Raw genomic sequence first — 461,373 nt, 5'->3', positions numbered from 1 at the left:
AATGTGGAAGGAAAATCAAAAACTACTCGGGCAAAACTGCTTAGTAAAGGTTTTGATTTTGAATTTTTCACGAATATTTTACAAACTAAAACAGGAAATACCTACTATTTCTTATACGACCAAGGCTATATGCTTTTGGATACTGATTTTTACATGCTTGTCAAAAAAGATATTTAAATACCACAACCCCTATCTACTTACCTACCATGAAAAAAGATTATTCCTCTATTTTTGCCAGTTTATTTATCCTAGGAATTCTGGGATTGATTTACTTTACAATGATGCCACATTGGACTTCAGATGAAGCAGGTTCTCTTTCTGAATTTTCAACTAAAAGAGCTTTGTCGCAAGTGAAAGCCATTTCGAAACAACCGCATTATGTAGGTTCAAAAGAACACGCAGTGGTTGCTGATTATCTCGTAAAAGAGTTAAATAAATTAGGATTAGAAACATCTATTCAGGAGGGATACACCTTAAGTGATTGGGGAAATTTAGTACACTCAAAAAATATATTGGCTCGCATAAAAGGAACTTCTAGCGCTAAAGCTTTGTTGTTGCTTTCCCATTACGATAGCGCACCACATTCCTACTCTAAAGGGGCAAGCGATGCTGGTTCTGGTGTGGCTACGATCCTAGAGAGTGTCCGTGCTTTTATATACTCTAAAACCCCTCATAAAAATGACATTATCATTCTTTTTTCTGATGCGGAAGAATTAGGATTAAATGGTGCAGCATTATTTGTAACCAAACACCATTGGGCAAAAGAAATTGGTTTGGTGCTTAATTTTGAAGCCCGAGGTTCCTCAGGCCCAAGTTATATGTTAATGGAAACGAACACTGGAAATGCAGGATTGGTAAGAGAGTTTGCTGCCGCAAATGTGACTTTTCCAGTTTCAAATTCCTTGATGTACAGCATTTATAAAATGTTACCCAATGACACTGATTTAACTGTTTTCAGAGAACACGGCAATGTTCAGGGATATAATTTTGCTTTTATCGATGACCATTTTAATTATCACACGGCCCAAGATGATATTAATCATTTAAACAAAAATACCTTAGCACATCAAGGGACATACTTAATGCCATTATTGAAATATTTTTCGAATGCTGACTTGAAGATTACGCAAGCGAGCGAAGATTATGTCTATTTTACCATTCCGTATACTTTCATAAGCTATCCTTTTAGTTGGGTTTTGCCCATGGTAGTACTGGCATTAGGGTTGTTTATTGGGCTCATATTCTTGGGAAGAGCCAAGCGTATTTTATCATCCCGAGAAATAGGAAAAGGATTTATTCCGTTTTTAGGATCCTTTATCAGTACGGGATTAATTACTTTTTTTGGTTGGAAGCTTATGCTAATCATCTATCCTCAATACAATGATTTACTCAACGGATTTACGTACAATGGGCACGCGTATATAGCAGCATTTGTGCTACTGGCCTTGGCAATAACGCTAGGGTTTTACCACCGTTTTTCTGCTAGTAAGGTTACGATGAATCATTATGTAGCCCCACTATTTATTTGGATTGTGATAAATGGAGCACTTGCTTTTAGTTTGCCTGGAGCTGGATTCCTGATTATTCCAGTATATTTTGGACTATTTCTGTTTGCGGCATTTATCATAACTCAAAAATACCGCAAAATACTAAGTCTTGCTTTTAGTATTCCGGCTTTAATAATTATAGCGCCTTTCATTCAAATGTTTCCTGTAGGGTTAGGGTTAAAAGTATTGTTTGCAAGTGCAATGCTTACTGTTTTGACCTTTGGATTATTGTTGCCTGTTTTTGGAACTTTCGCCAAAAAAGGAATCTGGGCTGTAGTGTTTTTTGTGCTTGCCATTGGCTTTATTGCCAAAGCACATTCTGAATCGGGGTACGAATATGGTAAAGCTAAATCAAACAGCTTGCTCTACATCTACGATGCTGATACAAACCAAGCCCATTGGGTTACCTACGACACCAATCTTGATTCCTGGACCAAAGGCTATTTAGGTGAAAACCCTAAAGAAGCATTAGCGTTGAATGAAACCCCTTTGTTTAGCAAGTACAATTCAGGATTCAAGTATTTGGCTAAGGCTCCTAAAAAAGACATTATAAAACCTAATGTCGTATTTCTGGAAGACCGGGTGGTAGGAAATGAAAGGTATTTGAAAATAAGAATTTCTCCTAATCGAAACGTAAATCGGTATGATATCTTTGCCAATGAAAAAATGGCGATTCATAATTTCAAAGCAAATGGTGTGACCACATTAGGCCAGAAAAACTCATTATACCAACGAAAAGGAAAGAAAATATTGAGTTATTATGTAGTTGATAATGCACCTCTAGAAATGCAGTTTAGCGTAAATTCCTCAACAGTTTTAGATATGGAACTAATGGAAAGCTCTTTTGATTTAATGACGAATCCTTTATTTGAAATAACAAAAAGAGAAAACTGGATGATGCCAACGCCTTTTGTTTTGAATGATGCTGTGGTAATCAAGCAAAAAATAAAGCCAACTCAGGTAGAAATAGGGCCCTCAGATAGCAGTATGGAAAATCCCATTGTAAAAGATACTTTAACAATTACGAAGAACAGTTTGAAAGCAAAATAATTTAAAAATAATATGACAAAAATTAGTATTCTGGGTTGTGGTTGGTTGGGCTTGCCTTTGGCGAAAGCCTTATTAAAAAATGATTATTTAGTAAATGGGTCGACAACGTCAGAAGGTAAATTAGCGGTACTGGAAAATGCAGGAATTAAGCCTTTTTTAATTGTACTTTCAGAAAATAAAACTATTGGGGAATTAAGTGAATTGCTAAAAAACTCTGAAACTTTAATCATTGATGTTCCACCCAAACTTCGTGGTTCAGGGGCAGAGAATTTTGTTTCAAAAATTAGAAATATAATTCCGATTATAGAAAATTCGTCTGTAAAAAAAGTACTTTTCATCAGTTCATCTTCTGTTTATGGAGATACGGATACTCTTGTTTCCGAAGAAACACCTCCAAAACCGGATACGGAAAGCGGGAAACAACTACTAGAGACCGAGCAGCTTTTGCAAAGCGCTGTAAATTTCCAAACTACAATATTGCGTTTTGGGGGCTTAATTGGCGAAGACCGGCATCCGATACATTTTCTTGCGGGTCGTGAGAATTTAGATAATCCTGATGCACCCATAAATTTAATTCATCAGGAAGATTGTATAGGTATAATTTTAAAGATAATAGAATTGAATATTTGGAATGAAACTTTCAATGCGGTGACTCCCTGTTATCCTTCCCGAGAAATGTATTACACACAAAAGGCTGAAGATTTAAATTTAGCGTTACCAAAATTTACTCATGAAAATTCTTCTGTAGGAAAAACAATTTTAAGTACTAAAATAAAAACCGTTTTAAATTATACTTTTACCAAACCAAATTTATAACGTGAGAACTAAAATTAAGAATGCTGTTTCGTCTAAGATCAATGCCATCGGATTGCCTATTTTGGCCTTGTGCTGGGTCAGTTTTTTTTGGGGAACAACTTGGATCGCTTCAAAAGAAGGTGTAAAACACATGCCCGCATTACAGCTGGTTGCCATTAGACAATTTCTGGGAGGATTGCTGTATATTTCTTTTTTTCTATTTAAAAAAGCACCTTGGCCAAAAGGAAAACAATGGAAAACGATTGTTATTTTGAGTATTTTGAACTTTATGTTGAGCAATGCGTTAAGTACTTGGGGCGTTAAGTACATTAGCAGCGGACTAGGTGCTATAATTGGAGCAATTGTTCCTTTATGGATTGTTATTATTACTTTTTTTAGAGGAGAGCGTTTGTCCAGCATATCGGTTGTAGGCTTGATCGTAAGTTTTAGTGGAGTGTGTGTTATTTTTTACGACCACTTGAGTGATTTTTTAATCCCAAATTTTAGATTTGGAATCATAATTTCTATAGTTTCTACTTTAACATGGGCTTTTGGAACGTTGTATACTAAGAAAAAAGCAGCAACTTTTAATCCGTATTTTAGTTTAGGACTACAAATGTTTTTGTCCAGTATATTGCTTTTTGCCTATACAGGCGCAACTGGAACTTCTGTTAGTTTAAGTGCTATTCCCGCGATGTCGTGGTGGTCTATTGGTTATTTGGTTGTTTTTGGTTCGATTCTTACCTTCATTGCTTTTATTTATGCACTTCAAAATCTTCCAGCTGAAATTAGTAGTGTTTATTCTTATATCAATCCGATTGTTGCGGTACTACTGGGCGCCCTGATTTTTGGTGAACCGCTTAATGCTGCTATTGCAATAGGAGGTGGGGTTACTTTATTTGGCTTGTATATGGTCAATTATTCCCTGAGGCGAACGCGTAAAAACACTATAAAACAATAAATCCCATTCGATTTAACGAATGGGATCTATTTTAATTTTTAAACAACTGTTTACCAAATTCGAACTCTTTTTTCAGGGGTAATATACATTCCGTCATTTGCTTGAATATCGAAGGCTTTATAGAACGTATCAATATTTTGCAAAGGAACATACGCGCGGTACATACCTGGAGAATGTGGGTCTGTTTTTACTTGATTTTTCAAGGCTTCATCTCGCATTTTTGAACGCCAGATAGTTGACCAAGAAATAAAGAAACGTTGTTCCGGAGTGTATCCGTCAATCAATCCTGGGTTTCCGTTTTCTTTCAAGTACAATTGCAAACCATCATAAGCAGCATTTACGCCACCTAAATCTCCAATGTTTTCACCCAACGTGAATTTACCATCAACAAAAGTTCCTGGAATAGGTTGCAAAGCGCTGTATTGAGCGGCAAGCGCACCTGTTAAAGCAGAGAATTGTTTCAAATCTTCGGCTGTCCACCAGTCTACTAAGTTTCCATCAGCATTGTAACGGGAACCTGAATCATCAAAACCATGTGAAATTTCGTGACCAATAACGCCACCGATTCCACCATAATTTACTGCTTCGTCCGCTTGATAATTGTAGAACGGCGGTTGTAAAATTGCTGCTGGGAATACGATTTCATTATTAGATGGATTGTAATACGCATTTACCGTTTGTGGAGACATTCCCCATTTTTCTTTATCAACTGGTTTGTTTAATTCGGCTATATTTTCATTGAAACGCCATTGCGACATGCTTTTAGCGTTTTCAAAATAAGTTCCGCCTTCTTTTGGACTTTTAATCGTCAAGGCTGAATAATCTTTCCATTTATCCGGATACCCTATTTTAATTCTAGATTTATGCAATTTGGCAAGGGCACTCACCTTAGTTTCTGCCGACATCCATGATAAGTTATTGATTCTGTTTTCGAAAGCAATAAATATATTTTTGATCATTTTCTCTGCTTTAGCCTTGGCTTCAGCGGGAAATTTTTTCTCAACATATAATTTTCCTAATGCTTCTCCAACCGTTCCATTAATAGTTTGAAGTGCTCTTTCGTCACGAGGTCTTTGACTTACGGCACCCGTTAACGTTCTTCCGTAGAACTCCCAGTTTGCGTTTTCAATTTCTGTCGATAATTGGCTTGAAGCACTATTCAACAAACTCCAGCGCATGTAAGCTTTCCAATCTTCTACTTTGTTTTCTTTAAAAATAGTTTCTAGCGCCGTCATGTATTTTGGTTGTGATACGATTACGGTATCTACTTTAGCCAATCCAATTTTTGTAAAATAAGCATTCCAGTTAATTGAGGGAGTTAATTTGCTCAAATCAGCTAATGTCATTGGATTGTATGACTTACGACGGTCTCTGCGTTCTACTCGGTCTAATCTTGGTTTAGACATGGCAATTTCAAGAGCCAGAATTTTCTCGGCATTTATTTTAGCAATTGCGGGTTTATCCCCTAAGTATTGCAGCATTTTGGCCACGTGTAAAACATATTTAGCACGTTTTTCTTTTGAATCGGCATCCTCAGAAACATAATAATCTCTGTCTGGTAAACCAACGCCACCGGGACCTAAATTAATGACGTTCCTGCTGCTGTTCTTTGCATCAGTTCCTACACCAGCACCTATAAAACCAATGCCACCAACAGGTTCCATTTCGATTAATAATGCTTCTAAATCTTTGGTATTTTTAACCGCGTCTATTTTTTTTAAATACGGTTTCAAAGGGGCTATACCTAGCTTGTTTCTACCAACAGTATCAAGAATAGATTGGTATAAATTAATCGCTTTACCTTGATCAGTATTCGATTTGTAATTGGGATTTGTAGTCGCTTCTTTAAGAATGGCTAAAGCATCTGCATCTGTCTTTTGACGCAATTCATCAAAACTACCCCAACGGGTTCGATCACTTGGAATTTCTGTATTGTCCAACCAGGTTCCATTTACATAGCGAAAGAAATCATTACTTGGTTTAACGTCCTTATCCATGTAATTCACATTGATTCCCGGTTCTTTAGCTGCCGGAGCATTCTGAGCTTGACTCACCGCAAAACCCATAATTGCAGGAATCACAAAAAGCAATTGCTTATTGCAAGTTTTTTTCATTTTTTTTAGTTTTTTAGTTATGTTAACAAAGCTATTAATAAATAATTTGATTTTTAGTTAAAATCTATTAATTACCAATAGATTTTTATTAGACCACTAAATATTTAAAAGGTTTAATTACGGGAGGCATTAATTTGATCTCTTTTTTGAAGGAATACTTCTGAGATAAGATTGTGTTAATTTGAATTAAAAACAAATCCCGTTTCGTATTTTTGTATCAAAATAGCATCATGTTAGAGTTTTTCAAAAAATACCGACTCTTTTTAGGAGTTTTCATTGTACTTTCAGCAATTATATTATCCTTGTTTTATTCGGCTTTAAAGCCAAAAAAAACACTTCCCATTTACAATCCTGCAGATGTAAATCCGGAATTAGTAGACAGCACCATTCAATACAAAAGCAAGTACCACACAATAGCTGATTTTTCGTTTGTCAACCAAGACGGGAAAATTATCACGCAAAAAGACTATGAAGGAAAGATATATGTTGCTGATTTTTTCTTTACTACTTGCGGTTCCATTTGTCCAAAAATGACAACCAATTTATCGGGTATTCAAAAAGTCTTCATCAATAATCCTAAGGTAAAGTTATTATCCCATACTGTTTTTCCAGAAACCGACAGTGTTCCCGTATTGAAGGCTTATGCCAATAAACACCATGTTGATGCCAATAAGTGGAATTTAGTTACAGGAGATAAAAAAGAAATTTACGCAATGGCCAGGAAATCCTATTTGGCTGTCAAAATGGGGAAACCAAGCGAACTGTACGATATGGTGCACACCGAAAATTTTGTGTTGGTTGACACTAAAAAGAGAGTTCGTGGTTTTTATGATGGCACTAATAAAGAAGACATGAAACGATTAATAGACGATATTACTTTCCTGAGCAATGAATAAGTCGCTTTCAAAAGGACATTTTTTAGCTTTATATTCTGTTTAAACACAACTGCTTGTTTTAAGTAATAATAGTATAAATGTAATGGTTATGATTTTTGTTTGTTTTAAAATGTGTATTTTTGCAATCTTAATTCAATCTAAATAAGATTTGCAAACAACGATACATTCTCTAAAAAAAGGCGAAAAAGCGATCATAAAAGACTTTGACATCGATACGGTTCCCTTAAAATTATTGGAAATGGGTTGCTTGCCCGGTAACTTGGTAGAATTGCTTCAAGTAGCTCCATTTGGAGATCCTTTATATTTAAACATCAATGGTTCACATGTTGCAATTCGGGTGGAAACTGCAAAAGAAATTGAAGTCGACATCCTTAAAACCAACTTATGGTAAGCAAGCAAAACATAAATGTCGCTTTAATTGGGAATCCTAATACAGGAAAAACTTCTGTTTTTAACCAGTTGACAGGTTTGAATCAGCAAGTGGGAAATTACCCTGGAATTACAGTGGAGAAAAAGATAGGTTTTTGCAAATTACCGAATAATGTAAAAGCCAATATTCTGGATTTGCCAGGCACCTATAGCCTCAATGCAAGCTCTATTGATGAAAATGTAGTCATAGAATTGTTGCTCAATAAAAACGATAAATTGTATCCGGACGTAGCACTTGTTGTGACGGATGTTGAAAATCTAAAACGAAATTTACTTCTTTTTACTCAAATAAAAGATCTTGAAATCCCTACAATCCTTGTGATTAACATGGCGGATAGAATGAAATTTAAAGGGATTACGCTAGACATTCCCTATCTTGAAGAACATTTAAAAACCAAAATTGCGTTGATCAGCTCCAGAAAAGGATATGGAATTGATGAATTGAAAAAGTTAATTGTAAGGTATCGCACGATTTCAAGTGAACCCTGCTTGAATGCTTCGATAATTGATACCGACTATTTCAATAGTTTGCGTAAAGCATTTCCCAATCAATTGCTCTATAAATTATGGCTGGTAATCACACAAGATGTAAATTTCTTAAATTTAGATCGAAATGAAATCCGAAGTTCTTTTACTAAAACGCATTCGGATTTAAAGCGTTTGCAGCAAAAAGAAACAATAAAACGGTATCAATTCATTAATGATGTTTTGAAAATAGGATTGAAAGTAGACGAGACAGTCGCTAAAGATTTTCGCAGCAAACTGGATCGCGTACTCACCCATAAAATTCTGGGGTATGTTATTTTCTTTTTAATTTTATTTGTTATTTTCCAATCTATTTTTGAATGGTCTAAAATACCAATGGATTTTATTGACACTTCATTTGCAGCATTGAGTTCATTTGCAGCTGAACAATTACCTGCTGGAGTTTTGACTAATCTAATATCGCAAGGAATTATTCCGGGGATAGGAGGAATATTGATATTCATCCCACAAATTGCTTTTCTATTTATGTTTATTTCAATTCTGGAAGAAAGTGGCTATATGAGTCGGGTAGTCTTCTTAATGGATAAAATCATGCGAAAGTTTGGTTTGTCTGGTAAAAGCGTAGTTCCACTGATTTCAGGTACAGCCTGTGCCATTCCAGCAATTATGGCTACTCGAAATATCGAAAACTGGAAAGAACGATTGATCACTATTCTGGTAACTCCATTCACCACCTGCTCCGCACGACTTCCTGTTTATGCTATCATTATTGCATTGGTAATTCCGGATACTCGGGTTTTTGGATTTCTAAACATGCAAGGAATGACTTTGATGTTGTTGTATCTTCTGGGTTTCGGGATGGCTATATTTTCAGCCTATATTTTGAATAAAATCTTAAAAATAAAAGGGAAAACCTATTTTGTAGTAGAAATGCCCAATTATAAATTACCGCTTTTCAAGAACGTAGGTATCAATGTTATTGAGAAAACAAAAGCTTTTATTTTTGGTGCTGGAAAAATTATATTGGCAATATCTATTGTTTTATGGTTTTTGGCATCATACGGTCCTGGTGAAAAATTTAACAATGCCAAAACAATTGTTACTGAAAACACCAAGCAAAATCCGTTATCAAAAGTGGAATTTGAAAATGCAGTGGCTTCTCAAAAATTAGAAAATTCGTATATTGGTATTATGGGAAAAACCATAGAGCCAGCTATTTCTCCTTTGGGCTACGACTGGAAAATAGGAATAGCTATAATTAGTTCCTTTGCTGCAAGAGAGGTATTCGTAGGCACATTGGCCACGATTTATAGTGTTGGCGGTAGTGATAACGAAACTACAATCAAAAATAAAATGGCTGCTGAAATCAACCCAGTAACTGGAGAAAAAATATTTAATTTTGCCTCCGGAATATCGTTGCTTTTGTTTTATGCTTTTGCTATGCAGTGCGCCAGTACACTAGCAGTTACAAAAAAAGAAACCAATTCTTGGAAATGGCCAGCTGGACAACTGATATTTATGTCTGGATTTGCTTATGTAGTTGCTTTAATTACCTATCAAATTCTCAAATAATAGAGTTTTGATAATTTAAGGACTTATTTTGTTTGATTATAATGCAGGAAAACCTCAGTAAAGCGTTCAAAGCATAATCAACAAATGTTAAACTTTGAATTTATATTATTTTTAATTTGTCTAAATAAGATTTAGAATTTACATTTGCAATGTAGAATAAATCTAAATAAAAATGAGAAAGATTATAATTGTAACTTCACTATTTGTCACTTCACTAGGGTTTTCACAACAAAAGGAACTATCAAAAAATCAAAAAGACAGTATTGAAAGTTTGAAGGAAGTTATAATTACAACAGATGCAATTGTTGGAAGTAAATTTAAAGCCAAAAACAAAGCAGGAGCAACTTATTTTATATCTCCAAAAGAGCTAAAAACTTTCAATTACGATGATGTATCCAGAATATTAAGAACCGTTCCTGGACTTAATATTCAAGAAGAAGAAGGTTTTGGTCTTAGACCAAACATTGGAATGCGCGGTACCAGTCCGGATCGTAGTAGTAAAATTACGCTAATGGAAGATGGTGTTCTAATTGCTCCCGCTCCTTATGCAGCACCCGCAGCGTATTATTTCCCCACCGTAAATAGAATGCAGTCTTTTGAGATCCTAAAAGGAGGTAGCCAAATTCAATACGGACCTTACACAACCGGTGGTGCTATTAATATGGTTTCAACACAAATTCCCAATCGTTTCTCTGCTAGAGTTGTTGCGAGTATTGGTAGTTTCAATACTAAAAAAACGTATGTAAATATAGGTGATGAAAGGAAGAACTTCGGGTACGTTTTAGAATACAACAACCGAAATTCAGATGGATTTAAGAAAATCGACAATAGCACTAAAACTACTGGTTTTCAAGGAAATGATTATGTTGCAAAATTTAGAATTAATACGGATGCAGATGCTAAAATTTTTCAATCCCTGACTGCAAAAATCCAGTACAGCGAAGACTTGGCAAACGAAACCTACTTGGGTTTAACAGAAACGGATTATAATAATAATCCCTATAGAAGATATGTAGGGTCAAACGAAGATTATATTGATACGGAGCACAAGCAAATTATGTTCACTCATTACATAAAACCATCTCAGAAATTTAATATAACTACCAAAGCCTATAAAAATAATTTTGCTAGGAATTGGTATAAACTGGATGCCTTAAAACTAGGAACAACAAAAGTGGGAATCAATTCTATATTGATTGATCCAACCACTTACAATGCGGAATATTTAGCTTTAACCGGTGCAAGCAATACTATTGACAATGCTTTAATTGTAAAAGCTAACAATCGGGGCTATGAAGCAAAAGGAATCCAATCTGTTGCTAATTATGATTTTGGAACAGGGGTTCTGAAACATGATCTAGATTTTGGTTTTCGTTACCATGAGGATTATGAAGACCGTTTTCAATGGGTTGACGGATACGCTATTCAAAACGGAGTTATGAACAGAACTTCTAACGGAACTCCTGGTACAGATGCAAATAGAATTACAAAAGCCGAAGCAGTTGCTGCTCATATTCTTTACACGTTAACCTATGATAAATTTACTTTCTCACCAGGAATTAGATATGAAAATATCAATTTAGAATCTATTAATTATGGCAGTAACGATATAACAAGAGTAGGAACGAGCGTTGTAAAAGCGAACAACCGTTTGGATGTTTGGATTCCTGGAATGGGAATTCTATATAAAATCAATGCGGATTATAATGTGTTTACTAGTATACACAAAGGATTTTCTCCTCCGGGTGCTAAGGTTGGAGAAGATGCCGAGAATAGTATCAATTCTGAACTTGGATTTCGCTTTCGTAAAAATGCTTTCTACGGGGAATTAATTGGTTATTATAATGATTTCTCAAATTTGCAAGGTGCTGATAATATGTCAGGAGGAGGAACCGGAACGGGAGATCTATTTAATGCAGGTGCAGCGATAGTTAAAGGTGTTGAATTTTTAGCGACATATGAAGTACTTAATAATCAGGAAAAAGGATATAAACTTCCTATTAGTTTTTCCTATACTTTAACAGATACCAACTTAAAAAGTGATTTTAATAGTCCAATCTGGGGGGATGTAAAGAGTGGAGATGAGATTCCTTATATTGCCAAAAATCAATTTGCCTTAGTGGTAGCTTTCGAAACAGAAAAGTTTAACCTTGCAATCAGTGGGAAATATGTAGATGCCTTTAGAACATTGGCGGGAACAGGTGCTATTCCATCGCAAAATAAAGTAAACAGTAATTTTATTGTTGATTTATCAGCTAAATACCACTTGACTCAAAAAGTGAGTTTGATGTCTAATATTATTAATTTGCTGGACAAGGAATATGCGGTATCAAGAGTTCCTGCAGGATTAAGACCAGGAATGCCTTTTAGTATTAACTTTGGAATAATGGCACAGTTGTAAAAATATTTTGACATTAGTTTAACTCTTAAAAGCAATCTATTTTGATTGCTTTTTGTTATTTTTATACTATGGATATTCAAGAAATTATAGCGTTTGGGGCTCTAGGCATAGCATTGTTTTTTTTGATTAAAAAATTCTTCTTCAAAAAGAAAAGTTCAAATAAAAATTGTGGTAGTGGTGATGATTGTGGTTGTCATTAGGCTATTTATCAAACTTTACGATTGTAGATTCCTTTAGGATCCTTTTACACTATAATGCATTCTCATTAAAGTGTAATGCCTATCCTCCTTATTCAAAAAAACCAGCCTTTAAGTTAAATTAGTTACTTTTTTTAAGTAAATTTACATAGTATAAGAAACTAGTTTTAGACTTAAGTTAGGTCGTTTTCATTTTTATATTTAAAAGAATAAATTGCGATTTAACTTTAATCAAAGCTATCTTTTGAACCTAATTTCAGCTTCACCCTTGTTTAAGCAATTGAAATTATAGAACTAATATGAATTGATATTCCATAAGGAAGTAAATATTCATAGTTTTTAGAAAAATCTAACATGTAAGGCTTGTAATTTTAATCCCAAATAAAATTTTGCCTTTTATGATTGTTCCAATGATCTTTTTTATTGATGATTGTTTGATTGTAAAAAATTTAATGAAAACAAAAGTTAATATCTATCCGATATGAAAACAAGAACGCTGCGTTTTAATTTCATAAATATTATTTTTAGGAACTACTTTATCTCCAGTAAATAATGTAAAATAATTCCAGGAAAAGTTCTTACAATTAGTATGTTGCAATTGATTTCAAACCACAGATGAACCAATAACAACTAATCATGAAAAAGCTTGCCTCCATATTAGTACTCACTTTAAACATTACGTTTCTTTTTGCTCAGAAGGAAATTTCGGGTTTTGTGATAGACAATGCGGGCGTGGCTATTTCTGGGGTTAATATTACGGAAAAAGGAACAAATAACAGCGTATCTACGAATAGTATTGGAGCCTATACCATTAATGTAAAAGAAGGAGCCATTTTAATTTTTAGCTACTTCGGTTTTCCTAAGCAAGAGCATGACACCACGGATTCTATCCTAAATGTTGTTTTATCGGAAGGCATTGGACAAAATCTTACTGAAGTTATGGTTACTGGAACGCGCGCGATCCCTCGAAGCAATACTACAACAACGCTTCCCATGGATGTAGTATCAGCTGAGGAACTGATGTTTACTGGACAAGCCACTTTAGACAAAGCGTTACAATACAAAATCCCATCATTTAACACGGTTCAAACTCCTGTAAATGATGCGACTTCCTTGCTCGATCCTTACGAAATTAGAAACATGGGTCCCAGTAGAACCTTAATACTTATTAATGGAAAAAGGAAAAATGTAAGCGCTTTACTGTATGTTCAAACTTCTCCAGGACAAGGAGAAACGGGTGTTGATATTGCTGCAATACCAATGGATGCTATAGAAAGAGTAGAGATTCTTCGTGATGGCGCCTCTGCTCAATATGGCTCGGATGCAATTGCAGGAGTATTAAATATTATTTTAAAAAAGAAAACAAATCAGGGTTCCATTACAGGAAGAACTGGTATTACCGCTAAAGGCGATGGAGAAATGTTGGGTGTGAGTCTGAACAATGGATCTGCTGTAGGCGACAAAGGTTTTCTGAATTACACGTTAGATTTCTCAAAAGTTACGCTTTCCAATAGGCCAGGAAAAGTAGCTCCAGAGGGAGATTTCACTGATTTTGGGGGCACTATTTCAGGTATCAATACCTTACCAGATATTAAAGCTTTTCTAACCAAGTATCCAGATGCTCGAAATAGCAATGGATCTCCAGAAACCGCTGCTGCAAAATTTTTAGTGAATGGGGAATTTCATTTATCGGATGAAACACAACTGTATTATAATGCTGCTTATGTGTACAAGAAAGTGAATTCTTTTGCTAATTATCGGGCCCCATATTGGGGTTTTGGAGAAGGGATAACTTTAAACGATCTACCTTATTTATTAGACTTTTTTGCAGAAGGAACGATTACTTCATACAAAGGCTATATTCCCACATTTACGGGTAATTTAAACGATTACCATGCAACATTAGGTTATAAAGTAATAAAGAACGGATGGAATGTTGATGCTAGTATAACAGTTGGTGGCAACAAACAGGATTATGTTATAGAAAACTCACACAATAGGTCCGAAATTCAAGATGGAAATGGCACTAATTTATATCGTGAAAATAGTCCTATTTTTTTCAAACCGGGCGGAGCTTCATTTAATCATGTGGTAGGGAACTTAGACATTTCGAAGGTTCTGTCTGATAAAATCAGTATTGGTTTTGGCTCAGAAGTTAGGACTGAAACTTTTGTAATTTCTGAAGGTGATACCGCATCCTGGGATGGTTTCGGCGCAGACTCATTTTCTGGAAACAGGCCTGAAGATTCCGGAAAATGGAATCGTTATAATTTAGGAGGATACTTTGATATTGCCTATGACTTTTCTAAAGATTTCTTGATAAACGGTACGGTACGGTATGAAGATTATAGTGATTTTGGGGCAGCAACGGTATGGAAATTAAGTACCCGGTATAAATTTTCTAATGATAAAATTACTTTACGAGGCTCCGTCTCCTCTGGTTTTAGAGCACCTACATTGCACCAAATTTACACCCAAAAATCACAGTATTCCTTCGTAGCAGGCCAAGGAATACAAATAAATGGCTTAATTAATAACATTTCTGCACAAGCCCGTATTTTAGGCATTCCTAAATTAGATGCTGAAAAATCAACCAATGTAACTTTTGGATTGGGAGCCAATCCTTGGAAAAATTTAATTTTTACGATAGATTATTACACTATAAAAGTAGAGGACCGAATTATTTTGGGAGACAAAGTAAACACCCAATTTGGAAGTGTTGCTTGGTTTGAAAACTCATTCGACTCAAGAACTTCAGGGATAGATGTGGTTTTAAATTACAGCACTATTGCAGTAGGATATGGAGTCTTGGGATTTAATTTATCAGGAAACGTAACTTTGGAAAACAAAAGAATTTCTCCCGTTGCGAGTGCTAATTTTGGGCCAACACTGGAGGCTTTGATGTTTACTTCCAGACCCGAGACAAAATGGATTTTGGGAGCAGATTATAAAATTAAAAAATTTGATCTATCCCTCAATAACACGTATTTTGGCAAAACAACTTTCAAACAAGAGGGTTTAAATACAAACTTAAGAACAGAATTTACGCCAAAAATAGTCACTGATTTAGGAATTAATTACGCTGCAACGGATCAATTATCTGTTATGTTCAATGTGAATAATATATTAAATGTACTACCCCAATGGAAATTTAAATCCGAAAACGCAGCTGGACAAGCAATATTGAATGATCCAATTCAAGTTAAATCGCAATTCAACCTGATTACATTCAATGGGCGCTACTCACAAATGACTTATCAAGGATATCATTTTAGTCAATTAGGAACTTTATTCAGTTTGTCGCTCGCTTATAAATTTTAAAACACTTTTCTAATTAGGACAGAAATTCGTTAAAAACAGAAGGATGAAAACTAAAAATCACATACTTATTTTAGGCGTATTTTTCATGCTAATGGGGGGAAATACTATTTTGGCCCAAGAGAATACAGAAGGAAAGGAATACGCTTTGAAAGCTGATTTTCTATACCGCTTTATAGATTATGTTTATTGGAAAAATTATTCTAAAAAACAAACGTTCAAGATCGCTATTCTGGAAGAAAGCCCAATAACTTCTTCATTACTGATTCTTTCTAAAAATAAAAAAATTGAAGTAAAGGAATACAAAGAATTGAAAGAGTTAGGGTTTTGCAATATTTTATTTGTTCCCTATAACTGCACCATTCCTGTAGAAACGATCCTTTCTAAACTTTCCGGTAAACCAGTATTAATTGTGACGGAACAAAATGGGTATGGAAAAAAAGGCGCACACATGAATTTTATCATGGTTGAAAATAAATTAAAATTTGAAGTAAATCTAAAAGCAATTAATAAAGCGGGAATCGGAATCAGTTCATTTTTATTACAGCATGCAATTATTGTACAATAATAGGATCATATTAAACACCTCTATTTCTTTAATTTATTTTTGAATTGGAGATAAGAGAATTGAAAATTAGAAAACCACATAGTTTTAGTGTACCAAAGCCGTTTTTACATCAAAAAACAACACATACATGATGAATCTAAGGAACATATCAATTAAAAATAAGCTGGTACTCATGCAGGTTTTTACCTCTGCTTTTGTATTAGGACTTTGTATTGCTGCTTTTGTATTAATAGATATCAAAGGCTTCAAGGACAGAAAAGTAATAAGTTCAATAGCGATTGCAAAAGTTGTAGGGTTCAATACGGTATCGGCACTTGAGTTTTTGGATAATGCTGCCGCCAATAAAATTCTCTCGGAATTAAACGTACAGAATGATATTTTAAATGCAAGTATTCTGGACAAAAAAGGTACCGTGTTTGCTTCGTATGCAAAACCTGGCAGTGATGCAAATTATCGGTTTACAGTACCGGCAATGGACCAGAAAAACTTCCTGTTTACCAAAGAAAATCTGTTTGTTTATAGCCAAATCAAAAAGGACAATAAAACAGTAGGTTTGGTTTGTCTCCGATTTGAATTATCAGAGCTCAATAAAATAAAAATGGACGTTTTGCGTCTGGGAGTAGTCCTATTATTAGTGGGAATAGGATTGGCATACCTGATTGCAATGGTTATCAAGAAATACATTTCAAAACCATTACTCAATTTAGTAACAGGGATACAACAGATAAGAGATACGGGTGATTATAAAACGCGTATGGTTGTAGAAGGAAAGGATGAAATTAGTATTCTTTCCTTGGGCCTTAATAATATGTTGGACAATATTGAAAAAAGAGACAATGAAGTAGCACAATCTAAAGAGCAACTAAATAAGCAGAATACACTCCTGCAATCGGTTATTCAAAATATGGGCGATGGATTAATTGTTGCTGATGAGAACAGAAAATTTATCCTCTGGAATACTGCTAGCGAACGAATAATTGGAATTGGTCCTATGGATATTCCTATTGATCGATGGGCAAGTACCTATGGCTTCTTTTTACCGGATACAAAAACAATTTTTGATACAAATGACATTCCCTTAGTGAAAGCATTAAATGGAGAAGAAGTAGATAATGTGGAACTATTTATTCAGAATTATAAAAAACCAGAAGGTCTCTTTGTAATTGTTACAGCCCGCCCACTAAAGAACGCCCTTGGAGCAATTACGGGCGCAGTGCTAGTTATTCATGACATCACAGCATTGAAAAATTCAGAAAACGAGATAAAAAAACTCAATGAGGAGCTCGAACACAAAGTAACGGAACGTACAGCTCAATTGGCGGATGCTATAGAAACACTTCGTAAAAGCGAGGAAAAATATCGTGAAATTGTGGAGAACATAAGCGATGTAGTTCATACATCAGATTATAAGGGTTATTTTACTTATATCAATCCCGCATGTAAAAAACTTACGGGATATAGCCAAAATGAAATTATAGGAAAGCAATTTTCAGAAATTGTAGCTCCCGAATGGAGAGACCGTGTCGCAGAATTTTATTTGGATCAGTTCAAACATAAAATAGACGAAACATTATTTTCCTTTCCTATTATTACTAAAAACAGAGAACAAAAATGGGTAGAACAAACCGTAATGCAGTTAAGAGTTGGCAATAGAATAACCGGACATAAGGCGATTATGCGAGATATTACGGAACGGAAAGCAGCCGAACAAAAATTAAAAGAAAGTGAAGGGCAGTTGCAAACCATATTCAATGAAGCTCCGGATGCTTTGATTGTAATAAATGATGAGGGAAATATTATTCGATGGAACCCTCAAGCCGAAAAAGTGTTTGGATGGTCATTAGTTGAGGTGATGGGAAAACCAATGCACCACTTAATTATTCCGGAGCAACACAGAGAAAATCACATCAACGGATTTAAAAATTTCCTCATAAATGGGGAAGGTGCGTTTATAAATAAAACCATAGAAATTACAGCTCTTAATAAAAAGAACGAAGAATTTGATATTGAGTTAACCATATCTCCAGCAACCATTCTTGGTAAATATATTTTCATTGCTTTTATCAAAGACATCTCTCTCAGAAAAAAAATGGAAAATGAGAAAAGAGAGGCTGATAAATTAATGCATCTTAATGAACTTAAATTGAAATTAATTCTAGAAAACATTGGGGAGGGAATCATTGTAACAGACAACCAAAAAAGAATTGTTTTGTCCAATCACATGGCGGAAGAAATTATTGGAATAAAAGAAGATTCTTTAACGCCCACTACATTGGATTGGTCCACTAAATATGATTTGTATTATCCTGACGAACAAACTGTATTTCCTGCTCAGAACCTTCCATTGGAGAAAGCATTAAAAGGGGAATCAACGGATGATGTTGAGATCATAATTGAAAATTCAGAAACTAAAACAAAAAAACGTGTGGTCATTAGCGGCAGACCAATAATTGATGAAAATAACTATGTAATTGCTGCTGTTGCCAATATAAGAGACATTACCTCTTACAAAGAGCTGGAGGTTGCTTTAGAGGAAAGTGAACAGAAATACCGAAAATTAATTGGGTTCAAAAGTGATAAAAAATAACACGATACTAACCAATTAAACATTGAAATTATTTCAAGTATTTAATTTGTATGTGATAATCTTTCGGATCAATTTTGACTCCTTCTTTTGGATAAGGTAAAACACTAAAGTTCTTTATGTTTTTATGTTTTTCAGGTAAATATTTAGCAAACCACTGTTTGTTTGCATCAACGTTTTTCATTGAGAATACCATCGTGTGATCCTCAACTAATTTTGAATTTTTGTACACTGAAATAATAACGGATACTTCTCCGGCCCAGATGCAAGTCACGCCTTTGGGACATCTGGAGTCTGAAACAACTGCTGCCAAAACCAGATTAAATCCCTTTTTAGTAAGACACTTTTTCTGGGTTATGGTTGCGGTTTGAACCTTTTCTGTTTTCAGATTTTGTGCGAAAGTTATTGTACTAAGAATCAAAATAAACAATAATAAGGCATTTTTCATCTTCTTTTTTTTAAATAGTTTATCCAAAGATAGAACCAAAATCACTACATCACTTTTACAAATAGATTACTGGCAATTTTATTGGATATTGTTAAATCTTGGTGGTCTACTTTTATTTTTAATGACAAATCGAAACTTTCTCTTCCGATGATTTCAATTTTAGAACCCAATGCGATTCCTTGTTTATCCAAATATTTCAGAAACTCTGATGAGGTGTCTTTAACGCCAACACAAATCCCTGCTTGATTTTCCTGCAATTCTGAAAGCAATTGTTTTTCAATTTTAACGATTTGTCCATTGGCATCAGGAATAGGGTCACCGTGTGGATCTTCGGTGGGATTTCCTAGAAAATCATCCAGTTTATTAATGAGTTTTTCGGATTTAATATGCTCTAATTGTTCTGCAATATCATGCACCTCATCCCAAGAAAAATCGAGTTTGTCTACTAAAAAAACTTCCCAAAGCCGGTGTTTCCTTACAATCATTTTTGCTGCTATTTTCCCATGGTCTGTCAAAGAAACGCCTTGGTACTTTTTATAATTAACCAAATCTTTTTCGGCTAATTTTTTAAGCATATCCGTCACTGATGAAGCTTTGGTTTCCATTTTTTCCGCAATGGCATTCGTGCTTACTTCTGAATCTGAAATAATCGTTAAATGATAGATGGTTTTAAGATAGTTTTCTTCTGAAAAAGTCATTGAATTTTAGATTGGTGATTTGTTATTTTGATTCCAAATGCCCTAGCCCTGATTATTACAGTTATTTTATAATTTTATTCGAGTTCGGTGAACTGCGTTTGAAGCAGTACCCTTTTCCTGCTTTTTTAAATAACAAAAGATATAGCTAATAGCAGGACGCAGCTCCTAGTACTTTTAATTCTTTACAATGAGTAATGGAATAGCAATTTTGTGACGCAATTTGTCAACGGTAGTTCCAAAGACTAAATCCTTGAATCCTGTATGACCGTGGGTTCCCATTACTAAAATATCAAATTTTCCTTTATTGATGATTTCAGGAATTACTTTATTAGGTTTTCCAAATCCCAATTGCGTTGTTACTGTAAATCCTTTATCAGTAAGCATGACTTTGTATTGCTCTAGTAATTTTTCGTCAATTAAGGTTTCGTGATCATCTACGTTTTCGCCATAAAGCATCGCACCAACGGTTTCTACCACATGAATCAACGTATATTGTGCTTCTATTCCGCCTAATTCAAAAGCGTTATTAAGCGCTACTTCATCAGCGCTGGAAAAATCTACTGAAATGGCAATATTCTTTTTAGTATAAGTACCTGATTTTGAAAATCGCAATTTTAAACTATGTGGCGAATGATTTTGAATGTCTATTTTTGTCTTCCCGAAAAAGGGCTGAAATACAATATAAAGCAACAAGATCAAGAAACCAATGGCCAATGGAACCACTGTCAACCATAATAAAATGGGATTATTAGAAGTTTCAAGCCAGCCATTTATTTCGTCAAAAACCAATTTAGCGTTTAGGGAAACAATGATGGTCGCAATAAGCCAGGAAGCTATTTGAGTAATTTTCCCGATATGAAATCCTTTCATCTTTGATTTATCACTTACAAAATGAATTAGCGGAATAATGGCAAATCCCAATTGTAAACTTAGGATGACCTGGCTCAAAATCAGTAATTTACCGGTTACACTTTCTCCATAAATCGTAATTACAATAACAGCAGGGACAATGGCGACTAAGCGTGTGATTATTCTTCGAACCCAGGGCTGAATGCGTAAATTAAGATAGCCCTCCATTACAATTTGACCCGCTAGCGTTCCTGTAATTGTAGAACTTTGCCCAGCAGCAATCAAGGCTACTGCAAATAATATAGGTGCAAATTTACTTCCTAAAAGCGGTTCTAGAAATCGGTGGGCATCTTGAATTTCAGCCACCTCAAACATTCCATTTTTATAAAATGTAGCCGCAGCCAGTATCAAAATGGCGGCATTTACTAGAAAAGCAAGGTTTAATGCAATAGTAGAATCTATAAAATTGTATTTTAAAGCTTGCTTAATTCCCGCTTTACTTCGCTCGAAGTTTCTGGTTTGTACTAGCGAGGAATGCAAGTATAGGTTGTGTGGCATCACTGTGGCGCCAATAATCCCTATAGTGATATACAATGCGGCCTCATTAGGCATTGAAGGAATTAATCCAAAAAGCACTTTGTCGAGTTCTGGTTGAGCAAATATCATTTCGAAAATAAAGGAGAATCCAATGATGGCTACTAACACGATGATGAATGCTTCCATTTTTCGGATCCCTTTGTTTATTAAGAATAACAACAAAAAAGTATCCAAAACCGTAATTAATACCCCTTCGATTAACGGAATATCAAATAGTAAATTGATTCCTATGGCCATTCCCAAAACCTCGGCAAGATCACAAGCCGCAATAGCAATTTCGGCAAGGAAATACAATATATAATTGATAAATGGCGAATAAGTTTCCCGGGAGGCCTGCGCTAAATCACGTTGCGTAACAATACCCAATCGAGCACTTAAACTTTGCAACAACAACGCCATGATATTGCTCATTAATAAAACCCAAAGCAAGGCATACCCAAACTGGCTGCCACCTGCAATGTCCGTAGCCCAGTTTCCCGGGTCCATATAACCTACGCTAATTAAATATGCCGGTCCGAAAAAAGCCAGAATTTTTCTAAATACCGATTTCTTGTTTAGTGTTGAAACGGATTGGTTTACTTCTTCTAAAGATTTACTCATATCATTATGTTATTGACACAAATGTAATTAAAAAATTTGTTTTGCAAAATATAATTTTTAGCTTTGCCTAAATTTAATTTAAGTACTGTGAAAAAATTATACTCATTATTGGTTTTTCTGATGGTTCACTTTAGCTACGCTCAGGAAAAAACGAGTCTTTCGGGGTCCGTTTCATCAGAAAAAAAAGGAATTTCGGAGGCTCGTGTTTTTTTAATTGGAACAAAATACGCCACCCAAACGGATAGTTTAGGAAATTACAGCATAGCGAATATTGCTGAGGGAAATTATAGAATTCAGATTACGGCAAGCGGTTTTCAAACTTTAAAAAAGAATATAACGGTCAAAATTAATGAATATACTATTCTGGATTTTGAACTTTCAAATAATGAAAACCAACTTAACGAAGTCGTGGTTTCGGGAACTTTAAAACCCGTAAAAAGACTGGAAAGCCCCGTTCCGGTAGAAGTTTATTCTCCTGTATTTTTTAAGAAAAATCCAACGGCGAGTATTTATGAAGCCTTACAAAATGTAAATGGGGTGAGACCGCAGCTTAATTGCGGCGTTTGCAATACGGGTGACATCCATATCAACGGCCTCGAAGGTCCCTATACACTAGTTTTAATAGACGGAATGCCCATTGTGAGCAGTTTGTCTACGGTGTATGGATTATCCGGAATTCCAAATTCATTAGTGGAACGAATTGAAATTGTAAAAGGTCCTGCTTCCTCCTTATATGGCAGTGAAGCCGTGGGCGGTTTAATTAATATCATTACCAAAAATCCTACAAATGCACCTTTATTTTCTGCCGATGTGTTTTCTACTTCTTGGTTGGAAACTAATATTGATTTAGGCGTAAAACTCAATGTAGGCCAGAGAGCCACGGCACTTATAGGTTTGAATTATTTTAGCTACAATCAAAAAATAGACAACGATGGCGACAATTTTACCGATGTTACCCTTTCTGACCGAATTTCCCTTTTTCAAAAATGGACTTTTGACAGAAAAGAAAACCGATTGTTCACCATTGCGGCGCGCGGCGTTTATGAAGACCGTTTTGGTGGCGATGTGCGTTGGGAGAAAAAACACCGTGGTGGAGACGAGATCTATGGCGAAAGCATTTACACCAAACGAGCGGAATTAATAGGAAGTTATCAATTGCCTTTTTCTGAAAAACTGATGCTTTCTTTTTCTGGAAATGTGCATTATCAGGACAGTCGTTATGGTACAACCAGTTATATTGCCAATCAAAAAATTGGTTTTGTACAACTAACTTGGGATAAAAAAATAGGAAAAAATGATATGCTAGCAGGAATTGCCACGCGGTATAATTATTATGATGACAATACGCCAGCAACTTCAACACTCGGAAGTAACAACCCAGAAAAAACCTGGCTGCCTGGGATTTTTGTTCAGGACGAAATTACATTTACTGAAAAACACAAACTTTTATTAGGAATGCGGTACGATTACAATTCTTTTCATGGAAATATTATAACGCCAAGGCTAGCCTATAAATGGAAATTAAATGACAATAATATTATTCGGCTGAACACAGGAACAGGGTTTAGAGTCGTTAATTTATTTACCGAAGACCACGCCGCTTTAACTGGAGCGCGTGAAATTGTAATCGCAAATAATTTGAAGCCCGAGCAATCGATAAACGCCAATTTGAATTATATCAAAAAAATAAATTTTAATAACGGGACATTCATAGGAATTGAAACCTCACTATTTCATACCAGATTTAGTAATAAAATTGTATCGGACTACATTACAGATCCTAACAAAATCATCTATGACAATATCAATGGTTATGCAATAAGTCAAGGTCTTAGTATGAATATTGATTTCAATTTTCCGAATGGATTAAAAATCATAACAGGTGCTTCCCTGCTTAACAATAAAAACGTTCAAAATGGCCGAAAAGAAACACCTTTTTTGACCGAAAAATTTACTGCAACTTGGAGTGTTTCCTATAAATTTAGGGCTTTAGATTTGAATGTAGATTATACTGGAAATGTGTACAGCCCTATGCAATTGCCACTTTTGAGTACTCTAGATCCTCGTGCTCCAGAATCGCCATGGTACAGTTTACAAAACGTTCAATTCACGTATTCCGGTTTAAAAGATTTTGAATTCTATGCTGGGGTCAAAAACCTATTGAATTTTTTGCCGAAACAAAACAACCCGTTTCTGATTGCAAGAACCAATGATCCTTTTGATAAAAATGTAGTATATGACGGTAACGGACAAGTACAGGCAACACCTGAAAACCCGTATGGATTAACGTTTGATACAACGTATGTGTATGGACCGAATCAAGGAATCAGAAGTTTTTTCGGACTTCGCTATACGCTGCGATAATGATAAAAAAACAGGTCATACTATTACTTTTATGCTGTGTGATTCCGTCCGGATTTGCACAGTTGCATTCGGTTTCGTTCGAACAAATAGACAGTTTACAAGGTGTTGAAAAGCGAAAAACAATCGTTTTTATTCAAACCGACTGGTGTCAATTTTGCCATGCGATGAAAAACACGACCTTTAAAAACGGAGAAATAATTACCGAACTCAACAGTGCTTTTTATTTTGTTGACTTGAATGCCGAAGAAGAAAAAATAATTGTTTTTAATAAAACCACTTTTCAGTTCAAACCCACGGGAAATAGCTCCGGAACGCACGAACTGGCCATCGCATTAGGAACAATAAGCAAGCAATTGAACTTTCCTGTTTTGTGTGTTTTGAATAGTAAAAATGAGATTATTTTTCAACACAGCGGGTACTTAAAACCAAAAGAATTAAAGCTGATTTTAGCCAAACTAAAAGAATAAAATTGTCTATTTTTGGGGAAATGTCAAATTCCCAAATGAAACACTACGATTATATTTTTACTGGCGCAGGATTATCGGCTTTGATGACCGTCTATAAAATGGTGCAATCCGGAAAATTTAAGAATACAAGTATTTTATTATTGGATGAAAATGCCAAAAAAACCAACGACAGAACGTGGTGTTTTTGGAAAACCAATGATTCGGTTTGGGAACAATCCATTTCCAAAAAATGGAATTCGGCTTTGTTTGCCAATCAAGATTTTCGCAGGGATTTAGATTTGAAACCATACCACTACAATATGGTGAAAGGGTTGGATTTTTACACGCAAGTATTTGATTTGCTTTCGAAACAAGAAAACATCACATTTATCCATAAAAAAGTATTGGAAATCGAAGAATCGGGAACTATAATTCTGGTACAAACTGAAACTGAAAGTTTTTCCTGCTCGAAATTGTTTAACAGTATTTACAACAATCAAAAAGCAGAAAGTCAGACCAAATATCCTGTTTTACAGCAGCATTTTATTGGTTGGTGTATCAAAAGTGAACAAGCTATTTTCAATTCGGAGCAAGCTACTTTTATGGATTTTTCAGTGGAACAAAAAGGGAATACCCGATTTATGTACGTGTTGCCCACATCCAAAACCGAGGCTTTACTAGAATATACTTTGTTTTCCCACCAGCATTTAAAGACCGAAGAGTACGAAAACGAAATCAAGAAATACATTGAAAAGCTCGGCATTATAAATTATGAAATCGTCGATAAAGAGCAAGGCAGTATCCCTATGACCTGTTATCCTTTTTGGAAATCGAACACTAAAAATGTACTTAATATAGGAACTTCCGGCGGTTGGACGAAAGCCAGTACGGGCTATACTTTTAATAACTCTGATAAAAAATCAAGTGAATTGGTAGCCTTTCTGCAAAGGGAAACTGACTGCACAAAATTTTATAGGAGAACTAAATTCTGGTTTTACGATTTGCTTCTGTTAGACATTTTAGACCGAAAAAATGAATTGGGTTCTACTATCTTTTCTTCGATGTTCAAAAAAGGAAATCCAACTTTGATTTTTAAATTTCTAGACGAAGAGACGTCATTAAAACAGGATATTCAGGTTATCCTAAAATGTCCAAAAATGCTATTTATTAAAGCTATTTTTCATGTGGCTTCAAAAGCAATGAAACAACAATAAAACTATAACAAAACTTTATAATTCAACTCCTGTTCCTGAATGTAAACTTTGTAACTTTGCAACTTAGAATTAGTATTGATTTAAAACAAAAAAGATATGTATCCAGAAGAAATGGTAAAACCCATGCAAGCAGAACTAACTGCTGCAGGTTTTCAAGATTTACATAGTGCTGAAGCAGTAGAGAACGCAATGAAATTAGAAGGAACAACGCTTGTAGTTGTAAATTCGGTTTGTGGTTGTGCTGCTAGAAACGCACGTCCCGGAGCAAAAATGAGTTTAGATGGCGCTAAAAAACCAGACCATTTAATTACGGTTTTTGCAGGAGTTGACAAAGATGCAGTTGATGCTGCCAGACAACACATGTTCCCTTTCCCTCCATCATCACCAAGTATGGCTTTGTTCAAAAACGGAGAATTAGTACACATGCTAGAGCGTCACCACATTGAAGGTCGCCCAGCAGAACTAATTGCTGAAAACTTGAAAGATGCTTTCAACGAGTATTGCTAATTAGGAAAGTTTCAAAAGAAACAAAGGTGCTAAGGCATAAAGTTAACAAAAAGCACTATTAATTTAGTGCTTTTTTGTTTTCATTCCTTTCTCCTCTTCCCTTCTTAAACCTTTGCACCTTTGCCTCTTTCTCCCTATGCTTCTTTGAACCTTTGCTCCTCTGAACCTTTTTTCATACTTTTGCAAAAAATATATTTCTCAACTTAAAACTGTTTATAGCATGCAACTGTATAACACATTAAGCGCAGAGGAAAGAGCCATCATGATTGATGATGCCGGAAAACAACGTCTTACGCTGTCTTTCTATGCTTATGCGCAAATCTCAAATCCAACACAATTTCGTAACGAATTATTTCTGGCGTGGAACGCTCTTGAAGTTCTGGGTCGGATTTATGTCGCCAGTGAAGGAATCAACGCCCAGTTATCATTGCCCGCGGATCATTTCTATGCGTTCAAAGATGCTATCGAAGTCTATGATTTCATGAAAGGAATCCGATTGAATATTGCCGTAGAACAAGACGATCACTCGTTCTTGAAACTCACGGTAAAAGTGCGAGACAAAATTGTAGCGGATGGTTTGGTTGATGAAACTTTTGATGTGACCAATATTGGGATTCATCTAAAGGCCAAGGAATTCAATGAGCTTTTGGAAGATCCAAATACGATTGTAGTCGATATGCGCAATCATTACGAAAGTGAAATTGGACATTTTACCAAAGCGATCAAACCAGATGTGGATACTTTTCGGGAATCATTACCCATTATCGAAGAACAACTTGCGGAACACAAACAAGACAAAAAACTATTGATGTATTGCACCGGAGGAATCCGTTGCGAGAAAGCCAGCGCTTACTTCAAACACAAAGGTTTTGAAAACGTGTACCAACTGGAAGGTGGAATTATTGAATACACGCGTCAGGTAAAAGCCGAAGGTTTAGAAAGTAAATTCATCGGGAAGAACTTTGTATTTGACCACCGCTTGGGCGAAAGAATCACGGACGATATTGTTTCGCAATGCCATCAATGTGGCGCGCCTTGTGATGTGCATACGAATTGCGTGAATGAAGGCTGTCATTTACTTTTTATCCAATGTGATTCTTGCAAGGAAAAAATGGAAGGTTGTTGTTCTGCTGAATGTGTAAGTGTGATTCATTTGCCGGAAGAAGAGCAAAAAGCCATTCGCAAAGGAATTAAAAACGGAAATAAGATTTTCAAAAAAGGAAAATCAGACGTTCTAACTTTCAAAAATCAGGAAGAGACACACGGTGTTTTTGTTGCAGAAAAACCAGCCAAAAGCTTTGGGTCTGCAGCTAAAAAAGAACCAAAAATTAAGAAAATTTATATTGGAAAAGGAACCCATTTCTTTCCAAAAGCTAGTATTGGCCAATTTTTAATTGAAGAAAACGAAATCAAAATTGGCGATACGATTTTAATTAAGGGCGCTACAACAGGCGAGCAAAAACTGGTAATTGAAGAAATGTTGGTGAACGATTTAGCGCAAGAAAAAGCATTTCCTGGAGACACTTGTACTTTTAAATTGCCTTTTAGAATTCGATTATCTGATAAATTATATAAGATTCTAGATTAAATATTTAGGATAAAATCACACGAAATAAACCCATTACAAGCTCATTTGTAATGGGTTTATTTATTAGAAATTTATGAATTATTGACGCTTTTATGCGTTGTGCTGTAAAATTAAAAAATACTATCTTTACAAATTAAACGTTTTAAGAACTTAAGTTGTGCGAGTCGCAACACTACATATAAGATTATGGCATGTACAAGTTGTTCAACTTCGGATGGTGGCGCACCTAAGGGTTGTAAAAATAATGGGACTTGCGGCACCGATAGCTGCAATAAATTAACGGTTTTCGATTGGCTTTCTAATATGAGTTTGCCTAATGGCGACGCTCCTTTTGACTGTGTTGAGGTACGCTTCAAAAACGGCCGAAAAGAATTTTACCGAAACACTGAAAAATTAACGTTAAGCATTGGCGATATAGTGGCAACTGTTGCTTCTCCAGGACATGATATAGGGATTGTTACTTTGACCGGAGAATTGGTTAAAATCCAGATGAAGAAAAAAGGAGTCAATCACTTGAGTACTGATGTTCCTAAAATTTACAGAAAGGCATCTCAAAAAGATATTGATATTTGGTCAACGGCAAGGGACAAAGAAGAGCCTATGAAGGTTCGCGCCCGCGAATTAGCGATTGCTCAAAAACTGGAAATGAAAATTTCCGATATTGAATTTCAAGGAGATGGATCAAAAGCTACGTTTTATTACACCGCAAATGATCGTATTGACTTTCGTGCGTTAATTAAAGATTTCGCTAAAGAATTTAGTACTCGTATTGAGATGAAGCAGGTAGGTTTCCGTCAGGAAGCAGCCCGTTTAGGCGGAATAGGATCTTGCGGTAGAGAATTGTGTTGCTCAACTTGGTTAACAGATTTTAGAAGTGTAAATACTTCTGCAGCACGGTACCAACAGCTGTCTTTGAATCCACAAAAACTGGCAGGACAATGCGGAAAATTAAAATGTTGCTTGAATTATGAGTTGGATACGTACATGGATGCGTTGAAAGATTTTCCAGATTTCGAAACAAAATTGGTGACGGAAAAAGGAGATGCGATTTGCCAGAAACAAGATATTTTCAAGGGGTTAATGTGGTTTGCTTACACTAATAATTTTGCGAATTGGCATGTACTGAAAATTGATCAAGTCAAAGAAATTGTTGCTGAAAACAAACTAAAAAATAAAGTTTCTTCACTGGAAGATTTTGCAATAGAACTAATTGTTGAACCAGAGAAAAACTTCAATAATGCAATGGGACAAGAAAGCTTAACCCGTTTTGACCAACCCAAAGCAAAGAAAAAACCCAATAAAAAACGCAAACCGGCAGGAGAAAATGCAATTGTAGCCAACAACAACAAACCTGCAAACACTAACCGTCAGGCTTCCAATGATAAAAAGCCTACCGAACCAAGAAAACCAATAATTATTACTAAAAATGTGGATAAAAAATAGCACTTTACTTCTTTTAGTGGTAATCCTTTTTGCTTCATGTGATAAAAAAAGAGTTTTTGATGAGTATATATCTGTTGGAAGTGATTGGCACAAAGACAGTATTGTAACCTTCAATTTACCAGAATTGGACTCCACTAAGCGGTATGATTTATTTGTAAATTTGAGAGCCAATAACAAGTATCAATACAATAATCTGTTTTTAATAGTGGCATTAGAATTACCTAATGGTTTTACAAAAGTGGATACGCTCGAATACCAAATGGCAGATCCAGACGGAACATTATTAGGCGATGGTTTTTCGGATATAAAAGAGAGTAAACTCTTTTATAAGGAAAATGTGCGGTTTCGATCCAAATACAAAGTCTACATCAAACAGGCAGTTAGAGAAAATGGTAAAGTTCCGGGTGTAACAGCATTAGATGGAATTACGGAGGTAGGTTTTAGAATAGAAAAAAAAGAATAAAATAGTATTATGGCTATCAAAAAAAATAACAATTCAGCAGGAGGTAATGACAAAGACATTGCGCATTATCAAAAGAAATTTTGGAAAATATTCTTTATTGGCCTAGGCAGTGTAGGTTTATTTTTCTTATTTGCTTCCTGGGGAATTTTCGGTTCGATGCCTTCTTTTGAAGATTTAGAGAATCCGGATTCTAATTTAGCCACAGAAATTATATCTGCTGACGGAGTGGTTCTAGGGAAGTATTTTGAAAAAAATAGATCCCAGTTAAAATACTCCGATTTACCAAAAAATCTAGTTCAAGCGTTAATAGCGACTGAAGATTCTCGTTTTTATGAACATTCCGGCATCGACGGGAGAGGAACTTTAAGAGCCATTTCCAGTTTAGGAACCAGCGGTGGGGCCAGTACATTGACCCAACAATTAGCCAAACAACTATTTCACGGAGAAGGTTCCAAATTTTTACCTTTTAGAATTGTTCAAAAAATAAAAGAATGGATTATCGCTATTCGATTGGAAAGACAATACACTAAAAATGAAATCATTGCCATGTATTGTAATGTGTATGATTTTGGAAACAATTCTGTTGGAGTAAGTTCAGCAGCTAAAACGTATTTTTCTAAAGAACCTAAGGATCTAACAATCAGTGAGTCGGCAATATTAGTAGGAATGTTCAAAAATTCTGGTTTGTATAATCCGATAAGAAACCCGCAAGGAGTAAAAAACCGAAGAAATGTGGTGCTTTTGCAAATGGAAAAAGGAAAGATCATTTCAAATGAAGAGAAAGAAAGACTTCAAAGTTTACCAATCAAATTAAACTTCAAATTAGAAACACATAAAGACGGTACGGCTACCTATTTTAGAGAATATCTTCGCGATTACATGAAAAAATGGGCCGAAGAAAACAAAAAATCGGATGGTTCAGATTATGATATCTACAAAGACGGTTTAAAAATATATACTACCATAGATTCCAGAATGCAATTGCATGCAGAAGAAGCCGTAACGGCTCACATGGCAAACCTTCAAGAAGAGTTTTTTAGTCAATCTAAGGGTAATAAAAACGCTCCTTTTGTTAATATTTCTTCGGTAGAAACACAACGAATTCTGAATCAGGCCATGAAATCCTCTAACAGATGGGCCGTGATGAAATCACTCGATAAAAGCGATGAAGAAATTATAAAATCGTTCAGTGAAAAAACAGAAATGACCGTATTTTCCTGGAAAGGAGAAAAAGATACCATCATGACACCATTGGATTCCATTCGGTATTACAAACACTTTTTACAATCGGGATTGATGGCCATGGAACCGCAAACAGGTAATATAAAAGCTTGGGTAGGGGGTATCAATTACAAATATTTTCAATACGACCACGTAGGCCAAGGAGCCAGACAAGTAGGTTCGACCTTTAAACCCTTTGTTTATGCTACAGCTATCGAGCAATTGAATATGTCTCCGTGTGACTCCATTATTGATGGTCCATTTATAATTCGTAAAGGACGTCATAATGTTACCGAGGATTGGGAACCTAGAAATTCTGACAATACATACCGCGGAATGGTTACCTTAAAAAGAGGATTAGCCAATTCCATAAATACAGTATCTGCAAAATTGATTGACAAAGTGGGTCCACAAGCAGTAATCGATTTAACACATAAATTAGGTGTAAAATCTGAAATTGTAAACCAACCGTCTATTGCGTTAGGAGCAGTCGAAATAACAGTCGAAGATATGGTTGCTGCATACAGCACTTTTGCTAATCAAGGAGTTTACATGAAACCTCAATTTATATCCAAGATTGAAGACAAAAGTGGAGTTGTAATTTATGAGCCCATTCCAGAATCGCATGATGTTTTAAATAAAGACATCGCTTATGCTGTGATCAAATTATTGGAAGGGGTAACCGAAGGTGGTTCAGGAGATCGTTTGCGAACCACTGGTGGTGGTAACGGTGACAACCGTTGGACAGGCTATCCGTATTCATTCAGAAACCCTATTGCTGGAAAAACCGGTACCACACAAAACCAGTCTGATGGTTGGTTTATGGGAATGGTTCCTAATCTTGTAACAGGCGTTTGGGTAGGTTGCGAAGACCGTTCGGCACGTTTTAAAAGCATTACTTACGGACAAGGTGCTACGGCGGCACTTCCAGTTTGGGGATATTTCATGAAACTATGTTATGCTGATCCGGCACTCAAAGTCTCTAAAGAATCCTTTGATAGACCGGCTAATCTTTCTATAAAAGTAGACTGTTACGTTCCTAAAAAGGTAATAGACACCACTGCAGTTGAACAGGATACCGAAGAATTTGAATTGTAATTTAATGATTTATCGCTACTAAATTAGGAATTAGGAGCTATTTCCAGCTGTACACTCTATCTTTTTATCTTGTCTCGTTTTGAGAACGATACAAGATAAAAAGGATGCCGTTTCCATCTGGGCTAAAAAACAAAATATGATCAACAAAAAAGTAAATACCGTTCATGATGCCCTTCAGGGAATTGAAAACGGAATGACCATCATGCTTGGCGGTTTCGGATTGTGTGGTATTCCAGAAAATTCCATTGCTGAACTTGTAATTAAAGGAACTACTAATTTAACTTGTATTTCTAACAATGCCGGGGTCGATAACTTTGGACTTGGGTTGCTTTTACAAAAGCGTCAAATCAAAAAAATGATTTCTTCTTATGTAGGAGAAAATGCCGAATTTGAACGCCAAATGCTTTCTGGAGAACTTGATGTAGAATTGATTCCACAAGGAACTTTAGCAGAGCGTTGTCGTGCATCGCAAGCAGGAATTCCTGCCTTTTTCACGCCAGCCGGTTATGGAACAGAAGTAGCTGAAGGCAAAGAAACACGGGAATTCAACGGAAAAATGCACATTATGGAAGAGGCTTTCAACGCTGATTTTGCCATTGTAAAAGCTTGGAAAGGCGATACAGCAGGAAACTTAATTTTCAAAGGAACGGCCAGAAACTTTAACCCAAGTATGGCTGGAGCAGCAACAATTACCGTTGCCGAAGTAGAAGAATTAGTCGAAGCAGGCACTTTAGATCCAAATCAAATTCATATTCCAGGCATACTGGTCAATAGAATTTTTCAAGGTGATACGTATGAAAAAAGAATTGAACAAAGAACGATTCGTGCAAAAAATGAAACAGTTTAGCAATTTTTCAATATAACAATTAATAAAAAATGGATAAAGAGAATATCGTTGTCACTAAATCCATTGATTTTGCATTAGGCATTATAGCTTTTTGTGAAATATTAGAAAATAAACACAAATATATTGTTGCCAATCAATTATTAAATTCAGGAACAAGTATAGGCGCTAACATTCATGAAGCACAAAATGCAGAAAGCAGAGCGGATTTTATTCATAAAATTAAAATTGCTGCCAAAGAACTAGAGGAAACAAAATATTGGCTTTTGCTTTGTGAAAAAGCATCCTCATATCCTTTTAAGAAAGCCTAAAAATTCAAATTAATGAATTAGGATTGATAGTTTACAAAATCCTAACCACTAGTAAAAATAATAAGTAACAATTTTCAAAATTGATATATTGTTACATTTATAAATTCATACTTTAAGAAATGGCTTTAGATAAAAATCAAATTGCAAAACGCATTGCAAAAGAATTAAAACACAACTATTACGTCAATCTCGGAATCGGAATTCCAACACTTGTTGCTAATTATGTTCCAGAAGGAATAGATGTTGAATTTCAAAGTGAAAATGGTGTCTTGGGTATGGGTCCCTTCCCTTTTGAAGGTGAAGAAGATGCTGATATCATTAATGCCGGAAAACAAACGATAACCACCTTACCGGGCGCCTCTTTTTTCGATTCAGCTTTGAGTTTTGGAATGATACGCGGACAACACGTTGATTTGACAATTTTGGGAGCTATGGAAGTGGCCGAAAACGGAGATATCGCCAACTGGAAAATCCCTGGTAAAATGGTCAAAGGAATGGGTGGTGCAATGGATTTAGTGGCTTCTGCTGAGAATATTATTGTAGCCATGATGCATGTCAACAAAGCTGGTGAATCAAAAATACTTAAAAAATGTACGTTGCCATTAACTGGTGTAGGTTGCGTTAAAAAAGTAGTTACTGAATTAGCCGTTTTAGAAATTACTCCAAAAGGTTTCAAACTACTGGAACGTGCACCGGGTGTAACCGTAGAACATATCATCGCCTCTACTGAAGCGGATTTGATTATAGAAGGTGAAATTCCGGAAATGGTTATTGAGTAATCCGAGTCTTAAAATACAAAAAACCACAATCTCTAATACACTGAGATTGTGGTTTTTTTGTGTTTCCACCCAAAAATCAAATCACTTTAAAATTTTTATTTTTAGAAAAACCAAGTCGCCACAAAAATAGCCGTAATCACACAAATCAAATCGACTATAAGCATTGTTCCCAGGGCATAACGCGTGTTTTTAATATTTACGGAACCAAAATAAACGGCTATCACATAAAACGTACTTTCGGCACTACATTGAAAAATACTACTCAATCTTGCCGTTAAGGAATCAGCACCAAAAGTATTCATCGAGTCAATTAAAAATCCTCTTGATCCAGCAGAACTAAAGGGACGAAGCAACGCAACCGGTAAAGCATCTGTAATTTGCTTACTTACGCCCATATTAGAGAAAATAAAAGCGATCCAATTGCTAATAATTTCAAATAAACCACTGTTTCTAAATAACGAAATGGCTACAAGCATGCCCAATACATAAGGAAAAATAGTCACGCCAGTTTTTACACCGTTATTAGCACCTACTACAAAGGTCTCAAAAACGGTTGTGGATGCTTCTGTAAATTTCTTCTCATTAACAAAAGAAAAAATTAATGTAAAAGCAATAATTCCAATTAATATTAAAGCAGAAAGATTAGACGTAAAATAATTTTTCCCAATTAAGTCTAAATGATTTACATACATCAACAAACCAATAATTCCGGCTATTAATGTTATCAACACGATAACTAAAGAAGCACTTTTGAAATTAATTTTCTGTTTAATTCCAACAATTAAAAAGGCTGCAATCGTACCGATAAAAGAAGTAATGATACAAGGCAACATCACATCTGCAGGATTACTGGCATTAGCCGCAGCACGATATCCTATAATAGATGTAGCGATCAAAGTAAGACCTGAAGCGTGCAAACACATAAACATAATCTGTGCATCGCTGGCCTTGTCTTTATCTGGATTTATTTCTTGTAAACTTTCCATCGCTTTTAGACCAAAAGGAGTTGCAGCAGAATCTAATCCTAAGAAATTAGCAGCAAAATTTAAAGTCATATAAGAAATGGAAGGATGGTTTTTAGGAATACTCGGAAACACTTTTACAAAAACAGGACTCAATGCTTTAGCCAACTTTCCAGAGGCTCCGGAAATGATTAAAAGTTCCATCAATCCACAGAAAAAAGCCAAATAAGCCATCAGCGGAAGGACTAAATCTAGCAAAGTACTTTTGCACGTTGGCAGTAAACCATCTGATTTTTGAACACCACTATATATTTTTACGGTTTTGTTTTTATAAACATAAGTCGTATCCGCATTTAGCGTATCCCGATTGATAATCATGGTTTGTTCGGGTGCTTTTTTGATACTGTCTTTAATAAAAGCAGGAAGTTCTTCGGCAAATTTCTCCGAAATCAGAATTGGATCATCTTTCTTTCCATTTAAAACGTGGTCAATAGTATAACTGTCTCCCGAAAACAAACTAAACACTACAAATACAATTGCTGATATAAAAATGACCAACCAAAATCTACTCAATACCATAATCTATAATTTTTGTAAATGTAAAAATTTAAAAAGTTTAACCGCAAATTCGCTAATAAAAATAAACCAGGAATAAACCAGGAATAAACATTTCGATTCGCAAAATATCCAATTTGCGAATTGGCGGTAAATTATCACACATGAATTATTTCATCCTCAATCAACAATTCTTCTCTGCGCAATCTAAGGAAAATCTGTGCTACGGCAATGGTGTCTTTTTCACAATAAGTAACAATGCGGTCAATGTCCTTGTCTACATAAAACACATGTCCTACTTGACTGCCGTCGATATCGCCTTTTGGCGAAGGAATTCCAAGGACTTTACACATCAATTTTAAAGACGTATAGTGTTTATAATCGCCAAATTTCCATAACTCTAAGGTATCTAAATGTGGGATTTCCCATGGTTTTTTTCCAAATAAATTCAGTTTGTTCGGAATAATAATTTGGTTGATTATCATGCGTCTGGCAAGGAAAGGAATGTCAAATTCCTTGGCATTGTGCCCACACAAAACATGTTGTGGCTGATTGAAATGAGTATTCAGCAAATTATTAAAATCCAACAATATTTTCTTTTCTTCTCCAATGAAAGAAGTCACCCGAAAATTCCGAATATCGCCTTTGACGGTAAAATAACCCACCGAAATACAAATGATTTTCCCAAACTCAGCCCAAATTCCAGCACGGTCGTAAAAATCCTCGGGTGTGTATTCGTCTTTGCGCTGGTATTGCGTCTTGTGTTCCCAAAGGTCTTTCATTTCCGCATCCAGAGCATTGAAATCTTCAGCTTCTGGAACAGTTTCTATGTCCAGAAACAGTATGTTATTGAGGTTTATTTTTTCTATCATATTTATGGCACGTTGATGACGCTAATTTTAGGTATTTTCTTAAACGAATATAAGGAATTTATTGAGAGACAACTAAAACAAACTTTGCTGTGTCGTTGGATTCTCGTGTTCTAACAACCATTTTTTTCGCCACAAACCGCCTGCATATCCTGTAAGTGATCCGTCTGTTCCAATAACTCTATGACAAGGAACAACAATCCAAAGCGGATTTTTCCCGTTGGCAGAAGCTACGGCTCTAATGGCTTTTACATCACCCAAAATTTTGGATTGTTCGAGATAGGTTCTGGTTTTCCCATAAGGAATGTCCAATAAAGATTTCCAGACTTTTTGTTGGAAAACAGTTCCTTTTGGATTGAGCGTAAAGTCAAAATCGGTTCTCTTTCCCTCAAAATACGCATTGATTTGGGCAACTGCATCCTGTAAATTTGTTGGAATTGTACTTGAAATTTTTCCTTCATCAGCAACTGAAATTACAGATATTCCATTTTCATCGCCTGTTATTGAAGCGATTCCCAGAGGTGTTTTGATGTATGCTGTTTCCATATTTTAAAGATAAAAAAATTACCCACATTGTTCCTAAAGAAGTAACAAAGTTCATGAATAAATACGCTCAAGACATTTTAACATAAAAAAACCACTCGCAGAGACGAATGGTTCTTGTATGTTAGCCCCTAGTAGCGGCATCTCCCGATTTAGAAAAAGAGGGCTTTTAGCCGTAGTTTTTATTTAGCGGGAATACAGCGGATGACGGGATTAGCTCCAGATACTGATACAAGTTCAGTATAAATTATTTCAAATTTGAATATACGTAAGCTTCTAAGGCTTTCAATTCGTCATCAGACATGGCTTTGGTAACAACGAAGTTTGTTTTCATTACTTCATATTGGCTTGGGTCAACAATAGGCTCGCCTTCGCCTTTTAAAAACGTTACGATACTTGCGTTTTTATCTTTATAAATCTTAGCGATATCCTGCAGACTTGGCCCTATCACTTTCTTGTCTACTTGATGACAGGCCACACAATTTCCTTTTCCTTTGAAAATTTCCTCTCCTACTTCCTCTGGAGTTTGCGCAACTTCTTCAGTAGTAGTTGGGTATAAAGGTTCTTTTTTGACTTCTTCTTTTTTACAAGAAGCTAAGGCTAAAACGGCAAATAAAAACAACGTCTTTCTCATGTTAATTTCTTTAATTGTAGGTGTCTGAATGGCTAGAATTACCATCCAATATAGTTGGGTGGCTGAATTTGATTCAGATTCAAATATACTAAAATTTGTGCTCTGTGATGGGTAACATGGTCTTGCATCAAATTAAGAATTTGTAATTTTGATTTAGAACCAGCAAAAAACTCCACTTTTTGAGATAATTCTTCATCATTGGTTTTTTGAATAACTCTTTTTGCTGTGTCAAAAGAGGTCTTTATTTCTTGGATTATTTGTGCTTTTGAAAGCCCTTTTACGGTCTCTTTTTTCACATATTTCTCGTCCGAAAAATAAGTAGTGTTCAACCAATTCATATTATCTTGTATGTGAAATAATTGTTCTTTAAAGGACATTTCACGGGTTGAAGGTTTATAATCATATTTATCTTCCGGCATGGCTTGTGCAACGGCTACTAAATAATCTTTGGAATTATCCCATTTCTCAATAAAAGTAGAAACTACTTCCGCTTGTGCAAAAATGCTATTGGAAAGCAATAAAACCGTTATTATAAAATATTTTTTCATGTTCTATTTGTTAAGAAGTATTGCAGCTTCTTTCGCAAAATAAGTCGAAATTAAACTGGCTCCAGCCCGTTTGATGCACATTAGTTGTTCCATCATAATTTTATCATGATCTAACCAACCTCTTTCGGCTGCGGCTTTGATCATCGCGTATTCCCCTGAAACATGATAAACGGTTACCGGAACATTCACCGCATTTTTCACTTCTCGAACGATGTCTAAATAGGCAATCCCTGGTTTTACCATGACCATATCGGCACCTTCTTCTACATCCCACAACGCCTCTTTGATGGCTTCAATGCGATTCGCATAATCCATTTGGTATGTTTTTTTATCTGTAGGAATATTTTCGCCGTCCACTGGTGCACTATCTAATGCATCACGGAACGGCCCATAAAAAGCAGATGCGTATTTTGCCGAATAACTCATAATGCCTACATTATGAAATCCGGCAGCATCAAGACCTTCTCGCAAACGCAGGACACGTCCATCCATCATATCCGATGGCGCTACAAAATCGGCTCCGGCTTGCGCATGAGAAACAGCCATTTTTACTAAGGCTGCGTTCGTTGCATCATTTGTTACATCTCCGTTTGCAATAATACCGTCATGGCCATAAATAGAATAGGGATCCAAAGCCACATCAGGCATTACAATCATTTCTGGACAAGCTGTTTTAATGGCACGAATGGCATTTTGCATTAATCCATCTTGATTCCAAGCTTCTTTTCCTGTATTGTCTTTTAAATTCTCACTTACTTTTACATAAATATTCACCGCACGAATGCCTAAATCGAATAATTCTTTGATTTCTTTTACGGTTAAATCGATAGAACGACGAAATATACCTGGCATGGAAGCAATTTCTACTTGTACATTTTCGCCTTCAGCGATAAACATAGGAAACATAAAATCCGCTGGACTTAAACTGGTTTCACGAACTAAACTTCTTATGGATTCATTCGTTCTTAATCTTCTGCCTCTGTGTAATGGGAACATATGATTTATGATTTTAGATTAGCGATTGCTGATTTATGATTTAAAACAAATTGGTGATGACAGAAAATCTGACCCAAGCGACAGCGAATTGGCCAAGCAAATCAAAAATCGTTAATCATCAATCTGCAATCCAATTTTTTGGTGATTCTAATACTTTCAATAATTTTTCTTCTTCGCTTCCCGCTTCCGGATGATGATCATACACCCACTGCACATGCGGTGGTAAACTCATTAGGATACTTTCGATTCTTCCGTTGGTTTTTAAACCAAATAAGGTGCCTTTATCGTGAACCAAATTAAACTCTACATAACGACCGCGACGGATTTCCTGCCACGTTCTTTGTTCTGGAGTATAAGGCAACTCTTTTCTTTTTTCTACAATTGGGACGTACGCTTCGAGGAAACTATTGCCCACTTCGGATACAAAATTAAACCAATTATTCATAGAAATGGTTTCCGTTGCTTTGCAATAATCGAAAAACAAGCCTCCAATTCCACGTGCTTCGAGACGATGCGCGTTCCAAAAGTAGGCATCACATTGTTTCTTGTATTTTGGATAAAACTCCGGATTGTGTTTATCGCAAGCCGTTTTACAGGTTTGATGAAAATGGATGGCATCTTCTTCAAACAGATAGTACGGTGTTAAATCCTGCCCGCCACCAAACCATTGCTGGATTACATTTCCGTTGTCATCGTACATTTCGAAATAGCGCCAATTGGCATGAACCGTAGGTACCATTGGGTTTTTTGGGTGCAAAACCAAACTCAGTCCGCAGGCAAAAAAATCGGCTTCACCCACATTGAACATTTTTTGCATGGCTTCCGGTAATTTCCCGTGAACGGCCGAAATATTAACCCCGCCTTTTTCGAAAACTTTGCCGTTCTCCATCACGCGTGTTCTTCCTCCTCCGCCTTCCGGTCGTTCCCAAAGGTCTTCGCGGAATTTGGCTTGGCCTTCAACTGCTTCCAATCCTTTACAGATTTGGTCTTGAAGGTTTTGTATGTAGGTGTAAAATTGTTCTTTCATTATAAATTAGTTTTCAACAGCAGTTTTTTAATTCCAATAATAGAAACTGAAAATTGTCACTGTGACTGACTACTGATTGTATTCTTTCACTGCGTCAATAAATGCCTTCGCGTGATCCACAGGAATATTTGGTAAAATTCCGTGGCCTAAATTCACGATGTATTTATCTTTTCCGAATTCGTCAATCATTTCATGTACCATTTTCTTAATCACCGGAATCGGTGACAACAATCTTGATGGATCAAAATTTCCTTGCAACGTAATGTTTCCACCTGACAAGTATCTGGCGTTTCTTGGTGAACACGTCCAGTCAACACCTAATGCAGAAGCTCTACTTTTCCCCATTTCATTTAATGCAAACCAACATCCTTTTCCGAAAACAATTACCGGAGCATCATCAGCCAATGCTTCAATGATTTGATTGATGTATTTCCAAGAGAATTCCTGATAATCAACTGGTGAAAGCATTCCGCCCCATGAGTCAAAAATTTGAACGGCGTTTACTCCCGCTTTTACTTTTTCTTTCAAGTACATGATAGTAGTGTCCGTAATTTTTTGCAATAAAACATGAGCAGCTTCTGGATGTTGGAAACAAAATCCTTTGGCCATATCAAAACTTTTAGAGCCTTTGCCTTCCACGGCGTAACACATAATTGTCCAAGGAGAACCAGCAAAACCGATTAATGGCACTTCATCATTAAGCATTTCTTTGGTCAATTTGATCGCGTCAAAAACGTACCCTAATGTTTCATGAACATCTGGAACGATAACTTTCTCCACATCCTGAATGGTACGAATTGGATTTGGTAAAAACGGACCAAAATTTTCTTTCATCAATACTTCAATTCCCATCGCTTGCGGAATTACTAAAATATCCGAGAATAAAATAGCCGCATCCGGAGCAATCCTGCGTATCGGTTGTACGGTAATTTCAGCAGCTAATTCCGGAGTTTGACAACGGGTAAAAAAATCATACTTGTCACGCAAAGCGATAAATTCCGGTAAATACCTTCCCGCTTGACGCATCATCCAAACTGGTGGGCGTTGTACTGTTTCTCCTTTTAGTGCTCTTAAAAATAGGTCGTTTTTGATCATGTATTTAAATTTTAGCAGATTGCTAGATGCTTTCCGGTGTATAATATTCAATAACTTCCAAAATCACCTCTTCGATAGTTGGTGTTTCGGCAATTACGATGTTTTTAATTTTCTTTGATTCTAATGCTGATGCTGTAGTGGTGCCTACGCAAAAACAAACTTCATTCTTGATTTTATTATTTGTCAAATAACTTTCAACGGCAGACGGGCTAAAAAACAGAATTCCGTCAAAATTTTCTTGGTCTGATATTTTAAAAGGCGCAAGTGTTGTTTGATAGACTTCGATTTCGTTAAAAGTTATTCCGGCACTTTTTAATGCTTCAGGCAAAGTTTCTTTTCGCAAATTTCCGCTCAAAAAAGTATAGCTTTCCTTATTGTAAATTAAAGTGATTATTTCGGCTAATTCAAATGCATAATCCAAGTAAACATCAACTGTAAAGCCATGCGATTCGAGTAATTCTTTGGTTTTAATCCCTACACAAAAAACAGGCTTCGTCTTTAAAACTTCCCAACCGTTTTGTTCGATCAAACTTAAAACAGCATTTTGGCTACTAAAAATCAAGTTGTTGTTGATGGTATTCAGTTCAAAAAGGTTGTTTTTTATTTCGATAAAATCTTGTTCTAAAAGATCAAAATTAGCATCAATAAATACTTGCCTTTGTTCTGCCGACAATGTTTTAGTGGATAAAATACTTGTTTGGCTCATTATTTCTTCAAATTATTTTTAATTTCTATCATCAATTCTACTCCGCCATTCTCTAAAATTTCTTGGGCTGATGCAAATCCTAATTTTTTCCATTCTTGTAAGGGAACCGTTTTTTCTATTTCGATTTTTTGCTTGCCATCAATAGAAAATAAAACGCCCTTAAACACTATTTCATCTTCTATAAATACTGCCAAAGCGCCAATTGGTGCCGTACAACCCCCTTCGAGCGTTTTTAGAAACTGTCTTTCGATATGAGTACATACTTCCGTTTCGATATCATTTAATTCTGAAACGGCTTCTCTGCAAAACTCATCATTGGCCATGGCTACAATCACCATAGCGCCTTGAGCCGGCGCCGGAATCATCCAGTCAAGATCGATATAATTGGAAGGTTTCAAGTTGATTCTTTCCAATCCTGCTGCTGCAAAAACAGCTCCATGCCAATCGCTGTCCTGCAATTTCTGCAATCGCGTATTGACGTTTCCACGCAAATCGACTACATGGTGATTGGGGTATTTATTAAGCCATTGTGCTTGACGACGCAAACTTCCTGTCGCAATTGTACCTTCTCCATTAAGAAAATCAAGGTTTCCTTTGTGTACTAAAATATCTAACGTATTCGCTCTTTCCAGAACAGCTGCTTGCACAATTCCTATTGGCAAAGCCGTAGGAACATCTTTCATGGAATGCACCGCAATATCAACCTGACCATTAATCATGGCGATATCCAGTGTTTTGGTAAAAATCCCTGTGATTCCTAATTCGTAAAGTGGTTTATCGAGAAGAAGATCTCCTTGTGATTTTACCGCTACAATTTCGGTTTTATAGCCTAAATCGTTTAATTTTTTTTCGACAGTATGGGCTTGCCAAAGCGCGAGTTCACTATCGCGCGTTCCTATGCGTATGGTTTTATTCATTATTTTGTAGTCACTCCAATTTTAAAAACTTTTTCAATCCATTCGATACTTTCATCCACCATAGTATCGTCATCTTTCAAATGGTTGGCAAAGTGTGTCGTTATTTTTTGGATAATTCTGTTACTGATAATCTCCGCTTGCTCTTCATTGAAATTTGAAATTTTCTTACTTTGAAAATCCAATTCAGATGTTTTTATCGCATTCAGCTTTGCTTTTAACGCATTGATTGTCGGTGCAAATTTTCTGCCTTTGGTCCACGTAGTAAATTCTTCTTTTATTTCTTCTATGATTGCTTCTGCTGCAGGAATGTGTTTTTTTCTGTTTTCTAAAGTTTCGTCTGTTAGTTGCGACAAATAATCCATGTGAATTAGTGTAACGCCTTCAATCTCTTCCACATCCTGATGTACATTTTTGGGAATGGATAAATCCAAAATTAAAAGCGGTTTCTTCAAGTTAAGAATGGCTTTATCAATCGTTGGATTTTGGGCCCCTGTTGCAACCACCACAACATCTGCATTTTGCAATTCGAGATGCAATTCCGAATAATCTTTTACAATTAAATTCAATTTACCGGCTAGCTTTTCAGCTTTGGATTTGGTTCTGTTAATTAAAGTAATATGTTCGTTTTTCGTATGCTTCACTAAGTTTTCACACGTATTACGGCCTATTTTGCCAGTACCAAACAAAAGAATATTTTTATTCCCGATGTCTTCTACATTCTTAAATATATATTGAACAGCGGCAAAAGAAACCGAAGTCGCTCCTGAACTAATCTCCGTATCGGTTTTTATTTTTTTACTAGCTTGTATAACGGCATTTACTAATCGTTCCATAAAAGCATTGGCTAAACCCAACGATTTTGATTGGGAAAATGAATTTCTTATTTGGGCAATAATTTCGAAATCACCTAATATTTGGCTATCTAAACCTGTTCCTACGCGAAATAAATGACTAATCGCCTCTTGGTTTTTATAAACAAAGCCTACTTTTTGAAATTCTTCAACAGAACCTTGACTATTCTCGCAAATTAATTTGATTAATTGGAACGGATGTTCCGCGTACCCATAAATTTCAGTACGGTTGCAGGTAGATGTGACTATTAAACTTTCTATTCCTTCATTCTTAGCTTGTTCCAGTAAACGCGTTTTTGCAGCAACGTCTAAACTAAATTTACCTCTAATCTCAGCATCCGCTTTTTTATAGCTCAATCCAACTGCGTAAAAATAGTGATGCTTTAATGTTTTATTGTTTTCCATATTTGCACTTTTCCAGAAAGTGGGACAAAATTATGACTATAGTACTTATAAAAGTAACGCTAGAAGTTCTTTTTATGTCGTTAAATGTTTTTTTAGTTCTAAATGCTTATTTAATAGTAAAAAAATCTATTTTTGTAGTGAAACCACGTTGTTTAAAGCGCTCTATTTAGAGTTGTTCTAAATAAAATGACTTGACAATTATCATTTTCATATCAAAAAAATATCGCTATGGGTTCTCAGGAAATTATAAAAATTGAGGATGATTTCACACTCATTCGCTTTCAGAACGACAGCATCGATTCCTTTAATGCGCAACGGGAAGTGGGCAGCGGTTTGATACAGTTTCACTTTGGATTAAAAGGGAGTGCCAAGTTCATCTTCAACCAAGGGAATTATGCTTTGGAATTAAAAGAAGAAAAATCATTGCTTTTATACAATCCTCAGAAAGAATTGCCTTTAAATCTGGAGTTAGCGCCAAATTCCTGGGTGATTTCTGTAATTATTTCGATTAAAAAATTCCATGCTTTGTTTTCGACAGAAGCAGATTACATCACATTTTTAAGTGCCGATAATAAGGACAAAAAATACTATAACGAAGGAAATATCAGTCCCTCGATGGCCATTGTTTTATCGCAATTGTTTCATTACAGTTTGCATCCGTCTATAAAAAACCTGTATTATAAAGGGAAAGGATATGAATTATTGAGTTTGTATTTCAATAGAACTGAAGATCCTAATGCAGAACAATGCCCGTTTTTAATAGATGAGGACAATGTCATGAAAATTAAAAAAGCCAAAGAAATTATAATTGCTAATATGGCAGAACCACCTGGATTGCAGGAACTAGCAGATGAAATAGGTTTGAATCTAAAGAAGCTAAAAATGGGTTTCAAACAAATCTATGGAGACACCGTTTATGGGTTTCTGTTTGACTACAAAATGGATTTTGCCCGAAAATTGCTCGACAGCGGTTCCTATAATGTAAATGAAGTGGGGTTGAAAATTGGCTACAGCACCGGAAGTCATTTCATAGCAGCATTTAAAAAGAAATTTGCTACCACGCCAAAGAAATACTTGATGTCGATAAATCCAAATATGCCATAAACAATTGATTTCTTATATTAAACAATAAATAAAAAATAGTTAATCGCAATTTATAAAAAAGTAAGTTTAATTACTTTTGTACCAACAAAAAAAGACAACATGAAAGGTGTATTATTAGTTAATTTAGGTTCTCCGGAAAGTCCAACTCCTAAGGATGTTAAACCGTATTTAGATGAATTTTTAATGGATAAATACGTTATTGACGTTCCATTTTTGTTGCGAGCATTATTAGTTCGGGGAATAATTTTACAAACAAGACCTAAAAAATCAGCCGCCGCTTACGCCAAAATATGGTGGGACGAAGGTTCTCCTCTTGTGGTGATTTCGAAAAGAATGCACGCCAAAGTAAAACAATTAGTTGACATTCCGGTTTCCTTAGCGATGCGTTATGGAAATCCATCTTTATTATCTGGTTTACAAGAATTGCATGATAAAGGCGTGAAAGAAGTATTGCTTTTTCCATTGTACCCTCAACACGCTATGGCGTCTACAACTACAATTTTAGAATTAGCAGAAGAACATCGTAAAAAATATTTCCCAGAAATGAAATTTACCATCGTTCCCGCATTTTATAACAAACCGGATTATTTAAAAAACCTTGCCGATTCTATCAAAGGTTATTTAGAAGGTTTTGATTACGATCATTTATTATTCTCCTACCACGGAATTCCGGAGCGTCACATTCGCAAGACGGACATTACCAAATCACATTGTAAAATTGACGGTTCTTGTTGCAGTACGCCATCGCCGGCACATGAGTTTTGTTACCGCCATCAATGTTATGAAACGACCAAACAAGTCGTAAAATTACTGGGGATTCCAGAAGGAAAATACAGCCAGACCTTTCAATCGCGCTTAGCGGGAGACAAATGGTTGACACCTTACACGGATGTAGAAGTAAACAAAATGCCAGAAAAAGGAATTAAGAAACTTGCTGTTGTGACACCTGCGTTCGTATCGGATTGCTTGGAGACTTTGGAAGAAATTGCCATGGAAGCCAATCATGAATTTAAAGTTCATGGAGGCGAAGAATTTTTAGCAGTACCCTGCTTAAATGACAGTGACGACTGGTGTAAAACCGTAAGCAATTGGATTTCAAACTGGTCCAATGCTTCATCTTCAGTTAAACTTGACTCCGAAAAAATAAACGCTTAAATGGCCGTTACCGCCGATGAGTTAGGAACTCAAGACATCAAAAAACTCTTGATAAAGCAAGCAGTTCCATCCTCTATTGGGATTTTATTCATGTCGGTTAATATTTTAATTGACACCATTTTTGTGGGACAATGGATTGGTTCTTTGGCCATTGCGGCGGTAACCGTAGTTTTGCCCATCACCTTTTTGATTTCCTCTTTGGGAATGGCAATTGGTGTGGGTGGAGGTTCTGTACTTTCCAGAGCTTTAGGTGCTAATAACAGGGAAAAAGCATTGCAAACTTTTGCCAATCAAATTATGATGACCTTTTTATTGGCATCTGTTTTTGTGCTACTTGGTCTTTTTTTCAGTGATGAAATGCTGATGCTTTTTGGTGCGAAAGGAGCTATAATGGAACCCGCAAAAGAATTCTTCTTTCCTATACTCATAAGCGTTCCCTTTCTGGCACTTTGCATGATGGGAAATAATGTTATTCGGGCCGAAGGCAAGGCTAAATTTGCCATGGTGGCCATGATTATTCCTGCTTTTATAAATATTATATTAGACATTATTTTTATAAAATACTTGGATTTAGGAATGTTTGGCGCTGCTTTGGCGACAGCCATATCCTATTGTACCTGTTTCTTATTTGTAGTTTGGTTTTTTTATTTTAAAAGCGAACTACAACTAAAAGCGAAACATTTTAAATTCAAAATGCCTATTGTAAAGGAAATAACCGAATTGAGTTTTGTGACGTTTTCCAGACAAGGAGTTGTGAGTATTTTAGCGATAATATTAAACCATACTTTGTACACTTATGGTGGCGAACATTCTGTTGCCATTTATGGAATTATTAGCCGAATGTTGATGTTTGCCTTGTTTCCAATTCTGGGAATTACGCAAGGATTTCTGCCAATTGCCGGTTTTAATTACGGTGCAGGAAATTATGAAAGAGTCAAAGAAAGTGTGTTGCTCTCCATAAAATACGCCGCGTTATTGGCCTCACTGATTTTTGTAGTGATACTTGTTTTTGCAAAACCAATAGTAGCCGTTTTTACGACAGATCCTATAGTGATTGCACAAACCCCAGAGGCGTTGCGTTGGGTTTTTGCGGCTTCGCCAATTATTGCTGTTCAACTCATTGGAGCGGCCTATTTTCAAGCGGCGGGAAAGGCAAAAAAAGCATTGCTTTTGACGTTAAGTAAACAAGGGTTTTTCTTAATTCCGTTAGTACTGATTCTACCAAATTTTTTAGGTATTTTTGGAGTGTGGATTGCATTCCCTATTGCGGATATCTTATCAACTGTACTGACTGGCTATTTTCTGAAAAAAGAAATGAATACAAAACTGATTCAAACTAACGATGGAATACTATAATTATCTTAAATCCTTACACCTCATCTTTGTAATTACATGGTTTGCAGGATTATTTTACATTGTGCGCTTGTTCGTTTACCAAATTGAAGCGGCACAAAAACCCACTCCAGAGAAAGAAATATTACAAAAACAATACAAAATAATGACCTATCGCTTGTGGTACATTATCTCTTGGCCATCAGCCGTTTTAGCCAGCATATTTGCTTTTTGGATGTTATTTTTTACTGATTTAGGACGTTCTTGGTTGCAAATGCCTTGGATGCACGTAAAACTTGGCTTTGTATTTGTGTTGTATTTATACCATGGAAAATGCCATCAAATATTCAAACAATTGCAAAATGACGAAGTAAAATATTCCACAAATTTCATGCGTTTATGGAATGAAGGCGCCACTATTATCCTTTTTGCAGTTGTTTTTTTAGTAGTTTTGAAAAATGCAGTCAATTGGATTTATGGCGTAATTGGGATCTTTCTTTTTTCCATTTTAATTATGCTTGGATTTAAATTTTATAAAAAAATTAGGGAAAGAAATCAATCTTAATATGTTCAAAAGCTTCAAAATAGCAATGCTTTCGTTACGAATCAGGATTTTCCTTTCGATGATTGTATTGATACTAATGGCATCTGTATTATTGGCTTCTATTTCTATATTTCAATTTAAAAATGAAGCGAAAGAGTACCATCAAGAGCGCTTGGAACGGAATGAAAATGCCGTAAAACAACATATTAATTTCGTGCTCTCTACGACCACTTATCCGATGACAGCGGGAAATTTAGACTTGATTTTTAAGGATAAAATTCACGAATTAGCCCACATTCATAATATAGAAATCAACATTTATAGCCTTGACGGTAAATTATTAAAATCATCCAAAGAATCATTTTCTGTTGATAAAGTGGCTCCACCCATTCCAAAATATATTTTAAAACTCGTTCGTTCTTCCATTGAAAAAAGATACGTAGACATTAAGACAATTGATGGTAAAAAAAATCGTTCGGCTTTCAGTCAAATCAAAGACGACAAATTTAAACCGTTGGGAATTTTAAACCTGCCTTACGTAGAAGACGACGGCTACTATGAGAATGAATTAAAAAGCTTTCTAATTCGCTTGGGACAAGTGTATTCCTTTATGCTTATCGTCGCGTTTGCATTGGCCTATTTCCTTTCATCGTACATCACTAAATCGTTGAAAACAATCTCAGATAAGTTAAGCGAAACGAGTTTGAACCAAAAAAATGAAAAAATTGTTCTAGAAGCCAACAGCAAAGAGATTAATCTTTTGATAAAAGCATACAACGCGATGGTGGATGAATTAGAAAAAAGTGCCATTAAACTAGCGCAAAGCGAACGAGAAGAAGCTTGGCGCGAAATGGCGAAACAGGTGGCGCATGAAATCAAGAATCCGCTTACGCCAATGCGACTAACGGTGCAGAGTTTTCAGCGAAAATTTGACCCAACTGATCCGAATGTAAGGCAGAAAATGAATGACTACTCCGAAACTTTAATTCAACAAATTGACACGATGAGTGCGGTTGCTTCGGCGTTTTCGAATTTTGCATCGATGCCGGCACAGCAAAACGAAACCTTGAATGTAGTGGAGGTAGTAGAACTTGCCATGGATATTTTTAACGAAGAATACATTGAATTCAAGAGTGATTCTCCCGAAATTATTTCGAAAATTGACCGAACACAACTCATTCGAATCATCACAAATTTAGCAAAGAACGCCATTCAGTCCATTCCGGATCAGCAAGAAAACAAGTCTATTATAGTAACGGTGAAAAAAGATGTAAACAACGTTTTAATAACCGTTGCCGATAACGGAATTGGGATTCAGCCCAAAGACATCGACCGCATATTTGAACCAAAATTCACCACTAAAAGCAGTGGAATGGGTCTTGGTCTTGGAATTATAAAAAACATTATCGAAAATTATAAAGGAACAATTACCTTTGAAACTGAATTTGGAAAAGGAACTACTTTTATTGTTTCGCTTCCCATAATTAACACTTAAAAATACAATTATGAATTACGAAAACATTTTAATTGCAACCGAAAACAACATCGCTACGATTACCATTAATCGTCCGACGAAACTAAATGCTTTGAATGTTGCTACCATTTCTGATTTGAACAAAGCGTTCAAAACATTAGGAAAGAATGACGAAATTCGGGTTATAATTCTAACTGGAAGTGGTGAAAAAGCATTTGTAGCCGGAGCTGATATTTCAGAATTTGCTCATTTTTCGATTGAAGAAGGAACACAATTGGCGGCAGAAGGACAAGAAAAATTATTTGATTTCATAGAAAATTTAAAAACGCCAGTAATTGCAGCCGTAAATGGTTTTGCATTGGGTGGGGGATTAGAATTAGCCATGGCGTGTCATTTCAGAGTCGCTTCAGAAAATGCAAAAATGGGATTGCCAGAAGTTTCACTGGGTGTAATTCCGGGTTATGGAGGAACACAACGTTTGCCACAATTGATAGGAAAAGGACGTGCGATGGAAATGATTATGACCGCAGGAATGGTAACGGCGCAGGACGCTTACAGAACTGGATTGGTAAATCACGTAGTCCCTGAAGCAGAACTTTTAGACTACTGTGTGAGTGTGGCCAATAAAATAATAAAGAATTCACCGTATGCTATTGGCAAAGCCATAAAAGCAGTCAATGCTAATTTCAAAGAAGGAAAAAACGGGTATGAAGCCGAAATAAAAGCTTTTGGAAAATGCTTTGGAACCTTAGATTTCAAAGAAGGAACAACGGCTTTCCTAGAGAAAAGAAAAGCAGTGTTTACAGGGAAATAAGAATAAAAGAGAGCCATGTTGGTTCTCTTTTTAGTTTACAAGTGATTCCTTTTTAAATAATCTTTCCTCAAAAACGGATTGTTTGCTTTACAACACTTAATTTTGCAGACCCGTTTGGGAATATAACACACCATCTAAAATTAAATTTATGTCCTTCCAACCTATATTTGAACTTTTCTGGGAAAAGGTAAAAGAAAGTATCGAAAACCATACCTACGCTAAACTTACACTTGCCAAAACCATTGGTGATACGGAACTGAAAAATATTTATGTGCGTCCTGTTTTACTGGAGAATGACGTATTTAGTCTTTCGGTTACGGCGCGATACAAAACCGAAGAAGTTGAAAGTTTCCATTCCCTTGACGAGGCTTTTATTGTATTGGCTCCGTATATGAACAACCCTTTTTTGACCGCTTTGTTGTTTACAACGGAAAATGACATCACCTTTAAACTTAATAAAAAAAGAGTGGGAAGCATTATTGAGCAAGCGCCAACTTTTAAAAACGCTTCGGATGTGATTCTGGAAATGAAAGCGAAAGGAATTTAAAAAACAATTTGCATTGTAGAGACGCACGGTATAGAGGCACTGCAGTGCCTCTATACAACACAAAACCTATTTCTCCCCTTCCCATTCCGCATAAAACTGCGCCAGAAATCCTTCCATGTAACGGTGTCGTTCTTGTGCAATTTGTTTTCCGGTCTCGGTATTCATCTTATCTTTCAAAAGCAATAACTTTTCGTAAAAATGATTGAGCGTAGGAGAATCGTTCTTCTTGTACTCCTCCTTGGTCATGCTGGAATTTGGAGCGATTTTAGGGTCGTAAAGCGTTCTGTTTTTAAATCCGCCATAGTTGAATGTCCTTGCAATTCCAATGGCGCCAATCGCGTCTAAACGATCTGCATCCTGAACCACATCCAATTCTATAGAGGAAAATTTCTTTTCGAAATTACCGCCTTTGTAGGAGATGTTTTCAATGATATTAATCACATGAGCGATAATTTCTTCGTCAACATTTTCTGATTCCAAAAATGCTCTGGCTATTCTTGGCCCAACGGTTTCGTCACCATCATGAAACTTACTGTCGGCAATATCATGAAGCAAAGCACCAAGTTTGACAACAGTGGCATCACAAACTTCATTTTTTGAAATCAGAACCGCATTTTTAAACACTCTTTCAATGTGAAACCAGTCGTGTCCGCCTTCGGCATTTTCTAGTTTTTCTTGTACAAAAAGAATCGTTTTGCTTATTAAATCAGGGTTTATCATTGTTTATATACTTTTAAAAAAAATGTTGAATTTCAAAGTTCTCCAACTTCAAAATTCAACATCTTCATTCTTTATTTAGAATTCAAAAAAATTATCTTATCAAAGCGGGCTCCACCCATTTGAAGATATGCGACTCTTGAGGGATTACCATTCTTTCTGAAATTTTAGCCATTCTTCCCGGTAATTTCATTAAGTAATCCCGGGCTTTTTCTGCTTCGTCTGTCAAACCGGAAATTTTGTCAATTTCCCATTTGTCAATTAATTTTTGCATAATATCTACATAATCCGCGGCAGTATATACCCCAATTCGTTGCGCTGAATCAGAAAACTGCTCGAAAGCAGTACTTATTTTTTCGCCAGATTCTCTTAAGAAATGTGCCGGCATAACGATTTTAGCTTTCATCATGTATTGAAACGCAAGCATCATTTCGCTAGGGTCTAATTGAAAAATACGGGTTACAAATTCGCTGTAAGCATGGTGATGACGCATTTCGTCTCCAGCAATCATTTTACACATTTTAGACAATTTGTTATCGCCATATTTCTTAGCCATTTGTGCCACTCTGTTGTGGGAAACATACGTTGCCAACTCTTGAAAACTAGTATACACAAAGTTTTTATAAGGGTCTCTTCCGGTTCCTATGTCAAAACCATCGTTGATTAGGTGTTGCGTGGTCATTTCTACCTCACGCATGTTTACGCGACCTGACAAATACAAATATTTGTTGAGCATGTCACCATGACGATTTTCCTCACCAGTCCATTGTCGGATCCATCTGGACCAACCGTTTCGCTCTACATTATCAATTCCCTCTACATCCATTAACCAGGATTCGTAAGTTGGTAAAGCTTCCTCAGTAATAGTATCACCTACTAAAGTTACCCAGAAATCGTATGGTAATTCTTTTGCAATTTCACGCAATTCTTTGACTTCGTCAAAAAAAGTATCGCTTTGAGAATTGGGCAAAAAATCCGTTGGCTGCCATATTTTTTCAACAGGAATTAGATACTGATCGACAAAGCTGTCTACGTTTTTTTCTAAAAACTGCATTACTTCTAATCGAATGTTTTTTATTGACATTATATATAAATTAAATTTTTATTCCTTGAACAACTGCTTTTTCTGTTATCTCTATCAAATCAGCAAAATCATACTCTTTAACCGCTAAGGGTTTATGTACTACAAAGGTAAGGCGATTTCCTAAACCTAAAGGGAAAAACCCGTATTTAACTATTTTCCAAGAATTGTTTATGCTTACTGGAACTATGTAGGCAGATGGCGCATATTTACATAAAATTTTCAACCCGCTTTGTGCAAACTCTTTTGGCGTGCCGGTCTTGCTACGTGTTCCTTCCGGAAAAATAACTGCGGAACGGTTGTTTTTTTCAATATATTCTGACAATCCTTTGATGGCCGGAATGGCTTGCTTAGGGTCTTTACGATCGATAAGAACAGAACCACCATGACGTAAATTAAAAGACACACTTGGTATGCCTTTTCCTAATTCTTTTTTACTGACAAATTTACAATGAAAACGGCGAAAAAACCAAATCATAGCAATAATATCGTACAGACTTTGATGATTGGACACAAAAATAAGAGGAACATTTTTTGGGATACTTTCTATATTTTCAAATTTGTAAGTTGTTCCCAATAAATGGGTGCATTTCAACAAGAAAAAATTCAAATAATCGACACTTTTTTTATGGGCTTGATAGCCAAAAACATGGAAGCAAACCCACTGTATTGGATGAAAAATAACCAATGTTAGACCGAAACATAAATAATAAATTACGGAAATGGGATACGAAATCAGTTTTTGCATGCTTTAAAATTTGGCACAAAAGTAAGAAATATATTTTTAGCCGTATTTAAATCCGAAACAATATACTGTGACAACGTTTAATCGTAACTTTGCCAATCAAAATCCACCTCTTTTTTCTATAAAATGAATTTCAAATACCCCAAAACCGAAAAGCTTAAAAGCAAAATAACCATTGGGTTGTTATTTACCGAAGGGAAATCAGTAGCTAAATATCCGTTGCGATTGGTATATAAATCAGGTTCTTTTGGCGAAAGCGAAAAAATTAAGATGGGCGTTTCTGTTTCCAAAAAGAATTTCAAGAAAGCTGTAGACCGCAATTATTTCAAACGGGTACTCCGCGAGACTTACCGTCTTAATAAACATCTTTTAATTGACAATCTGGACCAGCCGTATTCCTTTATGTTTTTTTACCAAACTAAAGACCGGCTGACCTATGCCGAAATTAATACTAAAACCATTCAATTGTTTGAGAAGTTTATTGCACAAAACCTCAGAAAACCAGTGTCAGAAAGCGATTCTATTTCTGAAATTTAAACATTTGACAGCTTCTAAAAAACAAAGTTCCGTAAAATTCTGAGCTGCATAATTATTTGGGGATTAATTGTTATTTTAGTACCCTCAAATTAAGTTAATTAAATTCATGAACGGTATCCAAAAAAAATTCATAGTTCCCGTTGTCGCTTCGGCATTTTTGTTTATTGGAACCAGCTTCAAAGACGATTTTTTTGAAATCGCAAAGCAAATTGAAATATTCACAACACTTTTCAAAGAACTGAATAGAAATTATGTCGATGAAACAAATCCGGGTGAGTTAATGGATAAGGCCATTAAGGGGATGCTGGCGAGCTTAGATCCGTATACCGTTTATTTTAACGAACAGGATGTGGTGCGGTTTAGGATAAACAATACTGGGGAATATACTGGAATTGGGGCCTTACTCACCAGGCAAGAAGATAAATTAATAGTTAAAGAAGCGTATAAAAATTTTCCTGCTGATAAAGCGGGTTTAAAGCCTGGGGATGAGATTATTCAGGTGGGGGATGTCATGTTATCTGATTTCAAGGATGAAGCTTCCCAACTCTTCAAAGGGGTAAAAAACACTAAAATCGCTATCAAGTACCTCCGGCAAGGAAAAGAAAACAATACTCAAATCATTCTAGATGAAGTAGAAATAAAATCAGTTCCTTTTTTTACGAAAATTGATGATAAAACCGGTTATATCGTTTTGTCTCATTTTAATAAAAAAGCCTCTTTGGAAACGAAAGAAGCTTTAGAACAACTTAAAAAAGATGGTGCAGAACGAATTATATTAGATTTAAGAGATAATCCGGGAGGTCTTTTGAATGAAGCGGTCAACATCTGCAATCTTTTTGTTCCTAAAAATGAGGTGATTGTGACTACAAAATCAAAAATAGAGAAACACAACAGTACTTATAAAACGAATAAAGATCCAATAGACACTCAAATTCCTTTGGTGATAATTGTTAACGATCGCAGTGCTTCAGCATCAGAAATTGTGGCCGGTGCCTTGCAGGATTTAGATCGAGCAGTAGTTTTGGGTAGTCGCAGTTTTGGAAAAGGTTTGGTACAAAGACCGGTCGATTTAACTTATGGGACGCAGTTAAAAGTTACAATATCCAGATATTATACGCCATCTGGGAGATGTATTCAAGCTTTGGATTATTCTCGGAAAGACAAAAATGGAATAGCGCTGAAAACAGCAGAAAAAAATTATAATAGTTTTAAAACTCGGAAGGGAAGAACGGTCTATGACGGCGGCGGAATTCAGCCTGATGTAGAACTTATGGAAACTAAATCAAGCCCAATAGCCAACGCTTTATTACGGAATGATGGAATTTTTAATTATGTTACAAGCTATTATTATAAAAACCCATCTCTAGGCAATCGCATTCCCACCATTTCAGATTCAGATTATTTGGATTTTAAGCAGTTTTTAAAAATGCAAAAATTTTCTTTTGATACCGAAACAGAATTGGCTTTGAAAAACACTTTGGCTGTAGCCAAAAAAGAAAAACTAGACGAATCTATTCTGGTAGAATATGAACAGTTACTCGTTGCGCTTCAAAAAAGTGAAAATGCATTATTGGATAAAAATCAAAAAGAAATCAAAAATCTGATGGTGGATGAAATCATTAAGCGATACCAATATCAAGAAGGGTTGTATGAGTATTACATCAAAAACAATGTAGAAATTAAGAGAGCTATAATCATTTTGAGCAATAGCTCAGAATATAAGACCATCTTGAAGATATAATGAAAAAATTAGTCCAGATACTACTGTTTCTTTTTTGGGCTTATTCATTTGCTCAGGGTAGGCCGGTGGAAACGGTTTTTTTTGAATTTGACAAGCATTCTCTTGATACGGATCAGATTCAAACCATTGTTAATTTCATAAAAAATACTGATTCTACCAAAGTGGAATCGATACAAATTTATGGCTACTGCGATGATAGAGGGGACAACGATTATAATTATGAATTATCAAAAAACAGGGTCATAACTGTTCAAAATATTCTTACTGCAAATGGTTTTAACAAAAATAAAATTGTTATTATCGAAGGGAAAGGCCGTGTAATTTTGAAAAAAGAGGTGCTAGAAAATATAGAAGAGTCCCGTTCTAAGAACAGACGAGTTGATTTATTTATTGTTAGGAAAAATAGTTTTGGCAATGGGATCTACAATTCATTCAAGGAAAATCATAAAGTAGGGGATCGCATCTATCTGGAAAATATTTTCTTTGCATTGGGGAGTAGTAAAATAACAGAACAGTCTAAAAAAGAGTTAGATAAAATCGTATTGCTTCTGCAAAAACAAAAGAAATTGGAATTTGAAATTAGAGGACATGTTTGCTGCACGCCTAGTGATTACCCTGACGCTATCGACAAGGATACTCGTGAGCGAAAACTTTCTGTGAATCGCGCTAAAAATGTTTACAAATATTTGATGAGTAATGGAATAAACAGTCTTCGAATGCATTATATGGGAAACGGAAATAAATTCCCTTTAGGGCAGGGAGATGCCCTAGATCGTAGGGTTGAATTTGTAATCTTAAAGATTTAGTTATTCTTTTTTCATTTCAATATGCGGAATATCATCTTCCAAATACATTTCACTGGTTTGTACAAATCCATGACTTTGGTAGAATTTTTTAAGGTATAACTGAGCTCCGATAGTAATTTTATTTTCACCAAAATGCAGTAAAACACCAGCAACAGCTTCTCGCATTAAATCATGTCCCCATTTTCTGTCACGGTAATGTGCAGCAACAGTAACTCTACCAATAGAAGCATTTTCAAAACTTATGCCAGGTTTGAAAAGTCTGGCATGCGCTACTATTTCACCTTCAAATTCACCAAAGAGATGCAGGGCTATTTTGTCTTTTCCATCTAGATCAAGATAAACACAGTTTTGTTCCACCACGAAAATTTCGCTTCTTAAACGGAGTAAATCGTAAAGTTCATGAACGGAGAGAGTATCAAACGATTTAATTTTCCAGTCTAATTTCATGTTGTGTGTCTTATATTTGTTATAGAATGCAAATAAAGCAAATAAAAGATTATCTTCTTAAAACAATCACTGATTTTATGATGGATTCTAATTCGTGCATTAAATCTCGTTTTTCTTTTGACGGTGCATAACAAAAACCCTCTAAGACTAAAATTCGGTTATACTCCGGATCAACAATGGCGTAATTGATAAAAGGTCCGGACATAAAATCATTGTTGAGTTCCCAGGTTCCTTTAGTTTCAAAGGTTTCTTTCCCATCCAGATTAATCTTAAAGAGATAGGGTGCATAGGCCTCTTCAGTAATCATATTGGTGTCAGGTTCTTTTCCGCTAATAAATAATTTTCCTATAGAATCCCGCATTTTAATAATACTAGTACTTAAATCGGCTTCTTTTTTGATTGTGTTTAATGGGACTTGATAAATTAAAAGACTAGTATTCCCACCAATGATTTCCTTTTTTAACCACAAAAAATTACTTTTTTGAAGGACATACGCATAACCGGAAGGTATTTGTAAAGTAACATGAAACTTATTGGCTATTATTTTAGGATCTATTAACGATTGAGTATTTATTCTTTGACTCTCGGCTATTTCAGTCTCTTTTATTAGCTGAATCATTTGCGCGGCATTTTTTTCAATACAGGCAATAATATCTGCTCCTGTTTTGCCAGAAATATGAAATACATTTTGAGGGGATGCGTATTGGTTTTTCCGGATTTCGAATTTGTTTTCTTCAGCTTTCTTCACCACAATTATGGCGCGGGTATCTGTCATAAAGCCTTCTAAAAGTTTGACTGGATATTGATTGATGTTGAATAAAGGTTCTTCTTGTGGCAAACCAATTACTGGCGAGGCAAACTTATTTCGAATGCTGTCTCCAATATCTCCATTCCATAACTGGTCATCAATAATAACCGAAATCGTATTGATTTTCCCCGTTGTTTTACGAGGCAGATGGTCATTTTCTTTTTTACAGGAAAACAACAGCAGAGAAATAAAAAGAAATAAAAAATGGGCTTTATTCATTGCGATTTTATTATAAAATAAAACCCAAATTTATAGAAGTTTATTCTATTATCCGTTTATTTTTAACTTCATTCCGGGTTTGATATCTTCACTGCGAATACCGTTCCATTTTTTTAAGTCAGAAATGGTTACTCCAGGATGTTTTTTGGCAATACTAAATAAAGAGTCTCCTTTTTTTACATAATATTGGACACTTATTTTTTTAGATGTAGATGTGCTATTTGATGTGCTCCTGAAGGAATTAGCCGTTGCTTTATCAGTGAGAATTGCAATTTCGTCTTTGGCAACGATTAGTGTTTTTCCAATTGTGATCGTGTTATTTGAAAAATTATTCCATTGTTTTAAATCAGCTTGTGAAGTGCCAAATTTACTGGCAATATTTCCTAGATTGTCTCCTTTCATGACTACATATTCAAGGTCTTTTCGTTCTGGATTTGACGTCCGTTCTCCTCTAGTATCCATCTCTTTTTTTGCAATTTGTAAAGAAGTTCCAAATTGAACAGTATCATTTGAAAGCCCATTCCATTCTTGAATTGCAGCAACTGTCACATTATATTTTTTCGCAATACTACTCAAATTATCTCCTTTTTGAACCTCATAAAGTATCGAAGTATTCGTTGATAATACCGTAGAATTATTATTTATTTTTTCTTCCATATTTACTTTAGTGTCCGAAGCAACTATGTTTTGACTTTTTGAGATACTCTGCGTAGCAACATAATCTGTTTCAGATTCTGTATCAGTAGATCTTACTCCTGTTTTGCCAGTAATAATTTTTAAGTTTTTGCCATACGTAAGAGTAGTACTCTTGAGAGCATTCCATTTTTTTATTTCCGAAATAGAAACATTATACTTATTAGCGACAGCGGTTAAATTATCTCCGTGTTTTACTTTGTAATAGGATGTTGTAGCACTTGTAACTCGATGGGAGCGGTCAGCAGCAGTGTCTTTTATTACTACCGCTTTGGCTACATGAAATGGTCTTTCGCGTTGGTCTGATTCCTGTTGGATATATGAATAAATTTGATCTTCATTAGAAGCGAAAATAGCAATTTTTTCTTGAGGTAATCTCAGATAATGATTTTCATCATGATAAAAAGGCACCATATTTAGCTTATAGGAAGGATTTAAAATTTGTAATTGGACTACGGGAACATCGAGCAAATCAGAAATTTGTTTGAATGACATTTGCTTCCTAATCAGTATGGTATCCGTGGCAAAGTGTTTGATCGTTGCCTTGTTAGGAACAATGCCGTGTTCTTTATGGTATTCATAAATATACATAGTCGCTAAGAACGCCGGAACATATCCTTGTGTTTCTTTAGGTAGATTTTTTCTAATGTTCCAATAATTTTGTTGCCCCCCAGAACGTCTGATAGCTTTGGAGACATTTCCAGGACCTGAGTTATAAGAAGCAAGAACCAAGTCCCAATCGCCAAATATTCGGTACATGTTTGTCATGTAATGGGCTGCGGCTTCACTTGCTTTTAAAGGATCGCTTCGTTCGTCAACATACGAATCAATTTTCAAGCCATATTGTTTTCCGGTTTGATACATAAACTGCCAAAGTCCGGTAGCACCCATTTTAGACACTGCCTTCGGGTTTAAAGCAGATTCCACTACGGCTAAATATTTTATTTCTAAGGGGACATTTTGTTTGGCCAAGGCTTCTTCAAATACGGGAAAATAATACTCTGAAACAGCCATCAATCGTTCAAAAGATTTTTTTCTGTTCTTCAAAAATGATTTAATAATGTTTTCTAGTCCTTGATTGTATTCGATATTGAAAGGAGATTTGGCATCCATAGCCGCCAATCTTTCTTTAAGAAGTTCAGTGGACAACTCGTACTCTATTTTTTCATCGATGTTGACATTCTGAATGTCTTCCGAGAGTGAATTGTATAATTCTAAATTCGTTAATTCCTTCATCCATAAACTATCCACACAAGACGCTAAATCGTCTTTTGTAAAAGTTTTCTTGATGGAATCTAAATAGGATAATTTTGTTTCTAATGATGTTATTTCCTTATTTTCAAAACCTTCCTGTGAAAATAATTGTAGGGATAACAATAAGATAAGCGAGAGTGTGGTATTTTTTATATTCATATTTTTACGATCAAAGACCTATATTTCAAATGATTACAAATTTTATTTTTACAAACATAATAGGTTAAAACTAAAAATTTCTTTAAATATTGTTAAAAATGTAATTTTGTATCATTTATATGCGATTTCCAACTGATTTTACAATGAAGCATTTTATAAAGAGAATTTTTTTAAACCAAAATACCTCAGCAATAAATAGTTTATCACTGAGGTATTGAAGTTTCATTCGATGTATGCTTGATTTGAATTTGAATTGTATTTCAAAAAGCATTTATTTTTAATGACACTATCTGTTTTAGTCTAAAATAGCTGCAATTCCAGGCAAAACCCTTCCTTCTAGCATTTCTAGCATTGCTCCACCACCGGTAGAAACATAACTCACTTTATCTTCGAGTCCAAATTGTTTTACCGCAGCTACTGAATCGCCTCCGCCCACAAGAGAGAATGCCCCTTTTGCAGTTGACTCAGCAATAAAGTTACCTAAAGCAATTGTACCGTTTGCAAAATTTTCCATTTCAAAAACACCCAATGGTCCGTTCCAAAGAATGGTTTTGGATTCCATGATTACTTTTTTGAAGTTTTCTAATGATTTTGGACCCGCATCCAAACCTTGCCATCCATCAGGAATTGCTTTCACATCAACAATTTGAGTTTCGGCATTATTGGAAAAAGCATTCGCGGCTATAACATCAACAGGGATGTGTATTTGAACTCCTTTTTCTTTTGCTAATCGCAATATTTCTAATGCCAATTCTTGTTTATCATCTTCACAAATAGAATCTCCAATTTTACCGCCTAATGCTTTTACAAAAGTAAATGTCATTCCGCCACCAATAATCATGTGGTCTACTTTATCCAGAATATTCTCGATAACGGTAATTTTAGAAGATACTTTAGATCCACCCAAAACTGCAGTTACCGGCTTTTCGCTGTTTTTCAATACCTTGTTTAAACTCTCAATTTCTTTAGCTAATAACAATCCGAAACATTTATCAGTCGGAAAAAATTGTGCAATAATTGTAGTCGATGCGTGTGCTCTGTGTGCCGTACCAAAAGCATCGTTTACATAAATATCGCCAAGAGACGCTAATTCTTTTGCGAAAGCAACATCACCCGCTTCTTCTTCGCTATGAAAACGTAAATTTTCCAACAATAAAACTTCACCAGCCTGTAATTTACCAGCAGCTTCTTTGGCTTCTGAACCAATGCAATTAGAAGCAAACAGAACCGGAACTCCTAGTACCTCTGAAGCTGTTTTCAAAATGTGTTTTAATGAATAGTTGCTTTCAATACCTTTTGGTCTGCCTAAATGTGACATCAGGATAACACTTCCGCCTTGAGCAAGAATGGCATCAATGGTAGGTTTTGCTGCCTCGATACGCGTGGCATCCGTTACATTGAAATTCTCGTCCAAAGGCACATTAAAATCAACCCGTATTATGGCTTTTTTTGCAGCAAAATTGAAATCATTTACCGTTTTCATCAGTATGTTTTTTAGTTTATTTTTCACGTAAGAGTAACAAATATAGAACTTTTAAATTATTAATAAATTAAGGAAATTCATATAAAATAAATTTTAAGTAACGAAATCGATGTAAACTAATAAATAATGTTACTTTTTAATACTTTATAACGCTTTATTTTAAAAATTGAGAATTTAAATTTTAAAAATACAGCCGGTATTTTCCTCTTTTTGAAAGGTACTTCTCCCGAAACTTTGCTCGCTAAAATTTTAGACTAGACCATTTTCTGCTATCTTTGCTTCATGCAATTTTCTAAAATTTTAGGACAAGAACACATTAAAAGTCATTTGACAAAAAGTGCTGATTTGGGCCGAATCCCACATGCGCAATTGTTTGTGGGTCCTGAAGGCAGTGGTACCTTGCCTATGGCAATTGCGTATGCACAATATATTATTTGTAGCAATCAAAAAGGGGAAAATACTGGATCAAACGACGCGTGTAACCTCAAATTTCATAAAACGTCGCATCCCGATTTACATTTTATTTATCCAACGGTCAGTACTGAAGACGTAAAATCTAAACCTAAGAGTATCGATTTTATCACGGAATGGCGTCAGTTTTTAGAGCAAAATCCGTACGGAAGTCTCTTTGACTGGTACCTGACGTTAGGTGTCAAAAATAAACAAGGGGAAATTAGGGTTGATGATGCGCAGGAAATATTGAAATCTCTGGCGTTGAAATCCTATGAAGGGGGCTACAAAGTAATGATTATTTGGATGGCCGATAAATTGAATATTGCTGCTTCGAATAAATTATTGAAACTACTGGAAGAACCTACAGACAGGACAGTTTTTATCTTGATTTCAGAAAATGAAGAAGACATAATTCAAACCATTCGTTCCCGTTGCCAAGTACTACATTTTAATGGGTTGAGTGAAACTGTTATTGCGGAGGCTTTAGTTTCTACTAAAAATACCGATTCCAAAACAGCTTTGCAAATAGCTCATCAGGCCCAAGGGAATTATAACAAAGCATTGCAGTTATTACAGCCCGAGAGCGAGTCTGTTTTTTTTGAAAAATGGTTTGTCGATTGGGTTCGTGCAGCTTTCAGAGCCAAAGGAAATGCGGCAGCCATTCAGGATTTGATCCTATGGAGCGAGCAAATTGCTGGTCTAGGAAGGGAAACCCAAAAGAAATTTTTACACTTTTGTATCGATATGTTCCGTCAGGCACTGTTGTTAAATTACCAAACGCCAAGTCTGGTTTACATGGAGCCGCAAGTGGAAAAATTCAAACTAGAGAATTTTGCCCCTTTTGTAAATGGCAACAATATAAATGATATTTTTAAAGAGCTTTCAGAGGCGATGTATCACATAGAGCGCAACGGAAATGCTAAAATTATTTTAACCGATTTATCAATAAAACTTACCCGTTTAATTCACAAAAAATAAAAAAATGAACAACATTACTTCTATTTTAATTTTAATTTTCTTGGCTATTACTTTCTTGCAATCCGGATATGACAAACTATTTTATTGGAAAGACAATGTAGATTGGTTAAAAGGTCATTTTTCGAAAACACCTTTAAAAAACAATGTCCCTTTGGCACTACTGAATATTTTAATTTTAGAATTAATTTCGGGTATTTTATGTGTAGTAGGTTGTGTCGAATTGTTTGTGAATAACGGCAGAATATTTGGTTTTTACGGAGCCGTTTTCTCTTGTGTGACTTTATTAATGTTGCTTTTCGGACAAAGAATGGCAAAGGATTATGACGGCGCCAGAACAATTGTCATCTATTTTATCCCAGCGATATTAGCCGTTTATTGGTTAAACTAAAAAACTATTAGTATACAAAACAACAATTCCATTTTATATAAAAACATGAATCCAAAACACCCTTCTGAATCCTTGACAATATTAACTGATTTGGTTTTGCCAAGTGAAACCAACCCTTTGAATAATCTTTTTGGGGGTGAATTATTAGCCCGTATGGATCGTGCCGCAAGTATTGCCGCAAGGAGACATTCCCGAAGAATTGTAGTTACTGCGTCCGTAAATCATGTCGCGTTCAATAGAGCCATCCCGTTGGGAAGCGTAGTGACTGTTGAAGCTAAAGTTTCCAGAGCTTTCAAGAGCTCCATGGAAATATACATTGACATCTGGGTGGAAGACCGTGAATCTGGTAACAAAACAAAAGCCAATGAAGCGATTTATACTTTTGTAGCTGTAGATGATACCGGAAGACCTGTTGAAGTGCCTCAAATTGTTCCAGAAACCGAACTGGAAAAACAACGTTTCGAAGCCGCTTTGCGACGCAAGCAACTGAGTTTAGTTTTAGCAGGAAAAATGAATCCGCATGATGCAACAGAATTAAAAGCGTTGTTTATTTAATAATCCGAATTCATTTAATTCTTAATAAAAAATAGATTTAAAATATTTTTGAAACAGAAAATTTTAATTAAAAAAAGCAGTATTTTTACAAAACAAATGTTCAGCATACAAAATAAATTTTTAGGGTAATTAGTCATCCTGTCAGTTTTTTAGCGTTATAAAATAATACAAATAGATGAAAGAAAAGGTAAAAGAGAAGATGAGTACAGAGAAAGAATCCAAACTAAAAGCGCTGCAACTTACGCTTGACAAACTGGACAAAACCTACGGAAAAGGAACGGTAATGAAAATGGGCGATAAAGCCATTGAGGAAGTTGAAACTATTTCTTCGGGGTCTTTAGGAATCGATTTGGCATTAGGAGTTGGTGGTTATCCAAGAGGAAGAATTATTGAAATATACGGTCCGGAATCATCTGGTAAAACAACCTTAACACTTCATGCGATTGCTGAGGCTCAAAAAGCGGGTGGAATTGCTGCTTTTATTGATGCAGAACACGCTTTCGACAGAAATTATGCAGAAAAATTAGGCGTAGATATTGAAAACCTAATCATATCCCAACCGGATAACGGCGAACAAGCTTTAGAAATCGCAGAAAACTTAATTCGTTCAGGGGCAATTGATATTGTTGTAATTGACTCCGTTGCCGCTTTAACACCAAAAAGTGAAATTGAAGGCGAAATGGGAGACTCAAAAATGGGACTTCATGCGCGTCTGATGTCTCAAGCATTGCGTAAATTGACAGGAACCATTAGTAAAACACATTGTACGGTTTTCTTTATTAATCAATTAAGAGAGAAAATTGGAGTGATGTTTGGAAATCCAGAGACTACTACTGGGGGAAATGCACTAAAATTTTACGCATCGGTTCGTCTAGATATCCGACGTTCTACACAAATTAAGGATGGTGATAATGTCCTTGGAAACAGAACGAAAGTAAAAGTGGTAAAAAATAAAGTGGCTCCACCTTTTAAAATTGCTGAATTTGACATCATGTATGGGGAAGGAATTTCAAAAACAGGAGAAATTCTAGATCTTGCTGTTGAATTCGAAATTATAAAAAAAGCAGGATCTTGGTTCAGTTATGGTGAAACTAAATTAGGACAAGGTCGTGATGCCGTTAAATCGTTAATCAAAGACAATCCAGAACTAGCGGATGAGCTTGAAGTGAAAATTAAAGCACACATAAAAGAGCTAGCAGCATTGTAATTTTTTTTAAATAAAAAAGAGGTTAGAATACTGTATTCTAACCTCTTTTTTATTTTAAAAAACAATCTACTTGAGTCAAATTCAAATAAAAGTAGTTGCAATAATAAAGTGCCATTTTATACTCTAAATTAAATCAGTCAAATAATAAATTTATTTTTTGCGTAAATCAAACATTGGGCAGTTTTTACAACGCTTTTGTTCTCCTTTTTTATATTTTTCACAGCACTCAGTCTTGAGGTTTTCTTTGCCAGATCCTTTTTTAAGGATTGTTTTTTTCTCCTTTTTACTATCCTTATTTTTCTTCTTTTTACTCAATATCTAAAGGATTAAAATCAAGGTATGGTTTAAATAATATCTGATTATTTGGCGATGTTGTTTGTTGTTAATTGTTGCATATCTCTGTCAAACAAATACAATCCACCTTTGTCATCTCCAATAAGGTTTATCTTGTCTAAAATAAGTTTAGCCTGAGCCTCTTCTTCGATTTGTTCCGCTACATACCACTGTAGAAAATTATGTGTGGCATAATCTTTTTCAGAAAAGGAAATATCAACTAGTACGTTAATTGATTCCGAAACAAATAGTTCGTGTTTGTAAAGCTCTTCAAACATTTCCTTAAATGTTTCGTAACTAATTTTTGGAGATTTTAATTCACTTACTATAGCATGTCCCCCTCTTTCATTAATGTATCTGACCAATTTAAGCATGTGTACTCTTTCTTCTTCAGATTGTGCATACATAAATTTTGAAATTCCCTCTAAACCATGTGTTTCTGACCAAGAAGCCATAGAAAGGTAGGTTTGGGATGACTCAGCTTCAATTCGAATCTGATTGTTGAGCGCTTGTTCAATATTTTTTGATAACATAGTATACTTTTTAAGTAAAGTTACAAAAAACTTAATCTATTGATTCATAATCTCTTGAAAATAATCTACAAATTGCCCTACATGTAAGCCGTCCATTAAACCATGATGCACATGAACAGACATTGGCATTGTTCTTCTTCCATTTGTGTCAATTTTCATTTTTCCAAAAGAGATTTTTGGAGAACTATCAGGGAACGTAAAACTTCGAGCATGGGATAAAGAAGTAAAATCCAGCCAAGGAATTGCTGAAAAGTGAATGACATTGTCCTCGTCGAATGTCCTAGTGAAAAGTCCTGGAGTATTTTGTACTCGTTCTACCTCACTAGAAGTATTTACAGCAAAAACAGTAAAATCTGGATTGTATGCTATCAAAGAAAAACCAAAGCTGCCATCTTCACGTCCAATGGTAGCTGAAGCATTAATTTGGTCACAAACATATATTGCATCTTCAAAGATTCGGTATCGAAAGGGTTCTATGGTATTTACCGCTACTAATGTTTTATACAAATAATAACTAAAAAAAGAGGAATTTAGTGCTTTTGCAGCTGCATAAGCTTTGGTACAATCTACTTCGACGGTAGCTCCAAAAAAGGGCTCTTCAAATTGTCTAAAAAAATGAAAATGTTCTTTTCTAGGCCAATTTTCTATATCTAAAAGCGTTTTCAAAATAAGGGAATTTTTATAGGTCAAAAGTACAGCTAATCTTGTAAATGTTAAATTTATCTTACGACATTTTCATTGCTGCATGCAAGACAATTAATTACAAATAAAGGTATTCTTTTAAAAAGTAGCCAAAAAAAAGCCCTAAAAGAAATTTCCTTTAGGGCTTTATAAGGGTAAAAAGAGTAGGTTTATTTTACTGTAAAAGTAACTCTTCTAACTAATTTTCTTGCAATTTCTGAATTTTTGTCAACTGAATTATCTTCACCAGCTCCAATTACATTTAATCTTGAAGCATCAATATTAGCTTTTACTAAAGTATTTTTTACATTAGCAGCTCTTGCGTTCGATAATTTGTCATTGTAAGCAGATCTTCCTAATTCGTCAGCGTGACCAGTAATGTCTACAGATGCAGAAGGATTGTTTCTTAAATAAGTTAAGATAAAATCGGTACCTTCAGTAGAAACATTCGTAGGTGTTGATTTATCAAAATCAAAATAAACCGCTACATAACCACCATTAATTAAACTTTTGATCAATTCATTATCGTAAACAACAGTACTGTCGCCAGTTTTGCTCGCATAATTTTTCATTATAAAAGCTTCTGTTTCATCAGGAACATTGTTGTTGTTTTTGTCAATTGATCTTCCTTTAGTATCCACCATTGCTCCTGCAGGAGTGTTAGCTTCTTCATCTAAATAATCTGCAACACCATCTTTATCAGTGTCAAGCATTTTATTTTCGATAGCCATGAATCTTGCATCAATTGCATTGAATCTTCCTTCGTTATCGATTACCCAGTCAGCATGTTTTTCGTTTTTACCTAAGTAAACCGTTAAACCTACTGTACCATTAAAAAGTACACCTCCGAAACCACGAGATCCTATTGTACTTGCACCATCAAAAGTACGGTTTTGTTTAGCATTAAGAATTGTTGTAAAATCTCCAGTCAATGCAATTCTATTAGATAATTTAATTTGACCAGTAACACCAGCAATAAAATTACCCATTCTGTCAGTCCCTGAAAAGTTATCAGATTCACCAAAACCTAATCCAAAACCAGCGTGACCTAATAAACCAAGAGTGTTTGTCCAAGTTTCAAAACTCATGATTCTTCCTAAGTTAGCAACTGCTTGTAAATCAGCTCTGTAGTATTGAGAATCAAATCCTATTGAATTTTCACCTTCTTTAAAACTGTTGTATCCAAAATCAGCTTTCAGACCAAATTTGTTATTGAACATGTAACGCACACCTAAATCAGCTACATAAGCACTAGTAACAGCCGTTCTATATCCAGCAGTCATAGGTCTCATCGGTTTGTTTAAACCACCTGCTAATTCAACAGACCATTTGTTAAAGTCATTTCCTGTACTTGCGCTTTCTACATTTTCCGTTTGAGCACTTAAAGTTGTCATAGCCGAAGCAAAAACCAATGTAAGTATGATTTTTTTCATGATTTTATTTTTTTAAATTTTGTGCTAATTTACAAAATATTGTTTGATAAGAAATCCTAAACAGTTAATTATGTAAGAATAAGTTTTAATTGTGTAAATTGGGAAATTAAACAAGTTAATTCTTGCGGTTTTATAAGATTTTTAATAAAATAAATATAATTTTTGTCTTTATTTTAGTCTTGAAAGGACTTTTTTGGAGAATAAACTATAAGATAAATAGGAATTAATACAGTATTTAAGTGCCTGTTCAACTGTTTTACTCCAATTGCTTTAAAACTTGAGTAATTTTTTCAAAAGCACTAAAATTTTCGTGTTCTACTTTATGGTCAATTTTTTCGTGTGCCCAAGTGGTGTGAAACGGAATGTGTACCGCGTGTCCTCCAACTGCTAAAACGGGTAAAACATCCGACTTTAAAGAATTACCAATCATGAAAAATTCCTCCGGTTGTATTTCTAATCGTTTGATCAGATCGGAATAATCTTTTTCCTGTTTGTCTGACATCACCTCTATGTGGTGAAAATAATGTCCCAAACCAGAATTGTGTAATTTTCGGCGTTGGTCTAATAAATCACCTTTAGTAGCTACAACCAATTTGTATTTTCCGTGTAATGTTTCTAAGGTCTCTTCCACACCATCCAATAAAACAATAGGTTTCTCCAGCAATTCTTTGCCGTACTGAATGATTTTTTCAATAATTTCAATAGGAATGGTATTATTCGAAATATTCATCGCTGCTTCAATCATCGAAAGTATATAACCTTTGATTCCATAACCGTATAATTTCAGATTATCGATTTCCACTTTGAAAAGTTCTTGTGAAATCCCCTGATGCGAAAGATAATCTTCCATCAAACCGCAGAATTTTTTCTCTGTTTCATCAAAATAGGTCTCGTTGATCCATAAGGTATCATCGGCATCGAACGCAATTACTTTTAGGCTCATAATGTAACATTGAACCCTTTCAATATTTAAATCTTTGAAAGGCTTGTGATTTATTTAATTTATAGTTTCTCCATTGGCAACACCATCAGCATCCGGATTTACAAAAACCAGTTTGCCTTCTGCATTTGTAGTCATCAAAATCATTCCCTGGCTTTCTACGCCACGAAGTTTTCTTGGAGCCAAATTCACTAGAACCGTTACTCTTTTTCCAACAATGTCTTCTGGTTTGAAACTCTCTGCAATACCTGAAACTATCGTACGAACATCAATTCCGGTATCTACCTTCAAAATCAAAAGTTTGTTCGCTTTTGGCATTTTCTCCGCTTCCAGAATCGTTCCAACACGAATGTCCATTTTGGCAAAATCTTCAAATTGAATCGCTTCTTTCTGTGGTTCGGCCACTTTGTTTTCGGCTTTGTTCGCTGTTTTAGTCGCTTCTAGTTTGTCAATTTGTTTTTGGATTTCCTCGTCTTCAATTTTGGCAAACAATAATTCTGCTTCTCCAATTTGGTGTCCTGCCGGAATCAAATCAGAATTTTGGGCAACAGTATCCCAGTTTAACGGACTTTCTATTTTTAGAATTCTTGATAATTTAGTAGCTGTAAATGGCAAGAACGGTTCGCAAAGTGAACTCAACGCAGCAGCAATTTGCAACGCCACATACATTTGTGTTTGCACACGCACTGGATTGTCTTTGATTACTTTCCAAGGCTCTTCATCGGCTAAATATTTATTTCCTAAACGAGCCACATTCATCAACTCGCTCAACGCTTCACGAAATCTGTAACGCTCCAGAGAACTTGAAATCACAGCAGGATACGCTTTCAATTCGGTTAAGGTAGCTTCGTCCACTTCCGAAAGTTCATTTGTCGTAGGAACAATTCCGTTGTAGTATTTATTGGTTAGCACCACCACACGATTAATGAAATTCCCGTAAATGGCCACCAATTCATTATTGTTTCTTGCCTGAAAATCTTTCCAGGTAAAATCATTATCTTTGGTTTCCGGTGCATTCGATGTCAAAGCATAACGCAAAACATCTTGCTGATTTGGGAATTCTTCCAAATATTCGTGCAACCAAACCGCCCAGTTTTTAGACGTAGATAGTTTATTTCCTTCCAAGTTCAAAAACTCATTGGCAGGCACATTGTCCGGCAAAATATAACTTCCTTCGGCTTTCAACATCGCAGGGAAAATGATGCAATGGAAAACAATATTGTCTTTCCCAATGAAGTGAACCAGTTTAGTGTCTTTATCTTTCCAGTAGGGTTCCCACTCTTTTCCTTCGCGCAACGCCCATTCTTTCGTGGATGAAATGTAGCCAATCGGCGCATCAAACCACACGTATAATTTTTTTCCTTCGGCACCTTCAACCGGAACATCAATTCCCCAGTCCAAGTCCCTAGTTACCGCACGAGGCTCTAATCCGCCATCAATCCATGATTTTACTTGCCCGTAAACATTCGGTTTCCAGTCATTTTTATGTCCTACGAGAATCCATTCTTTCAAGAAATCTTCATAACGGTCCAAAGGCAAAAACCAGTGTTTCGTTGCTTTCATAATCGGAGTTTCTCCTGTAATGGTCGATTTTGGATTAATCAAATCCGTTGCGTTTAATGTAGAGCCACATTTTTCGCATTGATCACCGTATGCTTCTTCGTTGCCACATTTTGGGCAAGTTCCCACCACAAAACGGTCAGCCAAGAATTGATCTGCTTTTGCATCATACAATTGCTCGGTCACTTCTTCGATAAAATCACCTTTATCATACAGTTTTTTAAAAAATTCCGAAGCCGTATCATGATGAATTTTAGCCGAAGTTCTGGAATAATTATCAAACGAAATTCCAAAATCAGAGAATGATTTACGGATTATTCCGTCATATTTGTCAATTACTTCCTGTGGCGTAATGCCTTCTTTTTTGGCTTTCATCGAAATCGCCACACCATGTTCATCACTTCCGCAAACAAACAAAACGTCTCTTCCCTGCAATCTTAAATATCTGGAATATATATCCGAAGGTACGTAAACACCCGCCAAATGGCCAATGTGAATCGGTCCGTTCGTATACGGCAATGCCGCTGTAATCGTATATCTTTTTGGATTCTGTATCATGATTCAATTTTATTGAGTGCAAAAATAAGCAATAGAATTTTTATTTGAAGCAATTTCCCGCTATCCGTTGCAATCTTTTACTTTTTAAAGAAAAAAGTAAAAGGATTTTCACTGCTATCAGGGCTAGGGCATTTCGGATTACCAGAAGTTTTGTATAAGTTTTTTGATTTGAGTTTTCCTGCAAGGTTTTTTTTGACCTTTTAGGTGTTTAAATTTAAAATCATATCCACCCTGATTAAATATGTATTATAGATTCACTCGCTTTTTTGGAATATAAATCACTTCAACTTTATTAACAATCCAATTATTTTATTTACATAAACCAAAATGTAGTACTAAATATAATAATTAATTAGGTGCTAATAATATTAAAACACACATAAACCACTATAAGTTTTAAAAATAAAGTATTGTTAATAAATTATATTATTCGTTGCAGTAATTGGGTTTATCTTTGTTTTATAGATTTACAAGAAAGTTAATGTTCTAAAAAATAAAATATTATTTAGAATCATTCTAAATAACTTAAAATAAATTTATATCTTTGAAAACTGATAAAAACAATTTTAAGTAAAATTTAATTTAGCTATAAAAGTATCGCTGACTAAATTTTAATTAGGGTTATGTTTGTTGAAAATTACAGGAAACTAGCTTTCTGTAAAATAAAAAAAACCAAAACGGGGGTTTTGGTTCTTGAGTGCTAGAGTGTTCATTTTATAAACCATCTAAATTTAAATACTATGGAGTACTTAGGTTTTATTTGTGTCGGAATAGGTTTGTACCTATCGAGTAACTTTGTGAAAGAGGTTAGAAAATTAATCTTTGAGATTAAACGCTAATCAAAATTTATTAATCCCACTTGAACTGTTTGCTGGTTCGGGTGGGTATCTATATCTTTATGCAAAAATAAAACAAATATATAACAAAGCATTATTTGTTTAATAAAATTATACAATTAGTTTATTAAAAGTATGTAGTTGTGCTCAAATCCTTATAAATAAAAAAGATTTGTAATTTATTTCGTCTTAATAAAAGCACTTTAAATTTCCTCAAAGTATATTCCCGCTGCGGATTTTTATTTATCTTTAAATTCCCTAGGCTTGGCAAGTAATATTGTTATAGATTTCAATCCGTCCTTACTATCCGTTTTTTTTATATTTGTAGATGTAATTAAATAAGATTCTAAATTATGGCAAAAGGACCGGAAAAAAATACCAAAAACAAGGCTTTGCATACTAAATTGCTAAATCGGAAAAAGACTAAACTTCAGGAGGAAAAAAAAGCACAAGCCTTGCGTTTGAAAGCTTTGGTTACCAAAATGAATCAGAAAAAGAGTAATGACGAATCTGATGTCATATAAATCGAATTGCATTTCTTTTCTGTAATAATTTACCCGAAATTTGCAGCATCAGTATTTAAATATAAAATCCTATGGAATTCGGTAGAATAATTATTTCAGAAACAGCAATGAACAGTGAAAATCTCCAAGATGTAATTCACTCTAATATTTCGGTAATCAACTTAATGCGTGAGGAAGGCGTGAACGATGATTTGATTCACGAAGATGCTATAATGAGTTATTATTTAGATTATTATACGTCGCAATATACCGAAGGAAATTTTGCGCAATTTGTATATAATTCGGGTTGGGATAAAGAACTAAACGAATTGATTGAAGAAGGTTTGGCATTGATTGGCGCTGAAAAGCATTTGGAATTGTTCCAACAGCAATCCAAAAAAGTAAAATTAATGAGCAGTGTTAAGCTGAATAAATTCCTAAAAGGAAAATTAGAAGGGGTAAATCCTATTCGAGATTTACTCAACAACGACGCTTTTTTCGAAATAGAAGAAAATCTGGTTACCTTGAATGCTGATTTTCTTAAAACACACCCAGATTTCGAAGTCCTTTCTGTAGATGACATGTTTGCCACTTTAGAAGAATTTGTAGGGCATGAGATTAAAAGAGACTAATCTAAAGTCAAAAGTCGCAAGTCTTAAAGTCTCATTCTTATTGCGTTTAGTTGGTTGCTGACTTTATTCGATTGATTGTAAATCACATGCAATACTAATCGGGTAATAATCGCTGCATTTGACTTTAAGGCATTAAGACTTGCGACTTTTGGACAAACTTTCCCTCATTTCTACCAAACATTTCCTTAAATTTGCTTTCATTATTATAAAAGTTAGCGTTAAAAAAATCAACTATGTTACAAATCGCATTTATTAGAGAGAATCAAGAAAAAGTAATCACCGCTTTGGCAAAGAGAAACATCGATGCTACGAGTGTTGTTGAAGAAGTGGTACAACTGGATGAAAAACGTCGCGCTACGCAAGTAGAGTTAGACGGAATTTTATCCGAATCTAATAAATTATCTAAAGATATTGGAGAATTGATGAAAAGCGGAGAGAAAGCTAAAGCAGCAATCTTAAAAGAAAAAACAGTTTTATTAAAAGAAAAAAGCAAGAAATTAGCCGAAACTGCTGATGTACTTGCCGCAACACTTTTAGAGAAATTATATACATTACCCAATCTTCCTGCTGATAGTGTTCCTGTTGGGAAAACACCGGAAGAAAACCTAAACGTTTTTGAAGAAGGGGAAATTCCAGTTTTGCACGAAGGCGCACAACCGCATTGGGAACTGGTAAAAAAATACGATATCATTGATTTTGAATTGGGAGTAAAAATAGCGGGAGCAGGATTTCCGGTGTATAAAGGAAAAGGAGCCAAGTTACAACGCGCTTTAATCAATTATTTCTTGGATAAAAATACCGCGGCCGGATATAACGAAGTTCAGGTTCCACATATGGTAAACGAAGCATCAGCTTATGGAACGGGACAATTGCCGGACAAAGAAGGGCAGATGTACCATGATAAAACAGATGATTTATACTTAATTCCAACGGCAGAGGTTCCGGTAACGAATTTGTTTCGTGATGTAATCCTTAACGAAAATGAATTGCCGGTTCTAACTACGGCTTACACACCATGTTTCCGTAGAGAAGCAGGTTCTTATGGCGCGCACGTAAGGGGATTGAACCGTTTGCATCAATTTGACAAGGTCGAGATTGTTCGTGTAGAACATCCGGATAAATCATACGAAGCTTTGGATGGAATGGTGGAACACGTTAAAAATATTCTTCGTGAATTAAAATTACCATATAGAATATTGCGTCTTTGTGGCGGTGATATGGGTTTCACAGCAGCTTTGACGTATGATTTCGAAGTGTTTTCTACCGCGCAAGACCGTTGGTTAGAAATCAGTTCGGTTTCTAATTTTGAGACTTTTCAAGCGAATCGTTTAAAATTGCGTTTCAAAGACAAAGACGGAAAAAATCAATTGGCACACACCTTAAACGGAAGTGCATTGGCTTTGCCAAGAGTTTTGGCTGGAATTTTGGAAAATTACCAAACACCGGAAGGCATTGTAATTCCTGAGGTTTTGCGTCCGTATTGTGGATTTGATAGTATCAATTAGTCAAAATACTACTGAAAAATATTTTGTTGATGAAAAGAATTACGGTGTTTTGTGGTTCCAGTTTTGGGAATGAAAAAAATCATGAGCTTCAAGCGATAGTACTGGGACAGACAATGGCTAAGAAACACATTGATTTGGTTTACGGTGGAGCAAAAGTTGGTTTAATGGGTGCGGTTGCTGACGGTGTTTTGAGTGAAAACGGAAACGTATTTGGTGTTTTACCTCGTTTTTTGATGTCTAAAGAGGTGGCTCACGATAATTTGACCGAATTAATTATTGTAGAAAGCATGCACGAAAGAAAAACCAAAATGAATGAATTAAGCGATGGCGTAATTGCATTGCCTGGTGGATTTGGAACTTTAGAGGAGTTTTTCGAAATGCTGACGTGGGGGCAACTCGGACTTCATAAAAAACCGATTGGGATTCTAAACGTTGATGGATTTTATGATTTATTATTGGAATTCATTCAAAAAATGGTCGATAACGGTTTTTTAAAAGAAATCAATCAAAAGATGATTTTAGTCAGTGATGATGCGGAAGAATTGCTGAACAAAATGGAAAATTACACGGCGCCGGAAGTTGGAAAATGGATTAAAAAGGGAAATGAGTAAAGACACGAATGTGTATTCTAAAACCCAAATCTGAATTAGAAAAACAGATAAAAATGAAAAAAATCGTTCTCTTAATACACCTGTTTTTATCGCTATTTGCGTTTGCTCAAAACGAACAATTGGCGCAGTATTATTATGATAAAGGCGATTTTGGAAAAGCAAAAATCAGTTACGAAGAGTTGCTCCAAGAGATTCCACAAAATTCACAGTATTTCCTAAGAACAATTGATTGTTACCAGCAATTACAACAGTTTGAGAGTGCTCAAAAAGCCATTCAAGAACGATTTGAGAAGTACAACCAAGGGAATCTTCTGGTAGAATTAGGATACAATTTTCAGTTGCAAAAAAATGACGTTAAAGCCAAAATTTACTACGAACAGGCGCTAGATCGTATCAAAAAAAATCCAAATGATGTGTACGGAATTTCAAACGCTTTTGAGAGAAAAGTGTTGCTCGAATATGCGTTGACATCCTATAAAACTGCTGTAGAAGTTGACCCTAATTTTAATTTTAATTATCAAATAGGATTGCTTTACGGTCAATTGTCCAATATAGAAATGATGATTTCTACGTTTCTGGATGAGGCGTATGCCAATCCTCAAAATTCCATTAGAATCCAAAATCAACTGGTTCGTTTTATGGTTGATGAAGGTGACGCTAACTTCAATGAAATATTACGAAAGGCGCTTATTGTAAGAACTCAGAGAAATCAAGATCTGTTTTGGAATCATTATTTAAGTTGGTTTTACGTACAACAGAAAGAATTTGAAAAAGCCTTTATTCAGGAAAAAGCCATTTACAAACGCAATCCTGAATCGCTTGCTATGATTGTAAATTTAGGACAATTGGCAATTGAAGAAGAGAATGAGGATGCAGCAAAGGAAATCTTAGGGTTTGTATTGCAAAACACACAAGATTTAGAACTGCTTATCCAAGCGAATTCCTATGTACTAACGATGAAAATTGAAAAAGCATCAGAAAAAGATTTTGCAGCCATCAGCAAGGCATTAGACGATTTGTTGAAACAATTCGGGATAAGTCCTTTTACCTTATCTTTGCAGCTGATTCAGGCACACTTCACGGCATTTAACTTAAAAAAACCAGAAGAAGGAAAGTTAATAGTCAAGAAAGCGCTGGAATTACAATTGAATGATTATGAAATGGCGAAGGCCAAAATGGAGTTGGCAGATATTTTACTGTATGAAGAAAAGTTCAACCAAGCTTTGCTCTATTATTCGCAAATTGAAATGGATTTAAAGAATGATGTAGTGGCGCATGAAGCCAGTTTGAAAGCGGCTAAAACGAGTTATTTCAAAACTGATTTTGCGTGGGCTTTGAAACAGTTTAAGGAATTGAAATCAGCGAATACACAGTTGATCGCTAATGATGCGTTGGAATATTTTCTTTTGATTAATGACAATACTGTTGCTGATACGTCGCAAACGGCTCTTAAACAATTTGCTAAAGGGGATTATTTGCGGTTTCAAAAGAGAAATCAGGAAGCTATAGCACAGTTTCAAAGCATTTTAAAGAACTACAAAGGGCAAGAAATTGAGGCTGTAACTTTGTTGCGATTAGGGAAAATATATGAAAAACAAGGTGATTTTGGTTTGGCTTTAGGCCAGTACCAAATAATTATAGACCAGCATGCTGACGGAATTTACGTAGACGAAGCATTGTATTTTTCGGCAGAAATTTATAACAAGCAATTGTTATCAGAGAAAGCGAAGCCATTATATGAAAAGGTATTGTTTCATCATCAGGACAGTATTTATTTTGTAGAAGCCAGAAAGAAATTCAGGCAATTACGAGGCGATACTAATTTATAAAAAAGGATAATCGGTTAATTGTCTCGTCGATTAATCCAATCAACAGTTAAAAATTACATAATGATACTATACAACGTTACTACAAACATACACGAAAGCGTGCACGACCAATGGATGATCTGGATGCAACACAAACACATTCCAGAAATTTTGGCTACTGGGAAATTCTCTTCGGCAAGAATGGTCCGCGTTTTAATTGAAGAGGAAATGGGCGGCGTAACGTATTCTGTTCAATATGCCACAGAGAGCAAAGAAACGTTGGAGAAATACTACCAAGAAGATGCACCGGCTTTTCGTGAAGAAGGATTGAAGTTATTTGGAGACAAAATGCTTGCTTTTAGAACAGAATTGGAATTGATAGCGGATTATTAAAAAAGTATTCAATATTCAGTTTGGGAATAATGAATCATGAAGTGGGAAATTGCGACTTCCAATTAAAAAAAACAAATAAAAACACTTTACGCCTTTGTGCCATCGTGGCAAAAAAAGAAACAAACATGGAAAAAGTAACAGCCAAAAAACACCTCGGACAACATTTCTTGAAAGACGAAAGCATTGCTAAAGACATTGCTGACACCTTGAACTTAGAAGGATATAATGATGTATTAGAGATAGGTCCTGGAATGGGTGTTTTAACAAAATATTTGTTAGACAAGCCAGTTAATACCTACGTTATTGAAATCGATACGGAATCAGTGACGTATTTGGATCAAAATTATCCGAAATTAAAAGACAGAATCATTTCTAAAGATTTCTTGAAATACAACATCAACGATATTTTCGAAGGGAAACAATTTGCAATAATTGGTAATTTTCCATATAATATTTCGACACAAATAGTATTTAGAGCCTTGGAATACCGAGATCAAATTCCAGAATTTGCAGGAATGTTCCAGAAAGAAGTAGCACAACGCATTTGTGAAAAAAAGGGAACAAAAGCCTATGGAATTCTATCGGTATTAGTTCAGGCTTTTTATGATGCAGAGTATTTATTTACAGTAGATGAAACGGTATTTATTCCGCCACCAAAAGTAAAATCAGGTGTTTTACGTTTGCGCAGAAAGAAGGATTACAGTTTGCCTTGCGGTGAAAAATTGTTTTTTACCGTAGTAAAAACAGCTTTTCAACAACGGCGCAAGACGTTACGCAACAGTTTAAAAACATTAAATTTATCGGATAGTTTGAGAGAAGATGAAATTTTCAACCTTCGACCAGAACAACTAAATGTGGAGCAATTTATAGCACTTACCCAAAAAATAGAAGCCGATGGAGTTTAAAATCAGCAAAGAATTAATTCAGGAATTAGAGCAACTCATTCAAAATAAAAACGACCAGCAACTGGAAGTGTTATTGAATGATATGCACCACGCTGATATTGCGGAAATTCTGGATGAGCTTGATTTTAATGAAGCGACTTATATTTTTAAAGTATTAGATAGTGAAAAAACCGCAGAAATTCTTCTGGAACTAGAAGATGATTTGCGAGAGAATATTTTAAGCAGGCTTTCGCCAAAAGAAATTGCGGAAGAGTTAGATGAGCTGGAAACCAATGATGCCGCTGATATTATTGCAGAGCTTTCACAAGATTTGAAAGCGGAAGTAATATCTGAACTTCTGGATGTGGAGCATGCAAAAGATATTGTGGACTTATTGCGTTATGACGAAGATACCGCTGGCGGAATCATGCACAAGGAATTGGTTAAGGTCAACGAAAATTGGAATGTGCTTACTTGTGTGAAAGAAATGCGCATTCAGGCCGAAAATATCTCCAGAGTCCACTCGATTTATGTGGTGGATGATGAAGACCGCTTGAAAGGGCGTTTGTCATTAAAGGATCTATTGACCACTTCTTCTAGAACTCCGGTAAGTGATGTTTACATTCGAAAATTAAATTCCGTAAAAGTAGATACTGAAGATGTTGAGGTGGCCCGAATCATGCAAAAATACGATTTAGAAGCCATCCCGGTAGTAGACGAATTAGGGCGATTAGTGGGCCGAATCACCATTGACGACATTGTAGACGTAATCAAGGACGAAGCCGATCAGGATTATCAATTAGCGGCGGGTATCTCTCAGGACGTTGAAGCAGATGACAGCATCTTTGAGCATACAAAAGCACGATTGCCTTGGTTGGTTTTGGCGCTTTTGGGGGGATTCATCACCGTAAGAGTGTTGGGGTTGTTTGAAGGAGCCATGCTTCAACACGGTAATTTATTCTTTTTTACACCACTTATAGCCGCAATGGCAGGAAATGTTGGGGTACAATCATCGGCAATTATTGTGCAAGGTTTGGCAAACAATACTTTGAGCGGATCTCTATTTAACAGATTGATAAAAGAAGTTTCGCTGAGTTTATTAAACGGAGTGATTCTGGCTACGATATTATTTTTAGGAAGTCATTTTCTGTTGAATGTCGAATTCATTATTGGGATTATTGTGACCATTGCATTGATGTCAGTAATCATTATTGCCTCGTTAATAGGGACTTTTATACCATTATTACTGGATAAATTTGGGATTGACCCCGCGCTGGCAACAGGGCCATTCATCACTACCAGTAATGATATTTGCGGAATTTTGATTTATTTTTCAATAGCAAAAATGATTTTAGGATTTTAAGAAAGGACTAAGAAGAAAACAAAGAGGAAAGAAATTGTAAGACAATTTGAAAACGTTATTTTAATTTTTTGTAAAGTAAAACGGAATAAAAAATAAGACAATAAAAAATAAATTAGATTCGAATTTATATAAAAGAATTTAAAAGATATAATAAAGACTAACACTTTCCCATATATTGGCTCCCTCTCCTTTGGAGAGGGTTGGGGAGAGGAAAACCACAACCAGCATGAAAGTACACATCATTGGCGGGGGAAACTTAGGGGTTTCTATCGCACTAGGACTCTTGAAATTTTCTCCAGAAAACCAAGTCGCAATTACCCGAAGAAACACATCCAGCATCCTATATCTTGAAAAATTAGGCGCTACGGTTTCTACGAATAATATCCACCAGATTCAGGAAGCCGATGTCATTATTTTGACCATAAAACCGTACCAAGTAGCTACCGTTTTAGCCGAAATCCTTCCGGTAGTTTCCAATAAAATTATTGCTTCGGCCGTAAGTGGCTTATCGATAGAAAATTTACAAAACAAAATAGGTACTGTTAATAGTGCCATCCGAATCATGCCCAATATTGCAGCGCAGTTTGGCGCATCGGCTACCTGTATTGCGTTTCACGAAAAAGATAAAGAGAAGGCTCAAGATGTAGTTTCCCTTTTTCAGAGTTTGGGAACCGCTCCTATAATTGACGAAAAATTAATGGATGCTGCAACGGTTCTTGCGGCAAGCGGAACTGCTTTTGCATTGCGATACATTCGTGCTTCGATGCAAGCCGGAATCGAAATAGGATTTGACTGGCAAACCGCATTAGCGATCTCGGCACAAACCGTAAAAGGCGCTGCCGAAATGCTGCTGGAAGAAAAAGTACACCCGGAACAATTAATTGACCGTGTCACCACTCCACAAGGCTGTACGATTGCCGGATTGAACGAAATGGAAATGCACGGATTTAGTTCGTCCTTAATACGAGGAATTAAAACGTCGTTGAAACAAATCAAGGGATAAGCTTATAATTTCATAAATTCTTCGTGATATAAATTGCGGAAACATCTCTAAATTACAGGATTTTTTTACTTACGCTTCGCAAATATTGATATTTCATATTTGTATATACACTCAAATAAATCTTATATTTGAAAAAAACTACTATGAAAAAACGACTGCTTTTAATACTTATTTTAATTTCAAGTTATACTATAAACGCTCAACAAAGCAAGCAGAAACAATTGCTTAAGCATGTCGTTATGTTTGGTTGGAAAGCCGGTACAGATGCTGCTGCAATTGATAAAGTAGTAACTGCTTTTGGAAATTTGGAACATAAAATCCCATTAATCAAAGCGTATGAATGGGGGATCAATAGCAGTCCTGAGAACTTGAATAACGGGTTGACCCATTGTTTTGTGTTGACTTTTAATAGTGAAGCCGATAGAGATGCATATTTGATTCATCCGGATCATAAAGCTTTTGTGTCTGTTTTGAATCCAGCTCCAGAGAAAGTGACGGTAGTTGATTATTGGACTAATAAGTAAACAGCAATCAAGTTAAAGAGTAAAAAATAAAAACAGACTACATGAAAAAAGTATTAGCTGTCCTGATTTTAGCATTCAATTTAAATGCAAACGCACAAGAAGTACCCGTTGAAAAAACAATTTTTGGAATACAAACCGGATTTGGAGTACATACCGGAATTTGGTTTAATAATGAAACCAAGTTGTCAAATAGCATCGTATTACGAAGTGAAATTGGTATTGAAAAGGATTTTACGGTTGGAGATCATTACGATGGCGCTGGTTTTATTTTACAACCGGTATTAACAATAGAACCAAGATATTACTACAATCTGGAAAAAAGGAATTCAAAAGGTAAAAAAATAGCTAATAATAGTGGCAATTATATTTCAATCAGGACTAGTTATCATCCAGACTGGTTTGTGATTAATTTGGCAGATAACGTAACCAAAACAGCTGATTTGGCTATTGTTCCGACTTGGGGTTTAAAACGATCCATAGGAAATCATTTTACCTACGAAACTGCGGTAGGATTTGGCTATCGCGTGGTGTATTTGAAAGAGAATTCAGTTAATGGTAATGTGCAGAATGTAGATGGTGCTTATAATAGAAATCAATACATTCCTTATTTGCATGTAGGAATAGGATATACTTTTTAGGAAATAACAATACAATCCATAAAGGCTGTTTTATAAATCCTTTATAAAATTGTATGTCTGTACGATTATGACTTTCTATCTAAGTATCTGCCATAAAATTGACTAAAAGTTAAAGCGTTAACTTTTTTTAAGGGTAAATTTCAACCATAAAAAACCAATGGTTCCAGCAATAAAGGAAGCAACCAAAATCGCAATTTTTGAAAAAGTTATGACTTCTTCACCATCGTTTTTAAAGGCAAGCAATGTTATGAAAATGGACATCGTAAAACCTATTCCGCCCAGCATTCCTGCACCTAGAATGCTGCTCCACTTTAGGTCTTTAGGCAAGCTACAAATTCCTAAACCAACAGCAAGGAATGAAAACAACCAGATTCCAAGTGGTTTTCCTACCACGAGACCCAGTATAATTCCAATGGTGTTGGAATGATTCAATCCTTCATGCCAATCTGAATTTATGGCGATGCAAGTATTCGCTATGGCAAACAAAGGAAGAATTAAAAACGCTACCGGTTTGTGTAAAAAATGCTGCAATCGATACGAAGAAGTTTTTTTACCTCCATCGCCAAACGGAATTACAAAGGCCAATAATACTCCCGTTATCGTTGCGTGCACACCTGAATTTAGCATAAAATACCACATCGCACCACCACCAATCAGATAAGGAATAAGGCTGTGTACTTTTCTTAGGTTCAGGATAAACAAGCCACCCATAATGACAAAAGCGATACCTAAATTTACATAAGCAATAGTGTCAGTGTAAAATACGGCAATTACCATAATAGCGCCTAAATCATCGATTACGGCAAGTGCTGTTAAGAATACTTTAAGCGATGTAGGGACACGATTTCCTAAAAGGGACAGGATGCCAATGGCAAAAGCAATATCAGTGGCCATAGGGATTCCAGCTCCATTTTGTGTAGTTGTTCCAAAATTCAATAGTAAAAAGATTCCGGCAGGCACAATCATTCCCCCCAAGGCTCCAAAAATAGGTAGAGCCGCGTTTTTAATACTGGATAATTCTCCTTGATATATCTCACGTTCTAACTCTAAACCAATTAAAAGGAAGAATATAGTCATTAATCCGTCATTGATCCAATGCGTTATGGAATGACTGCCAATATTGGTTTCCCATAAAGCTATATATTCAGTTTGAAAGGTTGAATTGGCGACTGTAAGAGAAAAAAGCGTTGCAAAAAGCAATAAGAGTCCCCCGGATTTTTCGCTCTCGAAAAAAGCGTTAAAAGTTTTGGTTAATTTCATTTTTGACTTTTCATTTATTACATTTATTCGCTTTGTAATAAAAAATTCAGGAAGCTAATTTACGATTTTATGTGCTAATTCCCTTTGATAAAATAATAAACCATAATTTTTTTGTTAATTTGAAGTATTAAAAAAAGCACATTTATGGACATCAAAATCCTTCATATCGATAGTAATCATTCCCTACTTTGGGATCAATTGCAATATTCCGGTTTTATAAATCAAAGTGATTTTACCTCCTCAAAAGAAGAAATTGAAACCAAAATCCACGAGTATCAAGGAATTGTAATTCGGAGTCGTTTTAAAATTGACAAAACATTTCTCGACAAAGCCACTAATCTACAATTTATTGCTAGAGTGGGTGCCGGATTAGAAAGTATTGACTGTGAGTACGCAACAGCTAAAAACATTACGCTTATCGCAGCTCCAGAAGGAAATCGAAACGCTGTGGCTGAACATACTTTAGGGATGATTTTATCTCTTTTTAATAAATTAAATCAGGCCGATAGCGAAATACGTTCCGGACATTGGAACCGTGAAAGCAACCGGGGTCATGAACTCGATGGAAAAACGGTGGGGATTATTGGCTACGGCAACATGGGAAAATCGTTTGCTAAAAAACTACGTGGTTTTGATGTGAAAGTAGTGTGTTATGACATTCAGGAACATGTAGGCGACGCTAATGCAAAGCAGGTTTCATTAGCGGAATTTCAGCAAGAAGCAGATGTAGTAAGTTTGCATATTCCATGGACTCCAGAAACCGATAAAATGGTTGATGCTGATTTTATTAATGGATTTTCAAAACCTTTTTGGATTGTCAATACCTCACGAGGAAAGAATATTGTCACTGCAGATTTAGTTGCTGCGATGCGATCCAATAAAATATTGGGAGCAGGTTTGGATGTTTTGGAATATGAAAAATTGTCGTTTGAAACATTGTTTCAGGATAAAAATACACCGGAAGCTTTTCAATATTTATTAGAAGCCAAGAATGTGATTTTGAGTCCGCATATTGCGGGTTGGACATTCGAGAGTCAGGAACGCTTGGCACAAGTGATTGTGGATAAAATTAAAGCAAAGTATTTTGGTCATGCCAAAGTTGTGGAGCAGGAGAAACGGGTTACAGGAATCGGCGGTTTTTTTTTTAAATCAAAAAATCCAAAAGAACTGGTCGCTTGGTATGAAAAATACTTGGGATTAAAAACGGATGAATACGGTTCCACTTTTTGGTGGAAAGACCGTGAAGGAAATGATTGTTCTACTCAATGGTCACCGTTTGCAACTGACACGACTTATTTTGCGCCAAGTGAAAAACAATTCATGCAAAATTTTAGAGTTTACGATTTAGAAAATTTATTGCAAAAATTAGCTGCAGAAGGTGTAACAATTATAGGGGATATGGAGTCTTATGAGTATGGTAAATTTGGTTGGATTCTGGATTTTGAAGGAAATAAAATCGAACTTTGGGAACCAATTGATGCCGCATTTCAATAATTTTTATATTTTTAACTACTGAAAATAACCTCGTAACAATTTATTTATGGAAAACCCGAAAATTGAAGAATGGAATACTCCGCGACCGGTTCAAAAAGATAATAAAAAACTAGCAGCAGGGCTACTTGCTATACTTTTAGGTCCTTTTGGGATACACAAATTTCTTTTAGGCTATACCACCGAAGGAATTATATGGTTGGTGATTAGTTTGTGTACCTGTGGAACAGTAACTGGTTTACTAGGAATAATTGAGGGGATACTATATTTAACAAAATCAGATGAAGAATTTTACCAGACGTATCAAGTAGGTAGAAAAGCTTGGTTTTAAAGCATAAAAAATCCCGACATGATCGGGATTTTACATAATTTGAAATCTGGAGATCAATCTTCTTTTTCACTCAGTTTACGTTCCAATTCTTTCTGAAATTCTTCCATAACCGGTTTCATTGTACTTTCCGGAATGTCTGCAATCCGGATGTACATCAATCCATCAACAGCATTGTTAAATAACGGATCGACATTAAAAGCAACCACTTTTGCATTTTGTTTGATGTATTTTTTTATCAAAACAGGCAAACGCAAACTTCCGGGTTCTAATTCATCAATAATCTTATCAAACTTATTCAAATCCGATTCGGTTTCATTAAAAATGAAATCTTTATCGGCGTCTTTTAGTTTTACTTTGTACGCTTTTTTGGGATGAATGTATTGTGCAATGTAGGGGTCATAATAATTTGATTTCATGAATTCAATCATCAGCGATTTTGAGAAATCAGAAAATTGATTGCTGATGCTCACGCCTCCTAATAAAAATTTATGCTCGGGATAACGCAATGTGGTGTGCATAATTCCTTTCCAAAGCAAGAATAGCGGCATGGGTTTTTGTTGGTATTCCTTAATAATGAAAGCGCGTCCCATTTCTATGGATTTGTGCATCATATCATGTAATTCTGGTTCAAAACGAAAAAGATCGTTGAGGTAAAAACCATTTATTCCATATTTTGGATAAATTTGAGAGCCTAGACCCATTCGGTAAGCCCCTGCAATTTTGTTGGCTTCATTATCCCATAAAAACAAGTGGTGGTAATATTGATCGTGCTTGTCTAAATCAATAGATTCGTTTGTTCCTTCGCCTACTTCCCGGAAAGTAATTTCTCTAAGTCGCCCAATTTCGTGAAGAATATTTGGAATTTTAGCTGCTTCAGTAAAGAACACCTCGTAATTTTTACTTTGTAAAAGTCGGCAATCGCTATGTCTTGCAGCGGCAACTTCTGCAATCATTTTCTCGCTATTGGCAGGAGTTACAATTTTCTTTGGACTTTTTGGAAGTTTTAAATTGGGAGTCGTTAGTAATTTACTTTCTTTTTCGAAAGGATTGGCCAGCATGTATGTTTTCTTTCTCAAGAATTCAGAATATTCCTCTAGGGATACGTGTTCGTTTTGTTCATTAACTGAAATAGCTTTGCCAATGCGTACTTTTATGACCCGGTGTTTCTGGCTAAATACTTCCGAAGGCAGCTTTGCCGTTCTAAACGTACCACTGATTTTAGAAAGTAAATAAAACAATCGGCTATTTTTAGCATGGAAATAAATGGGAACAACCGGTACTTGAGCTTTTCGAATTACTCTTATTGCGCCTTCTTCCCATGGTTTGTCCACCATTAGTTTACCGTCTTTATACGTTGAAACTTCTCCAGCAGGAAAAATACCCAATGGTTTCCCATCACTCAAATGGCGAAACGTTTCTTTTATTCCTACCACACTCGATTTAGAATCCTTATGATTTTCAAAAGGATTTACGGGCATGATGTATTTTTTTACAGGCCGGATTCGGTGTAAAAGGAAATTGGCAATAATTTTGAAATTAGGCTCTCTTTCGAGCATTAATTTCAATAGTAAAACTCCATCAATTCCTCCTAAAGGGTGGTTTGAAATTGTAATGTAAGCACCTTCTTTTGGTAAACGTTTTAAATCTTCTTCCGGAATTTCGAATTTTATTTGTAGATCATCTAATATTGCATTCAAAAAGGCAACATCTTTAAGATGTTTATTTCTATTGTATACTTTATTTAAGGTAGAAATTTTCAACACCTTCATCAGTACCCATCCGGAAAAAGTTCCAAGAGCTCCATACTTATCAACATTTATTGCTTTTGCAACTTCTTTGGCGGTTACTAAACCCATGAATTTTTTCTTTTTAGAGCAAGAAACAAAGATAGCAAAAAACTCCATTTTCTCTGTTTTTATGAATCAAACTTCTACTTTTTTATTACATTTGAAACCCACATACTAACACTATAAATTTTTTCCATAAAATAAAAAGTACGTTCCTGATACCCTTGAGCAAACAATCGTTTTTTGAAAAAAACACTAAAAAATATTTTAATGAGAATTATTTCATACAACGTCAACGGAATCAGAGCTGCTATTTCAAAAGGATTTATTGACTGGTTGCAACACGCCAATCCGGATATTATTTGTCTGCAGGAGATTAAAGCTACTGAAGACCAGATCCCAGTTGACGATATCACAAAGGCGGGTTACCCGTACCAATATTATTATTCAGCCACCAAAAAAGGATATAGTGGCGTGGCCATTTTGTCTAAAATCAAACCAAACAAGGTAGTTCATGGAACCGGAATTCAACACATGGATTTCGAAGGACGAACCCTTCGGGTGGATTTCGATGATTTCTCCGTTATGAGTTTGTATTTGCCGTCTGGAACTAATATCCAGCGATTGGATCATAAATTCATGTTCATGGATGATTTTCAGAATTACATCAATGAGTTAAAAAAAGAAATCCCAAACCTGATAATTTGTGGGGATTATAACATTTGCCACGAAGCAATTGACATTCACGATCCGGTACGAAACAAAACTGTTTCCGGATTTTTGCCACAGGAAAGATCATGGCTCGATGGCTTTATGAAATCCGGATTTGTAGATAGTTTCCGCCATTTCAACAGTGAACCACATCAGTATTCGTGGTGGAGTTACCGCGCTGGGGCCAGAGGGAACAATAAGGGCTGGCGTATCGATTATAATTTAGTCAGTGATTCGTTAAAACATAAACTTAAAAGAGCCGTTATTCTATCAGATGCCGTGCATTCAGATCATTGCCCTGTTTTGGTAGAAATAGAGTAATAATTCCAGGAGTTATTCACTTCGTTAGTTTGCTTCGCTCGGGTTGCGCTATTCATTACAAATGAAATTTACTGAGTACCAAGACAAAATATTGATTTGGTGAAGTAATTTTTTCTCTTGTTAAAAAACTAGAAAAAGGATTTTCACTATTATCGGGGCCAAGGCATTCAAGTATAATTTGAACTCTTGCTTTCCGAACAACAAAAGAAATAATATAAATAGACCCTAAACAATGATTAAAAATTTTTCCATCGCATTAATAGTATTGGCACTTTCAACTTCTTGTGTATCCAAGAAAATATACAATGATTTAGAAAGTAAGTTTGCCGATTTAAAAAAAGAAAACAGAAGCATGGCAGATGAAAACACGGATTTATTAAAAACCAAGAATCAATTGGAACTTGATCGAGATGGTTTGACATCAGATTTAAGCAAATCAAAATCCGAGCTGAATAAATTGAAAGCAGATTACACAGCGGCTCAAAATAAATTGAAAGTACTAGAAGATTCCTATGCTGCTTTAGAAAAAAATAGCGGAGATGCTTTGCAAAGCAACATGAAGAAAAACCGTGATTTGCTGGAACAATTAGACGAAAAAGGGAAAGCACTGGCGTTAGAACAAGAACGTTTGAGCAAAAGCGCACAGCGTTTACAAGAATTAGAAAATCTGATTGCAGCGAAAGAGGCCAGCATGAGAAAATTAAAAGAAACGCTGTCGAATGCTTTGAATAGTTTTGAAGGAAAAGGGTTGACAGTAGAACAAAAAAACGGGAAAGTATACGTTTCTATGGAGAATAAACTACTTTTCGATTCAGGAAGCTGGGCTGTAGGTTCAGAAGGAAAAAAAGCAGTTATTGAAGTAGGTAAAGTCTTGGGTGACAATCCGGAAATCTCAGTACTTATTGAAGGTCACACCGATGATGATGCTTTTTCGGCTTCTGGCCCAATTGCAGATAACTGGGATTTATCGACTAAAAGAGCTACGGCAATCGTAGCAATTTTAAGTGAAAACAAAAAAATCAATAAGCAAAGCCTTACCGCTGCCGGAAGAGGAGAATTCTCGCCATTGGGAAGTAATTCAACTGCAGAAGGAAAAGCAAAAAATCGTAGAATCGAAATTATTCTTACGCCTAGACTAGACGAAATTGCTGAAATGCTGAAAGACATAAATTAAGGATCCAAAATCCAACAGGTAAAAGGTTCAAAGGTATTTAACTTTTGAACCTTTTTCTTTTGGAGCATACCGTTGTACCTTTACCATTCTAAAACTTTGAACTTAAAAAATGAAATACACTACTTTACCTAATACGGATGTAAAAGTCAGCAAAATTTGCCTGGGAACTATGACTTTTGGGCAGCAAAATACGGAAACGGATGGTCATGCCCAAATGGATTATGCATTAGAAAACGGAGTCAATTTCTTTGATACCGCTGAGATGTATTCGGTTCCAGGTCGTCAGGAAACTTATGGGAGTACAGAGAAAATTCTAGGAAGCTGGTTTAAAAAAACGGGTAAAAGGGAAGAAATAGTTTTAGCATCTAAAATTGCAGGACCCAATCCTAGTTTTGAATACATGAGAGAAAAATTAGATTTCTCAGCAGCCAGTATCAAATTTGCATTGGATCAAAGCCTACTTCGCTTACAAACGGATTATATTGATGTGTACCAGTTGCATTGGCCGGAACGTAAAACTAATTATTTTGGACAACGTGGTTTCAAAGTGCAGGATGATGCTTGGGAAGATAACATTCACAACGTGTTAGAAACATTAGATGGTTTTGTCAAAGAAGGAAAAATAAAGCATATCGGACTCTCTAATGAAAATCCTTGGGGAATCATGCGTTTTCTGGAGGAAAGTAAATATAATAATCTTCCAAGAGTAAAAACGATTCAAAATCCATATTCGTTATTGAATAGACTTTTTGAAAATGGTTCCGCTGAAATTTGCCTGAGAGAAAATGTAGGTTTATTGGCATATTCTCCAATGGCTTTTGGAGTCTTGTCTGGTAAATTCCTTACTGGCGAAAATCATCCAAACGCTAGAATCAAGTTGTTTCCTCAGTATTCCAGATACAACAGCCCACAAAGTACTGAAGCAACCCGATTGTATCAGGAAATCGCCAAGAAAAACGGCTTGACTTTAACGGAGTTGTCTTTGGCCTTCATAGAACAACAATCGTTTGTAACCAGTACGATAATTGGTGCCACAACATTGGAACAATTAAAAGAAAATATTGATACGATTCAAGTATCCCTTTCGGATGAAATTCTTAGGGCAATTGATGAAGTGCAAGCTGTGATTCCTGATCCGGCTCCGTAAGTTAAGAAACCCTGTAAGAGTTCTAAACGCTAACAGGGTTATTTTTAATTAAAGATCAAATTCGGTATCAACGGCTATGGAATCTACCTTTATTTGTGTGGAATCTTGTGCTTTGAATTTGATAAAAGATTTTGCAGGTCCTGAAATCAGTATGGGTAAGGATTTGTAAATAGTGTCTTCTGGAGCCAAAAGTCCTCTTCGAAACATAATATTCGTTAAGAATGATTCTTGCTGTAGTGCAAAATCTTTTAGCATCCCTTGATCGTTGAACTGATACATGAATTTTTTTGGACTTGGAATAATTCTGGCGAGATACAAGCATTCATTCAGCGATAATTCAGAAGGTGTTTTTTGAAAATAAAACTGACTCGCTTCACCTATTCCATATACATTTGGACCCCATTCGATAATATTAAAATAGACTTCGAGCATGCGTTCTTTGCTCACAATCCTATTGTTTTCTAGAATATAAACCAGTAATATTTCTTCCAGTTTACGCGATACCGTTTTCTCTCGGCTCAGAAAAACATTTTTTACCAGTTGCATGCTGATGGTGCTGGCGCCACGAGAGAATTTTTTGGTTCGGATGTTTTTTACTATTGATTGCTTGAAAGCTTCATTTATAAAACCACGATGCGAAAAAAACGATGGGTCTTCAGTTGTTAAAACCGACTTTCTTAAATAGGGCGAAATTTGGTCGAGTGGCGAGTAATTTGGATTGACTGTGCCAACTAAAACCGGACGTTGTAACACATTTTTTATAAGTGCCCGATAGACAAATTCGCCATTAAGTTTGTTAAGATTGGCTTCCCCGTATTTTGTTATTTTTAGATTCTCTTTTTTTAATCTACTGTCAAAAACCAGCTGATTGGGCTTGTTTTGATTAAACGCAAAATCCAGTTTATAATCAAAAGTACCACTGGCTTCCATGCCTTGAAAATGAGTAAACAAACCCTCTGGCAGTGATGTGATGAAATCCTGCGCTTTCATTTTTGGGATGGTTACTTTGAGTTTGTAAATTGTGTCTTTTTTAGTTTCGTAAGCCAGATAGGGATGAAATTTTATTTTATTCAATTGAACCGTTGAGCTGCTGTCAATAGAAATAAAATCAGAGCCTAATAAGAATCGGTAATCAAATTTGGCGTTTTTAAGAAAAACATCTTTACTAGCAACTTTTGGATGGTTGATTTTTAAATTCGCAATGGCCATAAACCCATCAATATGCAATTCGTTACCATCTTTATCAATGTTTTGTATATTTAATCGGATAGAATCAAAGCTGGATTTCAAGTTAAAACGCTCGTCTAAATACGGCATTTTTATTGCGCCTGTATCCATGTTGACAAATCGGATGTCCGCTTTTTTATTTCTTGGATCGGCAAAGCCTTTAATTTTCCAGCGCTGTGAGATGGTGTTGGTTTGTACTTTTATTGAAGTTTCGAGTTGTTTGTTGACTAGTCGTAATTTTTGAAAATTAATTGTTGCTTTTTTTCCGTTATCATTTAATCGAAAAGACAGATTGTCAAGGATCATATCGGTTGGTACTAAATTTAGAACTTTAGATATAATTCTATAGGTAAACTGAGCGTAATCTCTTTTTTCGTCACGTACCTCTGTTTGATTTTCTTTTTTAAGGAAAGCATCGTAGTTTGCTGTTTTTCCTTTTTTTACCAGATGTACAAAGCCATTTTTTATTTCTAAAGTTCCTAACTGCAAATCACCCGTAATCAACCTCCACAAATTGATACTCGTTTTTAATTTTTGTATTTTAAAGATGGTATCGGCATTTTTTGGTACTACAATTATTTCGGTTAGATTCAGGCCCGACATGCCTTCAAAAGATGCTTTTTTTATTAAGAAAGTACTATTGTACTCAATTTTCATTTCATGGGAAACCTTAGCTATCGTTTGCTTTAAGACGGCGTCTCTAAATAGGTAAAAAGCACTTGCCAAGATGGCAAACAATACCAAGAGTATTTTTGCGGCAAGTGTTATTTTTTGTTTTCCGGTTCTCATAAACAGTTTTTCAGCTTGTTTCAATGGATTTGTATTCGTAAAGAAAAGCAAAAACTAAGGGGTATATCATTTTCTCAAATTATTTAGCTTTTTTTTGTGTTTTTCTATTTTTAAAAACAAAAAAACTACAACAGTTTTGTGGTTGTAGTTTTAGATTATTGTTAAAGTAGTTTGTGTATGCTGAAAGCACCGTGATGTAAGAGAATATTGGATTATGAAATATAGAATTTTTTAACTTTAGCTACAATCTCGTTTACCGTCATTTTATCTGCGGTTTCAACGGCTCTTAGTTTGTTAACAAATAATTTTTCATCCTGAATTTTTTGTTCCAGTCTTATCTTTGTTTCTGCAGGTCCAAACACAAATAGTTCATCAGCTCCTTTGACATAAGCGAGTACTTCTTTTATAAAAAAATCAAGTTGTTCTTTTTTTCGATTTTCAAATTTTGACTCACTGTTACCATGATGGCCTCCGGAAAAAGTTCCTTTGTTTCCTTCCTTATCGTGGTAAACACTGTTTTCAACATCAGAGTCTATTTCAGAAATTTTTTCATCTTTACCACCTTCAAGAGTAATAATAATTGCCTTTGAGGTGTCTATCCAAATGCCAGTTTGTCTTTTCATGTCTTTGTTTGTTAGGTTAAAGATATTTGTTTTTAAAAAAGTTTATTTCTGATTTAAGAATTGAATTTATGAGGGAGACTATTTGCTTTAAGCGCATAGTTTTATATTCAGGAATAATTGTATCTAAAGCATCCGTGTAGATTTTTTAGTACTTAGTTTAAAAAAGTGCTTTTGGATTTCTAAGTTTAATTAGAAATTCAATTATAAATTTACAAAATAATTAATTAGCACCTTCCTAAATTTAAGTTATAAGTTCTTTTTTGTGGTGTAATCAAAAGGTATACTACAAATAATTTTTGTAGTATATAAGAATAATTATGTTTTTAATAAGGATTTAAAAACGCAGTATTTTATTAATTTAAAAATAAATTTCACCCAAACAATTCACTCGCCACATCTTCAATTTTGGCTACCAATCGAATTTTGATTCCGGTATTTTTCAATGCGATTTTGTTGTATTTGGATACAAAAATGGTCGAAAAACCTAATTTTTCGGCCTCTTGGATGCGTTGATCGACCCGGTTTACCGGACGAATTTCGCCCGAAAGTCCCACTTCGCCAGCAAAACAGAAATCTTTATTCACAGCAATATCCTCATTTGATGATAAAATGGCAGCTACGACCGCTAAATCTATCGCAGGATCATCTACTGAAATTCCTCCTGTTATGTTAAGGAATACGTCTTTGGCTCCAAGCCTAAAACCGGCTCTTTTTTCTAATACAGCTAAAATCATATTGAGCCTTTTTGCATTGTAACCCGTGGTGCTGCGTTGTGGTGTGCCATAAACCGCAGTACTAACTAATGCCTGAATTTCAATCATTAATGGGCGCATGCCTTCTAGAGTGGAAGCAATTGCGGTTCCGGATAATTCCTCGTCCTTGTGCGAAATCAATATTTCTGAAGGATTAGAAACTTCCCGTAAACCATTGCCCAGCATTTCATAAATTCCTATTTCGGCAGTGGAGCCGAAACGATTTTTCAAAGACCTTAAAATTCGATAAACATGATTCCGGTCGCCTTCAAATTGCAAAACGGTATCAACCATGTGTTCCAGGATTTTTGGTCCGGCAATGTTTCCGTCTTTGGTAATATGTCCAATAAGAATCACTGGAATGTTGGTTTCTTTGGCAAATTTGATCAACTCTGCTGTTGTTTCACGGATTTGTGAAATACTTCCCGGAGTAGATTCTATATAATCGGTATGCAATGTTTGAATAGAATCGATAATTACGATTTCAGGTTGTATAGCTTCAATTTGCTTGAAGATATTTTGCGTCTTAGTTTCGGTAAGTATGTAACAATTGTCTCCGCTTGGGGTGATTCTTTCGGCACGCATTTTTATTTGCTTCTGACTTTCTTCGCCTGAAACGTACAGGGTCTTGTAAGGTAGTTTTAACGAAATTTGGAGCAAAAGAGTGCTTTTTCCGATGCCGGGTTCTCCGCCTAAAAGGATCAGCGAGCCGGGGACTATGCCTCCACCCAAAACACGATTTAGTTCTGCGTCAGTAGTGTCCATTCGGATTTCCTGCGCCGAATCTATTTCATCTATTCGCAAAGGTTTTGGTGCTTTACTACTTGCTGTAGTTTCACTTTTCCAGGCTATTTTTTCTTGTTTTTGAATGATTTCTTCCGCAATGGTATTCCATTCTTTACAAGAATTACACTGTCCTTGCCATTTAGCATATTGTGCACCACAGTTTTGACAAAAAAAAGTTGTTTTTACTTTTGACATTATTTTGTTGGTATTTTAACTTTCATGCTATCGTATTTGGACTCATTTTTTAATAAAAAAGTAGCGGTTTTAAAGACGTAAGTAATTTTGGACAACGCGCCGGTAAAGTACATTATTTACCTTTATTAAAAACAGAAACAGCAAAACCTACTACTGTCTAATTGAAGCTAAAAAAGCTTTTTTTGTAAAAAAAATCAACTTAGTTTTGTAAAATTTACGGTGTAAATCTCAATGCGGAGTTTTAATTCTAAAAATTTACGTTAGAGAATTATCATTTTCATTTGGGAAAATAACCCAAGGTTTAAAGATTTTAGCTTCTTCAAATTCCATAGTTGCGTATGAAATGATAATTATGATGTCGTCTCTTTGAACTTTTCTTGCGGCAGGTCCGTTGAGTGTTATTGTTCCTGAATTTCTTTCTCCTTTGATGGCGTAGGTTTCAAAACGTTCTCCATTATTAATATTTACAATGGAGACTTTTTCACCTTCTATAATATTAGAGGCGTCTAGTAATGATTCGTCAATAGTAATACTTCCGATATAATTTAAATCGGCGCCAGTTACTTTAACACGGTGAATTTTTGATTTTAATACTTGAATTTGCATGCTACAAAAGTAAATTAATTTAATGAAATGGTGTCAATCAAACGAATATTGTTGACCAATACAGCAATAAATGCGCGATATTTTTTATTTTTATTTTTTAGAATGTCTGTTAGAAGTGTTGCTTCATCAGCAATGGTGAAATATTCTAATGTAAAATGTGGATTATTTTCAAATGTTTTTTGAACCCATTCTGTAATTTCAGAGTTACTGTTTGTTGAGAATTTGTCTTGAACAGCAGTCAATACTTTGTAAATAATCCTTGCTTCTTCCCTTTCATGAACTGATAAGCGTTCATTTCTAGAACTCATAGCTAGACCATTAGATTCTCTATGAATAGGGCAACCAATTACAGTTACGTTCAGATTGCTTTTCTCTACCATTTTTTTTACAATTTGTAATTGTTGAAAATCTTTTTCACCAAAATAGGCATTGGTAGGTTCAATAATCTCAAAAAGACGTTTGACGATTGTACCGACTCCATTGAAGTGGCCAGGTCTGAATTTGCCTTCCATTTGATTTTCAAGACCATCAAAATCAAACGGTTCTGAAACAGGTTTTCCGTCATAAATGTCGTCAACCGTAGGTGCATATAAAATGATATTTGGATCTAAAGCGGTAAGTTTTTTTACATCTTCTTCCAATGTCCTAGGGTATTTTGCCAGATCTTCAGGATTATTGAATTGGGTGGGATTTACAAAAATACTTACAATTGTAATTTCGTTTTGCAATAAAGATTTTTGCATTAAAGCCAAATGTCCTTGATGCAAAGCGCCCATGGTGGGAACGAATCCCAAAGTAGAATGGATTGTTTTTATTGATTTCAAATAGTCTCCTAAAGATGCTTTTCCGTAGAAAATATGCATGACAGTATTATTAAAATTAATTGCAAACATAATATTTTAGTTAATAACTGCATAAATTTTTGTAATTTTGCATGGTTTTTATTGCCAATAAATTAAGTAAATTACAATATGAAAGATAAGAGGATATTATATGTGTCATCTGAAGTGGTGCCATATCTCGCTGAAAACGAGGTCTCTTTAATGTCTTATGACGTCCCAAAGATGATTAATGATCAAGGTGGACAGATCAGAATTTTTATGCCCAGATATGGAAATATTAACGAAAGAAGACATCAATTACACGAGGTAATCAGACTTTCGGGGATGAATTTGGTAGTGAATGATTTGGATATGCCATTAATTATAAAGGTGGCTTCTATTCCTAAAGAAAGAATACAAGTCTATTTTATTGATAATGATGAATACTTCAAACGTAAAGCTACTTTTGCTGATGAAGAAGGTGTGATGTATCCGGATAATGACGAACGTGCTATTTTCTTTGCAAAAGGAGTGGTTGAAACTGTAAAAAAACTCAATTGGGTTCCAGATATTATACACGTTCATGGATGGATGGCGGCCATGTTGCCAATTTACATGAAACATTTTTACAAAAATGAAGCATTATTCTCTGAAACCAAGATTGTTACTTCAGTCTACAGTCAGTCTTTTGAAGGTACTTTGAATGTTGAAATGATTAACAAAGTTAAATTTGACGGTGTTCCGGAAGATGCTATTGCTGATTTGGAAATGCCAGACTATGAAAATATCATCAAAGCTACTATTAAACATTCTGATGCTGTGATTATTGCATCAGAAAACCTCTCGCCAAGTTTAACAAAATTTATAGAATCTTCAGGAAAACCTTTTTTACCTTTCGCCCCGAAAGATGCATTCGCAGAAGCGTATACTAATTTCTACAGAAACGAGGTTCTTTAAATTAAACTTTTTTAATAAATATGTATAATAATTCTTTTTTTAAGAAAATACTGATAGTAGCTAGTGTGGTTTTTTTATATTCTTGTGATAAAGATTATAATGGAATTGGAGGAGATTTAATAGGAGATAACAACTTTGATCTTAACAAGGAAACCTACATTGTCTCGGGTTACAATCAAAAAACAGGGCCTATACAGTCAAATAATTTGGATATAAATCCATTAGGGATTTATGCTAATGCAAATTTTGGAGAAACAACGGCTAATTTTAGCACTCAGTTAACTTTATCAGAATTAAAAACGTCTATAGGTACAAATCCTTTTGTAGAGAGCGTGGTTTTGACAATCCCTTATTATACGGATGCTTCTCAAACAAAAACCAATGTGGATGGAAGTCATGTATACATATTAGATTCTATTTATGGTCCAGAAAAAGCTAAAATGCAATTGAGTGTTTATGAATCTGGTTATTTTATGAGGGATTCAGATCCTGCCGGCGGATTTCAACAACCGCAGAAATATTTTACCGATCAAAATACGGAATTCAATAGTTTAAAAGTGGGGAACCGATTAAATGACAATTCAAATACAGTTGAAAATAATCAGTTTTTCTTTGATTCAGCAGAACATGTTGTGGTTACTACGGATTCAATAACGAGTGTTAAATCAACAGTTTATACCCCACCGGGTATGAAGTTGAACTTAAACAAAGATTATTTTAAAACAAAGATTATCAATGGTGTTAATTCTGGTAAATTAGCCTCGAATGATGTTTTTAAAAATTACTTTAGGGGACTTTATTTTAAAATGGAAAAGTCGGGTAGTAGTGCTGGAAATTTAGCCATGTTGAATTTTAAAGCAGGAAAAATCACCATTACCTATAAAGAGGATTTAGCTTCGACGACGGGTGGTGCAACTACCAGAGTTAAAAAGACGATAGTGCTTAATATGACAGGTAATACAGTTAGTTTATTAAATACGGATTTTAGTACTAGTGGAATTGCTTACAATGCATTGCCAAATACAGGTAATACAACTGAGGGAGATGATAAATTATTTATAAAAGGAGGAGAAGGAACGGTATCTGTTTTAGAGCTTTTTGACAAAAAAGATGTAAAAGGATATGATGCTAATGGAGTCTTGACAGGTCCTAATGGTGTTTCAGATCAGTTGGATGATTTAAGAAACCCAGCGGATGGTAAGAAGTTATTAGTAAATGAAGCTAATCTGGTTTTTCACATTGATACCGATGCTATGTCTGGTAGCAATGAGCCACAACGAATTTACTTATATGACTATAGTAATAACCGACCACTTGTTGACTACTATTTGGATGTAACTTCAAATAATGCTGATCCAAAGAAATCGAAAGATATTTTTGGAGGTGTTATAAAAAAAGATGCAACCACAAAAAAGGGATCAACGTATAAAATCAGAATTACGAATCAGGTAAGAAATTTGATAAATAACAAAGATTCTATTAATGTTAAATTAGGTGTAGTAGTTACAGAAAACATTGCCGTAATTGCCTCTCATAAAGTCAGAACTCCAAATGCTTTTATATCACAAGCACCAAAAGCATCAGTTATGAATCCTTTGGGGACCATTTTGTACAGCGGGAAATCTACTGTTCCAGAAGGGAAAAGATTAAAACTTGAAATTTATTATACAAAACCTAATTAACTAAGACTATGTGTGGAATTGTTGGATATATTGGATATAGAGAAGCGTATCCTATTGTAATTAAAGGCTTGAAAAGGCTCGAATATAGAGGTTATGACAGTGCCGGAGTAATGTTATACGATGGTGAAAATCTGAAGCTATCTAAAACAAAAGGAAAAGTTTCAGATCTTGAGGAGAAAGCTTCAAAAGAGATTACGACTAATGGAAGCATAGGGATTGGTCATACACGTTGGGCAACTCACGGTGTTCCAAATGACGTAAACTCACATCCGCATATCTCGAACTCGGGGGACTTAGCGATTGTTCATAATGGAATCATTGAGAATTACGCACCCTTAAAAGCAGAGTTGATAAAAAGAGGGTATATTTTTCATTCAGATACGGATACCGAAGTATTGGTTAATCTTATCGAAGAAGTACAGAAAAAAGACAATTTAAAATTAGGAAAAGCTGTTCAGGTAGCTTTGAATCAAGTAGTAGGAGCGTATGCAATTGCTGTTTTTGATATAAAAACTCCTAATGAAATTGTGGCTGCCCGTTTAGGCAGTCCATTGGCAATAGGAGTAGGAGAAGGAGAGTTTTTTATTGCGTCAGATGCATCCCCTTTTATTGAATATACCTCTAACGCTATTTATCTGGAAGATGGTGAAATGGCGAATATTCGGTTGCATAAAGAAATGAAAGTTCGTAAAATTAAAGATGATTCTTTAGTTAATCCTACTATTCAAGAACTTCAAATGAATTTGGAGCAAATCGAAAAGGGTGGTTACGATCACTTTATGTTGAAAGAGATTTATGAGCAACCTAGTGTTATCAAAGATACGTATCGTGGAAGACTTCATGCTAATGAAGGTCTTATCCAAATGGCAGGTATTGAGGATAATTTAGAAAAATTTTTAAATGCCGAAAGAATTATAATTGTTGCGTGTGGAACTTCATGGCACGCGGGTTTAGTGGCAGAATATATTTTTGAAGAATTCGCTAGAATTCCTGTTGAAGTAGAATATGCATCTGAATTTAGATATAGAAATCCAATTATAAATGCCAAAGATATCGTTATTGCTATTTCTCAATCAGGAGAAACCGCAGATACTATGGCTGCTATTAAATTAGCTAAAGAAAGTGGCGCGTTTGTTTTTGGGGTATGTAATGTAGTGGGTTCTTCTATTTCCAGAGAAACTCATGCGGGTGCTTATACTCATGCAGGTCCAGAAATTGGTGTTGCTTCTACCAAAGCATTCACTACCCAAATTACTGTTTTGACCATGATTGCGCTCCGTTTGGCTAAAGCCAAAGGAACCTTATCAAATTCTGCTTTTCATGGTTATTTGCAAGAATTAGAAATTATTCCTGAAAAAGTTAAGGAGGCCCTAGAAACGAATGACAGAGCTAAAGAAATTGCTGCAATTTTTAAAGATGCCCCAAATTGTTTGTATTTAGGAAGAGGTTATAATTTTCCAGTGGCATTGGAAGGAGCTTTAAAATTAAAAGAGATCTCTTATATTCATGCCGAAGGCTATCCTGCAGCAGAAATGAAGCACGGACCAATCGCATTAATTGATGAACATATGCCTGTAGTCGTTATTGCGCCTAAACAAGGCCACTATGATAAAATTGTAAGTAACATTCAAGAAATTAAATCCAGAAGTGGAAAAATTATAGCTGTAGTCACTAAGGGAGATACACAAGTTCGCGAGTTAGCAGATTATGTTATTGAAATTCCAGAAACTTCTGATGCGCTTTCCCCATTGATTACTACCATTCCCTTGCAGCTTTTGTCCTATCATATTGCTGTAATGCGCGGGTGTAATGTGGATCAACCACGTAATTTAGCAAAATCAGTAACTGTAGAGTAAATTTGTTTTACTATTAAAATTGTAAGCCTCGAAAGTAATCTTTCGGGGTTTTTTTATGATCTATAATCTTTCTTGGAGAATCCGTAAAAAGTGAAAATAATGATAAATTTATGGATTATATTCACTTTTGTCAAATATCTAAAAATTAATAATTATTTTATGATAAATGTATTTATTGTATGCATGCATAGTGATATTCTATTGTTTTAGCACAATTTTTAACATTAAACAATAAAATATAAATGTAGAATAAGTGTAAATGGGGCAAAATAACTGATAAATATGAAATTTTTCAGGCGCTTTTTTATTAATATTAAAAATATTTGTACTTTGGCTTCATAAACCAACAAATTATAACCCAATGAGAGTGTATTTACTTTTTTTGTCATTGTTTTTTTGTAGCCTTACTTTTGCTCAAAACTCAATTTCAGGTATTGTTACAGATAGTAACAACCAACCGATTCCTGGAGCCAATATTAAAATTGTTGGAGATTCTTCTGGAACAATTACCGATCTGGATGGTTCTTTTACTTTACAGTCTTCAAAAACACCTCCTTTTATAATTGAGGTCACCAGCGTAGGGTATGTTTCCCAAAAAATTAATGTAGCGTCTAATAATCAAAAAATTACCGTTCAGCTTTTAGATGAAGAGAATAAACTAAATGAAATCGTGGTTTCTGCTTCAAGAACTCCAGAAAGAGTTATTGAATCTCCTGTGACTATTGAGAGAATGGGAATTCAGCAGATCAAAAGTACCACAGCGCCTACATTTTATGATGGTTTAGAAAATCTTAAAGAGGTGCATTTTAACACCAGTAGTATTTCCTTCAAATCGATTAATACAAGAGGGTTTTCTACTGTTGCAAATACTCGTTTTATGCAATTAGTGGATGGGATGGATAACTCATCTCCAGCCTTAAATTTTGTTTTAGGAAATTTAATTGGACTCTCTGATATTGATGTTGCTAATGTTGAGTTGCTACCTGGCGCTTCTTCAGCGCTTTATGGAGCAAATGCTTTCAATGGTATTTTATTTATGAATAGTAAAAATCCTTTTACAAACCAGGGCATCAGTACGTATGTGAAGTACGGGCAAACTAGTCAAAAGGCAGCTGGTACAAACGATTATTTTGATTTTGGATTAAGAGCTGCAACTGCTTTTAGTAAGCATTTTGCTGCTAAAGCAAATTTTAATTTTTTGAGAGCTACAGAATGGATTGCTGCTGATCAAAGAAGTGTAACAGGTGGTTCAGTTGGCCATGCTAACAATCAGAATTATGATGGCTTGAATTTATACGGAGATGAAGTTACAACTTTTATTACGAACGTGGGTCAAGTAAGTAGAACGGGGTATCGTGAACAAGACTTAAATGATAATAAAGTAAGAAGTGTAAAAGCAGATTTTTCTCTGCACTTTAAGCCATGGGAAGGTGAAACAGAAATTATTTTACAGCACAAATTAGGTTTAGGTAGTACTATTTATCAAGGGGCTAATAGATATGCATTAAATGATTTCTTCATGCAGCAGTCAAAGATAGAGGTCAAAGGGAAAAATTTCTTTGTAAGAGGATATATTACTGATGAAGATGCAGGTAATTCATATGATATGCGTTTTGCGGCTTGGAATGTTAATAGAGCGGCAAAATCAGATACAGAATGGTTTACAAACTACGCTACTGCATATCAGCTCTCAGGAGCTGTATTGGGTACTAATGCGCAACAATCTGCTACAAATGCTAGAAATTATGCAGATTATAATGTAAAACCAACAGGTTTGCCTTTTTTACCAACTCCAACAGGAAGCCCGCGATTTGAGCCAGGTTCTGCGCAATTTAAGAACGCTTTGGCTACTGCAATAGCAGAACCAGATTTAACAAAAGGGGCGAAATTTATTGATCAATCCAAAATTTATCATTCTGATGTGAATTATAACTTTAAAGAATTGATAAAATTTGCTGAGATTCAGTTAGGAGGTTCGTTCAGACAATATGAAATGAATTCACAAGGAACAATCTTTACTGATTTTGATGGTCCACTACGTTATAATGAATACGGTGCTTACACGCAGTTGACTAAAAAATTCATGGACGACCGATTGAAATTCACAGGGTCGGCACGGTATGATAAAAGTCAAAATTTCGACGGGAATATTTCTCCTCGTATCTCTTTGGTGTATTCAGCGGGTGCATCTAAAAGACATAACTTTAGGGCTTCCTATCAAACTGGCTTCAGAAATCCAACAACACAAGATCAATACATTGGTCTAGACTTGGGTCCGTTCGCTTTAATTGGTTCTGCTCCGGAGAATTTAGATCGTTTTACGGAAGTAAGAGGAGTTAGTGCTGCAGGACAAGCGTTAGGAGTTCCTGCAACGTTAACATTGACAGGTCAAAATGCCTATACTAATTCCTATACTTTGACTTCTGTTCAGGCGTTTAGTGCGGCCGTAGCCGCAAATCCAACGAATGTTCCCGCAGCCGCAGCTTTGTTGCAAGTTGCAAGAGTAGGGTTGGTAAAGCCAGAAGAGGTTAAAGCGATAGAATTGGGGTATCGTTCTGTTGTCAACAATGATTTGTCTATTGATGTCAATGGGTATTACAATATTTATAATAATTTCATGAATACTTCAAGAGTTATTAGTCCTTATTATGGAGATGTTGATACGGCTTTTGATTTTGGCAATCCAGCAACTTTAGGGACGCTTTCAGCGTTAAGCAATGGAGACAGAAGAGTGTATCAAGTATATACAAATACTACTGCTAAAATTACATCTTTAGGTTTTGGTGTAGGGTTATCTAAGAAAGTATATAAAGATTTTGAACTAGGTGTGAATTATAATTATGCTGAATTTAATTTTAATCAAGAAGAAGATCCTGGCTTTATTGCGGGTTTTAATACTCCAAAACATAGGGTGAAAGCGTCTATTGGAAATACTAAATTATTTGAAAATTTTGGTTTCAATATTAATGCGAGATACAATACGGAATATTTATGGCAGTCTTCTTTTGCTGATGGCATTGTTCCTGAAAACACTGTTTTAGACGCTCAAATCAATTATGGATTTCCTAAATTGAAATCAGTGCTTAAAGTTGGGGCTACTAACATAGGCGGAAAAGATTACATCCAAGTAATTGGAGCTGGTGCAATTGGACAACAATGGTTTGCTTCTTGGACAATCAATCCATAATTCAAAAGGGCAATAATTTTAAAAAATATATTATGATAAAAAATTTCAAATGGCTGTTATTGATTTCGCTAACCTTTGCAGCATGTAATAACGATGAAGAGGTAATTGTTGAAGAGCCATTAACAGCTGGTTCAGCAGATTTTTCTAAATATGTGGCTTTAGGGGATTCATTTGCTGCAGGGTTTAGTGATGGGGCTCTTTTTAAAGCCGGTCAAAAAAATTCATACCCAAATATTTTAGCTGAACAATTTGCTTTAGTTGGTGGTGGTGCCTTTACTACTCCATTTATGGCGGATGACAATAGAGGAGGTTTTTCAATTGGAGGAAATCAAATGGCACAATTTCCTACACGGTTGTATTTTAATGGTGCAGGACCTGTAAGCGTTTCTGGGGTTTCAGGAACAGCTGTAAACGCTAGCATTGCTGGAGCTTATAACAATATGGGTGTTCCAGGCGCAAAAGCGATACATTTAGGAGTTGCTGGTTACGGACAAGCTAATCCATATTTTGGGCGATTTGCAAAAACGGCAATGTCTAGTGTGATTAAAGATGCTACGGATCAAAATCCAACCTTTTTCTCTTTGTTTATTGGAGGAAATGATGTTTTAGGATATGCTACTAATGGCGGTGTGCCAACTTCACAGGATCCGGTTTTAGGAAATGATATTACTCCTGCGGGAACTTTTAATGCGGCTTATAATGCTTTGGCAACAGCAATGGCTGTTGGAGGAAGAAAAGGTGTAGTCGCAAATTTACCCTATATCAATAATCTTCCGTTTTTTACGACAGTTCCTTATAATCCGGTTCCTTTAGATGCAGCAACAGCAACGCAGTTAAACACACAGTTGTTGGGGCCTGTAAAACAGATTCTAACCGCTTTAGGAGCTGGAAGCAGAATCAAAACATTGTCCGCTTCTGCTACAAACCCTTTGCTGATAAGAGACGAAACATTGGTAAACTATAGTGCTCAAATTACTGGTGCATTAGTTGCGGCGGGTGTTCCAGCGGGTCAAGCAGGTTTAATGGGAAGTCTTTATGGGCAGGCAAGACATGCCAATGGAGGTGCAAATGTTGCTAATAAAGATTTTATATTACTTACGACGCGAACTGTAATTGGAACGGCACAAGCTGGAGTTCCGGCTCCTTTTAACACCGTTGGAGTTACGTATCCTTTACAGGATAATAGAGTGTTAACTGCTTCAGAGGTTTCGGAGATAAAACTAGCTACTGATGCCTATAACGTCACGATAAAAGGTGCTGCTGATTCTAATGGGTTGGCTTTTGTTGACGCCGCGTCAATTTTAAATCAGTTAAATAACGGAGGAATTCGTTTTGGTACTTTTCACATGACGGCTGCCTATGTGACTGGGGGAACTTTTTCTTTAGACGGAGTTCATCCAAGCCCTAGAGGCTATGCATTGATTGCTAATAAATTCATAGAGGCGATAAACGTTAAATATGGTTCTAACTTGAAAGGGGTTGATCTAGGGTTGTACGGAATTCAGTATCCAGCTGTTATTAAGTAATTATATCATATTTTTTTAATAAAATAACCATCCGTTTTGTGACGTGGTGGTTATTTGTTTTTAAGGATATTGCCATATTTTATCTGATTCGAAGCCTTTTCTCGATTATCTATTAAAAATATCCTTTTTTTATAAAAAAAATTATTGATTTTATATTTTAAAAAATTATCTTTGCGCACTGAAAAAAGCATTTAATCGATACGTATCGGTTGGGATTATTTCATAAACCTAAATAGCTATTTAATAAATACATAAGTAATGTCAAAAGTAATAGGAAAAGTTGCCCAGATCATTGGACCAGTAGTTGACGTAGTTTTCAACGGTAAGGATGTTGAACTTCCAAAAATTTATGATTCGTTAGAAATCACAAAAAAAGATGGTACTTTATTGGTACTTGAAGTACAATCTCACATTGGTGAAAATACCGTACGTACCATTTCGATGGACTCAACAGATGGTTTGAGTAGAGGTTATGAAGTAGTTGGAACAGGAAATCCTATCCAAATGCCAATTGGTGCTGATGTGTATGGCCGTTTATTCAACGTAATTGGAGATGCAATTGATGGTTTAGGAAACTTACCAAAAACAGGAGAAAACGGGATGTCTATTCACAGACAAGCACCTAAATTTGAAGATTTATCTACTTCTTCTGAAGTTTTATTCACAGGTATTAAAGTAATTGATTTAATTGAGCCTTACTCAAAAGGAGGGAAAATTGGATTGTTCGGTGGTGCTGGTGTTGGTAAAACAGTATTGATTCAGGAGTTGATTAACAATATTGCAAAAGGTCACGGTGGTCTTTCCGTATTCGCAGGAGTAGGAGAAAGAACACGTGAAGGGAATGACTTACTTCGTGAGATGTTAGAGTCAGGAATTATAAAATACGGGGACGAATTCATGCACTCTATGGAAAATGGAGGATGGGATTTATCTAAAGTGGATATGCCAGGAATGAGAGAGTCTAAAGCGACTTTCGTTTTCGGACAAATGAATGAGCCTCCAGGAGCTCGTGCTCGTGTGGCACTTTCTGGACTGTCTATTGCGGAATATTTCCGTGATGGAGCAGGAACTGATCAAGGAAAAGATGTATTGTTCTTCGTGGATAATATCTTCCGTTTTACACAAGCAGGTTCTGAGGTTTCGGCACTTTTAGGTCGTATGCCATCTGCGGTAGGCTATCAGCCGACTCTTGCTACTGAAATGGGTGCGATGCAAGAGCGTATTACATCAACAAACAAAGGTTCTATTACATCTGTACAAGCGGTTTACGTACCTGCGGATGATTTAACGGATCCAGCTCCGGCTACAACTTTTGCTCACTTAGATGCAACAACAGTATTATCTCGTAAAATTGCTGAGTTAGGTATTTATCCTGCAGTAGATCCATTGGATTCCACTTCAAGAATCCTTACTCCTCAAATTTTAGGTGATGAGCACTATGACTGTGCACAAAGAGTAAAAGAAATTTTACAAAAATACAAACAATTACAAGATATCATTGCGATCCTTGGTATGGAAGAATTATCAGAAGAAGATAAATTAGCTGTTTCAAGAGCACGTCGTGTACAACGTTTCTTATCTCAACCTTTCCACGTTGCTGAGCAATTTACAGGGTTAAAAGGAGTTTTAGTTGATATCAAAGATACTATCAAAGGATTTAATATGATTATTGACGGTGAATTAGATCACTTGCCTGAATCAGCTTTTAACCTTAAAGGTACTATTGAAGAAGCAATCGAAGCTGGAGAAAAAATGTTAGCGGAAGCTTAAAAATTATAAGTTATGAGTTATGAGTTGTTTCAAATTTTGAAAACTCATAACTCATAATTCAAAACTCATAATTATGTTATTAGAAATAGTATCACCAGAAGCAAAATTATTTTCAGCAGAAGTGACTTCGGTTACATTGCCAGGAGTCGATGGAAGCTTTCAAATTTTGAATAATCACGCACCCATCGTTTCTATTTTAGGAAAAGGTGTCGTGAAAATTACAGCTACTACTTTCGCTTTCGCAAAAGAAGTAGCAAGTAAATTCACGAAGCTAGATGATCAAAATTATGCGCTAGCAATCACTTCAGGAACAATTGAAATGAAAGACAATAAAGTTATTGTTTTAGTTGACTAAAGTAATTTAGATTATAAAAAAAAAGCCTAACAGAATTGTTAGGCTTTTTTTTGGTTTAAAAATTATTGCTCTTTCTTTCACTATGTTTCTTTTACATATTCAATAATATCTCCGGGTTGACATTCCAGAATTTCACAAATTAGCTCTAAAGTCGAAAACCGAATCGCCTTTGCTTTTCCGGTTTTTAAGATAGAAAGATTGGCGGTTGTAATTCCCATTCGATCCGCCAGTTCATTAGAACGCATCTTTCGTATAGCGAGCATTATGTCTAAGTTGATTATAATAGACATGGTTATATTGTTAGATTATTTTCCGTCTCGATGATATTTCCTTTTTTAATAACATCAGAAAAAGCTAATAGCCCAATGCCAATAGCAAGTAGTAATAAATACATGATAATATCAGATAGTATTTGGTCTTCTGGCGAATGATTCATATTCAATAGTCTAATTATGATTCCAAAAACGCTTATTAGCAACAAAAGATACCCACTTCTTTTAAATCTCTCTGAGCTTTTAAAATTAAAAAGCCCTTCTTTAATAAATGCTTGCAGTCCTTTTTGAATATTAAGTATCGCTAATATTAAGATCACTATTCGTAATAACATTATATAAGGACTAAAATTTCCGAAAATAGATTCCTTGTACATTAAAGTTATTTCTTCGCTAGTCATGTTATACCGTAAGCATTCGTCTATTGGGATAGCTAAGATTAATAATCCCATAAAGATTTTTAAAACCCAATTTAAAATAATAATTTTTCTCATATTTTTTTCTTGTAAATATATAAAATTATTGATAAACAATAATTAAATATTTAAAAACAATAATTAATTATCGAAATTAACAAAGATTAGTTAATGGGTTTGTTTGAAATTCATTTCTGTATAATATTTTTCATTGTATTTTCCTGCAACCACAAGGGCTCCAGAAATTAGAATAAGATTTTTGATTATGTATTGTCCAGCTAAAGTTGGGCAGTATGGAAAAGTATCAAAACAGATTGTTTTTAGAATAAAAACGGGAAAAAATGTAGCTGCCATGTGCATTAATAATAGCGGGATAGTATAAGGAATACAACGTTTTATAAGCAAGCCAAGACCTATAAGAACTTCGCAAACTCCAAGAATTGGAATGAATATTTCTGGTTTAAACCAATAAACGGTTTGTTCTACTAATTCGCCCGCCGGACTCCTACCGAAAATTTTCAAAGCACCAAACCAAACGTAAATTATTGCCAATGAAATCCGCATCATATTGACACTGTGTTTTTCCATTTTTTTACTAAATCTAAAATAAAAGAAGTTGAATGTACGCATCATGCTATGTATTCTTTTTAGTTTTGTTTAAATTTTTATGGAAACGGTGCCTGAAACTGTTCTTCCATCTGATGGCCAAATTCCTGGCCCTGGGTAGAATTGAGGCCGTTTTGTGAAATAATGATTATCTAGGATATTGTTAGCATTGATCTGAACTTTAATTTTATCGGTTAATTGTATTGCCAAATTTAAATCGAGTAATTGATAGGAAGGAACTATGCCACTGGCACCACTAATTGATGGTTTAACGGTATTTAATGCGTCAGCAAAACTATCAGAAGTGTAACTGTAAAGGGCTGAAAGACTAACGACAGCGTACGTAAGAGTAAATCCATTTCTACTAATCCAGTTTGGAACACTTTCTACTTTATTTCCACTAACATTAGTATTGGTAGTGCCGGACTTTATAATTGCATCCTGATATTTCGCATCCATATAAGAAGAGGAAGTAAAGATGGATAAACTTGCTTGGTTTCCTATATAGAAATCTTTTTGCAAAAATAATTCGACTCCTTTGGTTCTGGAATCTCCAATGTTAGTTTTAAAAATAATTAGATCGCCTTGTGAGTTGGTTTGTGCGATGCTTCCCAATCGATTATTGTACTGAAGGTAAAAAACGGTTGCATCCCATTTTAAGGACTTCCATTTGCCTCTAAAACCAGTTTCAGCATTATAACCGTAAGCATCTTTTAGATTTTTATTGGAGACTTCATAAATAGAAGTAGGAATAATATCTTTGAATATTACAGGCCGGTACGCTTGTGATGCACCGCCATAAAGATTTATATTTTCGGTTAGATCATATTGTGCACTTATACCAAATAAGGGAAAATTATGTTGAATGGAGTTTGGTAACTCGGCATCTGAGTAATATGTGGTAGTTCCTGTCAATTTGGTTTCGCCCTTTTCTATTCGTGCTCCTGTGTTAACGGAAAATCTATTCGAGAACAACCAGCGATTTTCAATAAATAGTGCAGTGTTATTCGTTTTAAAATGAAGGTCTCTTCCCCATCCCGGAGTGACTAACGATAAGTCAAAGTCAGTTCCAGTTGTTCCCTTGCCTTGCTGTTGGCGGTGCAAATCGTTATTCATGAACTGAATTCCTGTTGTAAACGTATTGGTGTATTTAAAAAATTTATAGGAATGGAGTACCCTAAGTTCTGTTGTGTAACTATTGAAGTGGTCAATGTCAACTTGGCGATTCGTGTATTGAAGTGTTGATGCTTGAACTGCATCATCAATAGTTGCTGGTTTGTCAAACAACACACTGTTTCTGGATCCGAGAACAGCTGATGATGTAAGCTGTAATTGTGTTTTTGGAGCAATTTTCCAATCTATTTTCATTGATGGTATATGAATATTAGGATTGTAATAATTTCTGGATCGAGTGGACATTTTCGGGTTACGGTTAAATAGTTCATCCGTTAGCGGACCAGCAAGATGAGTGACGTAATTGGAATGAATCCATTCTAACTTGAAATGTAGGTTCTTAGAAGGATCATAGAAAAAGGATATTGCTTCGGCATTATACTGCGAATCACTATTGTCTCTATAACCTGTAATCCATTTTTTGTTTATCCAAGTACTGTATCTGAATTTTCCAATTTTACCGGATGCTCCATTGTACGTACTAACCAGTCCATAAGAACCAATTGTATTAATAGTTTCAAAAATAAAGGCTTTGGTGGAGTCTGGTTGTTTACTAATGTAATTAAGCATACCGCCAAACTGGGCGCCGTATTGCAAAGACCCCGTTCCTCTTAGTAATTCAATGCGCTCCACGGCTTCCATGGGAATGTTGTAATGGCTTGCCGGATAGCCATACATATCAGAGTTGGTAATGATTCCATCTTTACGGATGTTAAATTCCCAGCCGCGGTGTGGATCAAGACCACGAACAGCAATGTTCATTTGATTGCCTGTGCCATCCATATCATATACAAAAACACCTGGAACTTTCGCGAAAATTTGCCGTCCATATTTTTCAGTCAGTGCACTATTTTTTTGTGTCATGTCAATGACTTCATTTTTCTTCCCAGAATAAATGTACGTTCCTTGTATTGGGGCAAGTCGAAGAATATCCTGTTTTATCCGAACTGTTTCAACCTTTACAGGGTTAAGATTGTTAATTTTTGTGGAATCTATTTGTGTTTGAGCCAGCATTGGGAGTGTAAAAAACAAGACTGTGAAAACAAATATCGAGGGTTTCATTTTATTATTTTTGAGGATGTTCAGGTTTGTCATTAAATAATTTAGTCTAGCTTTAAATTTTTCAGGATGATGATTAAACTCAGTTATTCATAAAAAAATATGTTTTAATTGTTGAAAAAAGCCCAACAGGTTTCCAACATCTGTTAGGCTGTAGCTGATAAAAGTATTTAAACAAACCATTTACAAATTATCAACTTATATTTTAATTATTCCGCTCCATCTATTGTGGCTCTTGCAACAGCATATCCACCTACTTTTTCACCTAATTCAAGTCCTTTTTCACAATCACTCCTGTAATGAATAGCGCCTAATAAGCGCGAATCAGAGGCCTGTTTAGCCATAGTTGAAAAGCTTTTCGCCTTTGCAGGAATAATATGCGATAAAACGGCACAAGCAGCACCACTAAAGGTAGAGTGACCTGATACATAAGCAGGAAAATTTGGAATCCCGGTTAATGTCTTTATAGATGGATCCATTTGACAAGGCCTTGGATTAAAATAAAAGTATTTTGCATCCCAGCAACTTATAGCCGCGTCCATCATGGCAATATTCAATAACGCCATATTTCTGGCCCATCGTACTTCACTATAATTTTGGGCTACAAATTCTTCAGCAGCAATAGCATTCCAGTGGCCTGGCGGTGTGTACGTACCTACGCCATCAGCCCAAAAGGTAACAATTTCCATGTTTTTTCTAGTAGCATTTTTACTGTTGGTTTTTACTTCAGCTAATTCTTTAGCAAATTGTTCTGATTTCGAGGGAGGTGGTGGGACCGGTCGGCTGGCGATAATCATTTCTGGAGTCATTAAAAATGATTTTACTTTACCAAACATTGGCAACATCGGTGGTCTAGCTGGAAAATCTAGAGATTTCCATGGTATTTCTCCAGTGGAAGCGGTTTGCGTCTCCAGTTGTGTCCAAAGAACCGGATTGCCAATAGCTGCACCAGCACCATCCGCAGCTGCTCTGGCAATAAACTTAGCGGCAATTTTTCTGCCTAAAATAATTCCAGCATCAACATCACTTCGAACATTGGCACCACTAATAATGCGATATATTTTTTGCTCTTCTGCTTTTTCTTGTATGTAAGCGATTTCTGTTGGGAATAATAATTTTAACAGTTCAACAGTTACTCCTGCTAAAACAGCATCTTCGGATGGATACGAAGGCAAGGTGCTTTTTGGGATTAAAACGGGTAACGTTGCATCAACTGTAAAAGGTGCCGCTCTGTTGTATAGTTTTTTATAGTGCCAAGTAGCAATCATCGCATCATATTGTGCGGCACTCACATACGCATACGCTCTGGCAGCGTAAGGAGGGTTTGAAAACGGAAACTGCGGATTCGAAAACGGATTTGCTCCGGAAGGTGCAGGATATGTTCCGTCTTGATTTTGATACGGAGGCCGATTGTGTCGGGACACTAATGTTCTCATGATTTCATTCCAGCGTAGTACCCCTCCGGCGCTCCAGTATTTGATTATTTTGTGTTGTTCCGGAGTTATGTTTTGTTGGTAACTTTTAATCTCGTTAATTTCTCTTGCAAATGCAGGGGTATTAGCTGCTACCGGTGCGTCAAGTGAGAACTCATCGGCTGAAGTCAATAAGAATGTTTTCCAAGTCCCTGCAAGCACATCAGAATTAGTCGGATTCAATTGAGGAAATTGCTCGTTGCGTTCTGTTAACTCATCACTACACGAGTAGAGTAACGCAAGTAATAAAACCAAAAGAGTATTTGAGGCTATTTTTTGTATTTTATTTTTCATCTTGTTGTGTTGTTTTTTTTAAATTAATAACATAAAATAAACCGCCATAAAAGGTATTGGATTGCCCTACATTTCTCCCTTCAGTGACAAAATTGCAGCCTCCTATAATAGATAATGCTGGTATTTTTTTGAGCGTATATTTAGTATTCAAGCCAATTTTTAACACATTCATAGTATTGCTAGGAAAAGGCATGTTGTTGGTAGTAATGTCAAATCCTCCAGATTGAGTAACCCAATTGTCTAGAATCACTTCCGTTATTAATCTGTTAGAGCGGTATCCAATCCTAAAGTTTACCGAAATTGCATCTGGCATATTAACTTCATTAGTGTAGTGCATTTCGGTAGTGTAATAGGCATTTCGGTCAATGGTAATATTAGCCCTTTTTACATAAGCGCCTGATATAGTTGTGAAAAAATTGCCTCTTTGGTAATCACCCATTAATCGCAAAGAAGCCGTCTTGCTCTGTAAACCCAAGCTTAATGGAAGATAATCAGCTGGGTAATTAGATACTGGAGCCGAAAGTCCTCCAAGCGCATATAAAGCATAAGTAGCGTTTCCAATTGTTTTTTCAAACGGCATATATTTTACCGTAAGCGATACATCCTGTAATCCTTTTTGACTTTCCATTGTTCCTGCAGAGGCAGTCGTTTCTATGTAAGGTAGGCTAAAAATAAGATTCAATTTATCAGAAACCCCATAATTGCCCATTAAAGCCACTGACGTTGTGGATACGGTGCCAAAATTGAGGTTTTCTCTTTTAAATGTTCCTTCCCAATACTTGTCCCAACTACTGTATTGGTATACTGTTCCAAAACAAAAATTGCCTTTACTCATCATGATTCCATCAATCTCTGTTTGAGCATTCATAAATAAAGGTGCCAACAGCAGGCAACTCAAGTAAAATTTTTTCATTAAAAAAATGGTTTCGGTTAATAGTTTTATACTTTAAAAGATCTTTTGGTATTCTCGTGGCACTGCCTATGAGGCAAACTGCTTGTTGAAATCGGGATGGTAATCCCACGGTAATCGAGTAACCTGCAAATGCCACATCTCCTTGAGCAGGAATACCTACTTTGGGTGCATTTTCTTTGTCGTTAACACTTTGTGTACGATTGAAAATTACGGCAAATGATATTGAAGCAAACAGAACGAATTTTTCACTCGGAGTTTACTAAGTTTTCAGGTTTTAAACCAAAGGAGATAGTCCTAATGGTTTAAAACAATTGGCAAAAAAATAAAATAATAATGTGAATTGGATTGGCGAATCAATGATTTTATTGAAGGAATAAGGTACTTCTCGCCGTAAATTTATACCAATGTAGCTAACACTAATCAATTTTAATATCAGAACCCAGAGGCGATATATTAATTTTAAAAAGTAATACTAAATACTATGGATTCAGTATTGTAATGTTTTTGGTATAAAATATAAATTAAACGAAATCCGGAGGTGTGTAGGGTAAAGTGAAATATCCAGAGCGCAAAGACTCTTTTGGATTTTTATTAAATGCAACAAGCTCAGTTTCTTTTTCGGTTAAAAAAGACATACAAATGGCTGTGTTGGCTACGTAATCTTTAAGGAAAGATTTTAGTAATTTTTTGACTGGAGACTCTTTTGATGAAGATCCGTTGAATAATTGATTGTCAACAATGTCTTTTAAATCCTGACTTATAGCATCTTGGTGAGAATTGCGCAAGTAGTACAAGCTTAAGATATTGTTTTGAATTCTTTTCTTGAAAATATGATAGCTTTTGTTGTTGATAATCACATCTTCATTTACGTATTTAAAATCAGTGTCTTCAATAAAAGAATATAAAGTTGCATTTAATTGGATTATTTGAAACTCAGGATCCTGTCTTTTTTCCATAGAAGATACCCATGCCTGCTCTTCTTGATAAGCAAACATCAGATAGTATCCCATCACGTTGTAAAACAACGTTACTAATAAGAAAAGTGATGCAATTCGTTTCATATTTGCCGAAAGTAGAAAACTATTTAATAAGTTAACATCTTCAATATTAATTTTAAGTTTTTTTTAACATAATTTTATGAATTTTATTAATCGAAACCGTTTTCGGAAAATTTTAGGACTATTTTTTTTAGTATTGTTTTTCAATTGTTAATTTTTAATCAATTTAACTTTAATCAATTTTAAAACGACATCTGAAATTAGAATTAATGTGCCAAAATTCATTTATTTAGACAAATTAGCAAACAAAATGGAAGCAAAATTCAGAAACCGAAAAAGATGCCTATTTTTGTCTACTATGAAACATTTCCCAAAAAATCTATCCGCTAAACTGGCATTTCGAAAGCAGAATAATGCGTTGCGACAATTGCCTTTGTCAAGTAAAGCGATTGATTTTTCATCTAATGATTACTTGGGTTTATCTCAGTCAGCAGCTATTTTTGATCAAACGCATCAGTATTTAATAAATACTAAAATCATTCAAAACGGAGCTACAGGTTCTCGATTATTGTCAGGTAATCATAAACTGTATCCAGAAACAGAAGATTTCATTGCTCAGTTTCATCAATCCGAAACCGCATTAATTTTTAATTCGGGCTATGATGCTAATATTGGTTTTTTTGGTGCAGTTCCCCAAAAAGGCGATTTAATTTTATACGATGAATTGTGTCATGCTTCTATACGAGACGGAATTCAATTGTCGAATGCCAAAGCCTATAAATTCAATCACAATGATTTTGAAGATTTAGAAAAGTTGATTGTACGGAATCCAGATACGGTTATTTATATCGTCACCGAATCTGTTTTTTCAATGGACGGAGATTGCCCTAATCTAGAACAGCTGACCCAATTGTCTACGAAACACGAGTGTTATTTAGTTATTGATGAAGCGCATGCTTTGGGCGTTTTTGGTTCAAAAGGGGAAGGATTTGTTCAAATGCTAGGCTTACAAGATCATGTTTTTGCCCGCATTATGACTTTTGGAAAAGGATTGGGATGCCACGGAGCCGCGATTTTGGGTTCGGTTGAATTGAGAAATTATTTAGTAAATTTCGCCAGAAGTTTTATGTATACCACAGGACTTTCACCACATGCTGTTGCGACAATTTTGATTGCGTACCAGCATTTAAAAAATGATTCGGCTCCAATTTTAAGACTAAGAGAAAATATTGTTTTTTTTAATCAGCAGAAAAATATGTTGAGTTTAAAACCGCTTTTTGTGCGAAGCAAATCGGCAATACAATCAGCGATTATTCCGGGAAACGAGAAAGTCAAAACCATTGCCAGTCAGTTACAGGAAAAAGGATTTGATGTAAAAGCCATACTTTCTCCAACCGTTCCTGAAGGGCAGGAACGCCTGCGTTTTTGTTTACACAGTTATAATTCAACTGAAGAAATCTCGGAAGTGTTAAGTTTGTTGAGTACTTTTGTTTTTACAGCGCAAGGATGATACGGATTAAGCAAATTATCGTTAATATTTAAATTTAAGAGGGCTGATTTATTGAAAGAAAATAAAGTGAAACTATTTTTAAGGGAGTGAATCTTTATGAAACAGAAAAATTTATGAAACTATTCATTACAGGAATTGGAACCGATGTAGGTAAAACGATAACCTCGGCCATTATAACGGAAGCTTTAGAAGCTGATTATTGGAAACCCATCCAAGCGGGTGATTTAGAAAATTCGGACAGCCATAAAATCAGATCTTTTTTGTCCAATAAAAAAACAGTGATCCACCCCAATAGTTATGCTTTAAAGACGCCAGCAAGTCCGCATCTCGCAGCAGAAATAGACCGAATTACCATTAATTTAAAAGAGATTATAGAGCCTAAAACGAACAATCACTTGGTGGTTGAAGGTGCAGGAGGTGTTTTTGTTCCGTTGAATTCAAATGACTGTGTTATTGATTTAATTCAACCCGATTATAAAGTGGTTGTGGTTTCCCGTCATTATTTGGGAAGTATCAATCATACGTTATTGACAATTGAAGGATTGCAAAACCGAAAAATTAAGGTAGCAGGAATTGTATTTTCTGGCGACGAAAATAAAGCGACCGAGGATATAATTTTAAATAAAACGGGCATAAAATGGATTGGGCGAATAGAGCAAGAGCCTTATTTTGACCAAAATGTAATAAAAGAATATGCTGAATTGTTCCGGGAAAAGCTATTGGAATTATAAATTAAGAAATAAGAAACAGGAAGTATGGATACGCTATTGTATGAATTCTTCTATCTTGTTTTTTACTTCTTTTATCTAAGATAAAATGAACTTAACAGAAAGAGATGGCCAATATCTTTGGCATCCGTATACCCAACACAAAACGGCAGCATTGCCTATTGCCATCAAAAAAGGAAAGGGCGCTTTGCTTTGGGACGAAAATGATAAAGAATACATTGATGCAATTGCGTCCTGGTGGGTGAATCCTTATGGACACTCGAATACCTTTATTGCTGATGCGATTTACAAACAGCTCACGACATTAGAACATGTGTTGTTTGGCGGATTTACACACGAACCCGCTATTTTGGTAGCGGAGAAATTGATGGAAATTTTACCGAAAAACCAACAAAAAATATTTTTTTCTGATAATGGCTCTACTGCAGTTGAGGTTGCAATTAAGGTAGCTTTGCAGTATTTTTATAATAAAGGAGAAAAGAGAACTACAATAATCGCTTTTGAAAATGCTTTTCATGGCGACACGTTTGCGGCTATGGCGGCAAGCGGAATTTCATTTTACACCCAAGCTTTTCAGGGAATGTTCATTGATGTGGTTCGGATTCCAGTTCCTGTAAAAGGACAAGAACAAGAAAGTTATGATGCGTTACAATTGGTTATAAAAAAGCACAGTTGCGCTGCTTTTATTTTTGAGCCATTGGTCCAGGGAGCCGCTGGAATGGTTATGTATGAGCCGGAGTCATTAGATCACTTGATGCGAATTTGTCAGGGAAATAAAGTGCTTACTATTGCTGATGAAGTTATGACGGGCTTTGGAAAAACAGGTAAAACTTTTGCAATGGATTATTTAGTAGAAAAACCGGATATGATGTGCTTGTCTAAAGCGTTGACCGGAGGGACTATTCCTATGGCAATTACTACTTTTACTCAGGATTTATTCGATGCTTTTTATGATGATGATATTAATAAAGCCTTGTTTCATGGGCACACTTTTACTGCAAATCCAACGGGTTGTGCGGCGGCTTTGGCAAGTTTTGACTTGTTGCAAACTACTGAAATGCAAGCTAATATTGTTCGGGTCAATCAACGCCATTTAGATTTTGAGCAACATATAAAAAACCATCCAAAAGTAACCACCACTCGTGTTTTAGGAGTCATTTTTGCTTTAGAAATAAAAACAGAAAGTGTCGCCAGCTATTACGGAAGCCTACGCAATACACTCTATAATTTTTTTATTGAAAACGGGGTTATTTTGCGACCAGTAGGGAATATTGTTTACATTTTGCCTCCCTACATTATAACGGATGCGCAATTGCAAAAAATATATCAAGTAGTTGAAAATGCATTAGATATTGTTTAGTTGCAGGTCGTATATTTTTCTAAGATATAAAATCGAAAAGAATTAAAAGACCTGTAGAATTAAGGTAAAGTAGTGTTGCCTGCAAGTAATTTTTGCTGCAAAGTTTAGAAAGATTGCAAACATCTCTGTCACTTTTGGAAAAACTTTGCGACCTTTGGGGTTAAATAACAGTAGTACTTTGTCTAAAAAAATTTCCATTACAGCCATAGCTTCCATCTCACCTTTAGGAAATACACCTGAAGCTATTTGGAAAAATTACCTCAATGATGAACATTGTTTTTCGGAATCAATTTTGGATCATAAAAAAACGTATGTTGCTAAATTGGATCCGGATTCAAAACAAAGTGTAGATGCTATAAGTGAGTCAGATCATAAATATAAATCGTTAGACAAATCAGTTTTGTACGCGATGGCGGCTTCGCGAATAGCAGTGGAAAAAGCGGGCTGGACTACAAAGGATATTTTTGGAATTAATATTGGTTCATCCAGAGGAGCAACAGATTTATTCGAAAAACACTATCAGGAGTATTTAGAAACTGGAAAAGCACAAACGTTGGCTTCTCCCACGACCACTTTGGGGAATATTTCTTCCTGGGTTGCGCATGATTTACAAAGTTCAGGTCCGGAAATTTCTCATTCTATTACGTGCTCTACAGCTTTGCATGCTGTATTGAACGGAGTGGCTTGGCTTAGAGCAGGAATGGCAGATAAATTTCTGGTTGGTGGTAGTGAAGCGCCATTGACTGATTTTACGATTGCTCAAATGCGCGCTTTAAAAATATATTCGAATAGTGCGGCAGCGTATCCAAATCGTGCGTTTGATTTAGAAAAAAAACAGAACACGATGATTCTTGGCGAAGGTGCCGGAGTTTGTTGTCTTGAAGTGGGTGAAACCGAAAATGCATTAGCATACATAGAAGGGATTGGGTACGCTACTGAAATTCTGGAACATAATATTTCTATTTCTACCGAAGCGATTTGTTTCCAGAAATCAATGAAAATGGCCTTACAAAACACTAATTTATCCGAAGTAGATGTTATTGTAATGCATGCTCCTGGAACTATAAAAGGGGATTTGACAGAGTATAAAGCAATTCAGAAAGTTTTTGGTATCTCACTTCCCTTGTTGACTACCAATAAATGGAAAATAGGACACACTTTTGGAGCTTCAGGAATATTAAGTATGGAATTAGCAATACTGATGATGCAGCACAACACGTTTATCGGAGTTCCTTTTGCGGAAGCACAAATACAAAAGAGACCCATCCGTAAAGTATTGATAAATGCAGTAGGTTTTGGCGGAAATGCAGTGAGTGTGCTTTTGAGTTTATGATTGGTAAAAAAGAGCGCATTTACATTAGGAAATGGTCTAGAAATCCATGTCGTTTGTGTTTAAATTCTCCAGCTCTTTTGCTTTCTCATACACCAAATTACTTTCAAATCCTTTGCGTAACAAATAATCACAGAATTTTTTTCTTTTTTTTAATAAATTGGGTTCTCGTATGAATTCCCAATGTCTCTCTGCTAGCGCATGAAAAGTTGATGCATACTCTTCCATGGTAATTTCTTTGAGTGCCAGGTTAATGTTGTATTGAGTGATCTTTCTAAATTTTAATTCATTGACGATTCTAATTTTACCCCAGAACTTAATACGGTGTTTCCCTCTGGCAAAACTACAAGCGAAGCGTTCTTCATTGAGAAATTTTTCGGAGATAAGATGCACTATGATCGTGTCGATTTCATCAGATTCCATTTTCATACTTCGCAATTTTTGAACCACTTCTTCGTGACAGCGTTCCTGATAGGCACAATAATGCTCTATTTTAGGTATGGCCACTTTTAGGGTATAAATCGGGTTCATTTTTTTGTTTTATAAGTGTTCAAGTGACTAAAATTTCTAAAAGTGTCAAAAATTCATATTCAAAAATAGCAATTTATATCTATACTGTCTTTGATTAGGAACTATTCTATTCTTAAAGTAAGTTAGACTATAATCAATAATATAATTCCCTCATGAAGTTTCAGCGTTTTAAATAAAGGGAATTAATAAAGATGGGGAATGTATAATTATTGATTTCGGTATTAAAAAAACGTGTTTAAACAGATTATTCTGTATTATATCGATAAAATTAAATTTTATTTATAAAACGTAGCGATATTACACCACTAATTTTTTTTAATTTCTTTGGTTAGAAAAGAAAATAAAAATTTGTTGAATTTAATCGTACGATTTATAAAATAATTTATAGCACATGAGTAAAAAATTACTTTTACTAATTCCGTTTTTTTTTAGTTTTATTTTGGGCTATGGTCAAGTAGCAAATTACTCTTTTTCACAAGCTAGTGGTACTTATGCAGCTCTAACGGGTGTGCCGAATGATTCTTGGAATGATTTTGTAACCGGGAATACTATCCCAATTGGATTCTCATTCAATTTTAATGGAATTAATTATACTACTTGTTCTGCTAATTCTAATGGATATATTACTTTTGGAACGACACTTTCTTCTGCTACAAGTTATACTCCTATTTCTTCAAATACTGGGTTTGAGGGTGCAATTAGTGCTTTGGGAATGGATTTAGTAGATAATAATTCAGCCATTGTTTATGGATTAATAGGTAGTGCACCCAATAGAGTTTTTGTAATGCAATGGACTAATGCCCGACGATTTGATAATGGAACAAGAAATGGGAATTTCGATTTTCAAATTAGATTGAATGAATCATCTAATGTGATTCAAGTAATTTATGGTGGTTGTGCTACTAATTATAATACTGATCTGACTGCTCAAGTTGGATTACGTGGGTTAAATAATACTGATTTTAATAACAGATTAGTGACTAATAACTGGCCAACATCTACTGCGGGTATTAATAATACCGCTAGTTGTAGAACAGGTAATGGTTCAGGGGAATTGCCGCTAAATGGCTTAACCTATACCTGGACACCCAAACCAGTTATTACTAGTTTTACACCAAATAATGCTTGCGCTGCACCTGGGATTTCGGTAGTTATTACTGGAAGAAATTTTACAGGAACAACGGCAGTAAATTTTAATGGGGTTCCAGCATCATTTACGGTAAATAGCAATACACAAATAACGGCTCAATTACCAGCTACAGCCACAACTGGATTTATAACTGTAACTACTTCTGGTGGGACGGGGACCAGTCTTAGTAGTTTTGTGGTAAATACACCTGTTGGAGACCAAATATCGTATGGTAATAATTCCTGGTTAGGTTATGTTTATGCTAGCACAAACGGAGGAAATCCTCCTAGTAATGCGTTTACAACGAATTATTCTGGTTATGTTTCTCAGGCAGAGATATTTGATCTGAATTTAGTTAATGGGTCATTGTCAGGCCCTAATTTGTGCAATACTTATGCTGATAATTTTGCTATTCGTTTTAAAATGAATAAAAATTTAGTTGCAGGATATTATACTTTTAATGTTGGCGGTGATGATGGATATCGGTTGAGTCTGGATGGGGGAGCAACATATGTTATTGACAATTGGGGTGCTCATTCATATCAATCTACAACTTTTACGGCTTTTCTTAACGGAAATACAAACTTTATTCTAGAATATTTTGAAAATTCAGGAGAATCAAGAGTCCAGTTTTCCTATACTTCTTGCACTACGATTTCAACTGCTCCTACAGCTATTGCCGGTCCAACGGCAATATGTAACGGAGATACAACTACCCTAACGGCTACTGGTGGAACTACAGCTACAAATTCTGTTTATCAATGGGGAACTGGTTCTACTATTGGAAACAATATAATAGCGGGCCAAACGGGTGTTTCCTTAATTGTAAATCCAGTTGCAACGACAGTATATTGGGTCAGAAGATTAGATTGTAACACCTACCCGACTGGTGGAGTAACAAAAACAATTACCGTGAATCCTCCAGTGACTATTAGTTTAGCTAAAACAGACGAGACTTGTTCAGTAAATAATGATGGTAAAATTAATGCTACTCTTTCTGGTGGACTTACTAATATACGTTACGTAAAACTAACACAAAAGTATGCTTCATGGCAACAAGTACAAGAGATTCAGGCATTTGAGATATTTACGGGTGTAAATGTTGCTTTGGCATCAAATGGTGCTTTAGGGATATCAACCTCAAATTATTTGAATGATGCTGTAAATTATGGACCTCAAAAGGCCATTGACGGTATTTCTACAGGTAATAATTTTTGGCATAGCAATTCAACTAATATTAATGAGTCGATAAATATTGATCTTCAATCAGGAAAAAATATCGATTATTTGAGAATATATAATCGCTCGGATTGTTGCCAGGATAGAGGCCAAAACATGTTGCTGGAACTTTTTGATGGATCTAATAAATTATTGTATTCAAAAACTGTAAATTTATGGGAAAATATTAATGGACCTCATTATGTCGATATTAATGTTTTAGATGTCAATTGGTCAGATGGTGGATCGGGATTAAATAGGGTAGGCCTTGATACGGGTAATTATATTTTTAATTATGCCGATGCGACCAGTTGTTCTAATAATACGTCAATAAATATTGGATCAATAAATACATCACCATCAGCGCCAGTTGCATCAGCCCTTATACATCCTAATTGTGCTATTGCTTCAGGAAGTGTAACTTTAAGTGGTTTGCCAGCAACGGGAACCTGGACTTTATATCAAAACGGAGTTTCAATAGGTATGGGTACTGGTGATATTAAGATTATTAGTGGTTTGGCTCCAGGAAACTATAATTTTACGGTTAGTAATGGTACTTGTATGTCTCCGTTGTCTTCAAACGTATTGATAAATCCATTGCCATTGGTCGCTACTTACAATGGAAGTTGGACAAATGGAATTCCAACGATTGATCAAAGTATTGTTTTTGCAAGTAGTTATTCTTCAATAGGAAATTTAGAAGGTTGTAATTGTACAGTTAATGCAGGTGTTAAGGTAGTTATAAAGAATTCACATACTTTAAAAATAGCAAACGAAGTAACAGTAAATACTGCAGCAGGTACCAGTTTAACTTTCGAAAACAATGCAAGCCTTATTCAAAACAATGATGCTGCTATAAATTTTGGGAACATAATATATGAACGTGAAACGGCTCCAATTAAAAAGTTTGATTATACGTATTGGTCATCACCTGTATTAAGTCAAAAATTAATTGATGTATCTCCGAATACGAATAATGATAAATTTTATTCTTATAATGCTTCAATTAATGATTGGAAAAAGGAAAATCCACAAGATTTGATGCAAATAGGGAAGGGTTATATTATTCGAGCACCTGAAAATATTGCAGTTCCACCCGCTCCAATGGGCTTGTATAAAGCTTCCTTTGTGGGTGTACCATTTAACGGGGCTCTCTCAATTCCTGGAATTATTGCGGACAGACCCTATCTTTTAGGAAATCCATACCCTTCTGGATTAGATGCGGATAAGTTTTTAATTGCTAATAGTTCAGTGTCTGATGGAACACTTTATTTCTGGACACACAATACTGCAATTGGAATTGGGGTTAGTAATCCTGGTACTGGAGATTATGCGTATTCATCAGATGACTATGCTACTTATAATCTTACTGGGGGAGTTGGGACTGGAAATTATATAGGTGGTGTTGAGCAAACAGGAAATAAACCAACAGGGAAAATTGCCTCTGGTCAAGCATTTTTTAGCAGTACTAAAAGCGCTCCAACAGGGAGTACTATTATTTTTAATAATAGTATGAGGGTAGATGTCGATGGTAAAATAATTGGGAACTCTGAGTTTTTCAAAATAAAGAACTTAGAGAAAAAGACAAATACAGTTGAAAAACATCGTATTTGGTTGAATATTACTAATGTGCGTGGTGCTTTTAAACAAATGTTAGTTGGGTATGTTACCGGTGCTACAAATGGAATTGACACTTCTTTTGACGGAAAAAGCTTTAATGGAAATGAGTTCCTAGATTTTTATAGTGTCATTGAAAACGAAATTTTAACGATACAAGGCAGAGCGTTGCCATTTAATGAAAATGATACGGTATTATTGGGTTATAGTTCTACAATGGGGGGGGATTTTTCTATTAGAATTGATCAGGTTGACGGACAATTAATCTCTCAAAATGTTTATATAGAAGATAAGACTGATAATTCTCTTCATGATCTAAAAAAAGCAGCCTATAATTTTAAAACCGAAAAAGGAGTTTTTAATGATCGTTTTGTACTGCGTTATACAAATAAAACATTAGGTCTTGGAGATTTTGATAAGATTGAACAAGCGGTTTCGGTATCAGTAAAAAATAAGCAAATTAAAATCAATTCGGCATTAGGAATAATTGATAAGGTTTTAATTTATGATTTACTGGGTAAGCAGATTTATAAAAAGACGAATGTTGAAAATAACGAATTTATGGTACGAGATCTAGGATCAAGTGAGCAAGCTTTAATAGTGAAAACGATTCTGCAAAATGGTCAAACGGTAACGAATAAAATTATACTTTAAAAAGAATCTAAAATAGATTTCAAAATCCCATTCTGTATATTCAGAATGGGATTTTTTTCATAAAAAACAGTTGCAATTCATATTAAGATATAAGTGTAAATATCACTAAATGTGGGTATTGTAATGAGAAAGGATTGTTTATATATTTATAAAAGTTATTTTTAAGATTTTCTTATTTTTAAATTTTAGTAAGAAATATAAACAATTTTAATCAGTTAATATGAAAAAAAATCACTTACTAAAATTATGAATTTTGGTGCAACTCAGACAAAAGCCACCAACCCTTTTCCAGTAATTAAATGGCAATATTTCACTTTCGTTTGTGTTTTCTTTTTAATCAATGTTGCTTTTTCGCAACAAGGAAAGACTGATGCAACATTCAATACTTATGATGACGGATTGCAAGGAGATGGTTTTGATGGGGCGGTGAGAACAGTTTCTCTACAAACTGATGGGAAACTGATTGTTGGCGGAGATTATTTAAATTTTAATGGTAGTTCAACATCCTATTTATGTCGATTATTATCAGACGGATCCAAAGACCCATCTTTCAATTTAGGCACAGGAATAAATGGGAAAGTATACTGTTCCCTTATACAGCCCGATGGAAAAATTATTTTGGGGGGATCATTTACCTTGTGTAATGGAAAATGGGCCAATCGCTTAATTCGGGTAAATAGTGATGGTTCTGTTGATACTACATTTGATACAACCATAGCGGCGAGTTCTGGAATAATATATGCCATGGCTTTACAATCGGACGGAAACATAATCATAGTAGGTAGTTTTACAAAATACAATGATGTGAGTAAAAATAGGGTAGTACGACTTTTGCCTAACGGAACTTTAGATTCGGGATTTGTAACTGGTATTGGCGCAAATGGATTGATCGAGGAAGTTCAAATTCAAGGCGATGGAAAAATAATTCTGGGCGGATCATTTATTTCTTTTAATTCAACAGCTTGTAGTAAAATAATTAGATTGAATGCAAACGGAGCTGTGGATACTACTTTTACACAAGGGACTGGTTTTAATAATGATATTTCAGCACTTGCCGTGCAACCCGATGGAAAGATAATAGTTGGTGGTAGCTTTGACACCTACAATGGTGTTACTGTTAATAGAATCATTAGGTTGAATTCCAATGGAACGATTGATACCTCTTTATTATCTGGATCTGGATTTGATGGCGGAGTGGTTGAAATTATAAACATAGCTTCGACAGGCGCTATTATGTTAGGCGGATCTTTTAGTGGGACATATAATGGAGCTAACGTCAATAAATTAGTTTTACTGGATTCTAAAGGTGTTATTAATCCTTCGTTTGATATAGGTTTGGGACCTCAGACGGGTACAGTAAATGCATTGGGAGATGAGTTAGGGAATTCTTGGTATATAGGCGGCTCGTTTTCTGTTTTTGATTCTCAAAATCAAGGGAGGCTTGCCAGAATTGACGCTGTGGGAGCCCTAGATATTGGGTATCTTACAGCTGGAGTTGGTTTTGACAATTCGGTTTATAAAGTTCTTTCCTTAGCCGATAATAAAACCATGGTTTTAGGGAATTTCACTAAATTTAATGGAACTATTTGCAGCAGAATAGCATGTTTATCTCCAGATGGAGGGTTTGATTTGTCTTTCAATGTTTCGGGTACAGGCGCAAATAATTCGATAAAAACGGCTCTTGTACAAGCAGATACTAAAATTGTTTTTGCAGGGGCTTTTACAAATTATAATGGAACGGTCCGAAACAGAATTGGGAGAATTTTGGCAGACGGGTCTATTGATGCTACTTTCATCACAGGAGTGGGTTTTAATAATCAAGTTTATGCTTTGGCTTTGCAACCTGACGGCAAAATAATTGTGAGTGGAAATTTTACAAATTATAACGGTAACCTTAGGAATAGGATTGTTCGTTTGCTTTCTGATGGGACATTAGATCCCAGTTTTAATATCGGTTCAGGAGCGGATGCTATAGTAGAAGCCATTTTGGTTCAACCGGATGGGAAAATAGTTTTAGGAGGCCAGTTTTCTATCTTTAATGGGTTTTCTTTTAATCGAATAGTTCGTTTGAATGCGGATGGAAGTATAGATACTGGGTTTTCTATAGGTAGTGGTTTTGATAAAAATATATATTCTGTAGCGCTACAATCTGATGATAAATTGATTGTTGGGGGGACATTTTTAAACTATAAAGGTGTTTCCGCAAAAAGAATTCTCCGATTGAATCGTGACGGGAGTTTGGATACTACTTTTGCAATGGGGGCTGGTTTCAGTAATGGAGAAATTAGAGCGATTTTGATTCAGCCTGATGATCGATTATTGATTGGAGGAACTTTTTCTGGAACGTACAATGGGACTGCTGTAAAACGCATGGTGCGATTGCTTGCAAACGGAATTTATGATACTACTTTTTCAGTGAATTTAAATAGTACACTGTATAGCATTTGTTTTACCCCAAATAATAAAGTCATGATTGGTGGAAATTTTAATTCTGTTTCCGGTATAACTAAACATAGAATAGCCCGAATTAAACTGTGTACAAATAGTTCAATTTGGAACGGTACTTCTTGGAGCAACGGGTTGCCTTCGTCTGAAAAAACACTAATTTTTAATGCCAGTTACAATCCAACTACTTCTCTTAATTCTTGCTCTTGTGCTATTAATTCAAATAATACAGTTCGTATTCCTGATGGACAAACGTTAAGTTTAATCTTTGATTACTCTGGTTCAGGAACATTAATTTTAGAAAATAATGCTGCGCTATATCAATCCGAAGATCAAGTTAGTAATTCTGGAATTATTCAACTAAAAAGAAAAACAACGCCGATTCTTTTAGCGGATTATACCTATTGGTCTTCCCCTGTTTCAAGTCATAGATTAATTGATGTTTCCCCGGACACACCTTCTGATAAATTTTATTCCTTTGACGCTTCCAAAAAATCATGGTTACCGGAGATTCCAACTAATGTTATGACTGTAGGTAAAGGATACATTATACGTGGTCCTGCAACTTTTTCGAAAACGGTTTCTGCTAATTATGAAGCTTTGTTTACAGGAATTCCAAACAACGGGCTGACATCAGTTCAAATTGCCACAACGCAAACCTCAAATCTGATAGGTAATCCTTATCCTTGTGCACTTGATGCAGATTTGTTCATAAATGCGAACAAAGGAATCCTGGACGGAACTATTTACCTCTGGACACACAATACGGCTATCAATAAAAACACATATACATCGGATGATTATGCAGTATATAACTTATTAGGTGGCGTTGGTACGAGTGCTGCGACAAATTCCGGAGTTAATAACAGCAAACCAGATGGCAAGATTGCATCTGGACAGGCTTTTTTTGTTACCAGTATCAATGGGGGAGGGATGGCTGTATTTAATAATAGTATGCGGTTAGTGGGACAAAATTTAAATTTTTTTAAATCGAATAATAGTAAAAAACTAGAATCAGATTTGGTGGAGAAACATCGCATCTGGTTGAATTTATACAACAATGAAGGCGCTTTTAAGCAAATTTTAATAGGATATGCAAGTGGAGCAACCAATGATTTTGACAGTTCTTTTGATGGAGAGAGTTTTAATGGAAATCAGTATCTAGACTTTTATACCATAAATCAAGATAAGAATTTAGTAATTCAAGGAAGAGCTTTGCCTTTTGAAGAAACAGATGAAATTAAATTAGGGTTTACCACTATGTTGGCAGGAACATTCATAATTAAAATGGACCAGATAGATGGACTATTTTTACATAAAAGTATTTTTATTGAGGATAAATTAAACAATAATATCGTAGACTTATCAAAAGGCAGTTATCTTTTTACCACAACAGTAGGGACATTTGAAAATCGTTTTAAATTGATTTATAGTGATAAAACATTGGCAGTAAATGAATTTATAAAAGAGGAAAACTCAATTTTTGTTTCGAGTGAAAACAAACAATTACAAATATATTCAACACAAGAGTTGATAGATGAGGTTTCGATATACTCCTTAGCGGGAAGAAGCATATATCAAAAGAACAAGATAAATGCAATGGATTTTTCTATATCTGGTTTAGGGACTAATCATCAAGTGATGCTAGCGAGGATAGTTTTGAAAAATGGCCATTCCATCGTCAAAAAAATAATTTATTAAAAAATAGGCATAAAAAAACCATCTTGTTTGGGCAAGATGGTTAGAATTTTTTTGTTTTTTATTTACCTGATGCTTCAAGATTTCTATCGATTGTATGTCCTGGTCTGGACCATTTTGGTTTTTCGCCTAATGGAGCAAATTGAGAATCAGAAGCCTCAACGGTTTGAGGTTGAGAAACTTTTGTAAAAGGTTTTTGTGGATTTAAACCTAACATTTCAAACATTTTCATGTCCTCATTTACATCAGGATTAGGGGTAGTCAGTAATTTATCTCCTGCAAAAATAGAATTGGCACCTGCAAAGAAACACATAGCCTGCCCTTCACGGCTCATATTCATTCTACCCGCTGATAAGCGTACTTGAGTTTCCGGCATGATGATTCTAGTAGTGGCTACCATACGTATCATTTCCCATATTTCAACAGGTTTTTCTTGCTCCATTGGAGTTCCCTCCACAGCAACCAATGCGTTTATTGGCACTGATTCCGGTTGTGGATTTAACGTAGAAAGTGCTACAAGCATTCCGGCTCTATCTTCGATACTTTCTCCCATTCCAATTATTCCGCCACTGCAAACGGTAACATTTGTTTTACGAACATTCTCAATGGTTTGCAAACGGTCTTCAAATCCGCGGGTTGAAATCACTTCTTTATAATATTCTTCAGAGGTATCTAAATTATGATTATAAGCATATAAACCGGCTTCGGCTAGCCGATGTGCTTGATTTTCAGTGATCATTCCAAGCGTACAGCACACTTCCATGTCTAGCTTGTTTATGGTACGAACCATTTCCAGAACTTGATCAAACTCGGGGCCGTCTTTTACGTTTCTCCATGCTGCTCCCATGCATACGCGAGAAGATCCACTCGATTTTGCGCGTAAAGCTTGCGCTTTTACTTGGCTAACGGACATTAAATCATTTCCTTCAATTTCAGTGTGATATCTTGCTGCTTGTGGACAATACCCACAATCCTCTGGGCAACCACCAGTTTTTATAGACAATAAAGTTGAAACCTGAACCACATTGGGATCATGATGCTCTCTATGAATTGAAGCTGCTTCATAAAGTAAATCCATCATCGGTTTGTTATATATTGCGATAATCTCGTCTTTCGTCCAGTCGTGTTTTGTGATGCTCATTGATGCGATTTTATGATGCATCAAAAGTAGTCAAATTGTTCTAAAGAACCAATGGAATAGTATTGAAAAGCCTGTTGCGAAGTTTTTATGACTAAATTGGTTTAGTTGTAAACTGACGTTTCTCTATTTTATGAGTTACTTAAGTACTACTCTATTCACTACTTTAATTTCTAATGAAAGTAAAGCAGATTTTAAAAAGATAGAAAATAATAAGGTCGCAAAGAACAAGTTAATAGTCTTTTGCGACCTTGAATAAATAAATTAAAGCTGAATCAGTAAGCTTAGCTATGATTCAGCGCCGTGTTTGTCTGAAGCATAACGGGTGTCCCAATACAGCATAAGGATAAATGTAACGATTACAGCGGATACGATTCCTTCAAATAGTAAAGAAATAGAATATGTCATTACAGATGGTTCACCTCCAAATAAGAACGTTTTTGATAATGACCCAACGTATGCGTCTCCACCTTTGGCATAGCTGTAAACAATTAAACCAATAATACTCAAGAAAATTCCTGTTAGGGCTGTTAATAGAGCAGAAACAGCATTAGAAACTAATACGACTTTCCCTTCAGCGAAATTAGATTTTATCGTTTTGTAAGTGCCATAGAATACAAACAGTACATTGAACAAACGTAATAAATAAATGTCCGCTAGACCCAAAAGCTCCATTAATAAGAAATATAGGCCAATTCCTATGAAAATTATAAGTCCGTTTACTAATTCTTTAGGTAGTTTCATACAGCTAGTTTTAAAATTTTAAAAAAGATACATTTGTTATAAACAGTATACTATCTTCAAATTTACAGAAAAAAAGGGAATTTTTATGAAAAAATCAAAAATTATTCAAGAAAGCAAGTGCTGTTTTCTTGTCTTTTTCAAGTTGTTCTTTTAGTAAATCAACCGATTTGAATTTTTGTTCTGAGCGAATTCTTTGTAGTATAGAGATGCTTATTTTGGTGTTGTATAAATCAGAATTAAAATCAAAATAATGAATTTCGATGGATTGTTTTTCGCCATCAACAGTGGGGTTAAACCCAATATTCATCATTCCAAAAACTGTTTTTTGATGTATTGTACTTTTTACAATATAAACCCCATTTTGAGGGATTAGTTTGTAACCTTCTTCAATTTTTAAGTTAGCCGTAGGGAAACCGATTGTCCTTCCTATTTGTTTTCCTTTAGCAACTATTCCAGTCAGAAGATAATCATATCCTAAATATTTGTTGGCCAATGATATGTCTCCTTCGCGTAATGCATGTCTGATTTTGGTAGAGCTTACCGATATCTCATTTATTTCTTGAGCCGATATTTGTTCGACATCAAAATCGTATTTTTTTCCAAAAGCGACAAGATCATCAATATTTGCGGTGCGATTTCTTCCAAATCGATGGTCGTAACCAATAATTATTTTTTGGATATGAAATCGATCTACGAGAATTGTACGAACAAATGCTTCGGCAGTCAATCTTGAAAATTTTTCGTCAAAGGGATGAATGATTAAATTTTGAACACCAATATTTTCCAATAAATCTATTTTTTCAGGTATGGTATTCAGTAATTTTATATCTGATTTTTCTTGTAAAACCATTCTGGGATGAGGAAAAAAAGTAAGCACTAAGCTTTCGTATTTGTCTTTTTCTGTCCCGAAACTCTGGGATTGAATAACTTTTTCCAGAATTTTTTTATGCCCAATATGAACTCCGTCAAAAGTACCTAAAGTTAGTATTGTTTTTTTAGCGGAAGTGAAATCGTCGATAGAATGAAAAATCTTCAAAGCATGTGTTTTATAATAGTGCGAATTTAAGATATCTATTTTAAAAGTAGCCGTATGAACAATTGATTTTCAAGAGAATTTCAAGAAAAAACAGGAAAAATGGATTTAAAAATTAAATATCATTGAATTTGCTTGTAATTGGTTTAAAATATCAATTAATTGAATCCTAGATTAACATAAATACTTTAATTTTGAGGTTTAAATATCATGAAATTATGAAAAGAATTATACTATTTTTTATAATTATTTTTTCCATTTCGGGAGTTCAGGCTCAAGATGGTTCTTTTTGGAAAAAAATTGCTCAAGATAAAGTTGCCGTTGCTGATAAAGTGACTGGTAAACCAAGTGTGGACGATCAGTTATTGTTCAATTTGAATGCAATTGCACTCCAAAATTCTTTAAAATCACTCCATAATAAAAAAGGAAAACAGAGTAGAATTGAAATTACTATCCCTAACAGGAAAGGAGATTTAGAAAAATTTTTGGTTTGGGAATCTTCAAATTTTGAACCCGAATTGCAAGCCCAACATCCTAATATAAGAGCCTATAATGGTATTGGAATAACAGATAGAAATGCCTCTCTTTATTTCAGTTTCTCTCCAAAAGGAATACAGACTATGGTTTTAAGAGGGGAAAGTGGCTCTGAATTTATTGAACCTTATACAAAAGATAATGCTATTTATGTGCTTTTTGACTCTAAAAGCAGAGCCCGAGGGAGTTTGCCTTTTGCTTGTAATACGGAAGATGTCGTTTTAAACAAGCAATTGTTAAACAAGACTAGTAAAGTTGTTGCTAGTAATAAAGTTTTTAAAACCTTAAGACTGGCTTTATCTTGTACGGGCGAGTACACTGCGTTCCATGGAGGGACTGTTGCAAATGCTTTGGCGGCTATGAATGCTACTATGACAAGAGTTAACGGGGTTTTTAATAAAGATTTAGCTGTAAAACTGAGTATTATTGCCAATAATAATCTCATAATCTACACAAATGCTGCTACTGATCCTTATTCGAATGCTACAGAAGGAGTAGCTGGAAAATGGAACCTAGAATTACAGGACAATTTAAACGCTACAATTACAAATTCCGGATACGATATTGGCCATTTATTTGGTGCGGATGGTGGTGGAGGAAACGCCGGTTGTATTGGCTGTGTGTGTGTAAATCCTACGGTGGATAACCCCACTGCAAAAGGAAGTGCTTTTACGTCACCCAGTAATGCAATTCCTCAGGGTGACACTTTTGATATTGATTTTGTAGCACATGAAATGGGACATCAATTAGGTGCAAATCACACGTTTTCTTTTGAAATTGAAGGTACAGGGGTTAATGTGGAGCCAGGCAGTGGTTCAACAATTATGGGATATGCAGGAATTACTGCGGGCTATAATGTTCAAAACAATTCAGATGATTATTTTGCTTATGCAAGCATTAAGCAAATACAAGAAAATCTTTTGTCTAAAACGTGTCCTACGAGTACTGTTATTAATAATGACCCACCAACAATTAGTGCGGGCCCAAATTATACCATTCCTAACGGTACTGCATTTATTTTGAAAGGTACTGGATCTGATGTAAATGGTGATGTGGTTACTTATTGTTGGGAACAAAATGATACAGCTGTCAATACTATAAATCCTTCAGTAAATGAAGACGGTGATTTTAGTTTTGCATCCCCTACAAAAATCAATGGACCTAATTTTAGATCTTTTTATCCCATTAGTTCACCGGTACGCTATATGCCTGCTTTTGTTTCGGTTTTGGCCAACAAACTTACAACGACCTGGGAGTCTGTCTCTACAATTGAAAGGACACTTACTTTTACACTAACGGGCAGGGATAATGCAGCTCTTGGGACAGCGCAAACTAATACGGATGAAATGGTGGTAAATGTTAGTGGGACAGTAGGCCCATTTGCAGTAACGTCACAAAACACCGAAAATTTAAGTTGGTTATCAGGAACGACCCAGACGGTGACTTGGAGTGTAAATAACTCCAGCACTTTAATTGGTTCAGCAAATGTGAATATAAAACTGTCAACTGACGGAGGATTAAATTTCACAACGGTGTTGGCTTCTAATACGCCCAACGATGGTTCGCAAATTATTACGGTTCCAAATGTAACGGCTAAAGATTGCAGGATTTTAATTGAGCCAACAGCAAATATTTATTATGCTTTAAATAGTAAATCTTTTGCAATTGGTTATTCTGTTGCTTCCTCTTGTAGTACGTATGCTTTTTCCACCCCATTTCCAATACCCGAATCTACTACGTATGCCACCCGAACAATTACCGTACCAGCTACATCTGATGTCATATCCGATGTAAATTTTTCGGTTGCTTTTACGCATACCTTTTTGTCAGATGTGCAAATAGAGGTTGTAAATCCACAAGGAACTGTCGTGAAGTTATTTGAGAGAAGTTGTGGTTCTTCAAGTCGCAGTTTAGTGCTGAATTATGATGATTTAGGAACTCCTCTTGATTGTGGAGTAGCTACGGTTCAGACCGTAGCGCCATTTGAATTGTTATCTGCATTTAATGGGATAAGTCCGCAAGGAAATTGGACTTTACGCGTTCGTGATTTAGATCAAAATGATGTTGGAACTATAGACTCAGCATCAATAACAATTTGTACCAAAACATATACTTTAGGAACACCAGACTTTGAAATCAATGATTTTGTGGTGTATCCAAATCCCAATAAAGGGAATTTTAATGTTCAATTTACCACTAAATCCTCTGCAGAAGTGAAGGTAATGGTCTATGATTTATTAGGAAGGAAGCTTTTTGAAAATGAATTTCAAAACAAGCCTAGTTTTAATGAAAACATACAATTAAAAAATGCTTCTCCAGGTCTTTATTTCCTGACGGTAATTGATGGGGACAGAAAAGAGGTTAGGAAAATAGTGATCAAATAGTGGAAAATAACGTTGAAAGAAGGAGTTGTTTTTCTTTCGTTATTTTCCGTTAAATGTGGTCATAGTGTTTTCTAATCCGGCTGTTCCAAAGGATTTTATAATTTCTGAAGCTAGTTCTAATCGCTCCGGGAGTGCTGCTTTTTCAGTATCGTCCCAGTCTCCCAAGACATAGTCAACTTGTTTTCCTTTTTTGAATTCATCGCTGATCCCAAAACGGAATCTCGTGTAGTTTTGTGTATTCAAGATCAGATTGATGTTCTTTAATCCGTTGTGTCCCCCGTCGCTTCCTTTTGGTTTGATGCGAATAGTTCCAAAAGACAGGTTCAAATCGTCTGTGATGACTAAAATGTTTTCCAAAGGAATATTTTCCTTGTCCATCCAGAATTGTACAGCTTTGCCGCTCAAATTCATGTAGGTATTGGGTTTCAAAAGAAAAAAAGTTCTTCCCTTAAATTTATATTCGGCTAGAGCACCCAGTTTTACAGTTTCGAAACTAATTCCTTCTTTTCTGGCCAGAAAATCGACAATTTTAAAACCGATGTTGTGTCTTGTGTTTACATATTCGGCGCCAATGTTGCCGAGTCCAACTATTAGAAATTTCTTACTCACGCTTTCTATATTGTTTTTTTGGTGTTCGTGAACCTCTGGTTTCATACAATGTGTAGTGTCGCCTGTTTTTGTTGATGAGAATAAATTTGAAATCCATTTTATCATGCTGCAAAAATAGACTTAATCTGTTAATTAAGTAAACTTGTGTTAGAAAATGTTTTGTTGGTAGCCGAAGTGGCCAATCTTTTGGAATACTCCCAAGAACAAAACCATAAAACCCAATTAGCCCCGATGGAAGGGAAAATCCTTTTTTTTGAGGCGATTTTTTTCAACTCAAAAAAGATTGGAATGACAGCGGGAAATCTATTTCCTAAAAAGCCTAATTTTTCGCTACTATTCAAAAAAAAAGCACCAGTTTTACAACTGATGCTTTTTTGAATGATTGAAAAAATATTATTTTTTCTTTCCTTTTACAGGAGCTTTCGCTGCTTTCGCTGCTTCTTGAGCTGCTTTCATAGCCGCACGAGAGATTCTTACTTGAGCAACAACAGTGTTGTCTGGGTGAATCAATTTGTAGTTGTCGTTCGCTAATTTAGTAACGTACAATTTGTTTCCCATTTCAAGTGGAGTAATGTCAGCTTCAATAAAATCAGGAAGATTTTTTGGTAAAGCTTTAACTTTAAGTTTACGAGTATTCAAACGTAAAACACCACCAGCAAGAACTCCTTTAGAAGTTCCAGTTACTTTTACAGGAACTTCCATAGTGATTTCTTTGTCATCAAATAATTGAAAGAAGTCAATATGTAAAATCTTGTCAGACACCGGGTGAACCTGAATGTCTTGTAAAATGGCATTGAATGATTTTCCTTCACCAAGATCGATCTCAACTGTGTGAGCGTTTGGAGTGTAAACCAAGTTTTTGAAAGCCATAACTTCTGCTGAGAAATGAACTGCCTGATTTCCTCCGTATAATACGCAAGGAACCAATCCAGCATTACGTAAGGCTTTAGTCGCAACTTTGCCCACGCTTTCTCTTTCTGATCCTTTAATTGTAATCGATTTCATTGTAAAAAAAATATAGTTATTAAATAATATTACTTGTTTGGCCTTTAGCTTTTGGCTATCAGCATGATTTATAAATTTAAGACATTTGACTTTACGGCTATGCCTTACATTATAAATTTTCCACTAATGGAATTGTTGTGATGCACCATGTGCATGACTTCAGCAAAAAGTGGTGCACAACTCAACACTCTTATTTTGTTAGACTCTTTTTTCAAAGGAATAGAATCGGTAACTATTAATTCGCTCAATTGTGAGTTTTCTATTTTTTCGTAAGCACCGCCGGATAAAATGGCGTGTGTGCAAATGGCCCTTACACTTAAGGCTCCTTTTTCGATCATTAAATCAGCTGCTTTCGCCAAAGTGCCTCCTGTATCAATCATGTCATCTACTAAGATTACATTTTTGCCTTTTACATCACCAATTAATTCCATGGTATCTATAACGTTTGCTTCTTTTCTTTGTTTGTAGCAAATAACCACATCTGAATTTAAAAATTTTGAATACGCATAGGCTCTTTTAGAACCTCCCATATCTGGTGAAGCAATCGTTAAATTGTCTAACCCTAAACTTTCTATATACGGTATGAAAATAGTCGATGCAAAAAGGTGATCTACTGGTTTTTCAAAAAAACCTTGAATTTGATCTGCATGCAAATCCATAGTCATTACTCGTGTAGCTCCAGCGCTTTCTAGTAATTTAGCCGTCAATTTAGCTCCTATCGGAACTCTCGGTTTGTCTTTTCTATCTTGTCTTGCCCACCCAAAGTAAGGAATTACTGCCGTTATGTGTCTGGCCGAAGCACGTTTTGCAGCGTCAATCATTAATAACAATTCCATTAAATTATCTGCATTTGGAAAAGTAGAACAGACAATAAAAACCCGTAATCCTCTGATAGACTCTTCGTAAGAAGGTTGAAATTCACCATCGCTGTATTTTGACATGGTGATTTTGCCTAACGGAATTCCGTATTTCTCAGCAATTTTTTCTGCAAGATAGACACTTTGTGAACACGCAAAAATTTTAGCTTCTGGTTCTAGGTGTGACATTAATTTGTTGTTTTGTAGTTAGTTAGTGTGTTTCGTTTTACCGAGGTGCAAATTTATAAAATTTATTCAACTCTGAAAGGAAAAAATTAAGTATTTTTAGTTGAACATTTAATATTATTTTTTACATTTGCACCGTGTTAAAGGAATTGATGGTTGATTTAAACACAATCACCTCTTTTATTGCGTTTGAAGTAACTGTCGTTATTTCATGTCTGCTAAGCCCGGATGGCGGAATTGGTAGACGCGCTGGTCTCAAACACCTGTGGGAAACCGTGCCGGTTCGACTCCGGCTCCGGGTACAAAAACCGCTTCGAAAGAAGCGGTTTTTTGATTTTATATTACAACGAATTCCTGATAATCAAAGCACTCTTATTCTCGATTTGTTCTTTTTTACCCTCTAAAATCATTTGAGCCAGAATTTTGCCCATCACCTCAAAATTAGTCGATATGGTAGTGATTCCATTCTCGACTACTTTTTTTAATGGGGTTTCATTATATGAAATAATACCGTAATCGCTGCCTAATAGTAGCTTCTGATGTTTAGATTTTTCAATTACACGCACTAAATCCCGATCGTTCGGAATAATATACACTTCCCCCTTTTTTATTTCCTTATTATTAAATTCCGTTATGATTTCATAATGGAAATCAAAGTCCTTGCAAAAATTCTCAAAACCAATTTTCATTCCCAACGGCTCTCGAAATCCAGGAAAAATCATAATTAATTTTTCGTACTTGTTAAGTTTAGATTTTCCTTTCAGTAAACCGTGATAGATGTCCTTAACAAAATTCTGGTACACTGCGGGAAAACATTTCAAATCTGGATTGGTTTGATCTAATATATAAACGTCATTAACTGGTAGGGTTTTTATGATTGTAGCGGCTTCTGATAAATTAGTAGGCATAATGATGTATTTAGTATAAATGCCGTTACTATCGTTTATCAATTTTCGAAAAACAGGAGTGTTAAAATGATGGAAGAAAATGTCTACCTGAACATTCTTTCCAATGTGTTCCAGAAACGAATTATAAATATCCTCCTTAAAGATATTCAATTCATCGAAAAGTAAAAATATTCGTTGTTTTATAGTGATTTCTATACTTTTTATATAATATCCTTTGCCAGGAATGGCATAAATAATGCCTCTTTTCTTCAATTCTTCATAGGCTTGTAAAACCGTATCGCGTGACAATGAGAATTCTAAACAAACTTTATTGACTGAGGGTAGTTTATCGCCTTTTAAGATTTGCCCTACTTCAATTGCCTTCTCGACTGAAATAATTATTTGGCGGTATTTAGGAACTCCAAGATTATTTTGAATTGAAATGATTTTCATAAAGAAATGATTTTTTATGCAAGATACAAAAACTGGTAGGTACTGGTATGTTATTGTTAACAATTATTTTACATTTGGAATTCATATTTCACAATCAAATTATGAAAATAAAACACATATCACATTTTAATGCTAATTCTATAGTAGAATTATTTGGTTTAATGCCAGATGGTGAAGCGGTGTCTCTTCATCAGTTAACCAATAAAAGTGGCATGCAATTGAAAGTGACTAATTATGGTGCAACCTTAACTGCATTAAAAATTCCTTTAAAAAGCGGTGAACTTGTAGATGTGGTTTTAGGGTTTGATACTTTGGAAGGCTACATAGAATCATTTGATTTGGAAAGTGCACCTTATTTTGGAGCAACTGTAGGAAGGTTCGCCGGGAGAATAAGCGAAGGTAAATTTCTATTAAATAAAGAAGCTTTTCAGTTGCATAAAAACAATAATGAGCATTCGCTACACGGTGGTAAGTCAGGGTTTAGCCAAAAAATTTGGAAAGTAAAAAATTTAAATACGGGTAAAAATCCATCAATTACATTGTCTTATCTCAGTCCTGATCAAGAAGAAAATTATCCAGGTGATTTAGCAGTAGAATTGACTTATACAATATCAGAAGAAAATGAATTGATTATAGAGTATACGGCGACCACCACGGAAGATACGATAGTAAATTTGACCCATCACAGTTATTTTAATCTGGATGGCCATCAATCAACAATTTTAGATCAAGAAGTAAGAGTTAATTCTCAAAGAATATTGGAAACCACAAGCGAGAACATTCCTACAGGAAGATTTTTGAACGTATCTAATTGTCCATTTGATTTTACTATCGCTAGAAAATGTCCTGGTAAAATTGATACTACATTTGTTTTAAATAAAGAAAAAGAATTTTCGGCATCACTTTTTAATAAAAGGAATAATCTGAAAATGTCAGTGTATACGAACCAGCCGGCCGTTCATATTTATGTTGGAGGGAATTGCTTCAATACTTTAAAAGGGAAAGAAAATACGGACTATCATACCGTGAGCGGAATTTGTTTTGAAACACAAAATTTTCCTGACGCTCCCAATCACGAGTATTTTCCAAGTTCAGTTTTGAGAAAAGGGGATCTATATCACCATAAAACGGTTTATAAATTCAAATCCATTTAATATGAAAAGACAGGTATCAATACTTGGTGGGTTACTATTGCTCGGAATTCTTTTTTCATGCTCAAGCAATGATTCAGAGGTTGTGGCTGTAACTACACCACCAGTTGTGGCAGATTTATTTATTAGAGCAGCAGATGTTTCATTTTTGACTGAAATTGAAAATTCGGGAGTTGTTTTATACAACAACCTGCAAGCTGAAAACATGATTACAACTTTAAAAAATGCAGGGTGTAATACCATCAGAATTAGGCTTTGGAAAAATCCTATAAATGTACATTCAGGCATGGCAGAAGTTAAAGTTTTAGCACAACGCGTGAGACAGGCGGGTATGAAAGTATGGCTGACTGTGCATTATTCTGATGTTTGGGCAGATCCAGGAAATCAAACGACTCCAGCAGAATGGAAAAATTTATCCTTTACGGATTTGAAAGCGGCTGTTGCCAATTATACATCGACAATCATTGCAGAAATTAATCCGGATTTTATTCAAATTGGAAACGAAATTAATACTGGACTGCTGTGGCCACAAGGACATTTAATTAATCAAGAAGCACAATGTCTGGCCTTATTAGCAACTGCAAGTGCTACAATTCGTGCTAAAGCACCAAATGCCAAAATTATCATTCATTATGGAGGTGTAAATTCAGGAGATACCAACTGGTTTTTCACCAAAATGAAAAGTATCGATTATGATTATATAGGGTTGTCCTATTATCCAGTGTGGCATGGAAAAGAGGTGGCTATGGTAAAAAATACGATTTATGCCCTGGGGAAAACATTCAATAAAAAAGTATTGATTGCTGAAACAGCTTATCCTTTTACATTAGGATATAATGACTGGACCAATAATATCGTTGGGTTAGATTCACAATTAGTTTCAGGATATCCTGCCACTCCCGAAGGACAAAAAAACTTTATGCTGGCTATAAAAAACAGTGTAAAAACTTCAGAATATGGTTTGGGGTTTGCTTATTGGGGCGGAGAATGGATTTCTTTCAAAGGGAATCAAGCTACAAATGGGTCGTCTTTTGAAAATCAGGCCCTCTATGATTTTGACAAAAAAGTGTTGCCTGTAATTCAAGTTTTTAATAATTAATATAATGAAAAACACAATAAAATTAGCCGGACTATTATTTGGATTTGCCTTATTATTTGGATCCTGTAATTCGAAAATGAATCCTGTAAACTCAAATTCAAAGTTAGTTGTTTTTGCAAAAGGGGCTGACGTGGGGTGGTTGTCACAAATGGAAGCCACTGGATACAGGTTCTACGATGTTGATGGCTCACAAAAAGATTGTTTGCAATTGTTGAAAGACAGAGGGATAAATACCATTCGTTTGCGTGTTTGGGTAAATCCAAATGATGATAAAGCCAGTGGGCACTGTAGTAAAGAGGAAACTGTTGTCGCGGCTTTACGAGCTCAACAAATGGGAATGCGCATCATGATTGATTTTCATTACAGCGATTCGTGGGCCGATCCTGGTAAACAATTTAAATCAAAAGCTTGGGAAAATCATACTTTTCCGGAGTTAATGGTGGATGTTTACAATCACACTTTTGACGTTTTGAGTGCATTGAAATCAGCTGGAGTTACTCCGGAATGGGTTCAAGTAGGGAATGAAATTCCTGATGGTATGATGTGGCCCGAAGGAAGTACTAAAAATTGGAATCAATTGGCACAATTACTTAACAAAGGCTATGAAGCTACAAAAGCGATTGATCCTAAAATTAAAGTAATCGTTCATCTTGACGAAGGAAATAATAATGAAAAATTTAGATTGTTTTTTGACAATGCCAAAGCAAATAATGTAAAGTATGATGTAATAGGGCTGTCGTACTACCCTTTTTGGATCAAGAAAGACTACGCGGAAACTATAGCGGATTTAGCCAATAATTTGAATGATATGGTGGCCAGATATGATAAAGAAGTGATGGTTGTAGAAGTTGGTGGCGAATATGACAAAGTGCAAAATACGTATGAAATGGTAGCAGCAACAATCAAAGTAGTCAAAGCGGTACCAAATAATAAAGGACTTGGCGTAATCTATTGGGAACCACAAGGAGAAAAAAGTTGGAGCGGTTATTCCCTGAGCGCTTGGCAGTCGGATGGAAAACCGTCAATAGCTTTGGATGCGTTTAAAGAATAGTTTTGATTCTGCCTTTTGCGGAAGCAGGAGAATAGAGAGGAACAAGTTTTAATTGCATAAATATTGAATAATTTATAGGTTTAAAAATGAAGAAATTAATACGTATTCTTGTTGTGTTTTTAGTATTTACACAAATGGTTTTGTCTCAAACACGAGCCGTTAAAGTGTTAGATGCGAATTGGAAATTTCAGAAAGGCGATTTTGAAGAGGCGCATACAGTAAAATTTAATGATTCCAAATGGGAATCCGTAACCGTTCCGCATGATTGGGCTATTTACGGGCCTTTTGATAAAAATGTAGACCTACAGAAAGTTGCGATTGTTCAAAACGGAGAAAATGTTGCTACCGAAAAAACGGGACGAACAGGGGCGTTGCCGCATATTGGAACAGCCTGGTACCGCAATACATTTACATTGCCTAAAGATTCAAAAGGGAAAAAAATAATTTTACTTTTTGAAGGTGCCATGAGCGAACCTCAAGTGTACTTAAACGGAAAAAAAGTAGGTGAATGGGCGTACGGCTATAGTTATTTTTATTTTGATGTTTCCCAATTTATACAAGAAGGAGCCAACACATTGTCCGTAAAACTAACCAATAAAGAATTTGCTTCCCGCTGGTATCCTGGTGCCGGTTTGTATCGAAATGTAAGCATTATTGTAAAAAATAACGAAAGCATTGACCAATGGGGACAGTTTGTAACGACACCTTTTATAAGTTCAACAGCAGCCAAAGTCAATATTAAGACTAAATTTTCTGGAGTGAACACTCGTTTAATCACTACTATTTTTGATGCCGAAGGAAATGAACTAAGTTCAGAGGAGTCGGCGATACCATTTGGAAAGGAGTTTGATCAAAACATAAAAGTAGAAAAACCAAAATTATGGAGTCCCGAAACCCCTTATTTGTATAAAGCGGTTTCCCAATTGTATGTTGGAAAAGAACTGAAAGATGAAATTTCAACCCGTTTTGGAATTCGAGAAATAAAATACGAGCCCAATAAAGGTTTTAGTCTGAATGGAAAAATAACCAAATTTAAAGGAGTTTGTTTGCATCACGATCTTGGTCCCCTCGGAGTTGCCGTAAATAAAGCTGCTTTGCGCAGGCAAATGAAGATTTTAAAGGAGATGGGTTGTAATGCGATTCGCAGTTCGCACAATATGCCTTCTTTCGAGCAATTGGAGTTGGCGGATGAAATGGGTTTTATGTTTCTAGCGGAGAGTTTTGATGAATGGGTATTGCCAAAAGTAGAAAATGGGTACCATCGTTTTTTTGAGGAGTATGCCGAAAAAGACATCGTGAATTTAGTGCAGGCAACAAGAAACCATCCTTCTATTGTGATGTGGAGTTCTGGAAATGAAGTGCCGGATCAATGGGGAGAAGCGGGTGTAAAACGCGCCAAATGGCTGCAAGAACTATTTCATAGAGAAGACCCAACACGTCCGGTAACGGTTGGTATGGATCAGGTAAAAGCGACTATGGAATCGGGTTTTGGAGCTTTGCTGGATGTTCCGGGATTGAATTATCGGGTGCATTTATATGATGAGGCCTTTGCAAAATTTCCGCAAGGGTTTATTTTAGGTTCAGAAACAGCGTCAACGGTTAGCTCCAGAGGGATTTATAAATTCCCTGTGGTTCAGGAAAAAATGAAACAATATCCTGACTTTCAGTCTTCCTCTTATGATTTAGAGGCCTGTAGCTGGTCTAATGTACCCGATGAAGATTTTGTACTTCAGGATGATAAACCTTGGGTGATTGGCGAGTTTGTTTGGACTGGGTTTGATTATTTAGGCGAACCTACTCCTTATGATGAAAGCTGGCCGTCTCGAAGTTCTTATTTTGGAATTAATGATTTAGCGGGTTTACCTAAGGACCGCTATTATTTATACCGCAGCCGTTGGAATACGAAGGAGTCAACCCTTCATATCTTGCCTCATTGGAACTGGGAGGGGCGTGAAGGAGAGATAACTCCTGTTTTTGTATACACCAGCTACAACAGTGCGGAACTTTTTATTAATGGCAAAAGTATGGGAGTGCAGAAAAAAAATAATAGTACTCCCCAGAATCGCTACCGCTTAATGTGGATGGATGTAAAATATGAACCAGGAACGGTAAAAGTGCTGGCTTTTGATGACAATGGAAAAGCCGTTGCTGAAGAAGAAGTGCATACCGCTGGCAAGCCTTATCAAATTGTTTTAGATGCTGACAGGAAAACTATCACTGCCAATGGCGAGGATATATCTTTCGTAACGGTATCCATAGTTGATAGAAAGGGAATCCTTTGTCCTACGGCGACTAATCAGTTAAGATTTAAGGTTTCAGGGGCGGGGACTTACCGAGCTGCCTGCAATGGTGATGCTACTTCACTCGAAATGTTTCATAAAGAAATCATGAAACTTTTTAGCGGAAAGCTTGTCGTGCTTGTAAAATCGACCACAACTGCTGGCGCTATAAAATTGGAAGTAAATGGTGCTGGGCTTAGGAGTGGTAAGTTATCCTTAGTATCTATTAAATAAATAAAATTGTACTCTAAATAGCAAGTAAGTTTTTAAAATTGAATACTTTAACAATTTCAAAATAACAGTAATTTAAGGAAAATGAATGATATTTTAATACATAAAACAACTGATTTTTTTCAACAAACTTTTGGTTCATCTCCGGGGAAAATAGTGCTTTCTCCTGGTCGAATTAATATTATAGGAGAACATATTGATTACAACGATGGCTTTGTTCTGCCCGCAGCGATTGATAAAATTATTTGTTTTGCTTTTAAAAAAAACAATTCGGGTAACGCTAAAATTGTTGCAATAGATTTGAATGACGAATTTGAGATTGATATTACTGAAGAACAGATACCTACAGAAAGTGTTTGGACTAATTATTTCCGTGGGGTTCTGAATCAATTGAAAATGAATGGTTTTAAATTGGAAGGCTTTGACTGCGTTTTTAGCAGTAATATTCCAGTTGGATCTGGTTTGTCTTCTTCGGCAGCTTTAGAATGTGGCTTTTTATTTGGTTTAAATGAACTATTTAATTTAAATATAAAACCCATTGATATTGCTTTAATGGGGCAAAAAGCGGAACATTGGGTGGGAATCAATTGTGGAATCATGGATCAGTTTTCAAGCGTAATGGGTCTGGAAAATAAGGTGATAAAGATTGATTGCAGAACCTTAGAATTTGAGTACCATGAAGCTAATTTTAGTGATTTTTCATTGGTTTTATTCGATAGCAATGTGAAACATTCTCTCTTCAGCTCTGCTTACAATACCCGACGGGAAGAATGTGAGGAAGGTCTTTCCATAATTAAGGATAATTTCCCGGAAATCAATAGTTTTAGAGAGTGTACTGAAGCGCAGGTTTTGAGTATAAAAAATAGAATGACCGAGAATGTATATAAAAGGAGTCATTTTGTTGTTAAAGAAATCAGTCGGGTGATACAAGCCTGTAAAGCTTTAGATAATGGCAATATTGAAGCTTTAGGGCAATTAATGTTTGAAACACACGAAGGCTTGTCTGCGGATTATGAAGTAAGCTGTGCTGAGTTGGATTTTTTGGTTAATACCTTGAAAAAAGAAACAGCAGTAGTAGGTTCGCGATTGATGGGTGGAGGTTTTGGTGGTTGCACGATAAATTTGATACGAAAAGGGGAAGAAGAGCTTATAAAAAATAAACTTTTTAATTTATATCAAGAGGCTTTTGGAATTGAATTAAAAATTTATGATGTCAAAATCGGAAACGGGACATCACTTTATACCATTAATTAGCATGAAAAATTTTGACATCAACGAGGATCCCCACAGACGCTATAATCCGTTAATAAATGAGTGGGTTTTAGTTTCTCCGCATCGAGCTAAGCGACCTTGGCAAGGACAAAATGAAACAGTAACTTCGGATGCATTGCCTGAGTATGACTCAACATGTTATTTGTGTCCGGGAAATGTTCGAGCGAATGGAATGGTCAATCCAGATTATGAAAGTTCTTTTGTTTTTGAAAATGATTTTGCCGCTTTAAAACAAGAAGAAATTATTTTTGAAGAAAATAAAAACGAGACTTTTTTTAAAGCGAAACCGGAAAGAGGAATTTCTCGAGTGGTTTGCTTTTCCCCAAAACACAATTTGACATTGCCTGAAATGCCAACAGAAGCAATTGAAAACATCATACAAACCTGGCAAAAGGAATACTTGGATTTAGGTAATCTGGACTATATTAATCATGTTCAGATTTTTGAAAACAAAGGAAGCGTAATGGGATGCAGCAATCCTCATCCGCACGGGCAAATCTGGGCACAATCCTCCCTGCCAACGGAAGTGGAGAAAACACAAAATAGTCTCAAAGGGTACTATGATGAACATCAAAGAACGCTTTTGCAGGACTATTTACAGGAAGAATTGAAGTTACAAGAACGCATTGTCATTGAAAACGATCATTTTGTGGCACTAGTACCTTTTTGGGCGATTTGGCCCTACGAAACAATGATTGTCAGTAAGCGTGACCTTGGAAAAATAACTGAATTTACTGAAGCAGAAGTAACTGATTTTGCTTTGACTTTAAAGCAATTGACGACCAAATACGACAACCTTTTTGAGACGTCGTTTCCTTATTCGTCTGGAATACATCAGGCGCCTACTGATGGGGAATTACATCCAGAATGGCATTTTCATATGCACTTTTATCCGCCATTATTGCGTTCTGCAACCGTAAAAAAATTTATGGTAGGCTACGAAATGATGGGTGAATCGCAAAGAGACATCACAGCAGAGAAAAGTGCTGCCGTTTTAAGAGAGCAATCGAATGTACATTATAAAAATAAATAACCAATAACTAAAAACAGTTAACCAATGCAAACTTTAGCAATCCAAGATTACATTGTCTTTTTCTTCTATTTCATCCTGATCGTCAGTTATGGAATATGGATTTACAGGAAGAAAAAGAAGGAAGAAACGAGCAGTAAAGATTATTTCTTAGCCGAAGGATCACTCACTTGGTGGGCCATTGGCGCATCATTAATTGCCAGTAATATTAGTGCCGAGCAGTTTATAGGAATGAGTGGAAGCGGTTTCAAAATGGGACTTGCAATTGCAACTTATGAATGGATGGCGGCTTTTACCTTGATTATTGTTGCCATTTTCTTTATTCCGGTGTATTTGAAAAACAAAATTTTCACCATGCCGCAATACCTGAATCAAAGGTATAACAGTAATGTTGCTATGATTATGGCGGTGTTTTGGTTGCTCTTATATGTTTTGGTAAACCTAACGTCTATATTGTATTTGGGAGCTTTGGCGATAAGCAGTATCTCCGGATTAGACATTACTTTATGTATGATTTTCTTGGCCTTTTTTGCAGTAATGATCACATTGGGCGGAATGAAAGTGATTGGATATACGGATGTGATTCAGGTTTTCTTTTTGATTCTGGGGGGATTAGTAACTACTTATTTAGCATTGAATCTAGTTGCCGAAGAATTTGGTTCTTCAGGAGTTATAAATGGTTTCAATTTGATGACTACGCATGCGAACGATCATTTTCATATGATTTTCGAAAAAACGAATCCTAATTATATGGATTTACCGGGATTGTCAGTTTTGATAGGAGGAATGTTAATCATCAATTTAAATTATTGGGGTTGCAATCAATACATTACACAACGTGCATTGGGTGCTGATTTAAAAACTGCCAGAAATGGAATTTTGTTCGCTGCTTTCTTAAAATTATTAATGCCTATAATTGTTGTTTTACCCGGAATAGCGGCTTTTGTATTGTATCAAAACGGACATTTTGGTACTGAAATGCTGCAAGATGGCACTGTAAATCCTGATCGTGCCTACCCAGTCTTGTTAAACTTACTTCCGGTAGGTTTAAAAGGACTTTCATTTGCTGCTTTGACTGCCGCTATTGTTGCTTCATTGGCTGGAAAAGCGAATAGTATCGCTACAATTTTCACTTTGGATATTTACAAAACCAAACTGAACATTGATGCCGATGAAAAAAAATTAGTAAATGTGGGTAAAAAAGCAATTGTTGTTGCGATGTTAATTGCAGTTATGGTGGCGCCTTTTTTAGGAATTGATAAAAAAGGAGGATTTCAGTACATTCAGGAATATACGGGATTTGTAAGTCCGGGAGTTTTTGCCATGTTTATTTTAGGATTCTTCTGGAAAAAAACAACTTCTAATGCGGCTTTGTTTGCTACAATTGGAGGGTTTATGTTTTCCATACTCTTTAAATTTATGCCGGCTTTTGTAGATTTATCGTTCCTTCATTCAACTGGTTTTTCAGTTCCAAATGCTGATGGTGTTTATGAGATTCCTTTTGTTGACCGAATGGGATTTGTATTCTTGATTTGCGTAATCGGAATGTTCAGTATTAGTATGTATGAAACAGCTAGAGGTGTTAAAACAAATGGATTGGAAATTGACCGTTCTATGTTTAAAATGTCACCGGGTTTTACTGTCGGGATGTTGATTGTACTTTCGATTATTGCTGCTTTCTATACTATCTTTTGGTAGTAAATAACTTGGATTCAAAAAAAGCGATGCGTTCAATTCCTATTGAATTCATCGCTTTTTATTTAATAGTAGCGTATAATGTGAATTGATACCAGTAATTTAGATTCGTGTAAAGTTTTTTTAATACCCGATTCATATTTTAAAGGAACGATCGATGTGTTTACAAGTTGTCTTTAACTTACATCCTTTTCTTTGGGAAAAAACTCTAAAGTGTAGTTTAACAATAAATCACAAAAAAAGCCTTCGACATACCGAAAGCTTTTTTTGTATTTTAATAAATGCTTTATTAGTCTCTGTTAACCAATGCATCTTGTTTCCATGTTTTTACTGAGGCAATTCTACTGTTAGAATAATCAACTTCGTTTAGGTTGTTTCCGTTCCAGAAAAACCATTTCCCAGTTTTTGTGCCATTTTGATAATTCCCTACAGATTTTTTGTTTCCATTTGTATCATAAGAAACCCATGTTCCTTCAAGTTTCCCGTTTTTAAAGAATCCTTCTTGTTGAATCTTTCCGTTTTCAAAAAAGTAGGTTGTTTTAACCATTTGTCCTACGATTTCTAATTTTGGATTGTTTTCTTGTGCGAATAGCACCCCTGAAAATAAAATGGCTGTTAAGATTATATATTTTTTCATGTTATTGGTTTTTTAAATTCATATTAGCTTAACAAATATATAAAGTATTTTACAATAAAAAAACTTTTAGTTAACAATTTAGTAACATTGAAATGAAATTTAACATTTGAATAAACTTTATATAAAAACGAATAACTAAAATTTGGTATTTCTCAATTCATTCTTCATAATTAGTTCTAAATTTGCAACCGTGCCTTTAGGGCGAAATAATCTAAAATTTGGATCATGTATAGAAGTCATAATTGTGGCGAGTTGAACGCTGCACACATTAATACAGAAGTTACACTAGCGGGATGGGTTCAGAAATCACGTGACAAGGGATTTATGAACTGGGTCGATTTACGCGATCGTTATGGAATTACACAATTGATTTTTGATGAAGGTCGTTCTGAAAAATCAGTTTTTGAACGGGCTAAAACACTTGGTCGTGAATTTGTAATTCAGGTGACTGGAACTGTTATTGAGCGTGAAGCCAAAAATAAAAATATAGCTACAGGTGAAATAGAAATTTTAGTAACAGAATTGAAAATTCTTAATGCTTCGCTTACTCCCCCTTTTACTATAGAGGATGAAACAGACGGCGGAGAAGACATCCGAATGAAATACCGTTACCTGGATATAAGAAGGAATCCGGTAAAAAACAGTTTGATGTTTCGTCATAAAGTTGCTATGGAAGTGCGTAAGTATCTTTCGGATTTGGATTTTTGCGAAGTAGAAACACCTTATTTGATCAAGTCTACTCCGGAAGGAGCTAGAGATTTTGTGGTGCCTTCTCGAATGAATGAAGGACAGTTTTATGCTTTGCCTCAATCGCCTCAAACTTTTAAACAGTTATTGATGGTGGGTGGAATGGATAAATATTTTCAAATTGTGAAATGTTTCCGTGATGAAGACCTGCGCGCGGATAGGCAGCCTGAATTTACGCAAATCGATTGTGAAATGGCTTTCGTGGAACAAGAAGATATTTTGAATGTTTTTGAAGGACTGACGAGACATTTATTAAAAGAGATAAAAGGTATCGAAGTAGATAAATTCCCAAGAATGACCTATGAACATGCCATGAAAACATACGGTAATGACAAACCAGATATTCGTTTTGGTATGGAGTTTGGGGAGCTAAACCAATTTGCACAGCATAAAGATTTTTCGGTTTTTAATACTGCCGAATTAGTGGTAGGAATAGCAGTACCAGGAGTTGGAAATTATACCCGTAAGGAAATTGATGGATTAATTGACTGGGTAAAACGTCCTCAAATAGGTGCATCTGGAATGGTGTATGTGAAATGCAACGAAGACGGTAGTTATAAATCATCAGTAGATAAATTTTACAATCAAGATGATTTAAGTAATTGGGCAAAAACTACAGGAGCTCAACCGGGCGACATGATTCTTGTACTTTCTGGTCCAGCGGTTAAAACACGTACACAGTTAAGTGCGTTGCGTATGGAAGTAGCGACACGATTAGGGTTGCGAAATCCGGCGGAATTTGCACCTCTTTGGGTAGTTGACTTTCCGTTATTAGAATTTGATGAGGAAAGTGGTCGTTACCATGCCATGCATCACCCCTTTACTTCTCCTAAGCCAGAAGACATGCATTTGTTAGAAACTAACCCGGGAGAAGTGCGTGCTAATGCGTATGATATGGTTTTGAATGGAAACGAAATTGGTGGTGGTTCGATACGCATACACGATAAAGCTACACAACAATTGATGTTCAAGTATTTAGGATTTACCGAAGAAGAAGCCAAGGCCCAGTTTGGGTTCTTGATGGATGCATTCCAGTTTGGCGCACCGCCCCACGGTGGTTTGGCTTTTGGATTGGATAGATTAGTTGCGATTTTAGGTGGTCAGGAAACCATACGGGACTTTATTGCTTTTCCAAAAAATAATTCAGGAAGAGATGTCATGATAGATGCCCCATCTGCAATTGATGATTTGCAGTTAAAAGAGCTTCATATAAGAGTAATGTAATTGCAGTTTGTCGATAAAATTTGTTAGAAAACGTTGAATATCAATATTTTTGCAAAATAAAAACACAAGATGGTATTTCGTATTATATTAAATATTACATTTGCCTCATTATAAATTATTATTACTATTACAATGCGTACAGGTACAGTTAAATTTTTCAATGAATCTAAAGGTTACGGATTCATTACAGACGAAGAAACAGGAAAAGACATTTTTGTTCATGCATCAGGAATCAACGCGGAAGAATTGCGCGAAGGTGACAGAGTTAGCTATGAAGAAGAAGAAGGAAGAAAAGGAAAAGTTGCTGCGAAAGTAGCAGTTATCTAAGCGTAAAAAAATTATTTTTTTTTGCCTACGAATGTTTAAAAGACGTTCCGATTTATATCGGGACGTTTTTTTTTATTCTAAATTTTTTATTTTCGAAATAAATTAGCCTTCCTTTTAAGATTGATGAATTTTTACAAACGTTAAACACATCTTAAGATAAAAATATCTCTTATTTATAATTAATAAAAATTGTAAATTTACAACGTTGTAGTTGCGATCTATTTTTAAGTTTTAATTGTTATTTAATAATTTGAAAGGTATCTTTGTGGCTTATTTTCATTCAAAAAACGCGTAATATGCAATCCGATCAATTAAATTATATTCCTATTTTAATGCAGTTTGTTTTAGCTGTAGGATTTGTAGTAGGAACGATATTAATTTCAGGTAAATTAGGGCCTAAACGTTCTTCTGAAATTAAAGATAAAAACTTCGAATGTGGTATCGAATCAGTAGGAAATGCTAGAATTCCTTTTTCGGTTAAATATTTTCTGGTTGCCATATTGTTTGTATTGTTTGATGTTGAGGTAATTTTTCTGTACCCGTGGGCAATCAATTTCAAAGAGTTAGGAATGGAAGGGATGGTTAAAATGGTGATTTTTATGTTATTACTTTTGGTAGGTTTTTTCTACATTATCAAAAAGAAAGCGTTAGAGTGGGAATAAAGATTTATTCTAAAAGCTGGGTTCTAAATTTAAAATGATGTTTTAGTAATTTATAATCCAAATTTTATAATTCAAAATAATAAAAAATGAGCGATTCTAAAATAAATATGGTTGCCCCACCTGAAGGTGTTGTTGGAGAAGGTTTTTTCGCTACAAAACTGAATGATGTTGTGGGAATGGCTCGTGCTAATTCATTATGGCCTTTGCCGTTTGCTACCTCTTGTTGCGGGATTGAATTTATGGCTACAATGGCGTCACATTACGATTTGGCACGTTTTGGCTCGGAGCGAGTGAGTTTTTCTCCTCGTCAAGCGGATATGCTTATGGTGATGGGGACAATTTCTAAAAAAATGGCGCCTATATTGCGTCAGGTATACGAGCAAATGTCAGAACCTCGTTGGGTAATCGCTGTAGGGGCTTGTGCTTGCTCCGGTGGAATTTTTGATACCTATTCGGTTTTGCAGGGAATTGATAAGGTAATTCCGGTAGATGTTTATGTTCCGGGTTGTCCTCCAAGACCAGAGCAAATTGTTGATGGTGTTATGAAATTACAGGAATTAGTGAGAAATGAATCTGTACGAAGAAGAAGTTCTCCAGAATACCAAGAATTATTGGCTTCTTATAATATCAAATAAATAATGGCGCTAGAAACAATACAAATCCAAGAAAAACTAGTTGAAACATTTGATTCAGCTGTTTTTGAATTCAAGCAGGAAAAAGATATATTTTCATTTGAAGTCGCTTCCGATAAAATTACGGCTGTGATTCTTTTTTTGAAAAATGACACAGCATTGCGTTTTCATTTTTTAACTGATTTGTGTGGGATTCACTATCCTGACAATGATGTTGAACATCAATTTGCGGTAGTGTATCATTTGCACAATTGGTACGAAAATAAAAGAATTAAAATTAAGGTATTTATTAACGGTGAAAACCCAGAAATAAAAACGATATCAAACATTTTCTTAAGTTCAAATTGGATGGAAAGAGAAACATTTGATTTTTATGGGATAAATTTTATTGGTCATCCACAATTGAAACGTATTTTGAATATGGATGAAATGATTTCTTTTCCAATGCGAAAAGAATTTCCAATGGAAGATAGCGGAAGAACGGATAAAGATGACCGTTTCTTTGGAAGAACAACCGACAATTATTAAAAATACTCACTATTATAATTTTTCACATTAACTAAATGTCAGAACTATTATTACCCCCAGAGCATCGCTATGCTAAAAGAATAAAGGAGCAACTAAACGAAGACGGAAGCGAGCTTTCTATACTGAATTTAGGACCTACGCACCCGGCTACACACGGTATTTTTCAAAATATCTTGTTGATGGATGGGGAACGAATTCTAGAGGCGGAACCAACTATTGGTTACATTCACAGAGCTTTCGAAAAAATTGCTGAAAACCGTCCTTTTTATCAAATCACGCCTCTTACTGATAGAATGAACTATTGTTCATCGCCTATAAACAATATGGGTTGGTGGATGACATTAGAGAAATTATTAGATATTGAAGTTCCTAAAAGAGCACAGTATTTAAGGGTTATTGTAATGGAATTGGCCAGAATAACAGATCATATCATTTGTAATTCAATCCTTGGTGTGGATACTGGAGCCTACACTGGATTTTTATATGTATTCCAATTTAGAGAAAAAGTGTATGAAATCTACGAAGAAATTTGTGGTGCTCGTTTGACTACTAATATGGGAAGAATTGGTGGTTTTGAAAGAGATTGGTCACCAGAAGCTTTTAGAAAATTAGATGTGTTTTTAGAAGAATTTCCAGCTGCTTGGAAAGAATTTGAAAACTTATTCGAAAGAAATAGAATTTTTATTGACAGAACGGTTAATGTTGGAGCTATAACAGCCGAACAAGCGATGGCGTATGGATTTACAGGTCCAAATTTACGTGCTGCGGGTGTTGATTATGATGTTCGCGTGGCACAACCGTATTCTTCTTATGAAGATTTTGATTTTATTATTCCTGTAGGAAAATCAGGTGATACGTATGATCGTTTCTGTGTTCGTAATGCAGAAGTTTGGGAAAGTTTGAGCATCATTCGTCAAGCATTAGCAAAAATGCCGGAAGGGAATGACTTTCATGCTGATGTTCCGGATTATTACCTTCCGCCAAAAGAGGATGTATACACCAGTATGGAATCATTAATTTATCACTTCAAAATTGTAATGGGAGAAATTCCTGTTCCTGTTGCCGAAATATACCATCCTGTTGAAGGCGGAAACGGTGAATTAGGTTTTTATTTAGTTACTGACGGAAGTAGAACGCCTTACAGGCTGCATTTTCGCAGGCCTTGTTTTATTTACTATCAAGCATATCCAGAAATGATTAAAGGAGCATTGCTATCGGACGCAATTGTTATTTTGTCAAGTTTAAATGTTATTGCTGGAGAATTAGACGCATAAAGATTTCAGATTATTGATTAACAATTTCAGATTTTAAAATAAAACTTTGTGACTTTGTGCCTTCGTGGCAAAAAAAATAAAAATGGAAAGAACGTATCACAAACAAGAAATAAATATGACCGAAACATTGATGACTCGCATCAATGAATTGATTAGTCATTATCCTGAAGACAAAAGAAAATCGGCATTATTGCCTGTTTTACATGAAGTTCAAGATGCTCACGAGAATTGGTTGAGTATTGAATTAATGAATAAAGTAGCCGAAATCCTTTTGATAAAACCAATTGAGGTTTACGAAGTGGTTTCGTTTTATACGATGTACAACCAAAGACCAGTTGGAAAATACATGTTCGAATTTTGTCAAACGTCTCCGTGTTGTTTGAATGGAGTCGAGGATTTAATGGATTACACCTGTGAAAAATTAGGCGTAAAAGTGGGTGAGCCCACTGCAGATGGTCTCTTCGAAGTTAGAGGCGTCGAGTGTTTAGGGGCTTGTGGATACGCACCAATGATGCAATTAGGTGATTTTTACAAAGAGCATTTGACGGCAGCAAAAATCGATCAATTAATTGCAGATTGCAAAAACGATACAATACTATTACACGATAAATAATATGTCACAAAAAATATTATTAGATAAAATAAATATTCCTGGAATTAAAACCTACGAAGTGTACCGTCAAAACGGAGGATATGCTTCAGTAGAAAAAGCCATAAAAACATTAACACCGGATGAAGTAGTTGAAGAGGTGAAAACTTCTGGGTTGCGTGGTCGTGGTGGAGCAGGATTCCCCGCAGGAATGAAATGGAGTTTTATTGATAAAAAATCAGGGAAACCAAGACATTTAGTTTGTAATGCAGATGAATCAGAACCGGGAACTTTTAAAGACCGTTATTTGATGGAATTTATTCCTCATTTATTGATTGAAGGAATGATTACATCGAGTTATGCTTTGGGAGCTAACCTCTCCTACATCTATATTCGTGGAGAATACATGTGGGTGTATAAAATATTAGAAAGAGCCATTAACGAAGCTAAAGCTGCTGGATTTCTGGGTAAAAATATATTAGGTTCAGGCTACGATTTAGAACTGTATGTTCATTGTGGTGCTGGAGCTTACATTTGTGGTGAGGAAACTGCGTTGATTGAATCGTTGGAAGGTAAAAGAGGAAATCCTCGTATCAAGCCACCCTTTCCTGCTATTTCAGGACTTTGGGCAAATCCAACGGTGGTTAATAACGTAGAGACGATCGCCGCAGTGCCTTGGATTGTTAATAATTCAGGCGCCGAATATGCCAAAATTGGTATTGGACGTTCTACAGGAACCAAATTAATTTCGGCTTCAGGGCATATCAAAAACCCGGGTGTTTACGAAATTGAAATGGGTTTGAGTGTTTACGAATTCATGAATTCGGATGAATATTTAGGCGGAATGAGTTCTGATAGACCTTTAAAAGCATTTGTACCGGGAGGAAGTTCTGTTCCCGTTTTACCTGCCCATTTAATTTACAAAACTGCCGCTGGCGAAGATCGTTTGATGTCCTACGAATCGTTAAGTGACGGAGGATTTGCAACGGGTTCTATGTTAGGATCAGGTGGCTTTATTGTTTATAATGATACTGCTTGTATTGTTCGTAATACTTGGAATTTCTCCCGTTTTTATCACCATGAAAGTTGTGGTCAATGTTCTCCTTGTCGTGAAGGAACAGGCTGGATGGAAAAAGTATTGCACCGAATAGAAAATGGTCACGGTCGTGAAGAAGATATCGATTTGCTGTTGAGCATTCAAAGTAAAATTGAAGGAAATACCATTTGTCCATTAGGTGATGCGGCAGCTTGGCCAGTGGCAGCGGCAATTCGTCACTTTAGAGAAGAATTTGAATACCACATTCGTTTCCCGGAAAAAATTAAAAATAGAGATCATTTTGTTGCTGAGCCTTTTGAAAAAGTAAAGCATTTAGTTTCTAAAGTAATCGTATAAAGTCAACAATTTCAGAAAATGAAAGTAACCATAGACGGTCAAAGCATAGAAGTAGAACCAGGAACAACAATCCTGCAGGCAGCACGAATGATAGGTGGAGAAGTAGTTCCGCCGGCAATGTGCTATTATTCTAAACTAAAAGGAAGCGGTGGAAAATGCCGTTGTTGTTTAGTGGAAGTTGCCAAAGGAAGTGAAGCTGATCCAAGACCAATGCCTAAATTAATGGCATCTTGTGTAACCGGCTGTATGGACGGAATGGAAGTGAACAGTAAATCTTCACCGAGAGTTCAAGAAGCAAGAAAATCAGTAACTGAGTTTTTATTGATAAATCACCCATTAGATTGTCCGGTTTGTGATCAAGCTGGCGAATGTGATTTGCAAAATTTAAGCTTTGAGCACGGGAAATCAGAAACTCGTTTTATTGAAGAAAAAAGAACTTTCGAGCCCGAAAATATAGGTCCAAATATTCAATTGCACATGAATCGTTGTATTCTTTGTTACCGTTGTGTAATGGTGGCGGATCAATTGACTGATGATCGTGTTCACGGGGTAATGGATAGAGGCGATCATTCGAATATATCAACTTGTATCTCAAAAGCGGTTGATAATGAATTTTCTGGAAATATGATTGACGTGTGTCCTGTAGGCGCTTTGACAGACAAAACGTTTCGATTTAAATCTAGAGTTTGGTTCAGTAAGCCTTATAATGCACACAGAGATTGCCCTACTTGTTCTGGAAAAACTACCGTTTGGATGTTTGGTGACGAAATTCAACGTGTTACCGGAAGAAAAGATGAGTACCATGAAGTAGATGAATTTATTTGTAACGGATGTCGTTTTGACCACAAAGAAATTGCAGATTGGACTATTGAAGGGCCAAGAGCATTCGAAAAAGATTCGGTGATCAACCAAAATAAATACAACAGAAAATTACAAAAAGTGGAAATCGCTACCGAAGATCATATCCTTCTAGGTAGAGAAGAAGACCGCAAGAAAATAAGCATGGCCGAAATTCCATTGACCGAAGAAGACATTATTAATCAAAAAAGCTTGGGTAATAATGGATAGTACTATTATCATAGAAAAAAGTGTCATCATTGTTGCAGTTTTTGCTTTGACAATGTTGATGGCAATGTATTCCACTTGGGCAGAACGAAAAGTGGCCGCTTGGCTTCAAGATCGTGTTGGACCAAACAGAGCGGGTCCTTTTGGATTGTTGCAACCACTTGCAGATGGTTTAAAATTATTTTCGAAAGAAGAATTTGAGCCAAACACTCCGAACCGATTTTTGTTTTTTGTAGGTCCGGCAATTGCTATGAGTACCGCTTTAATGACAAGTGCCGTAATTCCTTGGGGAGACAGACTGCATTTGTTTGGTAGAGATATTTTATTGCAGGCTACAGATTTAAATATTGGATTGTTATACTTTTTTGGCGTTGTTTCCGTGGGTGTTTATGGAATTATGATTGGGGGTTGGGCATCTAATAATAAGTTCTCTTTGATTGGTGCGGTCCGTGCTGCATCGCAAATGGTGTCTTATGAAGTTGCGATGGGATTATCCATAATTGCTTTATTGATGATGACTGGAACGTTGAGTTTACGAGAGATCTCTGAACAGCAAGCAGGAATGAATTGGAATGTGTTTTACCAACCGTTGTCTTTTATTATATTTTTAATTTGTGCTTTTGCCGAATCAAACAGAACTCCTTTTGACTTAGCGGAATGCGAAACGGAACTTATTGGAGGATATCACACCGAATATTCATCGATGAAAATGGGTTTTTATTTATTTGCTGAATATGCGAATATGTTTATTTCCTCTACAATTTTGGCGGTTTTATTCTTTGGAGGCTATAATTATCCTGGAATGAGTTGGGTTGTTGAAAATTGGGGAGTGAATATTGCCAATGTTATAGGATTTGGCGCTTTGTTTATCAAATTATGTGGATTTATCTTTTTCTATATGTGGGTTCGCTGGACTATTCCAAGATTCAGATACGATCAACTGATGCACTTGGGTTGGAGGATATTAATTCCATTGGCGATCATCAATATTATCATCACCGGAATTGTAATTTTGAGAGCAGAAATTGCTACTTATTTAGGATTTTAATTAGTATCGAAAAAGCCCTAGCCCTGATAGCAGTGGAAATCCTTTTATCCTGAAACAAGTTCAGGATAAAAGATTGAAACAAATAGCAGGATTAAGCTTCAAATAAAAATAAAAAATGTCAATAGAAAGTATATCCTTATCGGGAAGAAAAAAGCTAGTCTCTAACAAGGAGATGACTTTTTGGGAAAGAATGTATCTTATTGCGATTGTCAAAGGTTTGATAATTACGATTCAGCATTTGTTCACCAGAAAAGTAACGATTCAATACCCGGAGCAAGTACGTGAAATGAGTCCAGTGTATCGTGGTCAGCACATGTTGAAACGTGACGAGGAAGGTCGTGAGAATTGTACAGCTTGTGGTTTGTGTGCGCTGTCCTGTCCTGCCGAAGCCATTACGATGAAAGCAGAAGAGCGCAGAGCAGATGAAAAACATTTGTACAGAGAAGAAAAATATGCGTCGATATATGAAATTAATATGTTGCGTTGTATTTTTTGTGGGTTGTGTGAGGAGGCTTGTCCGAAAGACGCTATTTACCTGACGACTTCTAAAGTATTGGTTCCTTCCAGTTATGAAAGAGAAGATTTTATCTTTGGAAAAGACAAATTGGTCATGCCGTTGGAAATGGCAATGAAAAACGCTCAACTTAAAAACGCTAACTAATGTCTACGATACTTATTATTTTTTGTGTTTTATCAGCGATAACTTTGTCTACGGCATTTTTGACAATTTTTAGTAGAAATCCGATTCACAGTGCTATTTATTTGGTGATTTGTTTCTTTTCGATAGCTGGTCATTATCTATTATTGAATTCTCAATTTTTAGCGATAGTGCACATTATTGTGTATTCTGGAGCGATTATGATTTTGTTTTTATTCACCATCATGTTGATGAATTTAAATGAGGAAAAAGAAGTGCACCGACCTCGAATTACGCGTCTTGGTGCTATTGTTTCTTTTTGTTTGATTTGTTTGGTTTTGTTAGCCATTTTTATCAATTCAAAACCGATTGTTGGAGAATACGTAACTACTGGCGAAGATTATCAGTCTATAAAAGTATTGGGAAAAATACTATTGAATGAATATATGGTTCCGTTTGAATTTGCTTCTATATTGCTTTTGGTTGCTATGATTGGAACAGTGTTATTGTCTAAAAAAGAAAAATTGCAAAAATAAAATGAACAATATTTTAAACCACATTGGTATTGAAAATTATATATTCCTAAGCGTAATACTTTTTTGTATTGGTGTTTTCGGAGTGTTGTACAGACGAAATGCCATTATCGTATTTATGTCAATTGAAATTATGCTGAATGCAGTAAACTTATTGTTTGTAGCATTTTCAACCTATCATCAAGATGCGCAAGGACAAGTTTTTGTTTTCTTTTCGATGGCTGTTGCTGCGGCAGAAGTTGCGGTAGGATTGGCAATTCTAGTTTCTATCTTTAGAAATTTAGGTTCAATTACTATCGATAATTTAAAAAACCTAAAAGGATAAATGGAAATGAATACCAATATAGCTTTAGTTTTAGTTCTTGCTCCTTTTTTAGGATTTTTAATCAATGTTTTCTTTGGCAAAAGCCTTGGAAAATCACTGTCAGGAATAATTGGAACGCTTTCAGTAGTGGTTTCTTTTATTGCGACTGCTTATTTCTTCAGTGGAATTGCGGCCCAACCAGAAGGAATTCATATTGCTCTTTTTGACTGGATCCAAATCAGTACTTTCAAAGTTGATTTTGGATTTCAATTGGACCAATTGTCCATTTTGTGGTTGCTTTTCGTAACTGGAATTGGGTCTTTGATTCATTTGTATTCGATCAGTTACATGCACGATGATGAAAATATGCACAAGTTTTTCGCGTATTTGAATCTGTTTGTATTCTTTATGATCACATTGGTAATAGGAAGTAACTTATTAGTGATGTTCATCGGTTGGGAAGGCGTAGGTCTTTGTTCGTATTTGTTAATTGGATTTTGGCATAAAAACCAAGAATTTAATGATGCAGCCAAGAAAGCATTCATCATGAACCGTATTGGTGATTTAGGATTGCTAGTTGGAATTTTCATTCTTGGAAATTTATTCTCGACTTTAGATTACGCTACTTTAAAAACGGCTATCGCTGGTGCAACGGATCTTGATATGTATTGGCTTTCAGTTGCTGCTTTCGCTTTATTCATTGGAGCTTGTGGTAAATCGGCACAAATTCCATTGTATACATGGTTACCAGATGCGATGGCAGGTCCAACACCGGTTTCAGCATTGATTCACGCCGCTACGATGGTAACTGCAGGAATTTTTATGATTACCAGATTGAATTTCTTGTTTGATTTGACTCCGGATGTACAAACGATAATTGCAATTGTTGGAGCCGTTACTGCTTTAGTTGCTGCAACCATTGGATTGGTTCAAAATGATATCAAGAAAGTATTGGCTTACTCTACCGTTTCTCAATTAGGATTAATGTTCTTAGCTCTAGGTTTAGGTGCTTATGAAGTAGCCGTTTTTCATGTAATCACACACGCTTTCTTTAAAGCTTGTTTGTTCTTGGGTTCAGGTTCTGTAATTCATGCGTTGCACGGGGAACAAGACATGCGCAAGATGGGTGGGCTTAAAAAAGCAATGCCAATAACTTTTGCAACTATGCTTATTGCTTCTTTAGCGATTTCTGGAGTTCCATTGTTTTCCGGTTTTTTCTCAAAAGACGAAATTTTATTAGTGGCTTTTCATCATAACGTTCCGTTATGGATTGTGGCTTCGGTTGCTTCTATAATGACTGCTTTCTATATGTTTCGTTTGATGTTTTTAACGTTTTTCCAAGGATTTAGAGGAACAGCAGAACAAAAACATCATTTGCATGAAAGTCCTTCTTTAATTACTATTCCTTTGATCGTTTTAGCAATTTTGGCAACTATCGGTGGGTTAATCAGTTTGCCAGGAAACAGTTGGTTGAATAGCTATTTGACTCCTATTTTACCAAAATTAGCAACTGCAGAACACCATTTAGGCACTACTGAATATATCTTGATGGCCATTGCTGTTGTGGGTGGATTAGTAGGAATTGGTATGGCTTACGCCAAATACATCAAACAAAATACAGTTCCAACAGAAGATGCTGCCATTATAGGATTTTCTAAAGTGCTTTACAATAAATATTATGTTGACGAATTTTATGACGCTATTTTTGTTAAACCGATTAATTTCTTGTCTCGTTTTTTCAGAGACACTGTGGAAACTGGTTTGTCAGCTTTAGTTTTTGGATTCGGAAAAGTTACCAACGAAATAAGTTACCAAGGAAAGAAAATACAAAATGGAAGCATTGGTCTTTATCTTTTTGTTTTCGTATTAGGGCTTTGTGCCATTGTTTCTTATTTATTTTTAGCTCAATAATTTTTTACTATGAATGTATCTCTAATATTAATTATACTTTTGGTTGGTGTGTTTGCAACGTTTCTTGCAGGCGATAAACTGGCTTCAAAAGTGGCTTTGTTCTTTGGGTTAGCTGCTGCAGGCGCTTCTATTGTATTATTAAATCACTATAATTTAGGTGAAAATATCAGTTTCATTAACCAGTGGATCACGCAACCTAATATTTATTTTGCTTTAAAAGCGGACGGATTATCGATGGCGATGCTTTTGTTGACCACAGTTTTGACTCCAATAATTATTTTTTCCTCTTTTGGGAATGACTATAAAAATTCAAAATCATTTTATGCGTTAATTCTGTTTATGTCGTTTGCAATGGCAGGAACATTCTTAGCATCAGACGGTCTTTTGTATTACATTTTCTGGGAATTATCATTGATGCCAATTTACTTCATCGCATTAATATGGGGTAACGGAGACACAGAAGAACGCAAAAAAGCGGTAGTTAAATTCTTTATCTATACGCTTGCCGGTTCATTATTTATGCTGGTTGCGTTTGTTTACATGTACCAACAAGCGGGTAGTCTTTTATTGGAAGATTTATATAAATTAAATTTATCGGAAACCGAGCAACTGTGGATATTTCTGGCTTTCTTCTTGGCGTATGTCATTAAGATTCCATTGATTCCTTTCCACACTTGGCAGGCTAATGTATACCAAAAAGCTCCAACTGTAGGAACGATGCTTTTGTCTGGTATCATGCTGAAAATGGGATTGTACAGTGTTATCCGTTGGCAATTGCCATTAGCGCCATTGGCAGCCAAAGAATACATGTATATTTTCATCGGACTTGGAATTGCAGGTGTGATTTACGGATCTATCGTTGCATTGAAACAAAAAGATTTAAAAAAATTACTTGCGTATTCTTCTTTGGCTCACGTTGGTTTAATTGCAGCAGGAACATACACTCTGACATTAGACGGATTGCGAGGTGCAGTTTTACAAATGATTGCACACGGATTTGTAGTTGTGGGATTGTTTTATGCAGCTGAAATTATTTTTAGAAGATACGAAACTAGAACCATTGCTGAAATGGGCGGTATTCGTACGCAAGCACCAAAATTCACTTCGATGTTTTTAATTTTGGTATTAGCATCTGTTGCCTTGCCAACTACTTTTAACTTTATTGGAGAATTCACCGTTTTATACAGTCTTTCACAAATCAACATTTGGTTTGCCATTTTAGGAGGGACAACCATAATTTTAGGAGCATATTATATGTTGAAAATGTTTCAACATACTATGTTAGGTGAAACCAATTCTAATCCTTTTGCTGATGTAACAGTGAATGAAGGAATAACTTTGGTACTAATAATAGGTGTCTTATTCTTTTTTGGGATGTATCCAAAGCCAATTACCGATTTGATTACCCCAAGTCTGGAAGAAATTCTTAAAGTTATCAATAGAAATTAGGATTTTGATTTTAGAATGAAGATTTCAGATTTTTGATTTCAGATTTTTGTGAGATATTAAAAATCATTCTGTTCAAAGTAAAAAAATTAGTACAAAAAAATATATTATTAATACAAATAAATTAGGTTTCAGATATAAAGAATTAGTTGGTTTTTAAATCCTAATTCGTAAATCCCAAATCAAACAATCAAAAAATGAATACATTAATAGCTATAATAGGATTAGGTGTTTTATGCCTTTTATTTGAAATTTTTAATTTAAGAAAAGCCATTGTTCCAATAACAATCATTGGATTGTTGGGAGTGTTGGGTTTAACTATATCTGAATTTAATTCAACCGAAAGCTACTATAACAACATGATTGTTGTCAGTAAATTTTCAAGTACTTTTTCGTCTTTATTTATTGTACTTACTATTTTCTTGGTGGCTTTAGGGCATGTTTTTTATGAAAATCACCAATCTAAAATTTCTGATTTTATTGCTATAAAAATATTTTTATTAGCAGGAGCGGTAGCGATGGTTTCTTTTGGAAACTTAGCGATGTTCTTTTTAGGAATCGAAGTATTATCAATTGCGCTTTATATTCTTGCCGCAAGTGATCGTATGAATTTAAAAAGTAACGAAGCGGGAATGAAGTATTTCTTAATGGGATCTTTTGCTTCGGGAATCATTCTGTTTGGTATCTGTTTAATTTACGGAGCCATGGGAAGTTTTGATGTTACTGAAATCAGTGAATTATCACAATCAGCTGAATTGCCAATCTGGTTCCCAATCGGAATTGTATTGGTAACAATCGGAATGTTGTTTAAAGTGGCTGCAGTTCCATTTCATTTTTGGGCACCGGACGTTTACGAAGGTTCTCCGGCGTTGACAACGGCATTGATGAGTACTTTAGCGAAAGTAGTTGCTATGGCGACTTTGTACAAATTATTATCAGTAATGAATGCCGATATTTCTGAGTCATTCAAAACTATTGTGGTTGTGATTGCTATGGCTTCGATGACCGTTGGTAATATTATGGCTTTAAGACAAACGAATGTGAAACGTATGTTGGCTTTTTCAGGGGTTTCCCATGCGGGCTTCATGTTGATGACTTTATTGAGTCTGACTACATCAGCAGGTAGTTTGTTGTATTATGCCTCCGCGTATTCTTTGTCTGGAATCGCTGCTTTTAGTGTGATTTTATATGTTTGTAAAAATAGAGACAATGAAGATGTTGTAAATTTCCATGGTTTGGGAAAAACCAATCCATTGTTAGCAGCCATTCTTACGGCAGCGTTACTTTCTATGGCTGGGATTCCAATTTTTGCGGGATTCTTTGCTAAGTTGGTTTTGTTTAATCAAACGATTCAAGCGGGTTACTTGGCTTTAGTAATCGTAGCAGTGATAAACTCTATTATTAGTGTTGGGTATTACTTCAAATTAATTTTGGCGATGTACACCAAAGAACCAAATGAAGAACGAAAAGGAACTCCGGTTATTATTTATGCAGTTGCCGTTATAGCGATTGTATTGAATATCGCATTAGGGTTGTTCCCTTCATTTGTTTTGGATTTATTGGCATAAACCAAAGTTTTAAAATATACAGAAAACCATCAAGAGTAATTTTGATGGTTTTTTTGGTTTAAAAGTGCTTTCTTGATTCTAATAAATATTTACTATTCAAGTATCTATAATTAAATACTAAAACTCAAAAAGCTCCAAATTGAATTGATTATTTTTGTGTATAGTATAAATTTTAAATACAAGAAGATGGCAAATACATTAAAAATACAAATCTGGTCGGATATCATGTGTCCGTATTGTTATATAGGAAAAAGGAGAATAGAAGGCGCTTTGGAACTTTTTAACCATAAAGATGCCGTTGAAATTGAATGGAAAAGTTTTCAGCTAGACGCTGGTTTTATAGCGTCTCCGGAGGACAATATGGTAGAACATTTAGCAGAAAAATATAGAAAAGATACGGATTGGGCACAAAATATGCTAGATAGTATGACCGAAAATGCTAAAAATTCAGGATTGGATTTTCATTTTGAGAAATCTATTTTAGCCAATTCTTTGAATGCGCATCGATTGTTACATTTGGCTAAAAAACATAATCGGGCCAATGACTTAGAAGAATTATTGTTTAAAGCGTATTTAACCGATGGCAAGAACATTAATGATTTGAATACCTTAAAAGCTTTGGGTCAGGCAGTAGGACTAACAGATGAAGCTATTGATGCAGTATTGCAGTCTGATGCTTTTACAAAAGAAGTACAGCAGGACATTACAGATGCACAATCAATCGGTGTGCAAGGGGTTCCTTTTTTTGTTTTCGATAATAAATATGCAATTTCGGGAGCGCAACATGTTGAGACATTTGTGAAAACATTAGAGAAAGCATGGGAAGAAGGTAAGTTTGATTCAAAAGTAACGGTATTAAATGCTACCGATGGAGACAGCTGTGGTATTGATGGTTGTGATTAAAACGAAAATTACTTTATTTTTAATTAAAAAAAATGAAGTTAAAGCGATGTCTTTAGCAATAAACAGATAAATTTACTTCAAAATATTTATTCAAACCATTAAGAAATTAAGTTTCATGTAGCGTTAAATCTAAATGAAATTTAATTTCTCAATGGTTTAATTATAATGTGAAACATTTGCAGTAGTGCTTAATTGTTAGCAGCAATGAAAATCAGTAATTATGAGTGAACGTACAAAAGTAATTCGTTGGGGAATATTGGGATGTGGTGATGTTACAGAACTGAAAAGCGGTCCTGCCTACCAGAAAACAGCTGGCTTTGAAGTGGTAGCAGTGATGCGAAGAGATGCGGTTAAAGCCGCAAATTATGCTGAAAGACACGGAATAAGTACCTATTACACCAATGCGGATGATTTGATTAATGATCCTGATATTGATGCGATTTACATTGCCACGCCTCCAGATGTTCATAAATTTTATGGACTTCAGGTAGCCGAAGCTGGTAAAATTTGTTGTATCGAAAAGCCTTTGGCGCCAAATTACCAAGACAGTCTCGCCATTTATAATGCTTTTCAAGAAAAAAATATTCCTTTGTTTGTTGCCTATTACCGCCGTACATTACCTCGTTTTGAACAGATAAAAACGTGGCTTGATACCAATAGCATTGGTGAAATTAGGCACATAAGATGGCATTTGAGCAAACCGGCAAATGCTAAAGATATATCTAAAGACTACAATTGGCGGACTGATGCAGTTATTGCTACAGGCGGTTATTTTGATGATTTAGCGAGTCATGGATTGGATTTATTCATTCACCTTTTGGGAAATATAAAAGAAGTTTCCGGATTAAGTCTCAATCAACAGGGTTTGTATTCTGCTAAAGATGCTGCAACTGCTTGCTGGTTGCATGAATCTGGGATTACGGGTACTGGTAGTTGGAACTTTGGGTGCTATGATCGGGAAGATAAAGTAGAGATTTTCGGGAGCAAAGGAAAAATAACATTTTCCATATTTGAAAACGATCCTGTAGTGCTTTCTAACGAACAAGGGCAAACAGAGTTATTCATTAATCATCCTGAAAATATTCAGTTGTATCATGTTCAGCACATGCGAGAAGACCTTTTAGGGAATAGCAAACATCCTTCAACAGGTTTGACAGGAGCCCATACGAGTTGGGTTATGGACCAGATTATTGGAAATGTTTAGTGTTGTTCCGACTGCTTACAGCAAAAAAAAGAGGCTATCCGATAAAGACAGCCTCATAATTACTACAATTTATTTAATCACTATTTAGCAGCAACTGTTTCGCTAAATGTTTTACCATTATACGTTATTTCAAACGTATATTTACCGTTTTGAGCGCTACTCAAATCAAATGTTTTACCCACATAAAGATCAGCAGCCAAAGTTTCATTGTACACTTCGGTTTGATCGGAGTTGTAAATGGCAACAGTAACAGGTGCTTTTTCCAAGTTTAAAATATTCAGGGTAACAATTCCATTTTTGTTTACAAAAACGGGTTTGTATACTTCAGAAATAGCATCCGCTGATAATTTTGCTTTATTACCCACGACTTCAATTTTATACTTTGAAATTTTAAGATCGCTTTCTGCTTTCAAGAAGTAGATTCCGTCTGGCAAAGCAGTCAAATCGTATGTTCTGTTGATGTTATCTTCAGAAGTAACTTTTTCCTGATAGATTAAACTGTCATTGGTGTCATAAATAGACAAATCAATTTTCTTAATCTCTTTCAAACTAAAACGTACCGTTTTTCCTTCTTCTTTTATTAAATCCAGTGAAAAATCTGCGTTTACTGCATGTGCTTGTACGGCAGTCAATACTACTGCGGCTAACACTAAACTAAATTTTAAAATATTTTTCATACTTGTAATTTTTTAGATTTATAATGATACTTATCTGTGGCTAAATTAGTCTAAGCTATTCAGTATGAGTAGTACTAAATTTTCTAATTTGTGTGCTATTTTACCTTTTACGAAATCGATTAAGGTTAAAAAAGTTAATTGAGTATCTATTTTTCATAAATTTGTGGGAATTCTAAATACGGATCCGTATGAAAATTATACCTCCAGCTTTTGAAATTATTGCTCCATCCTTTGGGAGTTCTTTTTACTTTTCGAAGTATATCGAAAACGCTAAAAGCAAAGCGCACTTGTGGCATTATCATCCTGAAATTGAACTTGTTTTTGTTAATGGAGGTTCCGGAAAACGCCAGATTGGAAGTCACATTTCGTATTATACGGATGGTGATTTGATTTTGATAGGAAGTAACTTGCCGCATTGTGGGTTTACCAATGAAGAAACCGGAAACAAAAATGAAACGGTGATACAGATGAAACCGGATTTCTTAGGGAATGAATTTTTTGATATTTCCGAAATGATGAATATTCGGAATCTTTTTAGCCAAGCCAAAGCCGGAATTGCTTTTCACGGTGAAACCAAAAAAAATATCGGGAAGAAAATAGAGTCGATGGAACAACAGTCGCAGTTTGAACGATTGTTGACGATGTTGAGTATTTTGAATGAATTGGAATTATCCAAAGAAGCCACTGTTTTAAATGCCGATGGATTTTCGATGGAAATGCAAATGCAGGATAATGACCGCATCAATGCTGTTTTTAATTACGTAAAAGATAATTTCCAGGAGCATATTACGCTGGAAGAAGTATCGGAATTGGTAAGTATGACAGAACCTTCTTTTTGCAGGTATTTTAAAAAGATAACCAACAAAACTTTTACCAAATTTGTGAATGAGTATCGCTTGGTTCACGCCTCGAAACTGCTGGCTGAGAAACCCATCAGCATCACCGAGATTTGCTATGAAAGTGGTTTCAATAACTTCAGCTACTTCAATAAATCGTTCAAAGAATTCACGGGCAAAAGCGCTTCGCGATACCGCCAGGAACTGAAATCAGTGTTAAAATAAATGTTGTAAAAAAATTTTAGGTAGTACTTTCAAAAAAAATTCCCGCTGATACGACTACCAGCAGGAATTTTAAACAAACCTTTTATATAACTAACTAACTAACTATCTTCTGTCTATTCTGATGGCTACGTCTCCGGATACTCTAGTGTCCTCGATTTTAGTTTTCGTACCATTTGTTCTGTAATAGTAGGAATCATCATCATTCGAGTTTTGGTTGTTCCCATAATCGTTGTTCCAGTTGTTGTTTTGGCTGTATTCATAACCTCTTCCACCTTTTACGGATCCAACAACATCAACAATTTGACCACGACGGTTGTAGATAATTTCTAAACCACCCACTCGTTCCAAAGCATAACGGTTGTAGGTCATGTAAACGGAACCCACTCGTTTAACTCTATCATTTGAGTCATAGTTGATCATCACATTTCCAATACGTCTTATTCTGCCCATGTTGTCGTGTTCTACTTTTACACCATAATTTCCGTTTCGAACATTTGCTGGTGCACCATAGGTTTTATTCATGCCATTTTTTTTGCCTGTTTTATAATACATGCCGCCAGTTGAACCGGTTGAAGGGCGTGTATTAAAATCAAATTGTCCGTCTGGGAATATGAAGAACTCAATTCCTCTTTCTGTGAACACAATTGGGTCGGCGTCTCTAAAATCTACTGGAGATCTTCTTTCTACAGAAAAATCGATTTTCTCTGCTGCGTTTGCTACATTACCTCCAAAAACGAAGATACTAGCTACTAAAAAGGTAATTTTTTTCATGATACATCTATTTTGAATTTTGCCTACTCTTCAGCTTTTCGGCTTTCGCTTTTTTATGCTTATTTGATAAGATATATTCAAGTAGTATGCCAAAGTTTTGAATGATGGAGTTGTGATTGTAGAACAGGAATGGGTTTTAACAGCTTAATTTACTATTAATCAGTATTTTAATGATGCCTAAAATAAAAAATAATTTCATTAAAAAGCGAGAGTTATATTTTTTTTAATATACTTTTTTAGTTTGTTCAGTATTTTTCTTGGTGGTCTAGACGAAGAAATTATCACTGCAAAAGAGTAATTGTTTACTGTTTAAAAATATTTTTATGTAAAACTACTTATCAACAGTGCTTAAAATTAACTTTTGTTACGAACTCGTATCAATTGATATTGAGTAATTTTGTAACATGTATGCTTTAGTCGATTGTAACAATTTTTACGCTTCCTGCGAACGTGTTTTTCAACCGAAATTCAACGGGAAACCAGTTGCAATATTGTCAAATAACGACGGTTGTGTGATTTCCAGAAGCAATGAAGCTAAAGCCGCTGGGATTCCTATGGGTGCGCCAGCATTTAAGATTAAAGAATTGGTAAAAGAGAAAAAGGTACAATTATTTTCGTCCAATTATGCACTGTATGGTGATTTGAGCAATCGGGTGATGGCTATTTTAGGGCAGTTTACACCAAATCTAGAAATTTATAGCATCGACGAAGCCTTCCTAAATTTTGATGGTTTGACTGTTTCCGATTATCAGGATTATGGAATCCAGATGAAAACCCGTGTACAAAAATGGGTGGGTATTCCCGTTTGTATTGGTTTTGCACCAACGAAAGCATTATCAAAAGTAGCCAATAAAATTGCCAAAAAGTTTCAAGAAAGAACGCAAGGGGTGTATGTAATTGACAGTGATGAGAAACGCATCAAAGCCTTAAAATGGACCAAGATTGAAGACGTTTGGGGTATTGGTTATCGGATGAATAAAAAGATGAAGACCAGAAATATCACAACTGCTTTGGATTTTATTCAGCCACAGCATGAGGCTTGGATCAAAAAAGAAATGGGTGTGATAGGCATGCGTTTGAAATATGAACTGGAAGGAAAATCAGTTTTGGATTTAGATCCCATTGTGGATCAAAAGAAAAGTATCGCTACGACCCGAAGTTTCCCCAAACAAATTGCTGATTTTGATTTATTGCGCGAACGTGTGGCTACTTTTGCAGCGGTTTGCGCAGAGAAATTGCGAAAACAAAACTCCTGCTGTCATACTATTATTGTAATGTTAGTGGTGGATAAACATACGGTGCAAACTTCCAAATATTATTTTAACATGGCGATCACATTGCCATATGGGTCAAATTCTACGCTGACGATTTCGAATGCGGCTATTTCGATGCTGAAAAAACTGCACCAAGGAAATGAACATTTGAAATTCAAGAAAGCGGGTGTTATCGTAACCGAATTGATTGATCAGGACAAAAAACAGTTGCAGTTGTTTGACGAGGAAAACCCAAAACATTTGGTGCTGATGAAAGTAATGGATAGCCTCAATAACAAAATTGGAGATAAAAAAGTAAAGTTGGCTACCCAAAATTTAGGTTTGACATGGAATATGAATCAGAATCATTTATCACCAAAATACACCACTAATTTTAAAGATATTCTCGAAATAAAATGCCAATAAATAAAGATAAAGATCAAAAATTAACCTTCTTTCTGCCTGATTTTGAAAGTGAATTACGAATTCCTTTCATAAACGAAGGGGTTTCAGCTGGATTTCCATCGCCGGCAGCTGATTTTATGGAGACGAATATCGATTTGAACAAACAGCTGAGCGAAAACCCATTAGCTACTTTTTATATCAGGGTCAAAGGGAATTCTATGATTGATGCTGGAATCAATGATAAAGATGTTCTGGTTGTGGATCGAAGTTTGGAACCGCAGAACAATAAAATTGCGATTTGTTTTATCGATGGAGAGTTTACGGTGAAACGCATGCAACTGGAGAAAGACTGTTTGTATCTAATGCCAGAAAACCCCAATTATTCTCCGATAAAAGTCACCGAAGAAAATCAATTAATTATTTGGGGAATTGTGACCTATGTGATTAAAAAAGTATAAAAACCAGTTGTTGCCATTATTGAAATGGAATTCTTATTGAAATTTTTTATCATAAAAAAACCTGTTCAAATAAATGAACAGGTTTTCTGTTTAAAACAATTACGTTTTATACCGTATGTTTTGGATTAAATCCATCCTCGCTTAATTCGGTGTGTACGTAATCAGCGACCATTTCGGCTTCATAATCAACTTTTTCTCCTTTAGAAAGTCTGTTGATGGCTTTTTCCATAATTTGGTAAATTACCGGAACTACGACCAAAGTTAGGAATAATGAGGAAATTAATCCCCCAATAATTACCCAAGCCAAACCGTTTTTCCATTCGGCTCCAGCTCCAGAGGCTAGTGCAATAGGGAACATACCAAATACCATTGCGATAGTTGTCATCAAAATTGGACGAAGACGCGCATGATTCGCTTGAATTAATGCTGTTCTAACCGTTTCACCAGCTTTTCGTCTTTGATTGGTATAATCGACAAGCATAATCGCATTTTTACAAACTAGACCAATAAGCATGATGATACCTAAAATAGTAAAGATATTCAGTGTATTATTGGTTAAAGCCAAAGCTAACATTGCTCCAATAAATGAAAGCGGGATCGCAAACAATACCACAAATGGATGTGCAAAACTATCGTATAACGAGACCATTACTAGGTAAACCAAGATAATAGCAGCTAGTAACGCAATTCCTAATGTACCAAAACCTTCACTTTGATTCTCCTGATCACCACCCCAAATGTAATTGACACCTATTGGTTTTTTCAATTTTTCAATTTTTTCTTGCCATTGTGTTACAATTGTTCCAGAAGCTACACCCACATTCTGACCTTTTACAGTTACCGATGCCGATTTGTCTCTTCGTTCTAATTCACTTGGTCCAGAACCTTCGGTTACAGTTGCAAATTGATTCAGTTTTATTTGTTGTCCAGCATCATTTATAAAAATTAAATTATTTACATCAGCGATGCTTTTTCTGTCGAATGCATTGTATTTAATATTGATGTCGTATTCGTATTCACCAGCTCTAAATCTACCATCAGTATTTCCGCTAAAAGCAGTTTGCATGGTCATACCAATTGTTTGCAAACTCAATCCCAAAGCGGCCATTTTATCTCGGTCTACTTTTACGTTCACTTCTGGATTTCCATCTTCTACGGATAATTCGATTTCTGTTGCTCCTGGAATAGTACGTAATTCTTTTTCTGCTGCTTTTGCAAATTGCATAGCACTTTCTACATTTGGTCCAGTTACAATTAATCCTAAAGTGGCATCTTCTGCAGTTCCTAAAATACCAACCGGAACCGTTTTAACTTTTGCTCCAACTAATATTCTTTCTAATTTACGTTTTGTTTTTGCAGCATACACATTTGCCGGTTCATTCCGTTTGTCTAATCCAACCATTTTAACGTTTATCTCAGACTTGTAAGCAGTTGCTTGCGAAGCACCAAGGCCTTCACTGGTTTGACCAACCGTTGTAATTTGACTAAAAACGTATGCTTCTTTCTGCAAGAATGCTTCTGCTTTTTGCGTCATGAAATTGGTTTGCTCTAATGAAGCATCTTTTGGCATTTCTATTTGAACTAAAAACTCGCCACTATCAGACGCTGCGAAGAATTCTCCACCAATAAACCCACCACCAAATAAACTAATCATCGATCCAAAAAAGATGACTAAAACTATAGCTAGTGTTTTGAAATAATGATCCAAACACCATTCCAATAATCTTGAAACCCAATTTGTAAAGCGAGTTAAATAGCTTTCAAATCCAAGGATAATTTTTCCAAAAAGATTTTTTCCTTCAATGTGTTCTAATTTTCCATATCGGGAAGACAACCACGGAATGATTGTAAATGAAGCTACTAAAGACAACAAGGTTGAAATAATTACCGTTACACAGAATTGTGTAATAATATTAGAAACCAATCCGGTACTCATTGCAATTGGTAAAAACACCACCACAATTACTAAAGTAATTGACACTACAGTTCCACCAATTTCTGCAGTTCCATCATAGGCTGCACGAACTTTATTTTTACCCATTTCCATGTGCCTGTAAATATTCTCCAGAACCACAATGGCATCATCCACAAGAATACCTACAACAAGAGACAGGCCTAATAAACTCATCAAGTTTAAGGTGTATCCCATCAAATAAATTCCGATGAAAGTAGCAATTAATGAAGCAGGAATAGAAACCATTACAATCAACGAGTTTCTAATACTGTGCAAGAAAAACAACATCACTAGCGCAACTAAAAGTACTGCAATAAGTAAATCGTGCACAACAGCATCAGCAGCTTCGAGCGTAAAAATGGTACTGTCTTTAGCGATTTCTAATTTTAAACCATTCGCTTTATAATCGGTTTCCAGTTTAGCAATTGTTTTAACCAATTCTTCACTTACCGCAACCGCATTGGCATCCGATTGTTTAATAATTTGTAAAATAATAGCGCTTTTTTGATTGATACGCGCTACTTTTTCAGTGATTTTTTGAGTATCCTGAACATCAGCAATATCGCGTAAACGAACTTGAATTCCGTTTTTAGAGGATACCACCAAGTTTCTTAATTCGTCGACATTTTTATATTTTCCAGCCAAACGAATTAATATTTTTTGCTCCCGAGTTTGAATATTTCCTGTTGGAAAATCCAAATTAGAAGATAAAATATATTGTTGCACTTGCGGAACAGAAAGTCCGTAACCTTGCATTTTTACTGCATCAAGATTGACTTGAATTTCTCTTTCTTGTCCACCGATAATATTTACTTGCGCTACACCTTCTACACGAGAAATAACGGGTGCTAATTTTTTATCAATTAAATCGTAAAAAGCAACTTCATCCATTTTTCCGTTGGCACCAATAGTCATAATTGGTAAATCGCTTAAGGAAAATTTACTCAACGAAGGCGTTTCAACATCATCTGGTAAATCACTAAGAATAGCATTTATTTTACGTTGCGCATCGTTCATAGAGATATTAACATCAGCCGAAGAGGTCAATGTAATAGAAACAGTTGACAAACTTTCGTAAGACTTCGAGTCTATTTTTTTAATATTTTCTAAGGATGCGATTGCATCTTCAATTTTTTTAGTTACCGTGTTTTCTACCTCACTTGGAGACGCTCCAGGATAAATTGTAGCAACAGTAATTACATTGGTTTCAAATTTTGGAATCAATTCGTAGCCCAGTTGGCTGTAACTGAACAGTCCTCCTAATGTTAGAATCGTAAATAATACGATAACTAATGAGGGACGTTTTATGGATATTTCTGCTAATTTCATTTTTTTTCTTTGCTTTAGGCTTTAAGCTTTAGGCTTTAAGCGGTTTCTTTATGGCTTTAAGACTTTCGACTTTAAGACTTATTTTATAACGTCCACTTTAGATCCGTCTTGAAGGTTGATTTGACCTGTAACAATTACAGTCTCACCTTCAGAAAGTCCGTTTAAAATTTCTACTTTATCACCAAGAATTCTTCCTGCTGTAACCGTTTTCAGTTTAGCAGTTCCGTTTTCGATTACAAATATTTCGTTGCTGCTCACACTTCCTACAAAAGCATTTCTAGGAACAATCATCAAGGATTGTTTTTGCTGGTTTGAAGCAAATTCAGCAGTTCCGTACATTCCGGCTTTCAAATCATTTGAAGCATTATTAGCAATTTCTATTTCTACCGGAAAGTTTAAACTTGCATCTGCTTTTGGAGCGATGAAGGTAATTTTTCCTGAGAATGTAGCATCAGGATACACACTAGCTTTTACGGTAATTGTATTGCCTACTTTTAAACCTGCAACTTGATTTTCGTTAACATTTACTTTCAATTTCAATTTTGAAACATTTACAATGTCAAACATTTGTGTTGCAGCCCCAAGAACGGATCCTGGTTCAATGTATTTTTTGTTTACGACTCCGTTAATTGTCGCTTTGATATTGGTATCGCCAATATTAACTTTGGCTTGTTGTAATCGTGATTTTGAAGTTACCAAATTCAATTTGGATTGGTCTAATTGTTGTTTTGTCACACCACCAGTTTTAAACGCATTTTCAAAACGGCTGTAATCCGTTAATGCATTTTGATACGATGCTTGTGCAGTTTGCAAGTCAGCGGTAATTTGTTCGCTTCTTACAATTGCTAAAGTCTGACCAATTCGTACTCTGTCTCCTTCGTTAACTAAAACACGTACGACTCTTCCTGGTTTCTCGGCAGAAAAACTCAGTTCTTGAAGTGGTGCAAAATTACCATTAGCAGAAAAATCAAGAGAGATTTCCTCAGTTTTTACCGTTTCCACTTTAACTGATACGCTGGCATTTTTCTCAGCTACAATGGCTGTTTTTGCCTCGTTGTCTTTTTTGTTATTCATTAAAGTATATGCGATAACGCCTAAAGCTGCTACGATTGCTACTATGATTAGTATATTTTTTTTCATTTTTCTTAGTTATTTATAAGTGTTTTTAATTCGCCTTTTGATTTGATTAATTGTATTTCTGCTAATTTGTAATCTAATATTGCTGTGGTATAGTTGTTTTGTGCTTCTGTCAATGAATTTTCTGCATCCAGTAAATCAGTTAATGAGGCTAATCCTTGTACATAATTGTTTCTGGTGTTGTCTAAAACTTCTTTAGCTAATTGTGCATTTTCTCTTTGATTATTAATGATAGTTAAGCTATTGTCGATTTGCGTTTTTGCATTGGCGAATGCCAAGTCAAGGGATAATTTTGTATCGTTGATGTCTTCTTTTATGGATCGTAAATCGATATCAGCTTGTCTTACTTTGGCACGAGTACCAAATCCTGTAAAAATGGGCACTTTTAAATTCAAACCAATAGAAGAGAAATCTGACCAATATACGCCGTCAGATGGTTTTCCTCCAAGAGGCATTACGGGTCCCTGACCAATATAATTATATCCTGCGTTTAATGATAATGTTGGATAATAACCCGCTTCAACAGCTTTCTTCTGGTAACTTAGAAGTTGTTCTTGTTTTTTCAAAAGCAAATATTCCGTTCGGTTTGCCGTATTTGGAATTTCTGATACGGACTGTGGACTTACTTCAAATGCAGTTTGCGGAATCTCAATTTGCGTTTCTATGGGCATTCCCATATAAAATTTAAGTGCGTTTTCTTGAATTTGTACGGCATTCAAGACTTGTTGACGTTGTGTGGTGATGTTTGAAATTTTTACTAAAATTCGATCCAAATCTATTTTTTTGGCTAGACCATTATCAAATTGACCTTTAATAATGTTTTTTACTTTAGTGGTGTTTTTGTAGGTACTGTCAATAACGGTTAGTTTTTGTCTTTGAACATATACCTGATAATAATTATTGGCAACGCGCTCAATCACTTGTTCTTCGGTTAATTGTTCGTTAATTTGGTAAAATTCTCTAGTAGATTTTGCAGCTTTCAAACCTGTGAAAACCGTTTGGTCGAATATAGCTTGTGTCAAAGAAACACCAGCCGTAGAATTCCATGTTTGACCAAAAGCGGCTTGAATGGTTGTTCCGGGAGCACCAAATCCTGCTCCATCAATAACGGTTGTTTGGATTACAGGATTATAGGTCAAATTTCCATTTGCTGAAATTTGAGGCAACGCTCTAGAACGAATTTCCTGGATTTGGTATTCGCTGTTCTCTACTTTGAGTTTAGCTTTTTTTGCATCTGCTTTGTTTTCTAAAGCGTAATTGATAGCCTCTTTTAGTGTAATGGTTTTTATGGGGCGTGTCTCAATATTGCTGACGTTTTGTGATTGTACTGATAGCCCGATAACTAGTAGTGCTATTAAAATTGTATTCTTCATTATATAGTATAGTTTAGTAAGTTTTTTTCAAGTTCAATAATTCCTTCTGGTGTTGCCATGGCTCTTGTATGGTACTCTAAAATTTCAAGTTCTATTTTTTGACCTTCTTTTTCAGAAACCGTATTTCCTTTTATGGTGAAAATAAGATGGTAATAAAATTGTGTGTAGCTTTGAATATTGATAGAGGATCGGTACAAACCCTGTTGAATTCCTTTTTTAATATTTTGTTCAAAAGTAACATTGCATTCATTAATTTCTCGAGACATTACCTTTTCATATATTTCAGGATAATGTTTTTTTAATTGATAAATAGGAGAAGTGTCTGACGCTTTAAACATTTCTTTAAACATCTTTCGTATCTCAAAATTCTCTTCAATCGCATTGTAGTTTTTTGAAATAATACTGTCTATGATTTCATGAATTTCTTTGTGTATTGTAGTTGTGCTTTCTTCAATAAGTAACTCTTTATTACAAAAATATTTATAAATAGTTTTTTTAGAAATACACATTTCACCTGCAATATCATCCATAGTAATGCTTTTAAAACCTAGTTTTAAGAACATTTCGCTTGCTTTAGATATAATTTTCTCTTTCATTTTTTATGCTGAAACAATTTCAGTATGTTTTAATTAAAGGCCAATTCAATAAATTAATTTGGTAAACGAAGTGCAAATGTAAAGAGGAAACTTTTAACACTGAAATAGTTTCCAATAAATTTGTAATTATTTAACATTTACTTTAAACTGTGTTTTTTAAACTGTAAATTCTAGATTAGCAATCAGTTTAATATCTTGTCCCAATGCCAAACCATTGGTTTGATTGAAGGAATTAACAGTAAGGCCAAAATCTTTTCGATTGATTTTTCCTGTTATTTCAAAGGCAGCTTTTTGATTGCCATTGTAAGCGTTAATGCCAATTAATTCTGCATCGAGTTCCACTACTTTAGTAATATTTTTGATGGTTAAATTCCCTTTCAAAAAATTAATATTCTTGTTTACTTTTTCAAACGAGGTCGACTTGAAGCTAATGATAGGATATTGATGCACATCAAATAAATCGTTCATTTTTAAATGTGTGTCTATTTGCTCTAATTTTGTATCCTTATTGTTCACATCCAAAGAGAATTCAATCGATGCGTCTTCTATTTCGTTATTTTCAACTTCAATATGTCCTTTAAATTTATTGATGTTACCGGCTAAATAAGCTATTATTGAATGTCTCATTTTAATCAAAACATCCGATTGGCTCGAGTCAATTGTCCATTTAGTTTTCATATTTTTAGAAGTATTAAGAATTAATTCTATTTCCCAGTCACTGGAATAATTTTGTTTATTTCAGTAAAAAAAAATTCAGAGCGCAAATGTAAGGCGGAAACTTTGAATACCAAAATAGTTTCCCATGTATTTTTGATTTATTTAACATTTGATGGTAAAACGGAGTTTGTTATGCAAATTGAATACTGTAAATTAGCCAAAAAATTTATTTATGCATTCTATTTATCAATATCAAGAGTTTCTTTCAGATTATTTGCAATCACAATATGAGACCAAAGAACCTAGAAATTTATATGAACCCATTCATTACATTTTAGATCTTGGTGGCAAAAGAATGCGGCCGGTACTTACATTAATGAGTGCAGAGGTTTTTGATGCGGATTATAAAAAAGCACTGCCAGCAGCTTTGGCTGTCGAAGTTTTTCATAATTTTTCGTTGGTACACGATGATATTATGGATGATGCTCCTTTAAGAAGAGGGAAAGAAACGGTACATGAAAAGTGGAATTTAAATACTGGAATTTTATCAGGCGATGCGATGCTAATTTTAGCATACCAATATTTCGAACAGTACGAACCAATTATTTTTAAAGATTTAGCCAAACTCTTCAGCAAAACGGCACTCGAAGTTTGTGAAGGTCAACAATGGGATGTAGATTTTGAAGAGCGGAGTGATGTTACTATTTCAGAATACTTGAAAATGATTGAATATAAAACGGCTGTTTTAGTCGCTGCAGCTATGAAAATGGGAGCAATTATTGCGGAGACCTCTGAAGAAAATGCAAATTTGATTTATGATTTCGGACTCAATTTAGGATTAGCTTTTCAATTACAGGATGATTTCTTAGATGCTTTTGGGAATCCAGAAACCTTTGGAAAACAAGTAGGAGGCGATATTATCGAAAATAAAAAAACGTATTTATATCTTAAAGCAGTTGCCTTTTCAAATATTGAAGAAGCACAGGAATTGAGACGCTTGTTTTCAATTCAGCCAGAAGATAATACCAGTAAAATAGAGAGAGTGAAAGTTCTTTTTAATAGTTCTGGAGCATCAAAGGCAACTCAGGATGCGATTCAGGATTTTACTTTAAAGGCTTTCCATACTTTAGATAAAATGAATATTGGTGCCGATAAAAAAGAAATGCTGAAAGCTTTTGGTGAAAATTTAATGGGAAGAAAAGTTTAGATTTTTAATTCCAGAAGTTTACATCAGATAAAAATGGTTAATTTCAAAAATCGGTATAATTTAAAAAAATTAAACTTTTAAAGTAGTTTCTTAAAATCTAAATTCGTTAATCAACAATCTGAAATCAAATGTTTGTAGTTCCAAAGAATACTGATTTACTCCTCTCTGAAGCAGAGAACGAAAACTTATATTTAAAATTAATTGAACAGATAAACAAGGATTTCAATCTCGCTAACGAAGCAATTGATTGTTCTTTGAATAGCACCCCTGACGAGTTAAAGGCGCTGCTGCATGAAAAGATCTTTCGACTCATTCAATATAAATTTGCCGAATACCTCAATTTACTTTACATAATTGATGTTTCTGAAGAGGAAATAAAAAAGTTAGATGGATCTGATTTAGTACTTCTGGCAGAACAAGTTGCTTTTTTAATACTAAAAAGAGAATGGCAAAAAGTGTGGTTTAGGAACAAATATTAGTTATTGCAACTCTTTTTTTAAGATTGTTTTATTCCATAACGGAGTTCCTTTCGTATCATAAATAGTCAATTTCATCTGACGGTTTTCTTTTGAACCTAAAAAGGAAAGGGTTCCAAAATTATGCTGTGCAATCAAACTGCCTTTCGTTCTGTAAATGTTATTTTCCTGTAATATATTTTCAGATGCGACGCCAGAGGTTAAGGGAGAAACGGTCCAGTCGTACAGCGGATAGGTATTGTCTCGAGGAACCTCAGAGAATTCAGTGAAATGCCGGTCACCGCTTATAAACAAGACTCCCTTAATTTTATTATCAAGGATTTCTTTTAACAATCGTTCTTTCTCTTTAGGATAATTGCTATAGTTTTCTTTTTCTGCTACTGAATTTAATACTTGTCCGCCAATTACAATTATTTTAAAACTGGCTTTGGAAAAGCTTAAGGCATTAATCAACCATTCTAATTGTGTATTTCCTAAAACCGTTCTTTCGCCGGTAATTCTGTTGTTTGGAGTCTTGAAAAACCGGTCATCCAATAAAAAAAATTGAGCATCACCCCAGCTAAAGGTCGAATAAATCCCTTCGTTTTGTTCAGGATTCATACCGTAACTTTTATTTGCCCAGAAATCTTTAAATGCTTTTTGAGTTAAAAATTTATTGTAAAAACTGCCATCACTATCATCAGGACCAAAATCATGGTCATCCCAAATAGCAAAATTCTGTGTTTTTGCTAACAGGGGTTGTATTTCTTTTATTGATCTAGAATGAGTATAGCGATGATAAACACCAGTTTTACTATCCCAATCTGCTTCTCTTAAATAAATATTATCGCCACTCCAAATCATAATTTCCGGATTTTTTTTAGCAATACTTTCAAAAATCCCATACTCACTTCCATAGGCTTTTCCTGGTCTGTCTAACGGAGTTTCATTGAAATAGGAACAACTCCCAATGGCTACTGTAAAATCAGGTGCGTCTTCGCGCCATTCCCATAATTTTTTTGATGAAAAAGAAGTTTCGTAAGGCAAGATAATTTCCTTGTCATTTATAAAAACGGTATACTTATATTTTTCCCCGGGACTCAATTGATCCAAGATAATGTGATGTGTAAAGCCCGCTTCTTTTGAAGACGAATAGACATCAGAATAGAAAATTTTGCTAGGATTGTCAATGGTAAAATAAGCTATTTTTACCGAGGCCTTTTTATTAGTTTGTAGCCAAATCACTGCTTCGGTCATTTCGCAATACCCCACCATAGGTCCTGATTGTAAAATACCGTTTTGTGCAAAACTGTAGCTTATAAATAAAATACAGAATAATTGAAAAGTTTTTTTCATGGGATGTAATTAAAAATAAACTCTGATGAATGGCATAAAGGCACTGCCATAAATATTATTTTTATCAGTCAAAACATTGTAACGGGCACCAATTGTAGCATTCCCGGATCTGTATCCTGCGCCAAGAAACAATCCGGTGTTCCAGTAATCTTGTGAACTGCTATTGGATCCATCTAAATTGACATTTACCCTTAATTGTTCCAGTTCAGCTGAAAGTTGGATTTCAGGAATGGGATTAAATAATCCTATACCACTGCCGCCATACAGATGGGAAGCGTAAAAGTCTTTTTGCTTTAAATATTTATACTGTAACCCAATACCCAAAGCGACATATTCATTGAAATTGTAGATGGCGCTTGGTGCTAATGCAATATCCGTATAGCCAGAGCCAAAGCCTAAACCAATTCCGCCTCCAAATTGTACATTCCGCCAGAACTGATTTACCATTTTTGGCTGCATATCATTTTGTTGTGCAAAAAGACAACTTGAAAAAAACAATGTTAGTGTAGCTAAAAAGCTTTTGAAATTATTTAAAAAGCAATTCTTTGTCATAAGTTTTTCGTTTTTTAACAATATTCAATGTAAAAGTATCTTAAAATAAATTATAAATTTATTGTATTATCGTACTTTTGCCAAACTATTTTAACAAAAAAGGTATATTCACTAAATATTATGGATAGGTTTTCATTTTTAAACGCAGCACACACCGAATTTTTCGCACAATTATACGATCAATACTTAGAAAATCCAGACAGCGTGGAGCCAAGTTGGAGAAGTTTTTTTCAAGGTTTTGACTTTGGAATGAGTACTTACAATGCGGAAAACAATGTAGCGCAAATTGCAAATTTTGCTTCTAATAATACGGATGTAAGTTTGGTCTCTGATAAGCTTCAAAAGGAATTTAATGTATTAAAATTAATAGATGGGTATCGTTCTCGAGGGCATTTGTTTACCAAAACAAATCCCGTTAGAGAAAGACGTACCACATCACCCACATTAGAAATTACTAATTTCGGACTTTCTTCCGCGGATTTAAACACTGTTTTTGATGCCGCTAAGGTTATTAATATTCAGCCATGCACACTTCAGGAAATCATATCTCACCTGGATACAATATACTGTCAGCATATAGGTGTTGAGTATATGTATATTCGTAAGCCAGAAGTAGTAGAGTGGATCCAGAAAAAATTAGGGATTAATGATAATCAACCTAATTTTTCTCCTGACGAAAAAAAATCAATTCTTAATAAATTAAATCAAGCGGTTTCTTTTGAAAACTTTTTGCACACTAAATACGTGGGTCAGAAACGTTTTTCTCTTGAAGGTGGTGAATCAATTATTCCGGCCTTGGACGCTTTAATTGAAAAAGCTGCAGAAAAAGGAGTAGAGCAATTTGTAATGGGAATGGCACATCGTGGCCGTTTGAATGTTTTGGCAAATATTTTTGGCAAATCTACTCAAGACATTTTTGGAGAGTTTGATGGTAAAGATTATGATCAGGAATATTTTGATGGAGACGTAAAATACCATTTAGGCCTGACGGCTGATAAAGTAACGAGCACTGGAAAAAAAATCAATATCAATTTAGCTCCAAATCCTTCGCATCTTGAAACGGTAGGAGCGGTTATTGAAGGAATTACGAGAGCAAAACAAGATAAATATTTCCCTAACGATTTCTCTAAAGTATTGCCAATCGCCGTTCACGGTGATGCTGCTATTGCTGGACAGGGAATTTTGTATGAAATTGTACAAATGGCACAACTTGACGGGTATAAAACCGGAGGAACAATCCATATTGTAATCAATAATCAAGTTGGTTTCACCACAAACTACCTTGATGCAAGATCGTCAACATATTGTACGGATGTTGCCAAAGTAACACTTTCACCAGTTTTACACGTAAATGCAGATGATGCTGAAGCAGTAGTACACGCAATATCTTTTGCACTGGATTTCAGAATGGAATTTGGTCGGGATGTATTTATTGACCTGTTAGGATATAGAAAATACGGGCACAATGAAGGTGATGAACCTCGTTTTACCCAACCAGTATTGTATAAAATAATTGCAAAGCACAAAAATCCAAGAGATATTTACATGGAGAAGTTGCTTGCAGACGGAGTGATTGATACTACTTTTGTAAAAGGATTAGAGCAAGAATATAAATCTAATCTGGAGGTTAACTTAGAAGAATCCCGTAAAAAAGATTTAACTATCATTACTCCATTTATGAAAAATGAATGGAAAGGGTTTGAGCAAGTTTCAGATGTTGAAATGCTTAAAAAAGTAGACACTACTTTCCCTGCAGCAGGATTGACTGAGGTTGCAAATGTAATTTGTAATCTTCCGACAGATAAAAAGTTTATCAGCAAGATACAAAAACTGATCAACGACAGAAAAACAATGTTTTTCGAAACCAATAAGCTGGATTGGGCCATGGCTGAACATTTAGCGTATGGGTCACTTTTGAAAGAAGGATATGACGTTCGTATTTCCGGACAAGATGTTGAGCGAGGTACCTTCTCTCACCGTCATGCTGTTGTAAAAGTAGAAGATTCAGAAGAAGAAGTAACCTTATTGAGTACTTTGGAAGGAGCAACCGGGAAATTTAATATTTTCAATTCCCTTTTGTCAGAATACGGTGTGTTAGGTTTTGATTATGGATATGCTTTGACAAATCCAAACACATTAACCATCTGGGAAGCACAATTTGGAGATTTCAGTAATGGAGCCCAAATTATGATCGATCAATACATTTCTTGTGGTGAAGACAAATGGAACAACCAAAACGGAATTGTTCTTCTATTGCCTCACGGATACGAAGGGCAAGGAGCGGAACATTCTTCCGCTAGAATGGAGCGTTATTTACAACTTTGCGCTAGACATAACATGTATGTTGCCGATTGTACAACTCCAGCTAACTTTTTTCACTTGTTGAGAAGACAAATGAAAACAACATTCCGTAAACCACTTATTGTATTCACACCAAAGAGTTTATTGCGTGATCCAAGAGTAGTTTCTACAGTGGAAGAATTTGCAACAGGTAGTTTCCAGGAAACCTTTGATGATACAATAGTTAATAAAGCGGATGTAAAAACACTAGTTTTTTGCACCGGTAAATTCTATTATGACATTATTGCCGAAAGAGAAATTCTGACTAGAAATGATGTTGCTGTAGTTAGAATCGAACAATTGTTTCCATTACCAGTAGAACAATTAAAAGCAATTATAGCGACATATCCAAACGCTGATGATTTTGTTTGGGCGCAAGAAGAACCTAAGAATATGGGTGCTTACAGTTTTATGCTAATGAACTTCGATTTAGTGAAATGGAGATTGGCATCATTAAAAGCCTATGCAGCTCCAGCAGCAGGAAGTTATACACGAGCAAAACGCCGTCATGCCGATGCTTTACGAATGGTTTTTGATAAAAATTTATACAGATAAAAAAATAGTTTAAAGTTTAAGATTTAAGATTGCATTTGCAACACTTTAAATTTTAAACAATTCAAACCTTAAACAAAAAAAAGATGATTTTAGAAATGAAAGTCCCATCACCAGGGGAATCTATAAAGGAAGTTGAAATTGCAACTTGGTTAGTAAAAGACGGAGACTATGTAGAGAAAGACCAAGCGATTGCTGAGGTAGATTCTGATAAAGCCACATTAGAATTGCCTGCAGAAGCTAGTGGGATCATTACTTTAAAAGCAGAAGAAGGCGATGCAGTAGCAGTAGGAGCAGTAGTTTGTCATATTGATACCGATGGAGTAAAACCAACCGGGGATGCGCCAGTAGTTGAAACTTCAAAAACAGAGGAAGCTCCAAAAGTGGAAGTAAAAGCAGCAGTGCCAGTAGCTCCAGTAGCGACTACAACTTACGCTTCAGGAACACCTTCTCCAGCAGCAAGAAAAATATTAGATGAAAAAAATATAACGGCAGCTTCAGTAACCGGAACTGGAAAAGACGGAAGAATTACTAAAGATGATGCTGTTAATGCAGTACCTTCAATGGGGACTCCTACAGGTGGATCTCGTGGAACAGAGCGCACTAAGTTATCTATGTTGCGCAGAAAAGTAGCAGAAAGATTAGTGGCTGCTAAAAACGAAACGGCCATGTTAACAACTTTCAACGAAGTAAACATGACGCCAATCAACTTGATTCGGAATGAATACAAAGATGCGTTTAAGGCAAAGCATGGTGGAATTGGGTTAGGATATATGTCATTTTTTACTAAAGCAGTAACTAGAGCTTTAAAATTATTCCCGGATGTTAACTCAATGATGGATGGTGATCATAAGATTGCATTCGATTTTTGCGATATTTCTATTGCGGTTTCAGGACCAAAAGGATTGATGGTGCCTGTAGTTCGCAATGCTGAAAACTTGACGTTCCGTGGTGTAGAAGCGGATATTAAACGTTTGGCAATTAAAGCGCGTGATGGACAAATCACTGTTGATGATATGACAGGAGGAACTTTCACGATTACCAACGGTGGCGTTTTTGGAAGTATGTTGAGTACACCCATTATCAATCCACCACAATCAGGAATTCTTGGGATGCACAATATTATTGAGCGTCCGATTGCAGTAAATGGGAAAGTTGAAATTCACCCGATGATGTATGTGGCTTTATCCTATGATCACAGAATTATTGATGGTCGTGAATCAGTTGGGTTCTTAGTGGCTGTTAAAGAAGCTTTAGAAAACCCATTGGAATTATTGATGGAAAACAATCCTAAAAAAGCATTTGAATTGTAATACTAATATTCATCCTTTTGCTAAAGAAATAATTTGAATCCTGTCTTGTGTAAAAACGAGACAGGATTTTTAGTATAAAATAAATAAGATTATTTATAGCAGTAACAGTTGCTAAGCCTGTTTTTAAATTCAAAATTGTCGAACGGATACAACAACTAGTTTTTCATTGCTTTTTTTGATAATGGATTTAGCAGTAATCAGAATATTACTCCAGAGGCTGTAATTTTATTTGACATCTTCAGAAAAGAGTATCTCGGCTAAGCGTTCGTCTCTTAAATAAATATCATTAAAAAAATTAATTTCGCCAGAATCGTTGACCCAAGAGGTGAAATATCCAATATGAACTGGAATTTTCTTTTTTAGCACGTGAGTAGTTTCCTTGCCACTTTCCATCGCATTATTAATGCGTTCTACGGGCCAATCGGGATTGTTTTTTAAAATGAGGTGGGCTAATTCTCGGGCCTTATTGACGTTAATACATCCATGACTATAGGCTCTGTATTCCGATTCAAATAAACTTTTAGATGGAGAGTCGTGTAAGTAAATATCATTTGAATTTGGAAAAATAAATTTAACCTTACCCAAAGGGTTTTTTGGACCGGGTTTCTGTCTTACTCTACCGTTATTCCATTCCATATTATTAGAAACCAGATAGTTTTTGTCGCGAGCCATTGCCGTTTTTATCTCACTTTGAACAATGCTGGTTGGGATATTCCAGTATGGGCTGAATACGATATGGCTAATCTTACCACTAAAAATTACAGTTTCATTCATGGTTCCACCCACGAATACTTCAGACTCCAATTCGCTTTTTCCATTTCTTTTAAAAATTAGTTTGAAGGAAGGAATGTTAATAATAATGTACTGCTCAGCTTTGGTAAGCTCTGGAGCAATCCATCGGCATCGTTCCATGTTTAGCATAATGGTTTTGATGTAATTTTCAATAGGAATATTCATCCGCTGAATGTGACTGGATGTAATGTTATAGTCGGGTTTATACCCATTTCTTTTTTTGAAATTTTGTATTCCTGCCATTAGTTCCTCATCGTACGAACTGCTGTTGGAATCGTGTTTTAAATCTCCTATTACAGCAAGTCGTTGTCTGATTTGAGAGATGGTTTTGGAGTTGTCTCCAGGTTTGTATTGTCGGATTAAGGAATCAGTACCTATTAAATTCCATGTTCCGCTCTGTTCTATTTGCCGGTATTTTTTTAAAGCATCACGGAGTTTGTAATATTGTCCAAAGAATTGCTCCTCATTTTTATCTAACAATTGAGGATCCGCTAACAGAGTATTTAAAAGGCTGACATACGACAGGTTTTTGACAGGTAAAAACCAACCAATTTCTCTTATTTTTTCTACGTCAATACCTTGATATACTTTTTTTGCATAAAAAAGATACATGGCGGATAATAACAGTTCCGTTTCGGTTAAGGTTAGACTGTTGGCTAATTTGGGATTAAAGATAGCGTCAACTTTATCTTTATAGGCTAATCGGGATTTGACGCCTTCTTCCTCAAGTTGATTAACTTTAGAATATAATAAATTGGCAAATTCTATAACGCCTTTCCCATCAAACCAGATGGAATTATAATTTCTTTTTTTATACAAGGCATTAACATCTGATTTGTATTTTTTTAAATTGGGATATTTCTTAAAAAACCGATTAATAACTGTGCTGTCTATTATTACTGTCGATTTTTCTGAGTTTTTTAGTGAGGTAGTTTTTACAAAATAAGTTTTGTTACCACAGGAAATAATGGTGCTATTGGGATAAACTTTGGTTGTTGATAAGCCAATCAAGAAAAAGACAGCAAATAAAGTGAAGCTTCTCATGGCAACATGATTTGTATAAAGGTAGTAAAAAAGGGCTTTTATTTAGGATTATTATAAAATATTTTCGGTAAACTATTGGTAATTGGGGTTTTAAATAGTTTTTTTTGTTTGAAAGTAGTAGAGAAAAAGTTTCTTTTGAATGATTTTTTTCATTTTTTTACCTGTTACACATTCGGTCTTATATATTTCCTTAATTTTGCCGAAATATTTTGAAAAAGTGGGAAGCAAAAATAAATTAAAAAGATTCAAAGAAAACGAGACATTCAATAACGTTTTTCAACCAACTAGAGAAGATGTAGTAGGGGATTTATTTCCACTTAAAGGGAAATGGAATTCAGAATTCTTCAAAAATGAAAATCCTTTGATACTTGAATTAGGATGTGGAAAAGGGGAGTATTCTGTAGGTCTTGCTGAAAGATACCCCAACAGAAACTTTGTGGGTATTGATATAAAAGGCGCTCGTTTCTGGCGTGGTGCTAAAACTGCAGTAGAAACGGGATTGTATAATGTGGCTTTCATCAGAACCCAGATTGAATTAATCAATCATATTTTTGCTGAAAACGAGGTAGACGAAATCTGGATTACTTTCCCGGACCCGCAAATCAAATACAAACGAACCAAACACAGAATGACCAACTCAGAGTTTTTACAGTTGTATAAAAAAATTCTGAAAAAAGAGGGGATCGTAAATTTGAAAACAGACAGTGAGTTCATGCATGGATACACTTTAGGATTGTTGCATGGAGAAGGGCATGAAGTTTTGTACGCCAATCACAATGTTTATGTAAATGAAGGGAGTCCGGAAGAGGTAACTGCTTTTCAGACTTTTTATGAAAAACAATATTTGGAAATTAATAAAGCAATTACGTATATTCGATTTAAAATTAAAGAATAGTTTTCTATTTGAGATAGATTTCTTTTTTTGATACTTGTACTAAGTCTATGAATTTAATCATTTCCTTGTTTTTGGGTTTTATTACGGCTTTTGTAGGGATTACGCCTCCGGGATTAATTAATATGACAGCAGCTAAAGTTAATCTCAAGGAAGGAAAAAGAAGTGCTTATTGGTTTGTTCTAGGAGCCGTTTTTATAATTTTCTTTCAGGCTACGCTCGCCATCTTGTTTGCCCAATTCATAAAAGAGCATCCAGATGTTATTGTTTTACTTCGTGAAGTGGGTTTTGCTATTTTTTCCGCGCTTACCATCTATTTTTTGTTAATTGCTAAAACACCAAAAAAGAGAAAAGGTAAAATAAAAAAAAAGAGTACTTCCACCCGTTTTTTTCTTGGAATGTTGCTTTCTGCTCTTAATTTTTTTCCCATTCCGTATTATGTTTTTGTAAGTGTCACTTTAGCGTCATACAATCTGTTTTATTTTGATACAACTCATGTTTTTGTTTTTGTAACAGGAGTAGTACTGGGTTCTTTTTTGGTGTTTTATTGTTACATTACTTTCTTTCAAAAAATTCAAGATAAAACGGATTATTTCTTGCGCAATATGAACACTATTATTGGCAGCATAACGGGTTTTATATCATTAGTTTCTTTAATCAATATTATACGGTATTATCTGAGGTAGTTTTTCTGGAGGATATAATACTTATACACGCTTTTTATTACAGTCATAATTATGTCCAATGATAATTTTTTTGAACGGGTATACGCCGTTGTCCGACAAATACCTTATGGAAAAGTTACTTCGTATGGAGCTATAGCAAAGGCATTAGGTACAGCACGATCTGCCAGGATGGTGGGTTGGGCAATGAATGCCTCCCACAGTCTCGAGGATGTTCCAGCGCACCGTGTGGTAAATAGAAAAGGATTACTCACAGGTAAACTTCATTTTGATGGAACTAATCTCATGCAGCAATTACTAGAAAACGAGGGGTTAATTATTATTGATAATCAAATTATGGACTTTGAAAAACATTTTTGGCAACCGGAAGTTCGTTTAGAATAATAAGATGCCATTTTAGCCTTTGTACGAGTGTTTTAATACTATAAACATCCAGTTATCCTATAATCAGTATCAATTTTCGCATCAATAAATGCGATGCAAATCTTTTATAATAAGAACTTTTCATAGTATCTTTGTAATCTGAAATCAGTTTAAATAAAGATAATATTCGGGTATTAAAATGCCAATAGAAAACAGTAAACTAAAAATGAAATTAGACAGAAAAGATATTCTTAAAGCTTTAGAAACGATTACTATAGCTGGAGAAGGAAAAAATATGGTTGAAAGTGGTGCAATAGCAAACGTAATTACTTTTGGCGATGAGGTTGTTGTAGATTTAGTATTGCACACACCGGCGATGCACATTAAAAAACGTGCTGAAGACGATATCAAAAAAACAATTCTTGAATTAGTATCTCCGGATGCTAAAATCAAAATCAATAGTAAAGTTGAGGTTCCGGACAAACCAGAAATCAAAGGGAAATCAATACCAGGAATAAAAAATATCATAGGCGTTGCTTCTGGTAAAGGTGGAGTAGGGAAATCTACTGTAACTGCAAATCTGGCAGTAACACTAGCTAGAATGGGATTTTCAGTAGGAATACTGGATGCTGATATTTATGGGCCGTCTATGCCAATCATGTTTGATGTAGAAAATGAAAAACCTGTTTCTGTAACAGTTGATGGAAAATCAAAAATGAAACCCGTTGAGAGCTACGAAGTTAAAATTCTTTCGATTGGATTTTTCACGGCACCTAGTCAAGCGGTAATATGGAGAGGACCAATGGCTTCAAAAGCGTTAAACCAAATGATTTTTGATGCAGATTGGGGAGAATTGGATTTTATGTTAGTTGATTTGCCTCCAGGAACAGGAGATATTCACCTTTCTATTGTACAATCATTACCAATTACAGGTGTTGTCATTGTGAGTACTCCTCAAGCAGTCGCTTTGGCCGATGCTAAAAAAGGAGTTTCCATGTTCTTGTCAGAAGCTATTAATGTTCCTGTTTTAGGAATTATTGAGAACATGGCGTTCTTTACACCCGAAGAATTACCAGAAAATAAATATTACATCTTTGGAAAAGAAGGGGCTAAAAATCTTGCAGAAGATTTAGAAGTACCGTTCCTTGGTGAAGTACCAATCGTGCAATCTATTCGTGAAGCAGGAGATTACGGTCGTCCGGCAGCGATGCAAACAGGTTCCGTTATCGAAACTGTTTTCGAAGAAATTACCAGAAATGTAGTGCGGGAAGTAATTAGCAGAAACGAGAGTTTACCCGCAACTGAGGCTGTTAAAATAACAACCATGGCAGGTTGTTCAGCAGTAAAAAAATAAAAATTAGAAACTGAAAATGATTTTTAATCTTTCAATTTTCTAATTGTACAATCTTTAAATGAAGCAAATGACAACAGAAGAATTAACAATAGAAGTTCAAAAAGCACTTGAAGAAATCAGACCTTTTTTGAATTCTGACGGTGGTGACATCACATTGATTTCCATCGAGGACGATAAACACGTAAAAGTTCGTCTCGAAGGAGCATGTACTAGCTGCAGTGTAAACCAAATGACATTGAGAGCTGGCGTAGAAACCACCATCAAAAAGTTTGCTCCACAAATAGAAACTGTTGTGAATATTCTATAAATTTTTTGGGCGTGACGCTTTTAATAAAAAAAGCTGCTCGATATAATAGATGGTTGCGTTTTTTCTTAAAAGTATCGTTTTTTGAGAATTATGTGTAGGTGGTAATTTTTGTAATACAAAAAAATACCTGTCACCAGCTGTCCTCTTCTTAATCTCAAATCTCACGCACAAACAATACGCATTCCAAAAGTATACAATTGATTAACCAAGCAATTCCAAGTTTTAAAAAATGGATGTATTAATAAAGATTAAAGATCGTGAAGGAGTAGTACATGAATTACAAGCTCCTACAGATATGGCCATGAACATAATGGAATTGTGTAAAGCCTATGAACTTCCGGTAGAAGGCACCTGTGGCGGAATGGCCATGTGTGCTTCTTGTCAGTGTTATGTATTAAATAATGTTACATTACCAGAAATGGGAGAGGAGGAAGAAGCCATGCTTTCGGAAGCCTTTTATGTAAAATCAAACAGCCGTTTGGGTTGTCAAATCCCCATCACGGAAAGCTTAGAAGGACTAGAACTGGAGTTAGCTCCTGAAAATTAGATAATAAAAGTGAGTAGAAATTCTCATTTTTATTATTTATAATCCTTAAGGTTCGTCGGGCCTTCAAGTATTTCTTTAACAACTTGAAGAATACCATTTTCTTTTGTTTCTATTGACCATTTGATCAATGTGATCGTTCCATTTACAATCTCAATTCCGGTTATACTTCGGGGATGTACACAGCTACCGTCATTAAAATAGGGCGTTGATTTTTGATTTGGATATGAAAAACTAGGTCGGTGTGTATGACCCACTATGGTAATTTTGCGATTGTTGTTCTCAATCCATTTTTTGATGCGCAGCTCGATTTTTATACGTTCTATATAATTCTTAGCGGGACTTGTAGGGTCTGAAATTCCCCATATCTGTAAAGGTTTCCACAAGACACGCACCATAAATCGATTGATTTTCCATCCTATATAGTTCATGAAATCGGCTTGATGGCCATGAGTCAAAAACAGTTCTTGATGGGTTTCCTGATGAACTAAAACAAGGGCTTCGTGGCATTGTATGCCGGTAAACAAAGGTTCAATGGTGTCATTTTGTGTGTTTGTATAAGTGGTAAGCGTTTTCTCTACGTGGTCTTTATCTCGAAAAGTCATCTCATGATTGCCCCAAATTTTATGGTATCTTTTGGAGTCGTGGAATTTCTTTAGCAGAAGATACACGTTTTTGTGTGCTTCAAAAATGGTTTTAAAGAATATGTTTTCCCATAACTCATCACCGTCTCCCAGCTCACAATAGGCAAAACCATCGTTATAATATTGAGTCATTGCATGAAAATAGACATTACGATTGCTTGCAAAATCATCAGCAAAGCTGTTGTCACTTCTGTGGCAGTCGCTGAAAAGAATAAATTTTGATTGATCGTCAAAAGGTATTCTTTGGGCCTCTTTGTAAGCTCTTGTTAATCGTTCTTGGGAAGACATTTATTAATTTTAAAAAATAAAGATAAAAAAAATAGCGAAGTAAGTTCTTTTCTAAATTAAATACTTCCTTAAAAGAAGGTATTTTTAATTATTTAAAGCAGTTTCTGCTTTTTGTAAAATACGCTCTATAAATAAGGAATATGCTTCTTCAGAAGGATGTAATCCGTCTAGGGTTACAATGTTTATTGACTAAGCCTTGTCGGTTGATATCTGTTGTATTTATAAATACAACCATGTTGTCATGGCAATATTTTTGCAAAAGCATTATATGGATCAATTTCCGTAGAAATTTTCATTTGATTTACAGATCCTTGACCAAAAGGGATGTTGCCATAATCTGGAATAGAAACTACAATTACATTCGTTTTATCCCCTTTTGCAAGTGCAATAGCTTTATGGATTAATTCAGGAAATTCTTTTTCGAAGAATGAAAAAGGTTTGTTTTGGTACTGATTGTTTACACCAATTAGTATAAACAAGTCATAATTTGAAGAGCGGATCTGAGAGTTTATTGCTGCAAGTAGGTTTGTCGTAGTCCATCCTGTTTGCGCTGTGATTTTCAAAGAGTACGTATTTGTAGAATTGCTATTAGGTAGACTTTTCTTTAATAATTCAGGAAATCTACGTGTTTCATTAACAGACTATGTCTAATTGTGTAACTGTGGCCAAGTGTAAGGTAGTTTAAGATTGGTTTGTCCTTATGAGTAGAAAATTACGCTAGACCTGATCGCAGGAGCACTGATTGCTGGTTTTGGAGTTGTTCCTGTAACGGGATTGTCAGTACTGCAGCTCCAAGTAAAAAGTAGTAAAAAGAACGCAACTATTGGTTGGAATTGTTTTTCATTATTTTGAAATTAGATAGAAGTTCATTTCTAAATAATAGTTGCGTTTTTTTGGGTGAGTTCTATGCTAATTCTACTTTCATCATGATGGTTTCCTCGATGGCATCCCAAAGACCAATACGTTTTTCTAAAGCCAATTTCGAAATTTCCTCAACATCTGACCATTTTTGCGCATCTGTTCCACAAAGTTGTGTAATCATGTTCATTGCCATAGGACCGTGTTCATCAGCATCCAATTCGATGTGTCTTTCGAAATAATAAATAAGTTGTCTCAAATCCGTTTCAGGAAAATTTTCTTGAAAGTTTTTTAGGATTTCAGTGAACATGCTCGGAATCAAATCTTCTCTTCCAAAAGTAAAGGCAGCCGCAATTTCATGTGATTTTCCTTCTTCAATAACTCTAAAAGTGAAATCTAGAAAAGCTTTAATATTGGGGTGTAGATTACTTTTTTTAATAGCAACAAATATGTTTTTAAGTGAATCTACTTCTGACAGAAATTGTTTTATTCCTGCGGTATTTGCATTACAAGCTTCCATCGCTTCAATGTACATTTCGTAATGACTTGATCGTCGGCCGTCTAATGTCAAATCGGTCTCTTCAGCAAGTACAATTTCGTTAATCAGATATCTAGTTTCAGGGTTTTCTGTGGCAAACCAGGGTGTGGTTGTACAGGTTAACTTGGCCTGTAATGCCTTTAACAAGGACATGAAATCCCAAACGGCATAAATATGATTCTCCAAAAAACACTGTAAGTCTTCAACGGTTTTAACTTTTTTATATAAGGAATGTTGTAACAATAACTCTTTCTGAGGCTGAATGCTATTGTTGATTGTATCAATATTCATAGGTAATATTTTTATGTAAATATAAAAAAGCTTCCTGTTTCCAGGAAGCTTTTACTATCAATTTTACAAATACTTTAATAGTCGTTTAATTCTATTTGAAGGCTGCAATTCCAGTAATATCCATTCCTGTAATTAACAAGTGGATGTCGTGTGTCCCTTCATACGTAATTACAGATTCAAGATTCATCATGTGGCGCATAATTGAATATTCTCCTGTAATTCCCATTCCGCCTAACATTTGTCTGGCTTCCCGTGCAATATGTATTGCCATATCAACATTGTTTCTTTTGGCCATTGAAATCTGAGCTGTAGTTGCTTTTCCTTCATTTCTCAAAACGCCTAATCTCCATGTCAATAATTGGGCTTTTGTGATTTCAGTAATCATTTCGGCTAATTTTTTTTGTTGTAGCTGCGTTCCTGCGATTGGTTTGTCAAACTGAATCCTTTCTTTGGCGTATCGCAAAGCAGTATCGTAACAATCCATGGCAGCGCCAATAGCCCCCCAAGCTATACCATAACGTGCTGAATCAAGACAGCCAAGTGGTGCTCCTAATCCAGACTTATTAGGTAATAAGTTTTCCTTAGGAACTTTGACATTATCAAAAATTAGCTCTCCAGTAGAGGAGGCACGAAGTGACCATTTGTTATGTGTTTCCGGTGTAGAAAAACCTTCCATTCCGCGTTCTACGATTAAACCGTGAATTCTGCCTTCTTCATTTTTTGCCCAAACTATGGCAATATCAGCAAACGGTGCATTTGAAATCCACATTTTAGCACCATTCAGCAGATAATGGTCGCCCATATCTTTAAAGTTGGTAATCATACTTCCTGGATCTGAACCGTAATTAGGCTCTGTTAATCCAAAACAGCCCATGTATTCTCCCGTAGCTAACTTAGGTAAGTATTTTTTACGTTGTTCTTCATTTCCGTATTTCCAAATTGGATACATCACCAAAGAAGATTGTACGGATGAAGTGGAACGAACACCAGAATCACCGCGTTCTATTTCCTGCATGATTAAACCGTAGGATATCTGGTCTAAACCTGCACCACCATATTCTTCCGGAATATAAGGTCCAAAACCACCAATTTCACCCAAACCTTTAATAATTTGTTTTGGGAATTCTGCCTTTTGAGCATATTCTTCTATAATAGGAGATACTTCACGTTTTACCCATGCACGTGCAGATTCGCGCACTAGTTTGTGTTCTTCGGTTAGTAAATCGTCTAAGTTATAATAATCTGGAGCTTGAAATAAGTCTGGTCTCATGGTTAGGTGATTTTTATGTGATGCAAATTTACATAAAGAAATATAACAAAAGCATTAACAAATGTTATATTTTACAAATTCGATTCGTAATGAATTCGAGTCTCTAAAGTACGACTAAAGGTTCAATTAAATAGGAAACTATGAAATTTTGGGAATTGTGATAAAAACAAGTTTTTTACTTCTTGGAATAAAATTATTTGTTATTTAGATAATCATAAATTTGTAGGTTTGTATATTGGTAAAATTCTGTAATTTATACCTAATTTGCTAACGATTAGAATTAAATTATTGTATTTCATTAACTAAAAAGTTACCCTTAAACATGGATATGATCTTAAAGCGAATTACATTAATTCTATTTGGTTTGTTAGCACAAGTCTCAATTTCTCAAACAAAGCAAATAAAATTAAAGTTAACAAGTAATGCTAACACCTTTAACTTAAATCAGTATGAGTCGGATTTAAGACCTTTGTCCTATACTGATAATTTCATAGGGATCCCTCTGTTAGATTCCTTAAGGTTTCATTTCGTGGCAATTGATTATGTTCAAAATACTTTCGATCTGTTTAAAAATAATAAAATCGAAAAGAAAAGAGCGCTTGAATATTTTAGAAAATTAAAAATAGATACGCTAACCTTATCGCAAAAGAAAATTGATCAAGAACTAATTATACTAATAGGGTTTAAAAAGAATAAACAAATACTAATTGCAGATACCAATAAGAATAAGGATTTTAGAGATGAAATTAAATATGAATATGAAATAAATCAAAATGCTGACGAGGAGGAGGTTTTGGTGAATAGTTATTTACCTTCAGTTTATAAATTTGAGTATTTTGAAAATAATCAAATTAAAAATTTTGAAAGAAAGTTTATTTTATTACCTGATAGAGAGAATGCAATATCCCAAAAGATTAGTAAAGAAGATGTTTCTTATTTATCCTTTATTAAATTTGTAGATGCTTGGGTAGGTAAAGTAGATGGTTATGAATTTTATTTTTCTGATTTTCATGTTAAAAGTCAATTCTATGTTAAAGATAAAAACACTAATTTTTCTGCAGATTTTGTTTTTAATAATCAGTATAAATATTCCTTCAAAGATACAATTACTATTAATAATTCAAATTACACCATTAAAAGACAGTTAAAAATGGATTCTTTGTATCTAAATTCAATCAAAAAAGAGGCTGTGAAACGATTTGTAATTGGGAATAAAATACCATTACAGTATTCTTTTACAGGTTTAGATAACAATAATTTTATCCTTAAAGATGTTTTAAAAGATAAAGAATTTTTACTGTTAGAATTTTGGGGTACTTGGTGCGGACCTTGTGTAAAATTTAATCCACAAATTAAAGAATTTTATAATATAAACGAAAAAAAAATTAGTATTCTTGGCATTGCTGTTGATAAATCGAATGAAAAAGTATTAGAATATGTTATAAAAAATAATGTCAAATGGCAACAAGCTTTTATGAAATTAAACACTAGTAATAATTTTATAATGCAACTAAATATAAAGGCGTATCCAACAATCATTTTGCTAGATAAAAAAGGTGAAATTAAATTTGTTGGTGCTGGAGATAAGATTTCCTTAGAGTTGATTACTAAAATAATTGAGAAATAATTTGCGTTTTGGTGTTACATTTATTTAGAATCTTTCATTGTTCGCTTTTATGACACTTACATCTTTAAATAAAAATCCTTTGTCATTTCGATATATTCTGGGGTGTATTGGTGTCTTGAAGTTTCGATAATTAATTCATCAATTGTTATACTGGTATTTTCATTTCGACTAAAAGCCAATAAACTGCGCTTGATTTCGGTAGATGGAGTTCCTTTCACACGAGTGATTTTTAAAGGATATAATTCGAATGCTGCGGCTATAGCCAAGAAGTTTTCTTCTTCTTTAAAGGGAATTATGACAGAGAAAATACCGTTTTTAGAAAGTAGTAAAGCGGCCGCTTCGATTAAATCTTCAAAAGGCATTGCATCTGCAAAACGGGCTAAATCGCGTTGTTCGTTTTCAGATTTATAATCGTCAGTATAGAATGGAGGATTGGAAACAATTAAGTCGTATTCGTCTTCTGGCTCTTCTACAAACTCATCCAAACCGGCATGAAAACAAAATAATCGATCGCTCCATGGAGAGTTTTCAAAATTATCAACAGCTTGTTCGTAAGCTTGGTCGTCGATTTCTAAAGCGTCAATTTGTTCCGCGTTACTTCTTTGTGCAAGCATTAAAGCGATTACACCTGTTCCGGCTCCAATATCTAAAATGCTAAAGGGATCGTTTTTAATGGGTGTCCAGGCGCCAAGTAAAACACCGTCGGTTCCAATTTTCATGGCACAACGATCTTGTTGGATGGAGAATTGCTTGAATGAAAACATGAAGATTTAAGATTGTCTGTTAACGAGTATTGTTTTTAATCGCCTGTTCGCTAAAGTTCAGGTTAGATTTTGAGGAACGGAATACTAAAAAGGACTATGGTACACTAATTATAGGTACATTTCAATGAGTCCTTCGGGTAAATCCATGATGACTTTTTTGTTTTCTCTGTCAATTTTTATAAGAAAATGATCAATCATAGGGATAAGAATTTCTACATCGCCGTTAAGGACTTCAAATAAAGGTTGGGCAGTAGTGTCATTTATGGACTGGATTTTTCCAACAACACCTAGGCGTTTGTCTTCCACTTCAAAATCAATGACTTCGTGGAAGTAGAATTTGTTGCCAGTAAGTTTTGGCAACATATTTAAAGGAAGATAAATGGCGTTACCTATAATAGCATCGGCATCTTCTTCTGTATTCATATCTTCAAAACGAATTCTAAGAAAGTCGTTTTTGTGCAGGGAGCTGCTTTCAATAAAAAAAGGAACCAAGTGTTTGTTGCATTCAACAAACACTGATTCCAAGTTTTCGTATAACTCCGGTTCATCCGTGTCTAAATAGGCAAGAACTTCTCCTTTGAAACTAAATTTTTTAGCGATTTTACCTAAGTAGAAACAATCTTCTTTACGCATGTTCGCCTTCTAAAATTATGCTTCAGTTGTTTCGTTATTTTCTTCTGCAGCAGGAGCTTCTTCAGCTTCAACTTCAGCAACTTCTTCTTCAACAGCTGGAGTTGCAGCAGCAATAGCATCAGCTTCTGCTTGAGCAGCTGCAGCTAAACGTTTTGCATTGACATCTTGTTCTGCTTTGAAAGCTTTAGCTTTAACATCAGCTTGTGCTTTTGTTAAACCGTCTTTCTTAGCGTCAACTTTTCCAGATTTTGCATCTAACCAAGCATTTAATTTCACATCAGCTTGTTCTTGAGTTAAGGCACCCTTACGGATACCACCATCAAGGTGATGTTTCAATAAAGCACCTTTGTAAGAAAGAATTGCTTTAGCAGTATCTGTTGGTTGAGCACCATTGTGCAACCATTTTACTGCACTATCAAGGTTTAAGTCGATAGTTGCTGGGTTTGTATTTGGATTGTAAGTACCGATTTTTTCTAAGTATTTACCATCTCTTTTTGAGCGAGCATCAGCTGCTACAACCCAGTAAAAAGGTTTTCCTTTTTTACCGTGTCTTTGTAATCTAATTTTTACTGACATAATCTTGTGATTAAATTGTGAGGTACACGACCTCGATTAATTAAGGGTGCAAAGATACGTTTTTTATTGATTAATGCTAATTCGATAAATGTTTTAATCTTTACGAATGATTATAAGAACGATTTAGATGCGTTTTTTTTTTGAATAACTATTATTTTTGCGATAACAATTTTTTTGACAGCTCAAAAAGTGTTGTTTTGTGCAGTATTATTTGTAGCATAATGTGGCGTTTTTTCTGTAATTTATTATCAGAAAGGGATTGGTTTAATAGCACTTCTTTCAGGTCGTGAAAGGAAATGTTTTTTACGACCATAATCTTAACGCTAGCTTAATTTACAGATGGTTCATTACAAAAAGAATCATGAATTCCCAAGATTTAATTTTTAATACTACTTGTAAAATGTTTCAAAAGGAACTTGTAGGGATTGACTATTTAAAGACTTGTATAATTGTAGTAGAATTGGTATAGTAGCTGGGGCAATTAAACTGTACTTGCCAAGTATGAGATCTTAAAGTGCGTGATAGAGCGGGCTTTCGGATTTATTGTAAAAAAACAGAAACACAAATTCGTTTGACTACCTTGTTTTAATTTTCAACAAATTTTTTTTTCAAGCGATAAGCTTCGGGTACGTCCATCAGTTCCGAAAATCATAAGAATTGGGATTCTGAAAACACTTGATTTTGGTGATTTAAATGATTCGTTTTTTTGTTTCAAATTAAAATAAAATCATAAATAAGCTAACATATAGTAGATTAGAAAAAAAATACATTACATTTGTTGTATTATTTAAATAAGTACATATGAATATTTTTGTTGGAAGCCTTCCATTCAGTATTGAGGAAGCAGATTTAAGAGAGTCTTTCGAGGCTTACGGAGCAGTTGATTCAGTTAAAATTATTACTGATAAATTTACTGGAAGAAGTAAAGGTTTTGGTTTTGTTGAGATGCCAAATGATGACGAAGCTCAAAAAGCAATTGACGAATTGAACGGAGCTACTGTTCAAGGACGTGCAATCGTAGTAAACAAATCTGAGCCTAAACCAGAAGGTGAAAGAAGAAGTTTTAACAATAACAGTCGTGGTGGAGAATCACGCGGTGGTTATGGTGGTGGAAACAGCCGTGGTGGAGACAACCGTGGTGGTGGAAACAGAGGAGGATATTAATATTTTTTTCTAAAGTATAAAAAAAGGCGTCAATTTTTTGACGCCTTTTTTGTTGTTTATTATTTTGTTTAAAGCCGAGTAAAAGCTAAAAGGGAGTGTTGTTTTTCAGGTTGTAATCTTAGCTATTACTCAATTTTAAACAAAAAAACTTTGGAAATTTATAGATTAGCAACTAACCAGTCGCCTACTTCACTAGTTTTGTATGCTTTTGCATCTTTTCCAGCTAAATCCTCTGTTACAATTCCTTGTTCTAATGATTTGTTGACTACTACTCGTATGGCTGCTGCTTCTTCTTTTAATCCAAAAGCATCTTCAAACATCATGGCAGCAGATAATATAGTCGCTAGAGGATTGGCAATATTTAAGCCTGTTGCTTGAGGATACGATCCGTGAATAGGTTCGTACAATGAAGTGTGTTCTCCTACTGATGCAGATGGCATTAATCCCATGGAACCCGATATTACTGAAGCTTCATCTGTTAAAATATCACCAAATAAATTTTCTGTAATCAAGACATCATATGAATTTGGCCATTGCACCAACCGCATGGCAACCGCATCAACGAATTCATAACTCACCGTTACTTCAGGATACTCTTTTTCCATTGCTTGTACAGTTTCTCTCCACAAACGAGATGTCTCCATTACATTGGCCTTATCAACACAACATAATTTTTTAGTACGGGTCATTGCTAGTTCAAAACCTTTCTTAGCCAAACGTTTTACCTCAGATCTGGTATACGTACACGTATCAAAAGCGGTTTCACCATTATCTTTTCTTCCTTTTTCACCAAAATAAATTCCTCCAGTAAGTTCTCTCAAGAAGATTAAATCAGTTCCTTCAATGCGTTCTCTTTTTAAAGGAGAATTGTCAATCAAAGATGGAAATGTAAAGGTTGGGCGTACATTAGCAAACAATCCCAGTTTCTTACGCATCAACAATAAACCTTGTTCTGGACGAATTGGGGCACTTGGATCATTATCGTATTTTGGATGGCCAATGGCTCCAAACAAAACAGCATCCGCTTTCATGCAAATTTCATGGGTTTCGTCAGGATAAGGAACTCCAACAACGTCAATGGCACAAGCTCCCGTGAGCGCTGGCGTCCAAGTGATTTCATGTTTAAATTTTTGAGCAATCGCATCCGAAACTTTTACGGCTTCATTAATTACTTCGGGTCCAATTCCGTCTCCAGCTAAAAGGGCTATATTAAATTTCATATTGCTTAGATTTTTATTGTCGTTTCTGGCCCTCTCTAAACACAGGAGAACCCGGATACAATACAGTTGTGTTTGTTTTGATTTTAATTTTTAATTTCAATATTTCAACCCAGTCTTAATCGGGTCTATCTCTACTTCGAAGAAAGCTGGCGCGGGAATTACATTGAGCATTTTTTGGGTTGCTATGATTGCAGCAACTGTTTGGTCAGAGTCCAGTCCTCTAGTTTTAAATTCTTTGCCATTATTAATCCAAGTGATTATAGTTTCACACAAGGCGTCAGAGCTACTGCCTGGCGGGATTCGTACAGCGTAGTCAATTAATTTAGGCAATTCTAAATTTTTACTTTTATATATTTTTGCCAAGGCATTCATAAAGGCATCGAATTGCCCGTCTCCTTGGGCATGCTCTTCAATAATTTCTCCATCTATTTTTAAACACAAAGTGGTGGAGGGCCGCAAGCCTTTGGCGTGTGATAACACATAAGACTCCACAATAATTTTTTCTTGATAAGTCTGGCTGTCTAAAACATCAGAGATAATATAGGGTAAGTCTTCTTTTGTAACGGTTTCTTTTTTGTCTCCTAATTCGATAATTCTTTGCGTAACTAATTTTAAATCTTCGGGATTTAATTGCAAACCTAACTCTTGAAGGTTTTTTTCGATATTAGCTTTGCCAGAAGTTTTGCCTAAAGCATATTTTCGTTTTCTTCCAAAACGTTCCGGAAGTAAGTCGTTGAAATACAGATTGTTCTTGTTGTCGCCATCAGCATGAATACCGGCAGTTTGGGTGAATACATTGTCACCAACGATAGGCTTGTTTGCCGGAATTCTATACCCAGTAAAAGTTTCCACTAACTTGCTCACTGAATATAAAGAAGATTCTTTTACACTAATTTCTATTTCGGGCAAGAAGTCGTTGATTACTGCAACAGTACTTTCAAGCGGAGCATTTCCAGCCCGTTCTCCCATTCCGTTTACCGTGACGTGAAGTCCTTGAATTCCCGCTTTTACAGCTTCCATGACATTGGCGATACTTAAATCATAGTCGTTGTGCGCATGAAAATCAAAATGAATATTGGGGTATTTTTTAATTATTTTTGAAATAAATTCGAAAGTTTCTGCTGGAATCAGTACGCCTAATGTATCAGGTAATAATATTCTTTTGACAGGTTGCGTTACCAAAAAATCTAAAAACTGAAATACATATTCTGGAGAATTACGCATTCCGTTACTCCAGTCTTCTAAATAGACGTTGGTAGCAATATCATTTTTTTGAGCTAATGCTATTGTTTGAGCAATTTCAGAGAAATGTTGTTCGGGTGTTTTTTTTAATTGATGGGTTAAATGATTCAAAGAGCCTTTAGTCAATAAATTCTGCACCTTTGCACCAGTTTTTTTCATCCATTCTATAGAAAGGCCGCCGTCAACAAAAGTTAAAACTTCAATTCGGTTACTGTATCCTTTAGCTTTAGCCCATGTCATGATGCCTTTCACGCCTTGAAATTCTCCTTCGCTCACTCGTGCCGAAGCAATTTCGATTCTATCAATATTTAATTCTTCTAGCAACAATTGCGCAATGGTTAGTTTTTCTGCAGCAGAAAAGGATACTCCTGAGGTTTGTTCACCATCACGGAGCGTCGTGTCCATTATTTCAACTTTTCTTTTTTTCATTATAAATGGGATGCAATTTCGATTTCATAAATTTGAAATCGGGATGTGTTGTTTGGATAAAAAAACTAAAAGAATTACTCCTGGGGGAATCCCCAAAAAATCTTTAGTAACTGCATTTTAGGATTATTTTTTAATAAGGAAGTTGATTGGCAAATTCCACTACCTCTGATTTTATATTTTTTAAATAATCAATATCATCAAAACCATTAATCATATTGTCTTTTTTGTAACCAGAAATAGCAAAAGAATCTACCTCTCCGGTTGCTTTAATAGTTATGGTTTGTTTTGGAAGGTTTATTTCTATTTCTGATTTTGGATCTGCTTCAATCGCTTTGAATATTGTAGCTGCAAATTCAGCACTGACTTGAACAGGTAAAACGCCAACGTTTAAACAATTATTTCTAAAAATATCAGCAAAAAAACTAGAAACAACGGCTCTAAACCCATAATCATAAACCGCCCAAGCAGCATGTTCTCTTGAGGAACCTGAACCGAAGTTTCTGCCCCCAACAAGGATTTTTCCACTGTAGATTGGATTATTCAAAACGAAATCTTCTTTTGGGGTATTGTCTCCATTGTATCTCCAGTCCCGGAAGAGGTTGTCGCCAAAACCCACGCGTTCGGTTGCTTTTAGAAACCGAGCAGGAATGATTTGATCTGTATCTACATTTTCTATAGAAAGCGGTACTGCGCTACTTGTAAGTACATTGAATTTATCGTAAGCCATTTGATTTTTAATTGTTAATTAACGATTTCTGATTTTTAATTCCTGTTTTTGAAAATAAATCTTTAGTCGCTAACGGTTTAAATAGATGCTATAAAGTTTGGAAGCTAACTTAAATAGGACTCGAGCAAAACGAATAAACGAAGCGAATCAAATATAGACAGCTTAATGGATTTTTTTTAAATAAGTTCGCGGGGATCTGTCAAAACACCTGTCACCGCTGCAGCTGCAGCCATAAACGGACTAGCTAATAAGGTTCTTGATCCGGGGCCTTGACGTCCTTCAAAGTTTCTATTCGAAGTGCTGACGGCATATTTTCCGGCAGGAACTTTGTCGTCATTCATGGCCAAACAAGCAGAACAGCCAGGCTGACGCAATACAAAACCGGATTCTGTTAAAATAGCAAGAATTCCTTCTTCTTTAATTTGTGCTTCTACAACATGAGATCCCGGAACTAGCCAAGCGGTAACATTATCTGCTTTTTGCCGTCCTTTAACGATAGAAGCAAAAGCTCTAAAATCCTCAATACGACCATTTGTACAACTCCCTAAGAATACATAATCAATTTGTTTTCCTATCATGGCTTCCCCTTCTTGGAATCCCATATAGTCTAATGATTTTAGGTAGGTTTCGTCACCACCTTCTACGTCTTGTGTATTGGGGATGCTCTTAGAAATCCCTAATCCCATTCCGGGATTTGTTCCATACGTAATCATTGGTTCGATATCTAAGGCTGAAAAAGTAATTTCCTCGTCGAATTTTGCATCAGCATCTGTTTTTAATGTTTTCCAATAGGCAACTGCAGTGTCCCAATCAGTTCCTTTTGGAGCAAATAAACGGCCTTGTAAATAATCAAAAGTGGTTTGGTCCGGTGCTATCATTCCTCCGCGAGCTCCCATCTCGATGCTTAAATTACAAACGGTCATGCGTCCTTCCATCGTCATGTTTTCAAAAACTTCTCCTGCATATTCTACAAAATAGCCGGTGGCGCCCGAAGTGGATAATTTTGATATAATATAAAGTGCAACGTCTTTTGGAGTAACTCCAAATTGGAGTTCACCAGTTACGTTAATACGCATTTTTTTAGGTTTCGGTTGCATGATACATTGTGTAGAAAGAACCATCTCAACTTCAGAAGTTCCAATTCCAAAAGCAATAGCACCAAAAGCACCATGGGTAGAGGTATGTGAATCTCCACAAACAATCGTTGCTCCAGGTAAAGTGATTCCGTTTTCAGGGCCTACTACGTGAACAATCCCGTTTTTTATATTACCCAATCCCCAGTGGCTGATGCCATATTCTTTAGCGTTTTCTTCCAATGCTTTTAGCTGATTGGCAGATAATGCATCCTCAACCGGTAAGTGTTGGTTTATAGTGGGGGTATTGTGGTCGGCAGTGGCAAAAGTGCGCTCTGGATACAATACTGAGATTCCTCTTTCTTTTAAACCTAAAAAAGCTACAGGACTAGTAACTTCATGGATGAAATGACGGTCAATGAAGAATACGTCTGGTCCATCTTCAATTTTGCGGACCACGTGTGAATCCCATACTTTGTCAAATAATGTAGTACTCATTTTAAATATTTTTAAGTGTATTTCTTTTTTACAACCCAATTATTTGCATAAAGTTGTAACAATGGGAACAAATCTAAAAAAAGAAATAAGGCTGTAAATTTTAATATTTCATTATATACGATACCCAAAATCGTATTAAGGTATTTCTTGGATGGTTTTTATCTTTTAGGTTTCTTTTTTATTAGTACAGTTTATATTTAGATAAAATAAAATTTTAATTTATTGCCATTTTTGATATTTATCAAATAGTTAAAATAAGCTCCTAAAAACCTATTATATTTATGAATTTTTAATTTAATAGAGTTAAAATCGATTTTTTTTAATTGTATTTGGCTATTTGACTTTTGTTGAAGTTGTTTTTTGAGGCACTTCTATTAATAAATGGCATATTTTATAACTGTATTTCAGTATTTTTTTTTTGAAGAAATACTACGACATCCAAAAAATGTATTTTTTTGTTTTTTAGAATAGAATTAAATGAAATTAAAGGCATTCATTTTTTATAAATTGTTCATTTATGACAAGTACCTGACAATTATTTTAAATGAAGATCGCTAATTTTGAATAGTATAAAAAATTAAAAATAATATCATGCATTTAAATCAAATCGCATACAGACTTGGAGTTTTGGGAACAGTTATCATTTTAATTTGGGTGGGACTTTTTAAGTTTACTGCTGTCGAAGCGGAAGCCATAAAAGGTTTGGTCCAAAACCATTTTGCCATGGGTTGGATGTATAAACTAATGTCTGTACAAACAGTCTCTAATATAATTGGGATTTTTGAGGTTGTAACTGGAATTGGGTTAATACTTTCTTTTTTTAATAAAAAAATCGGAATGTTTGCTGGTCTGGCTTCGGCTATTATATTTGTTACCACTTTAAGTTTTTTGGCAACCACTCCGGGTGTTTTTAAAATCGTAGAAGGTTTTCCAGTAACTGATTTTTTTATCCTAAAAGATATTCCGTATTTGGCAATTTCTTTAATGGTTTGTGCAAAAAGTAAAGAATAAAAATTATTGATAGGTGTTTATAAAATCCTGCATTCTTTCTCCAAAAAAAGACTAAATTTGAAATTCATTTTTTGCATTTTTTACTAATTTTAAAGTGTTTAAAACCAGTTAAATACACGGTCTGAATCTATGGATTTAGGCACCCTTTCCTCCCGGAAGGGCTGGGGAGGGGATTATGTACTTAATATTCGATACCGAAACTACAGGATTACCTAGGCGTTGGGGCGCACCCATTTCAGATACGGATAACTGGCCCCGTTGTATTCAAATCGCTTGGCAGTTGCACGACGATATGGGAAAACTCATCGAGCACCAGGATTATTTGGTGAAGCCCGAAGGATTTAATATTCCGTATGATGCGGAACGAATTCACGGTATTTCTACGGAATTGGCGGAAGCCGACGGAATTTCGTTGTCAGAAGTTTTAGAAAAATTCAATATTGCATTAGGCAAAGCCAAATTTATTGTGGGTCAAAATTTAGGTTTTGACATCAATATTATGGGGTGTGAGTTTTATAGAATGGGAGTGGAAAGCCAAATGAGTTCGATGCCTATTTTGGATACGTGTACCGAAGTTACTGCTTCCTTATTGCGATTGCCAGGAGGTCGAGGCGGTAAATTTAAATTGCCGACCTTAACCGAATTGCACTCTTATCTTTTTAATAAACCCTTCGGTGAAGCGCACAACGCAACGGCCGATGTGGAAGCAACCACGCGTTGTTTCTTGGAGTTAATCCGTCGAGATATTTTCACTAAGGAAGAACTCGATGTTGAAATTGGTTATTTTAAAGATTTTCAAAATAAAAATCCAAGTGAGATTACACTCATTGGTTTAAAACATATTAATTTTAAGGAAGCGTCGGATAAAATTCGTCAGCAGTTTGGAGAAAAGCAAGCGCCTGCGGTTTCCAGAGCAGCGCTTTCTGAGAATAAAAAGGTACTTATTGATACGCCTTTTGTACACTTACACAACCATACGCAATTTTCGGTATTGCAATCGACCATTAGTATTGCGGCATTGGTAAAAGCGGCGGCGCAACAAAAAATGCCTGCGGTTGCCATGACGGATCATGCGAATTTGATGGGTGCTTTCCATTTTGTCCGTGATATTTTATATCATAATAAAGCGGTTGAAACCAAGAATAAAGCCGCTATCGCAAATGGTGAAGAACCTACCGAAGTTACGATGAAACCAATTGTAGGTTGCGAGTTCTTTGTTTGTGAAGACCATAAAAACAAGTCGGTTAAAGACAATGGGTACCAAATAGTACTTTTGGCGAAGACCAAAAAAGGCTATCATAATTTGGCTAAAATGTCTTCCATCGCTTATACCGAGGGGTTTTATTATGTGCCAAGAATCGACAGGAAAGTCATTCAGGAATTCAAAGAAGATATTATTGTTTTGTCTGGTAACTTGAATGGTGAAATCCCAAGTAAGATTTTGAACATTGGTGAAAACCAAGCCGAAGAGGCCTTGATTTGGTGGAAAAATGAATTTAAGGAAGATTTTTACATTGAGGTGATGCGTCACAATCAGGAAGATGAAAATCGGGTGAATGCGTCTTTAATTTCATTAGCAAGGAAGCATGATGTCAAGATTGTAGCGACAAACAATACCTTTTATATAGACAAAGAAAATTCAAATGCACATGATATTTTGCTTTGTGTGCGTGACGGTGAAAAGCAAACTACACCCATAGGTCGTGGTCGTGGGTATCGGTATGGATTGCCCAATCAGGAATATTATTTCAAGTCGGGAGACGAAATGAAACAACTCTTCAATAATCTGCCGGAAGCGATTTCGAATATTTCGGAGATTGTTGATAAAATTGAAATTTTCGATTTGGCACGGGAAGTTTTATTGCCAAAATTTGAAATCCCTATTGAATTTAATAATCCTGAAGACATATTAGACGGCGGAGTTAGAGGTGAAAATGCGTATTTGAGGCATTTGACTTTTGAAGGTGCCAATCGCAGGTATCCCGTAATTACTGAAGAAATTCAGGAACGACTGGATTTTGAATTATTGACGATATCCAATTCCGGGTATCCGGGATATTTCCTGATTGTACAGGATTTAATTGCCGAGGCAAGAAGTATGGGCGTTTCTGTGGGACCTGGTCGGGGATCCGCGGCGGGATCGGTGGTGGCGTATTGTTTAAAAATCACGAATATCGACCCGTTAATGTACAACCTGCTTTTTGAGCGTTTCCTGAATCCCGATCGTGTGTCACTTCCCGATATTGATATCGATTTTGATGATGAAGGACGCAGCAGCGTGATGGATTATGTGATCCGGAAATACGGCTCGAAACAAGTGGCGCAAATTATTACCTATGGTAAAATGGCAACAAAATCGGCGATTCGAGATACCGCTCGTGTTTTGGATTTACCTTTATTTGAAGCCGATAAAATAGCAAAATTGATTCCGGGGATGATGCCGTCCAAGTGGAATTTAGCGCGATTTTTGAATGAAAAAGAAGATGTTATTAAGAAGGCCGTTCGTCCGGAAGAATACGATAAAATAAAAGAATTAATAGGTCTTGCGAATGAAAGTGATTTGGGTGGAGAAACCATTCAGCAGGCCAAAGTTTTAGAAGGAAATCTAAGAAATACAGGTATTCACGCTTGTGGGGTGATTATTACGCCAAGCGATATTACGAATTTTGTTCCAGTGGCTACTGCCAAAGATTCCGATTTGTATGTGACGCAATTTGACAACTCGGTCGTGGAAAGTGCCGGTTTGTTGAAGATGGACTTCTTGGGTTTGAAAACCCTGACTTTGATAAAAGATACCGTCAAATTAGTAAAATATAGGAGTAACATTGACCTTAATCCAGATGAATTTCCTATTGATGATTTAAAGACGTACGAGCTTTTTCAACGGGGTGAAACAGTCGGAATTTTCCAGTATGAAAGTGCTGGAATGCAGAAATACATGAAGGAATTGAAACCTACGGTTTTTCCCGATTTGATTGCGATGAATGCATTGTATCGTCCGGGACCGATTGCTTATATTCCGAGTTTCGTCAAGCGAAAAAATGGTGAAGAGGAAATTATTTATGATCTTGATGCCTGTGAAGAATTGCTAAAAGATACGTACGGAATTACCGTTTACCAGGAACAGGTAATGCTTTTGTCCCAAAAACTGGCGGATTTCTCCAAAGGGGATGCCGACGTTTTGCGTAAAGCGATGGGTAAAAAGCAAAAAGATGTTTTGGATAAAATGAAACCTAAATTTATCAGTCAGGCTGCCGCCAAAGGGCATCCCGAAGATAAGCTGGAGAAAATTTGGAAAGACTGGGAAGCCTTTGCGGAATATGCTTTTAATAAATCGCACTCGACTTGTTATGCTTGGATTGCCTACCAAACGGCATTTTTGAAAGCGAATTATCCTGCCGAATATATGGCTGCGGTTTTATCTAATAATATGAGCGATATCAAGCAGGTTTCGTTTTTTATGGAAGAGTGCAAACGTATGGGACTGCAGGTTTTAGGGCCTGATGTGAATGAATCGTTTTATAAGTTTACCGTAAATGACGATTATGCGGTACGTTTTGGGATGGGAGCTGTAAAAGGAGTAGGTTCAGGAGCAGTGGCTACGATTGTGGAGAATAGAAAAGACGGACGATACAAATCGATTTTTGATTTGACCAAACGTATTGATTTGCGTGCAGCGAATAAAAAAGCGTTGGAGAATCTGGTTTTGGCTGGTGGTTTTGATTCGTTTTTAGGAACAACACGAGCGCAATATTTTCATGATGATGGCGATGGAATTACTTTTTATGAGAAAGCGATTCGGTATGGATCGAAGTATCAGGAAAATGAAAATTCATCGCAAGTAAGTTTGTTTGGTGATACTAGCGAAGTCCAAATCGAAGAGCCTGTTGTGCCACCGTGTGAGGATTGGAGCACGATGGAAAAACTCGCCAAAGAAAAAGAGGTTGTTGGGATTTATATTTCGGGACATCCGCTGGACGATTACAAATTTGAAATGAAATATTTTTGTAATGCCAAGCTAGAAGCATTGAAAAATATGGAGTTGCACGTCAATAAAAACCTTGCATTTGGGGGGATTATTAATAATGTGCAACATCGTGTGGCTAAAAACGGCAAAGGTTGGGGTATGTTTTCATTAGAAGGGTATGACGAAAGTTATGAATTCCGAATTTTTGGGGAGGAATATTTAAAGTTCCGTCATTTCTTTATTCAAAATAATTTCACCTTTATGAAAGTGATGGTTAAAGAGGGCTGGACAGACCGAGATACTGGCAAAAAAGGAGAGCCAAGATTACAATTTGTGGAAGTAAAGCAGTTGCAAGATGTGTTAGAGGCTTTTGCTAAAAAATTAATATTATTGTTAAATATTAAGGATTTAGAAAATGATTTTATTCATAAATTGAGCCACCTTTTTCAAGAGAATAAAGGAGATAATACGGTTTCATTTGAAATTATGGAACTGGAAAAAACAAAACGACTCGTTACTGTTGCTCCTGTTGAAATAGAAAACGAAGAGGTGGCTTTTGTTGACGAAAATGAAGATTCTGAAATGGAAGCGCTTCAACTTCCAGAGATAAATATTGAAGCAAAAGTGGAAGAAGTCGAAGAAATTAAAGTGGTAACCAAGTTAACGATGCCAAGCAGGAAATTGAAAATCAAGATCTCCAATGAATTGCTCGTAGAGCTAGAGAAAATGCAGATAAACTTTAAGTTAAATTAGAGTATAATGCCATAACTCTGATAGAAGTAGAAATCCTTTTGCAACCCGGTCTAGGTTTTGGACGCGATTAAGTTGTGAAAAATGAAACGAATACCAGTAAATAGCAGGAAATAGCTGGTAATTTATTATAAATAACAATTGACAATACACTTATAATCAAAACTAATTTGAGAATAGTGTTTGATTTGTTTTTAATGTATAAATTTGTAAGCTAGTTTGAAACTTTAAGATGTTCAACTAATAAACTTTAAATAAATAATTATGGCATTAGCAATAACAGATGCTACTTTTGAAGAAGTAGTTTTGAAATCAGATAAACCGGTAATGGTCGATTTTTGGGCAGCATGGTGTGGACCTTGTAGAATGGTTGGGCCAATCATTGATGAATTAAGTACTGAATACGAAGGGAAAGTTGTTGTTGGAAAAGTAGATGTAGATGCAAACCAAGAATTTGCAGCTAAATACGGAGTAAGAAACATTCCAACGGTATTGGTTTTTCATAACGGAGAAGTAGTAGGAAAGCAAGTAGGAGTTGCTCCAAAACAAACCTACGCGGATAGTTTAGACGCTTTGTTGTAATCGGTAGATTATGATTTATATAGAATCTGAAAGGATTCAAATAAAAGGTTTGGCGAAAGTCAGGCCTTTTTTTGTAGGATTTACAGCGTTTCAATCAGGCATATAAAAAAGCACTACAAATTCTCGAATTAAAACAACGATTTTAAAATCAGTGAATCAGATGTAGTTCTATATTCTTTTCAATTTTTAAATTTTTAAATCGTTCAATCTTTTAATATATTTGGAATATGAAGATTGAATCGCAAATAGAGAAAATTTCCAGTTTTCAGCATTTGGAGTTGCTGGCTCATCAGGTGGTGGAGGGTTTTATTTCAGGAATGCATAAAAGTCCGTTTCATGGGTTTTCGGCTGAATTTGCCGAGCACAAAGTGTATAATGTAGGCGAAAGTACAAAGCATATCGATTGGAAGTTGTTTGCCAGAACGGATCGTTTGTACGCAAAACGTTTTGAGGAAGAGACTAACTTACGGTGTCATATCATTATAGATAATTCTTCCTCGATGCATTATCCTAAACTGAAAGAGAGTCAGAATTTTTTTGAAAATAAGATTGGTTTTTCGGTTTTGGCTTCGGCGGTTTTAATGAACCTTTTAAAGAAGCAACGCGATGCTGTAGGGCTAAGTGTGTTCTCAGATACATACGAGTATTATGCGCCAGAGAAAGGAAGTGATCGCCACCATCGAATGATTTTGAATGCGCTTGAAGGGCTTTTACAGCAACCAAAAGTTCAAAAAAATACGGATACGATTACATTCTTACATCAAATAGCCGAAAATATCCACCGTCGTTCGATGATCATATTATTTACGGATATGTTTCAGTCCGGTAATGAGCAAGCGTTGTTTGATGCGTTGCAACATTTGAAACACAACAAGCATAAAGTGGTTTTGTTTCATGTTGTCGATAATAAAACAGAATTGAATTTCGACTTTGATAATGCTCCCAGAAAGTTTATTGATGTGGAAACAGGAGAAGAGGTAGCCGTTTTTGCCGATAATGTAAAAGAAGAATACGAAAAACAGGTAGAAAATTACTTCAGTAAGTTGGCTTTAACGTGTTCTCAAAACCGAATAAAGTACATTCCGGTGGGTGTAGCGGAAAATTTCGAAAAAATAGTGATGACATACTTGGTTGAAAAACAAAACTTTGGGTAGTAGGGCGAAATTTTATCAATTATTTTTTTATAAAACGCTTGCGTAAACGGAAATCTATTGTATCTTTGCCACCGCAATAACGCAGAGGTTTGGTAGTTCAGTTGGTTAGAATACATGCCTGTCACGCATGGGGTCGCGGGTTCGAGTCCCGTCCAGACCGCAATATTGGGGAAAGCCTTTCGTAACAGAAAGGCTTTTTTGCCCCATAAGGTTTTTAACGTTAGTTGTGTTGTTTGCTACGAATTTGTAACTCGTAGCGGGTTTAGTAGTTAGACCAATGAAAAGCTTTCCACTCTGGTGGATAGCTTTTTTGATTTAAAAATAAAGCAGGTTTGATAGTTCAGTTGGTTAGAATACATGCCAGTCATCTCGTTTTTTTAGGACGAGACGGGTTCGATTCAAGAAGCTGGATTAACGGCTTCAAATGTTATAGATTAAAATACTGGTTTGGTAGTTCAGTTGGTTAGAATACATGCCTGTCACGCATGGGGTCGCGGGTTCGAGTCCCGTCCAGACCGCCAGTAATAAGAAGCTTTTCGTAATAGAAAAGCTTTTTTTGTTAAATATAGTTCTAAAACTAAAGGTACATTAAAACAACTGAGATTTATAGTTCCATACAATCCACACAAACAATCCCAAATACATTACGCAAATCACAAATTTCATAAAACTGGAAGCTAGAAACCCCGCAAAGGAACCTGCGGCCGCTTTAAAAGCCCTGTTGTGGTCTTTAAAATCATAAATAAGCTCGCCTATCAACGCACCAACAAAAGGACCGATAATGAACCCAAAAGGTACTGGAGCAAGAATTCCAATAATCAGACCGATGTTTGTTCCCCAGATGCCATACGTGCTTCCGCCAAATTTTTTGGTTCCCTTTGCGGGAATCACATAATCTAAAACCGATATGATCACAGTGATTAAGAATGCAATGCCTAATATCCAATAATTTGCCGGAACAGCCTTCGTAAAATACAGTAATACCAGCCCAACCCAACTCACACTTGGCCCAGGCAAAATCGGTAAAAAACTGCCAAAAACCCCTAAAATCATACACATAAAACCAAGAACCAAAAGCAGTACATCCATAAATTTATTTTTACTAATTTTGAAAACAGAAAAGCAACACTTAGCAAGTTTATAAAAGGTATTAAATTAAGTTTTTTCTTTTCGATTATGTTCTTTTTCTTTTTTTCTTTTCGGACTGTAAATGACCAAGAAAAAATTGTAAATAGTAATCATGCGCTTTTAAAGGAAACTATTTACAACGAGAATTGAGTAAAAGTATAGGATTTTTCTAAGAGAGAGTTTGATAGATTTTTTTGATGAAAAATCAAATCCCAATGCAGTCTTGACCAAAGAGGAATTTTATAATTTGATGAGTTAGATTGCTGTTTTTTCAAATCAATTAGCGGCTCTGGATCCAGATCAAAAGGAAATTGCTGCCGAAAACAAAAAGGAATGGTTTGCTGAAAACTACGAAGATTATTTGCTTTCGAAAGCATCTCAAAAAAAAAATTGTATTTTTATAGAATATTAGTCCAATTCAAAAACAAAACCTTGAAGCAGCATTACCTCTTTTTAGTATTTATATTTTTTAATTCCTGTCAATACTTTGACAAGCAAATTCCATCGGAAAAAGAATTGTTGCAAAAGGAACTGAAATCCATCAATTGGAAAGAAGTCGATGAATATCCATCGGTTGTAGATTGTGAAAAAATAGATGATAAAAAACAACGCCAACACTGTTTTTTTGAGGTTTTAACGCAGCTGATTCAAGAGAAATTGAGCATTGACACCCTTTCTGTTCTCTATCCTGAACTGGATACGATTGAAGTGAAGGTTACTGTTTTTCCTAATGCAACCCTGCAATTTGAACCTCAATTCCCTAAAGATTCCGTAACCTACGACAGAATCAAGATTGACAGTATTCTGAAAGCCCGTTTGGTTGGTTTCCCAAAAATAAATCCAGCGATCAAGCGTGGTATTCCCGTAAAAACGCAATTTATTCTTCCGGTCATTCTAAAAGTGGAGTAGTTATTAAAAAGGATTTCCGAATGAAGATTAACGATTTTTGATTTCAGATTGCGTTATTAATTACTTTTTGGCTCGGATAAAGATTTTTGATTTCAGTAAGCCTTTAGATATCTCCAATAATTATAAGCTGAAAACGGACTGTTTTAGTTTTTTAACCATGCGTTAAATCAAAAATCTACAATCTAAAATCGTCTACCTTTCCATTCGTATTTTCCAAACAACGAATACAAAGCCACGCTCACACTAAAAAAAGGATAGAACAGACTGCTCAAAAATAAATGCTGTATTTGGGTTTTGGTTAGAAAACAATTGGTTTTGTATATCAAAATAGTATCGACTGAAAATTTTAAAGTAAATACTAAAAATACATTCTGAAAAGCAGTTAAATCGAAGAACCAAGACCCAAGAATAAATATCCAACTCAGATTTCCTGCAAAAACTAACAGACCCAGTCCTTTTCCAAAACTACTTTGATACGAGCTTGTTTTAGATGCCCATCGAACGCGTTGGTAAAATAATGATTTCCAATTGTCCAGTGGTTTTGTGAGGACAATATTGTTTTGAGATTTTAGATAATGTACTTTTTCAGGGGATTTCGCAATCGCTTTTTGCAACAGGAAAACATCATCTCCGCTTGCAATCCCATCATTTCCTTCGAAACCGTTCAGCTTTTTAAAAAACGATCTGGTATATGCAAAGTTGGCGCCATTACACATAAATCCTTTTTTAATTCCAAAACTTCCTATTGTTGCTCCTTGTAAACTAGCCAAATCCAATTGCTGGAAATGATGTAGAAATGAATTGCTACAATCATACGTTACTGCGCCCGCAATCATAGCAACATCATGAAGCTGAATATAATTATCCAATGCCAATAACCAGTTTTTATTGATCACACAATCCGCATCGGTGGTGATAATCCAGTCCGTATTGACGATTTGCATTGCTATTACAATGGCATCTTTCTTAGGCGAATTCGTAACCCTAATGTTCTTTATAATCGAAACTTTAAATTTTAAATATTTAGTTTTAAAGGCTTCCTCCGATTCATCATCGACCAAAATCACTTCAAACAATTCCATGGGATAATTCAATTTCGACAAACTGTCTAATAAAACAGGTAAATTTTCCGCTTCATTCCGGAAAGGAATGATAATCGAGAATTTTGTTTTTGGCGTTAAGCCAATATAATCAATAGCATTTACTTTGTTGAAACCATAAATCAAGAAGATAATTGCAACGCAATATAGGATTATAACGAAGCACAAAACAAAAATCATTTTGAATTTTTAGTTTTAAAATTCAAAACATAATAACTGCCAATTATTACAGGTAGAACTACATTCAGAAACCACATAAGTGTAGTTATAAAAATCACTATCCATTCGTTTACACCAAGAATCCCGAAGAAATATACAGCCACACTTCCTTTTACAGCAAAATCTAAAAATTGAAAAGTAGGCAAGGAAGACGCTAAAAAATAAACAGACGAAATGGTGGCAATTAAGGTGAAATAAGGCAAGTGAACATCAAAAGCCAGAAATAAAAAGTAGTATTGATGTGAGAAAACCAGATACCGGCAAATACCCAAAACGATATTTTTTTGATGAATTGATTTTGGGATTTCATTAATCTTATGAATTAGTTTTTCAATAGAGTACCCTTTGATAGTGATTTTTTTAACCGAAAATAAAACAATCATAATTAGTAGTAGGATCCCAAAAAGAATCGTAACGGTTTTTGTGGTAATTACGTGGTATTGCGCATTGAAATACAACAACCCGAAAATTCCAAAAATAACGGTCAATATCATTTGGATTCCGTTGCAAATCAGGTTCAAGAAAATCACTTTTTTAGTGTTTGATTTATCAAAAAACAAGGCTTTTCCGGCATATTCTCCAACTCCATTCGGTGTAAAAAGTCCTGCGGTTAATGCACCGAGAACTTGCTTGGTTGCTGCTCCCAAAGAGATTTTATGGATAAATGCGACTAAGTTTTGCCATTTCAAGATTTCAAAAAACCGATTCAAAACACTCAATAGCAAAATAAACGCAATTCCGCCAATGGACTGGTTTTTCTGGAATAAAACGATGAATTTTTGCCAATTCAGTTTGTCGTTATTGGCTAATTGATTGTAAATAAAATAAAACGCACCGCCCACAATCAAAAGTTTGATTAGAAGTACGAGGAATTGCTTAGTTTTGTGTGGAATTGTAATCATTACTGCAAAATAACAAATTAAAATTGGCAAACGAACGCATCATATTAGGAATTGACCCAGGAACAACGATTATGGGTTTTGGATTGATAAAAATTGTCAATAAAAAAATGGAGTTTTTGCAACTGAACGAATTGCAATTGTCCAAATACGATAATCACTATCAAAAATTGAAAATCATTTTTGAACGCACGATTGAGTTAATCGACACGCACAATCCTGATGAAATTGCAATTGAAGCGCCTTTCTTTGGTAAAAACGTGCAATCGATGCTGAAACTAGGAAGAGCACAAGGCGTAGCCATGGCAGCAGGACTTTCAAGAGATATCCCTATTACTGAATACGAACCTAAGAAGATAAAAATGGCGATTACTGGAAATGGAAACGCCAGCAAAGAGCAAGTTGCTAAAATGTTACAGCAACTTTTAGGATTAAAAGAATTACCCAAAAATCTGGATTCAACTGATGGATTGGCTGCTGCAGTTTGTCATTTTTTTAATTCAGGGAAAGTAGTTGGAGAGAAAAGCTATACTGGATGGGATGCTTTTGTTAAACAAAACGAAGAACGAGTTAAAAAGTAGTGATTAATATTCAGTACATATGTGATACTAAATAACTGCTAACTGAACACTTTCTCAAGACTTGATATTAAAAAAACGGACCACCGACCACTTTCTTAAAACTGAATACTAATAAATGAGCGGAATATACATCCATATCCCTTTTTGCAAGCAGGCGTGTCATTACTGCGACTTTCATTTTTCAACCTCTATGAAGAATAAAGAAGAAATGGTATTGGCAATTGGCAAAGAAATTCAAATGCGCAAAAGTGAGTTTGAGAATGAAGAAGTCGAAACCATTTATTTTGGCGGAGGAACACCTAGTGTTTTGACCTCAAAAGAAATTAATTTCCTGATAGCAGAAGTGTATAAAAATTATTCTGTTTCAGAAAACCCTGAAATTACACTGGAAGCCAATCCAGATGATTTGTCGAGTGAACGAATAATCGAATTGTCTAAAAGTAAAATTAACCGATTAAGCATTGGGATTCAGTCTTTTTTTGAAGAAGATTTACAACTGATGAACCGTGCTCATAATTCGGCGGAAGCCAAAAAATGTTTGGAAGAAGCCACCAAATATTTTGACAATATTTCCCTTGATTTGATTTATGGAATTCCGGGAATGAGTAATGAAAAATGGAAAGAAAATATAGAAATAGCTTTGAGTTTTGGGATTCCGCATATCTCAAGTTATGCCTTGACAGTGGAACCCAAAACCGCTTTGAACAAACTCATTCAAATCGGAAAAATTGCGGCTCCTAATGATGAAGCCACCCAAGAACATTTTGCTATTTTGGTAGAAACCCTTGAAGCCAATAATTTTATTCATTATGAATTATCTAATTTTGGAAAGGAAAAATATTTTTCCAAAAATAATTCGGCGTATTGGTTGGGGAAAAAATACCTTGGAATTGGTCCTTCGGCGCACAGTTATAATGGGATTTCCCGAAGTTGGAATGTTTCGAATAACTCTCTTTATTTGAAATCCATTCAAGAAAATAAAGTACCAAATGAAACAGAAATCCTTTCGACAGCTGATTGCTATAACGAATATGTTATGACAGGTTTGCGTACGATTTGGGGAGTTTCTTTGGATAGAATAAAAACGGAATTTGGGGATGAATATTTGAAATATCTGAACAAACAGGCACAGAAATTCCTTGATGATGATTTAGTTTTTATCGAAAACAATATCTTGAAACCTACGCCAAAAGGAAAGTTTTTGACAGATGGAATAGCAAGTGATTTGTTTTACTTAAATTTGGAAGAGTAACTTAACCGCAAAGGTCGTAAAGTTTTACGCAAAGTTTGATACTAATCTTTGTGCTTTAGCGTCTGAGTGGTGTAAAACATAATTTGTGTTAGCAACAATTCAACATAACAGTCACACCATTGAAGTCGATTTATCAAAACCCATTGATATTTCGATTCCGTTGACTAATACAGATGAAAATCCAATTGCATGGTATATTGATAAACCAGAAATTGAGCCCGTGGTTTTTGGGGATTGGATTGGAAGTGTGAAGCAAGGTGCCTCTACTAATTTCAATACTATTTTCTTCAATCCACACGGACACGGAACCCATACCGAATGTTTGGGGCATATTACACTCGAATTTTACAGTATTAATCAGTCGTTGAAACAGTTTTTCTTTTTGGCAGAATTGATTTCGGTTGTCCCAGAAATACAAGGAGAAGATTTGGTCATAACAAAAAGTCAGATTGAAAAAAGTTTGAGTGGGAAAACTCCTGAAGCTCTAATTATAAGAACACTTCCGAATTTTAAAATAAAAAAATCTTTAAAATATTCGAATACTAACCCGCCATTTCTGGAGGAAGATGCTGCGCGTTTCATTCGCGAAAGCGGAATTAAACATTTATTGATTGATTTGCCAAGTGTCGATAAAGAAAAAGATGATGGAAAATTACTGGCACACAAAGCCTTTTGGAATGTGACGAATGTCAATAAGCTGAATGCTGATGTGCGATTGGATTGTACGATTACCGAAATGATTTTTGTATCTGAAGCAGCCAAAGATGGCAGTTATTTACTGAATTTACAAATTGCATCTTTTGAGAATGATGCCAGTCCGAGTAAACCAGTTTTATATGCTATTTTAAATGATGATTTATAAATTTTAAATGAAAATAATTTCATAAATGAACTTAGAAACGTTTTACGAATATTGTCTTTCCAAAAAAGGAGTGACGGAGCATTTTCCTTTTGATGAAGATACACTAGTTTTTAAAGTGGGCGGAAAAATGTTTGTGTTGTCGTCTTTAAATCAGTGGGAAAAAGGGGAGCCATCCGTTAATTTAAAATGTGATCCGGAGTACGCGGAGGAATTGCGCGCTGAACACGATGCTATTCAACCGGGTTTTCACATGAGTAAAACCCATTGGAATACAATTTCAATAAATGCATCAGTTTCGGATGCGCTTGTCAAAGAATTGATTGATCATTCCTATGGTTTGGTTCTCAAAAGTTTAACAAAGAAATTGCAGAGTGAAATTCAAGAATTAGAAAATTAGGCATTACTTTTGCGAATAAATTCAGAATAAAAATTATAAATAGCTACTGAAATTAACTCAGCATATCACATGAAAGAACAATTTAAGAAATTTTTAAACGAAGAACAAGACCCAAAAGCTATTGAAAAAATCGCTTCTAAATTGAGTGATTTATTGATGAAGAATGAAGAAATAAGGTATATCGCTGTTCAAAAAAAACCAGCGATTACCGTTTTGCCGGATAGTATTGTGATGACGAATAAAAGAATTATTATATGTCAACCTAAAAACCTGGGACTTTCAATGAATTTCATTGATTACACTTGGGACGAGATTGAAGGCACTTTTGTTAAAGAAAATATTCTGGGTTCTGAATTTTCATTTACAACTAGAACCAATATGGAGGTTTCGATTGATTATATTCCTAAGATCCAAGCCCGAAAAATTTTCACCTACGCTAAAGAGCAATTGGATATCTTGAAAGTTGGGTCTGTATTAAACGCAACCCTTATTGATGAAGTTCCCTTGATACCGATTCAGGAAGAAATTGACGTTGTTGAAGAAATGGAAACGGAAGAAGTGACTAATTTTGCTGAAATAATGCCAGTTTCGCAACCCAATTTTACTGCTGAAAGTCAACCATTTGAAGAAATAGCCTTGCCTTTAAAAGATAGATCTTTAAGCGATTTGTCGCAAGATGAACTTTTTGAAAAACTACAGAATTATAAAAAATTGCTTGATAATGGATTAATTTTGCAGGGCGAATACGATGCGTTTAAAAGAGAGATTTTGAGTTTTATGTAATTAGTTTCAAAGCCGAAAATCATAAAGTAAAAAGATATTTCATTGCCTTTTTACTTTATGACTTTTGAATTTCTAATATTAAGACTAAAGAGTTCTTTTCTGTTTTTCAATAAAATTATTGGATTGTAATTCTAGTAATTCAGTAGCGTTTTTTCGCTGCAAATCATATAGTTTTTTATCATCAACGATGTCTCCGTATATTTTGTCGTGCATTGCTGCACTGGTTTTTACTAGCAAATTGCGTTGGTATTTGTCTTGTTCGATTGTGGCTTTTAATGCGGTTTCCAGATCTTCTAATTTATAATCGTATTCCCCTTTTGGCGAAAGCAATTTGGCAATGATAGGAGACGTTTCGATGGCTAGAAACAAGAGCATAATAAAAAAGGAAGGCAACCACGGTAATTTATCCAAAGCATTGATACGAGCCATTAAACCATCAAATCCATCTATAATAGGTTGGGTTTCGATAATCTTTTTATTTAAATCGGTTTGGAGGGTTTTGGTGTTTTTCTCCATTTCAGCAATTTTAGCCAAGTTTGTTTTTTGTAAGGTGTCTAGTTCTTTTTTAGCCAAATCATGTTTGGCGATTTTTTCTTTAAAAACGGGGCCTTTGCCTAATTTTTTGGTTCCTGCAGTTCCTTCGGCCTCTGTGATATAGGTTTCATATAGTCTATTGACTTCTTTTTCTTTCTTGGTAATTTCGGATTTTAAATTATCGCTTTCAATTTTGTTTTTATCCATATCTGATTTGAAATAATTGGCGACTTCTTTTTTGTTATTTAAAGCCATGGCATTTTTCTCTTTCAATAAAACGGTATTGATTTCTTTTTCGAAGATTTTAATTTCCAATGGTTTCGAAATCACTATCGCAATGATTATTGCTAAAATAATACGAGGAGTAGCTTGAAGAAATTCACTTCCAAATTGGTCTCTTTTTCGAATAGTGGAAACAATAAAGCGATCTAAATTAAAGATAAGCAAACTCCAAACAACGCCAAATGCGATTGCGGGATACATACTGTCAAAAACAGTAAACAGCGCATACGAGCTGGCAAGAAAAGCCATGACCGCAGTGAAGAATACGGTGGCGCCAATACCAACATACTTGGTTTGTTCGCCTTCGGAACAACCTTCAAGAAGGTCTTTGTCAGCTCCAGAACAGAGGATAAAAAATTGTTTTAACATGATTGATTTTTTTGATTGCTTCGCCAGTTTGCTATTCTAGCTCGGGTGATTGATGATAACAAATTTAACGCCAAAAAATGAATATTGGTATAAATACTTGATTTGATTTTAATTAGCTTTTTAGCTATAAAAACAGCGCCACTCGTAAAGAGTGGCGCTGTAGTTCTTGAATTAATAGTAACCTAGGCTAATGGTGCTCCTGCCATGATTTCGGCATTGGCAAATTCTTCAAATTTGGTAAAGTTTGCTTTGAATTTTTCAGCTAATTCTACTGCTTTGATGTCGTATAGTTCAGGGTCTTCCCATGTATTTCTAGGATTTAATATTTCGCTAGGTACATTTGGACACGTTTGTGGTTTTGCAATTCCAAATACTTGGTGGTTTTCGTAAGCTACATCGTCCAGTTCTCCGTTTAATGCAGCGGTAATCATAGCTCGTGTGTATTTTAATTTCATTCGGCTTCCTATTCCGTAAGGACCACCCGTCCAACCCGTATTGATTAACCAAACTTTTACATGGGCGTCTTTCATTTTTTTACTCAACATCTCAGCATATTTTGTTGGGTGTAATGGCATAAATGGTGCGCCAAAACAAGCCGAAAAATTAGGTTGCGGTTCTGTAATTCCAGCCTCAGTTCCAGCTACTTTTGCGGTGTATCCGGATATAAAATGATAGGCGGCTTGCCCCGGAGTTAGTTTAGATATTGGAGGTAATATTCCGAATGAATCTGCGGTTAAAAAAAATATGTTTTTTGGGTTTTCCCCAATTGAACCAGGCTGAATATTATCAATATGGTATATTGGATAACTTACACGAGTATTCTGAGTTATGGATACATCTTCAAAATCTACCTCAGTTGTTCCTTCTTTAAAAATCACATTTTCTAATATGGCACCTTTTTTAATGGCTCTAAAAATATCTGGTTCATTTTCTTCAGTAAGGTTTATGACTTTTGCATAGCATCCACCTTCAAAGTTAAAAACCGTGTTTTCGTTGGTCCAACCATGTTCGTCATCACCAATTAGCTTTCTGTTAGGATCGGCAGATAAAGTTGTTTTTCCAGTTCCTGATAATCCAAAGAAAATGGCAGTATCCGCGTTTTCTCCCACATTCGCACTACAATGCATGGGCAGCGTATTTTTGAAAACCGGTAAAATGAAATTCAAAGCAGAAAAAATTCCTTTTTTCATTTCTCCAGTATAGCCAGTACCTCCAATTAAAACTACCTTCCTTGTAAAGTCAAGAATAGCAAAATTACTTTGACGTGTTCCGTCTAAAGCTGGGTCCGCCATAAAGCTTGGTACACACAATAAAGTCCATTCTGGGCTGAAATTCGTTAATTCCTCCTGTTCGGGTCTTAAAAACATATTGTAACAAAATAAATTTGCCCAAGGAGTTTCTGTGATGACACGAACATTTAATCTATAATTTGGATCAGAGCATACATAAGAATCTCTCACGTAAATTTCTTTGTTGGATAAATACGCAGTGACTTTATTGTATAAAGATTCAAATGCAGCTGGTTCAAATGGGATATTTACTTTTCCCCACCATACATGATTCTCACTTATGCTATCTTTTACTATATATCGGTCTTGTGGCGAACGGCCAGTATACTCTCCTGTATTTACAGCTAATGCCCCGGTTGAGCTTTCTGTTCCTTGCCCTAATTTAATTGTTATGTCGTGTAATTCTTCAGGGGATAACTGGTAATGAATTTTTGCATTTTCAATTCCTAATTCTTTTAACGAAATCGATTGCGTGAAAAGTGTGTTATTGTCCATAAATTAATTGTTGTGTAGTTACTTTTTTTATAGAGTGCAAAAGTAGAAATTATATTTCAGTTAGCCTTTAATTCTTCTGATTTTGTGCTTTTTTTATTTAGTAATGTTATTAGTAAAACACCCCAAGCCAGTATTAATAGGAGACCACCAATGGGCGTTAGAAATCCAATTGCTTTAAAATCGAAAGTAGTAAGCTGATTTATTGCTAATAAATAAATAGACCCAGAGAATAGAATAACACCAAAAAGAACTAAAAAATAGATTGCTTTTTTGGTTTTTTCGGGTATGTCTTTCAGTAGTCCAATACACAATAAAAACAGCGCATGGTACATTTGGTAGCGCACTCCGGTTTCAAAAGTAGATAATTGTTCAATAGACAGTACTTTTTTTAGGGCATGCGCGCCAAAAGCACCAAGAATTATAGCAATCATTCCTATAATTGTTCCAGTTGAAAGAATCTTTTTGTCCATTTTTTTCTTGTAAAAGTATTTCATATTCTCTCGATTTAAAAGCGTTTTGAAAAATTACTTTCAGTTTAGTAGAGGGTTTTTTGGTAGAATTTTTGTTTCATCTTAAAATAAATCAAAACAGTTTGTTATGAATACAACAATTTCGTATGTTTGTGTTATAAATATGTAAAAATGAGAACAATTTTGATTATTGGAGCAGGAAGATCAGCTTCCTCTTTGATTCAATATCTTTTAGGCAAATCAGAAAAAGAGAATCTACATCTTGTTATTGGTGATTTGTCATTGGCTTTAGCACAAAAAAAAACAAATAATCATGTCAATGCAACAGCGATTGCTTTAGATATTATTGATAAAGACCAAAGAAGAAAAGCGATTCAAATTGCTGATATTGTCATCTCGATGTTGCCTGCTCATTTGCATATTGAAGTTGCTAAAGATTGTATTTTCTACAAAAAACACTTGGTTACCGCATCGTACGTGAGTGATGCCATGCAGGAATTAGATGCAGCTGCCAAAGAAAATAATCTTATTTTCATGAATGAAATTGGGCTTGATCCTGGGCTTGACCACATGAGTGCGATGAAAGTGATTGATGAGATTAAAGAAAAAGGAGGCGAGATGCTCTTGTTTGAATCTTTTTGTGGCGGACTTGTCGCTCCAGAATCGGATACGAATCTTTGGAATTATAAATTTACCTGGGCACCACGCAATGTAGTTCTCGCTGGACAGGGTGGCGCTGCCAAATTTATTCAAGAGGGAACTTATAAATACATACCGTACTGTAATTTATTCCGTAGAACTGAGTTTCTGGATGTAGAAGGTTATGGTCGATTTGAAGCGTATTCGAATCGGGATTCCTTGAAATATCGCAGTGTTTATGGTTTAGATAATGTGCTTACTTTATATAGAGGAACGATTCGCAGGGTTGGTTTCTCTAAAGCTTGGAATATGTTTGTCCAGTTAGGAATGACAGATGATAGTTATTTTATGGAAGATTCTGAGAATATGAGTTATCGAGAATTTGTGAATTCTTTCTTGCCGTATCATCCTACGGATTCTGTAGAAATTAAAACGCGTTTGATTCTCAAGATTGACCAAGATGATATCATGTGGGACAAATTGTTAGAATTAGATTTGTTCAATCGGGATAAAAAAGTAGGATTGAAGAATGCTACTCCGGCACAAATTTTAGAGAAAATACTCAGTGACAGTTGGACACTTCAACCTAAAGATAAAGATATGATTGTCATGTATCATAAATTTGGATACGAAATACATGGCAAAAAAGAACAAATAGATTCCAAAATGGTTTGTATTGGTGACGATCAAACGTATACGGCTATGGCAAAAACAGTGGGTTTACCCGTTGCCATGGCAACTTTATTAATATTGAATGGTAAAATTACAACGCCTGGAGTTCAACTGCCTATTCGTAAAGAAGTCTATGTGCCTATTTTGAAAGAATTAGAAGAATATGGTGTTGTTTTCAAAGAACAATCCATGTCGTATTTAGGATACAATCCGGATAAAGAGTTTAGTTAGTAGTTTTTTAGATTTTTAGTTTGATAAATCCGCTTCTTTTGAAGCGGATTTGTTTTTTAAAATTCTTTATTTATGCTGAGCGTAGCCGAAGTATGGGCGTGACCCTCAAATTGCTTCGTCGTTCCTCCTCGCAACTTCGGGTCGGGCTGTTCGCTACAATCTTTATGTTTTTAAAGAAAAAACATAAAGGATTTTCGCTGCCATCCCTCACGCAAAGCATTTCATTGAAGGGCTGTTTTTTTAATAAATTGTAAGAAAATTTGATTATATTTGGAAAACACAGAGCGAAACATATTTTCTCTAATCTACCCATGTGTGGGTGTGTATACGAAGGTTAGTTTCGCTTATATATAAGTTAGGGCTAATACTAGCAGAAGCTTGAAATAAATAATGAAAAATAATTTAACCAAAAACCAAACTAAAATAAAAAATGGAAATCATTACAAATAATTACGAATGGATATTTAGCGGAGTCGGAGTTTTAATAATTGGCTACATTATCACTTTTTTTTTACCAAATAAAAATCAGAAACAAGATATTCCAATAATCAATACGCCTAATTCAAACACAAATACTAATTCTTTTGTAGTTAATAATATTATGGGAAATACAAACCAAATTGACAAATCAAGTACCGAAAATACTGATGATAGATTAAAAGGGAAAACTAAAATTTTATTTATTGACGATAATCATACCGAATATAAAATGGTATCAATCCTAAAAAAATCCGGATGGATAAATACCAAATCTGTAAAAGATGTTATCGACCTTGATGATCCAAAAGTTAATGAAGCAGATATTATTTTTGTTGACATTAATGGAGTTGGAAATACTATGTTTCAAGATCAAGGGTTAGGGTTAGCATCAGCATTAAAAAAGAAATATGAGAGCAAAAAAATCATTCTGTATTCCGCAGAAATTACTGGAGATAGATTTCATAGAGCCTTAAGAGAAGTTGATGGATGCTTATCAAAAAATGCTGAGCCATATCAGTTTATTAATTTAATTGAGGAATTTGCTAAATAATCAAATATGAAACATTTTTCAATTATAGATTTTTCTGGGATTGTAATTTCTGATAATTTAGAAAAAGAATGCAAAGTCTGTTTTGAGAATAATAATACAGCTGGCAATTTAATTCCAAATTGTCCAAAATATAGCGGAGAAAGACGTCAAGGAAAAATTAGTAACAGTAAAGGCATTACATTTTTATGTTGTGACACAACTAAAACGACAAAACTATTTAAAAATAAATTAGAAGGACTGTCTTATGCTTACTACGACCTGATAATTCCGAAAAAGCAAATTGAGGATGATATAAAGAAATCCGAGCAGCAAAAAGTAAATCGCTTAGTACATAATTTAACTTCAATAAATGCACATAATATCCAGGAAATTTATGACTTGATCCCTCAAGAAGTACTTTCTTCTAATTGGCGTACACAAATTGAGTATATTGAAACTGAATTAAAGAGAAATTCCAAAAAAGCATCGATGATGTTTTTAAGAATTGCTAAACATAATATACACATGAAGTCAGAATTTTCAATTTATAGAAAACTTGATAGAACTGATGCAGTATCGCTTGAAATTAGAAGTTGGTCAGTTCGAAATGTTTTACTAAATGTTCTACATACTTTTTTTGCAGATTTCACAAAAAACAGAATTTATGTTCAAGTAAACGATTTTTTTGGCAAAGTAAAGTTCGATTATGAAACAATTCAGGTTGCTTTTTATCATTTAATCGAAAATGCGTCAAAATATGCTAAACCAAATTCTACAATAGATATTAATTTTATTGACAATCCCGATTCGGTTACTTTATCTATAGAAATGATAAGTTTATATATTAATCCATTAGAAAGAGAGAAAATATTTTTAGAAGGCATATCTGGCAGTTTGGCGAAATCAATTGGAAAAAGTGGTGATGGAATTGGAATGTGGAGAATAAAACAAATGATGGAATTAAATGAAGGTACATTTGAAATAGTTTGTGGAGATAATTCAGAAAAATTAAAAGGAATACAATTTAGCGAAAATCGATTTAACCTATCTTTCAAAAAGTACTAGTCCTAACAGCCATTTTGAGCTAGCTGGAATTTAGTGGAATTATCGTTTCGCATCAAGTTTTCGTTAAGCCGAAAACTGAAAGGTTACGAATTTTCCACCGTCTAAAATCCATAAAACATTAGTAAAAAAGAAATCTGCTTCTTTTGAAGCGGATTTCTTTTTTACAATTACACCTTTCCAGATTGAATAGTTATAGGTAAGCTATACATTACTCTCACAGGAACGCCGTTCATTTTTCCGGGAATCCATTTCGGGCATATTTTCAAAACACGGATGGCTTCTTCACCGGTTCCAAAACCAATATCTCGTATGTTTTTTATATCGCTTAAGCTGCCGTCTTTTTCTACTATAAAGGTGATGTATACTTTTCCTTTTAAGTTAGGTTGTTCTGGAGTTTTAAAATTATTGCCCACAAATTTGTAAAATTCCATAATTCCTCCCGGGAAATCTGGTTTTTCAGTTATTCCAGCAGTATTATAGACTTCATTTTCCCCTTTTTGGACAAACTGATTTTCAGAATCGTACGCATCAATTTCAATCACTTCAGGAGCTCCTTTACTTAAAATCCCCAGAAGTTCCTCGTTTGTAGGCAATTCTTTTTGCTTGGATAGGATGGAAGGTATTGCCCTCTTTTCTATAGGAGTTAGTTCATTGTATTTTTTTTCGCTGGCAATCTTTCCTTTTTCATCTTTGATTTTAAAAGTAGTTTTGTCGTAATACGTTTTAAATAAATTTTCGGATTTTTTAGGAGTAGTTTCTTTTTTTACATTGGTTTCTTGCGCAACGACTTTCGTACACAATAAAAACAATAAGGCAGTTACTAGAGGGATTAGCATTGCTTTTTTTAATAAAGCTTCTGTTTTTGATGTGGTTTTTGTCATCATGAGTAATCGTTTTTTAGTTATTAAATAATTCAAATTACTGGCCAAGTAAAAAGTTTGGTTCTCGTTCGCTTTCGATAGTAATAAAGATTGGTAGAACGGAACATTGTTATAGGAGGTCACTACTTTCTCGTCAGCAAGAAATTCGTGGTTGAGTTGTATTGCTTTTTTGTAAAAAATAAAAATAGGGTTGAACCAAAAAACAGTTTTCAATAGTTCGATGAATAAAATATCCAAAGTGTGTTTTTGGGTTACATGTGTGAGTTCGTGGGTGTACAATTCTGCTTCTATCTCACGGTTATTGTATTCCGTTTCGTTAATGAAAATCGTATTCAGGAAAGTATGTGGCAATGTTTTTTCGGGAACCAAAATCAATTTTGCATTCTTATAGGCAATTGGTGTATTCGACTTCATTTTAGAAGAAATTTTGATGATATTGCTGATAAAACGTATCGCCAAAATAACAGTTACTAAACCATACAAACTCCATAATCCTATTGCCAGATAGTTAGTTTCCTCCATGATTACTGCGTTTCCTTGCAGTAGTTGGATATTTCCCGGCTTGACTGTAGGTTGTGCTATTTCCTGAATCACTTCTATGGTTATAAAGGGAATCACCATCGAGAAAACAAGGCTGAACAATAAGTAAAACCTATTGAAAACATGTATTTTTTCTTTTTCCAAAAACAAATGATATACCGCCAGTAGCACGAATAAAGTAATTGTTGATTTAATTAGAAAGTCGCTCATTTTTTCTTTTTTTGAATTTCACTGTCTATTATTTTCTTAAGTTCTTCCAGCTCCGTTTGAGACAAATTCGTTTCGGTAGTAAAGAAAGAAGCAAATTGTGATGCCGAATTGTTGAAAAAATTACTAATCAATCCGTTGACGTGTTTCGAGAAATAATCGGTCTTTTTTACCAAAGGATAATATTCCCGGGAGTTCCCAAACTCCCTGTAGGCTACAAATTGCTTGTCGATCATTCTTTTCAATAAAGTAGCCACAGTTGTGGTAGCCGGTTTTGGTTTTGGATAAGCTTCGAGCAAGTCTTTCATGAAAGCTTTCTCGAGTTTCCAAAGGTGTTCCATTACTTGTTCTTCGGCGTTGGTGAGTTGTTGCATGTTTATTTTTTATTTAGTGTAAATTTCTTGAACAGGTATTCCTTTTTCATAGATTTTGGTTCCAAGTAAAATCCCTTCGGAGTCATAAAATTTCCATTCTCCTGTGGGTAGCCATTCTATTTTTGAATTTATTATGGCTTTATTTGAAACACCTATTTGTTGAATTTTTCCAGTATTATGATATTTGATAATATAGCAACTGTTTTTTTTATATTTTTCTTTAGAAGTTAATCTATCGCTGATGAACTGTTTCCAAGTTCCAATCTTATTTCCTTTTTTGTACTTTCCTGTTGCGCTGGATTCGATGTTCATGAATTCTTCCGTTTGAATCCATTTACCCGTTTTTAATCCGTTTTTGGTTTGATTAATTTTACAGCTAGTCAGGCTTAGAGCTATTAGGAGGATGACAATTTTATATTGATTTTGGACTTTCATATTCTACAGAATAAAACATTGCTCTACAAATGTAGAATATAAATTGAAATAAACAAATTTTAAATAAAATATTTTGGTAGTCAGCGGTTTGCGTTAAGGATGGGAGTGGAAATCCTTTTTATTTTTTAAACAAAAAAATAAAAAGATTGAGAACGGACAGCCTAACCCGCTATTTTCAGCGGGAAATGCCAAAAAAAAATCCGCTCATTGCTGAACGGATTTTATTCTGTATCGAAGAAATTTATTTAGATAACTCCACGAAATATTTGTAAAATAACGGAATGGTTTCAATTCCTTTCAGGTAATTAAAGATTCCGAAATGTTCGTTTGGCGAGTGAATCGCATCACTGTCCAGACCAAATCCCATTAGAATAGTCTTACTTTTCAGTTCTTTTTCGAATAGCGCGACGATAGGAATACTTCCTCCGGAACGCACTGGAATTGCGGGTACGCCAAAGGTTTCTGTATAGGCCATGTTTGCAGCTTTGTAGCCAATGCTGTCTGTGGGGGTTACATATCCTTGACCGCCATGATGCGGTTTAACTTTTACGGTAACGCCAGCAGGAGCAAGGCTTGTGAAGTGTTTCGTGAAAAGTTCGGTGATTTGCTCCCAGTCTTGATTTGGAACCAAACGCATCGAGATTTTAGCAAACGCTTTGCTGGCAATCACTGTTTTCGCACCTTCTCCGGTGTAACCACCCCAGATTCCGTTGACGTCCAGTGTAGGGCGAATGGAATTTCTTTCGTTTGTGGTGTAGCCGCTTTCACCATAAATGTCATTTAAGTCTAATGCTTTCTTGTAGTTTTCTAAATTGAAGGGTGCTTTAGCCATTTCAGCTCTTTCTTCCAGAGATAATTCTGCTACATGATCATAGAAACCGGGTATGGTAATGTGGTTGTTTTCATCATGAAGCGAAGCAATCATTTTAGCTAAAACATTGATTGGATTGGCGACAGCACCGCCATATAATCCAGAATGTAAATCACGGTTTGGTCCCGTAATTTCTACTTCTACATAGCTTAATCCACGTAATCCTGTTGTAATCGATGGTTGCTGATTAGAAATCATTCCGGTATCCGAAATTAAAATCACGTCATTTTTTAGTTTTTCCTGATTGCGTTCCACGAACCAACTCAAGCTTTTAGAGCCAATTTCTTCTTCGCCTTCAATCATGAATTTCACGTTACAAGGCAAAGTATTCGATTGAACCATGTATTCCAATGCTTTTACATGCATGTACATTTGGCCTTTGTCATCACAAGATCCACGGGCAAAAATAGCGCCTTCTGGATGAATTTCTGTTTTTTTGATTACCGGCTCAAAGGGAGGTGAAGTCCATAAATCTATTGGATCTGGGGGTTGAACATCATAATGTCCGTACACTAAAACCGTAGGCAATGAAGGGTCAATTATTTTTTCAGCATAGACAATTGGATATCCTGGAGTATCGCAGATTTCAACCAAATCACAACCGGCTTTTTCTAAACTAGCTTTAACGGCAGCTGCTGTTTCAAAAACATCATGTGAATACGCTGGATCAGCACTCACGGATGGAATTTTCAACAATTCGATTAACTCATTGACAAAGCGGTCTTTGTGTTCTTGAATGTATGTTTTAATATTTTCCATTATTTGAATTTAATTGTAATTTCAAAAGTACAAAAAAGAGTATGAATATTTTTGTCAAATTTACTTTGAAAATTGGAAGTTATGTTTATCTTTGCACCCACAATTGCGCGGATATGGTGAAATTGGTAGACATGCCAGACTTAGGATCTGGTGCCGCAAGGCGTGTAGGTTCGAGTCCTATTATCCGCACTTTAAGAATCCTTTAATCGTTTATTAACAACGTTTAAAGGATTTTTTATTTTATCCTTCCCCCGTATTTCCCCCGAACCATTTTATTTTTGACTGATTAAATTATGTAACTAGTTTTTCATTCCCATCATTTTTTTATTAATGCGAATGAAAATTAGATATAATAGGTGCAATTGTTTTTAAGCCGTTTAGATTATTAATTTGTGATTACCACTTTACACCGATTAATCTCCGTAATATTTTTTCGAGTCGATAATTCACCAATTTATTATTATCATATTTTATTTAATTATATCTAATCCTTAAAGACCTCAGCAATAATAAGGATTGTTAACTTTTGTTTATTCTGCTAACGATTATTTTTATGATTGCACTTGACTTATTTTTTATATGGAGTATAATTGAATATATAAAATAAATGAAAATAATTAGGTGTTTTCCAATTAAGTGCATATTTAATATAAAGGAGCAAATTGGTTATAACCTCTCTTGTCCTTACTATGTTAAACAACCAATAATATGAAAGAAGAATATAAAAAAATAATTAACGAAGTAAACGGAACTAGAGCTAAAATATACTATCAGCTTAACCAATTGGAACAAATGACAGGAATGTCACCAAGAGCGTTAAAATACAGAATGAAGGATGTAAAAGAAAAATACAGTGGTATGTCTAATTTGCTTTATCGTAATGGTAGGACGTGGCAAATCCATTATACTTTAATTAGTGAGTTCATGCCTAAGTATAAAAAGGCAGAAACGAATATAACCAACCATAAATGGGAAACGCTAATTACATGGAACATGAAAGATGATTATGATGTTAATTATCATATTCAGTTAATAAACGAAGTCAAAGAACAAATGCCATCTGTAAATATAGGTTACGTTGTTGAAATCGATGACCGTGGGGTAAACCACCTTCATGCCATTACCGATGGGTATAAAGATGATGTTGAAGTTGAGGTTACTGGGGTGCTGAATAAATATTTAGATTCTAAACTATACCGTCATCAGATTGAAAAAATAAATAATCGTGGTAGCATCACCCGTTACCTTAAAAAAAATGGTGGCATAACAATATTATAAAATAAAATTATGGAAGAAATAAATGACTTTCGGTACAATCCGATACTACGTGAAATGTTGGTGAATTATTGCCTAAGAATGTATGAAGGCGATGCGATTATAGATGATGAACATCTGATGATGGAGTATAGGCTTTTGATTAGCGACAATAATCTAAATGCACTGCATTATGAAGAATATTTGATTAACTCCCTTAATGATGACTTCAATAGAGGATAAAATAAGGGTAAAAAATATGCTAATATCGGGTGAAACGGACCCTATTCATAAACAAGAACTGCATAAGCAATTACTAAAATTGCAGTTGCAGAAAGAAATAGAACAAATTAGAAAACGAATTGAACAATTAGGGTGACCCCCGTCCGTACTGGTAAATATAAAATATTTGTAATTCTAGTTACCGATAACATATAGTTGGTTTTATGGTGATGATAATAAGGGTATGATGAGGTTCGAAAATTTTTTTTAAACAAAAAAATGGCTCCGTTTTGAACCAAGCCTAGCAACTTAGTGCTCATGAAGGGTTTTTTAAAAACAGTGTTTTTATTACTAGAATCGCCATAAGTTATGATGGTGTGTGAAGTGTTTCAAAAAAATTATGGTCGCAAATTTTGCGACCATTTTTTATTGTACCAGTTTTTTAATTTTTTGGACCGTTCCAGAAGATTTCCCCGTGAGTTTCATTATATTACGTATAGATTGCTCTTGTTTGATGAATTTTACGATGTCGGAATGTTCGGATAAAAGTTTCTTTTCGTCTTTCTCCGAGCCGATTTTACGCCCAAGTACCCCACCATCACGTATATATTTGTCACGCCCAGAATTTAAACGAATTTTCGTCTGAACCAATTCTGCTTGTGAAAATGAAGCTCCGATTGATAACATCATCTGAACCATAGTATTAATGGTTTTGTCATTGTTAAGGGTATGGAGGTTGTAATTTTCGATAACCACATTTATTTTTTCGTTGTTGCATTTTTCAATGAATTGCAAAACATTAACAACCTTTCGAGATATTCGGCTTATTTCGGAAACAATAATGTTTTGGATGCCGTTTGAAATTGCAAAAGCCAGCATTTCTGAATTATTGTCTTCATTTTTAGTTCCGCTTTGGTAATATGCAAACGTTTTGACAATTTTATACTGATTACCGAATTTCGCTTCCAGTTCTTGCGTTTGTCTGCTTACGTTTTGTCTTGTCTCGTTTGTTGAACATCTAGCGATGATTATTGCTGTTTCCATGGCTTAAAATATTATATATAGTTTTAATCTATTGATTAAGTAAATATAATAAATAAAAATTATGTATGCAAATAAGTCAAAGATTATTATCGATGCATTTAGCTGTGTCATTTTATGTAGCTAATAGGTATATATTGATACAGTTGAGGTTTTGATACGTTTGAAATGATAAGGTGGTTTAAACACACGGGTGTTATTGAAGCAATTATATCATCGTAATAGTTACTATTTTAAAGTAGGGTTTGTAGAAATGAATATAATTGTAAATATAATTTTAGGTTTATAATTTGAATGAATTTTATTTGTAATATTTTTATGAAAAAATATTACATTAGCTACGATTACTAACAATCATTTTTAATCTACAAAACTACCCAAATCTCGATGGATTCTAGTATTGGTGTATAGAAGTTAGCGAAATGATAAAACCTAAATTAAAAGAATATGTTTTTCAAAGAATTATTTAAAAAAGACGAATTATTTTTGAGAGCCGAAGTTAAAATATCTAATATTTCAACTTTTGATATTATAGAAATATCCCCTAAAATAAATGATAGGGTATATATTTTGTTTGGTTTGTTAATTTATGCAAGAATACTTCGTATTGAGCCTTTACAGATAGAAAAAGATTCGTTGGTATCATTATTTATCGAATTCGCTGATAACCATAAAACATCGATTAATAAAGAAGAATCTTTGAAAACTATTATGAGTTTTTTTGATTTAATTAAAGACGGGCATAGTTACGTTACAATTAAGGAGCTTAAAACTAAGGTAAAGCTTAAAAAAAATAATGAAGGGGAATTTTATTTACACATGGGAAATGTTCTTGTGGAACCAATGTCAAAAATAGTTTACACAACATTTCTATGTATTATGATGAAGGTCAAGAAAGAAAATCAAAGCCATTTATTAGAGGCTTTTGGTGTACTTAGCAAAATGTATCAAATAGAAAAATTTAGTAGTATTGATGCGGTTATCTTTCCTAATGTTATTGTAGATGAAATGACTAATTAGCATTTTAAAAACCATAATAAAACTGTGAAAAAAAAATAAATTTCATATTTAATTTTTTATTAATACCTATGAAAGTATAAAAAACAAACAATAGATAACATATAAAGAGATTATGAAAACAGTAAATAACCATAAAAAATAATATTGCTTATATCATTAATCACAAGGATAATCGTTTACAAAAAAAAGATAAAAACATTTCAAAATTATGAAGGAAGAACATGTCTATCAAAAACAACATATAGTTCCTCAAATTTATTTGAAACAATTCGGCTATAAAATTGAAGATGAATATTGGGTTTCAATATATAAGTTAGGGAATAAAATGACAGAGAATGTTAAGATAATTGAATTTACAACAGAAATTAATATTTTTGATTTACCAGTTGACGATTTCGAAATTAAAAGACATTTTGAAAATTTAAGTAGTCAAATTGAAAGTTTTTATCGAACTGTAATTTCAAATCTTCGTCACCAAAAAAGGTTGGCCCCTAAAGATAAAGATGTGTTAAATCATTTCGTTGCTAATTTATTATGCAGAACTAATCCATTTAGAAGCTATATAAATAATTTGCTTACTTGCGAAGAAACAAGAGATAAACTTATAAATGAAATTACCATATTTTCAAATGATGCTGAATCAAATAAATTCGTTTTGAATCATTTTGAACAAAACTTTCATTTAAATATGATTTTGGGAACACTAATGAATCATCTTGTAAATGTCTTTAGAAGCTTTAATAAAGTAATTATTAGAGATTGCGATAATAAGGGTTGGATTACGACTGATAGTCCAGTGCATTTAGATAAACAGGAAAACTTTAGTTGTGTTATTCCAATTGAGTCAGAAATTTACTTTCCATTATCAAAAGATTTTTGCTTATTTATGTATCATCCAAGTTCAGAAAAAAATAGCAATACATTGCGAAATCTTACAACAGACAAAATAAATGATATTTCATTTGAACAATTTGAGCAAGTCTCTTATAAAATAGGAAGAGATTACGACAAATATCTAATATTTTGTAATGAATATGAACCTATGGAAATGGGAATTAAATGATGCCTCTGTCAAACAATGGTTATTAGTTTTGTAAGTCACCACGATAGGAATGTTCTATGACGTTATCAGTAATGTGTAAAGTGTTTATTTTGGATAGATACTGTTGGATGGTCATTATTTTGGAGGTCAGATTTATTTTATTAATGTAGGATATTTTATTAATACTTAAGTACGGATGATTTTAGTTCTGTTAATTTATTTTTGAGATTAACTTGAAACTCAATTAGTAAAGAAGTATATTTGGATATATCAGTTAATGGTAAAATAATTCTCGCACCCTTAATAAAAACAGAGATTGGGAGCAAGGTTGAAATGTTAAATAATAATCTATTAAATTTTAATCAAATTGGATTTGATGAAATAATAAAAAAAGAAGTCGAGAGGCTAGTTAGGTTGCAAATGGATAATTTTGAAAAACAATTATCAGAAAACTATTTTTTGGATGATAAACTTTTATCAAGGAAGGCGACAGCCGAAAAACTTGATATTTCTCTAAGAACTTTAGATGATAGGGTTAGTAAAGGGAAAATAAAAAGTGTCAACTTAGGTAGAGGTGTTAAGTTCAGAAATTCAGATATTTTAGAATTTATAAAAAATTTAAAATAAACAATCCGACTCTAGTCGGATTGTTTGTTTTGGTACATTTCAGCCCAAAGTTTACTTAATTTTTCGGCATGGTGTTTAGGAGTAATTTTAATATAAGCGAGAAATTGTTTCTCTGTTTGGTGTCCTGTAATTTTCATGATGGTTAATGTATCTATTTTACCATAAAGATTAGTAGCAAAGGACCTTCTGCAAATATGTGAGGTTACTAGTTCATACTTTTTGTATTTGCCTTGTTTTTTTCGGTGAATTTTTTTTCCATTTTCATCCAGTATTGGTTTGCCATTTTCATCTTTTATTTCAATCATCTTTGAGCCATCAACCATTTCATTGAATCCAGTTTCTTCAGCTACTTTTTTTATATAATCGTTGAAATTTTGGTCACTAATATGTCGTGGGAATTCACCATTTCTTTTTTGAAGAATTTCTTGAACAGTAGGATGTATAGGTATAGTTACGGGAATATTAGTCTTAAAGTTGGTATTGTCTATGTATCCATTTTTAATGTCTCTTTTGGTTAATCCGAGAAGGTCTGAGACTCGAAGTCCTGTCCACAAACCAATGATTAACCAGTCCCGTGCGTTATCAAGGTAGCTGTCAAATTCAAATTGGTGATTATTTATTTCTAATATTTCATTTTCATCAAAATAAATATCTTTTGGTTTGGATGATGGTGAATAAAAATCTTTGCTTTTGTATTGGGGGTTGGTTTTAATTTTGCTCAACTCAGCATCACGAAGGAAAGCTTTAAGATTGTCTATTTTTGCTCCAATTGTATTTTCTCCTAGTTTTTGTTCGGTGCGAAGAAAGTCAATGAAATCTTTGTGAAATTTTAAGTCAACATCTAAAAATTTTATTTTTTTGCGAATAAATTTTTCGTAAGCCTTTAATTTGTTGCTTGTATCTTGAAAATCTTGGATTGTTCTAAGTTTTAATTTCTCTCCTGTTCTTTTGTTGGTCCTGTTCTTAGAATCTTCTGTAAACTTGTCTGAAAAGGCTGTTAAAAAAATTTTTATGTCTTTGTCAGAGTTTGTTGATTGGTTGTTATATGAATAAATTTGAACTTTTAGCCAATCTTTATCGATTGTCGTGCCTTCTTGATAGTCGGTATTAAATTCCTCAAAAATAAATTCTTCAAGATTTTTTAATGTTTTGTTTACCTTGTTTCTTGTATCATCTGAGTCGGCTGTAGTTTTTATTTTTTGCTTAGTTTTACTCCAATCTTTTTTATAGACTTCTATTTCAGTTGGTGCTTCGCAATCAAAATTCTTACCTCTAAACCTAATGTAAATTTTGGTTGGGTCATTAACTGCTTTTTCGTTAATTCGGTAGTTTATTGTAGCCATATTCAAAAATATAATATTTCCCCCGTATATCCCCCGAAATAGTTGCGTTTATTTGCACCTTGGTGCAAGTCAGAAAAAATAATATACTAAAAACCGAGTAAATAAAGGCTTTGAATGTAATTTGGATTGCAGTGAAATGCAGTGAAATACTAAGGCGTTGTTTCTATTATCCGCACAAAAAAAGCTTCTCAATTGAGAAGCTTTTTTTTTGACTACAAACTTGAAAGGAATTTTGCCATCTCAACAACACTCTTTTCATCTTTTATAGAAAAGTTATTGTTTTTAAGATAAGTTGAAATCTCTTCTTTTTTCATTGGAAAAAATTCTTGAAATTCTTTTTTATTTTTCGGTAAGGCTACAGCTGTTTCGTTTTTTAAGCTTAAATAATATTCTGAATTTGTTTTGACAAATTTTGCTGGTGTTGCTTGCTGATAAGTAGTTCTAGTTTCTACTGCTTTTTGTAGAATAATTTTATCCCTTCTGTACAACGTAACATTATCTTTGGAGTATAATTGCAGCAGGTACCCATAAATATTGTTTTCTTTATTTTTGTAATTTAAAAGTTTAAATTTATTTCCATTAGCAATTATGGTGATAGTATTGTAAGGGTTTTTTTTTGTAAGTGAAAAAAAATCTAAACCTGTACTTTGAATCTCTAAAGTGTCGGTAACAGCATTGTATCGCACCATTAATTTTTGTGGAACAGTAGAAACTTCAGCTAATTGAAAGTCTTCATTGAGATACTTTGAACCTTCTATTTTTGCTAGATCACGACTGTTCAAGAGGGCATTTCTATATAATACACCTGTAGAGTATGGGTCAATTTTATCAAGATGTCCTTGGGCATTACTGTTGAAAACAATAAAGAGCAGGAATAGGATGTTAAATGGTATTTTTTTCATTTTAGTTCGATTTAGTTATCCATTCATTAATTTTCTTTTCCAATAAAGCTAAAGGCATTACTCCGGATTCCAATACTTTTTCATGGAATTTTTTAATATCAAATTTGGAGCCCATTTTAGCTTCTGCTTTTTTACGAAGCTCTATAATTTTTAACTGACCAATTTTATAGGACAATGCTTGTCCCGGAATCGCCATATAGCGTTCGATTTCAGGAATAATACTCGCTTCACTTTCGGCTTCATTGGCTAACGAATATTTGATAGCTTGTTCTCTGGTCCATCCTTTGGAATGTAATCCAGTATCAACGACTAATCGAACCGCTCGGTGCATTTCATTACCTAGCATTCCAAAATATTGATACGGATCTTGATACAGTCCAAGCTCTTTACCCAAACTTTCAGTATATAAAGCCCAGCCTTCTCCATACGCACCAAACCAATTGAATTTTCTGAAATCAGGCAGACTCTCATTTTCTTGTTGTAAGGAAATTTGAAAGTGATGTCCAGGAATGGCTTCATGTAAAAATAGATCTTCATCTCCATACAGATTATAATTGGTCACATCTGGTATTGGAACATAAAAAATGCCGGGACGGGAACCATCAGCGGTACCTTGATTGTATTCAGCACTTGCTGTTTTTTCTCGAAAAGCTTCCGTTCGTCTAATTTCAAATTTTGTTTTGGGTTGCAGTGCAAATAATTTATCTACATTTGGCTTGATACGGGTATAAATGCTTTGGAAGTTTGCAATAACTTCTTCTGGCTTAGTGAAAGGTTTTAATTCCTTTTTATTTCTAACTTCTTCAAAGAATGCTAATAAAGTGCCTTTGAAGCCTACTTGAGTTTTAACTTTTTCCATTTCGGCATTCAATCGGGCTACTTCTTTTAATCCCAATTGATGAATTTCCTCTGGAGTCATCTCGGTGGTGGTCCATTGTTTTACATAAGTAGCATATAGTTCTTTCCCAAAAGGTAGACTTCCTATTCCGCTGGTGGTTCTGGAGGCAGGGAGGTATTCTGTGGTTAGAAACTCCGCCATCTTCTTGTATTGAGGGATCAACTTGGTGTTGATTGTCAAAGTGTATTGAGCGGTTAAGTCTTCTTTAACCCCTTCAGGAAATGAGGCAGGCATTAGTTTTATAGCTGAGTAGAATAAGTTATCTTCTATTTTTGGTGTAGCCATTTCTGCAAACTGCGGAATCAACTTTAGTGTTAACGCTTTTGGTAAAACAACACCTTGCTCCAAACCTTTTTTCATGTATACCATTGCCGAATCGATCCATACCGCGTATTTGTCCATTCTTTTTAGAAAATTGGTATAGTCCTTTTCCGTTTTAAAAGGCTGTGCGCTGGTTCCTCCGGCAAATTGTCCCATAGTCAAGTGCGTTCCCCAAAACTGATGAACTGGCAGAAGATTCGTGGGCTGTTTTAAGAGGTCTTTTCCAATTTCAACTTCCCATTTGATGATTTCATAGCTGTTTTTTTCTTCATCAGATAAGTCTTCTAAATCAACAGTTTTTAAAGCGGTTTGGTATTTGTTGAAAAACGATTCTTGTGATTTTCTAAAACTGTCCGTCATTTCAAATTGCAGCTGATCGTTGTATTCGTTTTGACCACTTTGAGTCGCATCCAAAGGGTTCATTGCATTTTTATTGTCAAAATAGTTTTTGGTCAAAGTTGAAAAATCGAGTGTATTTTCGTCTTTTTTACAGTTGATCAACAATAATGAAAACAGAAAAACAAATAATAAGGATAATGGTTTTTTCATAGTTTTTAAATTTATAACAGCTGTAAAGCTACTTTATTTTTTTGAAAGTAAACTCGTAAATTTATCCATGATAGACTCGAGAAGCAATTATTTTATTTTCTTTGATGTCTAATACTTCCGCAACAAGCAAATCCTCTTCGCCAGTAACCGTTCGAGTGTATTCCATGAAAACGCGGTCTCCATTTGCAGTAAGTGATTTAAGTCGATAATTCAAACTGGGTAAACGAGAAAAGGCATCTTGCCACCAGTGACGTAAAGCCTCTTTACCTATTACAAATCCGTTTGTGTCAGGTTTGTAAATTTTTAGTTTTGGACTAAAATGAACGGCATCTTCGTCATACAATGACAGTAGTTTTTCTAATTCTTTATTGTTGAAAGTTTCAACCCATTTGAAGGCAATAGACTGTAGTTTTTCTGGGGTCATATTAATTAGGATTTATTTTTAATTAAAAAATCCCTTTTGCTTTAAGCGAAAAGGGATTTTATTTTTTATAATTACAAAGAGATATTAGACGTTCTTCAAATTGATAATTTCTTGTTCTGTAAGCAATCTCCAGTTTCCTCTTGGTAAATTCTTTTTGGTTAAACCAGCGAAAGAAACCCTGTCAATTCGCAATACATCATAACTGAAATGTTCAAAAATGTTGCGGACAACTTTTACGTTAGACGATCTTAATTGCAACCCAATTTCACTTTTTGCTTCTCCATCAATGTAACTTACGTCTTCTACAAAAACACGGTGCCCATCAAGAGTAAGTCCTTTGTTTATTTTTTCTAAATCCTCAAATTTCAAATTTTTATCTAATGAAACTTGGTAAATTTTAGATGATTTTTGGCTTGGTAACGTAAACTTACGAATCATATCGGTATCGTTTGTAAACAATAGTAATCCAGTGGTATTCTTATCCATTCTCCCAACTGCTCCAATTTTTGCAGTGGTGGAGCCTTTTACCAGTTCCAATACATTACGATACTCCTGACCTTCATCCATTGCAGTGGTAAAGTTTTTTGGTTTGTTCAGTAAGATGTAAACTTTTTTCTCTGGTGTCAAAGTAGAACCGTCAAAATTTACAACATCTCCTGGTTTAACCATGTATCCCATTTCTGTGACTGGAATCCCGTTTACTTTCACCGTACCAGATTGAATGTAGATATCAGCATCACGACGCGAGCACGCACCAGAATTAGCGATGTATTTATTCAAACGAATTTCGTCCTTTACTTTCGGTCTCTTTGGTGCTTGATTTGGTTTTTTCTCTACTTTATCAGTAGCAATATCGGCAACTTTAGTAACTACTTTAACTTTTTTCGGCCCTTGAGCGCGCTTCTGCATGGCAGGTTTTGGCTTATTTGAACTGGGTCTTGCGCTATTCGCTCTTGGACCACTTTTCTTATCATTGCCTTCCTTCTTATTCATAATATTCAATAATTTGTGCAAAGATACTATTTATATAATTGACAATCAATAACTGCCAATTATAAAAACGCTAACTATCTAATTAATACCATAATTAGTAAGTTTATGTTTCGTTTTTTGGAGCTATTTTGTAGTGCTAAATTTTGCATGTTCTATATTATACTATTTTTTTTCTCTTTATCATAAAGATAAAAAAGAGGCTGTGACATTGTAGTATGTTGTCATGTAGGACATTAGTTGTTCTTTAGGAAATTGTTGTGGAGGTATAATGATTTTGAAGAAGACGAAGTTTATCCAATCATCAACAATCTCTTTCCATGCCACAATACACTAGGATTTATCAATACAATACAAAAAACACCAGCCACAATAAGGAATTTAAGGATATTATGAAGCAATAAAAACTGAGGCTTAGTGTTTGATTTCCACAAATAGAGCAAGAAGAAAATCAAGATTATGAGGCAGGAATAAAAATAAATATCCATGTAGCCCACATCATAAATATCTATTAAAGCGTAAACTGGAAAAAGGGTAAAAATAGTCAGTGCTGTAATGGTTTTTTTTGAAATTTCTTCACCATAAACAATAGGTATTGTTTTGTAATCATTAGCCAGATCTCCTTTGAGATTTTCTAAATCTTTAATCATTTCTCGAATCAACAATAATAAGAATAAAAACAGGGCATGAGAAAAAATTACACCTAGTTGTCTTTTGTAATTTTCAATGTCTTCAAAAGGAATCCGAGTATAAAAATACAATAATATTGCAAAAAAAGGCAGGACAGCCAGTAAAGCTGCAGTTAAATTTCCTATTATAGGATATTTTTTTATTTTATGGGAATAATACCAGATGAAAAATATATACCCTGAAAAAAATAGAAAGACGCGCCAAGAAACAAATAAAGCCATTAAAGCGACTATGAAATTCAGGACGAAATAGACATTCAGTTTTGTCTCTTGACTTACCAATCGATCCAGCATTGATTTATTAGGGCGATTAATTAAATCTTTTTGACTGTCATAAAAATTATTGATAATATACCCCGAAGCGATGGTCAATGAAGAGGCAAAAACCAGAATAAATAAGTTTAAATCGAGCAGAATGTCCAACGCTCTTTTTTCGGGAGCAAGAATAAATATGGCGGAAAGATATTGTGCCAATATAATAATAGGAATGTTATAGCCTCTAACAACAGAGAACAAACTTGCAATTTTCATTATAAGAAGTTTGTGTTGCCTGCTTAACATTTAGATTTATTTTAAGAATGCGCTTCCAAGGATCAGGATGCTGCTTTAGATTTTTTTTGTAAGGTCTGAAAAATAAATTTTTTAAAATTGATACACTACTTCTAGCTTATACTCTTTCAATGAAATTCTGGCTTTCTCTATGTCTTCTGTAAAACCCAGGATATAACCACCTCCACCAGAGCCACATAGTTTTAAATAATAATCATTGCTGTCAATGCCTTGTTGCCAAATTCCGTGAAACTGTTCGGGAATCATTGGTTTGAAGTTATTCAAAACTACTTTTGATAATTTTTTAGTGTTCATAAACAATGATTTCATATCACCGCCTAGGAAATTTTCCACACAAGCATCCGTGTATTTTACAAATTGATTTTTTAACATGGCACGAAATCCTTTGTCTTTTAGGTTCTCCATGAAAATATTCACCATAGGTGCTGTTTCACCTACAATTCCTGAATCCAGCAAGAATACTGCACCTTTTCCGTCAAAGCTTTGTGTTGGAATTCCAGTTGCTTCTATATTGTCTTTAGAATTAATCAGAATCGGGATGCTTAAATAACTGTTTAATGGGTCTAAACCAGAACTTTTTCCGTGGAAAAAACTCTCCATCTGAGAAAATATATTCTTGAGTTGTAATAATTTTTCACGAGTCAAATTCTCTAAAACCGTGATTTTATGATGTGCATATTTATCATAAATAGCTGCGACAAGTGCACCACTACTTCCTACTCCATACCCTTGTGGGATACTGGAATCAAAATACATTCCGGTTTCTACATCATTTTTCAATGTGTCTAAATCAAAAGTTACTAAATCCGGCTGCTCGTTTTGTAACGTTTCTAAATAGGTCACAAAACGTCTCAAATTCCCATTTGATTTAATCGCTTCTTCAGATGGATTTTCATCTCTTTTCAGTGCACCATTATAAAAGTTATAGGGGATAGATAGCCCTTTTGAGTCACGAATGATTCCGTATTCTCCAAAGAGTAATATTTTTGAATAAAATAAAGGTCCTTTCATATTAGATTGTAATTAACAATTTGGGGTCGGTAATTATATTGTAAAACTTAAATTTTTATAAATCAACTTTATCTCCACGATTTGCTTCTTGAATTTCAAGATCAATTTCTTCTTGTTGTTCAGGAGATAATTCTTTCCAGACGTCTTTTTTTTGTGAGTTGAAAATGTTTTTAACAGCTGTAATTATGCTCGTGTCGTCAGTTTCTAACAGCAATTTTATCAATTCTAATTTCTCTGTTTGGATATCCATGATTTCAGTTCTTTAAAAATTAAAGATAGTGAAAAAATAAATTAATACTGCAAAGCTCCGTTTCCAATTTCGTCACAAAGATACTGACCATTTTGGCAATAGCCAACTAATTCGTCTTTAATAAATTGTAACACTTTTTCTTTACTATTAAATGGATACAATACATGTACGTTTGCTCCAGCATCCAGTGTGAAACAAACAGGGATTTTGGATTCATTTCTGAATTTCCAAATGGCATTAATGATCTCCAAAGTATTTGGTTTCATTAATATAAAATAAGGTGTTGAGGTCATCATCATAGCATGTAACGTCAAAGCTTCGCTTTCTACGATTTTGATAAATTGTTCCAGATTTCCAGTTTTAAAAACTGAAATTAGTTGGTCTAAATTTTCATGTGCTTGTGCAAATCGCCTTTCCGCAAATGGATGGTTGTGCATTAAGTCATGTCCGATTGTACTCGAAACTTGTTTCTCTCCTTTGTCAACCAGTAAAATAGTATCTTGAAAATTCTTGAAATTAGCATGAATGACATTTGGAAATTCAACCCCAAATAAATCCGAACTTTCGGAGATTTTTGCATGATTTCCCCAAACTACAACCTGTCCTTTTACACTTCTGCAAGCGCTTCCGGAACCTAAACGTGCTAATAAAGACGCTTTCTGATAGAAATATTCCTGTGTCATTGCAGGGTTTAACGCTTTTTCTAGACTCATGAAGTTCATTGCTAAAGCTGCCATTCCTGATGCTGATGAAGCAATTCCGGAACTGTGCGGAAAAGTATTCTCGGTGTCAATTGTAAAATGGTAGTCTTTTAAAAAAGGCAAATAGACTTCGATCCGTTCCAGAAATTTTTGAATTTTTGGTTTGAAATCTTCTTTGGGTTTCCCTTCAAAAAGTAAATCAAAAGAAAATAGACCATCATTTTGTTTTTTGGCGTAAGCCAATTTAGTTATCGTTTTACAATTATTCAACGTAAAACTCACAGAGGGATTTGCAGGAATTTGATTGTCCTTTTTTCCCCAGTATTTTACAAGAGCAATATTACTGGGTGCGCTCCATTGAAAATTGCCGTTTTCAATAGAAGTTGTGTATTTTGATGGAATAAAATCGTTTGCTGAAATCATGAATTTTAAAAATTTATACAAAGATACTTTTTTTGATTTACACGCAGATTTGTTTATTTGTCGAATTGTACTAATCTTTTGATTAAATTTGGCTTACATTAGAAAAATATAAAAATGAATAAAATCACCCGAATATTAGCTGTTGTTGTTACGTGTCTTGCGATTGGTTATTTCTCTGGAATAGTTACCCGTGCTGCCATTACAACGTGGTATCCAACTTTAGTAAAACCAAGTTTTAATCCACCTAATTGGGTTTTTGCGCCAGTTTGGAGTATGCTGTATGTGATGATGGGTGTGGCTGCTGGATTAGTTTGGGACCGAATTGAAATAGAAAAAGAAGTCGTACAAAAGGCGTTAATTTTCTTTGCCATACAATTGGCATTAAATGCATTGTGGTCGTATTTATTCTTTGGTTTACACAACCCAATGTTAGCCGGATTAGAAATTATTGTATTGTGGTTGATGATTTTTGAAACGTACGTTCAATTTGCCAAAATCAATAAAATTGCGGGCTATTTGTTTATTCCGTATTTGGCTTGGGTAAGTTTTGCCGCCGTTTTAAATGGAAGTATTTGGTGGTTGAATCAATAGTTATAGGTTACAGTTTTTTAAATTCAATATTTTTCGAAAGCAAAAAATCCATTACACTTAATACATTGTTGCTTTCGAGGACTACTTTTGATTTTGGATCTGCATCACAAAATTCGAGGAAAAGCGCTATTTCATCTGGTTTTAGTTTTAAAGTTTGAAGATAAAATTTTTCATCACAGCAGCTTCTTGCCAATTGTTTGAATTCAATTTGTGGCTCATTTTCTGGAACTTCCTCTTTTTCTTTTTTGAATAGTCCTAAAATCATTCCGCCAATTCGCATTAAATCCATTCCATTTTCGATAGTTCCTTGGTAAACTCCAGGATTTTTCAAAGCTCTTGCGGCTTTCTCTAGGGCGAGTTTATCAAGTTTGCCTTGTTCATACGCTTTATCTGCACTTAATTTTATAGCTGGTATTTTTGTAATTACCACTTCTTCTAATTGTTCCGCTTTTAAGATTAATAAAATGAAGAGGTTGTTTTTGCTAATGGTCCTTTCATCTAAAACAAATTTTTTGGCATCATGATTTTTCGAAATAAAAATGAGTTCGTCACCCGATTTTGCCCAAATAGAAAATTCACCTGATGCATTAGTAAGGGTAATTTTTTTAGAACTAAAATTAGCAACCTCAACTTTTTCTACTGGAAATTCTTGGTGTAAAACTTTTCCGTGAATTAATTTTTCGATTTGTGAGAAACCAGATTGAAGTACAAAAAAAAGTAAGAAAACAAAAAAGTAGTTTTTAATCATTCGTAATATTTTGATTACAAACATATTCAAATCATTTGGTGAAAATGAAAATGGAATAATAAATTGATGTTAATCAAAAACTAAAGTTCTCTTAATTAAAGTTTTTATACTGTAATGACTTTGGTCTAAACTGCATTTGCCACAATAAATCCGCTTGTCCACGCATTCTGGAAATTAAATCCACCGGTAATGGCATCAATATTCACGATTTCTCCAGCAAAATAAAGGTTTTCATGCAATTTGCTTTCCATTGTTTTGAAGTTAATTTCTTTTAAATCAATTCCGCCTGCAGTTACAAATTCTTCTTTGAACGTGCTTTTTCCATTCACTTGAAAAGTCCCATTCGTCAATTGATTGGCTAGATTTTGTAATTGTATTTTTGACAAATCGGCCCATTTGGTTTCCACTTCAATTCCGGAAGCAAGCACCAAACTTTCCCATAATCGATTGGTTAATTCGAAAGGCGATTTCTTTGAAACTGATTTTTTAGCGTGTTCTTGCTTTAAATCTTTTAGCTTTTTCTCGACATCGGCAGTATCTTCATCATTCAACCAATTTACAAAAATAGTAAACTGATAATTTTTGTCATGCAAGATTCGGGCACCCCAAGCGGAGAGTTTCAAAATCGCAGGTCCGCTCATTCCCCAATGGGTAATTAACAACGGTCCTGTTGAGCTGAGTTTGGTATCCTTTACTTTTACGGTAACTTGTGCCGCAACTCCGGGTAATTCTTTTATCCTGGTATCTTTGATGTTAAAAGTGAATAGGGAAGGAACTGGGCTAATAACTGCGTGTCCAAAATTCTGTAACATTTCCCATACTTTAGGATTACTGCCTGTGGCTAAAATTAGCTTTTCGGCAAGATAATTTTCAGTTTGGGTTTCAATTTTCCATTCATTTTCTTTCTTGAAAATAGATTGCACACTTTGTCCCGTAAGTACTGCAATTCCCAGTTTTTGTGTAGCTTTCAGGAAACAATCAATAATCGTTTGTGAGGAATTCGAAACGGGAAACATGCGTCCGTCTGCTTCGATTTTGAGTTCTACGCTATGTTTTTCGAACCATTCAATCGTATCACCAGAACAAAACTGATGAAATGGGCCTCGCAATTCTTTTTCGCCACGCGGATAAAACTTCACTAATTCGTTCGGTTCAAAACAAGCGTGCGTTACGTTGCATCTTCCACCACCAGAAATACGAACTTTATTCAGCACTTCTGAACCACGTTCTAAAATTGCAACTTTCAGTTTTGGATTTTTCTCTACGATATTAATCGCTGTAAAAAAACCTGCCGCGCCACCGCCTACTATTATTATATCGAAATTCTGGTTCATATTCTATTTGGGAAATCGGTGATAATTCCGTTTACGTTGAAGGTTTTTATTTTTTGAATGTCTTCTAATTCATTGATGGTCCAAGGAAAAACTTGTAATCCTTTTTCCTGTATTTTTGCCGTGTTTTCTTTTGTCAATAAATGAAAATGTGGATGAATGGATTTTGCCTGAATGAATTTGGCGAAAGCCAAAGCCAAGTCTAAGTCGGTTTCCGTTAAAACGCCAATGGGAATTTTATCATTTAAAAACGCCACTTGTTGCAACGCGTTCCAATCAAAACTGGAAATTAAAAATCGTTCGTATTTCCAGCCTTTTTTAGAGACATACTTTTCAATCAGTGAAACCACTTTATCTGTTGCTTCATAGCTTTTGAGTTCAATATTGATAAAACAATCTTGGTTAACCAAATCAAAAACCTCTCTTAGTGTTGGAATTTCATTGCCTTCAATTTGAAAAGCCTTCAATTCACGCAAAGATAATGCACTTACAAAACCTTTTCCATTGGTCGTTCGGTCAATAGTTTCGTCATGGATAACGATTATTTCGCCATCAGCACTCAAATGCACGTCAAGTTCAATGCCGTCCACTTGCATGTCTAGTGCTTTTTGGAACGAAACAAAGGTATTCTCGGGTTCATATCCTTTTGCGCCACGATGTCCAATTTTGAGCATTGCCTCTTGTTTTTTGGTAAAGGTAAACATAAAAAAAACGCCTTCATTTCTAAAGGCGTTTGGATTAAAATATTTTAAAAATTATTTTTTCAATTCTAATAAAACAATATCGAATTCAGTATTGATTGTCACTTTTCCATTGGAAACAATTGCTTCTTTTCCAGAATAGGCATCTTTTAATGATGTGCCGTCTGCGAAAATTGAATCAACAGCAAGTTCTTTTGTACCAATTACCAAATCCAATCCAACAACTACTTTATCTGTAAAATCTCCTTTAGAGAAAGTTCTGCTAAAAACATACGGTTGAGCCGAAATTTGCGTGTGAATTCCCGCACCTATTGAAGGGTGATTTTTTCTGAATTGACCTAATTTTTGCCAATGCAACAGTGTTTTTTGAGTTTCAGGATTTGATTTGATAGCCTCCCAATTCATAAAGGAACGTAATGTTGCATCGCCTTGTGTTCCTTCAATAACTAAGGAACGGGCACTTTCATCTCCATAATACACTTGAGAAAGTCCAGGGCTCAGTAATAATTTTGTTCCGCTTTCTATGGTTTTGGTGCGTTGTGCATCAAATGGTCCACCATCGTCATGCGAGGATAAATAGTTCAAGACACTGTATCCTTTTAGTTCGTTGTTCAGCTTGTTTGAATATTTGGAGAATATAAATTCGTAGTCTTTTTGTGCATCCCATTTGAATTCGAAATTGATCATATTGTTGAAACCATTTTTAAAATAGTTTATTTTTTTGTCTCCAAAATCAAAATCTTGTCCGCCGCTGATGCCATAATTGTACACTTCAGCAATCGTGTAAAAAGTATTGTTGTCTAAAACTTTTGTTGGATTGTTTTTCTTCCAATTTTCAAAAGCATAATCACACTGGGTTTTAAAATCGGCCCAAACGGTTTCATCCGTGTGTTTTACGGTGTCACCTCGGTACCCATCAATTCCGTAATCTACAATATAATCCGTCAACCATTTGATGATGTAATATTTTGGTGCTCTTGGATAACCGGTACGCGCAAAAAACGCATCCAATTCTTTAGTTTCTTGTTCGTATCGTCCTTCTTTTTTCCATTTTTCGATTAAAAAAGGAGGCAATTCCACATTTTGATTGCTTTCTGTTTTTATATCCGGAAGATTAGAAACCAGCGTACAAGCGGTTGTGTTTTCAAACGATTTATAATCGCAATTTGGTCCTGTTCGCACCCAGTCCTCTGGCCAAACCGTATCCTCGGGAGTTACGGGACCGGTATGATTGATGACGCCATCAAGAATGATTCGAATTCCATGCGCGTGTGCTTTTTGAACTAATGCAGCCAAATCTTCTTTGGTTCCAAAGTTAGGATCTAAGTTCGTCCAATCTCTTGCCCAATATCCATGAAAAGCATAACTCAAACCCGTTCCTTCATCAACGGCATCGTGAATTTGTTCCGCTACTGGTGTAAACCAAATGGCATTTATTCCTAATTTATCAAAATAGCCTTCGTCAATTTTTTGAGAAATTCCTTTGATATCGCCACCTTCAAAACCACGAAGTTTTCCGGTTGTTTTGGTCCTGTTGAAGTTTATATCATTGGAAGTATCCCCATTATTAAAACGGTCCGTCATTAGAAAATAAACATTCGCTCCTTCCCAAACGAAAGGCGTTTTGGTACTCTCGGCAACGGTTTGTGTACTGGAGCAACTGCTTATTATTGTCATGGTTAATAGTAAAAGTGGGATTGAATATTTTTTCATTTTTTTAGCATTAAATCATTATTTTTTTTTGAAACATATAAGGAATTATCAAATCGCTTAAATGCCTTACAAGGTTCAAATTACTGTAACTCTAAAATTAAAACCGACTTAGGTTCTATTATAATCTCGTTTGTAACGTTAAATGTAAGTTCAGAAATCACGTCTTTTCCTGTTTTAAATTTTTTGATGTTTTCCTTGAAACGGTGCGTGTTTATAGTTTTGGTTTCGTTGCTGTTGTTCATTAAAACCATAATTGTTTCATCTGTGTTGTATCTAAAATAAACGTAGGTATTATTCTCTGGAATGTAATGTGTCATTTTTCCAAAATGAATCGCCGCTTTAGTTTTTCTCCAATTAAATAATTTAGAAGTAAAATCAAAATACTCATTTTGTCCCGGAGTTCTTCCTTCTTTGATGAACGCATTATTTTGATCGCCTTCCCAACCGCCAGGGAAATCTTGACGAATAGCAGCATCGCCTTTATTTTTGTCACCGGCCATGCCTATTTCGCTTCCGTAATACAATTGTGGAATTCCACGAAGGGTAGCCATCAAAGTCATTGCCATTTTGTATTTTCTAATGTCGTTTCCGTAGGTTTGATTGATCCTATTGGTATCATGATTTTCGACAAAAATCAAGATGTTATTGATGTTTGGATACAGAAAATCATTCGTAAAATTGTCATACAATTTCGCCATTCCTTTGTCCCATGTACCTTCGTCTTCATTGAAAACTTTAGTGGTTGCTTCATATAATGTAAAATCCATTACACTAGGTAAATACGAGTTGTAATTTTGAATTTGAGCTATTTTACTGTCTTTTTGCCAATACGCCATTTGGGCTTGACTTTGCATCCACACTTCTCCAACAATATTAAAATTTGGGTATTCATCCGTTACCGATTTGGTCCATTTAGCAATGCCTTTAGGATCTGAATAATTATAAGTGTCTACTCTGAAACCATCTAAATCAGCGTATTCAATCCACCAGATCGCATTTTGAATCAGGTATTTTAAAGTCAAAGGATTTTTCAAATTTAAATCGGGCATTGATGGAACAAACCAGCCGTCTATTGTGACTTTTTTATCAATTTCTGAAGCATTAGTGTCATGAATCACCGTTCTTTTGTGATTGGTTTGGGTATATGTGTCAAATTGATTGATCCATTCTTTTGTAGGTAAATCTTTCATCATCCAGTGTTCAATTCCCCAGTGATTCGTCACATAATCCATCACTAGTTTAAGGTCTCTTTTGTGCATTTCGGCAGCCAATCGAACATAATCAGCATTGGTGCCATAGCGGGGATCTATTTTGTAAACGTCGGATTGACCATACGTGTGATACGAAAAAGCAGCGTCATTATCTTCGCAAAGCGGTGTACTCCAAATGGTTGTTGCCCCAAGTGAAGAAATGTAATCTAAATTTTTTATAATTCCTTCAATATCACCACCATGTCTTCCGCCGGGTAATTCTCTATTGTATTTTTCTTTGGTAGCGTCCTCACTGTCATTATTTCTGTTTCCATTAGCAAAGCGATCTGGCATCAATAAATACATCATATCCGAAGAGTCAAAGCTTTTGCGTTGCGCCGAGTTTTCTCTTCTTTGGCGCAAGCTATATTTTTGTGTAAATGTTTCTTTGTTGTTGTTTTTAAAAGTAAAAACGAAATCTGATACCGCCACTTTTTTGGTGTCAATGGTAACAAAAATGTAATTGGAATTTTCCGTTCTTTTTACATTGGTTATTTTTATTCCATTGGAAACAGTCACTTGATATTGCGCTATGTCTTTGCCATAAAATAAAATTTGCAACTCTGGATTTTGCATTCCTGCATACCAAAAGGGCGGTTCAATTTTATCTATTTGAGCGTTTATAGTGAAAGACATAAAAAAAAGGAATAAGGTTGTTTTTTTTAAAAAGCTCTTATTTAGGAACGGTAAAGGAATAATTTTATTCATTGTGAAATACATTTTATTAAATTTTTAAACAATATTAAAATAAAGTCGATGTGCTTTTCAAGGAATTATTGTTTGGAACAATACAAAAATACTGCTAAGTGGTGTTATCAAGTAAACAATCCCAATGTTTATTGGGATTGTTAATAAGCCTGACTAGGCTAGGGTTCAAATGATAGAATTAACTACAAGTTCTAGCAATTGTTTATTATATAGTAACTAAATTTTCAGACTTAACAACTATAGGCTGACCATTTACTATGATGTTCAATTCTTTGGTACCATCAATTGAAAAAGTTGTTTCCGTATGATTAATCGCTACTTTCAAAATTTGATTTCTGAAATTAATTTTAAACGAATACCCTTCCCATTCTTTTGGAATTTTTGGAGAAAAATGAAGCGTATCTTCTTTAATTCTCATTCCGCCAAAACCTTCCACAATACTCATCCAAGTTCCTGCCATCGATGTAATGTGACAGCCTTCTTCCACTTCTTTATTGTAATCATCTAAATCAAGACGGGAAGTTCTCAAATAGAACGTGTACGCCATATCCATTTTGTCTAATAAAGCGGCCTGGATCGAGTGTACACAAGGCGAAAGTGAACTTTCGTGAACGGTAAAAGATTCGTAAAACTCAAAATTATTTTTCAGTTCTTCTTTCGAAAAATGATCTTCAAAGAAATAGAAGCACTGCAAAACATCGGCTTGTTTGATGTAAGGCGAACGTAAAATTCGGTCCCAAGACCATTTTTGATTGATGGGTCTTTGGCTTTTGTCCAAATCGGCTACGCGAACTAATTCTTTGTCCAAGAAACCGTCTTGTTGTAAGTATACATTATGTTCTTCCGAAAATGGGAAATACATATTATCCGAAACTTTTTTCCAAGATTGTAATTCGGAATCCGAAATCTTTACTTTTTCCGTAATTCTTTTGTGATCCGAAGGATATTCCAGAGATACTTTCTGAATTTGTTCGTAGGTATATTCCAGACACCATTTTGCAATATAATTCGTGTAGAAATTATTGTTTACATTGTTCTCGTATTCGTTTGGACCTGTAACGCCAAGAATCACATATTGGTTTAAATGAGTCGAAAAATTGGCTCTTTGATGCCAGAAACGAGCGATTCCGATTAATACTTCCAGTCCTTTTTCAGGGATATAACTGTAATCGCCAGTGTATCTGTAAAAGTTATAAATGGCAAATGCGATGGCTCCATTTCTATGAATTTCTTCAAAAGTAATTTCCCATTCGTTATGGCATTCTTCGCCGTTCATCGTTACCATTGGGTACAAAGCAGCGCCGTTAGTAAATCCTAATTTGGCAGCATTTTCAATGGCTTTGTCCAATTGATTGTAGCGGTAGGTCAATAAATTTCGAGCTACTTCCTGATCTTTGGTCGCCATGTAAAACGGAATGCAATACGCTTCGGTATCCCAATAAGTTGATCCGCCGTATTTCTCACCAGTAAATCCTTTTGGTCCAATATTCAAGCGAGAATCTTTTCCTAAATAAGTTTGGTTCAACTGAAAAATATTGAAACGAATTCCTTGTTGCGCTTTTACATCGCCATCAATGGTAATATCTGACATTTCCCAAATTTTTTCCCAAGCATCGATCTGGTCCTGTAACATTTTCTCGTATCCTAATGCTAATGCGGATTGAATCACTTTCTCCGCAGCAGCAATGGTGTTTTCATGGTTTAAAGAAACCGTGTAACCACCAATTTTCTGGATAGATGATTTTTGGCCTTGCGCCACAATTACATCGTAACTAAATTGAATTTTATCAGAAGTTGCATCAATATTAGAGGGAGAAATAGCCGTTTTTTCACCATTGCTCAAAATGCTATTTTGCATAAAAGTAGTTACTTTGAAATGTGTTTTGAACGTTTGTGCCGTTACAAAAGCTTCATTTCCTGACTTTTTGACGTCCAGTGGTTCCCAGAATTTTTCTTCCCAGTTGGCATCTTCATTAGTCACCCCAGCATCGATATAGGGTTTGTAAACTATTTTAGCATCTTTATTTAAGGGTGTGATTTCGTAATTAATTATGCCCACTTCATCAAGGTTCAAAGAAAGGAAACGACGTACATTTACGGAAATTTCGGTTCCGTTTTTTAAAGTCGCGTCAAAAGAACGATGGTACCACCCTTCTTTCATATTCAGTTCACGGCGAAAATTCTGGACTGCTGAACAGTTGTTCAAATCTAGTTTTTCTCCGTTGATTTCAATGTCAATTCCAATCCAGTTTGGAGCATTTAAAACCTTAGCAAAATATTCTGGATATCCATTTTTCCACCATCCTACTTTAGTCTTGTCTGGATAATAGATTCCTGCAATATAACTTCCCTGAAATGTTGCTCCAGTATAATTTTCTTCAAAATTAGCCCGCTGTCCCATGGCACCATTACCAATACTGAAAAGACTTTCGGATGATTTTATGCTCTCGGTATCAAATCCCTCTTCAATGATAGACCAATTGTCTGGTTTTATATAATCTTGATTCATTTTTTCTAATTTAAAGATTCAATATATTTAAAAATTTAAAGATTGTTGTGATTCGGATCCAATCTTGTTCTTTTTTACTTTTTTGAATCTTGTTTCTTAATTCTTTTTGACTCTATTCTTTAATTAAATCTTCTATGAAGTTGATGTCAATTGCTGTGAAATCGTTGAAGATGTATTTTGCTTCATGTAAAATACCAGAGTCACCTATTCCTACACTGGTCATGTTACCAATGTTAGCTGCTTGAACTCCCGCCACTGAATCTTCAAAAACAATTGCGTTCTCTGGTTCGATATGTAATAATTTTGCAGCTATCAGGAAAACTTCCGGATCAGGTTTTGCGTTGGTCACATCATTCCCATCGACAATAGCATCAAAGTAGGAGAGTAATCCGGTCTTTTCAAGAATGGGTCTGGCATTTTTACTAGCAGATCCTAAAGCGATCGGTTGATTTTTTTCCTTTAAAAATTTTAAAACAGAAAAAACTCCAGGAAGAATTTCACTTTGATCCATATCGACCAAATAGGATAAATACTCCTCGTTTTTTTGAACCAACCATCGGTCTTTATCTTCTTGCGAAGCTTCCACTTTTCCTAATTCTAATATAATATCCAAAGAACGCACACGGCTGACTCCTTTTAATAATTCATTGTGTTCCAGTGTAAATTCAATATTTAATTCATTGGCGATTTTTTGCCACGCTAAATAATGGTATTTTGCTGTGTCTACAATTACTCCGTCCAAGTCAAATATGAATGCTTTTCTATTAGTCATGAATTTCAATTTTTGTTCTGTTGTTTACTCTAAGGGTAAGTAAACCGGCAAATATCATCGATACTCCGCCAATTAATAATGCGTAAATAGGTTCGTTTTGGAAAAATTGTTTGACAATAAAACCTAATATTGTTGCGGCAACAATTTGAGGAATAACTACAAAAAAGTTAAAAACGCCCATGTAATATCCCATTTTTGCTGCTGGTAAAGCGCCCGATAACATCGCATAGGGCATTGATAAAATACTGGCCCATGCAATACCAACTCCTAACATTGGAATTAATAATAAATATTTGTCTCCAATAAAATAAATAGAAAGTAATCCTAAACCACCAGAGCACAATGCCAATAAATGTGTGGATCGAACCCCTACTTTTTTTGCAATTACAGGCAATAAAAAAGCAACTGCAGCGGCTACTCCATTATAAACCGTGAAAAGTACTGATACCCAGTCGGCAGCATCATTATATACTTTTGAAGTCGTATCCGTTGTTCCAAAAATATGCTGTGTAACGGCTTGAGTAGTGTAAATCCACATAGAAAAAAGTGCAAACCAAGAAAAGAATTGGACCCAAGCCAATTTTTTCATTGTAGTCGGCATATTCAATAAATCGGTCATGATGATGGTGAAACCATTTTTTATTTGAACAACCCTAAGTCGGGACGTAATCATGAATAAGATTCCAATAACAATTAACCCGATAAATAAAATGTAGAGCTCTTTGGTAAGTTGGTTTTCGTAAATGATAAACGAAATGATGCTTCCTAATAAAGTCATTACAAGTCCTAGATTGAATTGTCTTTTGATATTCGCTTTGGATTCAAACTCAGTTTCAATTGGAGCAACTTCTTTAGTGTCTTTGTCTTTTTGTTCAAAAGCTTCTAATTCTGCAGGAGAATATTCAGTAGATTTAAAAATAGTCCACAATACAGCCAATAGAAAAACAATTCCTCCTATATAGAAGGACCATTTTACAGAGTCAGGTATGATTCCTTCAGCAGCAGTGTTGCTTACGCCAAAAACATTTGTGAAAATGTAAGGAAGTAAGGAGCCGACAACGGCACCCAATCCAATGAAAAAACTTTGCATAGCAAAACCTAAAGTACGCTGCTTTTCGGGTAGGTTATCCCCCACAAAGGCGCGAAATGGTTCCATCGAAATGTTGATTGAGGCATCCATCATCCATAATGTGCCCGCGGCAATCCACAACGAAGGCGAATTGGGCATTATAAACAAGGCTATCGATGATAAAATGGCTCCTATCAAAAAATAAGGTCTACGTCTGCCTAATCTTGTCCAAGTTCTATCGCTAAAATAACCAATTATGGGTTGGATAATTAAGCCGGTAACAGGAGCAGCAATCCATAAAATAGGGATTTCATCAACTTTTGCACCTAATGTTTCAAAAATTCTTGAAGTGTTTGCGTTTTGCAGTGCAAAACCAAATTGTATTCCTAAAAAACCGAAACTCATGTTCCAAATTTCCCAGAAACTTAATTTACGCTTTTCCATTATCGTAATTTAAAAAATTAATACGATAAGCGCTATGCTTATCAAAACTTATCTTATTTTTCGAAGTAAAAGTTAAAGCCTTGAGGGGTAAATATAAAAATATATTTCAATCTTTTGTTTTTCAGAAACAAATATTAGATAACTTTTTTCACTACAAGGTTGTAGTTCGGAATAAAATAGCTAATTGGTTGACTCTCTTTCTATCAAATGCGTTTCAATAACTTCGGTTTTGTAATTTTCGTCTTCTTCATCCTCCTCAGATTCGAGTCTTTCAATAAGCATTTTTGCCGCTTTATTACCCATTTTTATTCCGCTTTGACTGACAGTAGTAATTGTAGGAGTTGAATATTTTGAAATGATGCCATCAGTAAAGGCAATAACTGCTAAGTCTCGCGGGACATTTAGTCCTATTTTGTTTGCGGTTTTTATTATGGTAACGGCAAATAATTCATTTACAGCAAATACAGCATCAATGGCTTTGTCTTCCAGTAGTTTTCCAATCGTGATTTCACAAGTATCAACATCTTCTATTTTGATAATCAAATTTTCATTGAAAGGAATATCATTGTCCAGAAGGGCTTTAATATAGCCGTCAGTGCGGAGTTTACCTACGCTCACATAATCTACAGTAGTCACTAAGGCAATTTTTTTTCGTCCTTTATCGATTAAACTCTGAACTGCTTCATAAGCTGCCGATTGATCGTCGATGATCACTTTGTCACAAAGAATATCATTGGTAACACGGTCAAACATGACTACAGGCATTCCTTGATTTATGACTTCAGTAATGTGGTGAAAATCGCCTCTGAATTGGGTTTCTTTCGAAAGAGACATAATGAATCCGTCGATACTGCCGTTAGCAAGCATTTCCATGTTAAGCACCTCTTTGTCAAATGAATCGTCAGATAAACAGATGATGACACTGTATCCATTTTCATTGGCCACTTGTTCTATTCCGTTAATCACTGTAGAGAAAAAATGATGCACAATTTCAGGAATAATAATTCCTATGGTTTTGGTTTTTCTATTTTTTAAGCTCAGCGCAATATTATTGGGTTTGTAGTTGTAGAATTTGGCGAAAGCCTGTACTTTAAGTCTGGTTTCTTCGCCTATTTCTAAGCTGTTTCGTAATGATTTGGAGACGGTAGAAATGGAAACATCTAATTCTTTTGCAATTTGTTTGAGGGTGATTTTCCTTTTCATGATAAGATGTGGTATTAATTTATTTCGTAATAAAGATAAAATTTAATTTTACAAATGGTAATTAAAGTAATAAAAAATTAAATAAATCAGAAAGTTTTCAACACTATTACGTTTTCGTAACGCAATTAAAAAGGGCTCTTGTCGGAGGTGACAAAATTTACATAAATTTAACATTCGAAGTAATGGTTAAGCTTAAAAACTCAATAAAAATTAAATTAATTTAAACAAAAAGTATGAAAACAATTTATAAAAAGTTGTTAATTTTAGTACTGCTACTCCCTTTTAGTATTCTGGCTCAGAAGACTATTGGTGGGACTGTTCTTGATAAAACATCAGGGCAGCCTATTCCGGGTGTAAATGTAAATGTGCAAGGATCCACAAATGGTGTTTCTACTGATTTTGACGGAAAATATCAGTTGTCTAACGTAAAAAGTGGAGATAAAATCGTTTTCTCTTACATTGGTTACACAAATACTGTTGTAGACTATGTTGCTCAAAATTCATTAAATGTATCCTTGCAGGAAGACGCGAATCAATTGCAAGAAGTAGTCGTTCAAGTGGGTTACGGTACCGTTAAGAAGAAAGACGCAACAGGTGCTGTAACGGTTCTGACTACAAAAGATTTTAATAAAGGACCTGTAACGTCTGCGGATCAAATGATCCAAGGTAAAGTTGCCGGTTTGCAAATTATTAATGGAGGTGGTTCTCCTGGAGAAGGGGCAACTATTAGAATTAGAAGTGGGTCTTCATTATCAGCAAACAATGATCCTTTATATGTAATTGATGGTGTGCCAGTAGCGGCTGGTGGTATAACGGGCGGAAGAAATCCACTGACAACTATCAATCAGAACAATATCGAATCTATTTCAGTATTGAAAGATGCTTCTGCTACAGCTATTTATGGTTCTCGTGCTTCGAATGGGGTAATTATCATTACTACTAAAAGAGGTAAAGCAGGTGAAATGAAAGTAAATTATAATGGAAATTTTCAAGTATCTGAAATAGTAGATAAAGTAGACGCTTTATCAAGCACTCAATTTAGAGCTTTTGTCAATGCAAATGGAACACCTGCTCAACAAGCTTTGATGGGCACTGCAGATACCGATTGGCAAGAGGAGATATTCAGAACCGCTATTGGTACAGATCACAATATCGCATTGAGCGGTGGCGTGGACAATATAGTGTACAGAGCTTCTGTGGGATATACTAATTTAAATGGTATATTAAAAAGAGATAACTTAGAAAGATCAACTTTAGGGGTGAATGTTACTGGAAATTTTCTAGACAATCATTTGAAAGTTGAAATAAACAATAACACGTCTCTACTAAAAAATAATTATAGTAATCGTGGTGCAATTGGGGCAGCTATTAGTTATGATCCAACACAAAGAATCACAAGAGCATCTGACGGTAATTATTACGAATGGTATTCCATCAATAATGGTAAGGAAGAACTAAATCAATTGGCTGGTAGAAATCCACTATCATTAATTGAGCAACAAAATAACTATGGAACTTCCTACAGAAGCATTGGAAATATTCAAACAGAATATAAGTTACACTTTTTGCCAGAGTTAAAAGCAGTAGCGAATTTTGGTTATGATGAATTAAGAGGTAGATCTTATGGCAATACAGATGCTAAATATTTAAATGGAGTTCCAGGATCTGGATTCAATAATACGTATGAAAACACAAATTCAAGATTCAATAAATTGATGGATTTGTATTTGAATTACAACAAAAAAGTTGAGTCTATCAATACGGTTTTTGATGTAACCGGAGGGTATTCGTATCAGGATTTTAGAGATACAAATGGAGGTTCTTCATATAATTTTGAAAATAAAACGACTGTTGATGTGGTGTCATTTCCATCACGTGTAAACTTGCAGTCATTTTTTGCCAGAACTAATATTTCAATCGCTGATAAATATTTATTGACCTTGTCTTACAGAAGGGATGGTACTTCAAGATTTACGGAATCGAATCGTTGGGCAAATTTTCCAGCTGTGGCTGTGGCGTGGAAAGTAAACGAAGAAAACTTTTTGAAAGATGTGGCAAGTGTATCTACCTTAAAAATTAGAGGAGGATGGGGAGTAACTGGACAACAAGATATTGGAGTAAGTTATCCTTCTATTCCATTGTATTTAGTATCTAACAGTGCTGCTCAATATCAGTTTGGAAATATATTTTACAATACATTTAGACCACAACCCTACAACAGTAACCTGAAATGGGAAGAGACCACTACCGCTAATGTGGGTCTTGATTATGGTTTTTTAAATAACAGAATCAATGGTAGTGTTGATTTGTATCAGAGAACTACAAAAGATCTGTTATTGTACACACAAAATCCGTCTTTCTTTGGATTTTCTAATTATGACAATTATAACATTGGAACAATAGAAAATAAAGGAATAGAATTGGCTGCTGAAGTAGTGCCTTTTAAAACGGATAATTTTGAATGGAGTTTAGGAGGAAATGTAACGTTTCAAGACTCTAAAATCACTAAATTAACTACAGTTTTAGACAACACACCCGGAATTAATGTAGGTGGTTATGCAGGAGCTACTGGAAATACCATACAAAATCATCAGGTGGGTTATTCTCCTAATTCTTATTATGTATATGAACAAGCCTACGGCGCTGATGCAAAACCTATTGATGGTGTCTACATTGACAGAAACCAAGATGGTCTTATTACAGAGCAAGATAAATACCGTTTTCACAAACCAGCTGCCGATGTTTTTTACGGTTTAAATACGAGTTTAGTATATAAAAACTTTGATATGGCAATGACTTGGAGAGGATCTTGGGGTAATTACAATTACAACAACGTAGATTCGAGTAAAGGTTCTTACCAAAACATATTAATAAGAGAAACAGATTTGTCTAATGGTGTTGCCAATCTTTTAGAAACGGGATTTACTACTCAGGATACCAAAAGATTCGAATCGGATTATTACATTCAAGACGCTTCGTTTATTAGACTAGACAACGTAAGTGTTGGCTATACTTTTAATCAAAAAGCAAATGCTACTTCATTAGTTAAACTAACATTAGCAGCTCAAAATGTTTTGTTGTTTACGGATTACACCGGTATAGATCCTGAAATTTCGGGAGGTATTGATAACAATTTATACCCAAGACCAATTACTTTTACGTTAGGTTTAAACGTTAATTTCTAATACAAATAACAAGAAAATGAAAAAGACAAAAATAAAATTATTGGGTATTTCTTTGTTACTGTTGGTGATGGTATTCCCATCCTGTACAGATGATTTGAACCAAGCTCCAGAGAGTGTCAATGCCATTCCGGGAGAACAGTTTTTTAGCACCCCAGAATCGTACAAACAAAATCTAGCTAAATTATATGCAGGATTTGCCACTTCAGGTCAAACTGCAGCCGGATCTCCAGATATCTCTGGAATTGATGAAGGAGAAAGTCAATATATAAGAGGATTTTGGTTAATGCAAGAATTGACTACTGATGAAGCAGTAATTGGATGGAATGATGGAACTATCAAAGACCTGCATTCACAAACATGGACTTCTTTGGATCGTTTTATCACAGCTACTTTTGCACGTTTCTCTTTTCAAATTGTAAACTGTAATGAGTTTTTAAGACAAACTACTGATGAAAAGTTAGCCTCTAGAGGCCTTGATGCTGCTTTAATAGCGGAGATTAAAACGTACAGAGCCGAGGCTCGTTTCTTACGCGCCTTAACCTACTGGCATCTAATCGATTTGTTTGGTGGTGGTTCCTTAGTTACTGAAAATTCACCAAGCACATTTTTTTACCCGGAATATGCTACAAGAGCTGAATTGTACAAATTTGTTGATGAGGAATTAACAGCAATTTCTGGGGAATTGAAAGCGCCAAAAGCAAATGAAGCATATCGCGTAGATCAAGCTGCAGCTTGGATGCTTCAAGCAAAATTGTATATGAATGCTAAAGTATATATAGGAACGGATAACTATGCAGGAGCAGTGCCATTAATCACTAAAGTGATTGGGTCTGGGTATGCTTTGCATACCAATTACAACCAATTGTTTTTTGCTGACAATGACAAGAATGGAGCTCAAAATGAATTCATATTTGTTATAGGTTTTGATGGTATTCACACCCAAACTTATGGAGGAACAACATTCTTAACGCATGCGCCAGTAGGAGGAAGTATGAATGCGAGTGAATTTGGAATTAATGGTGGATGGGCTGGAATTAGAACTACTGCTGCCTTTGTAGATAAATTCACACCCAATACAACGGATACCCGTGGACAATTTTATACAAATGGACAAACTAAAGAAATCAAAAACATTGGATCTTTTACCGATGGATATGCCATTCAAAAATTTAGAAATGTAGATGTAAAAGGTGTACAAGGATCAGATAAAGCAGGGAATTTCTCGGATTCAGATTTTCCTATTTTCCGTTTAGCGGATGCGTATTTAATGTATGCTGAATGTGCTGTTAGAGGAGCTGGTGGGACATTGCCAACTGCAGCAACATACGTAAATGCATTGCGTACAAGAGCCAAAGGAGCTTCGGTTACTCAAGGAGATTTAACCTTGAATTTTATTCTTGATGAAAGAGCTAGAGAGTTGCACTGGGAAGGACAAAGAAGAACGGATTTAGTTCGTTTTGGTAAATTTTCTGGTGGAGGGTACTTATGGCCTTTCAAAGGAGGATCTGCTGGTGGATCTCCAACGCAAGCGTTTAGAGATTTGTTTCCAATTCCTGCTACAGCGTTAGCATCAAATAATAAATTAAAACAAAACCCAGGATATTAAATAATTTTAAAAAATCAATACAAATGAAAAATATAACTAAATCAATACTTGCTTTATTTGCAATAGTTGCTTTGTCTTGCAGCGTTGAAGATGTACAGGACAGACCTGTTATCGAAGGAATAGATTCTCCAATGTTGACCGCTCCAACCGCGGGTGCGCGGTATGTGTTAAAACCAGAAAATGCCACTGCACAAGCAGAACGTTTTACTTGGAAATCGGCTAATTTTGGTGGAGATGTTCAAGTGAATTATGTAGTTGAAATGGACAAAAAAGGAAATGAATTTAAAACGCCTAAAGAAATAGGAAGTGCATTGCCTTCGGAAAATCAAGTTTCTGTTTCTGTAGAGTCTTTGAATGGAGCTGCATTGGTATTAAAAGCGACTCCTTTTTCTCCAATTGAATTTGAAGTGAGAGTGAAAGCTACTGCCGGAACTTTACCTGCCATGTATTCAAGTGTAATAGGGATCGTTGTTACCGCTTATACCACAGAAAGCCCTAAATTATGGGTTCCTGGTGGTTATGCTGCTGCTTCAGGTTATCCTAAAGATTGGGATCCCGCTACGTCTCCTCAACTTTCTGCTTCAGGATTTGGGAAAGTAGATTTTGAAGGGTATATTAATTTTAATGATGCTAACGCTGAATATAAGTTTACAAGCTTTCCGGAATGGAAAGGTGAATTTGGTGCTGGAGCAACTGCTGGAACTCTAGATCCAAAGGGCGCTAATTTTAAAATTCCAACTGCTGGTTATTATCAAATTGTAGTTGATACAGAGAAATTAACATACAAAGCAACAGCAACTGTATGGGGAATCATAGGAGATGGAACTCCAGGAGGATGGGACAATAGTACTGCTATGACTTACAACAAAACCACTAAAGTATGGACTCTTACTGCTAATCTTACTCAAAAAGAGATGAAGTTTAGAGCAAATAATGCTTGGGACATTAATTATGGCGATAAAGGTGCTGATGGAACATTAGAATTGAATAGCGATAACATCAAAGTTCCTTCTGCTGGAAATTATACCATTACCTTGGATTTAAGTTCTCCTAGAAATTACAAATATTCGCTTACAAAAAATTAGTATTTTTTACTGTTAGTAGGGCTATCTCATGGATAGCCCTTTTTTTATAAAACCAAATAGCTATGAAAAAAACTATACTTTTATTATTACTTTTCTGGTCACTGATCTCCTTGGCTCAGCAACAAACAGTAACTAGCACTATAAGTCCTAATCCCTTTGAAGAAACAACATCCATTACGATAACTATTGCTGGAAGTAGTGTAAATGAAGCAAGTTGGGGAATTACTGATCATTCTTTATATTTATGGACTTGGTCTTTAGATATCAATGATGCCAATAGCGTTGACTGTCCAACAAATGGTTCATGGACCGCTTCTAACGAGGCTAATAGGTTTACTTACACGTCAGCCTCAGATACCTATACTAAAACATTTACTCCAAATGCCTTTTATAACAGAACCGGAATTGGGAGAATAGGATTTCTTGTCAAAGCAAAGGATGGAACAGGAGATAAAAAATCCCAAGACAACTTTGTTGAAGTCGGCGCGTATCAAGTTAACCTAACAGCACCTGCCGAAAATAGCGCAACAATTATTGCTTCAGGAGGTAGTTTGAGTATTGCTGCTACTAATACCGGTGGAAATGCAAGCTATGTATTGAAAGCAAACGGAAACACTATCAATACCAATACTAGTACATCCAGTTATAGTTTCAATCATACTAGTATTACCGGGAATCAAAATTACGAATTGCAGGTTACTCAGGGAACAACCGTAATTACTAAAAAGTTCAGTGCACTTGTTAATCCGGGTACAGTTAATGAAGCGATGTCTGCGGGATTATTGGACGGAATAAATTACAATACGGGTGATGCAACAAAAGCGACTTTAGTGTTGGATGCGCCTTTAAAAGATTTTGTATATGTAGCAGGAAGTTTCAACAACTGGCAGCCTGCAGGTTCTTTTGCGATGAAAAAGGACTCTGGTTCAGGCAAGTTCTGGTTAGAATTAACTGGATTGGTTCCTGGAACAAATTACACCTATCAGTATTGGGTAGTTGATGCAACCCCTATTGCAGGAACCCCTTCTTTAGTGAAAACTGCCGATCCATATTCGACACTTGTTTTGTCTCCTAATGATGATCCTTATATTCCGGCATCGACTTATCCCAATCTCCCAGTTTATCCGGTGGGACAGGAAAGAGAAGTTACCGTTTTGCAAACAGGAAAAACTCCTTACGCCTGGAGTAGTGCAACCACTAATTTTGTAAAGCCTGCCAAAGAGAAATTGGTAGTTTATGAATTGTTGGTGCGTGATTTTGATGCCAATAGAAGCTATCAAAATTTGATTGACAAAATTGATTATTTCAAAAATTTGAAAATAAATGCGATTGAGTTGATGCCTGTAATGGAATTTGAAGGTAATGAAAGCTGGGGATACAATACCTCTTTTCACATGGCTTTAGATAAATTTTATGGTACTTCGGAAAAGTTAAAAGAATTTATTGATTTATGCCATCAAAACGGAATTGCCGTTATTTTTGATGTTGCATTGAACCATGCTTTTGGAAGAAACCCAATGCTGCGCATGTGGATGAATGATCCTGATGGGGATGGTTGGGGTTCTCCTTCTGTTGAAAATCCATATTTCAATACTGCAGCGATGCACAGTTATAGTGTAGGGGAGGATTTTAATCACCAACAATCCAGAACGCAAAACTATGTGCAACGTGTTATTAAACAATGGGTTGAGGAATACAAAATTGATGGCCTTCGTTGGGATTTAACCAAAGGGTTTACACAGAATTGCCCTGCAAATGTAGCCGGAGGACAAGAAGCGTGTACCGGAGTTAAACAACAAGACCGAGTGGATGTATTGCGAAAGTATGCCGATTATTCTTGGAGTTTAGATCCAACACATTATGCTATTTTTGAACATTTAGGGAATGATGATGAAGAACAACTTTGGGCCAATTACAGATTGAACGAAACACCAAGCAAAGGTATTATGATGTGGGGAATAATGACCAGTCAGTACAATGAACTGTCTATGGGCTATACAGGAAATATTTCCCGTATGAATAGTTCCAGCCATGGATTTACAACGAATAGACTTATGGGTTATGCTGAGAGTCATGATGAGGAACGCCTTATGTATAAAAATTTGCAATTTGGTAATAGTGCAAATGCGGCTCATGATGTCAAAACATTAAATGTAGCCTTGTCAAGAATGTCTGCCTTAGGGGCTGTTTCATTGTTGGTTCCAGGACCAAAAATGATTTGGCAATTTGGAGAACTAGGGTGGGAATCGTCTATTTTTACGTGTAATAATGGAAGTGTAAATTCACCTTCAGATGCAATCTCAGGAGATTGTAAGTTAGATACTAAACCCCAACCACAATGGGCCAGTAATTGGATTGGTGATACAAACAGAAGTGCAATTTATAACGATTGGGCTAAAATGATTACTATGAAAACTGTAGAGGCTGTTTTTTCAGGAACAGCGACCATAGCGAATACTAGTTCTTTGTATCCAAATATCAAAATTACTAATACTGCTTTGGCGTCAAGCCAACTCAAAGATGTATTGATCTTAGCTAATTTTAATGTAACCACTCAAAATGTGGCTACTGGATTTCCTTATACAGGGGTGTGGTATAATTTGATGGATAACACTACGATTACCGTTACTAATGTCAATGATCCAATAACAATCTCAGCAGGAGGATACCGAATTTATGGAAATAAAACAGCAGCTTTGGCAATAGTGGATTATGAAAAAACGCCAACGATTTTGTTGTACCCAAATCCAACTTCAAGCTATTTTACATTAACTGAAACAACTTCTAAAGTAGATGTTTTTTCAGTAACGGGACAGTTGCTAAAAAGTTTTGATGGAGATCAATCGGCAGGACATCAATTTTCTGTTAGTGATTTGAATCAAGGACTTTATCTTGTAAAGGCCTACGATGAAAACAATAGGACTCAAACGATGAAGTTCATCAAAGAATAATAAATGGTGTTTGTTTTAATATTTGAAAGGCTGTCGTAAAAGACAGCTTTTTTTATGTAAAAAAAACTGCTCCATAAATGAAGCAGTTTTCAACCACAATTAAAATTAAAATCTAAATTTTGCCCTCTTTAATTTCTTCCACAATTTCAGGATTCAACAAGGTTGAGGTGTCGCCAAAATTAGAATAATCACCTTCGGCAATCTTACGCAGTATCCTGCGCATGATTTTCCCGGAACGGGTTTTGGGTAAACCAGAAACAAACTGGATTTTGTCGAGTTTGGCAATTGGTCCTATGTGATCGGATATGTGTTGATTAATCTCTTTACTAAGATTTTCTCGGTCTCGATATTCTCCAGTTTCTTTTAAAATTACAAAACCATACAAAGCATTCCCTTTGATGTCATGTGGGAAACCTACAATAGCACTTTCGGCAACTGCTGGATGTTCATCGATGGCATCTTCGATAGGCGCAGTTCCCAGATTGTGTCCAGAAACAATAACGACATCGTCAACGCGACCGGTGATTCTATAATACCCTACTTCATCGCGTAAAGCACCATCTCCTGTAAAATATTTACCGGGAAAAGTAGAGAAATAAGTGTCTTTATACCGCTGGTGATCGCCCCAAATGGTCCTTGCAATTCCTGGCCAAGGGAATTTAATACACAAACTTCCGGTAACTTGGTTGCCTTCAATTTCGTTTCGTTTTTCATCCATCAAAACAGGTTGAATTCCCGGTAATGGTAAGGAAGCGTAGGTAGGTTTCGTAGGGGTTACGAAAGCAATGGGCGAAATCATAATCCCCCCGGTTTCTGTTTGCCACCACGTGTCTACAACAGGACATTTTTTATCTCCTACGTGGTTGTTGTACCAGTGCCAAGCTTCCTCATTAATAGGCTCTCCCACGGAACCAATTACTTTTAAAGAATCTAGTTGATAGCGCTGTACGTATTCGATACTTTCCTTGGCCAAAGCCCTGATGGCTGTTGGGGCCGTATAAAATTGGGTAACTTTATGCTTTTCGATGGTTTGCCAAAAACGACTAAAATCAGGATAAGAAGGAACGCCTTCAAATATCACTGTGGTGGCACCGTTCAATAACGGGCCATACAGAATATAGGAATGTCCGGTAATCCAGCCAATATCAGCGGTACACCAAAAGATATCATTTTCTTCATAGTTGAAAACGTTCTTAAAAGTATAAGCGGAATATACCATATAACCCGCTGTAGTGTGTACCATTCCTTTTGGTTTTCCAGTTGAACCAGAAGTATAAAGGATGAATAAAGGATCTTCGGCATCCATGATTTCGGCCACATTATTATCTGATGCTTGGTCTAAAAGAGGTTGCAGCCACTGGTCACGGCCTTCTTTCATAGGAATGATCGTGTTGATTCTTTTTACAATCAAGACGTTTTCTACACAAGCACAACTCAATAAGGCTTCGTCAACGATTGATTTTAAATCGATCGTTTTGTTGCCACGATATCCGCCATCAGAGGTAATGACCATTTTACATTGGCTATCATTTATTCTAGCTGCCACTGCCGAGGCAGAGAATCCTGCAAAAACAACCGAGTGTATGGCTCCAATTCTGGCACAAGCCAAAGTGGTAATGGCTAATTCAGGAATCATTGGGAGATAAATACAAACCCGATCTCCCTTCTTTATACCTTGTTCTTGCAATACGTTTGCCATTTTACAAACCCGTTCATGCAACTCATTGTACGAAATGTGTACCGCTTGTTCAGTTGGGTCATTAGGTTCAAAAATGATAGCCGTTTTATCTCCTTTTTTGGCCAGATGTCTGTCAATACAATTTTTTACAATATTGACCTTGGCATTGGTAAACCATTTAATTTCGGCATCTCCCATATTAAAATCAACTACTTTATCCCATTGTTGGTACCAAGTAAAATTTTCGGAAGCAATTTTATCCCAAAACTTTCGAGGCTCGCGAATTGATTTTTTGTAATGTTTGAAGTATTCTTCTAAATTATTAATTTTATAATAGCTCATGATTGTGGATAAATTTTATATGTTGTAAATACCTATTTTATACTTTTTTAGTGTGGCGGTGATTTCTGCTACAATGGATTCATCATCTATAGTAGATGGGATTTGGAATTCAGCACCATCAGAAATGCTACGCATTAGTTTTCTAAGAATTTTTCCGGAACGCGTTTTGGGTAGTCGCTGCACGATGACTACATTTTTTAAGGAAGTTACAGCTCCTATTTGCTGTCGAACCAGTTTAATAATCTCATGTTCTAATTGATAGTGTTCGATTTTTTCACCCAATTTAACTACGACTAATGCCAAAGGAACTTGCCCTTTTAGTTCATCGTGAATTCCAATAACAGCACACTCCGCAATAGATGAGTGTGAAGCAACAACTTCTTCCATCTCCGCTGTTGAGAGGCGGTGTCCAGCTACATTGATTACATCATCCGTTCTTCCGGTTATAAAAATATAACCATCTTCATCTTTATAACCGCCATCTCCGGAGAGATAGTACCCTTCAAATTTATTAAAATAACTCGCTTTGAAACGCGTTTCGTTTTCCCAAATGCCCAACAAGTTGCCTGGAGGTAATGGTAACTTTACGACTACTAAACCTTCTTGATTTGCAATTAATTCTTCTCCATTTTCATTAAAAATCCGAATGTCATAACCACAAACGGCTTTTGTTGCTGACCCGGATTTGACGGGCATTTTTTCAATACCAAGTGAATTGGCAATCATTGGCCAGCCCGATTCAGTTTGCCACCAGTGGTCAATTACCGGTATTGGGATGTGTTTTTGATACCATTCTAAAGTGGCATTGTCACAACGTTCTCCGGCCAAGAATTGATTTTTTAGTGCACTTAAATCGTATTGTTTAATAAATATTCCGTCAGGATCTTCTTTTTTGATGGCTCGAATGGCAGTTGGCGCCGTAAACATCGTACCTACTTTGTGTTCAGAGATTATTCTCCAAAACGTACTTGCATCTGGAGTTTTGATTGGTTTTCCTTCGAAAATTATGGTTGTATTCCGATTTAATAACGGCCCATAAAGGATGTAGCTGTGGCCTACTGCCCAACCCATATCTGAAGCAGCCCAAAAGGTCTCGGCTTCCTTTACATTATAAATATGTCTCATTGAAAATTTCAAAGCAACCGCATAACCACCGGTATCTCTTACAATTCCTTTTGGTTTGCCCGTAGTTCCTGAAGTATATAAAATATAGAGCGGATGATTGGAGTTCAAAGGAATACAAGGCGTTTCTTCAGACCCGTAAACCAACGCGTCATAATCCACATCGTACTTTTTAAACGGAATTCGGGCCCCTAATTTTCGGTTAAAAACAATTACTTTTTTTGGGCGATGTGAAGCAAGTGCAATGGCTTCATCTACCAATGGTTTATAAGCAATTAACCGATCAACTTCGATTCCTGATGATGCCGTAATAATTGCTCGAGGTTTGCAATCATCGATTCGAATGGCCAATTCATTTGGTGCAAAACCACCAAATACAACTGAATGGATTACCCCAATTCTCGCACAAGCCAGCATCGCAAAAGCAGTTTGAGGAATCATTGGCATGTAAATTATGGCGGTATCTCCCTTTTTTAATCCCAGTGATTGCATCCCTCCCGCCAGTTTTGCTACTTCGGTTTTTACTTCCGAATAGGTGTATTTTTTAATAGTTTGTGTTACCGGAGAGTCATAAATAAAAGCAACTTGATCCCCATGTCCATCCTGAACATGCTTGTCTAATGTAAGGTAACAAATGTTTAATTCACCATCGTTATACCAAAGTGGGTATCCGTTTTTATCTTTCGATAAAATAGTTTTTGGTTTACTGTACCATTCAATAGCATCGGCCTGAGCTGCCCAGAATTTTTCTGGTTGGTTTATGCTTTGGGTATAAATTTCTTCGTATTTCATGGTGTGAATTTGGCTCTTATTGAATTAAATCCTGAACTTGTTCTACTAATTTTTTGACGGAGAAGGGTTTGACCACATATAAATTAGCGCCTAATGAAAGTCCTTTTTCGATGTCTATTTCCTTGTTTTTTGCTGACAGGAATATGACTTTACAATGCTGTAAACGGTCGTCTTTTTTTATTTGTTCTAATGTGGCAAAACCATCTACCATTGGCATCATGACATCCAGAATAATCACATCGGGTAATTGGTTTTTCAAAATATCTAATGCTTCTTGACCATCTCGCGCTATGAAAACTTCAAAATTGTTTTTTTTGAAAGTATATTCCAGTGACATTACAATGTTTGGTTCGTCGTCTACTATTAAAATCTTCTTCATTTTTTAACTGTTTGCGGTTGTATTATAGTTGGGCAGTCTAAAGATAAAAGAGGCTCCCTCCGTGATGTTTTCTTCTGCCCAAATTTTGCCTTTATGATGTTCAATTATTTGTTTGCAAATGGCTAAACCCAATCCGCTCCCTATTGGTTTTTTTACATTCTGGTTTCTGGACTGAAAGAATTTGTCAAAAATGGCTTCAAAGTCTTCGGGGTTAATTCCCTTACCATTGTTGTGTATTTTGACTTCAATATAGTCTCTGTTTTCATGAATGGAAATCACTATTTTTCCCTCGGTTTCAGAACAAAATTTTATGGCATTTGATATTAAATTATGAATAACCTGAATGATTCGTTCTTCGTCATAAAAGGCTTTTATTTCTTTATTAGAATCATCGAATTCAATACTAATGTTTTTGTTTTTAATTAATTGATTCAGCGAATCCAGTGTGTTTTTAATGGTTTTTGTGATGTTGTTTTTAGACAAATAAATTTTTTGTTTTCCGGTTTCGAATTTTTCTAAATCCAGAATTTTATCAATTAAACGATTCAAACGATCCGATTCGGATATTATGTTTTGTAAAAACTGTTTTCTCAGTTCTTCCGGAATGTCATCATCGTCATGAAGAATCTCACTTGCGGCACGTATTGCGGTGATTGGGGTTCTTAATTCATGGGTAACGGTGTCTAGAAACTCGTCTTTTTGAATGTCTTTATTGACCAGTTCCTGATTGGCATTTTTCAACTGTTCGGATATTTTTTTTAATTCATTTGAAGTGTCCGTCAGCTTCTTATTAATGATGATATTTTCCTTGGATTCTTCTAAAATTCGCAGTACTTCTGGCAGGCTTATTTTGTCTTCCTTGACTACACTGGAGATTAATATTTTGGCGGAAGCCGTACCAATATGTCCAGTCAATAGATTTTCTGCAAACTTTATAAAACGCGCATCGGCGGTGGTAATATTCTTGTCAATATTGTATTTTAAATTGAATATTGTAAGCGCACGTTTTGTCCTTTCTTCACCAAGAAATCGCTGCAACACTTTTTGAATATCGGAGATGTAAGCGGTTCCTTTCCATACAAAAGCATTTTCGTGGTTGGTAATGTATTTGTCAATATCAACAAACATTTCAGCATAATTACGTTCTCTGTAATTTCCCTTGAAACTTACGGAAATAGCCATATAGCTCATCATATTAATTAACAAACTCCAAAAAACAGCATGGGGAATAGGTTCTAAATAATCCAATCCAAAAAGTTGAAAAGGTTTCAGCAATTCAACACCCCAAGGTCCTTCTTGAATAAACAGGCTTGTGGATTCAGTTATTCCAACAGCATACGGAATTAACAGCGTGTAAAAACAAGTTAGAAAGCCAAGAATAATTCCTGTTACGGCTCCCTTCTTAGAGCCTCTTTTCCAGAATATTGCTCCAAAAAAAGAAGGAGCCAGTTGGGCTATAACGACAAAAGCAACCAGTCCTATGGACACCAAAGAGTACTCCAAAATGAAAATCCTATAAATGGCATACGCCAAAATAATAAGCGAAAAAATTCCTATTTTTCGGCTAATTAAGATCCGCTTGTTGTTTTTTTCCTGTGAAGAATTCTGAAGTGAACCTATGAATCCATACGGAATTAACAAGTTGTTGCTTAACATGGTTGCCAATGCAATAGAGGATACGATAATCATTGATATGGCTGCCGAAAATCCTCCCAAAAACACTAGAACAGTTAGTGTATTATTATTGAAATATTGTGGAATTAATAAGGAATACGTGTCGGAATTGTATCCTTGGCCTTCAAAAAGAATGTTTCCTCCCCAGGCAATTGGGAAAACAAAGATATTAAAAAGCAATAAATACAATGGGAAAAGCCACATTGCTGTGCGGATGTGACTCTCTTTATTGTTTTCAACAATAGCTGCGTGAAACTGTCGAGGCAAAAGAAAAATGGCAAACATAGATAACACACACAGAAAAAACCAGTTAATCCCATCCGTAATACTTCCAATGGTATTCTTTTTTTTGAAATTTTCAAGTACAACCGCTTTTTGGTAAATGTCATCAAATCCATCAAATACAAAGAAAGTGACGTAGATACCAATCATTAAAAAGAAAACTAGCTTCAAAATAGATTCCATGGCTACGGCGGTTACGATACCGCGTCTTTTTTCGGAAGCGTCAACATAACGTGTCCCGTAATACGAAGCAAATAATGCTAGAGCGATACAAACATAAGTGGTAGTATCAGTAAAAATATTTTCGCTTGATTGGGTTTTACTGACAATATGAAAAGTGTCTGAAATGGATTTTAGTTGTAAAGAAATATAAGGCACTATTCCAAAAATACAAACCATAGTGACTAATGCTCCTAAAAATCTACTGTTTCCGTATCGTAAAGAAATAAAATCTGCAATACTTGAGATTTTATTTACTCTCGAAATTCGAATAATTCTCTTCAGGATTATCATCCAAGTGGGTATAATAATTATGGGTCCTAAATAAATAGGTAAATAGCCCAATCCAGTATCTGCCGCTACACCGATGCTGCCATAGTAGGTCCAGGCCGTACAATAAACGGCTAATGAGAAAGAATACACATAAGGATTGTTTGTCCATTTAGAATGTTTTCTTTTTTCGGACCAATGTGCTATGTAAAATAAAATCGAGACATACAGTGCTAAAATCAATAAAAGCCAAATACTATTCATAATACCTTTTTATAATTAAGTACGTAATAGCAATTGAAAACAACCATGCCGAAAAAATGTAAAGATAAATTATGGGGAAACCAAAGAGAGGTTTCGAACTGTCAAATAATAGCAAAAGCGGAATGTTCAATGCTAATAGAATTAACACTGAAAGAATAACCAACTTTTGTTCATGTCTTTTTTTCATTGTATAAAAAATAAACAATCTCTACAAATGAATGCAGAGATTGTTTGCTTGGAAATGATTTAATTAATTGTTTTTTTCATCGTAATCTCCCATCAAGGCATAATACCCAAAGGTACCTAATCCTAAAACGATTAATGGCGTAAGGATGAAAAGGATGATTATTCCGAATACTAAATCCTCTTGCTTGCCGGATACAAATTTTGGTAATCCAAAGGTGAAGATGCAAAAATAGGCAGCGGCGATTGCTAACGCTATCCAGACTAATCCTAAAAGTCTTTTTATTTGATTCATAGTTGTGTTTTTTAAATGTGAGCGTTTTTGTCTTTGTTTTTAATGTAAACCATTCCAATCACAAAACAGATGGAAGCAATAACGATAGGATACCAGAGCCCTTCAAGATAAAATTCCGGATCACCTGCCTCTTTTGCATTGATAACAAAATAAGTCGAGATGGCAGGAAGTAACCCTCCAAAAATCCCATTTCCTACGTGATATGGTAATGACATAGAAGTATATCTAATTTTAACTGGGAACATTTCAACTAAGAATGCTGCAATAGGACCGTAAACCATAGTTACAAACAAGACTTGTATGAATACTAAAAAGATCAAAGCCCATTCATCGGCTGTGTTGATTTTTAGAGTTGTTTTAGTTTCTATTTTAGCTTTACCATCTACAATCATAGCCTTGCCGTTTTCTAAAGATACGGTTTTCACTTCAAGCAAAGTGGTTCCATCAGCAAACTCTTTGTTTGTGGTGTAGATAGAATCCATAGTTTGTTTCTTGTTTTCTTTCAACTCAGCAATTAGAGTTGTTTTTTCTACCATTTCTGTTTTATTGGCTACTGATGTAGTTTCGTACATGCTTTTGTAAATAGGTCTGTATAATAGGATGGCCAATAGCATACCACCCATCATAATGTATTTTCTACCAACTTTATCGCTTAACCAACCAAAAAGAATAAAAAATGGTGTGCCAAGGATTAATGCGATTCCTAGTAAAGTATCGACTTGTGATGAATCAATAGACATTACTGTTTTCATGAAGTTCATAGCATAAAATTGGCCCGTGTACCAAACAACCCCTTGGCCCATAGTAGCACCAAATAATGCTAATAATACAAATTTCAAATTGTACCGATTTCCAAAACTTTCTTTCAGTGGATTTGTACTTGTTTTTCCTTCGGCTTTGGCTTTGGCAAAAACAGGAGATTCATCCATGTTTTTTCGAATCAAATACGAAACAAATACCATGATTATAGAAACCCAAAAAGGAACTCTCCATCCCCATTCGTCAAATTGTTCCGGAGTAAGAATGTTTCTTGTGGCTAAAATAACCATCAAGGAGATAAATAATCCAACAGTTGCCGTAGTTTGAATCCAAGAAGTCCAATACCCTCTTTGTCCTACTGGCGCATGCTCGGCTACATAAGTGGCAGCTCCACCATATTCGCCACCCAGCGCAAGACCTTGAAGTAATCTAAGAATTAATACTAATAATGGAGCCATAAACCCAATGGTTTCATAACTCGGGATACACCCTATCAAGAATGTTGCACCACCCATTAATAACAACGTAACCATGAAAGTGTATTTTCGACCAATTAAATCGCCTAATCTCCCGAAGAAAAGAGCTCCAAACGGGCGCACTACGAATCCGGCAGCAAATGTTGCCAATGTAGATAAAAAAGCTGCAGTAGGATTGTCTGAAGGGAAAAATTTTGTTGAAATTACAACTGCTAAACTTCCGAAGATATAGAAATCATACCATTCAATCATTGTGCCCATTGAGGATGCGGAAATGACTTTCCATATTCCTTTTGTTCCTTTAGTACTCATAAATTATTTTTTAGAATTAGTTTATAGATAAATTTGTAGTTGTACTACGAATTCCCCTTTAGATCCTGAGATAGTTGAGGGAGTAGTGTAAACCGGCCTTGTTGAATATTGTGCCGTGATTTTGGCGTGTTGCCCATCTAGGAAGAAGTTCGTTCCAAGGTCAAATTGGGTGCTGGACTGATCTAAAGCATCAAAGTTCTTGTACGTAAAAGCTCCAAATGGCTGTACGCGTACTTTTGGTTTGGCTGCTTTGCTGGGCAACAAAATTCCTGCTTGAGTATACCAAATATTTCCTGATCCAATAGTAGCTTGTGCGTTTCCAGGACCAGCCATTGCTCTGTTTCCTGTAAAGTTAGGGTCAACAGAGCCAATATTCATAATGGCTACATTACGTAAATAATTGGGTCCAAAATCATAATCATAAAAAACGCTGTATCCTGTAAGGGCCATTTTGTTTTCTTTTTTTCCAACCGGTAAATCAAGAAAAACATCTGCCGCAAAAAGATTGATGTTGTGTTTGCTAATAGTGTTGTTAACGGAAGACTTAGTTGCATCAGGAGCAGTGTAAAAACCAGCACCGATGTTAAATACTTTTTTAGTTCCAAGGTAACTTCCCACTTTATACGGCAGTACATTAGCTTCTTGATCTATAAATTGGTATTCAAAATATCCTGCTTTTGACCATTTTGTATTTCCACTATTGTCAACCGCTACGGCATTTTCAGCTGAAGTTACATTTGTAGGCGCTAAGTTGGTCGCAAATGGTTTGTTATAGCTTACCCTGTATTCTAGTTTTCCATATTTACCCTTGGCAAATAAGCCCATTTGTCGGGCAAATTGATCGGAGTTTTCAATTAATGGCCAGTTGAAGATAGGCGCGTCAATAGTTAAAAAGTTTAATGTAGAGGCCATTGTGGCTCTGGATAATCCCATGTAATAGTGCAATCCTCCACCCAAAGTCATACTGAATTTTTTGTCTTTTTCAGGTAAAACTAACGCGTACTCGTTCCAGGCATCGTGGAAAAATATCCCTGGTTTTTTTCCGGCTCCATATCCTCCAGTTCCTGCAGATCCTGCAGCGCCTCCATTGGTAAAGGTTTGATTGTTGATACCAAAGTGGGTCACAATCATGTATCTTTTTGATATTTGGGAATAGGCTAGAAAACGCAACCGCCTGTTTCCTATATCCGTTCCAGTTGAAGCCGATTCGCCTCCTATCATTGTTCCTGGATTCATTTGGCTGGAGCGAAACCATATCTGGTTCCAGGCAATGAAGCGCATGTATTTTGAACCATCTTCGTTCAAATTGAATTTCATTCCGCTACCGTAATCGGTGGAGCCTTGCGAAAATCCTTCCAGAGACAATAATAATATTGCAGCAGTAAAAAATATTTTTTTCATAAATAGAATTTGGGTATTAAATGGTTGGTTAATAAAGTGCCAAATTGAGTTATTTAATTCTAGAAAAAAAAAACGATATATTTTAGTGTAAATTACTATAGTTAATCTTTGAATCGCTCCCATTTTATGAGCATAAATTTATCCCCGAGCTCCGTTATAATCATACCAGCTCCGGAAAGTAATTGTTTGTTTTTTAAATATTCGACCAGCTCTAAATGACTAAAAATCTTATAAGTAGGATGGTAATTGGCGTGAGATGGTTTTTTTATATTATAGCTCTTAACCCAATTGCTCACAGTGACATGGGAAACCCCGATAATTCGTTCAATTTCACGAAAACTTAAGCCTTCAAGATAGAGCTGTAGTGCCTTTGTAACATAGTAATCGTCAATCTTTTTTCCTATTTTATTGACCGTAAAAAAATAATTGCATTTTTTGCACAAATACCTTTGTTTACTATTGATGATGCCGCTTTTTATAATGTGGTTGTTTTGGCATTTCGGGCAGGTTAAAATCTCCATGTATATAAATTTTGCATAAATATAGTAATTTTGCAACTATACAAAAGAGAATTATACAATAAAATTGGTTTAATTTTATGAAAGGTGTATTTTTATTGAGAAAACTATGGGTGTTTGATAAATTTTATGACTTTTAAAATAAAGACTTTCCTGAAGGTCTTAGTTTGGTTTTGAAATCATTTTGTCTACAAAATATATTTTACGGAAGTTAAAATTGCATTTTTGCAAAAAGGGTTATGTGAAATGATGGTGTGGTAAAAGTGTAATTGAAGTACAGCATCGAAACTTGATGTAATAGACCAATGTTTTGATGCTCATGGAATAACCCCTTTTGATTTTTGTAACCCGTGCCTCCTCTATGTACAAGCTGTGTTAATAGTGTCAAGGCGATGTCTATATGCGAGAAATGAATACAGTTTTTAATGTTCTCTAAAGGAAAGGGTATGTATGGATATTGTTATTTTTTAGATATAGAAATCGAATTACAATCCCAGAGCCTCTTTTATCAATTGAAAGTTTGTCGTGCTGAAGTTGATCTTTAGAGCTTCCTGATGTCCTTTTTCAGACATTTTATTCCAAGTTTTAAGAATTATATTTTTTAGTTTCTCCCTGTCGTGTTTAAGAACAAAAGGGTCTAAATAGTATTCTAGAAACACCAAGCAGATTACGTCTTCCAATAGCTGTGTTTCGGCGTCTTTCTTGAGTAATTTTTTTTCGATTAGGAAAGTTACACGTGCAATGAATTTCTCGGAATAGCCTGCTTTTTTTAAAATTATGGCAGTAGTGCTAGCGTGGAATTTTTTTAGATCCTCACGCCATTTTAAATAACCCACTCGGTCCATTGGATAAGTTTCTCGTGCTACTTCCCATCGGCAAATGTGTTGCGCTTTGGAAGCAATCTGTACTTCTTCAGACGCTTCAGGATAAAAAGATATTAGTCTTTGGTACATTCGATTAGAATATAATAATTCCTTCGGATAGTGTAAAGATTGATAAATTTCAATATTTGGATCTTGAGCATTTTCCGCGTCAATCCAATCAGATGTATTTTGAAATTGTGATTTTGTCATTTGAAATGTTTAAAACCAAAGGTACATTATTATTCCAAAAAGCTAATGAATACTTTGCTATCCGCTAGTTTTAAAGGGTAAGTTGATTTTCAATTCGTGCTATTTAAATTTACTCCGCTTATAAGTAGAAATGGGTTTAATTGAACAGTCTATTTTTTTCGATAGTATCCATTGAACGTAGAATTCCTTTAAAAGAATTATTTCTATTTTGCGAAGGCATGCATTTTGATTGCTATGCCTTTTGGAATAAAATTCATAGGTGTATTTTACTTGTCTTTATTTAGCCATCTTTCGAAGAATTCAAATGTTCGTAACATTTGGTCCATTCGCTGCCGGTTGTCTCCATTTCTGGTAATTTCATGTGTTGCGCCAGGGTGTACCACATATTCGACAGGACGGCCTAATACTTTAAGACTGCGAAACATCATTTCTCCTTGAACAAACCCCGTTCGACGATCGTTGCCTCCATGAAAAATAATAAATGGTGTCTTGATATTTTCAACGTAGGTTAAAGGGGATTCTCGTATTAGAATTTCCTTAACTTTTGGTTCCCATGGATAACCCCCAAAATAATTTGGAACGAGTCTCCATGCATTTCCTTCGCCAAAAAAGGTGGTGAGATCATAAACACCACGTTGTGCGCAGGCGGCTTTAAAGCGATTGTCATGACTGATAATCCATGCTGTAAGATAGCCGGCATACGATCCTCCTGTTATTAATAATTTAGATGGGTCAGCCCAGCCTTGATCTATCGTTTTGTCAAGAGCCGTAAGTACATCGCTGGAAGGGCCTTTGCCCCAATCATTGACATTACCTCTTAAAAAATCTAAACCGTAACCGCCGGAACCTCTTGGATTGCTGTAAACAACGCCATACCCTTTACTGCAGAAATATTGGTATTCGTGCCACATGCTTTCTTCTCCTGGTCCCCACATAGCTGAGGGGCCGCCGTGAATTTCTAACAATAACGGATATTTTTCTCCCTCTTGATACTGGGTAGGCTTCATTACCCAATACTCAATTGTCATTCCTATATCATTGATAAAAGTTTTCTTTTCTGGAAAGGATAATTTCTTATTTAGTAGCCAGTTGTTAAAATCGCTTCCCTTCTTTTCTTTTTTGAAATTAGTATTTGAAAAATACAGCTCAGAAGGATTTGATACCTGTGTCTTAGAATAAACAAGAGTGTTATTTGAAATATCAAAACTTGTAATACCAACTTCGCTACTGGATAACGGCTCTATATTTTTGGTGTTTATATTGAGCCTATTCAGGATGTTACCTCCATTACTTTGTCCTGTGAAGTATAGGTATTTATCATCCTTACTCCAGGTAAGATTTGTTTTATTGCGGTCGAAAGGAAAGGTTTTGATGTCCTTTTGGGTTCCATTAAGTGGTATAATTGCTAAGGTAGGGACAGATATAAAAGAGGTGTTGCTATAGAGGAAAGCCAGCCATTTGCCAGAATGTGATACAGATGCATTGCTGTATTTTTTATCTTTTTCGCCTAAAATCATTTTAAAATTACCACCATCACTATCCGCTATATAAATTTCGCTTTCTAATGAACGGTCTGGGTTCTCTGTACTATCAATATTTCCCGAAAACACAATTTGTTTGCCGTCTGGTGTGTATTCAGCATTAGTGAAACTATAAAAGCCTTTTGTTAATAAACGGGGTTTGGCGTTTGCAGTGGTATTAATGTCAAAAAAGTGAGTGAAATTCATTTCGGAAGAAATAACTGACTCATTTTGAAAGTTTAATTTATGGAGTACAATAGCTTTTTTATCCGTAGCATTTTTATCCAAATAAGCTCTTATTTCAGATAAACTTCCGTCGGGGTCTAATCGGGCTTTATTAGGCAACAAATATTCATTTTTGTCAAAACCTGGTTTTTCCATTGTCCAAGTTGGTATTGAAAAAGATTTGTTTAACGTAGAATCTTTGAGTAGTTCTTGAAATGAGATATTGGAAGAAAACATTATTTTTTTTCCGTCAGGGGACCATTTGGGATTGTTTGCCCCATATTTATGGCTTGTCAATTGGATAGGTTCTCCTCCTTCAGTGGATAAAATAAAAATTTGGGAGTTGTCGTCTATCATTCGAGTAAAAGCCAGTTGTTTCCCATCAGGACTCCATGCAGGTTTTGTAGCACCTTCTTTAGAAGTAGTGAGTTGTAAAGGGGGTGAGGTATTTGATGGAGAAGCACTATAGATTTGGGTCAGATACTTGTAATCTAACTTGTTGTTTTCATCAGCTTCAATAACGGTAACAGTGAAGGCTGCTTTTGACCCGTCTTTAGTGAGCGTTACATTTCCAACAGTCTTAATTTTTAACAGATCCGTCAGGTTAATAGCCTCTTTCCCATTTTGAGCAATGGCAGATTGTAGAGTAGTGATAAAAAACAGTAAAATTGAAAGTTTTCTCATAATTGTAATTTTGTAGCTAAACTTTATTTGATGCCGCGTTTCTAATATTTGCAACAAGTAGTGCTGTGTCAAATTTTAATTGTGTTGATCGAATAAAGGTGAGACTTGGGTTTTAGTAAATATATAAAAGTATGGGAAATCTGCGTAGTATTATTCATTGTTTTTTATTTCTTGGAATATACATAAGGTAATTCTAAAGCAGGAATTACGTTAATTTTATAATGAGTAGAAAATATTTTTGATATTTCAAGGGGGTTATTTTAAACACGGTAGCCTGCTAGACAAAATAATATTGAATGATGGTCTGTAAAAGAGTGTTGTTTGTGTTGTAAAACAGGACAAATAAAAGATCTAAGCAATTATCAGTAGTCGAATAGGTCCAAAAACAAAAAATCCCTAAAGCCTCATTAAAGGATTAGGGAAATTTTTTGTGGTACCTCCAGGGATCGAACCAGGGACACATGGATTTTCAGTCCATTGCTCTACCATCTGAGCTAAGGTACCTCGCTATTGCGGGTGCAAATATAGAATGATTTTTAGTTTATCCAAAACATTTTTTAAAAAAAATCAATTCGTACCTTCGCACCATCAAAAAATCAATTATGAATTTAGTAGTCGATGTGGGAAATACAAGAATTAAAGCAGCTGTCTTTGAGGACGCTATGCTTTTGGAAATTTTTGTTTTCACGAAAATAGAACTAGAAAAAAATATTAAAAATATTTTGAAAAAGTTTAAAAAAGTAAGCGAATTGGTTGTTTCCTCAGTTACGGAGGTCGAAAAACAATCATTTTTAGTATTCGAAAAAGAGCTTAATGTACATTTTATTTCCAATAAAGATTCTTTTCCGTTTCAAAACAACTATGCGACGCCACAAACTTTGGGAATTGACAGAATGGTTTTAGCTGCGGGCGCAACGCTTCAGTTTCCTGATCAAAACCGGCTGGTAATTGATGCAGGAACATGCATTACATATGATTTTATTGATCTGGAGAATAATTATTTAGGCGGAGCTATTGCTCCAGGGCTTCGATTGCGGTACGAAGCATTACATAATTTTACTGCCAGGCTGCCTTTGCTGACACTTTGTAATCCGGAGCATTTTATAGGAAAATCAACGGCTGAATCAATTCATTCCGGAGTGGTCAATGGGCTGGTTTATGAGATTGATGGTTTTATTGAGGAATATAAACTAAGGTATTTAAATTTTATAATAATTTTAACGGGTGGGGACACAGATTTTTTGGCTAAACGATTAAAAAATACCATATTTGCCAATTCAAATTTTCTTTTGGAAAGTTTGAACCAAACATTTCAATATAAAATCAAAAATGATTAAAAAAATTATAATAAGTGCATGTTTGCTTTTATCATTAGTAACTTTTGCTCAGGAGGGGACATCGTCTCCGTATTCTTTTTACGGAATAGGTGATGTAAGGTTCAAAGGGACTCTTGAAAATCGTTCTATGGGAGGAATTGCTATTGAACAAGATAGTATTCACATGAACTTACAGAATCCTGCAAGTTATGCAAGTTTGAAACTGACCACATTTACTTTGGGAGGAACTTATGCTACTACAGAATTGAAAAATAAAACGGAATCAGCAAATACGAGACGAACAACTTTAGATTATCTGGCAGTAGGACTGCCTTTAGGTAAGTTTGGACTTGGTTTTGGATTGATTCCCTATTCATCTGTAGGTTATAAAATTGAATCACCAGGATCACTCACTGAAAATAACCAACGTTTTAATGGAACAGGTGGTTTGAATAAGGCTTTTCTTGGCTTAGGCTATAAAATAACTCCCAATTTTAGTATTGGTGCCGATGTGAACTATAATTTTGGAAAAATTGAGACCAATAATTTAGAGTTTATTACTGATATTCCTATTGGTACACGAGAATTAAATAAAGTTGATTTGTCTGGAATTAATTTCAATATTGGGATGATGTACCAAGCCAAAATTTACAAAAAAGTATCTTTTTTTAGTAGCTTAAATTATTCGCTGGAAAGTACTTTAAATTCCCAAAACACCAGAAACATTGCTACCGTATTCTATAATTCAAATTTTGATTTGTCCGTTGTTGATGTTCTGGATGATATGAAAACAGAAACGAGTTTGAAAATCCCTAGCAAGTATGCTGCAGGAGCAGGTTTTGGTGAAGCGAGGAAATGGTTGGTTGGAATAGGATATACTTTTCAGGAGGCTGGTTCTTTAAGAAACAATTACAACGCAATGGGTAATGTTACTTATGAAAAGCATTCAAAGTATAGTATTGGAGGGTATTATTTGCCAAATTACAATTCCTTCACAAGTTATGGCAAAAGAGTAACATACAGAGGTGGTTTTAGATTTGAAAACACCGGGTTAGTGATTAATTCTGAACCTATTGATGATATGGCCTTGACTGTGGGAGTAGGGCTGCCGTTGACAGGGACATTTTCTAATGTGAATGTTGGACTGGAATTTGGTAAAAGAGGAACTACAGCATCAAATTTAGTCGAAGAAAATTATGCAAATGTTAGTGTTAGTTTTTCACTTAACGAGCAATGGTTTGTCAAAAGAAAATTCAATTAAAAGGACGCATTTCATTAAAGCTTTTTCGTAAGTTCAGCGTATGACGGTATTCCAAAAATATGGTTTTAAATTAGTTGTCACGGTTTTTACTGTGACACTGTTTTTTGGATGTGAAAGTAATTTTAAAGAAGTGCAGAAAATTAATTTTTCTGAATTTGTTCCCAGCAGTGATGCCGATATGGTAAATCTAAAATACACGGATTCTGGCCGAATAACCGCCGTGTTAATCAGTTCAAAAATGTTGGATTACGCTAGTGTTGATTTTCCATTTACGGAATTTCCAAAAGGGATCGATGTTACTTTATATGATAAAAAAGCCAAAAAAACATTTATTAAATCCAATTATGCAATTTCTTACAAGTTCACAAACATTATTGATTTACAAGGAAAAGTAAAGATTTTCACCGAAGACGGTCAAGTACTCGAAACAGAGCAGTTGTACTTTGATCAAAAAAACGAATGGTTTTTTACCGAAAGAAAGTTTAAATTTACGGATCCAAAAGGAGTGTCAAACGGACAGGGAATAGATTTTAGTAAAGACTTTAAGGTGATTAATTCTCAAAAAATAACCGGAGAAGTAGAAACGAACGATTAAAATAAAATACTACACTATGAATTACCTAAAATACACACAATACGTTTATCTTGTTTTTGGAGCTTACTTCCTTTATGATGGCTTTACAAAGGTAAACGATCCTAGTTTAGGAAGTCCTTGGCTGAGTTTTATGATTGCTGGATTGGCAGTTTTCATGTTCTTTTTTAGAAGAAAATTTGCAAAAAAATTCGAAGATCGCAATAAAAATTCCTAGTTGATGGAAATTAGTATTATCATATTGTGTCTAATACTAAGTGCTTTTTTTTCAGGAATGGAGATCGCCTTCGTGTCTTCCAATAAAATATATCTTGAAATTGAAAAAAAGCAGGATAATTTTTTGTCTAAAATACTGACAAAACTTACTGAAAAGCCCACAAATTTTATTGTTGCCATGGTTATAGGCAATAATATAGCCATGGTTGTCTATGGTTTTTTAATGGGTGATGTATTGATGGATTGGTTGGCAATGCAGGGATATTTTTTTTCAGATTGGTTGAATCTAGTTGTGCAAATCTTGATTTCTACAATAATCATTTTGGTTACAGCAGCGTTTCTTCCTAAAGTTTTTTTTCAAATTTATGCCAATTCACTACTCAAATTTCTAGCAGTTCCAGCTTTTCTTTTTTATAAAGTGTTCTATTTTATTTCCATATTTTTTATTTGTATTTCAGATTTTATTTTAAAAAAATTCTTCAAAACACAGGGCGATACTATTCAGCTTTATTTTAGTAAAATTGAACTTGGAAATTATATTACGGAGCAAATGAGTACTTTTGAGGGTAATGAAGTAGTAGATTCTGAAATACTAATGTTCCAGAATGCACTAGAATTTTCAGGAGTTAAGGCTAGGGATGTGATGAGTCCTCGAACCGAAATAATAGCGGTTGATCTCTTCGATTCAATCGAAGAATTGAAGCAATTATTTATAGAAACAGGGTATTCTAAAATAGTGGTGTACCAAAATTCGCTCGACGATATTATAGGGTACGTACATTCCTTTGACTTGTTTAAAAAGCCTAACAATATCAAAGAAATTGTGATTCCGGTAGAATTTGTTCCCGAAACAATTTTTATTAAAGATGCCATGAATTTGCTTACCAAAAAACGAAAAAGTGTTGCTGTTGTTTTAGATGAATATGGTGGAACATCAGGAATTATAACTATTGAGGATATTGTAGAAGAACTTTTTGGCGAAATCGAGGATGAGCATGATTCCAATGAAGAACTGATTGAGAGAGAATTGGAAAATGGGGTGTATGTACTTTCTGCTCGACTGGATGTAGCCTACCTGAATGACGCTTATAAGTTTGCCATTCCTGAGAGTGATTCTTATGGGACACTTGGTGGATTTATTGTCGATTTTACTAAGGAAATTCCTCAAAAAGGAGATGCGATTACCATAGGTCTCTATCATTTTATAATTGAAGAAGCCACAAATAAGAAAATAGAATTAGTAAAAATGACGGTGCAAGAGTAATTTTTTTTAAGAAAATAAAATTTCTTGTAAAATAAAACGCTACTAGTATAATTATTAATTAGATAATTGTATTTTCGCAAACTGAATATAAAAATTAACAACAATAAAATGGCAGTTTTACAAAAAATTAGACAACGTTCACTTCTTCTGATACTTGTTATCGGGTTTTGTTTATTAGCATTTATAATAGGCGATATATTCAATAGTGGTGGTTTCAACAGTACCTCAAAAGATGTAGGAAGCATTGATGGAAAAGACATTTCATTTGAAGATTTTAGAGTCAAAGTAAGTAATGTTGAAAAAAGTACACAAGGTATTACGTCAACTGAAGCAGCTAACAGAGTATGGGAACAAGAAGTTTCTATTGCTTTATTAAGTGCCGAATTTGAAAAATTAGGGCTTAGAGTAGGTGAAAAACACTTATTAGAAGTGTTGAAATCTGATCAAAATATTGGGGGTAATCCATTGTTTTTAAATGCTGCCGGGATATTTGATGTTGTTAAATTCAAAGAATATTTTAAAGCAAATCCAGCACAAGCTCAGTTTTTAAAAGATAGAGAAAAAGACGCTGATTTAAACGCCAAATATCAAATGTACAATACGATGATAAAAGCGGCAGTTTATACGACTGAAAGCGAAGGGAAGATGAAATATGAAATGGAAGCAAATACAGTGAATTTTGCTTACGTTGCGGGTCTATATTCAACAATTAAAGACAGTGAGGTAAAAGTGACTGATGCAGAAATTGTGGATTTCATGAAGAAAGATGAAAAAAAATACAAAGCAGACGAATCTCGTGAAGTAGAATATGTTTTGATTGAAGACAAAGCATCTACGACTGATGAAGCGGAAATAAAAACCAAAATAAACGCATTGCTTTCAGGAAGTGTAGTTTACAATCAAGCTACAGGTAAAAACGATACGTTGCCAGGGTTTAGAACAACTGCTAATACAGTAGAATTTGTGAATTCAAACTCAGATGTTCCTTATGATTCAACTTACATCGCTAAGAAAGATTTACCAGCTGTAGATGCTGATAAATTATTCAACCTTGCTCCAGGGGCAGTCTATGGACCATACATGTTTGGTAAATACTATTGCATTTCAAAATCTATGGGAATGAAATCAGGAGTTAATGCTAAAGCAAGTCATATTCTAATTGGCTATGAAGGAACACAAGTTCCAAATCAAAAGGAAAAGAGAACCAAAGAACAAGCTAAAGCAAAAGCGGAAAGTCTTTTAGCGCAAGTGAACGCAAATCCAGACAGTTTCTTAATGTTGGCTTTCACCGCATCTGATGATTCATCAGCACAACAAGGTGGTGATTTGGGTTATTTTGGTCCCAATCAAATGGTAAAACCTTTCAATGATTTTGTTTTCAATAACAGTATTGGTAAAGTTGGTTTAGTTGAAACTGATTTTGGTTTTCATATTATTAAAATTACAGACAAACAAGACGGAATTCGTTTGGCTACAGTAGCGCAAAAAATTGAAGCTTCTGAAACTACTTCTGATAAAATATTTACGCAAGCAACTAAATTTGAAATGGATGCTGTAGATAAAGATTTTAATAAAGTAGCCAAAGAAATGAAACTTACTGTTGCTGCTCCAGTTACTGTTAAAGGTATGGATGAGAATTTTGGTTCATTAGGAAATCAAAGAGCTATTGTAAGATGGGCTTTCGAAAAAGGAGTTAAAGAAGGTGCTGTAAAAAGATTTGAAGTAGCTAATGTAGGACACGTTATTGCAAAAGTAAAAAGTATTGATCAATCTGGTTTAGTAGCGGTTTCAGTTGCCAGACCTTATGTAGAACAAATTCTTAAAAATAAGAAAAAAGCGGAATTAATTAAAGCTAAAATGACTGGTTCTTCACTTGAAGCAATGGCTAAAGCAGTAGGAGGAAAAGTACAACAAGCTACTGGTTTAACAATGGAAAATACAACCTTGCCAAATGTAGGCCCTGAACCAAGAGTAGTTGGAAATGCATTTGCTTTAGTAGCAAATAAACTATCTGCTCCAATTGAAGGTAATACGGGTGTTTATGTAGTTAAAAATACAAGTACAGTAAATGCACCCGCGTTAAAAAGTCACGCTCCTTATGTTGCTAAATTGAAAGCTCAAAATGCATCAGAAGTAAATAGAGTGATTCCAGCATTGAAAGGAAACGCTAAAATCGAAGATAACAGGCAAGATTTCAATTACTAAACTAAAGAAAGTAAGAAACACAAAAGTAAAACCCCGATACAATCTACTGAATGTATCGGGGTTTTACTTTTGTGTTTCTTTTTTAAAAAGGATGAACGTACTAATTAATAAGGTATAAATACGGTGATTAAGAACGTATCATTTCAGTGTATGGTATAATGGTAGAGTATCCTTTTGCAGTAAAGTATTCTACAGGATTCTCCCTAGTAATTACCAATACAAAATCACCTCCCCAAGCACCTAAGCTTTTTATTGCTCCATCAAAATCTGAAAATAAAGATTCTTTTATCGTAGGAATTTTTAGAATTCTACTCATTTGAGCTTCATGTTTTTCTATTGCCTCGGCAAAAGATTTAAGGGTAGTGGCTGTGTTAACCTCAGAAGTTATTAAATCATTTGTAGCAATAGTCGCGGCCAGGTTGTTTTTTTTGTTCAGGTTGTATGCTGCTATTGCGGTTTTACTGCTTTGCTTTTTGTTGAGATACACAAAGTACAAGTGCTGTTTAAATTCAGGATTAAAAGCGATCTTTTCTACAGTTGGATTACCTTGATTCAGACGGTATATAATAGGAGTGTTGTTTTGTGCGCAAGCAATATCATAACCACTTCCTCCAAAACTGTTTTTAAGCAATGTAAAAGCATCAATTTGCAGCCATTGAGCAATATTGTTTATCAAAGTTGACGACGTTCCCAGGCCCCAGTTTTTAGGAAACTCAAGTTCAGTGGAAATGGTGTATCCGTTTGAATTAGTAATGAAGTTCGGATTAAGTAAGAAAGCTTCGTGTAGAATGTTAGTCAGTATGGCTTTGACCGATTCGCTTTTAGGATTTATTTTCTTTGAAATGTCCAAAAATAGAATGGTATCTTCAAACCAAATACTACCGTCAGCATCATAACTTTTCCAGACGATTTCCTGATTGTTTCCCTCTTCTATAATGAGGCTCTGTCCCATTTTTGTAGGCAATGCAAAGGCTTTGGCTCCATCAAGAACCAGGTATTCTCCTGTTATTAAAAGTTTTCCGTTACTGTAGAATGTTTTTTTCATTATTCTTATTTTAATCCCTGCCAGGGTTATAAACTTTGATAGGGTTGTCGACAATCAAAGTTATTTTCTTAAACTTTCAATAAAAGTCACCACGGCGCTATGAGAAACGGTATTTTTTTTGAAATATTTATGAATTAAAACCCGTTCTTCAACAGTGGCTTCGTACTGGTTGATGATGTTGTTTAAGTGCATTTTCATGTGCCCTTCCTGAATTCCTGTAGTTGTCAAAGAGCGTAATGCACCAAAATTCTGTGCCAGACCCGCCACGACTACAAACTGCATTAGTTCTTTGGCTGTTGGATTTTCCAGCATTTCTAAGGACAATTTTACCAATGGATGTAAGGAAGTAAGTCCGCCCACTGTTCCTAATGCTAGTGGGATTTCTAACCAAAAAGTAAAAATGCCATTTTCGATTTTGGCATGGGATAGACTTGTGTATTTTCCGTTTCTGGATGCATAGGCATGCACTCCAGCTTCGACCGCACGGAAATCATTTCCTGTTGCCAAAACTACGGCATCTACTCCGTTCATGATTCCTTTGTTATGTGTTACAGCTCGATAGGGTTCAACTTCGGCAATTTGAACGGCTTGAATAAATTTCTCAGCAAATTCTTGAGGATTCGGAATGTGTTTGTCCTCTAAATCAGCAATTGGGCATGAAACTTCCGCTCTCACAATGCAATTAGGGACATAATTCGAGAGAATACTCATGACTACTTCAATCTCTTTTTCAGTTTCAGTAAATAAATCATAGGCGTGTGCTTCTTCTTTTAAGGTTTTAGCAAACTGTTCCAAACATGAATTTATAAAATTAGCACCCATGCTGTCTTTGGTTTCAAAAGTTGCATGCAGTTGATAATAATTGGGCATTAAATTAGTTTTGTCATTTAGAACAATGTCTAAAATGCCGCCACCGCGTTTTTGCATGTTTTTTGTAATTAGTTCTGTCTCTGAGAAAAATTTATTTTTGTTTTGTGCAAAAAATAAATTCAGTTTTGAAACCTCACCTTTATAAATGAAATGAACCTGTCCAATTTTTTCGGTGTTGATTACGGTTGTTTTAAACCCACCGCGGGTGGACCAAAACTTCGCTGCTTTTGCGGCAGCGGCAACCACAGAACTTTCTTCAATGGCCATAGGAATGGTACAGTATTTTCCATTAATTAGAAAATTAGGAGCAACTCCTAGCGGAATGTAGAAATTGGTTATCGTGTTTTCAATGAATTCATCGTGTAATTTCTGTATTTTTTCATCAGAATTCCAATAGTTTTTCAACAAGGCCGTGGCTTCTACAGGTGTTGAAAAATAGTTAGTGGCAATCCATTTAATTTTTTCTTCTTTGGATAATTTAGAAAATCCGTTAATGGCCTTATTCATTCTCAATAGATTATAGTATGTATACCTGCAAAGATACGCTTTTAGCGGTTTTATTGACTATGATAGTATCCTCAATAAAAGAGGGTTTAAAATATTGTTTTTAAGATTTAACACATTTAATGTGAAATTATTGTAAATTTTTCACTAAAATTGACGGTTTTTATATTTAAATAAATATCATGTACTTGAAAAAAATTATTGCATTATTTTTATTCCTGAGTTTTACTGTTGTTGGTCAGCAAAAAATCACAATTGATGAAATTTACAACGGCACATTTCGAGCCAAAGGAATGGATGAATTACAGTCTATGAAAAATACAAATCAATACACGGTATTGAATTTAGACAACCAGTCCAGAAGTATGCAAATTGATTTGTATGATTTTGCAACTTTAAAAAAAGTAGCGACACTTATAGATACAAAATCCCACAAAGATCTTTCAAACGGGATTGACAGTTACACGTTTGATGCTTCAGAAAAAATGATTTTGCTAGCGTGTAATACGAATCAAATCTTCCGCCACTCCTTTACTGCGGATTATTATTTGTACGATATAGCCAGTAAAAAATTAAAAAAATTATTTGATTCTCCCGTGCAGGAACCTACTTTTTCACCTGATGGAAAAAAGATAGCGTACGCCAAAGAAAATAATCTGTATGTATATGATTTAGCTACTAATAAATCGACTCCAATAACTACAGACGGACAAAAAAACAGCATTATTAACGGTATTACAGATTGGGTTTACGAAGAAGAGTTTGCTTTTGTAAAAGCTTTTGATTGGAGTGCTGACAGTAAAAAAGTGGCCTACATTCGTTTTGACGAAAGTCAGGTGCCGGAATTTTCAATGTCTATGTTTGGAAAAGAGTTATACCCAACGACGCAAACATTCAAATATCCAAAGGCCGGTGAAAAGAATGCTTTGGTTTCTTTACACATTTATGATGTAAATTCGAATGGAGTAAAAAAAGTAAATCTGGGGAATTACACTGATTTTTATATCGCCAGAATGAAATGGACAAATGACGCGAATTCATTGTCTGCGCAAGTATTGAATCGTCATCAAAATAATTTGGATTTGTTGTTTATCGACGGTAATTCAGGAACTGCAAAAGTAGTTTTGAACGAAAAAGACAAAGCGTATGTTGATGTTACGGATAACTTGACTTTCTTGAAAGACAACAGTTTTATATGGACCAGCGAAAAAGACGGTTTCAATCATATTTACTTATATGATAAAAACGGAAAATTGAAAAACCAGCTTACCAAAGGAAAATGGGAAGTGACGAATTATTATGGTTTAGACGAAAAGACAAATACGGTTTTTTATCAGTCTGTAGAAAACGGATCTATCAATAGAGATGTATACCGAATAGGACTTGATGGAAAAAACAAAGTGCGTTTGTCACAAAGTACAGGAACGAATGCAGCAACTTTCAGTCCAAATTTTCAATACTACATCAACACGTTTTCTAGTGCGTCTCAGCCTACAACGTATACATTAAACGAAGCTAAAGTTGGAAAACAAGTTCAAGTCATTGAAAACAATGAAGCATTAGCTTCAAAACTAAAAAGCTATAATTTACCTGGAAAAGAGTTTTTTGTTTTAAAAACCGCAAAAGGAAATGAACTGAATGCTTGGATGATTAAACCTAAAGATTTTGATCCTGCAAAAAAATATCCTGTTTTCATGTACCAATATTCTGGTCCGGGTTCGCAGCAAGTGAATAACGAGTGGAACAGTACAGATGATTATTGGTTTATGATGTTGTCCCAACAAGGGTATATTGTGGCGTGTGTTGACGGACGCGGAACTGGTTTTAAAGGTGCTGATTTTAAAAAAGTGACTCAATTGCAATTAGGAAAATACGAAGTGGAAGACCAAATTGACGCTGCTAAAGTAATAGGAAATTACGCATTTGTTGATAAAGCTAGAATTGGTATATTTGGCTGGTCGTATGGTGGTTTTATGGCGTCTAACTGTATCATGAAAGGAAATGATATTTTCAAAATGGCAATTGCGGTAGCTCCGGTTACAAACTGGCGTTTTTATGACAGTGTGTATACGGAACGTTACATGCAGACACCACAGGAAAATGCGAGTGGATACGATGATAATTCCCCAATAAATCATGTGGATAAATTGAAAGGAAAATTTCTTTTGATACATGGTTCAGGAGATGATAATGTACATGTTCAGAACTCCATGCAAATGATGGAAGCCTTAATTCAAGCCAACAAACAATTTGATTCTCAAATTTACCCGGACAATAATCACGGGATTTATGGCGGAAAGACCAGAATTCAATTGTATACCAAAATGACTAATTTTATCAAAGAAAATTTATAATAGCGCTTTATGACGAACGATGCATTGAATAAGGAAGAATTTTTTGGACATCCAAAGGCGCTTTTTATATTGTTTTTTACCGAAATGTGGGAACGGTTTTCTTTCTACGGAATGAAAGCCCTGTTGATTTTTTATCTGACAAAATACCATTTGTTTTCGGATACTTCTGGAAATTTACTGATTGGGAGTTACGCTGCCTTGGTGTATGCAGTTCCCGTTTTAGGCGGTTTTATTGCGGATCGCTATCTAGGATTTAGAAAAGCGATTGTTTTTGGGGGTATTATGCTGGTATTAGGTCATATAGGAATGGCGTATGAAGGGAATGCCGCAACTGAATCCATTACGGGGGAAATTACACGGGATGAAACCGCCTTGCAAATATTTTACTTTTCATTATCATTAATAATTGTCGGGGTTGGTTTTCTAAAAGCCAATATCTCTTCATTGGTGGGAGAATTATATGAAACAGGTGATAAAAGAAGAGATTCTGGATTCACTTTGTTTTACATGGGGATCAACTTAGGATCCTTTATGGCTACATTGATATGTGGTTGGCTTGGAGAAACGTATGGATGGAGCTATGGTTTTGCAGCAGCTGGAGTCGGAATGTTTTTTGGATTAGTGACTTTTATTTCCGGAAGGAAATTATTAATGGGGAAAGGGGAAACTACCGTGCCTGAAATTTTAGAAAAAAGAGTATTCGGGGTCAAAAGCGAATGGCTAATTTATTTGCTAAGTGCTTCCTCGGCATTAATTTTTTGGCAAATGGTGCAACGTCATGAAGTGGTTTCTTATTCCTTGATGGTTGCCGGTGCTGTTTCGTTCGTTTATATAGTCTATTATGCCGTTACTCAATTGGATAAAAAAGCAAGAGAGCAATTAATGGCTTTAACCATTTTGATCGTATTTACGATTATCTTTTGGGCATTATTTGAACAAGCATATACTTCATTAAATTTGTTTGCAGATCGCATTTTAGACAGAACGGTTTTTGGGTATACCATAACAGCTAGCCAATTTTTAAGTTTTAATGCCTTGTTTATAATTTTATTAGCACCAGTTTTTGCTTGGTTGTGGGTAAAATTAGGGAAATACAATCCAAATACTGCCGTGAAATTTTCAATAGCATTGCTGTTGGTAGGTTTAGGTTTTGGGTCTTTGGTTTTAGGAATTAGTTTGTCAGGGATGGGAAAAGTAGCCATGATTTGGTTGATTCTTACGTACCTTTTGCATACTTGTGGGGAATTGTGCTTGTCACCAGTAGGCCTTTCAGCAGTGACTAAATTATCACCAGCAAAAATTGTGGGATTCATGATGGGCGTTTGGTTTTTAGCAACAGCCAGTTCCGAATTTATTGCTTCCATTTTGGCTAATATCGCTTCTGTCGATACTTCAAATGGTACAGCACCTGATTTGAACTTAGCAAAACAGAGTTACTTAGTACTTTTTGAATACTTGTTTTATACAGGACTAGGTTTCGGATTGCTGTTATTGGTACTTTCGCCAGTAATAAAAAAATTAATGCACGGAGTAGATAAAGAATTAAACAATTAATAATATGAGTGAAAATACTACAGATCAATTTTTTAAAAGTACCGTATTAGGGCATCCAGCGGGATTATTCGTTTTGTTTTTCACAGAGATGTGGGAGCGATTTTCATTCTACGGAATGCGTTCTTTACTGATATTATTTTTAACAGCTTCTTTTACAGATGGCGGTTGGGAATGGACTCGTGAAAATGCTTCTGCTTTATTTGGATCCTATGTTGGGTTGGTTTATTTATCCACAATGTTAGGTGGTTATTTTGCCGATAAAGTAATTGGTTTTAGATGGGCTGTTGTTGTTGGAGCCAGTTTAATGACTTTAGGACATGCTTCTATGGCTGTTGAAACAGAATTTTCTATTTATTTAGGATTAGTATTATTGGTTTTTGGGAATGGTTTTTTTAAACCAAACATGACATCAATCGTGTCTGAAATGTACAAAGACCGTCCTGAAAAGAAAGATGGTGCCTACACTTTATTTTACATGGGTGTAAATGCCGGAGCTTTCTTTGGTATTTTACTTTGTGGTTATTTAGGAGAAAAAGTAGGTTGGACGTATGGTTTTGGTTTAGCCGGGATTTTTATGTTTTTCGGAATGTTACAGTTTTGGTTGTCTCAAAATATCTTTGGAGACATTGGTTTAAAACCAAACAAAGAAAGCAAGGCGAAAGCAGAAGCTTTGGATACGGATAAAAGAAATCCTTTTTCACCAATACAATTAGCAGCTATTGCTTTTTCTTCTATATTAGCGTTATTATGGCTTGTGAATGATCCTGCTTCCAAAATATCTGGGGGCAAAGTAAATATTTTTTCATTTCTTGGAAAAGATGGTAATGCTATTGCGATACTTTCAGCACTAGTTGTTTTTATTATATTGTTGATTTATAGGTTTACCCAATATTCTAAAATTACTAAGGAAAAATTAATAGCGGTAACTTTCTTTGCCTTTTTGACAATTTTCTTCTGGGCAATTTTTGAACAATCTCCAAACAGTTTAACCATTTTTGCGAATGATTACACAGATCGGGTGTTAACAGGTAATTGGAGCGTGGTTTTTCTAGTAATGAATTCCTTGATTACGATTTTACCATTGGTCATTATTACTTGGGTTTTAATTTTATTATTTAAACAAACCTTCCAGTTTTATGCCCTTGCAAATATTATTCTGAGCATCAGTTTTATTATTATTTGGGTTATAGCGATCTGGATGTTGACTAAAGATTATTACACAGCTGGATATTTGACATTATCAGATGCAACTTTACAAACATTAAAAATTGACAAAGTAACGACTGCCTTGACAGAAGTTCCTGCAACTTGGTTTTCTACCTTAAACTCCTTGTTCATTATCTCTTTGGCACCATTATTTTCAAAATGGTGGGAAAGCAAATACAATCCTTCTGCAAATTTAAAATATGGAATCGGAATGGGATTGTTAGCCCTTGGAATGGCTTGTGTCGCCTTTGGCGCAAGTGGAATCGAAGCGGGAGCAAAAACAGCTTCAGTGAGTATGATCTGGCTTATCTTAGTGTATCTTTTCCATACCATGGCAGAGTTGTGTATCTCACCGGTAGGATTATCTTATGTAAGTAAATTAGTTCCAGCTCGTATGATTGCTTTCATGTTTGGTGTTTGGTATTTAGCAGTAGCAATCGGTATGAAAGGTGCAGGTATGTTTGGAGAAAATATTGATAAAATAGCCAATGAACATGGATTAAGTTACTTCTTCTGGATGTTAACTATAATTTCCATTGTAGTTGCTTTATTCTCTGTTGCGATGACTCCTGTTATTAAAAAGTTGATGCATGGTGTTCGATAAATTTTAGGCATCATTTTTGAATTTAGAATCACTAAAATTATAGGTATGAAGAAAATTATAGTTGCCGTATTACTTTTTGCTGGATCATTTGCAGCAGAAGCACAGGAGTTAGTTTGGGAGACCAATGTCAATAAGGCAATGGAAATTTCGAATGAAACTAAAAAACCATTATTGTTATTTTTCACCGGAAGCGATTGGTGTGGATGGTGTATCCGTTTGCAGAAAGAAGTGTTGAGAACACCTGAATTTGCCGCTTGGGCCAAGGAAAACGTGGTTTTAGTAGAATTAGATTATCCAAGGAAAGCACTCCAAACGCCGGACATAAAAAAGCAGAATAACGAATTGCAAATGGCTTTTGGAATTCAAGGATTTCCAACCATTATATTAGCAAATGGAGTCACAAAAGAAGGCAAAGTGAGTTTTGAAGGCATCGGGAGTACGGGTTACGTCGCTGGTGGACCTTCCGCTTGGTTAGCTGTAGCCAATAGTTTTCTTAAAAAATAAAAGTTTAATTCAATCTATAAAATCCCTTTTCACCAGTTGCGTGAAAAGGGATTTTTTGTTTTTCACAACTGGCTTTCCATTTTTTTTGAATGGTTTTAAAGTTGGATGCATCGGCAATGACTAATTTTGGTTTCATCTTTTGTAGCATACGATCTAAATTTATTTTAGCAGATTGTGTCAATAGGATAATATCTGGGGCGCTGTTTTCCGGATAAAGTCCGGAGCTGTCTAAAACAAAAATCTTTTTTCCATTAAAATAGATAAAGTTAGAAAGTTGTCGTTTTTGTAATAAAGTGCTTAAATGTGCGATGCGATAGGATTTTAAAAGGCGGTTTTGCTGAGCAGTATTTAAAAGGCTGTCATTGGCATATAGTAAAATATGTTCACCTTTCCTTTCTGTAATCAAAGTGCTGTTTTTGCTGTTAAAAACCAGTAGTTCCTGTTCGTTTAGGATTTTCCAATGTATTTTAAAATAAGAAAGTTGTAATATAATTATGGAAATTAAGACTGCAATCAATTTATTAAAGCTTGGTTTTTTAAACCAAATGATTACTGTAAATAGTAATGTATAACCGCTCAGTAAAAAATAAAAATGAAGTGGTATGTCCTGAATGATGAACTGTTCGAAGGAAGCAATTGCGTTGATAATTTTGTTCAAACAGTAAATGCTTGATTCCAATAGGTCAGAAAGAAAAGGAGGAATAAGGTTGAATGCAGCCATAAGCATGACAAGCACTCCTAAAATCATAATGAAACTTAATACTGGAATAATAACTAAATTGGTTATAAAAAATAAGCACGGAAACTGATGAAAATAATAAATGCTTAGTGGTAAAGTACCTATTTGTGCGGCAATAGAAACGGTTAGAATATTCCAGATGTAGTTTGAAACTTTGTTTTTAGGTAACCAAATCGAAGCCAGAAGTGGCTGTAACCAAACAATAAAAAACAAAGCGATATAGCTCAATTGAAAACCAACATCAAATAAAAAAGAAGGTTCAAAAAGTAAAATCAACAACGCAGAAACTAATAAAGTGTGGTATATGTTTACGCTTCTCCGGAGATGATTTCCAATGGCTACAAAGGAAAACATGGTTACGGATCGAACCACAGAAGGCGCTAAACCCGCAATGATTCCAAACATGGATAAGGAGAGGAGAATGACGAGTAACTTGATAAAAGAACCTCGCTTTGTGTTTGGAATTGCTTGTAGCATATATGTTACAAAAAGCAATATAAATCCAATATGTAATCCCGATACGGATAAGATATGAACGGCTCCTGCATATTGATAATCCCGAATAATTTCTGGAGCAATATCTTGTTGTTGTCCCATGATTAAAGCAATAGCTACATTCAGCTCGGATTTGTTAAAGTTATTTTTCTCTAAATTTTTAATAATTCTAGTTCTTAATTGAGAAGAATAGTACCAGATGTTTTTCTCACTTTCAGTACTAATTTTTATTTGGTCAACGTTGGCATATAGTTGTGCATAAATTTGTTTGTTTTTCAGGTACTTACTATAATCAAATTGATTAGGATTATTTGGCGGTTTGTTTCTCGTTAGTATTCCTTTAATCAGTAAAAAATTCCCTGCTTTAATTGCGTGTTTTGAACTGTTCTTTTGAATGTTTAGTATAATCTTTCCGGTTTGTTCTTTTCCACCTATACGGTTTACAATGGCAATGTATCGGTCGCTAAACAGATTGCTTTTTAGTTTTTCTCTTATCGTAATAGAAATTGAAAGGGGTCGTGCAAAAATTTCTAAGTTATGAGTGTAATTGCTTTTCTGAAAAGAATCAGTATGAACTATTTGGTTAGAAATACCAATAATAAAAGACAGAAGATAAGTTCCAATACCAAAATAAATGGAGCCTTTACTTTTAGAGAAAAAGTACAGTGTTCCAAAAAGAATAATGGAGATTAAAAGAATAGTGAAAACTGACAAAATAGAAGGTTGCACGTAATGTGCGAAAAGCAACCCTAATACAAACCCGATTGTTATTCTTGCTAAAGGGAATCGTAGTACTTTCATAACCCTAAAGTACGTAATTTTAGTAAGAAATAGATTTATTTTTAGAGCATCTGTTTAGTTAAATATTCCATTTCGGTTAGGGTCTATTTAATTGCTAAAGTATTCGATTGATCTGAACAAATGTTTTTTTATAATAGGGTTCTTTAGTTGAGGAAATAATTACTCCTTTTGAAGTAGAGGAATGTATGAATTTTATTTCTTCATCTGTGACTTCTATCACTATTCCTACATGGTTTATGTGTGTTTTTTTGCTGGTTTTAAAGAATATCAAGTCTCCTTTTTGGGCCTGATCTCGTTTTTCATCTAATACGATCCCTATTTTTGATTGTTCAAACGAATTGCGAGGTAAGGTTATGTTTTCTGAACGAAATACAGTATACATCAAACCGGAACAGTCAAAACCGTTGCTAGTAGTGCCCCCGTATTTATATTTTGTACCAATATTTTCAGCGGCTGAATTTATTAATTGTTCTGCTAATTGATTATTTTTTCTCTTATCGGACCGAGATGATTTTTCTTTCGTAGCGCCTTTTTTTGAAGGTTCAATTGAGGAGGTAGATTTACAAGCGGTAAAAAAAGTAACAAGCAATAAAAGATACAGGAAACGTTTCAAAAGGGTTTGTTTTTAGTTGATTTTAGAATTTAAAGTAAATTAAGATTTATTTTAAATCACTAACAATCAGCGTGGCTGTTTTTTCACTAGCCCCAATTCCGCCTAATTGCTCTTCTAATAACGCATATTTTTCTAAAAGCGTATTGCGATTGTTGGTTTTTAGTATTTTTTGAAGTTCCTCCCGTATGCGTCTTGTATTGCATTGCTCTTGAATTAACTCGGTGACAACTTCTTCATCCATGATTAAATTTACTAGTGAAATGTATTTGAGTGTAATGACTCGTTTCGCAATTTGGTACGAAACCCAACTTCCTTTATAGCATACTACTTCTGGAACTTTAAAAAGTGCTGTTTCAAGTGTAGCAGTTCCTGACGTAACTAATGCAGCTGTTGCATTACGCAATAAATCATAGGTTTTATTAGAGATAAATTTTATGTTTTCCTGAGTAATGAAAGTGTTATAAAGAGAAAATTCCTGACTAGGAGCTCCGGCAATTACAAATTGATAGTCTGGAAAATCAGGGACAATACTTAGCATTACAGAGAGCATTTTAGTAATTTCCTGTTTTCTACTACCGGGTAAAATAGCGATAATTGGTTTATCGTTTAATTGGTTTTCTTTTCTGAAAAGAACGGGATCAACTGCTGCTTGGTTGTGAATTGCATCAATCAGTGGATGACCAACAAATTCCACCGGGAAATGATGTTTGTCTTCGTAAAATTTTTTTTCGAAAGGCAAAATCACATACATTTTATCAATATCGCGCTTAATATCTGTAATTCTACTTTCCTTCCAAGCCCAAATTTGAGGAGAAATATAATAGTGCGTTTTCATACCTAATTTTTTGGCCCATTTTGCAATTCGTAAATTAAAACCTGGATAGTCAATAAAAACAAGAACATCGGGCCGAAACCCTACAATATCTTTTTTGCATATCTTGATGTTGTTCAGAATGGTTTTAAGGTTGAAAATCACTTCAATGAAACCCATGAAGGCTAATTCTCGGTAATGTTTCACTAATGTCCCTCCAGCACTTTGCATCAATTCACCACCCCAAAAACGGATTTCGGCAGTAGGATCTTTTTTATAGAGTTCTTTCATCAAATTAGAGCCGTGCAAATCACCTGAAGCTTCTCCTGCAATTATATAATATTTCATTTTTTTTCGGTTAGAAAATTTAAACGGATTAAATCATATTTAACGTCCCCTGCTTTTTCGAGAACAAAAGTAAATTCAAATAAAGATAGTGAGTATCGCCAAGACAATTACAGCCAAAACTACTCCACGCGCCATTATTTCTTTATTTATTTTTAGCAAAATTCCAAAGGTCAGTAAGGCAAGTATAGATCCTAATGTGATTATTTTTCCCAAATTTCCTTGTGATTTCATAATTTGGATCCCCGCAATAAACTTGAATTCAGTAAAAAAAGTGATAAAAATATACGAACCAAAGAGTGTCGTGGCAAAACCTATTAAAAAGCCGAGTAGTAAATCTTTTTTATTCATTCCATTTCCAGGTATTAAGTTGTTGTATAGCATGATGTGCTGTCAAATCAAATTGAACAGGTACAACCGATATAAATCCATTTTCTAAGGCCCATTCATCCGTATCTTCTCCTTTGTCTTGGTTTACAAATTCACCTGCAAGCCAGTAATAATCTCTTCCTTGAGGTGTTTTTCTTTTATCGAATTTTTCTACCCAAATAGCTTTTGCTTGACGGCAGATCCGAATTCCTTTGATGTTTTTTTTCTCTAATTTGGGAAAATTAACATTCAAAACTACCCCTTCCGGCAGGCCGTTTTCTAAAACTTCTACTGAAATTTTGTGAATAAAAGATTTTATAGCATCAAAATTAGCGTTCCAATCGTAATCCAACAACGAAAAACCGATAGCTGGAATTCCCTCAATTCCTGCTTCAACAGCGGCACTCATTGTTCCGGAATAAATTACATTTATAGAAGAATTTGAACCGTGGTTAACACCTGAGACACACAGGTCAGGTTTTCGTTTCAAAATTTCGTTGACCGCAAGTTTTACACAGTCTACTGGTGTTCCGGAACAACTGTATTCAAGAAAGGGATCGTTTTCTTTTGAGATTTTATTTAAATATAAAGTGCTGTTTATAGTAATGGCATGACCCATGGCACTTTGGGGTGTATCTGGTGCGACCACAACAATATCTCCTAATTCAGCCATAACTGAAATTAATGCTCTAAGACCAGGTGCTGAAACACCATCATCGTTAGTTATTAAAATTAAGGGTTTTATTTTTTTCATTATTTAGCAAAGAAAGTTTGATTTTTATGATTTTGATGGCAAATGTAATGACACCGAATGGGATTCAGTAAACAAAAGATAAAAATATGTTATCTTGATACATTTCGCAGAATAAAAAAAAACATTTTTTATATCTTTAACAAAAATTTATGGAGACTCCGCTGCTGTTGGCATAGTTTTTACCGTAACTTAGAATAAAAATTCATGAATACTATTCTTAACTTTATGAAAAGAAATTATAAAATTATACTTGTTGTCGTATGTATTTCGGTGACATTGTTTGCCTTTAAAATGAATACTTCAAAAACGGCAGATCCAGAAAAAGACAAACTGCTTTTGGAGTTACTGACCTTTGTTATAGAAAAAGGGCATTACAGTCCTGCAACAATTGACGATGCTTTCTCAAAAGGAATATATAAAGATTATATAGAGGCGTTGGATCCTTCCAAACGTTTTTTTATGCAAGCTGATATTGAAGAATTTTCAAAATTCGAGTTGCAATTAGACGACCAGTTGTTGAATAAAGATTTGTCATTCTTTAATTTAACCTACGATCGTTTGATGAAAAGAATGAATGAAAGCACTAAAATTTATAAAGAGGTATTAAGTACTCCTTTTGATTACACTATTGACGAAAGTTTTAATATAGATTATGAGAAGGCTCCTTACCCAAAAAATATAACTGAACTTAAGGACAAATGGCGCAAGCAAATTAAATTATCAACACTATCATCTCTAATTGATAAACAAAAATTAGAACAGGATAAAAAGAAAAATGATACAAACTACAGCATCAAGTCTTTTGATGTTTTAGAAAAAGAAACCAGAGAAAGTTCGGTAAAATCCTTAGATGAATATTTTGGATTTATAAAGGACTTAGATAGAAATGATTGGTTTTCGGTTTATATCAATTCAATTACCGCTCGTTTTGATCCGCATACCAATTATTTTGCTGCTGAAGAAAAAGAGCGCTTTGATGTGAGTATTAGTGGTAAATTAGAAGGAATTGGCGCTCGTCTTCAAAAGAAAAACGATTTAACTGAAATTTCTGAGCTTATTTCAGGAGGGCCAGCTTGGAGAGGAAAACAACTGGAGGCAGGAGATTTAATTATGAAGGTTGCGCAAGGAAATGGAGAAGCTGTTGATGTTGTTGGGATGCGCCTTGATGACGTTGTAAAGAAAATTAAAGGACCTAAAGGTTCCGAAGTACGTCTTACCGTTAAAAAAGTGGATGGAACAATTAAAGTTATTTCTATTGTTAGAGATATTGTAGAAATAGAAGAAACGTATGCAAAATCGAGTATTGTAAATAAAAATGGATTGAAATACGGGGTTATCTATTTACCGAAATTTTATATTGATTTTGAGAACACTAATGGGAGAGATGCGGGAAAAGATATTGCCATTGAAGTTGATCGATTGAAAAAAGCAGGAGTTAACGGTATTGTACTTGATGTTAGGGATGATGGTGGTGGATCTTTATCTACCGTGGTCGATATTGCAGGATTGTTTATTGAGCAAGGGCCAATCGTTCAGATTAAATCTGCAGGTAGAAAAAAAGAAGTGCTTTATGATCGAGATTCAAAAATAGAGTGGGACGGTCCTTTGGTAATTATGGTAAATAGTTTTTCTGCTTCCGCATCTGAGATTTTGGCTGCTGCCATACAGGATTATAAAAGAGGAATTATTATTGGTAGTAAACAGACATATGGTAAAGGAACAGTTCAAAATGTTATTGATTTAAATCAATTTGTAAGGAGTAGTTCCGTTGGAGATTTGGGAGCCATTAAAACTACTACCCAAAAATTTTATAGAATTAATGGGGGTTCAACACAATTAGAAGGAGTGCGTAGTGATATTGTTATGCCAGATCGTTATGCCTATTTAAAAATGGGAGAGCGTGATGTTGATAATGCGATGCCTTGGGACAAAATTGATCAGGCTGATTATACCGTGTGGAACAATAATGCTAATTTTAGCCAAGCGATCATTAATAGTAAGAACAGGATTAATGAAAATTCGCAATTTCAGTTAATAGAAGAAAATGCAAAATGGATTGATAGTAGAAGTGAAGAAAACGTTTATAGTTTGAATATTGATAAATTTAAAATCGCTCAATCAGAAATTGAAGAGAAAGCTAAAAAATACAAACCAATTATAGACTATAAGAATGCATTAACATTTACTTCATTGCCTTATGAAGCAGACGCCATGAGTAAAGATATAACTTTGAAAGAAAAGAGAGAAAGATGGCATGAAGCGCTATCTAAAGATATTTACGTAGAGGAAGCCCTAAATGTTTTGGATGATTTGCAATCAAAAGCAATTTCTAAAAAGAGTGTTCCGGTTAAAATCAAAAAAGATAAATTGGCAAAATCTTAAGTTAGATCTATAATAGATAATAATAGTAAGCTGAAACGCCCAAGAAATTTAAATAATTTCTTGGGCGTTTCTATTTTGTAAATAGTAGGGACTAATTGTAATTTGCTATAGATGATTTTGTTCTGCCAGTTCTTGTTGTGCATGCATCGTAACTGAGTCAACTAAACTATCATCTAACTCAAACCATTATGAATGTAATAAGGAACTGTTTATATTAAACTAGCAAAAGGGTGTTATTGAAGCTAGCTAATTTTTTAAAACAGAAAGTTATATTTAACGTTTAATTTATTGAAAGTAAACTAAGCTTTACAAAGATGTTTAGATGTTAAGCAAAATAAATCTTTAGATATAATTTTACCACTCGTTTACTTTATTAGCATCCATTTTGATAAAAATAAATAGTAAAATAGTGAATCCCCATAGTCCGGACCCTCCATAAGAGAAGAAGGGCAACGGTACTCCAATCGTTGGAAAAATTCCAACAACCATAGCAATATTTACAAAGAAATGTGTAAACAAAATACCGGCAACACAATAGCCATAAACCCTGCTAAATTTTGTTTTTTGCCTTTCAGCCAAATAAATTATTCTAAGAAATAAGCCGGTAAAAAGAGCGATAACCACTAATGAACCCGCAAATCCCCATTCTTCTCCTACTGTAGTAAATATGTAATCGGTATGTTGTTCCGGTACAAAGCCACCTTTAGTCTGGGTGCCTTCGAGAAATCCTTTTCCAATCCAACCTCCAGAACCAATTGCAATTTCTGACTGATTGGTATTGTATCCAATCCCTTTCATGTCTACGGTTTTTCCTAAAAGTATGTTGAATCGATCTCTGTGGTGTTGTTTGAACACATTGTCAAACACATAATCTACTGATAAGACAAATCCAGAAATTAGCACAAAAAGTATACTGCTAAGAACGATATTTCTATCACCTAATCGAGATTTGAAATGTACGATTAACAAAATGATAAATCCAATGAGAATTACATATTGTGGTTCTAATACTAACGTTAGGACAAATAGAAGAATAGTTACAAAACCAGTCCATACATACCAAGCAGGAAGACCTTCACGATATAAAACGATGATAAATATGCTGTAAATTAAGGCACTTCCAGGATCGGGTTGTGGTAGAATTAGTAGTACCGGTAGTAAGATTATAGCTAATGCTTGCCATTGTCTGGTTACATCCTTAAGATTGATTTGGGTGTCACTTAAATATTTTGCTAAAGCCAATGCTGTTGCTGCTTTTGCAAATTCAGAAGGTTGAATTGTAAAACTTCCTATAGCATACCAACAGCGTTGTCCGGCTATTGTTTTTCCAAATAAAAATAATCCCGCAAGTGATAGTAGTGAAACACTAAATATGATACTTGCATATTTCTCATAAAATTTCCCGTCCACTGAGAGTACGATGAAAATCAAGGGAATGGTAAGTACAATAAATATTAATTGTTTTTCATAAGTGTCTTCCATTGAAGATAAAGAAGAAGAATAGATATTCAACCACCCCATAATAACTAATGACGCATAAATGATTATACTTATCCAGTCAATATTATTTGTTACACTTTGATTTTTCATCTGAATTAAATAACTTGTTTTTTCTCTTTGGTGGAATCAATTTTTACTTTTAAATTGGGAATTATTGTTTTCTTTTTTAGAAGAGAATCACTAATTCTTAATTGTAATTTTACCGCTTCAGAAAGTCCGCCTAATTTTGCATATTGACTTTGTAGGCTGGTTGCAAGTATTCTTTTTTCTAAATCAAGTCTGGTAATTTTTTGTCTTAGGTATTTTTCAATCATCAAACTTGCTATAGGTCCTGCTATTGTTGCACCAAACCCTCCATTCTCAACCATAATAGCAATAGCAATTTTAGGATTGTCTTTTGGAGCAAAAGCAACAAATATGGAATGGTCTTTAAGTTGGACTCTTTTACCACCAATTTTAGCGAAATTTTCTGCCGTTCCTGTTTTGCCACAAATATCAATTCCTTCCACTTTAAGAGCACTTGCAGTTCCCATATTGTAAACGTCAAATAAACCACTAATTATAGGTTTGAAGTGTCTTTTCTCAATTGTAGTTAAATGCTTGGTTGTGAATTTTTTATCAATGCTTTGACCTTCTATTTTTTTAATAATATGAGGGGTAAAATAATAGCCTTCATTAGCGATTGTTGCCATCATATTAGCTAACTGAATAGGCGTCATCACGACTTCACCTTGACCAATTGAGTTAGAAACGATAGTGGTGCTTCTCCATCCGCCATTCGGGTATATGCGTTTGTATGTTTTTGAATCGGGGACTTTTCCTTTTTTACCAGTTGGTAGATCATAGCCCATAAATTGTCCTAGACCAAAACTTTTTATATGGTTACTCCAAACATCTACCGCTTGTGCGGGTTTAGTATATTTGTTTATTGTTTTCATGTAAGCTGTAGCAAAATAGGAATTACAAGATTCATAAATTCCTCTATGCAACTGAAGGCTACCACCTCTACAATGACATCGCATGAATCGCCCTCGTGCATAGCTAAAACCACGGTTGCAACTAACGGTTGTGTTTGCATCTATTACACCTTCTTGCAATGCAACAAGTCCGGTTAAAATTTTGAAAGGTGACCCAGGAGGATACTCGGCTAATAAACCTCTATCATATAGCGGTTTTGCAATAGAATCACGGTATAATTCAGTATAATTTTTAGATCGTTGTCTCCCCACTAATATAGAAGGGTCATAAGATGGCGCAGTAACCAATGCCAGAATTTCTCCCGTACTAGGTTCAATGGCAACAATTCCACCTCTTTTATTGATCATTAATTCCTCACCATATTTTTGCAATTCAGCATCTATTGTTAGATTGATATCTTCGCCTTGAACTGCAATAGTATCGTATTTTCCATCTTTGTAGGAGCCAATTTCACGATTGTATTTATCTTTCTGAAAATACTTTACTCCCTTTACCCCACGTAAAAGATCTTCATAACTCTCTTCAACACCTTGTCTTCCTATTAAATCACCACTATTATAGTATGGGTTTTTTTCAACTAATTTTTCGTTTACTTGAGTAATAAATCCAAAAACATTAGCGCCAAAACCAACTTCATAATCACGAAGAGAACGCTTTTGAAAATAAAATCCTTCGTATTTTCTTATTTTCTCTTGAAAAGCTGCAAATTCGCTTTTATTTAACTGCGATAGAAAAACAGACGGTAAGCGTGGACTGTAAACCTTCGCTTTTTCAATTTTTTTAATAAAATCTTCTTTAGTAATATTCAGCAACTGGCAAAATTCTAAAGTATCTGTTTTTTTTACTTCTCGAGGTATTACCATGATGTCATAAGAAGCCTGATTAGCAACTAATAACTTTCCTTTGCGGTCATAAATATAGCCCCGTTCCGGATACTCATATTTTTTTTTAATAGCGTTATTTTCAGATTTTAATTTTAGAGTGTCGTCAACCACTTGCAAATAAAATATTCGCATTACAAGTAAAGTAGTAGCAAGAATGATTAAGGAAGGCAACAAGACTTTTCTCATCTTTTGTTTGGCTTAATGAGGTATATTATGATAATGCAAATAACGATTGTGAATACAGTGCTTAATAATGTAGTTATTAAAGTGTCTAGTATAAAGGTCAATTGGAATGCTTCCAATAAAAATAAGGTAAAGTGATGTAGTACTACCGAAAGTAATATAAATGAAAAGCGTTGCGGTGTTAGAACATCATTTAATCTTATGGTTTGATATTCATAACTCAGACCAAATGCAAATTTAAAGATGGAAGGTCTAAAATAAGCTAAAACTAAACACGCCGTCGCATGTGTTCCTCCGGAATTAGTAAACAGATCCATGATAAGTCCAAGCAAGAAGCTAGCCGCTACCAAGCCTGATTTATTTCCATTTACAGGATACAGTATTATGAATAGTATATATGGAAAAGGACTGATATAGCCCAAGAAATTCATGTTATTGAAGATAATAATTTGAAGTGCTAACAACAGAATAAATCGGAAAATATTGACTAACAAGGTGCTATTCATCCTTTTCTTTTTTTTCTAAATTAGTAATTTCTTCACGATCTTTACTTTTTATGATGTAAACATGGCCTAAATTTGTCATGTCGTTAAAAAGTTTTACATCCAGTGTGTAATAATTGGTTTGTGTGTCTCTGTAAATTTTAGCGATAGTACCAATGTTGATGTTTTCTGGAAAAATAACGGACTGTCCTCCGGTCACAATAGTGTCTCCAATTTTTATTAATGCTAATCGGGGAAGATCTGTTAATTGAACAAAGCCAGTACTCTTGCCATTCCAGTTTAAAGAACCGAAATGATCTGATTTTTTAATTTTGGCATTGATTTGAGATCTTTTATTCAGGATGCTTATTACAGTAGAATATTTTGGGGAGGTGTTTTCAATTATCCCTACGATGCCTAAACTGTTAATCACTCCCATATCTGGCTTCACGCCGTCTATTTCGCCAGAATTTAATGTGAGGTAATTTTCATAGACATTATAAGAATTGTGAATCACTTTTGACACTAGTATGTCTTCAGGTTTTACGCCTTTTAAACTGTCTAATGTTTTAACGGCAGTAGTGTCTTTACTATTAAATAGAAGGCTTTTTAGTTTAGCATTTTCAAGAGCAAGTGCATCATTTTGAGTTTTTAGATTCAAATACTCATTTAGATTATTCACCCTTTCATAAACACCACCACTTAAAAAGTTAGCGGAACTTATTATTTTACTTCTGTGGAAGGAATGGGATTGAATCGTGAGTGATAACGAGATACCCAAAAGCAGCAAAAACAGTATTCTGTTACTGTTTTTAAAAATAAAATTAAATATTTGCTGCATTGTATAAAATTAAATATTAAATAATTCAAAAAAAAGTAAATTCTAAATTCTTCTTTTTAATAATCAAAAGTAAAAATTGGAATTTAGAATTTATTTTTTGGTTATTTTATAAGGATACTTTTAAATTTCACGATATTTTTAAGTGCCATACCTGTCCCTCTTACAACAGCTCTCAATGGATCTTCGGCAATATAAACAGGTAAATCTGTTTTTTGCGAAATTCTTTTGTCTAAACCTCTAAGCATTGATCCCCCACCAGCAAGATAGATACCGGTATTGTAAATGTCGGCCGCTAATTCTGGGGGTGTTTGAGATAAAGTTTCCATTACAGCATCTTCAATTCGTTGTATCGATTTGTCAAGTGCTTTGGCAATTTCTCTATACGAAACTTCAACTTGCTTCGGTTTACCGGTAAGTAAATCTCTACCTTGAACTGACATGTCTTCAGGAGGAGTTTCTAAATCTTCTATTGCGGCACCAATTTGTATTTTTATTTTTTCAGCAGTACTTTCTCCAACAAAAAGGTTGTGTTGGGTACGCATGTAATAAACGATGTCATTGGTAAATACATCGCCGGCAATTTTAACTGATTTGTCACAAACAATTCCGCCTAGAGCGATTACTGCAATTTCAGTTGTTCCCCCACCGATGTCAACAATCATGTTCCCCTTAGGTTGCATAATGTCAATACCTATTCCTATAGCTGCTGCCATAGGTTCGTGTATTAAATATACTTCTTTACCATTTACCCTTTCACAAGATTCTTTAACTGCCCTCATCTCTACTTCAGTGATACCAGATGGAATACAAACAACCATTCTTAATGCTGGAGTAAACATTCTTTTTTTCAATGCTGGGATGCTTTTTATAAACATACTGATCATTTTTTCTGAAGCATCAAAATCAGCAATTACACCGTCTTTTAAAGGCCTTATTGTTTTAATGTTTTCATGTGTTTTACCCTGCATCATGTTGGCTTCTTTACCAACAGCAATGATTTTGCCCGAAACTCTATCGCGAGCTACTATTGAAGGGCTGTCAATTACGACTTTATCATTATGAATGATTAAAGTATTAGCGGTACCAAGGTCTATCGCAATATCCTCGGTCATGAAATCAAAAAATCCCATAAGTTTTTTAAGGGTTAAAAGTTATAAATTTGTGACGGACAAAGTTAAACAAATTAATGTTTAAAATGACGAGTTCCTGTAAATACCATTGCAACTTTATTTTCGTTGCAATAATTGATGCTCAATTCGTCTTTTATTGAGCCTCCAGGCTGAATTACGGCAGTTATTCCGGCATTTTTAGCTATTTCCACACAATCGGGAAAAGGAAAAAATGCATCACTTGCCATTGACGCTCCATGCAAATCAAATCCAAAATTTTTAGCTTTTTCTATAGCTTGTAGCAAGGCATCAACTCGTGATGTTTGTCCTGTGCCAGAAGCAATAAGTGTGCCGTTTTTAGCAAAAACAATCGTGTTGGATTTTGTGTTTTTACAAATTTTAGACGCAAATATTAAATCTTGAATTTCTTGTTCTGTAGGCGTATGTATAGTAACGGTTCTTAAGGCTTCTTTATTGTCAGTGATGTTGTTTCTTTCCTGAACTAAAATCCCATTCAAGCAAGTTCGTACTAGTTTTTGCGGTAATGCAACCTCGTTTTGCACTAATATGATTCGGTTTTTCTTTTCTTGTAAAATAGCCGTAGCTTCATCATCATATTCCGGAGCAATTACGACCTCGCAAAACAATTTGTTTATTTCTCTGGCAGTTGCAATATCAATTTTGGTATTGGAAATCAAAACACCTCCAAAAGCGGAAGTAGGATCACACGCCAATGCGGCTAGATAAGCTTCGGTAATGCTTGCTCTTGATGCTAGCCCGCAAGCGTTATTGTGTTTTAATATGGCAAATGTAGGACCGTCATTTTTGAATTCATTAATCAAATTTACCGCAGCGTCTACATCCAATAAGTTGTTGTACGATAATTCTTTTCCATGAACTTTTTTGAACATCGCGTCAAAGTCACCAAAGAAAAATCCTTTTTGATGTGGGTTTTCACCATATCTTAAAACTTGGCCATTGGCAATACTTTCTTTATAAATGGTTTCATCTTTGTTGAAGTAGTTAAAGATAGCAGTATCATAGTGGGACGAAACATGAAATGCTTTTGTAGCCAATAATTTTCTGTCTTCCAAAGTTGTTGCGCCATTTTGCTCTGTAATCAAATCTAGTAGTAAAGGGTATTGATCAACCGACGCTACGATTACGGTGTCCTTGAAATTTTTTGCGGCAGCACGAATTAAAGAAATACCACCAATATCTATCTTTTCAATTATATCTGCTTCAGTAGCTCCTGATGCAACCGTTTTCTCAAAAGGATATAGGTCAACAATGACCAAATCAATTTGTGGAATGTTAAACTCTTGCATTTGTTGTACATCACTCTCATTATCTTGGCGATTTAGTATTCCTCCGAAGACTTTTGGGTGTAATGTTTTTACTCTACCACCTAAAATGGAAGGGTAAGAAGTCACATCTTCAACAGGAATTACAGGAATCCCTAAATTTTTTATGAAATCCTCTGTTCCTCCAGTAGAATAAAGTGTAACATTTTGACTGTTTAGTTGTCTTACTATAGGTTCCAATCCTTCTTTCGAAAAGACTGAGATTAATGCCGATTGAATTTTTTTAGTTGTGCTCATTATGTAGTTATAATTATAAAATGCAAAAATAGTTTTTTAATGTTAAAATTAAGCCATTTGAAATTGAGATAATTGTAAATTTTATTGCAATTTCATGGATGGATAAAAAATAATAGACCATAAGTATAACCAAACAATTATTCATTAGGTTTTTGAATAATATTTATAGAATTTTACTTTAACACAAAATAGATTGTATGTTAGTTTACCTAAGATTATTAAAAGAGAGTTTTGGTTTTGCTATGAGTGCCTTGCAAAATAATAAGTTAAGAACCTTGCTTTCTTTATTAGGCGTTACAATTGGAATTTTTTCGATTATAGCAGTACTTGCGGCGGTAGATTCCTTAGATAGAAAAATCACTAAAGATTTGAGTAGTTTAGATAAAAACACCATTTACTTGATGAAGTTTTCTTTTGGCCCTTCTGATATTCCGCAATGGAAAAGAGAGCAGTTCCCTAATGTAAAATACGATGAATACACCTATATGAAAGGGGCGATGACTAATACGGAGCAAATGAGCTACCAAATATTTACTAGAAGGGAATCCATCAAGTATGATTCAAAGACGGTTAGTGATGTGAATATTGTTCCAGTTTCTCATGAGTTTATCGATATACAGGGTCTAGAATTTGAAAAAGGACGATTTTATAATGAATCTGAAGCCAATTCGGGTGCTACGGTCATTGTTTTAGGAAACGAAATTGCAAAATCCTTGTTTGAAGAATCGGAACCTATTGGTAAAAATGTACGTTTGTATGGAAAACGCTTTACCGTAATTGGCGTTTTAAAAAAAGAAGGCTCCGGTTTGTTTGGTGACAGTAATGATACATCAGCTTATATTCCAGTAAACTTCGTTCGACAATTGTATGGAGATAATAATACTTCTCTAACTAATGTTATTATTTTAAAACCACAAAAAGGGGTAGATATGGAGGCCTACAAAGGCGAGATTTCTCAAAAATTAAGGAGTTTTAGAGGTTTAAAAGCAGGAGAAATAGATAATTTTTTTATTAATGTATTTTCTGGTTTCACGGATCTTATCGATGGTATTTTGGGTCAAATGAATCTTGTGGGTTGGGTAATTAGTGGTTTTTCATTACTAGTGGGTGGTTTCGGGATAGCTAATATCATGTTTGTTTCTGTAAAAGAACGGACTAGCTTAATTGGAATTCAAAAATCGCTAGGGGCCAAAAATAGGTTTATATTGTTTCAGTTTTTATTTGAAGCGGTTATCCTCTCCGTTATCGGAGGGGTAATTGGACTTTTATTAGTTTGGATTATTTCGGTAGTTTTAACGAAAGCATTAGATTTTGAATTCGTCTTGGGGATGGGAAATATTATTTTAGGAACCGGATTGGCCGCAATAATAGGATTGATCTCTGGAATACTTCCTGCTATCGCTGCGTCTAAATTAGACCCTGTAGAGGCCATTAGAACTGGAATGTAATCAGAGTTGTATTCATACTCGTAGTGAAAAATGCTGTTTTCCGAATACGTAATCTCAATAAAAATGTAACAAATTGTTTCTACTATTTTTGGAAGCTGTTTTTGGTACTATCTGGTTAAAGTAATATTTATTCATTTTAAATGAGAAATCCCGATTGCTCGGGATTTTCATTTATCTGATATTGTTATTCTGAATCAAATCGATGTACAAGTTAATCTTGTCTTTCAATTCTTTTCGGGGTGTAATAAAGTCTAAGAAACCATGTTCAAGAAGAAACTCTGCAGTTTGAAAGCCTTCCGGTAAATCTTTACCAGTAGTGTCTCTTACTACTCTAGGTCCGGCAAATCCAATGAGTGCTCCGGGTTCAGAAATGTTGATGTCTCCCAGCATGGCATAAGACGCAGTTGTTCCTCCTGTTGTAGGGTCTGTACACAATGAAATGTAAGGTAGTTTTGCTTCGGCTAGCTGAGCCAGTTTTACAGATGTTTTAGCTAATTGCATTAATGAATAAGCAGCTTCCATCATTCTTGCTCCACCGGATTTAGAAATCATTACAAATGGTAATTTGTTTTGAATAGCGTGGTCAATTCCTCTTGCGATTTTTTCTCCCACGACAGCTCCCATGGATCCTCCAATAAAGGCAAAGTCCATACAGCAGATCACCACATCTTTTCCTTTAGATTTCCCCACTCCTGTGCGCACTGCATCCTTAAGTTTGGTTTTCTCCATTACATCTTTTAATCGGTCTGCATATTTTTTAGTGTCCACAAAATGCAAAGGATCTTTAGAAGTCATGTTTTTATCTAGTTCAACAAATTCATTGTTGTCAAATAAGATCTGAAAATATTCGGCACTCCCTATTCTAACATGAAAACCATCTTCGGGACTTACAAATAAGTTCCGAGCTAGTTCGTCGGCATCAATAATTTTTCCAGTTGGAGATTTGTACCAAAGCCCTTTTGGAATGTCCATTTTGTCTTCGGTAGCAGTAGTAATCCCTTTTTCTTTTCTTTTAAACCAAGCCATTTTTCAAGTATTCAGTGTTCAGTAATTAGGTATCCAGTGTTTTGTAATCAGTTTTAGTGTTCCATTATCAGCATTTGAGAACTGAACACTAAAAACTGAAAACTGACCACTATTTTTATAATGTATTCACGTTGTTCAAGTCAGCAAATGCTTGCTCAAGTCTTGTATTGAAAGTAACTTCACTTTCACGCAACCATTTTCTTGGATCGTAATGTTTTTTATTTGGTACATCAGCTCCTTCTGGGTTGCCAATTTGAGTTTTCAAATAGTCAATATTTTTAACCATGTAATCACGAATACCTTCCGTAAATGCAAATTGCAAATCAGTATCAATATTCATTTTTATGACACCGTAGCTAATACCTTCTCTGATTTCTTCCAATGTAGAACCAGAACCACCATGGAAAACAAAATCTACTGGATTGTGTCCTGTGTTAAATTTATTTTGAACAAAATCCTGAGAGTTTTTCAAGATTTTTGGAGTCAATTTCACATTTCCGGGCTTGTAAACCCCATGAACATTTCCAAAAGCAGCAGCAATAGTAAATCTTGGGCTTACTTTAGAAAGTTCTTCATAGGCGTAAGCAACTTCTTCCGGTTGGGTGTATAATTTTGAACTATCAACATCTGAATTGTCAACACCATCTTCTTCACCACCTGTGATTCCAAGTTCGATTTCAAGTGTCATTCCCATTTTGCTCATTCTTTCTAAATAGCCTTTGCAAATTTCGATGTTTTCCTCGATTGGCTCTTCAGATAAATCAATCATGTGGGAGGAGAACAATGGCTTTCCAGTTTTAGCAAAATGTGCCTCTGAAGCATCTAATAAACCGTCAATCCAAGGTAGTAATTTTTTTGCACAATGATCGGTATGTAAAATTACAGTTGCTCCGTAAGCTTCCGCCAAAGTATGAATATGTAATGCACCAGCTATACCACCAGCGATAGCAGCTTTTTCGCCTACATTCGAAAGTCCTTTTCCAGCGTTAAATTGTGCTCCACCATTAGAAAATTGAATGATTACCGGAGCGTTTAGTTTTGCGGCAGTTTCAAGAACACCATTGATAGTATTTGATCCCGTAACATTTACTGCCGGAAGTGCAAATCCTTTTTCTTTAGCATAATTAAAAATTTCCTGAACCTGATCTCCTGTAGCTACGCCTGGTTTTATGTTGTGTGCCATTGTACTTTTTTTAGTTGTTTTTTTTAGTTTTTAGTTTTGCAAAAATAAGAATTAATTAGCATTAGAACGGATAATTTATTCCAAAATTTAAAACGGAGTTTGCAAAGTTGTATTCTCTAAACCATCTTTTGTTAGTTTCATTGGCTGGATTGTAGGTTTTGAATCCTAAATCAAAACGAATTACGAAAAAACTCAAATCGTATCGGATTCCAAAACCTGTACCCAATGCCATGTCTTTTAAGTCGCTAAAGCTCGTAAATGTTGATTTTTCATCGACTACATTATCCAGTACATTCCAAATATTGCCCGCATCAGCAAAAACAGCGCCTTTTAAACTGCCTAGAAGTTTAAATCGAAATTCGCCGCTAATAGCAATTTTCATGTTGGCTTCATTAAAATCATCCAAAGCACCGCTGCTTCCTGGTCCTAAACCGTAAGGTTGCCATGCTCTGTTGTCATTGGATCCGCCTGAAAAATAACTTCTTGAAAAAGGAATGTTATTTGAGTTTCCAAAGGGAATGGCAATTCCAAAGAAGGATCTGAATGCGAATATTTTTTCTTTGGATAGATCCCAATGTTTAATATAATCAAATTCTGTTTTTATATATTCGGAATATTCCAAGTTGAATATTTCATAATTCCCACTGAAGTTTTTTTTCTGATTGGTCGTTTTTGCAAAAGCAGATAAAAGAGTTCCTGCAGATTCTATTTTAGTTTTAAAAAGATAAAAAGTATTATCAGTTAGATCTTTTTTTGTTGTTTTTGAAAAAGTAAAACTGGTGGCTAAAATAAAATCGTTCTCTGTAAGTCTCATTCTTCGTTCCTCAATACTTCTTACGGCTTGAATATCGGCAGGTTCTAATGGTTTTAGAAAGGACCCATTACCAGTAAGGACATCATTTGTAAAACCAATCGTTCCTTGTTCAACTAGCAAATCTTTATCTGTTGCATTGTTATAATAAGCAGGATTTGTATTGTATTCTTTGCTTAATTCATTTAATGCATTATAGGAAGATCCATATACATTAAAATAGTTTTTAGGGTTTAGATTGCGTACAAACTGAGTGTTAAAAAGATCAAATCTTGCGGTATGATTTATTTTGGGAGTCCAATTGTAAGAAAGCGCTCCTGTAAAATTCTCTTTATCCAATCCTATATTTCTTTGTTTTGCAAAACCAACGGTAATAAGTGTGGAAGGGATCATGCTTTTAGCGATAATTTTATCGGTATTAAACGGCATCAAAATACGAGGGATGTTTAGTTTTAAATCCAATCCATACTCAGAAACATTGAAAAAATTATTTCTTGGATTCGCTAAATCTTTTGATGAGCCTACATTACCCCGCGCTGCTATTTCTAGAGTTTCCGCACCATTAAATACGTTTCTTATAGTCTCAGACACACTCAAACCAATACCAAAATCCTGAATGTTTGAGTGGGTAACATCCAGGGTTGTTCCGAAACTATATTTTTTTCTTGGTGTCAAATAGACTTTGGCAATCAAAGACTGAGCAGTAGTATCTCTTTTATCAACTTCATATTGTATGGATGGATAGTTGAATATTTTAAGATTATTCAAGTAGCGCGTTGTTAAAACGGTTTTATTATCGGCATACAAGCCTCCTTTTGTTATGAAAATAGCGTTTGTTATCGCTTTTGGTTTGTATTTTAATTTTTCCTGACTATAAAGATGAAAGTTTTTATAAGTGGTGCTATCAGTAATCTTTAACGCATTATTACTGGGAGAGTAATCGGTATAAATATTTACATCACTTATTTTGTATATTTTGAAAGGTTCCGTTCTGGTAGAATCGCCTTCCTGATACGAGTAATTATTAATCATCAAATTGATATTCGCCTGATTTACTTTTTTTATGGTATCAATGTCAAAAGTTACATAATTGGGTTGAAAATAATACACTCCATTGTTTCTAAAATGAGTGGTAATTCGGTTTTTTTCATTCTCAAAATCATCGGTTTTATATTGTTGTCCAGATTTTATAAAGGTGCTGGATTTATTAGTTTGGTACAAAGAGTCTAACGCTGGGGTCAAAATACTTGTTCGTAATGAATCTAAAAAGTACGCATTTCCAGGAATGATCGCGTATTTAATCTTAGCTTTTTTAATGCTTAAAGTATCAATCTGGTAAGCTGATTTTACATTAAAATAACCATTGTTGAAATAATAGTAATTCAATCGCAGTAGTGATTTATCACTTCTTTCTTTATCAATGATTATGGGAGGTTCTCCAGTTCTTTTCAAGAAATCATGTATCCCACGATACCAGAATGATTTGCCCAGCCGATTTACTTGTTTTTCAGAAAGCCATTTTGATTTTCTTTTAAATTTTTCTGGATTATTAGCAAATTTTGCTTGATAGGTTGAGTCTGGGTTTAGATTGGCTAAGTTGTAAAGATTCAATCGTAAGCGATACCCCAGCAAAGTACTATTTGGTTTTTGATACAATTGATTAAAGACGTTTTCGTCTTTAATAGTTTTGTTATTTACTGAAATTTCATTTTTTGTAAGTAGCAATTTGCCTTCTGGAACTCTTTTTACAGCATTGCAAGCACAAATTAGTGTTGCAATTAGAATAAATGCTGTTATTTTTGTGGAAATTTTTTTCAAGTGTTCTAAAATATTTAATTCAAAAGTACATTATTTTATGGTTAGTAAAAACCAAATAAAACTTATAACGAGTTTACAGCAAAAAAAATATAGAATAGCTACTAAATTATTTTTTGCCGAAGGCGTAAAAGGAATTCAGGAATTGCTGGATTCTAATTTTGAATTGGAACATTTGTATACTACCAAAAATGATTTTGAAGCAGTATCTAATCTTATGAAAACGGTTATTCAAGTAGCTGATTTAAAAAGAATCAGTGCGTTGGCTACCCCTAATTCTTGTTTAGCAATTTTCAAAATTCCTGAAGAAAAGCCAATACTTGAAGCACCTTTGATTTTGGCTCTTGATTCGATCAGAGATCCTGGAAATTTAGGGACGATATTGCGTTTGTGTGACTGGTTTGGAATACAACAAGTTGTGTGTTCAGCAGAAACGGTGGATGTTTATAATCCAAAAGTGGTGCAGGCCACTATGGGATCTATAGCCAGAGTCAATGTGAATTATATTGATTTGAACACTTTTGTTGGACAAACAGATTTGCCAGTATTTGGTACTTTTATGGATGGAGCTAACATTTATAAAACTGTTTTGCCACAAAAAGGAATTATAATTATGGGCAATGAAGCCAATGGAATATCAGCAGAACTTGAAAAATTAGTAAAAATTAAATTAGCAATTCCTCGTTTTGGGCATGTTCAAAAAACAGAAAGTCTGAACGTTGCTACTGCCACTGCGATCGTTTTAAGTGAGTTTTGTAGAGGTTGATGTTTTTGTAATACCAGTTTCTAGCAGACACAATTCATTAATAGATTTAATGGAAAGAAAAATTGATAAAAATAGCTCTGGTTTTTAGCGATTCAATATTTCCTGTCCAAGGACTGTTAGGATCGTTGTCTCGGATTAATTCATCATTTAATCCAAATACCCCTCTTATTGATGGTGAAAAGATGAAATATTCTGAAAAAAGGTCGATTCCAAAACCCAACTCATAATTAGTAGTCCATGATTTTACTCGAAAACGTTGCTGTAAATTATCATCCATCAATTTTGAATTGCTGGACAAGTTTAAAGTAGCCGATAATCCTCCCAAGGCATAGGGACGGATGTTTCCAGTTCTGAGGGAAGAAAGCTTTACTAGCAAAGGTAAATGAATATAGGTACTATTAACTTCCCTGAGCGCATCGCCGCTATTTGTGAAATTAGGGTAAAATAATTCTCTCTTAGTATAATACAATCCGGGTTCAAATCGCAAGTTAATGTATTCTTGAAGTTTTAAGTCACCAATAATCCCAACATTGAAACCAGTAGTTTTTTTGACAAAAATATCCGGGGTTTGAGTTTTATAATCGATCTTAAAATCGTAGGAATTGAATCCTAAATAGAACCCATAGTAGACCCTTTTTTTTTGAAAATTTTCCAAATTGATGATGGGATCATTACTAAATATATTTTTAGAGTTCTGAGCGTATCCCTTTAGAATAAAAGCAAAAAAAAGTAAGACAATTATTTTTCTCATATTGGAGTTGAAAATGTGGAGTGTTATTTTTTAGATGCAGAATATATCGTAGCCACACCAAAAGTTTGTGGTAAAGCAACAACATCTATAAACCCAGTTTTCTTCAAAATATTGTTTAAAGCTTCGCCATAAGGGAATGCAGCTGCGGATTCTGATAAATACCCATAAGCGACATTATCTTTAGAGAATAATTTTCCTATTAATGGGAGGATATTCTTACTGTAAAACGTATACCCTTGTTTGTAAAGCGTTTTGTCTGGTACTGAGGTTTCTAAGATTACAAACACGCCATTTGGTTTTAAAACTCTTAAAATTTCCGCTAATCCTTTTTCGAGTGTTTCAAAATTCCGAACGCCAAAAGCAACTGTAATTGCATCAAAATAATTATCTTCAAAGGGCATGTTTTCAGAATCACCTAAAATCATTTCAATAGTATTTGAAAGATTTTTAGCCATAATTTTCTTTTCGCCTACTTCCAGCATTCCGGCTGAAATATCTAACCCAATTATTTTTTCAGCATTGGTTTGTGCCATTAAAATGGCTAAATCTCCAGTTCCAGTAGCAATGTCCAGAATAATCTTCGGGTTTGACTTTGAAACTATTTGCAATACTTTTTTACGCCATTTTATATCAATACCGAAAGAAATGACGCGGTTTAGGTTGTCATAGTTTCCGGAAATAGTATCAAACATTTGTGCAACCTGTTCTTTTTTGCCTAAGGTAGAATCTTTATAGGGTGTTATCTTTTCTGACATTTTTTTAGTTTGTACAAATATAAGATAAACTTGATCAACTAAAAATGAGTTTCAAAAATTAGAATTAAGTTTAGTGCTATTTTAAAAAAGTGGTTTCGATTTAATAGTACCGCAACAACCAAAAGAATAAAATTCACTTTTATTTGAAATATCACTAAAAGTGGGTATTGTAACTCCAGTTTTATTTATACAAATTTGTTATTCAAGAAAATAACCATGTTAGATGATTAAAAGAGAATCAATGAACCAAATCAAATGGATATTTTTAGCGCTAATTATCTCATTTGTTCTTGTTAGCTGTTTTGAAAATATTGTTTTACATAGCAGTATTGTAGTTAAAGCGCAACATACGTTCTTAGGATTAAATTTGTTTTTGGAAATTTTAATTTTTTTCGTCTTTAGTACCTTCGTGGTATTTGGTACTAAAGGTTTTTTTGAGATGTATTCTCAAAAAACATCAAATATTATAATCTCCATTTCTGGAGTGTTACTAGTATTTGTAATTTTTATTTTATGTTATCAAATACTCTTTCAAGAGTAGTTCATTTCTCTAAATCAATGGTTAAAAAAAACATCCCGTAAAAAGGATGTTTTTTTGTTTATTTTCGGATGAAAGTCTGATAGGTGTAATCGAAGAGATGTTTTTCGTCCTTCTCATTAAAATTAGATGTTACCATCTTCCATTCTTCTTCATTGATTTCTGGGAAATAAGCGTCAGCTTCAAAGTTGTTATGTACTCTTGTAATTTCTATTTTATCCGTGTAAGGAAGTCCTAATTTATATATTTCACCACCACCTATAATAAATGAAATTTCTTCCTTGGGACAGGTTTGTATTGCTTTTTCAATATTGTCAACAATAATACATCCTTCCGCTTGATAGTCTTTTTGTCTGGTGATTATAATATGCGTTCTGTTAGGCAATGGTTTCGGAAAACTTTCAAATGTTTTTCTGCCCATTACAATATGATGGCCTGTTGTAAGTGATTTGAATCGTTTAAAATCATTTGGTAAATGCCAGACTAATTTATTGTCTTTTCCAAGTGCATTGTTTTCGGCTAGGGCCGCAATCATTATTATCATAACTGATGTGCTATTATTTGTTTTCGTCGTTAGATACTTGTGTCTCTAACTGGTCCACTTTCTTTTTTTGCAAAGCGACAAGTCGGTCTATTTGCTCTCTTTCCCAATCTTTATTCATAAAACGATCGGTGATGAAAATTTTTATAAAATGCAATATAAATAGGAACAGCCATAGAGTAATTATCCAAAGATACCAATTGGAGACTACAATACTATCAAGGAAATTGTGTGCCACAAAAAGTAATAAACTTCCTAAAACGAAAAGAACAAAATGAAAATACAGGCGCTTTTTTTGCTTTATTCTTCTTCTCGCATACTCATATTGTTCGTGTAATTCTTTTTCCATCGATTCAGTTTTAGTTTATAAAGATAAAATTTATTTTGGAAAGTCAGTATTGTGGCTCTGGATTATTTATAGAGAAAACGTTTTCTCTTTTTTGAATAGTAAATATTGCGTTGTTTAAATTATTAAATTATTTGAAAATTAACATAGTTTGTAGTTTTACATTAAATCTTCTAAAAGCTTGTTGAAAGTCCGAAATGTTTTACGTACTTTGTTTCATAAACCTATAAATGAATTAGTTATGGCAATTAAAAAACAATTTATAAAAACAAAGCCAGTTTGTAAAGTTACTTTTTCTGTAGCGGCTAAAGAAGCGAGTGAAGCCTCAGTTGTGGGAGATTTCAATAATTGGAATGTTACTGAAGGTGCTTTGAGTAAATTGAAAAATGGTACTTTCAAAGGAGTATTCGATGTAAACAAAGATGCAGCCTATGAATTCAAATACGTTATTGATGGCACATTCGTAAATGAGCCAGAAGCAGATTCTTTCAAATGGAATGAGTTTGCAGGAAATGAAAACGGTGTTTTAGTAGTTTAACTAAAACACCGTTTTTTTATTGCGTTATATCGCAACACTGCCTTTTATCAAGGCATGTGGTTCATAGCCTTCGAGCGTGAAATCGTCAAAATTGAATGCGAAGATGTCTTTTATATTGGGATTCAAAATCATTTTAGGCAATGGTTTTGGCTCACGAGACAATTGCAATTCGAGTTGTTCAAAATGATTGTTGTAAATGTGTGCATCACCAAAAGTGTGGATGAATTCGCCTGGTTCCAAGTCGCAAACCTGAGCAATCATCATGGTGAGTAATGCATAGGAAGCAATGTTAAAAGGAACGCCTAAGAAAAGGTCAGCACTTCGCTGGTACAACTGACACGATAATTTGCCTTCAGAAACATAAAACTGGAAGAAAGCGTGGCAAGGCGGCAACGCCGCTTTGTTGTTGGCTACATTTTCATCAAATGATTTTGTAGTGTCTGGAAGAACCGAAGGATTCCATGCCGAAACTAACATTCTGCGACTGTTAGGATTGGTTTTTAGTTCTATAATCAATTCTGAGATTTGATCAATTTCTTCACTATTCCAGTTGCGCCATTGGTGTCCGTAAACAGGTCCTAAATCGCCATTGGCATCAGCCCAAGCATCCCAAATTTTAACCCCGTTTTCTTGAAGGTACTTAATATTTGTATCGCCTTTTAAAAACCAAAGCAATTCGTAGATAATAGATTTCAGGTGTAACTTTTTGGTAGTGACCATTGGGAAACCTTCATTCAAATCAAAACGCATTTGGTACCCAAAGACACTTTTTGTTCCTGTTCCTGTGCGATCTCCTTTCTGGCAACCATTTTCCATTACATGCTGCACTAAATCTAAATATTGCTTCATTTTGCCTTTTTTATAGTATTATATAATGGATTTAATTTTTATATATTTTTCCGTCTTTCATTACAAAAACAACATTTTCAAGTGTTTTGATTGTGTTCAAAGGATTCTCGTCGACTGCAATGATATCCGCATAAAAGTTTTCTTTAATTTGTCCCACTTCATTTCCAATACCTAATAACATGGCATTAGTAATAGTTGCTGATTGTATCGCTGCTAGTTGAGGCATTCCAGCTTCAACCATATAGCCAAATTCTTTTGCATTTATACCATGCGGGAAAACCCCGGCATCCGTTCCAAAAGCAATTTTGACTCCTTTTTTATAAGCCTTTGCAAATGTTGCTTTGAGTTGAGGTCCCACTTCTTTAGCTTTTGGCACTACAATGTCAGGATAAAAACCAGTTATTTCTGCATTTTTCTCTACTTCTTTTCCCGCAGTCAAGGTTGGTACTAAATAGGCATCGTATTTTTTCATTAACTCCATTGTTTCTTCACTCATAAAGGTACCGTGTTCTATGGTCTTTATGCCACCTATAATGGCGCGTTGCATTCCTTCATCGCCATGAGCATGGGCTGCCGTAAGCATGTTGTAATCTTTGGCAGTTGTAGTAATGGCTTTTATTTCGTCTAAAGAAAACTGAGGATTCTTGCCGCTTTTAGCAACACTTAAAACTCCGCCTGTAGCTGTAATTTTAATAACATCAGCTCCTTCTTTGTAGCGTTCTCGAACTGCTTTTACTGCTTCTTCCGGAGAATTAATTACGCCTTCATGTGGTCCTGGATCGCCTACCAGTTTTCTATTGCTTCCATTGGTTGGATCAGCATGTCCGCCAGTTGTAGCAATGGATTTTCCTGCAGTATATATTCTTGGACCTTTTACGATTCCTTTATTAATGGCATTTCTTATAGATATATTTACTCCGGTTCCTCCTAAATCCCGTACGGTTGTAAAACCGGCTAGTAACGTGATTTCAGCACAGCGAACGGCTTGGAATGCAATATCAGCCTCATTATCTAAATATTTAGACATGTAGCTCTTAGTGTTATTTTCTCCCTCAATATGTACGTGTAGATCGATAAGACCTGGTAAAACATATTTATTTTTAAGATCGATTTCAATGTCTTCAGGTTTGGCTTTAGATACAAATCCCTCTTGTATTTTTAAGATTCTGTTTTTAGAAACAAGTATCGTTTGGTTCGATAGTTCTTTACCGGATACTGTATTTAGAATTTTGCCACAATGTAAATAATAGTCTTGAGAAAATACTACTGTCGAGATAAATAAGGTTGCGGCAACAAGGGTAAGTTTTGTTTTCATAGATTGGTTTTATATCAGTTGTAAGTAAAAATGGATAGCAAAGGGTAATACAAAATTCAATCGTATTTTATCTAAGATCAATTGATTTAAAACGTAAAATGACTGCTAGTTTTAGTCAAGAGATAACAAATCAAGCTTTAATTACGATTCTCTCTTCGAAATTTCATCTCTAATCTTTGCTGCTTTTTCGTAATCTTCGTGCAATACCGCTTGATCCAATAGTTCGTTCAATTCCTGTAGGCTATGTTTGGAATAGGTTGTTCCGGATTGATTGCTTTCTTCCTCACGACCAAATGTATCTGGGTTAGAAAGGACATCATCAATTTCCTGAGAGTCTTTATTGGGTTCTAAAGGATTTGCTTTCAAATATATACCGGCTTTATCCAAGATGTTTTTATAAGTAAATATGGGAGCATTAAAACGCAAGGCCAAAGCTATCGCATCAGAAGTCCGTGCATCAATAATCTCTTCTATTTTATCTCTTTCGCAAATGATACTGGAATAAAAAACACCATCAACAAGTTTGTGAATAATTACCTGTTTTACGATAATATCGAAACGTTCCGCAAAATTTTTGAAGAGGTCATGTGTCAAAGGACGTGGCGGTTTTATTTCTTTTTCCAATGCAATTGCAATGGATTGGGCTTCAAAAGCGCCTATGACGATAGGCAACTTTCTTTCGCCGTCAACCTCATTCAAGATTAAAGCGTAGGCTCCGTTTTGAGTTTGACTGTATGAAATTCCTTTTATAGATAATTTAACTAAGCTCATAATTGTTGTTATGGGAAAGTACAAGGTACTTTTTTTGATAAAAAGGGTGCGATTTTAATGAAAAAAAGTACACAAAAAAGCTGCCCAAAAGCAAAGATACGAATATCTTATTTTTTGGCAGCTATTATTTTTAAAGAGAATTTTTAGAATTATGAATTATGCGCTTTAAAAGTTTTTAATTTTTCAATCAATTGAGGGACAATTTCAAAAGCATCGCCTACAACTCCATAGTCTGCTACTTTAAAAAATGGCGCTTCCGGATCACTGTTGATTACTACTTTAATTTTAGAAGAGTTGATTCCGGCAATGTGTTGTATTGCTCCAGAAATTCCTATAGCTATGTATAGATTTGTTGCTACCGGTTTTCCCGTTTGTCCTACGTGCTCCCCATGAGGTCTCCATCCCAAATCAGAAACCGGTTTAGAACATGCTGTTGCGGCACCAAGCACAGTAGCTAATTCTTCGATCATCGCCCAGTTTTCGGGACCTTTTAGTCCACGACCTGCTGAAACTACAATGTCTGCATCCGCAATAGAAACTTTTCCGGATCCTTTTTCTACGGATTCTACTTTTACTCCAAAATCATTTTCTCCAATGGTTGGATTAAAATCTTCTTGGATTAAGGTAGAAGCATTTTCAAAAACACCGTATGAATTTTTAGCCAGTCCAAGCACTTTTACGTCTGTAGCAATTTCAGTGATATTGAACGCTTTGTTTGAAAAAGCATTTCTTTTTACTTGAAAAGGCGAGGTTGAAACGGGCAATCCAACAACATTTGAAGCGTATCCGGCTTCTAGAGCCACTGCAACAAGAGATGAAAGGTAAATACTATCGGTAGTGGATGAAAGTAAAACTAATTTTACGTTTTCTTTTTGAGCAGCTTGTTTGATCACATCAGCGTATGCTTTAGCTGTAAATCCGGATAATTTATCGTTGTTTACTTTTAATACTTTGTCTACTCCGTATTTTGATAATTCCGAAACATCCCCAGCATTTACAGTCACCGCTGTAACTGTTGTTCCTAGAGTTTCAGCTACTTTTTTTGCATATGAAGCTAATTCAAAAGCTACTTTCTTAAATTTTCCTTCTGCGTATTCCGCATATATTAGTATTGACATAATTTTTTATTTTAGTCTTAAAGTTTTAAAATCCAAAGGCATGAAGGGAAATCAGTGTATACTTATATCCTTTTGACTTTAGACATTCGGCTTTATTACGGTTAGATTACTTTGGCTTCGTTGTGTAATAAATTAATTAATTCATCTAAATTGTCAGCAGCAATTAATTTTACCGCTGATTTTGGGGCCGGCTTTTCAAATTTTACCGCTTTTGTGGTTACCGTAGCATCTACTGGTTCTAGGATTGTTAATACTTTACTTCTGGCTGTCATAATTCCTCTCATATTTGGAATACGCAAGTCTTTTTCTTCAACTAATCCTTTTTGTCCACCAATGATTAATGGCAAAGTAGTAGCAACGGTTTCTTTTCCTCCGTCAATTTCACGAACGGCTTTTACGTTAGTTCCCTCAACAGTTAAGTTGGTACAAGAATTCAGGAAATTGTATCCTAAAATTCCGGCAATCATTCCCGGAACCATTCCGCCATTATAATCTAAAGATTCTTTTCCGGCAATGATTACGTCGTAACCGCCGTTTTTGATGACTTCAGCAAGTTGTTTGGCAACGAAAAATCCGTCAGTAGGTGTGGCATTGACGCGAATAGCTTCGTTAGCACCTATCGCTAATGCTTTTCTTAAAGTGGGTTCGGTTTCTGGTCCTCCAACATTGACAACGGTAACGGTTGCGCCTTGTTGTTCTTGAAACCAGATGGCACGGGTTAAACCAAATTCGTCATTTGGATTGATTACGTATTGTACCCCATTGGTGTCAAATTCAGAGTCGCCATTGATAAAGTTAATTTTTGAAGTAGTATCAGGAACGTGACTGATGCAAACTAATATTTTCATACTTATATATTTAATTATTCGTAATTTCTGTTACAAATTTAAAATATTAATTCGAATAATATACTATGCGCGCATAATATTTTTGATTACTATTTCGATTTCGTAGCCCGGATAGTAGCGGCATCCTTCCTGTGGTTCCTTTAGCCACAGGAAGATACAGCGGAGAGCCGGAAATAGCTCCTAAAAATTATCCCTATAAATCCTGATTAATTTAAAGTAATTTATGCTTTTAAGTGGTTTAAAATATTTATTTTTGCTTTTCGAAAATTAGACACATACAACATATAATATGAGAACGATACAATTTAGAGAGGCCATTTGTGAAGCGATGAGTGAAGAAATGCGTCACGATGAGTCCATATACTTAATGGGTGAAGAAGTTGCAGAATATAATGGTGCCTATAAAGCATCCAAAGGAATGCTTGCTGAATTTGGTGAGAAAAGAGTTATCGATACTCCTATTGCTGAGCTTGGTTTTACAGGGATTGCAGTAGGATCTGCCATGAACGGATGCAGACCAATTGTAGAATACATGACTTTTAATTTCTGTTTAGTAGGGATTGATCAAATTATAAACAATGCTGCCAAAATGCGTCAGATGACCGGTGGGCAATTTAATGTGCCAATCGTTTTTCGTGGTCCAACGGCTTCGGCAGGACAGTTAGGAGCGACACACTCTCAAGCATTAGAAAACTGGTTTGCGAATACTCCGGGTCTTAAAGTGGTAGTTCCTTCTACGGTTTATGACGCTAAAGGTTTGTTGAAAGCAGCTATTCGAGACAATGATCCTGTTATTTTCATGGAGTCAGAACAAATGTATGGTGACAAAGGGGAAGTGCCGGATGGTGAATATACCATTCCACTTGGAGTTGCAGATATTAAACGTGAGGGTACGGATGTAACGATCGTTTCTTTTGGAAAAATTATCAAAGAAGCACATATCGCTGCTGAAGAATTAGCGAAAGAAGGGATCTCTTGTGAAATTGTTGATTTGAGAACGGTACGTCCGATGGATTATGAGACAATTTTAACTTCGGTTAGAAAAACAAACCGATTGGTAGTTCTGGAGGAAGCCTGGCCTTTTGCAAGCGTTGCTTCTGAAATTACGTATATCGTTCAAGAACGTGCTTTTGATTTTTTAGATGCGCCTATTCAACGAATCACAACGGCGGATACACCAGCGCCGTATTCTCCAGTATTGCTTAAAGAATGGTTGCCAAATGCAGGTGATGTTATAAAAGCAGTTAAAAAAGTAATGTATAAAAAATAGTCGTTTTGATGCATTTGGTTTTAGATAAAAATTAACAATTGGGATTCTAAATACCGTATTATCAAACGGTCTAATTAACTATATTTGAAGCTTCATCAATTTTCTATTTGATGGAGTTTTTTTTTGAATGACTATGAAAAATAATTTTTTGTTTTTGTTGTTTTTTATCTTTGTTTTTGCGAACACAATTTTTGCACAGACAAAAATAAGCGGAGTTGTGGTTGATAAAGGAAATCAACCCATTCCTTTTGCAAATGTAGTTTTTAAAAACTCAAGTGAAGGAATTGTTGCCAATGAGGATGGTCGGTTTTATTTGGAATCAACGAAAACACATAGCACAGTGTTGATATCTTCCGTTGGGTTTTCTGAAAAAGAAATAACATTAGAAAAATTAGTGAACTACAATTTAACAATTCAGCTAAACGAAGCCGAAAGTTTGAATGAAGTAATGGTTTTTGCCGGTAAAACATCAAAAAAGAATAATCCTGCTCTTGATATTCTTCGAAAAATTTGGGCAAGAAAACGTCAAAATGGCTTGTACCTGTTTGACCAATACCAAATGGAGAAATATGAGAAAATAGAATTTGATATGAATTCGATTGATAGTGCTTTCATGAAAAGTACTCTCTTTAAAGGGATGGAGTTTATCTTTAATCAAATGGACACTTCAAAAATTACTGGTAAAACATATTTACCCATTTTTGTTAACGAATCATTGAACGATGTATACGGGGATACTAAATTGAAGAAAATTAAAGAAAAAATAAAAGCCAGTAAAACATCTGGTTTTAATGGGAACCAACAAATTTTAACCTTTGTAAAAGATTTATATTCTAATTACGACATCTACAATAACTACTTAACTTTTTTTGACAAAAGTTTTACCAGTCCGTTATCTAAAACAGGGATTGATGTATACAATTATGTGTTGAAAGACAGTGCGTATATTGATAAAAAATGGTGCTATAATATTGTCTTTTATCCCCGACGTAAAAATGAACTTACTTTTAAAGGTGATTTTTGGGTCAATGATTCCACCTTTGCCATTAAGAAAATTAATATGGCAGTTACCAAAAGCGCTAATATCAATTGGGTAAAAGACATTTATTTAGAACAGGAATTTGAAGTGGTCAGTGATTCTGTATTCTTGTTAACTAAGGATTATTTGATGTCGGACTTTGCCTTAAATAAAAAAGAAAAATCCAAAGGTGTTTACGGAAAACGAACCTCCTATTATAGGAATCACAAGTTTAATATAGAAAAACCAGTTTCTTTTTATAAAGATGAGGTCAATTATATGGATGCCGATGTTTATAATAAGTCTGAGGAATTTTGGACTGAAAACCGTTTTGAGAATTTAACTAAGGATGAATTAGGCGTTTATAAAATGCTCGATACGTTGCAAACAGTCAAAAGATTTAAACAAATTTACAGTACAGTACAGGTTTTGGCAAGTGGTTTTTTACAGTTTGGAAATTTTGATTATGGGCCTCTTTTTTCAACTTTTGGTTATAACGAAGTAGAAGGGATTAGATTGCGAGCGGGGGGGAGAACGTATTTTGGAACAAATGATACGTGGCGTATTCAAGGCTACACGGCGTATGGCTTTAAGGATGAGAAATTCAAATATGGGTTTTCTGGGAAATGGATGGTCGATAAGAAGAAAAGAATCATTTTGTCGGGAGGCAACAGGCGCGATATTGAACAAATTGGGGCGAGTCTGACGACTACCTACGATATTTTAGGCCGAAGTTTTGCGTCCTCTTCTGTGTTTTCATCAGGAAATAATGGAAAATTGACGAATATCAACCTCAGTAATATTGCGGTGGAAATTGAGCCGATTAAAAATTTAATTTTTCAAACCGGAATATCATATCGTACCTTAGAATCCGCATCGCCAACTTTTAGTTTGGATTATTATACGGATATTGCAAATGCAGTGATAAAAAGCGATGTGAAACAGTCCGAAGTTAACTTTCAGGTGGAATATACTCCTAAAAGAAAAACCATTGGGTTTGCTGTTGAAAGAGAAAATGTAGACAGTCCCTACAGTCGCTTTTTCGTCAACTACAGCCATGGTTTTAAAGGACTATTAAACAGCGATTTTAAATACGACAAAATACAATTGTATTACAAGCAACCTATTATTATTGGGCCACTGGGAAGGACCAATATCATTATGGAAGTAGGGAAAACCTTTGGGACAGTTCCTTTGGGATTAATGAGTGTGATTCCGGGGAATCAAACTTTTTTCATCCTTGAAAATACCTTTAGCAATCTTAATTTTTACGAATTCTTGTCGGATCAATACGCGACTTTGCAGTGGAATCATAATTTCAATGGCCGACTTTTTTCCAGAATTCCGTTTATGCGAAAACTCAATTGGAGAGAAATTGTTTCGGTAAAAGGAGTCTATGGCAGTATATCAGAGGAGAACAGAGCGATCAATGCTTCGGGTTTAGTTTACAACGCACCCGAAAAAGGGTATTGGGAATACAGCGCCGGAATTGGAAATATTTTTAAAGTTTTTCGCATCGATTTCGCTTGGAGAGGCAATTATCTCAATACACCGGATATGAATCGTTTTACTGTAAAAGGGTCGTTTGGGTTTAATTTCTAGGAGCTATTCCAGCTGTACACTATATCTTTTTATAAGGCGAATAAAAATCGCTTTATAAAAAGGATGCCGTTTCCATCTGGGCTAAAAAAATATTAGATTATGCAAGAAGCCATCGACTATCTTTTAGAAAAAGAGATCATTTTTAAATCAATTATTGAGCAGTACGGATTGCCAGCCATTCCTATAAGGCCACAAGGTTTTGAGACTTTGGTATTGTTGATTTTGGAGCAGCAAGTATCTATAGATTCAGCTAAAGCCACATTTCTAAAAATAAAAGCCAGCCAAAAAAGCATAACGCCTGAGGTACTCCTTAATTTATCGGATGAGGTTTTTAGAAGTCTTGGCGTAAGCCGTCAAAAAACGTCTTATATCAAAGCATTGTCAACAGCAATACTAAATAAAGATATTGATTTGGAAAGTTTGCCAGCTAAAAAAGCGGAGCAAGTGCGCGAGGAACTCATAAAGATCAAAGGAATAGGAAACTGGACTATTGATATTTACTTGATGTTTTGTCTGCAAGAACCGGATTTGTTGCCATTAGGGGATATTGCGGTTGTCAATACGATAAAAGAATTGTTAAGTATTCACGATAAAGGCGCCATGGAAGCACACACGATGAAATGGAGTCCGTATCGTTCTTTTGCAACATATCTTTTGTGGCACCATTATTTGAAAAAACGAAATAGAACGGTGGTTTATTAAAGTACGGTATGTTAAAATTTAATCAAGAGATAACATAAATTTCGTATTGTGTAATCGTATAGTTTCCTTACTTTTGCAACCATAATTATAGATAAGAAAAAACTAAAATGACTGCAGACAAATTAACAACTTTCGATGTCTTAATCGAAATACCAAGAGGAAGTAGAAATAAATACGAATATGATTTCGAAATAAAAAGAATGCGTTTTGACAGAATGTTATTCTCATCGATGATGTACCCGGCTGATTATGGATTTATTCCAGAAACATTAGCATTAGACGGAGATCCATTAGATGTCTTAGTTTTGGTAAATGAACCTACTTTTCCAGGATGTGTGATGGAGGTTAAGCCTATTGGTGTTTTCCACATGGCAGATGATAAAGGGCCAGATGAAAAAGTAATCTGTGTGCCGGTTTCTGATCCAATCTGGAATTCATTAAATGATTTGTCGGATATGAATCCACACTTATTAAAAGAAATTGAACACTTTTTCCAAGTGTACAAAGATCTTGAAAACAAAAAAGTTGATGTAGGCGGTTGGGGAGATGTAAATCAAGCGTATGAAATAATCAGAAAATGTACGGAGCGTTTTAATCAAATCGAAAATAAACCAGAGGGATTATTTAGTATTAAATAATTTTATACCATAATTTTTACAAAAAGAGCAATATTCTGTTAAGAGTATTGCTTTTTTGTTTAAATTCGTTTTGTTACACTATTGATTTTAACCAAAAACCAAACCAAAATTATGAATACAATAATGATTTATTTGCCAATAGCCATGGCATTTATTGGACTGGCATTTATGTTTACAAAACGAGCATGGGTTTTAAAACAAGATCCGGGTGACGGTAAGATGAAAGAGATTTCGGATTACATCTACGAAGGAGCCTTGGCTTTTCTTAAAGCAGAATATAGGTTATTGACTTTCTTTGTAATTGGTGCAAGTATTGTTTTAGCCGGAATTTCATTTATCGTCCCTACTACGCATATATTAATAGTTGTGGCTTTTATTTTTGGTGCTTTTTTCTCGGCTTTAGCGGGGAATATGGGTATGAAAATTGCAACAAAAACCAATGTTAGAACTACGCAAGCGGCACGCACTAGTTTGCCGCAAGCTCTTAAAGTTTCTTTTGGTGGTGGAACCGTAATGGGATTAGGTGTTGCGGGTTTAGCTGTTTTAGGATTGACCACTTTCTTTATTTTCTTCTTTCACTTTTTTATGAATGGAGTTTGGACTTCTACAGAAGACATGACCATTGTATTGGAAACATTAGCCGGATTTTCTCTTGGAGCAGAATCTATCGCTTTGTTTGCCAGAGTTGGCGGTGGGATCTACACCAAAGCGGCCGATGTTGGAGCTGATTTAGTGGGAAAAATAGAAGCTGGAATTCCAGAAGATGACCCCCGTAATCCGGCGACAATTGCAGATAACGTAGGAGATAATGTAGGAGATGTAGCCGGAATGGGTGCTGATTTATTTGGGTCTTATGTAGCAACCGTTTTAGCAGCCATGGTTTTAGGAAATTACGTCATCAAAGACATGGGCGGAAATATTCAAGATGCTTTTGGCGGAATAGGACCTATTTTATTACCAATGGCAATCGCTGGTTTTGGTATTTTATTTTCTATTATCGGTACAATGTTAGTAAAAATAACAGATGATAACGCTAAAGAAGCACAAGTTCAAAAAGCATTAAATATAGGCAACTGGGTTTCTATTATATTAACAGCGATTGCGTGTTTCTTCTTGGTACAATATATGTTGCCGGAAACGATGAAAATGGATTTCTTTGGCGAAGGGACTAAAGAAATTTCATCTATGCGTGTGTTCTATGCCACAATCGTAGGGTTATTGGTTGGAGCTGTTATCTCATCGGTAACAGAATATTACACAGGTTTGGGTACAAAACCCGTTATGGCTATTGTACAAAAATCGTCAACCGGAGCTGGGACAAACGTAATTGCAGGTTTGGCAACCGGAATGATTTCTACGTTCCCAACGGTTTTATTATTTGCTGCAGCTATCTGGACTTCTTATGCTTTTGCAGGGTTTTATGGGGTAGCTTTGGCTGCATCCGCAATGATGGCCACAACTGCCATGCAATTGGCAATTGATGCTTTTGGGCCCATATCTGATAACGCTGGAGGAATTGCCGAAATGAGTGAATTACCAAAAGAAGTGCGCACCAGAACAGATATCTTAGATTCTGTAGGAAATACGACTGCCGCAACCGGAAAAGGCTTTGCTATTGCTTCGGCAGCATTAACGTCACTGGCTTTATTTGCTGCTTATGTAACCTTTACGGGAATTGACGGAATCAATATTTTTAAAGCACCTGTTTTAGCGATGTTATTTGTGGGCGGAATGATTCCTGTAGTTTTCTCGGCTTTGGCCATGAATTCCGTTGGAAAAGCAGCGATGGATATGGTGTATGAAGTACGGCGCCAGTTCAGGGAGATTCCAGGAATTATGGAAGGAACCGGAAAACCAGAATATGCTAAATGTGTTGATATTTCTACCAAGGCTGCTTTGCGCGAAATGATGTTACCTGGAATTTTGACTATTGGGTTTCCAATCGCTATTGTTCTCTTGGGTAAATTAGTTTATGGAGATAATAATCAATTAATCGCTGAAATGTTAGGCGGTTACATGGCCGGAGTTACTGTTTCTGGAGTGCTTTGGGCTGTTTTTCAGAACAATGCTGGTGGTGCTTGGGACAATGCAAAAAAATCTTTTGAGGCGGGAGTTTTAATAAATGGAGAAATGACTTATAAAGGTTCTGATGCGCATAAAGCAGCAGTAACTGGAGATACCGTGGGTGATCCGTTCAAAGATACTTCTGGACCATCAATGAATATCTTAATTAAATTAACGTGCTTGATTGGGCTTGTAATAGCTCCAATTTTAGGAAACGGAAGTCATACGATTTCTGGCAAAGCAGCGTGTTGCACTTCGACTGAAATGTGTACGTCAATGTCGAAAGAAGAGTGTCTGGCGAAAGGATGTGACAGTAAAACGTGTAAATTTATGAATGTTTCAGGAGCGGTAACTGAAATTATTTCCAAAGAAGTTACTATTGAAAAAACGAATGTTGATGGAAAAGTAAAAGCGACCATTAAAACAATAATAAACGGTAAAGTGGTTATCCAGAGTTATGAAGGAACTGATGCAGAAGTTCAAACTAAGATTGATGCTGTGAAATAAAATCTTTTGTTGTTAAATAATAAATGCCTCGCAATTGCGAGGCATTTATTATTTATGAAAATCTGTAATTATTTGTGCAGTCTGCGTTCTAAAACAATCCGTTCAATTCAGCATCAATGCGGTTAAAAATAGTTCCTAAATCTTCGGGTTTGTCAACAAAATTAATGTTGTCCACATCAATGATTAGTAGTTTTCCTTTGTCATAGGTTTGAATCCAACCTTCGTAGCGTTCGTTCAAACGGCTTAGATAATCAATGGATATTGAGTTTTCGTATTCACGGCCTCTTTTGTGTATTTGCCCGACTAAATTAGGGATAGAACTTCTTAAATAAATCAATAAATCAGGTGCTTTAACCGTAGATTCCATTAATTCAAATAGCGAAGAATAATTTTGAAAATCACGATTGGTCATCAAGCCCATGGCATATAGGTTGGGAGCAAAAATATGGGCATCTTCATATATAGTTCGGTCCTGAATGATTTTTTTACCGCTTTCACGGATTTGCATCACTTGACGGAAACGGCTATTTAAGAAATAAATCTGTAAATTAAACGACCAACGTTCCATTTGATGGTAAAAATCATCTAAGTACGGATTGTCGACAACGTCTTCATAATGTGGTTCCCACTTAAAATGTTTCGCTAACAAGCGCGTTAAAGTTGTCTTTCCAGAGCCAATGTTTCCTGCTATTGCTATGTGCATTACGGTATTATGATTTTATAATTTGTAATTCCTTCGAATGTAAAAATAGATAAAATTTGGTCCTTGTAATAGAATTTTTTAAACGTTTTTTCTGAAATTTCAATTTCAGTTTTTTTACCTTTTTCAAAATCCTGCAGAAACAAACGGGAGTCTTTTGAATACATAAACTGATTTTTATTTATAATTGCAATCAATTCAAAATCAGGAATTTTACCTTTGATTGTTATTCTTCCAAAAATATCACAAGTGTACCAATTATTTTTAGTGTCAACCCAATGGAAGAAATTGAAATCTGAAGAGTAATTCTGGATGCTTCCTACAAAAGGAACTGAAATGGTTTTGTACTCCTTGTTTAAATAATCGTACAGTCCCAATTGCTGATTCATACTGTTATAAATCCACAATTGATTCATTGATGCGATTCCAATCGCAGTAGCTACAATTGGAATTGTATTTTCTGAAAAATTTATTTTTTGAATTTCATTCAATTGATTGTCTAATATAACAACAGTATTGAAATTTTCGTAGAACAAAACAATTTTTAATGGGTTTTGTAAGTCAACTTTTGAGATTTTGCCCAAAGAAATATTTTTATATTCTAAAGTACCTATCGTGTTAATTTTAGAAAAGACATTATTTTTAATGGTGTAATAAAAACCAAAAGGATCGTATCCTAAAAACTGATCTCCATCAAAACGAATAGAATCGATTTTATGAGCAGTTAATTTTTGGTTCTGACTTGATACGACAGAAAACGAAGCGATAATTAGCAATAGCATTACTTTCTTCATAAAAGCGAAATTACGATTAAACCTAATATAATTAGGGGTGTCTTATTGTTATTTTAACAGAATCCTTGTAACAAAAATACTATTTCCCAGTCTTATTTATTTAAAACCAATAATATGTATAAAGTAATTTTCGCATTAGTTGTAACAGTCGCATCATTTATGGGACTTCATGCTCAGGAATTTCAAGGAATGGCAATTTACGAATCTAAAACAAGTACCTCCGATTTTAAAACACGCATGGAAGGCAATAAAGAGATGACTCCGGACATGCAAAAAAGGATTGAGGAAAGTATGAAAAAAATGTTCGAAAAAACTTTTATTCTTAATTTTGATAAATCGGCTTCGATATACAAAGAAGAAGAAAAGCTAGATACGCCGGGTCAAGGTGCTGGTGGAATGCGCATGATGATGTCTATGACGGGCGGTGGAGGAACCTATTATAAAAATGTGAAAGAGAAATCCTATACCATTGATAAAGAATTTATGGGGAAAGAGTTTCTGATAAAGGACTCCTTGCCTAACTTACAGTGGAAAATGGAAGTAGAAACCCGCGTTATTGGTGGTTACAATTGTTTTAAGGCCACTGCTGTACGTGTTGCAAGCAAAACAGATTTTAGGAACTTCAGACCCAAAAAAGAAGATATCGCAACCCCGAAATCAGTAGATTCCAATAAGAAAACAAGTCTTTTGGATGCATTAGAGATGCCTAAAGAAACGATCATTACGGCTTGGTATACGCCAGAAATTCCAGTGAATCAAGGGCCGGAAAATTATTGGGGATTACCAGGTTTAATATTAGAAGTAAATGACGGTAAAACAGTTATTTTATGTTCGAAAGTGGTTCTGAATCCTAAAGTTAAAACCGAAATAAAAGCAGCAACAAAAGGAAAAGTAACGACTCAAAAAGAATTTGATGAAACTGTATTGAAAAAAATGGAAGAGTTCAGAGACATGAACCAAGGACGTGGTGAAAATGGAGGAATGAGAATAAGAATTGGAAATTAAAAGTAAGCCAAATTAGAGTCTATAATCATCACAATACGATTTCATCTATAATTTATTAAATGAAAAATACAATAGTAGTTGCCCTGTTTTTTATTGCCTCAATTTCCTTTGCACAATCCGTTAAATTGGAAGGTTTTATAACTAATTCAAAAACAGTTGGTCTTGAAATGGCCAATGTGATGGCGGTAAATAAAGCCACAAAGACAATGGATGCCTATGCCATAACAAATGATAAGGGAAAGTTTCTTCTTACTTTAAAACCAAATACAGCCTATAGTTTAAAAATTAGTTATTTGGGAATGCAAAATAAAGAGCTGGAGATTATTACTGCTTCAGAGAATAGCCTTAAAAACATTACCCTTGAAGAAGGCGGGATTGAATTGGATGGTGTTGAAATTGTTCGGGAAATGCCTGTTTCGATAAAAGGCGATACTATTGTTTATAATGCGGATTCTTTTAAATCTGGAACGGAACGGAAACTAGAAGATATTCTCAAGAAATTACCCGGTGTAGAGGTCAACGCTGATGGCGAAATTGAGGTTGAAGGGAAAAAAGTGTCTAAATTAATGGTAGAAGGCAAAGACTTTTTTGATGGAGATACCAAGTTGGGGGTGAAAAATATTCCGGCAGATGCCATTGATAAAATTCAAGTGTTACGCAACTATAGCGAAATTGGCGCGTTAAAAGGAGTAGAGAATAATCAGGATAATATTGCGATGAATATTAAACTTAAATCAGGAAAGAAAAATTTCTGGTTTGGGGATATGACCGCAGCAATTGGAGTAGCGCATGAAGAAAGTCGTTATTTAATAAATCCAAAATTGTTTTATTACAACCCAAAATACAGCATCAACGTAATTACGAATTTTAATAATATTGGGGAATTGCCGTTGACCGTTCAGGATTATTTTAAATTCACGGGTGGTTTTAGAGGTATGATGCAAAAAGGCGGTTCCAGTTTTAATGTTTCTTCAAATGATTTGGGAATTTCATTACTTAGAAATAACCGAGCCAAGGAAATTGAATCCAGGTTTGGAGCTACAAATTTCTCCTACAATGTAAATAAAGAGTGGACGTTAAGTGGTTTTGGGATTCTTTCCTCTTCGCTAACGGATTTAGAAACAAAATCGCAAACGAATATTTTACAACCTAATTCTTCTGAAATTCTTTCTACCGAAAATCGTCAAGAAACGGCAAATCAAAAAAGTAATTTGGGATTATTCAAATTGAGCTCGAGTTATAAACCAACTACTAAGTTTCAGTTTGATTATGATATATTGGCTAAATTTTCCAAACAGGACGAGAATAATTCGTTATTAAGGGAATCTATTGTCAACAATAAAGCCAATACAGAAAATATAAATACAGTAAAACAACAAGAGCCAATTTCGTTCAATCAGAATCTTAGTTTGTATTACACGCTAAGCGATAAAAATATTTTTGCTTTCGAAATGCAGCATTTGTATCAAGAGGAAGATCCATTTTACAAGGCTAATTTGCAATCACAACCCTTTAGTTTGGCTGGATATATTTCGGGACAAAATAGAAATGACATCAACCAAAGTCGGTTTGTAAAAACCAACAAGCTGGATGCTAAATTGGATTATTATTATATGGTAACCCCAAAAAGCAACATCAATCTGACGCTAGGAAATACGTATTCTTATCAAAATTTTAATTCTGGTATTTTTCAAATTTTGGATAACGAAACAGTCAATAATTTAAAAAATATTGCCAATGTAAATGATGTGAATTACAATTTCAATGATACGTTTTTGGGATTGCATTATAAGATTTTGAGTGGAAAATTTACTTTTACTCCCGGAGCGAGCTTGCATAGTTATAACATGATAAATGAGCAATTAGGGACCGGTAACAGTCAAAATTTCTTCAGAGTATTGCCAGACTTGTTAGCAATTTATCAAATTAAAAAAGCAGAAACATTAACCTATAATTTTTCGTACACCAATAATTTTACGGATATCAATCAACTCGCCGAAGGATTTATTTTCTCCAATTATAACAGCTTGACCAAAGGAAATCGATTTTTAGAAAACGCGATCGCACAAGTGCATTCGTTGCGTTACTTTAAATACAACATGTTCAATTTTGAGAACATTACTGCTTTTGCCACGTATTCTAAAAGGGTAGACGCTATAAAAACCCGAGCCGTTTTCAACGGAGTCAATCAAACGTCATCCCCATTCAATTCTGATTTTGCTGATGAAACCTTGTCCGGAAATGGTTCGTACGGACGTTCCTTTTTAAAGAATTACAAAGCCTCTTTTGGAGCTTCTCTTAATTGGTCTAAATTCAATAACATCCAAAATAATGTGTTATCAACAAACGAGAGTTTTACCCAAAACTATACTTTTAAAGCGTCAACAAATTACAAGAATATGCCCAATCTGGAATTAGGATATAATGTAGTAACGAATGATTATAATAATGCTATTTTTTACACGGAAAAACCCTTTGCAAGACTGGATTATTTTTTCCTGAACAGTTTTTCTTTTGTGGCTGAGTATGAATTTTATCATTATTACAACAACACTAAAACGGTCAATAATGAATATGATTTTTTAAGTGCGAGCTTGATTTATCAAAAGAAAGGCAGGAAGTTAGAATATAAAGTAAGCGGAACAAATTTAATGAATACGACTGCATTAAATGACGATAACTTCAGCCAGTTTGCGACCAGAACCTCACAATATATTGTACAGCCACGCTATGTGATCTTCTCTTTAAAGTATAATTTGTAGGAACTAATATTCCACTGTATATTGCAATCTTTTTCAGCAAAGGATTTCCATTTCCATCAGGGCTAAAAAAAACCCGCAATCCAATCGAATTGCGGGTTTAAATATAAAATGCTAACGTATTAAAGTCCAAATGCTGTTTTAACTTGGTCTACGAAATCTAATTTTTCCCAAGTAAACAATTCAACAGTAACTGTTTTTTCATTTCCACCTGGAGCAGAAAAAGTTTTAGTTACCGTTTCTGGCGTACGTCCCATGTGCCCGTAAGCAGCAGTTTCACTGTAAATAGGATTTCTTAATTTCAAACGTTGTTCGATAAAGTAAGGTCGCATGTCAAAAATAGCTTCTACTTTCTTGGCAATTTCACCATTGGTCAAATTCACTTTTGATGTTCCGTACGTATCGATAAAAATACCCATTGGTTTTGCAACACCAATTGCGTAAGAAACCTGTACTAAAATCTCGTCAGCAACTCCCGCTGCCACTAAGTTTTTAGCGATATGACGGGTTGCATAAGCCGCACTTCTGTCCACTTTACTTGGATCTTTTCCAGAGAATGCACCGCCACCATGAGCGCCTTTTCCACCGTAAGTGTCCACAATGATTTTTCTTCCTGTTAAGCCAGTATCTCCGTGAGGACCTCCAATTACGAATTTTCCAGTTGGGTTGATATGGTATTGGATTGCATCATTGAATAAATGCGCATGTGCAGGATTTTTGGCAATGATTCTTGGAATCAAAATTTCGATGATATCTTTTTTGATTTTTGCAAGCATTGTTGCTTCTTCATCAAAATCATCATGTTGAGTAGAAATTACAATAGCTTCAATACGGGTAGGCTTATTGTCATCGCTGTATTCTAAAGTTACTTGTGATTTAGCATCCGGACGTAAATACGTAATTTCGTTGTTTTCGCGTCTTAAAACAGCTAATTCCTGCAATAATTTATGAGATAAATCAAGTGCCAACGGCATGAAATTTTCCGTTTCATTAGTTGCATAACCAAACATCATTCCTTGGTCACCAGCACCTTGCTCTTCAGGATTTGCTCTGTCTACACCTTGGTTAATGTCAGCAGATTGTTCGTGAATCGCCGAAAGAATTCCACAAGAATTGGCTTCAAACATGTATTCGCTTTTTGTATAACCAATTTTCTTGATTACATCACGAGCGATTTGTTGTACGTCTAAATAGGTATTTGATTTTACTTCACCTGCCAAAATTACCTGACCGGTAGTTACTAAAGTTTCGCATGCTACTTTTGAGTCAGCATCAAATGCCAAAAAATTATCAATTAATGCGTCTGAAATTTGATCTGCAATTTTGTCTGGATGTCCTTCGCTTACAGATTCTGACGTAAATAAATAGGCCATAATAATTATTATTTTAAAATTAAGCGAGAAAAAATAATTGCTGAAAAGGACTAAAGGAGGGTTCCTGCTTTAGCATTTTTTCTACTGAAAAAATTTCAGTATTCATAATGAATTGATTTCATTATGAAGAGGTTGCAATCAGTTCAAATTTTTCCTCTTGTATTCGGGTGCAAATGTATGAAACCATTTTGAATTGCATATTATTCTTAACTTTTTTTTGAGTATAAATCTTTTCATCATTTTATTCATTAAAGAAAATAAGAATTAAAATATTTTTACTGTTATTTTTTGAAACTTAGTTGGATATTTAAAAAATATTTTGCAAATTTGATTATCAAAAATACAAAGATGAAATTTAATAACTATTCTATTTTTAAAGTCACTCAGGTAAAATCCTGTGGGTTGTTTATTGTATAGTTTTAAATTAAAATTATATAGCAAAAGCTTCCCTAAAATTGGGAAGCTTTTTTTTTGAATACAAGTAAATAGAATGAATTTTTACAGTAATAAAAGCATAAATGAATAACCTAAAAAACCAGAAAATAAATAATTTAACAGTCACTACTATGATTTGTGTTAATGCCATTATGGGTATTTACGTCTGTTGATTCCAAAAGTGTAAGTTTATAATACGACTTTAAACCCTTTTGGATACAGATCTAAAAGGGTTTTTTGTTTTATCAACGTATTTCAAATTTTAAAATAATAAATATAATGAAACCTAGAGAGAGTTTAAAAACCTAAAACCTAAAAAATTATGAGCACAACAAAGTATTTTCCAAAGACATTTCAGTTATTAAGAAGTATTAATTTCAGAAGAAAAAACGAAAAGGAGAACGATTCTAAAAACGAATTGATTCATCCTAGATTCGAGATTTCTAAGAATGACGCTTTGGCACAAAAAAAAGTGCCTAATTCATTGCTTTTTCTAATGTATTCAAAAGAGAATGAAACATTATTTATTTAAGAAATCGGAATTTATTTTCGGTTTTGGGAATCTGGAGAAAGCACGAAAATATGTTGTTTTGACGAGATAGAAAAAACATTTGGGATACTTTCTATTTCGTCAGAATAACAATAATGTATTTGTAATTTCTAGATTTTATTTAATTCCAATCGAGAAATGAATCTGCTTGAAAATTTGGTTGTTAAAAAAAATAGTAGTTAATTTGCATCTTTAAGTTCAAAAACGTATTGAAATGTTATAAAGAAAGGCAGAGGGATTAGACCCGATGAAGCCTTAGCAACCCTTCGATTTATCGAAGAAGGTGCTGCATTCTACCTTTATTCTGAATCATTTCAGAATCTAAAGGAAAGATAACACTAAGAATTCTTCTAGTTCACTTCTAGCTTTCTTTCTAATATTTCCAGACACAAATCAAAAATCATAAAAGATTTGAAATTGGAAAATAAACCAACATCTAGTACTTTACAAAATTTCACCACCGAAAGTGGGGTTTTTCATGACGCCTTAAACTTAAGTTATCAAGTTTTTGGTCCCGCTTTGCATACCGCTCCAATAGTTTTGGTAAATCATGCCTTAACCGGAAATTCCCAAGTTGTGGGAGAAAACGGATGGTGGAATGATTTAATTGGTGTAAATAAAACGATAGACACTACTAAATATACAATACTCGCATTTAATGTTCCAGGAAATGGTTTTGATGATTTTATCATTGAAAACTACGCGGATTTTAATGCTAGAGATATTGCCAGAATTTTTATTGAAGGCTTACGTTTTCTTAAAATAAAACAACTGTATGCAATTATTGGTGGTTCCGTAGGAGGAGGGATTGGATGGGAAATTGCGGCCTTGGAGCCAAAAATAACCCAACACTTAATTCCGATTGCAACCGATTGGAAATCGACGGATTGGTTGATAGCCAATTGCTTTTTACAGGAACAAATATTGAATAATTCTTCAAAACCTATTGAAGATGCCAGAATTCATGCCATGTTATGTTACCGAACTCCAGAATCTTTTGCAGCAAAATTTCAGCGAACCACCAATGCCGAATTAGCTATTTTCAATATAGAAAGTTGGTTGTTGCATCATGGCGAAAAATTGCAAAAACGCTTTCAAATTTCGTCGTATAAAATGATGAATCAATTGCTGAAAACTATTGATATTACCAGAAAAAGAAATTCATTTGAAGAAATAACGTCAAAAATTGAAGCTGATATTCATATCATCGGCATCAATTCAGATTTGTTTTTTACTGCAAATGAAAATAAAGCAACCTACGAGGAATTAAAAAAATATAAAAATAATGTCACCTATCAAGAAATTGTATCCATTCACGGCCACGATGCTTTTTTGATAGAATACAAACAATTAGACAATTTGCTTCAGGATTTATTCTAAGCCAAAAAACGAACAGAATGAAAATATTAAAATTTGGAGGGAAATCATTATCGAATGGTGAGGGAATCAATAAAGTAGTTGCTATTATTGTTGATAAAGTGAGTCAAGGAGAGGAAATTGCAATAGTGGTTTCGGCAAGAGGAAACGCTACAGATGAGTTGGACGAAATTTTAAAAATGGCTTCTAAAAACGGTGCTTACAAACCGTTATTTGAAGGATTTAAATCCTACCAACAAGATGAATACCATGCAGTAGACTTGTCGGAGGAATTCAATGTTTTAGAAAAATTATTTGAAGGAGTAAGTTTAATTGGGGATTACAGCAATAAAATTAAAGATCAGATTTTGTCAAAAGGAGAATTGCTTTCTGCAAAATTATTGACAGCTATATTGGTTGAAAAAGGTATAAACGCTCGTTTCGCCGATACACGTGAATTAATAAAAACCGACTCTAAATTTGGCGATGCCCAACCTTTGGAACAAATTTCGAAGAAAAATGTAATCCATTATTTCAAGCAAAATAATGGTACAACAGTAAATATAGTTACTGGTTTTATTGGCTCCAACACTAATAATGATACCACTACTTTAGGAAGAAATGGAAGTAATTATACGGCTTCATTAATTGCTAATTATTTGAATGCAGATGAGCTTCAAAACTACACGCACGTTGACGGAATTTATACTGCCAACCCGGATTTAGTAATTGATGCAAAAAAAATCGATCATTTATCGTTTAATGAAGCGAATGAAATAGCCAATTTTGGTGCAACAATTCTTCATGCCAAAACTATAATTCCGTTGCTGGAAAAAAGCATTCCGCTTCGTATCTTGAATACATTCAACCACGAAAATAAGGGGACATTAATTACATCCAATTCTAATAAAGAAGGGATTAAAACACTTTCGGTGCTTGAAAATGTTTCTTTAGTGAACTTAGAGGGAAGAGGATTGCTTGGAAAAACGGGTGTTGATGCACGAATTTTTAGAGTGATGGGTGACAATAATATCAGCGTAAGTATCATTTCTCAAGGTTCTTCTGAACGAGGAATTGGTTTGGTGGTGGCTGCTGATAAAGCTACTTTAGCCATGATTGAACTGGAAAAAGAGTTTGAAAATGATTTTTATTCGAAAGATGTCAATAAAATTACGGTTACCGATGATGTTTCGGTAATTTCTATCATTGGTCAGGATTTAAGTACGTTTCATAAGCCTTACACGGCGTTGATAAAAAATAAAATTGTTCCCATACTTTTCAATAATACGGTTACGGGTAAGAATGTGAGTTTGGTGGTGAAAAAATCACAACTTCACAAAGCCTTAAACGTAATTCATGGAGAGATTTTTGGAGTTTCCAAGAAAATTAATATTGCCATTTTTGGTCACGGATTAGTGGGTGGAACATTGATTAACCAAATATTGGAATCTGCTGCAGCTATTGAGAAAAGGAAAGACATCAAATTGAATGTTTTTGCAATCGCCAATTCAAGTAATGTACTTCTAAATAAAAATGGAGTAACGCCAAATTGGAAAAATGAAATCCAGAATAACGGCTTTTCATATACCATTAACGATGTGATTGCGTATGCAAATGAGCATCACTTGGAGAATCTAATTGCGATTGATAACACCGCAAGCACTGCATTTGTCGAGAACTACATTTCTTTAGTAGAAAGCAGTTTTGATTTGATTTCATCCAATAAAGTTGCAAATACACTAAGTTATAGTTTTTATAAAAAATTGCGAAAAGTATTGGCAGATAATCAAAAGAGTTATCTTTATGAAACCAATGTTGGAGCGGGATTGCCTTTAATTGATACTATTAAATTACTACACCTTTCAGGAGAGAATATTACGAAAATTAAGGGTGTTTTTTCAGGAACATTGAGTTATTTATTCAATAATTTTTCTGCCAAAGATGCTCCGTTTAGCGAGATTTTAAAGGAAGCTATTGACAATGGGTATACGGAACCCGATCCAAGAGAAGATTTATGTGGAAACGACGTTGGTAGAAAATTATTGATTTTAGCAAGAGAATTAGACTTGCAAAATGAGTTCGAAGAGATTAATATTCAGAATTTAATTCCAGAACATTTGCGCGAAGGTGATGTTTCTGATTTCCTAAATAAACTGACGGAGCTCGACCCAATTTATGCTAAAATAAAGGCCGACCAAAAACCAAACCACGTGTTGCGATACATAGGTGAATTATCGGGTGATTTGCAAAATGATAAAGGTGATCTCGAAGTGAAATTAGTTTCGGTACCTTCGGATACCGCTTTAGGCGGATTGAAAGGTTCTGATTCATTCTTCGAAATTTATACGGAATCGTATGGGGACAGACCCATCGTTATTCAAGGCGCAGGCGCAGGATCAGCCGTGACGGCGAGAGGTGTTTTTGGGGATATTTTGAGATTATCGGATAAAGGGTAATACTTTAAGATTGCAGATTAATGATTTTTGATCTCAGATAAAAAAAATACAAGATGAAAATAACATTAAACAGAGTAAATGACAATTTCCACTTTGAATTAAAAAACGAGCGTGGGCATATAGTAAACGTTGATAGCCGACCTGAATTTGGCGGGAATGACATGGGTGCAAGTCCAATGGAGTTAGTATTGATGGGTGTTGCAGGTTGCAGCGCCATTGATATGATTTCGATTCTAAAAAAACAAAGACAAGAAATCACCTCTTTTAAGGCTGAGGTTGAAGGGGAACGGGTACAAGTAGGAGAAGCAAAACCATTCAAGGAAATTACCGTGGTTTTCTTTTTGGAGGGGCCTATTAATGAAGAAAAAGCAGCCAGAGCAGCGCAGCTTTCTTTCGAAAAATACTGTTCGGTTTCTAAAACATTAGAGCCAACAGCGACGATACACTATAAAGTAGTTTTAAACAATAAACCATTATAGTTTGGATAAAATGATTGGTGAAATATTACTCCAATAACTTTACTCCTTAAACTTTTTAAACAATTAGAATGAACGAACAAGAATTTGGTTTTGAAACCTTAGCCATCCGCACCCAATTAGAAAGAACGCAATATTTAGAGCATTCTGTGCCTTTGTACTTAACGTCCAGTTTTGTATTTGAAGATGCCGAAGACATGCGTGCTTCTTTTGCTGAGGAAAAAGACAGAAATATTTACAGCCGTTACAGCAACCCAAACACGAATGAATTTGTAGACAAAGTCTGTAAAATGGAAGGTGCTGTAGCTGGTTTTGCTTTTGCTTCAGGAATGGCAGCAGTGTATTCAACCATGGCAGCTTTATTGAAATCGGGTGATCATATAGTTTCTTCCAGTAGTGTTTTTGGAGCGACACATTCTTTATTCATCAATTATTTTCCAAAATGGAATATTGAAACCTCCTATTTTGATATCAATAAGTCAGAAACGATTGAAAGTTTTATTACTCCAAATACAAAGATTCTTTTTGCTGAATCACCTACCAATCCGGCTGTTGATATTATCGATTTAGAACTGTTAGGAACGATTGCTAAAAAACACAATCTGATTTTGGTAATTGATAACTGTTTTGCTACACCTTATCTGCAACAACCGATAAAGTGGGGTGCGCATTTAGTGGTGCATTCCGCTACAAAATTAATGGACGGTCAAGGAAGAGTGTTGGGAGGAATAACTGTTGGTGATGCTGAATTGATTCAGAAAATCTATTTGTTTTCTCGACTTACTGGCCCTTCTTTATCCCCATTTAATGCTTGGGTATTATCAAAAAGTTTAGAAACGTTGGCGATTCGTTTAGACAGACATTGTGAAAATGCCATGAAAGTGGCTGAATTTCTGGAAAGCCATGCGCAGGTTAATAAAGTGAAATATCCTTTCTTGAAATCGCATCCGCAATATGAAATTGCCAAAAAACAAATGCTTTTAGGTGGAAACATTGTTGCTTTTGAAATAAAAGGCGGTCTTGAAGCCGGAAGAAATTTTTTGGATAAATTAAAACTATGCTCTTTATCACCAAATTTAGGCGATACGAGAACCATTGTAACACATCCTGCATCAACAACACACAGTAAATTATCTGTAGAGGAACGTTTAGCGGTAAGTATTACCGATGGTTTAGTGCGTGTTTCTGTTGGATTGGAAACCGTGAAGGATGTAATTGCTGATTTGGAACAAGCGCTTTCATAAAGATTTTTGAATGTAGATAGACGATTTTAAATTGCAGATTTCTCATCCAACAACAATCGTTAATCTACATTCACCATTCTTCATTCAAAAAGTATATTTTTGTTGTTGTAAAAAGGATATGTTTTTTTGATTTGAAACCATAAAAAATCAGAAATCATTTATCTCAATCAAAAATCAACTATGCTTTCAAAGAAAACTAAATACGGAATAAAAGCATTGACTTTTTTGGCACGCCAGAAAGATCAAACACCGATACAAATTGCTGAAATAGCAAGAAGCGAGACTATTTCGATTAAGTTTTTAGAAAGTATTTTACTACTGTTACGCCATTCTGGTTTTTTAGGAGCCAAAAAAGGAAAAGGCGGAGGCTATTATTTGATAAAAGATCCTAAGGAAATAAATATGGCCCATGTGTATCGCACTCTAGAGGGACCTATTGCATTACTTCCTTGTGCCAGCCATAATTTTTATGAGCCTTGTGCAGACTGTGCTGATGAAACTACTTGCGCCGTTCGGAAATTAATGACCGAAGTGCGAGACAATACCCTGATGATATTGGAAAATAATACCCTAGCGGATATTGCATTTTAACAAACATTTTTTTAAATAAGTTTTGTAGTTAAGCAAAAAGTGGTATTTTTGCATATTAATCTAGCTTTCCTATAGGGTAATAGATAATTATTAATACAAGTTGATTTTCCATAGAATATGAATAAAGAAGCAGTAGAACATAGGGTCTCCTTAAAACCTGAAATTACATTTAAAGAACGTTTGTGGGTTATTATTCCGGTTGCCTTATTAATTGGATTAATTGCTACATTGGTTTACAATCATCACGCTGAATTTTCATGGAATAGTTTGATTGCTGGGTTGAATCAAGAATTTTTAATCTTTTTCTGCATTGGGATTTTTGCACAGCTGGTAGATGGGACTTTAGGAATGGGCTACGGAGCTACTTCAACTTCTTTTTTATTAGCATATGGAATTCCACCAGCCATCAGTAGTACAGGTGTTCATGTTGCCGAAATGTTTACAACCGGTGCTTCTGCGATTTCGCATCATCGATTTGGAAATATCAATAAAAAATTAGTAAAACATTTGTTGATACCAGGAGTTTTGGGTTCGATTACTGGAGCTTATTTGCTATCAGATGTAATTGATGGAGATGCAATAAAGCCTTTTATTGCGGTGTATATGATTGCTTTGGCGGTTATAATTATCAGAAAGGCAATGCAAAAAAACATTATTAAAAAGAAAACAAAGCGATTGAATATTCTGGCTTCTTTTGGAGGATTCATGGATTCTGTTGGAGGTGGAGGATGGGGGCCAATTGTTACTTCTACATTATTAGGACGCGGTAGAAATCCTAGATACACAATTGGTTCTGTGAATGCAGCTGAATTTGCGGTTTCTTTTGCTAGTGGTATTACATTTATGATTTTTGGAGGAATCCAAGGATGGCAGGTTATTATAGGTTTAATTTTAGGAGGTGTGATTGCCGCGCCAATCGCCGCTTTATTAGTCAATAAAATTAAAAGGAAACCCATGATGATTTTGGTAGGTATTTTAATTATTATTTTGAGTTTAAGAACCTTGTCAAAATTGTTGTAAAAGAAAAACAGAATTATGAGCACAGATACAGTAAAAGCTTTATTGCATAAAACCAAAGATTTTTCCATAGAGGAAACGCTTCGTTTTTTAGCCAATGAATATAAGGATAGCGTAGTTTTTTCTACCTCTTTTGGTCAGGAAGATCAGGTGATTACGGCTTTAATTGGTCTAAATGATTTGCCAATTACCATTTTTACTTTAGATACAGGAAGATTATTTCAGGAAACGTATGATGTTTTTCATAAAACTTTAAGAAAATATAAAATAGACATTAAGACCTATTTCCCAGAAACAAATGCGGTGCAAGAGTTGTTAAATCAAAAAGGTCCAAACAGCTTCTATGAATCGGTAGAGAATAGAAAAGAGTGTTGTTTTATTCGAAAAGTGGCGCCGTTGACCAAAGCATTGAAAGGGAATGACATCTGGATTACTGGTTTACGTGCGGAACAATCTGAAAACAGAAATGCCTTAGATCTTTTTGAATACGATGAAAAGTTCGACATTATAAAATTCAATCCATTGTTAAAATGGACTTTGATAGAAGTAGAAGCCTATTTAGAAAAAAACAATGTGCCACAAAATGTACTACACAAACAAGGGTTTGTAAGTATAGGATGTGCTCCATGTACCAGAGCAATTACTGCAGATGAAGACATACGAGCAGGCAGATGGTGGTGGGAATCCAGTCATAAAGAATGTGGTTTACACCAAAAGTAATTGTGAATATAAATTATAAAGGATTGTTGAATCTTTAATTTTTTCGATCCTTTAAATCTTTAAATTAAAATAATGAGTACCATATTAAAAACAAACGCTTTAGAAAGCGAAGCGATATACATATTTAGAGAAGTAATTTCTCAATTTGACAAACCGGTTTTGCTTTTCTCTGGTGGAAAAGATTCGATTACATTGGTGCGTTTAGCACAGAAAGCTTTTTTTCCTGCTAAAATTCCTTTCCCATTGTTGCACGTAGATACAGGTCATAATTTTCCAGAAACTATTGCTTTCAGAGATAAATTGGTTGCAGAATTAGGATTGGAATTAATTGTTCGTAATGTGCAAGATGCTATTGACGAAGGGAAAGTTGTAGAAGAATCGGGTAAATATTCCAGCAGAAACAGTTTGCAAACGACAACATTATTGGATGCAATCGAAGAGTTTAAATTTGATGCTTGTATCGGTGGTGCGCGTCGTGATGAAGAAAAAGCAAGAGCGAAGGAACGTATTTTCTCTGTTCGTGATGATTTTGGCCAATGGGATGAAAAAAACCAACGTCCGGAATTGTTTGATATTTTAAACGGAAAAATTGAAAATGGTCAAAACGTTCGTGTTTTCCCAATTTCGAACTGGACGGAACTGGATGTATGGAGTTATATCGAACAAGAGCAAATAGAAATTCCATCGATTTACTTTTCACACAAACGAAAAGTATTCTTGAGAGATGGTATGATTTGGTCGCATTCTCCATTTGTATACCAAGAAGAAGATGAGCAAATTGAAGAAAGAATTGTTCGTTTTAGAACCGTTGGAGATATGAGTTGTACTGCTGCTGTTGATTCGTATGCAGCAACGATTCAAGAAGTAGTAGGCGAAATTAGATCTTCGACTATTTCTGAAAGAGGAGCCAGAATTGATGACAAACGTTCTGAAGCCGCGATGGAAAAAAGAAAACAACAAGGGTACTTTTAGGAAACAATTATGAATTATAAATTATGAATTGTTCCGAGACATTTAAAATTTAAAATTCAACATTTAAAATAAAAAATCAAATTTAGAAGTTTACATAAGGTGTTTTGAAAACCTTAAACTTTTAGACTTCAAATAAAAAATAAGGAATGGAAGTTTTAAAAATAGCAACAGCAGGAAGTGTAGATGACGGAAAAAGTACCTTAATCGGGAGATTATTGTACGATACAAAATCCTTGACTACAGATAAGATTGAAGCAATAGAAAAAAGCAGCAAGCAAAAAGGATACGATTATTTAGATTTTTCATTGGCTACTGATGGTTTAGTTGCTGAGAGGGAACAAGGGATCACGATTGATGTGGCGCATATTTATTTTTCGACAGCCAAGAAGAGCTACATCATTGCCGACACTCCGGGTCACGTAGAATATACACGAAACATGGTTACCGGAGCTTCAACTTCACAAGTTTCAATCATTTTGATTGATGCCCGTAAAGGAGTTATTGAGCAAACGTACCGTCACTTTTTTATCAATAATCTATTGAGAGTAAAAGACGTTATTGTTGCGGTAAACAAAATGGATTTAGTTGATTACTCAGAAGAAGTATACAACAAAATCAAAGCAGACTTTCAGGCATTAAATGCAAAAAGCGCTTTCAAAGAACAAAATGTAAGTTACATTCCGCTAAGTGCAATCAATGGTGGTAATGTTGCCGATAAATCGGAGAATATGCCTTGGTACACTGGACAGACGGTTTTGGAACATTTGGAAGCATTGGAACCAAATGATATCTACGAAAACGGAATCGCACGTTTTCCTGTTCAAACAGTAATTAGACCAAAAACGGAAGAGTATCATGACTTTAGAGGATATGCCGGAAAATTATACGGAAACACTATCAAAGTTGGGGATGCTGTAACGGTGCTTCCTTCTTTAACAGAATCTACAGTAACAAATATTCATTTTTTTGACAAACAATTTGATGAAGCGACAGCAGGATCTTCTATTACTTTGGAACTGGAAAATGATATCAATGTAACCAGAGGGGATATGATTGTAAAATCGAATGAACTTCCTAAAATTGAAAAAGACATCACAACAACTGTTTGTTGGATGGACAGTAAAAAATTGGTCCCAGGTGCAAAATATTATGTACAGCACAATAGCAATAGAGTTTTGGCGAAAATTGAAGGGGTAAAAAATGTAATCGCAACCGATTATTCAGGAACAACTCCAGCGACTCAATTAGCTATAAACGAAATTGGAGAAGTAACTATCAAATTGAGCAAAGCCATTTATTTTGATGCTTACACGGATAATAAATCTAACGGAGCCTTCATCTTAATAGATGCTGCAACCAATACAACAGCAGGAGTTGGTTTTATAAAATAATTTTTAGCTTATGCTAAAAAATTAAATAAGTTAAAAGATATAGATTAACAGCTAAAAGCCCAAAGCCAATAGCTAAAAGCTAAAAAAGATGCAAAGTTTTAGAACCGAAATAGAAGATCCGATTGTCCAAAAAGAGATTATCGATTTAGAGAAAAAAATTCATTCCTTCCGAAGTGGACAAATTGACGATGAGCGTTTTCGCAGTCTTCGTTTGGCACGTGGTATTTACGGTCAACGTCAAGAAGGCGTGCAAATGATTCGCATTAAATTACCTTACGGAAAAGTGACTAGCGAGCAATTGAAGCGTATTACCGAAGTATCCGATAAATATTCTACGGGACGTTTGCACATTACAACCCGTCAGGATATTCAAATTCACTATGTGAGTTTAGACAGAACGCCTGAACTTTGGTCTGAATTAGCCAAAGATGATATCACTTTGAGAGAAGCGTGTGGAAACACCGTGCGTAATATTACTGGAAGCGAATTAGCGGGAGTAGATGTTGACGAACCTTTTGACGTGTCGCCTTATGCGCATGGTTTGTTTCAATATTTATTGCGTAACCCAATTTGTCAAGAAATGGGGCGTAAATTCAAAATCTCCTTTTCCTCGTCTGATAAAGATACCGCTTTGAGTTATTTGCATGATTTAGGATTTATTCCAAAGATTGTAAATGGTGAAAAAGGGTTCAAAATAATGTTTGCCGGAGGTTTAGGTTCTCAACCAAGTCACGCTGAATTGCTTTCAGAATTTGTACCGGTGAACCAAATTATCCCAACTGCCGAAGGTATAATTAGGGTTTTTGACCGTTACGGAGAAAGAGCAAAACGTTTGAAAGCACGTATGAAATTCTTAATCAAAGACTTAGGGCGTGAAGAGTTTTTGCGTTTGGTTGACGAAGAGAAAAAAGCCTTGCCTTTTCATACTTACGAGATAGACACTACTGCATTTGAAGGAGCAATTACAGAACCATTGTTGGCAGTGCCATCAGTAACAATTGAGGATGTTGAAGCTTTTGAAGCTTGGAAAAAATCAAATGTGATTCTACAAAAACAAGCAGGATATGTAGCTATTGGTATTAAAGTACTTTTAGGAGATTTTTATACAGATAAAGCAAGATTATTGGCTGATTTGATTAAAAATTATGGTGCTAATGAATTGCGTTTTTCATTACGACAAAACATCGTTTTACGTAATATTAAAGAAGAAAATCTAGCGTTCTTTTACCAAGAATTAGCCAAATTAGATTTTGTTGCTTTAGGATATGATACTATCGGAGATATCACGGCTTGTCCGGGAACGGATACGTGTAATTTAGGTATTGCAAGTAGTACTGGTATCGCGGATGAATTAGAAAGAGTATTAAAAACTGAATACCCACAATACAGCAACAACCAACAAATCGCCATTAAAATTAGCGGTTGTATGAATGCTTGTGGACAACACAATATGTCCGAAATTGGTTTCCAAGGAATGTCAATTAATGCAGGAAAACTAGTTGCTCCAGCACTTCAGGTATTATTGGGCGGAGGAAATCTAGGAAATGGAAACGGAAGATTTTCTGATAAAGTAATCAAAATTCCAAGTAGAAGAGGACCTGATGCGTTGCGTTTTATCTTAAATGACTTTGATGCGAATGGAAACGGACAATCATTCTTGAATTATTACGATGCAAAAGGAGAAAAATATTTCTACGAGTTTTTGAAACCATTAGCGGATATAACAAACCTTACCGAGGCTGATTTTGTTGATTGGGGAAATGCTGATAACTACGTAAAAGCAGTTGGAGTAGGAGAATGTGCAGGTGTAGTTATTGATTTAGTGGCTACTTTAATATTAGAAGCCAAAGATAAAATGACTTTTGCACAGGAAGCTTTCGAAGATAAAAAATGGTCGGACGCGATTTATTTAGCCTACGCCGGTTTTGTAAACGGTGCCAAAGCAATATTATTGGCTGAAAACGAAAAAACAAATCACCATGCTGGAATTATCGATTTGTTTGATACTGTTTTTATCGATAGCAAAAAAATAGAATTGGACTCAAGCTTTAAAGATTTGGTTTATCAAATTAAAGATAATGAGCCTTCTGCCGAATTTGCACAAAAATACATTCAACAAGGCGTTGCGTTTTTTGATACAATAGAGAAATATAGAGCCAAAGATTTAGCTGATGCATAATACAATTCAACCCAAAGTAACTTTAGTAGGCGCTGGTCCTGGCGATCCAGATTTGCTTACTCTGAAAGGAGTAAAGGCGCTGGCAGAAGCGAATGTGGTTTTGTATGATGCACTAGCCAATGATGAAATAATGATTCATGCACCCAAAGATGCTATAAAAATATTTGTAGGGAAACGAAAAGGCTGCCATGAATATACGCAAGACCAAATCAATCAGTTGATTGTAGACAATGCGCTTACCTATGGAAATGTCGTTCGATTGAAAGGTGGCGATCCCTTTATTTTTGGACGTGGAAGTGAAGAAATTGAATTCGCAGAAAGTTTTGGAATCCCTACATTTGTAGTACCCGGAATCTCATCTTCGATTGCAGTTCCAGCTTATCAAGGAATTTCTTTGACAAAAAGAGGAGTGTCCGAAAGTTTTTGGGTTATTACAGGTACTACTTCTAATAGGAATTTGTCAGATGACGTAGCGCTTGCAGCACAATCATCAGCAACAGTTGTAATTTTGATGGGAATGAGTAAACTATCACAGATTGTGTCTTTATTTCAAAAGGAATCCAAAGGAGAAACGGCTGTTGCAATTATTCAAAACGGAACCACTGTAAATGAGAAAATTGGAGTTGGAACTATAAATAATATTCAAGCAGTTGTTGCCGAGAACAATTTGAGTTCACCAGCGATAATAGTTATTGGAGAAGTAGTAAAAGAAAGTAATAAGTTGAAAGGGTTTTACGAGGAGTTCGTAGGAAGCAAATCGTATAAAAATAAAGTATAAATTATTACAATCTTTGTTGACTCATCTCAAGAGAATTAAGAGGTTTCTGCAGTAGAGAGGAAAATAACATAATAATGGAAAGAAATGAATTGTATCCTGTTTTTTTAAAACTACACAACCTGAATGTGTTGATTGTAGGTGGAGGAAATGTGGGTTTAGAAAAGTTATCTTTCATGTTGAAATCGAGTCCAAATGCAAATGTTGAGGTGGTGGCGCCAAGGTTTTTACCGGAACTAGAAACGCTAGTACAAAAACATCCTTCGGTAAAATTGACCTATAAAAAGTTTAATCGCTGGATGCTTCGCAAACGCCACATGGTAATTGCCTGCACCGATGATTTGAAAGTAAATAAAAGGGTATTCGACTTGTGTCGAAAAAGACACTTAATTTGCAATATTGCCGATACGCCAGATTTATGCGATTATTATTTGGGCGGAATTGTAACCAAAGGAAATGTGAAAATCGCCATTTCAACTAACGGAAAATCGCCAACAACAGCCAAAAGATTACGGGAGCTTTTTGAAGAAATCATTCCAGACGATATCAATAAAATGGTCGAAAACCTAAATGAATATCGCAAAACACTCAAGGGGAATTTCGAGGAAAAAGTGCAGAAAATGAATGAAATAACCGAGTCGTTAAAAAATAAAGAATAAAAGCATTGCAAAGGAACGAATGATATTTATCATTTAAAGCAGTAAAAAGCAATCGTTACTTTGTATTAAATAATTACATAAAGAAAAAAAATGATTAAGACAGACATACTTATAATAGGAGCCGGACCAACTGGTTTATTTGCCGTTTTTGAAGCAGGATTGTTAAAACTAAAATGTCATATTTTAGATGCCTTGCCTCAAGCAGGTGGACAACTATCTGAATTGTATCCAAAAAAACCAATTTATGATATTCCAGGTTTTCCGGAAGTATTAGCGGGTGATTTAGTGGATAATTTAATGGAACAAATCAAACAATTTGAGCCTGGTTTTACGCTGGGTGAACGTGCAGAAACCATTGAAAAACAAGAAGACGGAAGTTTTATTGTGACTTCGAATAAAGGAAAAAAATTCCATGCTTCGGTTGTAGCAATTGCTGGTGGGTTAGGAAGTTTTGAACCTAGAAAGCCATTAATTGAAGACATCGAATTTTACGAAGATAAAGGAATCAAGTATTTCATTAAAAATCCGGAAAAATTCAGAGACAAAAGAGTCGTAATTGCTGGAGGTGGTGATTCCGCATTAGACTGGAGTATTTTCTTATCTAATATTGCTTCCGAAGTGACTCTAATTCACAGAAGAAATGAATTTAGAGGTGCTTTAGATTCTGTAGAAAAAGTGCAGGAATTAAAAAATTCAGGAAAAATAAAAATGATCACGCCAGCAGAAGTAGTTGGTTTAAATGGAGCCGAACATTTAGAATCAATTGATATTGAAGAAAATGGAGCCCACAGAACCATTCCTACAGATTATTTTATTCCGCTTTTTGGATTAACGCCAAAATTAGGCCCTATCGGAGACTGGGGATTAGACATTGAAAAAAATGCTATTAAAGTTAACAATGCCTTAGATTATCAAACGAACATTCCGGGAATTTTTGCCATTGGTGACGTAAATACCTATCCAGGGAAATTAAAATTGATTCTTTGTGGTTTTCACGAAGCAACATTAATGTGTCAGGCAGCCTACCAAATCATTAATCCAGGTAAGAAATATGTATTAAAATATACTACAGTTTCTGGCGTGGACGGATTTGACGGAACTCGTAAAGAGGCTCCAAAAGCTGTAGTCAAAGCCATTGTTTAACAACTTACTAGAAACTAGTTAAAAAATATAGCGCTAATACTTGCAAGTATTAGCGCTTTGTCTTTACTTTGCAGTGTTCCTATATTTATTGACAGTTATCACGAAAGGCGGAGGGAATGACCCAATGAAACCTTAGCAACCCTTTATCTTTAAAGAAGGTGCTACATTCTACTTTATACAGAACCAGTTTCAGTATCTAAGATAGATAACACACGAATACTCACTTAGTATTTCTCAAAACTTTTCTTGACAACATATCGATATTTAGCCTACTGAATTAATTTGAGTATCAGAAGCAAACAATTGGTGTTTTTTTTGCCAATATTGTTCCCGCTTTCCGCTATATCTTTTTTCTGAACACCAGAAAAAAAGGATGCCGCTGCACTCGGGGCTAAAAAGCTAATATAGTGAGCTTTTGGAGTTAGTAATCAAAAGTATAAATCCCGATATGTATCGCGATTTACAAGAAATAAAAAGTTATGTCAAGCATTCAAGAAGCTATCAAAAAAAACATACTCATACTCGATGGAGCTATGGGAACCATGCTACAACGGTACAATTTCTCGGAAGAAGATTTTCGAGGGGAACGTTTCAAAGATTTTCCACATTCTTTAAAGGGAAACAATGATTTGTTGTCACTCACGCAGCCGCAAGCGATACGTGCTGTTCACGCCGCTTATTTTGAAGCAGGAGCGGATATTGTTGAAACCAATACGTTCTCTGGGACCACCATCGGAATGGCGGATTACCATCTCGAAGATATTGTTTACGAACTCAACTTCGAATCGGCACGAATAGCCCGTGAAGTAGCCGATGAGTTTACAGCCAAAAATCCAGAGAAACCTCGATTTGTAGCAGGCTCAATTGGACCAACAAACAGGACGGCGAGCATGTCACCCGATGTAAATGATCCAGGTTACCGAGCCGTAACTTTCGATGATTTGCGCATTGCGTACAAACAACAAGTAGAAGCGTTAATTGACGGAGGAAGTGATTTGCTTTTAGTAGAAACTATTTTCGATACGTTAAATGCCAAAGCAGCACTTTTCGCTATTGAAGAAGTTAAGGACGAACGCAATATTGATATTCCTATCATGGTTTCCGGTACCATTACGGATGCGTCAGGAAGAACACTTTCAGGTCAAACCGTAGAAGCTTTTTTGGTTTCAGTTTCACATATTCCATTGTTGAGTGTAGGTTTCAATTGTGCTTTAGGAGCCGATTTATTAAAACCATATTTGCAGACCTTATCACAAAACACTTCTTTTAATGTTTCAGCACATCCTAATGCAGGATTACCAAACGCATTTGGAGAGTATGACGAAACGCCAGAACAGATGCAAGCCTTTATCAAAGAATATTTAGACGATAATTTAGTAAATATCATAGGCGGTTGTTGCGGAACAACCCCAGAACACATCAAATTGATCGCTGATATCGCTAAGGAGTATAAACCCAGAGTTTCTACAGCGACGATGTAAAACGTAGAGACGCGATTTATCGTGTCTAACATAATACTAGTTTAGTTATCGGCTAGCGCGAGCGTCTCGCTCGTGCCCACAAACAAAGGCAAGATAAAAAAGTTTGACAATAGAATTATAATTTAGAATGGGCACGAGCGGAACGCTCGCGCTAGCGAAAAAAGCACAAAAGTTGCGTAGGAACGAACTATTTGTAGCAATGGAATTGATCCGTTGTATATAAATAGTGTTGAATTGAACAGTGTCCGCGTGAGGGATAGCAGTGAAAAGCCCACAGACTAATTCCGTCCCGATAGCTATCGGGACGGAATTAGTCGAGGACTTGCAACGAATAGCCCGACCCTTGGGTCACGCCCAAAATAAAAAGAAACAAAACGAACTACACGTTTTTAAAAAAGGTAGAAATAAATAAAAAAAGCTAGACTTACACGGTTTTTGAAACGGTGCAAGGATTAAATAAAACAAAATGGCACACGCAGAAAAGAGAAGAAACCTAGTATTATCGGGATTAGAACCTTTAATCATTACGCCACAAAGCGTTTTTGTAAATATTGGGGAACGAACCAATGTTACCGGTTCTAGAAAATTCCTTCGATTAATCAAGGAAGAAAAATATGAAGAAGCATTGAGCATTGCCAAAGAGCAAGTGGAAGGTGGCGCGCAAATCATCGATATTAATATGGATGAAGGAATGCTCGATGGCGAATATGCCATGACAAAATTCCTGAATTTAATCGCTGCCGAACCTGATATTTCTAGAGTTCCAATCATGATTGATAGCTCGAAATGGGATATCATCGAAGCGGGGCTAAAAGTGGTGCAGGGAAAAAGTGTGGTAAACTCGATTTCTTTAAAAGAAGGCGAGGAACAATTTATTCATCATGCTAAGTTGATTAAGCGCTATGGTGCTGCGGCAATTATTATGGCATTTGATGAAACGGGACAAGCTGATAATTACGAACGCCGCGTAGAAATTTGCCAACGTTCGTATGATATTTTGGTAAATCAAGTTGGTTTTCCTCCGCAGGATATTATTTTCGATTTGAATATATTTCCAGTAGCAACAGGAATGGAAGAACACCGCGATAACGCATTGGATTTCTTTAGAGGTACGAAATGGGTTAGAGAAAATCTTCCGCATGCACATATTAGTGGAGGAGTAAGTAATGTTTCGTTTTCGTTTAGAGGAAATGACACGGTTCGGGAAGCGATGCACTCGGTTTTCTTGTACCACGCTATTCAAAACGGAATGACGATGGGAATCGTGAATCCTGAAATGCTTTCTATTTACGATGAAATTCCAAAAGATCTTTTGGAACGTGTTGAAGATGTAATTCTAAACAGACGTGATGATGCCACTGAAAGATTGTTGGACTTTGCCGAGAATGTAAAAGGCGATGTAAAGAGTACTGAAAAAGCGGTTCAAGAATGGCGTTCAGGTACAATCCAGGAACGATTGACACATTCGTTAGTAAAAGGAGTCGATGAATTTATAGAACTAGATGTGGAAGAAGCCCGATTGGCAGCTACCAAACCGATCGAAGTTATCGAAATCAACTTGATGACGGGAATGAATGTCGTTGGGGATTTATTTGGTTCGGGTAAAATGTTTTTGCCACAAGTGGTAAAATCAGCACGCGTAATGAAAAAAGCAGTAGCGTATTTGCTGCCTTTCATTGAAGCTGAAAAAGATGGAGTTTCGAGTTTTGCAGGTCGTATCTTGATGGCGACTGTAAAAGGAGATGTGCATGATATTGGAAAAAATATTGTTTCGGTTGTTTTGGCTTGTAACAATTATGAAATCATAGATTTAGGGGTGATGGTTGCACCGGAGAAAATCATTGCAGCAGCAATTGAGCACAATGTTGACATTATTGGATTAAGCGGATTAATTACGCCATCACTAGACGAAATGGTATATCTCGCCAAGGAATTAGACAAGCGAAACATAAAAATCCCCGTAATGATTGGTGGAGCAACCACTTCACGAGCGCATACTGCTGTGAAAATTGCACCGCAATATAGAGAAACGGTTATTCACGTAAATGATGCTTCGAGAGCCGTAACGGTTGCCGGAAATTTATTGAACAAAGATAGAAAGCTATATGCAAGCGACATCAGAGCTGATTATGATGCTTTTAGAGAGACGTTTTTGAATCGTTCGCGAGACAAAAACTTCTTGACTATTGAGCAAGCTCGTGTCAACAAACTAAAATTAGATTGGGACACTTACACCCCAATGAAGCCTAATTTTATTGGAGTAAAAACAATTGAAGTCGACTTGGATGTTTTGGTTCCGTATATTGACTGGACGCCGTTTTTCAGAACATGGGAATTGTTTGGAAAATACCCAGCTATTTTAACGGATACTGTTGTTGGTGAACAAGCAACTTCCGTTTTTGCTGATGCCAATGAAATGTTGGACGTTATTTTAAAAGAAAAGAAACTGACTGCGAAAGGGATCTATGGAATTTTCCCAGCAAATCAGGTGAATGATGATGATATCGAGTTGCGTGATGAAAACGGAAAAGTGTTAGAGAAATTCTTGACATTACGTCAACAATCACAGAAAACGAAAGGTGCTCCGAACATTGCCTTATCTGATTTTATTGCTCCGAAAGACAGCGGTAAAACCGATTATATGGGTGCATTTTGTGTGACTACCGGTTTTGGTGTAGATGAATGGGCGGCTGAATTCGAAAGAGATTTAGACGATTACAATTCGATAATGGTAAAAGCATTGGCGGATCGTTTTGCTGAAGCTTTTGCGGAATATTTACACGAAAAAATCCGTAAAGAAATTTGGGGGTATTCATCAGATGAAGCTTTGAGTACAGAGGCAATGATTGCCGAAGATTACAAAGGAATTCGTCCAGCTCCAGGGTATCCAGCTTGTCCAGACCATTTAGAAAAACCAACGATTTGGAAATTACTAAATGTTGCAGACGAAATTGGTGTGACCTTGACCGAAAGTATGGCAATGTGGCCCGCTTCATCCGTTTCTGGGTATTATTTTGGAAATCCCGAAAGCAGGTATTTTGGACTTGGAAAAATAAAAGAAGACCAAGTTATTGATTACGCCAAACGAAGAAGCATACCAACAGAACTAGCTATGAAATGGTTGAACCCGAATGTAGCAGATTAAAAACACAGTCATAAAGTCAAAAGGACGTGACTTTCGACATTCAAACTTTAAGATTTAAGATGAAAGTAACACAGCATATAGAAGCCGCCAAAGGAGAAACTTTATTCTCCTTTGAAATTATTCCGCCCCAAAAAGGCAAAAGCATTCAGGAATTATACGACAATATTGATCCATTAATGGAATTTAAACCACCATTTATAGACGTAACAACTTCTCGGGAAGAGTATATTTATGTTGATAAAGGCAATGGTTTACTTGATAAAAAATTGACCAGAATGCGTCCTGGAACACTAGGTATTTGTGCTTCCATAAAACATAAATACACGGTAGATACAGTTCCTCATGTTCTTTGCGGTGGTTTTACCAAAGAAGAAACAGAATATTTATTGGTGGATTGTCATTATTTGGGAATTGATAATGTGATGGCCTTGCGTGGAGATGCGATGAAAGATGAGCAATATTTTATTCCGAAACAAGGAGGTAATGATTTTGCCGTTGATTTAGTCAAACAAATCAACCAATTGAATTGTGGAAAATATTTGCACGATGTAATGGATGTTGACAACAAAGCTAATTTTTGCATTGGAGTTGCTGGGTATCCAGAAAAACATTTGGAGTCTCCTTCCTTAATTTCAGATTTAAAAAGGCTGAAAGAAAAAGTAGAGGCAGGTGCTGATTATGTAGTGACCCAAATGTTTTTTGACAATGCAAAATACTTCGAGTTTGTTTCCAAAGCCAGAGAAATGGGGATTACGGTTCCTATTATTCCGGGAATCAAACCTATTGCAGTGCAAAGGCACTTACAAGTATTACCACAAATTTTTAGAATTGATTTGCCGGAAGATTTAATTCATGCGGTAGATCAATGCAAAAATAATGCGGATATCAGACAAGTAGGAATCGAATGGGCTATCCAACAATCTTTAGAATTGAAAGCAGCCGGAGTTCCAGTATTACACTATTATTCTATGGGAAAATCAGAAAATATTCGACAAATAGCGAGTAAGGTTTTTTAATTTTACGGTATTAGCTTAAAAAGCTGGTTTAAACTCAGTTTAAACCAGCTTTTTTATAAATAATTTACTTTGTAATCTCTCTAAAAACAGCCTCTAAATTTTTATTCTTCTGGTTTATTTGCAGCGTTTTCAAACCGTTTGCATTCGCAAAATCAAAAACAGCTGGGCGCATGTCTTTGTCAGCTTTAAAAGTTAATTCCCAAATCATGTCGTGCGTATTTTTATAAGAAACAAGATTTTCAATTTTGGCAATTAATTGTTCTTCTATTTTATAATCAAATTCTACTTCGATAACTTGTTCTTTATCGTCTGAAATTAAGTGATCCAATTTTTTATCGGTAACAATTTTGCCATTATTGATGATAATCACACGATCACAAATCGCTTCGACTTCCTGCATGATGTGTGTGGAGAGGAAAACAGTTTTATCTTTCCCTACGGTTTTAATCACATTCCGAATTTCCATTAATTGATTCGGGTCTAAACCAGTGGTTGGTTCATCGAGAATCAAAACATCGGGATTGTGCAATAACGCATTGGCAAGGCCTACACGTTGCCGATATCCTTTAGATAATTGTCCTATTTTTTTATGACTTTCGGTACTTAAACCGGTCAGTTGAATTACTTCTTCAATACGGGATTTAGCTACTTTATAGATATCGGCACTAAAAGCCAAATATTCCCTCACATACAAATCCAAATACAACGGATTGTGTTCCGGTAAATAGCCAATAGAAAGCTGAACCGCTTTTTGTTGGGTGTTTACATCATTTCCATTTACTAGTGCAATGCCTGCATCGGCAGTGATGAAGGTTGTCAATATTTTCATCAAAGTCGATTTCCCAGCTCCATTTGGACCCAAAAAACCAACAATTTCTCCTTTATTAATGGAAAATGAAATGTTATCTAGTGCTTTTTGGGCACCATAACTTTTGGATATGTTATTAACTTCTATTGACATGGAATATATTTTGTTGCAAAAGTAAACAGAAAAAGTATTGATTTATTGTTTTTATAAAGCAATATATAAAAGGCCTTCATCAAAGTTGACTAAGCAAGAGGATATTCTCTTTTAGATTTATATATTTACCTTAAACTATGTAAATATGAATTTAAAAAATATACAGTCGGGTAGTTTCTGGAAAAACTACCAAAGTATTTTATTGCTGCTTGGCGGAATTCTGGCAGGAAGTATATTGGGTTTGGTTTTTGGAAAAGGAGTAGAAGTGATTAAGCCTTTGGGCGATATATTTCTAAATTTACTCTTTACGGCGATCATTCCTTTGATATTTTTTACCATTGCATCCTCAATTGCCAATTTAGAAAAAACAGAAAAACTCGGAAAATTATTTGGAATTGTGATGGGCGTTTTTCTAAGCACGGTATTGATTTCAGCTATTTTGATGATTATCGGTGTTTTGCTTTTTCCTATTCACCAGGATATAATTAGTTCTAAACTGCCTATAGAAGCTGTAGAGGTAAGTTCAGCGGGTTCTCAAATCACACAGTTGCTTACTGCTAATGATTTCTTTGAATTGCTATCACGTAAAAATATGTTAGCACTCATTATATTTTCGTTTTTAATAGGATTTGCCAGTTTGAATTCCGGTGAAAAAGGGAAAGATTTCAGTAGGTTCTTGAATTCAGGAAACGAAGTGATGAAACAATTGTTACATATGATTATGAAAACAGCGCCAATAGGACTGGGTGCTTATTTTGCGTATCAGGTTGGGATTTTTGGACCACAATTATTTGGTGCTTATGCAAAGCCTTTGGGGCTTTATTATGCGGTTTGTGCTTTTTATTTCGTAGTATTTTTTAGTCTATATGCTTTTATGGCTGGAGGAAGAAAAGGATTCCGTATTTTTTGGAAAAATAATATAACCCCATCATTGACCGCATTGGGAACTTGCAGCAGTATTGCGACAATTCCGGCTAATCTGGAGGGAGCGGAACGAATGAATATTCCGATTCATATCAGTAATGTAGTTATTCCATTAGGCGCGCCTCTGCATAAAGATGGGTCGAGTATGTCATCTATTATAAAAATTGCAGTTATTTTTGCGATGTTTGGCAAAGATTTCAACGATCCAAATACGTTGCTGATGGCACTAGGAATAACAGTAATTGTTTCGGTTGTAGAAGGCGGAATTCCAAACGGGGGATATATAGGAGAAATCTTGGCAATAACGGTGTATGGATTTCCTATGGAGCAAGCTTTACCGGCTGCGATGATTGTGGGAACCCTAGTAGATCCTATGGCAACGTTGCTGAATGCCAATGGAGATTTGGTTTCGGCGATGCTGGTTACCCGAATTGCAGAAGGGAAAAAATGGCTTTCGAAAAAAATAATCGTTTGATTTTAAAGATAAAAGCAGAGGAGGAATAGTTACTCTCCTTAAATCGTCAAATCCGGACTGCTTAAAAAAGAATTTAATCGCCTTTTTTTAAACATTATATAATTAATAACCAGTTTTTTAGTGAATCCTTTTTTTGTTGTACAAAAGCAACTTTTTTCTTGGGATAGCTAGAAATTATGTATACATTCGCAGAGTAATGAATACAAAAAAGCAACAGTATGTTGAATAACCGATTTTATTTTAGCAACTCTTATTATTTCTTCTGGAAAGTGGAAAGGGATTGTTGTATGGTTATTTGATTATAAAATTAAATTGATACTATAAATATACAATCCCGATGAAAATCGGGATTTTTTTTTGCTTAAAAGTTTGTAAAATGAATGAAATAATTGGAATACAGGGGATAGCGGGTTCTTTTCACCATCAGGTTGCTCAAGAATATTTCAATCAGGCGGTTGTTGTTGACGAGTGTTTGTCTTTTGAAGAATTAGTAGACAATTTGCTGTCAGGTAAATCCGATCAGGCGGTTATGGCAATAGAAAATTCTATTGCGGGTCCAATTATACCAAATTACGCTTTGATTGATAAAAATAATTTGCACATCATAGGAGAACATTATTTAAGAATTCACCAAAATTTGATGGCATTAAAGGGTCAGAAAATAGAGGATATTCAAGAAGTGCATTCCCATCCAATGGCTATTTTGCAATGTATGGAATTCCTTAAAAAATATCCGAATATAAAATTAGTCGAAGACAAAGATACTGCCGAAACGGCGCGTAGAATTCAGGAAAAGCAGTTGAAAGGAATTGCTGCAATTGCCAGTAGAACGGCTTCCGAAATGTATGATTTAGAAATTTTGGCTCCGGAAATTCAAACGATTAAGAACAACATGACTCGTTTTGTGATAATAAAAAATGAGAATTCATTTGTTCCAGAAAACGAAATTAACAGGGCTTCCATTAAATTCGAATTGGATCACAAGCGCGGTAGTTTGGCCGCAGTACTCAATGTAATGAGTGATTGCAAATTGAATTTAACGAAAATTCAATCGTTACCAAAAATAGAAACACCTTGGAAATATTCTTTTTTTGTGGATGTTACTTTTGATAGATACGAGGATTATGCCAAAGCAAAATCACTATTGTTAATCATGGCAGAGTACTTCAAAATATTAGGTGAATATAAAAACACAAAACTATAAAGCGTTAAAGAAGAAACTCGGATAGCGACAAGGTCATAAAAAAATAAAATCATGATTACTACAGCAAAACGCCTGGATATAATTGAAGAATACTATTTCTCCTCAAAGCTGAGGGAAGTGAGGCAACTGGCTTCCGAAGGGAAACCAATTATCAATATGGGAATTGGAAGTCCGGATTTGCAACCATCACAAGCGGTTGTTGACGCAGTGGTTCTGGCAATGCAAGATGATAATGCGCATCAATATCAGAGTTATCAAGGATTGCCGGAATTGCGTAAAGGCATGGCTGATTTTTATCAAAATAACTTTCAAGTAGCATTAAATCCAGCTAACGAAATTTTGCCTTTGATGGGTTCCAAAGAAGGAATTATGCATATTTCACTGGCTTTCCTGAATGAAGGCGATCAGGTGCTGATTCCCAATCCAGGGTATCCAACGTATACTTCGGTGACGAATTTAGTGGGAGCAGTCCCCGTTTATTATGATTTAAAAGAAGTAAATAATTGGGAACCGGATTTTGAAGCATTGGAAAAACTGGATTTGTCGAAAGTGAAAATCATGTGGTTGGGTTATCCGCACATGCCAACAGGAGCAAGAGGCAGTTTGCAGTTGTTTGAAAAATTGGTGGCTTTTGCCAAAAAGCACCAGCTATTATTAGTCAACGACAATCCGTATAGCTTTGTTTTGAACGATAATTCGATAAGCTTATTACAAGTGGAAGGCGCAAAAGAAGTGGGTTTAGAATTGAATTCTTTGAGTAAGACCTTTAACATGGCAGGCTGGAGAGTTGGAATGGTTTTAGGAAATGCAGCTTGTATAGATGCTGTGCTAAAAGTAAAAAGCAATATGGATAGCGGGATGTTCTACGGGATTCAAAAAGGAGCAATTGAAGCTTTGAAAAGTGACAAGGTTTGGTTTGAATCGATGAATGCGATTTATAGAAAACGCAGAATCCTTACTGAGCAACTGGCGGAGAAATTAGGCTGTAAAGTATATAAGGAAGGAGTTGGATTATTTGTTTGGGCAAAATTGCCGGACGGAATCACATCGGCTGAGAAATTCATAGATGAAATTTTATATGAAAAATCTATTTTTATTACGCCGGGAACCATTTTTGGAAGTAATGGTGAAGGATACATACGATTTGCCCTGTGTGTAAAGGAAGAAAAAGTACAAGAAGCAATTGATAGATTTGCGTAATGTAGAACTAATAGATTCGTTTAAAGAAAATTTTAAAAAACGAGATGCCCTAGCCCTGATGGCAGAGAAAATCCTTTTCCTTTTTTTATAAAAGGAAAAGATTGAAACGAATAGCAGGATTAGCTACTAAAAAACAAGAAATGAAAGTATTTGTAATAGGAATAGGATTGATAGGCGGTTCGATGGTATTGGACATTAGAACGCTGCATCCGGATGCCAAAATTTATGGAATTGACACTAACGAAGGTCATTTGGCGGAAGCCGTAGCTTTAGGAGTTGTTGATGGCGGTGCTACATTTGAAGATTTAGTTGATGCAGACTTTGTAATCGTTTCGGTTCCTGTTGATGTAGCATTGACTGTTTTGCCAAAAGTTTTGGATGTAATAGGAGAAAATACAATTGTTTTTGAGGTGGGTTCTACTAAGACTCCTATTTGCGAAGCGGTTGTCAATCATCCTAAGAGAAGAAATTTCATAGCAACACATCCTATTGCAGGAACGGAGTTTTCAGGACCTTCGGCAGCGGTAAAAGGATTGTTTCAAGGGAAGACGAATATTATTTGTGAAGTAGAGAAAACGACTTTCAAATTACAGGAAAAGGCGTTGGAGCTTTTTACCGCAATGGGAATGAGAATCCGTTATATGGATCCGAAATCACATGACAAACACATTGCTTACGTATCGCATTTGTCCCATATTAGTGCCTTTATGCTTGGAAAAACGGTAATTAATAAAGAGAAAGACGAACAGGATATTTTTGACATGGCGGGTTCTGGTTTTGAAAGTACGGTTCGTTTGGCCAAAAGTTCCCCGGCAATGTGGACGCCTATTTTTAAACAAAACAGAAAACAGGTTGTGAAAACATTGGAGGAGTATATTTTGAATTTATCAAAATTTAAGGAATTATTAGAGAAGGAAGATTACGATGCGATTTACAATGAAATGCAAAGTGTCAATAAAATTAGGGAAATATTAAACGGAATGAATGTAAAAAAGTAAGCCGTTTTTAGTAGATAGTCTCACAAAACAGTTTCAAAAAGAACAACACATAATAAAAAATAAATTTAGAAAAGATGGAAAACAAGAAAGAAATGAGAAATTGGTTGAATGAATTCAATTTGACTCATCCCTTTGTGATCGCAGGACCTTGTAGTGCTGAAACAGAAGAGCAAGTATTGAAAATTGCACATGAATTGAAAGATTCAGACGTGAGTGTTTTTAGAGCAGGAATTTGGAAACCTAGAACGCGTCCCGGAGGATTTGAAGGAGTAGGAGAGATCGGATTGAAATGGTTAAAAAAAGCCAAAGAACAAACCGGATTGCTAATGGGAACAGAAGTGGCAAACGCAGCTCACGTTAAATTAGCTTTAGAATATGATATTGATGTGTTGTGGATTGGTGCGAGAACAACAGTAAACCCTTTTGCAGTGCAAGAAATTGCAGATGCTTTGGCAGGGACTAAGAAAATCGTATTGGTGAAAAACCCAGTAAATCCAGATTTGTCGTTATGGCTAGGCGGTGTGGAGCGACTGTACAATGCTGGAATCGAAAAATTAGGGGTAATTCATAGAGGTTTTTCTACGTATGAAAAAACAAAATACAGAAACATCCCAGAATGGCAGATTGCTATCGAATTACAAAATAAATTTCCTGATTTACCTTTGATAATTGACCCTTCACATATTACAGGAGATCGTAAAATGATTCTGGAAGTGACTCAGGAGGCATTAGATTTGAATTATGACGGTATGATTATCGAAACACATACGGATCCCGATAATGCTTGGAGTGATGCTGCTCAGCAAGTCACACCAGATGCGTTGAAACAAATCTTCATTGACTTAAAAGTAAGAAAGCTAGATGATGTTTCTGATGAGTTTACACTTAAAATGAAAAAATTAAGAGCTAATATTGATGTTCTGGATGCCACTTTATTAGATTTGTTAGGGAAAAGAATGAAAGTTGCAGATGAAATTGGCCAAGTAAAAAAAGCTGCTAACGTTGCTGTATTGCAAAATAATCGTTGGAATGAAATCCTTGGAAAAATGATATTAGAAGGGGAGAAAAAAGGATTAACTGAGGAGTTTGTGTTAAGAATGTTCAAAGCCATCCACCAGGAAAGTATTGGTCACCAAGAAAAAGTATTGAATGCTTAAGTAACCAAGTAAATAATTATTTATTTATTAAAACCTACAACTTGATTGTAGGTTTTTTTGTATTATTGCGTAGTTTTAATGATCAAAATTTATGAAAAAATTATCGTTTGCAGTATTAAATATGATTTTTTTAGGGTTTCTCTTTTTCTCATGTAATTCTAATGAGGATGCAACTCCACCTTCTAACAAGAGTTATAATATGGTGACTACTTTCGCTGGATCTGGTTTGCCTAACGCTAGTGAAGATGGAGTAGGAACTCAAGCTACTTTTTGGAGACCAGAAGATCTTGTGGCAGACGCAGGAGGTAATTTGTACGTGGTAGAAGTAGGTGCTAGCAAGATTCGGAAAATTAGTCCTGCAGGAGTAGTAACTACTTTTGCGGGTAATATGATTCCTGGAAGCATTGATGGTATAGGTATAAAAGCAAGTTTTGTAGGACCTTCAGGGCTCACAATTGATGCTACTGGTAATCTATATATAGCTGATACGGGTAATAATAAGATTCGCAAAATTTCTCCAACGGGTGTGGTAACTACTGTAGCAGGAACAGGAGTTGGCGGTAGTGTTGATGGAGATAGAAGTCAAGCAAGTTTTTTTGCCCCTACTGATGTTGCTGTAGATGCTTCAGGAAATCTATATGTAGCTGATATTTCAAATAATAAGATTCGCAAAATTAATCCATCAGGTACGGTAAGTACTTTTGCCGGTAGTGGAGCCGAAGGTAGCATAGATGGCATAGGTGTTTTAGCTAGTTTACATCATCCTAGTTCTATTACTATAGATACTTCAGGGAATTTATATGTATCAGAATGGGGTAGTCATAAAATTCGCAAAATTAGCCCTACAAGGGTAGTGACTACTTTAGCCGGTGGCGGCATATACGGTGTTGATGGTACTGGTAGTAATGCAGGTTTTGGTCTTCCTAGTGGCCTTACAATTGATGCTTCAGGAAATCTATATGTTGCGGATGTTCATTCTAATAAAATTCGTAAAATAACTCCTGCTGGAGTTGTAACCACGTTTACTGGTACAGGAATAGCAGGTAGTCTTGATGGATTACTTGCTACTGCGACATTTGATAGACCTTTTGGTGTTGCAATAGATAATAATGGGAATGTATATATTGCTGGAAATGGGAAAATAAGAAAAATTGCTTACGAATAGACAGTGTAATTACGAATGCCACTCTAAAATTCTTTAAGACAATTCACCAGAAAAGTATTGGTCACCAAGAAAAAGTATTGAATGCTTAAGTAACCAAGTAAATAATTATTTATTTATTAAAACCTACAACTTGATTGTAGGTTTTTTTGTATTATTGCGCTCTTAATTATTTAAACTTAAACTATTTTATTATTATGAGAAAATTTATCTTTTTGGTTATTGGCCTATTATCTACAACTTTTATGTTGGCCCAATTCGAAAGTTCAAAACAAATTTTTGAGTCGCCTAAATTACAGCAACTTGTTGCATCGCACAAAACAGTTGCTATATTACCCTTTAAAGCATCAATTTCGTATAAAAGATTACCAAAAAATTTTGATGCCCAAACTAATAAAGAAGAAGAAAGAAAATTAGGATCTAACTTGCAATCAGGGATGTATACATATCTTCTTAGAAAATCAGATGATTATTCTGTTGTTGTTCAGGATATTGAAAGAACCAATGTTCTTTTAAAACAAAATGAAATTTATGATAAAATAGATGTAATGACTCCAGACGCACTAGCTAAAATATTAGGCGTTGATGCAGTAATTAAATGCGGATATGCTTATGAAAAAACAAGTAGTGAAGGTTTAGCGATTGCTAAAACACTTTTAATTGGTTTTGGAACAGGAAAAGTTGCTAGTGGAGAAATGACTATGAATGTATATAACGGAACAGATGGCGATTTGCTTTGGCGATTTTACAAAGAGATGAATGAAGATGTAATGAGTTCAGCAAATGCCGTGATGGAAAGAATGATGCGAAAAGTAGGTCGTAATTTTCCATACCAAATAAAAAAATAAAGAATCGAGTATTAAGAACAGTTGTGCTGAAAATCCCCAAAACTTTTTGTCAAAAAAATTATGGGGATTTTTTATTTCTAACTTAGAGTAATGGTATTCATAGTGAAAAATTTTAAACTTTATTCTGAAGCTTCGGGATAAACGGGAAACAAAGAATTATCTTTGCAAAGTCTTAAATTATAAATAAGAAATCTAAGATCGTTAATCTTCAATCAAAAATCCTCAATGACAGGACTCGTATACAAATCTACAGGAAGTTGGTACACCGTAAAATCCGAACAAGGCGATTTTATCGAATGCCGTATGAAAGGGAAATTCCGAATTAAAGGAATCAAAAGTACCAATCCTATTGCTGTGGGCGATGTTGTGGATTATGAACTCGAAGAATCATCTGATACCGTTACCGGAACCATTCATAATATTCATGAGAGAAAGAATTATATTGTTCGAAAATCAGTGAATTTATCCCATCAGATGCATATTATTGCGTCAAATATTGATCGGGTTTTCTTGTTAGTTACTATAAATAATCCACCAACTACCTTTAATTTTATTGACCGTTTTCTGGTTACAGCCGAAGCGTATGGAATTGAAACCGTGCTGGTTTTTAATAAAATTGATACGTTTGATGAAGCTACGCTGGATGAACAATTGTATATGCAGCATGTGTATCAGGAAATTGGATACAAATGCCTGCGGGTTTCTTCTACGGAAATGAAAGGAATTGAGGAGTTGAAAGCTATGATGATTGGTAAAGTAAGTATGTTCTCCGGTCATTCCGGTGTTGGTAAATCAACGTTGGTTAATGCGATGGAGCCTTCGTTACACCTAAAAACAAAAACTATTTCTGAAGCCAGCAAGCAAGGGCAGCACACGACGACTTTTGCAGAAATGTACGATTTGTCATTTGATGCCAGAATAATTGATACACCCGGAATCAAAGGTTTTGGAATTGTAGATATGGATGCAGCAGAAATTAGTGGTTATTTTCCTGAATTTTTCAAGTTAAAAGATCAGTGTAAATTTAATAATTGCTTGCATAAAGAGGAGCCGCATTGTGCTATTAAAGCGGCTTTAGATAAAGATGAAATTGCCTGGTCCCGTTATAGAAGTTATCTTAAGATTTTAGAAGGGGATGATGAAAATTACCGTACGGATATTCATAACGAAGACCGAATAATTAGTGATAAAACGAGGGAGTAGTTCTGAAATTAATAAAATTTTAGCTTCAATAATTATTTGAACTAAAAATAGTTTAAAAAAATAATTATGAATATTCATAATTTATCATTCCTAATTCACCATTATTTTGAAAGTTGTAATTCAAAGAGTTTCCTCAGCTTCCGTGACCATCGATAATAAAATTGTTGCCGATATCCAAAAAGGACTGATGGTCTTAATTGGTATTGAAGATGCCGATACTAAAGAAGATATAGATTGGCTGGTTAATAAGATAACTAACATTCGCATTTTTGGCGATGAAAACGATGTCATGAATTTATCCGTTAAAGATATTGACGGAGATATTATTGTGGTAAGTCAATTTACATTACATGCTGCTACTAAAAAAGGCAATCGTCCTTCCTATATAAAAGCTTCAAAACCAGAAGTTGCTATCCCATTATATGAAAATTTTGTAAAACGCTTGGAAATAGAGTTGGGTAAGAAAGTACAAACGGGAGTTTTTGGTGCGGATATGAAAGTACTTTTGTTAAATGATGGACCTGTAACGATACAAATAGATAGTAAAAATAGAGAATAAGATGAACCTAAAAAACTCCCAACAAGACGTTGATACTTGGATAAAAGAACACGGCGTTCGGTACTTTAATGAGCTTACCAATATGGCACAACTTACGGAAGAAGTAGGGGAAGTAGCCCGAATCATCGCCCGTCGTTATGGAGAGCAATCTGAGAAAGAAAGCGACAAAAACAAAGATCTTGGTGAAGAATTAGCCGATGTGGTTTTTGTGGTTATGTGTCTGGCGAATCAAACTGGAATTGATTTGCAGGCTGCTTTCGATAAAAAGATGGATCTGAAATCTATTCGAGACAAAGACCGTCACAAAAACAACGAAAAACTCAAATAAATTGTGAACTATAAAGGAGGAGTGGTAAATTGCACCCCAAAGTATTTGAGTAGAAAGCGAAAGCTAAAACTCATAATTCTAACTCATAATTAAAATATGAATTTACAGTTACAAACTTCCCAATCCAATTTACAAGCTCAAATTGCTGTTACTGGCTCAAAAAGCGAAACCAACCGACTGTTGTTATTGCAAGCGTTGTTCCCGAATATTACTTTGGCCAATACTTCAAACTCTGATGATAGTGAAGTGATGCAAAAAGCATTGCGAGGAAACGAGGAAATAGTTGACATTCATCATGCGGGTACGGCGATGCGTTTTCTAACGGCTTATTTTGCTGTAAACGAAGATCGAGAAGTAGTCTTGACTGGTTCGCAAAGAATGACAGAGCGTCCGATACAAGTTTTAGTAGAAGCTTTGGAACAATTAGGGGCGCAAATCTCTTATGAAAATGAAGTAGGGTATCCGCCTATTCGAATCAAAGGACAAAAAATCACTGCTTCTAAAGTTGCTATTCCTGCAAATGTGAGCAGTCAATACATATCAGCATTGTTATTAGTAGCTCCAAAACTAGAAAATGGTATTGAAATTACTTTGGTAGGTGAGATCACTTCGGTTCCATATATTAAAATGACCTTGGCTTTATTGAATGATTTGGATATCAAAACTAGTTTTGATGGAAATGTTATCACAGTTTACCCGAAACAGGAAGTGGAATCAAAAGTAATGACTGTAGAATCCGATTGGAGTTCTGCTTCTTACTTTTTCAGTTTGGCTGCTCTGGCTGAGAATGCAGCAATTTCATTGACTAGTTATAAAGAAACTAGTTTGCAAGGCGACTCCGCGTTGGTTGAAATCTACAAACAAATGGGTGTTGATACGCATTTTGAAGGAAACAAAATGGCCCTTACAAAACAAGTGGGGTTTATTCCTCAAACGGTAAATTTTGAACTTAACAATACCCCTGATATCGCACAAACGATAGTAGTTACCTGCCTTGGATTAGGAATTGGTTGTCATCTTACAGGACTTCATACGTTGAAAATTAAAGAAACCGACAGATTGGAAGCGCTTCGAATTGAGCTAATAAAACTCGGAGCCAGTATATCAGTTACTAATGATAGTTTGACGCTTTTGGCCTCAGACGAAATTGAACACAATGTAACAATTGCGACCTATAACGATCATAGAATGGCGATGGCATTTGCACCATTAGCTTTAAAAGTGCCAATAATTATCGAAAATGCGGAAGTGGTTTCAAAATCATATCCTGATTTTTGGGAAGATTTAAGACGTTTAGGTTTTCAGATTTCAGAAAAATAAGCGTTGTAAAGCATAGTGAATCAGTAGCTTTTGAAAATAAACAGCAAAACACTTGACAACGCCTATCTCACAATCGTATATTTGCAAACGATTTAGAATTTTGTTGTCTTAAGCGATCTTAAAGGGCATAATTTATAAGTCATAACTCATAACTTTTTTAAATGAAATTATCACATTTTCAATTCGATTTGCCAAAAGAACTTCTTGCCGAATATCCAGCTGAAAACAGAGACGAATCACGTCTAATGGTTATTGATCGTAAGAAGCAAACCATAGAGCACAAAATGTTCAAAGATGTTATCGATTATTTTGATGACGGTGATGTTTTAATTTTGAATAATACTAAAGTTTTTCCAGCACGTTTGTATGGAAATAAGGAAAAAACAGGAGCAAGAATCGAAGTTTTTTTACTTAGAGAATTAAATTCTGAGCAAAGACTTTGGGATGTTTTGGTTGATCCAGCACGTAAAATCAGAATCGGAAACAAATTATATTTTGGAGATGATGATTCCTTAGTTGCAGAAGTTATCGATAATACTACTTCACGTGGGCGAACTTTGCGTTTCCTTTACGACGGTTCTTACGAAGAATTCAGAAATAAATTAACAGAACTAGGAGAAACTCCAATCCCAAAATACATTTCAAGAGATGTGACCCCGGAAGATGCGGAACGTTACCAAACGATTTATGCTAAAGAAGAAGGAGCTGTTGCGGCACCAACTGCAGGATTGCACTTCTCTAAGCAGTTACTGAAAAAATTGGAAATCAAAGGTATTAAATTTGCCGAAGTGACACTTCATGTTGGTTTGGGAACTTTTAATCCAGTTGAGGTTGAGGATTTATCAAAACACAAAATGGATTCGGAGGAATTAAAAATTACGCAAGAAGCTTGTGATATTGTGAATGAAGCCAAAGCTAAAAAGAAACGTATTTGTACCGTAGGAACGACTTCTATGCGTGCGGTAGAAAGTTCAGTTTCCTCACATAATACATTGAATCCTTTTGATGGATGGACAAATAAATTCGTTTTTCCTCCTCATGAATTTACAATTCCAACGTGTATGATTACTAATTTCCATACACCAAAATCAACTTTATTAATGATGGTTTCAGCATTTTGTGGTCATGATTTAATGAAAAGAGCCTATGCAGAAGCAATTGAAGAAGGATACAAATTCTACTCCTATGGTGATGCGATGTTGATTATCTAATTAAAAACTGATTTCACATACAACAAAATCTCGTCAATATTGGCGAGATTTTTTTTTGGTGTGTGTCCCGCTGAAAAAGCGGATCAGGTTGTACATTGTATCTTTATTTTCTTAAAGAAAAAAAATAAAGGATGCTACTTCCATCCCTCACCTAAGATAATTCAGGGATAATTCATAATTTGTATTCCTAATTCACTTGATACACCAGCCGTACCGTAATATTAGCTGTTTTGTTTTTGGACTGCGTATTGAAAGAGCCACCATACGAAAAATCTTCAGATGAGTTTTGACCTGTTATTTGGAAAACACCCATGTCTGATTTTTTTAAATTCCCTAAACTGGCATCAGCATTTTCAGCAATGCTTTTGGCCCTAATGCTCGCATCTTTGGTAGCTTCGGCAATCATCTTTATTTTTAGTTCGGCAAGTTTTGTATAATAATATTCGGGTGGATTGGAGTAAAATTCAACACCTGAGTTGATCAATTCACTGGACTGTCGGGATAATTCCTCGATTTTATTGACTTCCTTAGATTGAATAGTCACACTTTGGGTTAAGGTAAATCCAGTGAAATTTTGTTGTCTTGTAGTTCCGTTTTCATTAAAAATTGTTTCAAAATCTTTATTGAAATTCACTGCGGAAAAGACCATCTCGTTTGGAGTAATTCCTTTGCTCGATAAATAGTTTTTTATTTTTTCTCTATCAGAATCCAGAGCAGCGTATGCTTCTTTTAAAGTCAGGCTTTTTTTAGAGAAAGAGCCGCTCCAAACAATCAAATCAGATACGAAATCTTTCTTTCCGGAGCCGGTCACACTGATGGTGTCATTGCTTTTATTTCGATTTTGAAAAGCATTCGAAAATAAATACGAGGAAATCACCACAGCAATAGCAATAATAATAACGTTTAAACTGTTTTTAAGCATAGCTAAGGATTTTAAATTCAATCAAATATACTTAAATAACGATTTGGTTTTTAATTCAGTATAGTATTTGATAACTATTTTTCTTAACTGTAATTCTGACGGTATAAGTATAGCTAAACGGATAAAGTCTTTTATCTATTTGTCTTTTTTACTACTTTTACAAAACAAAATATAAAATATGACTTTCCAAAATACCCTTGAATTTGCAAAATTGCTAGATTCACAAGATCACCTACAAAAGTATCAAGATGAATTTATTTTTCCTAAAGTGAATGGTGAAAAGGTCATTTATTTTACTGGAAATTCATTGGGATTACAGCCTAAACGGAGTAAAGCCTATGTAGATGAGGTAATGGATGATTGGGCTAATTTGGCTGTTGAAGGTCATTTTTATAGTAAAAAACCATGGTGGGATTACCATGAACGCTTTGCGAATCCGTTGAGTAAAATTGTAGGTGCTTTACCAAGCGAGGTTACTGTAATGAATACCTTAACGGTAAATCTTCATTTGTTGATGGTTTCCTTTTACCAACCTACAAAAACTAGATTTAAAATCATTTGCGAGGAGAAAGCATTTCCCTCGGATCAATATATGTTTCAAAGTCAAGTGCATTTCCACGGGCACAAACCCGAAGATGCCATTGTTGAAATCAAGCGTCGCGAAGGCGAACACAACATTCGCTTGGATGATGTTTTGGCAAAAATTGCAGAAGTTGGTGAGGAATTGGCTTTAGTTTTAATTGGCGGTGTTAACTATTATACGGGACAAGTTTTTGATATGAAAACCATAACGGCTGCTGGACATAAAGTAGGAGCTTATGTTGGTTGGGATTTAGCGCATGCTGCCGGAAATGTAAAATTAGAATTGCACGATTGGGAAGTTGATTTTGCTGCTTGGTGCAGTTACAAGTATATGAATTCCGGGCCAGGAAATGCTTCAGGATGTTTTGTTCACGCAAAGCACCATAACAATCTAGAGTTGCCAAGATTTGCAGGATGGTGGGGACACAATAAAAAACGCCGTTTCAAGATGGAACAAACATTTGATCCAATTGATGGAGCGGATGGATGGCAAATAAGTAATCTTCCCATTCTTTCTCTAGCGCCATATTTAGCATCTGTTGAACTATTTGACGAAATAGGAATGGATGCTTTAATTTCAAAAAGGGATACAATAACTTCGTATTTAGAGTTTATTCTAAAAGAAATAGACAAAGAAGTAGACAGTACTTTCGAAATAATCACTCCTGCTAATCCATCTGAAAGGGCCTCACAATTATCCGTATTGCTTCATGGAGAAGGCCGTGGTTTGTTTGATTATTTAATGAAGCATGGAGTAATCACGGATTGGCGGGAGCCAAATGTTATTCGCTTAGCTCCTGTTCCTTTGTATACTTCCTTTGAAGATATGTATCGTTTTGGACAAATTCTAAAAAGAGGAATTCTAAGATAAATCAGTCCCGGAATTATATAATAAATAGTTTGAATTCTATAAGTTTATGACGAGGTTTTAATGTTCCTTTGTAGACTTAGTAATTTTTAAAATTTTAAATCATGAAAGTATTATATTTTATATTAGTTTCTCTAGTTGTTGTTTCTTGTCAAAATCAAGGAAAAATGGATGTTCAGAAAGCCAAACAAGTTTCCGTGGATTCTATGAAAGTTGAAATAGAGAAACAACGCGTTATTGATTCCATGCAAGTTGAAATAGCTAAAATAGAAGAAGCAAAGATAGAAACTCAAAAAGAAGTTATTGTTGTTAATCAACAAGCCCCTAGAACAACTACTACAACGACAACAGCTACAACCACAAAAAGGAAAGGTTGGAGTAGTACTGCTAAAGGAGCTGTAATTGGAGCTGGTGTTGGTGCCGCTACTGGCGCTATTATTAGTAAGAAAAAAGTTCAAGGAGCTATAATTGGTGGTATTGCAGGCGCTGGAGTGGGTGCAGGAACAGGTGCTATTATAGATGGAAGTAAGAAAGAATAAATAGTTTTTTTTATAATGAGAGTGTTTAAGTTCCAATAGAATTTAAACGCTCTTTTTTTTTGGTTATTTTTATTTAAAGAGAATCCATATCTTCGATAATAGTATTAGCCTTTACTTTGATTTTATACAATTCTTCAGGATTCATTTTTTTTAATAAATTCAGCATCATCCCCATGCGCTGGTTTCCTTTGAAATACTCTTTTTTCTCATCTAGGAAATTCCAATATAACGTATTGAAAGGGCAGGCTTTGTCTCCAAATTTCTCTTTGACATTGTAATGGCATTTGCTGCAATTATTACTCATTTTATTGATATAGCTCCCGGAGGAAACATACGGTTTAGTCGCAATAATTCCGCCATCTGCATATTGTGACATGCCTCTAGTGTTGGGCATTTCTACCCATTCAATAGCGTCAATGTAAACGCCAAGATACCAAGCATCTACTTCGTCAGGATTAATTTGTGTCAACAAGGTAAAATTACCGATTACCATGAGGCGTTGAATGTGATGTGCATATGCTTCGTCTAAACTCTGATTGATGGCATGGCTCATACAATTCATCTTAGTTTTTCCCGTCCAGAAGAAATTTGGTAATTTATTGTGATTTTCTAAAGCATTCAGTTGTGCATAATTGGGCATTTCTTTCCAATAGATTCCACGAATGTATTCGCGCCAACCTAAAATTTGTCGCACAAAGCCTTCTACCTGTGAGATGGAAATTTCAGTTTCGTTTTTATGATAAAAAGCAATAACGGTTTCCAGAACTTCTTTTGGCGAAAGCATTTTACTATTCATTGCAAACGACAAACGAGAATGGAAGAGAAATTTTTCATCTGTGTGCATCGCATCTTCGTAATCGCCAAAATGTTTTAATAAATTCTTACAGAAATAATCCAAAACCTCCAAACTTTCCTCACGGGAAGTAGGCCAGCTGAAATTAGTTTCAGTAATATTTCCAAAAGTGATTATGCCGGCTTCTTGAATTTGAGAAGCTACTTCAGATACATTTTTATGAAAATTTTTCTCTGTTGGAATCGGGACTTCTCCTTTGTATTTTTTACGATTATCAGCATCAAAGTTCCATTGATTTCCTACAGGAGTAGAGCCATCCATTAAGAGATGGTGTTTCTTGCGCATACTACGATAGAAATTCTCCATCAACAATAGTTTTTTACCTTCAAAAAAATCAGAGAGTTCGTGGCGCGTGGTGTAAAAATGCTCGGTATCAAAAACTCCTGACGCTATTTTAAGGTTAGCACAAATGGTCTTGAGTTGCTCGTCGAGTCGATATTCATCGGGTAACAGGTATTCGAATTTTTTGATGTCATATTTGTGGATACAAGCAGCAATGATCTTTTCCAGATCTTGTGGATTATCAGGATCTGTAATTTGAAAATAAACGGCCTGGTGGCCCTGAGCCTGTATCGTTGAGTAAAAATTCCTCATCGACAAGAAAAAAGCCACTACTTTCTGTATGTGATGCTTTACATAATCCGTTTCTTGACGCATTTCGGCCAAGACGTAAATAATGTTTTTGTCATTTTTATGAAACCAGGAATGATTTTCATTCAACTGATCGCCAAGGAGTAACCGAAGTGTCATCATACTTATTTTTTATAAAACGAAACGGTAGGTATTTCTTTTCTAGCATATTGAAAGCGATCTACTAATTTGGGTAAGCAATACCCATCAAGACCATTAAGCGCCACAACATTTCCTTTGTCAATCTGTAACCAGCCATCCTTATGTTCTAATTCCTCTTCAAAAAACAAACTTTCAATTGCCGCAATTACATGAATTGTGTCATTTTCCTTGATGTAATATTCATTTACATATTTGCAATACAGCTGCACAGGGCTACCTTTTACAAAAGGGATTTCAATATTGGGTTTGTATTCTTCTTCTAAACTAGTTTTATCAAACTCAGAAATGCCCAATTCATAATTTGCAGATGTGTGGTGGGCGGCTTCAATCATGTCAACAGTTATGTGATTTACGGTGAAATATCCAGTTTCTTTAATATTTTTATAAGTATCTCTGGGAACTGTCGTGGGACGCATTATAAATCCAATCATTGCAGGATTACTCCCTAAGTGGGTTACACTGCTAAAAATAGCTACATTAGAGTTTCCTTCTAGGGATTTTGTTGCAAGTAGGTTAGCTGATTTGTAACCCGTGCAGGAATTGATAAGATTCAATCTTTCAATCTTTTCCATCTGGGAAATATCATTTTTAGAAATGTGTTTCATTTTTTTAAATTTAATTAAACAAATATACTTTTTGTTTAATTAAATTTAAAATATATTAAACAAATAATTAAAATTTAGATTAAAACTGTTGAATCTGATTTGAATTCAAGTGCTGAAATAAATAGTTTTTCAAATAACTACCAAATCCTATATATTTGTTTTTCAATTTATCTAACAATGAAAATACTTAGTAAAGGTCTATTGGTATTGTTTTTGGTAGTTTTTGTCTTAACAATAACTATAATTATTTATGGTTTTTATCTAAAACCCAAATATGAAGGCAAAGTGCGATTAAAAAACATCCAAAAAGAAACAACTGTTTATTTTGATGAATTTGGGGTTCCTCACATCTATGCTTTGAATTCAAAGGATGCTATGGTGGCTTTAGGGTATGTGCATGCACAAGATCGATTGTGGCAAATGGAATTAATGCGTCGCATTGCGCCCGGACGGTTGTCAGAGATTTTTGGCTCTGTAGCCTTGAAAAACGATAAATTCTTTGTTGGATTAGGAATCGAAGAAGCTTCTGCTAAAGCGATTGCAACTGTAGATAAAAAGAGTCCAAGCTATCAGTTGACAATGGCATATTTAGACGGTATCAATCAATATCTTGAAGAAGGAAAAAAGCCTGTAGAATTCAGTTTATTGGGTGTAAAAAAGGAGAAGTTTACGATAAAAGACGTTTATAATATTTTTGGTTATATGTCTTTTAGTTTTGCAATGGCCCACAAAACAGATCCGTTACTGACAGATATTCGAAATAAATTCGGGTTGGATTATATCAAGGATTTTGGAATTGACGGTTCTTTTAATACCACCAAAATTAAAAATTCGAAAAACAGGTTGCAAGAATATGCAGCTATTTCAAAATCGGTAGTATTACTTTTAGGGAATACTCCAGTTGCTCCTTTTATAGGAAGTAACAGCTGGGTTATTGCTCCAGATAAAACTAAAAATGGGAAAGTTATCTTTGCTAATGATCCACACATAGGTTTTTCACAGCCAGGAACGTGGTATGAAGCGCACATTGTTACTCCGGAATTCGAGTTGTACGGGTCCTATTTAGCGGGAACTCCTTATCCGCTTTTAGGCCACAATAGAGAATATGCGTATGGCTTGACGATGTTTGAGAACGACGATATTGATTTTTATCAAGAAGAGACTAATCCCGCGGATGCCAATTCATACCAAACACCCAAAGGTTACAGTGGCTATGAGATTCGCAGGAAAGCCATTCGTGTAAAAGATTCAGAGAATGTGGTTTTGAATGTAAAAATATCGCGCCATGGTCCAATTATGAATAATTTGATTGATGGTTTGAAGCTAGATAAACCCGTTGCTATGTCTTGGATTTATACCCAACAACCCATTCAAATTCTCGATGCGGTGTATGTACTTTCACATGCTAAAAGCAAATCCGATTTCCAGAAAGGAGTGTCGTTAATCGCAGCGCCTGGATTAAATGTGATGTATGGCGATGCCAAAGGAAATGTTGCTTGGTGGGCAACCGGAAAATTATACAAGCACCATGAGGGAGTAAATCCTAACTTTATTCTGGATGGAACCAATGCGAAGGATGATATTACCGAATATTTAGATTTCTCTCAGAATCCTTCGGCTGAAAATCCCAGCTGGAATTATGTGTATTCAGCGAATAATCAGCCAGAACCAGTAAATGGATTTTTGTATCCAGGGTATTATCTTCCTGAGGATAGAGCGAGACGAATTACGCAATTATTGAATCCAAAATCCAATTGGGATAAAGCGGCAGTGGGAAGAATGATTTTTGATAATACATCAACCGTTGCCCCAGAAGTGGTTGCGAATTTAATTTCGAATGTGGATCAAACAGCGCTGTCTAAAAATGAAAAGAAAGCCTTAATGGTTCTGAAAGAATGGAAAGGATCTAATAATCTTAGCGATGTTGCTCCAACAATCTATAATAAATGGATTTATAAGTATTTGAAAAATACTTTCAAGGATGAATTAGGTGCAGCAAATTTCAAGCAATTTTTAGAAACCCATATTGTCAAGCAAATTATAGCCATACAAATTATGAACGAAAAATCACTTTGGTGGGATAATATAAACACAAAGAGTTCTAAAGAAACAAGAATGCAAATTGTAACCCAATCGTTTAAAGAATCAATTGTGGCATTAGAAAAGCAATTGGGAAATTCCGTTTCGGATTGGACTTGGAGTAAAGTGCATACAGTGGAACACCAGCATCCATTGGGGAAAGTGGCGGCTTTAAGAAAAATATTTAATGTTGGCCCTTTTGAGGTTTCTGGTTCTACAGAAGTAATTAATAATTTGTTTTTTGATTTTACGGATGATGGGAATTACATCGTAAAAGGAGGGCCATCAACGCGAAGGATTGTAGATTTTTCTGATATAGAAAACAGCTGGAGCATATTGCCAACTGGACAGTCCGGGAACCCAATGAGCGCACATTACAGCGATCAGGCGGAGTTGTATAACGCTGGAAAATTCAGAAGAATGAAGCTCAATAAAGAGGAGATTGTCAGAACTTCTACAAAATTGGTTTTTACTCCACGTAAAAAATAATTGTTTTTAAAGTGCTTAACATAATAAATCAGTAATTTTGCCTAACTTTTTATAAAAAAATAATGCAAACTCCCATAAAAATAGCGGTTGTAGGTTCTGGATTAGTCGGATCTTTATTAGCTATTTATCTTCGTAAAGCAGGTCATACTGTTCATGTTTACGATAGAAGTCCCGATATCAGAAAAATACAATTTTCTGGTCGTTCTATTAATTTAGCGATGTCCAACCGCGGTTGGAAAGCATTAGATGGAGTCGGTATAGGAAATGCCGTTCGTGAGATTGCAATTCCTATGGAAAAACGGGCCATCCATTTAGTAGATAAACTTAATTTTCAAAATTACGGGCAAGAAGGAGAATCTATTTATTCCATTTCGAGGGGAATATTGAATAGGAAAATGATTGATTTAGCAGAGGCAGCAGGAGCTGAATTCTTTTTTGAACATAAAATCTGGGATGTAACTCTTGATGATGCTACGCTACACATTGGTGAAACAGAGCGTGGAGCTTGGGAGGATAAAAAGTACGATATGGTTTTTGGTGCTGATGGTGCTTTTTCAAGAATCCGTCACCGCATGCAACGCCAAAGCATGTTTGATTACTCACAAGAATTTTTACCAATTGGTTATAAGGAATTGAATATCCCCGCAAATCTGGACGGAACCCATAAGTTAGATAAAAATTCCTTTCATATTTGGCCTCGTGGTGCATACATGCTGATTGCATTACCCAATTTAGATGGTAGCTTTACTTGTACTTTATTTATGCCATTTGAAGGAGAAAATTCATTTGCATCATTAAAAGACAGAAGATTAATAGAGGATTTTTTCAAAAAAAACTTACCGGATACCATTGATGTAATACCAAAATTAGTTGAAGATTTTTTTAATAATCCAACAAGTACATTAGTGACAATGAAATGTTTCCCTTGGACTTATGAAGATAAAATAGCCCTAATTGGCGATGCCAGTCATGCGATTGTCCCTTTTTATGGACAAGGAATGAATGCAGGTTTTGAAGATATTTCAGTCCTATACGAAATGATTGAAAAGTATGGTGACGATTGGAAAACCATTTTCTCAGAGTACCAAAAATCCCGCAAGCCAAATGCGGATGCTATTGCAGAACTTTCATATCGTAATTTTTTAGAAATGAGTTCCAAAACGGCTGATGAGAAATTTCTTTTGCAAAAGAAAATCGAAAAATCATTCTCCGATAAACATCCTGAAAAATGGATTCCTCTTTACAGTCGTGTTACATTTAGTGATCGCCCCTATACAGAAGCTTTGGCTATAGGAGATTATCAAAATGCAATCATGGAAGAAATTTTAAAAATGGAAAAAATTGATGAAATTTGGGATTCTAAAGCAGTTGAAAATAAAATTTTAGAATTATTAAAATAAAAAAAGGACTCTATTTAGAGTCCTTTTTTGCTTTATTTGTTTTTTGTTGCTGGTTTTAATAATACTCGTAAAGTGCTATCATTGCTAAAATAACTGAACATCCAAGTGATGAAAATGGAGAGTTTGTTTTTTACGCTTAAAATCAGCATTAAATGGATAAACATCCAGGTGAACCAAGCCAGTCTTCCTTGAAAACTAAATTTTGGCAAATCTACTACTGCCTTACGCTTTCCTACAGTTGCCATAGATCCTTTGTCATGGTATTCGTATTCTATTTGGGGTTTGTTTCTTAGGTTAAGTTTAAAATTTTGAGCCAATACTTTTGCTTGTTCAATGGCAACACTGGCGACTTGAGGATGCGCATTGGGGTATTTGGGGGTTGCCATGAAAGCAATATCTCCTAAGGCATATACATTCTCTAAATTCACAATTTTATTGAATCGATTGACAAGGTATCGATTTCCTCTGGTAGTATTTTCAGCAGGAATACCTTGTAGCGTGTTTCCAATAATACCTGCTGCCCAGATTACATTTTTAGACTTGATAATATCTCCGTTCTGTAAGCTGACAATTTTACCGTCATAATGGTTTACAATCGTGCTAGTTTTTACAACCACTCCCAATTCTTCCAAATATTTGCGAGACATTTTTTGAGAATCTTCACTCATTGGGTTTAATACATTCGAAGATCCTTCAAGAAGATAAATAGTTAATTTAGAGAAATCTTTATCTGGATAATCTTTAGGGAGAATGTTTTTTTTCATTTCTGCTAAAGCACCGGCAAGTTCTACTCCTGTGGGTCCGCCACCTACGACTACAAAGTTCATTAGTGATTGTAAATCTTCTTCCTTTGTAATCAAAGCATCTTCGAAGGTTTGCAAAATTTGATTCCGGAGTTGAATTGCTTCTGGAACTGATTTCATTGGAAAAGTGAATTTTTCTATTTCAGCATTTCCAAAATAATTCGTCGTACAGCCAAATGCTATGACAAGATGATCGTAATCAAAATCAGCAATAGAGGTTTTTATTTTATTGTTCTGTGTATCAACGTTAAGTACATCAGCAATTCGAATACGAACATTTTTAGAATGTTGAAATACTTTGCGCAGAGGAAATGAAATGCTTGCTGGTTCTAACCTCGCGGTTGCTACTTGATACATCAATGGCTGAAACTGATGGTAATTGTTCTTGTCAATTAGCAATACGTCAAAATCAGTATTTTCTAAGTCTTGAGCCAAACGTAAACCAGCAAAACCAGCACCCACTATTACAATTCTCTTTTGAGTTTCCATTATTTTAAATTTTGAAAGTATAAAGATATAAATTAATGATGGGGTTACTCTTCTCTATTAACGTTTTCTGGAGAAAAAGCGGGTTTGCAAATCGCAATATACTCGCAAGGTTCTTCAAAAGGATTAGAATACTGTACGCGTGAATTCTTTTCAATTTTTATCGATTGTCCAGCTTCCAGAATGACAACTTCATCTTCAATTATGAATTGTTTTTTACCTCTAATAATATAGGTGTATTCATCAAACGCAGGGGTTTGAAACGGTTCGCTCCATTTAGGCGGTGCAACCATGTGAGCTATCGAGATTTCACGATTGTGCGTAGAGGCTAATCCGTGGTGTTCTTCAATTAGTTTTCCATCAGTAGTGGGAACAACGAAAGGAGCGTTTTGGACAAAATATTTTTTCATAATTAATTTTACTATTTTAGAATTACCCCTTTTAATACTTCACAGTAAAAGGGTGTTGAGGGAGTTATTTTTTAAACATTTTTGTTAGTACTCCAAAAGCGCCTCTGATAAATGTCGCGCTCGTCAGTACTTTTAAAACTGATTTTCCAACAACACTTCCAGTACTTGGCTCTTGGTCTTGTTGTTTTTCGGAAACTTCTTTCTGGGCTTTTTTGGAAACGTCTTGTTCTATAATACTGATTTTTTTCTGGAGCATTTCATACGCACTTTCACGGTCTATAAGTTCGCTGTATTTTTTTACTAGTTTTGATTTATTGTTGATTTCCTGAATTTCACTTTCAGTTAGGATGTCCATTCTGCTCATTGGAGCACGCATCATTGTAGCAGCAAGGGGAGTGGGAATTCCTTTTTCATTTAATGCAGTTACCAGAGCTTCGCCAATTCCAAGGCTGGTCAAAATTTCGTCTGTTTTATAATAGTCAGACGTTGGGTAATTATCGGCGGTTTGTTTAATGTCTTTTCGGTCATTTGCAGTAAAAACTCGCAAAGCATGCTGAATTTTTAAACCTAGTTGTGCCAGAACACCACTCGGAATATCCATCGGGTTTTGAGTAATAAAATAAATACCAATTCCTTTGGAACGAATCAGTTTTACAATTGTTTCAATTTGTTCAAGTAATGCTTGGCTGGCTTCGTTGAAAATTAAATGAGCTTCATCAATGAAAATAATCAATTCCGGTTGTTCTGAATCGCCTTTTTCGGGCATTTGTTGGTAAATCTCCGCTAGCAAACACAGCATAAATGTGGAGAATAGTTTTGGCTTGTCTTGAATGTCCGTTAATCGTAAGATATTGATATATCCTTTTCCGTTTTCATCAATGCGCATCAAATCCTCTATATCAAAAGACATTTCTCCAAAAAACAAATCAGCTCCTTGTTGTTCTAATTCTATTATTTTTCTAAGAATGATTCCTGTGGTGGAAGTGGAAATTTTCCCATAATGTTCTTCAATTTCGTCTTTTCCTTCCTCGGTAATGAAATGGATTATTTTTTTAATATCCTTTAAATCCAACAAAGGCATTTTATGGTCATCACAGTATTTAAAAATAACAGCCACTACTCCGGCTTGAGTATCGTTTAAATTGAGGATCCTAGAAAATAATACCGGTCCAAACTCAGAAATCGTTGCCCGAAGACGAACACCGTTTTGTTCCGATAAAGTCAGTAATTCAACAGGAAAACCTGCTGTAGAATAGGGTATGTTAATTTTAGCGTGGCGTTCTGTTATAAATGGTTTTTCCTGACCCTCTTTAGCAATTCCACTAAAATCACCTTTAATATCCATCATCAAAACAGGAATCCCGAAGGTGGATAACTGTTCGGAAAGCACTTGAATAGTTTTTGTTTTCCCAGTTCCGGTAGCTCCAGCAATTAGGCCATGACGGTTTAAGGTTTTTAAAGGTACTTTTACAAGGGCATCTGACAAAGCCTCTCCGTCTAATAATGCGCCACCCAAAGTTATGCTTTCTCCTTTAGAACTATATCCCTCAGAGATATGCTTAATAAAATCTTCTTTTCTACTCATAATACGTTTGATTTTACTTCAGAAGTATGATATTATATTTTTCTAAAACCAATAATTTTAGTGTATACCGCAGTTTTCCTGCTTTTTTATTGTTAATAAAACAAAATAATAGTTTTCCTGCTAAAGGCGTTGTTATTGAAATATAATGTTAATTTTTCATAAAAAAATATGTTATTTTTTGTAAAGCGATTGATTTGTTTGCGAATTTTGATATAAATGCAAAGGGATAATCGATAAATATGTTTTTGAAATAAATTTAATAATAATTAAATAAAAAAAAGTTTTTTTATTTGAACTAAAAATATAAATTTGCTCTACTACAAGTTTAATATAACTAAGATAATTTATTTAAAACTATTAAAATTAAAAAAAATGGCAAACGTTAAAAAAGAAAAAGGTGCAAACGGAGGAGGAATGATTTCAGGAATCATTATTGTAGCATGTATTTTTGTTGGATGGTTAATTTGGAATTTTATAATGGGTAATGGCGCAAATTTTGAAGGCGGTGTTAATACAGGGCATCCATTACCAGGGAATATGTTAGCAATGGTTTATAAAGGAGGACCTATTGTACCAATTTTGTTAGGATTTCTATTGATGGTTGTTGTGTTCTCGTTTGAGCGTTATGCTGTAATTTCGAAAGCAGCTGGTACAGGGAATCTTGATCAATTCATGAAAAATGTACAAAAAGATATTAAAGAAGGTAATATTGAAGGAGCAATTGCTGCTTGTGACAAACAAAAAGGTTCTGTTGCAAATCCAATAAAATCAGCTTTATTGAAATATCAAGAAGTTAAAAATGAAGGTTTAGATAGCGAAGCTGCTGCTGAAACTATTCACAAAGAAATCGAAGAAGTTACTTCACTTGAAATGCCAATGTTAGAGAAACACATGACTATCCTTTCTACAATGGTATCATTGGGTACACTTGCAGGTTTGTTAGGTACAGTAACTGGTATGATTAAAGCATTTAGTGCATTATCTGCTGCTGGAACTCCGGATCAAGCTGCACTTGCAAATGGTATTTCTGAGGCATTGATTAATACTGCTACTGGTATTGCTACTTCAGCATTAGCGATTGTTGCTTACAACTTTTTTACTTCTAAAATTGATACTTTGACGTACTCTATTGATGAGGCAGGTAATACGATTGTAAATACTTACAGACATTACAGAAGTACAAGAAAATAATTAATAATTTTATTTATAATGAAAATAAGGGTCTTGTAAATAGATCCTGTTTTCTTATAAGTATTTAAAAAATATATTAATGGCTATAAAAATGCAAAAAAAAGCAGGGTCTACTGATATGACCGCTATGTGTGATGTAGCTTTTCTTTTGTTGTCGTTTTTTGTAATGACAGCAACGGCAAAGATACCGGAAGCATTGCCAGTAGATACGCCTGCATCAACAGTTCAATCAAAGTTACCGGAAGATAATTTAGCTACCATAACTGTTGGAAAAGGAAAAATATTCTTTGATCTGAAAGGTAGAGAAGTTAGAAAAAAGGCCTTGGAGTTAATGGGTCAAAAGTACGGCGTTGCATTTACAGAAGAAGAATCTGCAAAGTTTGCCTTAATGGAGGGTATTGGAGTTCCAATGGCTAACCTTAAGCAATTGATTGCAATGAAAACTGCTGATAGAGGTAAGCCAGGTTTACAGCCAGGAGTTCCTAAAGATTCATTGGACAATCAATTGAAAGATTGGATCTACAATTCGCGTATTGCAAATATTGATGTGAATGATAAGGAGTTGCAAATTGCTATAAAAGGAGATGCAAAAGAAGAATATCCTGCAATTAAACAAGTAATGGATGTTTTACAAGATCAAAAAATCAATAGTTTCAATTTGGTTACTGGTTTGAGAGCTAAAGATAAATAACTAAAAAAATACACTAAAATGGCTGAATTAAATACTGGCGACGGTGGAGGCAAAAAAGGTGGTAAAGTAAGAAGTAAAAAAACCAACTCAAAAGTGGATTTAACTGCGATGGTGGATTTGGCATTCTTATTGATTACATTTTTTATGCTTACCACTACGTTGTCGAAACCTCAATCGATGCCTCTTGGATTGCCTGACAAGCAGGATGATCCTAATGAGAAACCTATCAAAGTTGATGAGAATCGTACCTTGACGGTTTTGTTAGGAGACAATGATAAGATGGTTTATTATATGGGTTTATTAGCAACTCCTATTGCTGGTCCTAAAGATATTTCTTATGGTAAAGAAGGTATTCGTAAAGAATTATTGAAAAGAAAAAAATCAGTAGTTGAATATACCGGAAATAAAGACAAAGGTTTAATCGTAATTATTAAACCAAGTAAAAAATCAAATTACCGTAATTTAGTAGACATACTAGATGAGATGGCAATTGTGGGAGTGCCTTCAAACGCAATTGTAAATGATTTTTCTCCCGAGGAACTAAAATTGTTAGAAGGTAAGTAAGATTTTCTTATTACTCTATAACCTAATAATTAAGAAAAATGAAATTAGATATATTCACAAACCAATGGCTTGATATTGTATTCGAGGGTCGTAATAAGGCTTATGGCGCTTATGAGCTTAGAAAATCAAATACCAAGACCAATATTAAAGCTCTTATCATTGGTGCATTTGTTTTCGCTTTTGCAGTTGGTGCTCCACTTATTTTAAATTTGCTACCAGATTCTTCGGATGATGACCAAGTATTAGATACTAAAATTGTAAGCATCAAATTGCCACCCAAAGAGGAAATTAAAAAAAATATTCCACCACCACCGCCACCGCCACCAAAAGTTGATCAACAAAAATTTGTGAAACCAGTCGTTGCAAAAGCGGAGGAAGTTACTGAGGAACCGCCAAAAACGGTAGAGTTAAAAGATAAGAAATTAGGTTCTGAAACTATTAAAGGAGATCCAGATGCAGTTTTAACTGTTGAGCCAGTAGGTACTGGAACTGCTGCTGTAGTAGAAGAAGTTGATAACCAAATTTACAATACTGCCGGAATTGAAGTTAAGCCTGATTTTCCAGGTGGAATCGAGAAATTTTACAAATTTGTTGGGAATAATTACCAAACTCCAGAAGAAGAAGGATTAAAAGGTAAAGTGTATGTTACTTTTGTCGTTGAAAAAGACGGTTCATTAACTGATATTAAAGTAATCAGAGATATTGGTTATGGAACAGGAAAAGAAGCGATTCGAGTTTTGAAAAAATGTCCTAAATGGACTCCAGGAGAACAAAATGGTAAGAAAGTAAGAGTACTGTATTCACTTCCTATTACTATCCAATCTGCGGAATAATGTTAGAGAACATACTTAATAATATTAAGAAGAAATCGCTTAAAGAGCGATTTCTTCTCGTTTTAGGAATTTTGTTTTTTCTGGTCTATCTTGTTTTAGGTTTATTCATTATCTTTATGAAGAATTTTCCTCTAACAATGGAGCCTGCTTACAGAGTTGCTTTTGGAGTTTTACTCATTGTGTATGCTTCTTTTAGGTTTTTTAGAATTATTAATGATAATAATAACTAGATTATGAAAAACTATGCTAAACTTCCGTATTTTATTTTTGTCCTAGTAAGTATATTAATCATTGCTTGTAATCAAACGAATAGTTCAAAGAATGATGAAACTATTTTGAAAGGTTCAACATCTATTTTTGTTGATGAAACTTTGACTCCTATAATTGAAGATCAAGTAGCTGTTTTTGAAAATAATTACGAGGCTAAAATAAAAATTGTTTCAAAATCTGAATCTGAAACTGTAAATTCTTTATTCAATGAAAAAGGAGCGATTGCAGTTTTATCCAGAAAATTGACTGCACAAGAACTTAAGATTTTTCAACAAAGAAAAATTAATCCTAAAATAACCGTTTTTGCCACGGATGCTGTTGCTTTTATTTCTAATAAAAATAATAAAGACACAATTATAGCGCTAAAAGATGTTATAAGTTTTATGCAAGGTAAATCAATTCCAGCTATTAAAGGATTGGTATTTGATAATTTAAATTCCAGTACAGTGCGGTACATGAATTCATTAGCGGGTATTAAATCTATTCCTCAAAAAGGTGTTTTCTCTTTTAAAACTAATGACGAAGTTATAAAGCACGTATCGCAAAATGTTGGAATGATTGGGGTCGTAGGGGTGAACTGGCTTTCTCAGCCTCTACCAGCAATGCAAAATTTTGTTGATAATGTAAATACGTTAAGTGTAAAAGGGCTTACAAGTAAGGAGTACTTTTTGCCATCACAAAATAATATAGCAGAAAAAAAATACCCTTTGGCACGTGATTTGTATATAATAAATTGTCAAGGATACTCTGGTTTGGGAATGGGTTTTGCATCATTCGTAGGCGGTGATATCGGACAAAGAATAATTTTAAAATCTGGATTGTTACCTGTACGTATTCCAACAAGGAAATTTACAATAATTAAAAGCCAAAACAATGAAAAATAAATTAACTACAATGACAATGAATAAATTAACAGCCTTAAGCGTGGCCTTGTTGGCTTCAGCTTTTACGACTCAAGCTCAAGACATTAATCAAGCAAAAAAAGCGATAGATGCAGAGCAATTTGAAAGTGCAAAAACAATTTTGAAATCAATTATTAAAGCGAAACCTTCAAATGGAATGGCTTTTTATACTTTAGGAAATATTTATCTTACACAAAGTGTTGAGGATTCTGCTAAAATCTATTTTCAAAATGGATTAACAGCTTCTGAAAGTGCTAAATTGAACTATATTGGTTTAGGTCAAATGGATTTAGATAAAAATGATCTTGCTGGCGCTCAGGCAAAATTTGCTCTTGCTACTAAAGACATGAGAAAAAAAGATGTTCAGGAATTTGTATACATAGCCAGAGCATACATGAATGCTACAAAGCCCGATTATAAAAGTGCTATTGCAATTTTGACTCGTGCAGCAATTAATAATTCTCAAGATGCGCAACTGCAACTTGCTTTAGGAGACGCTTATTATGGCGAAGGCAAACAAAATGAAGCTTATGTAGCCTATAGAAGTGCTTTTCAATTAGATAATACTTTGCTTAGAGCTAAAATGCAATTAGGTGTTTTGTTGAAAGGAGCTAAATCCTATGACGAAGCGTTGAAAGCATACAACGAAGTTATCGCATTAAATCCTGCTTATGGACCTGTTTACAGAGAATTAGCTGAAACATATTACAAAATAGCTCGTAATAAGCCTTCACAAGCTGCAGTGAATTATAAGACTGCAATGGGATACTATGATAAATACATGTCTTTAACAGATTATTCGATTCATTCTAGAATGCGTCGTGCTGATTTTCTTATCTTAATTGAAGATTATGTAGCTCTTGAAGCAGAAGCTAATAAAATGATCGAGTTGGATAAAGTTAATCCAAGAATCTATCGCTATTTAGGATACGCTGCTTATAAAAACGGTAATGTTGATGTAGCTATCAAATCATTAGAAAGTTTCATCAATGCTCCAGCAAACAAAGCGATAGCTTTAGATTATTTGTATTTAGGATTGACTAAAATTAAGAAAGGTACTAGCGCAGACAAACTTTCAATTGATCCAATTGCTTTTCAAGCAGGTTTAGTGGACATTAAGAAGTCTATAGAAATGGAACCTTTAGCAGTTCAGGATTTAAGCGAAGTTGGTAAAAACTTATTTACGCAAAAATTATACAAAGAGTCAGCTGCAATATTTGAATTTGGCGCTAATACTAAAGAGTCAACAAATTATCTTGATGATAATGTGTATTTTGGATTAGCTAATTACTATGCTAATATCAATAAAGGAAAAGATGTAAAAGTTGATGTTGTCGCTTTGCAAAAAGCTGACGCCGCTTTCGAAAAAGTATTAGTCGCTTCTCCAACATATCTTGAGGCTTATCTTTATAAAGCAAGAAATAATAGATTGCTTGAAAAAGATGATTTAATGGTTAAAAATTATGAAGATTATATATCAAAAACTACTGAATTAGGAGTTGAAGAAACTTCCAAACCAGCAGTAAAAGCTAAAATTATAGAAAGCTACAACAATATGGCAGCAAGTTTCGCTAATACGGATAAACCTAAAGCCATAGAATACTTTAAAAAGACATTAGCTTTAGATCCAACAAATAGTTATGCTTTAGAATCTATTAAAATTTTAAAATAATTTTTTTTTACTCAAAAAACCGATAGTGAAAACTATCGGTTTTTTTATGCCATCGATTTAGTAATTTAGGTTGTTACGAAAGTAGACACTCACTTATTTTGTGGATTTAACTGTTTTTTTAGTGATGAGTCTAATTATCAAATCATTTTAACTATTGAAACTTTATTACTTTAGTCTAAGTTTTCAAATTAACTCCTTTTCAAATTAACTATCTTTGCGTTTTTAAAATTAAATAATGTTATCAAAGGAAATACAATTAGAAGTCAATAAAGGAGCAATGCTTCCATTGATGGAAGAATTCTACACCATTCAGGGAGAAGGATTTCACACAGGTACTGCTGCATACTTTATCAGGATTGGTGGATGTGATGTGGGCTGCCACTGGTGTGATGTTAAAGAAAGTTGGAATGCTGAATTGCACCCACCTACTAGTGTTGATCAAATTGTTAGGAATGCAAGTAAGTATTCAGAAACTGTTGTGGTTACTGGTGGAGAACCTTTAATGTGGGATATGAATTTGCTAACGCAAAATCTAAAAGAAAAAGGTAGAAAAGTACATATTGAAACTTCTGGAGCGTACCCACTTACGGGAACTTGGGATTGGATTTGTTTGTCTCCAAAAAAGAATAAATTACCAACTCAAACGGTTTACGATAATGCACACGAGCTAAAAGTAATCATTTACAATAAGCACGATTTTATTTTTGCCGAAGAGCAAGCCGAAAAAGTCAATGATAATGCTATTTTATTCTTGCAGCCAGAATGGAGTAAAAAAGAAGAAATGACTCCGTTGATTGTTGAATATGTTATGAACAATCCGAAATGGCGCGTATCGCTGCAAACACATAAATATTTAAATATTCCTTAAAATTGAAAACCCCAAACAACAATTGCTGTTTGGGGTTTTGAATTAATAGATAGTTCAGTTATTTTTTGTAATCGTATTGCCTAGCCCAGATATAGCGAATAGCTGGAAATAGCTCCTAAAAGGACCACCTTTTTTGTTTTTTTAATTCGGTGATATGAGCTAAGTGGTGGTTTCCATGCCAAGCATAGGTTGCGATTATTTCTTTCAGGTTGAATTCCGTGTCATGCTCGGGATGAATGAAGGACTTTTCCAAATCGGCTTCGGTAAGACTATTCATTAAATAAGCCAAACGAAAGTGCAATCCTTCCAGAAATGAAAGTGTAGGCTGGATTGGCATTGTTGTATTATCATGTAATTCTGCCCAACGATCTTCATGATACGCTTTTATTACAGGTTTGTCTTCAGTCAATGTCCATTTGATTCTAAGGAAACAATTCATGTGACTGTCGGCGCAATGGTGAATGACTTGACGAATCGTCCAACCATCTTGACGGTATGGTGTGTCGAGTTGTTCCTCAGTTAAATGAATCACTTCTTTTTTTAATCGTTCTGGGAAACTTGCGATTTCTGCTGTTTTATTATGGAGATATTCGGTTGAATAATTTTTCGGCGTCACAAATTTCCCAATGGGATAACGTAATTTTTCCAATACTGAATTTTCCATTCTATAATTGATTTTTATGTGTTGTCTAAATGGATAGTTTTGCTAAATAATCAAAATGCTCGCCTTCAAGAATCAACTCGCATTGCAATCCATTGTCTAAAGCGGCATTTTGCAGAGTATTATAATCAATAAACATCCAGTCGAATGGTTTTTCCTTCTCGCCTTTGTATGAAATATTAAAAATAATTTCGCCATAATATTCATTTTGGGAAGGAATCCACTTTCCACCGTCTTCATCATCATCAAACATATAAATTATATCAGAACTGTCTAACAGAATTTGTCCGCCAGGATTCAATAAAGATTTTAGTTTTAAAAGGAAATTCGGGATGTTTTTCAGTTTTCCGCACATTCCAGCACCATTCATCAATAGGAGTATCGTATCGTATTTCTCGTTTTCTAATGTCAGTACATCCTGAACTTTTGCTTTTTTTAGTCCGCGAAGGGTACACGCTTCGATAGCATTAGGAGAAATGTCGATTGAAGTAACGTCTAAATTGCGTTCATTTTGCAAAGACAAACTATGACTTCCTGCACCACAACCTACATCCAGAATTTTACCTTTGGCCAGTTGTAGCGCTTTTTGTTCCATTTTAGGCATTTCATCATAAGAACGAAACAAATAAGCAACGCTCATTTCGTCTTCTTCAGATATCGTGGTTTCTGTAATTAAATCTTCTGGTGAATTATTGGTTTGAAAATCAAGTATGGCTTTGCCAAAAAGGTCTTTCATTAGAGTTGCTGTGTTAATTTAGTTATTTGTTGATTTGTTTTAAGTAATTTTGCAGAATGTTTTATTGAATAACCCGAATCTACGCATGAATACTATTATAAACAATCTTCCTAAAGAAGCCAAAGATAAGCATATCGAAAACAAAAAGTATTTCGACAAGCTGAAAAAGAAGACACCAAAGAATTTAGATTACGTGATGCAGGATTTGCATGATGCTGAATTCAAGAAAATGGATTGTTTGAAGTGTGCAAATTGCTGTAAAACTACGGGACCTTTATTTACAGATGCTGATATTGAACGTGTTTCAAAATACCTACGCCAAAAGCCTCAACAATTTATCCAGCAATATCTTCAAATCGATGAAGACAGAGACTATGTATTGCAAAGTGTTCCTTGTACTTTTCTGGATAATGAAAATGCGTGTATGATATATGATGTCCGTCCAAAAGCGTGCAGAGAATTTCCGCATACGGACCGAAAAAAGTTTCAACAAATTACAGATTTAACTCTAAAAAACGTTGCGATATGCCCGGCAGCGTTTAATATCGTAGAGGAAATGAAAAGGAAATTGCCTTTATAACTAATTTATGGCAAGTCTTGCTTCTTGTTTCTTTTTTAATATATCAAATATTTCATTCTCATTGCCTTAAACTCAGTTAACCCTTTCTTCCAACTTTCCCTAATTTCCTTTTCCGAAGTTCCATTTTCTATTTGCTGTTGCAGTTTTTTAGTTCCTGCTAATTTTGTAAAAAAAGGATTGAAAAATTTTGATTTATCGGTTGTGGCCCGATAGGCTTCAATCAACCATTTTAATTCTAATTGATTTACTCTTGAATGTTTTGATAAATCTTGACCATTGCATTCTATACCATTGTAAACAGGATTTTGTGCCCCTAAATTTGGTTTTGGAATAAAGCTAAAGTTACTTTTCGCTAAATAAGGAGAGCCGTAAATCTGAAACTGCTTTTCAGTCCCTCTTCCAACGCTCACATTGGCTCCCTCAAAAAGACACAAACTCGCATATAGATTCACGGCTTGGTCATTCGGAAGATTTGGTGAAGGTTTTATAGGTAAACTATAATTCATTGTACGGTTGTAATTAATACAGGGAATTACGGTCAGTTTACATTGTGCACCGCTTTGTAACCATTTTTCACCATTTATCATTTGTGCATACTCGCCAATTGTCATTCCGTGTAACAGTGGAACTGGATGCATACCCACAAAACTAGAAAATGCTGTTTCTAAAACGGGTCCGTCAATAATACTTATATTAGGATTCGGTCGGTCAAGAAGTATAAGCGGAATGTTATTTTCGGCGCATGCTTCCATAATATAATGCAACGAAGAAATATACGTATAAAATCGTGCTCCAACATCTTGCAAATCAAATACAATGATATCAATCCCGGCCAATTGATCAGGTTTCGGTTTTTTATTACCGCCATATAGAGAAATAATTAGCAGTCCAGTTTTAGAATCTCTTCCGTCAACTACATGTTCACCCGCATCAGCCGTTCCTCGAAAACCATGTTCAGGTGCAAATATTTTTTGAATAGCGATATTTTTCTCTAATAGAAAATCAACTAAATGAATTTTGTTAGTAAGGATTCCAGTTTGGTTCGTTACAATCCCAATTTTCTTATTCTTTAATAATGGGAGATAATTGGCATAGTTCTCGGCTCCGGTTAGTATTGTTCCGGATGAATTGTTTTTACGTCTTTCTAAATCCGATTTTATAGTGCTGAGGGCTGCTTTTCGGGCTAAGCAAGAGGTCGAAGTGATTGTTAAAAACACAAAACACAGTAATTTTTTGAAAAATGGTTTCATAGAGCGGTTCAAATAAAATTAAGGCCAATTAGTGTAATTCGTGTTTTAGCTGTATTTTTGGCTAAGGCAACGCAAACTGGCGGAGCAAATCCAAATTAGAAACGCAATCAAATTGAATTTAGAGTATTTCATCGCCAAACGCCTTATCACTGCTAAAGAGTATAAAAGTAGCATATCTGCGCCAATTATAAAAATTGCTATTTCGGCAATTGCCATTGGAATGATAATGATGATAGTTTCTGTTGCTACAGGAATCGGATTGCAACAAAAAATCAGAGAAAAAGTTTCTGCTTTCAACGGACATATTATTATTTCAAATTATGACAACAATCAATCCGAAGTTACATTAATTCCAATTTCTAAAAAGCAAGATTTTTATCCAAAGTTTACCACCGTACCTGGAGTAAGCCATGTTCAAGCGATCGCTAGTAAAGCTGGAATAATAAGAACTGAAAATGCTTTTGAAGGAATTATTTTCAAAGGAGTTGGAGACGATTATAAATGGGACAATATAAAGGAATATCTTGTGTCTGGTAAATTACCGGATTATTCAAAAAATGTCAATCAAGAAGTGCTAATCTCACAATTCCTTGCCAATAGATTAAATTTGAAAGTTGATGATATGTTCAATACATTCTTCATTAAAGAAAATCAAAATCAGTTGCCCAACATCCGAAGATTTAAAATCACAGGGATTTTTAATTCCGGTTTTCAAGAATTCGATGCCACCTATATAATAGGTGATATTCGGCACATGCAGCGTATCAATAAATGGGCTCCAGATCAAATTGGTGCTTTCGAAGTTTTTGTAGACGATTTTAATACGATAGAATCTACCGGAGAGCAGGTTTATGCTAAAACAGCATCAACATTAGACAGCAAAACGATAATTGAGAAATACAGTTATATATTCGAGTGGCTTCAACTATTTGATTTCAATATCATTGTTATATTAGTAGTCATGATACTTGTAGCCACCATCAATATGGTAGTAGCACTATTGGTACTGATTCTTGAGCGAACCCAAATGATAGGGATACTAAAAGCATTAGGTGCCAATAACTGGTCAGTGAGAAAAATATTTCTCTACAATGCCTTTTACCTTATTATAAGAGGACTGTTTTGGGGGAACTTAATTGGAATTTCATTATTGTTAACCCAACAACAATTCGGTATAATCCAATTGAATCCCGAGAACTATTACGTCAATCAAGCACCAGTTTATCTCAATTGGGGATACATACTTTTATTGAACCTGCTTACCGTGACCGTTTGTTTCGTGGTACTATTAATTCCCTCCTATATAATAACCAAAATTTCACCAGTCAAAGCCATACGTTTCGATTAGATTTTCATTTTGGCGTTCCACCTTATATAACGAGAGGCAATTATCTAAAAGGATAGTTGCCTCTGTTTATATAAGGAGTCGAGCTATTCGCTGTAAGTCCTCGCAAAACTCCATTTCATTTCGTTTTCCTTTGGGCTTTTCGCTGCTATCCCTAACGCAAACTTTGGTAAGCCAGTATTTTTAGTTATTTCGAGCAATATTATGATACCATATATAGGAGTGAAAAAGTAATAGCACAATTTAGTTCTACATAATGTATAGGACAAAACCATTAGTTAGTTTAATTTGTGTTTGAATAATGACACGGAAGTAAGATTTGAAAGAGCAAAGCGTAGTGATGAGCTACAAATAGCGCAATGATGTTTAAATTTCGAAAGATGTATCAAACAAAGCAATACTTCTGATGATACCCTTTCCTTACTGAAATAGGGTATTTTGACAATAAAACGAGTTTACTAGTTGTTTGATTGTAGTTTTGTTTAAAAAGATTTGGTTTCAAAAAACTTGATATCAGCTAGTTAAAGATTAGGTTAAGAAAAGGTCAAAAAAAAGCGATTAAAAAGCTTGTAAAAGCGAATAAAGGGTGTAGTTTTGCACCCGCAATGACGCATACGTTCTTTTAAACACTGGCAAGAAAAACGAATCAAGGAGAAAATTTATTTTCAAAAAAAGATTGTAAAAAGCTTGTGAGATTAGAAAACGGAAGTTACATTTGCACCCCGCAAAACGCGCAATGTTCCTTGACAGATTGGTAGTAAAACGAGAAGAAAGAGAGATAGAAATATTTCTAAAAAAACTTCAAAATTTTCTTGCCAGTTGAAAAAAGAAGTTGTACTTTTGCACCCGCTTCCAGAGAGACACAATATGAATCAAACGAAGAGAGAAACAAAGAAGAACACGTTCCTAGACATATTGAATTGACAGCCGTTTTAAGAGAGATCTTAAGACAAAAGAATAAAGAGTAATAGAATCGAGAGATTTGAAAAAACCACTAGAATTTAGTCGAATAACAATAGCTTGAATTTATTCAAGCGTACAATATACGATGAAGAGTTTGATCCTGGCTCAGGATGAACGCTAGCGGCAGGCTTAACACATGCAAGTCGAGGGGTATAGTTCTTCGGAACTAGAGACCGGCGCACGGGTGCGTAACGCGTATGCAATCTACCTTTCACAAAGGAATAGCCCAGAGAAATTTGGATTAATACCTTATAGTATATATGAATGGCATCATTTATATATTAAAGATTTATCGGTGAAAGATGAGCATGCGTCCCATTAGCTAGTTGGTAAGGTAACGGCTTACCAAGGCAACGATGGGTAGGGGTCCTGAGAGGGAGATCCCCCACACTGGTACTGAGACACGGACCAGACTCCTACGGGAGGCAGCAGTGAGGAATATTGGACAATGGGCGCAAGCCTGATCCAGCCATGCCGCGTGCAGGATGACGGTCCTATGGATTGTAAACTGCTTTTATACGAGAAGAAACACTCCGACGTGTCGGAGCTTGACGGTATCGTAAGAATAAGGATCGGCTAACTCCGTGCCAGCAGCCGCGGTAATACGGAGGATCCAAGCGTTATCCGGAATCATTGGGTTTAAAGGGTCCGTAGGCGGTCAGATAAGTCAGTGGTGAAAGCCCATCGCTCAACGGTGGAACGGCCATTGATACTGTCTGACTTGAATTATTAGGAAGTAACTAGAATATGTAGTGTAGCGGTGAAATGCTTAGAGATTACATGGAATACCAATTGCGAAGGCAGGTTACTACTAATTGATTGACGCTGATGGACGAAAGCGTGGGTAGCGAACAGGATTAGATACCCTGGTAGTCCACGCCGTAAACGATGGATACTAGCTGTTGGGAGCAATCTCAGTGGCTAAGCGAAAGTGATAAGTATCCCACCTGGGGAGTACGTTCGCAAGAATGAAACTCAAAGGAATTGACGGGGGCCCGCACAAGCGGTGGAGCATGTGGTTTAATTCGATGATACGCGAGGAACCTTACCAAGGCTTAAATGTAGATTGACCGGTTTGGAAACAGACTTTTCGCAAGACAATTTACAAGGTGCTGCATGGTTGTCGTCAGCTCGTGCCGTGAGGTGTCAGGTTAAGTCCTATAACGAGCGCAACCCCTGTCGTTAGTTGCCAGCGAGTCATGTCGGGAACTCTAACGAGACTGCCAGTGCAAACTGAGAGGAAGGTGGGGATGACGTCAAATCATCACGGCCCTTACGCCTTGGGCTACACACGTGCTACAATGGCCGGTACAGAGAGCAGCCACTGGGTGACCAGGAGCGAATCTATAAAACCGGTCACAGTTCGGATCGGAGTCTGCAACTCGACTCCGTGAAGCTGGAATCGCTAGTAATCGGATATCAGCCATGATCCGGTGAATACGTTCCCGGGCCTTGTACACACCGCCCGTCAAGCCATGGAAGCTGGGGGTGCCTGAAGTCGGTGACCGCAAGGAGCTGCCTAGGGTAAAACTGGTAACTAGGGCTAAGTCGTAACAAGGTAGCCGTACCGGAAGGTGCGGCTGGAACACCTCCTTTCTAGAGCCCGAATGTTAGTTGTGTAAACAACACTTTTGGGAAAGAAGACGAAAGTTCGAGAAGGAAACAAATGTTGAAATTATATTACTCTTGCTGTTAGTTCAAATAATACCATTTAAGAATAAGAGTGTCTCGTAGCTCAGCTGGTTAGAGTACTACACTGATAATGTAGGGGTCGACAGTTCGAGTCTGTCCGAGACAACTATTTTAGACTTAAATAAAAGAAGAAATTCTAGAGTTGAGGCGTTATGAAAGTATTTCATAATTCATAATTCACAATTCATAATTAGATTGGGGGATTAGCTCAGCTGGCTAGAGCGCCTGCCTTGCACGCAGGAGGTCAACGGTTCGACTCCGTTATTCTCCACAAGATGTTGAAATAAATTCAGCATAAAAGTTCATTGACATATTGAGATAAGAAAATAATAAAAAGTAGAAAGCATTTTTTGCTTGTTTATTTATAGACAAGTAAAAGAAACGGCACATTTTAAATAATGTGTTGGTACAATAAGCAAAATAAGGGCGTATGGGGGATGCCTTGGCTCTCAGAGGCGATGAAAGGCGTGATAAGCTGCGAAAAGTTACGGGGATTGGCACACACGATATGATCCGTAAATACCTGAATGGGGCAACCCACTATGTTGAAGACATAGTACACCGATAGGTGGGCAAACCCGCTGAACTGAAACATCTAAGTAGGCGGAGGAGAAGAAAACAAAAGTGATTCCGTAAGTAGTGGCGAGCGAACGCGGATTAGCCCAAACCAATGTTGTTACGGCAATATTGGGGTTGTAGGACCACGTTATTTGTTGCGGATAGAATTAGAATCTACTGGAAAGTAGAGCCAAAGAAGGTGATAGCCCTGTATAAGTAATAGAAGATAACGATAGTGGTATCCTGAGTAGGGCGGGACACGAGAAATCCTGTCTGAATTTGGCGGGACCATCCGCTAAGGCTAAATACTCCTGAGAGACCGATAGTGAACCAGTACCGTGAGGGAAAGGTGAAAAGAACCGTGAATAACGGAGTGAAATAGATCCTGAAACCATACGCTTACAAGCGGTCGGAGCCCTTTCGTGGGGTGACGGCGTGCCTTTTGCATAATGAGCCTACGAGTTAACGTTGCTGGCAAGGATAAGTGGTTAAGCCACGGATCCGTAGCGAAAGCGAGTCTGAATAGGGCGCTTTAGTCAGTAGTGTTAGACGCGAAACCGTGTGATCTACCCATGGGCAGGATGAAGCTGTGGTAACACATAGTGGAGGTCCGAACCGGTTGACGTTGAAAAGTCTTCGGATGACCTGTGGGTAGGGGTGAAAGGCCAATCAAACTCGGAAATAGCTCGTACTCCCCGAAATGCATTTAGGTGCAGCGTTATGCGTAAAGTTATATAGAGGTAGAGCTACTGATTGGATGCGGGGGCTTCACCGCCTACCAATTCCTGACAAACTCCGAATGCTATATAATGTTTCATAACAGTGAGGGCTTGGGTGCTAAGGTCCAAGTCCGAGAGGGAAAGAACCCAGACCATCAGCTAAGGTCCCCAAATATATACTAAGTTGAAAGAACGAGGTTTGTCTGCCCAGACAGCTAGGATGTTGGCTTGGAAGCAGCCATTCATTTAAAGAGTGCGTAACAGCTCACTAGTCGAGCGGACGAGCATGGATAATAATCGGGCATAAGTATATTACCGAAGCTATGGATTTAGAGTTTACTCTAAGTGGTAGGGGAGCATTCTCACAGGGTAGAAGGTGTATCGTAAGGTATGCTGGACCGGTGAGAAAAGAAAATGTAGGCATAAGTAACGATAATGCGGGCGAGAAACCCGCACACCGAAAGACTAAGGTTTCCACAGCTATGCTAATCAGCTGTGGGTTAGTCGGGACCTAAGGCGAACCCGAAAGGGACAGTCGATGGACAACGGGTTAATATTCCCGTACTAGTTATTACTGTGATGGGGTGACGGAGTGATGAAAGCGCCGCGAACTGACGGAATAGTTCGTTGAAGTACCTACCTATAAGCTGCGCAGGCAAATCCACGCGGCTTGGGGAAATACGATAGTACTCGGAGTCTTCGGACAAAGAGATAGTGCGCCTAAGGGCTTCCAAGAAAAACCTCTAAACTTCAGGTAATAAGTACCCGTACCGCAAACCGACACAGGTAGTCGAGGAGAGAATCCTAAGGTGCTCGAGAGATTCATGGCTAAGGAATTAGGCAAAATAGACCCGTAACTTCGGGAGAAGGGTCGCCAGCAGCAATGCTGGCCGCAGTGAAGAGGTCCAGGCGACTGTTTATCAAAAACACAGGGCTCTGCAAAATCGTAAGATGAAGTATAGGGCCTGACACCTGCCCGGTGCTGGAAGGTTAAGTGGAGATGTTATCTTCGGAGAAGCATTGAAATGAAGCCCCAGTAAACGGCGGCCGTAACTATAACGGTCCTAAGGTAGCGAAATTCCTTGTCGGGTAAGTTCCGACCTGCACGAATGGTGTAACGATCTGGACACTGTCTCAGCCATGAGCTCGGTGAAATTGTAGTAGCGGTGAAGATGCCGCTTACCCGCAGTGGGACGAAAAGACCCTGTGCACCTTTACTATAGCTTAGTATTGACCTTGGACAAATGATGTGTAGGATAGGTTGGAGACTGTGAAGTGGCGTCGCTAGGCGTTGTGGAGTCATTGTTGAAATACAACCCTTTGTTTGTCTGAGGCCTAACCCCGCTATGCGGGGGACATTGCTTGGTGGGTAGTTTGACTGGGGTGGTCGCCTCCAAAAGAGTAACGGAGGCTTCTAAAGGTTCCCTCAGTACGCTTGGTAACCGTGCGTAGAGTGCAATGGCATAAGGGAGCTTGACTGAGAGACATACAGGTCGATCAGGTACGAAAGTAGAGCATAGTGATCCGGTGGTTCCGCATGGAAGGGCCATCGCTCAAAGGATAAAAGGTACGCCGGGGATAACAGGCTGATCTCCCCCAAGAGCTCATATCGACGGGGGGGTTTGGCACCTCGATGTCGGCTCGTCACATCCTGGGGCTGGAGAAGGTCCCAAGGGTTGGGCTGTTCGCCCATTAAAGTGGCACGCGAGCTGGGTTCAGAACGTCGTGAGACAGTTCGGTCTCTATCTACTGTGGGCGCAAGAAATTTGAGTGGATCTGATTCTAGTACGAGAGGACCGAATTGGACAAACCTCTAGTGTATCTGTTGTCACGCCAGTGGCATCGCAGAGTAGCTACGTTTGGAAGGGATAAGCGCTGAAAGCATATAAGCGCGAAACCCACCACAAGATGAGATTTCTTTTAAGGGTCGTAGGAGATGACTACGTTGATAGGCTATAGATGTAAAGGCAGTAATGTCATAGTCGAGTAGTACTAATAACCCGTAAGCTTATGTACGCTTTTCCCCGGGGCAACCCGGGGAAGAAACTTTCTAATACTTTTTATTTTCTTTATCTCAGTATGTTAAGATATTATGTGATTGGTGTTTATAGTAGTATAAACAACATTACAGTAATTGCCCAAAGCAATTATAACCTCTTAAGGTGGTTATTGCGGCGGGGCTCACCTCTTCCCATCCCGAACAGAGTAGTTAAGCCCGCCTGCGCAGATGGTACTGCAGTTATGTGGGAGAGTATGTCGTCGCCTTTCTTTAAAGAAACCTATTCATTTATTTGAATAGGTTTTTTTTTGCCCTCTTTTTAAATAATATCAATTAGTATTGACACATTTTTCCATAAATAATTTTCCGAGAAATTATAACATTATTAATACTCAAAAGTATCAGGATATTTATATGATTTTTTTTTGGATGTTATGTGAAATTTTAATTTATTATACTTTTAGTCTTGTATTATATTATATGAGGTTTAACTTTATTAGTGAATTTTATGTCAAAACAAGAAATTTATGAAAAGTGATTTTATCTTTTTAAATTTTAAAAAATATGTAATTCCTTATGTTTTTTAAAGCTAAATGGGTTGTGTTTAAAATATAAAATCACATATTCGCTGAATAACTAGCACTTTAGATTTTTAGATTTTAATTAGTTAATTTTTTATTAAAATATGATTTGTTCAATGAAAATAAAACTTTACTTTTAGTTATTCAATTATACATTATTGTATATTAACAACAAAATTTTGTTTATGAAGAAAATTTTACTTTTATTTTCGCTCTTTCATTTATTGTTAGGTTATTCTTTAAAGGCTAAAAATTTAGAAGATAATTTGAGTTTTAATAATTTAAATTTTAAATTAATTTCATCTGATACTATAAAGAAAAAGGAAAAAAAAACAAGAGTTGCAAGAAGCTCCAGAATTTTAGCTATTTTGCCGCCTCCTATCACCACGGCAGGGAGTTCTTGTAGTAATGGTATTAATCCTGTGCAAATTAATGTTTATGCATTTGGAGTAAATGGTAACGAAACTATTGAATGGTTTGTTTCCCAATCTTCTGTAATACCAATATTTACAGGAAGTATTTATAGCCCTAGCATAAGTACTACTCGTACCTATTATGTACAAAGTAGATTGGGTAACGATATTAGTACTCGTGTACCTGTGGTTGCTTCTGTTTATCTTGTTCCTCCAGCTGTATCATTAACGGCTTCTCCTGCTAATAACCCATCTGCGCCTTTATGTTTAGGTACATCTGTCACTTTTACTGCAACAGGTGGAGGTGATTTATTTGAATTCTCTGTAGATGGTGTTGTTAAACAGGCTATGTCAACTAATAAAATGTTTGTTACTAATACTCTAACAGATGGTCAGGTGGTTAGAGTACGTACGCGGTTTGCAGTAGTTTTTGACGGAAATATAACAGAAAAAGCATGGGGTACAGGACCTTTAGAAGATAATTTTTTGTCCGCACCGTTGTCCCTAAATTCAACAACGGGTTATATTAATTCGCTAAAAATTAGTTCTACAGAGGATAAATTAGTATTTGGAATCGCTGGAAAATCATTAAGTAATAGAAGAATTTTATTATTTCTTGATACAAAAGTAGGAGGTTTTAATGTTTCGAATTATGGTGATGAAACTGGACCTATTCCTTTAGTAAATGGATTTAACTTTTTTAATAATTCCTTAAATACTTTTGATTCATATTTCCAAGCAGATTATTGTCTTGTTATTGGAACAGATGCAGGAGAAACCAATTATATTTCAGATATAATTGAATTAAAAACAGGAACTTCTATTAAAACAAATTTAGGAAATGCTAGTACGGGAACCGCATCTTCTGTTATGGGGGTAAACAAGAATAATACAGGTATTAATGACTATAATTTAGGTTTTGAAGTTGAAATTTTGAAATCACTTTTGGGTTATACAACAGGTGATATTAAATTTTTTGCCATGACTGTGGCTGACCAAGATGAAACTAATTTTGTAGTTGCAAATTCCTTTTTAAGTCCTGAACGGACCAGTAGTTTGCATTATGGGAATGGAGCAGTAGATTATAATTTAAAAGATCCAAATCCAGTTATAGTCTCTTCGGCTGCATTAACTCCTTGTTATTCAGAAGCAAATGTCATGATGAATTTTGTCTCTATCCCAACAACTTCTAGTGTTGTTCAGCCCACTTGTGCGGTACCGTCAGGAAGCATTTCTATCTCAACACAATCAGGGGTAGAGTATAGCTTAAATGGAATAGCGTACCAAGCATCCAATGTTTTTTCAGGTTTGACGCCAAATAGTTATCCGATATTTGTAAGAAATATATCGGATACCGGATGTGTGACTTCATCATCATCTAGTATCATTATTAATGCAGTTCCAACTCCACCAGTTGCACCAACAACTGCTAGTGTTGCTCAGCCAACTTGTGCTGTTCCATCGGGAAGTATTTCAATTGCAACACAATCAGGGGTGGAGTATAGTATAAATGGAACAATCTATCAAGCATCCAATACTTTTTCAGGATTGACTGCCAATAGTTACACATTGTATGTAAGAAATTTAGTAGATGCTACTTGTGTGACGGCATCTAACACTTCAGTGATTATCAATACTACTCCAAATCCTCCACTTGTTCCAACAACGTCTAGTGTTGTTCAACCCACTTGTGCTGTACCATCAGGAACTATTTCAATTACAACACAATCAGGGGTGGAGTATAGTATAAATGGAACAACCTATCAAGTATCCAATACTTTTTCAGGATTGACTGCCAATAGTTACACATTGTATGTGAGAAATTTAGCAGATACCACTTGTGTGACTCCATCTAACATTTCAGTTGTTATCAATGCTGCTCCAAATCCCCCACTTGTTCCAACTGCGTCTAGTGTTGTTCAGCCAACTTGTGCTGTACCATCAGGAACTATTTCAATTACTACACAAACAGGAGTAGAGTATAGTGTAAATGGAGCGACTTATCAAACGTCTAATATTTTTCCAGGATTAATACCTAATAGCTACACAGTATATGTAAGAAAAACGGCGGATGCCACTTGCGTGACTCCATCTGCAACCCCAATTACGATTAATGCAGTTCCAACTCCACCAGTTGTACCAACAACATCTAGTGTAGTTCAACCAACTTGTGCAATACCGTCGGGGAGTATTTCAATCACCACACAATCTGGAGTAGAGTATAGTTTGAATGGTACGACCTATCAATCATCTAATATTTTTTCAGGATTGGCACCTAATAACTATACATTATATGTAAGAAATACAACGGACACTACTTGTCTAACTACTTCCTCCTCGACAATTTCGATTAATCTGATTCCAGTCCCTCCAATTGTTCCAACTACGGCTAGCTTAGTTCAGCCAACTTGTGCAGTGCCATCAGGAAGTATTTCAATCCGAACACAATCAGGGGTAGAGTATAGCTTAAATGGGACGACATACCAAGTTTCCAATACTTTTTCAGGATTGACACCCAATAATTATACATTATATGTGAGAAATATAACAGATGGAACATGTACAGCTCAATCGGCATCAGTTATCACAATTAATGCAATACAAATATTACTTACACCTACAGCAGCGAGTGTAGTTCAGCCAACTTGTGCTTCTCCAACCGGGGCAATCGTAATAACAACACAACCGGGAGTAGAATACAGTTTGGATGGAATTGCATTTCAAGTTTCTAACACCTTCACTGGGCTACCTCCAAATAGTTATACCTTGTATATAAGAAGTACAATTGATGCCACTTGTCTCAAGTCATCAGTATCAATGGTAACTATAAATGTGATTCCAACTTCTCCTACTGTTCCTACAACAACAAGTATTGTTCAGCCGACATGTGCTGTTCCATCTGGAACGATAGTAATAGCTTCTCAACTTGGTGTTGAATATAGTTTGAATGGAACTGCTTTTCAAACTTCAAATAGTTTTACAGGCTTGGGACCTAATACTTACACTTTATATGTTAGAAATATAGCTGATCCTACTTGTTCAGTACAAAGTAGTATAAAGGTGATTATTGATCCACTTCCTGCTTTACCTATGACGCCAAGTTTGTTTAAAATTATCCAGCCAACCTGCTTGATTCCTTCCGGTAGCATTGAAATTACGGGTCAGACTAATGTTCAGTACAGTGTAGGGAATACATACCAAGATAGTGCTGTTTTTACTAATTTGGCACCTGGTAGATATACAATAAGTGTGCGATTTACAAATAGTGTAGCGTGTATAGCGGTAGGTTCAGTACTGACTATAAATGCTATTCCTCCACAAATTCAATTTGAAACTGTTGGTGATTGTGAAAATAAAGAATATACTTTAACCGCTAATCCAATATCAGGAACCTATGATCCCAATAATGTGTCGTATCAATGGAAAGATAAATTCGGAAATCCAGTGGGAACTAATTCAAATGTATTAAATGTTACGAATGTTATCGCTTCAACTCCAGGTGGACAAGTTGTATTTCCTGTAGCATATACACTTACAGTAACTTCAGTAAATACTGGTTGTGAGACATCTGGTAATATAGTTGTTGAATCTATTTATTGTAATATGCAAAAAGGAATTTCACCGGATGGAAATGGTTCGAATGACTTTTTTGATTTAAGATCAATGAGTGTAAAAAAACTGGAGGTATTTAATAGATATGGTATAAAGGTGTACAGCCAATCTAATTATACAGATCAATGGAACGGACAGTCTAACAAAGGGGAAGAACTTCCAAGTGCGACTTATTACTATGTTATAGAGTTTAATAGTGGTGAGTCAACTACAGGTTGGATTTATCTAATCAGAGAAAAACAGTAAATAAAAGATCTATTAGTGCTCAACATTTAGTAGACTCACAAACCGAAAAATATATAGATATGAACAAAATACTATTGATGTCTCTTTTTACTCTCCTTATATTTATGGATGTAAAAGCGCAACAAGATCCACATTATACCCAATATATGTATAATATGAATGTTATAAATCCAGCCTATGCCGGTTCCAAAGAGAGTCTGTCTTTGGGTCTATTGTATAGAAAACAATGGGTTAACATAGAAGATTCGCCAGCTTCTTTTACTTTTTCAGCACATACGCCTGCAGGAAGGAATGTAGGTGTTGGAATATCCTTTATTTCAGATAAAGTTGGGCCAGTAACAGAACAAAATGTATTTGGAGATTTCTCGTATACTTTGAAATTAGGGGATACTCAACGATTAGCATTTGGACTAAAAGCTGGTGTGTCTTTCCATAAAGTAGGACTTAGAGATATTCAATCGAGTTTACCAGATCCCAACGAAGGTGTTTTTGGAGAGGATATTAATAATACGGCATTGAATTTAGGATCAGGATTGTTTTATTATACGGACAAATATTACGTTTCATTATCGATTCCTAATATGATTAAATCAGCACATTTAGATTATAACGGGCGTGAATATGGATCTGATGTATCGCACTATTTTTTAACTGCTGGATATATTTTTGACTTAAATTATGAATTGAAATTTAAGCCTTCTATAATGTTAAAATCTGCATTTAACGTAACTCCTTCTTTAGATCTTTCAGCTAATTTTTTATTTCAAGAAAAATTCGAAATTGGCGCTACTTATAGATTGCAAGATAGTTTTGGTGGGATGATTAATTTCGCCGTTACTCCTGAATTAAGAATTGGATATGCTTATGATCATATTGTTTCTGACTTGAGAGTAACTGCACCCTCTTCACATGAGTTTCTATTACTTTATGATTTATTTGAAACTAAAAAAGTATCCCGTTCTCCTAGATTTTTCTAAAAATTTAATCACTCTACTTGATGAAAAAAAATATAATTTTATTGTTTTTGGTGCTTACCAGTTTCGCAGTTATGGCACAAAATAAAGAGACTAAAAAAGCAGATAAATTAGTTGAAAGTTTCGAATATGGCAAAGCTGTTGCGGAGTATCTGACTCTAGTAAAAAATGGAAATTCAGATCCTTATGTCAGCAAGCAACTCGGAAATTGTTATTATAACATGAATAATTCCGTAGAATCTGAAAAGTGGTATGCCGAAGCGTTAAAAACCCAGCAAGACACCAATACCCATTATAGATATGCTCAAATGCTTAAATCTAATGGGAAATATGCGGAATCAAATGTTCAAATGAAAATATTTGCAAATATGGCACCCAGTGATCAACGTGCTATTGCATTTAATAAAGATCCAAATTATCTTACGAAATTAAACAATACGGAAAAACTTTTTGAGGTGAATAAAATTTCATTAAATTCTAAAAGGTCTGACTTTGGGGCTATACTGTCTGGAAATCAACTTTATTTTGTAAGTGCTAGAAACGAGAGTAATAAAATTTATGGTTGGAATGATGAACCCTTTTTGGATATTTACCAATCTACTTATAATGCTGATGGGAGTTATTCAGAGCCAATTCCTGTTAATGAATTAAATACTAGGTTTCATGAAGGCCCGGTTACAATGACTAAAGAAGGTAACGTTATGTATTTTTCGAGTGAAAGTTTTCAAGATAAACTTTTTGAAAAAGCAAAAGACACTAAACTGAAGTTTGGTCAGGTTAGTCTTTACAAAGCAATTAAAAAAAATGGTAAATGGGGCGATATAACCCCGTTGCCATTCAACAGTAAAAGTTATTCTGTGGGTAATCCATCTATAGACAAAGAAGGCAAAATTCTTTATTTTGCTTCCAATATGGTAGGTTCAGTAGGGGGAACTGATATCTGGAAAGTAATTGTGAATAGCGACGGGACTTTTGGAACTCCGGAAAATTTAGGAGATAAAATTAACACACTCGGTGATGAGAATTTTCCTTTTGTTTCGGATGATTCAATTTTGTACTTTTCATCAAATGGATTGACGGGTTTTGGCGGTTATGATATTTTTTCGGTTAATTTGAAAAAAGGAGCAGAGCCTTATAATCTTGGAAAGCCAGTAAATTCTGAGAAGAATGATTTTGCCTTTACTATTAATAAGGAAAAAAATATTGGATATTTATCCAGTAATCGGAGTGGTATTGATCATATTTACGGTGCGATACCAGTATGTGAAGGACAGATTCTTACTGTCGTAAAAGATGCTAAAACAGGAAAGTTATTAGATAATTCTAGAGTAGTTATTCTAGATTCAATAAAGACAATTTTAGACACTAAAACAACTAATGGGAAGGGTGAAGTGCTCTATACAGTAAAATGTCAAAAATCATATACCATAGGAGTATTTAAAGATGGCTATATTTCTAAATCGTTTCCAGTCACTAAGATTAATGGAGAAAAATTTATTATTGATGCCCCAATTGATCCAATTGATGTGATTGTGACTGATACAGAAGTTATATTGAAGCCTATTTATTTCACATACAATAAAAGTAATGTGACCAAGAAAGGTGCAGTTGAACTCGATAAATTAGTGTATGTACTGTCGCAAAATGACAAACTCAAAATTTATGTTAAGGCTCATACTGATACAAGAGGTACACATACCTATAATTTAAATCTTTCACAACGAAGAGCGAATGCTACTGTAGCATATATTGTTTCAAAAGGAATTAGTGTAGATAGAATATCAGGCAAAGGGTTTGGAGAATCAGATGCTAAAATTGACTGTCAAGAAAAATGTACCGAATTAGAACATGCGCTCAACAGGCGTTCGGAGTTTATGATCGTGAAATAATTTGCGAGGTTATATATTTAAATAAAAAGCAGGATACTTAATAGTGTCCTGCTTTTTATTTAAAATAGATTAGGAGTTGTATAGGATCTAACCGTGCATGGTTTCTTGTTTTCCATAATTGGTGATTATTGAAGTTTCAAACTCAATCCATTCCTTCCAGCGTTTGTCTACATCTATATTGTCAGCATATTTTCGCGCAAAACCCAAAAAAGTAGTGTAATGGCCTGCTTCAGAAATCATGAGGTCTCTGTAAAAAGTAGCTAATTCAACATCTTTTATATTTTCTGATAGGACTTTAAATCGTTCACAACTTCTGGCTTCAATCATTGCTGAAAATAATAATCGGTCACAAAGTGCATCTTTTCGGCTTCCATCTTTTTTCATAAACTTAAAAAGTTCATTCACATAATGATCTTTCCTTTCTCTACCCAAAGTTAGTCCTTTGCTTTTAATTAAATTATGGACTAACTGTAAATGATCTAATTCTTCTTTTGCAATAACAAGCATCTCGGTTACTAATTCCTCTAATTCGGAGTTGTAAGTAACTAAACTGATTGCATTAGAAGCTGCTTTTTGTTCGCACCAAGCATGATCCGTCAAGATTTCTTCTATATTTGATTCAACTATATTGACCCAACGCGGGTCTGTGGCTAATTTTAATCCTAACATTGTATTGGAATTTGTTCAATACAAAATTAGTGTATTATAATCTATTTTAGGTTGAAATGACTGGATTGAAGTCAAAATAGTATTATTTTGCAATTGAAATTTTATAATACTATGAATCAAGTTCAAAAGCTTTTAGTTATTGGTTTTGTTTGGCCAGAACCCAATTCGTCTGCGGCGGGAGGAAGGATGATGCAATTGATTTCGCTTTTTAAAACACAAGGCTTTTGCATTACGTTTGCTAGTCCTGCACAAAACAGTCATTTCATGGTTGATTTGCAAGAGTACAAAGTAGAAAAAAAATCTATTGAACTTAATAATTCCAGTTTTGATATTTTTATAAAAGTCCTGAATCCAGATGTGGTTTTGTTTGATCGTTTTATGATGGAGGAGCAATTTGGTTGGCGTGTAGCTGAAAAGTGTCCTAATGCATTACGAGTATTGGATACTGAAGATTTACATTGTCTGCGATTGGCGCGCCAGAAAGCATTCAAAGAAAACCGTTCTTTTATGACAACTGATTTATTTGTTGAAGAGGTTGCGAAACGTGAAATCGCGAGTATTTTACGTTGTGATATGTCTTTGATGATTTCCGAATTTGAAATGGAACTTTTAGAATCTTCATTTAAAATAGATGCATCTTTATTGTATTATTTGCCATTTTTATTGGAACCAAGTACGCGTTTCGAAATGGAGGAATTACCGACTTTCGAAGAACGAAAAGACTTTGTTTTTATCGGAAATTTTCTTCATGAGCCCAATTGGAATGCCGTTCAGTATTTAAAAGAAACCATTTGGCCTTTACTAAAAAAACAAGTTCCCGAAGCTGTTCTAAATATTTATGGGGCTTACCCCTCACAAAAAGTACTGCAAATGCATAATAGTAAGGGTGGTTTTTTAATAAAGGGAAGAGCTAATAACGCTCAAGCAGTAGTTAAAGAAGCACGGGTTGTTTTGGCTCCTTTGCGTTTTGGTGCGGGTATTAAAGGGAAATTATTGGAAGCCATGCAATGTGGAACACCAAGTATCACGACCTCTATCGGGTCTGAATCCATGCATGGTGATTTGCCTTGGAATGGTTTTATTACGGATGATGTAGCTGATTTTGTGGATACGGCAGTACGATTGTATCAAGACAAAACAATTTGGGGTAAAGCCCAAAAAAATGGAATGGTGATAATCAATCAACGCTATTCTAAAGGTTTATTCGAGACTGACTTTAGAAAAAAAATAGAATTTTTAAGCTCTAATTTACACCAACATCGATTGAATAATTTTATGGGAGCCATGTTGCAGCATCATACTTTAAAAAGCACAAAATATATGTCGCGATGGATAGAAGAGAAGAATAAATAAAAAATCCCGTCAAGTTTTATAAACAAGACGGGATTTGTATTTTAAGAACCGAGTTATTACGCGAGCATCGTAACTGGGTTTTCTATAAATTGTTTCAATGTTTGTAAAAATTGAGCTCCAGTAGCACCATCAATTGTTCTGTGGTCGCAAGCTAAAGATAACATCATTGTGTTTCCTACAACAATCTGACCATTTTTAACCACCGGTTTTTCTACAATAGCTCCTACGGATAGTATAGCAGAATTGGGTTGGTTAATGATAGAATTGAATTCTGTGATACCAAACATGCCAAGATTAGAAACTGTAAAAGTACTTCCTTCCATTTCTGTAGGTAATAATTTTTTGTTTTTAGCTCTTCCTGCAAGATCTCTTACGCTTCCGCCAATTTGAGATAAATTCATAGCATCTGTAAAGCGTAATACAGGAACTACTAATCCATCTTCAACAGCTACAGCAACTCCAATATTCACATGATGGTTGATAAGAATTGAATCTTCTCTCCATTGAGAATTTATTTTTGGATGCTTTTTCAAAGCCATTGCACACGCTTTTATCACCATATCATTAAAAGATACTTTTGTATCTGGAACGTTGTTGATGATAACTCTTGATTTCATTGCTTCATCCATAGTTACTTCAATCACTAAGTTGTAATGTGGTGCCGTGAATAAAGATTCTGCTAAACGTTTCGCAATGATTTTTCTCATTTGCGAATTCTTGATTTCTTCTGTGAAAACTTCTCCCGCCGGAACAAATGGTTTTGGAGCAGCTACAGTGTCAGTTTTAGCTGGTGCTGAAGTTGTCGACACTGGAACAGCAGTGGTTTGTGGTGTGAAGTTTTCGATATCGCTTTTTACAATACGTCCATTTTCACCAGAACCTTTTACTTGTGTCAATTGGATTCCTTTATCACTAGCAATTTTCTTTGCCAATGGTGATGCTAAAATTCGTTGTCCGTCAGTTGATGGCTCTTGACCAACTGGTTTTTGAGCCACTGGCTCTGAACTTTTTTCTGTCGAAGCAACTTCTTTTTCTTTCTCTTCTTCAGCTGCGGGTGCTGCTTGTGGTGCTCCGCCAGTTTTGTAATTTTCTGCAATTCCGGAAATTTCCGTTCCTGCTGGTCCAATTATTGCCAAAAGGCTGTCCACTGGTGCTGCATTTCCTTCTTCGATTCCTACATATAATAAAGTTCCTTCATTGAAAGATTCGAATTCCATTGTTGCTTTATCGGTTTCGATTTCAGCAAGAATGTCTCCTTCGGCAACTGAATCGCCTACTTTTTTCAACCAAGTCGCTACGGTTCCTTCGGTCATAGTGTCGCTTAAACGCGGCATAGTAATAACTACAACTCCTTTTGGTAAGGAAGTTGTGGCAGGTGCTGCAGCTTTTGTAACTTCAGGAGTAGAAGTTGTTTCTTCAGTAACTTTTGTTTCCTCAGTTCCTTTTGATTCTTCTTTTACTGGAGCTGCATCAGTTGGTTTTCCTGCTAGTAATGCCGAAATATCCTCTCCTTCAGTTCCTATAATTGCTAATAACGAGTCAACCGGAGCAGTTTCACCTGCAGGTATTCCTATGTGTAAAAGGGTACCTTCGTTAAAAGACTCAAATTCCATTGTTGCTTTGTCAGTTTCAATTTCGGCAAGGATGTCCCCTTCGCTTATTTTATCACCTACTTTTTTTAGCCAAGTCGCTACCGTTCCTTCCGTCATCGTATCGCTCAAACGAGGCATTGTAATTATTGTTGCCATAATTGATTTATAGTTTATGAGGTAAAAATGGATAGTTCTCTTGTTCGTATACTACATCGTATAGCTGTTGAATAGGAGGGTATTCAGATTCCTCAGCAAATGTTACACATTCTTCTACTAAATCTTTAACTCTTTGATCGATAGCTTCGATTTCTTCTTCCGTAGCGTATTTTTGATCTTTAATCACATCTAATACTTGAGTGATTGGATCAATTTTTTTGTATTCTTCTACTTCTTCTTTCGAACGGTATAATTGTGCATCTGACATAGAGTGACCTCTATAACGGTATGTTTTCATTTCTAGGAATGTTGGTCCATCACCACGACGGGCTCTGTCAATTGCTTCAGTCATTGCTTCAGCAACTTTTACAGGATTCATTCCGTCAACTGGTCCGCAAGGCATTTCGTATCCTAAACCTAATTTCCAGATATCAGTATGATTTGCTGTTCGTTCTACAGAAGTTCCCATTGCATACCCATTGTTTTCAACTATGAATACAACAGGAAGTTTCCATAACATAGCCATGTTAAAAGATTCGTGTAAGGATCCTTGACGTGCTGCACCATCACCAAAATAAGTCATAGTAACACCACCAGTTTCAAAATATTTGTCTGCAAAAGCTAATCCTGCACCTACAGGAATCTGGCCTCCTACAATTCCGTGACCCCCATAAAAACGGTGCTCTTTTGAAAATATGTGCATGGAACCACCCATACCTTTTGAAGTTCCGGTAACTTTTCCTAAAAGTTCTGCCATCACGCGTCTAGGATCAACTCCCATGCCTATTGGCTGAACGTGATTTCTGTAAGCCGTAATCATTTTGTCTTTTGTCAAGTCCATTGCGTGCAATGCACCTGCTAATACTGCTTCTTGACCATTGTATAAATGTAGAAAACCTCTAACTTTTTGTTGGATGTATAATGCAGCAAGTTTGTCCTCAAACTTTCTCCAAAGTAGCATGTCTTCATACCACTTTAAATATACTTCTTTTGTAACTTCTTTCATCTGAATTTTTCTTTTGCTAAAGTGTTATTGTATTATCAATTTGTACCTATAACGCAAAATAGTTTCCTCCCACAAATTTGCGAAATGCAAAAATAAGACATTCCAAGTAAGAACTATAATTTAATAGGCGATTTTTGGAATTTTTACAAGAATTTTTTATCGAACATAAATGGAAGTAAGTTTTTCAGGGATTCTGATTTGTAAATCACACCAATTTCTCCCATAAAATAGATTTCGATAGGGGTTTCTTGTCGGATTTCGTATTCAGCAATTGATTGTCTGCAAGAGCCACAAGGTGGAATGGGAGTTGTGGTTTGATTCGAGTCAGAAGCAGCCGTAATAGCCATTTTTAAAATTTTGGCTTCCGGGTAAACTGCTCCAGCATAAAAAATAGCGACACGCTCCGCACAAAGTCCAGAAGGATACGCGGCATTTTCTTGGTTTGAACCTACTACAATTTTGCCATTGTCTAAAACAATTGCAACTCCAACTCTGAATTTTGAATAGGGAGCATAAGCATTTTTCCGAACGTCAACGGCTTGCGTCATTAAATCCTGAATGTCATTTGGTAAATCTTGAATGGAATCGAATACTTTGAATTGGGTAGTAATTGTTATTTCTTTCATACTTTATTAAGGAAAAAAAATCCAAACTTCATGGCGTTGAAATTTGGATTGTTATTTGTGGATTTTATTTACGTTTAATATTCTTCATATTTATCTCCAAAATTGAAGGTAAGTGAAAAACGAAGCGTGTTTTCTAAAGGGTTTTTTACTTTTGATGCCGAGAATAAATAGGACACATCTACTTTAACTACATTGTACTTGAAACCTGCTCCAAGCGAGAAAAATTGTCGGGCTCCTTTTAGAGGACTTTCGTGAAAGTATCCCATACGCATTGCAAAGGAATCTTGGTACAAATATTCAGCACCTACAGCGTAGGTTACTTCTTTTATCTCTTCGCCAAATCCATCAGGAGCATCCCCAAATGATCTGAAAACTCCAGAGGTCCATCCAATAGAACGGTAATTGTCATTGTTTTGATTGCGTTCTTCTGGCGTCACTGTGCCATCGCCATTCAAATCTGGGTTTTGCGGAGTTGGAACTAAAAGTTTATTAAATTCAACATTTACGGCTACCTTGTTATAATCGTCTAATATAAAGTCAAAACCAGTTCCTATTTTTAAGTTAGCGGGTAAAAAATTATTGTTGAAATCATCGTTGTCATAACTGATTTTTGGGCCCAAATTTTGAATATTGAATCCAGCTCTCCATCTTCCGTTAAATTCATTATAAGCGAGCTCTTCAGATTGGAAGAAACCGGCAACATCGACTGCAAAAGAATTTGCAGCAGAGGCATCATTGTTATCTGCTGCTACTTTTAGATTGGAATTGATAAAACGCCCAGCAATTGCCATCGAGAATTTTTCGCTTAGTTTTAACGAATAGGATCCGTCAATAGCAAACTCGTTTGGAGAGACTATTCTGGGTTCATCATTCGCATCCTGTCTAAGCTCAATTTCACCTAAACCAAAATACCGGATACTTCCAGCAAATGCACTTCTCTCATTCAGTTTTTGATAATACGTTAATTGGCCAAGGGATATGTCATTTACTAAATCAGTAAGATAAGGCGTGTAGCTTATAGAAAATCCTTGTGCGTCAGTAGCAAAAGCATATTTTGCAGGATTCCATTGTTGAGAAAATGCATCAGCAGAGGTTGCAATACCCATGTCACCCATACCTGCAGCTCTTGCATCAGCCGCTACTAACAGAAAAGGAACGCCAGGGTTAATAATTCTATTTTGGGCTTTTGCAGAAGTGACTAGCAGCAAAAAAGTAACTATCGGTATTATTTTTCTCATTAGGATGCGAATATTTATTAGACAAATATACTATATAATTAAAGGATTACAAGTTTTTCAAATTTTTCAGATTTTTTGTTCGTTAAGCTTGATTTTACAGTGAGTTTATACACATAAACTCCTTTCCCTATTCGATCTCCAAAATCATCTTTGCCATCCCATGTTATTTCTTTAGATAAGAATCCTTCGGTGGTGATAATCTGGTTTTTTGTCCAAACAATTTTTCCAGTTATTGTCATTACTTGCACTTGAACCTCCAGTGGCTCATAAGGTCTGTTGTGTGTAAACCAGAAAGCTGTGTGGTTGACAAATGGATTTGGATAATTCAACACATGGGTCAATGTTATTGTTTCATCACCTACTACTATAAATTGAATCTCGGTCGTTATAGGATTGTTATACACATCCCAAGCCTTGAAGGTTATAGTATGCAATCCGACAGCTAAATTTCGTAGTGGAAAACGAAGCGTTCCGCTAGTGAAATCATCTCGTTTTGTTTGGTAATAATCATTTAGAACAAAAGGATTACTTACGTCTCCATCCAAAATAGCAACAAGATCATGACCTATTCCACTTGCTGTATTAATCCCATTCTCATCTTCTAGATACGCAACTAAAAACGGAGATTCATTTGTTGTACCTCCCGAAACGAAACTCTCTTCATTCATATATAACTTCACTCTTGGACTAATATTGTCTGTAACAGCATTTTCGTTTATTCCTCCTATTTTTATATTAGAATCATATCCAGTTTCATTTTGTAACTGCTCATTCTTTTTAGCATAAAAACTAATTCGTCCGTTTGCCAATGGAATTCTAATGTCTCTTGGTATAACAAAACTAAATTCAAATTGGCCGTTAGTAACCGATGCATTGCCTCTAAATATTGTTTCTCCTAAAACAGTAAAGTTAACAGCGGGACTGTTCCCATCATTGTTATAGGTAGTTCTGGAAACCGTCTTGTCAAAAATAGTTGTTGAAACTTCACCGGAGTAATTAGTCAATAAATTGTTATTTTCATCTGTAATTTCTCCAGTCAACTTGATTTTTGATAAGGATTTGAGATCATCAATTGATTGGTTTACAGGAATGTCATTTACCTTTGTTAATTTGATTTTTGGTTTGGCTATAGCAAGCATTAAAGCAGGGTCACCAATGTAAAAAACGACATTGGTTGCTGAGTTGGGATTGCTATTTTTCGAAATTCTTAATGCTTCTGCAATTGATGTGTACTGGTTAGAACCATAGGATAATAGATTTTTAGTAAAAACATCATTAAAATTTTCGGCGCTAAACTGACCTATGGAGCGTATGGTGGTGATCATAGCTATTGCTCCGCCCTTTGGATTCCAGTACGTGTATTCTCCTGCAGTAGGTCTTAACGGATTATCAAAACGGGAAAATTCACAAGTGATGGTTATGAATAATGGATACTTGTATTGATTGCTTAAGTTTTGGCCATCTGATTTTTCCCAAATCCGTTCACTTGACAAACCATCTTCACCGCCGTGTCCTAAATAATTAAACACCAGAGCTCCTTTTTCAAAAGCATTAAAAAAATCAGTGCGGGCTTTTGGATATCGGGAGCCGCCTGCAGAGGCTTCTTGTGTGTAAGAGTCTAATAGAATTTTGCTAACATTCAAAAAAGGCTTTTTGGAAAAAATTATATCTGCAAGACCATTTTGTCTGTTTTGTAAACTAGCATCTGATGGTACATCAGAATCATCAGAAATTAGAACAACATTGTTTCTCCAGTTACCATACGATTTTAAATCATGGTATTCTATTACTTTGTTTACCATTTCACTAGCCTGTTTGGTGTCATTCAATAGCATTCTTCCGACTGCAATATCAATACCTCCAAAATTGGAAATAATATTTCCTTCAGAAGGATCCATTAATCCAAAAAAATCATCGGAGGCAAAAGAACTCTCGCCTGTTGTGTTGCTATTTAGGGAGTGGTATATCGGTACTACATTTGTATTGTTAAGAATTCTGTTTTTAAAGTCGTAAGATGCATCGCCAAAAAGATTAATATATTTCACTCTTTTCTCCGGTGTTGAAGCATTTTCATAGATGTACTTAATGCAATTTCGGATTGCTGCAACATCTTGTTTTCCGGAAGAAAATTCCTGATATATTGATTCTAAAGAAATTACTTTTACCTTTAAATTAGAGTTGGTGCGGTGGAAATTAGCTAATTTTTCGGCTTGCGAGTTCAGAAATGAGGGCGAAATAATTACGTAATCAATGTCCTGAAATTGACCTTGGCTGTTTTTTAATACTGTGCCCTTTAGGTTTTGATTTGGAATTTTTGCTTTATTATCTTTCAAAGGGCTGTAATAATCGGACGGGTCTAATGCGATGTATTTTCTGAGTTCGCCCAAGCTAGCTTTAAACTTAAAGGTATTCTGATTCGTATTTACTAGGTTGCTTACGTTATAGGTGTCGGTAATGTCCCAAATTTGAGAAATTCCCGTTGCTTCTGAAATATCATAATTTACAATTCCAAAACTAGAAGCCGATTGGTCATATTGGAAACGAAATTGTTTCCCATAGCCTTGTAGCTTTCTTTTGGCAATAAGTCTAATGTGATCCAGAAAACCTTTAGAACCCGGAACTCCATTGTTATTGTATTTTAATTTTATTTTGATTTTTTCTGCTCCAACGAAAGAAGCGTTATTTGGTAAAAGTCCAACGATAAATTCGGTTCCAGAATTGCTGTTTAATGCTGGAAATGAAATAGTCCCAGCGGAACCTCCATTAGCGGTGATGTTAAATGAAGTTGGTGTAAAAGCCGCCGAGGCAGCAGTCAGCATTATTTTTACAGGAACTGAAGAGTCGAAATTTGGAAAAATAAAATCAAATTCTTGCTCCTCTTTTACCTCAAATGATTCTCCAAACCATTGACGGCCCAAACGGGCAATATTTATAAGATCTAATTCGTGGAATTGATAGTCGTCGAAGGAGTTTAAATTCACAGTGCTGTTTCCGGCAGGTTGTGTCAAAGAAGCGATTCTTTTTCCATCTGCTCCTTGTACGTTAATATAATAGTAGGATTTTGTATCATACAAATTCAGGTGCGTTCTACTTTCTTGATTCCAGGTGTCTACTCCTTCACCATAGAACAGGATGTAATCTTCATTATTGAAAACACCATCACTTTCCCCATTAATCTGAATGGCGTTTTCACTCACGTCATTTGGGTAGTAAATGTTATTTGAAAGTGGTAACATTCTGCCACCATTACCGTATATTTTTATTTTACGAGGATCAACGGTATTAATATCAAGGCCTAATTGTTGCAAAAAACTTTTAGAAATTTTATAAACTCCTGATTTTTCAATATAAAATTGAAACCAATCCCCAGTAGCTAAGACAGAATTAGTGATGGAGTTAGAAGTTTTACTGAATTGTGAAACTCTAGCGTTATTACTTTCAATTTCATAAGAAAACGATTTGATTCGTTTGAAGCCAAAATCATCTTTTATCAGAGGGGAAAGGCTGATGAAAGCCTCTTTAATATTTCTTGAATTAGTAATTAAAAGGGTTTGATTTGCTGTTTTAGGAATGTTTTCAGGAGCTAGATTTCCAAGCTGAGAAAGGCTTATTGACTCATAAATGACATTTGTGATTTGAATTTTTCCCTCGTCAAAAGAGACTGCCTCTTTTATTTTTAAAGTAAAAACTAATGTTTGGTTCGAAGCCTCATAATGAAAACTATTTCCTGTAAATTGAGGGATAATGACTTTAGAATTCCCATAAGACATTTCTTTTTTTTCTAACCATTCGATAGTGACTGCACCTTTAATTTGAGCCAAAGCAAGAAAGGGAATTAGGGCTAGAAAAGCCAAAAATATTTTTCTCATTGTTTTTTTAACGTGATTAATAGGAGGTTATTATTAATGCGTAAAAATAAATCATTTCGTGTAATTGTAAATAATAAATATTATAAATTTGCGTTAGATTAGATAATTTAATGTTAAAGTTAGATTTGTAAAAATATTAAAAATCTTAGATGCGGATTAATTGTTAATTATTATATTGCGGCACTAAAATTATTACCCACTAAAGAGTATGAAAGCAAACAGAATTATGGGCTTACAGTTGTTACTATCGATCATATTGATTGTTGGTTTCTCCAGTTGCAGTAAAAAATCCAGTTCAAAGAACACTTCGAGAGCAACAGGTTGGAATATGGATAGTAAAAAAGGCTCAAGCAAGAAAAAGCAAGAAGCAGGACCAGGTTTGGTTTTTGTAGAAGGCGGTACGTTTACGATGGGTAAAGTGCAGGATGATGTTATGCACGATTGGAATAATACACCAACACAACAACACGTACAGTCATTTTATATGGATGAAACAGAGGTTACTAATTCTATGTATTTAGACTATTTAGATTGGCTGAAAAGTGTTTATCCACCTACAGAAGAGAATTATAAAAATATATATGAAGGAGCCTCTCCAGATACTTTGGTTTGGAGAAATAGATTAGGTTATAATGAAACAATGACTAATAATTACTTAAGGCATCCCTCGTATGCGGACTATCCGGTAGTTGGAGTAAACTGGATACAAGCAGTAGAGTTTAGTAATTGGAGAACGCAACGTGTAAACGAAGCTCTTTTAGAAAAAAATGGGTATCTAAAAAAGAATGCAAAAACTCTTGATGTAACCGCGGAGAGCAATTTTGATACTGAAACGTACTTAAACTCGCCAACGTCTACTTATGGTGGAAATGAAGACATTGTATTAAAAGGAGGAAAAGGAGCTAGAAAAACTCCGAAAGCAGGAAAAAATGGAACAGTTACTGAGCCAAAAAATGTGTATGCACAACGATCATCTGGAATTCTTCTTCCGGAATATAGGTTGCCAACTGAAGCAGAATGGGAATATGCAGCTGCTGCAGATGTAGGCCAAAGAGAATATAATATTTATAAAGGTCAGAAAAAATATCCGTGGTCCGGTGGATACACGCGTTCGGGAAAAAGACAAAGTAAAGGGGATCAATTAGCCAATTTTAAACAAGGGAATGGTGATTACGGTGGAATAGCCGGTTGGTCGGATGATGGGGCTGATATTACCAACGAAGTTAAAAAATATCCTGCAAATGACTTTGGATTGTATGACATGGCTGGAAATGTAGCGGAATGGGTACAAGATGTTTACAGACCTATTATTGATAATGAAGCGAATGACTTTAATTATTTTAGAGGAAATCAATACACTAAAAATAAAATTGGAGAAGACGGTAAAGTGGAAATTGTTACAAAAGACAATATGAAATACGACACTTTAAGTAATGGTAGAATAGTAGCCAGAAATTTCCCAGGCCAGATTGCTCAAGTTCCGGTTGATGAACAGGAGACTTATTTGAGACAGAATTTTGACAAAAGCGATAACGTAAATTACAGAGATGGTGACAAACAATCTACCAGATATTATAATTTCGGAGATGGAGAGTCTGATGAGAAATCAAAATTAGATAAAACAATGTACAATTCTCCAAAACATAATGTGACAACTGACAGTTTAGGTAAGATGGTTCGAAAATACGACAGATCTAGTAAAAGAACTACATTGATTAATGATGAATCCAGAGTTTACAAGGGTGGTTCCTGGAGAGATAGAGCGTACTGGTTAGATCCTGCACAAAGAAGGTATTTTCCACAGGATATGGCCACGGACTACATTGGTTTTAGATGTGCTATGTCTAGGGTAGGTCCTAAAGCAGATAAGAAAAGGTCAGCAAGAAACTAAATTTATTATATAATAAAAATAAAAGCCCTTTGATTAGGGCTTTTATTTTTTTAAATCGTTCCAAAATGGATATCAATTACATTCATAGCTTGTTTTTACAATGTAACTCAATTTCAATAGATACACGTAGAATCGAGCAAAATTCATTATTTGTAGCTATAAAAGGAGAATATTACAATGCTAATACTTTTGCTAAGGAAGCATTAGAAAAAGGGGCTTCTTATGTACTAATTGATGAGGCTTCTTATTTTATTGACCAAAGAACAATATTAGTTCAAAATAGTTTAGTAGCACTTCAGAGACTGGCTAACTTTCATCGGGAGTATTTAAAAATACCCATTATTGCACTTACAGGGAGCAACGGGAAAACAACAACAAAAGAACTTATTCAAGTTGTCCTTTCGAAAAAATTTAAAACAAAAGCAACTGTTGGTAATTTAAATAATCATATTGGAGTTCCATTAACCTTACTTTCTTTTGATGCTGAAACTGAAATAGGAATAGTAGAAATGGGGGCAAATCATAAAAAAGAAATTGATTTTCTATGTGAATTAGCACAGCCAGATTATGGATATATAACCAATTTTGGTAAAGCACATTTAGAAGGTTTTGGTGGTATTGATGGAGTTATTGAAGGTAAAAGTGAGATGTATAATTATCTTATGAAACAAGATAAACTAGCTTTTGTTAACTTGGACGATACAATTCAGCTGGAAAAAACCAAAAGTTTAGAAGCTTACACCTTTGGGGTCAATAAATTAAACGCGGATGTCAATATTACTGCTGTTAAAGCGAATCCATTTGTAGAAATTGGGTACAATGCTCTTATAATAAAATCTCATTTGATAGGATTGTATAATGCCAATAATATCAGCGCTGCTCTAGCAATAGGTAAGTATTTTGGAGTTTCTGATAACGCAATAAAAGAGGCACTTGAAAGTTATATTCCTGAAAATAACAGGTCACAATTAGTATCAAAAGGCACAACTCAAATTATTCTGGATGCGTATAATGCAAATCCAAGTAGTATGGCAGTAGCAATAGAGAATTTTCTGCAATTAGATAATCCTAATAAAATTTTAATATTGGGGGATATGTTTGAGTTGGGGCAGGAAAGCCAAGAAGAGCATAAGTCAATAATAGCGATGCTGGAAAAGGAAGAGAACCTGAAGTGCTATTTTGTTGGCTCTGCTTTTTATGCCAATAGATTTGATAAAATTAATTTTTGGTTTTATGAATCCTTTGAAGCTTTTTCTAGTGATGTGTCAGCGGATGATTTTGTGAATACTACTATTTTAATAAAAGGCTCCAGAGGAATGGCATTAGAACGAACTTTGGATCTTATTCAGTAAATATTCGAAAAATTAGTTTCTTTAAAAATGCCGTCACGATTTATGTTGACGGTATTTTTTTGAATCAAATATTCATTAGAATTAGATAAAGTTTTCTTTTTTATTACTCAGTATCGTTCTGATTCTATGCCGCCACTAGAAATATTTATAATTTCTGAACTCTATTTTGTTTACAGATTAATCGATAAATATGTATACACATCCACTTCTTTGTAGCGATAGCAAGTTATTTCTCTTTTAGTCTTTTAAAAAAATTAGAATGAATGTTTTAATATCTCTCAAAATCGATCTAGCTTTTATTGTCACTTAAAGGCGTTGATGGTTTCTTAAGGTATAGGTTATTGCATCGTTGACTATACATTTAAAATTGTTCTTGTAGGTTCTGTTCAAATTTCTACTAACTTAGTAGAAATTTGAATATTAAACAGAATAAAAGTTAGATTACAACTTCAATGGAAGCAAGTTTGGTATAAACAGATATGTTAATAATTAAAAAAATTACTTCATGAAAAAAATTACATCAATAGCCCTTTTATCACTAAGCTTTTTGACTTTTTCACAACAAAAAAACAAAACTGAACAACTGTCTTTTTCAACAAAAGGGAAAATAGTTACCGTTTATACCACTGCAGAAAATACCAAATTAAGATTAACTCAAACGGATCAATTGGGCTTCGGTATTGCAAAACAACCTTTAGAGTATGAAGTATCAGTTTTTGTAGAGCCTAAAAAAACATTTCAAAATTTCATGGGAATTGGTGGGGCAATTACAGTTGCCAGTGCGGAGGTTTTTGCAAAATTGAGCAAAGAGAAACAACAGGAATTTCTAAATGCGTACTATGATAAAGAAAAAGGAATTGGTAATTCATTACTAAGAACTACCATCCATAGTTCTGATTTTAGTAGTGGGAGCTATACCTATGTTAAAGATGGAGATAAAGATTTAAAAACGTTCAATATTGAGCACGACAGACAATTCCGTATTCCTATGCTTAGAGAAGCCATCAAAACGGCAGGTGGGAAATTGTTACTCTATGTTTCCCCATGGAGTCCTCCCGCTTTCATGAAAAGCAATAATAGTATGCTAAAAGGAGGAACATTACTTCCGGAATTTTACCAGTCATGGGCAAATTATTATACGAAGTTTATTAAAGCGTATGAAAAAGAGGGAATGCCGATTTGGGGATTGACTATTCAAAACGAACCTATTGCAACGCAAACTTGGGAATCCTGTGTGTATTCTGCGGAAGCAGAAAGAGATTTTTTAAAAAATTTCCTTGGTCCCACAATGAAAAAGGAAGGTTTAGGAGATAAAAAAATTGTGGTTTGGGATCACAATCGTGATATGATGAACCAGAGAGCGAATGTTATTTTCTCAGATTCGGAAGCTTCAAAATACGCTTGGGGAATGGGATTTCATTGGTACGAAACTTGGACAGGAGGAACGCCAATGTTTGATAATGTTCGAAAAGTTCAAGAAGCTTACCCCTCTAAAAACTTATTGTTTACTGAAGGATGTATAGAACGATTTGATGCTAAAAAATACCAATTTTGGGCAAATGGGGAACGATACGGAATTGCTATGATTAATGATTTTAATAATGGAACGGTTGGTTGGACGGATTGGAACATTCTTTTAGACCAAAACGGAGGTCCAAATCATGTAGGGAATTTTTGTTTCGCTCCCATTCATACGGATACGAACTCTGGGGAACTAATTTATACTCCGTCGTATTATTACATCGGGCATTTCTCAAAATTCATTCGACCAGATGCAAAAAGAGTCAGTACAGCAGTAAGCAGAAGTACTTTGTTGAGTACGTCATTCCTGAATAAAGATGGAAAAATGATTACTGTGGTAATGAATCAAAGCGATAAAAAAGTCACTTATAATTTAATTATCGCTACTGAGAAAACGGTTGTTGAAATTCCGGCTCACGGGATTCAAACATTAGTGTATTAACGTATAATCAGCCTTGTTTTTAAAACTTATTGATAAAAAAAGTAGTTTTAGTAGCCTTTGTTTGGTTTTAATTTGCTTCGTTTTGAGAAGGATACTTACATAGAAATGAACAAGAAATTATATTTAAATACCTGAAATAGTGTTTTTAGGTTAAGGATTGGTCCGAGGGATGGTGTACGATAAATACCAACGACTGGTTACTGTGACATTTTTTTGCATGTAATAAAAAAGAAGTTCCGGATTTAATTGGTGCTAAAACACTAGTAATACGATCAATTGTTGCAATATTGGAATAACGAAAACGCTAAGCCTACTGAAGATTTTCCAAAAAAGAATTATGGATTTTACTGAAAACTTCAAAATGAAAACCTGACCATCAGATATGATGTGATGTTCAGACAAGTTCAAGCTACCGTTGCTATGAAATACAAAAACTATTCTTTGCCCGGGAAAGTATTCGCAACTGAATATGATTTAGTACAAAACAGAGATACTTATTTGGATAAAGATACCGCTGATTGTGAATGTGCTATGTTTGTCAAGTGGAACAAAGGCGGACTGACGGAGTTAATATTCAGTCTTGTAATGATACAATAACAACTGGATTTCAGGTTACCTTTATTGAGGATGATTAATGGTTACGATACACCGTTGACGTAAAGACCAAAACTGTTTTTGATGTTGCGGAGCTTTATGTACATGAGGCTTCAGACGGAAAACTGTATTTAGAAGATGAAAACTGAAAAATTTCCCAAACAAAAAAATTCTATCCTCAGTTGGAATGAATAATTGGAAAATCGGGACATTATAAAATATGATTTTAAAACAAGAAAAATAAAAAAGGAGCTCGAAACTTAAAAATCCGTTTCATACTATTTTAAATAGCTACTGAAACAACAACGAAATTTGAAATGAAAAAAATAGTAACTACAGTTTTTTTATTGGCGTGTTTTCTTGGGTTTTCCCAACAAAAAACAATTGACCAAAAAGTGAATGCTTTGCTAAAGCAAATGACACTCGAAGAGAAAATAGGACAGCTCAATCAATATACAGGAAATAATCAAGCGACTGGGCCTATAACCATAAATCCGAATAAGGAAGCCGAAATTAAAACAGGTTTAATTGGTTCGATGTTGAATGTTTTAGGAACTAAATATACGCGTCAATATCAAGAATTAGCGATGCAGTCTCGATTGAAAATTCCATTGTTATTTGGTCAGGATGTTGTACATGGGTACAAAACTACTTTTCCACTTCCTTTGGCAGAAGCAGCAAGCTGGGATTTAGAAGCGATGGAATTTTCGGCAAGAATTGCTGCTGTAGAGGCATCTGCAAGTGGAATTCATTGGACATTTGCGCCTATGGTTGATATTGCCCGTGATCCTCGTTGGGGACGCGTGATGGAAGGCGCTGGAGAAGATACTTATTTAGGTTCAAGAATCGCCTACGCCAGAGTCAAAGGTTTTCAAGGGAATTTGGGAGATGTCAATTCGGTTATGGCTTGTGTGAAACATTTTGCTGCTTATGGAGCTGCTGTTGGCGGGAGAGACTACAACTCGGTTGATATGAGCGAAAGAATGCTTTGGGAAACGTATTTACCTCCTTTTAAAGCAGCGCTAGATGCTGGAGCGGCCACTTTTATGAATTCATTTAATGATATTAACGGAATTCCTGCAACTGGAAATAAATACCTCCAAAGAGACATTCTTAAAGGGAAATGGGACTTTCAGGGTTTTGTAGTGTCGGATTGGGGTTCGATTGGAGAAATGGTTAATCACGGATATTCAAAAGACAATAAAGAAGCAGCGTTACAAGCCATAATTGCTGGAAGTGATATGGACATGGAAAGTAATGCGTATCGATACCATTTAGCGGAATTGGTTAGAGAGAATAAAGTACCAATCGCTTTGATTGATGATGCCGTAAAAAGAATTTTACGCAAGAAATTTGAATTAGGACTTTTTGATAATCCCTATAAATACTCGAATCCGGAGAGAGAGCAAGCTGCATTGAACAATCCGGAGCACAGAAAAGCAGCAAGAAATATTGCCGCAAAAAGTATCGTGTTATTGAAAAATGAGAAAAACATTTTGCCCCTTTCTAAAAACATAAAAGCAATCGCTTTTATTGGGCCTTTGGTTAAAGAACACAAGCAAAATATGGGTTTTTGGGCAGTAGAATTACCAGAATTGGATTATGATAAACAAGTTGTTTCCCAATGGGAAGGTGTGGTAAATAAAGTAGGTAGTTCCACCAAATTGCTTTACGCCAAAGGGTGTGAAATTGAAGGCGATAACAAAGATGGTTTTGCCGAAGCTATTGCTGTTGCCAATCAAGCCGATGTTGTGATTTTGAGTATTGGGGAAAGAGCTGATATGAGTGGCGAAGCTAAAAGTCGCAGCAATATTCATTTGCCTGGAGTTCAGGAAGAATTGGTAAAAGCGATTCAGGCAACAGGAAAGCCGGTCGTAGTTTTGATTAACGCAGGAAGACCGCTTATTTTTAATTGGACTGCGGATAATATCCCAGCAATTGCTTACACATGGTGGTTAGGAAGTGAAGCAGGAAATGCTATTGCTGATGTTTTGTTTGGCGATTACAATCCTTCGGGGAAATTGCCAATGTCTTTTCCAAGGGAAGAAGGGCAAATTCCTATTTATTACAATCATTTTAATACAGGAAGGCCAGCTTCAAATGAAACGGCATTTAATTACGTTTCAGCGTATACGGATTTAAAAAACAGTCCTAGATTTTCTTTTGGATACGGGTTAAGTTATACTACTTTCGAATATTCAGATTTGAAGTTATCTAAAAATAAAATTAAAAATATAGAAGAAATCGAGGTTTCATTAAACGTGAAAAATTCAGGAAAAGTAGCAGGTGAAGAAGTAGTTCAGTTGTATTTGAGAGACAAAGTGGGTTCTGTAGTCAGACCAATTATTGAACTGAAAGATTTTCAAAAGATAAAACTAAATGTGGGTGAAACAAAAACAGTCAAATTTATCATTGACAAAGAAAAATTATCTTTTTACAATGCGGCATTGGAATGGATTTCTGAGCCGGGAGATTTTGATTTAATGATTGGATCATCCTCAGCAGATATTCGTTTAAAAACGACTTTCGAGTTGGTAAAATGAAAGAAACTCAATCGGTAGTATTTCTAATAATACTCTCGATAGAGTTTTAAAATAAAAAAGTATTGACGCTACACCTATTCCCTAGTGCACTTTTCGCTATGGTTGTTAGATTTCAAAATGGTATCTAGATTTCCGTCTGTGAATTTCCCTCCTAATAACAAAATAATTTATTGGCACCAGTAAAGTTATCAACAAGTGACTCGTATGATGTTTATTAATTTTAAGTTTCTTAAATAATGATTCCCTTGTTAGGATAGTTTTTAAAGCTTTCGTAGATTCAATAGCTATAGTTTGTTTTAAAGGTAAAAAGCCTTGTTTTAACACTAGCACTAGCTTTATATAATATGTTGTTTCAACAGAACGTAGAGGTGTTTTTCTTTCTGTGTTAGTTGTCTAACTAAATGTATTTAGTATAAAACGCATCTTTTTTTGTAAGTTATTTTTAACTATTTTGTGTGCGAATATGTTTTCTTGTTGAATGAATTTGTTTCTTGGAGTAAACATTTTTTGTTTAAACCAAAAGTAAATAATAGGAAACTTTCAAAAATAGGCATTTCTTTATTTTCTTTAAAAAAATGAGCTAAATTGCGTCTTTAAATAATATAACTTAATTACTAGAATAGATCACATGTTAAAAACCATTTTAGATAACAAGGAAGAATATCAACCGGGTTTATCAATAGATTGTGTGATTTTCGGATTTCATGATAATCAGCTGAAGGTATTATTAATAAAAACAAGGTACAGTGATAAATGGGCTTTGCCTGGCGGGTTTGTACCTGTAAATGAAGATATTGATGAGGCTGCGGTTACTGTTTTACATGGTAGAACAGGACTGAAAGGTATTTTTCTGAGGCAGTTTTCTACATTTGGAGCAGCTAGAAGGTGTAGTGTGGCTGTTAGCAATGCTGTTCTGGATTTTTATGGAATACCTTTAGACGAAGGAAAATGGTATGCTAGTCGTTTTGTAACGGTTGGTTATTATGCCTTAGTCGATTTTTTACAAACCGTTCCACAGCCTGAAGGCATAAATGAAATTGTGGAGTGGATTGACCATAATGCGGTACCGGAATTGATTTTGGACCACAGACAAATTCTAGAGACAGCATTGGAAACTCTTCGTATGGAGTTAAATTTAATGCCGGTAGGGTATAATTTACTTCCCGAAAAATTTACTATTCCGGAATTGCAAAAATTATATGAAACGATATTAGGTAGAAAACTCGACCGTAGAAATTTTCTGCGTAAGATAATGGCAATCGGAATCTTGACAAAGTTGGACGAGAAGAAAAGTAATGTAGCTCACAAAGCTCCAAATTTATATAGTTTCGATAAAGATAAATACGAAAAAGTGGTTAAGAACGGATTGACGCAAGGTTGGTAATCTCAAATAATACATCATAAATCTCTTTAGTATGAATAATGATAAAGTAATGAAGCCTGGTGTTGTTTTAAATGGAAATAGCAATAATACGATACGTCATTCGGTCGTTTTTAGATTTAATGAAGGAATGAATGAACTTGAAAAGCAACAATTTTTTTATGCAATAACAAAATTAACGGCAATCAATGGCGTTGAAAAATTTGAAATACTTAAACAGGTTAGTATCAAAAATAAATTTGAATACGGAATTTCAATGGAATTTAAAAACGAAGAAGGATACCAATATTATAATAATCATCCAGATCATGTTGCCTTTGTGCAAAATATATGGTTGAGAAACGTAGAAGATTTTTTAGAGATAGATTACAAAGCGTTGGATTAAATTTCAAATTATTGAAAATCTAAAGCATAAAAAAACTCCATTATTTCTAATGGAGTTATCTGTGGGCGATGAGGGGTTCGAACCCCCGACCCCCTCGGTGTAAACGAGGTGCTCTGAACCAGCTGAGCTAATCGCCCTATACAATTTGGTCACTTTCGTTTCCGTTATTGCGTGTGCAAATATACATCACTTTTCTAGATTTGCAAGTAAAAATCAAAAAAATTATAAAATTTCTGCTACTACAAAGGTGCTTCCGCCAATGTATATAAAATCAGATTTCCCAGCGTTTTCAATTGCTCTTTTATAAGCTTCTGAAACAGAATTGTATACTTCCCCTTTTAGTTCAAAAGAGGCTGCTTTTTGTTTTAGAATTTGCACATCCAATCCGCGAGGAATATTTGGTTTGCAAAAATAATATTTGGCATTTTTAGGGAATAAAGGTAAGATTTCATTTAAATCTTTGTCGTTTACTACTCCTAAGACAATATGTAAAGCGTCAAAATCTTCTTTTTGTATTTGTTGTAAAACAATTTCCAGCCCGTTTTTGTTGTGTGCGGTGTCGCAAATAACTTTAGGAAATTCATTTATCTGTTGCCATCTGCCTTGAAGGCCAGTATTTATTACAACTCGTACGAATCCTGATTTTATATTTTCTGGAGTAATTTTAAATTTATTTTGGTTATTTAAAACAGCAATAGTCTGTAAAACTGTTTTCTTGTTGTGCATCTGATAATCCCCAATCAAATCTGAGGGATGGTTTTCTGAAATTAAATCGGAAGCAAAATAGATTTCCGAACTGCATTCTTTGGCTTTGGCCATAAAAACAGGCTTGGTCTTAGTGGTGTATTCTCCAATTATTACAGGGATATTGGGTTTTATGATACCCGCTTTTTCAAAAGCGATAGCTTCTAGTGTGTTGCCCAAAAATTGTATATGATCCAATCCTATATTGGTAATTACCGAAACTAATGGCGTAATAATATTGGTGGCGTCCAATCTTCCGCCCATTCCCACTTCTATAATGGCAATATCTACTTTTTCTTTGTAGAAATAATCGAAAGCTAGCCCCACGGTCATTTCGAAAAAACTCATATCGTTTGATTCAAAAAAGTTCTGGTGGTCCTTGATGAAATCAATGACAAATTTTTCAGAAATTTCCTTTCCGTTAATTTTCATACGTTCCCGAAAATCTTTTAAATGTGGGGAAGTGTACAATCCCACTTTATAACCGGCTTCATGAAGTATGGATGCTAACATATGTGATGTAGATCCTTTTCCATTAGTTCCCGCAACATGAATGCATTTTATTTTATCTTGTGGATTTTCAAGATGAGCTAATAATAAATGCGCGTTGGTTAAATCTTTTTTATAGGCTGAAGCGCCCTGAAGTTGGTACATCGGTAGCTGATTAAACATCCAATTTATGGTTTGCTGATAGTTCATTTTAGTAATAAAATAGGGTTGTTTAAAATATTTTTCGTTTTTTTTAGTTTAATAGTACATCGAAAAGTATCTTTAGTGCAAAATTGAAATAATTTTTAGAATTAATGATTAAAATACAATAATATTATATGTTTAGTTTTATACAATTACAGGCCGACACCATTGCCAACGCTGCTTCAAACGTAGTTATTGAAAAAATTGCTCCAAATACCGAAATATCCACTTTAGGATTTCTTTTAAAAGGTGGTGTGTGGTTAATTCCGATTGGGATACTATTATTTTATACCTTTTATCTGATTATTGAGCGGTATTTGTATATCAGTAAAGCATCGAAAATTGATACTCTTTTGATGCGTGATGTACGCGATAATCTAAATTCAGGGAATCTTGATTTGGCGCGATCTATCGCAGAAAGAAACAATACAGCTTCAGGAAATATAGTAAAAGAAGGAATTCTGGTTATCGGGAGACCTATTATTGAAATTGAATCCAATATGGATCGAGCAGCAGATATTGAAATAGGAGGTATGGAAAAGCATTTAGGACATTTGGGACTTATTGCCGGAATTGCCCCTACACTAGGATTTATTGGAACTATTTCTGGAGTTATTAAAATATTTTACAGTATTTCGGTAACTGAAAACATCAGTATTGGTAATATCTCTGGAGGATTGTATGAGAAAATGATCAGTAGTGGCGCTGGATTAATCGTTGGTATTATTGCCTATAGCGGGTATCATTTATTAAACGGTAAGATTGATAATTTTGCTTTAAAAATTCAAAAACAAATATTAGAGTTTGTAAATATTATTCAAAGATCATAATATGTCTATAAAACGAAAAAGGAGATTTCATGCCGAGGTGGCTACTTCGTCATTAAGTGATATTATGTTTTTCTTGTTGTTGTTTTTCTTGATTATATCAACGTTGGCAAATCCTAATGTGATCAAAATGACATTGCCAAAAGCAAAATCCAATGAGAAAACAAACAAGCAATATATTAGTTTATCTGTTACTGAGGATAAAAAGTTCTATATTGACAAGCAAGTAGTTTCCTTTGAAGAACTAGAGACAGCTTTGATGTCAAAAATGAATACGGAGAAGGATCAAACAGTTATTGTTCGCATTCCATTCAATTTGCAAGTACAAGATTTAGTTGACGTGTTGCAAATAGGAGTCAAAAACAATCTGAAATTTGTGATTGCTACCAGTCCAAAGTAAATGTAATTGCGGGTTTTCACGAAGCAATCGCACAGGTTAAGCTTTCTGTATTTTGATTTTAAAATAAAAAAAATGCCTCGAATAGTTCGAGGCATTTTTTATTTAGGATTGTGTAATTTAATTCAAATTGAAATTATAAACAATTTTACCAACTTGTTTTTCCGGTGCATCGCTGCTGGCATCCCATCTCGTGTTCATAGCGGCAATTCGAGCTTGGTCTAATAAGCATTTTGCAGTATTAGTTGTTCCCTTAACTCCAGCAACGGCGTTTACAGTTCTTCCTGTTCTGTCTACCGATACTTCAACAACAACTTTACCTTGTTCATTACACGTGTATTTTGGTGCGGGTTTAGAAACTGCTTTTCTGTTTCCTAACGAATATCCAATGCCACCACCCGAACCGCTTCCTGTTCCGCCACCGCTTCCAGAACCATAGCCACTGCCAGTACCTATTCCGGTTCCAGTGCCATTTCCACCACCTGTTCCGCCTCCGGAACCTCCCGTTCCATAATAACCGCTAGAACTCAAGCTTCCATTAGTCTTTCCTTTATTTCCGGCGGTTTTATCATCGCCATCGCCACCTTTATTAGAACCTCTTAGAATACTGGATAAGGCATCATTGGTATTATTAGAAACTTTAGGTTTTACAACCACAGGTTTCGTTACTTCTTTTATGACCACTATTGGTTTTTTAGTTTTTTCTTTTGTCGGAATCACAACACTTTCTTCAGTACTGTTTTCTTGAGATAAAATAGCTTCGTCTGGAGTTGATTTTAACGGAGTTTGTTTGGTTTGGTTTTTTACCTCTAAAACTTCGCTTTTGTAATTAACTCCAGAACCTAGATCGCTGTCGCCAAAATTAACCGTAACGCCACCGCCACCTCCGCCTCCAGCAAGTTCATCCATGTTTGCAGGTGGCCAAAATCGGATAAAAAATAAAATCAACAACATTGTCGCGTACAAAAGAATGGATAGTGCTAAGGATTTCTTTTGATCTGATGAAATGGTGGAACTCATTTGTATTTTAAATTTTAAAAAGTGTATTACTAAAAAACGTTGAAAAGTACTAAAAATTGTTAAGAGTAAAAAGCCACTGCTGGAATATAAATAAGAATACTGCACCTAGAACAGAAATGATAAAAGGGATTAAACAGATTATAAAATCTGCTTAATCCCAGTTCCGATAAATAGAAAGAATACTATTTTATTTTAAGTAAGCTGCTTCAGTGCAATTTCAAAAGCAGTGGCACTGATATTTGTTTTGCTTGGATTTAAAGCGTGTGCTTTTTCAATTGCTTTTTTAATAATTTCCGATGTGTCTTGGAAAATAGCTTCATCCGTCATTTGCACTTTCTTTTCCATAAAGTAAGCAAAAACACGAGCCATCCCACAATTAGAGATAAAGTCAGGAATCAAACTTACTTTATGATCTACATCTTCCATAATAGGTCCAAAAAAGATTGCTGCATCAGCAAAAGGTACATTCGCACCACAAGAAATTACTTCAAGACCATTGGCAATCAAGCTGTCAATTTGAGATTGAGTTACCAATCGAGAAGCGGCACATGGAGTGAATATTTCAGCGCCAATTGTCCATATTTTTTGATTGATTTCTTCAAAAGGAATCATGTTTTCGGCCACCAGTTTGTTTCCGTCTTTGGCAAGAAACAAGGCTCTTATTTCTTCAAAAGTGAATCCTTCTTCATTAATTAATCCTCCGTCTCTGTCGATAATACCAATTACTTTAGCACCCATTTCGGCTAAGTAAAATGCGGCAGCAGAACCTACATTCCCAAAACCTTGTACAATGGCTTTCTTACCTTTTACATCACCACCATAAATCGTGTAATAATTGCGAACGGCTTCGGCAACACCATAACCGGTTATCATGTCAGCAACAGTATATTTTCTAGAAACATCAGGAGAGAATCTTGGGTTTTCGATCACTTTAACGACACCTTGGCGTAATTGCCCAATTCTATTGATTTTATCCGCTTCGGTAGGTTTGAAATGACCGTTAAAAACACCTTCTTGTGGGTGCCATACACCACATTCTTCCGTCATAGGAATAACTTCGTGAATTTCATCCACATTCAAATCACCACCAGTTCCGTAGTAGCTTTTCAATAATGGAGAAACGGCTTTATACCAACGTTGTAAAACGCCTTTTTTTCTTGGATCACTCGGGTCAAAATTAATACCAGATTTAGCACCGCCAATGGCAGGCCCTGAAACCGAAAATTTTACTTCCATAGTTTTTGCTAGCGACAAAACTTCATTCATATCTAACCCTTTTCTCATGCGAGTACCACCACCGGCAGCACCACCGCGTAGCGAATTGATGACTGTCCATCCTTCAGCTTCTGTTTCTGCATCTTTCCAATGGAAAACTATTTCAGGTTCTTTATTTTCGAATTTCTTTAATAAATCTTTCATTTGTTGCGATATGTTTAATTTTGGCAAATATAAAAAATAGAATAATGTGAATTATCTATTTTTAATTTTATTTTGGTGAATAAATAATTCCGGAACTATGATCTTTCTTTGCGCCTGTAACACTACTCAAAACATTGATTTCTCCGCGTAATTTTAAAACACCAAGCAATGCAAAAATCAATGCTTCTTTGAATTCCAAAATTTTAGTTGATGGAATAATAATTTTCATTTCCAGTAAATGATATTGGATGCGCTCTATCAGAAAATTATTATATGCACCACCGCCAGTTATAAGTATACTGCCTTTTTTTATAGGTAATGCCAGCGCAATTTGAATAGCTATATGTTCAGTAAAAGTGTGTAATTTGTCTTCAATGGGAATAGAATATTTTTCGATAATAGGTAAAACAGTTTCTTTTACAAACTCAAAACCCAATGATTTAGGGTGTTTCTTTTGGTAGAAATTCAAAGCATTTAATTCATTTAATAAATCTTCGTTACAACTTCCAGTTCTTGAAATACTACCTCTGTCATCATAATCCAATCCCAATTCATTGGCGTAAAAATTTAAAACAGTATTTACAGGCGAAATGTCAAAGGCGATTCGTTTCTTTTCTCGCTCAAACGAAACATTCGAAAAACCGCCTAAATTAATGCAGTACTCATATTCAGAAAATAATATTTTGTCGCCAACAGGGACTAAAGGGGCACCCTGACCACCAAGTTGTACATCTTGAACTCTAAAATCACAAACGACCGTTTGGTTAATTAAAGTAGCGATTTCGGGTAGATTACCAATTTGAAGTGTCAATCCGTTTTGTGGTTGATGTAAAATAGTATGTCCGTGGGAACAAACGGCATCAAGGTTTTTTATTTTGTGCTTTTCGATAAAGTTAGAGATAATAACAGCTAGGAGTTGCGTGTAGTCTTGGTTTAATTTTTCGAGTTTATCTTGAGAAAAATCAACTGCTTTTTTTAATTTGTTTAACCAATCAACAGCATAAGATATGGTTTCGGATTCCAGAATTTGGAAGTCCCATTTGTTGTTTTTGACAGTAAAGACAATATGTGCTAAATCTACTCCGTCTAGAGAAGTTCCAGACATGATTCCTATTATAATATACTTTTCTTTAAACATTGGCTAAATTTACGAAATCGTTTGAAAACTAGTTTTTAATAATTACTTTTGTCCTCAAATTTAAGAACATTTAATTTACTATAAAAATATGGATTTTAATCTAACCGAAGAGCACTTAATGATTCAACAGGCAGCACGTGATTTTGCAAATGCCGAATTGTTAGCAGGAGTTATTGAAAGAGATGAACATTCGAAGTTTCCAACTGAACAAGTGAAGATGATGGCCGAATTGGGTTTCATGGGGATGATGGTGGATCCAAAATATGGTGGATCAGGTTTAGATAGTATTTCGTATGTTTTAGCCATGACAGAAATTTCAAAAGTGGATGCATCTGCTGCGGTAATTATGTCAGTAAATAATTCATTAGTTTGTGCGGGGATTGAAAAATATTGTAATGAAGAACAAAAAATGAAGTATTTGGTTCCTCTTGCAAAAGGAGAGGTAATTGGTGCTTTTTGTTTATCAGAACCAGAAGCGGGTTCCGATGCAACTTCTCAAAAAACAACGGCTCTGGATAAAGGAGATCATTATTTATTGAATGGGACTAAAAACTGGATAACCAATGGTTCTTCGGCATCTACCTATATTATAATCGCTCAAACAGATATTGAAAAAGGACACAAAGGAATCAATGCTTTTATCGTTGAAAAAGGATGGGTTGGATTTGATATTGGTCCCAAAGAAAAGAAAATGGGAATTCGGGGTTCAGATACGCATTCATTAATGTTTACGGACGTTAAAGTTCCTAAAGAAAACCGAATTGGAGAAGATGGTTTTGGGTTTAATTTTGCGATGTCAGTTTTGAACGGCGGACGAATAGGTATCGCTTCTCAAGCATTAGGAATAGCAACCGGTGCGTATGAATTGGCGTTGAAATATTCTCAAGAAAGAAAAGCTTTTGGAAAAGAAATTTTTAAACACCAAGCGATCGCTTTTAAATTAGCAGATATGGCCACTCAAATTATGGCTGCAAAAATGCTAGTTCTCAAAGCAGCATCTGAAAAAGATGAAGGGAAAGATATCTCACAATCGGGTGCTATGGCTAAGTTATTTGCTTCACAAACGGCTATGGATACTACAATTGAAGCTGTTCAAATTCACGGTGGGAATGGATATGTGGCTGAATATCATGTAGAGCGTATGATGCGTGATGCTAAAATTACTCAAATTTATGAAGGAACTTCTGAAATACAAAGAATTGTAATTTCAAGAACATTGGTTTCATAAATATATTATATAATATTTTACAAACCCTTTCAAGTTCTGATTTGAAAGGGTTTTGTTTTTTTACTCGTTTTTTCAATACATTTACGAAAAGAATTTTATGTACGAGGATTTAAAATATTGGTATTTGCGCGATCACAAATTATTTAGGACGTTGAGTTTTGGACAAATAAGACAATTGTGCATTATTACTGGTTTTAAAAAAGCACAGAAAGGCGAAATTATCTATTTTTCTACGTCGGATTTGCCGAGAATTTTTCTTTTAAAAAAAGGGAATATAAAAATTGTTGCGGTCGATGAAGATGGAAATGAAACGATTAAAGACATTATTCAAAAAGGAGATTTGTTTGGAGAGTTAGCTTTAGATGTTGATAATCAATCTAATGAATATGCAAAAGTGCTATCCGATGATGTAGCTATTTGTAGTTTTTTGATGTCAGATTTTGAAGATTTATTGTTGCGAAATCCAAGTCTGGCGTTGTCCTACACTAAGTTCGTAGGCTTAAAGATGAAACGCATTAAGAACAGTTATTCTAATTTGATTTCTAAAGACGCCAGAACCAGATTGTTTCAGTTCCTAAAAGATTGGGCTGAAAAAGAAGGCAAACAAGTAGCGAATAAAGTTGTAATTGAAAACTACTTAACCCAAAATGATATTGCACAAATTATCTGTACTTCGAGACAAACGGCAACACAATTGATCAATGAAATGGAAACGAATGGTACTATTATTTACAGCAGGAAAGAAATTGTCATACCGGATGTTAGTAAATTATAGTTATTTTAGTTAAACTGTAACATAGCCGACATATCATCTCGATATTACACAGTAGCTTTACAACTTAAAAATGTAACACCATGAAAAAAATAATTTATTTGGCTTTATTAGCTTTGGGAATATCAGTAAATGCTCAAAATAATTTGCCAAAATCAGCTTCAGAAATTGCACCATTACTTATTGGTGAAAAAATTCCGGATGTTATTTTAAAATCTGTTGAAAATAAAGAGGTGAATTTAACCGAATTAATTGCAAAAAAAAGAACCATTTTAGTTTTTTATCGTGGTGGTTGGTGCCCGTATTGTAACATTCATTTAGCTGCGCTGGCAGAAGCCGAAAAAGAATTATTAGATTTAGGATATCAAATTATTGCTATAAGTCCGGATGCTCCAAAAAGTCTGAAAGTAACAGATGATAAAGAGAAATTAAATTATTTGTTATTATCGGATAGTAAAGGCGAATTAGCCAGGGGTGTAGGAATTGCTTTTCAAGCACCAGAAAATTATAAGGCTGTCATAGCAAAAGGTTCTGAAGGTGCAAATAATTCTTTTTTACCTGTTCCTGCAGTGTTAATTTTAAATGTGAACGCTGAAATAGAGTTTGAACACATTACTCCAAATTATAAAAACAGGATATCAAACGAATTGTTAATTGCCGTGGCTAAATCTTTAAATAAGTAACAATGAAAAAAATGTTGTTGATTTTATTTCTATTAGCTACTTTTTCAGGCTTTTCGCAAAAGGACAATAAACGAGTGATTCATTTCAACCTTGAAAAAAACGAGGCTATTCAAGGATATGATCCTGTGGCTTATTTTAAACAGGGAAAAGCAGTTAAGGGAAAGAAAGATATATCAGTATTGTATGAAGGGGTGGTGTATTATTTTTCATTGCAAGTAAATAAAGAATACTTTTTGAAGAATCCTTCAAAATATGAGCCTCAATATGGGGGTTGGTGTGCGTTTGCAATGGGCGATTCTAATGAGAAGGTTCCCATAAATCCGGAGACCTTTAAAATCAGTAATGGAAAATTGTATTTGTTTTACAATGCTTATTTTAATAACACTTTGAAAAGTTGGAATAAAAATGAATCTGGATTGATGAGTAAAGCAGATGTTAACTGGAATAAAAGAGTTAAAGTAAAAGCAGTATCATGAAAACATTTTTGTTTTTCTGGATAATGAGACTCACAGTTGCGGTAATTTTAGTGCAAACGTTGTATTTCAAATTTACGGCTAGTGACGAATCCGTATTTATTTTTGCTGCTTTGGGAATTGAACCGTACGGAAGAATTGGTACCGGAATAGTGGAATTAATGACAGTGATTTTTATTTTAATACCAAGTACTAGGCTGTTTGGGGCTATATTGGGTTGCGGCGTTATGCTTGGTGCGATTTTTGCTCATTTGTTCGTCCTTGGTATTGCAGTGAAAAATGATGGTGGCACACTTTTTATTTTAGCACTAATTACCTTTCTTTGTTGTGTTACTTTAGTTTATAAAGATAAAACGAGAGTAATGAATTTCTTGAATTAAAACTTAAATATGCTACTACCTTCTATAAATAATAGTTTAAATGAATTAATTGATTTGCTGAATCAATTGTCGCAAAAAGAATATTCAAATTCTTGCGTAGAATTAAGTGATGCAACTATTGGAGAGCATACCAGACATATTATAGAGATGTTTCAGTGTTTAGAAAATCAATATGATTTAGGTATTGTAAATTATGATAAAAGAGAACGAAACATTCGAATTCAAACAGATACTGCTTTTGCTATTGAAAACATTGTAACGGTTCAACAGAATTTAGATAAAAAAAATAAAAGTATTGAATTGCTACAAGTCATTGATGGAGAGGAAATTCGTATTGAAAGCAATTATTTCCGAGAATTACTCTATAATTTAGAACATTGTATTCATCATCAAGCGCTTATAAAAGTAGCTATTTTACAATGTGAAACAGTTACAATTGATCCTAATTTTGGAGTTGCCCGGTCTACAATAGAATATAGAAATCAATGTGCACAGTAAGTTTTGTAGCAACGAATGGTAAAATTATCATTACTTCCAATCGGGATGAAAAAACAATAAGGCCGAGTGCAATACCCCCTAAAAATTATACTGTAAACGGGAAAAATCTTATTTTCCCAAAGGACCCAAAAGCAGGAGGAACTTGGTTTGTAGCTAATGCAGACGGAACCATTTTGGTGCTGTTAAATGGAGCCGACGAAAAGCACGAAGTCAAACTTCCGTATCGAAAAAGCCGAGGTTTGATTGTCTTAGAGATGATCAGTAGTATTTCACCGAAGGATTTCTGGACAGAAATTGATTTGGAAAATATTGAACCGTTTACGTTAGTTTTATTTCAAAACAATGCTCTTTTTCAATTGCGATGGAACGGAAAAGAGAAAACAACAATATTATTAGACGTTCATCAAAACCATATTTGGTCATCATCAACGTTATATCCATCAGCGATTCGTGAAAAACGTGCTAACTGGTTTCATACTTTCATGGATGACAATTTTCAAGTTTCTGAATCAAAGATGTACGATTTTCATCGCTATACTGAAAAAGGAAATGATGAAAATGGTTTAGTGATCAATAGAAATGACGAGACGAAAACATTAAGTATTACTCAATCGGTAATTGAAAAAAATAAAGTAGCTATATTGCATTATGATTTGATTGCTCAACAGGAATATATTACTTCATTTATTACTCTTTAATACGCATACATTGACCCTACTTATGACGAACAGGCGAATTAACCTATTTTATTATAAAATTACACATTGGGAATATTGGCCTTTCCAGATTGTTTATATTCCTATTTATTTTTTATGGTCCTATTATTCTATTAAAGCAAAGTCAATTTTCTTCTTCAATGCTTCTAATCCCACCATAAAAAATGGAGGATTTATGATGGAATCTAAAAAAGAAATTTACAATTTGATACCGCAACACTATTATCCAAAAACGGAATTAATAAAAGCGGGAACGGCTCTTGAAGATATTTTAGATAGTATTGACAAAGCAAAAATAAAATATCCTTTTATTGCAAAACCTGATGTTGGACTGCGAGGATCAGGAGTTAAGAAAATTAATACCGTGACCGATTTAAAAGCATATGTAAAAAAAGCTAATTTTAATTTTGTAGTCCAGGATTTAATTCCGTATCAGAATGAAGTTGGAATATTTTATGTTCGCTATCCGCATGAAAAAGCTGGTAGAATTACTGGAATTGTTTCTAAAGAATTTCTGATTATTACTGGAAACGGATTCTCGACTGTAGAAGAATTGATTAAAAAAAATCCTCGATACGAACTACAATTAAAAGTCTTGAAAGCGGAATACGGACATGAACTATTTAATATTCTTCCAAAAGGAGAAAAGTTGAATTTGGTGCCCTATGGAAACCATGCTCGCGGTGCAAAATTTATTGATGGAAGTCATTGGATAACGCCAAAATTGACACAAACAATTAACGAAATGTGTTTACAAATCCCAGGTTTCTACTTTGGCAGAATGGATGTCATGTACAATACCATGGAAGAATTGGAACACGGTTTGAATTTTTCAGTTGTGGAGTTGAATGGCGCTGCAAGTGAGCCAACACACATTTATGACCCCAAACACTCTTTGTTTTTTGCTTGGAAAGAACTAGCCCGTCACATAACTTATATGTATGAAATAAGTGTGGCAAATCATAAAAATGGAGTGCCATATTTACGGCATAAAGACGGTATGAAAGAATACAGAATGCATCTCGAACAAAGCAATAAAATTGTAAATTTTTAAGAAGATGAGGGCATTAAAGAATTTTTTTGTTGGTTTTTTAGTGAGTTTTGTCGGATCAATTCCGTTGGGGTATTTAAACGTTGTTGGTTTTGAAATTTATTCAAAACTAGGAATAAACTGTTTGATATTTTTTCTATTAGGAGTTCTATTTGTGGAAATGTTTGTGATTTATTTTACTTTAATTTTTGCAAAGCAATTGGTCAACAATAAAAAATTAATGAGGATTATTGATTTTTTTGCTGTTTTCTTTTTGTTGCTTTTAGGATATTCTTTTTATGCTAATTCTAATCTTACAATGGGGCAACAAGGTATTTTAGAGAAATACGCATTGTACTCTCCTTTCCTTATTGGTGTGATTTTGAATGGTATCAATTTTATTCAATTGCCATTTTGGACTGGTTGGAATCTCTATTTGATGAATGGGAATTATATTTCTATTGGAAATAATACAAAACAATATTATATTGCAGGGACTTTATTAGGTACATTTTTTGGGATGCTAACTTTGATTTTAATTTTAAACACGTTGTCTAGAAATACTACAAGCTTTTCAAAATATGTAATGCCGGTATTAATTCCCTGTTTTTTTGTGATTTTAGCTGTTGTTCAAATGGGTAAAGTTTACAAGAACTATTATCGGAATAAACCAAAATTATAAATGTCTAATATATTTTTAAGCTAAATAAATCTCCATAATCATGAAAAAAATATTTTTATCTCTTTCTTTGATTGTCATTAGTTGTTTATCAACTTCAACAATCATTGCTCAAACAGCTAATGTAGCACCATTAAAAATCGGAACTGTAACATATAAGGTTAAAGAAAATGATGTTGCTGAAACATTGAAATATTTAGCTTCGGATGAGTTAGAAGGTAGAGAGACAGGAAAAGCAGGAATGGTTAAGGCCGCGGATTACTTGGAACAGTTTTTCAAAAATAACAATGTAAAGCCCTATTTTAAATCGTATCGGGATACGTTGTCAACTTTCAAAGAACCCGCTTTCAATATTGTAGGTTTTATTGAAGGGAATGATCCAATACTTAAAAATGAATTTATTATTCTAAGCGCTCATTACGATCATATTGGCTTGGATAAAAAAGGGGTGAGTGGCGATTTCATAAACAACGGCGCCAATGATGATGCATCAGGAACAACTGCAGTTGCTGAGATGGCGAAATATTTTAGTTTAACTGAAAATAACAAACGGAGTATTCTTTTCGTGTTTTTTGCCGGAGAGGAAAAAGGGTTGTTAGGGTCTAAACATTTGGCCAAAAAACTGAAAGCACAAGATTTTAAATTGTACGCCCAGCTCAATATTGAAATGATTGGTGTGCCAATGAAAAGAGAATATTTAGCATATATTACTGGTTTTGACAAATCCAATATGGCGGGTAAAATCAACCAATATACTGGGAAAAACACGATAGGTTTTCTTCCAAAAGAAGCTGAATATAAATTGTTTCACAGATCAGATAACTTCTCCTTTTATGATGTTTTTAAGGTGCCCTGCCAATCAGTGAGTACCTTTGATTTTGAAAATTTTGAATTTTACCATCATGTTTCCGATGATTTCAAAGCGATGGATATTTCGCACATGACATCCTTTATTCAGGAATTATTACCTGCTGTAACACAAATGGCAAACACGCCAACACAAGAAATTACAATGGTTAAATAGTCTAAGGAACGGCCTGAGTCATGTCATAAGCCAAAATATAATAGTCATTAGAATTGAATTGAAAATCACCAATAATGATCCATTTTAGTTTTTCAGTATGAGCTTTCGCTGACGGAATATTAATTTTATTGATGAAAGTTAAGCCTAATGGATATTTGTAGATCATGTTCGTTCTCATAAACTCAAAAAGGGAGGATATTAATCCTTTTCCTCTATATTCTTTGTGAATGCAAATGGGACCATATTGAAAACTCTTGATTGTGGTAATTTCAAAATCTAAGAAAGTTAAATCGGGAAACAAGGAGCTCATATAATTAAAAATGGGCCATTGTTTGAAAAAATCCCAACTTCCTGTAAAAATGTAAGCAATGATTTTATTGTTGTCTTTTGCAAGAAATAATTCATCTTTTTGAATAACTTGGGTTAGTTGTTCTGACGTAAATGGCGTAGTAACAAATCCGGATATTTTTTCTTCTTCTGATAAATTAATAACAAGATACAATTCCTGCAACGCTAACACTCCTTTAATATCAATTAAATTTGCGATTTCAAATTGTATGTTTTCTGTCATTTTCTGGTCATTTAACTTTTCATTTTCTGTGCCAAAAATAAGTAAAATTATTATATTGTTTGTTTTTAATATTACAAATAATCCTTAGTCTAAAGCATTTTTCCTTTATGATTTTTGTTTATTTTTGTTTCATGAAAAATATCATTATCACAGGAACGAGTCGAGGGATTGGATTTGAGTTGGCATTGCAATTTGCCGAAGCAGGACATCAAGTATTAGCCATTTCCAGAAAAATTCCACAAGCTTTATTGGGTAATAAAAACATTAGCTGTCTTTCAGTTGATCTATCAAATGAATCAGAATTAGACAAAGTCAGCGGTTTTCTTTCCAAGTCTTGGAAACAAATAGATGCCATCATTCATAACGCAGGCAGTTTATTGCTAAAACCTTTTTCTGAGACGACTCAGGAAGATTTTGAAAGTATCTATAAAGTAAATGTGTTTGGAGTTGCTAATTTAACCCGAATTTGTTTGCCTTATTTACAAAAAGGAAGTCACGTAGTAACGATAAGTTCTATGGGTGGAATTCAGGGAAGTTTGAAATTTGCTGGATTGGCGGCTTATAGTTCGAGTAAAGGAGCCGTGATTACGTTGTCAGAATTATTAGCAGAAGAATATAAGGAGCGTGGTATTTCGTTTAATGTTTTAGCTTTGGGTTCAGTCCAAACAGAAATGCTGGCAGAAGCTTTTCCGGGCTATCAAGCACCAATATCAGCAGGTGAAATGGCCAATTATATATGTGATTTTACGTTGACTGGAAATAAATATTTCAACGGCAAAGTCTTGCAAGTTTCTTCTACCAATCCTTAACTCATAACTATTTTGAGCGAAACCTTATCCAGATACATTCCTGAACATGCGGTTAAACCGGTTTTTGAGCTTATTGTTGCACATCATGTGCATCTTAAGATTGTTAACGAGCGGCAGACGCGTCATGGGGATTATCGAAAAGGATTGAGTGGAAAGCATGAAATCACAGTGAATTCAAATCTGAATAAATACAAGTTTTTGATTACGTTGATTCATGAAATTTCGCATTTGGTCGCTTTCGAAAAATTTGGAAGAAATATTAAACCACATGGAAACGAATGGAAATATTCTTTTCAACGGCTTATGATTCCATACATCCGGCCAGAAATTTTTCCGAATCACTTGTTGCCGTTGTTAGCTCGACATTTCAAAAATCCAACCGCAAGTAGCGATACCGATGCGACTTTAGCATTAGCTTTGAAACAATTTGACCAGCAAAACGATAAGAATTATGTATTCGAAATTCCGTATGGTAGTGTTTTTCGAATCCAAAACGGAAAGATTTTCAAGAAAATAGCCGTCAGAACCAAGCGTTTTGAATGCCTTGAAATGAGTTCAGGGAAAACGTATTTATTTAATCCAAATGCAGAGGTAGAGCTGTTGAAATCAAGTTAGTCTTTACTCTTTCAGATACGCTTCTCGTACTTTTTTGAATAAATTAGAAGAATACACAAAAGCGACTACTGCTTCATTGTCAGTTCTGAAAATTTCATCTTTACTTCCTTCCCAAGCTTTTAAACCATCTTTTAAGAATAAAATCTTCTCTCCTATCTCCATCACTGAATTCATATCATGTGTATTTATTACGGTCGTGATATTGTATTCTTCTGTGATCTCTTTAATAAGATTATCGATTAATATGGCCGTATTAGGATCTAAGCCAGAATTCGGTTCATCACAAAACAAGTATTTTGGATTGTTTACAATTGCGCGGGCAATAGCGACCCTTTTTTGCATTCCTCCTGAAATTTCTGAAGGTAGTTTTTTATGTGCATCTGTAAGGTTTACTCTTTTTAACACGAAATCTACACGTTGCTGGATTTTTGAATTATTGTCTTTAGTGAACATTTTTAAAGGGAAACCCACGTTCTCGGCAACAGTCATTGAATCAAACAGTGCGCTTCCTTGAAAAACCATTCCTATTTCAGTTCGCAAATCGCGTTTTTCATCCGGATTTAATTCAGAATAAATTCGCCCGTCAAAGGAGATTGTTCCAGACTCAGGAGTATGAATTCCTAAAAGACTTTTAAGTAAAACGGTTTTTCCAGATCCACTTTGACCAATAATTAAATTTGTTTTTCCGGTTTCAAAAACCGTCGAGATGCCTTTAAGAATTTTGATACCACCGAATGATTTTTCTACGTTTTTTACTTCTATCATGATCCTAGTAACAACTGTGTTAATATATAATTGAAAAGTATTATCGAAACTGATGTCCATACAAAGGACACCGTACTGGCTTTACCCACCTCAAGCGCGCCACCTTTCATGTAATATCCGTGAAAAGAAGGGATAGTTGCTAATAACATGGCGAAAATCAATGTTTTTATAAAAGCATACACTATGTGAAACGGAATGAAATCCATTTGAGTGCCATTGATAAATTCCGCGCTAGAGATAAAACCGCCGTAAACGCCAGCCATCCAGCCACCTAAAACTCCCAGAAACATTGCAATACCAATCAGGAATGGGTATAATAACAAAGCAATTATTTTTGGAAAAACCAGGTAATTTAAGGAATTAACGCCCATTACTTCCAGCGCATCTATTTGTTCTGTCACCCTCATTGTGCCTATACTTGACGTGATAAAAGAGCCCATTTTTCCAGCCATAATCACGGAAATGAAAGTGGGAGCAAATTCTAGTATTACTGATTGTCGTGTAGCGAAACCAATAAGATATTTTGGAATTAAAGGGTTTGTCAGGTTAAGTGCGGTTTGAATGGCTACAACACCTCCAACAAAGAAGGAAATGAACGCCACAATACCTAGAGAGCTAATAACTAAATCATCAATTTCTTTGAAAATTAGTTTTTTCATTACAGACCATTTTGTCTGTTTGTTGAAAATTTCTTTTAGCATTAAAAAGTATCTTCCAATTTGCGTGATATAGCGAATGAGCATCATAGTTTTGTGAATAAGGGCTAAATTACAAAAATAGTTATCAGTTATGCCTTTTGACTCCGCAGTTTTTTGATTATCGGAGCTAAAAAAGCTTTTTTTTCATTTTCTTTAAACGGTATTGACGAATGAATTTTGCTTGTTCGGTGTTTACTAATAAAGGAATATTAGCAGCTTTAGCCTTCCAAAAACCCTTGATGTAATCTATGAAAAGTAACGGTTTTTTTTTCATCATTGCCAGTTTTGCCGAAGCTATTGTGGTAATTAAAAGTCCGTATCCTAAAGTATAAAAAGCCTCTCCTTGTTTGTAACGGGCTGTTTTGTTGTAATTTGCTCCAGTGGGTTTCAAATGTTTTACGATTAATGAAGCATCAGTAACGACCTTCCATCCATAAAATTTTGAGAGTAATTCATCAAGGGTATCCCAACCCATAGCTGGTTTTAAATTGCCTATTTGTTGGAAACATGCTTTTCTGTATGCTTTAAATGCACCCCGAATATGGTCTTTGTCGGTTAAGTTTTCTAGAATCCATTCGCCGTTTTTTTCGATATAGGCAAACCCACCGGCCATGCCTATGATAGGATCTCTTTCAAAGAGACTTAGAATAGTTTCGAAATAATTGTGAGGTAGAATTAAGTCAGCATCTAATTTTACAATAACATCATACTCTTCATCTAGTGTTTCGAAGCCTTTATGAAATGCTTGAATCACTTTGCTTCCTGGCAGATGTATCGCGCTAGAAGTTTTGTTTACTAAAGAGATAAAAGGATTATCTTTAGCGAAAGCTATTACTATCTGGGCCGTTTTATCTGTTGAATTATCATTAACGACAACTACTTTTTTAGGTTGAACAGTTTGCGAAATTAAGGATTGTAAAGTCAAAGCAATAAAGGCTTCTTCGTTGTGAGCGGGAATGACAATGTAATACTCCATTATTTTATTTTTTCAGCGTAAACGATGTAGTATCTTGGGGTAAATTTTCTTAGTAAAGGTCGAATACCAAATTTCCTTACGGGATTGGTCCATTTTTGTTTGTCTATTATTTTCCAACCCGTTTTTTCTAAAAGCCAATCAAGTTGCCAATCTTCAAATTCATGATAATGCCTGTCCCACATATCGGTTTTACTGCGGTATGCAGGTGAAAACCACAACCGTAATGGAATGGATATGAAAATTTTATCTGATTTTATTTCGCTTAAAATGGTGTAAGGATTTAATAAATGTTCAAAAATCTCGAAAGCGGTTACTATATCTTTTTTCTCATTTAAAAATACGGATTGGTCTTTGTCTAAATCTTCACCAGTTGTGTTAGTAACGGTAAATCCTTCTGATTTCATGATTTTAGTGAAAGGATTTTCAACACCTAAATCTAATATGGTTTCTGAAGTTGAGATGTGTTTTTTTAAAAATTCTAGGGTATGTTTGAATCTTTTATTGGGAAACGTTTTTTCGTACATGTTTTTTTGATTTTACCACAAGGGACCAAGGCACAAATATAGTGATAAATGTTTTTTTGTACCTTGTTTTTTAACCCAGACGGAAACGGAAATAGCGGGGCTTTAAAATATTGTTTTTCAAAGTGAAAAAAGCGACCAAAAGAAGCTTTCTGGCACCTTGAAAAACAAGTTTTGTAGTGAGGAATTGTTATGAACAGCCTTATTTAGCTATTGATTGCTTAATTCCTTGAATTGATTAATACCGGTATACAAAAGCGTTTATATTCATTCCTGCTCCAACCGAAGCGAAAATCATAACATCTCCTTTGTGTATTTCTTGATTCTCGATTTGACCACGGACTAATAAATCAAAAAGGGTAGGCACGGTTGCTACGCTGCTGTTTCCCAACTCATGAATACTCATAGGCATAATGTCTTTAGGGACAGATCTGTCATATAACTTGTAGAAACGGTGAATTATCGCTTCGTCCATTTTCTCGTTGGCTTGATGTATAAGAATTTTTTTGACATCGTCAATGCCCAGTCCGCTTTTGTCTAAACAGCTTTTCATAGCAGCAGGAACTTGATTTAATGCGAATTCATATATTTTGCGCCCGTACATTTTTATGTAGCGTGTGTCAGGATCTAAATCAGGATTGTAGGATTTTCCAAAGAATAAATAGTTGGCTTCGTCATTGGCATATGTTGCACTTTCATAGGATAATAATCCTGTTTCATCGTTTGAAGCTTCAATAATAGAAGCACCAGCACCATCCGAATAGATCATGGAATCTCTGTCATGCGCATCAACTACTCTTGAAAGTGTTTCGGAACCAATCACTAGACATTTTTTTGCCATACCTGATTTAATGAAAGCATTGGCTTGAAGAACACCTTCTATCCATCCTGGACATCCAAAAAGAATATCGTAAGCTACACATTTAGGGTTTTTTATTTGTAGTTTGTTTTTAACTCGTGTTGCTAAGCTTGGCAGCATATCTGATTGAGTTGTTCCGTACTTCACATCACCAAAGTTATGAGCGAAAATGATATAATCAATTGTTTCCGGATCGATTCCAGCATTTTCTATTGCTTTTTGAGAGGCAAAAAAAGCCAAGTCAGAGGAGGTTAAATGATCTTCTGCGTAGCGCCTGTGTTCGATACCGGTTATGCTTTTAAATTTTGTAATGACTACTTCGTTTGGATACCCAAAGGCGGTGCCATCTTCATTTAAAAAAACATGTGAGCCAAAATCAGTATTGCTAATTTTTTTTTCAGGAATATAACTTCCTATTCCAGTTATTTTTATTTTCATTGCGTTAATTTCCAAATTTGGGGCTAATTTAAACATTATAAAATTACTACACTCACAATATTTACTATGCATGCATATAATTGTGGAATAGTAGTTTATTGGCAAAAATATTGATTATTTCTGTATAAATTTAAAGTTTTGTTATGAATTTTATTTCATAATTATTGAAATAAGAAATAAAAAATATTGATTTTATATTTTTTTGATTAAAACTTTCTATAGGTATCTTTTTTTTATTGTAAAAAAAATGTCCCGATTTCTCGAGACATTTTGGAGTGATTTAACTTTCCATGTAAGCTTCAATAGGAGCACAGGAACAGACTAAGTTTCTGTCGCCATAGGCTTCATCTGCTCTGCGAACGGTGGGCCAGAATTTATTTTCAGCAATGTATTCTAAAGGAAAGGCAGCTTGTTCACGAGTGTATGGAAAATTCCAACCATCTGCAGTGACCATCATCAACGTATGCGGAGCATTTTTCAATACATTGTTTGGATTGTCTAAAGTGGCAGTTTCAATTTCTTTTCGGATCGCTATCATAGCGTCACAAAAACGATCTAACTCTTCTAGGTTTTCACTTTCTGTAGGTTCAATCATTAGCGTTCCTGCTACTGGGAACGAAACGGTAGGAGCATGAAACCCATAATCCATCAAACGTTTTGCAATATCAGTTACTTCAATCCCTTTTTCTTTAAATGGACGGCATTCTAAGATCATTTCGTGTGCAGCACGGCCCATTTCTCCGGAATATAACGTATCGAAATGACCGCTTAGTTTCTCCTTAATGTAGTTGGCGTTTAAAATTGCATATTCAGTAGATTTTTTCACACCTTCAGCACCAAGCATACAGATGTAGCCATAGGATATCAAGCAAACTAATGCAGATCCCCATGGTGCTGCAGAAATAGCTGTTATGGCAGTTGTACCTCCAGTTTGGATTACAGGATTAGTAGGTAAAAATGGTACTAATTGTGGTGCAACACATATTGGTCCTACACCTGGTCCACCACCTCCATGAGGAATAGCGAATGTTTTATGTAAGTTCAAGTGACAAACATCTGCACCAATAGTTGCCGGATTTGTTAGTCCAACTTGTGCATTCATATTTGCACCATCCATATATACTTGCCCGCCGTTATCGTGAATCAATTGTGTGATTTCTTTAATCGCACTTTCAAAAACGCCATGCGTTGAAGGGTATGTTACCATCAAACAAGAAAGATTGTCTTTGTGTAAAATAGCTTTTTCACGTAAATCGTCCACGTCAATATTCCCGTTTTCTAATGTTTTAGTAACCACAACTTTCATTCCAGCCATTGCTGCTGAAGCTGGATTTGTTCCGTGAGCCGATGATGGAATTAACGCAATGTTTCTATGGTGGTCTCCTCTTGAATGGTGGTACGCACGAATAACCATTAATCCTGCATATTCTCCTTGTGCTCCAGAATTAGGTTGTAATGTTGTTCCTGCAAAGCCTGTAATAACATTTAATTGTTGTTCTAATTTAGCCAACATTTCTTGGTATCCTTGCGCTTGATCTAATGGGGCAAACGGGTGAATGTTGTTCCATTGCGGCATACTCAAAGGTAGCATTTCTGAAGCGGCGTTTAGTTTCATCGTACAGGATCCTAGAGAGATCATTGAGTGATTCAAAGCCAAATCTTTTCGTTCTAACATTTTGATGTAACGCATCAATGCGGTTTCTGAATGGTACTTATTGAAAACATCATGTTGCAAGAATGGTGATGTTCTGTTTAAGTGTTCCGGGAAATGGTTGGTTTCTGATAAACTTTCAATGGTGTTTACGGGAGTACTATTTGCAGAAGCGAAAACAGCAATAATTTTATTTAAATCGGTAATACTTGTTGTTTCGTTTATAGAAATTGAAATCGTATTGTCATCAATATAATAAAAGTTAATTTCGTTTTCTTCAGCAATCGCTTTTACTTTTTTGGCATCAGCCTTTACTACAATAGTGTCAAAGAAAGCCGTGTTCGTTTGTTGCAAACCTGATTTTTCTAATGCGTTTGCCAATGTAACTGCCGAAGCATGTACTTTATTAGCGATATATTGTAATCCCTTTGGTCCGTGATACACACTGTACATTCCAGCCATAACTGACAACAATACTTGTGCAGTACAGATATTTGAAGTGGCTTTGTCCCGTTTAATGTGTTGCTCACGGGTTTGTAACGCCATGCGCAAGGCACGGTTTCCGTCTGTATCAACAGTAACACCGATGATTCTTCCCGGCATGCTTCTTTTGTATTCGTCTTTTGTAGCAAAATAAGCAGCGTGTGGACCGCCATAACCTAACGGAATTCCAAAACGTTGTGTCGTTCCAAGAACAACTGCAGCGCCCATTTCTCCCGGAGGAGTCAGTTTTACTAAACTCATAATATCAGCGGCGACAGCTACTTTTATTTCGTTTTCAGCTGCTTTCGCAATAAATGCGGCATAATCATGAACTTGTCCAAATTTCCCCGGATATTGAAGTATTGCTCCATAATATTCCGAAGAAAAATCGAATTCTTCATGGTTTCCAATTACTAATTCAACTCCAATTGGTGTAGAACGTGTTTGTAAAACAGATAATGTTTGGGGTAATATTTCTTCGGAAACGAAGAATTTATTGGTGTTGTTTTTCTTTTGATTCCGAGAGCGTACATCAAAAAGTAATGCCATTGCTTCAGCCGCAGCAGTTCCTTCATCTAATAAGGATGCGTTAGCAATTTCCATTCCGGTTAATTCGATAACCATCGTTTGAAAATTCAAAATCGCTTCTAACCGACCTTGCGCAATTTCGGCTTGATACGGTGTGTAGGCAGTGTACCATCCCGGGTTTTCAAATACATTTCTTTGGATAACCGCAGGGATAATGGCCGCATTATACCCTAGGCCAATATACGATTGAAAAACTTTATTTTTATTTCCTAATTTTTGGATGTGATTTGCAAACTCATATTCCGTCATTGCAGGTTCTAAATCTAAATCAGATTTTAAACGAATGTCACTTGGAATAGTTTCATCAATCAATTGATCCAGCGATCCAGCGCCAATTGTCTTCAACATGTGTTCTAAATCATCTTCTCTTGGGCCAATGTGTCTTAATGCAAATGCGTCTGTTTTCATTGTATATAAAATGGGTTGTGTGTTTCTTGTTTTGAGGCTGTAAAATTAAATATTAATATGCTATTAATTGCCTTTTTTAACTTGATTTTCTGTGAATTTTTCAACTAAAAGCCTTTCTTATTAACACTTTGATTAATTTTGTCTAATGAAGTTTTTTAAGCTAATATTCAATTTTTATATAAATAGCAGTATTCACGTGGGTTTGTCTTGTTATGCCTTAGTGAGAATGACACACTACATGTTCCACATTCCTTATGAGGAATCTATAGCAAGCTTTGCGTTTTTTGGGACTATTGTAGGCTATAATTTTGTGAAATATGATGCTTTAGCACGAGCCCAAAAGACACAAATGCGGAAAGAACTGATGGCGATTTCTTTATTAAGTTGTTGCTCTCTTATTTTGGTTGGCTATTATTTTTTTCTGCTCGAGCGAATAACTCAAACTCTAGCAGTGGTTTTTTTGAGTATTACGATGCTGTATACACTTCCCTTTTTTCCCAACAGGAGAAACGCCAGAAATTGGGC

At 35.2% G+C, this 461,373-nt stretch carries 386 protein-coding genes, 8 tRNA genes, 3 rRNA genes, 1 pseudogene and 2 riboswitches (2 of these 400 running past the window's edge); of the genes and pseudogenes, 230 read left to right on the top strand and 168 right to left on the bottom strand.

Annotation, left to right across the window (positions count from 1 at the left end; all coding sequences use genetic code 11):
* From AC0608_RS03880 to AC0608_RS03865, 4 genes are all read left to right on the top strand, one after another.
* A protein-coding gene (locus AC0608_RS03880; protein WP_417959000.1) for a hypothetical protein crosses the window boundary here: on the top strand, positions 1-177 show its 3' portion. Its footprint begins 174 nt before the window's first position; the window shows 177 of its 351 coding nt (coding positions 175-351); the start codon falls outside the window, past its left edge; its stop codon occupies positions 175-177.
* Between the two features lie 101 nt (positions 178-278).
* On the top strand, positions 279-2,597 hold the full coding sequence (locus AC0608_RS03875; protein ID WP_478288508.1) for a M28 family peptidase: 2,319 nt from the start codon (positions 279-281) through the stop codon (positions 2,595-2,597).
* Positions 2,598-2,609: 12 nt separating this feature from the next.
* Positions 2,610-3,413, top strand: coding sequence for an SDR family oxidoreductase (locus tag AC0608_RS03870; protein WP_478288179.1), 804 nt, complete (start codon positions 2,610-2,612; stop codon positions 3,411-3,413).
* A gap of 1 nt (position 3,414) precedes the next feature.
* Entirely contained in the window at positions 3,415-4,353 is a 939-nt protein-coding gene (locus AC0608_RS03865; protein WP_417958998.1) for a DMT family transporter, read from the top strand.
* A 50-nt stretch (positions 4,354-4,403) separates the two neighbouring features.
* Here AC0608_RS03865 and AC0608_RS03860 read toward each other — a convergent pair whose 3' ends face one another.
* A complete protein-coding gene (locus AC0608_RS03860; protein ID WP_478288178.1) occupies positions 4,404-6,467 on the bottom strand; it encodes a M13 family metallopeptidase in 2,064 nt (687 codons plus the stop codon).
* A gap of 230 nt (positions 6,468-6,697) precedes the next feature.
* On the opposite strand from AC0608_RS03860, the gene AC0608_RS03855 reads away from it, so the two are divergent.
* The 7 genes from AC0608_RS03855 (at position 6,698) to AC0608_RS03825 (ending at position 18,921) form a co-directional block, all read left to right on the top strand.
* Complete coding sequence (locus tag AC0608_RS03855) at positions 6,698-7,363, top strand: SCO family protein (RefSeq protein ID WP_478288177.1); 666 nt, start codon at positions 6,698-6,700, stop codon at positions 7,361-7,363.
* Positions 7,364-7,511: 148 nt separating this feature from the next.
* Complete coding sequence (locus AC0608_RS03850) at positions 7,512-7,754, top strand: FeoA family protein (RefSeq protein WP_417958995.1); 243 nt, start codon at positions 7,512-7,514, stop codon at positions 7,752-7,754.
* Entirely contained in the window at positions 7,748-9,850 is a 2,103-nt protein-coding gene (feoB, locus tag AC0608_RS03845; RefSeq protein ID WP_417958994.1) for a ferrous iron transport protein B, read from the top strand. The genes AC0608_RS03850 and feoB overlap by 7 nt, the downstream gene beginning before the upstream one ends.
* Positions 9,851-10,022: 172 nt before the next feature.
* Positions 10,023-12,251, top strand: a complete 2,229-nt coding sequence (locus tag AC0608_RS03840; RefSeq protein WP_417958993.1) for a TonB-dependent receptor family protein — start codon at positions 10,023-10,025, stop codon at positions 12,249-12,251.
* Between the two features lie 833 nt (positions 12,252-13,084).
* Positions 13,085-15,769: a TonB-dependent receptor gene (locus AC0608_RS03835; protein ID WP_478288176.1), complete on the top strand. Its 2,685-nt coding sequence runs from the start codon at positions 13,085-13,087 to the stop codon at positions 15,767-15,769.
* 43 nt (positions 15,770-15,812) lie between these two features.
* Positions 15,813-16,334, top strand: coding sequence for a YfiR family protein (locus tag AC0608_RS03830; protein WP_478288175.1), 522 nt, complete (start codon positions 15,813-15,815; stop codon positions 16,332-16,334).
* Positions 16,335-16,506: 172 nt separating this feature from the next.
* Positions 16,507-18,921, top strand: a complete 2,415-nt coding sequence (locus AC0608_RS03825) for a PAS domain S-box protein (RefSeq protein ID WP_478288174.1) — start codon at positions 16,507-16,509, stop codon at positions 18,919-18,921.
* 28 nt (positions 18,922-18,949) lie between these two features.
* Here AC0608_RS03825 and AC0608_RS03820 read toward each other — a convergent pair whose 3' ends face one another.
* The 3 genes from AC0608_RS03820 to AC0608_RS03810 all read right to left on the bottom strand — a co-directional run bounded on the left by AC0608_RS03820 (position 18,950) and on the right by AC0608_RS03810 (position 22,110).
* On the bottom strand, positions 18,950-19,366 hold the full coding sequence (locus tag AC0608_RS03820) for a hypothetical protein (protein ID WP_417958989.1): 417 nt from the start codon (positions 19,364-19,366) through the stop codon (positions 18,950-18,952).
* A 44-nt stretch (positions 19,367-19,410) separates the two neighbouring features.
* Positions 19,411-20,064, bottom strand: coding sequence for a metal-dependent transcriptional regulator (locus tag AC0608_RS03815; protein ID WP_417958988.1), 654 nt, complete (start codon positions 20,062-20,064; stop codon positions 19,411-19,413).
* Between the two features lie 174 nt (positions 20,065-20,238).
* Positions 20,239-22,110, bottom strand: coding sequence for an Nramp family divalent metal transporter (locus tag AC0608_RS03810; protein ID WP_417958987.1), 1,872 nt, complete (start codon positions 22,108-22,110; stop codon positions 20,239-20,241).
* A gap of 120 nt (positions 22,111-22,230) precedes the next feature.
* On the opposite strand from AC0608_RS03810, the gene AC0608_RS03805 reads away from it, so the two are divergent.
* From AC0608_RS03805 to AC0608_RS03755, 11 genes are all read left to right on the top strand, one after another.
* Positions 22,231-24,474 (top strand): TonB-dependent receptor, encoded by a 2,244-nt coding sequence (locus tag AC0608_RS03805; protein WP_478288507.1) that lies wholly within the window; start codon positions 22,231-22,233, stop codon positions 24,472-24,474.
* Positions 24,474-24,941 (top strand): thioredoxin family protein, encoded by a 468-nt coding sequence (locus tag AC0608_RS03800; protein WP_478288173.1) that lies wholly within the window; start codon positions 24,474-24,476, stop codon positions 24,939-24,941. Before AC0608_RS03805 ends, AC0608_RS03800 begins: the two co-directional genes overlap by 1 nt.
* Positions 24,942-24,976: 35 nt before the next feature.
* Positions 24,977-26,134: a lycopene cyclase family protein gene (locus AC0608_RS03795; RefSeq protein ID WP_478288172.1), complete on the top strand. Its 1,158-nt coding sequence runs from the start codon at positions 24,977-24,979 to the stop codon at positions 26,132-26,134.
* A gap of 96 nt (positions 26,135-26,230) precedes the next feature.
* A complete protein-coding gene (locus AC0608_RS03790) occupies positions 26,231-26,641 on the top strand; it encodes a BrxA/BrxB family bacilliredoxin (protein ID WP_091172289.1) in 411 nt (136 codons plus the stop codon).
* 220 nt (positions 26,642-26,861) lie between these two features.
* On the top strand, positions 26,862-28,229 hold the full coding sequence (gene trhO, locus AC0608_RS03785; protein WP_478288171.1) for an oxygen-dependent tRNA uridine(34) hydroxylase TrhO: 1,368 nt from the start codon (positions 26,862-26,864) through the stop codon (positions 28,227-28,229).
* 186 nt (positions 28,230-28,415) lie between these two features.
* Positions 28,416-29,672, top strand: a complete 1,257-nt coding sequence (locus tag AC0608_RS03780) for a PSP1 domain-containing protein (RefSeq protein ID WP_478288170.1) — start codon at positions 28,416-28,418, stop codon at positions 29,670-29,672.
* On the top strand, positions 29,656-30,135 hold the full coding sequence (locus AC0608_RS03775) for a gliding motility lipoprotein GldH (protein WP_478288169.1): 480 nt from the start codon (positions 29,656-29,658) through the stop codon (positions 30,133-30,135). Before AC0608_RS03780 ends, AC0608_RS03775 begins: the two co-directional genes overlap by 17 nt.
* A 9-nt stretch (positions 30,136-30,144) precedes the next feature.
* Positions 30,145-32,454 (top strand): penicillin-binding protein 1A, encoded by a 2,310-nt coding sequence (locus AC0608_RS03770; RefSeq protein ID WP_478288168.1) that lies wholly within the window; start codon positions 30,145-30,147, stop codon positions 32,452-32,454.
* A gap of 136 nt (positions 32,455-32,590) precedes the next feature.
* Complete coding sequence (locus tag AC0608_RS03765) at positions 32,591-33,301, top strand: CoA transferase subunit A (protein WP_478288506.1); 711 nt, start codon at positions 32,591-32,593, stop codon at positions 33,299-33,301.
* A 29-nt stretch (positions 33,302-33,330) separates the two neighbouring features.
* Positions 33,331-33,609 carry a four helix bundle protein gene (locus tag AC0608_RS03760; RefSeq protein ID WP_478288167.1) on the top strand — a complete coding sequence of 93 codons (279 nt, stop codon included), beginning with the start codon at positions 33,331-33,333 and terminating at the stop codon, positions 33,607-33,609.
* 119 nt (positions 33,610-33,728) lie between these two features.
* A complete protein-coding gene (locus tag AC0608_RS03755; protein WP_417958978.1) occupies positions 33,729-34,388 on the top strand; it encodes a CoA transferase subunit B in 660 nt (219 codons plus the stop codon).
* A gap of 101 nt (positions 34,389-34,489) precedes the next feature.
* Here the strand turns inward: AC0608_RS03755 and AC0608_RS03750 are convergent, their stop codons facing one another.
* From AC0608_RS03750 to hemA, 11 genes are all read right to left on the bottom strand, one after another.
* Positions 34,490-35,929: a nucleoside recognition domain-containing protein gene (locus AC0608_RS03750; protein WP_478288166.1), complete on the bottom strand. Its 1,440-nt coding sequence runs from the start codon at positions 35,927-35,929 to the stop codon at positions 34,490-34,492.
* Between the two features lie 134 nt (positions 35,930-36,063).
* On the bottom strand, positions 36,064-36,777 hold the full coding sequence (locus AC0608_RS03745) for a 3'-5' exonuclease (RefSeq protein ID WP_478288165.1): 714 nt from the start codon (positions 36,775-36,777) through the stop codon (positions 36,064-36,066).
* A gap of 72 nt (positions 36,778-36,849) precedes the next feature.
* The gene (locus tag AC0608_RS03740; RefSeq protein ID WP_417958975.1) at positions 36,850-37,320 is read right to left on the bottom strand and encodes a methylated-DNA--[protein]-cysteine S-methyltransferase; all 471 of its coding nucleotides are present in this window, start codon (positions 37,318-37,320) and stop codon (positions 36,850-36,852) included.
* Between the two features lie 244 nt (positions 37,321-37,564).
* On the bottom strand, positions 37,565-37,951 hold the full coding sequence (locus tag AC0608_RS03735; protein WP_478288164.1) for a c-type cytochrome: 387 nt from the start codon (positions 37,949-37,951) through the stop codon (positions 37,565-37,567).
* A gap of 38 nt (positions 37,952-37,989) precedes the next feature.
* Positions 37,990-38,499: a DinB family protein gene (locus tag AC0608_RS03730; protein ID WP_478288163.1), complete on the bottom strand. Its 510-nt coding sequence runs from the start codon at positions 38,497-38,499 to the stop codon at positions 37,990-37,992.
* Between the two features lie 3 nt (positions 38,500-38,502).
* Positions 38,503-39,495, bottom strand: a complete 993-nt coding sequence (gene hemB / locus AC0608_RS03725) for a porphobilinogen synthase (RefSeq protein WP_417989684.1) — start codon at positions 39,493-39,495, stop codon at positions 38,503-38,505.
* A gap of 118 nt (positions 39,496-39,613) precedes the next feature.
* The gene (gene hemF / locus AC0608_RS03720; protein ID WP_478288162.1) at positions 39,614-40,522 is read right to left on the bottom strand and encodes an oxygen-dependent coproporphyrinogen oxidase; all 909 of its coding nucleotides are present in this window, start codon (positions 40,520-40,522) and stop codon (positions 39,614-39,616) included.
* Between the two features lie 69 nt (positions 40,523-40,591).
* The gene (gene hemE, locus AC0608_RS03715; RefSeq protein ID WP_478288161.1) at positions 40,592-41,617 is read right to left on the bottom strand and encodes a uroporphyrinogen decarboxylase; all 1,026 of its coding nucleotides are present in this window, start codon (positions 41,615-41,617) and stop codon (positions 40,592-40,594) included.
* Positions 41,618-41,639: 22 nt separating this feature from the next.
* Positions 41,640-42,323, bottom strand: coding sequence for a uroporphyrinogen-III synthase (locus AC0608_RS03710; RefSeq protein WP_478288160.1), 684 nt, complete (start codon positions 42,321-42,323; stop codon positions 41,640-41,642).
* Positions 42,323-43,243 (bottom strand): hydroxymethylbilane synthase, encoded by a 921-nt coding sequence (hemC, locus tag AC0608_RS03705; protein ID WP_417989855.1) that lies wholly within the window; start codon positions 43,241-43,243, stop codon positions 42,323-42,325. Before hemC ends, AC0608_RS03710 begins: the two co-directional genes overlap by 1 nt.
* Positions 43,240-44,496, bottom strand: coding sequence for a glutamyl-tRNA reductase (gene hemA, locus AC0608_RS03700; RefSeq protein ID WP_478288159.1), 1,257 nt, complete (start codon positions 44,494-44,496; stop codon positions 43,240-43,242). Before hemA ends, hemC begins: the two co-directional genes overlap by 4 nt.
* 228 nt (positions 44,497-44,724) lie before the next feature.
* On the opposite strand from hemA, the gene AC0608_RS03695 reads away from it, so the two are divergent.
* The 7 genes from AC0608_RS03695 (at position 44,725) to AC0608_RS03665 (ending at position 51,466) form a co-directional block, all read left to right on the top strand.
* A complete protein-coding gene (locus tag AC0608_RS03695) occupies positions 44,725-45,600 on the top strand; it encodes a helix-turn-helix domain-containing protein (RefSeq protein ID WP_417958966.1) in 876 nt (291 codons plus the stop codon).
* Positions 45,601-45,699: 99 nt separating this feature from the next.
* The gene (hemH, locus tag AC0608_RS03690; protein WP_478288158.1) at positions 45,700-46,755 is read left to right on the top strand and encodes a ferrochelatase; all 1,056 of its coding nucleotides are present in this window, start codon (positions 45,700-45,702) and stop codon (positions 46,753-46,755) included.
* Positions 46,756-48,111 carry an MATE family efflux transporter gene (locus AC0608_RS03685; protein WP_417958964.1) on the top strand — a complete coding sequence of 452 codons (1,356 nt, stop codon included), beginning with the start codon at positions 46,756-46,758 and terminating at the stop codon, positions 48,109-48,111. It begins immediately after the preceding gene.
* On the top strand, positions 48,098-48,652 hold the full coding sequence (locus AC0608_RS03680; RefSeq protein ID WP_417958963.1) for a CopD family protein: 555 nt from the start codon (positions 48,098-48,100) through the stop codon (positions 48,650-48,652). Before AC0608_RS03685 ends, AC0608_RS03680 begins: the two co-directional genes overlap by 14 nt.
* A gap of 1 nt (position 48,653) precedes the next feature.
* Positions 48,654-50,126, top strand: coding sequence for a sensor histidine kinase (locus tag AC0608_RS03675; protein ID WP_478288157.1), 1,473 nt, complete (start codon positions 48,654-48,656; stop codon positions 50,124-50,126).
* A 10-nt stretch (positions 50,127-50,136) separates the two neighbouring features.
* Positions 50,137-50,919, top strand: a complete 783-nt coding sequence (locus AC0608_RS03670; RefSeq protein ID WP_478288156.1) for an enoyl-CoA hydratase/isomerase family protein — start codon at positions 50,137-50,139, stop codon at positions 50,917-50,919.
* A 148-nt stretch (positions 50,920-51,067) separates the two neighbouring features.
* The gene (locus AC0608_RS03665; protein ID WP_478288155.1) at positions 51,068-51,466 is read left to right on the top strand and encodes a hypothetical protein; all 399 of its coding nucleotides are present in this window, start codon (positions 51,068-51,070) and stop codon (positions 51,464-51,466) included.
* 66 nt (positions 51,467-51,532) lie between these two features.
* Here the strand turns inward: AC0608_RS03665 and AC0608_RS03660 are convergent, their stop codons facing one another.
* The 3 genes from AC0608_RS03660 to AC0608_RS03650 all read right to left on the bottom strand — a co-directional run bounded on the left by AC0608_RS03660 (position 51,533) and on the right by AC0608_RS03650 (position 54,012).
* Positions 51,533-52,186 carry an HD domain-containing protein gene (locus tag AC0608_RS03660; protein ID WP_478288154.1) on the bottom strand — a complete coding sequence of 218 codons (654 nt, stop codon included), beginning with the start codon at positions 52,184-52,186 and terminating at the stop codon, positions 51,533-51,535.
* 91 nt (positions 52,187-52,277) lie between these two features.
* A complete protein-coding gene (locus tag AC0608_RS03655; RefSeq protein ID WP_417958958.1) occupies positions 52,278-53,267 on the bottom strand; it encodes an acyl-ACP desaturase in 990 nt (329 codons plus the stop codon).
* A gap of 10 nt (positions 53,268-53,277) precedes the next feature.
* A complete protein-coding gene (locus AC0608_RS03650; RefSeq protein ID WP_417958957.1) occupies positions 53,278-54,012 on the bottom strand; it encodes a lysophospholipid acyltransferase family protein in 735 nt (244 codons plus the stop codon).
* A 123-nt stretch (positions 54,013-54,135) separates the two neighbouring features.
* On the opposite strand from AC0608_RS03650, the gene rnpA reads away from it, so the two are divergent.
* The 3 genes from rnpA (at position 54,136) to AC0608_RS03635 (ending at position 57,093) form a co-directional block, all read left to right on the top strand.
* The gene (gene rnpA, locus AC0608_RS03645; RefSeq protein WP_417958956.1) at positions 54,136-54,546 is read left to right on the top strand and encodes a ribonuclease P protein component; all 411 of its coding nucleotides are present in this window, start codon (positions 54,136-54,138) and stop codon (positions 54,544-54,546) included.
* Between the two features lie 106 nt (positions 54,547-54,652).
* The gene (locus AC0608_RS03640; protein WP_478288153.1) at positions 54,653-56,287 is read left to right on the top strand and encodes a S41 family peptidase; all 1,635 of its coding nucleotides are present in this window, start codon (positions 54,653-54,655) and stop codon (positions 56,285-56,287) included.
* Positions 56,287-57,093 carry an OmpA family protein gene (locus AC0608_RS03635; protein ID WP_478288152.1) on the top strand — a complete coding sequence of 269 codons (807 nt, stop codon included), beginning with the start codon at positions 56,287-56,289 and terminating at the stop codon, positions 57,091-57,093. The genes AC0608_RS03640 and AC0608_RS03635 overlap by 1 nt, the downstream gene beginning before the upstream one ends.
* On the opposite strand, the gene AC0608_RS03630 is transcribed toward AC0608_RS03635, so the two are convergent.
* From AC0608_RS03630 to AC0608_RS03615, 4 genes are all read right to left on the bottom strand, one after another.
* Positions 57,094-57,540, bottom strand: coding sequence for a GNAT family N-acetyltransferase (locus tag AC0608_RS03630; protein ID WP_478288151.1), 447 nt, complete (start codon positions 57,538-57,540; stop codon positions 57,094-57,096).
* A gap of 49 nt (positions 57,541-57,589) precedes the next feature.
* Positions 57,590-58,567 (bottom strand): DUF4837 family protein, encoded by a 978-nt coding sequence (locus AC0608_RS03625; RefSeq protein WP_417958952.1) that lies wholly within the window; start codon positions 58,565-58,567, stop codon positions 57,590-57,592.
* 48 nt (positions 58,568-58,615) lie between these two features.
* A complete protein-coding gene (locus AC0608_RS03620) occupies positions 58,616-60,673 on the bottom strand; it encodes a LysM peptidoglycan-binding domain-containing protein (RefSeq protein ID WP_478288150.1) in 2,058 nt (685 codons plus the stop codon).
* Between the two features lie 295 nt (positions 60,674-60,968).
* The gene (locus AC0608_RS03615) at positions 60,969-62,156 is read right to left on the bottom strand and encodes a phosphoglycerate kinase (RefSeq protein ID WP_478288149.1); all 1,188 of its coding nucleotides are present in this window, start codon (positions 62,154-62,156) and stop codon (positions 60,969-60,971) included.
* Positions 62,157-62,438: 282 nt separating this feature from the next.
* Here AC0608_RS03615 and AC0608_RS03610 point away from each other — a divergent pair, with 282 nt between their 5' ends.
* The 4 genes from AC0608_RS03610 (at position 62,439) to recA (ending at position 65,737) form a co-directional block, all read left to right on the top strand.
* Positions 62,439-63,587 (top strand): DNA polymerase III subunit, encoded by a 1,149-nt coding sequence (locus AC0608_RS03610; RefSeq protein WP_478288148.1) that lies wholly within the window; start codon positions 62,439-62,441, stop codon positions 63,585-63,587.
* Positions 63,588-63,591: 4 nt separating this feature from the next.
* A complete protein-coding gene (locus AC0608_RS03605) occupies positions 63,592-63,975 on the top strand; it encodes a DoxX family membrane protein (RefSeq protein WP_417958948.1) in 384 nt (127 codons plus the stop codon).
* Between the two features lie 45 nt (positions 63,976-64,020).
* On the top strand, positions 64,021-64,530 hold the full coding sequence (locus AC0608_RS03600; RefSeq protein ID WP_478288147.1) for an acyl-CoA thioesterase: 510 nt from the start codon (positions 64,021-64,023) through the stop codon (positions 64,528-64,530).
* A gap of 199 nt (positions 64,531-64,729) precedes the next feature.
* Positions 64,730-65,737 carry a recombinase RecA gene (recA, locus tag AC0608_RS03595; RefSeq protein WP_417959398.1) on the top strand — a complete coding sequence of 336 codons (1,008 nt, stop codon included), beginning with the start codon at positions 64,730-64,732 and terminating at the stop codon, positions 65,735-65,737.
* A gap of 150 nt (positions 65,738-65,887) precedes the next feature.
* Here the strand turns inward: recA and AC0608_RS03590 are convergent, their stop codons facing one another.
* From AC0608_RS03590 to metG, 6 genes are all read right to left on the bottom strand, one after another.
* Complete coding sequence (locus tag AC0608_RS03590; RefSeq protein WP_478288146.1) at positions 65,888-66,052, bottom strand: hypothetical protein; 165 nt, start codon at positions 66,050-66,052, stop codon at positions 65,888-65,890.
* A 44-nt stretch (positions 66,053-66,096) separates the two neighbouring features.
* The gene (locus tag AC0608_RS03585; protein WP_478288145.1) at positions 66,097-66,603 is read right to left on the bottom strand and encodes a ferritin; all 507 of its coding nucleotides are present in this window, start codon (positions 66,601-66,603) and stop codon (positions 66,097-66,099) included.
* A gap of 36 nt (positions 66,604-66,639) precedes the next feature.
* The gene (locus tag AC0608_RS03580) at positions 66,640-67,269 is read right to left on the bottom strand and encodes a CatA-like O-acetyltransferase (protein ID WP_478288144.1); all 630 of its coding nucleotides are present in this window, start codon (positions 67,267-67,269) and stop codon (positions 66,640-66,642) included.
* Positions 67,270-67,454: 185 nt separating this feature from the next.
* Positions 67,455-68,717 carry an OmpA family protein gene (locus tag AC0608_RS03575; RefSeq protein ID WP_478288143.1) on the bottom strand — a complete coding sequence of 421 codons (1,263 nt, stop codon included), beginning with the start codon at positions 68,715-68,717 and terminating at the stop codon, positions 67,455-67,457.
* A gap of 256 nt (positions 68,718-68,973) precedes the next feature.
* Positions 68,974-69,660 (bottom strand): HAD family hydrolase, encoded by a 687-nt coding sequence (locus AC0608_RS03570; protein ID WP_417958942.1) that lies wholly within the window; start codon positions 69,658-69,660, stop codon positions 68,974-68,976.
* Positions 69,661-69,714: 54 nt separating this feature from the next.
* Positions 69,715-71,775 carry a methionine--tRNA ligase gene (gene metG, locus AC0608_RS03565; RefSeq protein WP_478288142.1) on the bottom strand — a complete coding sequence of 687 codons (2,061 nt, stop codon included), beginning with the start codon at positions 71,773-71,775 and terminating at the stop codon, positions 69,715-69,717.
* A 1,189-nt stretch (positions 71,776-72,964) separates the two neighbouring features.
* Between metG and AC0608_RS03560 the strand changes: the two genes are divergently transcribed.
* From AC0608_RS03560 to AC0608_RS03510, 11 genes are all read left to right on the top strand, one after another.
* The gene (locus tag AC0608_RS03560) at positions 72,965-73,135 is read left to right on the top strand and encodes a hypothetical protein (protein ID WP_478288141.1); all 171 of its coding nucleotides are present in this window, start codon (positions 72,965-72,967) and stop codon (positions 73,133-73,135) included.
* 71 nt (positions 73,136-73,206) lie between these two features.
* Positions 73,207-73,746, top strand: a complete 540-nt coding sequence (locus tag AC0608_RS03555) for a DMP19 family protein (protein ID WP_478288140.1) — start codon at positions 73,207-73,209, stop codon at positions 73,744-73,746.
* A 233-nt stretch (positions 73,747-73,979) separates the two neighbouring features.
* The gene (gene serS, locus AC0608_RS03550; protein WP_478288139.1) at positions 73,980-75,251 is read left to right on the top strand and encodes a serine--tRNA ligase; all 1,272 of its coding nucleotides are present in this window, start codon (positions 73,980-73,982) and stop codon (positions 75,249-75,251) included.
* Between the two features lie 29 nt (positions 75,252-75,280).
* Positions 75,281-75,862 carry an LOG family protein gene (locus AC0608_RS03545; protein ID WP_478288138.1) on the top strand — a complete coding sequence of 194 codons (582 nt, stop codon included), beginning with the start codon at positions 75,281-75,283 and terminating at the stop codon, positions 75,860-75,862.
* A gap of 53 nt (positions 75,863-75,915) precedes the next feature.
* Complete coding sequence (locus AC0608_RS03540; protein ID WP_478288137.1) at positions 75,916-77,691, top strand: tetratricopeptide repeat protein; 1,776 nt, start codon at positions 75,916-75,918, stop codon at positions 77,689-77,691.
* A gap of 60 nt (positions 77,692-77,751) precedes the next feature.
* On the top strand, positions 77,752-78,063 hold the full coding sequence (locus tag AC0608_RS03535; protein WP_091203236.1) for a DUF4286 family protein: 312 nt from the start codon (positions 77,752-77,754) through the stop codon (positions 78,061-78,063).
* Positions 78,064-78,188: 125 nt separating this feature from the next.
* Complete coding sequence (gene rsmA / locus AC0608_RS03530) at positions 78,189-78,968, top strand: 16S rRNA (adenine(1518)-N(6)/adenine(1519)-N(6))-dimethyltransferase RsmA (protein ID WP_417958934.1); 780 nt, start codon at positions 78,189-78,191, stop codon at positions 78,966-78,968.
* Entirely contained in the window at positions 78,958-80,310 is a 1,353-nt protein-coding gene (gene mgtE / locus AC0608_RS03525; RefSeq protein ID WP_417958933.1) for a magnesium transporter, read from the top strand. The genes rsmA and mgtE overlap by 11 nt, the downstream gene beginning before the upstream one ends.
* A 226-nt stretch (positions 80,311-80,536) precedes the next feature.
* Entirely contained in the window at positions 80,537-81,313 is a 777-nt protein-coding gene (gene proC, locus AC0608_RS03520; protein ID WP_417958932.1) for a pyrroline-5-carboxylate reductase, read from the top strand.
* A gap of 143 nt (positions 81,314-81,456) precedes the next feature.
* Complete coding sequence (locus AC0608_RS03515) at positions 81,457-81,837, top strand: Dabb family protein (protein WP_478288136.1); 381 nt, start codon at positions 81,457-81,459, stop codon at positions 81,835-81,837.
* Positions 81,838-81,878: 41 nt separating this feature from the next.
* On the top strand, positions 81,879-82,475 hold the full coding sequence (locus tag AC0608_RS03510) for a hypothetical protein (RefSeq protein WP_478288135.1): 597 nt from the start codon (positions 81,879-81,881) through the stop codon (positions 82,473-82,475).
* 117 nt (positions 82,476-82,592) lie between these two features.
* Here AC0608_RS03510 and nhaA read toward each other — a convergent pair whose 3' ends face one another.
* Positions 82,593-83,735 carry a Na+/H+ antiporter NhaA gene (gene nhaA / locus AC0608_RS03505; protein ID WP_478288134.1) on the bottom strand — a complete coding sequence of 381 codons (1,143 nt, stop codon included), beginning with the start codon at positions 83,733-83,735 and terminating at the stop codon, positions 82,593-82,595.
* Between the two features lie 144 nt (positions 83,736-83,879).
* Between nhaA and AC0608_RS03500 the strand changes: the two are divergent.
* Both AC0608_RS03500 and AC0608_RS03495 read left to right on the top strand, forming a co-directional pair.
* Positions 83,880-84,818 (top strand): annotated as a pseudogene (locus AC0608_RS03500) (2-hydroxyacid dehydrogenase); the annotation flags it as partial.
* A 457-nt stretch (positions 84,819-85,275) separates the two neighbouring features.
* Positions 85,276-85,557: a TM2 domain-containing protein gene (locus AC0608_RS03495; protein WP_478288133.1), complete on the top strand. Its 282-nt coding sequence runs from the start codon at positions 85,276-85,278 to the stop codon at positions 85,555-85,557.
* 53 nt (positions 85,558-85,610) lie between these two features.
* Here AC0608_RS03495 and AC0608_RS03490 read toward each other — a convergent pair whose 3' ends face one another.
* Positions 85,611-87,413, bottom strand: coding sequence for a GNAT family N-acyltransferase (locus AC0608_RS03490; RefSeq protein ID WP_417959397.1), 1,803 nt, complete (start codon positions 87,411-87,413; stop codon positions 85,611-85,613).
* A gap of 201 nt (positions 87,414-87,614) precedes the next feature.
* On the opposite strand from AC0608_RS03490, the gene AC0608_RS03485 reads away from it, so the two are divergent.
* The 3 genes from AC0608_RS03485 to AC0608_RS03475 all read left to right on the top strand — a co-directional run bounded on the left by AC0608_RS03485 (position 87,615) and on the right by AC0608_RS03475 (position 90,697).
* The gene (locus AC0608_RS03485; protein ID WP_417958927.1) at positions 87,615-88,376 is read left to right on the top strand and encodes an exodeoxyribonuclease III; all 762 of its coding nucleotides are present in this window, start codon (positions 87,615-87,617) and stop codon (positions 88,374-88,376) included.
* Between the two features lie 232 nt (positions 88,377-88,608).
* Complete coding sequence (locus AC0608_RS03480; protein WP_478288132.1) at positions 88,609-89,550, top strand: OmpA/MotB family protein; 942 nt, start codon at positions 88,609-88,611, stop codon at positions 89,548-89,550.
* A gap of 109 nt (positions 89,551-89,659) precedes the next feature.
* A complete protein-coding gene (locus AC0608_RS03475) occupies positions 89,660-90,697 on the top strand; it encodes an aldo/keto reductase (protein WP_417958925.1) in 1,038 nt (345 codons plus the stop codon).
* Positions 90,698-90,745: 48 nt separating this feature from the next.
* On the opposite strand, the gene AC0608_RS03470 is transcribed toward AC0608_RS03475, so the two are convergent.
* From AC0608_RS03470 to panC, 5 genes are all read right to left on the bottom strand, one after another.
* Complete coding sequence (locus tag AC0608_RS03470; RefSeq protein WP_478288131.1) at positions 90,746-92,713, bottom strand: transglycosylase domain-containing protein; 1,968 nt, start codon at positions 92,711-92,713, stop codon at positions 90,746-90,748.
* A gap of 212 nt (positions 92,714-92,925) precedes the next feature.
* Positions 92,926-93,336, bottom strand: coding sequence for a hypothetical protein (locus AC0608_RS03465; RefSeq protein ID WP_417958923.1), 411 nt, complete (start codon positions 93,334-93,336; stop codon positions 92,926-92,928).
* 371 nt (positions 93,337-93,707) lie between these two features.
* Positions 93,708-95,069: a DNA repair protein RadA gene (radA, locus tag AC0608_RS03460; protein ID WP_417958922.1), complete on the bottom strand. Its 1,362-nt coding sequence runs from the start codon at positions 95,067-95,069 to the stop codon at positions 93,708-93,710.
* A 255-nt stretch (positions 95,070-95,324) separates the two neighbouring features.
* Positions 95,325-95,675 (bottom strand): aspartate 1-decarboxylase, encoded by a 351-nt coding sequence (gene panD / locus AC0608_RS03455; RefSeq protein WP_417958921.1) that lies wholly within the window; start codon positions 95,673-95,675, stop codon positions 95,325-95,327.
* Between the two features lie 14 nt (positions 95,676-95,689).
* The gene (gene panC, locus AC0608_RS03450; RefSeq protein ID WP_478288130.1) at positions 95,690-96,568 is read right to left on the bottom strand and encodes a pantoate--beta-alanine ligase; all 879 of its coding nucleotides are present in this window, start codon (positions 96,566-96,568) and stop codon (positions 95,690-95,692) included.
* A 78-nt stretch (positions 96,569-96,646) separates the two neighbouring features.
* Here panC and AC0608_RS03445 point away from each other — a divergent pair, with 78 nt between their 5' ends.
* From AC0608_RS03445 to AC0608_RS03415, 7 genes are all read left to right on the top strand, one after another.
* Complete coding sequence (locus tag AC0608_RS03445; RefSeq protein WP_417958919.1) at positions 96,647-97,453, top strand: glycogen/starch synthase; 807 nt, start codon at positions 96,647-96,649, stop codon at positions 97,451-97,453.
* A 20-nt stretch (positions 97,454-97,473) separates the two neighbouring features.
* The gene (gene bamH / locus AC0608_RS03440; RefSeq protein WP_478288129.1) at positions 97,474-99,135 is read left to right on the top strand and encodes a BamH family beta-barrel-assembly machinery protein; all 1,662 of its coding nucleotides are present in this window, start codon (positions 97,474-97,476) and stop codon (positions 99,133-99,135) included.
* An 8-nt stretch (positions 99,136-99,143) separates the two neighbouring features.
* Positions 99,144-100,991, top strand: coding sequence for a glutamine--fructose-6-phosphate transaminase (isomerizing) (gene glmS / locus AC0608_RS03435; RefSeq protein ID WP_417958917.1), 1,848 nt, complete (start codon positions 99,144-99,146; stop codon positions 100,989-100,991).
* 361 nt (positions 100,992-101,352) lie between these two features.
* Positions 101,353-104,178 (top strand): carboxypeptidase-like regulatory domain-containing protein, encoded by a 2,826-nt coding sequence (locus tag AC0608_RS03430; RefSeq protein WP_478288128.1) that lies wholly within the window; start codon positions 101,353-101,355, stop codon positions 104,176-104,178.
* A gap of 32 nt (positions 104,179-104,210) precedes the next feature.
* The gene (locus AC0608_RS03425) at positions 104,211-105,704 is read left to right on the top strand and encodes an SGNH/GDSL hydrolase family protein (RefSeq protein ID WP_478288127.1); all 1,494 of its coding nucleotides are present in this window, start codon (positions 104,211-104,213) and stop codon (positions 105,702-105,704) included.
* 258 nt (positions 105,705-105,962) lie between these two features.
* A complete protein-coding gene (atpD, locus tag AC0608_RS03420; RefSeq protein ID WP_073204939.1) occupies positions 105,963-107,474 on the top strand; it encodes a F0F1 ATP synthase subunit beta in 1,512 nt (503 codons plus the stop codon).
* Positions 107,475-107,547: 73 nt separating this feature from the next.
* Positions 107,548-107,829 carry a FoF1 ATP synthase subunit delta/epsilon gene (locus AC0608_RS03415; RefSeq protein WP_478288126.1) on the top strand — a complete coding sequence of 94 codons (282 nt, stop codon included), beginning with the start codon at positions 107,548-107,550 and terminating at the stop codon, positions 107,827-107,829.
* An 80-nt stretch (positions 107,830-107,909) separates the two neighbouring features.
* On the opposite strand, the gene AC0608_RS03410 is transcribed toward AC0608_RS03415, so the two are convergent.
* The 7 genes from AC0608_RS03410 to AC0608_RS03380 all read right to left on the bottom strand — a co-directional run bounded on the left by AC0608_RS03410 (position 107,910) and on the right by AC0608_RS03380 (position 115,095).
* Positions 107,910-108,119 (bottom strand): helix-turn-helix domain-containing protein, encoded by a 210-nt coding sequence (locus tag AC0608_RS03410; RefSeq protein WP_417958912.1) that lies wholly within the window; start codon positions 108,117-108,119, stop codon positions 107,910-107,912.
* A gap of 2 nt (positions 108,120-108,121) precedes the next feature.
* Entirely contained in the window at positions 108,122-108,553 is a 432-nt protein-coding gene (locus AC0608_RS03405; RefSeq protein ID WP_478288125.1) for a hypothetical protein, read from the bottom strand.
* Positions 108,554-108,685: 132 nt separating this feature from the next.
* Complete coding sequence (locus tag AC0608_RS03400; protein ID WP_478288124.1) at positions 108,686-109,105, bottom strand: hypothetical protein; 420 nt, start codon at positions 109,103-109,105, stop codon at positions 108,686-108,688.
* A 69-nt stretch (positions 109,106-109,174) separates the two neighbouring features.
* Positions 109,175-111,358, bottom strand: a complete 2,184-nt coding sequence (locus tag AC0608_RS03395; RefSeq protein ID WP_478288123.1) for a TonB-dependent receptor family protein — start codon at positions 111,356-111,358, stop codon at positions 109,175-109,177.
* Between the two features lie 206 nt (positions 111,359-111,564).
* Positions 111,565-113,121 (bottom strand): vanadium-dependent haloperoxidase, encoded by a 1,557-nt coding sequence (locus AC0608_RS03390; RefSeq protein WP_478288122.1) that lies wholly within the window; start codon positions 113,119-113,121, stop codon positions 111,565-111,567.
* On the bottom strand, positions 113,111-114,034 hold the full coding sequence (locus AC0608_RS03385) for a transporter (RefSeq protein WP_478288121.1): 924 nt from the start codon (positions 114,032-114,034) through the stop codon (positions 113,111-113,113). The genes AC0608_RS03390 and AC0608_RS03385 overlap by 11 nt, the downstream gene beginning before the upstream one ends.
* A gap of 521 nt (positions 114,035-114,555) precedes the next feature.
* Positions 114,556-115,095, bottom strand: coding sequence for a hypothetical protein (locus AC0608_RS03380; protein ID WP_478288120.1), 540 nt, complete (start codon positions 115,093-115,095; stop codon positions 114,556-114,558).
* Between the two features lie 295 nt (positions 115,096-115,390).
* Here AC0608_RS03380 and AC0608_RS03375 point away from each other — a divergent pair, with 295 nt between their 5' ends.
* The 4 genes from AC0608_RS03375 (at position 115,391) to AC0608_RS03360 (ending at position 119,963) form a co-directional block, all read left to right on the top strand.
* Entirely contained in the window at positions 115,391-116,542 is a 1,152-nt protein-coding gene (locus AC0608_RS03375) for an aminotransferase class I/II-fold pyridoxal phosphate-dependent enzyme (RefSeq protein ID WP_478288505.1), read from the top strand.
* A 113-nt stretch (positions 116,543-116,655) separates the two neighbouring features.
* Positions 116,656-117,273 (top strand): dethiobiotin synthase, encoded by a 618-nt coding sequence (gene bioD, locus AC0608_RS03370; RefSeq protein ID WP_478288119.1) that lies wholly within the window; start codon positions 116,656-116,658, stop codon positions 117,271-117,273.
* 85 nt (positions 117,274-117,358) lie between these two features.
* Positions 117,359-118,630 (top strand): adenosylmethionine--8-amino-7-oxononanoate transaminase, encoded by a 1,272-nt coding sequence (bioA, locus tag AC0608_RS03365; protein ID WP_478288118.1) that lies wholly within the window; start codon positions 117,359-117,361, stop codon positions 118,628-118,630.
* A 178-nt stretch (positions 118,631-118,808) separates the two neighbouring features.
* The gene (locus tag AC0608_RS03360; RefSeq protein ID WP_478288117.1) at positions 118,809-119,963 is read left to right on the top strand and encodes a beta-ketoacyl synthase N-terminal-like domain-containing protein; all 1,155 of its coding nucleotides are present in this window, start codon (positions 118,809-118,811) and stop codon (positions 119,961-119,963) included.
* Between the two features lie 36 nt (positions 119,964-119,999).
* On the opposite strand, the gene AC0608_RS03355 is transcribed toward AC0608_RS03360, so the two are convergent.
* Complete coding sequence (locus AC0608_RS03355) at positions 120,000-120,491, bottom strand: regulatory protein RecX (RefSeq protein WP_478288116.1); 492 nt, start codon at positions 120,489-120,491, stop codon at positions 120,000-120,002.
* Positions 120,492-120,882: 391 nt separating this feature from the next.
* Between AC0608_RS03355 and AC0608_RS03350 the strand changes: the two genes are divergently transcribed.
* Both AC0608_RS03350 and AC0608_RS03345 read left to right on the top strand, forming a co-directional pair.
* The gene (locus AC0608_RS03350; protein WP_478288115.1) at positions 120,883-125,109 is read left to right on the top strand and encodes a RemA C-terminal-like gliding motility protein; all 4,227 of its coding nucleotides are present in this window, start codon (positions 120,883-120,885) and stop codon (positions 125,107-125,109) included.
* Positions 125,110-125,355: 246 nt separating this feature from the next.
* Positions 125,356-129,255 (top strand): RemA C-terminal-like gliding motility protein, encoded by a 3,900-nt coding sequence (locus AC0608_RS03345; RefSeq protein ID WP_478288114.1) that lies wholly within the window; start codon positions 125,356-125,358, stop codon positions 129,253-129,255.
* A gap of 58 nt (positions 129,256-129,313) precedes the next feature.
* Here AC0608_RS03345 and bioB read toward each other — a convergent pair whose 3' ends face one another.
* The 3 genes from bioB to AC0608_RS03330 form a co-directional block, all read right to left on the bottom strand.
* Positions 129,314-130,393, bottom strand: coding sequence for a biotin synthase BioB (gene bioB, locus AC0608_RS03340; protein WP_417958898.1), 1,080 nt, complete (start codon positions 130,391-130,393; stop codon positions 129,314-129,316).
* Positions 130,394-130,678: 285 nt separating this feature from the next.
* Positions 130,679-131,134: a hypothetical protein gene (locus tag AC0608_RS03335; protein ID WP_417958897.1), complete on the bottom strand. Its 456-nt coding sequence runs from the start codon at positions 131,132-131,134 to the stop codon at positions 130,679-130,681.
* A 94-nt stretch (positions 131,135-131,228) separates the two neighbouring features.
* Entirely contained in the window at positions 131,229-132,170 is a 942-nt protein-coding gene (locus tag AC0608_RS03330) for a bifunctional riboflavin kinase/FAD synthetase (RefSeq protein ID WP_478288113.1), read from the bottom strand.
* Between the two features lie 215 nt (positions 132,171-132,385).
* Between AC0608_RS03330 and AC0608_RS03325 the strand changes: the two genes are divergently transcribed.
* Complete coding sequence (locus AC0608_RS03325; RefSeq protein WP_478288112.1) at positions 132,386-135,085, top strand: zinc-dependent metalloprotease; 2,700 nt, start codon at positions 132,386-132,388, stop codon at positions 135,083-135,085.
* A gap of 39 nt (positions 135,086-135,124) precedes the next feature.
* On the opposite strand, the gene pth is transcribed toward AC0608_RS03325, so the two are convergent.
* The gene (gene pth / locus AC0608_RS03320) at positions 135,125-135,799 is read right to left on the bottom strand and encodes an aminoacyl-tRNA hydrolase (protein WP_478288111.1); all 675 of its coding nucleotides are present in this window, start codon (positions 135,797-135,799) and stop codon (positions 135,125-135,127) included.
* A 39-nt stretch (positions 135,800-135,838) separates the two neighbouring features.
* On the opposite strand from pth, the gene AC0608_RS03315 reads away from it, so the two are divergent.
* Entirely contained in the window at positions 135,839-136,072 is a 234-nt protein-coding gene (locus AC0608_RS03315; protein ID WP_478288110.1) for a hypothetical protein, read from the top strand.
* Positions 136,073-136,087: 15 nt separating this feature from the next.
* On the opposite strand, the gene AC0608_RS03310 is transcribed toward AC0608_RS03315, so the two are convergent.
* Positions 136,088-136,699, bottom strand: a complete 612-nt coding sequence (locus AC0608_RS03310) for a 50S ribosomal protein L25/general stress protein Ctc (protein WP_417958893.1) — start codon at positions 136,697-136,699, stop codon at positions 136,088-136,090.
* Between the two features lie 104 nt (positions 136,700-136,803).
* Complete coding sequence (locus tag AC0608_RS03305; RefSeq protein ID WP_417989673.1) at positions 136,804-137,745, bottom strand: ribose-phosphate pyrophosphokinase; 942 nt, start codon at positions 137,743-137,745, stop codon at positions 136,804-136,806.
* 219 nt (positions 137,746-137,964) lie between these two features.
* Between AC0608_RS03305 and AC0608_RS03300 the strand changes: the two genes are divergently transcribed.
* Positions 137,965-138,044, top strand: a tRNA-Leu gene (locus AC0608_RS03300).
* Between the two features lie 39 nt (positions 138,045-138,083).
* Here AC0608_RS03300 and AC0608_RS03295 read toward each other — a convergent pair.
* A complete protein-coding gene (locus AC0608_RS03295; RefSeq protein WP_478288109.1) occupies positions 138,084-139,082 on the bottom strand; it encodes a GntR family transcriptional regulator in 999 nt (332 codons plus the stop codon).
* A 101-nt stretch (positions 139,083-139,183) separates the two neighbouring features.
* Between AC0608_RS03295 and AC0608_RS03290 the strand changes: the two genes are divergently transcribed.
* The 7 genes from AC0608_RS03290 to AC0608_RS03260 all read left to right on the top strand — a co-directional run bounded on the left by AC0608_RS03290 (position 139,184) and on the right by AC0608_RS03260 (position 148,893).
* Positions 139,184-140,236, top strand: a complete 1,053-nt coding sequence (locus AC0608_RS03290) for an aldose epimerase family protein (RefSeq protein WP_478288108.1) — start codon at positions 139,184-139,186, stop codon at positions 140,234-140,236.
* Position 140,237: 1 nt separating this feature from the next.
* Complete coding sequence (locus tag AC0608_RS03285; protein ID WP_478288107.1) at positions 140,238-141,332, top strand: glycoside hydrolase family 53 protein; 1,095 nt, start codon at positions 140,238-140,240, stop codon at positions 141,330-141,332.
* A 4-nt stretch (positions 141,333-141,336) separates the two neighbouring features.
* Positions 141,337-142,383, top strand: coding sequence for a glycoside hydrolase family 53 protein (locus tag AC0608_RS03280; RefSeq protein ID WP_478288106.1), 1,047 nt, complete (start codon positions 141,337-141,339; stop codon positions 142,381-142,383).
* A gap of 86 nt (positions 142,384-142,469) precedes the next feature.
* A complete protein-coding gene (locus tag AC0608_RS03275) occupies positions 142,470-144,896 on the top strand; it encodes a DUF4982 domain-containing protein (RefSeq protein WP_478288105.1) in 2,427 nt (808 codons plus the stop codon).
* A gap of 81 nt (positions 144,897-144,977) precedes the next feature.
* Positions 144,978-146,147 carry a galactokinase gene (galK, locus tag AC0608_RS03270; protein ID WP_478288104.1) on the top strand — a complete coding sequence of 390 codons (1,170 nt, stop codon included), beginning with the start codon at positions 144,978-144,980 and terminating at the stop codon, positions 146,145-146,147.
* Position 146,148: 1 nt separating this feature from the next.
* The gene (locus AC0608_RS03265) at positions 146,149-147,198 is read left to right on the top strand and encodes a UDP-glucose--hexose-1-phosphate uridylyltransferase (protein ID WP_417959395.1); all 1,050 of its coding nucleotides are present in this window, start codon (positions 146,149-146,151) and stop codon (positions 147,196-147,198) included.
* A 24-nt stretch (positions 147,199-147,222) separates the two neighbouring features.
* Positions 147,223-148,893 carry a sodium/sugar symporter gene (locus AC0608_RS03260; RefSeq protein ID WP_417958877.1) on the top strand — a complete coding sequence of 557 codons (1,671 nt, stop codon included), beginning with the start codon at positions 147,223-147,225 and terminating at the stop codon, positions 148,891-148,893.
* A gap of 286 nt (positions 148,894-149,179) precedes the next feature.
* Here AC0608_RS03260 and AC0608_RS03255 read toward each other — a convergent pair whose 3' ends face one another.
* Positions 149,180-149,527, bottom strand: a complete 348-nt coding sequence (locus AC0608_RS03255; protein ID WP_417958876.1) for a toxin-antitoxin system YwqK family antitoxin — start codon at positions 149,525-149,527, stop codon at positions 149,180-149,182.
* Between the two features lie 225 nt (positions 149,528-149,752).
* Between AC0608_RS03255 and aspS the strand changes: the two genes are divergently transcribed.
* The 18 genes from aspS (at position 149,753) to AC0608_RS03165 (ending at position 167,522) form a co-directional block, all read left to right on the top strand.
* Complete coding sequence (gene aspS / locus AC0608_RS03250) at positions 149,753-151,498, top strand: aspartate--tRNA ligase (protein ID WP_478288103.1); 1,746 nt, start codon at positions 149,753-149,755, stop codon at positions 151,496-151,498.
* Positions 151,499-151,630: 132 nt separating this feature from the next.
* Complete coding sequence (locus AC0608_RS03245; RefSeq protein WP_007137066.1) at positions 151,631-151,825, top strand: cold-shock protein; 195 nt, start codon at positions 151,631-151,633, stop codon at positions 151,823-151,825.
* Positions 151,826-152,121: 296 nt separating this feature from the next.
* On the top strand, positions 152,122-152,487 hold the full coding sequence (locus tag AC0608_RS03240; RefSeq protein ID WP_417958874.1) for an NADH-quinone oxidoreductase subunit A: 366 nt from the start codon (positions 152,122-152,124) through the stop codon (positions 152,485-152,487).
* A gap of 86 nt (positions 152,488-152,573) precedes the next feature.
* Positions 152,574-153,122, top strand: a complete 549-nt coding sequence (locus tag AC0608_RS03235) for an NADH-quinone oxidoreductase subunit B (RefSeq protein WP_417958873.1) — start codon at positions 152,574-152,576, stop codon at positions 153,120-153,122.
* Between the two features lie 3 nt (positions 153,123-153,125).
* Positions 153,126-153,647: an NADH-quinone oxidoreductase subunit C gene (locus AC0608_RS03230; RefSeq protein WP_478288102.1), complete on the top strand. Its 522-nt coding sequence runs from the start codon at positions 153,126-153,128 to the stop codon at positions 153,645-153,647.
* Between the two features lie 35 nt (positions 153,648-153,682).
* A complete protein-coding gene (locus tag AC0608_RS03225) occupies positions 153,683-154,921 on the top strand; it encodes an NADH-quinone oxidoreductase subunit D (protein WP_417958871.1) in 1,239 nt (412 codons plus the stop codon).
* An 82-nt stretch (positions 154,922-155,003) separates the two neighbouring features.
* On the top strand, positions 155,004-155,534 hold the full coding sequence (locus tag AC0608_RS03220) for a complex I 24 kDa subunit family protein (RefSeq protein WP_478288101.1): 531 nt from the start codon (positions 155,004-155,006) through the stop codon (positions 155,532-155,534).
* 1 nt (position 155,535) lies between these two features.
* The gene (nuoF, locus tag AC0608_RS03215) at positions 155,536-156,903 is read left to right on the top strand and encodes an NADH-quinone oxidoreductase subunit NuoF (RefSeq protein ID WP_379856943.1); all 1,368 of its coding nucleotides are present in this window, start codon (positions 155,536-155,538) and stop codon (positions 156,901-156,903) included.
* 18 nt (positions 156,904-156,921) lie between these two features.
* Positions 156,922-157,971 carry an NADH-quinone oxidoreductase subunit G gene (locus tag AC0608_RS03210; protein ID WP_478288100.1) on the top strand — a complete coding sequence of 350 codons (1,050 nt, stop codon included), beginning with the start codon at positions 156,922-156,924 and terminating at the stop codon, positions 157,969-157,971.
* The gene (gene nuoH, locus AC0608_RS03205; RefSeq protein ID WP_478288099.1) at positions 157,964-159,016 is read left to right on the top strand and encodes an NADH-quinone oxidoreductase subunit NuoH; all 1,053 of its coding nucleotides are present in this window, start codon (positions 157,964-157,966) and stop codon (positions 159,014-159,016) included. The genes AC0608_RS03210 and nuoH overlap by 8 nt, the downstream gene beginning before the upstream one ends.
* 115 nt (positions 159,017-159,131) lie before the next feature.
* Positions 159,132-159,677 (top strand): NuoI/complex I 23 kDa subunit family protein, encoded by a 546-nt coding sequence (locus tag AC0608_RS03200; protein WP_417958864.1) that lies wholly within the window; start codon positions 159,132-159,134, stop codon positions 159,675-159,677.
* Positions 159,677-160,189, top strand: a complete 513-nt coding sequence (locus AC0608_RS03195; protein ID WP_417958863.1) for an NADH-quinone oxidoreductase subunit J family protein — start codon at positions 159,677-159,679, stop codon at positions 160,187-160,189. Before AC0608_RS03200 ends, AC0608_RS03195 begins: the two co-directional genes overlap by 1 nt.
* A 1-nt stretch (position 160,190) precedes the next feature.
* Positions 160,191-160,511, top strand: a complete 321-nt coding sequence (nuoK, locus tag AC0608_RS03190; RefSeq protein WP_066079401.1) for an NADH-quinone oxidoreductase subunit NuoK — start codon at positions 160,191-160,193, stop codon at positions 160,509-160,511.
* Positions 160,512-160,517: 6 nt separating this feature from the next.
* Complete coding sequence (nuoL, locus tag AC0608_RS03185) at positions 160,518-162,401, top strand: NADH-quinone oxidoreductase subunit L (RefSeq protein ID WP_478288098.1); 1,884 nt, start codon at positions 160,518-160,520, stop codon at positions 162,399-162,401.
* Positions 162,402-162,410: 9 nt separating this feature from the next.
* Complete coding sequence (locus tag AC0608_RS03180) at positions 162,411-163,850, top strand: complex I subunit 4 family protein (protein WP_478288097.1); 1,440 nt, start codon at positions 162,411-162,413, stop codon at positions 163,848-163,850.
* Between the two features lie 194 nt (positions 163,851-164,044).
* Positions 164,045-165,415: an NADH-quinone oxidoreductase subunit N gene (locus AC0608_RS03175; RefSeq protein WP_478288096.1), complete on the top strand. Its 1,371-nt coding sequence runs from the start codon at positions 164,045-164,047 to the stop codon at positions 165,413-165,415.
* A 186-nt stretch (positions 165,416-165,601) separates the two neighbouring features.
* Positions 165,602-166,318, top strand: coding sequence for a DsbA family oxidoreductase (locus tag AC0608_RS03170; RefSeq protein WP_478288095.1), 717 nt, complete (start codon positions 165,602-165,604; stop codon positions 166,316-166,318).
* Positions 166,319-166,538: 220 nt separating this feature from the next.
* Entirely contained in the window at positions 166,539-167,522 is a 984-nt protein-coding gene (locus tag AC0608_RS03165; protein ID WP_478288094.1) for a Gfo/Idh/MocA family protein, read from the top strand.
* A gap of 80 nt (positions 167,523-167,602) precedes the next feature.
* On the opposite strand, the gene AC0608_RS03160 is transcribed toward AC0608_RS03165, so the two are convergent.
* Positions 167,603-168,199 carry a T9SS type A sorting domain-containing protein gene (locus AC0608_RS03160; RefSeq protein WP_478288093.1) on the bottom strand — a complete coding sequence of 199 codons (597 nt, stop codon included), beginning with the start codon at positions 168,197-168,199 and terminating at the stop codon, positions 167,603-167,605.
* A gap of 188 nt (positions 168,200-168,387) precedes the next feature.
* Here AC0608_RS03160 and AC0608_RS03155 point away from each other — a divergent pair, with 188 nt between their 5' ends.
* Positions 168,388-169,260 carry an AraC family transcriptional regulator gene (locus AC0608_RS03155; protein ID WP_478288092.1) on the top strand — a complete coding sequence of 291 codons (873 nt, stop codon included), beginning with the start codon at positions 168,388-168,390 and terminating at the stop codon, positions 169,258-169,260.
* A 102-nt stretch (positions 169,261-169,362) separates the two neighbouring features.
* On the opposite strand, the gene AC0608_RS03150 is transcribed toward AC0608_RS03155, so the two are convergent.
* Positions 169,363-170,031 carry a hypothetical protein gene (locus tag AC0608_RS03150; protein ID WP_417958855.1) on the bottom strand — a complete coding sequence of 223 codons (669 nt, stop codon included), beginning with the start codon at positions 170,029-170,031 and terminating at the stop codon, positions 169,363-169,365.
* Between the two features lie 404 nt (positions 170,032-170,435).
* On the opposite strand from AC0608_RS03150, the gene AC0608_RS03145 reads away from it, so the two are divergent.
* Together AC0608_RS03145 and AC0608_RS03140 are read left to right on the top strand one after the other, a co-directional pair.
* Positions 170,436-171,710 (top strand): Y-family DNA polymerase, encoded by a 1,275-nt coding sequence (locus AC0608_RS03145; protein ID WP_478288091.1) that lies wholly within the window; start codon positions 170,436-170,438, stop codon positions 171,708-171,710.
* Positions 171,701-172,147, top strand: coding sequence for a LexA family protein (locus AC0608_RS03140; protein ID WP_417958853.1), 447 nt, complete (start codon positions 171,701-171,703; stop codon positions 172,145-172,147). The genes AC0608_RS03145 and AC0608_RS03140 overlap by 10 nt, the downstream gene beginning before the upstream one ends.
* Before the next feature lie 106 nt (positions 172,148-172,253).
* On the opposite strand, the gene AC0608_RS03135 is transcribed toward AC0608_RS03140, so the two are convergent.
* From AC0608_RS03135 to AC0608_RS03115, 5 genes are all read right to left on the bottom strand, one after another.
* Positions 172,254-175,430 carry an efflux RND transporter permease subunit gene (locus AC0608_RS03135; RefSeq protein ID WP_478288090.1) on the bottom strand — a complete coding sequence of 1,059 codons (3,177 nt, stop codon included), beginning with the start codon at positions 175,428-175,430 and terminating at the stop codon, positions 172,254-172,256.
* A gap of 78 nt (positions 175,431-175,508) precedes the next feature.
* Positions 175,509-176,570 carry an efflux RND transporter periplasmic adaptor subunit gene (locus AC0608_RS03130; protein WP_478288089.1) on the bottom strand — a complete coding sequence of 354 codons (1,062 nt, stop codon included), beginning with the start codon at positions 176,568-176,570 and terminating at the stop codon, positions 175,509-175,511.
* A 5-nt stretch (positions 176,571-176,575) separates the two neighbouring features.
* Positions 176,576-177,940 (bottom strand): TolC family protein, encoded by a 1,365-nt coding sequence (locus tag AC0608_RS03125; protein ID WP_478288088.1) that lies wholly within the window; start codon positions 177,938-177,940, stop codon positions 176,576-176,578.
* A complete protein-coding gene (locus tag AC0608_RS03120; RefSeq protein ID WP_417958849.1) occupies positions 177,940-178,536 on the bottom strand; it encodes a TetR/AcrR family transcriptional regulator in 597 nt (198 codons plus the stop codon). Before AC0608_RS03120 ends, AC0608_RS03125 begins: the two co-directional genes overlap by 1 nt.
* Before the next feature lie 156 nt (positions 178,537-178,692).
* Positions 178,693-179,214 carry a YceI family protein gene (locus AC0608_RS03115; RefSeq protein WP_417958848.1) on the bottom strand — a complete coding sequence of 174 codons (522 nt, stop codon included), beginning with the start codon at positions 179,212-179,214 and terminating at the stop codon, positions 178,693-178,695.
* A 211-nt stretch (positions 179,215-179,425) separates the two neighbouring features.
* Between AC0608_RS03115 and AC0608_RS03110 the strand changes: the two genes are divergently transcribed.
* Positions 179,426-180,400, top strand: coding sequence for a polyprenyl synthetase family protein (locus AC0608_RS03110; RefSeq protein ID WP_417958847.1), 975 nt, complete (start codon positions 179,426-179,428; stop codon positions 180,398-180,400).
* Between the two features lie 128 nt (positions 180,401-180,528).
* Positions 180,529-180,879 carry a hypothetical protein gene (locus AC0608_RS03105; RefSeq protein ID WP_417958846.1) on the top strand — a complete coding sequence of 117 codons (351 nt, stop codon included), beginning with the start codon at positions 180,529-180,531 and terminating at the stop codon, positions 180,877-180,879.
* Here the strand turns inward: AC0608_RS03105 and AC0608_RS03100 are convergent, their stop codons facing one another.
* Both AC0608_RS03100 and AC0608_RS03095 read right to left on the bottom strand, forming a co-directional pair.
* On the bottom strand, positions 180,880-182,211 hold the full coding sequence (locus AC0608_RS03100; protein ID WP_478288087.1) for an alkaline phosphatase D family protein: 1,332 nt from the start codon (positions 182,209-182,211) through the stop codon (positions 180,880-180,882). It abuts the gene before it with no gap.
* A 9-nt stretch (positions 182,212-182,220) separates the two neighbouring features.
* Entirely contained in the window at positions 182,221-182,763 is a 543-nt protein-coding gene (locus AC0608_RS03095; RefSeq protein ID WP_478288086.1) for a hypothetical protein, read from the bottom strand.
* Positions 182,764-182,883: 120 nt separating this feature from the next.
* Here AC0608_RS03095 and AC0608_RS03090 point away from each other — a divergent pair, with 120 nt between their 5' ends.
* Together AC0608_RS03090 and odhB are read left to right on the top strand one after the other, a co-directional pair.
* Entirely contained in the window at positions 182,884-185,658 is a 2,775-nt protein-coding gene (locus tag AC0608_RS03090) for a 2-oxoglutarate dehydrogenase E1 component (RefSeq protein ID WP_417989657.1), read from the top strand.
* Positions 185,659-185,741: 83 nt separating this feature from the next.
* The gene (gene odhB / locus AC0608_RS03085) at positions 185,742-186,968 is read left to right on the top strand and encodes a 2-oxoglutarate dehydrogenase complex dihydrolipoyllysine-residue succinyltransferase (RefSeq protein WP_417958842.1); all 1,227 of its coding nucleotides are present in this window, start codon (positions 185,742-185,744) and stop codon (positions 186,966-186,968) included.
* Positions 186,969-187,193: 225 nt separating this feature from the next.
* On the opposite strand, the gene AC0608_RS03080 is transcribed toward odhB, so the two are convergent.
* Positions 187,194-188,804 carry a L,D-transpeptidase family protein gene (locus tag AC0608_RS03080; RefSeq protein ID WP_478288085.1) on the bottom strand — a complete coding sequence of 537 codons (1,611 nt, stop codon included), beginning with the start codon at positions 188,802-188,804 and terminating at the stop codon, positions 187,194-187,196.
* A 217-nt stretch (positions 188,805-189,021) separates the two neighbouring features.
* Between AC0608_RS03080 and trmB the strand changes: the two genes are divergently transcribed.
* The 6 genes from trmB (at position 189,022) to AC0608_RS03050 (ending at position 192,950) form a co-directional block, all read left to right on the top strand.
* Positions 189,022-189,699 (top strand): tRNA (guanosine(46)-N7)-methyltransferase TrmB, encoded by a 678-nt coding sequence (gene trmB / locus AC0608_RS03075; protein ID WP_417959394.1) that lies wholly within the window; start codon positions 189,022-189,024, stop codon positions 189,697-189,699.
* Between the two features lie 47 nt (positions 189,700-189,746).
* Positions 189,747-190,382, top strand: a complete 636-nt coding sequence (locus tag AC0608_RS03070; RefSeq protein ID WP_417958840.1) for a LysE family transporter — start codon at positions 189,747-189,749, stop codon at positions 190,380-190,382.
* A 51-nt stretch (positions 190,383-190,433) separates the two neighbouring features.
* Positions 190,434-190,763, top strand: coding sequence for an MGMT family protein (locus AC0608_RS03065; protein ID WP_417958839.1), 330 nt, complete (start codon positions 190,434-190,436; stop codon positions 190,761-190,763).
* A gap of 205 nt (positions 190,764-190,968) precedes the next feature.
* Positions 190,969-192,096, top strand: coding sequence for an Mrp/NBP35 family ATP-binding protein (locus AC0608_RS03060; protein WP_478288084.1), 1,128 nt, complete (start codon positions 190,969-190,971; stop codon positions 192,094-192,096).
* Between the two features lie 67 nt (positions 192,097-192,163).
* Positions 192,164-192,403, top strand: coding sequence for a NifU family protein (locus AC0608_RS03055; protein ID WP_073205171.1), 240 nt, complete (start codon positions 192,164-192,166; stop codon positions 192,401-192,403).
* Positions 192,404-192,632: 229 nt separating this feature from the next.
* Positions 192,633-192,950 carry a 2Fe-2S iron-sulfur cluster-binding family protein gene (locus AC0608_RS03050; protein WP_417958837.1) on the top strand — a complete coding sequence of 106 codons (318 nt, stop codon included), beginning with the start codon at positions 192,633-192,635 and terminating at the stop codon, positions 192,948-192,950.
* Positions 192,951-192,982: 32 nt separating this feature from the next.
* On the opposite strand, the gene AC0608_RS03045 is transcribed toward AC0608_RS03050, so the two are convergent.
* The 4 genes from AC0608_RS03045 to AC0608_RS03030 form a co-directional block, all read right to left on the bottom strand.
* Complete coding sequence (locus AC0608_RS03045; protein ID WP_417958836.1) at positions 192,983-193,879, bottom strand: serine/threonine protein phosphatase; 897 nt, start codon at positions 193,877-193,879, stop codon at positions 192,983-192,985.
* A 239-nt stretch (positions 193,880-194,118) separates the two neighbouring features.
* Positions 194,119-194,442: an SGNH/GDSL hydrolase family protein gene (locus AC0608_RS03040; RefSeq protein WP_478288083.1), complete on the bottom strand. Its 324-nt coding sequence runs from the start codon at positions 194,440-194,442 to the stop codon at positions 194,119-194,121.
* Between the two features lie 341 nt (positions 194,443-194,783).
* A complete protein-coding gene (locus AC0608_RS03035) occupies positions 194,784-195,566 on the bottom strand; it encodes a DUF3050 domain-containing protein (RefSeq protein WP_478288082.1) in 783 nt (260 codons plus the stop codon).
* 91 nt (positions 195,567-195,657) lie between these two features.
* Complete coding sequence (locus tag AC0608_RS03030; RefSeq protein ID WP_417958832.1) at positions 195,658-196,836, bottom strand: acyl-CoA dehydrogenase family protein; 1,179 nt, start codon at positions 196,834-196,836, stop codon at positions 195,658-195,660.
* A 322-nt stretch (positions 196,837-197,158) separates the two neighbouring features.
* Here AC0608_RS03030 and AC0608_RS03025 point away from each other — a divergent pair, with 322 nt between their 5' ends.
* Positions 197,159-198,463: a TlpA family protein disulfide reductase gene (locus tag AC0608_RS03025; protein ID WP_478288081.1), complete on the top strand. Its 1,305-nt coding sequence runs from the start codon at positions 197,159-197,161 to the stop codon at positions 198,461-198,463.
* Between the two features lie 56 nt (positions 198,464-198,519).
* On the opposite strand, the gene AC0608_RS03020 is transcribed toward AC0608_RS03025, so the two are convergent.
* From AC0608_RS03020 to AC0608_RS03010, 3 genes are all read right to left on the bottom strand, one after another.
* A complete protein-coding gene (locus AC0608_RS03020; RefSeq protein WP_478288080.1) occupies positions 198,520-199,227 on the bottom strand; it encodes a tRNA1(Val) (adenine(37)-N6)-methyltransferase in 708 nt (235 codons plus the stop codon).
* Between the two features lie 108 nt (positions 199,228-199,335).
* The gene (rimM, locus tag AC0608_RS03015) at positions 199,336-199,860 is read right to left on the bottom strand and encodes a ribosome maturation factor RimM (protein WP_417958829.1); all 525 of its coding nucleotides are present in this window, start codon (positions 199,858-199,860) and stop codon (positions 199,336-199,338) included.
* Between the two features lie 15 nt (positions 199,861-199,875).
* Complete coding sequence (locus AC0608_RS03010; protein ID WP_417958828.1) at positions 199,876-200,436, bottom strand: 30S ribosomal protein S16; 561 nt, start codon at positions 200,434-200,436, stop codon at positions 199,876-199,878.
* Positions 200,437-201,237: 801 nt separating this feature from the next.
* Here AC0608_RS03010 and rbp point away from each other — a divergent pair.
* A complete protein-coding gene (gene rbp, locus AC0608_RS03005) occupies positions 201,238-201,600 on the top strand; it encodes an RNA-binding regulator (protein ID WP_417958827.1) in 363 nt (120 codons plus the stop codon).
* Between the two features lie 158 nt (positions 201,601-201,758).
* On the opposite strand, the gene leuB is transcribed toward rbp, so the two are convergent.
* From leuB to leuC, 4 genes are all read right to left on the bottom strand, one after another.
* A complete protein-coding gene (gene leuB / locus AC0608_RS03000; protein WP_478288079.1) occupies positions 201,759-202,820 on the bottom strand; it encodes a 3-isopropylmalate dehydrogenase in 1,062 nt (353 codons plus the stop codon).
* Between the two features lie 96 nt (positions 202,821-202,916).
* Positions 202,917-204,491, bottom strand: a complete 1,575-nt coding sequence (locus AC0608_RS02995; protein WP_478288078.1) for a hydroxymethylglutaryl-CoA lyase-like TIM-barrel protein — start codon at positions 204,489-204,491, stop codon at positions 202,917-202,919.
* Between the two features lie 130 nt (positions 204,492-204,621).
* Positions 204,622-205,218, bottom strand: a complete 597-nt coding sequence (gene leuD, locus AC0608_RS02990) for a 3-isopropylmalate dehydratase small subunit (protein ID WP_478288077.1) — start codon at positions 205,216-205,218, stop codon at positions 204,622-204,624.
* 176 nt (positions 205,219-205,394) lie between these two features.
* Complete coding sequence (leuC, locus tag AC0608_RS02985) at positions 205,395-206,789, bottom strand: 3-isopropylmalate dehydratase large subunit (protein WP_417989646.1); 1,395 nt, start codon at positions 206,787-206,789, stop codon at positions 205,395-205,397.
* Positions 206,790-207,380: 591 nt separating this feature from the next.
* Between leuC and AC0608_RS02980 the strand changes: the two genes are divergently transcribed.
* The 6 genes from AC0608_RS02980 (at position 207,381) to AC0608_RS02955 (ending at position 214,774) form a co-directional block, all read left to right on the top strand.
* The gene (locus AC0608_RS02980; protein ID WP_478288076.1) at positions 207,381-207,800 is read left to right on the top strand and encodes a DUF417 family protein; all 420 of its coding nucleotides are present in this window, start codon (positions 207,381-207,383) and stop codon (positions 207,798-207,800) included.
* A gap of 175 nt (positions 207,801-207,975) precedes the next feature.
* Complete coding sequence (dnaE, locus tag AC0608_RS02975) at positions 207,976-212,520, top strand: DNA polymerase III subunit alpha (RefSeq protein ID WP_478288075.1); 4,545 nt, start codon at positions 207,976-207,978, stop codon at positions 212,518-212,520.
* A 261-nt stretch (positions 212,521-212,781) separates the two neighbouring features.
* Positions 212,782-213,099 carry a thioredoxin gene (gene trxA / locus AC0608_RS02970; protein ID WP_291251090.1) on the top strand — a complete coding sequence of 106 codons (318 nt, stop codon included), beginning with the start codon at positions 212,782-212,784 and terminating at the stop codon, positions 213,097-213,099.
* Positions 213,100-213,326: 227 nt separating this feature from the next.
* Positions 213,327-214,253 (top strand): DUF58 domain-containing protein, encoded by a 927-nt coding sequence (locus AC0608_RS02965; RefSeq protein WP_478288074.1) that lies wholly within the window; start codon positions 213,327-213,329, stop codon positions 214,251-214,253.
* Positions 214,254-214,339: 86 nt separating this feature from the next.
* Positions 214,340-214,413, top strand: a tRNA-Asp gene (locus AC0608_RS02960).
* Positions 214,414-214,697: 284 nt separating this feature from the next.
* A tRNA-Asp gene (locus AC0608_RS02955) sits at positions 214,698-214,774 on the top strand.
* A gap of 67 nt (positions 214,775-214,841) precedes the next feature.
* On the opposite strand, the gene AC0608_RS02950 is transcribed toward AC0608_RS02955, so the two are convergent.
* Positions 214,842-215,342: a DUF456 domain-containing protein gene (locus AC0608_RS02950; protein ID WP_478288073.1), complete on the bottom strand. Its 501-nt coding sequence runs from the start codon at positions 215,340-215,342 to the stop codon at positions 214,842-214,844.
* A 471-nt stretch (positions 215,343-215,813) separates the two neighbouring features.
* Between AC0608_RS02950 and AC0608_RS02945 the strand changes: the two genes are divergently transcribed.
* Complete coding sequence (locus AC0608_RS02945) at positions 215,814-216,290, top strand: hypothetical protein (RefSeq protein WP_417958818.1); 477 nt, start codon at positions 215,814-215,816, stop codon at positions 216,288-216,290.
* A gap of 182 nt (positions 216,291-216,472) precedes the next feature.
* Here AC0608_RS02945 and AC0608_RS02940 read toward each other — a convergent pair whose 3' ends face one another.
* Positions 216,473-217,570, bottom strand: a complete 1,098-nt coding sequence (locus AC0608_RS02940) for a glycosyltransferase family 2 protein (RefSeq protein ID WP_478288072.1) — start codon at positions 217,568-217,570, stop codon at positions 216,473-216,475.
* Positions 217,567-218,511: a hypothetical protein gene (locus AC0608_RS02935; RefSeq protein WP_478288071.1), complete on the bottom strand. Its 945-nt coding sequence runs from the start codon at positions 218,509-218,511 to the stop codon at positions 217,567-217,569. The genes AC0608_RS02940 and AC0608_RS02935 overlap by 4 nt, the downstream gene beginning before the upstream one ends.
* Positions 218,512-218,534: 23 nt before the next feature.
* On the opposite strand from AC0608_RS02935, the gene ruvC reads away from it, so the two are divergent.
* The 5 genes from ruvC (at position 218,535) to AC0608_RS02910 (ending at position 222,383) form a co-directional block, all read left to right on the top strand.
* Positions 218,535-219,089, top strand: coding sequence for a crossover junction endodeoxyribonuclease RuvC (ruvC, locus tag AC0608_RS02930; RefSeq protein WP_073205242.1), 555 nt, complete (start codon positions 218,535-218,537; stop codon positions 219,087-219,089).
* A gap of 115 nt (positions 219,090-219,204) precedes the next feature.
* Positions 219,205-220,341, top strand: coding sequence for a radical SAM family heme chaperone HemW (hemW, locus tag AC0608_RS02925; RefSeq protein ID WP_478288070.1), 1,137 nt, complete (start codon positions 219,205-219,207; stop codon positions 220,339-220,341).
* 85 nt (positions 220,342-220,426) lie between these two features.
* A complete protein-coding gene (locus AC0608_RS02920; protein ID WP_478288069.1) occupies positions 220,427-221,203 on the top strand; it encodes a cyclase family protein in 777 nt (258 codons plus the stop codon).
* 25 nt (positions 221,204-221,228) lie between these two features.
* Positions 221,229-221,600 carry an MmcQ/YjbR family DNA-binding protein gene (locus AC0608_RS02915; RefSeq protein WP_478288068.1) on the top strand — a complete coding sequence of 124 codons (372 nt, stop codon included), beginning with the start codon at positions 221,229-221,231 and terminating at the stop codon, positions 221,598-221,600.
* A 69-nt stretch (positions 221,601-221,669) separates the two neighbouring features.
* Entirely contained in the window at positions 221,670-222,383 is a 714-nt protein-coding gene (locus AC0608_RS02910) for a PH domain-containing protein (RefSeq protein ID WP_478288067.1), read from the top strand.
* Positions 222,384-222,467: 84 nt separating this feature from the next.
* Here AC0608_RS02910 and AC0608_RS02905 read toward each other — a convergent pair whose 3' ends face one another.
* The 3 genes from AC0608_RS02905 to AC0608_RS02895 form a co-directional block, all read right to left on the bottom strand.
* Complete coding sequence (locus AC0608_RS02905; RefSeq protein WP_478288066.1) at positions 222,468-223,568, bottom strand: DUF4407 domain-containing protein; 1,101 nt, start codon at positions 223,566-223,568, stop codon at positions 222,468-222,470.
* 182 nt (positions 223,569-223,750) lie between these two features.
* A complete protein-coding gene (gene pckA / locus AC0608_RS02900) occupies positions 223,751-225,352 on the bottom strand; it encodes a phosphoenolpyruvate carboxykinase (ATP) (protein ID WP_417958810.1) in 1,602 nt (533 codons plus the stop codon).
* A gap of 56 nt (positions 225,353-225,408) precedes the next feature.
* On the bottom strand, positions 225,409-225,822 hold the full coding sequence (locus AC0608_RS02895) for a DUF423 domain-containing protein (protein WP_478288504.1): 414 nt from the start codon (positions 225,820-225,822) through the stop codon (positions 225,409-225,411).
* A gap of 171 nt (positions 225,823-225,993) precedes the next feature.
* Between AC0608_RS02895 and AC0608_RS02890 the strand changes: the two genes are divergently transcribed.
* The 3 genes from AC0608_RS02890 (at position 225,994) to AC0608_RS02880 (ending at position 229,438) form a co-directional block, all read left to right on the top strand.
* Positions 225,994-227,364, top strand: a complete 1,371-nt coding sequence (locus AC0608_RS02890) for a saccharopine dehydrogenase family protein (RefSeq protein ID WP_478288065.1) — start codon at positions 225,994-225,996, stop codon at positions 227,362-227,364.
* Between the two features lie 430 nt (positions 227,365-227,794).
* Positions 227,795-228,394 carry a response regulator gene (locus AC0608_RS02885; protein ID WP_478288064.1) on the top strand — a complete coding sequence of 200 codons (600 nt, stop codon included), beginning with the start codon at positions 227,795-227,797 and terminating at the stop codon, positions 228,392-228,394.
* Between the two features lie 6 nt (positions 228,395-228,400).
* The gene (locus tag AC0608_RS02880; RefSeq protein WP_478288063.1) at positions 228,401-229,438 is read left to right on the top strand and encodes a histidine kinase; all 1,038 of its coding nucleotides are present in this window, start codon (positions 228,401-228,403) and stop codon (positions 229,436-229,438) included.
* A gap of 167 nt (positions 229,439-229,605) precedes the next feature.
* Here AC0608_RS02880 and AC0608_RS02875 read toward each other — a convergent pair whose 3' ends face one another.
* From AC0608_RS02875 to AC0608_RS02860, 4 genes are all read right to left on the bottom strand, one after another.
* Positions 229,606-231,069, bottom strand: coding sequence for a M56 family metallopeptidase (locus AC0608_RS02875; protein ID WP_478288062.1), 1,464 nt, complete (start codon positions 231,067-231,069; stop codon positions 229,606-229,608).
* The gene (locus AC0608_RS02870; protein WP_282713810.1) at positions 231,066-231,440 is read right to left on the bottom strand and encodes a BlaI/MecI/CopY family transcriptional regulator; all 375 of its coding nucleotides are present in this window, start codon (positions 231,438-231,440) and stop codon (positions 231,066-231,068) included. The genes AC0608_RS02875 and AC0608_RS02870 overlap by 4 nt, the downstream gene beginning before the upstream one ends.
* A 9-nt stretch (positions 231,441-231,449) precedes the next feature.
* Entirely contained in the window at positions 231,450-231,875 is a 426-nt protein-coding gene (locus AC0608_RS02865) for a hypothetical protein (RefSeq protein ID WP_417958804.1), read from the bottom strand.
* Between the two features lie 241 nt (positions 231,876-232,116).
* Positions 232,117-233,505 (bottom strand): dipeptidase, encoded by a 1,389-nt coding sequence (locus AC0608_RS02860; protein ID WP_417958803.1) that lies wholly within the window; start codon positions 233,503-233,505, stop codon positions 232,117-232,119.
* A gap of 107 nt (positions 233,506-233,612) precedes the next feature.
* Between AC0608_RS02860 and AC0608_RS02855 the strand changes: the two genes are divergently transcribed.
* The 3 genes from AC0608_RS02855 to AC0608_RS02845 all read left to right on the top strand — a co-directional run bounded on the left by AC0608_RS02855 (position 233,613) and on the right by AC0608_RS02845 (position 235,002).
* Positions 233,613-233,694, top strand: a tRNA-Leu gene (locus tag AC0608_RS02855).
* A 519-nt stretch (positions 233,695-234,213) separates the two neighbouring features.
* On the top strand, positions 234,214-234,783 hold the full coding sequence (locus AC0608_RS02850; protein ID WP_478288061.1) for a hypothetical protein: 570 nt from the start codon (positions 234,214-234,216) through the stop codon (positions 234,781-234,783).
* 60 nt (positions 234,784-234,843) lie between these two features.
* On the top strand, positions 234,844-235,002 hold the full coding sequence (locus tag AC0608_RS02845; protein ID WP_478288060.1) for a hypothetical protein: 159 nt from the start codon (positions 234,844-234,846) through the stop codon (positions 235,000-235,002).
* Positions 235,003-235,407: 405 nt separating this feature from the next.
* Here the strand turns inward: AC0608_RS02845 and AC0608_RS02840 are convergent, their stop codons facing one another.
* Positions 235,408-236,025: a recombinase family protein gene (locus tag AC0608_RS02840; protein ID WP_478288059.1), complete on the bottom strand. Its 618-nt coding sequence runs from the start codon at positions 236,023-236,025 to the stop codon at positions 235,408-235,410.
* 444 nt (positions 236,026-236,469) lie between these two features.
* On the opposite strand from AC0608_RS02840, the gene AC0608_RS02835 reads away from it, so the two are divergent.
* The 3 genes from AC0608_RS02835 (at position 236,470) to AC0608_RS02825 (ending at position 238,711) form a co-directional block, all read left to right on the top strand.
* Positions 236,470-237,042: a hypothetical protein gene (locus AC0608_RS02835; RefSeq protein WP_478288058.1), complete on the top strand. Its 573-nt coding sequence runs from the start codon at positions 236,470-236,472 to the stop codon at positions 237,040-237,042.
* A 208-nt stretch (positions 237,043-237,250) separates the two neighbouring features.
* Positions 237,251-238,105 (top strand): DUF4238 domain-containing protein, encoded by an 855-nt coding sequence (locus AC0608_RS02830; protein WP_478288057.1) that lies wholly within the window; start codon positions 237,251-237,253, stop codon positions 238,103-238,105.
* Positions 238,106-238,345: 240 nt separating this feature from the next.
* Positions 238,346-238,711, top strand: coding sequence for a helix-turn-helix domain-containing protein (locus AC0608_RS02825; RefSeq protein WP_478288056.1), 366 nt, complete (start codon positions 238,346-238,348; stop codon positions 238,709-238,711).
* Positions 238,712-238,722: 11 nt separating this feature from the next.
* On the opposite strand, the gene AC0608_RS02820 is transcribed toward AC0608_RS02825, so the two are convergent.
* From AC0608_RS02820 to AC0608_RS02780, 9 genes are all read right to left on the bottom strand, one after another.
* Complete coding sequence (locus tag AC0608_RS02820; protein ID WP_478288055.1) at positions 238,723-240,054, bottom strand: tyrosine-type recombinase/integrase; 1,332 nt, start codon at positions 240,052-240,054, stop codon at positions 238,723-238,725.
* Between the two features lie 212 nt (positions 240,055-240,266).
* A complete protein-coding gene (locus AC0608_RS02815) occupies positions 240,267-240,956 on the bottom strand; it encodes a hypothetical protein (protein ID WP_478288054.1) in 690 nt (229 codons plus the stop codon).
* Between the two features lies 1 nt (position 240,957).
* Entirely contained in the window at positions 240,958-242,724 is a 1,767-nt protein-coding gene (locus AC0608_RS02810) for a DUF885 domain-containing protein (protein ID WP_478288053.1), read from the bottom strand.
* A gap of 61 nt (positions 242,725-242,785) precedes the next feature.
* On the bottom strand, positions 242,786-243,148 hold the full coding sequence (locus AC0608_RS02805) for a nuclear transport factor 2 family protein (RefSeq protein ID WP_417958801.1): 363 nt from the start codon (positions 243,146-243,148) through the stop codon (positions 242,786-242,788).
* A gap of 84 nt (positions 243,149-243,232) precedes the next feature.
* Positions 243,233-244,141 (bottom strand): pseudouridine synthase, encoded by a 909-nt coding sequence (locus tag AC0608_RS02800; RefSeq protein ID WP_478288052.1) that lies wholly within the window; start codon positions 244,139-244,141, stop codon positions 243,233-243,235.
* A gap of 290 nt (positions 244,142-244,431) precedes the next feature.
* A complete protein-coding gene (locus tag AC0608_RS02795) occupies positions 244,432-245,388 on the bottom strand; it encodes a geranylgeranylglycerol-phosphate geranylgeranyltransferase (protein ID WP_417958799.1) in 957 nt (318 codons plus the stop codon).
* Positions 245,389-245,469: 81 nt separating this feature from the next.
* A complete protein-coding gene (locus tag AC0608_RS02790) occupies positions 245,470-246,408 on the bottom strand; it encodes a mevalonate kinase family protein (protein ID WP_417989623.1) in 939 nt (312 codons plus the stop codon).
* A 55-nt stretch (positions 246,409-246,463) separates the two neighbouring features.
* Positions 246,464-246,658 (bottom strand): hypothetical protein, encoded by a 195-nt coding sequence (locus AC0608_RS02785; RefSeq protein WP_417989622.1) that lies wholly within the window; start codon positions 246,656-246,658, stop codon positions 246,464-246,466.
* Positions 246,659-246,699: 41 nt separating this feature from the next.
* Positions 246,700-247,782 carry a diphosphomevalonate decarboxylase gene (locus tag AC0608_RS02780; protein ID WP_478288051.1) on the bottom strand — a complete coding sequence of 361 codons (1,083 nt, stop codon included), beginning with the start codon at positions 247,780-247,782 and terminating at the stop codon, positions 246,700-246,702.
* Positions 247,783-247,896: 114 nt separating this feature from the next.
* Between AC0608_RS02780 and AC0608_RS02775 the strand changes: the two genes are divergently transcribed.
* On the top strand, positions 247,897-248,373 hold the full coding sequence (locus tag AC0608_RS02775; RefSeq protein WP_478288050.1) for a TspO/MBR family protein: 477 nt from the start codon (positions 247,897-247,899) through the stop codon (positions 248,371-248,373).
* A 7-nt stretch (positions 248,374-248,380) separates the two neighbouring features.
* Here AC0608_RS02775 and AC0608_RS02770 read toward each other — a convergent pair whose 3' ends face one another.
* The 9 genes from AC0608_RS02770 to AC0608_RS02730 form a co-directional block, all read right to left on the bottom strand.
* A complete protein-coding gene (locus tag AC0608_RS02770; RefSeq protein WP_478288049.1) occupies positions 248,381-249,121 on the bottom strand; it encodes a BamP family beta-assembly machinery protein in 741 nt (246 codons plus the stop codon).
* Between the two features lie 125 nt (positions 249,122-249,246).
* On the bottom strand, positions 249,247-250,455 hold the full coding sequence (locus tag AC0608_RS02765; RefSeq protein WP_478288048.1) for a BaiN/RdsA family NAD(P)/FAD-dependent oxidoreductase: 1,209 nt from the start codon (positions 250,453-250,455) through the stop codon (positions 249,247-249,249).
* Positions 250,452-251,126, bottom strand: a complete 675-nt coding sequence (locus AC0608_RS02760; protein ID WP_478288047.1) for a glycerophosphodiester phosphodiesterase — start codon at positions 251,124-251,126, stop codon at positions 250,452-250,454. The genes AC0608_RS02765 and AC0608_RS02760 overlap by 4 nt, the downstream gene beginning before the upstream one ends.
* Positions 251,127-251,207: 81 nt before the next feature.
* The gene (locus AC0608_RS02755) at positions 251,208-252,866 is read right to left on the bottom strand and encodes an alpha-amylase family glycosyl hydrolase (RefSeq protein ID WP_478288046.1); all 1,659 of its coding nucleotides are present in this window, start codon (positions 252,864-252,866) and stop codon (positions 251,208-251,210) included.
* A gap of 80 nt (positions 252,867-252,946) precedes the next feature.
* Entirely contained in the window at positions 252,947-254,752 is a 1,806-nt protein-coding gene (locus AC0608_RS02750) for a glycoside hydrolase family 13 protein (RefSeq protein ID WP_478288045.1), read from the bottom strand.
* A gap of 277 nt (positions 254,753-255,029) precedes the next feature.
* Positions 255,030-257,333 carry a glycoside hydrolase family 65 protein gene (locus tag AC0608_RS02745; protein ID WP_478288044.1) on the bottom strand — a complete coding sequence of 768 codons (2,304 nt, stop codon included), beginning with the start codon at positions 257,331-257,333 and terminating at the stop codon, positions 255,030-255,032.
* A 112-nt stretch (positions 257,334-257,445) separates the two neighbouring features.
* Positions 257,446-258,105: a beta-phosphoglucomutase gene (gene pgmB, locus AC0608_RS02740; RefSeq protein ID WP_478288043.1), complete on the bottom strand. Its 660-nt coding sequence runs from the start codon at positions 258,103-258,105 to the stop codon at positions 257,446-257,448.
* Complete coding sequence (locus tag AC0608_RS02735) at positions 258,098-259,618, bottom strand: MFS transporter (RefSeq protein ID WP_478288042.1); 1,521 nt, start codon at positions 259,616-259,618, stop codon at positions 258,098-258,100. The genes pgmB and AC0608_RS02735 overlap by 8 nt, the downstream gene beginning before the upstream one ends.
* 180 nt (positions 259,619-259,798) lie before the next feature.
* A complete protein-coding gene (locus AC0608_RS02730) occupies positions 259,799-260,821 on the bottom strand; it encodes a LacI family DNA-binding transcriptional regulator (RefSeq protein ID WP_417959263.1) in 1,023 nt (340 codons plus the stop codon).
* A 233-nt stretch (positions 260,822-261,054) separates the two neighbouring features.
* Here AC0608_RS02730 and AC0608_RS02725 point away from each other — a divergent pair, with 233 nt between their 5' ends.
* The 4 genes from AC0608_RS02725 (at position 261,055) to AC0608_RS02710 (ending at position 269,648) form a co-directional block, all read left to right on the top strand.
* Entirely contained in the window at positions 261,055-264,006 is a 2,952-nt protein-coding gene (locus tag AC0608_RS02725) for a SusC/RagA family TonB-linked outer membrane protein (RefSeq protein ID WP_478288041.1), read from the top strand.
* Positions 264,007-264,022: 16 nt separating this feature from the next.
* Positions 264,023-265,612: a RagB/SusD family nutrient uptake outer membrane protein gene (locus AC0608_RS02720; protein WP_417959265.1), complete on the top strand. Its 1,590-nt coding sequence runs from the start codon at positions 264,023-264,025 to the stop codon at positions 265,610-265,612.
* 23 nt (positions 265,613-265,635) lie between these two features.
* Positions 265,636-266,697 carry a SusE domain-containing protein gene (locus tag AC0608_RS02715; protein WP_417959266.1) on the top strand — a complete coding sequence of 354 codons (1,062 nt, stop codon included), beginning with the start codon at positions 265,636-265,638 and terminating at the stop codon, positions 266,695-266,697.
* 62 nt (positions 266,698-266,759) lie between these two features.
* Complete coding sequence (locus AC0608_RS02710; protein WP_478288040.1) at positions 266,760-269,648, top strand: alpha-amylase family glycosyl hydrolase; 2,889 nt, start codon at positions 266,760-266,762, stop codon at positions 269,646-269,648.
* 112 nt (positions 269,649-269,760) lie between these two features.
* On the opposite strand, the gene acs is transcribed toward AC0608_RS02710, so the two are convergent.
* From acs to AC0608_RS02655, 11 genes are all read right to left on the bottom strand, one after another.
* Complete coding sequence (acs, locus tag AC0608_RS02705; protein WP_478288039.1) at positions 269,761-271,668, bottom strand: acetate--CoA ligase; 1,908 nt, start codon at positions 271,666-271,668, stop codon at positions 269,761-269,763.
* Positions 271,669-271,683: 15 nt separating this feature from the next.
* Entirely contained in the window at positions 271,684-273,591 is a 1,908-nt protein-coding gene (locus AC0608_RS02700) for an AMP-binding protein (protein ID WP_478288503.1), read from the bottom strand.
* A 7-nt stretch (positions 273,592-273,598) separates the two neighbouring features.
* Positions 273,599-273,961 carry a response regulator transcription factor gene (locus tag AC0608_RS02695; RefSeq protein ID WP_417959269.1) on the bottom strand — a complete coding sequence of 121 codons (363 nt, stop codon included), beginning with the start codon at positions 273,959-273,961 and terminating at the stop codon, positions 273,599-273,601.
* A 3-nt stretch (positions 273,962-273,964) separates the two neighbouring features.
* Positions 273,965-276,670, bottom strand: coding sequence for an ATP-binding protein (locus AC0608_RS02690; RefSeq protein ID WP_478288038.1), 2,706 nt, complete (start codon positions 276,668-276,670; stop codon positions 273,965-273,967).
* A 250-nt stretch (positions 276,671-276,920) separates the two neighbouring features.
* Entirely contained in the window at positions 276,921-277,148 is a 228-nt protein-coding gene (locus AC0608_RS02685) for a DUF6814 family protein (RefSeq protein WP_417959271.1), read from the bottom strand.
* A gap of 11 nt (positions 277,149-277,159) precedes the next feature.
* Positions 277,160-278,695: an MFS transporter gene (locus tag AC0608_RS02680; protein WP_417959272.1), complete on the bottom strand. Its 1,536-nt coding sequence runs from the start codon at positions 278,693-278,695 to the stop codon at positions 277,160-277,162.
* Positions 278,696-278,716: 21 nt separating this feature from the next.
* The gene (locus AC0608_RS02675; RefSeq protein ID WP_478288037.1) at positions 278,717-280,096 is read right to left on the bottom strand and encodes a porin; all 1,380 of its coding nucleotides are present in this window, start codon (positions 280,094-280,096) and stop codon (positions 278,717-278,719) included.
* Between the two features lie 101 nt (positions 280,097-280,197).
* On the bottom strand, positions 280,198-280,617 hold the full coding sequence (locus AC0608_RS02670; RefSeq protein ID WP_417959274.1) for an IS1/IS1595 family N-terminal zinc-binding domain-containing protein: 420 nt from the start codon (positions 280,615-280,617) through the stop codon (positions 280,198-280,200).
* A 482-nt stretch (positions 280,618-281,099) separates the two neighbouring features.
* Complete coding sequence (locus AC0608_RS02665; RefSeq protein WP_417959275.1) at positions 281,100-281,687, bottom strand: DUF4202 domain-containing protein; 588 nt, start codon at positions 281,685-281,687, stop codon at positions 281,100-281,102.
* A 266-nt stretch (positions 281,688-281,953) separates the two neighbouring features.
* Positions 281,954-284,116 carry a S9 family peptidase gene (locus tag AC0608_RS02660; RefSeq protein ID WP_478288036.1) on the bottom strand — a complete coding sequence of 721 codons (2,163 nt, stop codon included), beginning with the start codon at positions 284,114-284,116 and terminating at the stop codon, positions 281,954-281,956.
* A gap of 431 nt (positions 284,117-284,547) precedes the next feature.
* A tRNA-Phe gene (locus tag AC0608_RS02655) sits at positions 284,548-284,620 on the bottom strand.
* A gap of 98 nt (positions 284,621-284,718) precedes the next feature.
* Here AC0608_RS02655 and AC0608_RS02650 point away from each other — a divergent pair.
* The 6 genes from AC0608_RS02650 to AC0608_RS02625 all read left to right on the top strand — a co-directional run bounded on the left by AC0608_RS02650 (position 284,719) and on the right by AC0608_RS02625 (position 290,970).
* Positions 284,719-285,453: a type III pantothenate kinase gene (locus AC0608_RS02650; RefSeq protein WP_478288035.1), complete on the top strand. Its 735-nt coding sequence runs from the start codon at positions 284,719-284,721 to the stop codon at positions 285,451-285,453.
* A complete protein-coding gene (gene bamG / locus AC0608_RS02645; RefSeq protein ID WP_478288034.1) occupies positions 285,446-286,693 on the top strand; it encodes a BamG family beta-barrel-assembly machinery protein in 1,248 nt (415 codons plus the stop codon). The genes AC0608_RS02650 and bamG overlap by 8 nt, the downstream gene beginning before the upstream one ends.
* 40 nt (positions 286,694-286,733) lie before the next feature.
* Complete coding sequence (gene lptC, locus AC0608_RS02640; protein ID WP_417959279.1) at positions 286,734-287,288, top strand: LPS export ABC transporter periplasmic protein LptC; 555 nt, start codon at positions 286,734-286,736, stop codon at positions 287,286-287,288.
* A 16-nt stretch (positions 287,289-287,304) separates the two neighbouring features.
* On the top strand, positions 287,305-287,502 hold the full coding sequence (locus AC0608_RS02635) for a hypothetical protein (protein WP_478288033.1): 198 nt from the start codon (positions 287,305-287,307) through the stop codon (positions 287,500-287,502).
* A gap of 3 nt (positions 287,503-287,505) precedes the next feature.
* Entirely contained in the window at positions 287,506-288,765 is a 1,260-nt protein-coding gene (locus AC0608_RS02630) for a hemolysin family protein (protein WP_478288032.1), read from the top strand.
* 108 nt (positions 288,766-288,873) lie between these two features.
* Positions 288,874-290,970 carry a peptidylprolyl isomerase gene (locus AC0608_RS02625; RefSeq protein ID WP_478288031.1) on the top strand — a complete coding sequence of 699 codons (2,097 nt, stop codon included), beginning with the start codon at positions 288,874-288,876 and terminating at the stop codon, positions 290,968-290,970.
* Between the two features lie 127 nt (positions 290,971-291,097).
* Here the strand turns inward: AC0608_RS02625 and AC0608_RS02620 are convergent, their stop codons facing one another.
* Together AC0608_RS02620 and AC0608_RS02615 are read right to left on the bottom strand one after the other, a co-directional pair.
* Positions 291,098-292,015 (bottom strand): GYDIA family GHMP kinase, encoded by a 918-nt coding sequence (locus tag AC0608_RS02620; protein ID WP_478288030.1) that lies wholly within the window; start codon positions 292,013-292,015, stop codon positions 291,098-291,100.
* A gap of 60 nt (positions 292,016-292,075) precedes the next feature.
* Positions 292,076-293,392, bottom strand: a complete 1,317-nt coding sequence (locus AC0608_RS02615) for a hydroxymethylglutaryl-CoA reductase, degradative (protein ID WP_478288029.1) — start codon at positions 293,390-293,392, stop codon at positions 292,076-292,078.
* 179 nt (positions 293,393-293,571) lie between these two features.
* Here AC0608_RS02615 and AC0608_RS02610 point away from each other — a divergent pair, with 179 nt between their 5' ends.
* The 4 genes from AC0608_RS02610 to AC0608_RS02595 are packed head-to-tail and all read left to right on the top strand — an operon-like array spanning position 293,572 to position 299,611.
* On the top strand, positions 293,572-295,743 hold the full coding sequence (locus AC0608_RS02610; protein ID WP_478288028.1) for a S9 family peptidase: 2,172 nt from the start codon (positions 293,572-293,574) through the stop codon (positions 295,741-295,743).
* Positions 295,744-295,752: 9 nt separating this feature from the next.
* Positions 295,753-297,297 (top strand): peptide MFS transporter, encoded by a 1,545-nt coding sequence (locus AC0608_RS02605; RefSeq protein ID WP_478288027.1) that lies wholly within the window; start codon positions 295,753-295,755, stop codon positions 297,295-297,297.
* Positions 297,298-297,301: 4 nt separating this feature from the next.
* On the top strand, positions 297,302-299,107 hold the full coding sequence (locus tag AC0608_RS02600) for a peptide MFS transporter (RefSeq protein WP_417959287.1): 1,806 nt from the start codon (positions 297,302-297,304) through the stop codon (positions 299,105-299,107).
* Positions 299,108-299,152: 45 nt separating this feature from the next.
* Positions 299,153-299,611: a thioredoxin family protein gene (locus tag AC0608_RS02595; protein WP_478288026.1), complete on the top strand. Its 459-nt coding sequence runs from the start codon at positions 299,153-299,155 to the stop codon at positions 299,609-299,611.
* Between the two features lie 4 nt (positions 299,612-299,615).
* Here the strand turns inward: AC0608_RS02595 and AC0608_RS02590 are convergent, their stop codons facing one another.
* From AC0608_RS02590 to surE, 5 genes are all read right to left on the bottom strand, one after another.
* A complete protein-coding gene (locus tag AC0608_RS02590) occupies positions 299,616-301,646 on the bottom strand; it encodes a ComEC/Rec2 family competence protein (RefSeq protein ID WP_478288025.1) in 2,031 nt (676 codons plus the stop codon).
* Between the two features lie 94 nt (positions 301,647-301,740).
* Complete coding sequence (locus AC0608_RS02585; RefSeq protein ID WP_478288024.1) at positions 301,741-302,259, bottom strand: C40 family peptidase; 519 nt, start codon at positions 302,257-302,259, stop codon at positions 301,741-301,743.
* Positions 302,260-302,305: 46 nt separating this feature from the next.
* Positions 302,306-303,418: a lipid-A-disaccharide synthase gene (gene lpxB, locus AC0608_RS02580; protein ID WP_478288023.1), complete on the bottom strand. Its 1,113-nt coding sequence runs from the start codon at positions 303,416-303,418 to the stop codon at positions 302,306-302,308.
* A 75-nt stretch (positions 303,419-303,493) separates the two neighbouring features.
* Positions 303,494-303,766: a hypothetical protein gene (locus AC0608_RS02575; protein ID WP_417959293.1), complete on the bottom strand. Its 273-nt coding sequence runs from the start codon at positions 303,764-303,766 to the stop codon at positions 303,494-303,496.
* Positions 303,759-304,538 carry a 5'/3'-nucleotidase SurE gene (gene surE / locus AC0608_RS02570; RefSeq protein WP_478288022.1) on the bottom strand — a complete coding sequence of 260 codons (780 nt, stop codon included), beginning with the start codon at positions 304,536-304,538 and terminating at the stop codon, positions 303,759-303,761. Before surE ends, AC0608_RS02575 begins: the two co-directional genes overlap by 8 nt.
* 204 nt (positions 304,539-304,742) lie before the next feature.
* Between surE and AC0608_RS02565 the strand changes: the two genes are divergently transcribed.
* Positions 304,743-306,920 (top strand): carboxy terminal-processing peptidase, encoded by a 2,178-nt coding sequence (locus AC0608_RS02565; RefSeq protein ID WP_417959295.1) that lies wholly within the window; start codon positions 304,743-304,745, stop codon positions 306,918-306,920.
* Positions 306,921-307,274: 354 nt separating this feature from the next.
* Here AC0608_RS02565 and rodA read toward each other — a convergent pair whose 3' ends face one another.
* The 6 genes from rodA to purH all read right to left on the bottom strand — a co-directional run bounded on the left by rodA (position 307,275) and on the right by purH (position 314,498).
* Complete coding sequence (gene rodA, locus AC0608_RS02560) at positions 307,275-308,510, bottom strand: rod shape-determining protein RodA (RefSeq protein ID WP_478288021.1); 1,236 nt, start codon at positions 308,508-308,510, stop codon at positions 307,275-307,277.
* 5 nt (positions 308,511-308,515) lie between these two features.
* Positions 308,516-310,468 (bottom strand): penicillin-binding protein 2, encoded by a 1,953-nt coding sequence (gene mrdA / locus AC0608_RS02555; RefSeq protein ID WP_478288020.1) that lies wholly within the window; start codon positions 310,466-310,468, stop codon positions 308,516-308,518.
* Positions 310,465-310,971 carry a rod shape-determining protein MreD gene (gene mreD, locus AC0608_RS02550; RefSeq protein WP_478288019.1) on the bottom strand — a complete coding sequence of 169 codons (507 nt, stop codon included), beginning with the start codon at positions 310,969-310,971 and terminating at the stop codon, positions 310,465-310,467. Before mreD ends, mrdA begins: the two co-directional genes overlap by 4 nt.
* The gene (gene mreC, locus AC0608_RS02545) at positions 310,964-311,788 is read right to left on the bottom strand and encodes a rod shape-determining protein MreC (RefSeq protein ID WP_478288018.1); all 825 of its coding nucleotides are present in this window, start codon (positions 311,786-311,788) and stop codon (positions 310,964-310,966) included. Before mreC ends, mreD begins: the two co-directional genes overlap by 8 nt.
* A 101-nt stretch (positions 311,789-311,889) precedes the next feature.
* On the bottom strand, positions 311,890-312,918 hold the full coding sequence (locus tag AC0608_RS02540; protein ID WP_269686529.1) for a rod shape-determining protein: 1,029 nt from the start codon (positions 312,916-312,918) through the stop codon (positions 311,890-311,892).
* A 53-nt stretch (positions 312,919-312,971) separates the two neighbouring features.
* On the bottom strand, positions 312,972-314,498 hold the full coding sequence (gene purH / locus AC0608_RS02535) for a bifunctional phosphoribosylaminoimidazolecarboxamide formyltransferase/IMP cyclohydrolase (protein ID WP_478288017.1): 1,527 nt from the start codon (positions 314,496-314,498) through the stop codon (positions 312,972-312,974).
* Positions 314,499-314,695: 197 nt separating this feature from the next.
* Here purH and AC0608_RS02530 point away from each other — a divergent pair, with 197 nt between their 5' ends.
* The gene (locus tag AC0608_RS02530) at positions 314,696-315,946 is read left to right on the top strand and encodes an ABC transporter permease (protein WP_417959301.1); all 1,251 of its coding nucleotides are present in this window, start codon (positions 314,696-314,698) and stop codon (positions 315,944-315,946) included.
* 171 nt (positions 315,947-316,117) lie between these two features.
* Here AC0608_RS02530 and accD read toward each other — a convergent pair whose 3' ends face one another.
* The 3 genes from accD to tamL form a co-directional block, all read right to left on the bottom strand.
* Positions 316,118-316,972 (bottom strand): acetyl-CoA carboxylase, carboxyltransferase subunit beta, encoded by an 855-nt coding sequence (accD, locus tag AC0608_RS02525; protein WP_416854355.1) that lies wholly within the window; start codon positions 316,970-316,972, stop codon positions 316,118-316,120.
* A 115-nt stretch (positions 316,973-317,087) separates the two neighbouring features.
* A complete protein-coding gene (gene fbaA / locus AC0608_RS02520) occupies positions 317,088-318,155 on the bottom strand; it encodes a class II fructose-bisphosphate aldolase (RefSeq protein WP_417959302.1) in 1,068 nt (355 codons plus the stop codon).
* 61 nt (positions 318,156-318,216) lie between these two features.
* A complete protein-coding gene (gene tamL, locus AC0608_RS02515) occupies positions 318,217-320,784 on the bottom strand; it encodes a translocation and assembly module lipoprotein TamL (protein WP_478288016.1) in 2,568 nt (855 codons plus the stop codon).
* 37 nt (positions 320,785-320,821) lie between these two features.
* Between tamL and AC0608_RS02510 the strand changes: the two genes are divergently transcribed.
* A complete protein-coding gene (locus AC0608_RS02510) occupies positions 320,822-321,547 on the top strand; it encodes a TrmH family RNA methyltransferase (protein WP_478288015.1) in 726 nt (241 codons plus the stop codon).
* Positions 321,548-321,593: 46 nt separating this feature from the next.
* On the opposite strand, the gene porT is transcribed toward AC0608_RS02510, so the two are convergent.
* The 4 genes from porT to AC0608_RS02490 form a co-directional block, all read right to left on the bottom strand.
* Positions 321,594-322,298 carry a type IX secretion/gliding motility protein PorT/SprT gene (porT, locus tag AC0608_RS02505; protein WP_478288014.1) on the bottom strand — a complete coding sequence of 235 codons (705 nt, stop codon included), beginning with the start codon at positions 322,296-322,298 and terminating at the stop codon, positions 321,594-321,596.
* 23 nt (positions 322,299-322,321) lie between these two features.
* A complete protein-coding gene (ubiE, locus tag AC0608_RS02500) occupies positions 322,322-323,053 on the bottom strand; it encodes a bifunctional demethylmenaquinone methyltransferase/2-methoxy-6-polyprenyl-1,4-benzoquinol methylase UbiE (protein WP_478288013.1) in 732 nt (243 codons plus the stop codon).
* 599 nt (positions 323,054-323,652) lie between these two features.
* A complete protein-coding gene (locus AC0608_RS02495) occupies positions 323,653-324,135 on the bottom strand; it encodes a dihydrofolate reductase (RefSeq protein ID WP_478288012.1) in 483 nt (160 codons plus the stop codon).
* A gap of 13 nt (positions 324,136-324,148) precedes the next feature.
* A complete protein-coding gene (locus AC0608_RS02490; RefSeq protein ID WP_417959309.1) occupies positions 324,149-324,481 on the bottom strand; it encodes a 2TM domain-containing protein in 333 nt (110 codons plus the stop codon).
* 238 nt (positions 324,482-324,719) lie between these two features.
* Here AC0608_RS02490 and AC0608_RS02485 point away from each other — a divergent pair, with 238 nt between their 5' ends.
* Positions 324,720-325,016: an isoamylase early set domain-containing protein gene (locus tag AC0608_RS02485; RefSeq protein WP_478288011.1), complete on the top strand. Its 297-nt coding sequence runs from the start codon at positions 324,720-324,722 to the stop codon at positions 325,014-325,016.
* A gap of 24 nt (positions 325,017-325,040) precedes the next feature.
* Here AC0608_RS02485 and AC0608_RS02480 read toward each other — a convergent pair whose 3' ends face one another.
* From AC0608_RS02480 to AC0608_RS02460, 5 genes are all read right to left on the bottom strand, one after another.
* Positions 325,041-325,865 carry a thymidylate synthase gene (locus AC0608_RS02480; protein ID WP_417989829.1) on the bottom strand — a complete coding sequence of 275 codons (825 nt, stop codon included), beginning with the start codon at positions 325,863-325,865 and terminating at the stop codon, positions 325,041-325,043.
* A 31-nt stretch (positions 325,866-325,896) separates the two neighbouring features.
* Positions 325,897-327,180: a metal-dependent hydrolase family protein gene (locus AC0608_RS02475; protein ID WP_417959312.1), complete on the bottom strand. Its 1,284-nt coding sequence runs from the start codon at positions 327,178-327,180 to the stop codon at positions 325,897-325,899.
* A 141-nt stretch (positions 327,181-327,321) separates the two neighbouring features.
* Positions 327,322-327,951, bottom strand: coding sequence for a bifunctional nuclease family protein (locus AC0608_RS02470; protein WP_478288010.1), 630 nt, complete (start codon positions 327,949-327,951; stop codon positions 327,322-327,324).
* A 149-nt stretch (positions 327,952-328,100) separates the two neighbouring features.
* Positions 328,101-329,069, bottom strand: coding sequence for an electron transfer flavoprotein subunit alpha/FixB family protein (locus AC0608_RS02465; protein WP_478288009.1), 969 nt, complete (start codon positions 329,067-329,069; stop codon positions 328,101-328,103).
* A gap of 101 nt (positions 329,070-329,170) precedes the next feature.
* The gene (locus tag AC0608_RS02460) at positions 329,171-329,917 is read right to left on the bottom strand and encodes an electron transfer flavoprotein subunit beta/FixA family protein (protein WP_478288008.1); all 747 of its coding nucleotides are present in this window, start codon (positions 329,915-329,917) and stop codon (positions 329,171-329,173) included.
* Positions 329,918-330,206: 289 nt separating this feature from the next.
* On the opposite strand from AC0608_RS02460, the gene AC0608_RS02455 reads away from it, so the two are divergent.
* The 5 genes from AC0608_RS02455 to AC0608_RS02435 all read left to right on the top strand — a co-directional run bounded on the left by AC0608_RS02455 (position 330,207) and on the right by AC0608_RS02435 (position 337,718).
* On the top strand, positions 330,207-331,187 hold the full coding sequence (locus tag AC0608_RS02455) for a pyruvate dehydrogenase complex E1 component subunit beta (protein WP_478288007.1): 981 nt from the start codon (positions 330,207-330,209) through the stop codon (positions 331,185-331,187).
* A 133-nt stretch (positions 331,188-331,320) separates the two neighbouring features.
* Positions 331,321-333,807: a DUF5686 and carboxypeptidase-like regulatory domain-containing protein gene (locus tag AC0608_RS02450; protein ID WP_478288006.1), complete on the top strand. Its 2,487-nt coding sequence runs from the start codon at positions 331,321-331,323 to the stop codon at positions 333,805-333,807.
* A 99-nt stretch (positions 333,808-333,906) separates the two neighbouring features.
* Positions 333,907-334,509 (top strand): DNA-3-methyladenine glycosylase family protein, encoded by a 603-nt coding sequence (locus AC0608_RS02445; protein WP_478288005.1) that lies wholly within the window; start codon positions 333,907-333,909, stop codon positions 334,507-334,509.
* Positions 334,510-334,616: 107 nt separating this feature from the next.
* Entirely contained in the window at positions 334,617-335,147 is a 531-nt protein-coding gene (locus AC0608_RS02440) for an inorganic diphosphatase (RefSeq protein ID WP_478288004.1), read from the top strand.
* Positions 335,148-335,258: 111 nt separating this feature from the next.
* On the top strand, positions 335,259-337,718 hold the full coding sequence (locus AC0608_RS02435; protein WP_478288003.1) for a sodium-translocating pyrophosphatase: 2,460 nt from the start codon (positions 335,259-335,261) through the stop codon (positions 337,716-337,718).
* 88 nt (positions 337,719-337,806) lie between these two features.
* On the opposite strand, the gene AC0608_RS02430 is transcribed toward AC0608_RS02435, so the two are convergent.
* Both AC0608_RS02430 and AC0608_RS02425 read right to left on the bottom strand, forming a co-directional pair.
* A complete protein-coding gene (locus tag AC0608_RS02430) occupies positions 337,807-338,421 on the bottom strand; it encodes a deoxynucleoside kinase (protein WP_417959320.1) in 615 nt (204 codons plus the stop codon).
* Positions 338,421-339,212, bottom strand: coding sequence for a hypothetical protein (locus AC0608_RS02425; RefSeq protein ID WP_478288002.1), 792 nt, complete (start codon positions 339,210-339,212; stop codon positions 338,421-338,423). The genes AC0608_RS02430 and AC0608_RS02425 overlap by 1 nt, the downstream gene beginning before the upstream one ends.
* A gap of 114 nt (positions 339,213-339,326) precedes the next feature.
* On the opposite strand from AC0608_RS02425, the gene AC0608_RS02420 reads away from it, so the two are divergent.
* Positions 339,327-340,217, top strand: coding sequence for a GLPGLI family protein (locus tag AC0608_RS02420; protein WP_478288001.1), 891 nt, complete (start codon positions 339,327-339,329; stop codon positions 340,215-340,217).
* Positions 340,218-340,276: 59 nt separating this feature from the next.
* Complete coding sequence (locus AC0608_RS02415; RefSeq protein ID WP_478288000.1) at positions 340,277-342,979, top strand: carboxypeptidase regulatory-like domain-containing protein; 2,703 nt, start codon at positions 340,277-340,279, stop codon at positions 342,977-342,979.
* Positions 342,980-343,098: 119 nt separating this feature from the next.
* On the opposite strand, the gene metK is transcribed toward AC0608_RS02415, so the two are convergent.
* Positions 343,099-344,349 (bottom strand): methionine adenosyltransferase, encoded by a 1,251-nt coding sequence (gene metK, locus AC0608_RS02410; protein WP_478287999.1) that lies wholly within the window; start codon positions 344,347-344,349, stop codon positions 343,099-343,101.
* A 757-nt stretch (positions 344,350-345,106) separates the two neighbouring features.
* Between metK and AC0608_RS02405 the strand changes: the two genes are divergently transcribed.
* The 17 genes from AC0608_RS02405 to metF all read left to right on the top strand — a co-directional run bounded on the left by AC0608_RS02405 (position 345,107) and on the right by metF (position 365,955).
* Positions 345,107-345,316, top strand: coding sequence for a hypothetical protein (locus AC0608_RS02405; protein ID WP_478287998.1), 210 nt, complete (start codon positions 345,107-345,109; stop codon positions 345,314-345,316).
* 232 nt (positions 345,317-345,548) lie between these two features.
* A riboswitch (SAM riboswitch) is annotated at positions 345,549-345,673 on the top strand.
* A 78-nt stretch (positions 345,674-345,751) separates the two neighbouring features.
* Complete coding sequence (locus AC0608_RS02400; protein ID WP_478287997.1) at positions 345,752-346,714, top strand: alpha/beta fold hydrolase; 963 nt, start codon at positions 345,752-345,754, stop codon at positions 346,712-346,714.
* A 17-nt stretch (positions 346,715-346,731) separates the two neighbouring features.
* Positions 346,732-349,146, top strand: a complete 2,415-nt coding sequence (thrA, locus tag AC0608_RS02395) for a bifunctional aspartate kinase/homoserine dehydrogenase I (protein WP_478287996.1) — start codon at positions 346,732-346,734, stop codon at positions 349,144-349,146.
* Positions 349,147-349,199: 53 nt separating this feature from the next.
* On the top strand, positions 349,200-349,625 hold the full coding sequence (locus AC0608_RS02390; RefSeq protein WP_417959328.1) for an OsmC family protein: 426 nt from the start codon (positions 349,200-349,202) through the stop codon (positions 349,623-349,625).
* Between the two features lie 68 nt (positions 349,626-349,693).
* A complete protein-coding gene (locus tag AC0608_RS02385; protein WP_478287995.1) occupies positions 349,694-350,866 on the top strand; it encodes a trans-sulfuration enzyme family protein in 1,173 nt (390 codons plus the stop codon).
* A gap of 180 nt (positions 350,867-351,046) precedes the next feature.
* A complete protein-coding gene (locus AC0608_RS02380) occupies positions 351,047-351,457 on the top strand; it encodes an RrF2 family transcriptional regulator (RefSeq protein WP_417959330.1) in 411 nt (136 codons plus the stop codon).
* Between the two features lie 117 nt (positions 351,458-351,574).
* Entirely contained in the window at positions 351,575-352,477 is a 903-nt protein-coding gene (locus AC0608_RS02375; protein WP_417959331.1) for a sulfite exporter TauE/SafE family protein, read from the top strand.
* Positions 352,478-352,492: 15 nt separating this feature from the next.
* Positions 352,493-353,194 carry a phosphoadenylyl-sulfate reductase gene (locus AC0608_RS02370; protein ID WP_417989832.1) on the top strand — a complete coding sequence of 234 codons (702 nt, stop codon included), beginning with the start codon at positions 352,493-352,495 and terminating at the stop codon, positions 353,192-353,194.
* A 72-nt stretch (positions 353,195-353,266) separates the two neighbouring features.
* On the top strand, positions 353,267-354,166 hold the full coding sequence (cysD, locus tag AC0608_RS02365; protein WP_417959333.1) for a sulfate adenylyltransferase subunit CysD: 900 nt from the start codon (positions 353,267-353,269) through the stop codon (positions 354,164-354,166).
* A 146-nt stretch (positions 354,167-354,312) separates the two neighbouring features.
* On the top strand, positions 354,313-355,557 hold the full coding sequence (locus AC0608_RS02360; protein WP_417959334.1) for a sulfate adenylyltransferase subunit 1: 1,245 nt from the start codon (positions 354,313-354,315) through the stop codon (positions 355,555-355,557).
* 88 nt (positions 355,558-355,645) lie between these two features.
* Entirely contained in the window at positions 355,646-357,736 is a 2,091-nt protein-coding gene (locus tag AC0608_RS02355; RefSeq protein ID WP_417959335.1) for a ferredoxin-like domain-containing protein, read from the top strand.
* On the top strand, positions 357,729-358,514 hold the full coding sequence (cobA, locus tag AC0608_RS02350) for a uroporphyrinogen-III C-methyltransferase (RefSeq protein ID WP_417959337.1): 786 nt from the start codon (positions 357,729-357,731) through the stop codon (positions 358,512-358,514). The genes AC0608_RS02355 and cobA overlap by 8 nt, the downstream gene beginning before the upstream one ends.
* A gap of 74 nt (positions 358,515-358,588) precedes the next feature.
* Positions 358,589-359,170, top strand: coding sequence for a precorrin-2 dehydrogenase/sirohydrochlorin ferrochelatase family protein (locus tag AC0608_RS02345; RefSeq protein WP_417959338.1), 582 nt, complete (start codon positions 358,589-358,591; stop codon positions 359,168-359,170).
* Positions 359,171-359,260: 90 nt separating this feature from the next.
* Entirely contained in the window at positions 359,261-360,313 is a 1,053-nt protein-coding gene (locus AC0608_RS02340; RefSeq protein WP_417959340.1) for an NAD(P)/FAD-dependent oxidoreductase, read from the top strand.
* Positions 360,314-360,405: 92 nt separating this feature from the next.
* Positions 360,406-360,525: riboswitch (SAM riboswitch) on the top strand.
* Between the two features lie 267 nt (positions 360,526-360,792).
* Complete coding sequence (locus AC0608_RS02335) at positions 360,793-361,794, top strand: homocysteine S-methyltransferase family protein (protein ID WP_478287994.1); 1,002 nt, start codon at positions 360,793-360,795, stop codon at positions 361,792-361,794.
* 466 nt (positions 361,795-362,260) lie between these two features.
* Complete coding sequence (gene metH / locus AC0608_RS02330) at positions 362,261-364,939, top strand: methionine synthase (protein ID WP_478287993.1); 2,679 nt, start codon at positions 362,261-362,263, stop codon at positions 364,937-364,939.
* 59 nt (positions 364,940-364,998) lie between these two features.
* Positions 364,999-365,955 carry a methylenetetrahydrofolate reductase [NAD(P)H] gene (gene metF / locus AC0608_RS02325; RefSeq protein ID WP_478287992.1) on the top strand — a complete coding sequence of 319 codons (957 nt, stop codon included), beginning with the start codon at positions 364,999-365,001 and terminating at the stop codon, positions 365,953-365,955.
* Between the two features lie 64 nt (positions 365,956-366,019).
* On the opposite strand, the gene gldA is transcribed toward metF, so the two are convergent.
* Positions 366,020-366,916, bottom strand: a complete 897-nt coding sequence (gene gldA, locus AC0608_RS02320) for a gliding motility-associated ABC transporter ATP-binding subunit GldA (protein WP_478287991.1) — start codon at positions 366,914-366,916, stop codon at positions 366,020-366,022.
* A 145-nt stretch (positions 366,917-367,061) separates the two neighbouring features.
* Between gldA and AC0608_RS02315 the strand changes: the two genes are divergently transcribed.
* The 12 genes from AC0608_RS02315 to queA all read left to right on the top strand — a co-directional run bounded on the left by AC0608_RS02315 (position 367,062) and on the right by queA (position 379,505).
* Positions 367,062-368,315 (top strand): dicarboxylate/amino acid:cation symporter, encoded by a 1,254-nt coding sequence (locus AC0608_RS02315; protein WP_478287990.1) that lies wholly within the window; start codon positions 367,062-367,064, stop codon positions 368,313-368,315.
* Positions 368,316-368,691: 376 nt separating this feature from the next.
* Complete coding sequence (locus AC0608_RS02310) at positions 368,692-369,519, top strand: prephenate dehydratase (protein ID WP_478287989.1); 828 nt, start codon at positions 368,692-368,694, stop codon at positions 369,517-369,519.
* Positions 369,520-369,570: 51 nt separating this feature from the next.
* Entirely contained in the window at positions 369,571-370,719 is a 1,149-nt protein-coding gene (locus tag AC0608_RS02305) for a pyridoxal phosphate-dependent aminotransferase (RefSeq protein ID WP_478287988.1), read from the top strand.
* 140 nt (positions 370,720-370,859) lie between these two features.
* Positions 370,860-371,717, top strand: a complete 858-nt coding sequence (locus AC0608_RS02300) for a prephenate dehydrogenase (protein WP_478288502.1) — start codon at positions 370,860-370,862, stop codon at positions 371,715-371,717.
* 74 nt (positions 371,718-371,791) lie between these two features.
* On the top strand, positions 371,792-372,874 hold the full coding sequence (locus AC0608_RS02295) for a chorismate mutase (protein WP_417959349.1): 1,083 nt from the start codon (positions 371,792-371,794) through the stop codon (positions 372,872-372,874).
* A 91-nt stretch (positions 372,875-372,965) separates the two neighbouring features.
* Positions 372,966-374,039, top strand: a complete 1,074-nt coding sequence (locus AC0608_RS02290; protein WP_478287987.1) for an NHL repeat-containing protein — start codon at positions 372,966-372,968, stop codon at positions 374,037-374,039.
* A gap of 194 nt (positions 374,040-374,233) precedes the next feature.
* Complete coding sequence (locus AC0608_RS02285) at positions 374,234-374,884, top strand: hypothetical protein (RefSeq protein WP_417959351.1); 651 nt, start codon at positions 374,234-374,236, stop codon at positions 374,882-374,884.
* Between the two features lie 225 nt (positions 374,885-375,109).
* Complete coding sequence (gene rsgA, locus AC0608_RS02280) at positions 375,110-376,087, top strand: ribosome small subunit-dependent GTPase A (RefSeq protein ID WP_478287986.1); 978 nt, start codon at positions 375,110-375,112, stop codon at positions 376,085-376,087.
* Between the two features lie 106 nt (positions 376,088-376,193).
* Positions 376,194-376,646, top strand: a complete 453-nt coding sequence (gene dtd, locus AC0608_RS02275; protein ID WP_478287985.1) for a D-aminoacyl-tRNA deacylase — start codon at positions 376,194-376,196, stop codon at positions 376,644-376,646.
* Between the two features lies 1 nt (position 376,647).
* A complete protein-coding gene (locus AC0608_RS02270) occupies positions 376,648-376,974 on the top strand; it encodes a nucleotide pyrophosphohydrolase (protein ID WP_478287984.1) in 327 nt (108 codons plus the stop codon).
* 96 nt (positions 376,975-377,070) lie between these two features.
* A complete protein-coding gene (aroA, locus tag AC0608_RS02265) occupies positions 377,071-378,294 on the top strand; it encodes a 3-phosphoshikimate 1-carboxyvinyltransferase (protein WP_478287983.1) in 1,224 nt (407 codons plus the stop codon).
* 161 nt (positions 378,295-378,455) lie between these two features.
* The gene (gene queA / locus AC0608_RS02260) at positions 378,456-379,505 is read left to right on the top strand and encodes a tRNA preQ1(34) S-adenosylmethionine ribosyltransferase-isomerase QueA (protein WP_417959356.1); all 1,050 of its coding nucleotides are present in this window, start codon (positions 378,456-378,458) and stop codon (positions 379,503-379,505) included.
* A gap of 187 nt (positions 379,506-379,692) precedes the next feature.
* Here the strand turns inward: queA and AC0608_RS02255 are convergent, their stop codons facing one another.
* Positions 379,693-380,427 (bottom strand): SIMPL domain-containing protein, encoded by a 735-nt coding sequence (locus AC0608_RS02255; RefSeq protein WP_417959357.1) that lies wholly within the window; start codon positions 380,425-380,427, stop codon positions 379,693-379,695.
* Positions 380,428-380,605: 178 nt separating this feature from the next.
* Here AC0608_RS02255 and kynU point away from each other — a divergent pair, with 178 nt between their 5' ends.
* Complete coding sequence (gene kynU, locus AC0608_RS02250; protein WP_478287982.1) at positions 380,606-381,880, top strand: kynureninase; 1,275 nt, start codon at positions 380,606-380,608, stop codon at positions 381,878-381,880.
* 101 nt (positions 381,881-381,981) lie between these two features.
* Positions 381,982-382,416: a YMGG-like glycine zipper-containing protein gene (locus AC0608_RS02245; RefSeq protein ID WP_417959359.1), complete on the top strand. Its 435-nt coding sequence runs from the start codon at positions 381,982-381,984 to the stop codon at positions 382,414-382,416.
* Positions 382,417-382,489: 73 nt separating this feature from the next.
* On the opposite strand, the gene AC0608_RS02240 is transcribed toward AC0608_RS02245, so the two are convergent.
* Positions 382,490-384,022: a cryptochrome/photolyase family protein gene (locus AC0608_RS02240; protein ID WP_478287981.1), complete on the bottom strand. Its 1,533-nt coding sequence runs from the start codon at positions 384,020-384,022 to the stop codon at positions 382,490-382,492.
* Between the two features lie 2 nt (positions 384,023-384,024).
* Positions 384,025-384,666 (bottom strand): flavin reductase family protein, encoded by a 642-nt coding sequence (locus AC0608_RS02235; protein WP_478287980.1) that lies wholly within the window; start codon positions 384,664-384,666, stop codon positions 384,025-384,027.
* A gap of 177 nt (positions 384,667-384,843) precedes the next feature.
* Between AC0608_RS02235 and AC0608_RS02230 the strand changes: the two genes are divergently transcribed.
* Together AC0608_RS02230 and AC0608_RS02225 are read left to right on the top strand one after the other, a co-directional pair.
* Positions 384,844-387,234 (top strand): penicillin acylase family protein, encoded by a 2,391-nt coding sequence (locus tag AC0608_RS02230; RefSeq protein ID WP_478287979.1) that lies wholly within the window; start codon positions 384,844-384,846, stop codon positions 387,232-387,234.
* Positions 387,235-387,296: 62 nt separating this feature from the next.
* Positions 387,297-388,634 carry an FAD-dependent oxidoreductase gene (locus AC0608_RS02225; protein WP_478287978.1) on the top strand — a complete coding sequence of 446 codons (1,338 nt, stop codon included), beginning with the start codon at positions 387,297-387,299 and terminating at the stop codon, positions 388,632-388,634.
* Between the two features lie 32 nt (positions 388,635-388,666).
* Here the strand turns inward: AC0608_RS02225 and AC0608_RS02220 are convergent, their stop codons facing one another.
* From AC0608_RS02220 to AC0608_RS02210, 3 genes are all read right to left on the bottom strand, one after another.
* The gene (locus tag AC0608_RS02220) at positions 388,667-389,926 is read right to left on the bottom strand and encodes an NAD(P)/FAD-dependent oxidoreductase (RefSeq protein ID WP_417959364.1); all 1,260 of its coding nucleotides are present in this window, start codon (positions 389,924-389,926) and stop codon (positions 388,667-388,669) included.
* A 44-nt stretch (positions 389,927-389,970) separates the two neighbouring features.
* The gene (locus AC0608_RS02215) at positions 389,971-390,333 is read right to left on the bottom strand and encodes a cupin domain-containing protein (RefSeq protein ID WP_478287977.1); all 363 of its coding nucleotides are present in this window, start codon (positions 390,331-390,333) and stop codon (positions 389,971-389,973) included.
* A gap of 64 nt (positions 390,334-390,397) precedes the next feature.
* Positions 390,398-391,918: a helicase HerA-like domain-containing protein gene (locus AC0608_RS02210; protein ID WP_478287976.1), complete on the bottom strand. Its 1,521-nt coding sequence runs from the start codon at positions 391,916-391,918 to the stop codon at positions 390,398-390,400.
* Between the two features lie 372 nt (positions 391,919-392,290).
* On the opposite strand from AC0608_RS02210, the gene AC0608_RS02205 reads away from it, so the two are divergent.
* From AC0608_RS02205 to AC0608_RS02170, 8 genes are all read left to right on the top strand, one after another.
* Positions 392,291-393,109, top strand: a complete 819-nt coding sequence (locus AC0608_RS02205) for a MotA/TolQ/ExbB proton channel family protein (protein ID WP_417959367.1) — start codon at positions 392,291-392,293, stop codon at positions 393,107-393,109.
* Positions 393,110-393,200: 91 nt separating this feature from the next.
* Complete coding sequence (locus AC0608_RS02200; RefSeq protein ID WP_417959368.1) at positions 393,201-393,800, top strand: ExbD/TolR family protein; 600 nt, start codon at positions 393,201-393,203, stop codon at positions 393,798-393,800.
* 18 nt (positions 393,801-393,818) lie between these two features.
* Positions 393,819-394,364, top strand: coding sequence for an ExbD/TolR family protein (locus tag AC0608_RS02195; RefSeq protein ID WP_417959369.1), 546 nt, complete (start codon positions 393,819-393,821; stop codon positions 394,362-394,364).
* Positions 394,365-394,402: 38 nt separating this feature from the next.
* Positions 394,403-395,197 carry an energy transducer TonB gene (locus tag AC0608_RS02190; RefSeq protein WP_417959370.1) on the top strand — a complete coding sequence of 265 codons (795 nt, stop codon included), beginning with the start codon at positions 394,403-394,405 and terminating at the stop codon, positions 395,195-395,197.
* Positions 395,197-395,427 carry a hypothetical protein gene (locus AC0608_RS02185; protein WP_417959371.1) on the top strand — a complete coding sequence of 77 codons (231 nt, stop codon included), beginning with the start codon at positions 395,197-395,199 and terminating at the stop codon, positions 395,425-395,427. The genes AC0608_RS02190 and AC0608_RS02185 overlap by 1 nt, the downstream gene beginning before the upstream one ends.
* A gap of 3 nt (positions 395,428-395,430) precedes the next feature.
* Positions 395,431-396,351, top strand: coding sequence for a PstS family phosphate ABC transporter substrate-binding protein (locus tag AC0608_RS02180; protein WP_478287975.1), 921 nt, complete (start codon positions 395,431-395,433; stop codon positions 396,349-396,351).
* Entirely contained in the window at positions 396,341-398,041 is a 1,701-nt protein-coding gene (locus AC0608_RS02175) for a tetratricopeptide repeat protein (RefSeq protein ID WP_478287974.1), read from the top strand. The genes AC0608_RS02180 and AC0608_RS02175 overlap by 11 nt, the downstream gene beginning before the upstream one ends.
* 235 nt (positions 398,042-398,276) lie before the next feature.
* Positions 398,277-398,909, top strand: a complete 633-nt coding sequence (locus AC0608_RS02170) for a 7-carboxy-7-deazaguanine synthase QueE (protein WP_478287973.1) — start codon at positions 398,277-398,279, stop codon at positions 398,907-398,909.
* Between the two features lie 115 nt (positions 398,910-399,024).
* Here AC0608_RS02170 and AC0608_RS02165 read toward each other — a convergent pair whose 3' ends face one another.
* Both AC0608_RS02165 and AC0608_RS02160 read right to left on the bottom strand, forming a co-directional pair.
* Complete coding sequence (locus AC0608_RS02165; protein WP_478287972.1) at positions 399,025-399,573, bottom strand: YfiT family bacillithiol transferase; 549 nt, start codon at positions 399,571-399,573, stop codon at positions 399,025-399,027.
* A gap of 25 nt (positions 399,574-399,598) precedes the next feature.
* Positions 399,599-400,306 (bottom strand): class I SAM-dependent methyltransferase, encoded by a 708-nt coding sequence (locus tag AC0608_RS02160; protein WP_478287971.1) that lies wholly within the window; start codon positions 400,304-400,306, stop codon positions 399,599-399,601.
* Between the two features lie 85 nt (positions 400,307-400,391).
* Between AC0608_RS02160 and AC0608_RS02155 the strand changes: the two genes are divergently transcribed.
* Positions 400,392-400,886, top strand: coding sequence for a YkgJ family cysteine cluster protein (locus tag AC0608_RS02155; RefSeq protein WP_417959377.1), 495 nt, complete (start codon positions 400,392-400,394; stop codon positions 400,884-400,886).
* Between the two features lie 35 nt (positions 400,887-400,921).
* Here AC0608_RS02155 and AC0608_RS02150 read toward each other — a convergent pair whose 3' ends face one another.
* Positions 400,922-402,136, bottom strand: coding sequence for an exo-beta-N-acetylmuramidase NamZ family protein (locus AC0608_RS02150; protein ID WP_478287970.1), 1,215 nt, complete (start codon positions 402,134-402,136; stop codon positions 400,922-400,924).
* A gap of 112 nt (positions 402,137-402,248) precedes the next feature.
* Here AC0608_RS02150 and AC0608_RS02145 point away from each other — a divergent pair, with 112 nt between their 5' ends.
* From AC0608_RS02145 to AC0608_RS02100, 10 genes are all read left to right on the top strand, one after another.
* On the top strand, positions 402,249-403,484 hold the full coding sequence (locus AC0608_RS02145; RefSeq protein WP_417959379.1) for an ABC transporter permease: 1,236 nt from the start codon (positions 402,249-402,251) through the stop codon (positions 403,482-403,484).
* Between the two features lie 809 nt (positions 403,485-404,293).
* Positions 404,294-404,449, top strand: a complete 156-nt coding sequence (locus AC0608_RS02140; protein WP_478287969.1) for a hypothetical protein — start codon at positions 404,294-404,296, stop codon at positions 404,447-404,449.
* Positions 404,450-404,526: 77 nt separating this feature from the next.
* Positions 404,527-406,040, top strand: a 16S ribosomal RNA gene (locus tag AC0608_RS02135).
* A 128-nt stretch (positions 406,041-406,168) separates the two neighbouring features.
* A tRNA-Ile gene (locus AC0608_RS02130) sits at positions 406,169-406,242 on the top strand.
* A 91-nt stretch (positions 406,243-406,333) separates the two neighbouring features.
* Positions 406,334-406,407 (top strand) — tRNA-Ala (locus AC0608_RS02125).
* A 138-nt stretch (positions 406,408-406,545) separates the two neighbouring features.
* A 23S ribosomal RNA gene (locus AC0608_RS02120) occupies positions 406,546-409,429 on the top strand.
* Between the two features lie 142 nt (positions 409,430-409,571).
* Positions 409,572-409,681: ribosomal RNA gene (gene rrf / locus AC0608_RS02115) — 5S ribosomal RNA — on the top strand.
* The 16S, 23S and 5S rRNA genes sit together here with 2 tRNA genes alongside, the layout of an rRNA operon.
* Before the next feature lie 497 nt (positions 409,682-410,178).
* Complete coding sequence (locus AC0608_RS02110; protein WP_478287968.1) at positions 410,179-414,264, top strand: T9SS type B sorting domain-containing protein; 4,086 nt, start codon at positions 410,179-410,181, stop codon at positions 414,262-414,264.
* A 59-nt stretch (positions 414,265-414,323) separates the two neighbouring features.
* A complete protein-coding gene (locus AC0608_RS02105) occupies positions 414,324-415,241 on the top strand; it encodes a PorP/SprF family type IX secretion system membrane protein (protein ID WP_417961227.1) in 918 nt (305 codons plus the stop codon).
* Positions 415,242-415,261: 20 nt separating this feature from the next.
* Positions 415,262-417,127, top strand: coding sequence for an OmpA family protein (locus tag AC0608_RS02100; protein WP_478287967.1), 1,866 nt, complete (start codon positions 415,262-415,264; stop codon positions 417,125-417,127).
* 87 nt (positions 417,128-417,214) lie between these two features.
* Here AC0608_RS02100 and AC0608_RS02095 read toward each other — a convergent pair whose 3' ends face one another.
* On the bottom strand, positions 417,215-417,796 hold the full coding sequence (locus tag AC0608_RS02095; protein ID WP_417961223.1) for a MiaE family protein: 582 nt from the start codon (positions 417,794-417,796) through the stop codon (positions 417,215-417,217).
* 111 nt (positions 417,797-417,907) lie between these two features.
* Between AC0608_RS02095 and AC0608_RS02090 the strand changes: the two genes are divergently transcribed.
* Positions 417,908-419,149 carry a glycosyltransferase gene (locus tag AC0608_RS02090; RefSeq protein WP_478287966.1) on the top strand — a complete coding sequence of 414 codons (1,242 nt, stop codon included), beginning with the start codon at positions 417,908-417,910 and terminating at the stop codon, positions 419,147-419,149.
* 56 nt (positions 419,150-419,205) lie between these two features.
* On the opposite strand, the gene AC0608_RS02085 is transcribed toward AC0608_RS02090, so the two are convergent.
* From AC0608_RS02085 to porU, 5 genes are all read right to left on the bottom strand, one after another.
* The gene (locus AC0608_RS02085; protein ID WP_478287965.1) at positions 419,206-420,897 is read right to left on the bottom strand and encodes a dihydrolipoamide acetyltransferase family protein; all 1,692 of its coding nucleotides are present in this window, start codon (positions 420,895-420,897) and stop codon (positions 419,206-419,208) included.
* A gap of 7 nt (positions 420,898-420,904) precedes the next feature.
* The gene (gene pdhA, locus AC0608_RS02080; protein ID WP_478287964.1) at positions 420,905-421,903 is read right to left on the bottom strand and encodes a pyruvate dehydrogenase (acetyl-transferring) E1 component subunit alpha; all 999 of its coding nucleotides are present in this window, start codon (positions 421,901-421,903) and stop codon (positions 420,905-420,907) included.
* 143 nt (positions 421,904-422,046) lie between these two features.
* Positions 422,047-422,529, bottom strand: coding sequence for a cytidine deaminase (gene cdd / locus AC0608_RS02075; protein WP_417961216.1), 483 nt, complete (start codon positions 422,527-422,529; stop codon positions 422,047-422,049).
* 74 nt (positions 422,530-422,603) lie between these two features.
* A complete protein-coding gene (gene porV / locus AC0608_RS02070) occupies positions 422,604-423,767 on the bottom strand; it encodes a type IX secretion system outer membrane channel protein PorV (protein ID WP_478287963.1) in 1,164 nt (387 codons plus the stop codon).
* Between the two features lie 38 nt (positions 423,768-423,805).
* Positions 423,806-427,636, bottom strand: coding sequence for a type IX secretion system sortase PorU (gene porU / locus AC0608_RS02065; protein ID WP_478287962.1), 3,831 nt, complete (start codon positions 427,634-427,636; stop codon positions 423,806-423,808).
* A gap of 208 nt (positions 427,637-427,844) precedes the next feature.
* Here porU and gldJ point away from each other — a divergent pair, with 208 nt between their 5' ends.
* The 7 genes from gldJ (at position 427,845) to AC0608_RS02030 (ending at position 437,745) form a co-directional block, all read left to right on the top strand.
* Positions 427,845-429,527 carry a gliding motility lipoprotein GldJ gene (gene gldJ / locus AC0608_RS02060; protein ID WP_478287961.1) on the top strand — a complete coding sequence of 561 codons (1,683 nt, stop codon included), beginning with the start codon at positions 427,845-427,847 and terminating at the stop codon, positions 429,525-429,527.
* Between the two features lie 65 nt (positions 429,528-429,592).
* Positions 429,593-430,879 (top strand): UDP-N-acetylmuramoyl-tripeptide--D-alanyl-D-alanine ligase, encoded by a 1,287-nt coding sequence (locus AC0608_RS02055; RefSeq protein ID WP_478287960.1) that lies wholly within the window; start codon positions 429,593-429,595, stop codon positions 430,877-430,879.
* Positions 430,880-431,384: 505 nt separating this feature from the next.
* Positions 431,385-432,842, top strand: a complete 1,458-nt coding sequence (locus AC0608_RS02050; RefSeq protein WP_478287959.1) for a glycoside hydrolase family 30 protein — start codon at positions 431,385-431,387, stop codon at positions 432,840-432,842.
* A 390-nt stretch (positions 432,843-433,232) separates the two neighbouring features.
* Positions 433,233-433,439, top strand: a complete 207-nt coding sequence (locus AC0608_RS02045) for a hypothetical protein (RefSeq protein WP_478287958.1) — start codon at positions 433,233-433,235, stop codon at positions 433,437-433,439.
* A 314-nt stretch (positions 433,440-433,753) separates the two neighbouring features.
* A complete protein-coding gene (locus tag AC0608_RS02040) occupies positions 433,754-435,979 on the top strand; it encodes a glycoside hydrolase family 3 N-terminal domain-containing protein (protein WP_478287957.1) in 2,226 nt (741 codons plus the stop codon).
* Between the two features lie 628 nt (positions 435,980-436,607).
* Entirely contained in the window at positions 436,608-437,363 is a 756-nt protein-coding gene (locus AC0608_RS02035; RefSeq protein WP_417961202.1) for an NUDIX hydrolase, read from the top strand.
* A 31-nt stretch (positions 437,364-437,394) separates the two neighbouring features.
* Entirely contained in the window at positions 437,395-437,745 is a 351-nt protein-coding gene (locus AC0608_RS02030; RefSeq protein ID WP_478287956.1) for a Dabb family protein, read from the top strand.
* 62 nt (positions 437,746-437,807) lie between these two features.
* On the opposite strand, the gene AC0608_RS02025 is transcribed toward AC0608_RS02030, so the two are convergent.
* Both AC0608_RS02025 and AC0608_RS02020 read right to left on the bottom strand, forming a co-directional pair.
* A tRNA-Val gene (locus AC0608_RS02025) sits at positions 437,808-437,882 on the bottom strand.
* An 85-nt stretch (positions 437,883-437,967) separates the two neighbouring features.
* Entirely contained in the window at positions 437,968-439,188 is a 1,221-nt protein-coding gene (locus AC0608_RS02020) for a bifunctional folylpolyglutamate synthase/dihydrofolate synthase (RefSeq protein WP_478287955.1), read from the bottom strand.
* Positions 439,189-439,316: 128 nt separating this feature from the next.
* Here AC0608_RS02020 and AC0608_RS02015 point away from each other — a divergent pair, with 128 nt between their 5' ends.
* Positions 439,317-440,012 (top strand): MotA/TolQ/ExbB proton channel family protein, encoded by a 696-nt coding sequence (locus tag AC0608_RS02015; protein WP_417961198.1) that lies wholly within the window; start codon positions 439,317-439,319, stop codon positions 440,010-440,012.
* 1 nt (position 440,013) lies between these two features.
* Positions 440,014-440,409: an ExbD/TolR family protein gene (locus AC0608_RS02010; protein WP_417961196.1), complete on the top strand. Its 396-nt coding sequence runs from the start codon at positions 440,014-440,016 to the stop codon at positions 440,407-440,409.
* A 117-nt stretch (positions 440,410-440,526) separates the two neighbouring features.
* Here the strand turns inward: AC0608_RS02010 and AC0608_RS02005 are convergent, their stop codons facing one another.
* The 3 genes from AC0608_RS02005 to AC0608_RS01995 all read right to left on the bottom strand — a co-directional run bounded on the left by AC0608_RS02005 (position 440,527) and on the right by AC0608_RS01995 (position 443,983).
* Complete coding sequence (locus AC0608_RS02005) at positions 440,527-441,426, bottom strand: energy transducer TonB (protein WP_417961194.1); 900 nt, start codon at positions 441,424-441,426, stop codon at positions 440,527-440,529.
* Positions 441,427-441,618: 192 nt separating this feature from the next.
* Positions 441,619-442,845 carry a Glu/Leu/Phe/Val dehydrogenase dimerization domain-containing protein gene (locus tag AC0608_RS02000; protein ID WP_417961192.1) on the bottom strand — a complete coding sequence of 409 codons (1,227 nt, stop codon included), beginning with the start codon at positions 442,843-442,845 and terminating at the stop codon, positions 441,619-441,621.
* A 67-nt stretch (positions 442,846-442,912) separates the two neighbouring features.
* Positions 442,913-443,983 carry an anhydro-N-acetylmuramic acid kinase gene (locus AC0608_RS01995; protein ID WP_478287954.1) on the bottom strand — a complete coding sequence of 357 codons (1,071 nt, stop codon included), beginning with the start codon at positions 443,981-443,983 and terminating at the stop codon, positions 442,913-442,915.
* 88 nt (positions 443,984-444,071) lie between these two features.
* On the opposite strand from AC0608_RS01995, the gene AC0608_RS01990 reads away from it, so the two are divergent.
* From AC0608_RS01990 to AC0608_RS01945, 10 genes are all read left to right on the top strand, one after another.
* Entirely contained in the window at positions 444,072-445,211 is a 1,140-nt protein-coding gene (locus AC0608_RS01990; protein ID WP_478287953.1) for an acyl-CoA dehydrogenase family protein, read from the top strand.
* Between the two features lie 97 nt (positions 445,212-445,308).
* Positions 445,309-445,986 carry a Crp/Fnr family transcriptional regulator gene (locus AC0608_RS01985; RefSeq protein ID WP_417990340.1) on the top strand — a complete coding sequence of 226 codons (678 nt, stop codon included), beginning with the start codon at positions 445,309-445,311 and terminating at the stop codon, positions 445,984-445,986.
* An 80-nt stretch (positions 445,987-446,066) separates the two neighbouring features.
* Positions 446,067-446,666 carry a peroxiredoxin-like family protein gene (locus AC0608_RS01980; protein ID WP_417961184.1) on the top strand — a complete coding sequence of 200 codons (600 nt, stop codon included), beginning with the start codon at positions 446,067-446,069 and terminating at the stop codon, positions 446,664-446,666.
* A 2-nt stretch (positions 446,667-446,668) separates the two neighbouring features.
* Positions 446,669-447,142: a YHS domain-containing (seleno)protein gene (locus tag AC0608_RS01975; RefSeq protein WP_417961182.1), complete on the top strand. Its 474-nt coding sequence runs from the start codon at positions 446,669-446,671 to the stop codon at positions 447,140-447,142.
* Positions 447,139-447,519 (top strand): DoxX family protein, encoded by a 381-nt coding sequence (locus tag AC0608_RS01970; RefSeq protein WP_417961180.1) that lies wholly within the window; start codon positions 447,139-447,141, stop codon positions 447,517-447,519. The genes AC0608_RS01975 and AC0608_RS01970 overlap by 4 nt, the downstream gene beginning before the upstream one ends.
* A 9-nt stretch (positions 447,520-447,528) precedes the next feature.
* Positions 447,529-448,017, top strand: a complete 489-nt coding sequence (locus tag AC0608_RS01965) for a DinB family protein (RefSeq protein ID WP_417961178.1) — start codon at positions 447,529-447,531, stop codon at positions 448,015-448,017.
* The gene (locus tag AC0608_RS01960; RefSeq protein WP_478287952.1) at positions 448,005-448,715 is read left to right on the top strand and encodes an NRDE family protein; all 711 of its coding nucleotides are present in this window, start codon (positions 448,005-448,007) and stop codon (positions 448,713-448,715) included. Before AC0608_RS01965 ends, AC0608_RS01960 begins: the two co-directional genes overlap by 13 nt.
* Positions 448,716-448,737: 22 nt before the next feature.
* Entirely contained in the window at positions 448,738-449,787 is a 1,050-nt protein-coding gene (locus AC0608_RS01955; protein WP_478287951.1) for an ATP-grasp domain-containing protein, read from the top strand.
* A gap of 4 nt (positions 449,788-449,791) precedes the next feature.
* On the top strand, positions 449,792-450,445 hold the full coding sequence (locus AC0608_RS01950; RefSeq protein WP_417961172.1) for a hypothetical protein: 654 nt from the start codon (positions 449,792-449,794) through the stop codon (positions 450,443-450,445).
* 40 nt (positions 450,446-450,485) lie between these two features.
* Complete coding sequence (locus AC0608_RS01945; protein WP_478287950.1) at positions 450,486-451,466, top strand: M28 family peptidase; 981 nt, start codon at positions 450,486-450,488, stop codon at positions 451,464-451,466.
* Position 451,467: 1 nt separating this feature from the next.
* Here AC0608_RS01945 and AC0608_RS01940 read toward each other — a convergent pair whose 3' ends face one another.
* A complete protein-coding gene (locus AC0608_RS01940) occupies positions 451,468-452,037 on the bottom strand; it encodes a thioredoxin domain-containing protein (protein ID WP_478287949.1) in 570 nt (189 codons plus the stop codon).
* Between the two features lie 131 nt (positions 452,038-452,168).
* Here AC0608_RS01940 and AC0608_RS01935 point away from each other — a divergent pair, with 131 nt between their 5' ends.
* Both AC0608_RS01935 and AC0608_RS01930 read left to right on the top strand, forming a co-directional pair.
* Complete coding sequence (locus tag AC0608_RS01935) at positions 452,169-452,846, top strand: SDR family NAD(P)-dependent oxidoreductase (protein ID WP_417961166.1); 678 nt, start codon at positions 452,169-452,171, stop codon at positions 452,844-452,846.
* Between the two features lie 12 nt (positions 452,847-452,858).
* Positions 452,859-453,461: a SprT-like domain-containing protein gene (locus AC0608_RS01930; RefSeq protein WP_417961164.1), complete on the top strand. Its 603-nt coding sequence runs from the start codon at positions 452,859-452,861 to the stop codon at positions 453,459-453,461.
* Positions 453,462-453,464: 3 nt separating this feature from the next.
* Here AC0608_RS01930 and AC0608_RS01925 read toward each other — a convergent pair whose 3' ends face one another.
* From AC0608_RS01925 to gcvP, 6 genes are all read right to left on the bottom strand, one after another.
* The gene (locus AC0608_RS01925) at positions 453,465-454,226 is read right to left on the bottom strand and encodes an ABC transporter ATP-binding protein (protein ID WP_417961162.1); all 762 of its coding nucleotides are present in this window, start codon (positions 454,224-454,226) and stop codon (positions 453,465-453,467) included.
* A complete protein-coding gene (locus AC0608_RS01920; protein ID WP_417961160.1) occupies positions 454,223-454,972 on the bottom strand; it encodes an MlaE family ABC transporter permease in 750 nt (249 codons plus the stop codon). The genes AC0608_RS01925 and AC0608_RS01920 overlap by 4 nt, the downstream gene beginning before the upstream one ends.
* Before the next feature lie 79 nt (positions 454,973-455,051).
* On the bottom strand, positions 455,052-455,900 hold the full coding sequence (locus AC0608_RS01915) for a glycosyltransferase family 2 protein (RefSeq protein WP_478287948.1): 849 nt from the start codon (positions 455,898-455,900) through the stop codon (positions 455,052-455,054).
* A complete protein-coding gene (locus AC0608_RS01910; RefSeq protein ID WP_478287947.1) occupies positions 455,900-456,424 on the bottom strand; it encodes a class I SAM-dependent methyltransferase in 525 nt (174 codons plus the stop codon). Before AC0608_RS01910 ends, AC0608_RS01915 begins: the two co-directional genes overlap by 1 nt.
* Positions 456,425-456,659: 235 nt before the next feature.
* A complete protein-coding gene (locus AC0608_RS01905) occupies positions 456,660-457,718 on the bottom strand; it encodes a 3-oxoacyl-ACP synthase III family protein (RefSeq protein ID WP_478287946.1) in 1,059 nt (352 codons plus the stop codon).
* A gap of 280 nt (positions 457,719-457,998) precedes the next feature.
* Positions 457,999-460,848: an aminomethyl-transferring glycine dehydrogenase gene (gcvP, locus tag AC0608_RS01900; protein ID WP_478287945.1), complete on the bottom strand. Its 2,850-nt coding sequence runs from the start codon at positions 460,846-460,848 to the stop codon at positions 457,999-458,001.
* Between the two features lie 145 nt (positions 460,849-460,993).
* Between gcvP and AC0608_RS01895 the strand changes: the two genes are divergently transcribed.
* Positions 460,994-461,373 carry the 5' portion of a hypothetical protein gene (locus AC0608_RS01895; protein WP_478287944.1) on the top strand. It continues 436 nt past the right edge of the window, so 380 of the gene's 816 nt are visible here — the first part of the coding sequence; it begins with the start codon at positions 460,994-460,996; its stop codon lies off the right edge, out of view.

This window comes from Flavobacterium sp. GNP008, assembly GCF_056428965.1.
Note: the sequence above shows the minus strand (reverse complement) of the source record. Positions and strands in the feature narration are given on the sequence as shown.

What these genes read in the sequence shown, in the direction of transcription:
- AC0608_RS03875 (WP_478288508.1), top strand. Translation starts at nt 279, where the DNA reads ATGATGCCACATTGGACTTCAGATGAAGCAGGTTCTCTTTCTGAATTT.
- AC0608_RS03870 (WP_478288179.1), top strand. Translation starts at nt 2,610, where the DNA reads ATGACAAAAATTAGTATTCTGGGTTGTGGTTGGTTGGGCTTGCCTTTG.
- AC0608_RS03860 (WP_478288178.1), bottom strand. Translation starts at nt 6,467, where the DNA reads ATGAAAAAAACTTGCAATAAGCAATTGCTTTTTGTGATTCCTGCAATT.
- AC0608_RS03855 (WP_478288177.1), top strand. Translation starts at nt 6,698, where the DNA reads ATGTTAGAGTTTTTCAAAAAATACCGACTCTTTTTAGGAGTTTTCATT.
- feoB (WP_417958994.1), top strand. Translation starts at nt 7,748, where the DNA reads ATGGTAAGCAAGCAAAACATAAATGTCGCTTTAATTGGGAATCCTAAT.
- AC0608_RS03840 (WP_417958993.1), top strand. Translation starts at nt 10,023, where the DNA reads ATGAGAAAGATTATAATTGTAACTTCACTATTTGTCACTTCACTAGGG.
- AC0608_RS03835 (WP_478288176.1), top strand. Translation starts at nt 13,085, where the DNA reads ATGAAAAAGCTTGCCTCCATATTAGTACTCACTTTAAACATTACGTTT.
- AC0608_RS03830 (WP_478288175.1), top strand. Translation starts at nt 15,813, where the DNA reads ATGAAAACTAAAAATCACATACTTATTTTAGGCGTATTTTTCATGCTA.
- AC0608_RS03825 (WP_478288174.1), top strand. Translation starts at nt 16,507, where the DNA reads ATGCAGGTTTTTACCTCTGCTTTTGTATTAGGACTTTGTATTGCTGCT.
- AC0608_RS03820 (WP_417958989.1), bottom strand. Translation starts at nt 19,366, where the DNA reads ATGAAAAATGCCTTATTATTGTTTATTTTGATTCTTAGTACAATAACT.
- AC0608_RS03815 (WP_417958988.1), bottom strand. Translation starts at nt 20,064, where the DNA reads ATGACTTTTTCAGAAGAAAACTATCTTAAAACCATCTATCATTTAACG.
- AC0608_RS03810 (WP_417958987.1), bottom strand. Translation starts at nt 22,110, where the DNA reads ATGAGTAAATCTTTAGAAGAAGTAAACCAATCCGTTTCAACACTAAAC.
- AC0608_RS03805 (WP_478288507.1), top strand. Translation starts at nt 22,231, where the DNA reads ATGGTTCACTTTAGCTACGCTCAGGAAAAAACGAGTCTTTCGGGGTCC.
- AC0608_RS03800 (WP_478288173.1), top strand. Translation starts at nt 24,474, where the DNA reads ATGATAAAAAAACAGGTCATACTATTACTTTTATGCTGTGTGATTCCG.
- AC0608_RS03795 (WP_478288172.1), top strand. Translation starts at nt 24,977, where the DNA reads ATGAAACACTACGATTATATTTTTACTGGCGCAGGATTATCGGCTTTG.
- AC0608_RS03790 (WP_091172289.1), top strand. Translation starts at nt 26,231, where the DNA reads ATGTATCCAGAAGAAATGGTAAAACCCATGCAAGCAGAACTAACTGCT.
- trhO (WP_478288171.1), top strand. Translation starts at nt 26,862, where the DNA reads ATGCAACTGTATAACACATTAAGCGCAGAGGAAAGAGCCATCATGATT.
- AC0608_RS03780 (WP_478288170.1), top strand. Translation starts at nt 28,416, where the DNA reads ATGGCATGTACAAGTTGTTCAACTTCGGATGGTGGCGCACCTAAGGGT.
- AC0608_RS03775 (WP_478288169.1), top strand. Translation starts at nt 29,656, where the DNA reads ATGTGGATAAAAAATAGCACTTTACTTCTTTTAGTGGTAATCCTTTTT.
- AC0608_RS03770 (WP_478288168.1), top strand. Translation starts at nt 30,145, where the DNA reads ATGGCTATCAAAAAAAATAACAATTCAGCAGGAGGTAATGACAAAGAC.
- AC0608_RS03765 (WP_478288506.1), top strand. Translation starts at nt 32,591, where the DNA reads ATGATCAACAAAAAAGTAAATACCGTTCATGATGCCCTTCAGGGAATT.
- AC0608_RS03760 (WP_478288167.1), top strand. Translation starts at nt 33,331, where the DNA reads ATGGATAAAGAGAATATCGTTGTCACTAAATCCATTGATTTTGCATTA.
- AC0608_RS03755 (WP_417958978.1), top strand. Translation starts at nt 33,729, where the DNA reads ATGGCTTTAGATAAAAATCAAATTGCAAAACGCATTGCAAAAGAATTA.
- AC0608_RS03750 (WP_478288166.1), bottom strand. Translation starts at nt 35,929, where the DNA reads ATGGTATTGAGTAGATTTTGGTTGGTCATTTTTATATCAGCAATTGTA.
- AC0608_RS03745 (WP_478288165.1), bottom strand. Translation starts at nt 36,777, where the DNA reads ATGATAGAAAAAATAAACCTCAATAACATACTGTTTCTGGACATAGAA.
- AC0608_RS03740 (WP_417958975.1), bottom strand. Translation starts at nt 37,320, where the DNA reads ATGGAAACAGCATACATCAAAACACCTCTGGGAATCGCTTCAATAACA.
- AC0608_RS03735 (WP_478288164.1), bottom strand. Translation starts at nt 37,951, where the DNA reads ATGAGAAAGACGTTGTTTTTATTTGCCGTTTTAGCCTTAGCTTCTTGT.
- AC0608_RS03730 (WP_478288163.1), bottom strand. Translation starts at nt 38,499, where the DNA reads ATGAAAAAATATTTTATAATAACGGTTTTATTGCTTTCCAATAGCATT.
- hemB (WP_417989684.1), bottom strand. Translation starts at nt 39,495, where the DNA reads ATGTTCCCATTACACAGAGGCAGAAGATTAAGAACGAATGAATCCATA.
- hemF (WP_478288162.1), bottom strand. Translation starts at nt 40,522, where the DNA reads ATGAAAGAACAATTTTACACCTACATACAAAACCTTCAAGACCAAATC.
- hemE (WP_478288161.1), bottom strand. Translation starts at nt 41,617, where the DNA reads ATGATCAAAAACGACCTATTTTTAAGAGCACTAAAAGGAGAAACAGTA.
- AC0608_RS03710 (WP_478288160.1), bottom strand. Translation starts at nt 42,323, where the DNA reads ATGAGCCAAACAAGTATTTTATCCACTAAAACATTGTCGGCAGAACAA.
- hemA (WP_478288159.1), bottom strand. Translation starts at nt 44,496, where the DNA reads ATGGAAAACAATAAAACATTAAAGCATCACTATTTTTACGCAGTTGGA.
- AC0608_RS03695 (WP_417958966.1), top strand. Translation starts at nt 44,725, where the DNA reads ATGGGTTCTCAGGAAATTATAAAAATTGAGGATGATTTCACACTCATT.
- hemH (WP_478288158.1), top strand. Translation starts at nt 45,700, where the DNA reads ATGAAAGGTGTATTATTAGTTAATTTAGGTTCTCCGGAAAGTCCAACT.
- AC0608_RS03685 (WP_417958964.1), top strand. Translation starts at nt 46,756, where the DNA reads ATGGCCGTTACCGCCGATGAGTTAGGAACTCAAGACATCAAAAAACTC.
- AC0608_RS03680 (WP_417958963.1), top strand. Translation starts at nt 48,098, where the DNA reads ATGGAATACTATAATTATCTTAAATCCTTACACCTCATCTTTGTAATT.
- AC0608_RS03675 (WP_478288157.1), top strand. Translation starts at nt 48,654, where the DNA reads ATGTTCAAAAGCTTCAAAATAGCAATGCTTTCGTTACGAATCAGGATT.
- AC0608_RS03670 (WP_478288156.1), top strand. Translation starts at nt 50,137, where the DNA reads ATGAATTACGAAAACATTTTAATTGCAACCGAAAACAACATCGCTACG.
- AC0608_RS03665 (WP_478288155.1), top strand. Translation starts at nt 51,068, where the DNA reads ATGTCCTTCCAACCTATATTTGAACTTTTCTGGGAAAAGGTAAAAGAA.
- AC0608_RS03660 (WP_478288154.1), bottom strand. Translation starts at nt 52,186, where the DNA reads ATGATAAACCCTGATTTAATAAGCAAAACGATTCTTTTTGTACAAGAA.
- AC0608_RS03655 (WP_417958958.1), bottom strand. Translation starts at nt 53,267, where the DNA reads ATGTCAATAAAAAACATTCGATTAGAAGTAATGCAGTTTTTAGAAAAA.
- AC0608_RS03650 (WP_417958957.1), bottom strand. Translation starts at nt 54,012, where the DNA reads ATGCAAAAACTGATTTCGTATCCCATTTCCGTAATTTATTATTTATGT.
- rnpA (WP_417958956.1), top strand. Translation starts at nt 54,136, where the DNA reads ATGAATTTCAAATACCCCAAAACCGAAAAGCTTAAAAGCAAAATAACC.
- AC0608_RS03640 (WP_478288153.1), top strand. Translation starts at nt 54,653, where the DNA reads ATGAACGGTATCCAAAAAAAATTCATAGTTCCCGTTGTCGCTTCGGCA.
- AC0608_RS03635 (WP_478288152.1), top strand. Translation starts at nt 56,287, where the DNA reads ATGAAAAAATTAGTCCAGATACTACTGTTTCTTTTTTGGGCTTATTCA.
- AC0608_RS03630 (WP_478288151.1), bottom strand. Translation starts at nt 57,540, where the DNA reads ATGAAATTAGACTGGAAAATTAAATCGTTTGATACTCTCTCCGTTCAT.
- AC0608_RS03625 (WP_417958952.1), bottom strand. Translation starts at nt 58,567, where the DNA reads ATGAATAAAGCCCATTTTTTATTTCTTTTTATTTCTCTGCTGTTGTTT.
- AC0608_RS03620 (WP_478288150.1), bottom strand. Translation starts at nt 60,673, where the DNA reads ATGAATATAAAAAATACCACACTCTCGCTTATCTTATTGTTATCCCTA.
- AC0608_RS03615 (WP_478288149.1), bottom strand. Translation starts at nt 62,156, where the DNA reads ATGAAAACGGTAAATGATTTCAATTTTGCTGCAAAAAAAGCCATAATA.
- AC0608_RS03610 (WP_478288148.1), top strand. Translation starts at nt 62,439, where the DNA reads ATGCAATTTTCTAAAATTTTAGGACAAGAACACATTAAAAGTCATTTG.
- AC0608_RS03605 (WP_417958948.1), top strand. Translation starts at nt 63,592, where the DNA reads ATGAACAACATTACTTCTATTTTAATTTTAATTTTCTTGGCTATTACT.
- AC0608_RS03600 (WP_478288147.1), top strand. Translation starts at nt 64,021, where the DNA reads ATGAATCCAAAACACCCTTCTGAATCCTTGACAATATTAACTGATTTG.
- recA (WP_417959398.1), top strand. Translation starts at nt 64,730, where the DNA reads ATGAGTACAGAGAAAGAATCCAAACTAAAAGCGCTGCAACTTACGCTT.
- AC0608_RS03585 (WP_478288145.1), bottom strand. Translation starts at nt 66,603, where the DNA reads ATGTTATCAAAAAATATTGAACAAGCGCTCAACAATCAGATTCGAATT.
- AC0608_RS03575 (WP_478288143.1), bottom strand. Translation starts at nt 68,717, where the DNA reads ATGAAAAAAATCATACTTACATTGGTTTTTGCTTCGGCTATGACAACT.
- AC0608_RS03570 (WP_417958942.1), bottom strand. Translation starts at nt 69,660, where the DNA reads ATGAGCCTAAAAGTAATTGCGTTCGATGCCGATGATACCTTATGGATC.
- metG (WP_478288142.1), bottom strand. Translation starts at nt 71,775, where the DNA reads ATGATACAGAATCCAAAAAGATATACGATTACAGCGGCATTGCCGTAT.
- AC0608_RS03560 (WP_478288141.1), top strand. Translation starts at nt 72,965, where the DNA reads ATGGCAAAAGGACCGGAAAAAAATACCAAAAACAAGGCTTTGCATACT.
- AC0608_RS03555 (WP_478288140.1), top strand. Translation starts at nt 73,207, where the DNA reads ATGGAATTCGGTAGAATAATTATTTCAGAAACAGCAATGAACAGTGAA.
- serS (WP_478288139.1), top strand. Translation starts at nt 73,980, where the DNA reads ATGTTACAAATCGCATTTATTAGAGAGAATCAAGAAAAAGTAATCACC.
- AC0608_RS03545 (WP_478288138.1), top strand. Translation starts at nt 75,281, where the DNA reads ATGAAAAGAATTACGGTGTTTTGTGGTTCCAGTTTTGGGAATGAAAAA.
- AC0608_RS03540 (WP_478288137.1), top strand. Translation starts at nt 75,916, where the DNA reads ATGAAAAAAATCGTTCTCTTAATACACCTGTTTTTATCGCTATTTGCG.
- AC0608_RS03535 (WP_091203236.1), top strand. Translation starts at nt 77,752, where the DNA reads ATGATACTATACAACGTTACTACAAACATACACGAAAGCGTGCACGAC.
- rsmA (WP_417958934.1), top strand. Translation starts at nt 78,189, where the DNA reads ATGGAAAAAGTAACAGCCAAAAAACACCTCGGACAACATTTCTTGAAA.
- mgtE (WP_417958933.1), top strand. Translation starts at nt 78,958, where the DNA reads ATGGAGTTTAAAATCAGCAAAGAATTAATTCAGGAATTAGAGCAACTC.
- proC (WP_417958932.1), top strand. Translation starts at nt 80,537, where the DNA reads ATGAAAGTACACATCATTGGCGGGGGAAACTTAGGGGTTTCTATCGCA.
- AC0608_RS03515 (WP_478288136.1), top strand. Translation starts at nt 81,457, where the DNA reads ATGAAAAAACGACTGCTTTTAATACTTATTTTAATTTCAAGTTATACT.
- AC0608_RS03510 (WP_478288135.1), top strand. Translation starts at nt 81,879, where the DNA reads ATGAAAAAAGTATTAGCTGTCCTGATTTTAGCATTCAATTTAAATGCA.
- nhaA (WP_478288134.1), bottom strand. Translation starts at nt 83,735, where the DNA reads ATGAAATTAACCAAAACTTTTAACGCTTTTTTCGAGAGCGAAAAATCC.
- AC0608_RS03495 (WP_478288133.1), top strand. Translation starts at nt 85,276, where the DNA reads ATGGAAAACCCGAAAATTGAAGAATGGAATACTCCGCGACCGGTTCAA.
- AC0608_RS03490 (WP_417959397.1), bottom strand. Translation starts at nt 87,413, where the DNA reads ATGGGTTTAGTAACCGCCAAAGAAGTTGCAAAAGCAATAAATGTTGAT.
- AC0608_RS03485 (WP_417958927.1), top strand. Translation starts at nt 87,615, where the DNA reads ATGAGAATTATTTCATACAACGTCAACGGAATCAGAGCTGCTATTTCA.
- AC0608_RS03480 (WP_478288132.1), top strand. Translation starts at nt 88,609, where the DNA reads ATGATTAAAAATTTTTCCATCGCATTAATAGTATTGGCACTTTCAACT.
- AC0608_RS03475 (WP_417958925.1), top strand. Translation starts at nt 89,660, where the DNA reads ATGAAATACACTACTTTACCTAATACGGATGTAAAAGTCAGCAAAATT.
- AC0608_RS03470 (WP_478288131.1), bottom strand. Translation starts at nt 92,713, where the DNA reads ATGAGAACCGGAAAACAAAAAATAACACTTGCCGCAAAAATACTCTTG.
- AC0608_RS03465 (WP_417958923.1), bottom strand. Translation starts at nt 93,336, where the DNA reads ATGAAAAGACAAACTGGCATTTGGATAGACACCTCAAAGGCAATTATT.
- radA (WP_417958922.1), bottom strand. Translation starts at nt 95,069, where the DNA reads ATGTCAAAAGTAAAAACAACTTTTTTTTGTCAAAACTGTGGTGCACAA.
- panD (WP_417958921.1), bottom strand. Translation starts at nt 95,675, where the DNA reads ATGCAAATTCAAGTATTAAAATCAAAAATTCACCGTGTTAAAGTAACT.
- panC (WP_478288130.1), bottom strand. Translation starts at nt 96,568, where the DNA reads ATGTTTGCAATTAATTTTAATAATACTGTCATGCATATTTTCTACGGA.
- AC0608_RS03445 (WP_417958919.1), top strand. Translation starts at nt 96,647, where the DNA reads ATGAAAGATAAGAGGATATTATATGTGTCATCTGAAGTGGTGCCATAT.
- bamH (WP_478288129.1), top strand. Translation starts at nt 97,474, where the DNA reads ATGTATAATAATTCTTTTTTTAAGAAAATACTGATAGTAGCTAGTGTG.
- glmS (WP_417958917.1), top strand. Translation starts at nt 99,144, where the DNA reads ATGTGTGGAATTGTTGGATATATTGGATATAGAGAAGCGTATCCTATT.
- AC0608_RS03430 (WP_478288128.1), top strand. Translation starts at nt 101,353, where the DNA reads ATGAGAGTGTATTTACTTTTTTTGTCATTGTTTTTTTGTAGCCTTACT.
- AC0608_RS03425 (WP_478288127.1), top strand. Translation starts at nt 104,211, where the DNA reads ATGATAAAAAATTTCAAATGGCTGTTATTGATTTCGCTAACCTTTGCA.
- atpD (WP_073204939.1), top strand. Translation starts at nt 105,963, where the DNA reads ATGTCAAAAGTAATAGGAAAAGTTGCCCAGATCATTGGACCAGTAGTT.
- AC0608_RS03415 (WP_478288126.1), top strand. Translation starts at nt 107,548, where the DNA reads ATGTTATTAGAAATAGTATCACCAGAAGCAAAATTATTTTCAGCAGAA.
- AC0608_RS03410 (WP_417958912.1), bottom strand. Translation starts at nt 108,119, where the DNA reads ATGTCTATTATAATCAACTTAGACATAATGCTCGCTATACGAAAGATG.
- AC0608_RS03405 (WP_478288125.1), bottom strand. Translation starts at nt 108,553, where the DNA reads ATGGGATTATTAATCTTAGCTATCCCAATAGACGAATGCTTACGGTAT.
- AC0608_RS03400 (WP_478288124.1), bottom strand. Translation starts at nt 109,105, where the DNA reads ATGGAAAAACACAGTGTCAATATGATGCGGATTTCATTGGCAATAATT.
- AC0608_RS03395 (WP_478288123.1), bottom strand. Translation starts at nt 111,358, where the DNA reads ATGAAACCCTCGATATTTGTTTTCACAGTCTTGTTTTTTACACTCCCA.
- AC0608_RS03390 (WP_478288122.1), bottom strand. Translation starts at nt 113,121, where the DNA reads ATGAAAAATAAAATACAAAAAATAGCCTCAAATACTCTTTTGGTTTTA.
- AC0608_RS03385 (WP_478288121.1), bottom strand. Translation starts at nt 114,034, where the DNA reads ATGAAAAAATTTTACTTGAGTTGCCTGCTGTTGGCACCTTTATTTATG.
- AC0608_RS03380 (WP_478288120.1), bottom strand. Translation starts at nt 115,095, where the DNA reads ATGAAACGAATTGCATCACTTTTCTTATTAGTAACGTTGTTTTACAAC.
- AC0608_RS03375 (WP_478288505.1), top strand. Translation starts at nt 115,391, where the DNA reads ATGAAACATTTCCCAAAAAATCTATCCGCTAAACTGGCATTTCGAAAG.
- bioD (WP_478288119.1), top strand. Translation starts at nt 116,656, where the DNA reads ATGAAACTATTCATTACAGGAATTGGAACCGATGTAGGTAAAACGATA.
- bioA (WP_478288118.1), top strand. Translation starts at nt 117,359, where the DNA reads ATGAACTTAACAGAAAGAGATGGCCAATATCTTTGGCATCCGTATACC.
- AC0608_RS03355 (WP_478288116.1), bottom strand. Translation starts at nt 120,491, where the DNA reads ATGAACCCGATTTATACCCTAAAAGTGGCCATACCTAAAATAGAGCAT.
- AC0608_RS03350 (WP_478288115.1), top strand. Translation starts at nt 120,883, where the DNA reads ATGAGTAAAAAATTACTTTTACTAATTCCGTTTTTTTTTAGTTTTATT.
- AC0608_RS03345 (WP_478288114.1), top strand. Translation starts at nt 125,356, where the DNA reads ATGAATTTTGGTGCAACTCAGACAAAAGCCACCAACCCTTTTCCAGTA.
- bioB (WP_417958898.1), bottom strand. Translation starts at nt 130,393, where the DNA reads ATGAGCATCACAAAACACGACTGGACGAAAGACGAGATTATCGCAATA.
- AC0608_RS03335 (WP_417958897.1), bottom strand. Translation starts at nt 131,134, where the DNA reads ATGAAACTACCTAAAGAATTAGTAAACGGACTTATAATTTTCATAGGA.
- AC0608_RS03325 (WP_478288112.1), top strand. Translation starts at nt 132,386, where the DNA reads ATGAAAAGAATTATACTATTTTTTATAATTATTTTTTCCATTTCGGGA.
- pth (WP_478288111.1), bottom strand. Translation starts at nt 135,799, where the DNA reads ATGATAAAATGGATTTCAAATTTATTCTCATCAACAAAAACAGGCGAC.
- AC0608_RS03310 (WP_417958893.1), bottom strand. Translation starts at nt 136,699, where the DNA reads ATGAAATCGATTACAATTAAAGGATCAGAAAGAGAAAGCGTGGGCAAA.
- AC0608_RS03305 (WP_417989673.1), bottom strand. Translation starts at nt 137,745, where the DNA reads ATGTCACACCTAGAACCAGAAGCTAAAATTTTTGCGTGTTCACAAAGT.
- AC0608_RS03295 (WP_478288109.1), bottom strand. Translation starts at nt 139,082, where the DNA reads ATGAAAATCATTTCAATTCAAAATAATCTTGGAGTTCCTAAATACCGC.
- AC0608_RS03290 (WP_478288108.1), top strand. Translation starts at nt 139,184, where the DNA reads ATGAAAATAAAACACATATCACATTTTAATGCTAATTCTATAGTAGAA.
- AC0608_RS03285 (WP_478288107.1), top strand. Translation starts at nt 140,238, where the DNA reads ATGAAAAGACAGGTATCAATACTTGGTGGGTTACTATTGCTCGGAATT.
- AC0608_RS03280 (WP_478288106.1), top strand. Translation starts at nt 141,337, where the DNA reads ATGAAAAACACAATAAAATTAGCCGGACTATTATTTGGATTTGCCTTA.
- AC0608_RS03275 (WP_478288105.1), top strand. Translation starts at nt 142,470, where the DNA reads ATGAAGAAATTAATACGTATTCTTGTTGTGTTTTTAGTATTTACACAA.
- galK (WP_478288104.1), top strand. Translation starts at nt 144,978, where the DNA reads ATGAATGATATTTTAATACATAAAACAACTGATTTTTTTCAACAAACT.
- AC0608_RS03265 (WP_417959395.1), top strand. Translation starts at nt 146,149, where the DNA reads ATGAAAAATTTTGACATCAACGAGGATCCCCACAGACGCTATAATCCG.
- AC0608_RS03260 (WP_417958877.1), top strand. Translation starts at nt 147,223, where the DNA reads ATGCAAACTTTAGCAATCCAAGATTACATTGTCTTTTTCTTCTATTTC.
- AC0608_RS03255 (WP_417958876.1), bottom strand. Translation starts at nt 149,527, where the DNA reads ATGAAAAAATATATAATCTTAACAGCCATTTTATTTTCAGGGGTGCTA.
- aspS (WP_478288103.1), top strand. Translation starts at nt 149,753, where the DNA reads ATGTATAGAAGTCATAATTGTGGCGAGTTGAACGCTGCACACATTAAT.
- AC0608_RS03245 (WP_007137066.1), top strand. Translation starts at nt 151,631, where the DNA reads ATGCGTACAGGTACAGTTAAATTTTTCAATGAATCTAAAGGTTACGGA.
- AC0608_RS03240 (WP_417958874.1), top strand. Translation starts at nt 152,122, where the DNA reads ATGCAATCCGATCAATTAAATTATATTCCTATTTTAATGCAGTTTGTT.
- AC0608_RS03235 (WP_417958873.1), top strand. Translation starts at nt 152,574, where the DNA reads ATGAGCGATTCTAAAATAAATATGGTTGCCCCACCTGAAGGTGTTGTT.
- AC0608_RS03230 (WP_478288102.1), top strand. Translation starts at nt 153,126, where the DNA reads ATGGCGCTAGAAACAATACAAATCCAAGAAAAACTAGTTGAAACATTT.
- AC0608_RS03225 (WP_417958871.1), top strand. Translation starts at nt 153,683, where the DNA reads ATGTCAGAACTATTATTACCCCCAGAGCATCGCTATGCTAAAAGAATA.
- AC0608_RS03220 (WP_478288101.1), top strand. Translation starts at nt 155,004, where the DNA reads ATGGAAAGAACGTATCACAAACAAGAAATAAATATGACCGAAACATTG.
- nuoF (WP_379856943.1), top strand. Translation starts at nt 155,536, where the DNA reads ATGTCACAAAAAATATTATTAGATAAAATAAATATTCCTGGAATTAAA.
- AC0608_RS03210 (WP_478288100.1), top strand. Translation starts at nt 156,922, where the DNA reads ATGAAAGTAACCATAGACGGTCAAAGCATAGAAGTAGAACCAGGAACA.
- nuoH (WP_478288099.1), top strand. Translation starts at nt 157,964, where the DNA reads ATGGATAGTACTATTATCATAGAAAAAAGTGTCATCATTGTTGCAGTT.
- AC0608_RS03200 (WP_417958864.1), top strand. Translation starts at nt 159,132, where the DNA reads ATGTCAATAGAAAGTATATCCTTATCGGGAAGAAAAAAGCTAGTCTCT.
- AC0608_RS03195 (WP_417958863.1), top strand. Translation starts at nt 159,677, where the DNA reads ATGTCTACGATACTTATTATTTTTTGTGTTTTATCAGCGATAACTTTG.
- nuoK (WP_066079401.1), top strand. Translation starts at nt 160,191, where the DNA reads ATGAACAATATTTTAAACCACATTGGTATTGAAAATTATATATTCCTA.
- nuoL (WP_478288098.1), top strand. Translation starts at nt 160,518, where the DNA reads ATGAATACCAATATAGCTTTAGTTTTAGTTCTTGCTCCTTTTTTAGGA.
- AC0608_RS03180 (WP_478288097.1), top strand. Translation starts at nt 162,411, where the DNA reads ATGAATGTATCTCTAATATTAATTATACTTTTGGTTGGTGTGTTTGCA.
- AC0608_RS03175 (WP_478288096.1), top strand. Translation starts at nt 164,045, where the DNA reads ATGAATACATTAATAGCTATAATAGGATTAGGTGTTTTATGCCTTTTA.
- AC0608_RS03170 (WP_478288095.1), top strand. Translation starts at nt 165,602, where the DNA reads ATGGCAAATACATTAAAAATACAAATCTGGTCGGATATCATGTGTCCG.
- AC0608_RS03165 (WP_478288094.1), top strand. Translation starts at nt 166,539, where the DNA reads ATGAGTGAACGTACAAAAGTAATTCGTTGGGGAATATTGGGATGTGGT.
- AC0608_RS03160 (WP_478288093.1), bottom strand. Translation starts at nt 168,199, where the DNA reads ATGAAAAATATTTTAAAATTTAGTTTAGTGTTAGCCGCAGTAGTATTG.
- AC0608_RS03155 (WP_478288092.1), top strand. Translation starts at nt 168,388, where the DNA reads ATGAAAATTATACCTCCAGCTTTTGAAATTATTGCTCCATCCTTTGGG.
- AC0608_RS03150 (WP_417958855.1), bottom strand. Translation starts at nt 170,031, where the DNA reads ATGAAAAAAATTACCTTTTTAGTAGCTAGTATCTTCGTTTTTGGAGGT.
- AC0608_RS03145 (WP_478288091.1), top strand. Translation starts at nt 170,436, where the DNA reads ATGTATGCTTTAGTCGATTGTAACAATTTTTACGCTTCCTGCGAACGT.
- AC0608_RS03140 (WP_417958853.1), top strand. Translation starts at nt 171,701, where the DNA reads ATGCCAATAAATAAAGATAAAGATCAAAAATTAACCTTCTTTCTGCCT.
- AC0608_RS03135 (WP_478288090.1), bottom strand. Translation starts at nt 175,430, where the DNA reads ATGAAATTAGCAGAAATATCCATAAAACGTCCCTCATTAGTTATCGTA.
- AC0608_RS03130 (WP_478288089.1), bottom strand. Translation starts at nt 176,570, where the DNA reads ATGAAAAAAAATATACTAATCATAGTAGCAATCGTAGCAGCTTTAGGC.
- AC0608_RS03125 (WP_478288088.1), bottom strand. Translation starts at nt 177,940, where the DNA reads ATGAAGAATACAATTTTAATAGCACTACTAGTTATCGGGCTATCAGTA.
- AC0608_RS03120 (WP_417958849.1), bottom strand. Translation starts at nt 178,536, where the DNA reads ATGAAAGAGAAAATTATATCTAAAGCAAGCGAAATGTTCTTAAAACTA.
- AC0608_RS03115 (WP_417958848.1), bottom strand. Translation starts at nt 179,214, where the DNA reads ATGAAAACTAAATGGACAATTGACTCGAGCCAATCGGATGTTTTGATT.
- AC0608_RS03110 (WP_417958847.1), top strand. Translation starts at nt 179,426, where the DNA reads ATGCATTCTATTTATCAATATCAAGAGTTTCTTTCAGATTATTTGCAA.
- AC0608_RS03105 (WP_417958846.1), top strand. Translation starts at nt 180,529, where the DNA reads ATGTTTGTAGTTCCAAAGAATACTGATTTACTCCTCTCTGAAGCAGAG.
- AC0608_RS03100 (WP_478288087.1), bottom strand. Translation starts at nt 182,211, where the DNA reads ATGAAAAAAACTTTTCAATTATTCTGTATTTTATTTATAAGCTACAGT.
- AC0608_RS03095 (WP_478288086.1), bottom strand. Translation starts at nt 182,763, where the DNA reads ATGACAAAGAATTGCTTTTTAAATAATTTCAAAAGCTTTTTAGCTACA.
- AC0608_RS03090 (WP_417989657.1), top strand. Translation starts at nt 182,884, where the DNA reads ATGGATAGGTTTTCATTTTTAAACGCAGCACACACCGAATTTTTCGCA.
- odhB (WP_417958842.1), top strand. Translation starts at nt 185,742, where the DNA reads ATGATTTTAGAAATGAAAGTCCCATCACCAGGGGAATCTATAAAGGAA.
- AC0608_RS03080 (WP_478288085.1), bottom strand. Translation starts at nt 188,804, where the DNA reads ATGAGAAGCTTCACTTTATTTGCTGTCTTTTTCTTGATTGGCTTATCA.
- AC0608_RS03070 (WP_417958840.1), top strand. Translation starts at nt 189,747, where the DNA reads ATGAATTTAATCATTTCCTTGTTTTTGGGTTTTATTACGGCTTTTGTA.
- AC0608_RS03065 (WP_417958839.1), top strand. Translation starts at nt 190,434, where the DNA reads ATGTCCAATGATAATTTTTTTGAACGGGTATACGCCGTTGTCCGACAA.
- AC0608_RS03060 (WP_478288084.1), top strand. Translation starts at nt 190,969, where the DNA reads ATGAAATTAGACAGAAAAGATATTCTTAAAGCTTTAGAAACGATTACT.
- AC0608_RS03055 (WP_073205171.1), top strand. Translation starts at nt 192,164, where the DNA reads ATGACAACAGAAGAATTAACAATAGAAGTTCAAAAAGCACTTGAAGAA.
- AC0608_RS03050 (WP_417958837.1), top strand. Translation starts at nt 192,633, where the DNA reads ATGGATGTATTAATAAAGATTAAAGATCGTGAAGGAGTAGTACATGAA.
- AC0608_RS03045 (WP_417958836.1), bottom strand. Translation starts at nt 193,879, where the DNA reads ATGTCTTCCCAAGAACGATTAACAAGAGCTTACAAAGAGGCCCAAAGA.
- AC0608_RS03035 (WP_478288082.1), bottom strand. Translation starts at nt 195,566, where the DNA reads ATGAATATTGATACAATCAACAATAGCATTCAGCCTCAGAAAGAGTTA.
- AC0608_RS03030 (WP_417958832.1), bottom strand. Translation starts at nt 196,836, where the DNA reads ATGAGACCAGACTTATTTCAAGCTCCAGATTATTATAACTTAGACGAT.
- AC0608_RS03025 (WP_478288081.1), top strand. Translation starts at nt 197,159, where the DNA reads ATGGATATGATCTTAAAGCGAATTACATTAATTCTATTTGGTTTGTTA.
- AC0608_RS03020 (WP_478288080.1), bottom strand. Translation starts at nt 199,227, where the DNA reads ATGTTTTCATTCAAGCAATTCTCCATCCAACAAGATCGTTGTGCCATG.
- rimM (WP_417958829.1), bottom strand. Translation starts at nt 199,860, where the DNA reads ATGCGTAAAGAAGATTGTTTCTACTTAGGTAAAATCGCTAAAAAATTT.
- AC0608_RS03010 (WP_417958828.1), bottom strand. Translation starts at nt 200,436, where the DNA reads ATGTCAGTAAAAATTAGATTACAAAGACACGGTAAAAAAGGAAAACCT.
- rbp (WP_417958827.1), top strand. Translation starts at nt 201,238, where the DNA reads ATGAATATTTTTGTTGGAAGCCTTCCATTCAGTATTGAGGAAGCAGAT.
- leuB (WP_478288079.1), bottom strand. Translation starts at nt 202,820, where the DNA reads ATGAAATTTAATATAGCCCTTTTAGCTGGAGACGGAATTGGACCCGAA.
- AC0608_RS02995 (WP_478288078.1), bottom strand. Translation starts at nt 204,491, where the DNA reads ATGAAAAAAAGAAAAGTTGAAATAATGGACACGACGCTCCGTGATGGT.
- leuD (WP_478288077.1), bottom strand. Translation starts at nt 205,218, where the DNA reads ATGGCTTACGATAAATTCAATGTACTTACAAGTAGCGCAGTACCGCTT.
- leuC (WP_417989646.1), bottom strand. Translation starts at nt 206,789, where the DNA reads ATGAGTACTACATTATTTGACAAAGTATGGGATTCACACGTGGTCCGC.
- AC0608_RS02980 (WP_478288076.1), top strand. Translation starts at nt 207,381, where the DNA reads ATGCATTTAAATCAAATCGCATACAGACTTGGAGTTTTGGGAACAGTT.
- dnaE (WP_478288075.1), top strand. Translation starts at nt 207,976, where the DNA reads ATGTACTTAATATTCGATACCGAAACTACAGGATTACCTAGGCGTTGG.
- trxA (WP_291251090.1), top strand. Translation starts at nt 212,782, where the DNA reads ATGGCATTAGCAATAACAGATGCTACTTTTGAAGAAGTAGTTTTGAAA.
- AC0608_RS02965 (WP_478288074.1), top strand. Translation starts at nt 213,327, where the DNA reads ATGAAGATTGAATCGCAAATAGAGAAAATTTCCAGTTTTCAGCATTTG.
- AC0608_RS02950 (WP_478288073.1), bottom strand. Translation starts at nt 215,342, where the DNA reads ATGGATGTACTGCTTTTGGTTCTTGGTTTTATGTGTATGATTTTAGGG.
- AC0608_RS02940 (WP_478288072.1), bottom strand. Translation starts at nt 217,570, where the DNA reads ATGATTTTTGTTTTGTGCTTCGTTATAATCCTATATTGCGTTGCAATT.
- AC0608_RS02935 (WP_478288071.1), bottom strand. Translation starts at nt 218,511, where the DNA reads ATGATTACAATTCCACACAAAACTAAGCAATTCCTCGTACTTCTAATC.
- hemW (WP_478288070.1), top strand. Translation starts at nt 219,205, where the DNA reads ATGAGCGGAATATACATCCATATCCCTTTTTGCAAGCAGGCGTGTCAT.
- AC0608_RS02915 (WP_478288068.1), top strand. Translation starts at nt 221,229, where the DNA reads ATGAACTTAGAAACGTTTTACGAATATTGTCTTTCCAAAAAAGGAGTG.
- AC0608_RS02910 (WP_478288067.1), top strand. Translation starts at nt 221,670, where the DNA reads ATGAAAGAACAATTTAAGAAATTTTTAAACGAAGAACAAGACCCAAAA.
- AC0608_RS02905 (WP_478288066.1), bottom strand. Translation starts at nt 223,568, where the DNA reads ATGTTAAAACAATTTTTTATCCTCTGTTCTGGAGCTGACAAAGACCTT.
- pckA (WP_417958810.1), bottom strand. Translation starts at nt 225,352, where the DNA reads ATGGACAATAACACACTTTTCACGCAATCGATTTCGTTAAAAGAATTA.
- AC0608_RS02895 (WP_478288504.1), bottom strand. Translation starts at nt 225,822, where the DNA reads ATGGACAAAAAGATTCTTTCAACTGGAACAATTATAGGAATGATTGCT.
- AC0608_RS02890 (WP_478288065.1), top strand. Translation starts at nt 225,994, where the DNA reads ATGAGAACAATTTTGATTATTGGAGCAGGAAGATCAGCTTCCTCTTTG.
- AC0608_RS02885 (WP_478288064.1), top strand. Translation starts at nt 227,795, where the DNA reads ATGGAAATCATTACAAATAATTACGAATGGATATTTAGCGGAGTCGGA.
- AC0608_RS02880 (WP_478288063.1), top strand. Translation starts at nt 228,401, where the DNA reads ATGAAACATTTTTCAATTATAGATTTTTCTGGGATTGTAATTTCTGAT.
- AC0608_RS02875 (WP_478288062.1), bottom strand. Translation starts at nt 231,069, where the DNA reads ATGAGCGACTTTCTAATTAAATCAACAATTACTTTATTCGTGCTACTG.
- AC0608_RS02870 (WP_282713810.1), bottom strand. Translation starts at nt 231,440, where the DNA reads ATGCAACAACTCACCAACGCCGAAGAACAAGTAATGGAACACCTTTGG.
- AC0608_RS02865 (WP_417958804.1), bottom strand. Translation starts at nt 231,875, where the DNA reads ATGAAAGTCCAAAATCAATATAAAATTGTCATCCTCCTAATAGCTCTA.
- AC0608_RS02860 (WP_417958803.1), bottom strand. Translation starts at nt 233,505, where the DNA reads ATGGAAAATATTAAAACATACATTCAAGAACACAAAGACCGCTTTGTC.
- AC0608_RS02850 (WP_478288061.1), top strand. Translation starts at nt 234,214, where the DNA reads ATGAAAGAAGAATATAAAAAAATAATTAACGAAGTAAACGGAACTAGA.
- AC0608_RS02840 (WP_478288059.1), bottom strand. Translation starts at nt 236,025, where the DNA reads ATGGAAACAGCAATAATCATCGCTAGATGTTCAACAAACGAGACAAGA.
- AC0608_RS02835 (WP_478288058.1), top strand. Translation starts at nt 236,470, where the DNA reads ATGTTTTTCAAAGAATTATTTAAAAAAGACGAATTATTTTTGAGAGCC.
- AC0608_RS02830 (WP_478288057.1), top strand. Translation starts at nt 237,251, where the DNA reads ATGAAGGAAGAACATGTCTATCAAAAACAACATATAGTTCCTCAAATT.
- AC0608_RS02820 (WP_478288055.1), bottom strand. Translation starts at nt 240,054, where the DNA reads ATGGCTACAATAAACTACCGAATTAACGAAAAAGCAGTTAATGACCCA.
- AC0608_RS02815 (WP_478288054.1), bottom strand. Translation starts at nt 240,956, where the DNA reads ATGAAAAAAATACCATTTAACATCCTATTCCTGCTCTTTATTGTTTTC.
- AC0608_RS02810 (WP_478288053.1), bottom strand. Translation starts at nt 242,724, where the DNA reads ATGAAAAAACCATTATCCTTATTATTTGTTTTTCTGTTTTCATTATTG.
- AC0608_RS02805 (WP_417958801.1), bottom strand. Translation starts at nt 243,148, where the DNA reads ATGACCCCAGAAAAACTACAGTCTATTGCCTTCAAATGGGTTGAAACT.
- AC0608_RS02800 (WP_478288052.1), bottom strand. Translation starts at nt 244,141, where the DNA reads ATGAATAAGAAGGAAGGCAATGATAAGAAAAGTGGTCCAAGAGCGAAT.
- AC0608_RS02795 (WP_417958799.1), bottom strand. Translation starts at nt 245,388, where the DNA reads ATGTTAAGCAGGCAACACAAACTTCTTATAATGAAAATTGCAAGTTTG.
- AC0608_RS02790 (WP_417989623.1), bottom strand. Translation starts at nt 246,408, where the DNA reads ATGAAAGGACCTTTATTTTATTCAAAAATATTACTCTTTGGAGAATAC.
- AC0608_RS02785 (WP_417989622.1), bottom strand. Translation starts at nt 246,658, where the DNA reads ATGGATATCCAAACAGAGAAATTAGAATTGATAAAATTGCTGTTAGAA.
- AC0608_RS02780 (WP_478288051.1), bottom strand. Translation starts at nt 247,782, where the DNA reads ATGATTTCAGCAAACGATTTTATTCCATCAAAATACACAACTTCTATT.
- AC0608_RS02775 (WP_478288050.1), top strand. Translation starts at nt 247,897, where the DNA reads ATGAATAAAATCACCCGAATATTAGCTGTTGTTGTTACGTGTCTTGCG.
- AC0608_RS02770 (WP_478288049.1), bottom strand. Translation starts at nt 249,121, where the DNA reads ATGATTAAAAACTACTTTTTTGTTTTCTTACTTTTTTTTGTACTTCAA.
- AC0608_RS02765 (WP_478288048.1), bottom strand. Translation starts at nt 250,455, where the DNA reads ATGAACCAGAATTTCGATATAATAATAGTAGGCGGTGGCGCGGCAGGT.
- AC0608_RS02760 (WP_478288047.1), bottom strand. Translation starts at nt 251,126, where the DNA reads ATGCTCAAAATTGGACATCGTGGCGCAAAAGGATATGAACCCGAGAAT.
- AC0608_RS02755 (WP_478288046.1), bottom strand. Translation starts at nt 252,866, where the DNA reads ATGAAAAAATATTCAATCCCACTTTTACTATTAACCATGACAATAATA.
- AC0608_RS02750 (WP_478288045.1), bottom strand. Translation starts at nt 254,752, where the DNA reads ATGTCTTTCACTATAAACGCTCAAATAGATAAAATTGAACCGCCCTTT.
- AC0608_RS02745 (WP_478288044.1), bottom strand. Translation starts at nt 257,333, where the DNA reads ATGAATCAAGATTATATAAAACCAGACAATTGGTCTATCATTGAAGAG.
- pgmB (WP_478288043.1), bottom strand. Translation starts at nt 258,105, where the DNA reads ATGACTAATAGAAAAGCATTCATATTTGACTTGGACGGAGTAATTGTA.
- AC0608_RS02735 (WP_478288042.1), bottom strand. Translation starts at nt 259,618, where the DNA reads ATGGAAAAGCGTAAATTAAGTTTCTGGGAAATTTGGAACATGAGTTTC.
- AC0608_RS02730 (WP_417959263.1), bottom strand. Translation starts at nt 260,821, where the DNA reads ATGAAAAGGAAAATCACCCTCAAACAAATTGCAAAAGAATTAGATGTT.
- AC0608_RS02725 (WP_478288041.1), top strand. Translation starts at nt 261,055, where the DNA reads ATGAAAACAATTTATAAAAAGTTGTTAATTTTAGTACTGCTACTCCCT.
- AC0608_RS02720 (WP_417959265.1), top strand. Translation starts at nt 264,023, where the DNA reads ATGAAAAAGACAAAAATAAAATTATTGGGTATTTCTTTGTTACTGTTG.
- AC0608_RS02715 (WP_417959266.1), top strand. Translation starts at nt 265,636, where the DNA reads ATGAAAAATATAACTAAATCAATACTTGCTTTATTTGCAATAGTTGCT.
- AC0608_RS02710 (WP_478288040.1), top strand. Translation starts at nt 266,760, where the DNA reads ATGAAAAAAACTATACTTTTATTATTACTTTTCTGGTCACTGATCTCC.
- acs (WP_478288039.1), bottom strand. Translation starts at nt 271,668, where the DNA reads ATGAGCTATTATAAAATTAATAATTTAGAAGAATACTTCAAACATTAC.
- AC0608_RS02695 (WP_417959269.1), bottom strand. Translation starts at nt 273,961, where the DNA reads ATGAAGAAGATTTTAATAGTAGACGACGAACCAAACATTGTAATGTCA.
- AC0608_RS02690 (WP_478288038.1), bottom strand. Translation starts at nt 276,670, where the DNA reads ATGAATAGTATTTGGCTTTTATTGATTTTAGCACTGTATGTCTCGATT.
- AC0608_RS02685 (WP_417959271.1), bottom strand. Translation starts at nt 277,148, where the DNA reads ATGAATCAAATAAAAAGACTTTTAGGATTAGTCTGGATAGCGTTAGCA.
- AC0608_RS02680 (WP_417959272.1), bottom strand. Translation starts at nt 278,695, where the DNA reads ATGAGTACTAAAGGAACAAAAGGAATATGGAAAGTCATTTCCGCATCC.
- AC0608_RS02675 (WP_478288037.1), bottom strand. Translation starts at nt 280,096, where the DNA reads ATGAAAAAAATATTTTTTACTGCTGCAATATTATTATTGTCTCTGGAA.
- AC0608_RS02670 (WP_417959274.1), bottom strand. Translation starts at nt 280,617, where the DNA reads ATGGAGATTTTAACCTGCCCGAAATGCCAAAACAACCACATTATAAAA.
- AC0608_RS02665 (WP_417959275.1), bottom strand. Translation starts at nt 281,687, where the DNA reads ATGACAAAATCACAATTTCAAAATACATCTGATTGGATTGACGCGGAA.
- AC0608_RS02660 (WP_478288036.1), bottom strand. Translation starts at nt 284,116, where the DNA reads ATGAGAAAACTTTCAATTTTACTGTTTTTTATCACTACTCTACAATCT.
- AC0608_RS02650 (WP_478288035.1), top strand. Translation starts at nt 284,719, where the DNA reads ATGAATTTAGTAGTCGATGTGGGAAATACAAGAATTAAAGCAGCTGTC.
- bamG (WP_478288034.1), top strand. Translation starts at nt 285,446, where the DNA reads ATGATTAAAAAAATTATAATAAGTGCATGTTTGCTTTTATCATTAGTA.
- lptC (WP_417959279.1), top strand. Translation starts at nt 286,734, where the DNA reads ATGACGGTATTCCAAAAATATGGTTTTAAATTAGTTGTCACGGTTTTT.
- AC0608_RS02635 (WP_478288033.1), top strand. Translation starts at nt 287,305, where the DNA reads ATGAATTACCTAAAATACACACAATACGTTTATCTTGTTTTTGGAGCT.
- AC0608_RS02630 (WP_478288032.1), top strand. Translation starts at nt 287,506, where the DNA reads ATGGAAATTAGTATTATCATATTGTGTCTAATACTAAGTGCTTTTTTT.
- AC0608_RS02625 (WP_478288031.1), top strand. Translation starts at nt 288,874, where the DNA reads ATGGCAGTTTTACAAAAAATTAGACAACGTTCACTTCTTCTGATACTT.
- AC0608_RS02620 (WP_478288030.1), bottom strand. Translation starts at nt 292,015, where the DNA reads ATGAAAAAAACATTCTACAGTAACGGAAAACTTTTAATAACAGGAGAA.
- AC0608_RS02615 (WP_478288029.1), bottom strand. Translation starts at nt 293,392, where the DNA reads ATGAATAAGGCCATTAACGGATTTTCTAAATTATCCAAAGAAGAAAAA.
- AC0608_RS02610 (WP_478288028.1), top strand. Translation starts at nt 293,572, where the DNA reads ATGTACTTGAAAAAAATTATTGCATTATTTTTATTCCTGAGTTTTACT.
- AC0608_RS02605 (WP_478288027.1), top strand. Translation starts at nt 295,753, where the DNA reads ATGACGAACGATGCATTGAATAAGGAAGAATTTTTTGGACATCCAAAG.
- AC0608_RS02600 (WP_417959287.1), top strand. Translation starts at nt 297,302, where the DNA reads ATGAGTGAAAATACTACAGATCAATTTTTTAAAAGTACCGTATTAGGG.
- AC0608_RS02595 (WP_478288026.1), top strand. Translation starts at nt 299,153, where the DNA reads ATGAAGAAAATTATAGTTGCCGTATTACTTTTTGCTGGATCATTTGCA.
- AC0608_RS02590 (WP_478288025.1), bottom strand. Translation starts at nt 301,646, where the DNA reads ATGAAAGTACTACGATTCCCTTTAGCAAGAATAACAATCGGGTTTGTA.
- lpxB (WP_478288023.1), bottom strand. Translation starts at nt 303,418, where the DNA reads ATGAAATATTATATAATTGCAGGAGAAGCTTCAGGTGATTTGCACGGC.
- AC0608_RS02575 (WP_417959293.1), bottom strand. Translation starts at nt 303,766, where the DNA reads ATGAATAAAAAAGATTTACTACTCGGCTTTTTAATAGGTTTTGCCACG.
- surE (WP_478288022.1), bottom strand. Translation starts at nt 304,538, where the DNA reads ATGAAAAAAATAAAACCCTTAATTTTAATAACTAACGATGATGGTGTT.
- AC0608_RS02565 (WP_417959295.1), top strand. Translation starts at nt 304,743, where the DNA reads ATGAATACTATTCTTAACTTTATGAAAAGAAATTATAAAATTATACTT.
- rodA (WP_478288021.1), bottom strand. Translation starts at nt 308,510, where the DNA reads ATGAAAAATCAAAGTGTAACAAATAATATTGACTGGATAAGTATAATC.
- mrdA (WP_478288020.1), bottom strand. Translation starts at nt 310,468, where the DNA reads ATGAGAAAAGTCTTGTTGCCTTCCTTAATCATTCTTGCTACTACTTTA.
- mreD (WP_478288019.1), bottom strand. Translation starts at nt 310,971, where the DNA reads ATGAATAGCACCTTGTTAGTCAATATTTTCCGATTTATTCTGTTGTTA.
- mreC (WP_478288018.1), bottom strand. Translation starts at nt 311,788, where the DNA reads ATGCAGCAAATATTTAATTTTATTTTTAAAAACAGTAACAGAATACTG.
- AC0608_RS02540 (WP_269686529.1), bottom strand. Translation starts at nt 312,918, where the DNA reads ATGGGATTTTTTGATTTCATGACCGAGGATATTGCGATAGACCTTGGT.
- purH (WP_478288017.1), bottom strand. Translation starts at nt 314,498, where the DNA reads ATGAGCACAACTAAAAAAATTCAATCGGCATTAATCTCAGTCTTTTCG.
- AC0608_RS02530 (WP_417959301.1), top strand. Translation starts at nt 314,696, where the DNA reads ATGTTAGTTTACCTAAGATTATTAAAAGAGAGTTTTGGTTTTGCTATG.
- accD (WP_416854355.1), bottom strand. Translation starts at nt 316,972, where the DNA reads ATGGCTTGGTTTAAAAGAAAAGAAAAAGGGATTACTACTGCTACCGAA.
- fbaA (WP_417959302.1), bottom strand. Translation starts at nt 318,155, where the DNA reads ATGGCACACAACATAAAACCAGGCGTAGCTACAGGAGATCAGGTTCAG.
- AC0608_RS02510 (WP_478288015.1), top strand. Translation starts at nt 320,822, where the DNA reads ATGGTTAGTAAAAACCAAATAAAACTTATAACGAGTTTACAGCAAAAA.
- porT (WP_478288014.1), bottom strand. Translation starts at nt 322,298, where the DNA reads ATGAGAAAAATAATTGTCTTACTTTTTTTTGCTTTTATTCTAAAGGGA.
- ubiE (WP_478288013.1), bottom strand. Translation starts at nt 323,053, where the DNA reads ATGTCAGAAAAGATAACACCCTATAAAGATTCTACCTTAGGCAAAAAA.
- AC0608_RS02495 (WP_478288012.1), bottom strand. Translation starts at nt 324,135, where the DNA reads ATGATAATAATGATTGCGGCCCTAGCCGAAAACAATGCACTTGGAAAA.
- AC0608_RS02490 (WP_417959309.1), bottom strand. Translation starts at nt 324,481, where the DNA reads ATGGAAAAAGAATTACACGAACAATATGAGTATGCGAGAAGAAGAATA.
- AC0608_RS02485 (WP_478288011.1), top strand. Translation starts at nt 324,720, where the DNA reads ATGGCAATTAAAAAACAATTTATAAAAACAAAGCCAGTTTGTAAAGTT.
- AC0608_RS02480 (WP_417989829.1), bottom strand. Translation starts at nt 325,865, where the DNA reads ATGAAGCAATATTTAGATTTAGTGCAGCATGTAATGGAAAATGGTTGC.
- AC0608_RS02475 (WP_417959312.1), bottom strand. Translation starts at nt 327,180, where the DNA reads ATGAAAACAAAACTTACCCTTGTTGCCGCAACCTTATTTATCTCGACA.
- AC0608_RS02470 (WP_478288010.1), bottom strand. Translation starts at nt 327,951, where the DNA reads ATGAGCTTAGTTAAATTATCTATAAAAGGAATTTCATACAGTCAAACT.
- AC0608_RS02465 (WP_478288009.1), bottom strand. Translation starts at nt 329,069, where the DNA reads ATGTCAATACTAATATATGCGGAATACGCAGAAGGAAAATTTAAGAAA.
- AC0608_RS02460 (WP_478288008.1), bottom strand. Translation starts at nt 329,917, where the DNA reads ATGAAAATATTAGTTTGCATCAGTCACGTTCCTGATACTACTTCAAAA.
- AC0608_RS02455 (WP_478288007.1), top strand. Translation starts at nt 330,207, where the DNA reads ATGAGAACGATACAATTTAGAGAGGCCATTTGTGAAGCGATGAGTGAA.
- AC0608_RS02450 (WP_478288006.1), top strand. Translation starts at nt 331,321, where the DNA reads ATGAAAAATAATTTTTTGTTTTTGTTGTTTTTTATCTTTGTTTTTGCG.
- AC0608_RS02445 (WP_478288005.1), top strand. Translation starts at nt 333,907, where the DNA reads ATGCAAGAAGCCATCGACTATCTTTTAGAAAAAGAGATCATTTTTAAA.
- AC0608_RS02440 (WP_478288004.1), top strand. Translation starts at nt 334,617, where the DNA reads ATGACTGCAGACAAATTAACAACTTTCGATGTCTTAATCGAAATACCA.
- AC0608_RS02435 (WP_478288003.1), top strand. Translation starts at nt 335,259, where the DNA reads ATGAATACAATAATGATTTATTTGCCAATAGCCATGGCATTTATTGGA.
- AC0608_RS02430 (WP_417959320.1), bottom strand. Translation starts at nt 338,421, where the DNA reads ATGCACATAGCAATAGCAGGAAACATTGGCTCTGGAAAGACAACTTTA.
- AC0608_RS02425 (WP_478288002.1), bottom strand. Translation starts at nt 339,212, where the DNA reads ATGAAGAAAGTAATGCTATTGCTAATTATCGCTTCGTTTTCTGTCGTA.
- AC0608_RS02420 (WP_478288001.1), top strand. Translation starts at nt 339,327, where the DNA reads ATGTATAAAGTAATTTTCGCATTAGTTGTAACAGTCGCATCATTTATG.
- AC0608_RS02415 (WP_478288000.1), top strand. Translation starts at nt 340,277, where the DNA reads ATGAAAAATACAATAGTAGTTGCCCTGTTTTTTATTGCCTCAATTTCC.
- metK (WP_478287999.1), bottom strand. Translation starts at nt 344,349, where the DNA reads ATGGCCTATTTATTTACGTCAGAATCTGTAAGCGAAGGACATCCAGAC.
- AC0608_RS02405 (WP_478287998.1), top strand. Translation starts at nt 345,107, where the DNA reads ATGAGCACAACAAAGTATTTTCCAAAGACATTTCAGTTATTAAGAAGT.
- thrA (WP_478287996.1), top strand. Translation starts at nt 346,732, where the DNA reads ATGAAAATATTAAAATTTGGAGGGAAATCATTATCGAATGGTGAGGGA.
- AC0608_RS02390 (WP_417959328.1), top strand. Translation starts at nt 349,200, where the DNA reads ATGAAAATAACATTAAACAGAGTAAATGACAATTTCCACTTTGAATTA.
- AC0608_RS02385 (WP_478287995.1), top strand. Translation starts at nt 349,694, where the DNA reads ATGAACGAACAAGAATTTGGTTTTGAAACCTTAGCCATCCGCACCCAA.
- AC0608_RS02380 (WP_417959330.1), top strand. Translation starts at nt 351,047, where the DNA reads ATGCTTTCAAAGAAAACTAAATACGGAATAAAAGCATTGACTTTTTTG.
- AC0608_RS02375 (WP_417959331.1), top strand. Translation starts at nt 351,575, where the DNA reads ATGAATAAAGAAGCAGTAGAACATAGGGTCTCCTTAAAACCTGAAATT.
- AC0608_RS02370 (WP_417989832.1), top strand. Translation starts at nt 352,493, where the DNA reads ATGAGCACAGATACAGTAAAAGCTTTATTGCATAAAACCAAAGATTTT.
- cysD (WP_417959333.1), top strand. Translation starts at nt 353,267, where the DNA reads ATGAGTACCATATTAAAAACAAACGCTTTAGAAAGCGAAGCGATATAC.
- AC0608_RS02360 (WP_417959334.1), top strand. Translation starts at nt 354,313, where the DNA reads ATGGAAGTTTTAAAAATAGCAACAGCAGGAAGTGTAGATGACGGAAAA.
- AC0608_RS02355 (WP_417959335.1), top strand. Translation starts at nt 355,646, where the DNA reads ATGCAAAGTTTTAGAACCGAAATAGAAGATCCGATTGTCCAAAAAGAG.
- cobA (WP_417959337.1), top strand. Translation starts at nt 357,729, where the DNA reads ATGCATAATACAATTCAACCCAAAGTAACTTTAGTAGGCGCTGGTCCT.
- AC0608_RS02345 (WP_417959338.1), top strand. Translation starts at nt 358,589, where the DNA reads ATGGAAAGAAATGAATTGTATCCTGTTTTTTTAAAACTACACAACCTG.
- AC0608_RS02340 (WP_417959340.1), top strand. Translation starts at nt 359,261, where the DNA reads ATGATTAAGACAGACATACTTATAATAGGAGCCGGACCAACTGGTTTA.
- AC0608_RS02335 (WP_478287994.1), top strand. Translation starts at nt 360,793, where the DNA reads ATGTCAAGCATTCAAGAAGCTATCAAAAAAAACATACTCATACTCGAT.
- metH (WP_478287993.1), top strand. Translation starts at nt 362,261, where the DNA reads ATGGCACACGCAGAAAAGAGAAGAAACCTAGTATTATCGGGATTAGAA.
- metF (WP_478287992.1), top strand. Translation starts at nt 364,999, where the DNA reads ATGAAAGTAACACAGCATATAGAAGCCGCCAAAGGAGAAACTTTATTC.
- gldA (WP_478287991.1), bottom strand. Translation starts at nt 366,916, where the DNA reads ATGTCAATAGAAGTTAATAACATATCCAAAAGTTATGGTGCCCAAAAA.
- AC0608_RS02315 (WP_478287990.1), top strand. Translation starts at nt 367,062, where the DNA reads ATGAATTTAAAAAATATACAGTCGGGTAGTTTCTGGAAAAACTACCAA.
- AC0608_RS02310 (WP_478287989.1), top strand. Translation starts at nt 368,692, where the DNA reads ATGAATGAAATAATTGGAATACAGGGGATAGCGGGTTCTTTTCACCAT.
- AC0608_RS02305 (WP_478287988.1), top strand. Translation starts at nt 369,571, where the DNA reads ATGATTACTACAGCAAAACGCCTGGATATAATTGAAGAATACTATTTC.
- AC0608_RS02300 (WP_478288502.1), top strand. Translation starts at nt 370,860, where the DNA reads ATGAAAGTATTTGTAATAGGAATAGGATTGATAGGCGGTTCGATGGTA.
- AC0608_RS02295 (WP_417959349.1), top strand. Translation starts at nt 371,792, where the DNA reads ATGGAAAACAAGAAAGAAATGAGAAATTGGTTGAATGAATTCAATTTG.
- AC0608_RS02290 (WP_478287987.1), top strand. Translation starts at nt 372,966, where the DNA reads ATGAAAAAATTATCGTTTGCAGTATTAAATATGATTTTTTTAGGGTTT.
- AC0608_RS02285 (WP_417959351.1), top strand. Translation starts at nt 374,234, where the DNA reads ATGAGAAAATTTATCTTTTTGGTTATTGGCCTATTATCTACAACTTTT.
- rsgA (WP_478287986.1), top strand. Translation starts at nt 375,110, where the DNA reads ATGACAGGACTCGTATACAAATCTACAGGAAGTTGGTACACCGTAAAA.
- AC0608_RS02270 (WP_478287984.1), top strand. Translation starts at nt 376,648, where the DNA reads ATGAACCTAAAAAACTCCCAACAAGACGTTGATACTTGGATAAAAGAA.
- aroA (WP_478287983.1), top strand. Translation starts at nt 377,071, where the DNA reads ATGAATTTACAGTTACAAACTTCCCAATCCAATTTACAAGCTCAAATT.
- queA (WP_417959356.1), top strand. Translation starts at nt 378,456, where the DNA reads ATGAAATTATCACATTTTCAATTCGATTTGCCAAAAGAACTTCTTGCC.
- AC0608_RS02255 (WP_417959357.1), bottom strand. Translation starts at nt 380,427, where the DNA reads ATGCTTAAAAACAGTTTAAACGTTATTATTATTGCTATTGCTGTGGTG.
- kynU (WP_478287982.1), top strand. Translation starts at nt 380,606, where the DNA reads ATGACTTTCCAAAATACCCTTGAATTTGCAAAATTGCTAGATTCACAA.
- AC0608_RS02245 (WP_417959359.1), top strand. Translation starts at nt 381,982, where the DNA reads ATGAAAGTATTATATTTTATATTAGTTTCTCTAGTTGTTGTTTCTTGT.
- AC0608_RS02240 (WP_478287981.1), bottom strand. Translation starts at nt 384,022, where the DNA reads ATGATGACACTTCGGTTACTCCTTGGCGATCAGTTGAATGAAAATCAT.
- AC0608_RS02235 (WP_478287980.1), bottom strand. Translation starts at nt 384,666, where the DNA reads ATGAAACACATTTCTAAAAATGATATTTCCCAGATGGAAAAGATTGAA.
- AC0608_RS02230 (WP_478287979.1), top strand. Translation starts at nt 384,844, where the DNA reads ATGAAAATACTTAGTAAAGGTCTATTGGTATTGTTTTTGGTAGTTTTT.
- AC0608_RS02225 (WP_478287978.1), top strand. Translation starts at nt 387,297, where the DNA reads ATGCAAACTCCCATAAAAATAGCGGTTGTAGGTTCTGGATTAGTCGGA.
- AC0608_RS02220 (WP_417959364.1), bottom strand. Translation starts at nt 389,926, where the DNA reads ATGGAAACTCAAAAGAGAATTGTAATAGTGGGTGCTGGTTTTGCTGGT.
- AC0608_RS02215 (WP_478287977.1), bottom strand. Translation starts at nt 390,333, where the DNA reads ATGAAAAAATATTTTGTCCAAAACGCTCCTTTCGTTGTTCCCACTACT.
- AC0608_RS02210 (WP_478287976.1), bottom strand. Translation starts at nt 391,918, where the DNA reads ATGAGTAGAAAAGAAGATTTTATTAAGCATATCTCTGAGGGATATAGT.
- AC0608_RS02205 (WP_417959367.1), top strand. Translation starts at nt 392,291, where the DNA reads ATGGCAAACGTTAAAAAAGAAAAAGGTGCAAACGGAGGAGGAATGATT.
- AC0608_RS02200 (WP_417959368.1), top strand. Translation starts at nt 393,201, where the DNA reads ATGCAAAAAAAAGCAGGGTCTACTGATATGACCGCTATGTGTGATGTA.
- AC0608_RS02195 (WP_417959369.1), top strand. Translation starts at nt 393,819, where the DNA reads ATGGCTGAATTAAATACTGGCGACGGTGGAGGCAAAAAAGGTGGTAAA.
- AC0608_RS02190 (WP_417959370.1), top strand. Translation starts at nt 394,403, where the DNA reads ATGAAATTAGATATATTCACAAACCAATGGCTTGATATTGTATTCGAG.
- AC0608_RS02185 (WP_417959371.1), top strand. Translation starts at nt 395,197, where the DNA reads ATGTTAGAGAACATACTTAATAATATTAAGAAGAAATCGCTTAAAGAG.
- AC0608_RS02180 (WP_478287975.1), top strand. Translation starts at nt 395,431, where the DNA reads ATGAAAAACTATGCTAAACTTCCGTATTTTATTTTTGTCCTAGTAAGT.
- AC0608_RS02175 (WP_478287974.1), top strand. Translation starts at nt 396,341, where the DNA reads ATGAAAAATAAATTAACTACAATGACAATGAATAAATTAACAGCCTTA.
- AC0608_RS02170 (WP_478287973.1), top strand. Translation starts at nt 398,277, where the DNA reads ATGTTATCAAAGGAAATACAATTAGAAGTCAATAAAGGAGCAATGCTT.
- AC0608_RS02165 (WP_478287972.1), bottom strand. Translation starts at nt 399,573, where the DNA reads ATGGAAAATTCAGTATTGGAAAAATTACGTTATCCCATTGGGAAATTT.
- AC0608_RS02160 (WP_478287971.1), bottom strand. Translation starts at nt 400,306, where the DNA reads ATGAAAGACCTTTTTGGCAAAGCCATACTTGATTTTCAAACCAATAAT.
- AC0608_RS02155 (WP_417959377.1), top strand. Translation starts at nt 400,392, where the DNA reads ATGAATACTATTATAAACAATCTTCCTAAAGAAGCCAAAGATAAGCAT.
- AC0608_RS02150 (WP_478287970.1), bottom strand. Translation starts at nt 402,136, where the DNA reads ATGAAACCATTTTTCAAAAAATTACTGTGTTTTGTGTTTTTAACAATC.
- AC0608_RS02110 (WP_478287968.1), top strand. Translation starts at nt 410,179, where the DNA reads ATGAAGAAAATTTTACTTTTATTTTCGCTCTTTCATTTATTGTTAGGT.
- AC0608_RS02105 (WP_417961227.1), top strand. Translation starts at nt 414,324, where the DNA reads ATGAACAAAATACTATTGATGTCTCTTTTTACTCTCCTTATATTTATG.
- AC0608_RS02100 (WP_478287967.1), top strand. Translation starts at nt 415,262, where the DNA reads ATGAAAAAAAATATAATTTTATTGTTTTTGGTGCTTACCAGTTTCGCA.
- AC0608_RS02095 (WP_417961223.1), bottom strand. Translation starts at nt 417,796, where the DNA reads ATGTTAGGATTAAAATTAGCCACAGACCCGCGTTGGGTCAATATAGTT.
- AC0608_RS02090 (WP_478287966.1), top strand. Translation starts at nt 417,908, where the DNA reads ATGAATCAAGTTCAAAAGCTTTTAGTTATTGGTTTTGTTTGGCCAGAA.
- AC0608_RS02085 (WP_478287965.1), bottom strand. Translation starts at nt 420,897, where the DNA reads ATGGCAACAATAATTACAATGCCTCGTTTGAGCGATACGATGACGGAA.
- pdhA (WP_478287964.1), bottom strand. Translation starts at nt 421,903, where the DNA reads ATGAAAGAAGTTACAAAAGAAGTATATTTAAAGTGGTATGAAGACATG.
- cdd (WP_417961216.1), bottom strand. Translation starts at nt 422,529, where the DNA reads ATGAAAGAAATAACAATTACTACCCAATTCAAAGTATTCGATTCCATT.
- porV (WP_478287963.1), bottom strand. Translation starts at nt 423,767, where the DNA reads ATGAGAAAAATAATACCGATAGTTACTTTTTTGCTGCTAGTCACTTCT.
- porU (WP_478287962.1), bottom strand. Translation starts at nt 427,636, where the DNA reads ATGAGAAAAATATTTTTGGCTTTTCTAGCCCTAATTCCCTTTCTTGCT.
- gldJ (WP_478287961.1), top strand. Translation starts at nt 427,845, where the DNA reads ATGAAAGCAAACAGAATTATGGGCTTACAGTTGTTACTATCGATCATA.
- AC0608_RS02055 (WP_478287960.1), top strand. Translation starts at nt 429,593, where the DNA reads ATGGATATCAATTACATTCATAGCTTGTTTTTACAATGTAACTCAATT.
- AC0608_RS02050 (WP_478287959.1), top strand. Translation starts at nt 431,385, where the DNA reads ATGAAAAAAATTACATCAATAGCCCTTTTATCACTAAGCTTTTTGACT.
- AC0608_RS02045 (WP_478287958.1), top strand. Translation starts at nt 433,233, where the DNA reads ATGTTCAGACAAGTTCAAGCTACCGTTGCTATGAAATACAAAAACTAT.
- AC0608_RS02040 (WP_478287957.1), top strand. Translation starts at nt 433,754, where the DNA reads ATGAAAAAAATAGTAACTACAGTTTTTTTATTGGCGTGTTTTCTTGGG.
- AC0608_RS02035 (WP_417961202.1), top strand. Translation starts at nt 436,608, where the DNA reads ATGTTAAAAACCATTTTAGATAACAAGGAAGAATATCAACCGGGTTTA.
- AC0608_RS02030 (WP_478287956.1), top strand. Translation starts at nt 437,395, where the DNA reads ATGAATAATGATAAAGTAATGAAGCCTGGTGTTGTTTTAAATGGAAAT.
- AC0608_RS02020 (WP_478287955.1), bottom strand. Translation starts at nt 439,188, where the DNA reads ATGAACTATCAGCAAACCATAAATTGGATGTTTAATCAGCTACCGATG.
- AC0608_RS02015 (WP_417961198.1), top strand. Translation starts at nt 439,317, where the DNA reads ATGTTTAGTTTTATACAATTACAGGCCGACACCATTGCCAACGCTGCT.
- AC0608_RS02010 (WP_417961196.1), top strand. Translation starts at nt 440,014, where the DNA reads ATGTCTATAAAACGAAAAAGGAGATTTCATGCCGAGGTGGCTACTTCG.
- AC0608_RS02005 (WP_417961194.1), bottom strand. Translation starts at nt 441,426, where the DNA reads ATGAGTTCCACCATTTCATCAGATCAAAAGAAATCCTTAGCACTATCC.
- AC0608_RS02000 (WP_417961192.1), bottom strand. Translation starts at nt 442,845, where the DNA reads ATGAAAGATTTATTAAAGAAATTCGAAAATAAAGAACCTGAAATAGTT.
- AC0608_RS01995 (WP_478287954.1), bottom strand. Translation starts at nt 443,983, where the DNA reads ATGTTTAAAGAAAAGTATATTATAATAGGAATCATGTCTGGAACTTCT.
- AC0608_RS01990 (WP_478287953.1), top strand. Translation starts at nt 444,072, where the DNA reads ATGGATTTTAATCTAACCGAAGAGCACTTAATGATTCAACAGGCAGCA.
- AC0608_RS01985 (WP_417990340.1), top strand. Translation starts at nt 445,309, where the DNA reads ATGTACGAGGATTTAAAATATTGGTATTTGCGCGATCACAAATTATTT.
- AC0608_RS01980 (WP_417961184.1), top strand. Translation starts at nt 446,067, where the DNA reads ATGAAAAAAATAATTTATTTGGCTTTATTAGCTTTGGGAATATCAGTA.
- AC0608_RS01975 (WP_417961182.1), top strand. Translation starts at nt 446,669, where the DNA reads ATGAAAAAAATGTTGTTGATTTTATTTCTATTAGCTACTTTTTCAGGC.
- AC0608_RS01970 (WP_417961180.1), top strand. Translation starts at nt 447,139, where the DNA reads ATGAAAACATTTTTGTTTTTCTGGATAATGAGACTCACAGTTGCGGTA.
- AC0608_RS01965 (WP_417961178.1), top strand. Translation starts at nt 447,529, where the DNA reads ATGCTACTACCTTCTATAAATAATAGTTTAAATGAATTAATTGATTTG.
- AC0608_RS01960 (WP_478287952.1), top strand. Translation starts at nt 448,005, where the DNA reads ATGTGCACAGTAAGTTTTGTAGCAACGAATGGTAAAATTATCATTACT.
- AC0608_RS01955 (WP_478287951.1), top strand. Translation starts at nt 448,738, where the DNA reads ATGACGAACAGGCGAATTAACCTATTTTATTATAAAATTACACATTGG.
- AC0608_RS01950 (WP_417961172.1), top strand. Translation starts at nt 449,792, where the DNA reads ATGAGGGCATTAAAGAATTTTTTTGTTGGTTTTTTAGTGAGTTTTGTC.
- AC0608_RS01945 (WP_478287950.1), top strand. Translation starts at nt 450,486, where the DNA reads ATGAAAAAAATATTTTTATCTCTTTCTTTGATTGTCATTAGTTGTTTA.
- AC0608_RS01940 (WP_478287949.1), bottom strand. Translation starts at nt 452,037, where the DNA reads ATGACAGAAAACATACAATTTGAAATCGCAAATTTAATTGATATTAAA.
- AC0608_RS01935 (WP_417961166.1), top strand. Translation starts at nt 452,169, where the DNA reads ATGAAAAATATCATTATCACAGGAACGAGTCGAGGGATTGGATTTGAG.
- AC0608_RS01925 (WP_417961162.1), bottom strand. Translation starts at nt 454,226, where the DNA reads ATGATAGAAGTAAAAAACGTAGAAAAATCATTCGGTGGTATCAAAATT.
- AC0608_RS01920 (WP_417961160.1), bottom strand. Translation starts at nt 454,972, where the DNA reads ATGATGCTCATTCGCTATATCACGCAAATTGGAAGATACTTTTTAATG.
- AC0608_RS01915 (WP_478287948.1), bottom strand. Translation starts at nt 455,900, where the DNA reads ATGGAGTATTACATTGTCATTCCCGCTCACAACGAAGAAGCCTTTATT.
- AC0608_RS01910 (WP_478287947.1), bottom strand. Translation starts at nt 456,424, where the DNA reads ATGTACGAAAAAACGTTTCCCAATAAAAGATTCAAACATACCCTAGAA.
- AC0608_RS01905 (WP_478287946.1), bottom strand. Translation starts at nt 457,718, where the DNA reads ATGAAAATAAAAATAACTGGAATAGGAAGTTATATTCCTGAAAAAAAA.
- gcvP (WP_478287945.1), bottom strand. Translation starts at nt 460,848, where the DNA reads ATGAAAACAGACGCATTTGCATTAAGACACATTGGCCCAAGAGAAGAT.